Origin of the sequence: Streptomyces huasconensis (assembly GCF_021028635.1) — a bacterium.
Classification (GTDB): domain Bacteria; phylum Actinomycetota; class Actinomycetes; order Streptomycetales; family Streptomycetaceae; genus Streptomyces; species Streptomyces huasconensis.
Genome location: NZ_CP086119.1, coordinates 4,819,992 through 5,274,250 on the forward strand (window position 1 = coordinate 4,819,992; position 454,259 = coordinate 5,274,250).

Genomic DNA, 454,259 nt, shown 5'->3' on the forward strand with positions numbered 1-454,259 from the left:
CAGAACGCTGCCGGCGTCGGCGACCGCGTCCTCCTGATGGAGACGCGTCCGCTGTCGGCGACCAAGCGCTGGCGCATCGTCGAGATCCTCGAGAAGGCCAAGTAATTCTCTGAGGCATCCCTCAGAGTTCGTTCCGCCAGGCTCGGCAGGGGCCCACTCGTAGGAGCGAGGCCCCTGCCGGGAACCGGCAGACAATCAGGAGATAGACGTGATCCAGCAGGAGTCGCGACTGCGCGTCGCCGACAACACGGGTGCGAAGGAAATTCTCACCATCCGTGTTCTCGGTGGCTCGGGTCGCCGCTACGCGGGCATCGGTGACGTCATTGTCGCCACCGTGAAGGACGCGATCCCCGGTGGCAACGTGAAGAAGGGTGACGTCGTCAAGGCGGTCATCGTTCGCACCGTCAAGGAGCGCCGCCGTCCGGACGGCTCGTACATCCGCTTCGACGAGAACGCCGCCGTCATTCTGAAGAACGACGGCGACCCTCGCGGCACCCGTATCTTCGGCCCCGTCGGCCGTGAGCTGCGCGAGAAGAAGTTCATGAAGATCATCTCGCTCGCGCCGGAGGTGCTGTAAGCATGAAGATCAAGAAGGGCGACCTGGTCCAGGTCATCACCGGTAAGGACAAGGGCAAGCAGGGCAAGGTCATTGCCGCTTACCCGCGCGAGGAGCGCGTCCTGGTCGAGGGTGTCAACCGGGTCAAGAAGCACACGAAGGCCGGCCCGACCGCCAGCGGCTCGCAGGCCGGCGGCATCGTGACCACCGAGGCCCCCGTCCACGTCTCCAACGTCCAGCTGGTCGTGGAGAAGGACGGCAACAAGGTCGTCACGCGCGTCGGTTACCGCTTCGACGACGAGGGCAACAAGATCCGCGTTGCCAAGCGGACGGGTGAGGACATCTGATGACGACCACCACCACTCCGCGTCTCAAGACGAAGTACCGCGAGGAGATCGCGGGCAAGCTGCGTGAGGAGTTCTCGTACGAGAACGTCATGCAGATCCCCGGCCTCGTCAAGATCGTGGTCAACATGGGTGTCGGCGACGCCGCCCGTGACTCGAAGCTGATCGACGGTGCCATCCGCGACCTCACCACGATCACCGGCCAGAAGCCGGCCGTGACGAAGGCCCGGAAGTCCATCGCGCAGTTCAAGCTGCGCGAGGGTCAGCCGATCGGCTGCCACGTCACGCTCCGTGGCGACCGCATGTGGGAGTTCCTGGACCGCACCCTGTCGCTCGCGCTGCCGCGCATCCGCGACTTCCGTGGCCTGTCCCCCAAGCAGTTCGACGGCCGTGGCAACTACACCTTCGGTCTCACGGAGCAGGTCATGTTCCACGAGATCGACCAGGACAAGATCGACCGCGTCCGGGGTATGGACATCACCGTGGTCACCACGGCGACCAACGACGCTGAGGGCCGCGCGCTCCTTCGTCACCTCGGCTTCCCGTTCAAGGAGGCGTAAGCGAGATGGCGAAGAAGGCTCTCATTGCCAAGGCTGCTCGTAAGCCCAAGTTCGGTGTGCGTGCGTACACCCGCTGCCAGCGCTGCGGCCGTCCGCACTCCGTCTACCGCAAGTTCGGCCTCTGCCGCGTGTGCCTTCGTGAGATGGCTCACCGCGGCGAGCTCCCGGGCGTGACCAAGAGCTCCTGGTAGTCCTGCCCTTCAAGGGTTTTAGGACTCCTGGATCTCTCGGTAAGTAAAGGGTCGGCAGAGGCCCCGCTCTCCATGGCTTAGGCTAGGAGGGTTGGGCGTCTGCCGCCCTGACCGACTTACTACGCCGTAGGTCCCCGCGCCGCACCCGTCCCGCCTCTGAGTGGGGAGAGGGATGGCGCAGATAGGAAACCCCGGCGAGAGAGGCCGAAGGCCAATTCATGACCATGACTGATCCGATCGCGGACATGCTGACTCGTCTGCGTAACGCGAACTCGGCGTACCACGACACCGTGGCGATGCCGCACAGCAAGATCAAGTCTCACATCGCGGAGATCCTCCAGCAGGAGGGCTTCATCACGGGCTGGAAGGTCGAGGACGCCGAGGTTGGCAAGAACCTCGTTCTCGAGCTGAAGTTCGGCCCGAACCGTGAGCGCTCCATCGCGGGCATCAAGCGGATCTCCAAGCCCGGTCTCCGGGTTTACGCGAAGTCCACCAACCTGCCGAAGGTCCTCGGCGGCCTGGGCGTGGCGATCATCTCCACGTCGCACGGTCTCCTGACCGGCCAGCAGGCAGGCAAGAAGGGCGTAGGTGGGGAAGTCCTCGCCTACGTCTGGTAGTCGGGAACGGAGGAATAGCTAATGTCGCGTATTGGCAAGCTCCCCATCACGGTTCCCGCCGGCGTGGACGTCACCATCGACGGCCAGACGGTCGCGGTCAAGGGTCCCAAGGGCACCCTGAGCCACACCATCGTCGCGCCGATCGAGATCGCTAAGGGTGAGGACGGCGTTCTGAACGTCACCCGCCCGAACGACGAGCGTCAGAACAAGGCCCTCCACGGCCTGTCCCGCACGCTGGTGGCGAACATGATCACCGGCGTGACCCAGGGTTACGTGAAGAAGCTCGAAATCAGCGGTGTCGGTTACCGCGTCCTGGCGAAGGGCTCCAACCTGGAGTTCTCGCTCGGCTACAGCCACCCGATCCTGATCGAGGCGCCCGAGGGCATCTCCTTCAAGGTCGAATCGGCGACCAAGTTCTCGGTCGAGGGCATCGACAAGCAGAAGGTCGGCGAGGTTGCGGCCAACATCCGCAAGCTGCGCAAGCCCGACCCGTACAAGGCCAAGGGCGTCAAGTACGAAGGCGAAGTCATCCGCCGCAAGGTCGGAAAGGCGGGTAAGTAAGCCATGGCATACGGTGTCAAGATTGCTAAGGGCGACGCTTACAAGCGTGCTGCCATCAAGCGTCGTCACATCCGCATCCGTAAGCACATCTCGGGTACGGCTGAGCGTCCGCGCCTGGTCGTGACGCGCTCCAACCGCCACATCGTGGCCCAGGTCATCGACGACATCAAGGGTCACACCCTGGCGTCGGCGTCGACCCTGGACTCCACGATCCGCGGTGCCGAGGGCGACAAGTCCGCGGCCGCCAAGTCGGTCGGCGCCCTGGTCGCCGAGCGCGCCAAGGCCGCCGGTGTCGAGACTGTCGTGTTCGACCGTGGTGGTAACCAGTACGCCGGGCGCATCGCCGCCCTGGCGGACGCCGCCCGCGAAGCCGGACTCAAGTTCTGAGTCGGTTCCGTAGCTAGCGGAAACAGAGAGAGGTAATTCCAATGGCTGGACCCCAGCGCCGCGGTGGCGGTGCCGGTGGCGGCGAGCGGCGGGACCGGAAGGGTCGCGACGGTGGCAACGCCGCCGCCGAGAAGACCGCGTACGTTGAGCGCGTTGTCGCGATCAACCGCGTCGCCAAGGTTGTGAAGGGTGGTCGTCGCTTCAGCTTCACCGCGCTGGTCGTGGTGGGCGACGGTGACGGCACCGTGGGTGTCGGTTACGGCAAGGCCAAGGAGGTGCCGGCCGCCATCGCCAAGGGTGTTGAGGAGGCCAAGAAGCACTTCTTCAAGGTCCCCCGTATCCAGGGCACCATCCCGCACCCGATCACGGGCGAGAAGGCCGCGGGCGTCGTCCTGCTCAAGCCTGCTTCCCCCGGTACCGGTGTTATCGCCGGTGGCCCGGTGCGTGCCGTGCTCGAGTGCGCCGGCGTTCACGACATCCTGTCGAAGTCGCTCGGTTCGTCGAACGCGATCAACATCGTGCACGCGACCGTGGCGGCCCTCAAGGGTCTGCAGCGTCCCGAGGAGATCGCGGCTCGCCGTGGTCTGCCCCTCGAGGACGTCGCCCCCGCGGCTCTGCTGCGGGCGCGTGCCGGGGCTGGTGCTGCGTAATGGCACAGCTCAAGATCACGCAGACGAAGTCGTACATCGGCAGCAAGCAGAACCACCGCGACACCCTGCGTTCCCTTGGTCTCAAGGGCATCAACACGCAGGTCGTCAAGGAGGACCGTCCCGAGTTCCGCGGCATGGTGCACACCGTCCGCCACCTCGTGACGGTTGAGGAGGTCGACTGACATGGCGGAGCAGAACCCGCTGAAGGTCCACAACCTCCGGCCCGCCCCGGGCGCCAAGACCGCCAAGACCCGTGTGGGTCGTGGTGAGGCGTCCAAGGGTAAGACCGCTGGTCGTGGTACCAAGGGCACCAAGGCCCGTTACCAGGTTCCGGAGCGCTTCGAGGGTGGCCAGATGCCCCTCCACATGCGTCTCCCGAAGCTCAAGGGCTTCAAGAACCCGTTCAAGACCGAGTTCCAGGTCGTGAACCTCGACAAGCTGAGCGCGCTGTACCCGGAGGGTGGCGAGGTCACCGTCGAGGGTCTCGTCGCCAAGGGTGCCGTTCGCAAGAACAGCCTCGTCAAGGTCCTCGGCCAGGGTGAGCTCACCGTGGCGCTGCAGGTGACGGTCGACGCCGTCTCCGGCTCCGCCAAGGAGAAGATCACCGCCGCGGGCGGTACTGTCACCGAGCTCGTCTGACTTCCTCAGACGTGTCGATGACATGAGCGATTCCCAGCCGGGGATGCCCCACAAAAGGGGCATCCCCGGTTGGTCGTTCCAAGGGGGGCACGGTCGCCGGTAAGGTGGCGTGCACTGTCTAAGCTCCGTGCGGTCTGCCCGCACGGTTTTGTTGACTGATACGTATTCGTCGAACCTCAAGACCACCACCTCTGACGCACGCGCGCGGGGGTCGCAGGAGGCACCGTGCTCACCGCGTTCGCCCGGGCGTTCAAGACGCCCGACCTGCGCAAGAAGCTGCTCTTCACGCTCGGCATCATCGTGATCTACCGGGTGGGCACGCATGTGCCGATCCCCGGTGTCAGCTACAAGAACGTCCAGGCCTGCATCGACAACCAGAGTCAGACCCAGGGCCTGTTCGGTCTCGTCAACATGTTCAGCGGTGGCGCGCTGCTGCAGATCACGATCTTCGCGCTCGGCATCATGCCGTACATCACGGCGAGCATCATTCTGCAGCTGCTGACCGTGGTGATCCCGCGACTCGAAGCCCTCAAGAAGGAGGGCCAGGCCGGCACGGCGAAGATCACGCAGTACACGCGCTATCTGACCATCGCGCTCGCGATCCTGCAGGGCACGGGCCTGGTGGCCACGGCCCGCACCGGCACCCTGTTCAGCGGTTGCCCCGTCGCCAGCGAGATCGTTCCTGACCAGTCGATCTTCGTCACCATCACGATGGTCATCACGATGACCGCCGGCACGGCCTGCGTGATGTGGCTCGGTGAGCTGATCACCGACCGCGGCATCGGCAACGGCATGTCGATCCTGATGTTCATCTCGATCGCCGCGACCTTCCCGAGCGCCCTGTGGGCCATCAAGGAGCAGGGCTCGCTGGCGGACGGCTGGATCGAGTTCGGCACCGTGATCGCGGTGGGTCTCGTCATGGTCGGCCTGGTGGTCTTCGTCGAGCAGGCGCAGCGGCGCATCCCGGTCCAGTACGCGAAGCGCATGATCGGCCGCCGGTCCTACGGCGGGACGTCGACGTACATCCCGCTGAAGGTGAACCAGGCGGGCATCATCCCTGTGATCTTCGCCTCTTCACTGCTCTACATTCCGGCGCTGGTCGCCCAGTTCGCGGGCGGCAACGCGGGATGGAAGCTGTGGATCGAGGCGAACCTGACCAAGGGTGACCACCCGATCTACATCGCCACGTACTTCATCCTGATCGTCTTCTTCGCCTTCTTCTACGTCGCGATCTCCTTCAACCCCGAGGAAGTCGCCGACAACATGAAGAAGTATGGTGGCTTCATCCCGGGCATCCGGGCTGGCCGTCCGACCGCTGAGTACCTGAGCTACGTACTCAACCGGATCACCTGGCCGGGTTCGCTGTATCTGGGTCTGATCGCTCTTGTGCCGACGATGGCGTTGGTGGGCTTCGGGGCCAACCAGAACTTCCCCTTCGGCGGGACGAGCATCCTCATCATCGTGGGTGTGGGTCTGGAAACCGTGAAGCAGATCGAGAGCCAGCTCCAGCAGCGCAATTACGAAGGGTTCCTCCGCTGATGCGAATCGTCCTCGTCGGGCCGCCCGGTGCGGGCAAGGGAACGCAGGCCGCGTACCTCGCCAAGAACCTGTCGATCCCGCACATCTCCACGGGCGACCTCTTCCGTGCCCACATGAGCCAGGGCACGGAGCTGGGCAAGCGGGCGAAGGAGTACATCCACGCCGGCAACCTCGTGCCCGACGAAGTGACGATCGGCATGGCCAAGGAGCGCATGGCGCAGCCGGACGCCGTGAACGGCTTCCTGCTCGACGGGTTCCCGCGCAACGTGTCGCAGGCGGAGGCGCTGGACGTGGCGCTGAAGGCCGATGACGTGAAGCTCGACGCCGTCCTGGACCTGGAGGTCCCCGAGGACGAGGTCGTCAAGCGGATCGCCGGCCGTCGCGTCTGCCGCAAGGAGTCCAGTCACGTCTTCCACGTGACGTACTCGCCGCCGAAGCAGGAGGGCGTCTGCGACGTCTGCGGCGGTGAGCTGTACCAGCGCCCGGACGACAGCGAGGACACCGTCCGCAAGCGGCTTGAGGTCTACCACACGCAGACCGAGCCGATCATCGACTACTACCGGACCCAGGGCCTGGTCGTGACGATCTCGGCGCTCGGCAAGGTGGACGAGGTCACCGCGCGCGCGATGGACGCCCTCACGGGCGACAAGTAGTCAGTACGCTGTTTCGGCCGCGGTGCCCTGTCGGGGGACCGCGGCCGTACTGTTGTCTACGTACCCGGTTCGTGGGTGCGTAGCCGGTTTGTCGACGGATGACGGAGAGCGGAAGCCCCATGGTGCAGATCAAGACCCCCGAGCAGATCGCGAAGATGCGTGAGGCGGGCCTTGTCGTCGCCGCGATTCACGCCGCCACCCGTGAGGCCGCGGTGCCCGGCGCCACCACCAAGGACCTGGACGAGGTCGCCCGCAAGGTGATCGCCGAGCACGGCGCGAAGTCGAACTTCCTCGGGTACGGCGGCTTCCCCGCGACGATCTGCACCTCCGTCAACGAGGTCGTCGTCCACGGCATCCCCGACGAGAAGACCGTCCTGAAGGACGGCGACATCATCTCCATCGACGCCGGCGCGATCATCGACGGCTGGCACGGCGACGCGGCGTACACCGCGTTCGTCGGCACCGGTCACGCCCCGGAGCTGATCGAGCTCTCCCGGGTGACCGAGGAGTCGATGTGGGCCGGGCTCGCGGCCATGAAGCAGGGCAACCGGCTCGTCGACATCTCCCGCGCCATCGAGACGTACATCCGCCGCCAGCCGAAGCCGGGCGGCGGCAAATACGGGATCATCGAGGACTACGGCGGGCACGGCATCGGCACCGAGATGCACATGGACCCGCACCTCCTGAACTACGTCGAGCGCCGCCGCGGCAAGGGCCCCAAGCTGGTCCCCGGCTTCTGCCTCGCGATCGAGCCGATGGTCTCCCTCGGCACCCCGCGCACGGAGGTCCTGGAGGACGACTGGACCGTCATCACGACGGACGGCACCTGGTCCTCGCACTGGGAGCACTCGGTGGCGCTGACGGAGGAGGGCCCGCTGGTACTCACGGCCCCGGACTGCGGCCGGGCGAAGCTGGCGGAGTACGGGGTGACGGCGGCGCCGGACCCGCTGGACCGAGGCTGACCCCCTCTGCTTAAGGATCTTGGTGGTGGGGCAGACTTTCTCGATTCGTCTTTCGGAGTGCGCTGACGTAGACTGACGCGTCGGCTCTCGTGCATCCGTGTGTCTCCATCCGGAGGCGCGCCAGTGCGGGGCCGATCAAGGTAGTCGATTCGAAGGGCGAAGCGTGGCCAAGAAGCAAGGTGCCATCGAGATCGAAGGCACTGTCGTCGAGTCTCTTCCGAACGCCATGTTCAAGGTGGAGCTCCAGAACGGCCACCAGGTCCTGGCACACATCAGCGGCAAGATGCGCATGCACTACATCCGCATCCTCCCTGACGACCGGGTCGTGGTGGAGCTGTCTCCGTACGACCTGACGCGTGGCCGGATCGTCTACCGGTACAAGTAGATCTTGCCCGCACTCCGCCGCGGCGGGGTGGTGGCACTGACCCGGAGAACCTCACCCAATGAAGGTCAAGCCGAGCGTCAAGAAGATCTGCGACAAGTGCAGGGTGATCCGCCGTCACGGCCGGGTCATGATCATCTGCGACAACCCGCGCCACAAGCAGCGCCAGGGCTGACGCACGACTGCAGTTCGCAGATTTTCGCGCGACGCACGTAAAGCACATATGCAGGACCCGTCCCTCTTCAGTTCCATCCGGTAATGGAGGGCGACACCCCCGGTCGGAGGCCGGGGACCCAGTCCGTACCAACTCTTCTCGAGTCAGAAGAGGACGGCGGCTGGGAGTGGTTCTGCTGAAGACCTCCGAAGAATCAACAGGAGCCATGAATGGCACGCGTTGAAGGCGTTGACCTCCCGCGCGACAAGCGCATCGAGGTTGCCCTCACCTACGTGTTCGGCATCGGCCGCACGCTGGCCCAGCAGACGCTGGACGCCACCGAGGTGGACCGCAACACCCGCGTCCGCGACCTGACCGAGGAAGACCTCGTCAAGATCCGCGAGTACGTGGACGCCAACATCAAGACCGAGGGTGACCTCCGTCGCGAGATCCAGGCCGACATCCGCCGCAAGGTCGAGATCGGCTGCTACCAGGGTCTGCGTCACCGTCGTGGCCTGCCCGTCCGCGGTCAGCGCACCAGCACCAACGCCCGCACCCGCAAGGGCCCGCGTCGCGCCATCGCCGGTAAGAAGAAGCCGGGCAAGAAGTAGTCCTCGCTCAGCGGTCTATCGACAGCTGACGCTGCAGGACCGACCACCTCCCGTAGGAGTTATAGATGCCCCCCAAGGGTCGTCAGGGCGCTGCCAAGAAGGTGCGCCGCAAGGAAAAGAAGAACGTTGCCCACGGGCACGCTCACATCAAGAGCACGTTCAACAACACGATCGTGTCCATCACGGACCCGACCGGCAACGTGATCTCGTGGGCCTCCGCCGGCCACGTCGGTTTCAAGGGCTCGCGCAAGTCCACGCCGTTCGCCGCGCAGATGGCCGCCGAGTCGGCTGCCCGTCGCGCGCAGGAGCACGGCATGCGCAAGGTCGACGTCTTCGTCAAGGGCCCGGGTTCCGGTCGCGAGACCGCCATCCGTTCGCTCCAGGCCACCGGCCTCGAGGTCGGCTCGATCCAGGACGTGACGCCCACGCCGCACAATGGCTGCCGTCCGCCCAAGCGCCGCCGCGTCTGACGCACGGCAGTTCTTGAGGTTCCGGGCGGTACGGCTCTTCGGAGGCGTGCCGCCCGTACCCTTGTAGTGAATTCAGGGCATCAAATAGTGGGTGCCCCTGACTGAAGGATCGCAACATGCTGATTGCTCAGCGTCCCTCGTTGACCGAAGAGGTCGTCGACGAATTCCGCTCCCGGTTCGTGATCGAGCCGCTGGAGCCGGGCTTCGGCTACACCCTCGGCAACTCCCTGCGTCGTACGCTCCTCTCCTCGATCCCGGGTGCGGCCGTCACGTCCATCCGCATCGACGGTGTCCTGCACGAGTTCACCACCGTGCCGGGCGTCAAGGAAGACGTCACCGACCTCATCCTCAACATCAAGCAGCTGGTCGTCAGCAGCGAGCACGACGAGCCCGTCGTGATGTACCTGCGCAAGCAGGGTCCGGGCCTGGTGACCGCCGCCGACATCGCCCCGCCGGCCGGTGTCGAGGTGCACAACCCCGACCTCGTCCTCGCCACGCTCAACGGCAAGGGCAAGCTGGAGATGGAGCTGACCGTCGAGCGCGGCCGCGGCTACGTCTCCGCCGTCCAGAACAAGCAGGTCGGTCAGGAGATCGGGCGCATCCCGGTCGACTCGATCTACTCGCCGGTCCTGAAGGTCACGTACAAGGTCGAGGCCACGCGTGTCGAGCAGCGCACCGACTTCGACAAGCTGATCGTCGACGTCGAGACCAAGCAGGCCATGCGTCCGCGTGACGCCATGGCGTCGGCCGGCAAGACCCTGGTCGAGCTGTTCGGTCTCGCCCGCGAGCTGAACATCGACGCCGAGGGCATCGACATGGGCCCGTCGCCGACGGACGCCGCCCTGGCCGCCGACCTGGCGCTGCCGATCGAGGAGCTGGAGCTCACCGTTCGGTCGTACAACTGCCTCAAGCGCGAGGGCATCCACTCGGTGGGCGAGCTTGTCGCCCGCTCCGAGGCCGACCTGCTCGACATCCGCAACTTCGGTGCGAAGTCGATCGACGAGGTCAAGATGAAGCTCAACGGGATGGGCCTGGCCCTCAAGGACTCGCCTCCCGGCTTCGACCCGACCGCCGCCGCGGACGCCTTTGGTGCGGACGATGACGCGGACGCCGGGTTCGTCGAGACCGAGCAGTACTAAGAGCTCGGGACTGACGGTTTGATTTTGGCTGCGCGTGCGTCGTGGTTGCTCGCGCAGTTCCCCGCGCCCCTATCGGGGCGCGGCCGCTGACCCCGGTACCTGATACGGCCGGGGCAGATCATGAGGAGAAACACCATGCCGAAGCCCGCCAAGGGTGCCCGTCTGGGCGGCAGCGCCGCGCACGAGAAGCTTCTGCTGGCGAACCTCGCCAAGCAGCTCTTCGAGTACGGCCGCATCACCACCACCGAGGCGAAGGCCCGTCGCCTGCGTCCGTACGCGGAGCGTCTGGTCACCAAGGCGAAGAAGGGTGACCTTCACAACCGCCGCCAGGTGCTGTCCGTCATCACCGACAAGAGCATCGTGCACACGCTCTTCACGGAGATCGGCCCGCGCTACGAGAACCGCCCGGGTGGCTACACCCGTATCACCAAGATCGGTAACCGTCGTGGCGACAACGCGCCCATGGCGGTCATCGAGCTGGTGGAGGCCCTGACCGTGGCCCAGGAGGCCACCGGTGAGGCCGAGGCCGCCACGAAGCGCGCGGTCAAGGAAGACAGCCTGAAGAAGGACGAGGCCGTCGAGGCCAAGTCCGACGAGGCTGCCGAGGCCCCGGCCGAGGAGTCGAAGGACGCGTAAGCGTTCTGCCGGGGGCTGCGCGTCTTCGGCGGCGGGCTCGTCGTGGCTGGTCGCGCAGTTCCCCGCGCCCCTTCGGGGGCGATGCGGGTCCGTCCCTTGCCAGGGGCGGGCCCGCTTTTTGTTGCCTGAGAGGATTTGATCCACGAGTGAGTGACGAAGTAGAGCCCGGGTTCGTGCGGGTGCGGCTTGACCTGTCGTACGACGGCAAGGGCTTCTCCGGGTGGGCCAAGCAGCGGGACGGGCAGCGGACCGTCCAGGGGGAGATCGAGGCCGCGCTGCGGACCGTGACGCGCTCCCAGGAGACGTACGAGCTGACCGTCGCGGGGCGGACCGACAGCGGGGTGCACGCGCGGGGGCAGGTCGCCCACGTCGACCTGCCCGAGGGCGTGTGGGAGGAGCACCGCGAAAAGCTGCTGCGGCGGCTCGCGGGGCGGCTGCCGCACGACGTGCGGGTGTGGAAGGTGGCCGAGGCGCCCGCCGGGTTCAACGCGCGGTTCTCCGCGGTGTGGCGGCGGTACGCCTACCGCGTCACCGACCACCCCGGCGGTGTCGACCCGCTGCTGCGCGGTCATGTGCTGTGGCACGACTGGGAGTTGGACCTCGACGCCATGAACGCCGCCGCCGAGCACCTGATCGGCGAGCACGACTTCGCCGCCTACTGCAAGCGGCGTGAGGGGGCCACCACCATCCGTACGCTCCAGGAGCTGCGGTGGGAGCGGCGCCCCGACGGCATCCTTGAGGCGACCGTCCGCGCCGACGCCTTCTGCCACAACATGGTGCGCTCGCTCGTCGGCGCCATGCTGTTCGTGGGGGACGGGCACCGGCCCGTGGAGTGGCCCGGGAAGGTGCTTCAGGCGCGCGTGCGGGACTCGGCGGTGCACGTCGTGCGGCCGCACGGCCTCACGCTGGAGGAGGTCGGCTACCCCGCCGACGAGCTGCTCGCCGCGCGCAGCAAGGAAGCGCGCAACAAGCGGACGCTGCCCGGCGCCGGCTGCTGCTGAACAGGCCGTCGCCCTACTGCGGGGCGGCGGCCGCGGCCGACGCCTGGGCCTCGCCCCGCTGGTTGATCCGCTGGAAGGCGAAGCGGGCGAGGGTGTCACCGGCGGCGTAGGCCTTGCTGTCGCCCGTCGTGACGTCCTTGCCGTTGGTGTAGCCGGTGGTGGTGAAGTACGCGTAGCGGCCGTACGCGTTGTACGTGCCGCGGCACACCCCGGTCCGGCAGAAGCCGGGCACGCCCTTGCCGGGCAACGCGGTGACCAGGCCCTTCTCCACCTCGTCCTTGACCTTCTTGGCCTCGGCCGAGGTGTCGAAGACGGCGACGCCGATGGTGACCGCGATGCCGCCCTTGAGGTAGCTGGCGCGGATCAGGCGTGTGCAGTCGTGCCGGGCGAGGATCGCGCCGAGGGCGGGCTGGGTGACGGACGCGCAGCTCTTGGTGCTGTCCGTCGCGCCCTTCTTGTAGACCGTCTCGCCCGAGGTGAACGTCCTGCCGGGGAAGAGGCCCTCCGGGGTGAGGGGCGCCTTGTCCTTCTTGGCGCTGGAGATGAAGTCCTTGGGGTCCGGCGGGGGCGGCGGCGTGGTCTCCTTGAAGGTCGGGCCCGGCTCGTCGCTCTCCCCGGGGATGTCCGCCGTCGCCGGCAGCTCACTGGCCGGCTTGTTCGAGGCGGTGGCGTCGCCGCTGTTCGCGGAGACGACGGTGATCGCCACGGCCGCCGCGATGCCGATCGTGGCGAACGCTCCGCCGCCGATCATCAGCCACTTGCGGCGCCGTGCGCGCGCCTCGGAGGCTTCGGCGAGCGCCGCCCAGTCGGGCGTGGGCCCGCCGCCGGGGCCGCCCGTTCCCCCCGGACCCCACTGAGGTCCCCCTTGCCCAAAGCTCATGGGGCGCATCTTAGACGGGGAGTTGGGGATGTTGAGCGGGGGTCGCGCGGGGTTCCCGGCCTAGCCTGAACCGTATGAACACGGGCAAATCGGCGGTAAGTGGATGGTTGTTGCAGCCTTCCGGGTGGCATGTCCGGGCCGTGCTCGGTCTCGTGCTGCTCGCCGGGGCCGTCCGGGTGGGGCTGCGGGCACCCGACGGCGGCATGGACAACGCCATCGTGGTGCGGGCCGCCGAGGCCTGGCTGCACGGGCGCTCGCCCTACGCCGACCGGCACTTCCTCTACCTGCCCGCGGCCGTCCTCGCGGCGGTGCCGCAGGCCCTGCTCCCCGCCGGGGTGGTGCGCTTCCTGGTGCCCGCGGGTGTCACCGCGGGGCTCGTCGCGGGCTGGCTGTGCGCGCTGCGGCTGTACGGGGTCCCGTGGCGCAGCCGGTTCGCCGCGTACGGCCTGCTGGGGCTCGCGCTCGGCTTCACGCCCTTCGGGCACCTCGTCCGGCTCGGCAACTGGACGGTGGCCTCCGCCGCGGCGCTGCCCTTCGCCCTGCTGCTGGTGTGCCGCGGGCGGTGGACCGCGGCCGGGCTCGTCATCGGCGCCGCCGTGGCCGTGAAGCCGCTGCTCGTGCCCGTCGCGCTCCTCTTCGTCTTCGCGGGGCGGTGGCGGGCGCTCGGGATGGTGGTCGCGGTCCCCGCGGTCGCCTCGCTGGGGGCGGCGCTGGTGATGCCGGACCCCGCCGGGTTCTTCACGCGGACGCTGCCCTTCCTGCTGCGCGGCGACGACGCCTTCGTACGGCTCTACGAGGCGTCGCCTTCGGCGGTGCTCGCGCGGGTCGGGGTGCCGCAGTCGGCGGCGACGCTGCTCGCGGGGTGTGCTGCCGCGGCCGGGGTGTGGTGTGCCTGGCGGCGGTGGGGGAGGGGGGACGAGGGGCCGTCCAGGGTGGTGGAGTGCGCCACGATGCTGATGCTCTCGGCCTTCCTCGTCTCGCGGCCCTCGTACGACCACTACCTCCTGGTCGTGCTGCCGCTGCTGCTCGCGGGGGCGCTGACGGCGGGGGCTCCGGCGCGCGGCCCGTGGTTCTGGGTGGCGCTGGTGCCGCAGGTGCCCGGCTTCGCCTGGCCCTGGCTGGAGCCGATGACGCGGCGGGCCTTCAAGGACGCGGCGACGCTGTGTCTGCTGGCGGGCACGGTCGGGTGGGCGTGTGCGGCGGGGGCGCTGCGCGGGCGGTGCGGGGTGGAGCGGGTGGGCCCTTACCCTGACGAGTGCAGTCCTGTCCGTGGTGCATGAGTCGCCGGTTCCGGTCTCCGGGGCCGCGTTTTGACCGGTACGGGGCGGCGCGGGTACTCTCGGGGATTGATACGTATTGGTGTCCTCGATCTCACGCGAAAGGGCCTTTACGTAGGTTCCCTGGAGCAGTTACCAGTGGCTCGCATACGGGCAGCGTCCCCGGCATTGTGGGCCTCAGCTGCATGATCGCTTCCTGGGTGCCGTGTGTCTGGACCCCATCCACTGAAGAAGCGAAGGCTACTAAGTGCGTACGTACAGCCCCAAGCCCGGCGATGTGACCCGCCAGTGGCACGTCATCGACGCCCGGGACATCGTCCTGGGCCGTCTGGCGACCACCGCCGCCACCCTCCTGCGTGGCAAGCACAAGCCGATCTACGCCCCCCACGTCGACACCGGTGACTTCGTCATCATCATCAACGCGGACAAGGTGCACCTCTCCGGCAACAAGAAGACCCAGAAGATGGCGTACCGCCACTCCGGTTACCCGGGTGGTCTGCGGTCCGTCCGTTACGACGAGCTGCTCGACAAGAACCCCGAGAAGGCCGTCGAGAAGGCCGTCAAGGGCATGCTCCCCAAGAACACCCTGGGCCGTCAGATGCTCTCGAAGCTGAAGGTCTACGCGGGCGACCAGCACCCGCACGGCGCTCAGCAGCCGGTCCCGTTCGAGATCACCCAGGTCGCGCAGTAGTTCCGGCCACCCCCAAAGACGTAAAGAAATCTGAGGAGAATCGTGGCCGAGACCACCGTTGAGCAGCCGGTCGAAGAGACCGAGATCGCTGACGTCGAGCAGTACACCACCGAGTCCGAGGCCCCCCTTGAGGGCGAGTACACCTCGGAGTCGAACCCCGCGCGCTTCGGCGACCCGCAGCCGGCCGCCGGCCTGGGCCGTCGCAAGAACGCCATCGCCCGCGTCCGGATCGTCCCGGGCACCGGCAAGTGGAAGATCAACGGGCGTACGCTCGAGGACTACTTCCCGAACAAGGTCCACCAGCAGGAAGTCAACGAGCCCTTCAAGGTGCTCGAGCTCGACGACCGCTACGACGTCATCGCCCGCATCGCGGGTGGCGGCGTCTCCGGCCAGGCCGGTGCGCTCCGTCTCGGTGTCGCCCGCGCCCTGAACGAGGCCGACGTCGAGAACAACCGCGGCGCCCTCAAGAAGGCCGGCTTCCTCAAGCGCGACGACCGTGCGGTCGAGCGCAAGAAGGCCGGTCTCAAGAAGGCCCGCAAGGCCCCGCAGTACAGCAAGCGCTAATCGCTGCCTGCTTGGCCTGCTTGTACTTTTCGTTCGCCCCGGCGGCACATCCTGTGCTCGCCGGGGCGTTCGTCTATCAAGAACGAACGTTCGGAGGACAGCAGTGGGACGACTCTTCGGCACGGACGGCGTGCGTGGTGTCGCCAACGCGGATCTGACGGCCGAGCTGGCGCTCGGACTCTCCGTGGCGGCGGCGCACGTACTGGCCGAGGTGGGCACCTTTGAAGGCCATCGCCCGGTGGCGGTGGTCGGGCGGGACCCGCGCGCGTCCGGGGAGTTCCTGGAAGCCGCGGTGGTCGCCGGTCTGGCGAGCGCGGGCGTGGACGTCCTGCGCGTCGGTGTGCTGCCCACCCCCGCGGTGGCCCATCTCACCGGTGCGCTGGGCGCCGACCTCGGCGTGATGCTCTCCGCCAGTCACAACGCCATGCCCGACAACGGCATCAAGTTCTTCGCGCGCGGCGGCCACAAACTCGCCGACGAGCTGGAGGACCGCATCGAGGCCGAGTACGACGAGCAGTTCGTGCACCGCACCGCCGCCCCGTGGCAGCGGCCCACGGGCGCGGGCGTCGGCCGCGTGAAGTCGTACGACCAGGGGCTCGACCAGTACATCGCGCATCTGCTCGGTGTCCTCCCCAACCGCCTCGACGGACTGAAGATCGTCCTCGACGAGGCGCACGGCGCCGCCGCCCGTGTCTCGCCCGAGGCGTTCACGCGCGCCGGTGCCGAGATCATCACCATCGGCGCCCAGCCCGACGGCCTGAACATCAACGACGGCTGCGGCTCCACCCACCTGGACCTGCTCAAGGCCGCCGTCGTCGAGCACGGCGCCGACCTCGGCATCGCGCACGACGGGGACGCGGACCGCTGCCTGGCCGTGGACCACACCGGCGCGGAGGTCGACGGCGACCAGATCCTCGCCGTCCTTGCCCTCGCCATGCGCGAGCACGGCACGCTGCGTCACGACACCGTTGTCGCCACCGTCATGTCGAACCTCGGCTTCAAACTCGCCATGGAGGCCCAGGGCCTCTCCCTGGTGCAGACCGCCGTCGGCGACCGGTACGTCCTGGAGTCGATGAAGGAGCACGGCTTCGCCCTCGGCGGCGAGCAGTCCGGGCACGTCATCGTCCTCGACCACGCGACCACCGGTGACGGCACGCTGACCGGGCTGCTGCTCGCGGCGCGGGTCGCCGAGACCGGGCGTACGCTGGCCGACCTCGCGGGCGTCATGGAGCGGCTGCCGCAGGTCCTCATCAACGTCCCCGACGTCGACAAGTCGCGCGTCAAGACCTCCGCCGACCTGGCCACCGCCGTCGCCGACGCCGAGCGCGAGCTGGGCTCCACGGGGCGGGTGCTGCTGCGGCCCTCCGGGACCGAGCCGCTGGTGCGGGTCATGGTCGAGGCCGCCGACATCGAGCAGGCGCGGTCCGTGGCCGAGCGGCTGGCGGACTCGGTGAAGTCCGCGCTGGGCTAGGCGCGCCGCGGCTTGGCGGTACGGTCGCGCTGCGTGGCCCAGAGAGCCTTCTGGGCCAGCAGCGTGAGCGTGCCGGCGAGGACGATGCCGAGCAGGTTCAGCAGGAGCTGTTCGGTGGAGCCCCACGCCTGCTTGTACTCGCTGTAGCTGAAGGCGACCGCGGCGTTCGCCGCCGCCGGGACCGTCGTCACGGAGATCGCCACGCCCACCAGGGCGCCGGACTTCGCCGAGGTCAGGGAGAGCGTGCCCGCCGCGCCCGCGAGGACCGCGACGACGAACGAGAACCAGTCGGGGTTGTAGATGAAGTTCGTGTTCGGCCGCTCCGCCCGCAGGGCCTCGTCGCTGAACAGCTCCGTGGCGTCCATGAAGTAGCTGAACCCGACCGTCACCGCCATCGCCACCAGGAAGCCCACCAGCAGCGCGATCAGTGAGCGCAGGGCCAGCCGGGGCGCGCGCCGCACCAGGGCCGTGCAGAAGCCGGCGAGCGGGCCGAACTCCGGGCCGACCGCCATCGCGCCCACGATCAGGATCGCGTTGTCGAGCACGACACCGCAGGCCGCGATCATCGTGGCGAGCGTGATGAACGCGACGTACGTGACCGAGAGCGTCGACTCCTCGTGCGTCGCGTCGGAGAGCTGCTCCCACAGGACCGCGTCCGCCGCCTCGCCCGGAGCGTCGTGTTCCGCCTGGTCGGCGCGGTCGGAGAGGGAGAGATCGATGTTCTCCACCGCGATCGAGCCGCACTTGTCGAGGTCCAGCGCGCGCAGGCCGCCGATCAGCTCGTCGCCCGCCTCGCGCGCGACGTCGCACATGATGACGTCGCCCGTGGGGTTGCGGGCGGCGCCGGGCACCACGGCCAGGTGCGTGGTACCCGTCGTCCCCTCGATCAGGCGCAGCACGTCGTCGGTCTTGTCCGCGGGGGAGATCAGGCGTAGGTGGAGCATGTGCGCAGGGTAGTCGGGTGGGGGAGGGGGCGGCGCCTCAGAGTTTGCGCAGGCTCAGGCGCTGCACCTTGTGGTCCGGGCCCTTGCGGACCACCAGGGCGGCGCGGCCCCGGGTGGGCGCCACGTTCTCCAGCAGGTTCGGCTTGTTGATCGTGCGCCAGGTCGTGCGGGCGTAGTCCAGGGCCTTCTCCTCCGACACCTGCGTGTACTTGCGGAAGTACGAGGACGGGTCCTGGAACGCCGTGTCGCGCAGCTTCTTGAAGCGGTTCAGGTACCAGCGCTCGATGTCCTCGGTGCGGGCGTCGACGTACACGCTGAAGTCGAAGTAGTCCGCGAGGCCCACGCGGGTGCGGCCGTCCTTGCCGGGCAGGGCGGGCTGCAGGACGTTCAGGCCCTCGACGATGAGGATGTCGGGGCGGCGGACGGTCAGGCGCCGGCCCGGCACGATGTCGTAGATCAGGTGGGAGTAGACCGGCGCCGTCACCTCCTTCTTCCCCGCCTTGATGTCCGCCACGAAACGGGTCAGGGCGCGGCGGTCGTACGACTCGGGGAAGCCCTTGCGGGACATCAGGCCGCGGGCTTCCAGCTCCTTGGTGGGCAGCAGGAAGCCGTCGGTCGTGACCAGCTCCACGCGGGGGTGTTCCGGCCAGCGGGAGAGGAGGGCCTGGAGGAGGCGGGCGACGGTCGACTTGCCGACGGCCACGGAGCCGGCGACCCCTATGACGAAGGGGGTGCCGGACTGGGATCTCTTCTCGCCCAGGAAGGTGTTGAGGGCGCCGCGCAGGCCGTCCGTCGCTCCTACGTAGAGGTTCAGCAGGCGGGAGAGCGGCAGGTAGATGTCGCGGACCTCGTCCAGGTCGATGACGTCCCCGAGGCCGCGCAGCTTCTCCACCTCCTCCGCCGTCAGGGGCAGGGGCGTCTTCTCCCGCAGAGCGCTCCACTCGGCGCGGGTGAGGTCGAGGTAGGGAGTCGCCTCCGGCTTGTGCCGGTGGGCGCTCCGCGGCGCCTTGTCTGGCGCGGAGACCGAAGAGATCACAGTCCATTGTTACGGCTGTTTGAACGGCCATGGGGTGGCGTGTGTGGTGGGGTGTGTCACGCTGACCCGGTATTTTCGGGCGATTTCTGGGGTGAGTGAGCCGGTGATTATCGGGGTCGGCATCGACGTGGCCGAGATCGAGCGGTTCGGGGCGGCGTTGGCGCGGACGCCGGGGATGGCCGAACGGCTGTTCTTGGAGAGCGAGTTGCTGCTGCGGAGCGGGGAGCGGCGGGGGGTGGCCTCACTGGCGGCGCGGTTCGCGGCGAAGGAGGCCCTGGCGAAGGCGTTGGGGGCGCCGGGGGGGCTTCGGTGGACCGATGCGGAGGTGTATGTGGAGGGGAGTGGGCAGCCTCGGGTCCGGGTGCGGGGGACTGTGGCGGCTCGGGCTGCGGAGTTGGGGGTTCGGGCGTGGCATGTGTCGCTCAGCCATGATGCGGGGGTTGCTTCTGCGGTGGTGATCGCTGAGGGGTAGGGCGGGTGCGGGTGTGGGTGCCGGGTGCGCTCGCGGGTCCGGGGTGTGGGTGCGGGCTGTGGGGGTGCGGGCGCCTGAGGTTGGTTTTTGGGGCGGGGCCCCGGGGTTAGTCCGTGCTCGCCATCTTGGTGTGGGCGTCTCGATGCTTCGGGGCCCTCATGACCACCACTGTGCTCCGCGCGCACATACCCCCGTGTCCCCTCCGGCGCGCTCGCGGGTGCGGCATTTCGTCGGGTTCGCGTCCCGCTGGTGGGGGACACTCACGGGCATGCGTGATGCGTACGGTGTGGAGACTGTCAGGGCGGCGGAGCTTGAGCTCATGGCGCGGGGGCCCGCCGGGGCCTTGATGCAGCGGGCCGCGGCGGGGCTTGCCGCCGAGTGCGCGCAGCTGCTCGGCAAGGTGTACGGCTCCCGGGTCGCGCTGCTGGTGGGCAGCGGGGACAACGGCGGCGACACCCTGTACGCCGGGGCCCGGCTCGCCCGGCGGGGCGCGGGCGTCAGCGCGGTGCTGCTGGCTCCGGAGCGGACCCATGCCGGAGGGCTCGCCGCGCTGCGGGCCGCCGGGGGTGTGGTCGTGGACGGTGCTGCCGACCGGGCGGAGGACGTGGTCGGCCGGGCCCGGCTGGTCGTGGACGGCATCGTGGGCATCGGGGGGCGGGGCGGGCTCCGGGAGCGGGCGGCCGGGCTCGTCGCCGCCGCGCGGGACGCGTTGGTCGTCGCCGTGGACCTGCCGAGCGGCGTCGACGCGGACACCGGCGAGGTGCGCGGCGAGGCGGTGCGGGCCGATGTGACGGTGACGTTCGGGGCGTACAAGCCGGGGCTGCTGATCGATCCCGGGCGGGAGTACGCGGGCGCCGTGCGGCTCGTCGGCCTCGGTCTGGAACTGGCGGAGCGGGAGCGGGCGTTGGAGGCCCTTCAGTACGTCGATGTCGCGGGGATGCTGCCGCTGCCGGGCGGGGAGAGCGACAAGTACCGGCGCGGGGTCGTCGGTGTCGTCGCCGGGTCCGCGCGGTATCCCGGGGCCGCCGTGCTCTGCGTGGCCGGGGCGCTGCGCGGGGGCGCGGGCGCCGTGCGGTACGTGGGGCCCGCCGCGGACGCCGTCATCGCGCGGTTCCCCGAGGCGCTGGTCTCCGCCGGGCCGCCGTCGAAGGCGGGGCGGGTGCAGGCCTGGGTCGTGGGGCCCGGCCTCGGGGACGACGAGGAGCGGCTGCGGGACGTGGTCGGCGCGGAGGTGCCGGTGCTGATCGACGCCGACGGGCTGCGGCTGGTGGCGGAGCGGGCGGTACGGGAGCGCCGCGCGCCCACGCTGCTCACCCCGCACGCGGGGGAGGCCGCCGCCCTTCTCGGTGTCGCCCGGGAGGAGGTGGAGGCGGCCCGGCTCTCGGCGGTGCGGGAGCTGGCGGGGCGGTTCGGCGCGACCGTGCTGCTGAAGGGCTCCACCACCCTGGTCGGCACGGCCGAGGGCGCCGTGCGCGTCAACGCCACCGGCACGCCCTGGCTCGCCACGGCCGGCAGCGGCGACGTGCTGTCCGGTCTCGCGGGCTCCCTGCTCGCGGCGGGCCTCGGCGCGCGGGACGCGGGGTCCGTCGGCGCGTACCTGCACGGCCTCGCCGCCCGGCATGCCGCGGACGGGGCACCCGTGGCCGCGCAGGATGTGGCCGATGCGGTCCCTGCCGCTTGGCGGGATGTGCGGCGGGGCGGTTGAGCCGAGCGGCAGTCGGGCACGCGGGTGGGGCTGTCCGTGCGCTCTGAGACACTGGTCCGCGATGAACGAGACAGCCCCTTTCCGTGTCCGCGCCGAGATCGACCTCGCCGCCCTGCGTGCCAACGTGCGCGCGCTGCGTGCCCACGCGTCGGGCGCCGCGCTCATGGCCGTGGTGAAGGCCGACGGGTACGGCCATGGAGCGGTGCCCTGCGCCAGGGCCGCTGTCGAGGCGGGGGCCACCTGGCTCGGTGCCGCCACCCCGGAGGAGGCCCTCGCCCTGCGTGCCGCGGGTCTGCCGGGGCGGATCATGTGCTGGCTGTGGACGCCGGGCGGCCCTTGGCGCGAGGGTGTCGAGGCCGGTCTCGACATGGCGGTGAGCGCGCTGTGGGCGCTGCGCGAGGTGACGGCGGCGGCCCGCGCGGCGGGGCGCACCGCGCGTATCCAGCTCAAGGCCGACACCGGCCTCGGGCGCAACGGCTGCATGCCCGCCGACTGGCCCGAGCTGATCGCCGAGTCCCTGCGCGCCGAGGCCGAGGGGCTGGTCAAGGTCACCGGGCTCTGGTCGCACTTCGCGTGCGCCGACGAGCCGGGGCACCCCTCGATCGCCGCCCAGCTCACCGTCTTCCGCGAGATGGTCACGTACGCCGAGGACCAGGGGATACGCCCCGAGGTGCGGCACATCGCCAACTCCCCGGCGACGCTGACGCTTCCGGAGGCCCACTTCGACCTCGTACGGCCGGGCATCGCGGTGTACGGCGTCTCGCCGAGCCCCGAGGTGGGCGCCCCCGAGGACTTCGGGCTGCGGCCCGTCATGACGCTCACCGCCTCGCTCGCCCACGTGAAGCACGCCCCCGCGGGTCACGGCGTCAGCTACGGACATCACTACGTCACCCCGGGGGAGACGACCCTCGGCCTCATCCCCGCCGGGTACGGCGACGGCATCCCGCGCCACGCCTCCGGCACGGCCCCGGTGCTCGTCGGCGGCAAGCTGCGGACGGCCGCGGGCCGCGTGGCGATGGACCAGTTCGTGGTGGACCTCGGCGGGGACGAGCCCGAAGTGGGCGCCGAGGCCGTGCTGTTCGGGCCGGGCGACCGCGGGGAGCCGACCGCCGAGGACTGGGCGCAGGCGGCGGGCACCATCGCGTACGAGATCGTCACCCGCATCGGATCGCGTGTCCCGCGCGTGTACGTGAATGAGCGGCCCGGCACCGGAGAGATGTGAACGAACAGTCCGACCACTGACGAGGAGCGGCACGTGAGCGAGAGCAGCACGGGGGCTGCCGCGGCGGAAGCGGTGACGGAAGTCGTGACGGAGGCCGCCGCCGCGGCGGGGAGCTGGCGCCGGGCCGGGGTGGCCGGCGCGGCGCTGGGGGTCATCGCCGCGGGCGCGGCCGCGGGCGTCGCCATCGAGCGGCTCACCGTCGGCCGGGGCATGCGCAAGAAGGCCCGCCTCGCCCTGGACGCGGCGGGGCCCTACGGCTCGCTGCGCGGCATGCCCGGCACGGCGTACGCGGACGACGGCACGGAGCTCGCCTACGAGATCGAAGAGGTCGAGGGCGCCCCGGACGGCGCGGTCACCGTCGTCTTCAGCCACGGCTACTGCCTGAACCAGGACTCCTGGCACTTCCAGCGGGCCGCCCTGCGCGGCGCGGTCCGCGCGGTCTACTGGGACCAGCGCAGCCACGCCCGCTCCGGCCGGGGCGTCGAGCAGGCGCAGCGCGACGTGCCGGTCTCCATCGACCAGCTGGGGCGCGACCTGAAGGCCGTCATCGACGCGGCCGCGCCCAAGGGGCCGCTCGTCCTCGTCGGGCACTCCATGGGCGGCATGACGACGATGGCCCTGGCCGAGCAGTTCCCGGAGCTGATCCGCGAGCGCGTGGTGGGCGTCGCCCTCGTGGGTACGTCGTCGGGGCAGCTCGGTCAGGTGAATTTCGGGCTGCCGGTGGCGGGGATGAACGCGGTGCGGCGGGTGCTGCCCGGCGTGCTGCGGGCGCTGGGCTCGCAGGCCGAGCTGGTGGAGCGCGGGCGGCAGGCCACCGCCGACCTCTTCGCCGGGGTCATCAAGCGGTACTCGTTCTCGCGCAAGGACGTCGACCCGGCCATCGCGCGGTTCGCGGAGCGGATGATCGAGTCGACGCCGATCGACGTCGTCGCGGAGTTCTACCCGGCCTTCGCCGAGCACGACAAGGCGGCGGCCCTCGCGCACTTCGCGGGGCTGCCGGTGCTGGTCCTCGCCGGCGAGAAGGACCTGGTCACGCCGAGCGAGCACAGCGAGGCGATCGCCGCGCTGCTGCCGGACGCCGAGCTGGTCCTGGTCCCGGACGCCGGGCACCTGGTCATGCTGGAGCACCCCGACGTGGTCACGGACCGCCTCGCCGACCTGCTCTCCAGGGCGGGCGCCGGTGGCCGGGCGGCAGCCGACGCGGAGTCCTCCAGCGGCTAACGTGGGCGGTATGGAAGCACCGCACCACCAGGCCCCCGCCAACGTACTCAAGATCACCGTCAACTCCCCCGAACAAATGGGCGAGTTGGGCCGCCGCCTGGCCAAACTCCTGCGCCCCGGCGACCTCGTCATGCTCAACGGCGAGCTGGGCGCCGGCAAGACGACGCTGACCCGCGGCCTCGGCGAGGGGCTCGGCGTGCGCGGCGCCGTCACCTCGCCGACCTTCGTCATCGCCCGCGTCCACCCGCCGCTCGGCGCGGGTCCCGCGCTGGTGCACGTCGACGCGTACCGCCTGGGTGGCGGGCTCGACGAGATGGAGGACCTGGACCTCGACGTCTCGCTCCCCGAGTCGGTCGTCGTCGTGGAGTGGGGCGAGGGCAAGGTCGAGGAGCTGACGGACGACCGGCTGCACGTCGTCATCCACCGGGCCGTCGGGGACACGACGGACGAGGTGCGTGAGGTCACGCTGACCGGGCTCGGCGAGCGGTGGGCCGACGCGGACCTGGCGTCGCTCGCGGCCTAGGCCCGGCCCGGGCTTGGTACGTTCACCCGAAGGTTCCGACAACTCGTCGGCAAGATGTTGCGCTGCGTGCGTCGCGCGTGGTCACATGGAGACCGGTCTTGGTTAGGTTTACCTAACCACGTCTGCCCCCGGGAGCCCAGGAGGCATCCATGTCGGCTTCAGAACGTGACGCACAGCCGCAGCCGTACGGGCTGCCGGGACCTCTGGCCGTGTCCGGCCCCGCGCGCCCGCACCTGTCGATGAGTGACCTGCTGGCGTCGTGCGCCGCCGCGACCGCCGTCTCCACGCCGCCGAGGGGCCCGGCACCCGCCGGGCACCGGCCTGAGGCACCTAGGGAACGACGACGACCTTCTTGCTGATCGTCGCGAACTCCCACATGGCGTTGCCGTGCGCGCGCGACTCGCGGATGCCGCCGGTCTTCTTCGACGGGTCCGGCTTCGGCGTGGAGTTGTCGACCGCGGCGCTGAACCCGATCGCGATGCCGTCGACGCTCGTGAACCGCACGACGTGCTCGATCGGCACGCCGTCCGTACCGGTGACGGAGCCGGAGCGGGAGGTCACCACGTACGCACCGGGGGCCGGGTCGACCGAGCCCGGCGTCACCTTGAAGGTGATCCGCGGCTTGCCCGAGGCCTCCACCAGCCACACGCGGTCCTCGGCCAGGGAGTACACGACCCGCTCACCGACGCCGGACCGCGCCGGCACCGCCGTGGGGTCCGCCTTCTCCTCGGGACTGCGCGGGGCGGAGGCGCCGGGCGACTTCTCGGGGCGCTTGCCCAGGTCCTCCGGCACGCTGGCCGAGGCCTGATAGGCGAGGAAGCCGATCGCGGCGACCGCGGCGGCGGTCAGCCCGGCCACAAATCCCGAGCTGCTCCTTGACACCTTGCGCCACCCACCTTTTCGTACTGCGACGGCTATGAACTGAAGGTAGCAGGAGACACCGCCCATCCCGGGGCGGCCGTGCGGCGGGCCCCGGAGCCGTAGGCTGTTCGCGTGCTCTTGCTCGCTCTTGATACCGCAACGCCCGCCGTCACCGTCGCCCTCCACGACGGCTCCTCCGTCGTGGCCCAGTCGAGCCAGGTGGACGCCCGTCGGCACGGAGAGCTGCTGCTCCCGGCCGTCGACCGTGTCCTCGCCGACGCGGGGCTGAGACTCGACGCCGTCACCGCCGTCGTCGCCGGGGTGGGCCCCGGCCCCTACACCGGACTGCGTGTCGGCCTGATGACCGCCGAGACGTTCGGCCTCGCGCTCGGCGTCCCCGTGCACGGCGTGTGCACGCTGGACGGCCTCGCGTACGCCTCCGGCATCGAGACCGGCCCGTTCGTGGTCGCCACCGACGCCCGGCGCAAGGAGGTCTACTGGGCGCGTTACGACGACCCGCGCACGCGCGTGACCGACGCCGCCGTCGACCGGCCCGCGGAGATCGCCGCCGAGGTCGCGGGCTTGCCCGCAGTCGGCGCGGGCGCGCTGCTCTACCCCGAGGTCTTCCCGGACGCCCGCGCCCCCGAGCACGTCTCGGCGGCCGCCCTCGCCTCCCTCGCCGCCGAGCGGCTCGCCGCGGGCGAGGAACTCCTGGAGCCGAGGCCGCTGTACCTGCGCCGCCCCGACGCCCAGGTGCCGAAGAACTACAAGGTGGTCACCCCCAAGTGACCGGAGCGAACGCGGCCGTCGAGCTGCGCGAGATGCGCTGGTGGGACATCGACGCGGTGTTCACCCTGGAGAAGGAACTCTTCCCCGACGACGCCTGGTCGCGCGGCATGTTCTGGTCCGAACTCGCTCACGCGCGCGGGCCGCTGGCCAGCCGCCGCTACGTGGTGGCCATGGCCGGCGACCGCCTCGTCGGGTACGCGGGCCTCGCCGCCTCGGGCGACCTCGCGGACGTCCAGACCATCGCCGTCGCCCGCGACCACTGGGGCACCGGGCTCGGCGCCCGGCTCCTCACCGACCTGCTCCAGGCCGCCACCGCCTTCGAGTGCGCCGAGGTCATGCTGGAGGTGCGGGTCGACAACACCCGCGCGCAGAAGCTGTACGAGCGCTTCGGCTTCGAGCCCATCGGCTTCCGGCGCGGCTACTACCAACCCGGCAACGTGGACGCCCTGGTCATGCGTCGCACCGATCCCTCCACCCCCGTATCTGGCGTACAAGGAACCGAGATTCATGGCTGACTCGCGCGACGAACCCCTCGTCCTCGGCATCGAGACCTCCTGCGACGAAACCGGCGTCGGCATCGTCCGCGGCACCACCCTGCTCGCCGACGCCGTCGCCTCCAGCGTCGACGAGCACGCCCGCTTCGGCGGTGTCGTCCCCGAGGTCGCCTCCCGCGCACACCTGGAGGCGATGGTGCCGACCATCGACCGCGCCCTGAAGGAAGCCGGGGTGAGCGCGAAGGACCTCGACGGCATCGCGGTGACCGCCGGGCCCGGCCTCGCGGGCGCGCTGCTCGTCGGCGTCTCGGCGGCCAAGGCGTACGCGTACGCGCTCGACAAGCCGCTGTACGGCGTGAACCACCTCGCCTCGCACATCTGTGTGGACCAGCTGGAGCACGGGCCGCTGCCCGAGCCGACCATGGCGCTCCTGGTCTCCGGCGGCCACTCCTCGCTGCTGCTCTCCACCGACATCACCTCGGACGTGCGGCCGCTCGGCTCGACCATCGACGACGCGGCGGGCGAGGCCTTCGACAAGATCGCGCGGGTGCTGAACCTCGGCTTCCCGGGCGGCCCCGTCATCGACCGGTACGCGCGCGAGGGCGACCCGGAGGCGATCGCCTTCCCGCGCGGGCTCACCGGGCCGCGCGACCCCGCGTACGACTTCTCCTTCTCCGGCCTCAAGACGTCCGTCGCCCGCTGGATCGAGGCGAAGCGGGCCGCGGGCGAGGACGTGCCGGTGCGGGACGTGTCGGCGTCCTTCCAGGAGGCCGTCGTCGACGTGCTGACCCGCAAGGCCGTGCGGGCCTGCAAGGACGAGGGCGTCGACCACCTGATGATCGGCGGTGGCGTGGCCGCCAACTCGCGGCTGCGCGCGCTCGCCGAGGAGCGGTGCGAGAAGGCCGGAATCCGGCTGCGCGTGCCGCGCCCGAAGCTGTGCACGGACAACGGCGCGATGGTCGCCGCCCTCGGCGCGGAGATGGTGGCGCGCAACCGCTCGGCGTCGTCCTGGGACCTGTCGGCGGACTCGTCGCTGCCGGTGACGGAGCCGCACGTGCCGGGCCACGGTCACGGGCACGGCCACACGCACGACCACGACCACGTGCACGAGGTCAGCAAGGAGAACCTCTACTCGTGACCGTCGCGCTGATGTGGGAGGCCCGGGCCGCCGAGGGGCGGGGCGGGGAGCTGCTCGCGTGGGCGCGCGAACAGCGGTTCGCTGCCGCGCCACTGCGCCGGGAGTATTTCCGCGCGCCGGGGGACCGGGTCCTCGTCATCACCTGGTGGGACGCCGCGTACGACGCCGAGTTGCCGGAACTGCCCGACCCGGCGCCGGAGTTGGTGACGCGCGCGGTGCACCGCTGGCGGTTCGAGTCGGTCGACGCGGGCTGAGACTCAGGCGTTGCGGTACGTCAGCAGGTAGCGCCAGAACAGCAGCTGCCGCACGCTGCTGCCGGGCAGGAGGCGGGCCGCCTCGGCGCGGATCTCGGGGAGCGCCATGTCCGGCTGCCGTACCGGGGCCTTGAGCGGTGGCGTGGACCTGCCGCGCAGGCGTTCGCCCGTGTGCACCGCCAGCCGCGCCACGGCGTTGGCGGGCACCGCCGCGAGGTCCCACCACGTCGTCCCCGAGTGGCAGCCGAGGACGAGCAGCGTGCCGCCGGGGGCGAGCGCCGCGCGCAGCCGTGTGACGGTGGCGAACGGCATGTGGTGCAGGCTCGCCAGGCAGGTGATCACGTCGTAGCGGCTCTCGGGGAGGTCCTGCGCGGTCACGTCCGCCCGTCGGTAGCGGGGGCCGCCGCCGGCCGCCTCGGCCTCGGCGATGACCTCCGGGGAGGGGTCGAGCGCGTCGACCTCGTAGCCGCGCGCCGCGAGAGCGCGGGCGAAGCGGCCGGTGCCGCAGCCGACGTCGAGGGCGGTGCGGCCGTGCGGCGGCAGGTGCCGCAGGAGCAGCGGGTGGTAGTGGTCGTTGTGGTCGAAGGGCATGGCGGCGAGCCTGGCAGACGGCTCAGTCGGCCCGCTCCCGCCCGGTTCCGTCCGCCCGCCCCGCCCGGCCCAGCAGCCCGTCGATCACCGCGCTCAGCTGGCCGCTCACGTCGTAGTCCTCGGTCAGCTCGCTCCACTGGTCCGCGAGCGCCACGAGGTGGGGGAGTTCGGCCGCGTCCGCGTCCGTGAGCATGCCGGGGAAGTAGCGCTTGCGGTCCGGGTCCTCGGCGCGGCGCTCCATCGCGCGGCGGAACACCAGGTCGCCGTAGACGCAGTGCCACAGGGTCCGGTACGCGCGGACCGCCTCGGCCGGGGTGAGGCCGCACGCGACGCCGGCGCCGACGATCTCCTCGACCATCCACAGGGCGCCCTTGTCGGTGAGGTCGCCGAGGCTGAGCACCTCCACCACCCAGGGCATCCGCGCCAGCGTGCCGTGCATGTGCAGGGTGACGGCGAGGAGGCGCTCGCGGGGGTCGGACGGCAGCTCGGGGCGGGGGACCGTGGCGGCGGTACCGGAGAGCGTGAGCATCAGGAGGTCGTCCTTGTCGCGCACGTGGTGGTACAGGGCCATCGGTGTCGTGCCGACCTCCTTGGCGACCCGGCGCATGCTCAGGGCCGCCACGCCCTCCTCCTGAAGGATGCGGCGGGCGGTCGCGACGATCGTCTCCGGTTCGAGCCGGCGGGGGCGCCCCGCGCGGCGCTTCTTCGGCTCCCCGACCGGCTCTCCGGCTGTCTCGCCGATTGCCTCTCCGGCTGTCCCTGGGTCTTTCTCTGCTGCCACCCGCCCATTGTCGTGCCTTGCCCGCGTGCTCAGCCCTTGCGGAATTTCTATACGCGTATAGTAATGTGCCGCGCATGGTGAACAAGGTGAACTCGCGTGCCCCGCAAGGACGGTTGCTGCCGGTGCTGCTCACCGTGCAGTTCCTCGTCTCCCTCGACATGTCCGTCGTCAACATCGCCCTGCCCGACATGGGCGACGACCTCGGCTTCACCCCCGACTCGCTCCTCTGGGTCGTCAACGCCTACGCCCTCGCCTTCGGCGGCCTGCTCATGCTCGGCGGGCGCCTCGCCGACCTCGCCGGACGGCGGCGCACCCTCCTGTGGGGCTTCGCCGTCTTCGGCGCGGCCGGCCTGGCGGGCGGGCTCGCCCTGACGCCGGGGCAGCTCGTGGCGGCGCGCGCGGTGCAGGGCGCGGGCGCGGCCGCGCTCGCCCCCGTCGCGCTCACGCTGATCACCGTCAACTACGCGGCGGGGCCCGCGCGTTCACGGGCGCTCGGTCTGTGGGGGGTCTCGGGTGCGCTCGGCGGCGCGGTCGGGATCATGGCGGGCGGGCTGCTCACCGACTGGGTGGGCTGGCGCTCGGTGATGCTCGTCAACGTCCCCGTGGTGGCCGCCGCCCTCCTCGCCTCGCGCCGCGCGGTGCCCGTCGACCGCCGCACCGGGCCCGCGCCCCGCCTCGACGTCTCCGGCGCGCTGCTCGTCACGGCCGGGACGGCGGTGCTCGTCCTCGGTCTCGTGCGCACGGAGACGTACGCCTGGGGCTCCGGCACCACGCTGGGCACGCTCGGCGTCGCGGCCGTGCTGCTCGGGGCCTTCGTCGCCGTCGAGGCCCGCAAGCGGGAACCACTGCTACGGCTCGGCCTGCTGGGGACCGCCCACCGGCCCGTGCTCTCGGCGAACGTCTTCTCGCTGCTGATGTCTTCGGGACAGTTCGCCGCCTTCTACTTCACCTCGCTCTACCTCCAGGACGTGATGGGGTACGGGGCGACGGCGGCCGGTGCGGCCTTCCTGCCGTTCTGCGCGGGCGTCGTGGCCGGGTCGACGGTCGCGACCCGGCTGATCGGCAGGGCCGGTGAGCGGGCGTTGCTGGTGGCGGGCGGGCTGCTGGGGGCGGCCGGATTCGGGTGGTTCGCGCTGGCGGTCGAGGCGGGCGGCACGTTCCTGGGCTCCATCCTCGGGCCCTCCCTGGTCGCGAGCGTCGGCATCGGCCTGTGCTTCGTCCCGCTGGGCACGGCGGCGACCAGCGGTGTGGCGCCCGAGGAGACCGGCATGGCCTCCGGGCTGCTCAACAGCTCACGCCAGCTCGGCGGCTCACTCGGCCTGGCCGTCCTGGTCACGGTCGCGGCGAACGCCACGGGCACGGGCACGGACCGGGCCTCTCTCGCCGCAGGGCACGCGGCGGCCTTCGCGGTCTCCGCAGGGCTCCTCGTGGCGGCCGCGCTGGCGACGGCGCTGGTGCACGGCCGCCGCCCGTCATCGCCCGTACCGCCGCCCAGGGGCCCCGCCCCGAACCCGGCTGCCCGCGCCGGCGGCTCCCGCGTCGAAGCCCCGCCCCGGACCCCGCTCCTCAAGCGCAGGCGGGGCTGACCCTGCCCATCTCAAGCCACCGGGTGCCCGATCAGCATCGCCGGGGCCCCCGCCACGCGCGTGAGGAACACCGTCGCCGCGTTCTTGCCCTGCGGCTTCACCTTCCGGCGCAGCTCCTCCGGCTCCACCGCCGAGCCGCGCTTCTTCACCGTCAGGACCCCGACCTCCCGCTCCCGCAGCAGCGCCTTCAGCTTCTTCACGCCGAAGGGCAGCTGATCGGTGATCTCGTACGCGGTGGCGTACGGCGTCGCGTGCAGGTCGTCGGAGGTCACGTACGCGATGGTCTCGTCGATCAGTCCACCGCCGACCCGGGCCGCGACCTCGGCGACCAGGTGCGCGCGGATGACGGCGCCGTCCGGCTCGTACAGGTACCGCCCCACGGGGCGCACCCCGGGGTCGGGCAGCATCGTGGCGAGCGGGCTGTGCAGGGAGGCGCCGCCGGGCAGGAGCGTGGCGCGGTGCGAGGCGGGGGAGCCCGTGCCGAACCACAGCACGGCCTCCTTCACGTCGCCGCCGTCCGAGATCCACTCGGCCTCGGCCTCGGCGGGGACCGCCTCGTGCGGGATGCCGGGGGCGATCTTCAGCGCGGCGCGCGGGGCCGCGCGGGCCGCCTCGACCGCCCAGGACAGCGGCGGGGAGTAGGACTCCGGGTCGAAGATGCGGCCCCGCTTGGCGGAGCGGCGCGCCGGGTCCACGAACACCGCGTCGTACGCCGAGGTGTCCACGTCGGTGACATCGGCCTCACGCACCTCGATCAGGTCGGCGAGGCCGAGCGCCTCCGCGTTGGCGCGGGCGGCCGCGCAGGTCAACGGGTCACGGTCGACGGCGAGTACGGAGATCCCGGCCCGCGCCAGGGCGATCGCGTCGCCGCCGATGCCGCAGCACAGGTCCGCGAGGGAACGCACCCCGAGGTCCTTGAAGCGCGCGGCCCGGTGCGCGGCCACGGAGGCCCGGGTGGACTGCTCGACGCCGTTCGGCGTGAAGAACATCCGGGCCGCGTCCTTCGCGCCGAACTTGGCGGCGGCCCGCGTGCGCAGCCGCGCCTGGGCGAGGGCGGCGGAGACCAGCGGCGCCGGATAGGAGCGGCGCAGCCGGGTGGCGGCGGCGAGTTCCCCCGCGGGTTCGACGTCCCGCACCTCGTCGAGCAGGGCCTGGCCCGTGCCGGTGCGCAGGGCGGCGAAGGCGGCGAGGGGGTCACCGGGGCCGGGATCAGCGGGACCGGGATCAGCGGGGCCGGCGTCGCCGGTGACGTGGTCGGCGGCGGGGCGGCTCGGCGTGTTCGGGGCGTTCACCTGCCCCATTGTGGGCCAGTCGGTGGATGGTGTGCGGCGGGCGGCGGTGTCGGCCCCGGGGCCCGGCGGTGGGCTGCGAAGATTCGGCGCCATGCAACTCGTACGACAAAACGAAGAATCCGCTGTAAGACGGAAGAATCAGACGCGGGCCGTGGTGGCCGTCCTGACCGTCGCGGCGATCGCCTCGGGCTGCGTCTCCGAGGGCGGTTCCGACGGCGTGGAGCCCGCCCATGGCCAGCAGCCGCTCCAGGCCCCGCCCGCCCGGGCCCTCGACTCCTACGCCCGCCAGCTCGGCGCCGCCCAGGCCGCGCGGGCCGCCGCCGCCAAGCGCTGGGGCCTCGCCAGGACGCCGCTGCCCGCGCCCGCGCCGCCCGCGAAGAAGCCGCGGCTGACCACCCGCAAGGGCTTCGAGGTCAGGGGCCAGGCGAAGCTGCCGCCGGTCTTCACGACGATCCCGACGAAGAAGAAGGTCGTCTTCCTGACCATCGACGACGGCGCCGAGAAGGACCGGGCGCTGCTGCGGATGATGAGCGACCTGAAGATCCCCTACACCGCCTTCCTCAGCGACTACCTGGTCAAGGAGGACTACGGCTACTTCCGGAAGATGCAGGACCGCGGCGTCGTCCTGAACAACCACACCCTCAACCACCCCTACATGCCCAAACTGTCGTACGAGCGCCAGCGCCGCGAGATCTGCGGCATGCAGAAGGTCATCGAGAAGCGCTACGGCAAGCGGCCCGAACTCTTCCGGCCGCCCTACGGCAACTACAACCGGGACACGCTGCGCGCCGCCAAGTCCTGCGGCATCAAGGCGGTGCCGCTGTGGAACGCGGAGGCCTTCGCGCATCGCATGGACTACCGCGAGTGGGACCGGGACCTGCACCCCGGCGACATCATCCTCACCCACTTCCGGGGCCGCGAGGACTGGAAGGGCACCATGCCCGACATGGTCCGCCGGGTCATGAAGACGGTCACCGACAAGGGCTACGCGGTGGCCAGGCTGGAGGACTACCTGTGACCCGGCGGGTGCGGGCACGCCGCCGCCTCCTCGCGGGGGCCCTGCTGTGCGGAGTACTCGCGCCCGCGCCGCTGACGTCCTGCGCGGACTCGGTGGAGCCGATCGAGCGGCTGGGCCGCAAGGCCGCGGAGAAGCTGCCCTCGCGCAAGCCGGGCTCGGACACGCCCGTCCCGCCCGCCTGCGGACACGCCACGCCGGCGCCCACGAAGGAACCCCGCCCCCGCCTCGGTCGTTGTCCGGACAAGGCCACGCCTGCGCCCGCCCGGCCGCGGGGCGCCCCGCCCCCGTGAGGCCCGACGCCGCCCCGTTGGCACTCCGCTTGACCGAGTGCTAATCGCCGTCCTAGTCTCGCTTCTGGCACTCCCCGTTGGAGAGTGCCAACAGCGACGGGCAGGTCCGGCACCCGCGACGACGGATCGACCTGGTCGCCACACCTCAGACTTGACCCCGTGAGATCTCCGAAGGGGGAGACCGGATCGTGACGACCACCAGCTCCAAGGTTGCCATCAAGCCGCTTGAGGACCGCATCGTGGTCCAGCCGCTCGATGCCGAGCAGACCACGGCCTCCGGCCTGGTCATTCCGGACACCGCCAAGGAGAAGCCCCAGGAGGGCGTCGTCCTGGCCGTGGGCCCGGGCCGCTTCGAGAACGGCGAGCGCCTGCCGCTCGACGTGAAGACCGGCGACATCGTGCTGTACAGCAAGTACGGCGGCACCGAGGTGAAGTACAACGGCGAGGAGTACCTCGTCCTCTCGGCTCGCGACGTGCTCGCGATCGTCGAGAAGTAGTTCACCCGAAGCAGAAGCATTGCTTTTGAGCTGCGCCCCTGGTCACCCCGCTGATTGCCGGGCGGCGAGGGGCGCGGTTCGTTCACCCGAGTTTTCGAGAGGGCTGAATCGCTCCCATGGCGAAGATCCTGAAGTTCGACGAGGACGCCCGTCGCGCCCTTGAGCGCGGCGTCAACAAGCTTGCCGACACGGTCAAGGTGACGATCGGCCCCCGCGGCCGCAACGTCGTCATCGACAAGAAGTTCGGCGCCCCCACCATCACCAACGACGGCGTCACCATCGCCCGTGAGGTCGAGGTCGAGGACCCGTACGAGAACCTCGGCGCCCAGCTGGTGAAGGAGGTGGCGACCAAGACCAACGACATCGCGGGTGACGGCACCACCACCGCCACCGTGCTCGCCCAGGCCCTCGTCAAGGAAGGCCTGCGCAACGTCGCCGCCGGCGCCTCCCCGGCCGCCCTGAAGAAGGGCATCGACGCCGCCGTCAAGGCCGTCTCCGAGGAGCTGCTCGCCACCGCCCGCCCGATCGACGACAAGGCCGACATCGCGGCCGTCGCCGGTCTGTCCGCCCAGGACCCGCAGGTCGGCGAGCTCATCGCCGAGGCGATGGACAAGGTCGGCAAGGACGGTGTCATCACCGTCGAGGAGTCCAACACCTTCGGGCTCGAGCTGGACTTCACCGAGGGCATGGCCTTCGACAAGGGCTACCTCTCGCCGTACATGGTCTCCGACCAGGAGCGTATGGAGGCCGTCCTCGACGACCCGTACATCCTGATCCACCAGGGCAAGATCTCCTCCATCCAGGACCTCCTGCCGCTGCTCGAGAAGGTCATCCAGGCCAACTCCTCGAAGCCGCTGCTGATCATCGCCGAGGACGTCGAGGGCGAGGCCCTGTCGACCCTGGTCGTGAACAAGATCCGCGGCACCTTCAACGCCGTCGCGGTGAAGGCCCCCGGCTTCGGCGACCGCCGCAAGGCGATGCTCGGCGACATGGCCACCCTCACCGGTGCCACCGTCATCGCCGAAGAGGTCGGCCTCAAGCTCGACCAGGTCGGCCTGGACGTGCTCGGCACCGCCCGCCGCGTCACCATCACCAAGGACGACACCACGATCGTCGACGGCGGCGGCAACAAGGCCGACGTCGAGGGCCGCGTCGCCCAGATCAAGGCCGAGATCGAGTCCACGGACTCCGACTGGGACCGCGAGAAGCTCCAGGAGCGCCTCGCGAAGCTGGCCGGCGGCGTGTGCGTCATCAAGGTCGGCGCCGCCACCGAGGTGGAGCTGAAGGAGAAGAAGCACCGTCTGGAGGACGCCATCTCCGCGACCCGCGCCGCGGTCGAGGAGGGCATCGTCTCCGGTGGTGGCTCTTCCCTGGTCCACGCCGTCAAGGTGCTCGAGGGCAACCTCGGCAAGGAGGGCGACGAGGCCACCGGTGTCGCCGTCGTCCGCCGCGCCGCCGTCGAGCCGCTGCGCTGGATCGCCGAGAACGCCGGCCTGGAGGGTTACGTCATCACCTCCAAGGTCGCCGAGCTGGACAAGGGCTTCGGCTTCAACGCCGCGACCGGCGAGTACGGCGACCTGGTCAAGGCCGGCGTCATCGACCCGGTCAAGGTCACGCGCTCCGCGCTGGAGAACGCCGCGTCGATCGCCTCGCTGCTGCTGACGACCGAGACGCTGGTCGTCGAGAAGCCGGCGGAGGACGAGGGCGACGCGGGCCACGGGCACGGGCACGGTCACTCCCACTGATCGCTGCCGCTCCGGCTGAACGGTGTACCGAGGCCCGGCTTCCCCTTGCGGGGGGCCGGGCCTCGGCCTTTTCCGGGGCTGCGTCTGCCGGGTTGTCGTGGCGTTGCCGGGTGCGGGTTGTTCTCGGCTGGTCGCGCAGTGCCCCGCGTCCCTTCAGGGGCGCGACCGCATCTCCGGGGCCAGGGCTACTGAGGGCCGTATTTCCGCCCCGTACGCGACGTGACCCCGCCCAGCAGGTTCCTCGGGGTCAGCTTCGCCACGCCCATCAGCGCCTTGTAGCGGGGGTCCGGGATCGAGACGGTGCGGCCTCGCGCCAAGTCGGCCAGCGCCGCCGCCACCAGCTTGTCCGCGTCCAGCCACATCCAGTTGGGGATGTTGGACGTGCCCATCCCGGCCCGCTCGTGGAACTCCGTCCGTACGAAGCCGGGGCACAGCGCCATCAGCCGCACCCCGGAACCGGCCAGGTCCTTCGCCGCGCCCTGCGTGAACTGCACGACCCAGGCCTTGGAGGCCCCGTACGTCCCGCGCGGCAGGAACGCCGCGACCGACGCGACGTTCACCACGCCGCCCCGGCCCCGCTCCCGCATCGACTCCACGGCCGCCGACGTCAGCCTCAGCACCGCCTCGCAGTGCACCTTGAGCATGGTCAGCTCGTCGGCCATCGGGACTTCCAGATACCGCCCCTTGTTGCCGAACCCCGCGTTGTTGATCAGCAGGTCGACCGCGTCCCTGCGGTTGGAGAGCCGCTTCTCGACGGCTTCGATGCCCGCGTCCGTCGAGAGGTCGGCGGTGAGCACCTCCGCCTCGATGCCGTGCCGGTCGTGCAGTTCGGTCGCCTGCTCCCGCAGCCGCGTGGTGTCGCGCGCCACCAGGACGAGGTTGTGGCCGTCACCGGCGAGGCGTCGCGCGAAGGCGGCGCCGATGCCGGCGGTTGATCCCGTAATCAGAGCCGTAGTCATGGCCCAAGGCTAGTGAGGTCCGGCGGCGGCCATGTCGCGCGGACGCCGAGCCTCCGGGTCACGAGACCTCGACGCCGGAGCGCGCCACGTACTTGCGCGCCCGCTGGGCCTCCTCGGGGTGCAGCGCATCGCCCGCGGCGAGCAGCAGCGGCAGCAGCGTCTCCTCCGTCGTGACGGCGCGGAACTGGAGGGCGACGGTGACCTCGTGCGCCGGCCGGTGCAGGATCTCGACGGGGTCGCCGGCCTTGATCTCACCCGGCTCGATCACCCGGAAATAGGCGCCGGGAACGCCTTCCTGGGTGAACCGCTTCACCCACCTCCGCTCACCGAGGTGGCTCTGGAACGTACGGCAGGGGATGCGGCCGCTGGTCACTTCGAGCACCAGATCGGCACCGATCCGCCAGCGCTCTCCTATCTTCGCGCCGCTCACGTCGAGCCCGGACGTCGTCAGATTCTCTCCGAAGGAGCCGTCGGGCAGGGGCCGCCCGAGCTTTCGCTCCCAGGCGTCGAGGTCCTCCCGGGCGTAGGCATACACCGCCTGGTCGTTGCCCCCGTGGTGGCGCAGGTCGCTGATCGCGTCGCCGGCCAGGCCGCTGCCGCCGACGCCCTTGGGACCCGGCGCGCTCACCAGGACCGGCTCGGACGTGGGGCGCTTGGCGATGCCGGTGCGGCCATAGGGGGCGTCGGTGTACGGGACGGCTTCGGAACGGCCCAGGTTCACGGAGAGAAGCTTCATGTCCCGCAGAGTAGGCGCCCCGGCCCCAAAGGCGCGACCTAATATTTCGCATCATGTACAAGCATCGCTTATGCTCGAAAGCATGATCGAGGCCCGTCATCTCCGTGTCCTGCGCGCCGTGGCCGCCACCGGCTCCTTCTCGGCGGCGGCCCGCGAACTCGGCTGCACCCAGCCCGCCGTGAGCCAGCAGATGAAGGCCCTCGAAGCCTCGACCGGCACGCCGCTGCTGATCCGCACCGGCCGCGAGATGCGCCTGACGCAGGCGGGCGAGGCCCTGGTCCGGCACGCCACGGGCATCCTCGCCGGGCTCACCGCCGCGGAGGAGGAGATCGCCGCCATCGCGGGTCTGCGCGCGGGCCGGGTCCGCCTCGTCTCCTTCCCGAGCGGCAGCTCGACCCTGGTCCCCGGCGCCCTCGCGGCGCTCCGCGCGGCCCACCCCGGCACACGCGTGTCCCTCGTGGAGGCGGAGCCGCCGCGCTCGGTGGAGATGCTCCGCGAGGGCGACTGCGACGTGGCGCTGGCCTTCCGGTACGAGGGGCGGCGCGAAGCACCTCAGGGCAGGGGCGGCGGCGCGTCCGCCGCCGAGGAGTGGGACGACCTCGTCGTGCGGCCGCTGCTCGCGGACCGGCTCGTCGGGCTCGTGCCCGAGGGGCACCGGCTCGCGGGGGCCGACGCGGTCACCATCGGGGAGTTCGCCGACGAGCCGTGGATCGCGGGCTGCCCGCGCTGCCGACGGCAGCTGGTGGAGGTCTGCGAGGGGGCGGGTTTCGTGCCCCGGATCGACTTCGCGACCGACGACTATCCGGCGGTGATCGGGCTGGTCGGCGCGGGTCTGGGAGTGGCGGTGCTGCCAGAACTGGCGATCGAGTCGGTGCGCCCCAGGGGTGCCCGGACGGTGACGGTGGAGCCTGCCGTGCGGCGGGAGATCGTCGCGCTCACGCTGCCGGACCTGGCGCAGGTGCCGGCCGTCGCCGCCACACTGGACCACCTCGCGCGGGCCGCGGCCCGCTGAGCGGGCGCCGGGCCCCGTCCGGAGAGGCCCGTGGAGAAACGTTCCTTCAGGGGTGTGACGCGGTTCTGTCCGCCGCCGCGGACGCCGTGACCAGGCGGTTGCGGGCCCGCCCCATGAGTTCCTCGCGCTCGTCCTCGGTCAGCCCGCCCCACACGCCGTACGGCTCGCGCACCGCGAGCGCGTGAGCGGCGCACTCCGCACGTACCGGGCACCGCATGCAGACCTCCTTGGCGGAGTTCTCTCGTGCGCTGCGCGCCGCGCCCCGCTCGCCCTCGGGGTGGAAGAAGAGCGAGCTGTCGACCCCGCGGCAGGCCGCGAGGAGCTGCCAGTCCCAGAGATCTGCGTTCGGTCCGGGAAGGCGGGAGAAATCTGCCATTGCTGGTCCCCTTGAAGCCGTTCTGACGCGGATACGGTGCCCATGACCGTGCCATGACCGTACATCTACTGTCTAAGGAGATGAAAATATGACTCATTGCGAATCTAGCCACAGACACCGGTAAATGGGAAGAAAAGGCGCTAAATGGGGCATAGCTTGTGATGAAACGTTGAGGGTCTCCCGCGCGCTCTGCTCTGTGTCCGGGCCCTCACGTAGAGTGCCGAAGATGACTGGCAGCCCCGTAACTCTTTCGGGTGACCGTCGTTGAGAGGGCGGAGGCGGTTGAGAGAAGAAGCGCTCGGGCAGGTGTCCGAGAGCGTCAACCGCACAGGTGACGAATAAGTACCAGCCTGGAGGCTCAAGGTGACGCGCAGCAGCTGTGAGAGCCGCGGAGGACAGTCATGACATCCGTCCTCGTCTGCGACGACTCCCCGCTTGCCCGAGAGGCGCTCCGCCGGGCGGTCGCGACCGTGCCCGGCGTCGAGCGTGTGACGACGGCGGCCAACGGCGAGGAAGTCCTCCGCCGCTGGGGCGCCGACCGCTCGGACCTGATTCTGATGGACGTACGCATGCCCGGTCTGGGCGGCGTGGAGACCGTCCGGCGGCTGCTGTCCGCCGACCCCGGTGCGCGCATCATCATGCTCACCGTCGCCGAGGACCTCGACGGGGTCGCGCTCGCTGTCGCCGCCGGCGCCCGCGGCTATCTGCACAAGGACGCCTCACGCGCCGAACTGCGGGCGACGGTCACGCAGGCCCTCGCCGACCCCACGTGGCGGCTCGCGCCGCGCAGACTGCGCTCGGCCGAGATGGGCGCCGCGCCCACGCTCACCGCGCGGGAGATCCAGGTGCTCGAAGGCATGAGCCACGGCCGGTCGAACGCGGAGATCGGACGCGAGCTGTTCCTCTCCGAGGACACGGTGAAGACGCACGCCAGGCGGCTCTTCAAGAAGCTCGGCGCCTCGGACCGGGCACACGCGGTGGCGCTCGGTTTCCGCTGGGGTCTGGTCCGCTGAGTGCGCCGCAGCGGGGGCGCGGTGCTCCCCGCCCGCCGCTCGGCGGGCGGGGCGACGGACGCCCGCTTTCCACCTTTTCGGGAGCGGTTGCCGTCGCTTCGCCGCCGATGCCGCATCCTTGAGGTGTGGAGTTCCTCGGGGACGAGTCGATCGAGCGGGAGGGGAGGGCGCAGGAGATGAGTTCCGGCGCACCTGCTCATAACGCTTCAGTGCACAACTACGGACGCGGTGCCACGGATCAGTCGCCACCAAGGCACCATGGACCGATGCGCGATGACAAGACGACGGTGATCGGTGCCCTCGTCCTTCGCGCCGTCGAAGGCGACGAACAGGCCACGCACGACCTGCTGGCGCACGTGCACCCGCTGGCCCTGCGGTACTGCCGCACCCGGCTGTCCCGGCTGCCGGGTGACGCGCGGCACTTCGTGGAGGACCTGGCGCAGGAGGTCTGCGTCGCGGTGCTCCTCGCCCTGCCGCGCTACAAGGACACGGGGCGGCCCTTCGAGGCGTTCGTCTTCGCGATCGCCGCGCACAAGGTGGCCGACCTCCAGCGCGCGGCGATGCGCCATCCCGGTTCCACCGCCGTGCCCTCCGACGAGATGCCCGAGCGGCCCGACGACTCGCTCGGCCCGGAGGAGCGCGCCCTGCTCAGCAGTGACGCGGAGTGGGCCAAGAAGCTCCTCGCCAACCTTCCGGAGAACCAGCGCGAACTGCTCCTGCTGCGGATCGCCGTCGGGCTCACCGCCGAGGAGACCGGACAGATGCTGGGCATGTCGCCCGGCGCGGTGCGGGTGGCCCAGCACCGGGCGCTGAGCCGCCTCAGGGCGCTCGCTGAGCAGTGAGCACCTGCCCACGGGTCGACGTACGAACGTACAAAGAGTGCTGATGATCTTGATCGTGGAATGAGACACCCTCCGTTCCCGTTAGCATGGACATCCGCACCGATCAAGGCCATTTGGGGAAGGTGTCATGACTGCAAACGGCGGTTCTTCGACTGGGGTGCCCGAGAAATTCGCGACACTCGGGCTGACCTACGACGACGTGCTGCTGCTGCCGGGCGCGTCGGACATGGCGCCCGACCAGATCGACACCTCCTCGTACATCTCGAAGAACGTACGGGTGAACGTCCCGCTGCTGTCGGCCGCGATGGACAAGGTCACCGAGTCCCGCATGGCGATCGCCATGGCGCGCCAGGGCGGCGTCGGCGTGCTGCACCGCAACCTCTCCATCGCCGACCAGGCCAACCAGGTCGACCTGGTGAAGCGCTCCGAGTCCGGCATGGTCACCGACCCGATCACGGTGCACCCGGACGCGACGCTCGGCGAGGCCGACGCGATCTGCGCGAAGTTCCGCATCAGCGGTGTCCCGGTGACCGACGCTGCGGGCAAGCTGCTCGGCATCGTCACCAACCGCGACATGGCCTTCGAGAACGACCGCGGCCGTCAGGTCCGCGAGGTCATGACGCCGATGCCGCTGGTCACCGGCAAGGTCGGCATCTCCGGCGTGGACGCCATGGAGCTGCTGCGCCGCCACAAGATCGAGAAGCTGCCGCTGGTCGACGACGCGGGCATCCTCAAGGGCCTCATCACGGTCAAGGACTTCGTGAAGGCCGAGAAGTACCCGCACGCCGCCAAGGACGGCGAGGGCCGCCTCCTGGTCGGCGCCGCCGTCGGTGTCGCGGGTGACGCCTTCGAGCGCGCCCAGGCGCTGGTCGCCGCGGGCGTCGACTTCATCGTCGTCGACACCGCGCACGGCCACTCCCGCCTGGTCGGCGACATGGTCGCCAAGATCAAGTCCGACGCCCCGGGCGTCGACGTCATCGGCGGCAACATCGCCACGCGCGAGGGCGCCCAGGCGCTCATCGACGCCGGTGTCGACGGCATCAAGGTCGGCGTCGGCCCCGGCTCCATCTGCACCACCCGTGTCGTCGCCGGCATCGGCGTCCCGCAGGTGACGGCCATCTACGAAGCCTCGCTCGCCGCCAAGGAGGCCGGTGTCCCGGTCATCGGCGACGGCGGCCTGCAGTACTCCGGAGACATCGCCAAGGCGCTCGTCGCCGGCGCGGACACGGTCATGCTGGGCTCGCTGCTCGCCGGGTGCGAGGAGTCCCCCGGTGAGCTGATGTTCATCAACGGCAAGCAGTTCAAGTCCTACCGCGGCATGGGCTCGCTCGGCGCCATGCAGTCCCGCGGCGACCAGCGCTCCTTCTCCAAGGACCGCTACTTCCAGGAGGGCGTCGCCTCCGACGAGAAGCTGGTGCCCGAGGGCATCGAGGGCCAGGTGCCCTACCGCGGCCCGCTCTCCGCGGTCGTCCACCAGCTGGTCGGCGGTCTGCGCCAGTCGATGTTCTACGTGGGCGGGCGCACCGTCCCCGAGCTCCAGGCCAACGGCCGCTTCGTCCGCATCACGTCCGCGGGACTCAAGGAGAGCCACCCGCACGACATCCAGATGACGGTCGAAGCGCCGAACTACAGCCGTACGAAGTAGTCTCCTGCGCTCCACGCGCGCGTGGAGGGGCGGCCCCGGCTCACCGGGGCCGCCCCTTCCGTGTGTGTCGGGGATACTGGACAGGCAGACCAAGAGGGAAAGGCCCCACAACGTGACTGAGATCGAGATCGGGCGCGGCAAGCGCGGCCGCCGCGCGTACGCCTTCGACGACATCGCCGTCGTACCGAGCCGGCGCACCCGCGACCCGAAGGAGGTCTCGATCGCGTGGCAGATCGACGCCTACCGCTTTGAGCTGCCTTTCCTGGCCGCTCCCATGGACTCGGTGGTCTCCCCGCAGACCGCCATCCGCATCGGCGAGCTGGGCGGCCTCGGCGTCCTGAACCTCGAAGGGCTCTGGACGCGGTACGAGGACCCGCAGCCGCTGCTCGACGAGATCGCCGAGCTGGACTCGGAGACCGCCACCCGGCGCCTCCAGGAGATCTACTCCGCGCCGATCAAGGCCGACCTCATCGGGCAGCGCATCAAGGAGGTGCGCGACTCCGGTGTGGTCACCGCCGCCGCGCTCTCCCCGCAGCGCACCGCCGAGTTCTCCAAGGCCGTCGTGGACGCCGGGGTCGACATCTTCGTGATCCGCGGCACCACCGTCTCCGCCGAGCACGTCTCCGGCGCCGCCGAGCCGCTGAACCTCAAGCAGTTCATCTACGAGCTGGACGTGCCGGTCATCGTGGGCGGCTGCGCCACCTACACCGCCGCCCTGCACCTGATGCGCACCGGCGCCGCGGGTGTCCTCGTCGGCTTCGGCGGCGGCGCCGCGCACACCACGCGCAACGTCCTGGGCATCCAGGTGCCGATGGCCACCGCCGTCGCCGACGTCGCGGCCGCCCGCCGTGACTACATGGACGAGTCCGGCGGCCGGTACGTCCACGTGATCGCCGACGGCGGCGTGGGCTGGTCCGGCGACCTGCCCAAGGCCATCGCGTGCGGCGCCGACGCCGTGATGGTGGGCTCCCCGCTGGCCCGCGCCACGGACGCGCCCGGCAAGGGCCACCACTGGGGCATGGAGGCCGTCCACGAGGACGTGCCGCGCGGCAAGAAGGTCGACCTCGGCACGGTCGGCACGACCGAGGAGATCCTCTCCGGTCCCTCGCACATCCCGGACGGTTCGATGAACTTCTTCGGGGCGCTGCGCCGCGCGATGGCCACCACGGGCTACAGCGAGCTGAAGGAGTTCCAGCGCGTCGAGGTGACGGTCGCGGACTCGCAGCACAAGCGCTGACGGACCGTTCGTGGAAGGGCCCCGGTACTTCGTACCGGGGCCCTTTCCGTCGTCACAGGCGGTGCGCCGCGCCCGCCGGGGTCGCGCCGCGCGTGTCGAGCAGCAGCTGTGCCTTCACGGCCAGCCCCTGGAGGTCGTACGTGCGGTGGTGCTGGAGCAGGATCGTGAGGTCGGCGTCGGCCGCCGCCTCGTAGAGGGAGTCCGCGCGCGGGACGGGGCGGCCGAGGATGCTCCAGTTGGGGACGTAGGGGTCGTGGTAGCTGACGGCCGCGCCCAGCTCCATCAGACGGGTCGCCACCTCCTGTGCCGGGGCGCCCTGCTGGTCGGCGAGGTCGGGCTTGTAGGTGACGCCGAGGAGCAGGACGCGGGCGCCGCGGACGGACTTGCCGTGTTCGTTGAGCAGCGTGGCCGAGCGCTGGATGACGTACTGGGGCATGCGGTCGTTGACCTGCTGGGCCAGTTCGACCATGCGCAGGGGGCGGGCGCCGCGGGACGGGTTGGGGATGTCCAGGGGGACGCCGTGGCCGCCGACGCCGGGGCCGGGGCGGAAGGCCTGGAAGCCGAAGGGCTTGGTCTCGGCGCAGCGGATGACGTCCCACAGGTCGATGCCGAGGTCGTGGCAGAGCACCGCCATCTCGTTGACCAGGGCCATGTTGACGTGCCGGTAGTTGGTCTCCAGGAGGTGCACGGTCTCGGCCTCGCGGGGCCCCCGCGCGCGTACGACCTTGTCGGTGAGGCGGCCGTAGAAGGCGGCCGCCGACTCGGTGCAGGCCGGGGTGAGGCCGCCGATGACCTTGGGGGTGCACGCGTAGCCGTGCGAGCGGTTGCCGGGGTCGAGGCGGCCGGTGGAGTAGGCGAGGTGGAAGTCGCGGCCGGCGCGCAGGCCCGAACCGGATTCGAGGATCGGGCGGACGAAATCCTCGGTGGTCCCCGGGTACGCGGGAGATTCGAGGATCACGGTGGTGTGCGGGCGCAGCCGTGCGGCCAGGGCCCGGGCGGCGTCGGCGACCTGGCTCAGGTCGAGCGAGCGGTCGGCGGCGGGCGGGGTGGGCGCGCAGATGACGGCGGTGCGCACTCTGCCGAGCGGGGCCGGGTCGGTGGTCGGCCGGAAGCCCCCCGAGAGCATCCGGCGGACGTCGGCGGCGGTGAGGGTGCCCTCGGCGCCGTCGCAGGGCAGGCGGCCGCCTGCCAGGTCGGTGGCGCGGGCCGGGTCGTAGCCGATGGTGGCGATGCCGCGTGCGACGGCGGCCTGGGCGAGGGGCAGGCCGAGGTGGCCGAGACCGATGACGGCGAGATCTGCGGGCATGGCGGGTGGGCCGTCCTCCCAATAGCCGGAGCGTGACGAGCGCGCAAGCCCTGTGGACAAGGGGGGACCAGCGCAATGTCAGACTAGGAGTAAATATGACCGTTTTGTGGCATTGCGCTCCCCTGTCGGTCCGGAGTGTTGTCCACAGGCTGCGGTCGAGATCGGCGGGCGCGGGGGAAATCTGGGCATGATGTGAGTCCGACCACACCCGATCACAGCGGGAGGCAGCGGTGAGGACAGCGACACTGGGGCCGGCGGAGCGTGCCGAGTCACTTGCGGGAATGGCCGACAGGGAGCTGGACATCCTGGTGGTGGGCGCGGGGGTGGTCGGCGCCGGAACCGCCCTCGACGCGGTGACCCGCGGCCTGTCCACCGGCCTCGTCGAAGCGCGCGACTGGGCCTCGGGCACGTCGAGCCGGTCGAGCAAACTGATCCACGGCGGGCTGCGCTATCTGGAGATGCTGGACTTCGCGCTCGTCCGCGAAGCGCTGAAGGAGCGCGGCCTGCTCCTGGAGCGGCTCGCCCCGCACCTCGTGAAGCCGGTGCCGTTCCTCTACCCCTTGCGGCACAAGGGGTGGGAGAGGTTGTACGCCGGATCGGGCGTCGCGCTGTACGACGCCATGTCGATGTCACGCGGACACGGCCGCGGTCTGCCCCTGCACCGCCACCTGACGCGCCGCCACGCCCTGCGCGTCGCCCCGTGCCTGAAGAAGGACGCCCTGGTCGGCGCCATGCAGTACTACGACGCCCAGATGGACGACGCCCGCTATGTCGCCACCCTCGTGCGCACCGCGGCGGCGTACGGCGCCAAGGTCGCCAACCGCGCGCGTGTCACCGGCTTCCTGCGCGAGGGCGAGCGCGTGGTCGGCGCCCGCGTGCAGGACGTGGAGGGCGGCGGGGAGTACGAGGTCCGCGCCAAGCAGATCGTGAACGCCACCGGTGTGTGGACGGACGACACCCAGGCCATGGTCGGGGAGCGCGGGCAGTTCCACGTCAGGGCCTCCAAGGGCATCCACCTGGTCGTCCCCAAGGACCGGATCAGCTCCACGACCGGCCTGATCCTGCGGACCGAGAAGAGCGTCCTGTTCGTCATCCCCTGGGGACGGCACTGGATCGTGGGCACCACCGACACGGACTGGGACCTCGACAAGGCCCACCCGGCCGCGTCCAGCGCCGACATCGACTATCTGCTCGAACACGTGAACTCCGTGCTCGCGGTGCCGCTCTCCCGCGACGACGTCCAGGGGGTCTACGCCGGCCTGCGGCCGCTGCTCGCCGGAGAGTCGGACGCCACGAGCAAGCTGTCGCGCGAGCACACCGTCGCGCACCCGGCGCCCGGCCTGGTGGTCATCGCGGGCGGCAAGTACACGACGTACCGCGTCATGGCCAAGGACGCCGTCGACGAGGCCGTGCACGGCCTGGACCAGCGGGTCGCCGACTGCGTGACCGAGGACATCCCGCTGGTGGGGGCGGAAGGGTACAAAGCGCTGTGGAACGCCCGCGCGAGGATCGCCGCGCGGACGGGTCTTCATGTCGTGCGCGTGGAACACCTGTTGAACCGGTACGGCTCGCTGGCCGAAGAGGTGCTCGAACTCATCACCAGCGACCCGAAGCTGGGCGAACCCCTCCCGGGGGCCGATGACTACCTGCGGGCCGAAGTCGTCTACGCCGCGTCGCACGAGGGCGCCCGGCACCTCGACGACGTTCTGACGCGGCGCACCCGCATCTCCATCGAGACGTTCGACCGGGGCACCCGCAGCGCCCGGGAGTGCGCCGAGTTGATGGCGCCGGTCCTCGGCTGGGACAAGGACCAGATCGAGCGGGAGGTGCAGCACTACGAGAAGCGGGTGGAGGCCGAGCGGGAGTCGCAGCGCCAGCCGGACGACCTGACGGCGGACGCGGCGCGGCTGGGAGCGCCGGACATCGTGCCGCTCGGCTGACCGGGCGGACGCCGTGTGCCGACCTCGGCAACCGGTGTGTGCCCGCCCTCGGGTGCCGGCGTGCCGGGACGTACCGGCCTTGTCCCATGGGGTTGTTGAGTCTCCGTGAGGCAGAGCAGGCCGCAGAGACAGAGGGGAAGTGGAGGTGGTGCGGACCGCTCCCGGGCCACGAGGGTCGTGGTCAGGGCCTTGCCTGGACCGCTGAGCAGCGGAAGAGTGTCGCCCGTGGTCGGCGTGGCGCTTCCTCCCCGCGCGCGGGCCATGATGAGGGTCGATGGACCCTGGGCGCCGGCCGGTCCCCGAGTAAGGGACAATGAAGGCTCTGTCAGGGCGGGTTGCTCGGGTAGCAGCGGTAGCAGCAGAGGGGACGCATGTCGGACGCGGAGCAGACGGGTGAGGCCCGTCGGGACAGGAGCGAACGTCTCCTCGCCGGCCGGTACCGGCTGGGAGAGGTGCTCGGCCGCGGCGGCATGGGCACTGTGTGGCGCGCCAAGGACGAGACGCTGGGCCGTACGGTCGCGGTGAAGGAGCTGCGGTTCCCGTCGAGCATCGACGAGGACGAGAAGCGGCGGCTCATCACGCGGACGCTGCGCGAGGCCAAGGCGATCGCGCGGATTCGCAACACCAGCGCCGTGACGGTCTACGACGTCGTCGACGAGGACGACCGGCCGTGGATCGTGATGGAGCTGGTCGAGGGCAAGTCCCTCGCGGAGGCGATCCGTGAGGACGGCGTGCTCACGCCGAGGCGGGCCGCCGAGGTCGGCCTCGCCATCCTCGACGTGCTGCGCTCCGCGCACCGCGAGGGCATCCTGCACCGCGACGTGAAGCCGTCGAACGTGCTGATCGCCGAGGACGGCCGGGTCGTGCTCACCGACTTCGGCATCGCCCAGGTCGAGGGCGACCCGTCGATCACGTCGACCGGCATGCTCGTCGGCGCGCCCTCGTACATCTCCCCGGAGCGGGCGCGCGGGCACAAGCCGGGCCCCGCGGCCGACCTGTGGTCGCTCGGCGGCCTGCTGTACGCGGCGGTGGAGGGCGTGCCTCCGTATGACAAGGGGTCGGCCATCGCGACCCTCACCGCGGTGATGACCGAGGACGTCGACAAGCCCGTGAACGCGGGGCCGTTGGAGCCGGTCATCTACGGCCTGCTCGCCAAGGACCCCCAGCAGCGGCTGGACGACGCCGGGGCGCGCGCGCTGCTGATGGACGTCCTTCGCGCGCCGGAGGCGAAGGCGCAAGCGGAGCCGGAACCGGTCGAGGCGACCAAGGTCGTGCCGCTGCCGCCGGTTCCGCCGCAGACCAGGCTGACGAAGAAGGCGGGTGCGGGTGCCGCTGCCGCCGGTGCCTCCGGGTCCGTCGCGGGGCGCAAGGGCGAGGAGGCCGCGGATCGGCTGAAGGGGGCGCTGCGGTCGGTCCGCAAGGCCGCCGGGTCGGTGACGGGTGCGGGTGCCAGTACGGGTGCCGGTGCCGGTGCGGGTGTTGCGGCCGGTTCGGGGACGGGCCCAGGGGCTGGTTCCGGTTCGGCCGGTTCCGGTGCGGCCGGGGCCAGGAGTGGGGCCGCTGTGCCGTCGGCGCCGAGCGCGCCGCCGCGGGTGGCGCCCCGGGTGCCGCCCAAGGCGTCGCTCACCGACGTGGTGCCGCGCCGGACGCTGGTCATCGTGTCCGTGGTGGCTGTGCTCGCCGTGCTCGGCACGGTGCTCGCCTTCGCGCTGTCGAACGGTGAGGACGGCGGTTCCGGCCGGGACAGCAAGGGCGGCGACAAGGCCGCGTCCAGCGGGGCGACCGCGGGCGGCGAGGGCGGCAAGGACGCGGGCAAGGAGACGGACGGCGGCTCCGGTCCCGCCGACGACAAGGAACAGGGCCAGGGTCAGGGCAAGGAGCAGGGCAAGGACGACGAGCCGGGGTCGGACGAGGGCAAGGGGCACGACCCGAGCCAGGACGACGGCAAGAAGCCGGGTGACGGCGCCGCGTCCACGTACGAGCACGACCAGGGGTTCAAGATCGGGCTGCCCAAGGGGTGGAAGTACCAGTCCACGGGCAGGGCGGGCGCGCGGTTCACCGGGCCCGATGGCCAGAAGCTGCTGCTCGGTTGGACGACCACGCCCAAGGACAACCCGGTGAGCGACTGGAAGAACCAGGAGAACTACATGGTCCGGTCGCAGTACGACCGGATCAGGATCGAGAAGGTGGACTTCCGCGGGTGGAACACCGCCGACTGGGAGTTCACCTACGTGGAGGGCGGCACGAAGTACCGTTCCGTCGACCGCGGCTTCGTCGTCAACGGCGGGCTCGGCTACGGAATGATGTACACGGCCAAGGCCGACGACTGGAAGAGCGAGGAGCGGCGGGCCACGTGGCGGACCTTCACGAGGACGTTCGAGCCGAAGTCCTGAGCTGAGATCTCGTATCCCCTCATTGCGGTTCGCCCACGGCACGTATCGTGAAGGCTTGCGGGCACAGAATGCCGCAGCGAGCCACAACAAGCCGTAAGTCGATCGGAATTGACCACCGGGCGGACGGGGGAGGCATCGTGGACGACTATGCGGGACGGGTGCTCGCCGACCGCTACCGCCTGCCGCTGCCTCCCTCGGACGAGTACGAGCTGGCCGAATCCCGGGCCTTCGACACCTACAGCGGGCAGGAAGTCCTGGTCAGGCAGGTGCCGTTGCCCGAGGTCGTCGAGGCGGAGGTGCTCGACGAGGACGACCTGCCCGAGGGGTTCGTGCCCCGGGAGGGGGCGCGTCCGGGCGGCGCCGGGGTGCGGCGCGCCTCCGCGCGTACGACGCGCAGGCCCACGGACCCGGCCGTGCGGCGCGCGATGGAGGCGGCGCAGACGGCCGCGCAGATACCGGACCACCCCCGGCTCGACCAGGTCTTCGACGTGTTCGCCGAGGGCGGTTCGCTGTGGATCGTCAGCGAACTGGTGGCGGCGAGGCCGCTGGCGGCACTCCTCGCGGACCAGCCGCTGAGCCCCTACCGCGCCGCCGAGGTCGCGGCGGACGTCCTGGCGGCGCTGCGGGTGCTGCACGCGCACGGCTGGGTGCACCGGAACATCACCGCGCGCACGGTGCTGATCTGCGACGACGGCCGCGTGATGCTGACGGGTCTCGCGGCCGGCGCGGCCGAGGAGGCCCTGTGCGGGTACGACCCCCGGCCCGTCGAGGCGGGGGAGGCCGCTGGCTCGGCGGGGTCGGTCGGGAACGTGGCCGCGTATGAGGAGGGCGCCTTCGAGGGCGCCCACGAGGGTGCTGGGGGTGGCTCTGCGGGCCTTTATGGGGGTGCCTCGCAGGCTGGGTACGAAAGTGCTTCCCAGGCCGGTTACGAGGACCGGGGGATGCCGCTCGAGCCCGCACCCGAGGCGTACGACGAGGTCGAGTGGGGCGGGGAGCCGGGTCAGCCCGGGGGCTCCGCTCGGGGCGGGACGCGGGGCGCGCGCGGCGGGTCCGTCGCGGCGTATCGCCCGGGCGCCGCACGGGCCTCGGCACGGGCGGCCTCGGCGCGCGTCGAGGAGGAGCCGCAGCCCGGGAGGGCCACGGGTGTTCCCGGCCCACGAGGCGGCGACGCGGAGTCCGGGACGGCCGGGCGGATCTCGGACCCCTACGGAGTCGGCGGTACGAAGCCCTGGCACGGGGCGGTTCCGCGCGGCGGCGGCCAGAAGGACTTTGCGGCGCGGGACACAGACCGCGGCGGCCAAGGCGGCGGCCGGGGCGGCGACGGAGCCCGAGGCCCCGGGCAGGCGGGCCGGGGGGAGAACGGGGCCCGAGTAGTGGCCCCGCGCGAGTACGGCGGCGGCCTGGCGGACCGGGGACAGGGCGGCGCCGCCCACCCGCCTCACACCCCCGGCACCCCACGCGACACCCGAGGAGCATGGGACGGACCCGGCGGTGAGACCGGAGCCCCCCGCGGGCCCGCCACCGCTCTGGCCGCCGAGCGGGCCCGGCACGCGCGCATGGTGGTCGTCGGGGCCGTCACCGAGCGGTGGGCCCCCGAGCAGGCCGGTCCCGTACACGAGAACTGGCAGCTCGCCGCGCCGATCGGCCCCGCCACCGATCTGTGGGCCCTGGGCGCGCTGCTCTTCCGCGCCGTGCAGGGACACGCGCCCTACCCCGAGGACAGCACCGCCGAACTGGTGCAGGTGGTGTGCGCCGAGCCGCCCGCCTTCGCCGAGGAGTGCGGGCCGCTGCGGCCCGTGGTCGAGTCCCTGTTGCGTCAGGACCCCACCGACCGGCTGGACTTCGAGGAGCTGAGCGGATGGCTCCGCTCCCTGGTGCGCTCGGCTCCGGAGCCGGAGGCCGGGGCGCATGTCGTGCCGGTGCCGCCGTACGACGCCGGACGGCTGCCCGTCGTACGCCGTCGTGGTGAGGTCGTGCGCAGGCGCCGCGCCGCCGCGCCCGTGGCTGCCGGGGGGCACGGCCGCCACAAGCGGGGCAGGGGCAAGGAGACGCGGGCCGTCAAGGCCGCGCGCGTTCCCCGTGAGCCGCGGCGGCTCCGTGCGGCCCCGCCGCGTGAGGCCGAGCCGGTCCGTGAGGCCGCGCCGCAGCGGGTGCCGCAGGTTCGGGGCTCGGCGAGGCCCCGTTCGCTCGGGCGGCTGCTGCTCCTGGCCATCCTCATCGGGCTCGCCGCGGCGGTCGCGTACGCCATGTTGTTCCTGCCCAAGGCCGACGAGAAGGGGTCGGGCGACCGCGCCGGAGCCGTGGGCGAGGCGAGCGCGGACCCCGGCCACGAGGACGAGGGCGACGGCAAGAGCGACGGCAAGAGCGGCGACAAGGGTGAGGGCGAGGGCGAGGGCAAGGCCGGCAACAGCCCCAGTTCGCAGGAGGCGCGGACCAGCGGGCCCGAGGTGCCGCAAGGCTTCACCCTGCGCAAGGACACGGAAGGCTTCCGCGTCGCCGTGGCGCGCGGCTGGGACCGGCAGCCCAAGAACGGGCGCGGCCAGGTCCGTTACACCCACGGCGACTTCGAACTGCTCGTGGTGCCGGGGCGCGACACCACGGACAGCTACGGCAGCGACCCCATGAAGTACCAGCGGGAACACGAGCGCGAGCTTCAGCCGTTCCGCGACTCCTCCTGGGCCACCTCCAGCGGTATGCGCCGCATCGACGTGGGCGGGCGGGCCATGGCGGAGGGGCAGTTCACCTGGCAGGACGGACAGGGCCGTGAGGTCTTCGTACGCAACCTCGCGATGGTCGCGGGCGGGAAGTACCACGTGGTGCAGGTGCGGGGACCCGAGGCCGAACGGGACGAGGTGACGCGGCTGTTCGAGCAGGCGTCCAAGACGTACCAGGTCACCGATTAGCCCCTGGCACCGCGAGGACCGCCGACCCGCCCACCCCGGTACATCCACGGCATGCGTCACATAGAGGTCTCCGTGGGCCCCCTGCGGTTCCGTGCGCGCCGCTCTCTCCCTACCCTGACCCTGTCAAGACCATTGCGGGGGAACGTGAATCAGAGCCAGGGCCTGCTCCTCGCGGGCCGCTACCGACTCGGGGAGTCCATCGGCCGCGGTGGCATGGGCCGCGTCTGGCGCGCCCACGACGAGGTGCTGCACCGTGCCGTCGCCGTCAAGGAACTGACGGCCGCGCAGTACGTGCAGGAGGCCGACCGGACGGTCCTCCTGGCGCGGACGCACGCCGAGGCGCGGGCCGCCGCGCGGATCAACCATCCCGCCGTGGTCACCGTCCATGACGTCCTGGAGTACGACGACCGGCCCTGGATCGTGATGGAGCTGGTCGAAGGCCGCTCGCTGGCGGACGCGGTCAGGGAGGAGGGCCGCGTCGACGCCGTCGAGGCCGCCCGCATCGGCCTGTGGACGCTCAAGGCCCTGCGCGCCGCGCACGCCGCCGGGGTGCTGCACCGCGACGTCAAGCCCGGCAACGTCCTGCTGGCGCGGGACCGGCGGATTCTGCTCACCGACTTCGGCATCGCGGCGATCGAGGGGGACTCGACGATCACGCGCACCGGGGAAGTCGTCGGTTCCGTCGACTATCTGGCGCCCGAGCGGGTCAGCGGCGCCAACCCCGGCCCCGCCTCCGACCTGTGGGCGCTCGGCGCGACGCTGTACACGGCGGTCGAGGGCACCTCCCCGTTCCGGCGCGCCTCGCCGATCGGCACCATGCAGGCCGTGGTCACCGAGGAGCCCGCGCCGCCCGCGCACGCCGGCGTCCTCGCACCCGTCATCAGCGCCCTCCTGCGCAAGGACCCGGCGGCCAGGCCCACCGCCGCGGAGGCCGAACACATGCTCGCCGAGGCCGCGGAGGGCCGGCGGCCGAACACCGCGCAGGCGTACGTACCGACGCAGGCGCACGCCACGGGCCGGCGCCCGGCCACCACGGCACGGCGCGAGGCGGCCACCGCCGCCGAGGAGGCGCGGGGCGGGCCCCACACGGTGATCGAGGGCCACGCCTCCGCCCCGGCCCGCCCGGTGGGGAGGCGTCGGCGCGGGCTGGCCGTCGCCGCGCTGACCGTCGCGGCGGCGCTGCTCGGCGGCGCCGGTGTCTTCGGCTATCTGCAGGTCACGGGGGGCGGCGGCCAGGAGCGGTCCACGGCGGAGACCGCCGGTGAGACCGTGGGCGGCATCCCCGCCGACTGGCGGCGGGTGAAGGACCCGGAGGGCTTCAGCCTCATGCTGCCCCCGGGCTGGAAGCGCCAGACGGACGGGAACCAGATCGACTACACCCCCGACGGCGGCCGCCGCTTCCTGCGCATCGGTGTCGACAGGAAACCGCAGTACGAGACCGCGTACCTGCACCTGTTGGCACTGGAGAAGACCTTGCGGCTCCCCGAGTACCGGCGGCTGCACCTCAACTCCAACACGTTCCGCGACCAGCCGGGCGCCCTGTGGGAGTTCAGCTGGCAGGCCGGGGCGAACGACACCACCAGGGGCCCGCGCCGCGCCATCGAACAGACCTATCTCAGCCGTGACGGCGTGGAGTACGCCATCTACATGTCGGCCCCCGCCGACAACTGGGACGCCACCCGCGAGCAGTTCGACGCGATGCTGCGGGGTTGGCGCGAGGGCTGAGCGCCCCGCGCCCGCCCCTGGGGCGCGTGGTGCGCCCCCCGGCGCTCCCGGCGCGCCCGTCCCGTGCGGCCGGAACCCACCAGCCGCTCGGTGAGACGCATTCCGTTCGCACACGTGTGGGGCATGATGGCCGCATGGGGAGCCTGGGAGACCACGCAGGTGGGGGCAGCGCCCGTGTGATCGCGGGCCGTTACCGCCTGGAGGCGCGGCTCGGCAGGGGCGGCATGGGCGTCGTGTGGCGGGCCACCGATCTGCTGCTCGCGCGCCAGGTCGCCGTCAAGGAGCTGGAGCGGGACGAGTCGCTCTCCGACACCGAGGCCACGCAGGCGCGCGAGCGGACCCTGCGCGAGGCTCGGGCGGTGGCGCAGCTGCGGCACCCGCACATCGTCGTCGTCCACGACGTCGTCGTGCAGGACGAACAGCCCTACATAGTGATGGAGTTGATCGAGGGCGGCTCCCTCGCGGGCCAGATCGCGCGGCACGGTCCGCTGGACGCGCAGGCGGTCGCGCGCATGGGCATCAACCTCCTCGGCGCCCTGAGCACGGCCCACGAGGCGGGCATCCTGCACCGCGACCTCAAGCCCGCCAACGTCCTCGTGGAGCGGGCCACCGGCCGCGTCGTCCTCACCGACTTCGGGATCGCGCAGGTCAGCGGGGCGACGACGCTCACGGAGGTGGGGTCGTTCGTGGGCTCGCCCGAGTACACCGCGCCCGAGCGCATCGCGGGGGAGCGGACCGGACCGGAGTCGGACCTGTGGTCGCTCGGCGCGCTGCTCGTCACCGCGCTGTCCGGCGAGTCGCCCTTCCGCAGGGACTCCATCGGCGGGGTCCTGCACGCCGTCGTCTACGAGGAGATACGGCCGCCGGACAGCGCGGCACCGCTCCTCCCGGCCGTCCTCGGCCTCCTGGAGCGCGACCCGCGACGGCGCCTCGGCGCGGCGGAGGCGGAACAACTGCTGCGGGCGTACCTCGACACCGGTCACATGCCCGCGCGCTCGGGCCACGGCAGAACGGGCGCCGGCCTCCCGGAGCCCGGCGCGGCGCGCGTCCGCCAGGGGCGGGTCATGCTGATCGCCGGGGCGCTGGCGGCGGCCATGGCCGGGGCCGGGGTCTCGGCCGCCGCGCTGCTGCTCGGCAGGGACGGGGAGGGCGGCGCGCCGGCGAACACGGCCTCGCCGTCCACCTCCGTCAGCGGCCCGACGCCCACTGTGACGGTCACGCAGCACACCCGTACGCCCCAGCCGACCACGCCCCAGCCGTCCACGCCGCAACCGCCGGACGGGTACCGCCTGGCGAAGGACCCGGAGGGCTTCACGATCGCCGTGCCGAAGGGCTTCGCGCGCCGGACCGAGGGGCCCCGCGTCTTCTACGTCTCGCCGGGTGGCACCTACCGCGTCGGCATCAAGGAGTCCGACCGGAAGCCGGGCGGCCCGCTCGCCGCGCAGCGCCGCGCGGACACCGAGGGGCCGCGGACCCACCCCGGTTACCGCGACGGCGAGGTCACCGAGACCACGCGCAACGGCCGCCCGGCCGCCCTCCTGGAGTTCACGTGGGACGGCTTCCAGGAGCCGGCCGGTGCGCGGCGCACGTACGACCTGTGCTGGGAGGAGGGCGGCAGGATGTACGCCGTGTGGGTCTCGGGACCGGTGGCGGAGGCGGAGCAGGTGCGCAAGTACTTCGACACGGTGGTCGACACGTTCGTACGCCGGTGAGGCCCCGCGCATACGCCGGCGAGGCCCCGCGCCGTGGCGTGCATCGCCCAGGTCACAACTGGGGGGCCCGGCTGGAAACGGAGGCGCGCCGCAGGGTAGTCATGGGGGCATGAGTAATGACGGGGGAGCCTCCTACGGTCCGTACGAGCCCACGAGTTTCAATTTGCAACCGCCGCGCCGGCCCGGTGTTCCGGGGCAGCCCGCCGCCCCGGGCGCGCCTGCTCCGGGGCGCGCCGGGCAGAGCGGCGGCGCGCACCCGGGCAACCCGTACGCGCAGCAGGCCGCCGTGCCCGAGCCGGACCCCGGTGCCGGGCGGCTGATCGCGGGCCGCTACCGGCTGCTGGCCAAGCTCGGCCACGGCGGCATGGGCACGGTGTGGCGCGCCAAGGACGAGACGGTGGACCGCGAGGTCGCCGTGAAGGAGCCGCGGCTGCCCGACCACCTGCCCGAGCGCGAGCGTGCCAACGCCTTCGAACGGATGCGCCGTGAGGCCCGCGCCGCCGCCCGCCTCGACCACCCCGCGGTCGTCAACGTCCACGACGTGGCGGTCGAGGACGGGCAGCCGTGGATCGTCATGGAGCTGGTGCAGGGCCGCTCGCTCGGCGCCGCGCTCCAGGAAGGCACGTTGGGCGCGCGCGACGCCGCGCGCATCGGCCTGGAGGTCCTCAACGCCCTGGACGCCGCGCACCAGGCGGGCATCCTGCACCGTGACGTGAAGCCGGACAACGTCATGCTCGGCAGGCACGACCGGGTGGTCCTCACCGACTTCGGCATCGCCCAGATCGAGGGCGAGACCAACCTGACCGACACCGGCGGTTTCGTCGGCTCGCCCGAATTCATCGCGCCGGAGCGGGTGTTGGGCCAGCGTCCGGGACCGGCGTCCGACCTCTGGTCGCTGGGCGTCGTGCTGTACGCCGCGACCGAGGGAGTCTCGCCCTTCCGCCGCAACAACACCCCGGCGACACTCCAGTCGGTCCTCAACGCGACGCCCGCCGCGCCCGCCTCCGCCTCGGGACCGCTCGCCCGGGCCATCAACGGCCTGCTGGCCAAGGACCCCGCCCAGCGCCCGAACGCCGCGCAGGTCCGCGCCCTCCTGGAGGAGGCCGCGAAGCCGCCGCTGCCCGCGCCGACGCAGGTCGTCACGGTCGCGGGCGGCGGCACCGGACGCGACGGCAAGGGCGTCTTCCTGAGCCGCAAGGTGCTGGCCGTCATGGCCGGGGTGGTCGTCGCGGCGGTGGCGGCGGGCGTGCTGGTGGCGGTGAACCCGTTCGGCGGTGCAGACGCGGCGGAAGGCTGGAAGAAGCACAAGGCGACAGCGGTCGCCGCCACCGTCTTCGCGCCGGAGCAGTACGCGGAGAGCAAGCCGGAGGCGAGCGCCACGGACAAGACCTGGGTGCGGTACACCGACCCCAGCGGCGCCGTCTTCATCACGCTCGACCTCGCGGAGAAGGGCGACACCCTCCAGGACATCGCCGGGACGTCGGCAGCCCAGGCGTACGCCGACATGGAGAAGTTCAAGGAGAGCGGCGAGTCGTCGATCAGCAGGATGGGCAGTGACCCCGCGCCGGAGGGGAAGACCAAGGAGACCACCTACAAGGACCGGGCCTCCGCCGAGAACACGGTCACGTACACCGACTCGCAGACCGCGCTGCCGCACGAGGCCAAGATCTTCTACTACCGCACCAAGTCGGGGGACATGTACCGGCTGTGGATCGACTACCCGGGCAAGGGCGACTTCACGGCCCGCGGCCGCGAGGTGGCGAGGACCGCGATCGCGAAGCTGGAGCTCGACAAGCTCTGAGGCGGGTGTCGCGAGGGGCGCGGCGGGCGTCAACGCCCTGATCAGCGGCTTTGTCGCCAGCAATCACTGGCGCCGTGTGAGTGGCCCGTGAAGCCCGTTACCGATGGGTACCCAAAACCCTGACGTGGGCCTACGCTCACGGGCATGACGGACTCGCAGGCCACCGCAGCGCCCCTCGGAACCAACCCGACCGCCCCGGCCCCCGCAGGCGCGCGTACCGCCGCCGACGTGGTCACGCCCGAGCTGATCGCCCAGCTCACGCGTGACGTCATCGGGTCGGGGCGCACGGCCAACCACACGCCGTTCACCGGCGAGAAGCTGGCCGACCTGCCCGAGTCCACCCCCGAGGACGTGGTCACCGCGTTCCAGCGCGCCCGCACCGCCCAGATCGCCTGGGCCCGCACCCCGGTGCGGCAGCGAGCGGCCGTCCTGCTCCGCTTCCACGACCTGGTGCTCCAGCGCCAGGCCGAGGTGCTCGACCTGATCCAGCTGGAGACCGGCAAGGCCCGCCTCCACGCCCACGAGGAGATCCAGGCCGTCGCGGTCGCCGCCCGGCACTACGGCCGCAAGGCCCCCTCGTACCTGAGCCCCAAGCGGCACACCGGCGTCGTCCCGGCCCTCACCAAGGTCACCGAGAACCGCCAGCCGCGCGGCGTCGTCGGGCAGATCGCCCCCTGGAACTACCCGCTCGAACTCTCCATCGGCGACGCGCTGCCCGCCCTGGTCGCGGGCAACGCGCTGGTGATGAAGCCCGACACGGAGACCTGTCTCACCGCCCTGTGGGCCCGTGACCTGATCATCGAGGCGGGCCTGCCGTCCGAGGTCTTCCAGGTCGTCCTCGGCGAGGGTCCGGTCGTCGGCCCCGAGGTCGTCAAGCACGCCGACTACGTCTCCTTCACCGGCTCCACCCGCACCGGCCGCGAGGTCGCGCGGGGCGCCGCGGCCCGTCTGGTCGGCGTCTCGCTCGAACTCGGCGGCAAGAACGCCATGCTGGTCCTGCACGACGCCGACGTCGACAAGGCCGCGGCAGGCGCGGTGCGCGCCTGCTTCTCCTCCGCGGGCCAGCTGTGCATCTCCATCGAACGGCTGTACGTCCACGAGTCCATCGCCGACCGCTTCGTGGAGCGCTTCGCCGAGCGGACCAGGGCGATGCGGCTCGGCACGTCCCTCGCGTACGGCGCCGACATGGGCTCGCTCGTCGGCGAGCGGCAGCTGGAGACCGTGTCCCGGCACGTCGAGGAGGCCGTCGCCAAGGGTGCCACGGTGGTCGCGGGCGGCGTCGCGCGCCCCGACATCGGCCCCTACTTCTTCGAGCCGACCATCCTGGACGGCGTCGAGGCCCCCATGGCGGTCTGCGCCGAGGAGACCTTCGGCCCGGTCGTCTCGATCTACCGTTTCACGGACGAGAACGAAGCGGTCGAGCTGGCCAACTCCACGTCGTCCGGCCTCAACTCCTCGGTCTGGACGAAGGACGGCCGCCGCGGCCGCGAGATCGCCGCCCGCCTGCGCACCGGCACCGTCAACATCAACGAGGGCTACGCGCCCGCCTACGGCAGCGTGCAGTCCCCGATGGGCGGCATGAAGGACTCGGGCCTCGGCCGCCGGCACGGCTCCGAGGGCATCCTCAAGTTCACCGAGGCGCAGACCGTCGCCCAGCAGCGGCTCGTGCCGATGGCGCCCTCCTTCGGCCTCGACGACGAGAAGTACGCGGCGTTCATGAGCACGAGCCTGAAGGTCATGAAGGCGCTTCGCCTGCGCTAGCGCCCCGAAGAGGCGCGGGGAACCGCGCGCCCGTTCTCAACGAGGAGAGTCGATGTCACAGGACAGCTCTGTCCGGAACCAGGCGGGTGACGAGGCGTCGTACGACTACGACGTCATCGTCGTGGGCAGCGGCTTCGGCGGGGCGGTGTCCGCGCTGCGCCTGACCGAGAAGGGGTACCGCGTCGGGGTACTGGAAGCCGGACGGCGCTTCACGCGCGCGACGCTGCCCAAGAACTCCTGGGACCTCAAGAACTACCTCTGGGCCCCCGCCCTCGGCCTCTTCGGCATCCAGCGCATCCACCTGCTCGGCGACGTCATGGTCCTCGCGGGCGCCGGAGTCGGCGGCGGCTCACTGAACTACGCCAACACGCTCTACGTACCGCCCGCGCCGTTCTTCGAGGACCCGCAGTGGAAGGACATCACGGACTGGCAGGACGAGCTGCGCCCCTACTACGAGCAGGCCAAGCGCATGCTCGGCGTGCGGCTCAACCCGACGACGACGCCCTCCGACGTCCACCTGAAGGCGACCGCCGAGGCGATGGGTGTCGGGGACAGTTTCCACATGGCCCCCGTCGGCGTCTTCTTCGGCGACAAGGAGGACGCGGACGGTACGTCGACGACACGGCCCGGCGGCGAGGTACCGGACCCCTACTTCGGCGGCGCGGGTCCTTCGCGGCGGGCGTGCACCGAGTGCGGCGAGTGCATGACCGGCTGCCGGCACGGCGCGAAGAACACCCTCAACGAGAACTACCTCTACCTGGCCGAGAAGGCCGGGGCGGTCATCCACCCGATGACGTCGGTCGTCGCCGTCACCGAGGACTCGCGGGGCGGCTACGCGGTGGCCACCCTGCCCACCGACGACAAGCGCAAGGGCAAGGGGCGGGTCTTCAAGGCCCGCAAGGTCGTCCTGGCCGCCGGCACGTACGGCACGCAGACGCTCCTGCACCGCATGAAGGACACCGGTCTGCTCCCGCGCATCTCCCCGCGCCTCGGCACGCTGACGCGCACCAACTCCGAGGCCCTGGTGGGCGCCCAGACGACCGACCGCCGCTACCGCAAGCGGCACGGCCAGAAGCGGGTGGACTTCACCAAGGGCGTCGCCATCACCTCGTCGATCCACCCGAACGCGACCACGCACATCGAGCCCGTCCGCTACGGCAGGAAGTCCAACGCCATGGGCAGTCTGACGGTGCTTCAGGTCCCGTACAGCGTGAAGGGCGGCAAGGCGCGGGTCGCCGGTTGGCTCGGCAACGTCGCCCGCCACCCCTCGCTCCTGATCCGTTCGCTCTCCAACCGGCGCTGGTCGGAGCGGACCATCATCGGCCTGGTCATGCAGTCGCTCGACAACTCCCTGACCACGTACCGCAAGGAGAAGGGCCTCGGGAAGGGCCTGCTCACCGCCCGCCAGGGCCACGGAGCCCCGAACCCCGACCAGATTCCCGAGGCCACGCGCGCGGCGACGCTCCTGGCCCAGGAGATCAACGGCTTCGCGGGGTCGAACATCGGCGAGTTGATGGGCACGCCGCTGACCGCCCACTTCCTCGGCGGCTGCCCCATCGGCGACTCCGCGCGGACCGGCGTCATCGACCCCTACCACCGGCTCTACGGCCACCCGGGGATCTCGGTGGTCGACGGCGCCGCGGTCTCCGCGAACCTCGGCGTGAACCCGTCCCTGACGATCACCGCGCAGGCCGAGCGGGCCATGTCGTTCTGGCCCAACAAGGGCGGCGAGGACCCGCGTCCGGCGCAGGGCCGGCCGTACGAACGGCTCACGGCCGTGGAACCGAAGACCCCGGTGGTCCCGGCGGACGCCTTCGGCGCGCTGAGGCTGCCGTTCCTGGGGATGCCGGCGGTGCCGCCCAAGAAGTGAGCGGGGCCGGAGATACACGTAAGGACCTGCGCCCCCCTCCGAGCGCAGGTCCTTCCGCGTGATCAGGTGCCGCTGTGCCTTACGCGGCGGTGTCGCTCTTGCGGCGACGTACGACGAAGACCGCGCCCGCGCCGACGACCACCGCGGCGCCGCCGACGAGGCCGATGGCCGGCAGTGCCGAGCTGGAGCCGGTCTCGGCGAGGCTGCCGTCCACCGGCCCGTCGGCGGTGCCCTGCGGCGCGGGGGTCGAGGTCGCGGACGGCGTCGCCGAGGGCTGCGCGGTCGGCGTCAGGGTCGGCTTCGGCTTCGGCGTACCCGGGTGCTCGCTCTGGTCGGCGGCCTTGCTGATCGTCAGCGGCTCGTACGAGCCGGATTCGCGCGTGCAGTCCAGCTCGGAGTCCACATAGTCACCGAGGCCGAAGGCGTAGCCCTTGCCGGCCGGGGCCTTGACGTTGACGTTGAGCCGCAGCTCGATGTCGGCCATCTCCTCGGCGCCGAGGTCGATGACGCCGTGGGCGACGCCGCCCTTCTCACTCTTGACCGACTTCCAGGTGTCGGTCTCGGGGTCGAGGTACTGAAGGGTGGCGTACTTCCGCAGCCAGCTCTGCTTGTCGGCCGTCTTCGACTTGTTCTTCAGGAACACGGACCACTCGACCTCGCCGAGCGGCTCGTCGGTGGGGTTGGTGGCGGACAGCTCGAACGGGTGCCAGCCGCTGCCCGCGACGATCTTCTCGGGCAGGCCGGAGAACTCGATCTCCAGCACGGAGTCGGGGTCGACGCCGCCGCCCTTGACCTTGCACTTGCCCGGCTTCTTCTCGTCCTCGTCCTCCGCGGTCCCGCCGGGCTCGCCCGTCTTGGACGGCTTGGTGGGCTTGGTCGGCTTCTCGGTCGGAAGCTGCGGCTTCGGCAGGGGAGTCTTCTTGGTGGGCTTGTGCGTCGGGTCCTGCGTGGTGTCCTGCGCCGGGTCCGGGGTCTGCTTGGGCCCGTCGGTGGTCGTGCTCGTGGGGGCAGGGGTCTTGTCCTGCCCGGACGACGCGGCCGTCGAGGAGACAGATCCCTCGGCCGCGAACGCGGCCGGTGCGGACAGGAGCGCCAGCGGCGCTACGACAGCCGTGGCGGCCGCTGCTGCCATGGCACGGCGAAGCTTCATGAGACCTCATAAAGTCCGGCGCGCCACCTGGTCGGCAGCGCGGAAAGGGAAGTTCCCGCGGTGGGCCGCGGATGTGGCTGTTGTTACTGCATGCATGACCTGCGATCCCGGTAAATGGTTGTCCTCGCCTTCGCCGAAATCTTGTGTGGCCTGCATCACAGACCTTGTGTCGTCGAGACGGGGTGCCGTAGAACTGCCCCCGCCCGAGGGGGCGATGGGGGAACGAGAGAGCAGGGGAGGGAAGAGCGTTGGCCATACCCGACGAGGTGTGGGAGCAGTTCGAGAGGGACAGCGAGCGGGACATCCGCTCGACGGCGCCGAAGGAACCGTCCGCGCGTGCCCGCATGGTGGCCGAGAGGCTGCGGCGGCTCGACGAGGAGGCCGCGCGCCAAGAGGCCGAGCGCAAGGGGCGGTTGCGCCGCCGGCGCGCCAGGCGTGATGACGCCGAGCCCGTGCGCTGGCGGCCCGACGACTGGCGTGCGGCGCCCACGGGTCCGCGCCGCGACCCGCGTTCCGAGCGCGGCCGCCGGGTGTTGAGCGTGGTGATCGTGATCGGTGGCATGGCCTTGGCGATCGCGCTGCTCAGCCCGTTCCGGTTCTGGATCTGGGGCTGGTGAGTGGGTCTCAGGTGATCGGTGGTCCCGCGTGCTCGGTGGGTCTCACGTGATCGGCGGCTCCGGCGCCCGGAACGGAACCGGACGCGATCTTCCTCCGTCGTAGAAGGGGTGCGAGTGACCGCGGCCGGGCCAGGGACAAACGGCCGGGCCGGGAACAATCTGAGGGAATGATCGTGAAGTCAGCTGTGTCGCGTGTCGTGGTGGCCGTGTCGATCGTGGCTGCTCTCGGGGCGGCATCGGCCTGCGGAGGAAGCGGCGGCGACGACGGCGGGAAGTCGAGGAAGCCGGGCGCGGGTTCCGCGAAGGGCGGCGCCGCGGCCGCCCGGCTGGAGAAGGCGGCTCTCGCGACGGGTGACGTCAAGGGCTACGAGGTGGAGAAGCCGAAGGGCGCCGGGAATCCCGGGAAGGCGGGGAATCCCGGGCAGGTAGGGAACCCTGGGAAGGCGGGGAAGGCCGACCCTGCCGGGTGTGTCCCGCTTGCCGACATCCTCGGCACCGGCACCTCACCGAGGCCGGAGGCATACGTCAGCCGCACCCTGACCCGTACCGACGACAAGGACTCCACGACGACCCGCGTCGGACTGTCCGCCTATGCCGAGGCCGACGCGGAGCGCCTCATGGCGGACCTGCGGGCGGCGTCGAAGGCGAAGAAGTGCGCCACCTTCCACGTCGGCGGCCACCGCTACTTCGGGGTCAGGCCGACTGAGGCGACCGGGGCGGCTGGGGCGGCTGGGGCGAACAAGCCGAACGTCGGCGGTGACGAGGCGGTCTCGTACAAGCTGGCCCACCCCATGGGTGAGTACGTGGCGCGGCAGACGATCACAGTCGTACGCGACGGCGGCACGCTCGCGGTCTTCGACGCGTCGAACCTGTACGACCCCGAGGGCGTCCAGCACGACCGGGAGGCCGAGCGGAACGGCATGGAGAGTGTCGGCACGCCCAAGGCGGACGAGGACCCGAAGGTGGCGGCCGCGATCGTCGACGCGCAGCTCGGCAGACTCTGATTCCCCGCACGACCCGTACAACCTTTTCGGCGGTTTCTGATCGTTATGCAAATCGCTGGCAAAGTCGGCGAGTTTGCGGCTTTCATTTCGCCTCGGCGCGGGTGTGTCACCTGCGCCGCGTGAAGGAAAGTAGGAAACGTGAAGTCATCTGTGTCTCGGGCCCTCGTGGCCGCGTCCGTCACGGCCGCGCTGGGTCTGACCGCAGCGTGCGGCAGCGACGACGGCGGCAAGAAGCCGTCGGAACCGGCCAAGTCCGCGCAGGACCCGAAGCCGTCCGCCACGAAGCCGGCCGTGCTGTCCGCCGCCGACCTCGAGAAGGCGGTGCTCGCCAAGGGCGACCTCAAGGGCTACAAGACCGAGAAGCTGTCGGCGGCGGACATGCCCGCGCAGACCGTGGCCGCCGAACCGGCCACCTGCCAGCCGCTCGCGGACATGTTCATGTTCGCCACCGACCCGGCGTCGAAGGCCCGCGTCGGCCGCACCGTGACCGGCCCCGACGAACTGGACGCCACGATCACCACCCTCGCGCTGCTCGCCCACGAGCAGGACGACGCGGAGAAGGTCATGGCCGGTCTCCGTACGGCCACGCAGAAGTGCAAGGCGTACGAGCACGTCGGCTCCAAGTACCGCGACGTCGCCCCCCTGACCGCCCCGAAGGTGGGCGACGAGGCGGTCTCGTACAAGCTCGTGGGTTTCATCGAGGGTCAGAAGACGCCGATGAGCTTCACCGTGGTGCGCACCGGTTCGACGCTCGCGGCCTTTTACTCGATCAACCTCCTCAAGCCGAAGGAGTTCGGCGTCTCGGAGAAGATCGTGGACGCGCAGATCGCCAAGGTCGAGAAACTGTAGAGCAGCTTTCTCGGGGGTGGCCGGTTGCCGCTCGGCCGCCCGCCCGACTGATCGAAGGGCCCCGCGGGACAGACCCGCGGGGCCCTTCGCTTTCGGCACCGACGTCAGGGCGGCGTCGGTGCCTGGGGCGGCGCCCGGGGGGAGTGCGCCGCTGCCTGTGCGCCGGTGACCGACCCGGCGCACCGAGGGCGCGCGCGTGGTATCGACCAATGGCGATGAGCTGGTGGACGGAAGCCTGCTGGCCCTGTCTTGATAGGCATCGTGCTCGATGGGCTGTCGGGGACGCAACCATTTCGACCACATCTGTTTCGACCCGTCCATAGCCGCATCTATGCGGAAAACGTCCGGGGCGGCCAAGACGGTCGAGAGGCGGATTCCGGCCAGGGCGGGCGGGGACCTCGGCGGGGCGGGCGTGGCCTGTGGAACGCGAGCTGATCTGGGCCGATCTGGGCAGATTTGGGTTGATCTCGGGGGAGGCGAGCTGACCCGGCGGTGTGCGAGCTGATCGGGAGGTATGCGAGCGATCCGGAGAGAGATCAGTCGACTCGGGCGGGGGCGAAGGCCAGTCGATTGCGGGCGGAGGGCAGGCGATGCCGGCGGAGGCCGGTGGTTCCGACCGGTTCGGGACGGAGGCCGGTCGGCCCCGGGCGTCCCCGGAGCCGACCGTTCTCTTGGGTGACCGGGCTGCTGTCCCCTGCCGTCCGGTCACATCGCTGGAGCGAGGTCCCACGGCGTACGACATGATCCGTACGGACCCGTACGCCTCATCGCTCCAGCGGAGCCACGCGTGGTTCTTGCGGGCCCGCCCCTGGCTGGCACGGACATCCGGACCAACGAAGCCTGCCCGGAACCGGTCACGCGCCGTACGGGTGAGAAGCGACCCGAACTCAGGTCCGCAGCCGCCTGTCGCCTCGTACCCAGCCGCCCGACCGCCCAGCCGCCCGGCCGCGAGGCTCAGACGCGGCCCCGGCTCAGCTCCAGGAGCGTCATGGCGAGCGTCGTACCGGGCTTGCCGAGCGCGTCCCTGTAGTGGGCGAGGATCTCCATCTCGCGGGAGAGGTTCACTCGGCGTCCGCCCGAGGTGATCCGGGCCTCCTGGATCACGGCCGAGACGGCCATCCGTTCCTGGACGAGGCCGATGATGCGGTCGTCGAGCGCGTCGATCCGCTCCCGGGCGTTCTCGATCACCCCGACGGCTTCGGGGGTACGGGCGCCGGTCTTCTCGGCGGGGGTGACGGCGGGGGCCCCGGCGGAGGCGGCGGGCGCAGCCGGGGCGGGGACGGTAGCGGTGGTGGCGGTGGCGTTCATGCGGGGCTCCTCATGGTTCGGCGGAGGTGCCCCGGAGCGACAAGGCCCGGAAATGACAGAACGCCCCGGGCCTTGTCGGCCCGGGGCGCCTGGGAAGTCGCTTGTCAGTGGATCAAGCAGCTCGACCATGGCAGCCGGCGGGCCGGTTGCCATAGGTAAAGAGGAAGCCGAGGTGCTTGTTCACGGGGCCAGTATGCCCCCACGTGCGCGGGCCCGGTCAATCCGGTCCGGCGAGCGGCTCGGATGCTGAGACGGCTGTCCAGACCGCGTTCGCCTGGGGCAAGGTCTGTCGGATGCGACGAGGGCGGCCCCGCCGAGCCCGGTAGAATCGACAAAACAGACCCCCTGCACACGCACTGAGCCTCTCGCTCAACGCTCAACGCCGGAAGGCCGCCGCCGTGCCATCAGCGCCCCACGCTGCCGCCGCTCCCGACACCGTTCTGGTCGTCGACTTCGGAGCGCAGTACGCCCAGCTCATCGCCCGTCGCGTCCGTGAGGCACGGGTCTACAGCGAGATCGTGCCGAGCACGATGCCCGTCTCCGAGATGCTCGCCAAGCAGCCCGCGGCGATCATCCTCTCCGGTGGCCCCTCGTCGGTGTACGCGGAGCACGCGCCCACCCTCGACCGCTCCCTCTTCGAGGCGGGCGTCCCCGTCTTCGGCATGTGCTACGGCTTCCAGTTGATGGCGGCGACCCTCGGCGGTACCGTCGACAACACCGGCGCCCGCGAGTACGGCCGTACGCCGCTCGCCGTCTCCAAGGCCGGCTCCACCCTCTTCGAGGGCACCCCCACCGAGCAGTCCGTCTGGATGTCGCACGGCGACGCGTGCAGCGCGGCGCCCGAGGGCTTCACCGTCACCGCCTCCACGGACGTCGTGCCGGTCGCCGCCTTCGAGGACGACGAGAAGAAGCTGTACGGCGTGCAGTACCACCCCGAGGTGATGCACTCCACGCACGGCCAGCAGGTCCTGGAGCACTTCCTCTACCGCGGCGCCGGCCTCAAGCCGGACTGGACGACCGGCAACGTCATCGAGGAGCAGGTCGCCGCGATCCGCGAGCAGGTCAGCACCAAGCGCGCCATCTGCGGGCTCTCCGGAGGCGTGGACTCCGCCGTCGCCGCCGCCCTCGTACAGAAGGCCATCGGCTCGCAGCTCACCTGCGTGTACGTGGACCACGGTCTGATGCGCAAGGACGAGACCGAGCAGGTCGAGAAGGACTTCGTCGCCGCGACCGGTGTGCAGCTGAAGGTCGTCGACGCCCAGGAGCGGTTCCTGAACGCCCTCGCCGGGGTCTCCGACCCCGAAGAGAAGCGGAAGATCATCGGCCGCGAGTTCATCCGCGTCTTCGAGCAGGCCCAGGCGGAGATCGTCGCCGAGGCCCCCGGCGACCAGCCCGTCGAGTTCCTGGTCCAGGGCACGCTCTACCCCGACGTGGTCGAGTCCGGCGGCGGCACCGGCACGGCCAACATCAAGTCCCACCACAACGTGGGCGGCCTCCCCGAGGACCTCGAGTTCAAGCTCATCGAGCCGCTGCGCAAGCTGTTCAAGGACGAGGTCCGGATGGTCGGCGCCGAGCTGGGCCTGCCGGACGAGATCGTCCAGCGCCAGCCGTTCCCCGGCCCCGGCCTCGGCATCCGCATCGTCGGCGAGGTCACCAAGGAACGCCTCGACCTGCTCCGCGAAGCCGACGCCATCGCCCGCGAGGAGCTGACGAAGGCCGGCCTCGACCGCGACATCTGGCAGTGCCCGGTCGTGCTGCTCGCGGACGTCCGCAGCGTCGGCGTCCAGGGCGACGGCCGCACTTACGGCCACCCGATCGTGCTGCGCCCCGTCTCGTCCGAGGACGCCATGACGGCCGACTGGACGCGCATGCCGTACGACGTCCTCGCCAAGATCTCGACCCGCATCACGAACGAGGTCGCCGATGTGAACCGCGTGGTCCTCGACGTCACGTCGAAGCCGCCGGGGACCATCGAGTGGGAGTGACCTCCCGCACCCCCTGAACGGCGCCGTCCGCCCCCGTGGCAGACGGCGCCGTCCGCTGTGTGGGGGCGGCGGGACTCTGCTCGGCGCGCGGCCCCGCAGACGACCCGGCCCACGGTCGAGCGCGCGGCCGGGCGCCCGGCGTGACGTCGCGTGTGGTGCCATGCGGTGCGATGCCGGGTGCGGCGCCGGTCGACGCGTGAGCCGCCGGGTGGGCCACCGGTTGGGCCGTGGGCTGGGCCGTCGAGTCACGTCCGACGCGTCGTCCGCAGGGGTGCGCCGGGCTTCCACAGCTGTACCGCCAGGTACGTCCCGTCCTCGATGTACGTGCGGACCACCTCCGTCAGTTCGGTGCGGAAGAGATGGAAAGCCGCGGGGTCCGGCGGATTGACCGCGTCCGCATAACGCGCGACGACCTGAGGGTCCCGCACCTCCACGGCCCGTCCCGCGATACGGACGTCGCCGCCCGCCATGTCGGAACCGGACCCCGGATTCGCCTGGAGCGCGAACCGCGGGTCCCGGCGCAGGTCGAGCGCCTTGAGAGAGCCCGGCATCATGCCCAGCCACAACTCCCCGGACAGGAACCGGACCTCGAGCCCGGTGGTACGCGGCGCTCCGTCCTTGCGCAGCGTGGCGAGGACATGGTGGGTGAACGCGCCGAAGCGCTTCTCGACGATCTCGGCGAGGCCGGGCTCCGCCGCGACGAAGGCTTCCCAGTTGTACGACATGCCTTGAGTGTGTCGCCGATACCCGACATCTCCTGTCGCCTTTGCGCACCCCGTCCCCGGACCTCTCCGACCTTCCTCGCTTCCGCCTCTCCCGGGCGGCGGCGCCCCCCTGTTCTCCTGTACGTGCCACCGGTACCTTCCGCCTCGTACGGCCAGGGATGGAGGACACATGCAGGCGCCCACACCGATCCCCGTCGAACGTTTGCAGTTCACGCTGCCGCCCGTGCACGACTCGGCGGCGGACGAACGCCGGCATCGGAAGGAACGCCTCGCCGGGGCACTGCGGATCTTCGGACGGCTCGGGTACGAGGACGGGGTCTCCGGGCACATCACCGCGCGGGACCCGGAACACACGGACTGCTTCTGGGTGAACCCCTTCGGAATGCCCTTCAAGCACATCACCGTCAGCGATCTCGTCCTCGCCAACGCCGACGGCCAGGTGGTCGAAGGGCGTCACCACGTCAACCAGGCCGCCTTCACCGTGCACGCCCAGGCGCACCTGGCCAGGCCCGAAGTCGTCGCTGTCGCCCACTGCCATTCGCTGCACGGCCGCGCCCTCTCCACGCTCGGCGAACTCCTGGACCCGATCACCCAGGAGGCCTGCGCCTTCTACGAGAGCCACGCGCTGTACGACGGCTACACCGGCGTCGTCGTGGACACCGAGGAGGGGCGCAGGATCGCGACCGCGCTCGGCGGCCACAAGGCGGTGATCCTGCGCAACCACGGCCTGCTCACCGTGGGGGACTCCGTCGACGCCGCGGCCTGGTGGTTCCTCTCCATGGAGCGCTCCTGCCAGGTCCAGCTGAGCGCACGCGCCGCGGGTCGCCCGGTGCTGATCGGCCACAAGCAGGCGGTGCAGACCCGTGAGCAACTCGGCAGCGATCTCGTCGCGTGGATCAACTACCAGCCCCTGTGGCAGGACATCAGCCGCAGCGAACCGGACCTGCTGGCCTGAGGCAGCGGCCGGCCCCCGCGGCCGCTCCGTCAACGCGCGCGTGGCCCATTCACCCCCGCTGACCTGACCCGTGGGATTCGCTCGCCTTTCAGTGCGGCACAATTCCCTTTCTCTGCTAGGCAGTTCACAACAGGCCTCAAAGGCTCCGAGGGTGGGGAAGGCGGCGTACGCGGTGGCGGTGCAGGAGGCGAGACAGGGCGCGCACGGGGGCGGCTGCACGTGCGGCGGCTGCCCGCACGGCGCGCGCGAGGGGCACCGGCGCGCCGTGGCCGCGTTCCTCACCAAGCGCGATGAACTGGCGGCCGGGCAAGGGCTGCCCGCCGCCGTCGCGCACTCGGCGGGCGCGTCGCGCCAGTGGGTGTCGGACGAGCTGACGCAGTCCGCGCGAACCGTCGCGGAGCGCGGCAGGGCAGAGGGCGAGGCCTGGCTACGGCGCCTGTGGACGCGCACGCTCGGCGTCGTCTGGGGTTCCTTCGGCGTCCTCCTCCTCGTCCAGGCGCTCACCGCGATCGGCACCGGCTGGTCGGCGGCGCGCACGGCGGGCCTGCTCGCCGGGCTGGTGGTGGGCGGTCTGCTGACCGGCGCGGCATACGTCCACCGCGAGCGCGGCGGCGTCCTCGCACCGGTGATCGGCGAGGACAACCGGCTCTCCACCTCACGTGCGGTCGCCGCCTGCTGGGTGCTCCTCGTCGTCTTCGCGGTGCTGGTCCTCGCCGGGCAGTTGGCTGCGGCATCGGGGCGTGGGCAGCGCGACGAGCTGATCGCAGGGCTGGAGCTCGGCCGTGCCGCGGGGGTCGTGACCGTCCTCGCCGTGGTGTGCGGGGTCGCCGTCCTCGTCCGCAGGGTGGTGGGCCTGCGCGTCCTGGGCCAGCGGTTGCAGAAGGTGCGGGCGGACCGACCCCGGGCCGCCGACACGCTCACCGACGACGCGGGTCGCGGCAGCTTCACCGACGCGCAGTATGTCCTGGTCAGCGCCGTCGCCGTGGTCTTCGCCGCCGTGCGCCTCGCGCGGCGGCCCGAGCAGCTGCCCGATCTGCCGTGGGGGCTCGCCGTACTGGTCCTGGTGTCGGCCGCGACGTACCTCGCGGGGAAGTACTCCGAAGGCGGCCGCCCCGTGATCCTCTCCGTGGTCCGCGCCCGGGAGGCCGGTGATCTCGACGCCCCGATCCGCACGGGCGACGACATCGAGATCCGCGGTGCGGGCTTCGTGCCACCCGGTGCCGGCGACGCGGACCGGCTTGCCCGCATGGTCGTCAGGATTGGCGCCGTGCACGTCCACGTGCCGCTCGTGCCGGTGCCCGGCGGCTTCAGCAATCCGGCCGACGCGACGCTGACCGTGCCCGTGCCGGTCGACGTCGAGCCGGGCCGGGTCGACGTGCAGGTCGTCACCGCCGCGGGCGTGGAGACGAACCGCGTCACGATCGACGTCACGGACTGAGCCAACGGACCCAGCCACCGGCTGCACAGGCCAGGCCATCGGCCGACCCACCTCGGCTGACGCATCAGAGCCTCCCCCTGGGGCTTCGTTTCCGGTGTCGTGCATCCCTGTCGCACGGTGGTGAACAGCAGTTCCCTCCCGTACGTAAGGTCAGAAGACAGGGCCTACGGGAGAGGCGGCACAGCCATGGCTCACGGCATCCGGACCGACAGCCACACCAGACACCCCCGGCGGGACGACTGGCGGCAGTCCGCCACCCGCTACGCCCTGCTCCCTCTGCGGATCTTCCTCGGCGTCACCTTCATCTACGCCGGCCTGGACAAACTCACGGACAACTCCTTCATGCGCGCGGACGGAACCGGCTCGATCGACGAGATGATGGAGGGCGTCCGCGACATCTCCGCGATCCCGGCTCTGGTCGACCTCTCCCTCAAGAACCCCGTCGGCTTCGGCTATGCCATTGCCCTCGGTGAACTCGCCGTCGGCATCGGCACCCTGCTCGGCCTGTTCGCTCGGATCGCCGCGCTCGGTGGTGCGCTGATCTCGCTCAGCCTGTGGCTCACGGTCAGTTGGTCCACCGAGCCCTACTACTACGGCAACGACCTGGTGTATCTGATGGCCTGGTTGCCGCTGGTGCTCGCCGGGGCCTCCGTCCTCTCCCTGGATGCCCTGCTCGCCGCCCGCCGCAGGAACTCCTGGGGCTCCGCCAGGCACTCAGCCTCTGAGCACTGAGCCTCTGGCGGGGGGGCGTCCGGGAGCTACTCCCGCGGCTCTTCGAGGTCTCGGGCGTGACCGCGGCGACGGGCCGCGCCGCGCGGGCGTATCCCATGGAGCGCCGCCGCGACGCCCGCGAGCAACAGGCCGACCATCACCAGCGGGAGGGCCACGAACCACGGCGCTTCCCACGCGCCGCCGGCATCGCCCGCGTACACGACGGCGACCGCCAGCAGGAAGAGGCCTGCCACCAGCTTGCCGGGGTGGAGTTCATGACGTAGCACGGGTCACCTTCGCTTGTCCGACGCCCACTTCGAGCCGCAGATCGATCGTGCCGCCGTCCTCGCCGCCGGAGGGCGGCTTCAGCGTCACCTTCTTCTCCCGGCCCGGCGCGATGTCCAGGTCCTTGCCCTTGTCGTCCGGCAACACGATGTCGCCGACGCCCACTTCCGCGTGCAGCCGCACGGTGGCGTCCTTCGGCACGATCACTCTGAGGCCACCCGCGCCGGCCTCGGCGCCGGTCTTCAGCGTCCGGCCCTTGCCGACGTCGATCTTGCTGAGGTCGAGGGTGCCCGTGCCGAGACCCAGCTCGTACTGGGAACGGACGTCCGCTGCCGTCGCCGGTATCCAGTCCGTGTGCGTGTAGTGCGTCGTGATGTTCTTCGGCAGGGCGGCCGTGGCGGCGAGGAGTCCGGCGGTCAGCACCGCGAGCACGATCGAACCGGCCCCCGTGCGCCCAAGGAAGGCACTGACCGCGATGCCGAGACCGAAGACCGCGAGGGCGCAGGCGAGGCCGGTCTGCAGTGTCGTGCCGAGCGGCTGGCTCTCCCAGGTCAGGCCGGTGCCGAGGCCACCCGCGACCAACGCGAGCAGGAACACCCAGCCGCCGATCCGGCGCGGCTGGGGCGGCGGGGCGGCCGCGGCCTTGGCGCGGGGCACGCCTCGGTGGCCCGTCGGCTGATAGGCGATGTCGAGGCCCTCGGGCCCCCAGAAGTAACCGGAGAGCCCGTCGTGTGTGCCGTCCTTCACGAGGGGATCACGCCACCAGGAAGGGCTCCCGGCGACCGGTGGCGCCTTCGCCTCGGGCGGGGCGTCCGCCGCGGCCTGAGCGGCGACCGGGTCCGAGTCCGGGGCCCCGCGCTGCTGCGACCAGTACCCCGCACCCGCGAGGAGAAGGGTCAGGACGGCGGCGAAGGTGAGCGCCCCGCCGTTGTTCAACAAGGTGAGGAAGACGCCGCAGCCGACGAGCGCGAAGAGCACGGCCGTCAGCGCCTGACCGTCGACCCGGCCGGAGAGGAGCCTGCGCGCCTCGTTCTCCTCCTCGTCCTCGTACGGCACGCAGAGCCAGGCGAAGCCGTAGAAGACCAGGCCGAGGCCGCTCGTGATGGCGAGGACCGCGACACCGATTCGGAAGATCACCGGGTCCATGTCGCAGTGCCGCCCGAGCCCCGCGCACACACCACCGAGCCTTCGGTGCCGGCGGTCGCGGCGGAACTTCCGCTCCTCCGCGGGCAGGCCCGGGTCGTGCGCGCCCGCGGGACCTTCCGGCGCGCCATACGCGTCGCGCAGGGCGCCGCGGATGGCGGCCTCGGTCTCCGTCTCGGCGGGCTGCTGATCTGTCATGTGTCCATGGTGACCGCCGCGGGCCCGCCGCGGCAGTCGGGAAAACCCTGGCCCGACCCTGATATCGCCCCTGAGACTCCTCGGGCCTCGGCCCTGACAGGGACGAGCCAGGGGTCGAGATCAGGGAAGTCTCGGGGCTCGACCCTGATGTCCGTGCCCGCGCCCCCGTGTGAACATCGAGGCATGCCGGAAGCCGCTGCCCCTCCCCTCGACGACGTCCGACCGCTGCGCAAGCTCTACCGCAGCGGTGACGGACGTTGGCTCGGCGGTGTCGCACGCGGCCTCGCGGGACATCTCGGGTTGCCGGTGATCTGGGTCCGCCTCATCTTCGTCGGCCTGTTCACGGCGGACGGCCTCGGCGCCTTGCTGTACGCGGCGTTCTGGTTCTTCGTCCCGCTCGGCGTCGGCGGCGTCGACTCCGAGCGGCCGCCTTCGCCCATGACCGAGACTTCGGCGGACGGCCGCCGCAGACTCGTGGCCCGCAAGCCGGACAAGGGGCAGATCGTCGCGCTCCTCGCGATGGTCGTCGTCTCCATGGTCTTCGTCGGCAATGTGGACCTGGACGGCTCGACGAAGGCGTATGTCGTCCCGACCCTGCTCGTCGCCGCGGGTGTCGCCCTGGTCTGGCGGCAGGCCGACAACGCCCGCCGGGCCCGCTGGGTGGCCGTGGGGCGGCGCAGACGCACCCTGACGCTCGCCCGGTCGGCCGCCGGCGTCCTCCTGGTCGGCGCCGGCGTGTCCGGGATCTTCGTGCTCCAGGGTTCGGCCGCCCACCTGGGCGCGGTGCTCCAGGCCGCCCTCGCCGTGCTCGTCGGCGTCGCGCTCCTCGCGGGTCCCTACCTCGTCCGGATGGCGCAGGATCTCTCCGAGGAGCGGCTGATGCGCATCCGCGCCCAGGAGAGAGCCGAGGTCGCCGCCCATGTGCACGACTCGGTGCTGCACACCCTCACCCTGATCCAGCGCAACGCGGAGAGCCCGAGTGAGGTGCGCCGTCTCGCCCGGGCCCAGGAGCGCGACCTGCGGGCCTGGCTCTACAGACCCGAGGGCAACGGCAAGGACGAGGACGAGGAGCCCGAGACCCTCGCCGAAGCGGTCCGCCAGAGCGCGGCGGAGGTGGAGGACAAGCACGGTGTCCCGATCGAGGTCGTCGTGGTCGGTGACTGCCCGCTCGACGAGCGGCTCACCGCGCAGATGCAGGCCGCGAGGGAAGCCATGGTGAATGCCGCCAAGTACGGTGGCGAGGGCGGCGCGGTGCAGGTCTTCGCAGAAGTCGAGGGAGAGACGGTGTTCGTCTCCGTCCGGGACCGCGGCCCCGGATTCGACCTGGATTCGGTGCCCGACGACCGCATGGGCGTACGAGAATCGATCATCGGCCGCATGCAGCGCAATGGCGGCACGGCGCGGTTGCGCGCGGTGCCCGGCGGCGGCACGGAAGTCGAGCTGGAGATGGAGAGGACGGCGACGACATGAGCGACGCGACCGAGGCGGGCGAACCCGCGGAGCCGACCGGGTCGGACGAGGGCGGTGCGGGTGGGCGTCGTGTGCGGGTCGTCCTCGTCGACGACCACCGGATGTTCCGCACCGGGGTGCAGGCGGAGATCGGCCGGACGGACATCACGGGCGTGGAGGTGGTCGGCGAGGCCGCCGACGTCGACCAGGCGGTCACGGTCATCACGGCCGCGCGCCCCGAAGTCGTCCTGCTGGACGTGCACCTCCCCGGGGGCGGTGGCGTGGAAGTGCTGCGCCGCTGCGCTCCGTTGATGTCCGACGCGGAGAACCCGGTGCGCTTTCTGGCGCTCTCGGTGTCGGACGCCGCCGAGGACGTCATCGGGGTCATCCGGGGCGGTGCCCGCGGCTATGTCACCAAGACCATCACCGGTACGGACCTGGTGGACTCCATCTTCCGCGTGCAGGACGGCGACGCGGTGTTCTCGCCGCGGCTGGCGGGCTTCGTCCTGGACGCCTTCGCCTCCACCGACGCGCCTCCGATCGACGAGGACCTGGACCGGCTCACGCAGCGGGAGCGGGAAGTCCTGCGGCTCATCGCGCGCGGGTACGCGTACAAGGAGATCGCCAAGCAGCTCTACATCTCCGTGAAGACGGTCGAGTCGCATGTCTCGGCGGTCCTGAGGAAGCTCCAGTTGTCCAACCGCCACGAGCTGACACGGTGGGCGACGGCGCGACGGCTGGTCTGAGGGGCAGGGCCTGTGCCTGTGTTTGTCGGGGCTTGACGGATCGGTCGGAGCGGGAAGAACCCACGACATCCAGGGAGGCCCCGCGAGCTGGGACCTACGGCACGCGCTGAGGGCTGGCGGACCTACGGAATGCGCCGAGGCTAAGGGACCTGTGCGGCCGTTGCCGCAGTCGAGGGGCTCAGCATCCGCAGTGCCCAGCGGTAGTGGTTGAGGGCCTTGGCGGCGCCCAGGAGGCCCGTCAGCCACAGGATCAGACCGACGCCCATGCCGAGGGCGACGTCGGCGTAGGTCTGGTGGCCGGGTTCGGCGTACGCGGCCGACGCGAAGGACGCCCATAGGCCGAGGGCGGAGACGGCGAGGGAGGACAGGAGCCAGAGGAGGCTGAGGCCGGGGGCGCGCAGCCGGGCGTCGGAGGCGGGGTGGCGGTCCAATGCGAGCCAGGCGTCGGCGAGTTCCCGTATCCGTCGGTCGCGGCGGGTGCTGAAGACGACGCCGACCACGGCGGGGGCCAGCGCCGCGAGGCCGAGGATCGCGAGGACCGGGCCGAGGATGATGCCTGTGGGGTCCTTCTCCTCGATGAGCTTGACCGGCTGCATCAGCAGCGCCCAGCCGATGACGGCGGCGGCTCCGCACAGCCACAGGAAGAGAAGCCGGTGTACCCCCAGGTGCCGCCTGAGCAGTTCCTGCAGGGCCAGGCCGCGGTCGGTGAGCAGGGCTTGCCGGTCCGGCCAGGTCCGCAGATACGGGGGAGGGGGAGGCGGCGGCAACGTACGGCTGGGCATGGGCCCGACAGTACTGGGGGCGGGCGGGCCGGTTCACACCACCCGGGTGGCACCGGCGAACGGCATCTCGTCGATCGGAGCGATCCGCACCGGGGCGCCCGGGTTGGGGGCGTGGATCATCCGGCCGTTGCCCACATACATGCCGACGTGACTGATGCCGGAGTAGTAGAACACCAGGTCACCGGGGCGCAGCGCGGAGCGCGGGATGCGCTGGCCCGCTGCGATCTGGGCGTAGGTGGTGCGCGGCAGTGAGACGCCGGCCGAGCGGTACGCGGCCTGGATCAGCCCTGAGCAGTCGAAGGCGCTCGGACCCGTCGCGCCCCACACGTAGGGGCTGCCGATGGCTCGGTACGCGTAGGCAACGGCGGCGGCCGCGCGGGTGTTGGGGGCCTGGGTGGTACCGCTGCCGGTGCCGCTGAGCGGAGTGTGGCGGGTGTCCGAACGGGCGGCTCGGCCGCTGTCACGACCCTGATTCCCGTCCGCGAGCCGCGCGTACTCCACGCGCTGTTCCTCGGTGAGCCGGGCCAGCAGCCGCTTGGCCTCGGCAAGCTTGCCGGTGACGGTCTTCTTGTGTTTCCGCAGGTCCGTCTGGCGCGCGCGGAGGGTGGCGAGGCGGCCATCGGCCTCGGCGCGCAGCTGGGCGACCTGCTGGAGCCTCTTGCGTACACCGTTGAGGGCCGCGGCCTGGCGGCTGCCCGCCCGGTCGGCGAGGGAGGCGCGGTCCAGGAACTGATCGGGGTCGGAGGAGAGCGCGAGTTGCATGGAAGGGGTGATGCCGCCCGCGCGGTACTGCGCTGTGGCGTAGGAACCCAGGTCGTTGCGGGCGGCGTTGAGTTTCTCCGCCTTGCGGGCCGCCTCGTCGCGCAGTGCGTCGAGCGACTTCTCGGCTTTCTCGGCCTTCTCCTTCGCGCCGTTGTACTTCTCGGTGGCGATCTCCGCCTCGCGGTAGAGGGCGTCGACCTTGACCTTCACTTCGGCGGGGCTGAGCCGGGGGTCCGCGTGTCCCGAGCCGTCGAACGCGGCCACCGAGGCGGCTCCCGCGAGAGCGAGGGTGGCGGCGGTGCGGGCCGCGGGGCCGCTGAGCGAGCGCTGTTTGGGCTTGCGGTGCGCTGCCACGAAGGTGCTCCTTAGCTGGCCGGTGGCGGCCCGCACAGGGGGACGGGCCGCCACCGGGTTTCTCGGCGGGGGTGTCCGACTGCCGCCCTGAGCGGGGGCGGCGATGGGGAGCCGGTCACCTGGTGAAGGACGCTAAACCTGGGCGTCACGGCCCGGAGGAGGATTGTGCGCAACTGCCGGAGAAGGTCGGAATCGTGACCGCGCCTGTCCGCGGTACTGACGGGTCGAGGGCGGCTTCGTGGACAGCTGTGACCAATGGGGCGGTTTGTGCCCTGCCTGCCCGGCAGAGGGTGGTATGGGCCTGGGGGTGCGCCCACCCCTACGCCCACCCCTACGCCCGCCCCTGGGCCCCGCCCCGGAGCCCGCCTGTGAGGGGCGGTGCGGGGCCCGGCTAGGCTCCGGCCTCATGGACGTACTCATCCATCTCTTCGTCGGCCTGCACATCATCGGCATCGCCTCGCTCCTGGGCGGCTTCCTGACCCAGATGAAGCAGATGGGCCAGGGCACCGCCCGCTTCAGTCCCGCGATGCTGCACGGCGCGCTGACCATGCTCGTCACCGGCGTGGCCCTCGTGGGCCTCAACCAGGCGGACGACAACGCGGTCAACAACGTCAAGATCGGCATCAAGATGGCCGTCCTGATCTTGATCCTCGCGCTGGTCTACGTGAAGCGGGACGAGGAGAAGATCGACAAGGGCGTGTTCGGCGCGGTGGGGCTGCTGACCACGGCGAACATCTTCATCGCCGTGCTGTGGACCTGATCCTGCGAACGACCCTCTACGCGCGCGTGGCCCGCACTTCTCCGGAAGTGCGGGCCACGCGCGCGTAGAGGGTGTTTTTCCGCGGTGACGCCGGGGCGCGGTTACGCCGGGCGCACCATGCTGTGGATCGGCATGGAGAAGATCGACTCGACGCGGACCTTCGCACCCGGCTTCGGGGCGTGGATCATCTTGCCGCCACCGATGTAGATCCCTAGGTGGCTGATGTCGTCGTAGAAGAAGACCAGGTCACCGGGTTCGGCGTCGGCGGTCTTCACGGTGGTACCGGCCTTCACCTGGTCCCACGTCGTGCGCGGCAGCGTGATCCCCGCGGCCTTCCACGCGTCCTGGGTGAGCCCGGAGCAGTCGTAGGAGTCGGGCCCGGTCGCGCCCCAGACGTACGGCTTGCCGATCTGCGCCTCCGCGAAGGCGATGACCTTCGCGGCCTTGGTGGCGTAACCGCCGTCGGCGCTTCCGGAGCCGGAACCAGCGCCGGAGTCGGGGCCAGAACCGGAGCCGGAACCGGAACCGGTGTCCGAGCCGGGACCGGAGCCTGAACCTGTGCCCTGGCCCTTCCCTCCCCCCTCTCCCTGCTCCTTCCGCTCCTTCTGGGCCGCCTCCTGCGCCTTGCGCTTGCGCTCCGCCTCGGCCGCCTCCTTGCGGGCCAGTTCCTCGGCCTTGCGCTTGGCCTCCCGTTCCTTCTGCCGCTCGATCACGGCGAGCCGGGCCTTCTCCTCGGCGGTCAGCTCCGAGAGAAGCTCACGTGCCTCGCCCAGCTTCTTCTGGACGGTCCGCTTGCTCGTCCTGAGGCTGTCCCGTGAGTCGCTCAGCGTCTCCAGGCTCCGCGCGGCCTTCGTACGCTGCTTCGTCGCCGACGCCTGCTGCGTCTGGTAGTCGTCGACGGCCTTCTTCTGCCGCTTGGTGAGCCGGTCCGCCAGGTGGTTCTGGTCGAAGTAGCCCTGCGGGTCCTCGGCGAGCATCATCGTGGCGGTGTGGGAGACGGCCCCGGTGCGGTACTGGGCGGCGGCGAAGGAGCCGAGTTCCTGGCGCGCCTCGTTCAGCTTGTCCGCGCGCTCGGCGACATGGTCGAGCAGCCGGCCGACCTTCTTGCGCTGCTTCTCGGTCTTCTCCTTGGCCGCGTTGTACCTCTGGGTGGCCACGCCCGCCTGGTGGTACAGGTCGTCGACCTTCTTCCGCACCTCTTCGAGACTGGGCTTACCCGGCGTGGAGGGGGCCGCCTGCGCGCTCTGTGACAGGAGCGCCACGGAGGTGAGGGCGGCCGTCGTGATGCCGACGGCGGGAGCGGTGCGTATTCCGGGGATTCCGGCGAGTCCGGTCATTCCGACCGTCCGGGTCCGCGGCTTGCGGTGCGACGCCAAGGGAGGCGACTCCTTCCGTAGACCGCCTACCGGGTTAGCTGTCGGGTTCGGGCGGCTGATCCGGAAGGTTGCCCTACGGTCCCGTACTTCGTACGGGACCGATTCACCCCAAGTTTTCGGTGGGTCCCCGGCTCCGAACACGTCGGACTCGGCGGAGGCGGCCCGCTCCCGGCGTGTTCGCCGGTGGGGGACGGGCGGCCCGCGGAGCACGCTAGCCAACTCGTGTGGCGCGTGTGAAGGTTGATGTTCGATATGCCCGATACTTTTCCGTTACTTCGCGGGACCCCTGGGACGGTTCGGCTCGTGGGTGGCGGAGCGTGACCGGGCGCGGGCGGGGCGTAGGTGAGGCGGGTCGGGGAGGAAGGTGGCCGGAACCCGGGGCGGGTTGTCAGTGGGGCCGCCTAGACTCGGGAGGCGATGAGCAGCCTCTTTGATGACAGCTTCCTGGCGGACCTGCAGCCTTCCCGGGCCGCGGACGAAGAGCCCCCGCCGCCGCCCGAGGACAGCGCTCCGGAACCGGTTCCGGACGACTTGTTCAGCGGGAAATTCGACGTGCCCATGACCCGGGACACGCACTACCGCGACGGCGCCCCGCGCCCGGTCATCGACCCGGCGACGCTCCTGGAGGGGCTGAACGAGAACCAGCGCGCGGCGGTCGTGCACGCCGGCTCCCCGCTGCTCATCGTCGCCGGTGCCGGTTCCGGCAAGACCCGCGTGCTGACCCACCGCATCGCGTACCTCCTCGCGCAGCGCGGTGTGCACCCCGGGCAGATCCTCGCGATCACCTTCACGAACAAGGCCGCGGGCGAGATGAAGGAGCGCGTCGAGCAGCTCGTGGGCCCCCGGGCCAACGCGATGTGGGTCTCGACCTTCCACAGCGCCTGTGTCCGCATCCTGCGCCGCGAGTACAAGAAGCTCGGCTTCACGTCCTCCTTCTCGATCTACGACGCCGCGGACTCCAAGCGTCTGATGGCCCTGGTCTGCCGCGACCTGGACCTCGACCCGAAGAAGTTCCCGCCGAAGTCCTTCAGCGCCAAGATCTCCAACCTGAAGAACGAGCTGATCGACGAGGAGGACTTCGCCGCCCAGGCCGCCGACGGCTTCGAGAAGACCCTCGCCCAGGCCTACGCCATGTACCAGTCGCGCCTGCGCGAGGCGAACGCGCTGGACTTCGACGACCTGATCATGACGACGGTGCACCTCCTGCGCGCCTTCCCGGACGTCGCCGAGCACTACCGCCGCCGCTTCCGGCACGTCATGGTCGACGAGTACCAGGACACGAACCACGCGCAGTACGCCCTGGTGCGCGAGCTGGTCGGCCCCTCCGGAGGCGAGGGCGACGATCCGGCCGAGCTGTGCGTGGTGGGTGACGCCGACCAGTCGATCTACGCCTTCCGCGGCGCCACCATCCGCAACATCCTCCAGTTCGAGGAGGACTACACCGACGCCACCACGATCCTCCTGGAGCAGAACTACCGCTCCACGCAGACGATCCTGAGCGCCGCGAACGCGGTCATCGAGCGGAACGAGAGCCGCCGCCCGAAGAACCTCTGGACCAACCAGGGCGCGGGCGCCCGTATCACCGGCTATGTGGCCGACACCGAGCACGACGAGGCGCAGTTCGTCGCCGACGAGATCGACCGGCTCACGGACGCGGGCGAGGCGAAGGCCGGCGACGTCGCGATCTTCTACCGCACGAACGCCCAGTCCCGCGTCTTCGAAGAGATCTTCATCCGCGTCGGCCTGCCCTACAAGGTCGTCGGCGGCGTCCGCTTCTACGAGCGCAAGGAGGTCCGCGATGTGCTGGCCTACCTGCGCGTTCTCGCCAACCCCGAGGACGCGGTCCCGCTGCGCCGCATCCTGAACGTCCCCAAGAGGGGCATCGGCGACCGCGCCGAGGCGATGATCGACGCGCTGGCGCAGCGCGAGAAGATCTCCTTCCCGCAGGCGCTGCGCCGCGTCGACGAGGCGTACGGAATGGCGGCCCGTTCGACCAACGCCGTCAGGCGGTTCAACACGCTCATGGAGGAGCTGCGGACCATCGTCGAGTCCGGCGCGGGCCCGGCCGTCGTCCTGGAGGCCGTGCTCGAACGGACCGGCTACCTCGCGGAGTTGCAGGCCTCGACGGACCCGCAGGACGAGACCCGCATCGAGAACCTCCAGGAACTCGCCGCGGTCGCGCTGGAGTTCGAGCAGGAGAACGCCCAGGCGGCCGGTGCCCAGGAGGACGGCCAGGCGGAAGCCGACGAGGGGGCCGTCGCTCCGGCCGGCACGCTCTCCGACTTCCTGGAGCGCGTCGCGCTCGTCGCCGACTCCGACCAGATTCCGGATGAGGAGGACGACGGCTCCGGAGTCATCACCCTCATGACGCTGCACACCGCGAAGGGCCTTGAGTTCCCGGTGGTGTTCCTGACCGGCATGGAGGACGGCGTCTTCCCGCACATGCGCGCTCTCGGGCAGGTCAAGGAGCTGGAGGAGGAGCGCCGCCTGGCCTACGTGGGCATCACCCGCGCGCGCGAGCGGCTCTACCTCACGCGGTCCTCGATGCGCAGCGCCTGGGGCCAGCCCTCGTACAACCCGCCGTCGCGCTTCCTGGAAGAGATTCCGGATACGTATCTGGACTGGAAGCGGAAGGGCTCCGTCGGCGCCCTCGCGTCGTCGGGTCCCGCCGCGGGCATCGCCTCGTCGCTGTCCTCCTCGCGCTCGCGCACGGGCGGGGCGCAGGGCTTCGCCACCCGCCGCGCCTCGGAGAAGCCGGTGGTCTCACTGGCGATCGGGGACCGGGTCACGCACGACCAGTTCGGTCTCGGGACCGTGGTCGGGGTGAAGGGCACGGGTGCGAACGCCGAGGCGACGGTGGACTTCGGCGAGCCCAAGCCGAAGCGGCTCCTGCTGCGGTACGCGCCGGTCGAGAAGCTGTAACGGCAACGCCGGGAGCGGCGACGGGAGTTACAGCGGGTCGAGGCCGTGGCTGCGCAGCCACGGCAGCGGGTCGATCGCCGAGCCGCCGCTGGGCCGCACCTCGAAGTGCAGGTGCGGTCCCGTGGAGTTCCCGGAGTTCCCGGAGAAGGCGATCGTCTCGCCCGCCTTCACGGGGCCGCTGGAGATCTTGTGCGAGGAGAGGTGGCAGTACCACGTCTCCGTGCCGTCCTTGGCGGTCACGATCGCCATGTTGCCGTAGGCGCTGTTCCACTTCGTGGTCACGGTGCCGTCGGTCGCGGCGTAGACCTCCGTGCCGTACGACACGGGGAAGTCGATGCCGGAGTGCGCCGACATCCAGTTGACGCCGGCCTGGCCGTACTGCGCGCTCAGGCCGTGCTGCTTCACCGGCAGCGCGAACTTCGGGCGGAGCCGCTCCTTGCGTGCCGCTTCCGCGGCCGCCTTCTTCTGGGCGGCGACCTTCTCGGCCTTCAGGTCGATACGTTCCTGCGTACGGCTCGCGCGGTCCGCGAAGTCGCCCGCGTCCGCGGAGAGATTCGCCAGCTGGGTGTCCAGCTTGCTGTTGGCGGTGGAGGGCTTCACCGGGGCGGAGTCCGGGGCCGAGGCCGTCGTCTCCTTGCCCTCGTCGCCGCCGAAGCTGCCCACGGAGGCGGCGGCCACTCCGGCGACGCCCATCACGCAGGCCGAGGGCACGGCGACGGTGAATAGGGCGGAGCGCTTGGCGGGGGTGCGGCGTCGGGTCCGTGAGCGGCCCGCACCGGAGCCGCCGGTCTTGCCTCGGGCGGCGGCACGCGACCCGGGGGCCGGGCCATCGAGCGCCGGTTCGGGCTCCGCGGCCGTGTACGGGGCGTCGGCGGCGATCTCGTACTGCTCGGTGAGTTCGTACGGCTGCGCATCCTCGGATTCCGCGGGCTCGTACGAAAGGGGCGCGTCGTGCGGCTCGTGCGACGAGTTGTGCGCCCCCTGGTTCTCGTGCGCTTCGTTTGCCTCGCGGCCCTCGTGTTCCTCGCGCGCCCCGGGCGTCCGGTCGGGGGAGTTCCACGCGGCGGCGTCGAATGAACCCGTGTCGAACGAGCCTGTTTCCGTGCCGAAGGCGTCCGTCTCAAAGGTCTGCGTCTCGGCGGCCTGCGTCTCCCACTGGCCGGTCGAGGGGCCCTCGTTCCAGGCGGTGGCGTCCCACTGGCCCGAGTTGTCCGGGCCCGGCTGGGCGGGGATGTCGGCGAGATGCGGGTAACCGCCGGTCGGCCAGGCGGAGGTGGTGTCGTAGCTGCCGGTGTCGTACGCGGCGGCGTGGTGCTGACCTGCGTACGTGTCGTAGGCGGCCGGCTGCTCCTGGGTGGCCGTGGTGGTCGCCCACTGGCCCGTGTCGTACTCGGTGCCGGGCATGTCGCCGAAGAGCGGGTCGGCGGCGAAGGTGCCGGTGTCGAAACCGGCGGTGGAGTAGGCCTCGTAACCGTGGCCGCCGTGCTGGACGCTCGGCGGTTCGTACGTCGCGTAGGACGCGTGGTCGGCGCCGGGTGCCGAGGGCTGGGGAGTCGAGCTCCCCGACGGGTGACGGTCGTTCACCAACTTCTCTTTCGCCTCGGCAGCAGGGGCAGAGCGGTGCGGCGACTGTACCCGGCGGTACGCGGGCGCGACAATCTTCGGCAGGTTTCACCCTCCCAAGAAACGGGCATTCGGCCGTCTTTCGGGGGACTGTGGGCACAGGCTTGGCCCTGCGTTCGAGTTGCGTTCGACGCCTGAGGGTGTGGATCGGGTCCGTGGCCGATGCCCGTTCGTGGTCAGGCGACCGTGAGCCCACCCGGTTTTTCCCTTGCGTCGGCTCCCGGGTTCATCAGGTCGAGTGCCTGGCGTATGCCGTTCGCGACCGCCGGGTGCACCGGCAATGCGAGATGGCCGATTCCGGTTACCTGGATGTTCTGCGCGAGCAGGTCGGGATGGTCGACGCACGCCGTTTCCCGCGGGTCCATGATCCGGTCCAGATCGCTCCAGAAGCACACGAATTGGGTGCGGCAGTCCGGTGCCGGTTCCTTCAGCTCCTCGATCACGGCGGAGCCGGGGCGCATCTGCCGCACGATCGGGTGCGCGTCCGCGAGAGGTGCCACCCGGGTGCCCGCGTGCGGGGTGCCGAGCGTGACGAGTGTGCGTACGCGTACGTCCCCGCCGAGGCGCTGCGCGTAGTAGCGGGCGATCAGGCCACCGAGGCTGTGGCCGACGATGTCCACGCGGCGGTGGCCCGTGCGCTCGCAGAGTTCCTCGACGTGGCGGCCGAGCAGTTCGGCGGCGGTCCGGATGTCGCAGGTCAACGGGGAGTAGTTGAGCGACTCCACGCGGCGTCCGCCGTCCTGGGACAGGGCGCGGCGGAGCAGGACGAAGACGGAGCGGTTGTCTATGAACCCGTGCAGGAGAAGAACCGGAGGCCTGCCGTCCCGGGGGAGGCGCGGGGCGTCCGGGGGCGGCTGGAGGGGGGCCGTGCGGCGCTCCTGGATGACGCCCGAGGGGTAGAGGGCGAGGTGGCCCGCGAAAAGCGCCACCTCCAGGGCGGTCGACTTCAGGAGGGCCAGGGAGACGCGGCCCGCCGCTTTCGCGTGCAGGGCGGCCAGGGAAGGCAGCGCGGGCGCAGCGGGCAGGGCCGGCGACGGCAGAGGCAGCAGCGCGGTCAATTTTGGCAGCGGCAAGCTGCGGAAGCGAAAGGGGCGGGCCCCCGTGATCGGCATCGTCGACCTCCCGACGGCGCACGGGAAGGCGTCTTCCTCCCCCGTGTGCCCTAGGGGGAGTCATGGGCGACAAGTCGGTTCCGCGATGGCGTGGCGTGCGCCGCCCTGATGAGGCTGCTCCATGGCCCCGTGATGTCGCCGGTGCACCGGACCACCACGCCGTGCGGCTGACGGCATGGTGGCGCGGCGATCTCGTCGCGGCTCCCCTCGCGCTTGGTCCGGTGCGGAGCGTGAACCCCGGGTCGGTGGACGGCGCGCAGCGAACGTGTCCCATCGTGTGATTTCCCCCTCCCTCCCCACCGCGAAACTGCCGCTTGCGGGATGCTGTGGATAACGTTCGTTCACTTCCCCGGCCGGTGCGGTGCGGGGTATCTGTGCTCGAACAGATGGTTGTGGGTACGGATTCGGTACGGACATCGGTACATGGAGGCAGTGATGGGTGTGGCAGCCGGGCCGATCCGCGTGGTGGTCGCCAAGCCGGGGCTCGACGGGCACGACCGCGGGGCCAAGGTGATCGCGCGGGCGTTGCGTGACGCCGGTATGGAGGTCATCTACACCGGGCTGCACCAGACGCCCGAGCAGGTGGTGGACACCGCGATCCAGGAGGACGCCGACGCGATCGGCCTCTCCATCCTGTCCGGGGCGCACAACACGTTGTTCGCGCGGGTGCTGGAGCTGCTGAGGGAGCGGGACGCGCAGGACATCCTGGTGTTCGGCGGCGGCATCATCCCGGAGGCGGACATCGCGCCGCTGAAGGAGAAGGGCGTCGCGGAGATCTTCACCCCCGGGGCCACCACGACCTCGATCGTGGAGTGGGTGCGGGCCAACGTGCGGCAGCCGGCGGGGGCCTGACCGCGAGCTGTACGCCGGGCTTGGCCCCCAAGCCGGTACGCCGGGCCTGACCACGCAGGGACGTACGCGGGGGCGGGCCTGGCCGCAAGGCTGGTACGGCGTAGGCGTGGGCCCAGGGGCGACGAGGCGGTGCCGAGGTGGTCCCAGGTGGCGACGTGGTCCCGGTCGGCTACCCCGGGTCGGTGGTCCCGGTCGGCTACCCCGGGTCGGTGGCCCCGGGTCGGCCCTCCCGGGTCGGTGGCCCCACGGTGGCGGTCCCGCGGAGGGGGCCCGGGGGCCTCGGCCGCGGGGCCGCCGCCTCTCACGCCTGCCCGTCCTCCGTGCCGGGCCCCGGCAGTGGCGCCGACCCGGGTACGGGAACTGGCACTTGCCCTGGCACCGGCGGAAGCTCGTCACGTATCGCCGCGCGCAGGCGCAGTGTGGTGACCAGGCGTTGGAACGCCTCCGACCAGTAGCTCCCGGCGCCCGGTGACGCGTCCTCCGGTTCGTCCGGGATCGCGGTGAGCGCCTCCAGGCGGACCGCCTCGGCAGGGTCCAGGCAGCGTTCCGCGAGGCCCATGACGCCGCTGAAGCTCCAGGGGTAGCTGCCCGCGTCCCGCGCGATGTTCAACGCGTCCACGACCGCGCGGCCCAGCGGTCCGGCCCAGGGCACCGCGCACACGCCGAGCAGCTGGAACGCCTCCGACAGGCCGTGCGCGGCGATGAAACCGGCGACCCACTCCGCCCGCTCCGCCGCGGGCAGCGCGGCCAGGAGCTTGGCGCGCTCGGCGAGCGACACGGCTCCGGGGCCCGCGGCGTCCGGGGAGGCGGGTGTGCCGAGCAGCGCCCGGGACCAGGTCGCGTCCTGCTGCCGCACGGCCGCGCGGCACCACGCGGCGTGCAGCTCGCCGCGCCAGTCGTCGGCCACCGGGAGGGCCACGATCTCGGCCGGTGTGCGGTTGCCGAGCCGGGTCCGCCAGGTGGCGAGCGGGGCGGCCTCCACCAGCTGGCCCAGCCACCAGGAACGCTCGCCCCGGCCGGCCGGGGGCTTGGCGACGACGCCGTCCCGCTCCATGCCCGCGTCGCACTCGTGCGGGGCCTCGACCGTCAGCGTCGGTGTGCTCGACACGTGGTCGACGGCCACGCAGGACGCCGCCCGGGCCGCCATCCGCCCGGCCAGCGCCGAGTCGGGCAGCGCGGAGAGCAGCTCCGCCGCGGTCGATCGGACGTTGCGGCTGCGGTCGGTGAGGGCCTGTTCTAGGAACGGCTCGTCCGCGGCGGACAGGCCTGTGCGGAGCGAGTCGAGGAACATCAGGCGGTCTTCCGCGCGCTCCGTCGGCCAGGTCGTGGCGAGCAGCTCCCGCGCGGCGTGGGCGTCGTGCGCGCGGAGGGTGGTCAGGAGGGCGACCCGTTCGGCGAACAGGCCCTCCTCCCACAGCTGCCGGACCTTTGGTGCGTCGTCCGTGGCGGGAAGGGCCACGCCGCCTCCCGGAGTGGCGCGGAGCGCGAACTTCCAGTCCGGGTTCATGCGGGCCAGCCACAGGGCCCTGGGGCCGGCGAAGGTCAGCGCCTGGGGGCGCAGGTCCGTACGGCCGCGTGCCGCGTTCAGGAGGGCGGGCAGCAGTTCGGGTGGCGCGCCGTACCCCCGGGCGTTGGCCAGGGCCAGCCACTGGGGGAGCAGCTCCATCAGGTCCGGTGTCGCGCCCCGCCTGCCGCCGCTTCCGAGGCCCGGCTGGTCGGTGAGGAGCGTGGCGAGTCTGCGCCGGGCCGCGGGCGGCAGAGGTGGCCTGGGGTCGCGCGCCGCGGGCTCGGGCGGGGCGGCGGCCGGTGCCGGGCGCAGTCCGGCCCTGCGGCGGACCGTCTGCACCGCCGCTTCGTCGAGGAGGGCGAGCGGTGGCTCCTTGCCGGGCCTGTGGAGAGGGGCCGGCAGGGCGCGGCGGTCGGTGCCGAGCAGCGCGGCCGTGACCAGGTCCTCCCAGGCCACCTGCGGGGGCGTGGAGGCGGCCTCGGGCGCCGGGGCCGTTACGGACGCCGTGGCTTGGGCAGGCACCGTGGCTGGGGCGGGCGCCGTCGGTGTGGCGGGCATGGTGGGCATCTGCTCCTCCTGGCGGTCGTTCGTCAGCACAGCGGCACCGTCCCTCCCGCGTCCCCGGGCCAGGCGGCCAAGGGGGTGAAGCCCTGGTGGCCGCACTCGCCGAACACCGTCAGCGGTGCCCCTCCGGACAAGGCGACCAGCCGCCACAGGCCCCTGTCCGACGCGGCGGTGGGCGCCAGGGGCAGCGCCGACCCGCCGTCGGCGTCGGCCAGTTGCCACGCGCCGTCGGCCTGGGCCGGTATGACCTCGGAGAGTGTCACCGGCCAGGACTCCAGCCAGGGGTCGTGGCGGAGCGCCTCGCCGTAGCGCGCGGCGGCCTCGGCTGTCCGTACGCCTGGTGGCCGCTCCGCGGTGGGGGCCGGGGCCGCGAACTGTTCGCCCAGCTCGGCCCGGAGCTGCCGTGCGCCCCGGTATCCCGTCAGCTCCGCGTCGAGCGCGAGGCCCACCGGCAGGGCGAGCGCGGGGGTGCGGCCCGCCGCCCCGTACGAGAGGAGGAGGGCGGTGCGGCCGGAGTCCGTGCCGTACAGCCAGACGCGGCGCGTGGTGAGCTTGCTGTCGGCGGTGTCGTACTGCGCGAGGACCAGCCAGCGGTCGCGCAGCGGCGGGCCCTCCGGCTGGGCGGGCAGGCCGACGCGGGAGCGGACCGCGGCGGCCAGGCCGGGCGGCAGCGCGTCGCGGTGGAGCCAGCCCTGGTCGAGGAGGTGCAGCAGGGCGCACTCCTCCAGCAGGCGCACCGGCCAGCCGGGCCCGGAGGAAGGTATGGCTCCCAACACCCGGACGCGCGCCGCCAGTCCTGGTGCCTGCGCGTCCACCATGCGGGCCGCCGTCTCCTCCCACAGGCCGTACCCCGCCTGTTCGGCGGAGGCCGTGCCGGAGCGCATCAGGTCGGACAGGCGCTGCTCCAGCTCTGTCGCCCCCGCCGTGATGCGCGCTGCCCGCTTCTCCGCTCTTCCGCGCGCCGCCTCAGGGTCGGCTGGGGCGGCGGGCGATGTGGTCGAACTCCTCCTGCCCTCGACTCCTTTGCGGCGGGAAGCCAGCCACTCCTCCGCCCACGTCGGCGGCTCGCCGTCCGGCACGGTGCCGTCCGCGCCCGCCCAGACCAGCAGCAGCCCCAGCGCGTGCTTGCACGGGAACTTGCGGCTCGGACAACTGCATTTGTACGCCGGGCCCGCCGCGTCCGCGCCGCCCGTGATGTCGATGACCGTCTGATACGGCTTGCTGCCACTGCCCTTGCACAGCCCCCACACCGCCCCCTCGCCAGAACTGCCCGTCTCCGACCACGGTCCGGCCACGCCGAGTCTGCTTCCCGCCTTGCGTGACGGAGCGTCAGGCGCCAGTGCCAGCACCTGGTCCGCCGTCCAGCGCACCCCCTGCTGAGTCATGTCTCGAAGGTAGGTCCCCCCACTGACAATCGACCCGGGAGCGTGCGTCTTCCCAGGTCAGAGCCGTGCCCGGGTCGATTGTCAGTGGCGTGGTGCACCGTGGAGACACATCCGGGCCAGACGTGCCCGGGCGAGCTGGAGGGGGATCGCGCCATGACCGTTTCCGTCGACTCGACGACGTCCGCGACCACGCATCAGGACGCGGTCCTGAGGCCGCACGCGGAGCACGCCTTCGCCGCCGAACTGGCCGCGCTCGCCGCGCAGGACGACCGGCCGAGGCCGCAGCGGTGGCAGCTCTCCCCGTGGGCCGTGGCGACGTATTTGCTCGGCGGCACGCTGCCCGACGGCACCGTGATCACACCGAAGTACGTGGGGCCGCGCCGCATCGTCGAGGTCGCCGTCACCACGCTCGCCACCGACCGCGCCCTGCTGCTGCTCGGGGTGCCCGGCACCGCCAAGACATGGGTGTCCGAGCATCTCGCGGCGGCGGTCAGCGGGGACTCGACGCTGCTCGTGCAGGGCACGGCAGGCACCCCGGAAGAGGCCATCCGGTACGGGTGGAACTACGCCCAGCTGCTCGCGCACGGCCCGAGCCGTGACGCGCTCGTGCCCAGCCCCGTCATGCGGGCGATGGCCGACGGGATGACAGCACGCGTCGAGGAGCTGACCCGCATCCCCGCCGACGTACAGGACTCGCTCATCACGATCCTGTCGGAGAAGACCCTGCCCATCCCCGAGTTGGGCCAGGAGGTGCAGGCCGTGCGGGGCTTCAACCTCATCGCCACCGCCAATGACCGCGACCGCGGGGTCAACGACCTGTCGAGCGCTCTGCGCCGCCGCTTCAACACCGTCGTCCTGCCCCTGCCGGAGAGTGCCGACGCCGAGGTCGACATCGTCGCGCGCCGGGTCGACCAGATCGGCCGCTCGCTCGATCTGCCCGCGGGCCCCGAGGGCATCGACGAGATACGCCGCGTCGTCACCGTCTTCCGCGAACTGCGCGACGGCGTCACGGCCGACGGGCGGACGAAGGTGAAGTCGCCCAGCGGCACCCTCTCGACGGCCGAGGCGATCTCCGTCGTCACCAACGGCCTGGCCCTGGCGACCCACTTCGGAGACGGTGTCCTGCGGCCCGGTGACGTCGCGGCCGGCATCCTCGGGGCCGTGGTGCGCGACCCGGCGGCGGACCGCGTGATCTGGCAGGAGTACCTGGAGACGGTCGTGCGCGAGCGGGACGGCTGGAAGGACTTCTACCGCGCGTGCCGCGAGGTGAGCGCATGACCCGGGCGGGAGCCGAGACGCGCGCGGCGGCGGGCACCGGCGGGGCCCTGCTGCTCGGGGTGCGGCACCACGGGCCCGGGTCGGCCCGCGCGGTGCGGGCCGCGCTCGACGAGGCACGGCCCGACGCCGTCCTCGTCGAGGGGCCGCCGGAGGCCGACCCCCTGGTGCACCTGGCCGCCGACGAGGGCATGCGGCCGCCGGTGGCACTGCTCGCGCACGTGGTGGACGAACCGGGCCGCTCAGCGTTCTGGCCGCTCGCCGAGTTCTCTCCGGAGTGGGTCGCCATCCGGTGGGCCGTGGAGCGGGGCGTGCCGGTCCGTTTCATCGACCTCCCGGCGGCACACTCGCTGGCGCGGGCGGACGAGGCGGACGGGGCGGCCGAGAAGCCCGGGGAGCGCGAAGAGTCCGAAGGGCCCGGGGAACGTGAGGAGCGCGAGGAGGCCGTCGCAGGGTGCGCAGGGGAGGACGCCGTACGGATCGACCCCATCGCCGTGCTGGCCGAGACCGCCGGGTACGACGACCCCGAGCGCTGGTGGGAGGACGTCGTCGAGCACCGGGAGGCGGGCGGCGACGCGTTCGCGCCGTTCGAAGCGGTGAGCGACGCGATGGAGGCGCTGCGCGAGGCCTACGGAGACGGCGGGCACGGTCGCGACCTGGTCCGCGAGGCCCACATGCGGCTCCAATTGCGGGCTGCCCAGAAGGAGTTCGGCCCCGACCGCGTGGCGGTGGTCTGCGGCGCGTGGCACGTGCCCGCGCTGCGGCGCAAGGCCACTGTGGCCGCCGACCGGGCGCTGCTCAAGGGGCTCCCCAAGGTGAAGGCCGAGATGACGTGGGTCCCCTGGACCCACCGCCGGCTCTCCCGCGCCAGTGGGTACGGCGCGGGGATCGCCTCCCCCGGCTGGTACGGCCACCTGTTCGCCGCCGCCGACCGGCCCGTCGAGCGGTGGATGACGAAGGTCGCGGGGCTGCTGCGCGACGAGGACCGGCTCGTCTCGTCCGCGCACGTCATCGAGGCGGTCCGGCTCGCCGACACGCTGGCCGCGATGCGGGGGCGGCCGCTGGCCGGGCTCAGCGAGACGACCGACGCCGTGCGGGCGGTGATGTGCGAGGGCTCGGACGTGCCGCTCGCCCTCGTCCACGACAAGCTCGTCGTCGGGGACGTACTGGGGGAGGTCCCCGAGTCGGCGCCCGCCGTGCCGCTCCAGCGCGACCTCACGCGCGCGCAGCGCAGACTACGGCTCAAACCGGAGGCGTTGGAGCGGGAGGTCGAGCTCGACCTCCGCAGGGAGACGGACGCCGCCCGCAGCACCCTGCTGCACCGCCTGCGGCTCCTCGGTGTCGACTGGGGTCGGCCGGCGCGCTCCCGGGGGAGCACGGGGACGTTCCGGGAGACCTGGCGGCTGCGGTGGGAGCCGGAGCTGTCCGTGCGGGTCGCGGAGGCCGGGGTGTGGGGTACGACGGTCCTCGGCGCGGCCACGGGGAAGGCGTCGGCCGACGCGGTCGGGGCGTCGGGCCTCTCCGACGTCACCGCGCTCGCCGAGCGGTGTCTGCTGGCGGAGCTGCCGGAGGCGCTGCCCGTGGTGATGCGGGTCCTCGCCGACCGGGCGGCGCTGGACGCGGACGTCGGGCATCTCGCGCAGGCCCTGCCCGCGCTCGTGCGCTCGCTCCGTTACGGGGACGTGCGGGGGACGGACACCGGAGCCCTCGGGGAGGTCGCCCTCGGGCTCGCGGAGCGGGTCTTCGTGGGGCTGCCGGGTGCCTGTGTGGGGCTCGACACGGACGCCGCCCTGGAGATGCGGGGGCACGTGGACGCGGTGCACCAGGCGGTGGGGCTGCTCGGGGAGTTCCAGTTCCGCGCGGGACCGGCCGAGGAACCCCCGGCCGACCCCGGCGGGGACGGCACGCGCGGGATACGTGCGCGATGGTCCTCCGTCCTGCGGGTGCTCGCGCAGCGGGAGGCGGTCGCCGGGGTCGTGCGAGGGCGGTGTGCGCGGCTGCTGCTGGACGGAGGGGAGTTGGCGGACGGAGAGGCAGCCCGGCTCATGGGGCTCGCCCTGTCCCGGGGGAGCGAACCGGCCGATGGCGCCGCATGGATCGAGGGCTTCGTCGGAGGCGGGTCCGGGGGCGGCATGCTCCTCGTGCACGACGAGCGGCTGCTCGGGCTGGTCGACGACTGGCTGAGCGGGGTGTCGGACGACGCGTTCATCGACGTACTGCCGTTGCTGCGGCGCACGTTCTCGGCGTACGAGCCAGGGGTGCGGCGGACGTTGGGGGAGCTGGTGCGGCGCGGGACGCGGGGGGCCGGGCCCGTGGCGGGCGGGGGCGGCGTGCCCGGCTTCGCCGAGCAGATCGACGCCGCACGCGCGGACGCGGTTGTACCGACCGTGCGGCTGCTGCTCGGTATGGCGCAACCGCAACCGCAGCCACAGCCGCCACCACAACCGCAGCCACCGGCCCAGCCACGGGGGCACGGGCACCAACAGCCTGAGGCGGATACGGGCACGGATACGGAGAACGGCGACCTGGTGGGGGTGGCGGGATGAACGGGGCAACCGGCAGGGCGGGGGAGCAACTCGTGGTGGACGAGCGGTTGCGGCGGTGGCGTCTCGTGCTCGGTGGGGAGAGCGCCGAGGGGACGGGGTGCGCGTTGACGGGGCAGGACGCGGCGATGGACGGCGCGCTCGCCGCCCTGTACGGAGCGGGGGGCGAGAAGGTGGGCCGGGGGCGGGAGCGTTCGGCGGGGCTCGGCGGGTCCGCGCCGTCCGTCGCGCGCTGGCTCGGCGACATCCGGACGTACTTCCCCTCCTCCGTCGTGCAGGTCATGCAGCGCGACGCCATCGACCGGCTCGGGCTCTCCGCGCTGCTTCTGGAGCCCGAGATGCTGGAGGCGGTAGAGGCGGACGTGCACCTCGTCGGCACGCTGCTGTCCCTCAACAAAGCCATGCCGGAGACGACAAAGGAGACCGCGCGGGCCGTCGTGCGCAAGGTCGTCGAGGACTTGGAGAAGCGGCTCGCGACGCGGACCCGGTCCACCCTCACCGGAGCGCTCGACCGCAGCGCGCGGGTGAGCAGGCCCCGCCACCACGACATCGACTGGAACCGCACCATCGCGGTCAACCTCAAGAACTACCTGCCGGAGCACCGGACGATCGTCCCCGAACGGCTCATCGGGTACGGGCGGGCGTCGCAGTCCGTGAAGAAGGAGATCATCCTCTGCATCGACCAGTCGGGCTCGATGGCGGCGTCCGTGGTCTACGCCTCGGTGTTCGGCGCGGTCCTCGGCTCGATGCGTTCGCTCAAGACACGGCTCGTCGTCTTCGACACCAACGTCGTCGACCTCACCGAGCAGCTCGACGACCCGGTGGACGTCCTGTTCGGCACGCAGCTGGGCGGCGGCACGGACATCAACCGGGCTCTGGCGTACTGCCAGTCGCAGATCACCCGGCCCGCCGACACGGTCGTCGTCCTCATCAGCGACCTCTACGAAGGGGGCATACGCGACGAGATGCTGAAGCGGGTCGCGGCGATGAAGGCCTCCGGGGTCCAGTTCGTGACGCTGCTCGCGCTCTCCGACGAGGGGACGCCCGCGTACGACCGGGAGCACGCGGCGGCGCTCGCCGCGCTGGACGCGCCGGCCTTCGCCTGTACGCCGGACCTCTTCCCGGAGGTGATGGCCGCGGCGATCGAGCGGCGCCCGCTTCCCATACCGGACAGTGGGGCAGGCAACCGGGCATGACGGGCCATCGGCGGCAGGGGGCTTGCGCGACGGCGGGCGTCCCGTGCGAGGAGCGACGCGCCTCACCCGCGGAGCGATGCGTTCCGCCGTGCCGTGAGACGGACCTTCCCCTCAGCAGCAGCCTTCCCTTCAGCGTGCAGGGCGTCGGCGGCAGCGTGGACGCCCTCGCGCACGGTGTGACGGGTGACGTGCGGCCCTTCGCGGGTGGCGTCGTCGCGCGGGTCCAGCCGTTCGCGCAGGACCTGGCCGGGGACACGGTCGCCCCGCATGCGCAGGCCCTCGCGGGCAACGCCGTCACCGGCGCCCAGGACGTGGCCGACGACGTGACGCCGAGCTACGTACCCACGTACACCTCGGACGCGCCGTAGACCTCGTACACGTCGTACGCCTCACACCCCTCCCAGGCGTCGCACACCTCGCACACCTCGTACTCCTCGTACCCCTCCCACGCCGGCTGATCGCTGGAGCAACGGAAGCAAACGGGCGGCCCCTGACGCGGCGCGGGCCGCCCTCCGTGCCCGGCGGCGCCCCTTCGCGGCAGCGACCTGTGACCGTCATCACCGCCCAAATGTGATCTGCGATTTAGGGACCCACGGTCCACGGCGATAACCTGCGAGACGGACATGCCGCGTATTGGACTCCGTCCTACGCCTCCCTTGTGACAGCGCAGTCACGTTGCCCTCCGCGGCACGCCCACGCAGACAGCTGACACCAAAGCAGCGAGATCGCAGCGAGATCACGGATTAGGGACGGACGCGCGTGGACCTGTTCGAGTACCAGGCGAGGGACCTCTTCGCCAAGCACGGTGTACCGGTGCTGGCCGGTGAAGTCATCGACACGCCTGAGGCGGCGCGCGAGGCCACCGAGCGGCTTGGCGGCAAGTCGGTCGTCAAGGCGCAGGTGAAGGTCGGTGGCCGCGGCAAGGCCGGCGGCGTGAAGCTGGCGGCGAACCCGGACGAGGCCGTCGCTCGCGCGACGGACATCCTCGGCATGGACATCAAGGGCCACACGGTCCACAAGGTGATGATCGCCGAGCTGTCTCCGGAGATCGAGGCCGAGTACTACGTCTCGTACCTCCTCGACCGCACCAACCGCACCTTCCTGGCGATGGCCTCGGTGCAGGGCGGCATGGACATCGAGGAGGTCGCGGAGAAGACCCCCGAGGCCCTCGCGAAGGTCCCGGTCAACGCCGTCGAGGGCGTGGACATCGAGAAGGCCCGCGAAATCGTGGCGCAGGCGAAGTTCCCGGCCGACGTGGCCGAGAAGGTCGCCGAGGCCATGGTGACCCTGTGGGACACCTTCGTCGCCGAGGACGCGCTCCTCGTCGAGGTCAACCCGCTGGTGAAGACCAAGGACGGCCGCATCCTGGCCCTGGACGGCAAGGTGTCCCTGGACGCCAACGCCGACTTCCGCCAGCCGGAGCACGAGGCGCTCGAGGACAAGGACGCAGCCAACCCGCTCGAGGCTGCTGCCAAGGCCAAGGGCCTCAACTACGTGAAGCTCGACGGCGAGGTCGGCATCATCGGCAACGGCGCGGGTCTCGTGATGAGCACCCTCGACGTCGTCGCGTACGCCGGTGAGGCGCACGGCGGCGTGAAGCCCGCCAACTTCCTCGACATCGGTGGCGGCGCCTCCGCCGAGGTCATGGCGAACGGCCTGGAGATCATCCTCGGCGACGCGGACGTCAAGTCCGTCTTCGTCAACGTCTTCGGTGGCATCACCGCGTGCGACGAGGTCGCCAACGGCATCGTGCAGGCCCTGGAGCTGCTTGCCTCCAAGGGCGAGAAGGTCGAGAAGCCGCTGGTCGTGCGCCTCGACGGCAACAACGCGGAGCTGGGTCGCAAGATCCTGAGCGACGCCAACCACCCGCTCGTGCAGCGTGTGGACACCATGGACGGCGCGGCCGACAAGGCCGCCGAGCTCGCGGCCGCGAAGTAAGGGACGAGGGACAGAACAGCCATGGCTATCTTCCTCAACAAGGACAGCAAGGTCATCGTCCAGGGCATGACCGGTGCCACGGGCATGAAGCACACCAAGCTGATGCTCGGTGACGGCACCAACATCGTCGGCGGCGTGAACCCGCGCAAGGCCGGCACGTCCGTCGACTTCGACGTCCCCCAAGGCCCTAATGGCCAGGGAGGGGCCCCCATCGAGGTCCCGGTCTTCGGCACGGTCAAGGAGGCCATGGAGAAGACGGGCGCCAACGTCTCCGTCCTCTTCGTGCCGCCGGCCTTCTCCAAGGCCGCCGTCGTCGAGGCGATCGACGCCGAGATCCCCCTCGCCGTCGTCATCACCGAGGGCATCGCCGTCCACGACTCCGCCGCCTTCTGGGCGTACGCGAAGTCGAAGGGCAACAAGACCCGCATCATCGGCCCGAACTGCCCCGGTCTCATCACCCCGGGCCAGTCGAACGCCGGCATCATCCCGGGCGACATCACGAAGCCGGGCCGCATCGGCCTGGTCTCGAAGTCCGGCACGCTGACGTACCAGATGATGTACGAGCTGCGCGACATCGGCTTCTCGTCGGCCGTCGGCATCGGTGGCGACCCGGTCATCGGCACGACGCACATCGACGCCCTGGAGGCGTTCGAGGCCGACCCCGACACCGACCTGATCGTCATGATCGGTGAGATCGGCGGCGACGCCGAGGAGCGCGCGGCGGACTACATCAAGGCCAACGTGACCAAGCCGGTCGTCGGCTACGTCGCGGGCTTCACGGCGCCCGAGGGCAAGACGATGGGCCACGCCGGCGCCATCGTCTCCGGCTCCTCCGGCACCGCGCAGGCCAAGAAGGAGGCCCTTGAGGCCGCCGGCGTCAAGGTCGGCAAGACGCCGACCGAGACGGCGAAGCTGGCGCGGGCCATCCTGGCGGGCTGACTCCGGCCGTCGTGGAAGCGGGCCCGCATCTCTGCCGAGGTGCGGGCCCGCATCTGTGTTCGCGTGTGGGTGCGAGTCGGTGAGGGCTTGGCGCGCAGTTCCCCGCGCCCCTTTCAGGCGCTACTTCGGCTGCGGGGTCAGGCGGTGCGGGCCCGTCGTCAGTTCCGCGCGGAGCTTCTCGCGCAGCTCCGTGTCCTCGTGCGTGAGGGGGCCCGGGCCCATCCGGGCCGGTACGCCGCTGATGGCCTTGCCCGGGGCCTGCGGCGGCTCGTAGCGGGTGGGGGCCGTGCGCAGGGTCAGTGCCGTGGCCCCGACGATCAAGGTGGTGAGCGCGATGGCCGCGCGGGTCCAGAGGCGGGCGCGGCGCTCACCGGTGACCCGTACGCGCTCCGGGTTCGGCACCCCGAGCTTCTCCGCGGCGCCCAGTTCGCCGAGGCGGCGGTGGAGGGTCTCGGGGTCGGCCAGGTCGGGCAACCGCTCGGCGATCAGCTCGCGCGCGTACAGCAGGCGGTTGGCGGTGGCGGGCGTGCTCGCCTCGGTCTCGGCGGCCGTGTCGGGCAGGTCGAGGCCGATGCCGTCGTAGAGCAGCAGCGCACGGCGCTGGGCGGGCGACAGGCTCAGGAGTACGCCGAACAGGACGCGGTCGGCGGGTTCGGCGGGCGGGGCGTCCGGAAAGTGCAGCCCCGGCCGGAAGCGGTGCCACGGTGACACCGCGTACTCGTGCGCGGCGGCGCGCACCCACCCCGCGGGGTCGCGGTCCACGGCCACCTCGGGCCAGCGCTGCCAGGCCTGCTGGAAGGCGCGTTCGACGGCTTCCTGGGCGAGGGTGCGGCGCCCGGTGAGCAGGTAGGTCTGGCGGACCAGGGTGGGGGCGGTCTCCTGGCAGAGGGCGTCGAATGCTTGTGCGGGCGTGAGGTCCGTCCGGCGCGCGGGAGCCGGTCGGCGGTGCGGGTGGCCGGTCACCGCGGCCGGGGCGGCGGTCACGGCGGTCGGCGTCTGCGGCTTGGCCGCGCGCTTGGCCGGCTGCTCGGGCCGCGTCGTCGACCTGGCGCCCTCGGTCGGCTGCGTACGCGGGTTGCGGCGGGCGGGTGAAGCCGGTGGGGCGGGTGAGGCGGAAGCGGGTGTGGTCTTGGGGCCGGGTGCGGGGGCGGGTGAGGGTGCGGTCTTCCCGGTCTGCTCCTCGGCGGCCGTGGTCAGAAAACGCGCGTACGCCTCATGGGTGCGGCCCCGAGGATTCGTGCGGCCCCGTTCCCAGGAGCGGACCGTTTCGCGCGAGACGCCCAGCCGCGCGGCGAGGGCGGCCTGGCTCAGCGACTTCGCCTCGCGCAGCCTGCGGCGTTCCTTGGGGGACGGCAGAGACGTGGCAGGGCTCTGGGGCATGTCGGACTCTCCGCACCGTGGGCCGACGCGCGGCGGACGGCCGGGCGCAGCCGAGCCGCCGAACGAAAAAGTACATAAACGTATATTGGGCGACACATCCGGTATTCGCCTGTTACGAGGAGAAAGCGCGTGTCGTTGGGAGCATGGCCGGGTGACCCAGACGACCGATCACAGTGCCTCGCCGCCCCTCGTGCAGCTGTTGAGCGAACGGTCCCGTGACCGTTCCCCCGGACTGGCCACCTGCCTGGCGGGCGGCGCCGTCGCGGCGGGCCTCGGTCTCGGCTCGCTCGCCGTCCTGGTGATCGCCCTGTGGATCAGCTCGCCGTACCCGGACAGCGGCCCCGACGGGGCGCTGCACATCGCGGCGAGCCTGTGGCTGCTCGCGCACGGCACGGAGCTGATCAGGGCGGACACCCTCTCGGGGGCGCCCGCGCCGGTCGGCGTGACGCCCCTGCTCCTCGCCGCGCTGCCGGGCTGGCTCGTGTACCGGGCCGCGCGGGACGCGACCGACCCCGAGGACCACGGCCACTCGGTGGGCACGGCGTGGTGCGGGGTGGTGAGCGGCTATCTGCTGGTGGGCACCGCCGCGGCGCTGTACGCGTCCGGCGGCGAGCTGCGGCCCGACCTCCTCGACGCGGCGCTGCAGCTGCCGGTGTTCGCGGCGGGCGCGGCGGCCTGCGGGGTGTGGGCGGCGCACGGCTGCCCGCGCGGCCCGCTCCCGGCACCCCTGCGGCCCGCGCTCGCCGTACTGCCCCGGGTGCTGCGCGCCCATCTCCTGCAGGGGTTCTTCGTACGCGGCAGGACGCTGGCCGTGCTGCGGGCCGGGGCGGCGGGGGCGGTGGCGCTCGTCGGCGGCGGCGCGTTCCTCGTCACGGTGGCGCTGCTGTTCCGCGCGGGGGCGGTGACGGAGGCGTTCGCGCAGGTCACGGATGTGCGGTCGGGGCAGTTCGCGGTGCTGCTGCTGGCCCTCGCGCTGGTGCCGAACGCGGCGGTGTGGGGGGCGGCGTACGGCCTCGGCCCCGGCTTCGTGCTCGGCGCGGGGAGCGTCGTGACGCCCCTGGCCGTCGACGCGGGCCCGGCGCTGCCACGGTTCCCGCTGCTGGAGGCGGTGCCCGCGGCGGGGCTCGGGGTGCCGCTCGGGTGGGCGACGGGGGCGGTGCCGGTGGTGGCGGGCTTCGTGGTGGCGTGGTGCACGGTTCAGTCGGCGGCGCCCGCCTTCGGGGAGCGCGACGAGGCCTGGTCGCTGGGGCGCACGGCCCTGGGCGCGACGGGTGCGGCGGTGGTGTGCGGAGTGGCCACGGCGGTGCTCGCGGCCCTGGCGGGCGGACCGATGGGCGTGGCGGTGCTCGCGGAGTTCGGCCCGGTGTGGTGGCGGACGGGCGCGGCGGCCGTGGCCTGGACCTTGCCGATCGCGCTGCCGACGGCGCTGCTCCTGCGCGCGTGGCGGCTCCGGAAGGGCAGGGACACCACCGGGGGCGGGGCCGAGGCGGCGGGGTCGGAGGTGGCGTCCGGTGGCGACGAGCGGCGTCGGAAGGGGACGGGCGGGCCACCGAAGCCCGCTCCGGACGCCTCCCCGGCCCCTTGCGCCGCGGCGGCGGCCGATGACGGGGAGGCCTCCGGCGCCGGACGTCGGGCATGGACGCCGCGCTTCGCGCTGCCGTCCCCGCGCGGCTTGCGGCTTCCGCGGCCCCGGCTGCCGCGCTGGGGGCGGCCCGGCCTCGGTCTCGCCCACGCAGGGCTCTCCCGCGTCACGCTTCCGTGGCGGACGAGCGGGCCCCCGGCCGAAGCGACGACTCCCACTCCGACCCCTGCTCCGACTCCCGCTCCGGCCTCCGCCCCGCCCCAGGCCTCGGCGCCGGACTCGCCCCCGGGCCCCGCTGCCGGCCGTACGCCGGAAGTCCCGGGCGACACGTGAGACCAGAAGAGGGCGGGGGCGTCAGTCTTCCTGCTCGCCCAGGAGCGGACGCAGCCGCTCGGGCAGGAGGTCCTCGCAGGACTGCTTCGACGTGGTGGTGAGCGCGTCGTCCACGCACGTGTAGTAGTCGCGGTAGACCAGCTGCGCCGTGAACGTCCCCGCCACCATGACCAGCGCCAGCGCGCCCGTCACCAGACCGCTGATCGCCGCCGTCGTCTGCGGACGCGTGGACGGCGGCCCGCCCTGCGCCCCGCCGCCGGGGGCGCCGGCACCGGCCGCGGGCCGCGTCTGGTCCGGCGTACGCGGCTTCGCCCGCAGCGACTGGACGGCCCACATCACCGCGAAGGCGCCGAGCGCCAGCGCGACGTACCGCCAGCCGAACAGCGCGAAGAAGAAGGACCACATGCCCGAGAGCAGGGCGTAGCGCGCGCGGCGCTGGGCGGGGTCCGTCGGGTCCCATCGCAGGCCACCGCCACCGGGACCGGAGGGCCCCTCCTTGCCGGGGCCGCCCTGCGGGCCGGGCCGCTCGCCGAAGCCGCCCGGCGAGCGGCCGGGCTGGCGGTCGCTCCACTGGCTGCCCCAGGGGGAGCCGTGGCCGCCGTCACCGGAGCCGTCGGGCGAGGAGCCGTCGGCGCCGTCAGCGGGGCGGCGCGGCTGCCACGGCCGGTCCGGGGTCCCCTCCGGCGGCGGCGCGAAGGGGTTGTCGTCGTCCTTGCCCGTTCCCTGCGGGCCCGAGCCCCGGGACTCCGGTCCCTGGGAGTCGGAGTCCTGCGGTGGAGACGAAGGGCGGCTACGGTCCGGCATCAGGTGTGCGTCTTCCCCTTGGTAGAGCCGTGGTGGAGAGCCGTGGAGCCCGCATGCGGCACCGCGTGCGGCTCGGCCACCCGGCGATCGTCGGTATTGGCGCCTTTTCCCCAGACGCTACCTTCCGCGCGCGCCCCCGTCCCGTGAGGGGCGGTTCCGGGTGCCGGTATCGTTGCTGACGGTCGGCCGCTTCGTAGAGTTCCCCGTATCGCGGGGCTCGAAGCCTTCGTACGACCGCACAAAGACGCACCTTCCGAGAAAGGGCCCCGCTGTGGCCGAACGCGCCGTGGCCGAGAGCGCCGAGGGCGAGAGCGCTGTGGACCCGCGTCCCAAGCGACTCGTCGTGCTGGTCTCCGGATCGGGCACGAACCTCCAGGCCCTGATCGACGCCGTCCACGCCCGGGGCGCGCGGGCCTACGGCGCCGAGATCGTCGCCGTCGGCGCGGACCGCGACGGCATCGCGGGCCTGGAGCGCGCCGAGCGCGCCGGCATCCCGACCTTCGTCTGCCGCGTGAAGGACCACGCGTCCCGCGACGCGTGGGACCTGGCCCTGGCCGAGGCGACGGCCGCGCACGGACCGGACCTGGTGGTCTCCGCCGGGTTCATGAAGATCGTGGGGAAGGAGTTCCTCGCGCGCTTCGGCGGGCGGTTCGTGAACACCCACCCCGCCCTGCTGCCCAGTTTTCCGGGGGCCCACGGCGCGCGCGACGCACTCGCGTACGGCGTGAAGGTCACCGGCTGCACCGTCCACTTCGTCGACGACGGCGTCGACACCGGCCCGATCATCGCCCAGGGCGTGGTCGAGGTCCGGGACGAGGACGACGAGAGCGCTCTGCACGAGCGCATCAAGGAAGTCGAGCGCACGCTGCTCGTCGATGTCGTGGGGCGTCTGGCCCGGCACGGCTACCGCATTGAGGGACGAAAGGTTCTTATCCCGTGACCGCCGAAGCTACGAACGCGAACGCCGCGCAGCGCCCCATCAAGCGCGCGCTCGTCAGCGTCTACGACAAGACCGGCCTCGAAGACCTCGCGCGCGGGCTGCACGAGGCGGGTGTCGAGCTGGTCTCCACCGGCTCCACCGCCGCGCGGATCGCCGCCGCCGGGGTGCCCGTCACCAAGGTCGAGGAGCTGACCGGCTTCCCCGAGTGCCTGGACGGCCGGGTCAAGACCCTGCACCCCAAGGTCCACGCGGGCATCCTCGCCGACCTGCGCCTGGAGGACCACCGCAACCAGCTCGCCGAGCTGGGCGTCGAGCCCTTCCAGCTCGTCGTCGTGAACCTCTACCCCTTCAAGGAGACCGTCGCCTCGGGCGCCACTCCCGACGAGTGCGTGGAGCAGATCGACATCGGCGGCCCCTCGATGGTCCGCGCCGCCGCCAAGAACCACCCCTCCGTCGCGGTCGTCACCGACCCGAAGCGGTACGCGGACGTCCTCGCGGCGGTCAAGGCGGGCGGCTTCGACCTGGCCGCGCGCAAGCGGCTCGCGGGAGAAGCGTTCCAGCACACGGCGGCGTACGACGTCGCGGTCGCCGGCTGGTTCGCCGACGGGTACGCCGCCGCGGACGATTCGGGCCACCCCGGGTTCCTCGGCGCGACGTACGAGCGCAAGAACGTCCTGCGCTACGGCGAGAACCCGCATCAGGGCGCGGCCCTCTACGTCGACGGCACGGGCGGCCTCGCCGAGGCCGAGCAGCTGCACGGCAAGGAGATGTCGTACAACAACTACACGGACACGGACGCCGCGCGCCGTGCCGCGTACGACCACGACGAGCCCTGCGTCGCGATCATCAAGCACGCCAACCCGTGCGGCATCGCGATCGGCGCGGACGTCGCCGAGGCGCACCGCAAGGCGCACGCCTGCGACCCGCTCTCGGCGTTCGGCGGCGTCATCGCCGTCAACCGTCCGGTGAGCAAGGCGATGGCGGAGCAGGTCGCCGACATCTTCACCGAGGTCATCGTGGCGCCCGGGTACGAGGACGGTGCCCTCGACGTCCTCACCAAGAAGAAGAACATCCGCGTGCTGCGCGCCGAGCAGGCGCCGGCCAACCCCGTCGAGGTCAAGCAGATCGACGGCGGCGCGCTGCTCCAGGTCACCGACCGCCTCCAGGCCGACGGCGACGACCCCGCCAACTGGACGCTGGCCACGGGCGAGGCCCTGGACGCGGGCGAGCTGGCCGAGCTGGCGTTCGCCTGGAAGGCGTGCCGCGCGGTCAAGTCCAACGCGATCCTGCTCGCCAAGGACGGCGCCTCGGTCGGCGTCGGCATGGGCCAGGTCAACCGCGTCGACTCCGCGAAGCTCGCCGTCGAGCGGGCGGGCGAGGAGCGGGCGCGCGGCTCGTACGCGGCCTCCGACGCGTTCTTCCCCTTCCCCGACGGCCTGGAGATCCTGACCGCCGCGGGCGTCAAGGCCGTGGTCCAGCCGGGCGGTTCGGTCCGCGACGAGCTGGTCGTGGAGGCGGCGAAGAAGGCGGGCGTCACGATGTACTTCACGGGGACGCGGCACTTCTTCCACTGAGCCGCACCTGACGTCCGTACGTAGGTGTGGACGTGCGTGCGCGTGTGAGTACGACGGTGGCCGCGTCCTTCCTCCGGGGAGGGACGCGGCCACCGTCGGTGCCCCGTACGCCTACGGGGTCAAGTCGCTCAGTAGCGGGGGCGGTTGAACCAGGCCGTGCCGCTGGGGACGACCGGGGCCATCGTGATGATGACGGCGAAGACGACCCAGATGAGCGGGCCGATGATCGCGCTCGCGAAGCCGGTGTCCAGGCCGACGAAGAGCATGATCAGGCCGACGACTCCGCCGAGCGCGCCGTAGACGACCGTGGTGATCCGGACGCCCTGACCACCCCGGCTGAACTTCACGCCGAGCGTGATGGAGAGGGCCGCGAGCCCGGCCGCGACCAGGGCGGCGACGATCGCGATCCCGGCCACCGCGTCCCCGGCCTCGCCCATGCCGGAGAGGCCCAGGTCCTCGCCGCTGTCACCGGCGTCACTGGCGATCGCGCCCGCGTAGAGGTAGATGATGGCGAAGAGGATCTGCACCGCCGAGATCAGGAACAGGAAGACGCGCGCGGTGACCAGGAGGCCCGGCATCGACTGCTGCATCATGTTGCCGCCCGGGTAGCCGGGGTAGGCCGGCTGCTGCGGGTAGCCGTAGCCCTGCTGCGGCGGGACGCCGGGCGGGGGCTGCTGGGGGTAGCCGTATCCGGGAGCGGCCGGGGGCTGCTGGGGCGGCTGCCCGTAGGGGTTGTTCGGGTCGCCGTAACTCATGGCGGTCTTCCTCCGTCGGGTGGTGCGGGGACGACGCGGCACATCACGGAGGTAGGTATTACAGATGCGGTCCGTCCCCCCGACACTGCCCGCGGCACTGTGCCGCTTATCGTTCTTTAGGCGTGGCTTATTTGTCCAGCCGCATTCCGTATGTGTTGTGCAAGTGCAACCTCGCTGATCAGCTGTTGGGGCGCCGGGAGGCCGGGGGAGCGCCCTGATTGGTACCGGGCGGGCCTCATCCGGGAAGATGGGGTCATGACCGCCCAGATTCTCGATGGCAAGGCCACCGCAGCCGCGATCAAGTCCGAACTGACCGCCCGCGTGGCGGCCCTGAAGGAGAAGGGCATCACGCCCGGACTCGGTACCGTCCTGGTCGGCGACGACCCGGGCAGCCAGAAGTACGTCGCGGGCAAGCACCGCGACTGCGCGCAGGTCGGTATCGCCTCCATCCAGCGCGAACTGCCCGCCACCGCCTCGCAGGAGGAGATCGAGGCGGTCGTCCGCGAGCTGAACGACGACCCCGCCTGCACCGGCTACATCGTCCAGCTCCCGCTGCCCAAGGGCATCGACGAGAACCGCGTCCTGGAGCTGATGGACCCGGACAAGGACGCCGACGGCCTGCACCCGATGAACCTCGGCCGCCTCGTTCTGAACGAGCCGGCGCCGCTGCCCTGCACCCCGTACGGCATCATCCGGCTGCTGCGGCAGCATGACGTCGAGATCAAGGGCGCCGAGGTCGTGGTCGTGGGCCGCGGTGTGACCATCGGCCGGCCGATGCCGCTCCTGCTCACCCGCAAGTCCGAGAACGCGACGGTCACGCAGTGCCACACCGGTACGCGTGATCTGGCGGCGCACCTGAAGCGGGCCGACATCATCGTGGCCGCGGCGGGCGTCCCGCACCTCATCAAGCCCGAGGACGTGAAGCCGGGCGCGGCCGTCCTGGACGTCGGCGTCTCGCGCGACGAGAGCGGCAAGATCGTCGGCGACGTCCACCCGGGCGTCGCGGAGGTCGCCGGCTGGATCTCCCCGAACCCGGGCGGCGTCGGCCCGATGACCCGCGCCCAGCTCTTGGTGAACGTCGTCGAGGCCGCCGAACGAATCGCTGCCGCGAGCTGACCCGGGAGAGGGACGAGCTCATGAACGCAGAATCCGAGCGGGGGGGTCGGCGGATGTCGGGGGGGCGGGCGGCTTCGGGGGGCCGGAGGGCCTCGAAGGGGCGGTCGGCTTCGGAGGTGGCGTCGGTTTCGGAGGGGGCTTCGGCCTCGGAGGCGGGGTCGGCTCCGGAAGGTCGGTCTACCTCGGAGGTCGGTTCGGCTTCGGAGGTCGGGTCGAGTCCGGGCGTGAGGTCGGCTCCGGAGGCCCGATCGGCTTCGGATGGTGTGCCAGCCTCTGAGGGGGCATCGGCCTCAGAGGGTGCGCCAACCTCGGATGGTGCTTCGGCCTCCGAGGGCGCGCTGGCCCCCGAGGGTGCGTCGGCCCACAAGGGCGAGCAGACCCCGGAGACGCGGGAGGCGCTCGGCGCATCGGCGGCTTCCGCGTCAGCGGAGGCCCCAGCGACAACCGCGGGGCCCGCGGGGACGGCGGGGGCCCCCGAGCCCGCCGAGATCTCCGCGCCAGCCGAGGCCCCGGCAACCGCCGAGGCTTCGGAGACCCCCAAGGGTCCCGAGACCCCCGAGACCGTGGAGGCCAAGGGCGCGGTCAGTGCGCCCGGGCCGGATGGGCAGCCGCGGAAGGCCTCGCGGCGGTTTCCGCTGTTCACGCGGGACACCGCGCGGCCCGAGGGCGGCGGTCGCGCGGCCTCCGGTGACGCGCCCGCCCCCGCCCGCCAGTGGCCGCTGCTCGGCGTCTGTGCCGTGGTGGGGCTCGGGCTGCTGCTCACCGCGCTCGACGTGTTCCGCGTCGGCACCATGCTGGTCGGCCTCGCGCTCGTCGGCGGCGCCGTGCTGCGGTGGGCGGTGCCGGACGTCGGCATGCTGGCGGTGCGCTCGCGGTTCACCGACATGGTCACGTACGGGGCGCTCGGCACCGCCATCGTGCTGCTCGCGATGATGGCGCAGCCCGAGCCGTGGCTGGAGATCCCGTTCCTGGACGACACGCTGCACTTCACGATCGACAGCTGACGATCGACAGCAGGCGCGGCGCACAGGGCGGAACGGCGGCCCGTCCTCCCCCCAAGAGACGGGCCGCCGTGGCTCACCAGGCGCGCAGCTTCGCCCAGGTCTTCTTGCCGACGATGCCGTCCCACTCACTGGGCTTGTTCGGGAACTTCTTCTTCTGGAACGAGTAGACGGCCTTGTGGGTCTTGTTGCCGTAGAGGCCGTCGGCCTTGAGGCTGGAGTAGCCGTGGAAGAGCTTCAGCAGGCACTGAACCTCCGCCACCTGCTTCTTCGGGCTCCCGGCCTTTGTGATGGCGGTGCCCGAGTACAGCTCGTTGGCGCAGTTGTACTCAGCGGCGGCACGCGCGGGCGCTGCCTGCGGGGCGGTGGCGAAGGCGCCGGCCGCGGGGCCGAGGGCGAGGCCGCTGCCGAGGGCCACGGTGGCCGTGGCGAGGGCTAGACGCTTACGAGTGATCATGACTTCCTTTCCGTGGCCGCGGGCCGGGTCCCCCCGTTGGGTCCCCCGACGGCCCGCGGTGCGAACCGGTGGCGCCGGTGGTCGGCCGGTGCCGTTGGTGCCGGACAAGAAGTTACGGATTCGCCGGGCGGGGGTCGTCCCGCACTCGGTTGACATTCGGGTGCCCCCGGCGTCGTAGCCGCGCGGTTCCTGCAACTTGCGCGGTACCGCGCATAGTTGACGTCGCCCGCCCGCACCGGGGTTACGCTGCGGCGATGCGGACCCGCCCCCTCGCCGTCGACGCGCTCATCGCGGTCGCCCTGACCACGGTGGCCGTGCTGCTCGGCCAGGAGTCCGTACGACAGGGCTGGCCCCCGCTCGACACCACCGGCTACGCGTTGGTGGTCCTGGCCAACGCTCCGGCGGTCCTGCGCGGCAAGGCGCCGGTCGCCGTGCTCCTCTTCATCCACGCGGTGTGGATCGGCTACGTACTGGCCGGCTACTGGCCCGTCCTGAACACCTTCGCGCCCATGCTCGCCGTCTACACGGTCGCGTCGGTGCGGCCCACCCGCGTCTCCCTGCCCTGCGCGGCCCTGATGGGCGCCGTGTGGATCTTCGCCGGGGTGGTGGCCGGCGGCGCGGGGATGGCTTCCGTCGTCGCCCAGGCCGTCGGCTTCCCGCTGGTCATCTGGCGCTTCGGGCACGCCGCCCGCCACACCGCCGAACTGGCCCGGCAGCTGAAGCTGGAGCAGGACGAGCGGGCCCGGCGCGAGGTCGCCCAGGAGCGGGGCCGGATCGCCCGCGAACTGCACGACGTGGTCGCCCACCACATGTCGGTGATCTCCGTGCAGGCGGGCCTCGCCACGTTCGTCTTCGGCTCGGACCCGGCCACGGCGCGCGCCGCGCTCGGCACCATCTCCGGGACCAGCGGTGAGGCCCTCGAAGAGCTGCGCCGCATGCTGCGGGTGCTGCGCGCCGGGGACGGCGAGCCGGGCGGCGGCGACGCGGCGCCCGAGGCGCCGATGCCGGGGCTCGCCCGCCTGGACGACATGGTCGAGCGGGTCCGCGCCGGAGGCGTCCCCGTCGCTCTGCGCGTCACCGGGACGCCGCGGCCGGTGGCCCCCGGCGTCGAACTGTGTGCGTACCGCGTGGTGCAGGAGGCCCTGACCAACGTCATGAAACACGCCCGTGGGGCGGCCGCGACCGTCGAACTCGCCTATCGCGACCGGCACATAGAGGTTTCGGTCATCGACGACGGGAAGGGGGTGATTCAGGACAGAGTGCGAACCGGCAGCGGACACGGCTTGATTGGGATGCGGGAGCGGGCCAAGCTCTACGGCGGGACGATCAGCATCGGCCCGCTGAGCGAGGGGGGATTCGCCGTGCGGCTCACCCTGCCGACCTCGGCGCAGGCCGCGGCTCGGGGGGACGACGGGGCGGAATGACCGGATGACCGGCTCCATCAGGGTACTTGTCGTCGACGACCAGTTCCTCATCCGCGCGGGGCTGGTCGGTCTGCTGCGCGCCGCGCCCGGCATCGAGGTCGTCGGCGAGGCGGGCGACGGCGACGAAGCCGTCGAACTCGCCGCGCGGACCCGGCCCGACGTCGTCCTCATGGACATCCGGATGCCGGGCACGAACGGCATCGCGGCCACCGAGAAGATCCTCGCCCAGGCGGCCGACCCCGCGCCGCGCGTCCTGGTGCTGACCACCTTCGACCTGGACGAGTACGTGTACGGGGCGCTGCGCGCGGGCGCCTCCGGGTTCCTGCTGAAGGACTCCGGCCCCGAGCGGCTGCTGGCCGCGGTCGCCGCGGTCGGCTGCGGTGACGCGCTCTTCGCGCCGAGCGTGACACGGCGGCTCGTCGAGGCGTTCGCGCGGCAGGCCGCGGGACCAGGCGGCGACGAGGTCCGGCCGCCGCCGGACCTCGCGGCGCTGACCTCGCGCGAGGTCGAGGTCCTGAAGCTGATCGCGCGCGGCCTGACCAACGCGGACATCGCCGAGCGGCTCTACATCAGCGAGGCCACCGTCAAGACGCACCTCAACCGCACGATGAGCAAACTCGGCCTGGACAGCCGGGCGCAGGCGGTCGTGGTGGCGTACGAGACGGGGCTCGTCACGCCCGGGGCGGGCGGGACGGGCGGCTGATCAGCAGGTCACGACCTTGCCGTAGGAGCCGCGGCCCCAGGTCCACTCCCACTGCTGCTTGTGCTGGTAGGTGAGGCACCGCGAGTCGGGGCCCCAGTCGATGACGACCTTCAGGTGCATGGCTCGGCCGCAGAGGTTGGTCACCTTCACGTACTTGCGGTGCTTGACGACGTCCCGCTTGACGCAGGCCGGGGCCGTTCCGCGGAGGGCGGGTGCGGACGCCGTCGTCGCCGATGTGGTGGGAGCCGCCGTGGCCGTGGGGGAGGCGGCGAGGGCGGTGCCGAGGAGGGCGGCCGCGGTGATGAGGCCGCCACTGAGACGTTTGAGGTACTGCATGTGTGCGGGGTTCCCTTCGTGAGGAAGCGCGGTCCGCTGCTGCGGGTGCCGCCTCACAGACTCTGCCGACCCGTTCCGGCCCGGTGCCACGAACTCGGCCGAAGTACGTCCTTTCGGGTATATCGCCGCCGTAGGGGTGGCGTGGAAGAGCCGTAGGGGTGGCGCGGGAAAAGAGACGGCGCCCGTCCTCTCCCCCGTGGGAGGACGGGCGCCGCCGGTCAGGGAGGTGTGCTTCCTGCTGGAATCTCCCGATGTAAGCGGTGCGTTCCGCTCGAGATCCAGAGTCATGGACGCGCCAATCCCGTTCAAGGGGTGGCCGGTCCCTGTGGCACGGAGGTGACCATTCCGCAACGGTGTCCTCGGCCTGCAACGAGCTTGATCCGATGTCTGTGCGAACCAGTGGCCCATAACGAACCCATGCGGCCGCGCCACGGGAACTGTCATCCTGGCTCTGCGCATCCCTGAGGGCAGGTACGCACTCGGGGGAAGAGGGGGAGCCATGCCTCGCTGGAAGGCGCTGCCGGATGAACTCGACCCGGAAGTACGGGAGTTCGCCGACCGGCTGCGCGCGCTCGTCGACCACAGTGGTCTGAGCGTCGCGGCGGTCTCGGACCGGACCGGCTACAGCAAGACGTCGTGGGAGCGTTATCTGAACGGGCGGCTGCTCGCGCCGAAGGGCGCGGTCGTGGCGCTGGCCGAGGTCACGGGGACGCAGCCGGTGCATCTCATCACCCTGTGGGAGCTGGCGGAGCGGGCCTGGAGCCGTTCCGAGATGCGGCACGACATGACCATGCAGGCGATACGGATCTCGCAGGCTCGGGCCGCCTTGGGGGAGTTGGGGGGTGCCTCGGGTGCGGGGTCGTCTGCGGGTTCATCTGCGGGTGCGGGTGCGGGTGTGGCGGGGCGTGGTGAGAAAGGTGGGCCGCCTGCGGGGAGCGGCTCCGCGGGCTTCGGGGCGCTGACCGGGGTCGCGGGACCGGCGGGTGTCTCGCCCACCGTGCCGCCGCCGGTGTCGTCCTCTTCGTACGGTGATGCCTCCGCGTCGCCCTTCGGCGCGGCGGGCACGGCGGACGTGGGGAGTGGCGGGGGGCCTTCCGCCGACGGGCAGCGGTGGCGGCGGAAGGTGACGATGTTCCTCGCGGGCGTGGTCGGCGCGCTCGTCGTCATCGCGGTCGTCGTCTTCCTCCCCGGGCTCCGGGACGACGGCAAGGGCGGCGGCGATGAGGCCAGGCAGTCGGTGACGCCGAGCGGTACGGGGGAGGCGAAGCTGCCGGACGGGGTGGAGTGCCGCGGGGCGGACTGCGTGGGCAAGGACCCGGAGGGCATGGGCTGCGGCGGGGAGTTGGCGAAGACGGCCTCGCGGGCCACGGTGGGCAGGGCGCTGATCGAGGTGCGCTACAGCAAGGCGTGCGGGGCGGCGTGGGCGCGGATCACCCGGGCGTTGCCCGGGGACGAGGTCACGGTCACGGGGGCGGGCGGGGGTGCGGCCGCCGAGCAGAAGAGCACGGTGGACGAGGACTTCGACGCGTATACGCCGATGGTGGCGGTCAAGGCGGGGAGCGAGGCGAAGGCCTGTGCGGTGTTGGCGTCCGGAAGGACCGGCTGTACGGAGTAGGTGGGGTGGGGGCGGTGTCTGCCGGGGGTGCCGTCGTCGCCTTGGGGCGTCTGTGGGTGCGGGGCCGCGGGGGTATGTCCGTGCTCGCCATCTTGGCCTTGGGCCCTGGGTGCTTATCGGCTGGGGGGACACCGCCACTGTGCTGCGCGCGCACATACCCCCGCGTCCCCTTCGGTGCGTTCGCGGCTGCGGGTCGGCCCGCCTTTCGCCGTGGTGTCTGCCGGGGGTGCCGTCGTCGCCTTGGGGCGTCTGTGGGTGCGGGGCCGCGGGGGTATGTCCGTGCTCGCCATCTTGGCCTTGGGCCCTGGGTGCTTATCGGCTCGGGGCACACCACCACTGTGCTCCGCGCGCACATACCCCCACGTCCCCTCCCGCGCGTTCGCGGGTGCGGGTGGGGGTTTCTCGCCTTTTGTGCTCGGGTGGTTGGGGAGCGGAAAGAAAGTTGGGGCACTCGTGCATGAGATCGAGGGGCGGGGGCAGGCGGACCGTACCCCCACGGGAGTGGTCAACACCCCCACGGCGGCCGCCACGCTCCCTCCCCCGAGGTGGCGGCCGCCCCCCCTTGGGGGATCTGTGTGCGGGGCCACACGGGCCCGGGGGTCAGGGGTGGTCGGGGCGCGATAGCCTGACGGCGGATCTCTCTTGATGCCAAGAGATCGATCATCGAGAGGCGATCGAGGACTCGAAGCGGCGTCGGCGGGGAGATCCAGGAAATAGAGGACCCCGGTACGTCTGTACGAGGGATCAGGGACCCCACCGCCAGCTGTCTTACGGAGATCGCCATGACCCGCACTCCCGTGAATGTCACCGTCACCGGCGCGGCCGGCCAGATCGGCTACGCGCTGCTCTTCCGCATCGCCTCCGGCCACCTGCTCGGCGCTGACGTGCCGGTCAACCTGCGCCTTCTTGAGATCACGCCGGCGCTGAAGGCCGCCGAGGGCACCGCCATGGAGCTCGACGACTGTGCCTTCCCGCTGCTGAACTCCATCGAGATCAGCGATGACCCGAACGCCGCCTTCGACGGCGCCAACGTCGCGCTGCTCGTCGGCGCCCGCCCCCGCACCAAGGGCATGGAGCGCGGTGACCTCCTGGAGGCCAACGGCGGCATCTTCAAGCCGCAGGGCAAGGCCATCAACGACAACGCCGCCGACGACATCAAGGTGCTCGTCGTCGGCAACCCGGCCAACACCAACGCGCTCATCGCGCAGGCCGCCGCCCCGGACGTACCGGCCGAGCGCTTCACCGCGATGACGCGGCTCGACCACAACCGCGCGCTGTCGCAGCTCGCGAAGAAGACCGGCGCGTCGGTCGCCGACATCAAGCGGCTCACCATCTGGGGCAACCACTCCGCCACCCAGTACCCCGACATCTTCCACGCGGAGATCGCCGGCAAGAACGCCGCCGAGGTCGTGAACGACCAGGCGTGGCTCGCCGACGACTTCATCCCGACCGTCGCCAAGCGCGGCGCCGCGATCATCGAGGCCCGTGGTGCCTCGTCGGCCGCCTCCGCCGCCAACGCCGCCATCGACCACGTCCACACCTGGGTCAACGGCACCGCCGAGGGCGACTGGACCTCCATGGGCATCCCGTCCGACGGTTCGTACGGCGTTCCGGAGGGTCTCATCTCCTCCTTCCCCGTGACGGTGAAGGACGGCACGTACTCGATCGTCCAGGGCCTGGAGATCAACGAGTTCTCGCGTGCGCGCATCGACGCGTCCGTCAAGGAGCTGGCCGAGGAGCGCGAGGCCGTCCGCGGTCTCGGCCTCATCTGACGACACCCTGCGGGGTGCTCCGCCCCCGGCAGCCGTTCACCGGCCGCCGGGGGCGTTTTCATTCGAACACAATGACGGTCTACGACTTCTGCCCCGCACCTGGTCCGGACGGGCCGAAGCCCGCCGTGACCACCGCCGCCGCGGCGACCACCACCAGCGCCACCACGCGCAGCGCCGCCGCCATGCCGTCCGCGAAGCCGCCCGAGGTGTGCGCGGCCAGCGTCGTCCCGGTGACCGCGACGCCGAGCGCGGCGCCGGCCTCCCGGGCCGAGGTGCTCAGGCCGGAGCCGAGGCCCGCCTGGCGCGCCGGGAGCGAGCCGACGACGCTGAGCGTCAGCGCGGGCATGCACAGCCCGGTGCCCGCCGAGATGACCAGCAGCCAGCAGGCGTACACCGCGTAGGGGGTCGACGCCCCCGCGGTGGACGCGCCGAGCAGGCCGAGGCCGATCAGGAGCAGCCCGCCCCCCACCACGGGCCGCGGCCGGTGGGACCAGCGGGCCGCGAGCCGCGGGACCAGGGCCATGCCGATCGTGAGGGGGACGATGGCGAGGCCCGCGCGGGCGGCGCCGTACCCCTTCACGTACTGCAGGTACTGCGAGTTGACGTAGAAGAGCGAGAAGAGGCCGAAGAAACACGCGGCCGTGCCGAGCGACGCCGCGCGCAGCCGCCGGGAGCGGAAGACCCGCGGGTCGAAGAGCGGGGTGCGCGAGCGCAGGGCGTGGAGCGCGAACAGGGCGACGAGGGCGGCGCCCACCGCGAAGGCGGCCAGGATGCGGGCGGAGGTCCAGCCGTACAGCGGGCTCTCGATGATGCCGAAGAGGAGGGCGAACAGGCCGCCGGTCAGCAGGAGCGTGCCCACGGGGTCCGGCCGGGGCGCCGCGGTGTCCTTGTCCGTGCGCGGTGTGGTGCGGGCCGCCGTCAGGGCGAGCAGGGCGGCGAGCGGCACCACCGCCCAGAACAGCGCGCGCCAGGACAGGTACTGGCCGGCCAGGCCGCCGCCGACGTTCCCGGCGAGGCCGCCGAGCCCCGCGGCGAGCGTCCAGGCGGCGAGGGCGCGCGGCCGGTGCTCGGGCGGGGCGACGCGCAGCAGGATCGACAGCGTCGCGGGCATGATCAGCGCGGCCCCCGCGCCGGACACACCGCGTCCGGCGACGAGCACCGCCGGGGTGGTGGCGAGCGCGCTGAGCGCGGCCCCGGCCGCGAACAGCCCGAGCCCGCAGAGCAGCGCGCCCTTGCGGCCGTACCGGTCGCCGAGCGCGCCGGCCGGGATGAGGAGCCCCGCGAAGACGATGACGTACGCGTCGACGGTCCACAGCAGATCGCTGGACGACGGGTGCAGGGCGGACGAAGTCAGCTGCGGGACGAGGAGGTTGACGGCGGCGACCATGCCCTGGGCGACGAGGACGCAGGCGCAGAGGGTGAGCAGGGTCGAGCGCCGCAGCGGGGACGCGGGCGGGGAGGCGGCTGGGGGTGCGGGCGGCCGGGGCGTGGTGCGGGCAGGCGAAAGCAAGGCTCCTCCTGAGGAGCGTCGTGACGTGGGATGTGCCGCCACCGTAGGCTCGGCCCCGACTTGCTTTCCAGTGCAACCTTTGCAAGGGATGAATGCGCGTGACGCAATCCAGCGGTGGACCAGGGGCGAGCGGGGCGGGGCTCGACCTCAATCTGCTCCTCGCCCTCGACGTCCTCCTCGACGAGCAGAGCGTGTCGGGTGCCGCCCGCCGCCTGCACCTCTCGGAGCCCGCGATGAGCCGCACGCTCGGCCGCATCCGCAAGGCGCTCGGCGACCCCGTCCTCGTGCGGGCGGGACGGCGGATGGTGCCGACGCCGCACGCGCTCGCGGTGCAGGCCGAGGTCGCCGCCGTGGTGGAACGGGCCCGCGCGCTCTTCGCCGGGCCCGGCGCGGTCGACCTGCGCACGGTCTCCCGCACGCTGACGATCCTCAGCAACGACGCCCTCGCCGCCGCCTACGGCCCCGCGCTCCTGGCCCGCGCCGCGAAGGAGGCGCCGGGCGTGCGGCTGCGGTTCCTCGGCGAGAGCCACGAGGACGCGCCCCTGCTGCGCCAGGGCACCGCCGACCTGGAGCTGGGCGTGATCGGCGCGACCGCGCCCGAGGTGCGGGTGGAGCACTTCCGCGACGACCGGATGCTCGGTGTCGTACGTCCTGAACATCCCCTGCTCGACGGGACGCTGACGGCGCGTCGGTTCGCCGCCGCCGACCATCTGACCGTCTCGCGCCGGGGGCGCCTGTCCGGGCCACTGGACGCCGCCCTCGCCGAACTCGGGCTCAGCAGAAAGGTGGTGGGCAGCGTGGGGACGTTCGCCGCGTCCGCCTTCATGCTGCTGCGCACGGACCTGGTCGGCCTGGTCACGTCGTGGGCCCGCCCCCTGACGGACACCCTGGGCCTCGTCACCTTCGAGATCCCCCTCGACCTGCCGCCGCTGCCGCTCGGCATGGCCTGGCACCCCCGGCACGACGCGGACCCGGCGCACGCGTGGCTGCGGGGGTGCGCGCGGGAGCTGCTCACCTGAGGCGGCGCGGGGGCTGCTCACCCGAGGCGGGTGGTGAGGGCGGTGGTGAGCCAGTCGGCGGTGCGCGGCAGCCAGTCGGCGCGGGCGTTGCCCAGGAGGTGGTCGCCGTGCGGGACGAGGAGGTACTCACCGCGCGGCGCCTCGGCGGCGAGCGGCGCGCCGTTCACGACGCCCGGGATGACGTCCTCGCCGCCGTCGACCACGAGCAGCGGGCAGGCGATGCGGGCGGCGGTGCCGCGCAGGTCGACACGGCGTACGAACTCCCGTGCCGCGTCCGGCGATCCGGCCCGCTGGGCGAGCGTCGCGCGGACGAACGGCACCGTGTCGTCCCACCCCGTGAGGCGGTACGGCCCGCTGACCGTGGCCGCCGCGCGGACGCGGGGCTCGTGCGCGGCGCCCATGGCGGCGAAGTACCCGCCGAGGCTGAGCCCGAGCACGCCCACCGGTACGGGGCCGAGCCGCTCCTCCACGGCGTCGACGACGCGTGACAGGACCCGCTGGTACTCCGCCTCGAAGACGGTCGTGGCGGCGCGCACCCCCTGGCCGGGTCCGTCCATCGTGAAGACGGCACTGCCGCGCCGCAGCAGGGCCTCGGTCACGTCATGGAACTCCTCCTTGGACGAGTCGAGCCCCGGGACGACGATCACCAGGGCGGCCGGGGTGCCTCCGCCGCCGTCCGGTGTGCGCAGCCATCCGGCGTACGACTCTTCCTCGACCCGCAGATGCCCGGGGTCGAGCAGCGCCAGGGCGCGCCCCATCGCCGCGTCGGCCTCGGCGGCGGCCCGTGCGGTCAGGGCGCGGTCGGGGTGGGGCAGCAGCACCGCGTAGTGGAACCAGCGGGCGGCGGCCTTGAGGGCCTCGCCCGCCGAGACACCGGTGCCGCCCTCCGCGTACGCCTCGGCGGCGGCCACCAGCCGCTGCCCCTGCGCGCGGAAGGCGGCGGGCCACTCCAGCAGCTCGCGCAGCCCGCCGGTGACCCGCTCGTACGCGAAGGGGTCGAGCCCGGCTCCGAAGGCCCGGGAGCGGTTCTGCGCGATGAAGTCGGGAAGGAGGCCCGGGGTGGTGAGGAGGTGGTCGGCGGGAGCGCTGGCGTGCTGCGGGTCGGTCATCCGGACAGCACATCGCGGGCGGTCCGGAGAGGTCCAACAACCGTTCCCGCAGGTCGACAACCGCTGGTTGTCGGCGCAGGTGGAAGGCGGCACCCACTACGCTGCGGGCCATGGAAGCAGCGCCGGAGGGCCCCGACCTCGACCTCGCCCAGGTCCGCGCCTTCGTCGAGGCGGCGGCCGGGGCCGAGCCGCACTTCGGGCGGGCGGCGCGGCGGCTGGGCCTCACCCAGCAGGCACTCTCCAAGCGCGTGGCCCGCCTCGAAACCGCCCTGGGCGTACGCCTCTTCACCCGCACCGGCCGCGGCGTCACCCTCACCGCCGAGGGGCACCGCTTCCTGGCACCGGCCCGCCAGGCCCTGACCGCCGGACGCGCGGCGGCCGACGCGGCACGGGCGAGCGCGCACCGGCCCCTGCGGATCGACACGTGGGGGCACCTGTACGAGCCGATGCGGACCCTCGCGACGGTCGTCGAGGCCGCCGCCACGCGACCGGGCTGCCTCGCCCCGGAGCCGGGCGCGGCCCGGGACTTCGCCGCCGTGGCCGAGGCGTTGCGGCGCGGTGAGGCGGACGCGGGCTTCGGACGTCGCCCCGTGCCGGCGCCCGGCGAAGCCCAGGACCTGACGCACCGCCCGGTCCGCCTGGAGCCGGTCGACGTGGTTCTGGGCGACGCGCACCCCCTCGCCACCGCCTCCGCGCTGCGCCCGGCCGACCTGCGGGACAGTGTCCTGCGCTACCCGGCGGACGCGGGACGCCTGGACTTCCTCACGCGCTTCGCCGACCACTTCGGCGTGGCGCGGCGCGCGAGCGGCCCGAACCTCGGTCTCGTACCGCTCCTGGTCCACCTCGCCGCGACGTCCACCCACTTCACGCTCCTCCCGGCAGACCTGCCGCTGCCCGCCGTGCCGGGCGTCCGCGTGGTGCCGCTGGTGGACCCGACTCCCCTTTACGTCTGGTCACTTGTCTGGCCGAAGGAGCGGGTTCCGACGGGGCTGACAGAACTTCTGTCCGTATGCGCGGAGTTGGCCGAGAAGCATCGCTGGCTGGAGTACGAACCCTCCCGGGACTGGCTTCCCTCCTGAAGGCATCCGACGTCGATCACTCTTGCTGACCTGCTCAAGAATGTAGTACTTCTTATACATGAGCGAGCAAGTGCACAACAGATTGGCGATGGTGCGCGCCGAGCGGAAGGTGTCGCGCCAGCGCCTGGCCGAGGCAGTGGGAGCCCACTACCAGACCATCGGCTACATCGAGCGGGGGCAGTACAACCCGAGCCTCGACCTCGCGCTGAGGATCGCGAACTTCTTCGAGCTGCCGGTCGAGGCCCTGTTCTCCCTCGAACCGTTTCGCCCGCTCACGGATCAGGTTTACGGGAGGAACCAGTGATGACGACCAGCGACCACCGCCCTCTGACCGACTACGACCGGCGGATGTACCGGCTGATGAACCGGCGGGAGGCGGCGCGCTTCCACGCCACGGCGGCCCGCAGGCGCGCCTGGGTCGTCACGCACATCCTCCTGACCGTCGCGAGCGAGGCGGCCTGGCTCTGCGCCGTCGTCTGGGAACAGCGCTGGGCCACCTGGACCATGCTCGGACTCCTGCTGCCCTGGTGCTTCGCGACCGGCGTCATCAACAGCTCGACGCGCGGCCTGCTCGAACTGCGCGTGCGCGCGCTGGACGAGCGTCAGCGCGCCGAGCGGCTCCGGGTGGCGGCCCTCGCCCAGCGCGTGATGATGTGGGTGCTCCTTGCCGCGACCGTCGGGGCGGGCGTCGCCGCACTGGCCGGGGTAGAGGTCGAGGGTCTCGTCTTCCCCGTCCTGTTCAGCGTCTTCGTCGTGCACTGGATCATGCCGCTCTGGATGGCCGGCCTCACCGCACGCGACGAGCCGGACCTCGACGACGACGAGGACATCGCCGTCGAGGCAGCCGGAGCCGCGTGAGCCCCCGGGACAGGGCCACCGGGTGCGTCACGCCTTCCGCAGGCGCTCCTTCAGCTTCGCCACGTCCACCGACTCCTCCGGCGACGGCGTCTTGGACGGCACCGGTTCGCCGTAGTCGGTGAAGCCCGTCGTCGTCCGCTCGCCGCCGTCGTCCCGCTCCACCGACTTGACCAGGTACGGCTTGCCCTCCGTGGCGATGTACATGGTGTTCTTCTTGCCGTCATCCATGCCGGTCAGCGGGATGACGTCGACGCCGTCGACCGTCGTGGGCTCGCCCTTGTGCAACGACTTCGCGTCGTCGGTGTCGTCGGAGTCCTGGATCTCCCGCTGCAATTCCTTGAGGTCACAGACTTCGGCGACGTCCTTCAGCATCGGGTCGCCCGTCGTGCCGTGGAGGTAGCGGCCCTTGAAGAGTTCGGCGGCGGCCTTGCCGTCGCCGCCGGGGACCTGGGTCTTCCAGAAGGTCTCGTCCGGCTTCATCCACACCTTGTCGCCGCGTTTGACCAGCTCCAGCGAGGCGCCCCCGGCCTCCTTCATCGTGCCGGCGCAGTTGCCGTCGCGGTCGAGGGTCAGTTCGAGGGACGTCGGGTCGTCCGTGCCGGCGTCGGTGTCGGCGTCAGCGTCGGCGCCCGCGTCACGGTCGTCGCCGCCCTTCGCGGTGGTGTCCCCGCCCGTCCGCTTCATCGAGAGATGCACCGACCGCGCGTCCAGCAGCTCCTGCTTCGCCTTGTCGGAGATCTTCCGGGCGCTCATGCCCGCGAGACCGTTCCCGCCCCCGCCGCCTGCCTTGTCGCCGCCCCCGCCGCCCCCGCCGTCCGACGAACACGCGGGTACGGTCAGCAGCGCGACCGCACAGCACAGCGCACCACTCCAGACGCGCTTCCGGGACATTCGGCTCATTGCGTCACCTCCGGTGACAGAACGTGTATCGACCGTGCGTTTCGCCCCGAGTGCCCACCCGCGCAGTGACACAGCGCACTTTCGGCCACCGGATGCGCATGGTTTCTCCGCCCCTGGGCAGGGGCTCCCGGCTACCGCGTGTAACGGGCGGTGCAGATGACCAGGAACGGAAGGCATACGGGACGTGTCCGCACAACAGACCATTCATGTGGGCGGAGAGTGGCTTAGTGCCGCCTCCGGAGCCACCCGCGAGATCCTCGACCCGGCCGATGCCAAGCCGTTCGCGCTGATCGCCGAGGGCGGGACCGAGGACGCCGACGCCGCGATAGCCGCCGCGCGCAAGGCCTTCGACGAGGGGCCGTGGCCCGCCACGCCCGTCGCCGAGCGGGCCGCGCTGCTGCGCCGGGTCGCCGACCTCCTCGTACGCGACCGGGAGAAGATCGGGCTCCTGGAGAGCCGCGACGCGGGCAAGACGCTCGAAGAGGGCCGCGTCGACGTGGACTGCGTCGCCGACGCCTTCCGCTACTTCGCCGATCTGGTCATCGGTGAAGGCGCCGGGCGCGTGGTCGACGCGGGCAGCGACGACATCCACAGCGTCGTCGTGCACGAGCCCGTCGGCGTCTGCTCGATGATCACGCCCTGGAACTACCCGCTCCTCCAGGCCAGCTGGAAGATCGCCCCGGCGCTCGCCGCGGGCAACACCTTCGTCATCAAGCCCAGTGAGATCACCCCGCTGACGACGGTCGCCCTCATCGACCTCCTCGTCGAGGCCGGGCTGCCCGCCGGGGTCGCCAACATCGTGACCGGCCCGGGCCACACCGTCGGCGCCCGCCTCGCCGACCACCCCGACGTCGACCTGGTCTCCTTCACCGGCGGCCTCGTCTCCGGCACCAAGGTCGCCCAGGCCGCCGCGCTCGGCGTGAAGAAGGTCGCCCTGGAACTCGGCGGCAAGAACCCCAACGTCGTCTTCGCCGACGCCTGCGCCACCGAAGAGGGCTTCGACACCGCCGTCGACCAGGCGCTCAACGCCGCCTTCATCCACAGCGGTCAGGTCTGCTCCGCCGGTGGCCGCCTCATCATCGAGGAGTCCGTCCGCGAGCGCTTCGTCACCGAACTCACCCGCAGGGCCGAGAAGATCAAGCTCGGCCGCGGCACCGAGGACGGCGTCGAGTGCGGCCCCCTCGTCTCGCAGCAGCAGCGCGAGAAGACCGAGATGTACGTCGCCTCCGCCCTGGAGGAGGGCGCGGTGCTGCGCTGCGGCGGCAAGCGCCCCGAGCCGAGCGACGTCCGGCCAGCCACCGGCTACTTCTACGAGCCGACCGTGCTCGACCAGTGCCACCGCGAGATGAAGGTCGTACGCGAGGAGGTCTTCGGGCCCGTCCTGACCGTCGAGACCTTCCGCACCGAGGACGAGGCCGTCGCGCTCGCCAACGACACCGAGTACGGCCTCGCGGGCGCCGTGTGGACCGCCGACTCCGGCCGCGCCCGCCGCATGGCCCGCCGGATGCGCCACGGCACCATCTGGATCAACGACTTCCACCCCTACCTGCCGCAGGCGGAGTGGGGCGGCTTCGGCAAGAGCGGCGTCGGGCGCGAGCTCGGCCCCGCCGGACTCGCCGAGTACCGCGAGTCCAAGCACATCTACCAGAACCTGGCCCCGCGCCCCGTCCGCTGGTTCGCGGGCTGAGGCCACCCACCCCATTACGCGCAAGCACCTTGCACGACCTCGCAGGAAGAGGAGTAGCCACCCCATGGCTGAAACCCCCCAGTCCGCAACCGAGTTCGATTACGTCATCGTCGGCGGCGGCACCGCGGGATCGGTGATCGCCTCCCGCCTCACCGAGAACCCGGACGTCACCGTCGCCGTCATCGAGGGCGGCCCCAGCGACATCGACCGTGAGGACGTCCTCACGCTCCGCCGCTGGCTCGGCCTGCTCGGCGGCGACCTCGACTACGGCTACACCACCACGGAGCAGCCGCGGGGCAACTCCCACATCCTGCACAGCCGTGCCAAGGTGCTCGGCGGCTGCTCGTCGCACAACACCCTGATCTCCTTCAAGCCGCTGCCGTCCGACTGGGACGAGTGGGAGGAGGCCGGGGCCACCGGCTGGAACGCCAAGGCCATGGACCCCTACTTCGGCAAGCTGCGCAACAACATCGTGCGCGTCGCCAAGAAGGACCAGAACCAGATCGCCACCGACTGGGTCGAGGCCACCAAGACCGCCCTCGGCGTCCCCGAGGTCGTCGGCTTCAACGACGAGCCCTTCGACGAGGGCGTCGGCTTCTTCGACCTCGCGTACCACCCGGAGAACAACAAGCGCTCCTCCGCCTCGGTCGCCTACCTCCACCCCCACATGGAGGCCGGCGACCGCCCGAACCTCCACCTGTTCCTGGAGACCTGGGCGACCAGGCTGGAGCTGGAGGGCAAGACCGCGCGCGGCGTCCACGTGCGGATGAAGGACGGAGCGGAGGCTCTGCTCACCGCCCGCCGCGAGGTGCTCGTCTGCGCCGGCGCCGTCGACACCCCGCGTCTGCTCATGCACTCCGGCATCGGCCCGAAGAAGGACCTCGAAGCCCTCGGCATCCCGGTCGTGCACGACCTGCCGGGCGTCGGCGAGAACCTCATCGACCACCCGGAGTCGGTCATCGTCTGGGAGACCAACGGGCCGATCCCCGGCAACTCCGCGATGGACTCGGACGCCGGTCTGTTCGTGAAGCGGGACCCGGACCACAAGGGCCCGGACCTGATGTTCCACTTCTACCAGATCCCCTTCACGGACAACCCGGAGCGCCTCGGGTACGAACGCCCGGAGCACGGCGTCTCCATGACGCCGAACATCCCCAAGTCCCGCGCCCGCGGCCGCCTCTACCTGACGTCGGCGGACCCCGAGGTCAAGCCCGCCCTCGACTTCAAGTACTTCGAGGACGAAGGCGACTACGACGGGCAGACCCTCGTCGACGGCATCAAGCTGGCGCGCAAGGTCGCGCAGGCCGAGCCGTTCAAGAAGTGGCTCAAGCGCGAGGTCTTCCCCGGCCCCGACGTCACCGACGACGCCGAGATCAGCGAACTGGTGCGCAAGGCCGCGCACACCGTCTACCACCCGGCGGGCACCTGCCGAATGGGTGCTTCCGGTGATGAACTCGCCGTGGTGGACCCGGAGCTGAAGATCCGGGGCCTGGCAGGAATCCGTATCGCGGACGCATCCGTCTTCCCGACGATGCCCGCCGTGAACCCGATGATCGGAGTGCTCATGGTCGGGGAGAAATGTGCCGAGATGCTGGCTGGTGACGGCCGATGAGCGAGGCCACCGCGGTGATCGCGGAGACGGCGAAGGTGCCCGCCGAGCGGCCCGTCTTCGCCGTGCAGAACCTCTGGAAGGTCTTCGGCCCCAGGGCCGAGCGGATACCCGGCGACACGGAGCTGCACGGCCTGAGCCCCGCCGAGCTGCGGGAGCGGACCGGCTGCACCGCCGCCGTGCGCGATGTGTCCTTCGAGGTCAACAAGGGCGAGGTCTTCGTCGTCATGGGCCTGTCGGGCTCCGGCAAGTCCACCCTCGTACGCTGCCTGACCCGGCTCATCGAGCCCACCTCCGGCGAGCTGTCCATCGACGGCGAGGACGTCCTCGCCATGGACAAGGCCCGGCTGCGCGAACTGCGCCGCCACCGCGCCGCCATGGTCTTCCAGCACTTCGGCCTGCTGCCGCACCGCTCGGTCCTCGACAACGTCGCGTACGGCCTGGAGATCCAGGGCGTCGGCAAGGCCGAGCGGCGGGCCAAGGCCCTCGAAGTCGTCGAGAAGGTCGGCCTCCAGGGGCTCGAACAGCGCAGGCCCGGCCAGCTCTCCGGCGGCCAGCAGCAGCGCGTGGGCCTGGCCCGCGCCCTCGCCGTCGACCCCGAAGTCCTCCTGTTCGACGAGCCGTTCAGCGCCCTCGACCCGCTGATCCGCCGCGACATGCAGGAGGAGGTCGTCCGCCTGCACCGTGAAGAGGGCCGCACGATGGTCTTCATCACCCACGACCTCAGCGAGGCCCTCAAGCTCGGCGACCGCATCGCCCTGATGCGCGACGGCCGCGTCGTCCAGTGCGGCACCCCCGAGGAGATCGTCGGCTCCCCGGCCGACGACTACGTCCGCGACTTCGTGCGCGACGTGGTGCGCGCCGACGTGATGAGCGTCCGCAGCGCCATGCGTCCCGCCGAGGCCGCCGAAGAGACCACGGGCGCCGCCCTCGCGCCCGACGCCAAGGTCACCGAGGCCATCGAGGCCGTCGCCCGCACCGGCTCCCCGGTGCGCGTCATGGACGGCAAGCGCTGCCTCGGCGTGGTGGACCACGCCGGGCTGCTCGCCGTGGTCGCGGGTACCACCCCGGCCCCTGCGCCAAACGTCCCCGGCCAGGGCGGGGTGGTCGCCTGATGGCCACCGCCACCGCCTCCGGTCCCGTGCGCGACACGGGAATCGGCGCCCTGCTCCGCCACCGCGCCGTCGGCAAGGTCCTGCTCCTCGCCGTCGCCGCGGCCGTGATCGTGCCGATCCTCAACGCCAAGTGGGCCTCCGGCGCCTGGCCCGACGCCCTCACCGTCGACCTGACCGAGCCGCTGGGCAGGACCACCGACTGGATCATCGACAACCGCGACAGCCACCCGCTGTTCACCTACTTCTTCGGGCACGTCAGCAACGCCATCGTGCTCTCCGTGCGCGGCGTCTACCTGCTGCTGCTCGGCGCCGGCTGGGCCGGCGTGACCGTCGCCGCCGGGCTCATCGCCTGGCGCGTGGCGGGCGTCGGGCTCGCCGTCATGGCGTCCGTGTCGTTCGCCGTGTGCGGGCTGCTCGGCATGTGGGTGCCGACCATGCAGACCCTCGCCCTGATGATCGTGGCGGTCCTCGCCTCGGTCGTGGTCGGCCTGCTCCTCGGCCTCGCGGGCGGGCTCAGCGACCGCGTCTTCCGCATCCTGCGGCCGGTCCTCGACACCATGCAGGTGCTGCCCGCGTACGCCTACCTGCTGCCGTTCGCCCTCGTCTTCGGCATGGGCGTCCCGGCGGCCATCCTCGCGACGGTCGTCTACTCGGCCCCGCCCATGGCCCGGCTCACCGCGCTCGGCCTGCGGGGCGCCGACAGCGGTGTCATGGAGGCGGTCACCTCGCTCGGCGCGACCGGGCGCCAGCGCCTGTTCTCCGCGCGCCTGCCGCTGGCCCTCAAGGAACTTCTCCTCGGCGTCAACCAGACGATCATGATGGCGCTCTCCATGGCCGTCATCGCCTCGGTGATCGGCGCGGGCGGCCTCGGCGACCGCGTCTACCAGGCGCTCTCCACCGTCGACGTCGGCCAGGCGCTCGCCGCCGGCATCCCGATCGTGCTGCTCGCCGTGGTCCTGGACCGGGTGACCGGAGCCGCCGGTGAGCGGATGGGCACGCAGACCGCCGAGGCCGACGGTTCGCCGCTGCGCGGCTGGCGCGGCTGGTCCCTCGCGGCCGCCGTGACGCTGGCCGCCGCGCTCGCCGCCCGCTTCTTGGACCGCGTGGACTGGCCGACCGGCTGGGTCGTCAACATCGCCCCCTCGGTCAACACCGCCAAGGACTGGATGGTCGACCACCTCTACACCGACGTGCCCGTCGTCGGCGGCACCGCGGACTGGGCGGCCCACTTCACCACCTGGGTGCTCAACCCCGTCCGCGACGGCCTCCAGGGCCTGCCCTGGTGGTCGGTCCTGCTGATCGTCGCCGCGCTGGCCTGGCTGATCGGCACCTGGCAGACGGCGCTCACCGCCGTCGCCGCGATGGCCGCGATCGGCGTGCTCGGCGTCTGGAACAAGTCCCTCGACACGCTCTCGCAGGTCCTCGCCGGTGTCGCCGTGACGCTGGTCCTCGGCTTCGCGATCGGCGTCCTCGCCTCCCGCAGCCGGCGGTTCGAACGCCTGCTCCGCCCGGTGCTCGACGTCTTCCAGACGATGCCGCAGTTCGTCTACCTCATCCCGGTCGTCGCCCTCTTCGGCATCGGCCGCGCCCCCGCGGTCGCCGCCGCCGTGGTCTACGCGCTGCCCGCCGTCGCCCGCATCACCACCCAGGGCCTGAGCCAGGTCGACGCCGCCGCGATGGAGTCCTCGCGCTCGCTCGGCGCGACCAGCTGGCAGCAGCTGCGCAAGGTCCAGCTGCCGCTGGCCCGCCCTGCGCTCCTGCTCGCCCTCAACCAGGGCGTCGTCCTGGTCCTCGCCGTCGTCGTCATCGGCGGCCTGGTCGGCGGTGGCGCGCTCGGCTACGACGTGGTGTTCGGCATCGCCCAGGGCGACCTGGCGACCGGCCTGGTGGCCGGTGCCGCGATCGTCTGCCTCGGCCTGATGCTCGACCGGGTCACGCAGCCCACCGAGCGCCGCGTGAAGAAGGGAGCGTGACATGCGGGTCCGTACACATGTGAGGCGTACGCGTGTCCTGGGCGCCGTCACGGCAGGCGGCGCGCTGCTCGCGCTCTCCGGCTGCGGCGCCGCCGACATGACCAAGCAGGCGTCGCCGTACGCGAACGCCGCCGGAGCCAAGACGGTGACCCTCTCGGTCCAGTCCTGGGTCGGCGCGCAGGCGGACGTCGCCGTCGCCGAGTACCTGCTCAAGAACGAGCTGGGCTACCGCGTCGACAAGGTCCAGATCGACGAGGTCCCCGCCTGGGACGCCCTCAGCCAGGGCCGCGTCGACGCGATCATGGAGGACTGGGGCCACCCCGAGCAGGAACAGCGCTACGTCAAGGAGAAGAAGACGATCGTCTCCGGCGGCGACGTCGGCGTGACGGGCCACATCGGCTGGTACGTCCCCACGTACTTCGCCAAGAAGCACCCGGACGTCACGGACTGGAAGAACCTCAACAAGTACGCCGACCAGTTCCGCACGTCCGAGAGCGGCGACAAGGGCCAGCTCATGGACGGCTCCCCGTCGTACGTGACGAACGACAAGGCCCTCGTCAAGAACCTCGGCCTGGACTACGAGGTCGTCTTCGCGGGCTCCGAGGCGGCGCAGATCACCCAGATCGAGCAATTCGCCAAGCAGCGGAAGCCGTTCCTGACCTACTGGTACAAACCGCAGTGGCTGTTCGAGAAGGTGCCGATGACGGAGGTGAAGCTGCCCGAGTACAAGGAGGGCTGCGACGCCGACCCGGCCAAGATCAAGTGCGCGTATCCGCACACGCCGCTCCAGAAGTACTTCAACGCGGACTTCGCCAAGAAGGGCGGCGACGCCGCGAAGTTCCTGAAGAACTTCACGTGGTCGGAGGAGGACCAGAACGAGGTCTCCCTGATGATCGCGGACCAGAAGATGTCGCCGGACGCGGCGGCGAAGAAGTGGGTGGAGAAGAACGAGGCGAAGTGGCGGGCGTGGATTCCTGAGTAGGCGTCCGCGTAGAACGTCCCCGCTGTGCCGGGCGCTTGTCGGACAAGGCGCCCGGCACAGTTGTGCTCCGGGCCGGTCCGTCGGCTCAGGGGCGGGCCAGCTCGTCCGCGATGTCCCGCAGCGCCGTCAGGCTCCGGTGCAGCAGGCCGGGCCCGAACGTGACCCGCGTGGCACCCAGTTCGCCCAGCTTCCGCGGGGACGGGCCGACCGGCTCCGCCACCATGTTGAGGGGGCCCTCGATGCCCGCCCGCAGCGCGGGGATCGTCTCGGCGGGGGCCAGGATCGGGTACACGCAGTCCGCGCCGACGGCCACGTACAGGCGGGCCCGCTCGATCGCCGCCGCAGGGTCCGGGACGCCCCTGAGGAACGTGTCCACGCGCGCGTTGACGAAGAGCCGGTCGCCCGCGGCGGCCCGGACCTCCGCGAGGAAGTCGGCGTGCTCGGCGGGGTCCTTGAGCGTGCTCGTCCCGTCCTCCCCCTTGACGGAGTCCTCCAGGTTGCAGCCGACCGCCCCGGTCGCGAGGAGCCGCTCCACCAGTTCCTTCGGGGGCAGGCCGTAGCCGCCCTCGATGTCCGCGCTCACGGGTACGGAGACGGACCGTACGACCCGGGCGATGGCCGCGAACATCTCGCCGGGCGGCACCTGCCCGTCCTCGTACCCGAGGGAGAGCGCGATCCCCGCGCTGGGCGTGGCGAGCGCGGGGCTGCCGGCCTCCTCGAAGACCCGGGCGCTCGCGGCGTCCCACGGACCGGGCAGGATCAGCGGGTCGCCGGGCGCACGGTCGTGGTGCAGGGCGCGCAGCGTGTCGACAGCGCTCATGAGAAGGTCCCCCCGGGTTCGATGCGGCGGCTGACCATCAGCCGGTTCCAGCTGTTGATGACGGTGATCAGGCCGATGAGATGGGCGAGTCCGGCCTCGTCGAAGTGCGCGGCGGCCCGCTCGTACACCTCGTCCGGCACGAAGCCCTCGGTGAGGACGGTGACGGCCTCGGTCAGGGCGAGGGCGGCGCGCTCCCGCTCGCCGAACAGCTCACCGGCTTCCTCCCAGGCGTTGAGGAGGGCGATGCGCTTCGGGCTCTCGCCGTTCTTGAGGGCGATCTCCGCGTGCATGTCGAGGCAGAACGCGCAGGCGTTGATCTGCGACGCCCGCGTCATCACCAGCTCGGCGAGGGCCGGGTCACCGAGTCCCTGCTTGGCGGCGGCGCTCAGCGCGCTTATGGCGGAGACGACGCCCTTGTCCAAGTACGTGGTACGGGCCGTCACTTGATGTCGCCCGGCTTGTAGTGGCCCGGCACCTGGCGCGTCGAGACACCGAAGCGGTTCCACGCGTTGATGACGGTGATCGCGGCGATCAGCTGGGTCAGCTCCGCCTCGTCGAAGTGCGCGGCGGCCCGCTCGTACACCTCGTCCGGCACGAAGCCGTCGGTGAGGACGGTGACCGCCTCGGTCAGCTCGATCGCGGCGACCTCCTTGGCCGTGTAGAAGTGCCGCGACTCCTCCCACGCGCTGAGCTGGACGATCCGCTCGACGCTCTCGCCCGCCGCGAGGGCGTCCTTGGTGTGCATGTCCAGGCAGAGCGCGCAGCGGTTGATCTGTGACGCGCGGATCTTGACGAGTTCGTAGATCACCGGGTCGAGCCCCTTACGGGCCGCCGCGTCGAGCTTGATCATGGCCTTGAAGACCTCGGGGGCGTGCTGGGCCCAGGCCAGCCGGGGGGTGTGCTCGTGGACGTACTCCGTCGTGTCCTCGGTGGCGGGGGTGTGCTCGTTCGTCGTCGTCATGGCCACGACCCTACGGGCGCGGTAGCCCACCGGTATGGTCCATTTCCATGGGAGAATCGTGGGCCACTCTGGGCGTCGACCTGCACCTGGAAACGGGCGGCGACACCGCGCACGGCGGCGTGCGCAAGGGTCTGACCGACGCCCTGCGCGAGGCGGTGCGCGGCGGCCGCCTCGCCCCCGGCACCCGGCTGCCCTCGTCCCGCTCCCTCGCCGTCGACCTCGGCATCGCCCGCAACACCGTCGCCGACGCCTACGCCGACCTGGTCGCCGAGGGCTGGCTCACCGCCCGCCAGGGCTCGGGGACACGCGTCGCCGAGCGCCCGGTCGCGCCGCCGGTGCGGCCCGCGCCGGCCCGCAGGCCCGCCGGGGCGCCGACGTACGACCTGCACCCCGGCACCCCCGACCTCTCCTCCTTCCCGCGCGCGGAGTGGCTCAAGGCGGCCCGCCGCGCGCTGGCGGCGGCGCCCAACGCCGCCCTCGGCTACGGCGATCCACGCGGCCGCGTCGAACTGCGCGAGGCCCTCGCCGGCTACCTCGCGCGGGCCCGGGGCGTCTCGGCGGACCCCGACCGGATCGTGATCACCTCCGGGTTCGTGCACGGCCTGTCCATCCTCGGCCGGGTCCTGCGGGCGCGCGGGCTGCGGGAGGCGGCCGTGGAGTCGTACGGCCTGGACATCCACTGGAACCTGCTGCACCGCGCGGGCCTGCGCACGGCGCCGCTCGCCCTCGACGGCCTCGGCACGGACGTCGCGGGGCTGGCGGGCGGGACGGCGAAGGCGGTGCTGCTCACCCCCGCACACCAGTTCCCGATCGGCTCGCCGCTGCACCCCGACCGCCGCGCGGCGGTCGTGGACTGGGCGCGGCGCGAGGGCGGGGTGATCCTGGAGGACGACTACGACGGCGAGTTCCGTTACGACCGCCAGCCCGTCGGCGCGCTCCAGGGCCTCGACCCCGAGCACGTGGTCTACCTCGGCACGGCCAGCAAGTCCCTCGCCCCCGGTCTGCGCCTGGGCTGGATGGTGCTGCCCTCGGGGCTGCGCGACGAGGTCGTCGGCGAGAAGGACGCCGCCGGGTGGTCGGGCAGCGCACTCGACCAGCTGACCCTCGCGGAGTTCCTCACCTCGGGTGCGTACGACCGTCACGTCCGCGGCGCCCGGCTGCGCTACCGGCGCCGCCGCGACCAGCTCGTGGCCGCCCTCGCCGAACGGTCTCCCGAGACCCGCGCCACGGGCATCGCGGCGGGCCTGCACGCGGTCCTCGAACTGCCGCCGGGCACCGAACAGTCCGTCGTCCAGGCCGCCAACTGGGAGCGCCTCGCGGTCCAGGGGCTCTCCCGCTTCCGCCACCCGCTGGCGGCGGTGCGGCGGCAGGACGCGCTGGTCGTGGGGTATGGGACGCCCGCGGAGCACGCGTGGGCGGGGGCGTTGGAGGCGCTGTGCCGGGTGCTGCCGTGAGGCCGGGGGCGGGTGCGGCCTCGGCCCGCGGACCCGAGCCCAAAGCCCTAGTACCCCTCGGCCCTGCGGCCGATACCGCCCCTGAGGCGCCCAACTAGCGTTCCCGGCATGCGGAAACGGGCTCCCGGCCCGCCGCCGGAGAAGGGGGACAGCATGTCGGAGCAGGGGGACACCATGACGAAGGCGACGTCCATGTCAGCGGCGGAAGGTGCGGGGCAGGTCACCGTGCTCGGGCTCGGCGACATGGGGTCAGCGATCGCCAGGACCTTCCTGGAGCGCGGCTTCCGCACCACGGTCTGGAACCGGACCGCCGCCAAGGCCGCACCCCTGGCCGACGCCGGGGCCACGGCCGCGGCGACGGCGGCGGAAGCGGTGGCGGCGAGCCCGCTCGTCGTGGTCTGCCTGCTCGACGGCGCGGCGGTCGACGAGGTGCTGGCCTCCGTGGACACGGCGGTCGCGGGCAAGGTCCTGGTGAACGTCACGAGCGGCTCTCCCGCCCAGGCGCGGGCGCACGAGCGCTGGGCGGTCGAGCGCGGCGCCCAGTACATCGACGGCAAGGTCATGGGCGACCCGCCGGACGTGGGCAAGCCGCACGTCGTCTTCCCGTTCAGCGGCTCCCGCGCCGCCTACGAGGCCCACGAGCCGACGCTTCAGGTCCTGGGCGGCATCGCGTACCACGGCGAGGACGCCGGCGCGGCCGCCGTGGAGTTCATGGCCCAGGTCGGGATGGGCTTCGACCTGCTCCTCGGCTTCCTGCACACGCTCAAACTGGTCCAGCGGGAGGGCGTCGACGTGGCCGCGTTCACCGACCGCCTCGCGGCGTCGGTCGCCGCCTACCCGCCCCTGCTGACGTCCATGGCCCAGGCGGTCAAGAGCGGCGAGTACGGCCCCGACCTCGGCTCACTCGACGTCCAGGCCGCACTGATGGACGACCTGATCAGCCACCGCGAGTCCGTGGGCGTGGAGGCGGGCCGCATGCGGGAGGTCAAGACCCTGATGGACCACCGCATCGCCACCGGCCACGGCGCCCAGGGCTTCTCCAGCCTGTTCGAACTGCTGGGGAAGTGAGGGCGGAACATCCTCGGCCGTGCGGAGAGGAGCGCCCCTTCAGGGGCGCGGGGAACGGCGCGCTCAACCCCGACGCACCCGCAGCCGACGAACACCCCGCACCTCCACCCGCTCCCCGGCCCCCGCCACTGCAACCGGCGCCTCCCCAAACCGCGCCAACGCCAACGCCCCCGAGACCGCCACCACAAACCCCAACACCGCCAGCCACCCCAGCCCCTCCCGAGTCCGGTCACCCAGCCACACCACCCCCACCACCGCGGGCCCGATCGTCTCCCCGATCACCATCCCCGCGGTGGCGACCGTCACCGACCCCCGCTGCAGCGCCGAGGTCAGCAGCAGAAACGCCGCCCCTCCACCCACAAGCAGCGCGTACGCCGCCGGATTCGCCAGCAGCGCCTTCGGCGTGACCGAGTCGACGAGTCGTACGGTCACCTCGACCACCCCGAACCCGCACCCCGCGCCGAGGCCCAGCGCCAGCGCCCTCGCGCGGCCCGGCAGCCGGCCGGCCACCGCCCCGAGCCCCAGCACGGCCACCGCGACGCCCAGCATCACGAACCGCAGGGCCGTGGACCCGCCGCGGTGCCCTTCGTCGCCCGAGGCGAGCCCCAGCATCGCGAGCCCCGCGCAGACAACGGCCACGGCACCCCACTCGACGCCGCTGAGCCGCACCCGCAGCAGCCGGGCGGCGACCACGGCGGTGACGGCGAGGCTCGCGGCGAGCGCCGCCCCCACGGCGTAGATGGGGAGGGAGCGCAACGCCACGACCTGCAACAGGAAGCCCAGCCCGTCGAAGGCGAGCCCCGCGAGATAGCGCCACTGACGCAGGGCCCGGAGCAGCAGCGCCGGATCGACACCGGAGCCGGTGCCCGGCGCGGTGGCGCGCGCGGCGACCGCCTGGAGAACCGAGGCCGTGCCGAAGCAGACCGCTGAACCGAGCGCGCAAATCATCCCAAGAGACACGAAGTGACTGTAGAGGACAGTGAGTCAAGGGAGGCCAAAGAGTCCGCTGAGGCACCGGCCACTACGCTGACCATCGATCGCACGCACAAATGTTCACGGGGGAGTGGCAGAGCGGATGACCCAGCAGCGTACGGCGACCGAACAGGAACCGGCCGACCGGCAGCGGAAGCCGCGGCGCCTGCGCTCCAGCACGGTCGCGCTCGGCGGCATGGGCGTCCTCGCGGCGGCCCTGACCTCCTGCGGCTCGGAACCGGACCGGCGCTGCGTGGACCGCGACAGTTACGAAGGCTTCCTCGGTTACAAGATCGTCAGCGACAAGTACTGCAAGTCGACCACCGGCTCCTCCACGGGCAAGGGCCGCAAGGCGGGCGGCAAGGGCACCGGCTCCTACGGCACGGGCTCCTACGGCACCGGTTCGCGGGGCACCGGAAAAACCTCGGGCCGCACCGACCCCGCCTGGTACTACGACGCCGAGGTCGACGGCCGCTACGCCGACGACGGCACCTTCAGCCGCAGCGAGGCCGTGGACCGCGACGGCTTCGGCTGCTCGGGCGACGGCGGCGGAAGCGGCGGCAGCGGCCGCAGCGGCGGCTGACCGGCAGGGACCCCCACACCGCGAAACGCACACCATGGAACGCCGCACCATCGAACCCCGCCCCGGCTGGCAGCAGACCGTCGAGGACCAGGGCCTCATCTACCCCCTCACCCGCTACCCCGACGACACCCTGCGCCCCTACTGGGACGAGAGCGCCTACTACGTCTTCTCCCTCCCCGAGGTCGAGGCGCTGGAGGAGGTCGTCGAGGAACTCCACGCGATGTGCCTGGCCGCCGCCGCGCACATCGTCGACCACGACCGCCTCGCCGACCTCGGCATCACGGACCCGAGCGTGGCCGACGCCGTCACCGAGGCCTGGCACCGCCGCGCCGAACTCCCCTCCCTCTACGGCCGCTTCGACCTTCGCTACGACGGCACGGGCCCCGCCAAGATGCTGGAGTACAACGCCGACACCCCCACCTCCCTCCTCGAGGCCGCGAGCCCCCAGTGGTTCTGGATGGAGGAGCGCTTCCCCGGCGCCGACCAGTGGAACTCCCTCCACGAACGCCTCGTCGACGCCTGGCGGAACCAGGCCGCCCTGCTGCCGCCCGGCAGCCCCCTCTACTTCGCGCACTCCGCCGCCGACGAACTCGGCGAGGACCTGATGACCGTCGCCTACCTGCGCGAGACGGCGCAACAGGCCGGCCTCGCCACCGCCTCCATCTCCATGGAGGACATCGGCTGGGACCGCCTCTCGCGCCGCTTCGTCGACAAGAAGCTCCGCTTCATGCGCTCCTGCTTCAAGCTCTACCCGTGGGAGTGGCTGACCACGGACCGCTTCGCGCCGCACGTCCTGGAGACCCTCGACAACGGCGGCGGCACCGGCTCCACCCTGTGGATCGAACCCGCCTGGAAAATGCTCCTCTCCAACAAGGCGCTCCTCGCCATCCTCTGGGACCTGTACCCCGGCCACCCCAACCTGCTCCCCGCCTACCTGGACGGCCCCCGCGAACTGGCCACCACGCGTGGCTACGTCGCCAAACCCCTCCTCGGCCGCGAGGGCGCCGGCGTCACGGTCCACGAGCCGGGCACCACCGCCGCCCCGCGCGAAGAGCCGTGCTGTTACCAGGAGTTGGCTCCTCTCCCCGACTTCGACGGCAACCGTGTCGTCCTCGGCGCCTGGGTCGTGGAGAACGAGGCGGCGGGCCTCGGCATCCGGGAGTCCAGCGGCCTGATCACGGACGAGTACGCGCGTTTCCTCCCCCATGTGATTCTCTGAACCCACCGCGCCAACTCCCGCCGCTAAGCTGCCTCTTGCCCTACGCGCCTTCGCGTGCGCCGTGCCGCCCCCACCCCAGGAGCCCCACCGTGCCCGTGCCTGAGCCCACATCTGTGTCCACCTCGACCTCCACCTCCGCCCCGACGTCGGGGAACAGCAGGGTCGACACCTCCCGGCCCCACACGGCCCGTATCTGGAACTACTGGCTCGGCGGCAAGGACAACTACGAGGTGGACCAGGAGGCGGGCGACCGCATCCGCGAACTCCACCCCGGCATCGGCGAATACGCTCGCGCCGACCGCCTCTTCCTGGGCCGCGCCGTCCGTCACCTGGTGGCGGACGAAGGCATCCGGCAGTTCCTCGACATCGGCACCGGCCTGCCCACCGCCGACAACACCCACGAGGTGGCCCAGGCCCTCGCCCCCGAATCCCGCATCGTCTACGTCGACAACGACCCGCTGGTGCTCGCCCACGCCCGCGCCCTGCTCACCAGCGCTCCCGAGGGCCGCACCGACTACCTCGACGCGGACATGCGCGACGTCGACGCCATCCTCGAACACGCCGCCCGTACCCTCGACTTCCGCGAGCCGATCGCCCTGATGCTGCTCGGCGTCGTCATCTTCATCGACGACGACACCGAGGCGTATGACATAGTGCGGCGCCTCCTCGACGGCCTGCCGCCCGGCAGCCACCTGGTGCTCAGCCACACCGTCACCAGCCCGGCGATGCCCGACGTGGACGCGGCGGTGGCCTTCTGGAACGAACACGGAACCCCGAAGCTCACCCAGCGCACCCCGTCCCAGGTCGCCCGCTTCTTCGACGGCCTGGACCTCCTCGAACCAGGCGTGGTCTCCTGCAACCGCTGGCGCCCAAACCCATCCGAGACCCAGGCCCCGGACGAAGTAGCAATGTTCGCCGGGGTGGCCCGCAAGCGAGGCAACGCCTGAGGCCACACCACGCGGGCCCGTCACCGGGCCCCGGAGGCGATCCCCGGCACGGACCAACGGACCCGCCTCGGCGCACCACCGGTCCCGCCCGGGGTTGGCGCGGGACCCGAGCGCCGGCTGGCGGAAGGCCGGGCCCGCAGGCCGGCGTCACCCGTAGCCGGGCGGCAACCCGAGCTCGGGGGCCGCCCCAGCCCTCAGCCACAGCCGGGCGGCACCCCAGCCCAGCAGCGGCAACCCGAGCCCCGTAGCCGCCCCCTAGCTCAGCACCGCCCGCAGCTGATCCAGCCCCCAGTCCAGGTCCTCCTTGCTGATCACCAGTGGGGGAGCGATACGGATCGTCGCGCCGTGCGTGTCCTTGACCAGCACCCCGCGCTCCATCAGCTTCTCGGACACCTCCCGGCCCGTGCCGTGCGCCGGGGCGATGTCGACGCCCGCCCACAGCCCGCGCCCGCGCACCTCCGTCACCTTGCCGCTCCCGGTCAGCAGGCCCAGTTCGGCGTGCAGGTGATCGCCCAGCTCCGTGGCCCGCTCCTGGAACTCACCCGTCGAGAGCATGTCGACCACCTCGAGACCCACGGCACAGGCGAGGGGGTTGCCGCCGAACGTCGACCCGTGCTCTCCCGGCTTGAACACCCCGAGGACATCGGCGTCCGCGACCACCGCCGACACCGGCACGACCCCGCCCCCGAGCGCCTTGCCCAGCAGGTACACGTCCGGCACCACGCCCTCGTGCTCGCACGCGAACGTCCGCCCCGTCCGGCCGAGCCCCGACTGGATCTCGTCCGCGATGAAGAGCACCCGGCGCTCACGGGTCAGCTCCCTGACCCCCGCCAGGTAGCCGGGAGGCGGCACCAGCACCCCTGCCTCGCCCTGGATCGGCTCCAGCAGTACCGCCACCGTCTCGTCGGTGACCGCGGCCCGCAGCGCCGCCAGGTCGCCGTACGGCACGATCTCGAACCCCGGCGTGTACGGACCGAAGTCCGCCCGGGCCTCCTCGTCCGTGGAGAAGCTGACGATGGTCGTCGTCCGGCCGTGGAAGTTCCCGGCCGCGACGACGATCTTGGCCCGCCCGTCCGGCACGCCCTTGACCTGGTACCCCCACTTCCGCGCGGTCTTCACGGCCGTCTCCACGGCCTCCGCGCCCGTGTTCATCGGCAGCACCATCTCCTTGCCGCACAGCTCGGCCAGGCGCGTACAGAACTCGGCGAAACGGTCGTGGTGGAAGGCCCGCGACGTCAGCGTCACGCGCTCCAGCTGCGCCTTGGCCGCCTCGATCAGGCGGCGGTTGCAGTGCCCGAAGTTGAGTGCGGAGTACCCGGCGAGCATGTCGAGGTAGCGGCGCCCCTCGACATCGGTCATCCACGCGCCCTCGGCCGAGGCGACCACGATGGGCAGCGGATGGTAGTTGTGCGCGCTGTGCGCCTCGGCCGACGCGATGAACTTCTCGGTGGCCGGACCGCCGACCGCCCCCGACGACGGTGACGACGCAGGTGACGCAGCGGGCACAGATGACGCGAAGGGGGTTGGCATAGTCGACACGGGGTCTCCGTTCGTCCTGCGGCGTGGCGCGATGATGGCGGCCGGTTGGTCCAATGGTCTACCGAGTGGTGCGTGTTCTCCCGGGTGCTGCGCGTACTGCCGGGCGGTGCGGGTACTGCGGCCGGGCCGAGTACCGGCTCCTGTCGTTTCTACCGTCTCTATCGTCGCTCGCATCGCGGACGGGGAAACCTTCCGCAATGGCGTGCCCGTTATGGTGGTTCCAACAGCACGGCGACTGGCGCACGGGGAATGAACCCCGAGGAAGCCGTGCGCGGCAGAACCTTCGAGGTGCCGCCCGCCTGGGCACCCCGGGACCACGACCGGACACTCACCGCTCGCCCCGGAGGACGCCATGACTCCCCCTTCCTCTTCCGCCCAGCACCACCCCGCCCTGGCCGCCGAGGACCCGGAACTCGCCGCCCTCGTCGACGCCGAGGAGCAGCTCCAGGCCGACACGCTGCGGCTCATCCCCAGCGAGAACTACGTCTCGTCCGCCGTTCTCGAAGCCTCCGGCACCGTCCTGCAGAACAAGTACAGCGAGGGCTACCCGGGCCGCCGCTACTACGAGGGCCAGCAGAACATCGACCCCGTGGAGCTGTTGGCCGTCGCCCGCGCCAAGGCCGTCTTCGGCGTGGAGCACGCCAACGTCCAGCCCTACTCCGGCTCCCCGGCCAACCTCGCCGTCTACCTCGCCTTCGCCGAGCCCGGCGACACCGTGATGGGCATGGCCCTGCCCATGGGTGGCCACCTGACCCACGGCTGGGGCGTCTCCGCCACCGGCAAGTGGTTCCGCGGCGTGCAGTACGGCGTACGCCAGGACACCGGGCTCGTCGACCTCGACGAGGTCCGCGACCTCGCCCTGAAGGAACGTCCCAAGCTGATCTTCTGCGGCGGCACCGCCCTGCCCCGCACCATCGACTTCGCGGCCTTCGCCGAGATCGCCCGCGAGGCCGGGTCCGTCCTGGTCGCCGACATCGCGCACATCGCCGGCCTCATCGCGGGCGGCGCCCACCCGTCACCGGTGCCGCACGCCGACGTCATCTCGACGACCACCCACAAGACCCTGCGCGGCCCGCGCGGCGCCATGCTCATGTCCCGCGAGGAGCACGCCAAGGCCATCGACAAGGCGGTCTTCCCCGGCCTCCAGGGCGGCCCGCACAACCAGACCACCGCGGCCATCGCGGTCGCCCTCCACGAGGCGTCCCGGCCCTCCTTCCGCGACTACGCCCACGCGGTCGTCGACAACGCCAAGGCCCTCGCCGAGGCCCTGCTCGCCCGCGGCTTCGACCTCGTCTCCGGCGGCACCGACAACCACCTGATCCTGATGGACCTCACCCCCAAGGACGTCCCGGGCAAGGTCGCCGCCAAGGCCCTCGACCGGGCCGGGATCGTCGTGAACTACAACACCGTGCCGTTCGACCCGCGGAAGCCGTTCGACCCCTCGGGCGTCCGCATCGGCACCCCGTCCCTCACCTCCCGCGGCCTGGGCACCGAGCACATGGCGACCGTCGCCGACTGGATCGACCGGGGTGTCTCCGCCGCGGGCACCGGTGACGAGGCCGCCCTGGCGAAGATCAGGGCCGAGGTCGCCGACCTGATGTCCGCCCACCCGGCTCCCGGCCTGCCGACGGACTGACGCCCCCCCCCGCACTCACGGCGCCAGGAGACCTCCTGGACGCCCACGACCTCCTGCCAGGGGCCCGGACCCGCTGCCCAGCCAGCGCGGCGCGGCCGGGTCCTCGGCCCTGTGCCAGGTGACGGCCAAGCGGTGATCTGCCGGACGGCCGAACGCACTGTGTTCCTCGTCTCATCGGCCACGATCGCCAGCAGCCACGGCTTGACCACCGAGCCCCCCGAAGGCGCCTCCGCGGCCGGTCCCGCGCCGAGTGCCGTCACCGCCCTGAGCGCGCTGCCGGTGAAAGTGCTGGCCACACTCTTGGTACACCGGACGGGTGTGATCGGCTCCCACCCGTCCCCAGCCTGTTTCCGAGCTGGGAGCGTCACCTGAGAGAATGGGCCCCATGGCCTCTGAACGACCTCGTGTGCTCTCCGGTATCCAGCCCACCGCCGGATCGTTCCACCTCGGCAACTACCTCGGCGCCGTCCGCCAGTGGGTGGCGTTGCAGGAGACCCACGACGCCTTCTACATGGTGGTCGACCTGCACGCGATCACCGTCCCGCAGGACCCCGCCGAGCTGCGCGCCAACACCCGGCTCGCCGCCGCCCAGCTGCTCGCCGCGGGTCTCGACCCGGAGCGCTGCACGCTCTTCGTCCAGAGCCACGTGCCGGAGCACGCCCAGCTGGCCTGGGTCATGAACTGCCTCACCGGCTTCGGCGAGGCCTCGCGCATGACGCAGTTCAAGGACAAGTCCGCCAAGCAGGGTGCCGACCGCGCCTCGGTCGGCCTGTTCACGTACCCCGTCCTCCAGGTCGCGGACATCCTGCTGTACCAGGCCCACGAGGTCCCGGTCGGCGAGGACCAGCGCCAGCACATCGAGCTCACCCGTGACCTCGCCGAGCGTTTCAACGGCCGCTTCGGGGAGACGTTCACGGTGCCGTCGGCGTACATCCTCAAGGAGACGGCGAAGATCTACGACCTTCAGGACCCGTCGATCAAGATGAGCAAGTCGGCGTCCACACCGAAGGGGCTCATCAACCTCCTCGACGAGCCGAAGACGACCGCCAAGAAGGTCAGGAGCGCCGTCACCGACACGGACACGGTCATCCGCTACGACGTGGCCGAGAAGCCCGGCGTCAGCAACCTCCTCAGCATCTACTCCACGCTCACCGGCACCGGTATCGCGGAACTGGAGCAGAAATACACCGGCAAGGGCTACGGTGCGCTGAAGACCGACCTCGCCGAGGTCATGGTCGAGTTCGTGACCCCGTTCCGGGACCGCACCCAGCAGTACCTGGACGACCCGGAGACGCTCGACTCGATCCTGGCCAAGGGCGCGGAGAAGGCGCGTGCCGTCGCCGCCGAGACCCTCGCGCAGGCGTACGAGAAGGTGGGCTTCCTGCCCGCCAAGCACTGAGCTTCACCGAACCGAGCACGACGAGTACGACCAGCACGACCAGCACACCGCGCTGCCCGGCAGGCTGCGCACCCTGCCCATCGACACGACGACAGGAGTACGACGTGGGGACCGTAACGATCGGCGTCTCGATCGCGGTCCCGGAGCCACACGGCAGCCTGCTCCAGGAGCGCCGTGCGGGCTTCGGGGACCCCGCGGCGCACGGCATCCCCACCCACGTGACCCTGCTGCCCCCCACCGAGGTGGCGGCCTCCGCGCTGCCCGCGGTCGAGGCGCATCTGCTCTCGGTCGCGGCGGCCGGCCGTTCGTTCCCGATGCGCCTGTCGGGGACGGGCACCTTCCGCCCGCTGTCCCCGGTCGTCTTCGTACAGGTGGTGTCCGGCGCGGCGGCCTGCTCGTGGCTGCAGGAGCAGGTGCGGGACGCGTCGGGCCCGATGGCGCGCGAACTGCAGTTCCCCTACCACCCGCACGTCACGGTGGCGCACGGCATCTCCGAAGAGGCCATGGACCGGGCGTACGAGGAGCTCTCCGAGTACGAGGCCGAGTGGTCCTGCACCGGCTTCGCTCTGTACGAGCAGGGCTCCGACGGCGTCTGGCGCAAGCTGCGCGACTTCGCCTTCGGCGGCGGCCCGGTGGTGCCCCCGCAGGCCCCCTCCCCGGCCGCCCGGGGCACGCTGCCCGCCCACTGACGCGGGCACCGCGCCCTGAAGCGGCAGGGCCGTCAGAGCGGCAGCCGCCGGAACACCTGCCGCGGCGCGTGCCGCAGCGCCGACATGACCACCCGCAGCGCTCCGGGCACCCACACCGTCTCCGAGCGGCGCCGCAGGCCGGTCTCGATGGCCTCTGCCACCGCCTCCGGAGTGGTCGCCATGGGGGCCTCCTCCAGGCCCGCCGTCATCTTCGAGCGGACGAAGCCGGGGCGGACGACCATCACGTGCACCCCGGTGCCGTACAGCGCGTCGCCGAGGCCCTGGGAGAAGGCGTCCAGGCCGGCCTTGCTGGAGCCGTAGATGAAGTTCGAACGGCGTGCCCGCTCGCCCGCGACCGAGGAGAGCACCACCAGGGAGCCGTGCCCCTGGGACTGGAGCGCCCGCGCGCAGACCAGGCCCGCGGAGACCGCCCCGGTGTAGTTGGTCTGGGCGACGCGGACCGCGGCGAGGGGGTCGTCCTCGTCGCGCGCCTGGTCGCCGAGGATGCCGAAGGCGAGCAGCACCATGTCGATGTCGCCCTCGGCGAAGATCTTGCCGAGGCTCTCCTCGTGGGCCTCGGGGTCGAGCGCGTCGAAGGCGACGGTGCGTACGTCCGCGCCCATGTCGCGCAGCCCGGAGGCGGCCTCCTCCAGGGCGGGGGAGGGCCGTCCGGCCAGCCACACCGTGCGGGTGCGGCGGGCGACGAGGCGGCGGGCGGTGGCGAGTCCGATCTCGGAGGTGCCGCCGAGGACGAGCAGGGACTGGGGGGTGCCGAAGGCGTCTTTCATGAGGTCCGGTCTCCTAGAGGGCGAGGCGGCGCGAGAGGTCCGAGCGGAACACGCCGCGCGGATCGAGATCGGCCCGCAGCGCGCGGAAGTCGGCGAGCCGCGGGTACATGGCGGCGAGCATCTCCGGCCGCAGCCGGGAGTCCTTGGCGAGGTAGACGCGCCCGTCGGCGGCGGCCACCTCCTCGTCGAGTTCGTCGAGGAAGGCGCTGAGCCCCGGCAGGTTGGCCGGGATGTCCAGGGCCAGCGTCCAGCCGGGCATCGGGAACGACAGCCAGCCCGGATCGCCCTCTCCGAAGCGCTTCAGCACGGCGAGGAAGGACGGGCAGCCGCGCTCGGAGATGCGGCGTACGACGCGGCGCAGGGCCTCTTCCTTGCCGTACCCGACGACGAACTGGTACTGCACGAAGCCGCTGCGGCCGTAGACGCGGTTCCAGTGCGGGACGCCGTCCAGAGGGTGGAAGAAGGTGGAGATCTTCTGGAGTTCGCCGGTGCGTGAACGGGGCGCTCTGCGGTACCACAACTCGTTGAAGAGGCCCACCGAGGTCTTGCCGAGCAGTCCCTCCGGCACGAAGGAGGGCGGGGCGGGGAGCTGCCCGGGGCGGAACGCGAGGGGGGCTCTACGCGCGCGTGCCCGTGCCGGAAGCGCGTCCAGGGGGGCGTGGTCACCGCGGGTCAGGACCGAGCGGCCCATGGACGTCCCGCGCGCGAGGAGGTCGATCCAGGCCACGGAGTAGCGATAGCGGTGGTCGGTGGCGGTCAGGCGGGCCATCAAGTCGTCGAGGTCCGTGGCGCGTTCCGTGTCGACGCTCATCAAGGACGTCTCGACCGGTTGCAGTTGGACCGTCGCCGACAGGATGACGCCGGTCAGGCCCATGCCGCCCGCCGTGGCGTCGAACAGCGGGGTGCCGGGGGTGACGGTGCGGACCGTGCCGTCCGCGGTCAGCAGGTCCATCGCGAGCACATGGCGGGCGAAGGACCCCGAGACGTGGTGGTTCTTGCCGTGGATGTCGGCGCCGATGGCCCCGCCGACCGTCACATAGCGGGTCCCGGGGGTCACCGGCACGAACCAGCCGAGGGGGAGCAGGACTTCCATCAGGCGGTGCAGGGAGACGCCCGCGTCGCAGACGACCACGCCCGCCTCGGCGTCGATGGTGCGCACCCGGTCCATGCCCGTCATGTCGAAGACGGCGCCGCCCGCGTTCTGCGCCGCGTCGCCGTACGCCCGGCCGAGGCCTCTGGCGATGCCGCCGCGCTCGCCGCAGTCGCGCACGGCTGCCGCGGCCTCCTCCGGGGTGCGGGGCCGCACCAGAAGGGCGGTGGTCGGGGCGGTGCGGCCCCAGCCGGAGACGGACACGGCTTCGGCCGGGGGCGGGGCGGGGGTGTCGACAGGCATGGCAAAGACCGTAACGCCCCTGGAAGGGCGGTTAGGCATAAATCATCCGTACTCTCACCGAAATGGGTGATTGAGGGAGTGTCATTCAACATTGCCGGAATTATTGGCAGGTTGGCAGGTTGGCTAGACGGGTCGAGGTGCCCAGCTCTCGAACGTCGAACGTCTTCGAATGTCTTCGAAAAAGAGGCCACATGTACGACATGGACCACAGGTTGCTGTCGGCCCTGCGCGACTGCGGCACCGACCCGCGCGTGGCGACCGCCGCACGCGCCCTCTCCTGGAGCGGTGAACACGGCGCTCTGTGGATCGCCGCGGGGCTCGTGGGCGCCGCCGCCGACCGCGAGCGGCGCGGCGCCTGGCTGCGCGGCACCGCGCTGACCGCCGCCGCCCACCTGGCCAGCATGGGCGTCAAGCGGATCGTCCGCCGCCCGCGCCCCGGCAGCGCGGAACCGCTCGTACGGACCGTGGGGCGGCACTCCTTCCCCAGCTCGCACGCCACTTCGGCCGCCGCCGCCACCGTCGCGTACGGCGCGCTGCGCCCGGCCGGGGCCCGCCTCGTGCCGCCGCTGGCCGCCGCGATGTGCGTCTCCCGGATGGTCGTCGGCGTCCACTACCCCTCGGACGTCGCCGCGGGCGCGGCACTCGGCGCGCTCACCGCGCGCGCGGGAACCGCCTGGATGATGGGGGGCCGCGTCGATGCCTGAACGTATCTCCACCGTCCTGGAGCGGCCCCGTCCGCCCCGGTCGTCACGTCCGGGCGCCATCGGTCTGCCGCTCGGCCTCCTGAAGACGGCGCGCCCGCGCCAGTGGGTGAAGAACGTCCTGGTCGTCGCCGCCCCCGCGGCGGCGGGCGAACTGTTCTCGCGCCACGCCGCCGTGCAACTCGCGCTCGTCTTCGCGCTGTTCACGGCCGCCGCCTCCGCCGTCTACCTGATCAACGACGCGCGCGACGCGGACGCCGACCGCGCCCACCCCACCAAGTGCCGCAGACCGGTGGCGGCCGGGCAGGTGCCGGTGCCCGTCGCCTATGCCGTGGGAGGCCTCCTCGCGGTCCTCGCGCCCGCGGCCGCGGCGGTCCTGTGCACGCCGCTCACGGCCGCGCTCCTGGCCGCGTACGTCTGCATGCAACTCGCCTACTGCGTCAGCCTCAAGCACGTCCTCGTCGTCGACCTCACGATCGTCACGACCGGCTTCCTGATGCGCGCCATGATCGGCGGCATCGCGCTCGACATTCCGCTCTCCCGCTGGTTCCTGATCACCACCGGCTTCGGCGCGCTCTTCATGGTCTCCGCCAAGCGGTACTCCGAAGCCGTCCAGATGTCCGCCGGTTCCGGGAAGCTGGGCGCCACGCGCGCGTTGCTCACCGAATACACCACCGGCTACCTCCGCTTCGTATGGCAGCTGGCCGCCGGGGTCGCGGTCCTCGCGTACTGCCTGTGGGCCATGGAAGCGGGCGGCAGCACGACCAGCGGCAGCCTCCTGCCGTGGCGCCAGCTCTCCATGACGGCCTTCATCCTCGCGATCCTGCGCTACGCCGTCTTCGCCGACCGGGGCACCGCCGGCGAGCCCGAGGACGTCGTCCTGCGCGACAGGGCACTCGCCGTGATCGGTCTGGTGTGGCTGGCCATGTACGGACTCGCGGTCGCGAACTGGTGAGTTGGATTTCCCTACGCGCGCGTCTGCGGTCGCTCGGCCCCGAACTGCTCGGCTTCGCCGCCGCCGGGATCTGCGCGTACGCCGTCGACCTCGGCCTCTTCATCTGGCTGCGCGGGCCGGTGGGGCTCGACCCATTGACCGCCAAGTCGCTCTCCTTCGTGGCGGGCTGCTCCGTGGCGTACGCGGGCAACGCGCTCGGCACCTACCGGCGCAAGGCGGCAGGGGTCTCACGGCTGCGCCAGTACGCGGTGTTCTTCGCCGTCAACGTCGCCGGCGCCCTCGTCCAGCTGCTGTGCATCGCCGTGTCGCACTACGGGCTCGGTCTCACCTCGCAGCGCGCGGACACCGTGTCGGGCGCCGGGGTCGGCATGGCTCTCGCCACCGTTCTACGGTTCTGGGGAACCCGGACCCTCGTATTCCGCGTGTCGGGCCGGACTGCGGGCACGTCTTCGGACAGGACGGCAGGCAGGGAGGCGACGGAGGCGACATGGACTGGCTGAAGAAACTGCCCGGGATCGGACCGCTGGTCGAGAAGGGGATGCGCACGCACGCGTGGCGCGCGTACGAACGGCTCGACCATGTCCACTGGACGCGCCTCGCGGCCGCGATGACCTTCATCAGCTTCCTGGCGCTCTTCCCGCTGATCACCGTCGCCGCGGCGGTCGCGGCGGCGACGCTCTCCCAGAAGCAGCAGAACACGCTGGAGGACAAGCTCGCCGAGCAGGTCCCGGGCATCTCCGACCAGCTGGACCTGGACACCCTCGTCGCCAACGCGGGCACCGTCGGCCTCGTCGCGGGCGCCCTGCTGCTCTTCACCGGCATCGGCTGGGTCGGCTCCATGAGGGAGTGCCTGCGGTGCGTCTGGGAGCTGGACGACGAGGAGGGCAACCCCGTCCTGGGCAAGGTCAAGGACGCCGGGGTGCTCATCGGTCTCGGCGGCGCGGGCCTCGCCTCGTTCACCGCCTCCGCGCTCGCCTCGACCGCCGTCGGCTGGACCGCCGACCTCCTCGGCATCGCCGAGACGGGCTGGGGCGCGGCCCTGCTCCAGGCGGTCGCCTTCGCGATCGCCGTCCTCGCCGACTTCCTGCTGCTGCTCTACGTCCTCACCCTGCTGCCCGGCGTCCAGCCGCACCGCCGCGACCTGATCACCGCGGGACTGATCGGCGCGGCCGGCTTCGAGCTGCTGAAGCTGCTGCTCGGCGGCTACATGAAGGGCGTCGCCGCGAAGAGCATGTACGGCGCCTTCGGCGTGCCCGTCGCGCTGCTCCTGTGGATCAACTTCACCGCGAAGCTGCTGCTGTTCTGCGCCGCCTGGACGGCGACGCGGAAGGCGTCACGGGCGGCGGACCGCCCCGACGCCGGCCAGGACGCTCAGGACGTCAGTCCTGCCGCGGACGGCGGCCGGCCTGACCGGGCAGCGGCATCCGGCGCCTGACGAGGAAGACGCCCGCGGCGAGCACCACGACCACGCCGCCCGTGACCGCCAGCGCGGTGCCCATGCCGCCCGATCCGCCGTCGGAGGAGTGCGTCATGTTCGCGGCGGCGCCGTTCTTGCCGTCGCCGCCCGGGGCGCCCTTGCCGGCGCCCGTGGCACCCTTCGGCGCGACCAGCTCACCCACCGGGTCGACCTTCCCCGCCGCCTTGAAGCCCCAGTCGAACAGCCGCTCGGTCTCCTTGTAGACCGCGTGCGCCTCTCCGGAGGAGGGGTTCATGACGGTGACGAGGAGGACCTTGCCGTCGCGCTCGGCGACCCCGGTGAACGTGTTCCCCGCGTGCGAGGTGTAGCCGTTCTTGACACCGGCGATGCCCTTGTAGGGGCTGATGCCGAGGGCACCGGTGAGCAGCTTGTTGGTGTTCTGGATCTCGAAGGACCCGCGCTTCGTCTGGCCCTTGTCCTTGCCCTTCTTGATCTTCTTGGTCTCGCCGGGGAACTGGGCGACGGCCGTGGCGCAGTACTCCCGGAAGTCCTTCTTCTGCAGCCCGGAGCGGGCGATCAGCGACAGGTCGTACGCCGAGGACACCTGCCCCTTGGCGTCGTACCCGTCCGGCGAGACCACGTGCGTGTCCAGGGCCTGGAGCTCCTCGGCGTGCTCCTGCATGTCCTTGACGGTGTTCGCGACGCCGTCGTTCATCGCGGACAGGACGTGCACCGCGTCGTTGCCGGACTTCAGGAAGACGCCGAGCCACAGGTCGTGGACGGAGTACGTCTCGTTCTCCTTGATGCCGACCATGCTGCTGCCCGCGCCGATGCCCTGCAGTTCGGAGGGGGCGACCTTGTGCTGCTGCGACTTGGGGAACTTCGGCAGGACCGTGTCGGCGAAGAGCATCTTGAGGGTGCTCGCGGGAGGCAGCCGCCAGTGCGCGTTGTGCGCGGCGAGGACATCGCCGGTCTCCGCGTCCGAGACGATCCAGGAGCGTGCCGTGAGGTCCTTGGGCAGCACCGGGGCGCCCGGCTTGAGCTGCGCCTGGGTGCCCGGTTTGCCGAGCAGGGCGCCGCCGACGGTCGACATCGCAGCGGGCGGCTTCGGCTGGTCGTCGTCGCCCGGCTTGCCGTCCGCGAACGCGGGAGCGGTGGCCGACAGGGTCAGCATGGTCGCGGAGGCGAGCAGCAACGCGGCTGTTCTGGTGGCAGGCACGGACGAGAACGTACAGGGCGGCGTCGTGGCACCCGCCGCCGAGGTGCGCTGGGCGCCGGCGGCCCCACCCCGGCGGCGGCCCGCAAGAAGCCCTCGCGATACTGAACCCATGAAGCTCAGCCGCCCAGTCTCCTGGTTCCTGCTCGCCTTCGGGGTGTGGAGCTGGGTCATCTGGATCACTTTCGTCAAAAATCTGTGGAAGGACGGCAGCGGGCTCGCCTTCGACGACGCGGGCGACCCGACCGGGTACTTCTGGGTGCACCTGACGCTCGCCGTTGTCTCCTTTGTCTTGGGGACGGTGGTGGGCACCATCGGGTTCCGTGGAATCCGCGCTCTGCGCCGTACGTCATAGCCGTGGCCGTTCTCGGGGTCCTCGTGGGCCTGGCCGTGCTCGCGGCCTTCGCCGCCCTCCACTGGTACGCGTGGCGCCGCCTCGTGCGCGACACGACGGCCGGACCCGGGCCTGCCCGGCGTGCCGGCACGGTCCTCTTCGTGGCCGGACCACTGCTGGTGCTCGCCGCGCTCGTGGCCGGACGCGCCGGCGCGCCCTTCCCGCTCCAGCGGATCGTCGCCTGGCCCGGCTACTTGTGGCTGGCCCTCTCGCTCTACCTGCTGCTGGCGCTGCTGGTGGGGGAGTTGGTGCGGCCTCTGCTGGGGTGGTGGGTCGGACGGAGGGGGTCCGGCGGGGAAGCGGCGCACTCCGTAGAGGGTGACGTGGGTGAGCGCGCCCCTTCCATAGAGGCTGCTCCCGCAGAGCGCGGCTCCATAGAGAGCGTGGAGAGCACACCCGCCGCTACAACCCCCTCTCCCTCTCCCCCTCCCACGCGCGCCCCCTCCCGCCGTCTCTTCGTGTCCCGGATCGTCGGGGGTGGCGTCGCCGCCGCCGCCGTGGGGACCGTCGGGTACGGGGCCTACGGTGTGCTCAGGGGGCCCCGGGTGAAGCGGGTCACCGTGCCGCTCGCCAAACTGCCGCGTGGGGCGCACGGGTTCCGGATAGCCGTCGTCAGCGACGTCCACCTCGGGCCGATCCTCGGGCGCGGCTTCACACAGCGCGTGGTCGACACCGTCAACGCCACGCAGCCCGATCTGATCGCCGTGGTCGGCGACTTGGTGGACGGCAGCGTCGAGGACCTCGGCCCGGCCGCCGCCCCGCTCGCCGGGCTGCGGTCACGGCACGGCGCGTACTTCGTCACCGGCAACCACGAGTACTTCTCCGGGGCCGAGCAGTGGGTCGACCACGTACGCGAACTCGGTCTGCGCCCGCTGCGGAACGCCCGTACGGAACTGCCGGGCTTCGACCTCGCCGGTGTCGACGACGTGGCGGGCGAGGACGAGGGCGAGGGCCCCGACTTCGCCAAGGCCCTCGGTGACCGGGACCGCTCACGGGCCTCGGTCCTCCTCGCGCACCAGCCCGTCGTCATCCACGACGCCGTCGAGCACGGCGTCGACCTGCAACTCTCCGGCCACACCCACGGCGGCCAGCTGTGGCCCGGCAACCTCGTGGCGGACCTGGCCAACCCCACGCTCGCGGGCCTGGAGCGGTACGGCGACACGCAGTTGTACGTGAGCCGGGGCGCGGGGGCGTGGGGGCCGCCCGTGCGGGTCGGGGCGCCGTCGGACATCACGGTCGTGGAACTGGCGTCACGACAGGCCTGAGCGGCGACGGGACGGTGACGTTCGTCGAGGAGACGACTGCGGGGGAGCGCCGCCCCCGCGGGGGCTCAAGAACTGCGGGCCAGCTCCGGGCGCTTGAGGTAGTCCGTGAAGCCGATGACGTTGCCCCAGGGGTCGGCGATCTCCACGGTCCACCCCGTGGCGACGGAGAACGGCTCGGCGAGCAGCACGACCCCCGCGTCGGCGAGGGCCCGGCCCTTGGCGCGGGCGTCCGGGACCTCCAGCCACAGGCGGGGCGAGGGCCAGGGAGGCGTACGGGGCATGATGCCGTCCTCCACCCGCAGCAGGATGCCCGGGGTCTCCTTGCCCACCTTCAGGATGGCGAGCCCGATCTCGTCGAGCCGGAAGGCGACGGGGAACCCGGCCCGCTCGTAGAAGCCGACGGCCTCGCCCAGGTCGCCGACGGGGAACAGGGCGTTGTCGAAGCCGAGAAGCTCTGCGGACTGGTCAGCGGACAGGCCGACCGACTGGTTGTCTGACATTCCGTCAGGGTAGGTCAGGGGTGGCCGCCGCACCGGCGCAGGCGCGCATGAACCGCCCCACGGAGCGCGTGCCCCTTCGGCCGTGTGGTCGTACGGATGGTCCGGGCCGTCAGGGGCATCCGGTGAGGAATTCCCTCACCGCACTGATGTCCGTATGCCATTCGGAAATCTGATGGCCGTCCTCATCGACCGTACTGCGCGGCTCCCCACGGAGATCCTGCCGACGGCACCGACGCCGTACGCCGCGTCCTGCGCCGTATGTGCCGACTCTCTGCCCCCTTGCTGTGTTCGGGTTCAGGCGTTGTAGCCGCCGTGGGCGTCCAGCACCGCGCCCGTGATGTACGACGCGGAGGGGCTCGCCAGGAAGGCGATGGCCGCGGCGATTTCGTCGGGGTGCCCCATGCGTTGCAGGGACAGCGAGCTGAGCATCGCCTTGAGGGTGTCGGGGTTTGGCGGTTGCATGCCGCTGTCCATCAGCCCGGCTTCCACGACGTTGGCCGTGATGTCGCGGGGCCCGAGGTCCCGTGCGACCCCCATGGTGTACCGCTCGATGCCCGACTTGGTCGCCGAGTAGTCGGCAACGCCCGGGACGCCGACCCGGGAGCCCAGTCCGGAACTCACCGTGATGATGCGGCCGCCCGTGCGCAGCACTCGGGAGGCGGCCCGGATGACGGCGATCACGCCGAGGTAGTTGGTGGCGTGCATCCGGTCCAGTGCGGCGGTGTCGGCGTCCGGGTCGTCCACCGTGCGGCCCTGCTCCACCGAGATCGCCGCGTTGTTGACGAGGATGTCCAGGCCGCCGAAGTGCGCGACCACGTCGTCGATCAGCGCCGGCGCCCGGCTCGTGTCCGCCTGGTCGGACTGGAAGGCGACGGCCTTGGCTCCCTTGCCGAGCACCTCGTCGACGACGGCCTGCGCCTGCTTCTCGGAGCTGACATAGGTGAAGGCGACGTCGGCGCCCTGCTGGGCCAGCAGCCGTACGGTCGCGGCTCCCAGCCCGCGCGACCCCCCGGTGACCAGGGCGACCTTGCCCGTGAGCGGCTTGTCCATTCTTCCCACCTCGTTGGTTGATCCTTCGCGGCAGTCGCAACATTAATTGTTACGACAGTCGGTTGCAACCTTTCCTGTTACGACTGCCGTATCATGAAGCGTTGTGGCCGAGAGGAGGAGCCCATGAGCGCCAACAGCAGGCTGACCATCGCCGCCCACGCGCTGGCCTGGATCGGCCTCTATCAGCGCCAGGGCCACGAGGTCGCCACCTCCGAGCAGATCGCGACCAGCGCGAACACCAACCCCGTGGTGATCAGGCGGCTGCTCGGCGAGCTGCGCAGGGCCGGGCTCGTGGAGTCCCGGCGGGGCGTGGGCGCGGGCTGGTCGCTGGCACGCGAGCTGGAGTCGATGACCCTGCTCGACGTGTACGAGGCGGTGGAACCCGGCCCGCTGTTCGCAATGCACCGCACCACTCCGGACCAGGGGTGTGTGGTGGGTCACGGCATCCAGCCGGCAATGCGGAGCGTCTACGCGGGCATCGAGGAGACCGTGAGACGCGAGCTGGCCCGCGTCACGCTCGCGAACGTACTCCGGGACGTACTCGCATCTCGCTAGCCTCTCCGTTACGGCCTGACATCTCCAAGATCCCCACCCAGGTCCAGGCCGGTGCACGGCCGGAGAAGCCGCCGGACCCACACCTCCGCGCCCTACGCGACCGGGCCCCGCTCCAGGAAGGAGCGGGGCCCGGTCGGATCAGACAAACGACGCGAGATCAGAAGCGGCGCGTGATCAGCGCGCGCTTGACCTCCTGGATCGCCTTCGTGACCTCGATGCCGCGCGGGCACGCGTCCGTGCAGTTGAACGTCGTGCGGCAACGCCACACGCCGTCCTTGTCGTTGAGGATCTCCAGGCGCTGCTCGCCCGCCTCGTCACGCGAGTCGAAGATGAAGCGGTGCGCGTTGACGATCGCGGCCGGGCCGAAGTACTGGCCGTCGTTCCAGAACACCGGGCACGAGGACGTGCACGCGGCGCACAGGATGCACTTGGTCGTGTCGTCGAAGCGCTCGCGGTCCTCGGCGGACTGCAGACGCTCACGCGTCGGCTCGTTGCCCTTCGTCACCAGGAACGGCATGACGTCGCGGTACGCCTGGAAGAACGGGTCCATGTCGACGACCAGGTCCTTCAGGACCGTCAGACCCTTGATGGGCTCGACCGTGATCGGCTTGCCCGGGTTGATGTCCTTGATCAGGGTCTTGCAGGCGAGGCGGTTCTTGCCGTTGATCCGCATGGCGTCCGAGCCGCAGATGCCGTGTGCGCAGGAGCGACGGAACGTCAGCGTGCCGTCCATGTCCCACTTGACCTTGTGGAGGGCGTCGAGGACACGCTCCTTGGGGTCGATCTCCAGCTCGAAGTCCTCCCACGTGGCGTCCGCCGAGACCTCGGGGTTGAAGCGGCGCACACGCAGGGTGATCGTGATGTAGGGGGAGTCGGCGAAGCCCGCCTCGGGCTTGGCGTCTTCCTTCTCGAGGGTCGGGGTAGCCATCAGTACTTACGCTCCATCGGCTGGTAGCGGGTCTGGACGACCGGCTTGTAGTCGAGACGGATCGTCTCCGTGCCGTCGTCGCCGACCTCGCGGTACGCCATGGTGTGGCGCATGAAGTTGACGTCGTCGCGGTTCGGGTAGTCCTCGCGGTAGTGACCGCCGCGCGACTCCTTGCGGGCCAGCGCGGACTGCGCCATCACCTCGGCCAGGTCGAGCAGGTTGCCCAGCTCGATGGCCTCCAGGAGGTCGGTGTTGAACCGCTTGCCCTTGTCCTGGATCGAGACGTTGAGGTAGCGCTCGCGGAGTTCCGCGATCTTCTCCACCGCCGTCTTGATGGTCTGCTCCGTGCGGAACACCATGACGTTGGCGTCCATGGTCTCCTGGAGCTCCTTGCGCAGCTCGGCGACCCGCTCGCTGCCCGTGGCGTCGCGCAGGCGCTCGACCTGGGAGACGACCAGCTCCTCCGCGTTCTCCGGAAGCTCGACGAAGTCGTTCTTCGCGGCGTACTCGGCGGCGGCGATGCCCGCGCGCTTGCCGAAGACGTTGATGTCCAGGAGCGAATTGGTGCCGAGGCGGTTGGCGCCGTGCACGGACACGCAGGCCACCTCGCCGGCCGCGTACAGACCCGGGACGACCGTGGTGTTGTCGGCCAGGACCTCACCCTCGACGTTCGTCGGGATGCCGCCCATGGCGTAGTGCGCGGTCGGCTGGATCGGGATCGGGTCCGTGTAGGGCTCGATGCCGAGGTACGTACGCGCGAACTCGGTGATGTCCGGCAGCTTGGCGTCGAGCTGCTCCGGCGGCAGGTGCGTGAGGTCGAGGTAGACGTGGTCGCCCTCGGGACCGCAGCCGCGGCCCTCACGGATCTCCGTGTAGATGGAGCGGGACACGACGTCACGGGACGCGAGGTCCTTCATGACCGGCGCGTACTTCTCCATGAAGCGCTCGCCGTCCTTGTTGCGCAGGATGCCGCCCTCACCGCGGGCGCCCTCCGTCAGCAGGATGCCCATGCGCCAGATGCCGGTCGGGTGGAACTGGAAGAACTCCATGTCCTCCAGCGGGATACCGCGCCGGTAGCAGGCCGCCTGGCCGTCGCCGGTGAGCGTGTGCGCGTTCGAGGTCACCTTGAAGAACTTGCCGGTGCCGCCCGAGGCGTAGATCACCGACTTCGCCTGGAAGATGTGGATCTCGCCGGTGGCCAGCTCGTACGCGACGACGCCCGCGCTCTTCTTGACCCCGTCCACCTCGACGATGATCTGGTCGAGGACGTAGAACTCGTTGAAGAACTCCACACCCTCCTTGACGCAGTTCTGGTAGAGGGTCTGGAGGATCATGTGGCCGGTGCGGTCGGCGGCGTAGCAGGACCGGCGCACGGCGGCCTCGCCGTGGTTGCGGGTGTGACCGCCGAAGCGCCGCTGGTCGATGGTGCCGTCCGGGGTGCGGTTGAACGGCAGGCCCATCTTCTCCAGGTCGAGGACCGCGTCGATGGCCTCCTTCGCCAGGATCTCGGCGGCGTCCTGGTCGACCAGGTAGTCGCCGCCCTTGACCGTGTCGAAGGTGTGCCACTCCCAGTTGTCCTCCTCCACGTTGGCGAGCGCGGCGGCCATGCCGCCCTGCGCGGCGCCCGTGTGGGAGCGGGTGGGGTACAGCTTGGTGAGCACGGCGGTGCGGCTGCGCTTCGTCGCCTCGATGGCGGCGCGCATGCCGGCGCCGCCCGCGCCGACGATGACGGTGTCGTACTTGTGAATCTTCACTGGGGTCGCCTCGGCTTTAGCGGATGTTCGGGTCGAAGGTGAAGATCACCAGCGTGCCCAGAAGGATGGTGAACACCGTGGCGGTGTACAGCAGGCCCTTGAGCCACAGACGCGTGTTCGGGCGCTCGGCGTAGTCGTTGATGACCGTGCGCAGGCCGTTGGCGCCGTGCAGCATGGCGAGCCACAGCATCAGCAGGTCCCAGACCTGCCAGAACGGCGAGGCCCAGCGGCCCGCGACGAACGCGAAACCGATCTTCGACACGCCGCCGTCGAGCACCAGCTGGATCAGCAGGTGGCCGAGGACGAGGACGACGAGGACGACTCCGGAGAGGCGCATGAAGAGCCATGCGGCCATCTCGAAGTTGCCGCGGGTCGAGCGCGGGGTCTTGGAGGTGCGCTTGCGCGGCGCCTCGATGAGGGGGGCCGGGTGGTCCACGTCGTAGAGCGAGGCACCCTCGACGGGGCCCACTCCGGACGTACCGGACGTTCCGGACTTGTCGAGCGTGGTGTCAGCAGACATGTCTGGCGTCAGCTCCCGAAGACTTCGCGGACGGCGTGGCCGAGGACGGGGTAGAGCGCCCCGATCATCAGGACGACCCAGATGCCGACGACGGTCCAGAGCATCTGCTTCTGGTAGCGGGGTCCCTTCGACCAGAAGTCGACGGCGATGACGCGCAGGCCGTTGAGCGCGTGGAAGAGGATGGCGGCGACCAGGCCGTACTCGAGGAGTGCGACGAGGGGCGTCTTGTAGGTGCTGACGACGTCGTCGTACGCCTCCGGGGAGACGCGGACGAGAGCGGTGTCCAGCACATGCACGAACAGGAAGAAGAAGATGAGGACGCCGGTGACTCGATGAGCCACCCAGGACCACATTCCTTCCCGGCCGCGGTACAGCGTTCCAGCCGGCACGGAAGTTCCTCCGGGAGCGGGGGTTGGGGCCGGCCGGCTTCGGTGTCGGACGAGCCCGGCCGGGTACGGTCCACCGGCCGCCCGTCATCGTATCGACGAGTTGTCGGTGGGCCTGCCCCGGGTCCTCAGGTGTGATCAAACAGGCAGTCAAACAGGCACGTACGGGCTATCGGGGTACGAGGCCGGACGGCGGGGCCCGGTGGCGTCGTCAGCGGCGTTTTCGGCGGCGTGGCGCAGGGTGAGGCGGGTCAGACGGCCGCGGGCCAGGCGCCGAAGTTCGTCGGCGGCGACGGCGCGTTCCTCCTCCGGATCGTTGCCGAGGCGTGACCGAAGACCGGAGAGCAGATGGTCCAGGGCCTCCTCCGGGGCGACTTCGTCGAGGCAGATCACGAACGTGTGACCGAAGCGGCTCTCGTACGCGGCGTGCGCGGCGCGCAGGGCGGTGTGCGCCGCGCTGTACGTGACCCGGGGTGCCTCCGCGCGGCTGACCGGGGGGTCGAGGGGTTCGCGGGCCAGAGCCTCGGCGAGGTCGGCGGGCGAGAGGTCGTACGCCGCCTCGTCACAGGCGGCGAGCAGTGCGTCGAGGTCCGGGTACGGGCGGTGGGCGGCGACGCGGCGGGCCCAGCGCAGGCTTCCGCAGCAGGTCAACAGGGCGGCTTCGGCCGCGCCCGGCGTGGCGGAGTTCAGCCGTTCCGGCGTGGCGACGGGGGCGGCGGCGTGGGCGCCGGCGCCGGGGAGTCGGGTGGAACGGTGCGGGGACAGCGGGCGCTCCTGGGCAGGGGGCGGCTGGGACGGGCGGGAGCAGTGGGGGAGGGCGGTGCTGGTGGCGCCGGTGGGACGCGGCGCCGGTGGTACAGGTGGTGCCAGTGTGGGACGCAACGGTAGCGAGGCGGGGGAAGGGGCGTCCGATGGATGAGCGAATTTCATCCGGACGGGAGAGGTGCGCCCCGTGGTGTGGGCGGATGCAGGCCGGGGCCCCGTCGTAGCGTGGCGGCATGGCTCTGACTTCCGGTGCTGCTCGTGTTTCCGGTGTTTCTGGTGCTGCCGGTGTTCCTGTCACTTCCGGTGCTTCCGGTGCTTCTGATGTGGCGCGGGAGCGGCCCGCCGCGCGGCCGGGCGGTGATCCCGCGAGGACGCGGGGGGCGCCCGGCGTCCGGGGGCGGCGGTGAGGCGCGCGCCCGTCCTCGCGGCGGGCGGTGCCGTCGTCGCGGGAGCCGTCGCGCTGACCGTCGCGCTGTGGCCAGGCGGTGACGGGCGCGGCCCCGCGGACCCGCCCTCGCCCCCGTCGGACCGGAATTCGGCCGCCGCCTCGCGCGCGCCGAGCCCGAGCAGGAGCTACCCCCTGTCGAAGGCCCCGCGGACCATCCCGGCCGTGCGGGAGCACACCGCCGCCCGCGGGCCCGGCTGGCGCCCCGCCGAGGGCAAGGGCCGCGTGGTCGTCCGCGACGAGGGCCTGGCCGACGAGGCCCGCCTCCTCGCCGGTGAGCTGAAGCTGCGGTACGGCGGGGACGGGCGCGCCCGCGCGGGTGACGTCGAACTGGCGCTCGCGTCCGGGGCGGCAGGCGGCCCGGAGTCGTACACCCTGTCCGTGCAGGCGGGAACGGTGCGGATCACCGCGCCCGACGAGGCCGGGGTGTTCTACGGGACCCGCACGCTCAAGCAGGAGGTGGCGGCCGGCCGGACGGCCCCCGAGGGCGTCGTGCGGGACCGGCCCGCCAAGCCGCAGCGGGGCTTCATGCTGGACATCGCCCGCAAGCACTTCGACGCCGAGTGGATCGAGGACCGCGTCCGTGAGCTGGGCGACCTGAAGTTCAACCAGCTCGGCCTGCACTTCTCCGACGACCAGGCCTTCCGCATCGAGTCCGACTCGCACCCCGAGATCGTCTCCGCCGACCACCTCACCAAGGACCGGGTCCGCCGCATCCTGAAGCTCGCCGCGAGCCGGCACATCACCGTCGTGCCGGAGATCGACTCGCCGGGGCACCTCGGCGCCGTCATCCGCGCGCACCCCTCGCTCCAGCTCCGGAACGCCCGGGGCGCCGTCGCGCGCGGCGCGGTCGACATCTCCGAGCCGACGGCCGCGCGGATCGTCGACGACCTCCTGAAGGAGTACGCCGAGCTGTTCCCCGGCCGCCACTGGCACCTCGGCGCCGACGAGTACAGCGCCCTGACGGTCGAGAACCCCGAGGCGTCCTTCCCGCGGCTGGCCGCCGCCGCCCGCGAACGGTACGGACCGGACGGCCGGGTGCAGGACCTGGCGACGGGGTGGCTCAACGACCGGGCCGACACCGTGCGCCCGTACAAGAAGAAGCTCAGGGCGTGGAACGACGGCTTCTTCCGGGGCGGGCGGGCCGAGGCCGCCGAGGACCTGGAGGTCGCGTACTGGACGGGCAAGGAGATCGGCGCCCGGGACCCCGAGGAGTACCTGAAGGCCGGGCGCGAGCTGGTCAACTACAACGACGAGTACCTCTACTACGTCCTCGGCGAGCCCCAGACGTTCCGCTACCCCACCGGGCAGCGGATCTACGAGAGCTGGACCCCGCGTGTGATCCGCGGCACGCGGCCGGTGAGCGCGGAGTACGACGACCAGATCCTCGGCGGGTCCTTCGCCGTCTGGTGCGACCTGGCCCGCTCCCAGACGCAGGAGCAGGTCGCGCGGGGCATCCGCATGCCCCTGCGGGCCACCGTCCAGAAGCTGTGGGACCCGCGCACGCCCACGCTTTCCTGGAGCGAATTCGTGAAACTCGCTGATACGGTCCGTTAGCCGCCGCCCGGCGCCCTGGGGAGGGACACGGGCGGGCGGCTTCTGGTCACGTCCTACACGTCCGTGAATCCCGTGGGGGGTCGCTCAGCGATGCTGTGCAAGGCATGTCAGTTCAATACGGCGGTGACGGCGCAGGGGTACTGCGGCGTCTGCGTCCAGGCCGCCGCCGCGGCCGCGCCGCCGCCCGGCCCCGCCATGGTCGACGGGCGCGCCGCCTGGCTGCGCTCGCCCGTCGGGCTCGGCCGGGCCACCGCGGTCCTGCTCGGCCTCGTCATCGCCACCGACGTGTACTCGCTGTGGGCCGGCACCGTCATGCAGGACGTGCTGGGAAAGCTGGTCGGCGGGGCGTACGGGGCGGACATCGAGCGGGAGGCGGACCACGCCGACACGCTGTACGCGAACACCGGCATCGCGCAGACGGTCGCCCTGCTCGCCACCTGCGTCGTCTTCCTCGTCTGGTTCCACCGGGTGCGCGTGAACGCCGAGGTGTTCGACCCGCACATCCACCGCAAGAAGCGCGGCTGGACGGTGTGGGGCTGGTTCGTGCCGGTCGTGAACCTCTGGTTCCCGCGGCGGATCGCCGTCGACATCTGGGACGCGAGCGGCACCCGGAGCGCGACGCCCGACGGCATGCCGCCCCTGGACCCGGCGGCGGAGCGCGGCCCGCACGGGCTCGTCAACGTCTGGTGGACGCTGTGGGTGGCGAACCTCTTCGCCGGGCGGTGGGCGACCCAGTCGTACATGAAGGCCGAGGAGGCCGACGAGATCAAGGCGGCGGTCGCCAACATGATGTTCACGGACGCCCTCGACATCGCGGCCGCTGTCCTCGCCATCGTCTTCGTGCTGCGGCTCACGCGCATGCAGGACACCAAGGCCCGCCTGGGCCCGGCCCCCGCGCCGCAGCCGGTGGCCTTCCCCGCCACCCCGTGATCTCCCTGATCCGGTGACTCCGGTGGCGGACTCGCCCGCCTCCGTGGTGTATCCGGCCGAGGCCGGGCAGAACGGTCACATGAGCCGCCACGGCCGGCGGCTCGACCGTGCCACGGAGTACGACGGGGGACGCGCCATGGGCTACTGGGGGTATTACGTCGTGGGCAGGAGCGAGCGGCCGCTCGCCCGGTTCCCGGCGGTCGAGGGCGTACGGGACGACCTGTCCCTGCTCGAACGGCGGGCCGACGGCTGGCAGGTGTGGGAGGTGCCGGGCGGCGACGGCACGCGCGACATCGGGAACATGAACACGCTCGCCCTGCAGACGGGCGCGCCCGCGCTCTTCGGATACGTGATGGACAGCGCGTGCGTGGCCGTCGAGGCGGCGGCGCCCGAGAGCGGGGCGTGGACGACCTGCCTGGCCCGGCGCGCGATGGCCGACTGCCTCGGTGACGGCGGCCTGACCGTGGAGGACTACTTCCTGGAGCCGTCCGATGCCGCCGCGCGCGCGGTCGCCTGGGCCGCCGAGGCGGGCCGGACCGTGCGGGCGGCGGCGCTCCTCGACGTGCTGAACGCCGACGCCGAGCCCTCGGCGGAGCAGCTCTTCTTCCGCTTCCTCGACCGGCTCGGTGTCGTGCCGCAGTGACGGCAGTGACGTTCCCGGCGCGGCGCACGCAGTACAGGTGAAGCGCAGGGTCCGTGACGGGAGACGTACAGCATGAGCCTGGTGGAGCTGATCGCACAGGCCGACGACCGGGGTCTCGCGGCCAGTGGGCTTGCCTGCCTCGACCGCTGCGTGCCGGTGCTCGGCGGCGACGACGACCTGTTGCGGCCCCTGTGGGCGCGGCTGGCGGAGGGCGGTGACTGGGGCGCGGCGCTGGCCGGCGCCCGGTCGGCGCTCACGCCCCCGGCGGACGACGGCGGTTCGCCGGACGAGGCCACCGTGCTGGCCCGGCGCATGCTGGACGCCGTCCCCGCCGCGCACACGGGCCCCGCGGTGCGCGAGTGGGCGGACGGCTGCTCCGTCGCGGCCCTCCAGGTCCACCGGCTTCTGGAGACCGCGCCATGGGAGGGGGCCCGCCCGGTGTCGGCGCGCCGCGAGGGCCGTACGGACGGCATGACGCCGCTGGTCGAGGCCGAACTGCGGCGCCAGATCCGCATCCTGGAACTCCTGTCCAACAAGGGCGCGGGCCCGGCGGGCGGCCTGCGGCAGGCGCTGGACGTCTCCCTGGAGGGGCGGCGGGTGCTGCGGGCGGTGGTGTCGCGGCGGGCGCGGAGGTGTGGCTGACGGGGGCTGCCTGTACGGGCTGCCGGTGGGGCCGCCTGGAGGGTGTCTGTGTCGCTGCCCCTTCAGCTTCGTCTCGTCAGTGCCGCCGCGCGGACGGTTCGCCGTGGACGGCGTCCGCGTCGGTGACGGGGGCGGTGACGGCGGTGGGGGCCGAGCGGCTCTTCCCCTCGTCGCCGCCGAGGAAGCCGTACGCGATGAAGCCGGCGCAGATGCCGATCAGCACCGCGCCGGCGGCCAGCACGCGGCGGTCCGAGACCTCGCCGACGACGGTCGGATCGTCGGGGTCCTCGGGAACGACGACTTCCCCGAGGCCGGGTTCTCCTCGGCCGACTGCTTCGGGGGCGGCTGCTCCGAGGTCGGCTGCTCCGGGGCCGGCTTCTCCGATTCCGGCCGCTCCCCTCCCGGCCGCTCCCCTCCCGGTCGCTCCCCTCCCGGTCTCTCCGGTCCCGGCTTCTCCGATCCCCGCCTCTTCCAGGCGCCTGATGCCCGCTTCTTCCAGGTGCCTGATGCCCGCCGCGTTCCCCTTCTTCGTCATCCCCGCCCCCTGAGCGATCCCCCGCAACCGGCGATCCGCGAATCCGGCCGGTTATACAACACCTTCTCCTCCGTCCACCAGCGCCAGGACCAACACCGTCCGCCGCGCGTCCGCACAGGCGGCGTCATTCGGCCCAACTGCGCGGGCTTCGCCGTTCTCGCTCCAAAACCCTTGGCCCTTGGTTAACCTGACGAGCCATCACCGGCGACCCGGCCGCCTCAGCGGCCACGGAGGAGCCCGTGCGTGAGGAACTCGGATTCGACGAGCTGCTGGACGACGGCGGCTTGATCGCCCGGCTGCTCGGCAGGACCGCGGCGGGGCGCAAGAGAGAGCCGCTCTACGGGCCCGATCTGCCCGTGGTGCTGCTCGTCGGCGGGCCCGGCATGGGCAAAGGGCGCCTCCTGCGGTGCGTCCGGGACCGCTTCGGGCCGCGCGTGCCCGTCGCGTACCTCGACTGCGCCCTGAGCGACTGCCGGGAGCAGGCCGAACAGCGGCCCGGCAGCCGGTCGGACGTGACGGAGGCACTGCGCCTGATCGCCCTGCAGTACGGGGACTGGGCGGGGGACGGCGGCAAGATCGCCGTACCACGGCTGTACGCCGGTCTCGCGGCCGTGGCGGCGAGCGACCGGCTCGCCCACGTGGCGCCGCTGGTGGACGAGGTGGGCCGCCTGGAGAGTCTGCTGCCGCCCAAGTCCTTCTGGCGCGGCGTGCTGATGGGGGCGGCCAACAACTACCTCGGCTTCCTGGGCGGCCTGGTCACCACGCCACTGGCGGGGCCGTTCATCAACGCCCTCCTCGACGGACTGTTCGCCCGCCTCTCCCCGGAGGGCAGGTCCGCCCTCACGGAGGGGTACGGCGACTACCCCGGCGCGGGCGGCAATCCCCAGGCCGGGCTGCGGTCCCTGGGCGGCGACTTCCAGCAGGGCGGCGAGGCGCGCCGGATCGCCGAGGGCTTCCTGTTCCGGGCCCTGCGGCAGGACATCGACGCCGCCTACAGCTCCGTACGGGGACGGCTGTCGCGGGTGGGGCGGCCCGCCCTGCTCCTCGACCACGCGGACAACTCCCTGGGCAGGCGGCTGCTGAAGCCGGCCCTGGAGGACCGGGAGCGCGGCCACCACGACCGCCTGGTCGTCTTCGCGACCGCCCGGCGCGAGGACGGCGGACGCTTCCTCCACCGCGCGGGCGGCCCCGCGGCGGAGACGGCCAGGTGGGAGCCGTTCACCGGAGCGCTGCCCGACTGGAGTCGCCCGCCGGGCGGTGTGCCCGATCACGCGCCGCTGTGGCGCGGCGTCCTCCTCGTCCGCATGCCCGTGCTCACCCGTGATCAGCAGAAGGCCGAGCTGAGCCGGTTGCGGGGCGGCCAGGAACAGCCGGACACCGCCGTCCGGCTGCGTATCCACAGCGGTGTGCACCGGCTGAGCGGCGGCCGCCCGCTGTTCGTGACCCGGCTCGGGGAGGCCGCCGCTGCCTTGCGGTTCTCCGCACCGGAGGACTGCACCGACTGGACGCTCCTCGACGTCCGGGTGCCCGCGGGGGACGACGACGAGGGGCGCCGCGTGGCCGACCGCCCCGTGGCCGACGTACTCATCGACGAACTCGTCGCCCGTCAGCGGCCCGAGGAGCTGCCTCCGGAACACCGCGCCCACTGGCTCGACCTGCTCACCCATCTGTCGGTGGCGCACGACGTGGAGTGCGCCCAGACCCTGATGCGCGCGGTGCAGGAGGGGCGGGACGACCAGCTGTCCGCCTACCTCATCGCCGACCTCATGGAGGACAGCGGCTGGCCGCGCTGCCCCCGGCACTTCATCGGCGACCTCGGCCTGCGCCGTCTGCTGACGCGGCGGCTGCACCTCCTGCGGCCGGGCGGCGCCGCCTGGCACACGGATCACGCGCTGCTCCAGGGCCACTACCGCGACCTGGGGAACGACCACCCCGACCCGCTGTTCAGGACCGCGGGCGCGCACCGGATGCACCACCTGCTCGCCTCCGACGGCGCGGACCTCGTCACGCGGTATCTGGCCGGAACCTTCCTCACCCGCCCGCTCACCGACTGGTGCGAGGAGCTGCTCTCCATCGCCGACGCCGCGCTCATCGGGGTGGCCGACGACCGGTACGCCCACGCCCTCGGCGAGATCCACGTCCACGGCGACACCCGGCGGCGGCTGATCGACCGCCTGCTGCACGCGGTGTGGCTCACGGAGGACCGCACGCAGCCGCTCGACGAGACCGTGCCGGGCGCGCTGCGCGGTCCGCTCCGCGGCCTCAGCGAGGAACTGGCGCGGATCGCCGACGAGGCGGTGCGCGACCAGGGGCCGGAAGGGGCGGATGTGGCCAGGGCGGCGGAGGGGGCCGCGCTCCTCGTCCGCATGGCCCGGGAGTGGGGCGACCGGGCGGAGGACAAGCAGCCGCTCCAGCGGTGCGGGTGTACGGAGCACATCGGGTTCGGGTGACCAGGCGGTACGTGGCGGTACGTGGCTTCACCGGCAGAGGGAGAGCAGCGTTGAGACGGTTCGGGAACTGGCTGTACAACACGTTGTGGGCCAACTGGACGCGCAGGATCGCCACGCTGCTCGGCCTCGCGGTCGTGGGCACGCTGGTCTACGTGCTCCTGCCCCCGCCCGATGAGCCCGCCGGACCGGAGACCTGCGCCACCGGCGTCGTCCGGCGCGGCGGCGAATGCATCGGGGTCAACGGCACCGGCTACGACTTCGGCACCCCGGAGATCGGCAAGGTGGCCCGCGCCATCGCCGAGGAGAACAGGAAGGCCGGCGGCAAGCCACACGTCACCATCGCGATGATGCTGCCGCTCCAGCCCGACATCCCCGCCGAGCGACGGCAGCTCCGCAGCGAGATCCAGGGCGCCTATCTCGCCCAGTACCGGGCGAACCGCGGGGAGAACGTCCCGCTCATCCGGCTTGTCCTCGCCAACCCCGGTGACGGCTACGCCCAACAGGCCAAGGTGGTGCGCCAGTTGGGGTCCATGGCGAAGGACAAGCGGCACAACCTCCGCGCCGTCACCGGCTTCAACCTGAGCCTGCGGACCACCGAGAAGGCCATCGGGCAGCTGACCAGGAAGCATGGCATTCCCGTCCTCGCCAGCCGCATCAGCGCCGACGGCCTCGCCAACCCGGAGGACGAAAACAAGGGCGTCCCTTTCCCCGGCCTCGCCCGGATCATCCCGACCAACAGCCAGCAGGCCAGGGCTCTGGCGAGCTTCCACGGCGGTCTCGACGACGCGGAGACCGTCCTGATCAAGGACACCCGGCCGAACGACATCTACGTCGAGTCGCTCGCCGAGGCGTTCGGCCGCGACGAGCCGGGCCCGCCGGGGCCGAAGGACCAGCCGTACAGATCCCCGGGGATCACCGAGGTCGGCACCACGGGCAACGACTTCGAGCAGATCAGTCTGAACATCTGCGAGTCCAAGGCGCGGTACGTCTACTTCGCCGGCCGCCCCGTCCATCTCAGGCTCTTCGCGCTCAAGCTGGCGGAGACGTCGTGCCACGGCAAGAAGTACACGATCGTCAGCGGCTCGGGAGCCGCCGCCCTGAACCGCTACATGAAGGGCGGCGACTGGGAGACACTGCGCGGCGGCAGGGACGCCGAGGAGCCCACCGTCACCGTTCAGTACGCGGCTCCGGCACACCCCAAGGCGTGGGAGGGCGCGCTGCGCGCATGGGACAAGGAGCACGACGACCCGAAGTCCCGCCCCGGCTACCTCACCGATCCCCAGCGGGAACTGCGCGAGCTGGAAGACCTGGCGTGGAAGGGCACCGCGGGCGACATCGGTGACGTCCGCCTGGAGGACTCCCGCACCATGCTGGTCCACGACGGCGTCCGCACCATCGCCCGGGCCGTGGTCCTCGCCACCTCCCAGGCGCGGGGCGGGGTGCCGCCCCTGGAACGGGTCGCATCGGAGTGGCCGCGCCTGGAGTCCAAGTACCGCGTGAACGGCACCAGCGGCTGGATCTGCCTGACCAACGCGGGCAACGCCTACAACAAACCGGTCGCCGTCGTCGAACTCGACCCGCGCACGAAGAAGGTGGACTTCGTGGGCATCGGCTGGCCCGAGAACGGCCGGGCGCAGCCGGACAACTGCATCGTGCCCAGCAAGACGGAGTGACGGGCCGCGCCGCCGGTCGCGGAGCGGCGCGGCCCGTGGTTCAGGGCGTCAGCGCCTGGCCCAGCCGGGCCCCCGCCGGGGTGCCCAGCAGCGTCCGCGTGTAGTACACGCCGCTCGCGCCGGGTACGCCCGAACTGCCGCTGTCCAGCTGGAGGATCGTACCGTCGCCCGCGTCCTCTCCCTCGGCGCCGATGGCCAGGTCCGCCCGGCCCGAGCCGGACAGGTCGGCCAGCGTGACCGAGGAGCCGAGGCGGTCGCCGCTCTCCGTGGCGCCGGGGACGTCGGGCTCGTCCTGCGAGAAGGGCAGCGCGCCCGTGCCGGTGAGGCCGGCCGCGGACCCCTTCAGGAGCAGGGAGGTGCCGGCGTCCTTGCGGTTGGCGCCGGCGCGGGTGATGTCCTCGCCCGGGGCGCCGGTGAGGACGTCCGCGTAACCGTCGAGGTCGTAGTCGCCCGACGCGACCGACCAGCCCATCGCGTCACCCGACTCGGCGGCGCCGACCACGCCGCCGGTCGCCTGGTGGACCGTCGTCAGGCCCGTCGTGGCGAACCCCGTCGAGGCGCCCGGGACGACCGTGACCTGGCCGCCCGTGTGCGCGCCGGACTCGGAGGTGTACGGCTGGCCGATGACCAGGTCGTCGTAGCCGTTGCCGTTGACGTCACCCACGGCGACCGAACGGCCGCCCGGCACGGACAGCACGCCCACCCGGTTCAGCCCCGAGCGGCCGCCCCGGAACCACGCGACCTTGCCCTTGCCCGCCTGGTCGCGGTAGGTGAGGGCCACATCCGCGTAGCCGTCGCGGTTGAAGTCGCCGGACGCGGCGTCGGCGTACGCGATGGCGGTGTCGCCCGGGGTGAGGCTGCCGCCCGACTCCCGGTCGGCGTCCAGCCGCGCGGCCCACGAGCCGCCCGTGCCGGTCGCCGCCGCGAAGACGTCGGCCTTGCCGTCGGCGTTGAAGTCGCCGACGGCGACCGCCGAACCGAAGCGGGCCTTCGCGTAGTTGAAGTCGTCCGAGAGCTGCATGTCCGTGCCGGACGTGAAGGACGGGCCGTACAGCATGGTGACCGCGCCGCGGTCGGTGTGGCCCGAGGAGTCGTCCTCGCCGGGGGCGCCGACGACGAGGTCCGCGTACCCGTCGCCGTTCAGGTCGCCCCACGCCGTGGCGGCTCCCCACTCGTCGCCCGCCTCGGAGACGCCGGGGACGCCGGTGCTGGTCTGCGTCAGGGAGATCTTCCGCCCGCCCGCCGGACCGCCGGGGCCGCCGGGCACGACCGTCACCCGGCCGCGGTCGCCCGACGCCTTCGGGGTGCCCGCGACCAGGTCGGCGGCGCCGTCACGGTCGAAGTCGGCCGTCGGAACCGCCGAGCTGCGGCCCGCGCTCGCCGCGAAGCGGCGGATCTCGCCCAGCTCGGCGTGGAGGTTCTTGCCCGGGCAGGGGGTCGTGGCGGCGTCGCGGTGGCCGGAGACCGTGTGCAGCGAGGCCTGCTCGCCCTTCTGCCACACGCCCGTGTCGGCGGAGGCGGTCAGCGTGACCTTGCCGGCCGGGTCGCCGTCGTACTGGCCGAGCTTCCAGGCCGCCACGCGCGCCACCGATTCCAGGGCGGCGCGCGTCGGCCTGCCCGCGCTCCTGCCGGTCGCCGGGTCGCCCTCGAAGTCGCCGAGGACGGCGATGCCCGTCGACTCGCCGTCGAAGCCGTCGGTGTGCGCGCCGAGCACGGGTACGTCGACGCCGCCCGCACGGCCCTCGAAGACGCGGCCGCACTTGTCCACGAGGAAGTTGAAGCCGAGGTCGTTCCTGCCCTCGGTCCGCACCTGGTACGTCATGAGGGCGCGGATCAGCGCGGGGGACTCGGCGCAGCGGTAGTCGTTGGTGCCCGCCGTGTGGTGGACGAAGACCGCCTTGACCTTCTCCCCGTACTCCGCCGGGTCCTTCACGAGCGACTCGTCGGCGCCCCAGGCGGCGCGGCCGATGATCGGCGGCCGCTTGACCGTCGACGGCGGCGGCGTCGGCTTGGTGGGGGTCGGCTTCGGGGTCGGCGAGGGGGAGTCCGAAGCGGGGCCGGTGGGGGCGCCGGTGGCGGGACCGGTGGGAGCGCCGGTGGCGGGGCCGGTGGGGGACGGGGAGTCGCCCGGGGCCGTCGGTTCGCCCGAGGCCGAGGGGGGCGCGGTCGGTGAGGGGGGCGCGTCCGTCGGCTCGCCGGGGTCCGTCGGGGCCGGGCTGGTCTCCTCGGGCGGTGTGGGCGGCACGGTCTCGTCGGATGGTGTGGGCGGCACGGTGTCGTCGGGCGCCGGGCTCTTCGCCTCCGCGGACGTCACCCCCGGGTCCACGAGGCTGACCTCAAGGCCCTTGGGCAGCTCGCGCCGTGCCGACCCGTCGGCCGCGGCGACACGGACCTCCACACCGTCCGAGGGGCCGACCCAGAGCGGCTCGGAGGCGCCCCGCGCACCCGCCTCCGTCTGTTCCGTCTGCTCCGTCTTCAGGGCGCGCCAGCCGCTCCACTTCCCGGAGCCGAGGGCGCGCGTGCGGACCTGCGCGGTGCCCGCGAGCTCCTGCGTGGCGTCGCTCCACGAGACCCCGAGGAGCGAGAACGGCCCGGTCGACGTGCGCGGCAACTCCCGCGCGGCGCCGTCGGCCCGCAGCGCGAGATCGCGTACGCCGGCCGGCCGCTCGGCACGGGGGTCCGCGCCCGGCACCCCGGAGTTCGGACCGGCCACGGCGTACGTCACCGCCCCCGCGCCGCCCAGCACGACGGCACCGATCGTCAGCCACGCCCGGCGCCTTGGACTCAGCGGCCGGTACGCATGCGTGGTACGCGGCTTTTCACGCGGTTTGCCCGGGCTCAAGTGCCCCACCCCTTAGCGAATTTCAGGCGAATCAAGCGAGTTCGTACGACATTCTGATGGATCAAAGGGTTGTACGCGGGCGGTTGTTCGGCGGCGTGATGTTCCCCGCACGCCCGGGGCGTGACGGCACGGCGCCCGAATGCGCTGGGCCATGTGACAGTTGTGTCGGTCGTGTCAGTTGTGACGTGGTGGAACGGGCGGGGACTCCGGTGGATGAACAGGCGGCACATCGCGTGAACGGCCGGTCGACGCAGCGCAGTCGGTGGCTGCGGGCGGCCGCGCTCTGCCTCGCCACGGGCACGGCCGTGGGCGCGCTCACCTCCTGCGGCTCCGACGGAGAAGTGACGTACGCCGGCGGCACCATCGAAGAGGCGGACCGCGCCGGAACCGCGGCCGACGGCGGCGACAAGCCCGCTTCCGGCGACGAGGGGCGCGGCAGGAAGCTCGCCCTGAAGGGCATGGAACTGCTCAGGACGGCCGACACGGTACGCATCGGCATCGCCCTGCGGACCCAGAAGGGCCACCAGAAGGTCTCGCTGCACATGGACCGCAAGAGCAACTGCACGGGCACGTTCGACTCGGGCCCGACACAGCGCGGCGACTTCATCATGATCGCGGACGGTTCGAGGTACGTGCGGTTCACCGACGGCGCGCTGGACGAGATCGACGAACTGGCGGCCCGGCGCGGCCCCGAGATCGCCGACCGCGTCCGGGAGCGGACGGCGCTGGCGCGCGGCAAGTACCTGAAGGTGCCGAAGGGCACCTCCCCCAGCGGGCCCGCGGCGCCGACGAACAACTGCGACCTCGACAAGCTCACCGGCGAGATCGGCAGCCCGGAGCTGGACGAGGTCATCACCGCCCGCCCCACCACCCGCCGGTACGGCACCGACGTCACCCCGCTCGCCGAGAAGAAGGACGGCGAGGAGACCACGGTGTACGTGGCGGCGACCGGGGACCCGTACATCCTCGGTGTCGAGGTGAAGAAGAGCGGCGGCATGTTCGCGGACGACCAGACCATGTCCATGCGGATGTCCGACTACGACGAGCCGGTCGCCGCGGTGGCCCCGGCCCCGGGCCTCACCGTCGACATCTCCCGGCTACGGCCCGGGAGTCCGGACGGGTCGTTGTTCGAGGTCTGAGGCTTCGCGGGTCGAGGCGGTGAGCCGCCCGATGGCCGGGATCGCCGGGCGCGCGGGGCCAGGTACCCGTACGCTCTCGCACTGTGACATTTCCGCACCCCGCGACGCTGGGGGGTGGTGGGGGGCATCGGCACGTCGGACCGTGCCGCGTTCGGCCGGATGGGAGAGCGTTGGGCCAGGGTGGGGAGGCTCGTCGCGCGACGGCGCACGACGAGGAGCTGGGCAGGGCCGTCGCGGCCGCCCAGGACGGCGACGAGGCGGCCTTCGCGGTCGTGTACCGGATCATCCAGCCGGGGCTCGTCGGCTACGTGCGCGGCCTCGTCGGCACGGACGGCGAGACCGCCGAGGACGTCACCGCCGAGGCATGGCTGGAGATAGCCAGGGACCTCGGGCGGTTCCGGGGGGACGGGGCGGGCTTCCGCGGCTGGACCGCGACGATCGCCCGGCACCGGGCCTTCGACCATCTGCGCCGCCAGAAGGCGCGGCCGCGGCCCGCCGTGCTGGAACAGGACCTGCTCGAACTGCCCGGCCCGCACAACACGTCGGCGGCGGCCATGGAAGCGGTCACGACCGAGCGGGTGCTCGCCCTCGTCGCGACCCTGCCGCGCGATCAGGCGGAGGCGGTGCTGCTGCGCGTGGTCGTCGGTCTCGACGGCCCCGCTGCGGCGCGGGTCCTCGGCAAGCGGCCGGGTGCCGTGCGCACGGCCGCGTACCGGGGATTGAAGAAGCTGGGCGAGCGGCTGGGCCTCGACGGTGTGATGGATGACGGTCCCGGCACGCTGGGAGAGTCGACATGAACGCAGACAAGCCCAAGGGCCCCGAGGGCACGCCGGACCGCCCTTCACTGCTCGACCTCCTCGCCGAGGCCGTACGGGCCGACGCGGCGGGCGCGGCCGAAGCGGTGGACCCGGACGCGCAGCGCGAGGCGGTCGCGGCGTTCCGCGCGGCGCGTGATGCGGGCGCGCACCGGGCGCGGACCCGCCGCCGCGACGACTGGCGGCCCCGGGAGCGCCGTTCCGCCCGGATCTCGCTGAAGGCGGCCGGCGGCGTGGTCCTGGCCGGCGGCCTGCTCGGCGGTGCGGCGCTGGCGGCGGTGGGCACGGTGACCGACGACCCGCCCCCGCCGGAACGCCCCCGCCCGGCCCCGACGTCCCCCCGGACCTCGGGAAGCCCGAGCACGGCCCCGGGCCACACCATGTCCGCGCCCCCCGCCCCGGAGAGAGGCAAGGACGGCGTGCCTCCGAGCCGCTCCCAGGACAAACCGAAGCCCCCGAAGCCCCCCGAGAAGCCGAAGCCGACGGAGAAGCCGAACCGTCCGGGACAGGGTCAGGGGCAGGGCCAGGGGCAGGGCAAGCCGAAGCACCCCGGCAAGCCGGACAAGCCCAGTAAGGCGAATAAGCCCGGTAGGCATGCCAAGCCCGGTAAACCGGATAAGCCTGGTAAACCGGCCAAGCCCGGTAAGCCTGATAGGCCTGGCAAGGCGGATAAGCCGGAGAAGGTGCAGGGCAAGCCTTCGAACAAGCCGCAGAAACCCCAGCCTCACAAGCCTCCGAAGCCGAAGAACCAGGGCGGCCACAAGAACCAGACGGCTGCCAGAGGCAAGGGCGCCCACGAGGGCGGCAACAGCGGAGCGCCGCAGGGAAAGCCCACGAAGGAACACCCCCACCACGGGGAACGCGCCCGTGACCATCGGCAGCACTGACGGCGCTGCCGATGTGGGCGGCGCCGACGCGACCTGCGGGACCGGTCCGGGAAAGACCCGCGACCGGGACCGCCATCGCCGCCCCGGCATGCCGTCAAAGGCTGCCAGGCAGCGCCTGGGAGAGCGGTGCGGTGAACTTAAAGAGGCACCGCGTGTACGTCCCCGCGGGAGTCCGTGGCGTACACAACACCATCGTCGACCGCGGGCGATCCTTGACGGTCCTGACTCACCAGAAGGTCATGGGAGCGGACCTTTCGACCTGCCGGGAGATTCCATCTGATTAGTTTCGCGGCACGGTCGGCCGTGAAGAGCGTGTCACCCACCACGCACGGCCGGGTGAGGAGTCGGCCCTCAGTCTTTTTCTCCGGGGTCCAGCGAGGGGCACCGGTCTTGGTGTCGAGAGCCACAAGCCGGTGGTCCGCATCCCCGAAAAGCAGTGCCTCGCCCGCCACGACCGGAGCCGAGGCGAGGTGCGCCTTCGTATCGAACGACCAAAGAACATGCCCGTTCTCAGGGTTCAGCGCCACAATGCGTTGGCAGGAGGGGCCCTGCGGCTGCAATGCGATGTATACCCCATGGTCCGTGACCACCCAATCCGGCGACAGCGGGGCCTCGGCTTTGTAAGACCAGACCTCACGTCCCTCGGAGACGGCCACCACGCGATCCGCGCCATAGCCTGCCGCGTCATCCGGTGCAGAGGATTCCCCGGCGGTGAACAGTACGTATCCGGCGGCTTCCTGGGGAGCGGAGGCGACAGTCAGTCCATTTCCGGGCAGTGTCCAGAGGGGTTTGAGTGCCGGGGCGGCGAAGGCGTACAAGCCGCCGTCCTGAGTGGGCGCGTACAGCACGTCGTTCGACATGCCCAGCAAACCATTGCGGACCCGTACCGGATGTGACGCCCGGGGCTTACCAGTTCGCAGGTCGATCACCTGCAGGTGGCCGCCTTTGCCGGGGAGATAAGCAGCGTCCTCATAAAGGGCGGGGCTACCGGGATACCACATCTGGATCAGCGGCAACCGCCGCCGCGACGCGAGGTCGATGGCGTGCAGCCTGTACGTCTCGTGCACCACCAGTACGCCCCCGGACAGGACGGGCTGTCTGGCAGGACCGGAGGCGGCACGTGTCTGCCATGGCTGGGGCTTGAGCTGCTTTCGGGGCCCCGCGGAGCTACGGCCCCGGGTGCCCGCACTGGCTGTCCGCGAGGAACGCTGCTTCCGCTTCTTCCGCACCTTGGCCAGCGCGATGTCGTATTGCATTTCGCCACCCATGCGGGGGGTTTGTGCGGCCCCCTCTTGGTGCAGACGCTCGCAGGCATACCGGTAGAGCTCTTGGAGGGTGACAACACCGTCGCCGTTGAGATCGGCGGCACCGCTGGACATGCCTTCGATGAGCATCCCGGTGAAGAGGGACGGCGCGGACGTCTCGACGTCGAGGTGTTGCCCTTCCCAGGCTCTCTGTGACCTGGTACCAGCAGTGATGACCACGCGGCCGTGGCCGGACAGCGCCTCCTCGAAGCGCGCCGATTCGTCGCCCTTGGCCCCCGGGAGGAAAAGACCGCTGTAGCAGCAGTCGAGGATGACGACGATGCTCCGAGCCCGGCATTCATCCATGACATCGTGAAGGAAACCCGCCGATATCGCTGTATAGGAAGGCCGGTCGGGATCGGTCTGGCGAATGGCGAAATGCAGCTTGTCGCTGCGACTCACGATCCCGTGACAAGAGAGGTACAGGAGACGCACGTCGTCGCCCCAGGCATCGAGGAAGAACTCACCGATTGCCCGCTCCAAAGTGGCACGGTCGGCATCGATGAGTGTCTGTACCTCGAAGCCGCCGATCTGTGGGTCTCGCAGGATGGTGTCCAGGCGAGTGCAGTCCACTTCGGGTGAGCGCAGCGCCGGCAGTTCCGGGTTGTCGTATGTCCCTGTACCGATGAGCAGTGCCCCACGGTTTCCGTTGCCGAACGGCTGGGAGGTCATCGTGTCAGGGACGCTCGACGGAACGCTCTTCGCGCTGGGGCTCGGCCGAGGGCTCAGCCGGGGGCTCCCGGTGAGCGAGGAACTCATCGATCAAGAGTGTCCGCTCAACAGCCGTGGCATCGCTCAACTCGATCACGCGGCCTTCCAACTCGACCTTGATCCCGCGAACGGGCCGGTTCTGCAACCAGGTCTGGGTGAGGAGGAGAACCTGACGCAGGGCAAGAGACGCGGCCGTGACGACGACCGACCCGGCGGCGATCAACTCGCCGCTTTTGGCGCCCTTCGAGATTCCGCCGGTGGAGCGCCCGGACCGTACGTCCACCACGTTCAGCTCCTCGAGAGCACGGCGCAGCTGGCCGCCCAGACGCAGCAACTCGTCATCGTCCGTATCGGCAAGCCCGAGAATTTCCAGCCGTACGATCCGGTGCATGATCCCACCCCCGCTGTCCGTGCTCTATGCGCACGACACAGTCTAGGGAGGGAGCTGGTCCCACTGAGACGCATACGGGGGCCCGGGCAGACCGTCCCTACATAGCCGCGGTGCTAGACCGAGCGGTATACCAAGGCGACGGCCGGAGCCGCCACCCCCCACAGGAGAGGCTCCGGCCGACGCACGGTACGAACCGCGTGCGGCCCGTACTTCCTTCAGCGCCGTGCGTGCGTTTTCTGTCACACCGCGCTGTGTCACCCGTTAGTTGCACGTTGTACAAACATGGACGTAGGCCCGGACAAGGCCGTAGCGTGCTGGTTCGCGCCGGGGCCGGGCGCAGATCTCCGAGTGGCAGGATTGAGAGAGTGCTGGGGGACGACGCGGAGCTGACCGCCGCGGTGCTTGCGGCGCAGGACGGGGACGAGACCGCGTTCCGGACTGTGTACCGCGCTGTGCACCCGCGCCTGTTGGGATACATACGCACGCTGGTCGCCGACCCGGACGCGGAGGACGTCGCCTCCGAGGCCTGGCTCCAGATAGCGCGCGACCTGGACCGGTTCAGTGGTGACGCGGACCGGTTCCGGGGCTGGGCGGCGCGCATCGCGCGCAACCGCGCCCTCGACCACATACGCATGCGGGGGCGCCGCCCCGCGATAGGCGGCGACGAGTCGGAGCTGACCGGGAAGCCGGCCGAGGCCGACACCGCGGGCGAGGCGATGGAGTCCCTCGCCACCGGTGAGGCGATGGCGCTGATAGCCAAGCTCCCGCAGGACCAGGCCGAGGCCGTGGTGCTCAGAGTCGTGGTGGGTCTCGACGCCAAGAGTGCCGCCGAGACCCTCGGCAAGCGTCCCGGAGCCGTCCGCACGGCGGCCCACCGCGGCCTGAAGCGGCTCGCCGAACTGCTCGGCGCGGACGCCGCCGACCCCGCGGAGGCGCTCGGCGCCGTACCCCCTCAGAGAGAGCCGCGCGGCCGCGCGGTGACGTCCGCCGGTGTGACGCAAACGCGTACGCGGACGCAGAAGGACATGTGATGGCGGACGAGCAGGACAAGTGGCTGGACCGCGACGCGGCGGAGCGTCTGCTGCGCGGGGAGCCTCTCGAAGACGTCGACCCTCACGCACGCGCGGCGGCCGACCGGCTCGCCCGGGCGCTCGGCGCGCTGGCCGCCGGGGACGGCTCGGCGACGCGCGCGCAGACGGAGGCGGCTCCCGGCGTGACCTCCGGTGCCGCCCCCGGTGAACTCCCCGGCGAGGCCGCCGCGTTGGCCGCTTTCCGGGCCGCCAAGGCCGCCAAGGCCACGAGGGCCGCCTCCCCGCAGCCCGGCCCCCGCTCGGCCGCCTACGCGTCGCCCGCGCACGAGGCCGCCGCCGTCGAGAGCGTACGCATGAGCCGGGCCGGCGCGCGGCCGCAGCCGAGCCGCTGGGGTCGCCCGGTGCGCTTCGGGCTCGCCGCGGCGCTCGCGGGCTGCATGGTCGGCGGCGTCGCCGTGGCCGCGGGGTCGGGCGTACTGCCCTCGCCGTTCGGCCGGCACGACGAGCCGAGGCCGGCCGCGTCCGCGTCGCCCGTCGACGCCACGGAGGCGCCGTCGGTGTCCCCGTCGGACGGGACGGGCGAGCCGGGTGAGTCTTCGGAAGGGGCGGAGAACTCGGAGGGCTCTGTCGGCTCGCCGCCGCAGGAGGGCACGGAGCCCGGCGACGAGCACCCGCACGATCCCGAGGACGGTACGCCCCCCGAGGAGGCATCCGGCGGCGACCACACCGACGACGCGACGCGGCGGCCCGCCGACGACGGCGGCCCGCGCCGCGACGGCGGCAAAGGTTTGCGCCGCAAGGTGATCGCCGCCTGCCGCGACTACCGCAGCGGTGAACTGAGGGGCGACCGCCGCCGCCACCTCGAAGAGGCCGCCAAGGGTTCCGCCCGCCTGGAGGAGTTCTGCGGCCGGGTCCTCGGCGGCAGGGACGGCGGCCGGGGCGGCGGCAACGGTCAGGGCAACGGCGACGGCCAGGGCGGCGGCAAGAGCGGCGACGGCGGCGGGGGCGGGAACCACGGCGACGGAGGCGAGGAGAGCGGCGGCTCGGGCGGCGGCGACACGGGCGGTGGCACGGGCGGCGGCGATACCGGCGGCGCCCCTGCCCCCGCCCCGCCCCCGGCCCTGCCCGAACCGGTCCCCGCCGGCTCCTACAGCGCTCTGCCCCATCTGCCGTGACGCGGCCCGGCCGCCAGGTGTGACGTTTTTCGAGGGCGCGACGCAGTAAGAAGTGAGCCGACTGGTCATCGGCCCGCGCACGAGCCGGGGTTCCCCCCGTACCTACGGCTCCGTGCCACCGGCGTGGGCGGGATACGTTCCCCGATCCCGCCCACGCCGCTTTTCGTCTCCCGAGGGAAGACGTCACATGTCCCGGGGACACGTCACTTGTAGATGACGACCCGGTCGCCCATCCGCACCTGCGCGAAGAGGTTCGCGATCTTCTGCACGTCCCGGACGTTCACACAGCCGTGCGAGCCACCGGCGTAACCCCGGACGGCGAAGTCCGCGGAGTAGTGCACCGCCTGGCCGCCGCTGAAGAACATCGCGTACGGCATCGCGGTGTCGTACAGCGTCGAGACGTGATGGCGGGACTTCCAGTAGACCGTGAACGTGCCCTCGCGCGTCGGCGTGTACTGCGAGCCGAACCGCACGTCCATCGTCGACACGACCCTGCCGTCGATCATCCACGTGAGCGTCCGGCTGCTCTTGGCGAGGCACAGCACCCGACCCGTCATGCACCGCTTGTCCGGCGCGGCTGGCGGCATCCCGCCGCCCGCGTACAGCTCTTCCCGCGTCGGGACGCGCGTCATGCCCAGCAGCCGCTGCCAGGTGACGGCGTCCGCCGCGCCGGTGGGCGGCAGGCCGCGCCTGACCTGGAAGCCCTTGACCGCGTTGACGGTCAGTGGGCCGTACAGCCCTGAGGGGTTCGCCGCCAGCCAGCCGATCTGCCGGAGCCTCGCCTGGAGCGCCCGCACCTGGTCGTTGCGGTCACCCTGCCGCATCAAGACCTTCGGGGCGGGCGTGCCGCGGGGCGCCGGGGCGGGCGGGGGAGGAGTCCGCGCCGTCGGAGAGGCCTGCCCCGCGGGGGCCTGCCCGGCCGCGGGAGTCCGCGCCGGCGGCGCGCCCGGCGCAAGGCCCGCGCTCCTCGGTTCCCGCTCGCCCGGCCGCGCCCCGTCGCTGCCGACCTCCACCGTCTTGCACCCCGCGACCAGTGCCAGCACCGTCACGGCCCCCACCGACATCACGCCCTTGCCCATCACACCTCTCCGAGCCTGTGGACAACACTTCTGGAAGTGTTTCCCGGTTCGGCGCGCGTGACGCCTCGGTGAGCCGGGCGCAAGCTGAAGGTATGACACACGAGTCGGAATCCGGACTGCCCATCGAGCCCGTGTACGGCCCCGAGTCCCTGGCGGAGTGGGACCCGGACGAGAAGCTCGGCGCCCCCGGCGCGTACCCCTTCACGCGCGGCGTCTACCCGTCGATGTACACGGGCCGCCCCTGGACGATGCGCCAGTACGCGGGCTTCGGCACGGCCGTCGAGTCCAACGCCCGCTACCGGCAGCTGATCGCGCACGGCACGACCGGCCTGTCGGTCGCCTTCGATCTGCCGACGCAGATGGGCCATGACTCCGACGCGCCCCTCGCGCACGGGGAGGTCGGCAAGGTGGGGGTGGCGATCGACTCGATCGAGGACATGCGGGTGCTGTTCGATGGCATCCCGCTGGACGAGGTCTCCACGTCGATGACGATCAACGCGCCCGCCGCGGTATTGCTCCTTCTGTACCAACTGGTGGCCGAGGAGCAGGGCGTCGCCGCGGACCGGCTGACCGGCACGATCCAGAACGACGTCCTGAAGGAGTACATCGCGCGCGGCACGTACATCTTCCCGCCCCAGCCCTCCCTGCGGCTGACGGCGGACATCTTCCAGTACTGCAAGGCGCACATCCCGCGGTGGAACACCATTTCGATCTCCGGCTACCACATGGCGGAGGCGGGCGCCTCGCCCGCGCAGGAGATCGCCTTCACCCTCGCGGACGGCATCGAGTACGTCCGTACGGCGGTCGCGGCGGGCATGGACGTGGACGACTTCGCCCCGCGCCTGTCCTTCTTCTTCGTGGCGCGTACGACGATCCTGGAGGAGGTCGCGAAGTTCCGTGCCGCGCGGCGCGTCTGGGCCCGCGTCATGCGGGAGGAGTTCGGCGCGCGGAACCCGAAGTCCCTGATGCTCCGCTTCCACACGCAGACGGCCGGGGTGCAGCTCACCGCGCAGCAGCCGGAGGTGAACCTCGTGAGGGTCGCCGTCCAGGGCCTGGGCGCGGTGTTCGGCGGCACGCAGTCGCTGCACACCAACTCCTTCGACGAGGCGATCGCGCTCCCCACCGCCACCTCGGCCCGCTTGGCCCTGCGCACGCAGCAGGTCCTCGCGTACGAGACCGACGTGACCGCCACCGTCGACCCCTTCGCGGGTTCGTACGTCATCGAGAGCATGACGGACGACGTGGAGGCGGCGGCCCTGCGGCTCATGGAGCGCGTCGAGGACCTGGGCGGCGCGGTGCACGCAATCGAACGGGGGTTCCAGAAGGGGGAGATCGAGCGCAACGCCTACCGCATCGCCCGCGAGACGGACAGCGGCGAGCGCGTGGTCGTCGGCGTCAACCGCTTCCAGCTCGACGAGGAGGAGGCCTACGAGCCGCTGCGCGTCGACCCCGCCATCGAGGCCCAGCAGACCGCCCGCCTCGCCCGCCTGCGCGCGACCCGCGACCAGCAGGCGGTGGACACGGCCCTCGGCGCGCTGAAGGAGGCGGCCAAGGGGGAGACCAATGTCCTCCCCCCGATGAAGGACGCCCTGCGGGCCCGGGCCACCGTGGGGGAGGTGTGCGGCGCGCTGCGGGAGGTGTGGGGGACGTACGTCCCGGTGGACGCCTTCTAGGAACGGCCCGCGAGGCGGCTGGTCGGAAACGGCCCGCGAGGGGGCTTCCAGGGACGGCCCGCGAGACGGCGCGTACGCCGTGCGGCGTAAGGCCGTCCGTTACCCGGACATACTCCCCCGGGGCCGCACGCCTGTGCGACACTCCGCCCATGCTGGGTGTCACCGATCTGCCGACCTATCTCGCGGGCCTCGTCCTGATCATTCTGCTGCCGGGCCCGAACTCGCTGTACGTGCTCTCCGTGGCCGCGCGCCGGGGCGTGCGCACCGGATACACCGCCGCCGCGGGCGTCTGGTGCGGCGACGCCGTGCTGATGACGCTGTCGGCGGCCGGCGTGGCGTCGCTGCTCCAGGCCAACGCGCTGCTCTTCGGGATCGTGAAGTACGCCGGCGCCGGGTATCTGAGCTGGCTCGCGTTCGGGATGCTGCGGGCCGCCGTCGCGATGTGGCGGACGCGGCACGAGCGGGCGGCGCAGGGCGGCCAGGAGGGCGGCGAGGGCGAGGGCGCCGGGGAGCGGCCGTTCCGCAGGGCGCTCGTGATCAGCCTGCTCAATCCGAAGGCGATCCTCTTCTTCATCGCCTTCTTCGTGCAGTTCGTCGACCCCGGCTACGCCTACCCGGCCCTCTCCTTCGTCGTGCTCGGCGCCCTCGCGCAGGCCGCGAGCTTCCTCTACCTCACCGCCCTGATCTTCGGCGGCACCAGGCTCGCGGCCGCCTTCCGGCGCCGCAAGCGGCTCTCGGCGGGGGCCACTTCGGCGGCGGGCGCGCTCTTCCTCGGCTTCGCGGTGAAGCTGTCGCTCAGCAGCGTCTGAGCCCGGCGGGACGCGAGGGCGGGGTCCCGCTCAGTGGTGCCAGGCCGTGCCGCCCACGTTGTGGATCATCCGCTGGAGGACCTTCAGCGTGAGGACGTACTCCTCGTCCGTGATGCCCTCACGGATCTCCGCGAGGACGTCCCGCTGCCGCCCGGCCACACGCTCGCGCAGGTCACGGCCGGTTTTGGTGAGGGCGATGCGGCCCGCCGCGTCCTCGGTGACCAGGCCGCGGTCGTGCAGCGCGCCGATGTTGTGCCGCAGGGCGCTCTCGCCGGTGTCGAGGTAGCCCCGCAGGACGGCCACGACCTCGTCGCGGTCACGGCCCTCCGGCGGCGCGTCCACAAGCTGGTTGAGGACCCACCACTGGGGCTGGGTGAGGCCGAGTTCGGCGAGGGCGGTGCGGATGTGGTGGACCACGGCCGCCCCCGCGGCCGAACCCCAGTAGCCGATGGGCTGGTTGAGCAGGTCTTCGTCGCTGTGTGAGTACGTGAAGGTCGTCATGGAGGCGAAGGTAGAACCTCAACTCCGCTTGAGGTCAAGTGATCCCGACGTGAAGGCGCCCGCCCTGTACTGGCACTTCAAGGACAAACAGGCGCTGCTCGACGAGATGGCGACGGAGATGATGCGGCGCATGGCGGAGGACTTCCCCGCCACGCCGGCCGCCGGCTGGCGCGAGGTCGTCACCGGCGCGATGCGGGCGCTCCGCGGTCATCTGCTGTGCTTACCGCGACGGCGCCAAGGTGTTCAGCGGCACCCACTACACGGACCTGTCGTACGCGGCCCCCTGGAGGCCTTCCTGCGCACGCTCGTCGAGGCGGCTTCACGCCGGGCGCCGAGCGCCTCGCCGCGTACCCGCTGGCCGCGGCGGCGGGCGAGGAGATGTTCGCCGGCCCACGACCGCGGCTTCGAGGCGGGGCTCGCCGCGGTCGTGGCGGGCGTCGGGGCGACGCTCGTCACCGCCGGGGAGTGAGGCTCCGGCCGAGTCCGGTGCGGATCACCGGGGTCAGCCACGCCTCCACGTACCGGTTCAGGAGCCACGCCAGCGCCAGCATCGCGGCGATGGTCAGGCCGAACGTCGCGTACGACGGCAGGCCGAGGCCCTGGTGCAGCGCCCGGACGGTCACCCAGCCCAGATGCTCGTGCACCAGGTAGAAGGGGTATGTCAGGGCGCCGGCGACGGTCAGCCAGCGCCAGTTCACCCGGTGGAGGCGGCCGAGCGCGATCAGCAGCACCGCCGCGAAGCCCGCCGTGACGACCGCGATGACCACGAGCGAGGAGCGGTACGAGAAGGAGTCGGGGGTCGGCGCGTGCCACAGCCCGGAGACCGCGTAGTGCTGGCCGATCAGCCAGCTGACGCCGGTGATGCCCCATGCCGTGAGGTCGCGCCGGTCGCGGTGGATGAGGTAGACGCCGATGCCGCCGATGAAGAAGGGGGCGTACTCCGGCATGAGGACCACGTCGAGCAGCGGCTCGTCCGCCGCCCGCGCCATCGCCGCGGCCAGCGTCCACACCGCGCAGAACAGCACCACGCGCGCGCGGGTCGCGCCGGGCAGCACCACGCAGAGGGCGAACAGCGCGTAGAAGCGCAGCTCGGCCCAGAGGGTCCAGCACACGCCGAGCACCCGGTCCGCGCCCAGCGGCTGCTGGAGCATGGTGAGGTTCACCAGCGCGTCGCTGGGGGAGACCGCCTCGTACGCCACGACCGGCAGCGCGAAGACCGCCGTCACCAGGATGACCGCCGCCCAGTAGGAGGGCAGCAGGCGCGAGGCCCGGGAGGCGAAGAAGGAGCGCAGGGGCCTGCCCCAGCCGCTCATGCAGATGACGAAGCCGCTGATCACGAAGAAGGTCTGGACGCCGAGGCAGCCGTAGGCGAACCATTCGTGCGCGGTGGGGAACTGGGCCTTGGGCGAGCTGCCCCAGGCCTCGCTTATCTCGCCGTCACGGCCGCCGTAGTGGTAGGCGGCGACCATGAGCGCGGCGATCAGCCGCAGTCCGTCCAGGGCGCGCAGCCGGGGCTTCGCGCGCGCGGGGACGATGGTGGCAGGGGGCGTGCCGGTGCCCGCCCCCGGAATTATGTCCGGGAGCGTCGGTGCGGGGGCCGTCATCCGAGAGCGGTCCGCTTGATCGAGCGCTGCACCGAGCGGGCCCGCCGCGCCACGCGCCGCACCGCCGCGTTGCGCGGGATGAAGGCGAGCTGCGCGGGCAGCGCGCCGGGCAGGGCGAGCGCGGTCAGGCGGCGCCGCTTGAAGTACCGCCAGGTGCCGGGGCCGAGGTTGCGGGCGAGGTAGCGCTCGGCGTCGGCGCGCAGGCCCGGGTAGATCTGCGGCTGCATCGCGAAGCCGACGGCCTTGAGGAGGTGCGTCAGCTCACCGGTGGCCAGGGCCGGGCGCCGCTCGGTGACCGCCGTGCGGTCGCTCAGGTCGGGCAGCAGCGCGTCGACGATCGTGACGGGGACGCGGTTGCTGTTCTGGTAGGGCGCGAGGCGCTCCAGGAGGAGTTCCGTGCCGGTGCGGGCGACGGGCAGGTCGTAGAGCGCGGACGCGGTGAGCAGGGCGGTGGAGAAGCAGCCGATGACCAGCGCGGGCCGCATCCGCTGGTACAGCACCTCGGCGAGCACCGGCGTGTCGAGCACGGTCAGCTCGACGCCGATCGCCCCGGCCTCCTTCTCCAGGGCGCGCGACCAGCGGGCGGGTGCCGTGGGGTGCGGCTTGAACACCACGTGGGTGTGGCCGAGAGCGGCGGCGCCGCGCACCATGCGGATGTGCAGCTCCTCCTCTTCCTCGGCGGTGAGGATGTTCAGGGCGGAGAGGTACTGGCCGAGGACGAGGGCGGGGGAGTGCCCGGCGGGCAGCTCCGCGTCCGTCAGACCGGCGTCTCCTTGGGCCAGACCGGCGTCTCCTTCGGCCAGTTCCGCCAGCACCTTCACGAACGCGTCCGTCGGCACGATCTCCGGCGCGACACCGAACTCGGTGAGCAGCAGCGGCGTGAGCCCCGGCACCAGGTCCAGGTGGAGCAGGCGGCGCACGCGCGTGCCGACCAGGGGGTCGATCTTGTTGCGGGTGGGGCCGTAGCTCATCAGGCCGTCGGCGTAGACGTCCACGGGGGCGCCGGTGAAGATCTGCGCGAGCGCCAGCGCCGGGTTGACCTGGATCGACTCGACGGCCAGCTCGATGTCGTCGTCGCCGAGGTCCCAGAGCAGCCGCACGTACCGCTCCCACAGCACGACGTCGTCGCCGCGCGGGGCCCAGCCGCCGGGGTGGAAGGGGTGGACGGCCTCGTTCCAGGAGCGTACGTCGTCGAAGCGGCCGCGCAGCCGGTCGAAGCCCGGCATCGCGTCGAGCGCGGTCGTGGTCTCCGGTGTCGCCGCGTTGTTGCTGACGAGCAGGATGCGGCGGTCGGCGGGGCCGAAGCGGTCGGCGTCCAGGGCGGCGGCGAGGGTCGCGGCGCCGTAGAGCGTGGACGCCAGGAAGATCTGCGTGCGGCCGGCTCCGGGGGAAGTCGTCGCCATCACGCGGCCACCTCCGCCGAGACGGGCCGGCGGCGCAGCCTGCGCAGGCGGGTCGCCCGCTGGAGGTCCATGGAGTCGAGCGCTTCATCGAGCACGCCCTGCGGCATGCGCTTCAGCGCGGCCGCACTCATCGACTTCAATTTGCGCGCCACGGCTGGCTCGAACCTTTCGATGCTTCCCAGATGATGGGAGATGATCGCGCAGTAAGTGCGCACGGCTTTCGGCAGGAGTTCGTCCGCGTCCCGGTCGGCCGCCGTTTCCCGTATCACCTGGTCGAATGCCTTGATGAAATCGAGCTGGCGTACGTCGCCGATCTGGGTGAGCGACGATGCGACCCCGCGGCGGTAGAACACCCCGAGAAGACTGACCGCGGCGAAGGATTCCGCCTCGCGGTGCAGCCGCCAGATCCACGGCCGGTCCTCCGCGGTGCGCAGGCCGTCCGTGAAGTGCAGTAGGCCCGCGTCGGCGAGCCGCCGGTGGTACATGCCCGCCCAGGCGAACGCGTAGTCGACGGAGGTCGACCGGTCGGCGGGGAGGATCACCTCGCGCGGGTTCATCACGACACCGCGCCTGCCGTGCGGGACACGGTGGACCGAGCGGGCCCGCGCGGTGCACTGCACATGGTCGGTGCGGACGAAGTCACATCCCAACTTCTCGATCTGCGAGAGGAGTTGTTCGTAGTAGCCGGGCGCGAGCCAGTCGTCACCGTCCAGGAAGGTGAGGTACTCGCCACGCGCCGCGTCGAGGCCCGTGTTGCGGGCGGTCGCGAGCCCGCCGTTCTTCTCATGTCTGAGGTGGACGGCGCCGGGAAGCTCGCGCGCCGCACGCTCCAGAATGTCCGGGGTCTCGTCGCGCGAACAGTCGTCGACGAGAATGAATTCGAAGTCGTCGCGCGCGTTCGCACGCAGACTCTTCAAGGTGTCGGGCGCGTATTGCTGCACGTTGTAGAACGGCACGATGACGGAGAGCTTAACCACGTGGGTGACGTTAGGTGTCGGCCCGTCATTCGTGTCGACCCGCAGAGGTATGCCAGGTGAACGACGCGTGGCGGAACGGTTAACCGGGCTGCCGAGAAGGCATTTCGCGGGGCGATTCGCCGTTCGTCGGCGTGCTGTTAACCGTTTGTTGCACCCGAGTTGGGCCGCGAATCGAAATGGCTTCCTAGCGTCTGGGATGTGCCAGCAAGTAACCGAGACCCGCTGCGGGTGGCCGTACTCGCCGATTCCGACACGCGATGGAAATGGGGCGCTCTCACCGCGAACCGCATCGTATCGGACAGTCGGCCCGAGTCCGACGGCCACCGCCTCGGCGGGTACCTGCTCCGCGGCCGGGCCACACCCACGCCCCGGCAGCTCGAAGAGGTGGGGGTGCGCGCGGAGAGCCTGCGCGAGGTCACCGCCGTCGAGTTCCTGCGCGAGATGGAGCGGGACGCGCCCGACGTGATCGTGCTCGCCCTGGTGGGCGGCGCGGTCCAGGCGGTGCTGCACGGACTCGCCCGCGTCACCGAGGACGCCCGCCTCACGGGCACCGCGAAGAAGCGCCCCGTCGTCGTCACCGGCTACGTCGGCGTCGTCTACGAGAAGCTCGCCGACGGCCTCCTCCTGCGGCACGGCGCGGACGTCGTCCTCGCCAACTCCCGCCAGGACGCGGAACGTTTCCGCGCGGTGTACGAAGGAGTGGGCGCCGACGCCTCATCGGTCACCGAGGCCGCGCTGCCCTTCCTCGGCGGCGCGCCCTACCGGAAGCACGACCCGTACACGGTCGTCTTCGCCGCCCAGCCCTCCGTCCCGGAGAGCGCCGCACACCGCACCTACCTGCTGCGCCGCCTCACCGAGCACGCCCGGCTGCACCCCGACCGCGAGGTCCTGCTCAAGCTGCGCAGCAAGCCCGGCGAGCACACCACGCACATCGAGGAGCTGCCCTACCAGAAGCTGTCGCAGCGGCTCGACGGCGGCCTGCCGCCCAACTTCCGCCTCGTCTACGGCCACATGGGCGAGGTCCTTGACCGCACCGACCTGCTGGTCACCGTCAGCTCCACGGCCGCCCTGGAGTCCCTGCACCGCCGCATTCCGACCGCGGTCCTCACCGACCTCGGGGTGCGCGAGGCGCTCGGCAACCACCACTTCACCGGCTCCGGCTGCCTCGCCTCCTTCGACCAGCTCGACGCGGGCCACCTGCCTGTGCCCGACGAGCGGTGGCTGGCCCGGCAGGGCGTCGCCGCCGACGGGGCGTACGAACGGGCCTTCGACGAGGCGCAGCGGAAGGTCACCGGCCTCCTCGCCGACGCCGAGGCCGGCCGCATCGCGCCCCTGAAGCCCTACTACAGCCTCACCACCGCCCGCGGCTACCTCCCCGGCATCCTCGCCCGCCACCACCTGGCCCCCGACGGCTCCCCGCTGCCGGGCGCCCCCGCGGCCGACAAGGACCCCGGCCCCGTACGCCAGATCGTGCGCCGCGCCGCCCGCGGGGCCTACCGCCACGGGGTGCAGCGCGTGGCCCCCGTCATCCGCCGGATGGGCGAGCTGTGACCCGCCCCGACCGCCACCGGGCGGAGGAACCCGCGGCGGCCTCCCCCGACCCTCTCCCTCTCCCAGGAGTCCCCATGTCCCACCCCGGCCCAGCGAGTACGCAGGCCCGCCGCGTCCTCGCCGTCATCCCCGCCCGCGGCGGCTCCAAGGGGGTGCCCGCCAAGAACCTCGCCCCGGTCGGCGGCGTGCCGCTGGTGGTCAGGGCCGTCCGCGCGTGCCTGGCCGCGCGGCTCGTCACGGACGTCGTGGTCTCCACCGACGACCACGTGATCGGCGAGACCGCCCGCGCCGCCGGCGCCGAGGTGGTCCTGCGCCCCGCCGCGATCGCCGGGGACACCGCGACCAGCGAGGCCGCCGTCCTGCACGCGATGGACGCCCACGAGGCCCTGCACGGCACCCGTGTCGGCATCGACGTCGTACTGCTCGTGCAGTGCACCAGCCCCTTTCTCACCCCCGAGGACGTCGACGGGGTGGCCGCGGCCGTCGTCGAGAAGGGCGCGGACACGGCCGTCACGGTCGCCCCCTTCCACGGCTTCATCTGGCGCGACGCCGCCGACGACGCCACGGACGGCACCCCGGACGTGCCCGCGCAGCGCACCGACTCCCTGGGCGGCACCGCGACGCTGGCCAACTCCACCCGCACCCGAGGCGGTTACGGCGTCAACCACGACAAGTCCTTCCGCCCGCGCCGCCAGGACCGCCCCCAGGACCTCCTGGAGACCGGCGCCGCCTACGCGATGGACGCGGCAGGCTTCCGTGCCCAGAAGCACCGCTTCTTCGGCCACACCGAACCGGTCCGCACCGACCCCGCCCGCGTCCTGGAGGTCGACGATCCGCACGACCTCGCGCGGGCCCGCGCGCTGGCCCCCCTCTTCGACACGGGCCGCGCGCAAGCCCTGCCCACCGCCGCCGACATCGACGCGGTGGTCCTCGACTTCGACGGCACCCAGACCGACGACAGGGTGCTGATCGACTCCGACGGAAGGGAGTTCGTCTCCGTGCACCGCGGAGACGGCCTCGGCATCGCGGCCCTCCGCAAGAGCGGCCTGCGCATGCTGATCCTCTCCACGGAGCAGAACCCGGTCGTCGCCGCGCGCGCCAGGAAGCTCAAGCTCCCCGTGCTGCACGGCATCGACCGGAAAGACCTCGCACTGAAGCAGTGGTGCGAGGAACAGGGCATCGCGCCCGAGCGCGTGCTCTACGTCGGCAACGACGTCAACGACCTCCCGTGCTTCGCCCTCGTGGGCTGGCCCGTGGCGGTCGCCAGTGCCCACGACGTCGTACGCGGCGCGGCCCGCGCGGTCACCACCGTGCCCGGCGGTGAAGGCGCGATCCGAGAGATCGCCAGCTGGGTCCTCGGCCCCTCTCTCGACTCCCTCCACAATTAAGGAAAGTTCCTGCCATGAGCACCCTCTCCCCCGTCACCTCCATCGGCGCCACCTCCCGTCTGCGCCGGTTCGGCTCGAAGACGGCCGGCCCCGGTCAGCCCGTGTACATCACCGGCGAGATCGGCATCAACCACAACGGTGACCTGGAGAACGCGTTCAAGCTGATCGACGCGGCCGCCGAGGCGGGCTGTGACGCGGTCAAGTTCCAGAAGCGCACCCCCGAGATCTGCACCCCGCGCGACCAGTGGGACATCGAGCGCGACACCCCCTGGGGCCGCATGACGTACATCGACTACCGCCACCGCGTGGAGTTCGGCGAGGACGAGTACCGCCAGATCGACGAGTACTGCAAGACCAAGAACATCGACTGGTTCGCCTCCCCGTGGGACACCGAGGCCGTCGCCTTCCTGGAGAAGTTCGACGTGCCCGCCCACAAGGTGGCCTCCGCCTCCCTCACCGACGACGAGCTGCTGCGCGCCCTGCGCGCCACCGGCCGCACGGTCATCCTCTCCACCGGCATGTCGACGCCGAAGCAGATCCGCCACGCCGTCGAGGTACTCGGCAGCGACAACATCCTGATGTGCCACGCCACGTCGACGTACCCGGCGCAGGCCGAGGAGCTGAACCTCCGCGTCATCAACACCCTCCAGCAGGAGTACCCGAACGTCCCGATCGGCTACTCCGGCCACGAGACCGGCCTCCAGACCACCCTGGCCGCGGTCGCCCTCGGCGCCACCTTCGTCGAGCGCCACATCACCCTCGACCGCGCCATGTGGGGCTCCGACCAGGCCGCCTCCGTCGAGCCGCAGGGCCTGACCCGCCTGGTCCGCGACATCCGCACCATCGAGGCGTCCCTCGGCGACGGCGTCAAGAAGGTCTACGAGTCGGAGCTCGGCCCCATGAAGAAGCTCCGCCGTGTCGCGGGCGTCGTCGCCGAGGCCGAGTCGTCGACGGACGGGTCCGCGGACGCCGGCGCCGAGCAGGTCGCGGTCTGAGCGCCCACCGGTTACGGGATACGGACGCAACGACGATGAGCCCCCGAGCCGGCCGAGCCGCCGCCGACGCCACCGCCCCCTCCACGCTCGCCTTCGTGGAGAGCCCTGTTCAGCTGCTGAACGTCCTGGAGTGGGCGCACGCCGCGGCCGCGACCGGCCCGGCCGGGGGCCTCACCGTCGTCGTCCTGTCGCCCAACGACCCGATGACCCGCGGCCAGTTGCGCCGCATGGCGCAGCTCGTGCGGGACGAAAGCGTCGAGGTCCGTTGGGAGGAGGCGCGCGGCGGCGCGACGGCTCCGTTCCAGACGATAGGGGGCCTCGCGGGAGCGCTGCGCAAGGCCGACCGGATCGTCATAGGCGACCCGTTCTCCCGTTACGTACAGCTGCTGCTGACGATCACCCGGGCCCGCTCCCTGGTGGTGGTGGACGACGGCACGGCGACCATGGAGTTCATCGCCCAGCTGGCCCGCGGCGAGCGCCTGGTGCGCTGGCACCGCAAGGGCGGCCGCCCCGGCCCCCGCGACCTGCTCTTCGCCCCGGTCTCCGCCTCGGCGCGGCGGCGCCTGACGCCCGGCGGGGCGCGCACGGTGGAGGTCTTCTCCTCGATGCCGATCGACCAGGCGCCGCCCGGCATCGACGTCACGGTCAACGCCTTCGCCTGGACCAGGGAGCGCTTCGGCCCGCCCCGCATCACCCGCGGCGCGGACCTGGTCGGCACCTCCCTCGTGGAGACCGGCGTCGTGGACCCCGACCGCTATGTGGAGGCGGTCCGCGCCCTCGCCATGACCCACGGGGCGACGCGGTATTTCGCGCACCGCCGCGAGAGTTCCGAGAAGCTGCACCGCCTGGCGGTGGAGACGGGCCTCCAGGTGGTCCGCCCCGACCTGCCGCTGGAGCTGATCGCCCGCCGCGGCCCGGTCGGCCGCACGATCCTCAGCTTCCCCTCCACGGTCGTCCACACGCTGCCCCTGGCCCTGGCGGGCACGGAAGTACAGGTGGCGGTCTGCGACATCGAACCGGCCTGGCTGACGGAGAACGCCTCGCCGCGCGCCCAGGGCTTCCTGTCCGGCGTGACGGGGACGGCCAGGGACGTGACCCGGCTGACGTCGGTGCAGCACACGGCACCGGCGTAACGGCACCGGGGCGACGGCATAGGGCGCCGACTACGGGGCGAAGCGCCGGACGTACCGGCGCTGCCAGGGCGTCTCCACCGCGTGCCGGTCGTAGTGCGCCCGTACGAAGGCGACGGCCTCCTCGGCAGGCACCCCGTCCAGGACGGCGATACAGGCGAGGGCGGTCCCGGTCCGCCCGCGCCCGCCCCCGCAGGCCACCTCCACACGCTCCTCGGCGGCCCGCTCCCACGCCTCGCGCAGCACCCCCCGCGCCAGCGCGCGATCACTCGGCAGCCGGAAGTCGGGCCAGGCCAACCACCGCGCTTCCCAGGGGACTTCGGGCGGCCGCTTGCCGAGGAGGTAGACGCCGAGATCGGGCACGTCACCGTCGGGAAGGGGGCGCCGAAGCCCCCGGCCCCGCACGAGCCGTCCGGAGGGCAACCGCAGGACTCCGGCGCCGCCGGCCTGCCACGTACCCGTCTTCGCGTCACCGGTCATGCCCGCAAGGCTAGGCGCAACCACCGGCCCGGGCAGCGCACTTCGCCGTTGCTCGTTCAGGGGGCGCCGTGAGCGGGCGACATCGTCGCAGCCGACGTCATCGCGTCCAGGAGGGCCTTCGCGCGGGCCGGACTGACCTCGGTGCGGGCGATGACGGTCGGGACGGCGATGCCCGGCATCATCAGGCGCCACATGCGGATGACGCGGTCGACCAGGTCCGCGCGGTCCTCGCTGACGACGGCCGAGTACGTCTGCATGCCCGTACACGCCTCGACGACGAACTCGGCCAGTTCCACGGGGTCGATGCCCGCCTGGAGTTCGCCCTTCTCGACGGCGACCCGCAGGCAGTCGGCCATGATGCGGCTCCAGTCCTGGTACGGGGCGAAGTCGCGGACGCCGAAGGCACCCTGCTCACGGACGTCACGGCCGCGGCCCGGGAGACCGCGGGGCAGGGGGCGACGCAGAACTAGAAGACGCAGAACTACAAGGGGTATGGGGCAGGCCACGGGAGTCCCCCGGGCCCATCGGCCGCCTGCCCCGACCGGAGGAGTGCTCCCTCCCCCGCCCGGCGGAGCCCCGCCCCACCACTCGCGCCTCCGTGACGACGTGCCCGCCGCCGCCCCCGCGACAGCATCACCCCATGCTGAGAATCACCGCCCTGCCCGACGTCCCCCGCTGGGCCGTCCTCGCTGCCCACGCCGTGCCCTGGATCACCCTGCCCTCCGGACTCTGGCGGGTGGCCCTGGTGGCCGGGCTGCCCGTGGCCGCGCAGGAGCAGCGCGGCACCGGCGAGGCCGTGTACATCCTGCTGCTCAGCCTGGTGTCCGAGGGGCTGGCGTTGCTCACGCTCGGTCTGGTGCGCGGGTGGGGTGAGGTCGTGCCCGGGTGGGTACCCGTGATCGGCGGGCGGCCGGTGCCGACGATGGCGGCGGTCGCACCCGCCCTGCTCGGGGCCGCCGGTCTGTTCGGCCTGCTGGGCTGGGCCTGCTACGCACAGATCGCCGGATTGGGGGCCGAATCGGGTGTGACGGACAGTACAGCGCAAAGCGCATTGCTCGTGCTTTGCTATATACCGCTGATCGCCTGGCCGCCCCTGCTGACGGCGGTCGCCCTCGCCTACTACAGGCGCCGGACGGCCTGCGCAGCCCCCGAGGCGGCGTGAAAGTTTACCCACCCCGATCAGCGGCCATGCGCCACGAGGCCACTATTTCTTCCCCTATCGGGCTGAACTTTTGTTGATCGTGGGTTAGTTGGCCGTTGCATCGCCCTACCCTTCAGAGGGTGAACCAACTGATGTCCTGTGCGACCGAAGAGGTGTCCGCCGACGTGTTCGGAACGGAGTCCGCGCCCGCGGAAAGCCTTCCCGGCGCGCTGCCCCCAGCGCTCCGTGCCGAGCTCGTCGCTTTCCGTCGCGACCTGCACATGCACCCGGAGCTCGGCAACCAGGAGTTCCGCACCACCGCCGCCATCAAGGCGCGCCTGGAGGAGGCGGGCCTCGCGCCCCGTGTGCTCGCCGGCGGCACCGGCCTCGTCTGCGACATCGGTGTGCCGGACGCGACGCGCCCCATGCTCGCCCTGCGCGCCGACATCGACGCACTGCCCATCCCGGACACCAAGCTCGGCGTGGCCTACCGCTCCACGGTGCCCGACCGGGCCCACGCCTGCGGGCACGACGTGCACACCACCGTCGTCCTCGGTGCCGGCCTGGTCTTCGCCGACCTGGCGCGCAAGGGGCAGCTGCCCGCCCCGGTGCGGCTGATCTTCCAGCCCGCCGAGGAGGTCCTGCCGGGCGGTGCCGCCGACGCCATCAAGGACGGCGTGCTCGACGGCGTCGGGAAGATCATTGCCGTGCACTGCGACCCCCGCGTCGACGCGGGCCGCATCGGGCTGCGGCACGGCCCCATCACCTCCGCCTGCGACCGCCTGGAGGTCTCGCTCGACGGGCCCGGCGGCCACACCGCGCGCCCGCACCTCACCACCGACCTCGTCACGGCCGTCGCCAAGGTCGCCACCGAGGTGCCGGCCCTGGTCTCCCGCCGCGCCGACGCCCGCTCGGGCCTCTCGCTGACCTGGGGCCGCATCGAGTGCGGCCACGCCCCGAACGTCATCCCGCAGCACGCCGAGCTGTCCGGGACCGTGCGCTGCCTCGACCTCAGGGCCTGGCGGCAGGCTCCCGACCTGGTGCACGGCGCCATCCAGGAGATCGCCGACCTGTACCGCGCCAAGTCCGAGATCACCTACGTCCGCGGCGTCCCGCCCGTCGTCAACGACGGGACCGTCGCCGACCTGTTGCGCGACGCCATGGTCGAGCGGCGCGGCCTGCACTCGGTCGAGGACACCGAGCAGAGCCTCGGCGGCGAGGACTTCTCCTGGTACCTGGAGCACGTGCCCGGCGCCATGGCCCGGCTCGGCGTCCGCAGGCCGGGGGAGCGCACCGTGCGCGACCTCCACCAGGGCGACTTCGACGCGGACGAGTCGGCCATCACGGTCGGCGTCGAACTCTTCACCGCCGCGGCCCTGTTGGACGCGGCGCGCGACTGAGCCGAGTGACCCAAGAGGGCCGGTCGGGTGAGAGGGAGCCGAGAGGGCGCCCTTTCACCCGACCGGCCCCTCGCGCATGACCGGCGCCCGGCACGAATGGGTAACGGCCGCGCGGAAACCCGTTCCCTTCCTTTCTACGCGCGTTAATGTGCGCCGAAATCAGCGCCGTCAACGGTGCGTTGGGGAACGTGAGGAGTACGTCCTGTGCGTCGTGTATCAAGACTTTCCCAAGTGGCCGTGGCCGTGGCATCGCTCGCCCTCGCCGCCTCGGCGTGCGGCAAGACCAGCAGCGAGGCCTCCAAAGAAGAGGGCGGCAAGGAGAAGGACTCCGGCACCTCCTCGTCGTACGAGGGCAAAGGCATCGGTCTGGCCTACGACATCGGCGGGCAGGGCGACCAGTCCTTCAACGACGCCGCCTACGCGGGCTACAGCAAGGCCCGCGAGGAGTTCAAGATCGGCGGCGTCGACATGGAGCCGGGTGACGGCGAGTCCAGCGCCGACAAGGTCCAGCGCCTCGAACAGCTCGCCAAGCAGGGGTACGACCCGGTGATCGGCGTCGGTTTCGTCTACGCGCCCGCGGTGGCGGCCGCCGCGAAGAAGTTCCCGGACACCACCTTCGGGATCATCGACGACAACACCGTGAAGGCGGACAACGTCGCCGGCCTGGTCTTCCACGAGGAACAGGGCTCCTATCTGGCGGGGGTCGCCGCGGCGAAAGCGAGCAAGGCCGAGCACATCGGATTCGTGGGCGGCGTGGACATTCCGCTGATCCACAAATTCGAGGCCGGATACGTGCAGGGCGCGAAGTCGGTCAATCCGAAGATCAAAATCGAGAAGCGCTATCTGACGGAAAAGCCCGAGGAGGGCGGCTTCAGCAGCCCCGACAAGGGGCAGAACGCCGCGAGCGGGCAGATCGAGGCCGGCGCGGACGTGATCTACCACGCGGCCGGGCTCTCCGGTCAGGGCGTCATCCAGGAGGTCGGCTCGCAGAAGAAGTGGGCGATCGGCGTCGACTCCGACCAGTACAAGCAGAAGGCCCTCGCCAAGTACAAGCAGTACATCCTGGGCTCGGCACTCAAGGACGTCGGCGGCGCGGTGTACGACCTGGCGAAGTCGGTCGTCGAGGGCAAGCCGATGAAGGGCGAGCAGCGCTACGACCTCGGGTCGGGCCGTGTCGGCTTCTCCGACTCCAACCCGAGGTACACGGCGATGAAGGACGTCGTCGCCGCCGTGGAGAAGGCCAAGAAGGACATCGTCAGCGGCAAGGTGAAGGTCAAGACCGTGCCGTAGGACGGCCCGGGGACGTTGTACGTAGCACCCCGCCCGCACCTCTCCCGCCGTTGTACGTAGTACGTCCTGCGGCGACTGGGCGCCCCCCATCAAGGGGGCGCCCACCGCGTGTTCGCCCGCCGGACGCCCCGTGGCCACAGGTCGATAACGGACCGGACAGAAGGGTTCTTATGTCAGGTCTACGCGCGTTACGCTGCGGCGAAATCAGCGCCGGGGTAAGGCGCGTACGTGCTTGTGCTTGCTTGACTCAAGGAGTTCGTCTCTATGCGCCGGGTGTCTCGAATAGCTGTCGCGGGCGCCGCGACCGCAGCCCTCGCCGTCTCCGTCTCCGCCTGTGGTGGTACGTCCAGTGACGCCGCCGCGAGCAAGGACGACAAGAACAAGGGCGTCGCCATCGCCTACGACGTCGGCGGTGCCGGCGACCAGTCCTTCAACGACGCCGCGACCGTGGGCATGAAGAAGGCCGCCAAGGAGTTCAAGGTCGGCGAGAAGGCCGTCGAGCCCGTCGACGGCGAGTCGGACGCCGACAAGGCGCAGCGCCTGACGCAGCTCGCCAAGCAGGGCTACAACCCGGTCATCGGCGTCGGCTACGCCTACGCCCCGGCCATCAAGGAGGTCTCGGCGAAGTTCCCGAAGGTCACCTTCGGCATCGTCGACGACGAGACCGTCAAGGCCGACAACGTCGCCGACCTCGTCTTCAGCGAGCAGGAGGCGTCCTACCTCGCGGGCGTCGCCGCCGCCAAGACCACCAAGTCCAAGACCGTCGGCTTCGTCGGCGGCGTGGACGTCCCCCTCATCCACAAGTTCGAGGCGGGCTTCGCGCAGGGCGTCAAGGACACGAACCCCAAGGTCAAGGTCGTCAAGCAGTACCTGACGGAGAAGGCCGAGGACGGCGGCTTCACCAGCCCCGACAAGGGCAAGACCGCCGCGCAGGGCCAGATCGAGAAGGGCGCCGACGTGGTCTACCACGCCGCGGGCCTCTCCGGTCAGGGCGTCATCGAGGCCGCCGCCGCCAAGAAGATCTGGGCGATCGGCGTCGACTCCGACCAGTACAAGCAGGACGCGCTCGCCAAGTACAAGAAGTACATCCTGACCTCGGCGACCAAGGACGTCGCGGCCTCCGTCTACAACCTGGCGAAGGCCGTCGAGGACGGCACGGCCAAGGGCGGCGTCGTCCGCGCCGACCTCAAGTCGGGCGGTGTCGCGCTCGCCGACTCCAACCCCGAGTTCCAGAAGATGAAGGATGTCCAGGCGGCCCTGAAGAAGGCCGAAGAGGGCATCAAGAGCGGCAAGATCAAGGTCAAGACCACGCCGTGACGGCGTGACCGCCTGACCGGTCGCCGTGACGGCGGCGTGATGCTCGTACGACGGGGTGTGGGGGACGATGTTTCCCCCGCGCCCCGTTCGCGCGGACCACACACCCACCACTGAGCAGTTTTTCAGCAGCAGGGGCGCTGCGCGCGTAGGCGGCCCCTTTCCTTCAGGCCCCTTCAGGCCCTCTGGCCCCCGAGGAGAGTGCGCCATCGACGCGTCCACCAGCCCTCCGCCCGTCGCCGTCGAACTCGCCGGCATCACCAAGCGCTTCCCCGGAGTCGTGGCCAACCACGACATCCACCTCACCGTCCGCAAGGGCACCGTCCACGCCCTCGTCGGCGAGAACGGCGCCGGCAAGTCGACGCTGATGAAGATCCTCTACGGCATGCAGAAGCCGGACGAGGGCACCATCACCGTCGACGGTGAGCAGGTCTCCTTCGCCGGTCCCGCCGACGCCATCGCGCGCGGCATCGGCATGGTGCACCAGCACTTCATGCTGGCCGACCAGCTGACGGTCCTGGAGAACATCGTCCTCGGCAGCGAGAAGCTGCACGGCATCGGCGGCGCGGCCCGCCGCAAGATCGTCGAGCTGTCCGACCGGTACGGCCTCGGGGTGCGCCCCGACGCGTACGTGGAGGACCTCGGCGTCGCCGACCGCCAGCGCGTGGAGATCCTCAAGGTCCTCTACCGCGGCGCCACCACGCTGATCCTCGACGAGCCCACCGCCGTCCTCGTGCCGCAGGAGGTCGACGCGCTCTTCGAGAACCTCCGCGGGCTCAAGTCCGAGGGCCTGTCGGTCATCTTCATCTCCCACAAGCTGGGCGAGGTGCTGTCCGTCGCCGACGACATCACCGTCATCCGGCGCGGTACGACGGTCGGCACGGCGGTCCCCGCCGAGACGACACCGCGTCAGCTCGCCGAGCTGATGGTGGGCAGCGAACTGCCCACCCCCGAGACGGCGGAGTCGACGGTCACCGACCGCCCGATGATCCAGGTCGAGAGCCTGAAGCTGCTCGCCGCCGGCGACTCGGGCCGCGCCCTGCTCGACGACATCTCCTTCACGATCCACGAGGGAGAGGTCCTCGGCATCGCGGGCGTCGAGGGCAACGGCCAGACCGAGCTGATCGACGCGCTCATCGGCCTCAAGCACGCCGACTCCGGTGTGATCCGCATGGCGGGCGAGGACATCACCGCCGTACCGACGCGCAAGCGCCGCGAGGACGGCATCGGGTACATCCCCGAGGACCGCCACCGCCACGGCCTCCTCCTGGAGTCCCCGCTGTGGGAGAACCGCATCCTCGGCCACGTCACCGAGAAGCCGAACGCGCGCGGATTCTGGCTGGACATCAAGGGCGCCCAGGCCGACACCCGCCGCATCGTCGAGGAGTACGACGTCCGTACCCCCGGCATCGACGTGACGGCCGCCTCGCTCTCCGGCGGCAACCAGCAGAAGCTGATCGTCGGCCGCGAGATGAGCCACAAGCCGCGCTTCCTGATCGCCGCCCACCCCACCCGCGGCGTGGACGTCGGCGCGCAGGCGCAGATCTGGGACCAGATCCGCGAGGCCCGCCGCGAGGGCCTCGCCGTGCTGCTGATCTCCGCCGACCTGGACGAGCTGATCGGCCTCTCCGACACCCTGCGCGTCATCTACCGCGGGCGGCTCGTCGCGGACGCCGACCCGGCCACCATCACACCCGAGGAGCTGGGGTCGGCGATGACAGGTGCCGCCGCCGGTCACCTGGAACACGTCGAGTCCGGTGACGGCTCCGAGGAGGACGAGACCCGATGAAGAAGTTCGACAAGGAGCGCCTGCTCCTCGGCGTGGCCGGACCGGTCATCGCCCTGATCGTGGCCGTGGTGCTGACCTCGGGCGTGCTGCTCGCCTCGGGCAAGAGCCCGATCGAGCCGTACAGCCTGATGTTCGAGCAGGCCACCTACTCCGACGTCCAGGTACTGATCATCAACCAGGCCGGGATGTACTACCTGGCCGCCCTCGCGGTGGCCATCGGCTTCCGGATGAACCTGTTCAACATCGGGGTCGACGGCCAGTACCGCCTCGCCGCGATGATCACCGCGGTCGTCGGCGCGCACGTCGCGCTGCCCGCCGCGCTCCAGATCCCGCTGCTGATCGCGGTCGCCATGCTCACCGGCGCGTTCTGGGCCGGCATCGCGGGTCTGCTGAAGACCACCCGCGGCGTCAGCGAGGTCGTCGCGACGATCATGCTCAACTCCATCGCGACGAGCGTCATCGGCTACCTCACGCTCACCAAGAACTTCGGCGTGCCGGTCGGCAACAACCAGACCACCGGCGTGATGAAGGAGTCGGGCTGGTTCCCCGGCATCAAGCTGGCGGGCGGCGAGGTCTACGGCTTCGTCTTCGTCGCCGTCCTCGCGGGCGTCCTGTACTGGCTGGTCCTCAACCGCACCCGCTTCGGCTTCGACCTGCGCGCCACCGGCGCCTCCGAGTCGGCCGCCGCGGCCAGCGGGGTCAACGCCAAGCGCATGGCGCTCACCGCCATGCTGATCTCCGGCGCGGTCGCGGGCCTGTCCGGCATGCCGATCCTGCTCGGCGACACCCACACCTACAGCCTCAGCTTCCCCTCGGGGCTCGGCTTCATCGGCATCGGCATCGCGCTGCTCGGCCGCAACAACCCGGTCGGCATCGCGCTCGCCGCCCTGCTCTGGGCCTTCCTCGACAAGGCGTCGCCCGCTCTCGACTACGCCCAGCCGGAGCCGTACGACAAGGAGATCGCGGTGATCATGCAGGGCATCATCGTGATCGCGGTCGTCGTCTCCTACGAGGCCGTACGCCGCTGGGGCCTCAACCGCCAGCAGCAGCGCGTGGGCGAGGAACTGGCCGCCGCCGCACGGGCCAACGCCGACAACGGCAGCAACGGCACCAACGACACCGTGAAGGAGGCGACTGCCCGATGAGCACGGCATCCGTGGTCAAGCCCCCGGCCAAGCAGCCCGCGCCGGGCCGCCGCCGCATCTCGCTCCCCGTCCTCCTGCTGATCATCGCGGGCGTCCTGGTGCTGACCTCCGTGGTCCGCATGATCACCGGCGCCGACGGCATCACGTCCACCGGCCAGATGTCGACGGCCCTGCAACTCGCCGTCCCGATCGGTCTCGCGGGCCTCGGCGGCCTGTGGGCCGAGCGCGCGGGCGTGGTCAACATCGGCCTCGAAGGCATGCTGATCCTCGGCACCTGGTTCGGCGCCTGGGCCGGCTTCCAGTGGGGCCCGTGGGTCGGTGTCCTGTTCGGCATCGCGGGCGGCGCCCTCGGCGGCCTGCTGCACGCCATCGTGACGGTCACCTTCAACGTCAACCACATCGTCTCCGGTGTGGCCCTGAACATCCTGGCCCTCGGCGCCACGCGCTACCTCGCCACCTTCGCCTTCGAGGGCGAGGAGGGCGGTACGTCCAAGCAGTCGCCGCCCGTCGAATCGCTCGGCAGCTTCTCCGTGCCGGGGCTCTCCGACTGGCTGGCCGACCTCAACGGCAAGCACTGGTTCCTGGTCTCCGACCTCGCGGGCCTGTTCGGCGGCCTGTTCACCAATCTGTCGCCGCTCACCGTCGTCGCCGTGGCGATGGTGCCGCTGAGCTGGTGGGTGCTGTGGCGCACCTCGTTCGGCCTGCGGCTGCGCTCCTGCGGCGAGAACCCGATCGCCGCCGAGTCGCTCGGCGTGAACGTCTACAAGTACAAGTACCTGGCCGTCGTCATCTCCGGTGGTTTCGCGGGCCTCGGCGGCGCGTTCCTCTCACTGGTCGCCTCCAACATCTACCTGGAGGGCCAGACCGGCGGCCGCGGCTACATCGGCCTCGCCGCGATGATCTTCGGCAACTGGATGCCGGGCGGACTGGCGCTCGGCGCGGGCCTGTTCGGTTACACCGACAGCCTCAAGCTCCGGGGCGGCGGCACCAACGTCCACGCGCTGCTGCTGCTCCTCGCGATCCTCCTGATCATCGGCGCGGCCTACCTCGTATGGCGCAAGCGGTACGTCCCCGCGGTGCTCACCGCGGCCGTCTCCGCGCTCATGTTCCTGTGGTACGGCTTGACCGACGAGGTGCCCAACCAGGTCGTCACCGCCACTCCGTACGTGGTGACCCTGCTGGTCCTCTCGCTCTCCGCCCAGCGGCTGCGCATGCCGAAGGCGGACGGAATGCCGTACCGGAAGGGGCAAGGAAAGTGACGTCAGCCGCCGCGGACACCGACCGGACCGACTGGGACGCCCTGCGGGAGGCCGCGCGCGAGGCCATGTCCCGTGCGTACGCGCCCTATTCCGGGTTCCCGGTCGGGGCGGCGGCCCTGGTCGACGACGGCAGGACGGTCTCCGGCTGCAACGTGGAGAACGCCTCCTACGGCCTCGGCCTGTGCGCCGAATGCGGCCTGGTCTCCCAGCTCCAGCTGACCGGCGGCGGCCGCCTCACGCACTTCACGTGCGTGGACGGCAAGGGCGAGATCCTGATGCCGTGCGGCCGCTGCCGCCAGCTGCTGTACGAGTTCGGCGGTCCGGAGCTGCTCCTGGAGACGGCCTCGGGGGTGCGGACGCTGGCGGACATGCTGCCGGACGCGTTCGGGCCCCAGCGGCTCAACTGAACGCGGGCCCCCGCCTGTTGGCGGGGGCTTCTTCACGCCCTGACTCTATGCGCGTAGAGTCACGGAGGTATGGGACACGTACTCCCGTACGTACGCCGTTGTACTGCTGGAAGGACATGCCATGGACGTCATCTCCGTCATCCGCACCAAGCGTGACCGGGGCGAGCTGAGCGACGAGCAGATCGACTGGGTCATCGACGCGTACACGCGCGGCGCGGTCGCCGACGAGCAGATGTCGGCCCTGGCGATGGCGATCCTCCTGAACGGCATGAACCGCAAGGAGATCGCCCGCTGGACCGCCGCGATGATCGCGTCCGGCGAGCGCATGGACTTCTCCTCGCTCTCCCGCCCGACGTCCGACAAGCACTCCACGGGCGGCGTCGGCGACAAGATCACGCTGCCGCTCGCCCCGCTGGTCGCCGCGTGCGGCGCGGCCGTCCCGCAGCTGTCGGGCCGCGGCCTCGGCCACACCGGCGGCACCCTCGACAAGCTGGAGGCCATCCCCGGCTGGCGGGCGCTGCTCTCCAACGAGGAGATGCTGAACGTCCTGGACGGCGTCGGCTCGGTGATCTGCGCGGCGGGCGACGGCCTGGCGCCGGCCGACAAGAAGCTGTACGCGCTGCGCGACGTGACCGGCACGGTGGAGGCGATCCCGCTGATCGCCTCGTCCATCATGTCGAAGAAGATCGCCGAGGGGACGGGTTCGCTGGTCCTGGACGTGAAGGTCGGCACCGGCGCCTTCATGAAGAACCTCGACGACGCGCGCGAACTCGCCTCCACGATGGTGGAGTTGGGCACGGACAGCGGCGTCCGCACGGTGGCCCTCCTTACGGACATGTCGACGCCGTTGGGCCTGACCGCGGGCAACGCCCTGGAGGTCCGCGAGTCGGTCGAGGTCCTGGCGGGCGGCGGCCCGGCGGACGTGGTCGAACTGACCCTGGCGCTGGCCCGCGAGATGCTCGACGCGGCGGGCCTGAAGGACGCCGACCCGGCGAAGGCGCTGGCCGACGGCTCGGCGATGGACGTATGGCGCCGCATGATCGCGGCGCAGGGCGGCGACCCGGACGCGAAGCTGCCGGTGGCCCGCGAGCAGCACGTGGTGACGGCACCGTCGTCCGGCGTCCTGACCCGGCTCGACGCGTACGACATCGGCGTCGCCGCCTGGCGCCTGGGCGCGGGCCGCGCCCGCAAGGAGGACGTGGTCCAGGCGGGCGCGGGTGTCGAACTCCACGCGAAGCCGGGCGACACGGTCGAGGCGGGCGCCCCGCTGCTGACCCTGCACACGGACACGCCGGAGCGGTTCGCGTACGCGCTGGAGTCGGTGGCGGGCTCGTACGACATCGCTCCCGCGGGGACGGCGTTCTCGGCGACGCCGATCGTGCTGGACCGGATCGGCTAGGGGGTCGGGCCCTTGGCCAGGGGGCTGCGGGAGCGCCTCTGGCCAGGACTTACTCGTACGGGTGAACGGGATCGGTGGACCGCCGCCGGTCCCGTTCGGCATGCTGGGATCGGTGACGCACCGAAAGAGGAGACCGCCATGAGCGCACTCACCGTAGGCCACGAACCCGGCCAGGACTGGGACGACCTCGTCCGGCTCTGGGAGGAGATGGAGTGGCCCGAGGGCAGCAAGGTGGAGATCATCGAAGGGGTCATCACCGTGTCGCCGAGCCCGGCCAATCGCCACAACCTCGTCGCGGAGAAAGTGCACCGCCTGTTGTACTCCGTGCTTCCGGATGACTGGGGCGTCTTTCAGACCCTGTCCGTCGCCGTGCCCTCGAAGCTCGGCATGTTCATCCCCGACCTCGTCGTTATCCCCCTCGCGGAAGTGGAAGCTCCGGGGACGTATGTTCCGGCCGCCGCCGCCGAACTCGTCGTCGAGGTGACCTCCCCCTCCAACGCCCGTCACGACCGCGTCAGCAAGCCCGCTGCCTACGCCGCCGCAGGCATCCCCCTCTACCTCCTCATCGACCGCTGGGCCCCCGGTGGCCCCACCATCACTCTGTACGGCGAGCCCGCAGGTGATGTCTACCGGGTCCTCCAGGCCTGCAAGTTCGGTGACACCGTGCGCCTCCCCGAGCCCTTCGGCCTGGACCTCGACACGAGCGCCTTCCCCCAGGACTGACAGGCACGGCGCCCCGAGCCTCCCGTGATCCGACTTGACCCGTCCCCCGAGGGACGGGTTTAGCGTTCTGGGCGAACGAGGAGGTGCCCATGCGTGCGGGTGAGGCGGCCGCGGCTGCCGGTGTGACGATCAAAGCGTTGCGATACTACGAGGAATGCGGGCTGCTCAGTCCGGGCCGTGCCGCCAACGGATACCGCGACTACAGCGCGGAGGACGTCCGGCTGGCGGAGGAGATCCGCGGCCTCGGGGCGCTCGGCCTCACGCCCTCGGAGACGCGGCCGTTCCTGGCCTGCCTGCGCGCCGGTCACGAGACGGGCGATCACTGCGCGGAGTCCCTGGCCGCCTACCAGCAGAAGATCGAGGCCCTCGACCTCCTCATCGACCGGCTGACCGCCGGCCGGGACCGGCTGATCCGCCGCCGGGACGCGGCGGCCCGGCGTGGTTTCCCCCCTGTCACCCAGAACCTGATGAAGGAGCCCGACGAGATGCTGCCCCGCACCGATTCCCTCCCGCAGGCCGACCCGCTGCCCTCCGGCCTGCCCGCCCCCGTGGACGACGGCGGCGCCGCCCACCTGCCCGGCCGTACGCTCCCCCCGCTGCCGTTCACCGGCACGGACGGCGGCGACATCCGCCTGGACACCGTCTCCGAAGGCCGCTGGGTGCTGTTCTGCTATCCGCTGACCGGAGACCCGGCGGCCGACATCCCCGAGGGCTGGAACGAGATACCCGGCGCCCGCGGCTGCAGTCAGGAGGCGTGCAGCTTCCGCGACAACCTGGCCGCGCTGCGGGCCGAGGGCGTCGACCGGGTCCTCGCCCTGTCCTCGGACCGGGCCGACTACCAGCAGGCGCTCGTGGACCGGCTGCACCTGCCCTACCCGATGCTCTCCGACCCCGGGCTCACACTCGCGGACGCGCTGCGGCTCCCGACGTTCGAAGCCGACGGGCAGCGGCTCTACCGGCGCCTGACCCTCGTCCTGCGCGGCGCCACCATCGAGCACGTCTTCTACCCCGTCTTCCCGCCGGACACCCACGCCGACGAGGTGGCGCAGTGGTTCCGCGACCACCGGGACCACCGCGACGCCTGACCGGCGAAGGAGGGGGAGCGCGGGGGAGCGCCGGGCCGGTTCTGCCCGCGCGGTCGGGGCTTTCTGCCCTTCCGTACCTGGACCCGCCGCCCCGTGGCCCGTATGCAGGAGGGGAGTCGCATTCTGCGCGGGGAGAGGTCACCTTGCACCAGCACGACCACACCGGAACGACCGGAGCCGAGAAGGGCCGCGGCCCGGCCCGCAGGCCCGCGGCCGGGGGCACGACGCCGCCCGCGGGCCTGCTCGCCCTCCAGCGCGGCGCGGGGAACGCGGCCGTCGTCCAGATGCTGCGCCAGGCCGGCCACCCGTGGACCCAGGAGGCGCACCGGCACGGCACCGGATGCGGCCACGGCACCCAGCAGCCACAGGTGCAGCGCTCCGCCGTCCACGACGTCCTGCGCGGCACGGGGAAACCGCTGGACGACGTGACCCGTACCGACATGGAGTCCCGGCTCGGCGCCGACTTCTCCGACGTACGGGTGCACGACGACGCCGCGGCCAGGGCCTCCGCGGCCGAGGTGGGCGCCCGTGCCTACACCTCCGGCAGCCATGTCGTCATCGGAGCCGGCGGCGGCGACAAGCACACTCTGGCCCACGAGTTGACGCACGTCATCCAGCAGCGGCAGGGACCGGTCGCGGGCACCGACAACGGCGCGGGCCTGAAGGTCTCCGACCCCTCCGACCGCTTCGAACGCGAGGCGGAGGCCAACGCCCGCCGCGCCATGGCGGGCGGCGCCGCGGGCTCCCGGGCGGAGCAGGCCCCGGCCCCGGCGCCGGACGCCCCGAGCACCGGCATCCAGCGGTACGTGTCGGGGCACGTCAAGAGCCTGGCCAGCGAAGAGAGCGACGAGCCCTACTTCCAGTCGCAGTCACCGCAGGGCGTCCTCGTCCCGGACCCCGAACGGCTCTCCAAGCACTCGGTTGACCACGTCGGAGCCCAGACGCACGACCCGTTCCGGCAGGACCTGCCCAAGGAACAGCAGCAGGAGCTGGACCAGCGCGACGGGCCCAAGGGACTGCCGCTGAGAGTCGCGGGCGACGGCACCCTGGCGGTGCACGACACCGAGCGCGAACCCAAGGAGTTCTACGCGACCGAGGCGGTCCTCGCCGCGAGCAACACCGCACTGGAAGACGTCAACAGCACCTACCGCCTGGTGGGGCGCGGACAGAAGATCACCGTGCAGAACCCGGCGGACCCGGGTGCCTCGGTCAAGCTCGAACGCATCCAGCCGGTCCCGGTCGAGACCCCCCAGGCCGCCGCCTCGGGCTTCGCGAACCTGCTGAAGCACGAGTGCATCGACGTGGCCAGGGAACTGATGGGCGGAGGGAAGCAGACGGAGGTCGTCCTCGAAGGCCGGGAGCCCCTGCCCTGGCAGGACAGCACGGTCGACTCCGTGGCCCACGGCCTCGCCGACCAGGTCGGCGCGCCTCAGGGGCCGACCCCGCAGAGGTACGGCGGCGCCCTGCGCGAACACCCCGCGGAGATGGACGCGGCAGCCGGGGCACTCGGCGTGAACAAGGCGGCCGCCCCCGTGGTCGGCGAGGGCTATACGACCGTCTCGCTGGGGCAGAGCGACAAGCTCGACTACGCCGACTCCGCCACCCCCGAGGCGAGGCCCCAGGACATCTGGGGCTTCCACTTCGCGGGCGTGGCCGCGCTGAGTGCCGACGGCCAGGACCGCGTCACCCTGGAGAACTACACGCGGACCGCGAATTCGGGCGACGCGCTCAGGGAACTGCTCCCCAAGCTCGTGGAAGAGTTCAAGAAGAAGACCGCCATCCCCCTGCTCCGGCCCGGCGGCAGGACCCCGCCCGCTTCTCCCTTCGAGATGGACCGGCTGAACAAACTGCTGCGTGAGCTGTCCGGAAGCGCCGCGAAGGCCACAGAGGAGTTCAAGCGGCTCTCGGAGGCGAAGAACGAGTGGAACAGCAAGTGGTTCTTCCGCATGTACGGCTCCGGGGCGGGCCAGACCTTCCACGAGCAGCAGTACAACAACGGGCGGGGCGACTTCGTGAACCCCCTGACCCTGCGGGTGCGCAAGCCGCGGCCGCAGGAGGCCGCCTCCTGAACCGATGAGTTCCGCCCGCTCCGCGAGTCAACCTTGCGTGGCTGACTCCGAAGCGAACCTCATCCTCATCGAGGGCCCCCTGCGCGCGGGCGACGTCCCGCAGCTGTGCGCGCGGGTCGCGGCCGCCCGCCACGGGCCGGGCCAGGACGTGATCTGTGACGTCGGCGCCGTCACCACCGCCGACCTCACGACCGTCGACACCGTCGCCCGGCTGCATCTCGCCGCCCGCAGGGCCGGGGGGCGCATCCGGCTGAGGAATCCCACCCCCGCCCTGCTGGCGCTGCTCGGCCTCGTCGGCCTGACCGAACTCCTCGGTCTAGTCGTCGAGATGGAGGGGCACCCCGAACAGCGGGAACCACCGCTGGGTGTCGAGGAAGCAGTGGAAGCCGGCGATGCGCCCCTGTGAGATCTCGATGACCTGGATCGACCAGGGCATGAAGCCGCCGTTGTCGGGATCGGGCTTGTACTGGGCGAAGCCCGGCGTGCCGTTCACATCCACCGGCAGGAGGCGGCCGTTGGCGCAGGCCGCGCCCATCGTGGACATGAAGCCCGTGATGTCCGCCGTGCCGCGCAGCCACAGGTCGAACGGCGGCATCGTCATGACGGCGTCCTCGGCGAGCAGCGCCGTGAGCGCGGCCATGTCATACCCCTCGAAGGCGGCGACATAGCGCTCCAGCAGCTTCTGCTGCTCCTCGTCGAGCGGATCGGAGACGGCCGTGTCGTCCTCCGGGCGCTCGGCGAGGGTGGCGCGGGCCCGCTGGAGCGCGCTGTTCACCGAGGCCACCGAGGTGTCGATCAGCTCGGCGACCTCACTGGCCTTCCAGGCGAGCACCTCGCGCAGGATCAGCACCGCACGCTGCTTGGGCGGCAGGCTCTGCAGGGCGGCGACGAACGCCAGGCGCACCGACTCCTTGGCGACGGCGGCCTCCGCGGGGTCGCTCGGGGAGGGCAGCACGCGGGCGTCCGGCATCGGCTCCAGCCAGGTGTTGTCCGGGCGGGGGGTCAGCGCCGCCTGCGCCAGCGGGGCGGCGGCGGTCAGGTCCATGGGGCGGGCGCGGCGGTTGCCGGCGTTCAGCATGTCCAGGCAGACGTTCGTCGCGATGCGGTAGAGCCAGGAGCGGACGCTGGAGCGGCCCTCGAACTTGTCGAAGCTGCGCCAGGCCCGCACCATCGTGTCCTGCACGGCGTCCTCGGCCTCGAAGGCCGAACCCAGCATCCGATAGCAGTACCCGGTCAGCTCGACCCGGTGCTTCTCCAGCGTGACGTCCAGATCGGTCGTCGTCCCTGCGATATCGCTCATCCCCACCCACCCCTGCGGCTTCCGAGAAGGGCCCGACAGTGAGGCCCGACACATCGGAAGCTACCGCAGCCCACTGACAACGGCCCCCGGAGTGGGGGAACCCGCAGGTGAAATCGGTCGGGGCCCGCTGCGGGTCAGCAGGAGCGGGCCACGAGCCCGCGCCGCCGCTCCGCCCGCGCCGCGTGCGAACCCCACACCGTGACCGACACGACGCCGAGCACCGCGAGGAGCCCGAGTCCCACCGTCCCGGCCCAGCCGCCCGCGTGGAAGGCGACCGCGCCGAGCGTGCCGCCCGCGCTGGAGCCCAGGTAGTACGCCGACTGGTAGAGGGCCGAGGCCTGCGCCCGCCCGGTCGTGGCCGTCCGGCTCACCGACGACGACGCCACCGCGTGCCCCGCGAAGAACCCGGCGGTGATCAGCACCAGCCCCAGCAGGACCAGGGCCAGCGAGGCCGCCAGGGACAGGAGCAGCCCGCCCGCCGTCGTGCCCACCGCCAGGTACAGCGCCCCGCGCCGCCCGAGCCGGGCCACCAGCTTCCCGGCCGCCGCCGAGGAGACCGTACCGACGAGGTAGACGAGGAAGATCGAGCCGATGACGCCCTGGGGCAGCGAGAACGGGGCCTCGGTGAGCCGGTAGCCGATCACTGTGTAGACCGCGCCGAAGACGGTCATGAACAGCGCGCCGATCGCGTACAGCCGGCACAGCAGCGGGTCCGACAGGTGCGTACGGACCGTCCGCGCAAGCGCCCTGGGGTTCAGCGAACCCGGCGTGAAGTGCCGGGGCGCGGGCAGCAGCGCGCGGAAGGCGACCGCGCACAGCACCGCGACCACACCCACGACGGCCAGCGCCGCGCGCCAGCCCCAGGCCTGCGCGACCCAGCCCGTGATGATGCGGCCGCTCATGCCGCCGATGGAGTTGCCCGCCACGAACATGCCGATCGCGGCGACCAGGGCCTTGGGCCGCACCTCCTCGGCGAGGAACGCCATCGCGGACGCCGGGAGCCCCGCGAGGGCCGCGCCCTGCACGGCGCGCAGCGCGATGAGGACCTCCACCGAGGGCGCGAACGGCACGAGGAGCCCGACCGCCACCGCGACACCCAGGGACGCCGTCATCATCGCGCGCCGCCCGAAGCGCTCGCTGAGCGCGCTCAGCGGAAGGACGAAGAGAGCCAGTGCGCCCGTGGCCGCCGAGACCGTCCAGCTCGCCGTGCTCGCGCTCGCGCCGAAGTCGGCGGAGACCAGCGGCAGCAGGGCCTGCGTGGAGTAGAGGAGGGCGAAGGTGGCGACGCCCGCGAGGAAGAGCGCGAAGCTCGTCCTGCGGTAGCCGGGACCGCCCGGGGTCAGCCGGGAATCGGCGGCAGGGGACGACGAGGAGAGGGCGGCCGCGTGGGTGGCGGACGCCCCGCTACTGGCAGGAGGCATGCCACGAACGTACGGCCGGTTTTTTGATGCGTCCAATGCATGGAAACGCCATAATCGTTCCCATGCAGCATCAGCAGAGGTCACAGCCGCGCCTGTCACACCACAGTGACGTGGAGGACATCGTGACGCTGCTCGCGCCTCGCCTCGCGTACTTCGCGGGAGTCGCCCGCACCGAGCACGTCACGCGCGCCGCCCAGGAGATGCAGGTCCCGCAGTCGACGCTCTCCCGCGCACTCGTACGGCTCGAACGGGACCTCGGCGTCGACCTCTTCGCCCGCCGCGGCCGCACCGTCTCGCTCACCCCGGCCGGCCGCACCTTCCTCGCCTCGGTCGAGCGGGCGCTCGGCGAGGTGGAGCGCGCCGCCGAGTCCGTGCGCGCCGACGCCGACCCGGCATCCGGCAAGGTCGCCTTCGGCTTCCTGCACACCATGGGCTCCGAGACCGTGCCCGGCCTGATCCGCGCCTTCCGCGCCGACCACCCCCGGGTGCGCTTCAGCCTCGTACAGAACTACGGCGAGGCGATGCTGGAGCGCCTGCGCGCGGGGGAGCTGGACCTCTGCCTCACCTCACCCGTGCCGGACGCCCCCGACCTGGTCGCCCGCCGCCTCGACGAACAGCGTCTGCGCCTGGTCGTCCCCGACGACCACCGCCTCGCCACCCGCAAACGCGTCCGCCTCGCCGAGGCCGCCGACGAGGCCTTCGTGACCCTGGAGCCCGGCTACGGCCTGCGCCGCATCACCGACGACCTCTGCCAGGAGGCGGGCTTCAAGCCCCGCGTGGCCTTCGAGGGCGAGGAGGCGGAGACCCTGCGCGGCCTCGTCGCGGCGGGCCTGGGCGTGGCCCTCCTGCCGCCGCCCGCCGTGCCCCGCCCGGGCGTCGTGGAGCTGACGGTCACGGGCCAGCGGGCGGTCCGGGAGATCGGCGTGGCCTGGCTGGCGGAGCGGCCTGACACCCCGCCGGTGGCCGCGTTCAAGGAGTTCCTGCTGAGCAGGAAGGGAAAGCTGCTGCAGCAGTCGACGTGAGACGGACCGGCCACCCTCACCGGCCACCCTCACCGGCGGACCCACCGGCACGACCTCACCGGCGCAGCGACCGCCCGAAACCGGAGGCGAGCGGCATGCGCAGCCCCAGCGGCGGCGGCGCCGCCAGCGCGTCCTCCAGGGGCCGGGCGAAGTCCGTCCCGAAGAGCGTGCCCCGCACGAAGTCCGAGGCCAGCGCCTGCACTTCGGCCTGGTGCTGGTGGAGCCGGTGGCCGTCGGAGTGCACCTCGAACCGGCACACGTCACGGTTGGCCTTCTTCGCGCGCTCCGCGAAGCGGAACGACAGCTCCGGGTCGGTCCGCTCGTCGTTCGTGCCGTGCACGATCAGGACCCGGCGCCCCACGAGCTGCTTCACCGGCTCGGGCGGCGCCGCCACGTCCTCCTCGGGCAGCCAGGGGGCGATCGCGAGGACGGAGTCGACGGCCGGGTGCCCGCCCGCGCGCAGCGCCGCCCGGCCGCCCATGTCCACGCCGGCCAGGCAGACCGGGACGTCACCGTAGAGACGTACGACCTCGTCCACCGCCCAGACCGTGTCCTCGGCCAGCTGCGCCTGCGCGCCGTTCCAGCCCCGGCAGCGGTAGCGCACGACGTGTGTGGCGAGGCCCGCCGCGTGTCCGTCCCGGGCCAGCCGGCGCCCGAGCGCCCGCACGGCACCTGCCGCCAGCGGCGACGGCCTGCGGGTGGATGTCTCGCAGCCGCCGGGCAGCAGCAGGACCACGCCGCCCACCGCCGACGGTGCCGTGCCGATCACGCGCCCGAGCCCAGGGCCTGTCGTCCCTTGCTGTGCCATGACAGAACAGTGTCAGAAGCGTCGGTGTACGCCACCCGTCCGCAGGGTCACTGTTACGTATCGACCAGTGAGTTCTACGCGCGTAGGCGTTAGAGTGCCGCAATGACGAGCCAGATCAGCACGGGCGGCCACACGGACCGCGACACGCCCAGCGCCGAACAGATCCGCCGCGCCCCCAAGGTGCTCCTCCACGACCACCTCGACGGCGGCCTGCGCCCCGGCACGGTCGTCGACCTCGCCCGCGAGTGCGGCTACGAAGGCCTGCCCGAGACCGACGCCGACAAGCTCGGCATCTGGTTCCGCGAGGCGGCCGACTCCGGCTCCCTGGAGCGCTACCTGGAGACCTTCGCCCACACCTGCGCGGTGATGCAGACGAAGGATGCCCTCAAGCGCGTCGCCGCCGAGTGCGCCGAGGACCTCGCCGAGGACGGCGTCGTCTACGCCGAGATCCGCTACGCCCCCGAGCAGCACCTGGAGGCCGGACTCACCCTCGAAGAGGTCGTCGAGGCGGTCAACGACGGCTTCCGCGAGGGCGAGCGCCGCGCGAAGGCGAACGGCCACCGCATCCGCGTCGGCGCCCTGCTCACCGCCATGCGGCACGCCGCCCGCGCCCTGGAGATCGCCGAACTCGCCAACCGCTACCGCGATCACGGCGTCGTCGGCTTCGACATCGCGGGCGCAGAGGCGGGCTTCCCTCCCACCCGCCACCTCGACGCCTTCGAGTTCCTCAAGCGCGAGAACAACCACTTCACGATCCACGCGGGCGAGGCCTTCGGCCTGCCGTCGATCTGGCAGGCCCTCCAGTGGTGCGGCGCCGACCGCCTCGGCCACGGCGTGCGGATCATCGACGACATCGAGATCGCCGAGGACGGCAGCGTCACCCTGGGCCGCCTCGCGTCGTACGTACGCGACAAGCGCATCCCGCTGGAGATGTGCCCCAGCTCCAACCTCCAGACGGGCGCGGCCACCTCCTACGCCGAGCACCCGATCGGGCTGCTGCGCAAGCTGCACTTCCGCGCCACCGTGAACACCGACAACCGTCTGATGTCGGGCACCAGCATGAGCCGGGAGTTCGAGCACCTGGTCGGCACGTTCGGCTACACGCTCGACGACATGCAGTGGTTCACAGTCAATGCGATGAAATCAGCGTTCATTCCTTTCGATGAACGCCTCGCCATGATCAACGACGTCATCAAGCCCGGCTACGCCGAGCTGAAGTCCGAGTGGCTGTTCCGCCAGACCGTCTCCACCAGCGCTTCCGCCGGCAACTGACGGGCGACACCGCGTCTTCGTACGACGCCTCGGCGGCCGGGATCTCGTCACCCCGGCCGCTTTTCGCCGTCCGGTGCCCGTGATTTGTGGTCCGCGCGGTCGTTGGACCGCGCAGATCCCCGTCATCGAACTCGCAAGGACGCCTTGAAGATGAAGCAGTCTGCCGCCAAGACCCTCGGAGTCGCCGCCCTCGGTGCCGCCTTCGCCGCCGCCGGTGCCGGTTCCGCGAACGCCGCCCCCGGGGTCCCGGACGCGGCCGCGGTCCTCGGTCAGGTCACCTCGGCCCTTCCCCTGGAGCAGGCCGCCAAGACGCTGCCCGCGGGCAGCCCCGAGGCCGTGGCCGCCGGAAAGAGCGTCCTCGCCGGCGGCCTGAAGGCCGCGGGGAACGCCGACAGGGCGGCCGCCGCGGCCCAGGCGGACGACGGCAGGGACGACCGCAAGGGCGGCAGGGACGACGGCAGGAGCGCCGGCAAGCCCAAGCCCGCCTCGCCGCTCCCCAACCTGCTCGGTGGCGTGCCCCTCGGGGGCACCGGCCTCAACGGCCTGCCGCTCGGCTGACCCTTCTCGCGTACGTGCCGATGGGGCGCCCCTCCGCCCGGAGGGGCGCCCCATCGTGCGTGCTCACCAGGCCCGGCGGACCTTGTCCTCGGAGGGCAGCAGCACCCACAGGGCTATGTAGAGCAGGAACTGAGGGCCGGGGAGCAGGCAGGACGCCACGAAGATCACGCGCATCTTGGTCGCGGAGGTGCCGAAGCGCTGGGCCAGGGAGGCACATACTCCGCCGATCATCCGGCCGTGGGTGGGGCGGGCAAGAGCGGTCATGTCGGGCTCCTTCGAACCGTAGGGAGAGGCCACTCCGTGTGCCTCGATGTCTCCACGTTACGGTCATCAAGTACCCCAAAGCGTCGCTCTATGGTGCGATCCCGACCCTGGGAATCGTCGGGGTCGACCCCTGAGGGGCCTCCTCCCGCAGACGGGCCGTGACACGCCGCGGCTCATCACGGCGGCGGAGCCTCGCCCTGGCCGCGGGCACCACGGCGACATGGGCGAGCGCCACCCCGAGGGTGTTCAGGAGCAGCGAGTCGATGTCGACGACCTGCCCGGGCACCCCGGTCTGCAGCAGCTCGATGCCGAGCGAGAGCAGCGCCCCGGCGGCGACCGTACGCACCAGGGAGCCCCACGGCGAGACGACGAGCCGGCCGCCCGCCAGGGGGAGCAGCACGCCGAGCGGGGCGAGCAGCAGCAGGGCCTCGCCGATGCGGCGGGTCGCCTGGAGGCCGCCGAGTGCCAGATCCGCCTTGATCCCGGCGAGCGGCTGCAGATTCGCGGCGCTCACCCAGGGGACGTCCAGCGGACGCAGCGTGATCCATCCGACGAGCAGAAGGTGCGCGGCGAGGAGGAGTCCTCCCACCGCACGGAAGCGGATGGCGGCAACGCGGCCGCCCGAGCCTTGACGCACGCCCCACAAGACGTCAGAGGCGGCAGGATCGGTTCCGCGTACCGCCGGTGGTTACGTCCCGGACTTGACGGCCTCGGCGGGCGGCGCCACCGTGCCGGGCCGGGAGCGGACCTCCGTGGTGCAGGCGTAGCGCCGCAGGGAATCGTCCGCGGGGCCGCCCAGGACGACGGTGTGGTCCTTCGAGGCCGCCGCGCTGTCGGCGAGCGTGCACACGATCTGGGCGAGCGCGAACGCGGACAGCTCCTGCGGCGGCGTACTGAAGCGCAGCGCGTCCTTGGGGTCGCCCTGGGCGGGACCGGAGACCGTGGTGCCGCCGCGTACGTCCGTGGCGAAGCCCGCGTCCTTCTCGGGCTCCGACGGCGGCGCGGCCAGCTCGTCGAGGAGGGCCTGAGCGATCCGCGCGCGGTCGCTCGCCCCCTTCTCGGGAACCCGCACCGTCCGGTCGACGGTCACCAGCTGGGCCGCGCAGACCAGGAAGACCTGCGCCGACACCTCACTGTCCGACTGCGCGGCGATGCCGGGGCCCGACATCACGCACGGCACCCGCGACGGCGCGGGCCCGAAATCCGTGGGCACCTCCGTCGACCTGATCCCGCAGCCGGTGAGCGCGGCCGCAAACAGCGTCGTGGCCACCGCGGCACGCGTCCGTCGCCCGTTCACGCCTGGCCTCCCTCGGTGCAGCCGACGGTGTCCTCGCTGTCGCGGCCCCCGTCGCCGTCACCGTCGCCCTCGCACGGCAGCCACAGGGTGAAGACGGCGCCGCCCTCGGGGCAGTTGGCCGCGGAGATGTCGCCGCCGTGGATGTGCGCGTTCTCCAGGGCGATGGACAGACCGAGCCCGCTGCCCTCGGACCGCGGCCGGGACGCGCTCGCCTTGTAGAAGCGGTCGAAGACGTGCGGCAGGACGTCTTCGGGGATGCCGGGCCCGTGATCGCGTACGGAGATGAGGAGTTTGGCGTCCGCCAGGCGTACGGAGACCTTGACCGGGGAGCCGCCGTGCTTGAGGGCGTTGCCGATGAGGTTGGCCAGGATGACGTCGAGGCGGCGCGGGTCGAGGCGGGCGGTGATGCCGCGCTCGGCGTCCAGCTCGACCGCGTCCAGCCAGGCCCGCGCGTCGATGCACGCGGTGATCTGGTCGGCGATGTCCACGTCGTCCAGGACGAGGCGCGCGGTGCCCGCGTCGAAGCGGGTGACCTCCATGAGGTTCTCCACGAGGTCGTTCAGGCGCCGCGTCTCGCTCACCACGAGCCGCACGGCCGGCTCGATCATCGGGTCGACGGAGCCGGTCTCCGCGTCCAGCTCCTCCTCCAGGACCTCGGTCACCGCGGTGATCGCGGTCAGCGGCGTCCGCAGCTCGTGCGACATGTCGGCGACGAAGCGGCGGGACGCCTCGTCGCGGGCGCTCATGTCGGCGACCTTCTTCTCCAGGTTCTCGGCGGTCCTGTTGAACGTCCGGGACAGATCGGCCAGTTCGTCGGTGCCGGAGACGCGCAGCCGGGTGTCGAGCTTGCCCTCGCCGAGCCTGCGCGCGGCGACGCCGAGGCGGTGCACGGGTTTGAGCACGGTCGTGGCCGCGGCCTGCGCGAGCAGCGCGGAGCCGATCAGCGCCAGCGCCGTGGCGATCGCCAGCGACCAGCCGAGCGAGCTGAGGTCCTTGGCCTCGGGCTCCAGCGACTTGAGCATGTAGCCGGTCGGGCCGCCGCCGATCACCGTGGCACCGCCGACCAGATAGGGCGTGCCGTCCGCCACGGTCCGCTGCCAGTACAGGTGGTGGCTGGCGTCGTTGCCGGAGGTGAGCGGCTGCTTCTTGGCCACGGCCTCCTGGAGCGAGTCCGGCACCTCGGCGAGCGTGAACGCGTCCAGGTCGGAGTAGCCGACGATCCGGCCGCCGTCCTTCTTCGCGGCGACCAGGAGCACGCTGTAGCGCTGACTGCTGTTGGCCATCTGCCCGGCGGCCGCCTGCAGTTCCTCCTGCGAGGGGTGGGGCGGCAGCGCGCCCACACGGGTCTGCATCTGCTGGCGGAAGTCCTTGAGCGCCGCCTCCTGGGCGCGCGTCAGCACGGCCTCGCGGTTGAGCCAGTACGCGATGCCGGACGCGGAGACGGCGGCGGTGAGCGCCACCAGGCCGAACACCACGACGAGCCGCAGCCGCAGGCTCGTGAAGCGCAGCCCGGCCAGGACCGCCCTGCGTGCCGCGGGCAGGCCGCGGAGCTTGTCGTGCGCTGTGGTCACTGAGGGGTGTCCAGCCGGTATCCGACCCCGCGCACCGTGCGGATCAGCGTCGGCGACGACGGGACGTCCTCGACCTTCGCGCGCAGCCGCTGCACGCAGGCGTCGACGAGCCGCGAGTCACCGAGGTAGTCGTGCTCCCACACCAGCCGCAGCAACTGCTGCCGGGACAGGGCCTGGCCGGGCCTGCGGCTCAGCTCCAGGAGCAGCCGCAGCTCGGTCGGGGTGAGCTGGAGGTCCTCGCCGTTCTTCGTCACGGTCATCGCGGCGCGGTCGATGACGAGCGAACCGAACGTCGCCGCGTCATTGGCCTCCCGCTCCCCGCGCCGCAGCACGGCCCGGATACGGGCGTCGAGGACCCGCCCCTGCACGGGCTTGACCACATAGTCGTCGGCGCCGGACTCCAGGCCCACCACCACGTCGATGTCGTCGCTCCGCGCGGTGAGCAGGATGATCGGCAGCTGGTCGGTGCGCCGGATGCGACGGCACACCTCGAACCCGTCGATGCCCGGCAGCATCACGTCCAGCACGATCAGGTCCGGCCGCTGCTCACCGAGCAGTTTCAGGCCGTCCTCGCCGGTGGCAGCAGTGGCCACCCGGTGCCCTTGGCGCGTCAGCGAAAGCTCCAGGGCCGTCCGGATGGCGTCGTCGTCCTCGATCAGCAACAGGGAAGGCACGGACGTCATTGTGTCCCATGCAACGGCCCCAGTTCGACTGTCGGCCCGCTCCCACACCCGACCCTCACGCGCGGAAGGGACGCCGCGCCCCTGTGACAGGCCTGTGACAGTCGGGGGACACCGTCATGAAATGGGTCCGGCAGAGTTCTGGTCACACGCAAGAAGCACGGAAGCACGACGGAACAAGCCGGACTCCACCGACGGGGGGCGCAAGATGAACACGCTGCACAGCACCAGCTCAAGCGCAGTTGTCACGCGTCTCCACGACGTCGGGCGGGGTTGCGAGAAGTCCGGTGCCGTGAGCGGGCGGGGGTGCGCTCGCGGCGCCGGGCGTCAGCACACCGCGTACATGACGGTGGTTGACGCGCCGTACGGGGGAAGCGCGTACAGGGAGGGCTCGGGGGAGCGGAAGACCTTGTCGGAGGCGGAATTCACCGCCTACGTCCAGGAACGCCGCGCCTCCCTGTACGCAACGGCCTACCACCTGACCGGGGACCGCTTCGAGGCGGAGGACCTGCTGCAGAGCGCACTCTTCTCGACGTACCGCGCCTGGGACAGGATCAGCGACAAGGCCGCGGTCGGGGGCTACCTCCGCCGCACCATGACCAACCTGCACATCAGCGCGTGGCGCCGCCGCAAGCTGAACGAGTACCCGACCGAGGAACTGCCGGAGACGGTGGGCGACACGGACGCGATGCGCGGCACGGAGCTGCGCGCTGTCCTGTGGCAGGCCCTGGCCCGGCTGCCCGAACTCCAGCGCACGATGCTGGTCCTCCGTTACTACGAGGGCCGCACCGACCCGGAGATCGCGGACATCCTCGACATCAGCGTGGGCACGGTGAAGTCCAGCATCTGGCGGTCGCTCCGCCGGCTGCGCGAGGACGAGGTCCTCAGCTTCGGCCGTGACCAGGAGGAGTCCTTCGGCGAGTTGGTCGCCTGAGGATCGGGGGGAACGGGGGCCGTCGCTTCGGGGGAGGCGGCGGGAGTACGGGGGGGAAGCACGGGGGAACACGGGGGAAACAAGTAGCGGGACCGGGAGGCCGGGGGGGCCTTTCCGGTCCCTCTGCTTTACCGGTCCTGCTGCTGTTACTGGTCCTGCTGTTGTTACTGGGGGGCGAGCGGGCGGGTGGGCGGCAGAGGGTCCGCCGCGAGGCCGCGCTCCGGGACGCGCCGTCCGGCCGCGGCGGAGACGACCCGCCCCATCGCCTCCTCGGCCCCGCAGGGATACGCCCCCAGTCCCACCTGCCGCGCGACGATCGCCCGCTCGGCCCGCATGAGCCGCCACCCTCTGCGCAGCAGGAACGGCACGGACTTGCGTCCCTCGCGCAGATCCCGGAGCAGCCGCCGCCGGAACGTCGTGGCAGGCCGCCCCCGCAGGCAGATCGCGTCGGCGAGCACGCCGATCTCCCGGCACCGCTCCACGATGTCCGCGGCGAAGATCCCCTCCGCGATGAACAGGGGCGTGCGCCGGATGTCGAGTGCCTCGTGCCCGACGCGGGCGCTGGTCGCGATGTCGTAGACCGGGACGCGCGTACGCCCCGTGCGGCACAGCTCCTCGATGGCGGCGACCGCGACGTCGGCGTCCCACGACGCGGGGGAGTCCCAGTCGATGTCCGAACTGCCCGGAACCTGCGGCAGCGTGGGGTCGTCGCCTTCCTTGTAGAAGTCGTCCAGACAGAGCACGGGCAGCCCGGAGCGGGTGGCGAAGGACGACTTGCCCGAGCCTGAGGGGCCGCAGAGCAGCACGACGCGGGTCGGTATCGAGGGATGAGAGCTCACGAGAGAACAGTGTGCGGCATCCCCGCGCGCGGGCGCTCCGCCCGGGGCATCCTTGCAAGCCACGTCACACGTCTCTAGTCCGCCGGGTCCGCCTTCGGGGCCGGTCCGGCGTGGGAGCGCAGGGGTGTTTCGCGGATCAGCCAGGCCGCCGCCGAGGCGAGCGCGCACAGGGCGGCCGTGCCGGTCATGACGCCGTGCAGGCCGCCGGTGACCGCGGCGCGGTAGGCGTCCCGGGCCGGGGCGGACAGGCCGTCGAGGACGGTGGGGGTCAGTTCGTGGCCGCCGTCCGCGAGGCGTTCGCCGTCCTCGCCGAGCCGGTCCGTGAGGGTGCCGGTCAGCCGGCTCGTGTAGACGGAGCCGAGCACGGCGACGCCGAGGGTGCCGCCGATGGTGCGCAGCAGCGTGTTGGTGCCGCTGGCGGCGCCCATGTCGCGCGGTTCCGCGCTGTTCATGGTGATGAGCAGCGCGGGTTGCAGCAGGCAGCCGAGGCCCGTGCCGAGCACGAACGTCAGGGCGGAGGCCAGATACGTGGCGGTGTCCACGCCGAGCGTGCACAGGGCCAGGGCGCCCGCCGAGGCGACCGCGCCGCCGACGAGCGGGTAGGCGCGGTATCCGCCGCCGTTGCCCACCGCGCGGCCGATGTACAGCTGCGCGCTCATCATGCCGAGCATCAGCGGGAGCAGCAGCAGTCCGCTCTGCGTCGAGGACATGTCGCGTACGAACTGCATGTACTGCGGCAGGTAGCTCGCCGCCGCCAGCATCGCGGCGCCCGCGAGGAAGGTGAGGACCTGGGCGAGCGTGAAGTTGCGGTCGCGGAACAGCCGCGGCGGGATGACCGGTTCCGGCGCGTGCCGCTCCACGCGGACGAAGGCGGCGAGCGCGGCCGCCGCTAGCAGCGCGAGCCCCGCGATCCGCGGCGAGAGCCAGTCGTACGTCGCTCCGGCCCACGTCCCGAGCAGGGTGAGCGCCAAGATGCCCGCCGTGAGGAGGCCCGCGCCCGCGTAGTCGACGCGGGCCGTGCCGCGCTCCCCGCGCTGCGGGACGAGGAAGCCGACGATCAGCAGTGCCGCCGCGCCGACGGGGACGTTGACGTAGAAGACCCAGCGCCAGTTCAGCTGGTCGGTGAGGAGGCCGCCGAGCAGCGGGCCGCCGATCATGGCGGCGGGCAGCATCACGCCGATCAGCGACTGCGAGCGCCCGGCCTGCGCGGGCGGGAGCAGCGTGCCGATCAGGGAGAGCGCGCCCACGAAGAGGCCGCCCGCGCCGATGCCCTGGAGCGCGCGGAAGGCGATCAACTGCCTCATGTCCTGGGCGAGTCCGCAGAGCACGGACCCGATGAGGAAGACCACGATGGAGGCCAGGTAGCCGCCCTTGCGGCCGTACAGGTCGCCGAGCTTGCCCCAGATCGGCGTGGCGACGGCGGTGGTGAGCAGGTAGGCCGTCACCACCCAGGAGAAGTGGCCGAGGCCGCCGAGGTCGCCGACGATCGTGGGCAGGGCGGTGCCGACGATCGTGCCGTCGAGGGTCGCCAGGATGATGCCGAGCAGTAACCCGAGGACGGCGAGGGGCGAGGGCGGGGGTGGTTCGGTGGCCGTTCCGGCGTCCGGCGCGGGGGGCGGGGTGGTTTCTTCCGTTCGCTGCTTCATGGGTTCCCAGACTTGGTGAGGTGAGCGCCGGGCGCGCACGAGGGCTGCGTACGGCGTACACACGGGCGATGTGTACAACGTACGCGGCAATGTGTACGGCGTCCACTAGGGATACGCTGTACGCATGGCCACACAGAAGAAGGGCGAGCCCGAGGTCACCCTCTGGGAGCGCATGGAGCGACCCGCCGCACCCCGTGCCGCCCTGACGCCGCAGCGCATCGCCGCCGTCGCGGTCCAGGTCGCCGACGCCGAGGGGCTCGCCGCCGTCACCATGCGCCGCCTCGCCGCCGAACTCGGCGTCGCCCCCATGGCCGCGTACCGCCATGTCTCGGGGAAGGAGGACCTGCTGGCGCTGATGGTCGACCTGGCCTCGGCCGAGCTGGCCCCGCCCGCCGAGGTGACCGGCTGGCGCGAGGTGCTGCGGGAGGCGGGGTGCGCGACCCGCGAAATGACGCTGCGCCATCCATGGATGGCCGAACTGCCCACCCCGCTGCACGCGTTGACCCCCAATCGGCTCGCCGTCGCGGAGCGTCAGCTCGCCGCGCTCGACGGGCACGGCCTCGACGTGGACACGATGATGGCCGCCTTCCGCACCGTCACCGCCTACGTGGGCGGCATGGTCCGCTCCGAGGTGGCGCTGGGCGCGTACCTGCGCGAGCGGGAGTGGGACAGCGTGGAGGAGGCGCGCAAGGGCCTGGCGCCCCAGATGGCCTACCTGATGCAGACGGGCCGCTACCCGGCCTACCGGCGCTACATCCGCGAGGCGACACGCAGGGACGACCCGGCCTGGGAGTTCGAGACGGGGCTCGACTGTGTGCTCGACGGGATCGCGGCGCGTCTCGGGCTGTGAGCGGGCGGGCGCAGGACGAAGCCCCGGCCTCCTGGACGGAGGAGGCCGGGGCTTCGCGTCGCGTGGAACCGGAAGCGGTCAGTAGGCCGAGCCGGAGGCGCCCAGGGAGCCCGTGGGGTGCCAGACCGTCTTGGTCTCCAGGAACGCCGTCAGGCGGCGCGTGCCGGGGTCGGCGGTCCAGTCCGCGGCCGGGCCCGCCTCCGTGTCCACAGGCTGTGGACGCAGGACGCGCTTGAGGTTGTCCGCGGCCGCGATCTCCAGGTCGCGCGCGAGGTCCGCGTCCGCGCCCGTCAGGTCGATGGCGTTGACGTCCTGGTGCGCGGCGAGCGGGGCCGCGATCTCGGCCGTCTTGCCGGTGAGGATGTTGACCACGCCGCCGGGCACGTCGGAGGTCGCAAGCACCTCGCCCAGCGACAGCGCCGGGAGCGGGGCCTTGTCGGAGGCGATCACGACGGCCGTGTTGCCCGTCGCGATGACCGGGGCGAGCACCGAGACCAGGCCGAGGAACGACGACTCCTGCGGCGCGAGCACCGCGACGACGCCCGTCGGCTCAGGGGCCGAGAGGTTGAAGTACGGGCCCGTGACCGGGTTCGCCCCGCCCACGACCTGGCCGATCTTGTCGGTCCAGCCCGCGTACCAGACCCAGCGGTCGATCGCCGCGTCCACGACCGCGGCGGCCTTGGACTTCGACAGGCCCTCGGCGTCCGCGACCTCGCGCGCGAACTGGTCGCGGCGGCCCTCCAGCATCTCGGCGATGCGGTAGAGGATCTGCCCGCGGTTGTACGCGGTCGCGCCCGACCAGCCGCCGAACGCCTTGCGCGCCGCCACGACGGCGTCACGGGCGTCCTTGCGGGACGACAGCGGCGCGTTCGCCAGCCACTTGCCCTTTGCGTCGGTCACTTCGTACACCCGGCCGCTCTCGGAACGCGGGAACTTCCCGCCGACGTACAGCTTGTAGGTCTTCAGGACCGTGAGTCGGTCAGACATCGAGGTACGCCTCCAGTCCGTGCCGGCCGCCCTCGCGGCCGTAACCCGACTCCTTGTAGCCGCCGAACGGCGAGGTCGGGTCGAACTTGTTGAATGTGTTGGCCCAGACGACGCCCGCCCGGAGCTTGTTCGCGACCGCGAGGATGCGCGAGCCCTTCTCCGTCCAGATGCCGGCGGAGAGCCCGTACTGCGTGTTGTTGGCCTTGGCCACGGCCTCGTCCGGCGTGCGGAAGGACAGGACCGAGAGCACCGGGCCGAAGATCTCGTCGCGGGCGATGGTGTGCGCCTGCGTGACGTTCGTGAAGAGCGTCGGCGCGAACCAGTAGCCCGTGGACGGCAGTTCGCACGACGGCGACCAGCGCTCGGCGCCCTCCGCCTCGCCGGTGTCGGCGAGCGCGGTGATGCGGGCGAGCTGCTCGGCGGAGTTGATGGCGCCGATGTCGGTGTTCTTGTCCAGCGGGTCGCCGAGGCGCAGGGTCGACAGGCGCCGCTTCAGCGAGTCGAGCAGCTCCTCCTGGATCGACTCCTGTACGAGGAGGCGCGACCCGGCGCAGCAGACCTGGCCCTGGTTGAAGAAGATGCCGGTGACGACGCCCTCGACGGCCTGGTCGATGGGGGCGTCGTCGAAGACGATGTTCGCGCCCTTGCCGCCCAGTTCGAGGGTGACCTTCTTGTCCGTGCCCGCGACCTGGCGTGCGATCGCCTTGCCGACGGCCGTGGAGCCCGTGAAGGCGACCTTGTTCACGTCGGGGTGGGCGGTCAGGGCCGCGCCCGCGTCGCCGTACCCGGGAAGGATGTTGACGACGCCCCTGGGCAGGCCCGCCTGGCGGCAGATGTCCGCGAAGAAGAGCGCGGACAGCGGGGTCGTCTCGGCGGGCTTCAGGACGACCGTGTTGCCGGTCGCGAGCGCCGGGGCGATCTTCCAGGCCAGCATCAGGAGCGGGAGGTTCCAGGGGATGACCTGGCCCGCGACACCGAGCGGCGCCGGGTTCGGGCCGTAGCCCGCGTGGTCGAGCTTGTCGGCCCAGCCCGCGTAGTAGAAGAAGTGCGCGGCGACCAGGGGGAGGTCGGCGTCGCGGGTCTCCTTGATGGGCTTGCCGTTGTCCAGCGTCTCCAGGACGGCCAGCTCGCGGCTGCGCTCCTGGATGATGCGGGCCATGCGGAAGAGGTACTTGGCGCGCTCGGCGCCCGGCAGCGCCGACCACTTCTCGAAGGCCTTGCGGGCGGCCTTCACGGCGCGGTCGACGTCCTCGGCACCGGCCTGCGCGACCTCGGAGAGGACCTCCTCGGTGGACGGGGAGACCGTCTTGAAGACCTTGCCGTCGGCGGCGTCCACGAACTCGCCGTCGATGAACAGGCCGTACGACGGGGCGATGTCGACGACGGAGCGGGACTCCGGCGCGGGGGCGTACTCGAAGGGAGTGGAGGTCATGGGTCAGTCCACCGTCACGTAGTCGGGGCCGGAGTAGCGGCCGGTGGCCAGCTTCTGGCGCTGCATCAGCAGGTCGTTCAGGAGCGACGAGGCGCCGAAGCGGAACCAGTGGTTGTCGAGCCAGTCCGGGCCCGCGGTCTCGTTCACCAGGACGAGGAACTTGACCGCGTCCTTGGTCGAGCGGATGCCGCCCGCGGGCTTCACGCCGATCTGGACGCCGGTCTGCGCGCGGAAGTCGCGGACGGCCTCCAGCATCAGGAGGGTGTTGGCCGGAGTGGCGTTGACGCCGACCTTGCCGGTCGAGGTCTTGATGAAGTCGGCGCCCGCGATCATGCCGATCCAGCTGGCGCGCTTGATGTTGTCGTACGTCGACAGCTCACCGGTCTCGAAGATGACCTTCAGGCGGGCGGTGCCGCAGGCCTCCTTCACGGCGCGGATCTGCTCGAAGACGGTCATGTAGTCGCCGGAGAGGAAGGCTCCGCGGTCGATGACCATGTCGATCTCGTCGGCGCCGGCGGCCACGGCCTCGCGCACGTCACCGAGCTTCACCTCGATCGCGGCGCGGCCCGCGGGGAAGGCGGTCGCGACGGACGCGACCTTGACGCCGCTGCCCGCGACGGCCTCCTTGGCGGTGGCGACCATGTCCGGATAGACGCAGACGGCCGCGGTGCGCGGCGTCCCGCGGTCCGTCGGGTCGGGGTTGACGGCCTTCGCACCGAGCGCCCGGACCTTGCCCGGGGTGTCGGCGCCCTCCAGCGTGGTCAGGTCGATCATCGAGATGGCCAGGTCGATGGCGTACGCCTTCGCCGTGGTCTTGATCGAACGGGTTCCGAGCGAGGCGGCACGCGCCTCCAGGCCGACCGCGTCGACGCCGGGCAGCCCGTGGAGGAAGCGGCGGAGCGTGCTGTCGGACGCGGTCACGTCAGCGAATGCAGTGGGCATGGTCACGAGGGGAGCATATCTACGCGCGTAGCTGCTGTACAGGGGTGGCTTGTCGGTGGGGCTGGGCGTAAGGCGGGGGGGGCGTAACGGGGGTGGGGGCGTGGCGGGTGGCGCGCTGGGCGGGAGGTGTGGTTCGTGGGCCGTGGCCCGTGGGCGGCCCCTTGGCTCGGCGGAGGCCCTCGGCGGGTGCGTGTGGCGGCGGGCAGTTGGCGAGGGCGAGGCGTGGCGGGTGGCGAGTTGGGCGGAGGCGTGGTTCGTGGGCCGGGGGAGGCCCTTGGCGGGTGCGTGTGGGGGCTGGTGCCTGGCAGGCGCGGCGCGTGGCGTGCGGTGCGATGGGCGGGTGGTGACCTCTGGCACGGGGTAGGCCCTCGGCGAGTGCCCGGGGACGGCGGCACGTGGCGTGCGGTGCGATGGGCGGGTGGTGACCTCTGGCATGCGGGCAGGCCCTCGGCGAGTGCCCGGCGAGGGCGGCACATGGCGTGCGGCCTGCTGGGCGGGTGGCGACCCCTGGCCGGGCGCAGGCCCTCGGCGAGCGCCCGGTGACGGCGGTGCGTGGCGTGCGGCGAGCTGGACGGGAGGTGACCCCCGGCCGGGCGCAGTCCCTCGGTAAGCGCCCGGCGACGGCGGCGCGTGGCGTCCGATGCGATGGACGGGTGGCGACCCCTGGCACGGCGCAGGTGCCCGGCGACGGCGGCGCGTGGCCTGCGGCGTGCTGGGCGGAATGTGGGCCCGGGGGCCGAGCGCGGTCCTCGGCGCCAGCCCTCGGCCCGCGCGCGTGAGGGCCACGTCCTCGGCCGCACGGCCCGGGAAGTCCGCCGTCCGCGCCCGCTTCCGCCCTTCCGAGCCACCCCGTGCGGGCCGCGCGACGGAGCCTCCGGGCCCCGCGCGCCGGTCCCGTCGGCCCCCTTTCCGTGGCGCCGCCGCCCCCTTCCCGCGCAGCCCGCCGCCGAAGCCCCGGGGCCCCGGTGGACCGCCGCGGTGGCCCCCCGCGCGCGTCAGGCAGAATCAACGTATGAGCGACCCTCAGAACCCCGTGGCGGAGTCCGCATACAAGGACCGTGTCTTCCGGTCCCCCGCCGGTATCGCCGGCGGTGTCCTGCTGCTCGCCCTGGGCGCCTGGCTCGGTGTCGACGCCGTCGTCCGCGGCGAGGGCCGCACCCCGTGGCTGGCGCTGGCCGGGCTGCTGCTCGCGGTGCCGCTGGTCGTCGCGTACACCGTGCGGCCCGCCGTGTACGCCAACGAGGACCGGCTGCGCGTGCGCAACCCCTTCCGGACCATCACCCTGCCCTGGGCGTCCGTCGCGACGCTCCGCTCCGGGTACTCCAACGAGGTCCTCACCCGCGGCGGCGCCAAGTACCAGCTCTGGGCCATCCCCGTCTCGCTGCGCGGCCGCAAGAAGGCGGCGCGCAGGCAGTCGCAGGCCGCCGCCTCCGGGGACCCGATGGGCGGCCGCCCCTACCTCGACCCCCACACCCCGCCCTCCCGCTCCGCCGGCGACCAGGTCATGGAAGAGCTGCGCGGCCTCGCGGAGCGGCAGGAGGCCGCCGAGAGCGCGCAGGGCGAGCCCCTGGTGCGCTGGGCCTACGAGATCCTCGCGCCGGCCGCCGCGGGAGCGGTGCTCCTCGCCGTGCTCCTCGCGGTGACCTGACCAGGGCGACCTGACCCGGGGAACCACAGGGCTTACGGCGGGCCGTGCCACCCCAGGAGCATGTGGCCGCCGAACACGGCCGACCCGAACGCCGCCGCCGTCAGCACCGTCACCGCCACCGTCGGCCTCGCGCGCGCCAGGGCCGCCGCCAGCGGCAGCAGCAGCGGGAAGCCGGGCATCAGGAAGCGGGCCCGGGGAAAGTAGACGCCGCTGCTGCCGACCACGATCAGCAGGAGCAGGCCGGTGAAGAGCAGCAGGGGCAGCGGCTGGCGGTCGGCCGCCGAGAGCACGTAGAGCACGACCGAGCCCAGCAGCACCGCCGTCACCATCGCGTAGAACAGCGCTGGCCGCTCGGTGACGAACAGCGCCTGCATCCTGCGCACCGTCTCGACGCCGCCGTCCCACTGGTTGCGCCACAGCTTCTGTACGGCGAAATAGCCGTCCCAGCGGCCGAGCCGCAGGCCCACCCAGGCGACGTACGAGAGCCAGCCGAGGGGGGCAAGCAGGGCGCCCAGAAGCGGGCGTACGGAGAAGCCGTCGCGGCGCAGCGCGAGCAGGGCCGTCACGGAGACCGCCGCCGCCAGGGCCGCCCCCGTGGGGCGGGTGAGCCCGGCCAGCGCCGCCAGGGAGCCCGCCCACAGCCAGCGGCCGCTCAGCACCGCGTACAGCGACCACGCGGTGAGCGCCGTGAAGAGGGACTCGGTGTAGCCCATCCACTGCACGAGCGCCACCGGCAGGCTGCCCCAGAGCACAGCCAGGAAGACCCCCGCCCGGCGGCCGTACAGCCGGTCGCCCACCGTGAAGATCCCCCACGCGGCCAGGAACGAACAGAGCAGCGAGATGCCCAGACCCGCCGCGCCGCGCGGCAGGCCGGGCGCGAGGGCGTCACCGGCCCGGACGAGCAGCGGGTACAGCGGGAAGAACGCCAGGTTGTTGGCGTCGTACGCGGTGCCCAGGGTGTCCGCGTAGCCGTGCCGGGCGATCTTCAGGTACCAGTCGCAGTCCCATGACGCCATCAGCAGATGCCGGACGCTGCGGCGCTCGCCGTGCGCCCAGGGGATGAAGACCAGCAGGCCGAGCACGCGCACGGCCCCGTACGCGAGCAGCGCGGGGGCGGCGTGGCGCAGCGCGCGGGCGGCGCGGCGGCGGAGGCCGGGGCGCGGCGGGGCGGCGGTGAGGGGGCGCCGGGACGCCGGGACCCTGGAAGGCGCGGCGGTGGAGGGAATCGGTCCGTACGGCACTGAGGCAGCTCCCCGAACGTGAACGTGCGCTACCGGTCGTCCCTTCCTGGGGGACCGGCAGCGCACCGTTCCGCTGCGGCAACTGCGGGAGTCAAATCACCCGGACGGGTGGGTTACCGCTGGGGATGTCCGGGCGGTGGGGCGTCAGATGCCCGCCGCCGCCGACAGGTCCCGCTTGATCGCGGCGAGCAGGTCCGTCGCCCGCGCGCGGGCCGCAGGGAGGTCGGCCCGCGCCGCCACCGGGACCACCACTTCGAGGTAGCACTTGAGCTTGGGCTCGGTGCCGCTCGGGCGCACGATGACGCGGGCGCCGTCGAGCGTGTAACGCAGGCCGTCGGTGGGCGGCAGCGTGTCCGTGCCCCGGGTCAGGTCCTCGGCCTTCGTCACGGGCAGGCCCGCCAGCTCCGTCGGCGGCTGCTCGCGCAGGCGGCGCATCGCGTCCGCGATCAGGGACAGGTCCTCCACGCGGACCGACAGCTGGTCGGTGGCGTGCAGGCCGTGTTCCAGGGCGAGGTCGTCGAGGAGGTCGAGGAAGGTGCGGCCCTGCTCCTTCAGCTCGGACGCCAGCTCGGTGAGGAGCAGCGCGGCGGTGATGCCGTCCTTGTCGCGTACGCCCTCGGGGTCCACGCAGTAGCCGAGCGCCTCTTCGTAGCCGTAGCGCAGGCCGTCGACGCGGGCGATCCACTTGAAGCCGGTCAGCGTCTCCTCGTAGGGCAGGCCCGCCTTCTCGGCGATCCGGCCGAGGAGGGAGGAGGAGACGATCGACTCGGCGAACGTGCCGCGCGCGCCGCGCTGCACGAGGTGCGCGGCGAGCAGGGCGCCCACCTCGTCGCCCCGGAGCATCCGCCAGTCGTCGTCGCCGGGGCCGACCTTGACGGCGGCCGCGCAGCGGTCCGCGTCCGGGTCGTTGGCGATGATCAGGTCGGGGGCCGGGGTGGTACGGGCCGCCGTCGCGAAGGCCAGGTCCATCGCGCCCGGCTCCTCCGGGTTCGGGAACGCGACCGTCGGGAAGTCCGGGTCCGGATCCGCCTGCTCGGCGACGAGGACCGGCGCCGGGAAGCCGGCGCGGTCGAAGGCGGCGAGGAGGGTCTCCTTGCCGACGCCGTGCATCGCCGTGTAGACGACGCGGGCGGTGCGGGGGGACTCCGGGGCCAGGACGGCGTCCGTGCGGGCCAGGTAGGCCTCCAGGACGTCCTCGCCGAGGATCTCCCAGCCGGACTCGGGGCGCGGCACGTCGTGCAGGCTCGCGACCGCGGCGATCTCGGCGGCGATCTCCGCGTCGGCGGGCGGCACGATCTGGGAGCCGTCGCCGAGGTAGACCTTGTAGCCGTTGTCGCGCGGCGGGTTGTGGCTGGCGGTGACCTCCACGCCCGCGACCGCGCCGAGGTGCCTTATGGCGAAGGCGAGGACGGGGGTCGGCAGCGGCCGGGGCAGGACGGCCGCCCGCAGGCCCGCGCCGGTCATCACGGCCGCGGTGTCACGGGCGAAGTCGGCGGACTTGTGGCGGGCGTCGTAGCCGACGACGACGAGGCCGTCGGTCTGCCCCTTGGCCTTGAGGTACGCGGCGAGGCCCGCGGCGGCGCGGATGACCACGGAGCGGTTCATGCGCATGGGGCCCGCGCCCAGCTCGCCGCGGAGGCCGGCGGTGCCGAACTGGAGGGTGCCGGCGAAACGTGCGGTCAGCTCGGCGGTGTCCTCGGCGTCGATGAGCTTGGCCAGCTCCTCGCGGGTCTCGGGGTCCGGGTCCTCGGCCAGCCAGGCCTGGGCCCGCGCGATGAGTTCGGAGTTGTCCTGCACGTGTCGTCAGCCTCTCGTTGCGGCGTCGCTGTAGCGGTGCGGAGGGGGAGTGGGGCTCGGGTATGCCTACCCGGTTGTTCCTGGGGCGGCAGGCCACGTGCTCCGGGCGGACAGACCGGCACGTCCCCTCGCGTCTCGGTCCGGGGTGCGGGTGAGGCGGGGCCGAGCCGGGAGCGGGTGCGGGGCGCCGGGGAGGGCGCCCCGCGGAAGCCTCAGATCCGGTTGAGGACCTTACCCAGGAGCTCGCCCATGCGGGTGGCGCTGTCGCGGCCCGCCTGGAGGACCTCCTCGTGGTTCAGCGGCTCGCCCGTCATGCCCGCGGCGAGGTTGGTGACCAGGGAGATGCCGAGGACCTCCGCGCCGGCCTCGCGCGCGGCGATGGCCTCCAGCACGGTGGACATGCCGACCAGGTCCGCGCCGATCGTGCGGGCCATGCGGATCTCGGCGGGCGTCTCGTAGTGCGGGCCGGGGAACTGCGCGTAGACGCCCTCCTCCAGGGAGGGGTCGATCTCCTTGCACAGGGCGCGCAGGCGCGGCGAGTACAGGTCCGTGAGGTCCACGAAGTTCGCGCCGACGATCGGCGACGTGGCCGTGAGGTTGAGGTGGTCGCTGATCAGCACCGGCTGACCGGGGCGCATGCCCTCGCGCAGACCGCCGCAGCCGTTGGTCAGCACGATGGTCTTGCAGCCGGCGGCCACGGCGGTGCGCACACCGTGCGAGACGGCGGCCACGCCACGGCCCTCGTAGTAGTGGGTGCGGCCCAGGAAGACCAGGGCGCGCTTGTCGCCGATCTGGAAGGAGCGGATGCGTCCGCCGTGCCCCTCGACCGCGGGCGGCGGGAAGCCCGGCAGCTCGGTGACGGCGAAGTCCGCCTCGGGCTCGCCCAGCGCGTCGACGGCCGGCGCCCAGCCGGAGCCCATCACGAGGGCGACGTCGTGGGTCTCGGCGCCCGTCAGCTCACGCAGGCGCGCGGCGGCGGCGTCGGCGGCGGCGTACGGGTCGCCCTGGATGTCGTCCGGAATAACTGAAGCGTTCACGCCGACGAGGGTAGCGGGTCACGGCCTACGCGCGTAGATGACGATGCTCACGGGATTCCGATCGTTGTCTTGTCGTTTCCGACGAAGGCCGGCAGACCGACCGGGCGACGGCGCGCCGGCCGGGCCCGCGGGGAGGGTCAGCAGGGCCTTTTACGCAGCTCCATCACGTAGTCGTGCGGGGCTCCCGCCGACTCCGCGGCGTCCGCCAGCTCGCCCAGATAGCGCGCCGAGGGGAGGCCGCCCTCGTAGCCGTTGAGGACGTACACCCAGGCCGGCTCCTTGCCCTCCAGGGTGTCCACGCGGACCCGCATGCGCCGGTAGATGTCCAGGCCCACGCCTTCCCACCGGTCCAGGGACTCCTCGTCCATGGGCGCGATGTCGTAGAGGGTCACGAACACCTGCGAGCGGGGGGCCTCGACGATCGTCGCCAGGGCGCCCTCCCATCCCATGTGCTCCCCGCCGAAGGTGAGCCGCCAGCCGGTCAGCCAGCCGGTCGCGCGCAGCGGTGAGTGAGGGGCGCGGCGTGACATGAGCCGCGGGTCCAGATTGCCGGCGTACGCGGCGTAGAGCGACATGACGTCGAGGGTACGGCAGCAATCAAGGACGCAGGTCCCGTGGCGGAAGGATGGTCCGGACGACGGCGTTCGCACGGACGGAGGGCCCCGGCGCGTCCGCACCTTGAAGCGTGCGGGACAATGGAGTACGTGACTCGGATCGTGATCATTGGTGGCGGACCCGGCGGATATGAGGCGGCTCTCGTGGCCGCCCAGCTCGGCGCGGAGGTGACCGTCGTCGACTGCGACGGTCTGGGCGGGGCGTCGGTGCTCACCGACTGCGTGCCGTCGAAGACTCTGATCGCGACGGCCGAGGTGATGACCACCTTCGACTCGTCGTACGAAGAACTCGGGATCATCGTCGCCGACGACACCCCGCACGTCGACACCCCCGCGCGCGTGGTCGGCGTGGACCTGGGGAAGGTCAACCGCCGCGTGAAGCGGCTCGCGCTCGCGCAGTCCCACGACATCACCGCGTCCGTCACGCGTGCGGGCGCGCGCGTGCTGCGCGGCCGGGGCCGTCTGGAGGGCCAGCAGGACAGCGACGGCTCGCGCAAGGTCGTCGTCCGGGCCGTCGACGGCACCGAGGAGACCCTGACCGCCGACGCCGTGCTCATCGCCACCGGTGGTCACCCGCGCGAGGTCCCGGACGCCCAGCCCGACGGCGAGCGCATCCTGAACTGGACCCAGGTGTACGACCTCGACGAGCTGCCCGAGGAGCTCATCGTCGTCGGTTCCGGTGTGACCGGTGCCGAGTTCGCCGGCGCCTACCAGGCGCTCGGGTCGAACGTCACCCTCGTGTCGAGCCGCGACCGCGTCCTGCCGGGCGAGGACCCGGACGCCGCCGCCGTCCTGGAGGACGTCTTCCGGCGCCGCGGCATGAACGTCATGTCCCGCTCCCGCGCCGCCTCCGCCAAGCGCGTGGGCGACCGCGTCGAGGTCACGCTGGCCGACGGCCGCGTCATCTCCGGCAGCCACTGCCTGATGGCCGTCGGCGCCATCCCCAACAGCAGCGGCATGGGCCTGGAGGAGGCCGGGGTCAAGCTGAAGGACTCCGGGCACATCTGGACCGACAAGGTCTCCCGGACCTCCGCCCCGGGGGTGTACGCCGCCGGTGACGTCACCGGTGTCTTCGCGCTCGCCTCCGTCGCCGCCATGCAGGGGCGCATCGCGATGTACCACTTCCTGGGGGACGCGGTGACGCCGCTGAACCTGAAGACCGTCTCCTCGAACGTCTTCACGGATCCCGAGATCGCGACCGTCGGCTACACCCAGGCGGACGTCGACGCGGGCAAGATCGACGCCCGCGTCGTCAAGCTGCCGCTGCTGCGCAACCCGCGCGCGAAGATGCAGGGCATCCGCGACGGCTTCGTCAAGATCTTCTGCCGTCCGGGCACGGGCATCGTGGTCGGCGGTGTGGTCGTCGCGCCGCGCGCCTCGGAACTGATCCACCCCATCTCGATCGCGGTCGACAACAATCTGACGGTCGAGCAGATCGCGAATGCGTTCACCGTGTACCCGTCGCTTTCGGGGTCGATCGCCGAAGTGGCGCGTCAGCTGCACACCCGGAAGACGGCCGGAGAGGGCTGACCAGGCCGGAGACGGCCGGAAGGACGGCTATACCACTTTCCGTCCCGCCGTGCGAACAACTTCTGTAATTCGGCGCATACTGCTGAAAGCAGACGGTCGTTGGGGTTACTGTCAGTTTCGTGTTCGCTGCAGAACGTCGCCAATTGATCCTCGAAATGGTGCGGGCCAACGGAGCGGTATCGCTCCGTGAGCTCGCCCGCGTCGTCCAGACCTCCGAAGTGACCGTACGGCGGGACGTGCGCGCGCTGGAGGCAGAAGGACTCCTCGACCGCAGACATGGCGGTGCGGTATTGCCGGGCGGATTCACGCGGGAGTCCGGCTTTCCGCAGAAATCACATCTCGCGACCGCCGAGAAGACGGCCATCGCCGATCTCGCGGCGAGCCTCGTCGAAGAGGGCGAGGCCATCGTCGTCGGGGCCGGTACGACCACGCAGGAGCTGGCCCGACGGCTCGCCCGGGTCCCCGGCCTGACCGTCGTCACCAACTCCCTGCTGGTGGCACAGGCCTTGGCCCACGCCAACCGCGTCGAAGTCGTCATGACCGGCGGCACCCTGCGCGGTTCCAACTACGCCCTCGTGGGCAGCGGCGCCGAGCAGTCCCTCCAAGGGCTGCGCGTGTCCCGCGCGTTCCTGTCCGGCAGCGGTCTGACCGCCGAGCGCGGCCTGTCCACGTCCAACATGCTCTCCGCGAGCGTGGACCGCGCCCTGGTCCAGGCCGCGGCCGAGGTCGTGGTCCTCGCCGACCACACCAAGCTCGGCACCGACACCATGTTCCAGACGGTGCCCACGGACCTCATCACCCGCCTCGTCACGGACGAGCCCCCGGCGCACGACGACCGGGCCGGCACGGAACTCCAGGCCCTGGCCGACCAGGGCGTGCAGATCGCGGTGACGGGCGGCTCCGGCGCCTCGGACGCCGGACCCGGCGTCGACTCCGTCCCCCAGGGGCGCCAGCAGCGCCGGGACGTGCCCCTGCCGGGCCAGCGGCGCAACCACGGGGCGGGGCCGGGGCAGCAACTGCGCAACGCGCTCCTCGGGGAGCAGCCGGGGGACCGGGCCGCGCGCGTCGCGGACATGCGCCGCCGCTGAGAGCCGGGCGGGGCCCGGGGCGGTGGGGGCGGCGGAATTCCTTCAGGGGTTCTTACGCCGCCGCGCACCCGTCGGCCTTCAGGCCCCGCAGGGTCAGCGTGAGCAGGCGGTCGGCCAACTCCGGATCGTCCGGGGTCTCTTCGGCCGCCAGCGAGATCGCGTTGGTCAGTTGCAGCAGGTCGGCGATGGAGACGTCGGGCCGCACGGCCCCCGCCTCCTGGGCGCGCGCGAGCAGGGCCGCGCCGGCCTCGCGCATGGGCTTGCTGCAGCGCGCCAGGGCCGAAGTGTCGTCGTGCGACGCCGACATGAGGGCGCTGGAGAGACCGCGGTACTCACCCGCATGAGTGACGATGGCGCGCAGCCACGTCACCAGCGCCGAACAGGGCTGCGGGGCGTCGAGCAGGGCGCGGGAGCGCGCGAGCAGATCGCGTACGGCGTCCTCCCAGACCGCGCTCATCAGCGCGTGCCGGTTGGGGAAGTGCCGGTAGAGGGTGCCGATGCCGACGCCCGCGCGGCGCGCCACGTCCTCCAGGGAGGTGCCGGTGCCGTGCTCGGCGAAGGCGGCGCGGGCCTCCGCGAGCAGCCGGTCGTAGTTCCGGCGCGCGTCGGCACGCATGGCCCGCGCGGACTGCTGCGCCGCTGTCGCCTGCTGGTCCATGCCGGTCGTCATCCCCGCACCCTTCGTGAACGTACGCGTCCTTCAAGGATGCCACTGCCGACGGGCCGTGATCAGTGGCGGTCAGGCCTTCTCGCGGCCGAAGAAGGCCTCCAGCTCCGCCCGCGCCCTGCGTTCGCGCCGGTGCGGCGGCAGCCTGCCCCCGCACACCTCGCGGACCAGCCACAACACCAGCGGGTACGTGACGCAGACGCCGACGAACAGCCCGCTCAGCACACCGGCGACCAGCTCTTCCATGATCATCGACTCACCTTCGCGCCGAGCTTCCCGGCACCGTCGGCGCGGGGACCGCGGCTCCTGGGCGGGGCGCGGAAGCCGTCCTGGGCCGCGGCGATCATCGCGGCGCCACTGTCTGCGACCACCGCGCCGTAGCCGAGCAGCCGCCAGCGCGGGTCGACGGCGTCGCTCTCGTGGTACGGCACGGGGCCTGCCGCCGAGGGCACCAGGAGCGGCGCGGGCTCCCGGGCGCAGCCATGGCAGACGGCGACCTCCTCGGCGGCGCCCGCGAGCGCGGTGCCCGCGTGCACGGTGCCCGCGAGGACGGCGCGCGCCTGCCCGCGCTCGTGCAGCGGGTTGAAGTAGCAGGGTGGATCGGCCACCGGCGGCTGCCCCGTCACCAGGGCCTCCAGCGCCCGCAGCCCGATGCGGCTGAACTCGACCGCCGCGACCAGCTCCCCGAGGGCGTACGCGGTGTCGTACGCGGGATCGGGGCCGAGCGGCCCGTCGCCCGCGGGGTGGAGCACGCAGTTGCCGGCCTGGATCGACGCCGTGGTCGCGAACGCGGTCAGCTCCTCGCGGAGTCCGGGCTCCAGCGCACAGCTGTGGCGCAGGGCACCGCCGAGCGCGGCCGCGTCGCTCAGCAGCCGCGCCCGCAGTTCGGCGTGGGGGCGCAGGGCGTCGGGGTCGCCGTGCGGGTCGGGCGGCGGGGCGCGCCAGTCGGGGGCGGGCAGCGGCAGGGTGAAGGTGTAGGGGCGGCGGCGCCCCAGCGGCAGCCGGGTGAAACGGCGCAACAGCGCCACGGAGAGGCCCGCCACCAGCCCCAGGACGAGCCCCGCCTCGTACCGCTGCCCGGCATCGGCGGCTGCCGCGAGCCAGGCGGCGCCGGCGATGACGCCCGCGGCGGCCCCCAGCGCCAGTAAGTCCCCTGTGCGTGTCACTGAAGCCCCCCGTGGTCTTCGGCTCTACGCGGGGAAGGACGCGGGCCGGGGGCCAGGTGGTTGCGGTGTGCCCCGCATCATGGCCCGCCCTGTCACCGGCTCCGCCGAGTTCGTCCTCACACGCCGGACGGGCTTGGTATACCCGGGGGGTTGGGGGCGGTATGCCTGCCGGGAGGGGCAGCGGCGCGCAGACGGCCACGGCCCTTAGCAGGTCGACCGGGTGCAGGTGGACCGTGGCTGGTCGCGCGGTGCCCCGCGCCCCTGACGGGGCGCGGGGCACATGCGGCACCTTCGTGCGTCAGTCCTTGATCTCGCAGATCACCGCGCCGGAGGTCAGGCTCGCGCCGACCTCCGCCGTGAGGCCCTTGATCGTGCCCGACCTGTGGGCGTTCAGGGGCTGTTCCATCTTCATGGCCTCCAGGACGACGACGAGGTCGCCCTCCTTGACCTCCTGGCCCTCCTCGACCGCGATCTTGACGATCGTGCCCTGCATGGGCGAGGCGAGGGTGTCGCCGGAAGCGGTCGGGCCGGACTTCTTGGCGGCGCGGCGCTTGGGGCGAGCGCCGCCCGCCGCCGCGGTGCGCGCGATCGTCATGCCGAGGGAGGAGGGGAGCGAGACCTCCAGGCGCTTGCCGCCGACCTCGACGACCACCGTCTCGCGGCCCGGCTCCTCGTCGGACTCGGCGTCCGTGGCGGGGGCGTTGAAGGGCGGGATCTCGTTGACGAACTCGGTCTCGATCCACCGGGTGTGGACCGTGAACGGGTCGCTGGAGCCGGTCAGTTCGGGCGCGAACGCCGGGTCCTGGACGACGGCGCGGTGGAACGGGATGGCGGTGGCCATGCCCTCCACGTTGAACTCCGCGAGCGCGCGGGCGGCACGCTGGAGCGCCTGCTCGCGCGTCGCGCCGGACACGATCAGCTTGGCCAGGAGCGAGTCCCAGGCCGGGCCGATGACCGAGCCGGACTCGACGCCCGCGTCCAGGCGGACACCGGGGCCGGAGGGGGCCTCGAACTTCGTCACCGTGCCGGGCGCGGGCAGGAAGTTGCGGCCCGGGTCCTCGCCGTTGATGCGGAACTCGAAGGAGTGGCCGCGCAGTTCGGGGTCGCCGTAACCCAGCTCCTCGCCGTCGGCAATGCGGAACATCTCGCGGACCAGGTCGATGCCGGCGACCTCCTCGGTGACCGGGTGCTCCACCTGGAGACGGGTGTTGACCTCCAGGAAGGAGATCGTGCCGTCCATGCCGACGAGGAACTCGACGGTGCCCGCGCCGACGTAGCCGGCTTCCTTGAGGATCGCCTTGGACGAGGCGTACAACTCCGCGACCTGCGCCTCGGAGAGGAACGGCGCCGGGGCCTCCTCGACCAGCTTCTGGTGGCGGCGCTGGAGCGAGCAGTCACGGGTGGAGACGACGACGACGTTGCCGTGCTTGTCGGCCAGGCACTGGGTCTCCACGTGCCGCGGCTTGTCGAGGTAGCGCTCCACGAAGCACTCGCCGCGGCCGAAGGCCGCCACGGCCTCGCGCACCGCCGAGTCGTACAGCTCCGGGACCTCTTCGAGGGTGCGGGCGACCTTCAGGCCGCGCCCGCCACCGCCGAACGCGGCCTTGATCGCGATGGGCAGCCCGTGCTCCTCCGCGAAGGCGACGACCTCGTCGGCGCCGGAGACCGGGTCGGGGGTGCCCGCGACGAGCGGGGCACCGGCGCGCTGCGCGATGTGCCGCGCGGCGACCTTGTCGCCCAGGTCGCGGATGGCCTGCGGCGGCGGGCCGATCCAGTTCAGGCCCGCGTCGATGACGGCCTGCGCGAAGTCGGCGTTCTCCGAAAGGAAGCCGTAACCGGGGTGGATCGCGTCCGCCCCCGAGTCCTTGGCCGCCGCCAGCACCTTGGAGATGTCCAGGTAGCTGGTGGCCGGAGTGTCACCGCCCAGCGCGAACGCCTCATCGGCCGCCCGGACGTGCAGAGCGTCCCGGTCGGGGTCTGCGTAGACGGCTACGCTCGCGATCCCTGCATCCCGGCATGCCCGAGCAACGCGGACAGCGATTTCGCCACGGTTGGCGATGAGCACCTTGCGCACGATGGCTCCCTCCTTGAAACAAGCCGAGTTTAGGGACTGCCGACACGGCCTTACGACCCGTCCCCACGGGTGAGCTTGCCCACACGGAGTGTGATGCGAGGTCCCCTCGTCCCGCGAAAACCCTTGTCGTACCACGGTACGCAGGGTTCCTTCGAGGCAGCCTAGTCCTCCGGTGTGGTCAAGGTCTCTGTGAAGCCGCGCTGCGGCACGCCCGCTTTCTTTGTGGAGTCCCTACGAATGGCCCAATGATTCTTTGCCTGCGACCGGACCCTTGTCCCCCGCTTTACCGGTGAGTAGCGTGCCCGTCGGCTCGACGTACCAGCGGTAACGCACGAAGCGGGAAGAGGGTGGGGCGCCGTGGCGCGCAGACCGGTGGCCTGGGTGGGCGCGATCGTTCTCCTCGCGGAGGCGGTCGGCATCGCGCTGCTCAACTGGTTCCTCGGCCTGGTCGTCGACAAGCAGCGCATGTCCCTGGCCGGCCTCGATCCGCACGCGATGACCGTCTCCACGTGGATCGGCGGGGCCCTCTTCGGCGGCTACTTCCTGCTGTGCGGCCTCGTCCTGGCCTCCACCGGCGCCCGGGACCGCGCCCCCGGCCGCTTCGGGCGCCTGCTGCTGATCAGCTGCGCCGTCGTGCACGGCGTCCTCGGCGCCTTCTGCGTCGGCCCGGTGGGCTGGCCCGCCTTCGCCTTCATGATGGCCGTCCTCGGCCTGATCGTCCTCACGCTCGTGGCGTACGAGAAGCGGGGGCGCGAGGGCGGCGTTCCGGCAGCCGCCGCCGGGCCTACGCCCACAACTCCGTGATGCCGACGCCCAGTTGCCCCAGCAGGCGGCGCAGCAGCGGCAGGGAGAGGCCGATGACGTTGCCGTGGTCGCCCTCGATGCCGTCGATGAACGGCGCCGAGCGGCCGTCCAGCGTGAAGGCGCCCGCCACGTGCAGCGGTTCACCGCTCGCGACGTACGCGGCGATCTCCTCGTCGGAGGGCTCACCGAACCGGACGACCGTCGAGGCCGTCCCCGACGCGTACCTCCCGGAGGCGGTGTCGTAGACGCAGTGCCCCGTCTGGAGGACGCCCGCGCGGCCCCGCATGTCCTGCCAGCGGGCGGTCGCCTCCTCGGCGTCGGCGGGCTTGCCGAGCGCCCGGCCGTCCAGCTCCAGGACCGAGTCGCAGCCGATGACCAGGGCGCCCTTGACCTCGGGCCGCGCGGCGACGACGGAGGCCTTCGCCTCGGCCAGGGCGAGGGCGAGTTCGGCGGGGGTCGGCGCGGAGACCTTGTCCTCGTCGACGCCGCTGACGATCACCTCGGGGGCGAGGCCCGCCTGCCGGAGCAGGCCGAGGCGTGCGGGGGACTGCGAGGCGAGCACGAGACGGCGGCGTTGCTGATCACTCATGCCGGTCAGCGTAGCGAGCGCCCGCGCGCCGCGGGCGCGGCGCTCGGCGGAGGCTCAGTGGAGGCCCAGCACGAACATCGCGATCACCATGGCGAGGGCGAGGACGAAGCCCGCACGGCGCATCTTCGCCTGCATGTCCCGCATGTCCTTGGGCGGGTTGTTCTCCGGGTCCGACCACAGCATGGCTTCGATACTGCGGCCGGGCGGGCCGGGGGCGCCTGAGTACGCGTACTCAACTTCCCCGGCCCGAACCGCCTAGCCGGGCCAGTACGTGCGGCCCCACGCCGTGGGGCCGGGCGCGGGCAGCCGGTGGCGGGCCACCCGGGCGGGGTCGGCCCACGCGGCGGGGGGCGCGGGCGCGCCGGACGGTGTGCCCGCCACCGCCGCGGCGCGCGCTTGGACCACCGCCAGTGCGGCGGCCAGCTCCTCCGGGGTCGGGTTGCCCCGTACGACCTTGATCACGAGGGCTCCTCCTTAGGGGAGTGCGGGGAACTACAGGGGGATGTTGCCGTGCTTCTTCGGGGGCAGGGACTCCCGCTTCGTACGCAGCTGCCGCAGGCCCCGCACGAGGTGCGAGCGGGTCTCCGACGGCATGATCACCGCGTCGATGTAGCCGCGCTCCGCCGCGGTGTACGGGTTGAGCAGCGCGTCCTCGTACTCCTGGATGAGCTGCGCCCGCCGCTCCTCCTGGGCCGCCTCGTCGCCGGCCGCGGCGATGGTGCGGCGGTGCAGGACGTTCACCGCGCCCTGCGCGCCCATCACCGCGATCTGCGCGGTCGGCCAGGCGAGGTTCAGGTCGGCGCCCAGGTGCTTGGAGCCCATGACGTCGTACGCGCCGCCGAACGCCTTGCGCGTGATGATCGTGATGAGCGGGACGGTGGCCTCGGCGTAGGCGTAGATGAGCTTCGCGCCGCGGCGGATGATGCCCGTGTGCTCCTGCTCGACCCCCGGCAGGAAGCCCGGTACGTCCACGAAGGTCAGCACCGGCACGTTGAAGGCGTCACAGGTGCGCACGAACCGCGCCGCCTTCTCTGAGGCGTCGATGTCCAGGCAGCCCGCGAACTGCATCGGCTGGTTGGCGACGATGCCCACCGGGTGGCCCTCGACGCGGCCGAAGCCGGTGAGGATGTTCGGCGCGAACAGCGGCTGGGTCTCGAAGAACTCGTTGTCGTCCAGGACGTGTTCGATCACGGCGTGCATGTCGTACGGCTGGTTCGCGCTGTCCGGGATCAGCGTGTCGAGGGCGCGGTCCTCGTCCGTGGGCGCGAGGTCCGCCTCCTCGGGGAAGGCGGGCGGCTCGCTGAGGTTGTTCGAGGGCAGGTAGGACAGCAGCGACTTGACGTACTCGATGGCGTCCTTCTCGTCGCCCGCCATGTGGTGCGCCACGCCCGACGTGGCGTTGTGCGTGCGGGCGCCGCCCAGCTCCTCGAAACCGACGTCCTCGCCGGTGACCGTCTTGATGACGTCGGGGCCGGTGATGAACATGTGCGAGGTCTGGTCGACCATCACCGTGAAGTCGGTGATCGCGGGGGAGTAGACCGCGCCGCCCGCGCAGGGCCCGACGACCAGGCTGATCTGCGGGATGACACCGGAGGCGTGCGTGTTCCGGCGGAAGATCTCCCCGTACATGCCGAGGGCCATGACGCCCTCCTGGATGCGGGCGCCACCGGAGTCGTTGATGCCGATGACCGGGCAGCCCGTCTTCAGCGCGAAGTCCATGACCTTCACGATCTTCTGCCCGAAGACCTCGCCGAGCGCGCCGCCGAAGACCGTGAAGTCCTGCGAGAAGACGGCGACGGGGCGGCCGTCGACGGTGCCGTAACCGGTCACCACGCCGTCGCCGTAGGGGCGGTTGTTCTCCAGGCCGAAGCTGGTCGAGCGGTGCTGCGCGAATTCGTCGAACTCCACGAAGGAGCCCTCGTCGAGAAGCAGTTCGATCCGCTCACGCGCCGTCAGCTTGCCCTTGGCGTGCTGCTTCTCGACCGCGCGGGCCGACCCCGCGTGCTTCGCCTCCTCGATGCGGCGCTGGAGGTCCGCGAGCTTGCCGGCGGTCGTGTGGATGTCGGTCTCGGACATAGGGATGCGGCTCCCTGCCTGCTCAAAGGTGCGTATGCGGCTTACGGCTGGCTACTGACCCGTAGCGTATCGGCGCGGATACGGTTCGGCAGTGCGGCGTTTACCACACCTAGGGTGGCTTGCATGACGCCGTCACATGCTGAAGACAACCGCTGGTCCGACCTCGACCGCCCGCCCCTGAACGCCGCCTCTCTGCGGCGGACGCTGCTGCGGGAGGGCGGGCTGTGGTCCTCCCTGGACGTGGTGCCCCGCACCGGGTCCACCAACACCGACCTCGTGGCGCGGGCGGACGGCCTCGCCGAGGGCGCCGTGCTCGTCGCCGAGGAGCAGAGCGCGGCGCGCGGACGCCTGGACCGGCGGTGGTCGGCGCCCGCCCGCTCGGGGCTCTTCTTCTCGGTCCTGCTCAAGCCCGCCGAGGTGCCCGTCGAGCGGTGGGGGTGGCTGCCGCTGCTCACCGGCGTCGCCGTCGCGACGGGGCTCTCGCGGGTGGCCGGCGTGGACACGGCACTCAAGTGGCCCAACGACCTCCTGGTGACCGTGGGTGACCAGGAGCGCAAGGCGGGCGGCATCCTCGCGGAGTGTGCGGGGGCGGCCGGGGGCTCAGGCGGTGGCGTGGTCATCGGCATCGGCCTCAACGTCACGCTCCGCGAGGACGAGCTGCCGGTGCCGACGGCGGGTTCGCTGGCGCTCGCCGGGGCGACCACGACGGACCGCGATCCGCTGCTGCGGGCGGTGCTGCGCTCGCTGGAGCAGTGGTACGGCGTGTGGCGCGGGGCAGGCGGCGACCCGGCCGCCTCCCGCCTCCAGGAGGCGTACGCGGCGGGCTGCGCGACGCTGGGCCGCCGCGTACGGGCAGAACTCCCGGGCGACCGGGCGATCGTAGGAGAGGCGGTAGCGGTGGACGGCGACGGCCGCCTGGTCCTCGCGACGGAGACGGGCGTACAGGAGCCGGTAGGGGCAGGCGACATCGTGCACCTGAGGCCGGCGAACTGACCGCCCGCAGCCATGCACGACCCCGTAAGGGGCGCGGGGAACGGCGCGAGCAACCACGAACGACCCGCAGCCGCCAACGGGCCCCGTAAGGGGCGCGGGGAACTGCGCGAGCAACCCCCACGCACCCGCAGCCGACAACCGGCCCCATAAGGGGCGCGGGGAATTGCGCGAGCAACCCCCACGCACCCGCAGCCGACGGACAACCGCCCCACCCCCCCGCAGCCCACCAGAAGGACGGGCCCGGGGCCCCGCCCCGGGGTCACGGGGAGTCGGGAGTGAGCTGCGGCACACCTGCCGTAAAGTTGGCGCCGGTCGATACCTGACCGCGGCAGATCGGAAGGGCAGCAGGCGTGACCGTCGACGACACGGGCTCCGGCGCGGGTGCACAGCGCGGCCCCGACGGCGGACCCGCCCACCCCGCAGGCCCGGCCGGACCCGACGCCTCAGCGATCCCCGACGTGGACGACGAGAAGGGGGACGGCGAGTCCGCGAAGAACCCCCTCGCCCTCCAGCTCGAACAGCTCATCCTCGGCGCCGACCGCCGCTACACCCCCTTCCAGGCGGCGCGCAGCGCAGGCGTCTCGATGGAGCTGGCCTCCCGCTTCTGGCGTGCCATGGGCTTCCCCGACATCGGCCAGGCCAAGGCCCTGACCGAGGCCGACGTCCTCGCGCTGCGGCGCCTGGCCGGCCTGGTCGAGGCCGGACTGCTCAGCGAGGCCATGGCGGTCCAGGTGGCCCGCTCCACCGGGCAGACCACCGCACGGCTCGCCGAGTGGCAGATCGACTCGTTCCTGGAGGGGCTGACCGAACCGCCCGAGCCGGGCATGACCCGTACCGAGGTCACGTACCCGCTCATCGAGCTGCTCCTGCCCGAGCTGGAGGAGTTCCTCGTCTACGTCTGGCGCCGCCAGCTCGCCGCCGCCACGGGCCGCGTCGTACAGGCCGCCGACGACGAGGAGATGGTCGACCGCAGGCTGGCCGTCGGCTTCGCCGACCTCGTCGGCTTCACGCGGCTGACCCGCCGCATGGAGGAGGAGGAGCTCGGCGAGCTGGTCGAGGCCTTCGAGACCACCGCCGCGGACCTGGTGGCCGCGCACGGCGGGCGGCTCATCAAGACCCTCGGCGACGAGGTCCTGTACGCCGCCGACGACGCGGGCGTCGCCGCCGAGATCGCGTTGCGGCTCATCGAGACCATGGCCAACGACGAGACCATGCCGGAGCTGCGCGTCGGCATCGCGTTCGGGACGGTGACGACCCGCATGGGTGACGTCTTCGGCACCACCGTGAACCTCGCGAGCCGCCTCACCTCGATAGCGCCCCGGGACGCGGTGCTCGTGGACGGCGCCTTCGCGGAGGAGCTGACGCGGACCGGGGACGCCCCCGCCTCCGAGGCACAGGCGGCGGAGGCGGCGGCCGCCGCGGAGAAGGAGGGCGAGGAGCCGCCCTCGTACCGCTTCGCGCTCCAGCCGATGTGGCAGCGGCCCGTGCGCGGCCTCGGCATCGTCGAGCCGTGGCTGCTGGCCCGCCGTACGTGAGCCCGCCGTCTCCCGAAGACCCGGGCCCTTTTCCGAAGACCCGGGCCCCTTCCCGGTGCCGGGCCCGGCTGACATGATCGCCGGGTAACGGTCGTTAACCGGCAGGAGGTATCGGTCATGGGTGACGAGCAGCGGTACGGGGAGTACGTGGTGGTCAGGCGGCACGGCCATGTCGCCGAACTCGTCCTGGACCGCCCGAAGGCGATGAACGCGGTCTCCTCGGAGATGGCCCGCTCCGTCGCCGCCGCCTGCGCCGCCCTGTCCGAGGACCGTGCCGCCCGCGTCGTCGTGGTGACCTCCACCCACGACCGCGCCTTCTGCGTCGGCGCCGACCTGAAGGAGCGCAACTCCCTCAGCGACGCCGAGCTGCTGCGCCAGCGCCCCACCTCACGGGCCTGCTACACGGGCGTACTGGAGCTGCCCATGCCGACGATCGCGGCCGTGCGCGGGTTCGCCCTGGGCGGCGGCTTCGAACTGGCGCTCTCCTGTGACGTCATCGTCGCCGACCCGACCGCGGTCGTCGGGCTCCCCGAGGTCTCCGTCGGCGTCATCCCCGGCGGCGGCGGCACGCAGCTCCTGCCGCGCCGCGTCGGCGCCGCCCGCGCCGCCGAGCTGATCTTTTCGGCGCGGCGCGTGGAGGCGGCCGAGGCGCGGGAGTTGGGCCTGGTCGACCTGCTGGTGGGGGAGGGGGAAGCCCGTACGGAGGCGCTCGCGCTCGGCGCCCGCATGGCCGCCAACTCGCCCGTCGGCCTGCGCGCCGCCAAGCGCGCCCTGCGCCTCGGGCACGGCCTCGACCTGCGGGCGGGCCTGGAGGTGGAGGACGCGGCGTGGCGCGCGGTGGCTTTCTCGGGCGACCGCGCGGAGGGTGTCGCGGCGTTCAACGAGAAGCGGCAGCCGGAGTGGCCCGGCGAGTAGCCGATCCTGCCTGGACCTGCCTGGCCCCCGCCTGATTCCGCCGGGCCCCGCCAGGCCTTGTCCCTGCCAGGCGCCCTGCCCCTTATGCCCCCGAAGTTCCAAATTGCCGTAAACCTCTTAGCCTGGAGGGATGGGTGAGGACGTCCGGCTGCGGGCCGTGGTGGAGTTGGCGCAGGCCATGGCCGCCGCGCAGACCCCGCGTGAGTCCTGGCAGGCGGCGGCCCTCGGCGCCTGCCGCGCGCTGAGCGGCAGCTTCGCGGCGCTGTCGGTGTGGGAGCGCGACCTGGGCCGGCTACGGGTCCTCGTGAACGCGGGCGAACGCGCCGAGGACGAGGAGGAGTTCCCGGAACGGGAGGCGTACCCCGTCCACCAGTTCCCGGAGATCACCGAGTTCCTGCACGAACGCTGGGCCGGCGGCGGCGAGCCGAACGCCTGGGTCGAGACGGCCGAGGGGCCCAGCGGCGGCCACTTCGCCGGCTACTGCCACCAGCGCGTCTCGGCGTTGCGCCGGCGCGGCCGCGGCTGCTGCGTGGTCGCGCCGATCGTGCTGCACGGCCGCGCGTGGGGTGAGCTGTACGTGGCCCGGCCGGTGGGCGCGCCCGTCTTCGGCCGCTCCGACGCCGACTTCGCGACCGTCCTCGCCGCGGTGGCCGCCGCCGGGATCGCGCAGACCGAGCGGCTCGAGGAGGTGCGCCGCCTGGCCTTCACGGACGCGCTGACCGGGCTCGCCAACCGCCGCGCGGTGGATCTGCGGCTCGACGAGGCGGTGGAGCGCCACCGCGTGGACGGCGCCGTGGTGAGCCTGGCCGTCTGTGACGTCAACGGACTCAAGCGGGTCAACGACACCCGGGGCCATGCGACCGGCGACCGGCTCCTGGAGCGCTTCGGCTCCATCCTCTCGCTCTGCGGCGCGATGCTGCCGGGGACGCTGGCCGCGCGGCTCGGCGGCGACGAGTTCTGCCTCCTGTCGGTCGGGCCGAGCGCCGACGAGGTGGTGCGCGTCGCCGACGAACTCTGCGTACGGGCCTCCGAGTTGGAGCTGGGGGACGGGGTCGCCTGCGGAGTCGCGTCCACCGGGGACCCGATCGGTCCGGTGCGCTCGGCCCGGCGTCTGTTCCGCCTCGCCGACGCGGCGCAGTACCGCGCGAAGGCGGCGCGCGCGGCGAAGCCGGTGGTGGCCGGGCGTGAGGGCGGTGCGGGCGGCGAAGGCGGCGACGACCCGGTGGTGCGGCTCGCCGACTCGCCTCCGCGGGTGGCCGAGCCGGGGGAGCGCCGCAGGTTCCGGGGCCGGGGCGGCCCGCCCGCCGGGTGACGGACCCCGGAGGGTCCGGGCAGCGTGGGGTAAGTGGCGCGGGCGAACTCCACCCGTGACATACCCACCCGTGACACCCGGCGATTCAATCCGTACGCTGCTGAATATGGATATGCACAGCGTGGGCACCGTGGCCCTTGGGACGTCCGGGACGACCGCGGCGGACGTCATCGCCGTCGCGCGCGGAAACGCGCGGATCGAACTGACCGACGAGGCGCGGGCCGCCCTGGCCGCCGCCCGCGAGATCGTCGACGCCCTCGCGGCCAAGCCCGACCCCGTCTACGGCGTCTCGACCGGCTTCGGCGCCCTGGCCAGCCGCCACATCGGCCCCGACCTCCGCGCCCAGCTCCAGCGCAACATCGTCCGCTCGCACGCGGCGGGCATGGGCCCGCGGGTGGAGCGCGAGGTCGTCCGCGCGCTGATGTTCCTGCGCCTGAAGACGGTCTGCTCGGGCCACACCGGCGTACGCCCCGAGGTCGCGCAGACCATGGCGGACGTCCTGAACGCGGGGATCACGCCGGTCGTCCACGAGTACGGCTCGCTGGGCTGCTCCGGCGACCTCGCCCCGCTCAGCCACTGCGCGCTGACGCTGATGGGCGAGGGCGACGCCGAAGGCCCCGACGGTGAACTGAAGCCCGCGGGCGAACTGCTCGCCGCGCACGGCATCACCCCCGTCGAGCTGCGCGAGAAGGAGGGCCTGGCGCTCCTCAACGGCACCGACGGCATGCTCGGCATGCTGGTCATGGCCCTCGCCGACCTGGAGACCCTCTACAAGTCGGCCGACGTCACCGCCGCCCTCACCCTCGAAGCGCTGCTCGGCACGGACAAGGTCCTCGCCCCCGAGCTGCACGCCATCCGTCCGCACCCGGGTCAGGCGGCCTCCGCCGCCAACATGCTGGCGGTGCTCGCCGGTTCGGGCCTCACCGGCCACCACCAGGACGACGCGCCGCGCGTGCAGGACGCCTACTCGGTGCGCTGTGCCCCGCAGGTCGCGGGCGCCGGCCGCGACACCATGGCGCACGCCCGCACGGTCGCCGAGCGCGAGCTGGCGGCCGCCGTCGACAATCCGGTCGTGCTCCCCGACGGGCGCGTCGAGTCCAACGGCAACTTCCACGGCGCCCCGGTCGCCTACGTCCTGGACTTCCTCGCCATCGCCGCCGCCGACCTCGCCTCGATCACCGAGCGCCGCACCGACCGGCTCCTGGACAAGAACCGCTCGCACGGCCTGCCGCCGTTCCTCGCGGACGACGCGGGCGTCGACTCCGGCCTGATGATCGCCCAGTACACCCAGGCCGCCCTGGTCAGCGAGATGAAGCGGCTCGCGGTCCCCGCCTCGGCCGACTCCATCCCGTCCTCCGCCATGCAGGAGGACCACGTCTCCATGGGCTGGTCGGCGGCGCGCAAACTGCGTACCGCAGTCGACAACCTGACCCGCGTCGTGGCCATCGAGCTGTACGCCGCCACCCGCGCCGTCGAGCTGCGCGAGGGCCTCACCCCGGCCCCCGCCACCCGGGCGGTCATCGAGGCGATCCGCGAGGCGGGCGTCGAGGGCCCGGGCCCGGACCGCTTCCTCGCCCCCGACCTGGCGGCGGCGGACACGTTCGTCCGCTCGGGCGCGCTGCTGGCGGCGGTGGAGCCGGTGACGGGGGCGCTGGCCTAGGCCGCGTCGCCGCCGAAGGCCGAACGCCTGGCCGACGGGCCGGGCGCGGCGATCGCCGGTGGGCTCGCGCTGCTTCCGCACCGGACAGCGCGCGCCCGGTCATCATCAGTTCCTTGGCGCGGGCCGGGCCGATGAGCCGCGAAGCCGCTGTGTTCCTCCGGCGCCGGGCATGATGCCGAGCAGCTCCTCGGGGAGCCCCATCCGTGCGCCTCTGCCGCAGATGCGGTAGTCCGCGCAGAGCGCCGGGCCGTTGACAGCGGCGATCACCGGTTTGGGGATGTCGGCCACCGCGTTGAAGGCCGCTTGGAGCAGCGGGGCGTGGTGCTCCATCTCGGCATGGGACATGGCAGCCATCTCGCGGATGTCCGCCCCGGCGGAGAAGGCGTGGCTGCCACCGTGGAGAACGACGGTGCGTACCGCCGGTTCCAGGGCAGCCGCCGTGGCGGCCTCGTGCCGCTGGCGCTGGGTGCCGCGGTCCAGGATGTTGAGCGGAGGGCGGCTGTCCGGCAGCGGTCACCACATCCCGCGCTGCTGTGGAATCCGGTGCCGCCGGCCACTCCGGACCTGGAGGAGCCCTCAGGTCCCGCGAGAGCCGCCAAGGGGTCGACGCGGTCGTCCATGCGTGTCCCGCGTCGGTGCCGCTCCGGACCGGTGCGGGGCCGTTGCACCTCAGGGGTACGGCGGCTGTGGCCGCGGCGGCGAGGGACCAAGTCCGCCGTGAGCACCTCCACGGGGTCCCGGCCCGCACCCCGGCATCCACGAGAACGAGCCTGTGCCCTGCCCGGCGTCCCCCGCGAGCGCGACACGGTCGGCCGGGGAGGAGGCCGTGCTCGCTCGCGGGGGACTGTTGTTGCGGCCGCACTTCGTACACGGCACCGGCGACCGCTGGTTCGGCCCGGCACTCGCTCCCGCTGCTCCCGCGTGCGGGCACGGAGAGTGGAGGGCAGAGGGGCGCGTCTGTCCGCCGGTGACGTCGAGGCGCTCGCCCGACCGTTCCCTGGGCTCGCCCTGTTCGCCCGGCCGTGTGCGCGACCTGATCGGTGCCGTCGCAGAGGGATGGGGCAGGCGCAGCCGAGCGGAGAGGTGTCTCGGCGGTGAGCCACCGACGTGTTCCTCCCGCCTCGGCCGTCTGAGCGGCGGGCGTCGGTCCTCGCCGATGATCACTCGCACAGGAGTGCTCGTGTGGCAGGGGGCATCTGTGCCGCCGAGGGCCTGCGATCGGGGAGGCGTTCACGCGGCTGCCGCCTGTTACCGCTGCACTCGCCCCGCGCCGCGAGCCCGAAGAGTTCGGTAGTCCTGCGGCTGGCGCGAGCCCGGAGAGTTCGGTGGCCTGCGGCCCGCGCGAGCCCGGTGGCCGCGCGTGACCGCCGCCAGGTGTGGCCGGTCAGGTGGCTTGCGCGGTCTCGGTCTTACGGGGCCGGGTGCGCAGGGCCAGCACGGTTCCGGCAAGGGCCACCAGGACGACCCCGGCCCCGATCCAGGCGAGTACGGTGACATCCGTGCCGGCGTCCAGGAACCGGGAGCCGGACCAGGAGCCGAGGGCGTTGCCGAGGTTGAACGCCGAGGTGTTGGCGGCCAGGGCCAGCGCGGAACCGCCCCCTGCCGCTCCGAGCACCCAGGCTTGCAGGGGCGGGACGAGCGCGCCCGAGGCGAGACCGATCAGGAAGACGGCCGCCGGCACGATCATTTTCGATTCTGCGGTGAATCCGAGAAGTGTGAGCGCGCCGGCGAGTACCAGCAGCATGGTGGACAGTGTGCCGCGCAGGGAGCGGTCCGCGAGTTTCCCGGCGAGCGCGTTGCCGATGAAGCCGCCGGCTCCGAAGACGAACAGGAGCACGGTCGCCGCCGTCGGCCCGAAACCGGTCACGTGCTGGAGCAGCGGTGAGATGTAGCTGTACAGCAGGAACCAGCCGCCTTGGGCGACGGCGGTGACGGCGAGGGCGCACAGCACCTGTGGCCGCCGCAGAACGCCCAGCTCGTCGCGCATGGACTCGCTCTCGCCACGCCCCAGGTTCCTGGGGATCAGGCGGGCGAGCGCGACGAAGCCCAGCACGGCCGCGCCGGCCACGGACCAGAACGTGGCACGCCAGCCCCACTGTTCACCGATCGCGGTGCCGATCGGGCCGCCCAGCACGGTCGCCAGTCCGAGTCCGCCCGCCACCCAGGCGATGGCTGAGGCCTGGCGCCCGGGAGGGGAGAGACGTACGGCGATCAGGATGCACACGGCCGCGAAGGTGCTGTGCGTCAGGGCGCCCAGAGTGCGCGCGGCCATGAGGGTGCCGAAGGTGGGGGCCAGTGCCCCCAGCACGTTCGCGACGACGAAGACGAGCAGCAGGGCCAGGGCCAGGTGCTTGGGCGCGACACGGGCCGTCAGCACCGTCACCACCGGGCCTCCTACGGCCACCGCCAGGGCGTAGGCGCTGAGCAGCTGCCCGGTGGACGCCACCGAGACATGTAGGTCGCTGGAGACATTGAGCAAGAGACCGATCAGAGCGAACTCGGCCGAGCACAGGGCGAACACCGACAGCGACAGCGCCGCCAGGGCTGCCACGGGAAATGTTGCCGGGGCATCGGGTAACCCGCCGGACGGGGGCATCTCGGTATCGGTCGACAGAGATGAGGCAGGCACAGCTGTTCCTCCTTGCCCGTGTCGCGGACGGTCCGCACGCGGGATGTCGGGCTCCGTGAATCAGTAAGTCGAAACGCCATGTGTCGTATCGACCTATGCCGGAATCTAGCACTATGCTGTCTGTCCATGTCAAGCATGTTGGACCTCGCTGTCCTGGGATTCCTCTACGAAGAGCCACTGCACGGTTACGAACTGCGCGTGCGCATCGCCCGGTTGACCGGGCATGTCAAAACCATCAGCCACGGCACGCTCTACCCGGCGATCAAGCGCATGGAGGTCGCCGGGGTGCTGACCCGGGAGTCGCAGCCCGGGGCCGCCGCCGCCCCACGGCACATGCTCAGCCTCACCGACGAGGGCAGGGCCGCCTTCCTGGACCACCTGCGCAAGCCCGCGGAGCCGTTCATCACCGACGAGAACCGCTGGTTCACGCTGCTGACCTTCCTCCGGCACCTGCCCGACCCGGCCGCCCAGGCGGACGTGCTGCGACGCCGTCTCGACTTCCTGCGCGAACCCAGCAGCTTCTTCTACGAAGGAGACCGCCCCCTGAGCGCGAACGACGTCGACGACCCCTTCCGCCGCGGGGTCCTGCGCATCGCCCGCGCCACCTCCCAGGAGGAACTGGCCTGGCTGGAGGAAACGCTCGGCCAACTCCCTCCCCGTACCTGAGCCGACCCCGACAGGAGGACAGAGAGCATGCGGCCCATGAGCGAGACCGAATGGCGCACCTTCACCCTGACCGGCACCCGCACCGGCAAACTGGCCACCACGCGCGCGAACGGGCGGCCACACGTGACACCGGTGTGGTTCCTCCTCGACGAAACCGGTGAGCCCCACCCCAGGATCGTGTTCACCACCTGGCACCAGTCACTCAAGTACAAGGCGCTGCGGCGGAACCCCCAGTTCTCCGTGTGCGTAGACGACCAGGAACCGCCCTACAGCTACGTCATGCTGGAATGCACCGCCGAGTTCACCGACGACCCGCATGAACTGCGCAGGTGGGCGAGGCGGATCGGCAGGCGTTACATGGGAGTCGAGCAGGCCGATGCCTATGGCGCGCGCAACTCCGTGGACGGCGAGTACCTGGTGCGCGCCGTCGTGGACCGGGTCATCGCTTCCCGAGCCATCGCCGAGTGACAGCACCCCGCGGCGAGCCGGCGGGAAGTACGCGGCGGTGGAGCCGGTGACAGGGCCGCCGGCCTAGGCCGCGTCCGTACGGCCCTGGCCCAGAGCCTGCCGGACGCGGGCCGTCAGCGTGGACCAAGGGCGTGCCTCGACCACCGGCAGCCCGTGCGAGGCCGCCTGCCCGGCGAGCCGGCGGGAGTACGCGGCGCTGATCCCCGCGCGCTCCGTCTGATCCCCCTCGTCCGGCTCCCGGCAGGCGTAGTTGGCGGCGATCTGCCCGGGATCGCCCTCGTGCAGGAAGACGGCCCGCACCACGCGGCCCGCCGCGGCGCCCTCGTGTACGGCGATCGCCGCGGCGGCCGGGGTGAGGTAGTCGCCTTCGACGACGGCGGGCACGTCGACGGTCAGGCGGTTGCGCACGACGCCGAGGAGCGCGGGGTCCAGGGCCCGCGCCGTGGCGATCTGGAGCTCCAGGACCCGCGCGGGGGCGAGCCGCGAGACATCGCCGTCGAAGTGGTGGAGCCCCGGATGACCCCGCGCCGTGGTGACCGCCCGGACCGCCGCGACGACGTCGTCGAACCCGACGACGAACGCCTTCGCCTCCTCGGCCAGTTGAGCGGCGGCCCGGCTCTTGCCGACCCCGGACGCGCCGCCGACCAGCAGGACGTCCCAGGGCGCCGTACGCGCGCGGGCCCCGCTCAGAAGGCCGCGCCGCGCGCCTGGCCCGTGCGCTCTCTGCGTACGGAGTAGGCGACGAAGCCCGCTCCGAGACCGAGGAACGCCGTGCCGCCGACGACATAGGGGGTCGTGTCGAAGCTGCCGGTGTCGGCGAGGCGGCCGGAGGACGCGGTCGTCTCATGGTGGGGGGCCGAGGCCGAGGTCGTGGGCCGGTCGTCCCGGAGGGTGTCGTGCGAACCGGTGGAGGTCGCGTTCGCGGAGGGGACGAACCACAGGGCCCCGAGGAGGGCTCCGGCGGCGGTGGCGGTCAGCATGGAACGACGTGCGGACACGGAATCGGATACCCCTTGTGGCGCTGGCGAATTGGCCGTGTGGGGCGATGGTAGTGAAAGGCGCGGGTCGCGGGAAAGTCGCGGGGGGAGCGGGCCTTACGCTCCCTCGTATGACTGGAGACGAGACATCACGGTTTGTGCGACTGCGGGTTGAAATGGTGGTGGAGGTCGAGGACGCCGAACAGCTGACCGGCGCCGCGCTGGCCCGCGTCGCGGAGGACGAGCGGATGCCCGCCGGGGAGCGCGCGCACGCCGAGGCCGCCGTCAAGGAGGACGGCGCGGAGGCACTCGCCTATTTGGTGGACCCGTTTGACCTGGTCAGCGAGGTGCCCGGGATCGACCTCACCCAGGCCTCGTGGAGCAGCGAGGTGATCGACTACGACCCCGACGCGCCGGACTGGGACCCGGACGAGGATGATGACGACGACGGCGAGAGCGACGGGGACGACGAGCACGACGCGGAGTACGGCCACGAGGCGATGTACGGCCGCGACGACAGGCTCGCGTAGCCGGCGGCGCGACCGGGGTTCGTGACTCGGGCCCACGGCTCGGGTCCGCGAGTTGGGTTCGTGACTCGGGTCCGCGGCTCGGGCTCGTGACGAGAGTTCGCGACTCGGATTCATGATCCGGATTAGGGAATCCGGAATCGGGGACCCCGGACAGCAACCGCTGTCCGGGGTCCCGTCGTCTCCTCTCCGCGCGGTGATCGGTTTTCCCCGCGGCGGTCCCATGCCGCACAGTGGTGGCGGCGACCGGCGCCAGCACCGCGGACGTGGTGTTCCCCACACTCCGCGTGGCACTGGAACGGGACGAACCGGGCAGGACGTTATGCGGGATGACGAGGGACGATCGGCGCCGGTCAGGCTGGTTCGGGGATTCGGCAACTATGGAGATGCGTGTGATGACGGACAGTAGGCGTCGCAAGCCGGGACGTGGACGCAAGGGCCTGGCGGCCGTGTCCGCGCTCGTCGGCGGCGTGCTCGTGCTCTCGGCGTGCAATGGCGACGACGGCGACAAGGCCTCCGGTGGCAAGGAGTCGCAGCACCAGGTCGACGAGGCGGCGGCGAAGAAGACCTCCGTCGCGCAGATCGCGATCGCCCCGGAGAACGGCTCCGACAACGCCAGCATCAACAGCGCGGCGAAGGTCACGGTCAAGGACGGCACGCTCACCGCCGTGACGATGAAGACGGCGGACGGGCAGGCCGTGGCCGGGCAGATATCGCCCGACAAGAAGAGCTGGAAGCCCGGCACCCAGCTCGAACGCGCCACGAAGTACAAGATCTCGGCCACCGCCGAGGACTCCGAGGGCCGCAAGGCCCACGAGAACTCGACGTTCACGACCGTCTCGAAGGCCAACAGCTTCATCGGGAACTTCACGCCCGAGAACGGCTCCACGGTCGGCGTCGGCATGCCCGTGTCGATCAACTTCGACAAGGGCATCACGAACAAGAAGGACGTCCAGTCCGCGATCAAGGTGTCGTCCACCAGCGGCCAGGAAGTCGTTGGCCACTGGTTCGGCAACAACCGTCTGGACTTCCGCCCCGAGGAGTACTGGAAGGGCAACTCCACGGTCACGCTGAAGATGAACCTCGACGGCGTCGAGGGTGCCGACGGGGTCTACGGCGTCCAGCAGAAGACCGTCCAGTTCAAGATCGGCCGTAACCAGGTCTCCATCGTCGACGCCAAGACCAAGACGATGAAGGTCACGCGCGACGGCAAGGTCATCAAGACCATCCCGATCTCCGCGGGCTCGCCCGAGAACAAGACGTACAACGGCAAGATGGTGATCTCCGAGATGTTCAAGGAGACCCGCATGGACGGCGCGACCGTCGGCTTCAAGGACAACGACGGCAAGGGCGAGTACGACATCAAGGACGTGCCGCACGCCATGCGGCTGTCCTCCTCGGGCACCTTCATCCACGGCAACTACTGGGGCTCGCCGTCGATCTTCGGCAACGCCAACACCAGCCACGGCTGCATCGGCCTGGAGGACGCCAAGGGCGCGGGCGACAAGAGCAAGCCCGGTGCCTGGTTCTTCGACAACACCATCACCGGTGACGTCGTCGACGTCCGCAACACCGGCGACAAGGTCATCGCCCCGGACAACGGCCTCAACGGCTGGAACATGGACTGGGCGCAGTGGAAGGCCGGCTCCGCCGTCTGATCCACCCCGCACAGCCGTACGACACAGCGGTGGCCCGCACCCGGCGAGGGTGCGGGCCACCGCCATGTCCGGGCGAAAACCCACCAGCACCAACTACCCGTTTTCTCCCCACTATTGAGCAGATGTTCGACTCTCGGCATACTTCGGGGTCCGAGGGGCGGCAGCCCCTTCAACTCCAGGGGGAGACTTGCACAGACAAGTGAAGAGAGCGGGCGGGGCCACCGTCGCCGTGGCCGTCGCCGTGGCGCTCGCGGCGGGCATGACCGGCCCGGCAGCCGCGGACCCGGCGGCGCGGCCGGCCGGCGCGCACGAGGTGACGGGCAGGACCGCCGGCGCCGGCCACGTCACGCTGATCACCGGCGACCGGGCCGTCCTCGACGCCAAGGGCCGCGTGATCAGGCTCGACCGGGCCAAGGGGCGGGAGCACATCCCGGTGCAGGTGCGGCGCAAGGGCGGCCACACGCTGCTGATACCCGCCGACGCGGTGCGCCTGATAGCCGACGGCAAGGTGGACCAGCGGCTGTTCGACGTCACCGAGCTGAACAACAAGCGCAACCGCGCGGCCCAGAAGAAGGGCCTGAAGGTCATCGTCGGCTACAAGGGAGCCGCGACCGCCGCCAAGGCGGAGGTCCGCTCGGCCGGTGACACCACCGTCCGCAGGACCCTGAAGTCGCTGAACGCCGACGCGGTCACCACACCCAAGCGCGACGCCGCCGACCTGTGGGCCGCGCTCACCAGCGGCAAGGGCGACGCCCGCACCGCGGCGTCCGGCATCGGCCACGTGTGGCTGGACGGCGTCCGCAAGGCGAGCCTCGACAAGAGCGTCAAGCAGATCGGCGCCGACAAGGCGTGGGCCGCCGGGTACGACGGCAAGGGCGTGAAGATCGCCGTCCTGGACACCGGTGTCGCCGCCGGCCACGCGGACCTCAAGGGCCAGGTCGTCGCCGAGAAGAACTTCACGCCCGGCACACCCGCCGAGGACGCCGCGGACCGCTACGGCCACGGCACGCACGTCGCCTCCACGGTGGCCGGTACGGGAGCCACGTCGGGCGGCAAGTTCAAGGGCGTCGCACCCGGCGCCAAGCTCCTGAACGGCAAGGTCCTCGACGACACCGGCTACGGCGAGGACTCCGGCATCATCGCCGCCATGGACTGGGCGGCCGGCCAGGGCGCCGACATCGTCAACCTCAGCCTCGGCGGCGGCGACACCCCCGGTGTCGACCCCCTTGAGGCGCAGGTGGACAAGCTCTCCGCGGAGAAGGGCATCCTCTTCGCCATCTCGGCGGGCAACGACGGCGAGCCCGGCTCCGTCGGCTCCCCGGGCAGCGCGGACTCCGCGCTCACCGTCGGCGCGGTCGACGACAACGACAAGCTGGCGGACTTCTCCAGCCAGGGGCCGAGGATCGGCGACGGCGCGATCAAGCCCGACGTGACGGCGCCCGGCGTCGACATCACGGCGGCCTCCGCGCCGAACAGTGTCCTCGCCCAGCAGGTCGGCGAGAGCCCCGCGGGCTACCTGACGATCTCCGGTACGTCGATGGCCGCCCCGCACGTCGCGGGCGCCGCCGCGCTGCTGAAGCAGCAGCACCCCGACTGGAAGTACTCCGAGCTGAAGGGCGCCCTGACGGCGTCCACGAAGGGCGGCGCCTACACGCCGTTCCAGCAGGGCTCGGGCCGTATCGCCGTCGACAGGGCCATCAAGCAGACGGTCTTCGCCGAGCCGGTCTCGGTGAACTTCGGCACGCAGCAGTGGCCGCACACCGACGACAAGCCGGTCACCAAGAAGGTGACGTACCGCAACACCGGCAAGACCGATGTCACCCTCGACGTGACGGTCAGCGGCACCGACCCGAAGGGCCGCCCGGCCCCGGCCGGGTTCTTCGCCCTCGGCGCGCAGAAGGTGACCGTCCCCGCGGGCGGCACCGCCTCCGTCGACCTGACCGCCGACTCCCAGCGGGGCGCGGCCGTGGACGGCGCGTACTCCGCGTACGTGGTGGCGACCGGCGGCGGGCAGACCGTGCGGACGGCGGCCGCCGTGGTGAACGAGGTCGAGTCGTACGACGTGACGCTGAAGTTCATCGGACGGGACGGCGCCCCGGCGACGTACTACGACGGTGACCTGGAAGGCATCAGCGGCCTCGCCGCCCAGCAGTCCTTCAACCCGTACGACGAGTCCGGCACCGTCACGGTCCGGGTGCCCAAGGGCGGCTACCTCCTGAACGCCGGGATCTACGTCGACCCGAAGGACTTCACCAAGGGCGCCGACTGGATCGCGCAGCCGAAGCTGAACGTCACCAAGGACACCACGGTGACGCTGGACGCGCGGACGACGAAGCCGGTGGACATCACGGTGCCGGAAACCGGCCTCAAGGCGGGCTACGCGGCTCCGGACTACACGGTCGACACCCCGCAGATGAGCTTCACCTTCGGCTGGCAGCTCGATTCGTACGCCAACTTCCGTACGAAGCACCAGGGCGCGCAGGTCACCGACGGCTCGCTGTTCCAGCAGTGGGGCGGGCACTGGACCAAGGGTGACGACACCGAGTACGACATCGTCACCGGTGGCAAGGTCAAGGAGGTCGCGACCGGGTACACCAAGCACTTCAAGGCGGCCGAGCTGGCCAAGGTGAAGGTGAACGTCGGCGCGTCGTCCTCGGGCAAGAAGGGCGTCCTGAGCGCCATGGGTATCCTCCCGGGCAGCTCCAGCGGCTCCTCGGCCGGCATTCCGCGCCCGCTGCCCACCACCCGGACGCTGTACCTGTCCGCCGTGGACAAGGCGGAGTGGAGCCTCGATCTGGAGCAGCACGGGACCGACACCCAGGGGCGGCCGACCGTCGACGCCGGTTACACGCTCGGCGCCGCGCAGATCTTCAAGGGCGGCCAGAGCTACGAGAAGACCTTCAACACGGCCGTGTTCGGACCGCGTCTCGGAAGCGACTTCGGTGTCCACCGCGAGGGCAACAACATCGTGGGCGACCTGCCGCTGTTCGCCGACGGCAAGGGCCACCTGGGCTCCTCGCTCTACACCTCGGTGAAGACCACGCTGTACCGCAACGGCACCAAGGTCGGCGAGAACGAGGACCCGCTGGCCGGCGGGGCGTCGTTCAAGGTGCCGTCGGGTGATGCCGCGTACGAGCTGAAGACGTCCGTGAAGCGCAGCGTGAAGGTGGCCGCCGCCAGCACCCGCATCGACGCGGGCTTCAAGTTCCGCTCCAAGAGGGCGGAGAGCGCGAAGCTCCCCGTCTCCACGGCGCGGTTCGCCCCGGCGGTCGACCTGCGCAGCAGGGCGGAGGCCGGCAGGACCCAGTCGGTGCCGGTGACGGTCCAGGGGTCGGCGGCCGGCGCGAACCTCAAGTCGCTGTACGTCTACGTCTCGTACGACTACGGCCAGACCTGGAAGCAGGTCAAGGTGGTCAACGGGAAGATCTCGGTGAAGAACCCCGAGAAGGACAAGGGGATCTCCTTCCACGCCAAGATCACGGACAAGAAGGGGAACAAGTCGACGCTGTCGATCCACAACGCGTACTACGGCAAGTGACCTTGCCTCACTAGCGCGTTGACCCCGGCGCGGCGCCGAAGGGACGGCCGATCACGTATCGCCCGTACCCGTCGGCGCCGCGTCGTGCCGTGTCCGGGGCCATTACTGTGCTCCCATGACCACGTCACCCCACGACACCCCGGGCGCCCACGCCTCGCTCCCCAAGGCGGAGTTCGCCTTCCCCGGGCCGCTGCGCGACCAGCTCGTGGCGGCGATCCTGGACGGCTCCAAGACCTCGACGACGGGCCTCCTCGCGGAGTACGAGCAGGACGGCGCCCCCCTTCCGGCGCCCGGCGAACGCTCGGTCGTCGTCGACTCCGGCGACCGGCCCGTGGCCGTCATCGAGACGACAGAGGTGCGGGTCGTGCCGCTGGCCGACGTGGACCTCGCCCACGCCGTGGACGAGGGCGAGGGATACACGAGCGTCGCCGCGTGGCGCGCGGGGCACGAGAGCTTCTGGCACAGTGCGGAGCTGCGCGCCGCGCTCGGTGACGAGACGTTCACCGTCGACGACGGCACCGAACTCGTCCTGGAGCGCTTCCGCCTCGTCGCCGACCTGCGGGCGGAGTGACCGGCGGTGCCCTTCGCCGAGGCGGCCGACGGCGCCGCGATCCACTACCGGGTGCACGGTACGGGTGAACCGCTGCTGCTGCTCGCCGGGCAGTCCAATGACCACCACTGGTGGGACTGCGTACGGGACGACTTCGCCGCGCGCTTCACCACCGTCGTACTCGACCACCGCGGCACCGGCGAGAGCGACCGCCCGACACCGACACGTACAGCACCCCCGGCTTCGCCCGTGACGCCGTCGCGGTCCTCGACCACGCGGGCATCGACCGCGCCCACGTGTACGGCACCTCCATGGGCGGCCGCATCGCACAGTGGCTCGCCGCCGACCATCCCGACCGCGTCGGCCGTCTCGTCCTCGGCTGTACGTCGCCGGGGGCCCCGCACGGCGTCGAGCGCGGCCCCGAGGTCCGGGCCGCCCTGAGCCAGGCCGATCCGGACGCCGCGCGCCGCGCCCTGCTGGAGCTGATGTACACCCCGGCCTGGCTCGCCGAGCAGGAACGGGCCCACCCGGGACGGGAGTTCCACACCCTCGGCGATCCGACCATGCCCGCCCACGCCCGCCGCCGCCATCTGCGGGCCAGCGCCCGCCACGACGCGTGGGAGGCGCTGCCCCGCATCACGGCGCCGACCCTGGTCGTGCACGGCACGGACGACGTGTTCAACCCGGCCGCCAACGCCCCGCTGCTCGCCGCCCGCATCCCGGACGCCGGGACCTTCCTCGTCCCGGGCGCCCGGCACGCGTACTTCGAGGAGTTCGCGGACGTGGCGACTCCCGCGGTGCTCGCGTTCCTGGCCGGGAGCGCCGTGCCTCAGGCGCCGCTGCCGTAGGGGCGGGTGAGGATCTCCAGCTTGTGCCCGTCGGGGTCGTCCCAGTAGACGCCCCGGCCGCCGTCGTGCGTGTTGATCTCGCCCGCGCGGTGGTGGTACGGGTCGGCCCAGTAGGTCAGTCCCCGCTCCTTGATGCGGCCGAAGATCGCGTCGAACTCGTCCTCGGAGACCAGGAAGGCGTAGTGCTGCGAGGTGATCGGGCCGTCACCGCCGTCGTAGAAGTCGAGGGTGACGCCGTTGGGGATCTCCACGGGGGCGAAGGGGCCGTACTGCGGGCCCACTTCGAGCCCCAGGATGTCGGCGAGGAACTGCGCCGACGCCTTCTTGTCCGTGGCCGCGACGATCGTGTGGTTCAACTCGATGGCCATCGTGTGACCTCCCTGTCTGCCGGAGTCTCGCCGGAATCTTTCCCGAACCCCCGTGGTCCTGCGCTGACAGGAGCCACGCTAGGCCGGGGCACACGGCGCCCGGATCGGTCACGGGTCCCGGTCCCGCCGCGTCCTGCGGACCAGGCCCCGCGACCGAGGCGTTTTCCGGCCACGCGGGGCCGGTCCAGGCCCGAACAGGGCCGCGCGGGGCGCGTTTTCGCGGCGGATCTCGTGGGGGATTTCGCGGCGGATTTCGCGGGCGGCGGAACGTTCCGCGCTGCCCCGCGGCCCGGTTCACTCCTAGGCTGAGGGGGTGAGCAGCCAAGAGCGGCAGATGCCGAACCACGCCCGCGTCATCCCTCTGCGCCCGGCCAAGGAGCCGCTGTGGCGTGACGTCGTCGGGGAGGTCCTGCGCGGTGAGCGCCTCGCGCAGGAGCGCACGCTCAAGGACGTGGCCGACGCCGCCCGCATCTCCATGCCCTACCTCTCCGAGCTGGAGCGCGGCCGCAAGGAGGCCTCGTCCGAGGTCCTCGCGGCCGCGGCCCACGCGCTCGGCCTGAGCCTGACGGACGTGCTGTCGCTGGCGCAGGGACGCCTGGCCGGCCTCCACCCCCGTGTGAGGCCGGCCAGGGCGTCGTACCAGGGGGACGTACGCCTGGCGGCATGAGGCCCGGGCCGGTCAGGGCTCAGGCGGCCGCGGGCACGACCCGCCTGCTGAGCACCTGATCGGCGAGCCCGTACGCGACCGCCTCCTGCGCGGTGAACACCTTGTCGCGGTCCATGTCCGCGCGCAGGGTGGCGATGTCGTGGCGGGTGTGCCGGGACAGCACCTCCTCCACCTGGGAGCGGATGCGCAGCATCTCCTGCGCCTCCAGGGCGAGATCGGACACCGTCCCCTGCCGGCCGCGGCTCGCGGGCTGCCCGAGCAGCACGCGCGCGTGGTCGAGGATGAACCGCCGCCCGGGGTCGCCCCCCGCGAGCAGCACGGCGGCGGTGGAGGCGGCCTGTCCCACGCAGAAGGTGGAGATGGGCGCGGTGATGAAGCTCATGGTGTCGTAGATGGCCATGAGCGAGGTGAAGGAGCCGCCGGGCGAGTTGATGTAGAGGGACACCTCGCGCTCCGGGGCGGACGACTCCAGGTGGAGCAGTTGGGCGATGACGACGTTGGCCACCCCGTCGTCGATCTCCGTGCCGAGGAAGATGATGCGCTCGGAGAGCAGCCGGCTGTAGATGTCGTAGGCGCGCTCGCCCTGCGGGGTGCGCTCGACGACGGTGGGAATCGTGTACTGGCTCATGACGTCCGCCCCTCTCTCAGATCCCGAGCCCGATACGCCGCTTCGACCCGGCGGGCCGCACGTCCTCCAGGGACTCGACGACGTGGTCGACCATTCCGTACTCCTTGGCCTGCTCGGCGGTGAACCACCGGTCGCGGTCGCCGTCGCGCGAGATCGTCTCCTCGCTCTGTCCGGTGTGCTCGGCGGTGATCCGCTCGACGGCCTTCTTGGTGAACGCCAGGTTCTCGGCCTGGATGGCGATGTCGGCGGTGGTGCCGCCGATGCCCGCCGACGGCTGGTGCATCATGATGCGCGCGTTGGGCAGCGCGAACCGCTTGCCGTGCGTGCCCACGCTCAGCAGGAACTGCCCCATGCTGGCGGCGAACCCCATGGCGAGGGTGGAGACGTCGTTCGGGATGAGCCGCATGGTGTCGTAGATGGCCAGCCCCGCGGTGACGGACCCGCCGGGGCTGTTGATGTACAGGCTGATGTCGGTCTTCGGGTCCTCGGCCGACAGCAGCAGCATCTGCGCGCAGACGCGGTTGGCGGACACCTCGTCGACCTGTGTCCCGAGCAACACGATGCGCTGGTTGAGCAATTGGGCGGCGAGATGGTCGTCGAACCGCGACGGGACACTCTCCCCGTCCGCCGCCCGCACTTCCGTCTCCCAGCCACTGCCGAGTACTGACATCGGACCTCCCTCAAGTACCGCGGCTCCAACACCGCGCCGTGCCAGCACTGTTGCCCGCCACGAGCACGGCTGCCCGGTTTATCGGCTGGGGGCAGATTCGCTGAGGGCAGAGGGGGTGGGGGCGGGCCGTTAGGGTCGGGTGCTCGTGGAGTGGATATCGCCGGTGAGTACGTTGCTGGGAGCGGGAATCGGTGTCGGGGCGACGCTGCTGGCCGACCGGATTCGGTGGCGGCGCGAGCGCGAGGACCGCGAGACGGCGGCGCGGAGGCAGCTGTACGCGGAGTACACGGCGGCGCTCTCACGCGTCCGCACGGCGCTCCACGAGTCCGCGCAGGGGACGGACCGCGCCGCCCCCGGCACCGAGGAACACGCCCGCGAGGTGCGCGAGCGGTTCCTGGCGCCCGGGGCCTACGAGATCCGCCACCAGCTGGCGATCACCGCCCCGGCGGACGTCGTGGAGGCGGCCCGGTCCGCGTTCCTCGCGCTGCGGACGACACGGGACCGCGTCCTCGAGGGAGTGACGGCCGACAGCGCGGCCTACGCGGAGCTGGAGGCCGACACCGACGCGGCCATCGCCGAACTGCGCCGCGTGATGCGCCGGGACCTCGGCGTCGAGTGACACGACCGCAAGCCGGCCACGTCGGCGCTCACTTCGCCGCTACCAGCCGTAGACGTACCGATTGGCCGACCGGTCGAACCGCACTTCTACTGGGCGTGGCGGAAGACCGAACTCCGCCTCGGTCCAGGCGAGGACCGCGGCCGCGAGCCCTTCCGGCTGGTAGTCGGTCTCGGGGAACCGGACGCGGTGGACGGTGATCGTGGTGTGCCGTGGGGCGGTGAGAGCCTCGACGGCAGGCGCCGCCAGCGCCACGCCGTGCCGCAGCCACACCACCTCCTCCGGAGTGATCCGGCAGCCGGTGCGGTCGGCGGGCGGGTGACTGAGGACGGGGGAGGCGTCCAGCCACACGCGGTCACTGACCCGCTCGGCGCACCCGGGCGGTGCGGCGCCGAGCGTCGCCTCGGCGGTCAGGTCGACGGCGATGCCCCAGACCCCCTTGATCACGCGGTAGGCCGTCGTCCGCATCCCTTGGCCCGGCTCAGCCACGGGTGCCCCGTGCTCGTGCGTGCAGCTCGCGCACCACGTCCAGGAAGGCGGCGCGCACCTGGTGCCGGCTCCTGCCACGGGTCTTGACGGCGTGGCAGTTCGGGCAGAGGGCGATCATCTGGCTCGGGTGGTCGCGGCCGTCGCCGGTGATCTCCACGACGTGATCCACCTCGAGGATCGGGTCGCCGGAGTCCGTCACGTCGTCCGGCTGTCCGCCGCAGGCCGCGTTCTCGCACCGCCCCGCGCTGCGGAGCAGTACCGCCCGCCGGGCCGTCGACGAACGGATGGGGTCCCGGGAGACGCTCTCGCGCCGCCGGCCGCGCCGCGACGCCTCCCGGCGCTCCACCAGGCCGCACAGCCGTTCGTACTGAGCGGCCAGGGAGACAGGATCGGCAGGCTCCGCCCGGACGGCGGGTACGGGGCTGCTTTCCGGGGCGCGGGGCAGGTCATCGGCCACCGACTCGTCGTAGAGGCCGACCGCACGCAGCAGCGGGATCTCGTCGAGGTCCGCGAAGAAGCGGTCCGTGAGCGTCTGGATGACCTCGACGCGGGCTTGGCCGGAGGTGCGCATGAGGTCGTGGAAGGGCCGCACCGGGCCGCCGGTCGGCTGCTGGGCGGCGAACCAGCGATGGGGTACGGAGGCAGCCCCGTGGGCGGGCGGAACGGGCCCCTCGTGGCCCTGGAGCGTCCACAGCCCGGCGTGGTGGAGCGCGAGCACCGGATAGCCGGGTCGGACGCGCTCGCCCCGGAGGCCGAACTCCTCCAGCAGCCCGCTCAGGGCCGCGCTCGTCTCCTCCCAGGGCAGCATGCGCGGTTCACCCCGCACGGCGCGCCCGATCGCCCACAGGAGGGTGATCGGCTGGTAGAGGAGGGGGCCGGTCCGCGTGTGGGCGACGCGCAGGCGCGCGATGCGGCCGACGAGGTCGTCGGGTGCGGCTTCGGGAGCGACGGCTTCCTGGCACACCACCTGGAAGCCCAACTCGTCCAGCCGCTTCACCGCATGACCGCGGCCACCGGAGAACTCCGAAGCGGCCAGCGGCCGCTGCCCCCGCACATATCCATGGGCGGCGCCGACCACCGCCTTCGAGTCGTAGTACCGCCCGTCGAGCGACAGCAGATAGGTGCGGGACGCCTGGAAGCCGTATCGGTGGAGAAACGCGCTCCGGCCGAGGCGGTCGAACTCCTCGACGGCTCGCAGGACTTCCGGTCTGCCTATGTCACTCAGCGCCATGGCGCCAAGATACGGCGGCCCGGGCGGTCGGTCAGGCGGTCGGTCGGTTCGCGCCGGGGGCGGGCGCGATGCCCGTCGGGCAGGCGCGGCCCCAGTTCGTCTCCGAGGGGGTGTCCAGGAGGGCGCCCGTGCCACCGATGCCGCAGTAGCCGTCGGGGTTCTTGTCCAGGTACTGCTGGTGGTACGGCTCCGCCGGCCAGAAGGGCCTGCCCTCGGCCGGGAGGACCGTCGTCGTGATCGTGCCGTGCCCGGCGGCCGTCAGGACCTGCTGGTAGGCCTCCAGGGACGCCTTCGCGCCGGCCTCCTGCTCGGGAGAGTGCGTGTAGATCGCCGAGCGGTACTGCGTGCCGACGTCGTTGCCCTGGCGGAAGCCCTGCGTGGGGTTGTGGGACTCCCAGAAGAGCTTCAGGAGCGAGGCGTACGAGACGCGCGAGGGGTCGAAGACGAAACGGACCGCCTCCGTGTGGCCGGTCAGGCCCGAGCAGACCTCTTCGTAGGAGGGGTTCTCGGTGTAACCGCCCTGGTAGCCGACGTACGTCGTCCAGACGCCCTCGGTCTGCCAGAACTTGCGCTCCGCGCCCCAGAAGCAGCCCAGTGCGAAGTCCGCGACCTCCAGGCCCTCGGGGTAGGGGCCGAGCAGCGGGTTGCCGAGGACCGTGTGGCGCGCGGGGACCTCGAATTCCGGGGTCGCCCGGCCCTTCAGGGCCTGCTCGGGGGTGGGGAGCTCGGGCGTGCGGCCGAAAATCATGGGGTCTCTCCTCGTGCGGGGCCTGACAAGGGCGTCATCAAGGGAACGTGCGGGCAGGGTCCGGCATTCCGGTCGGCGGCGGCTCAGTGCGGCAGCGTCGCCGGGCTGCCGCCGTTCGCCTCGTACCCCGCGACGGCCAGCGCGCGGTACAGCGCGTAGCTCTCGGCCGGGTCGGGGGTCAGGGTCCAGGGCAGGGCCCCGACGTGGCCGTCCACGTGCACCAGCTGGTTCATGGCCTCCGCCCAGCGCTCGCAGCGCACCAGGAAGAAGACCAGCAGGTGGCGGACGTGCGCCAGCATTGGGTCGTCCGGGCGGGCGGCGTGCACCGCGAAGAGGGCGCCCTCGACGGCCTTGGTGACGACCTCGCTCTCGTAGAACCCGCGGACGAGGTTCACCTCGGGCATGTGTTCGTACACGGCGAAGAGCGGGAGCGCCGCGAGGAGGGAGGCGCGGGGCGCGCGCGCCGCCGCCGCCTCCGCGAAGCCGTACGCCAGGTCGCGCGAGCCGTGCCATTTCTCGCACCAGTAGTGCAGCGCCGCCAGGTGGGCGCCCATGTGCGCGGGCGCGCGGTCCAGGATCTTCAGCCACAGCTGCTCGAACTCCTCGCGGGGGTACGCGAGGCCGCGGGCGATCGACAGCTCGATGATGTACGGAATCGGGTCGCCCGGGGCCAGCAGCGCCGCCTGCGCGCACGCCTCCTTGGCCTCCTCCAGGATGATCCGGAACTCGTCCGTCCCCTGGGCGGCGGTCCGCCACGCCTGCTGCACCAGGAACTCCGCGTGCACCGCCGCGCCGCCCGCGTCCTTGGGCGCCTCGGCCCGCCACACCCGCAGCCACTGCCCGCCGGGGCTGCCGCTCACGCCACCGGGCCGCTGCTGCAGCTCCAGCGAGGCCGCGCCCGCGAAGGCCTGCACGCGCTGCCAGCGCAGCTCGCCATGGGTCTCGGTGCCCGCGAGGAGCTGCGAGGCGGCCCGCCACTCCTGCGTGCGCTGCACGAGGTCGAGCACTTCGAGGAGATCGGCGTCCGCCCCCGGCATGCGGATGTCCAGCTCCTCCTGGCGCAGGAAGCCGTAGTCCGCCGGGTCCGCGGCGTCCGGCGAACCGGGGGCCACCTGCCGGATTCCGCCGCGCCTGCGCAGCAGCACGGGCCCGAGGACCGCACCGATCATGACCACCGCGAACAGGAACCAGAGAATCTCCATGACACAAGCGAACCAGACGGGTCCGACAATTGGCCAACCTGCGGGGACGTACCCGGACCGACCCGGCGCAACGGCCGCCGCGCGCACTACGCTCGCCGCATGAGTGACTCGCACACCACGCCCAGCACGCAGAGCTTCGAGACCGTGGCGATCCACGCCGGGAACACGGCCGACCCGCTCACCGGCGCCGTCGTCCCGCCCATCTACCAGGTCTCGACCTACAAGCAGGACGGCGTCGGCGGCCTGCGCGGCGGCTACGAGTACAGCCGCAGCGCCAACCCGACCCGTACCGCCCTGGAGGAGAACCTCGCCGCCCTGGAAGGCGGCCGCCGCGGCCTCGCCTTCGCGTCCGGCCTCGCCGCCGAGGACTGCCTCCTGCGCGCCCTGCTCGCCCCCGGCGACCACGTGGTCATCCCGAACGACGCGTACGGCGGCACGTTCCGCCTCTTCGCCAAGGTCGTCTCGCGGTGGGGCGTGGAGTGGTCGGTGGCCGACACCTCCGACCCGGACGCGGTCCGCGCCGCCGTGACCGACCGGACGAAGGCGATCTGGGTGGAGACGCCCTCCAACCCGCTGCTCGGCATCACCGACATCGCGTCGGTCGCGCAGATCGCCCGCGAGAGCGGGGCCCGCCTCGTCGTCGACAACACCTTCGCCAGCCCCTACCTCCAGCAGCCGCTCGCCCTCGGCGCCGACATCGTCGTGCACTCCATGACGAAGTACATGGGCGGCCACTCGGACGTCGTCGGCGGCGCGCTCGTCGTCAGCGACGAGGCGCTCGGCGAGGAGCTGGCCTACCACCAGAACGCCATGGGCGCCGTCGCCGGGCCCTTCGACGCCTGGCTGGTGCTGCGCGGCATCAAGACCCTCGCGGTGCGCATGGACCGGCACAGCGAGAACGCCGCCAAGGTCACCGACATGCTGACCCGCCACGCGCGTGTGACGCAGGTCCTCTACCCGGGCCTTCCGGAGCACCCCGGCCACGAGATCGCCGCCAAGCAGATGAAGTCCTTCGGCGGCATGGTCTCCTTCCGCGTCCAGGGCGGCGAGGAGGCGGCCGTCGAGGTCTGCAACCGCGCCAGGCTCTTCACCCTCGGCGAGTCCCTGGGCGGCGTGGAGTCCCTCATCGAGCACCCCGGCCGCATGACGCACGCCTCGGTGGCCGGCTCGGCCCTGGAGGTCCCCGCGGACCTCGTACGCCTCTCCGTGGGCATCGAGGCGGCCGACGACCTGCTCGCCGACCTCCAGCAGGCGCTGGGCTAGACCGCTCGTAAGCAGCCCGTCACCAGCGCGTCAGGGGTGGAGTCGTGTCCGACGGCGGCTCCACCCAGGGCCGGGCGGCGCACGCCCACACCGTGAACGCCACCGCGGCGGCCAGCAGCACCAGCCACAGGAGCCGCCGCAGCGCCCTGCGCCGCCGCAACGACCGCCCGCCCCGCCGCACCGCCTCCTCGTAGAGGTCCGGCGGGACGGCGGCGGGCTGCGCCTCCTCCAGGAGCCGCCGCACGGCGCTCTCCTTGCGCTCGTACTGACTCACGACGGCACCGCCCCGCTCACCGGCCCGACCAGCGCCGGGCCGCGCGGCGGGTGCAGGACCAGCGCCGTCGCGCGGGCGCAGATCGCCCCGACCCGCTCGACGGGCAGCCCGAGGAGCGCCGCCGTCTGCTCCTCGGCGACCCCCTCGTACATCCGGAGCACCACGATCAGCCGCTGCTGCGGACTGAGCCGTGCCAGGACCCCGCCGTGGCCGCGGTGACGGCGCCACGCGCCGTGCGCGAAACGCAGGACGACCTGCCGGCGGGCGCGGTCGTAGGGGTCCTCGCCGCGCAGCCGGTCCCACATCGCGTACGTGTGCGCGAGGGCGGCGGTCAGCAGGGCACGCGCGCGGGGGTTGTCCCGGGGGTGCTCCGCGGTGAGCAGCGTCGCGGCATGCAGGAGCCTGCCTGCCGCGCCCGCGACGAACGCCTCGAACTCCCGGGCACGGCGGGCGTCCTGGAACCCCTGCCGTTCTCGCACCGCGCCTCCCGGTCTCATCTGAGGCCAGGGGCGGGCCCGGGGTCAAGACTCCGGAGTGGCCGGAACCTCACCGCCGGGCGCCGTGTGGGACGTCTGGCGCGCCGAGAGGGCGGAGTTGAAGCGCGTGAGGAGCGTGCAGAAGCTCTCGCGCTCCTCCGGCGCCCAGTCCTGCGTCAGCTCGGCCATCAGCTCGCGGCGCGATGACCGCACCTCGTCGAGCCTGGCCTGGCCGCGCGGCGACAGCTGGAGCACCACGGCACGGCCGTCCTCCGGGTGCGAGGTGCGCTTGACGAGACCGGTGTCGACCAGCGGGGCGACCTGCCGGGTGACCGTCGACGAGTCGATGCCCATGCTCGCGGCGAGCGCCTTGACGCCCATCGGGCCTTCCTTGTCGAGGCGGTTGAGCAGCAGGTACGCGGCGCGGTCCATGGAGTTGCGGACCTGGCCTACGCCGCCGAGACGGGTCTGCTCCGCGCGGCGGGCGAAGACCGCCACCTGGTGCTGCAGGCTGTCGAGGAGGCCGGGATCACTGGCGGTCGTCATGTCCGGAGTTGTGGGCATGGCCGGGGGCTCACTTCATGCGAGGGCGGTGGGTTGGGGGACAGGGTACGCGGCCACGGCGCGGACCGTACCTGCGCTGCGCAAACCTACGCGCATAACAGTCTCGTCCCTTGGTCACCTCGGGAGCGCCCGGGCCCGGGCTGCAAGACTTGGGACATGAACCACCGCACGTCCCGCTCCCTGCCGACGGTCACCCTCGACGACGTCCGCGGCGCGCGGAAGATGCTCTCCGGAGTGGCGCGGATGACGGCGATCGAGGGCAGCAGGCACCTGTCACGGCTGGTCGGCGCCCCCGTGCACCTCAAGTGCGAGAACCTCCAGCGCACCGGCTCGTTCAAGCTGCGCGGGGCGTACGTACGGATCGCGGGCCTGCTGCCGGAGGAGCGCGCCGCCGGCGTCGTCGCCGCCAGCGCGGGCAACCACGCGCAGGGCGTGGCCCTCGCGTCCTCGCTGCTCGGCGTGCGGTCCACGGTGTTCATGCCGGCCGGCGCGCCGCTGCCCAAGGTCGCGGCGACCAGGGAGTACGGCGCCGAGGTGCGGCTCCACGGCCAGGTCGTCGACGAGACGCTGGCCGCCGCGCAGGAGTACGCGCGCGAGACGGGCGCGGTGTTCATCCACCCGTTCGACCACCCCGACATCGTCGCGGGGCAGGGCACGGTCGGCCTGGAGGTCCTGGAGCAGTGCCCCGAGGTGCGCACCCTCGTCGTCGGCGTCGGGGGCGGCGGCCTCCTGGCGGGCATCGCGGTGGCGGTCAAGGCGCTGCGCCCGGACGTGCGCCTGGTCGGCGTGCAGGCGGCGGGGTCGGCGGCCTACCCGCCCTCGCTGGCCGCCGGGCACCCGGTGTCGATCGACAACCCCGCGACCATGGCCGACGGCATCAAGGTCGGACGCCCCGGCGACGTACCGTTTCAGCTGATCGACGATCTGGTCGACGACATCGTAACGGTCTCCGAGGACGAGCTGTCCAGCGCCCTGCTGCTCTGCCTGGAGCGCGCCAAGATGGTCGTCGAACCGGCGGGCGCCAGCCCCGTCGCGGCCCTGCTGAGCAAGCCCGAGGCGTTCGAGGGCCCGGTGGTCGCCCTGCTCTCGGGCGGCAACGTCGACCCGCTCCTGATGCAGCGCATCCTGCGCCACGGCATGGCGGCGGCGGGCCGCTACCTCTCGCTGCGGCTGCGCCTGACGGACCGCCCCGGCGCCCTCGCCACGCTCCTCGGCGAGCTGACCGTGGTCGACGCCAACGTCCTCGACATCAGCCACGTACGCACCGACCCGCGCCTCGGGCTCACGGAGGCGGAGGTGGAGCTGCACCTGGAGACGAAGGGGCCCGAGCACTGCGCCGAGGTGGCCGGGGCGCTGCACGACGCCGGGTACACCGTCATCGGCTGACCCCGGACCCCGCACGCGACGGGCCCCCGGCACCGCAGGGGTGCCGGGGGCCCGTCGTGGCCGCGATGGCGAGAGCCGAAGCGGCGGAAGGGGCTAGCCCTGGTACGGCTTGGCTTCCAGGATCTTGACGGAGGCGAACTTGCCGTTCGGCAGCTCGTACTGCGCGTCCTCGCCGATCCGCTTGCCGTTCACGCCCGTGCCGAGGGGGGACTGGGGGGAGTACGTCTCGATCTCCTCGCTCGCGTACTCGCGGGAGGCGAGCAGGAACGTCAGGGTGTCGTCCTCGTCGCCGTCGAAGGCGATGGTCACGACCATCCCCGGCGCCACCACGCCGTCGGCGGCCGGCGCCTCACCGACCTTGGCGGTCTCCAGGAGCTGGGTCAGCTGGCGGATACGGAGCTCCTGCTTGCCCTGCTCCTCCTTCGCCGCGTGGTACCCGCCGTTCTCGCGCAGGTCCCCCTCCTCGCGTGCTGCCGCGATCTTGGCCGCGATCTCGGTGCGCGCGGGACCAGACAGGTGCTCCAGCTCGGCCCTGAGCTGGTTGTACGCCTCCTGGGTCAGCCAGGTGACGTTCTCGCTGGTCTGGGTCACAGGTGCTCCTCGTAGGTACTGGGAATACAAAGCATCGCCCTACCCAGAAGGATGTTCCCTCACGGGTGGGCGAAACCACGAGCCTAACAATTCAGGTGCGCCAGGGGGAGGACATAAGCCGTCAGATTTACGTCGGCGCAGGTGAGGGCGGTGAAGAGGTGCCGCGGCGCCCGACGTGTCAGTCGGAGTGGCAGCCGAGCAGCTCGACGCTGGTCGCCTGCGACGTCGTACGGAGCGTGACGACCTGGTCGATGCGGTCCTCGCGCTGGTCGAAGCGGAAGTCCGCGCGGCCGACCTCGGCGCCGGACTCGGCCTGCGAGCGCAGGGTGCAGTAGCCCTTGGCGGCGGCGTCCTTGCGCACCTCGAGATGGGCCTTGACGGTGTCGGCCGAGACGACGTCGAACTTGATGACCTCGGCGCTGAGCTTCGTACCGTTGATGTAGTCGTAGCCGAACCAGCCGACGACGCCGAGCAGGGCGACACCGAGCACCGAGCCGACGATCTTCAGCTTGCGGTCGGCGGCCTCGTCGGCCGTGCGGGAGCGGCCGTACCGCCCCTCGGGAAGCCCTTCGGAAACCCCTTCCGAAGGCTTCGAACCCACCGCCGCCATGATCGTCCTCCAGGAACAGGGGATGCCGGAATTTTCCGCCCCCCGGTTCCGTCACTATAGAAGCCGCGTGTTGCGCCGCATCACCGAGGGCGCCCGATTACTTGAGGATCGAGTCTTGACTGAGCAGCTTCGACTGATGGCCGTGCACGCCCACCCCGACGACGAGTCGAGCAAGGGCGCGGCCACCATGGCCAAGTACGTGTCCGAGGGGGTGGACGTACTCGTCGTGACCTGCACGGGCGGGGAGCGCGGCGACATCCTCAACCCGAAGCTCCAGGGTGACACCTACATCCAGGAGCACATCCACGAGGTGCGCAAGAAGGAGATGGACGAGGCCCGCGAGATCCTCGGCGTCAAGCAGGAGTGGCTGGGCTTCGTCGACTCGGGGCTGCCCGAGGGCGACCCGCTGCCGCCGCTGCCCGAGGGCTGCTTCGCCCTGGAGGACGTCGACAAGGCCGCCGGTGAGCTGGTGCGCCAGATCCGTTCCTTCCGTCCGCAGGTCATCACGACGTACGACGAGAACGGCGGCTATCCGCACCCCGACCACATCATGACCCACAAGATCACGATGGTGGCCTTCGAGGGCGCGGCGGACGCCGAGAAGTACCCGGAGAGCGAGTTCGGCCCGGTCTTCCAGCCGCAGAAGCTCTACTACAACCAGGGCTTCAACCGTCCGCGCACCGAGGCGCTGCACCAGGCGATGCTCGACCGCGGCCTGGAGTCGCCGTACGGGGACTGGCTCAAGCGGTGGGACGAGTTCGAGCGGGTCGAGCGCACCCTGACCACGCACGTGCCGTGCGCCGACTTCTTCGAGATCCGCGACAAGGCCCTGATCGCCCACGCCACGCAGATCGATCCCGACGGCGGCTGGTTCCGCGTCCCGATGGAGCTCCAGCGGGAGGTATGGCCCACGGAGGAGTACGAGCTGGCGAAGTCGCTCGTGGATACGTCCCTCCCCGAGGACGACCTCTTTGCGGGCATCCGCGACAATGCCTAGCGTGAACGCACATCTGGCAATGACGCATCTCGTCCCTCTTGCCAAGGAGGTCGACGACGACAAGGTGACCCCCGGCGTCCTCGGGTTCATCGTCTTCGCGGTGATGGCCCTGGCCGTGTGGGGCCTCATGAAGTCGATGAGCCGGCACATGGGCAAGGTCGACTTCAAGGAGCCGGAGACCGACGGCGAGCGGGAGGCCGGGGACGGGCCGGTCGGCGCGGCGACCGGTGAGAACGCGGCTTCGGGAGCGAAGCGCACCGGCACCGGGAAGTAGCCGCCGACCCGCCCCGGCTCGTCCCGTGTGAAACAGGGGCCGGCCGGGGAGAAGAAGCCGCATGAGCGATGTCGTGGACTCCGACGAGTTGTTGCGCAGGATTCGCAGGGCCCGCGACTGGGCCCATCAGGAGGAGACGCGCTACAGGGCGCGGTCGGCCGGCGGGGAGACCGAGGCCCCGGACGGCCCGCCCGGCGCGGACGTCCTCGCCTCCGTGTACGAGGCGGTGCGCAAGGTCCTGGACGAGGTGGTCGACCCGGGGACGAACACCTTCGACTGACTTGGGCCCCGCCCCTGGGTGGAGGCGGTGCGGGCTCGGTGCAGGTCGGCTCCGTCTGCCGTGACGCACGGCGTTCGATGGGTGGCGTCGGCGGTGGAGTTCGGCCGTCGGCGGCTGCGGGCCCGGCCGGAGGGGCGGCGGCGAGATCCGGCTGCGGGGCCTATGGGCCCCCGCTCCCGGGTGAAGGCAGCGCGGAGAGCAGGCGGTAGCGGGCCCGGCGTCGACCGGCTCCGTCTGCCGTGACGCGCCCGCGTCCGGCGGGTGGCGTCGGCGGTGGAGTTCGGGCGTCGGCGGCTGCGGGCCCGGCCGGAGTGACGGCGCCGAAATCCCGGCCGGGGCCCATGGGCCCCGCCCCTGGGTGGAGGCGGTGCAGGCTCGGCGCAGGTCGGCTCCGCCTGCCGTGACGCACCAAGTGTGGCCGTTGGCGGCTGCAGCACGGCCGGAGGAGCGGCGGCGGCGAGATCCTGGCCGACGGCCCACGTGCCCCGCGCCTCACCGCTCCCGCGGCACGTCCACGCCCATCACCTCCCGCGCGTGCCGGTTCGGCACCATGCCGAGGCGCCACGCCTGCCAGCCCGCCTCCAGGTCGGCGCCGCGTTCCAGGAGCAGGCCGTACGCCTCCACGTACTCGGCCAGCTTGCCGTCGCGGGTCGGGTGGGCGGCGCGGGCCAGTTGGCTCAGCTCCTCCTGGGCGACCGCCGTGCCGATCTCCCAGCCGCCCGGCGAGGCGTACGGCAGCAGGGTGCAGCGCAGGAAGCGGGCCCAGTCGCCGCCGCGCCGGTCGCCGTACGAGGCGAAGAGGTCCACGGCCTCGTCGCACAGGGCCAGCGCCTGCTGGGTGCGGTTGTTGCCCGCGTCCACGACCGCCAGCTCCAGACACGTCCAGGCCTCGCCGTGCGCGACGCCGATCCGCTGGAAGTCGGCGCGGGCGTCCACCAGGAGCTGGCGGGCGAAACCGGAGTTGCGCAGCGAGCCGGTCTGGGCGGCGCGCTGGTCGCGGGTGACGCGCGCGGAGTGGTGGCGGGCGCACGCCAGGCCGTACACGTCCCGCATCCGGGAGAACATCGTGCGCGCCCGCTCCAGGTCCCGCACCGCCATGTCGAGGCTGCCGGTCTCCTCCAGGGCCTGGCCGAGGTAGTACAGCGACCAGGCCTCGCCCCGCGCGTCCTCGTTGTCGCGGTGCCGGGAGACCGCCTGGCGCAGGCCGTCGACCGCGGGCGAGGGGTCGCCGTCCACCAGCCGGGCCCGCGCCAGCTGCGTCATCGCCCACGCCTCGCCGCGCTGGTCGCGCGTACGTCCGTACAGGTCGAGGGCGTCGCGCAACGCGGTCTCGGCGCCCGGTACGTCGCCCATGCGCAGCCGGAGCTGGCCCAGCTGGAAGTGCGTCCACGCCTCGCCGTGCACGGAACCGCTGCGGCGGTGCAGGGTCAGCGCCTGGCCGAGCATGCCGAGGGCGTGCGCGAGGTGGGCGCGGTCCCGCTCGACCGCCGCGAGCGCGTGCAGCGTCCAGGCGCGGTCGCCCGCCAGCTCGTCGGCGGCCTGGAGCTCCAGCGCCTCCGTGAGCCGGGCCGCGGCCTCCGTCAGATTGCCCTGGTGGTGCAGCGTGATGCCGAGCGAACCGAGCGCGCGGGCGGCGGCGGCGTCCTGGTGGGCCTCGAAGTAGAGGTCGACCACGGAGTTCAACGTCGTACGCGACTGATCCAGCTCGCCGAGCTGGCGGGCCGCGATGCCGGTGCGCCACTGCACGCTGCGGCCGAGCAGCCCCTGGTCGATGGCCTGCGTCAGTTCGTTGATCTCACCGAGGCGGTAGAGGTCGCCGCGCAGCAGGCAGTAGTCGCACAGGGCGCCCAGCAGATTGAGCACGGCCCGCTGGTCGACGCCCTCCGCGTGCCGCAGGGCCGCCGTGATGAACGTCGACTCGTCGTCCAGCCAGCGCAGCGCCGCGTCGAGGGAGGCGAAGCCGTGCTGCCCGAACTGGTCGGCCCTGGTGGACGTCTTGCCGTCGACCAGGCGGATCACCGTGTCGGCCAGCTCGCCGTAGCTGGCGATGAGCCGCTCCTGCGCGGCGGTGCGCTCGGCGGGCTCCTCCTCGTCCAGGAGGCGGGAGCGCGCGAAGGAGCGTACGAGGTCGTGCAGGCGGTAGCGGCCGCCCCGGAGCCGCTCGACCAGCCCCGCGCGGGAGAGCGCGGTGAGCTGCCTGCCCGCCTCCTGCTCGTCCGTGGCGAGCAGCGCCGCCGCGGCGGCCGGGCCCAGCGAGGCGCGCCCGGCGAGCGCGAGGCGCCGCAGCAGCCGCCGGGCGGTCCCGGGCTGGTCGGTGTAGCGCAGCCACAGGACGCGCTCGACGGGCCCGGCCTTCTCCAGGGGGCCGTACGCGGCGAGATCATGGGCCAGTTGGCGCGGTGAGCGCGGGCCCAGCGAGGAACCGGCGGCGCGCAGCGCGAGCGGCAGGCCGCCGCACCACTCCCGCACCGCGTCGGCCGATGCGGCGTCGTAGGGCCCGGAGAGGTCCTCGGCGGACTCCCGGAGCAGCTCCTCGGCGCCCGCCGCGTCCAGTGCCTCGACGGGGAGGCGGTGCACCCAGGCCGACAGGTCCGCGGGGAGCGCGAGGGGCTCGCGGGCGGTGACGAGGACGAGGCTGTCGGAGCGCTCGGGGATCAGGGCGCGGACCTGCTCGGCGTCGCTGGCGTCGTCGAGGACGATCGTCACCGCGATGCCCGTCAGATACTGGTGGTACAGCTCGCTGAGCCGCTTGACCTGCTGCTCCTTCGAGGACCGCTCCCGGAAGAGCAGCTGCTCGCGCGGTGCGCCCAAGCGGTTCAGGAGGTGCAGCAGGGCGTCCCGCGTGGACAGCGGCGCCTCCTGCGGGGCGTCGCCGCGCAGGTCCACCACGCACGCACCACGGAACTGGTCCCGCAGGTCGAGCGCGGCCCGCACCGCCAGCGACGACCTGCCCGAGCCGGGCGCGCCGTGCAGCATGACCACCGTGGGCCGGGTCTCGGTGCTCGCGCGCGCCGCGTGCACCCACTGGGCGATCCGCGCCAGCTCGACCCTGCGCCCCGCGAACGGCCCGTCGAGTTCGGGCAGTTGGGCGAAGGACTGCTCCAGTACGGAACGCCTGCGCGCCGCCGCGCTCTTGTCCGTGCCGCGCAGCCGCGGCGCCGCCTTCTTCGCGGCCGTGCCGGTCGACGCGGCGAGGACCCGCTGCTGGTCGAGGAAGGGCCGGATGCCCCGCACCTCCAGCGCCGTCAGCCACTGGAGCCGCAGTTGCTCGGGCCCGCCCGGCTGGCTGAGCGCCCCCGCGCGGCGGCTGGCCGCCGGCACGTGGGAGGCCGTCACCTTCGCCACGGTCGCCGCCGCGCCCGCCACGGCCACGACCACGCCGGTGGCCAGGGCCGTGCCGGTGCTCGTGCCGAACGACAGGTCGGACACCCCGGCGGCGACGGCGGCAACCGCGGCTACCAGCAGAGGAGTTCCGGCGCCCTCGCGCGCGTACCGCTGCCCGAAGGTGAGCTGCCCCGCGCCCGCCTCGTCGAGGGCCCGGGTGTACGCCTCGTACTCCTCGGCGGCCGTCCGCGCCATGGCGTCGAGGGACCCGCGCGCCCGCGCGAGCAGCACGCCTCCGTCGACGCGGCCGCCCGACCGCCGCACCTCCTCCTCCACGGCCCGTGCCAACAGCCGCTCGGCCTCGGCCCGATGGCTGTCCCGCATATGGGTTCCCCCTCCGAGAGCGACAGGTGTCTCTGCGGCCACAAGTGTGCGGGGTGGGGGGCGTCGGCGCGAGGGAGCGGGCGGATCAGGTGCGGCCGGGGAGCGGCGTGCGGCGGGTTCGGAGCGTCTTCCCGGCCCGGAGCGCGTCGGCACCCACAGGGTCCACGCGCAGACCCCTGGGCTACGCTCGCGGAGATCCGGCCGAGGGTATGGATCGCGGGGGCTGGAGGTGGCGGACGTCAACGGATCGTATGCGGGGGAAGGGTGCTTGGCGTGTTTCCGGGAGACGCCGGTCGTCCTGGAGCGGCCGTGAGCGACGTGCCCGCGATCGAGGCGCGGGATGCCACGGTCGTCCTGGACGGGACCACACTGCTGGCGCCGACGACGTTCGCGGTGCTGCCGGGCGAGTTCCGGTGTCTCACCGGCGGCAACGGCTCAGGGAAGACGACCCTGCTGCGGGCCTTCCTGGGGAGCCGGAGGCTGACGGGCGGCGCCGTGCGCGTGCGGGGCGAGGCCATCGACCTGGCCCGGCCCCGGCACCGGCGCCTCATCGCCTCGCTCGTCGAACCGGTGCCCGTCGCACGCGATATGACGCTGCGTGAGCAGGTGGCCCTGGTCGCCGCCTCCTGGCACGGCAACACCACGGCGACCGCGGAGCGCGCCGCCGAGGTCATCGGGCGACTGGGCCTGACCGCGCTCGGCGAACGGTTCCCCGCGCAGCTCTCCTCCGGCCAGTTGCAGCTCTTCAGCCTCGCGCTGACCCTGGTCCGCCCGGCCGACGTCGTCCTGCTCGACGAGCCCGAGAGGCATCTCGACGCCGACCGCGTCGGCCTCGTCGCCACCCTGCTCGCCGAACGCGCGCGGCAGGGCACGTCGTTGCTGGTCGCCACCCATGAGACCGCCCTGGTGGACGCCTGCGACGGCGTCACGGAGCTGGGATGACGACGGACAGCGTCACGGCGGCGCAGGAGGCGGACCCCAGAGCCCGCGTCCACGCCGTGCGGCACCGGTACGCCCGCCGCGGCGGCCGCGCCACCGTGCACGACTGGGCGTACACCGGCTACCTCACCGCCATCCTCGTCCTCGTCTACGTGGCGCCGGTCGTCCACCTGGTGCGCACCTCGCGGGCGCTCGTCCCGCTGGACTCCTCCCGGGCCGCCGCACCCGTGGCGGGCCTCGCCGCGGCCGTGGTGGTGTGGGGCGCCCAGCTCGCCGGCCGGTTCTGGGGACCGCTGGTGCTCAAGCCGTTCCTGCTGCACGTGTTCAGCTCCACCGACCTCTCCCCGACGCACTACCTCGGCCCCATCGCCCGCCGCCGCCTGGCGTACGCGGGACTGGGCTCGCTGTCGGCGGTGTGCACGGCGGCGTTCCTCGTGACCGACCTGTTCGACCGCCCGGGGGCCACACTTCTGCCGCAGGGCGTGGCCGTCGCGGTGGGCATCGCCGCCGTCGCCCCCGTGGCGTGGCTGTGGGGGGCAGATCCGGACGGTGCGCGACAACGTCCTGCTCGCCGCCGCCGTGGCCGCCGCGGCCGCGGCCCTCGCGCTGCTCGGCCGCTCCGCCCTCCTGGGCGGGGGCGGCCTGTGGCCCGTCGCCGGTGTCGCGGCGGCCACGGCGGCCGTGCTCGGCCGGGCCGCGTTCCGGTCCCTCCGCACGGTCGACCTCGCCCGGCTCGCCCGCGAATCGGCGCGGGCCGCCGAGGCCCAGACCTTCGCGTGGACCGGCACGCTCCACCACGCGCTCGACCTGTACCGCCCGCAGCCGCGCGGCCTCACCTCAGCCCTGGTGCGCCCGGACGGGCGGCTGCGCGGCCACCTCGCGCAGGGGGCGGTCCGCGCGCTCCGTACCCCGGGCCGGGCGCTCGCGGCCGCGGGATTCCTGCTGACCGGCGGCGCCCTGCTGGCGCTCGGCGTCGCGGAGCCGGGCACGGGGGCGGCCACGCCGTCCTGGGTGGCCGGCTCGCTCGCCGTGTACTGGGGGTCCGGGTGGGTCGGCGAGACCTGGCGCGCACTGCGCGACGAGCTGACGCGGGCTCCGCTCCATGGGGAGCGGTGGGGCGGGACCCTTGCCCGCACCCTGGCCTGGCCGGTCGTCGCGGTGACGGCCACGGCGGGCCTCGCGGGCGGTGTCGCGGCCGTGACCCGGTGGCCGCCGCGGGCCGACGCGCTGCTGCTCGCCGCCGGGTCGGTGGTGCTCGTGCTCGGCGCCAGGTTCCTGCGCGAGATGAAGACGGACCTGCCGATCGCACTGCTGCTGCCCGTCATCACCCCCCTGGGCGACCTCTCCGGGCTCCGCGTCTTCCTCTGGCAGTTCGACGGACTCGTCGTCGTACTGATCGGCGTCCTCGGCATGGCGCACATGCCGTCCGCGCCCGGCGCGGCCCTGCTCGCGCTGGGCGTCACCGCCTGGTGCCTGTGGGCGGGCCTGCGCCGCACCGGGTGGACTCCCCGCGCCCTGCTGACCCGCCTCGGCCGCGTGTAGCACCGCCTGGCACCCGGTGGCCCTCGGTGGCAACCCGGCGCGGCCGGGTTCCCGCGCGAGGCCGCCGCGCAGGGCAGGATGGAGGTATGCCGAACCGACTGGCCCATGAGACGTCCCCCTACCTCCTCCAGCACGCCGACAACCCCGTCGACTGGTGGCCCTGGTCGGCCGAAGCCTTCGCCGAGGCACGCGAACGCGGGGTGCCGGTGCTGCTCAGCGTCGGGTACAGCAGCTGTCACTGGTGCCAGTGAACTCGCGAACACAGTAGTCGGCGGCGTTCACACCTCTCTGATGATCACGCGGCTCCCACAGAGCTTCGACCAGTCGTCGCGGTCGGAAGTCAGGACAATCACGGGCGCCGGGAGGCGGAGCGCGAGCGCGGCGACGAGGGCGTCGATCGCGTACTTGTGCCCGTGCAGCCCGCCTGCGTCCTGAAGCAGCTCCACTGCGGTCAGGGAGTCCTCTTGGCTGACCGGCTCCACTCGCAGTCGGGAGAGCACCCACTTCAAGCGCGCCAGATCGGTCTTCCCGTGTACGGCTTCGACGATGGTCAGCGCGGACACGAGGACGGGAACCCCAGCCTGCCGGGATGCCTCGATGCGAGCCGCCATAGCGCGGTCGTTGCGCAGCAGCAGGGAGAGGGCCTCGGAGTCGAGCACCAGCGAGCGGGCCGGCTGCTCCTTCACGCGGCGCCCCGCTCGACATCCTCGGCGTTCACGTCTCCGAAGAGCTCGCGACGAGCGGCTTCGACCTCCTGCTCAGTGAGCGCGCCGTGTTCCTCCTCGTGGGCCGCGACGATCTCGGCGAGCCCATCCATGGCGAGCTGATGTCTGACAGCCTCGGTGATGTAGCTGGACAGTCCCCGGCGGCCAGTTCGAGAGCGGAGCTCGCCGACCAGCTCGGTGGGCATGGATACGGAGATGTTCTCGGTGGTCCCGGCTCGGGTCGGCTTCATGCTCAGAGTGTAGGACAAGCTCTATTACATGGAGAGGGCTTTGCTGCTTCCCCATGAACTGGTCGACGGCCAGGTCCGCGCGCCACCTGGATGGTTTCCCCGGTTTGAGGTGAACGCCCACCGAGGGGCGAGTCGACTCCCCCATCCACCGCCGCTTGGCAGGGCCCATCGGCCGAGGCGTTCGAGGAGGCCCGGCGGCGTGACGTCCCGGTGCTGGTCAGCGTCGGCTACAGCTCGTGCCACTGGTGTCAGTCAGCTCCTACGCGCGGCGCCCGCTCGATGTCTTCGTCTCCGGGGGCGGCGATGAACGACTCGGCTGGGCCGCAGTCTCGTTCGTCGACGGCACGTGCTCCGGCCCGGTCGGTCAGGGGTGCCTCGCGGGCCTGGCCGAGGAGCCATGGCCTGCCCGCGCGCCGGAGAGCCGCGGCCCTCGTAGAGTGACCTGCATCACACCCACCCCTCTCTCGATGCCCTGAAGCTGCGATTCGGTCCGGCGGGCTAGCGGCCGGAGCTGCGGCTTACTCGAGAGACTCGTGCGCAGTCAGGCTGCGCAGTGAGGTGGGTCGGTCTTTCCTCGACGCGTGCCGCTTCGTGGTGCAGGGGTGATGTGCCACTAATCTAAGGGTCACGCGGAGTCCTTGAGTGTCGAGGTCGACGAGTGCGAAACGGAAATGCACTGCGCAGCGGTGCTGCGCATGAAGTTCTGGCGAGCCTGAAGTCGCGAGGACGTCGAACTGCCCGGTAAGGGCGACGGAGCACGGGGCGACATGGCGGTGGTGCCAACTGATCGCGGCCACCGCTGGGGCCTACTTCATCAACCGGGTGAAGTGGAACGAAGGACTTGGAGGAGGGGTGCTCGATGATCGAAGAAGCGGAAGACCCGGCAGCAGAGGTCGCCGACCGGCTGTGGCGGGCGTACGCGCCCTACCGGCGCGGCCGGGGTACGGCCGGCGACCTCGACACGATGCTGGCGATCCTGATGCTCGCCGCCTTTGCGGAGGAGAAAGGCCAAGCCGAGGGCGATTTCGTGAAGCGGTGGAAGCGTGCCTCGGCGGAGGCCGCCGCTGGTTTTCCCCCGGTGGCCGAGCTGCGGGGGGCTCTGCAGGAGGCGGCCCGGCATCCGGGTTTTCCGCTGCCGTGGCCGACTGACCTCGACGTGGGGAGCGGGCCGGACGACGCACCCTGGACGACGGCTTTCGTCGCGGCGCTGGATCGGAGCCCCGGCCTCGGAGAGGTCGCGGTGGCTGACGTCTGCGAGCTGTTGCTCCAGCGGCATGCGGAAGAAGGGGCATTGCCGGGAGGGGAGTTCTATACACCGAGCGGGGTCGCTGATCTGCTCGCGGGCCTGGCCGGTCCCCGTGCGGGAGACCGAATCATGGACCCGGCCTGTGGAACCGGAAGCGTGCTCGCGGCTGCCGCTCGGTACCTGGCCGAGAGGGGGTCGGTCGGTGACAACTCGTTCGAGGCGTACGCGGTGGATCGGGCCAACGTGCGCCCGGCCATGCTGAACCTGGCCCTGCACAGGGTGAGCGCGCCGCAGGTGGGGCTGGCGGACCCGGCGATGCTGATGCGGGGCCGGAATCTGGGCCGTGTGGACCGGGTGTTGAGTAATCCGCCGTTCAACCAGCGGATCGACGGGTGGGAACGGCGGCAATTCGTCGCGCCGCCGGAGTCGAGCGCCAACTTCGCCTGGTTGCAGCTCGCTTGCTCCCAACTGAAGGAAGGCGGGATCGCGGCGGTCGTGATGCCTGCGCGGGCGGCCTGGGCGGGAGGGTCGGAGGCGGTGATCCGTCGGGAGATGGTGGCCCGGGGAGCGGTTCTCGCGGTCATCGCCTTGCCGGCGTACCTTTTTGCGGGAACCAACATCGCCGTGCACATCTGGGTACTCGGCCGAGGCCGCCGGGCCTGTCCGGAGCACCGATCTGATTCCGTCATCCTCGTCGATGCGCGCGGCGCGGGAGGGCGGTCGTCGGAGCGGCCCCGCGTGCTGGCGAGCGAGGACGTCGGCCGGATCGCCGAACGCTTTCGACTCTGGTTCGAAACCTCGGAGGAGGTGGACGAGCCGGGCTTCTCCCGATCGGTTACGTACGCCGAACTCATCGAGAACGCCGGCAACCTCGACCCGCGGACCTACCTCAGGACGGACAGCGAGCCGGGCGGGGGCACGGATCTGAGCGCCGTGCTGGCCGATTTTGAGAGGCGTAACCGCGAGACGTCGGAGCTCGGGGCGGAACTGGCACAGATCGCCGGCGCACAGGATCAGCTGGCGCAGAACGGCATCCGATGTCAGACCCTCTCACTGAAGGACGTGGTGGGCGGGGGGAAGACGGCCGATGGCCATCCCGTGCGGCTGCTCGCGGGGCCTTCGGGGAGCCTGATCCGAGCCCAGGACTATGTGGAGGCTCCTGGGGTCCCTGTGGTGATGCCGAAGGACATCTCGGACATCGGTTTCCTCGTGGGCGACGTCAAGCGCATTTCCGAGCAGCATGCCGAACGGCTTAACCGCTTTCGGTTGAACCCGGGCGATGTCGTGATCGCCCGCCGGGGTGATCTCGGACGGTGTGCCGTAGTCGGGGAAGAGCAGCAAGGCTGGGTCTGCGGCACCGGCTGTTTCGTGATCAGCCCTCCCGGCACCGTCGACTCCCACTACTTGGCGGCATTCCTGCGCAGCTCCGAAGCCCGGGAGTGGCTCGATGCGCATTCGACCGGAAGCCTGGCACTGCGGACCATCTCACTCGATGTGCTCGGGAGGCTGCCCATCGCCCTTCCCGATCTCGACACCCAGCGGTCCATCGGTGCGGCCATGGCGTGCTTCGATGCGCACGAGCGGCGATTGGTGGACCAGTTGGCGGCGATGCGGGACATGCGTAGCAAGGCGCTGAGCAGCTTCCTGGCGAGATGAGGCGGCCGGGCCCCCATCCGCAGGTGAAGCGGTCGGCATCCGGAGCCCTTGCCCGCGAGTTCTCCTTAATTACTGAAACAAGGAGTTAATCCGAGCTGCTCGTGCTGCTTGCAATCGAAGAAAAGTCAAGGAATCCCGTCAGGGGAGGCCGTCTACGTCAGGAGCCCGCATGGCCACGCTGAGCATCCAATTCGACCCCGCTGTCATCGCCCGACTCGTGAGCGCGAGCGGTGACGACACCATCCACGTCACCCTGTCCCTCGGGGAAGGGGCCGCCTCGGCGCAGGCCGCTCCGGTGATCCCCCAGGGGCCTCTGGCCGGGCTGATGCGCGCCGGCCTGCTGGAACCGGGGGCGGAGCTCACGTTCCGTCAGCGCCGCGCCAACAGGTCGGGCCGTGCCGTCGTCACTGCCGACGGCCAGCTCGTCGTTGACGGACACCCCTCCCCCTTCCCCTCGCCGTCGAAGGCCGCGGAGGCGGTGACCGGCAACGTCATCAACGGCTGGACCCTGTGGCGGACACCCGAGGGTTACACGCTGGATCAGCTGCGGCAGAAGCTGGATGCCGAGTAGCCGGCCCAGGCGCCCCCCTCCGGGCGGGGGCGTCGAACCCGTCCTTGAACCGGACCGTTTACCTGCATCCGCCGCCGAGGCATCTCGTTCCGGCAGCGGGCTTCGAACACGGGGGACTCCTTGTACGTAACCTTTGATCTGATCACCGTCCTTGTCGTTTCCGGGGCCGTCGCAGCCGGGGTGCTTGTCTACCGCCGGACCGTGCCACCGGCGGGTGCGACCGGTCAGTCGAGAGGAGAGCGGCTGGCGGTCGCACTCGGTGCGGCGGCGACCGTCATCGTGATCGGCAGCTACCTCGGGGGCGGGTTCCGAGGTATCGAGCACGCCGCGGACGCACGGCCGGTGGAACCCGCGAAGTCCGAGGGCAGTCGGTAGGCGGTGCCCTGGCCGGAGGGGTCCCGGGCAGAAGGGCGCCTTGGGCGCCTCCGACGTTCGGGATGCCACCATCTCGGCGAACATGGTGTACCTCCTTCGAGGAGCCTCGCAGTTCCAGCGCTGCTGCGCCCAGCCTGGTGTTCCGAGGTGTCGGGCTGCCCTCCTGGCGGGGACGAGGACGTCCGGCACGTCATGGCGCACCCATACTGTTTCGGCCAAGCGGGGCGGGCTCGCCAGCGCTTCACCGGTCGCGCCAGGCGCTGTGAGAGGCTGGGTCGTATGAACCGGTTGGCTGGTACGACCTCGCCTTATCTGCTTCAGCACGCCGACAACCCGGTCGACTGGTGGCCGTGGGGACAGGAGGCGTTCGACGAAGCCAAACGGCGCAATGTACCCGTTTTGCTGTCGGTCGGGTACTCAGCGTGCCACTGGTGCCACGTCATGGCCCACGAGTCCTTCGAGGACGAGGCGACCGCCGCGCTCATGAACGAGAAGTTCGTGAACATCAAGGTCGACCGCGAGGAGCGGCCCGACGTCGACGCCGTGTACATGGAGGCCGTGCAGGCCGCGACCGGTCAGGGCGGCTGGCCCATGACCGTCTTCCTCACGCCGGACGCCGAGCCCTTCTACTTCGGTACGTACTTCCCGCCCGAGCCGCGGCACGGCATGCCCTCCTTCGCGCAGGTGCTCGACGGTGTGCACCGGGCGTGGACGGACCGGCGCGGCGAGGTCGACGAGGTCGCGGGCAAGATCGTGCGCGAGCTGGGGGAGCGGCAGCTCACCCACGGCACCGGCGAGAAACCCGGCGAGGACGAGCTGGCCCAGGCGCTGCTCGGCCTGACCCGCGACTACGACGCGGCGCACGGCGGCTTCGGCGGCGCGCCCAAGTTCCCGCCGTCCATGGTCATCGAGTTCCTGCTGCGGCACTACGCCCGCACCGGCTCCGAGGGCGCCCTCCAGATGGCCGCCGAGACCTGCGAGCGGATGGCGCGCGGCGGCATCTACGACCAGCTCGGCGGCGGCTTCGCGCGCTACTCCGTGGACCGCGAGTGGGTCGTGCCGCATTTCGAGAAGATGCTGTACGACAACGCCCTGCTCTGCCGCGCGTACGCCCATCTGTGGCGCGCCACCGGCTCCGATCTCGCCCGGCGTGTCGCCCTGGAGACCGCGGAGTTCATGGTCCGCGAACTGCGCACGAACGAGGGCGGGTTCGCCTCCGCGCTCGACGCCGACAGCGAGGACCCGGCCACGGGCAAGCACGTCGAGGGCGCGTACTACGTATGGACGCCGGGGCAGTTGCGTGAGGTGCTGGGCGAGGCCGACGCGGAGCTGGCCATGGCCTGCTACGGCGTGACGGAGGAGGGCACCTTCGAGGAGGGCGCCTCCGTACTCCAACTGCCCGCCCTGGACGGCCCGGTGGCGGACGCCTCCCGGCTCGCGTCGATCCGTGAGCGGCTCTTCGCCGCCCGCGCCGAGCGGCCCGCGCCCGGCCGTGACGACAAGGTCGTCGCCGCCTGGAACGGCCTCGCGATCGCCGCGCTGGCCGAGACCGGGGCGTACTTCGACCGGCCGGACCTCGTCGCGGCGGCCGTGGGCGCGGGAGACCTTCTCGTACGCCTCCACATGGACGCCCGCGCGCGGCTCGCCCGCACCTCGAAGGACGGGCAGGCCGGTGCCAACGCGGGGGTGCTGGAGGACTACGCCGACGTGGCCGAGGGCTTCCTCGCGCTGGCCTCGGTGACCGGCGAGGGGGTGTGGCTGGAGTTCGCGGGCTTCCTGCTCGACCACGTCCTCGCGCAGTTCGTGGACGAGGAGAGCGGGGCGCTGTACGACACGGCCGCCGACGCCGAGCGGCTCATCCGCCGGCCGCAGGACCCCACGGACAACGCGGCGCCTTCCGGGTGGACGGCGGCCGCGGGCGCACTCCTCACGTACGCCGCGCACACGGGCGCCTCACCGCACCGCACCGCGGCCGAGCGGTCCCTCGGCGTCGTCAAGGCCCTCGGGCCCCGCGTGCCGCGCTTCATCGGGCACGGCCTCGCGGTCGCCGAGGCGGCGCTGGACGGGCCGCGCGAGGTGGCGGTCGTCGGGGAGATCCTCGGCGACCTGCACCGCACGGCGCTGCTCGGCGCGGCGCCGGGCGCGGCGGTCGCGGCGGGCCGGCCCGGCTCCGGCGAACTGCCGCTGCTGGCCGACCGCCCCTTGGTCGACGGCCGCTCCGCCGCCTACGTCTGCCGCGGCTTCGTCTGCGACGCCCCCACTACGGACCCGGCCGAACTGGCACGGCTGTTGTCCTGAGTCTCCCGCCCGAGGCCTCAGCACTCGGGCGGGCACCCTTGCCCACCTGCTCTCCTAGCTCCCCGACCCGAGGCCTCAGCGTTCGGGCGGGTCACCCCCGCCCGCCTGCTCTCCTGAGTCTCCCGCCCGAGGCCTCAGCTCTCGGGCGGGCACCCCTGCCCACCTGCTCTCCTAGCTCCCCGACCCGAGGCCTCAGCACTCGGGCGGGTCACCCCCGCCCGCCTGCTGCCCGAACCCTCGGCGCACGGGCCACGTCACCCCCGCCGCCCCTCTGCCCCGGGTCCCCCGCCCGAGGCCTCGGCGCTAGGCCGCGCCACCCCCGCCCCACGCCGCAACCCCACCGCCGCGAGGACGGCGCCCGCCGCGCACAGCACGCCCGTGACGAGGGCCGCCGTGTGGACGCCGTTGATGAACGCCTGGCCGCTGCCCTCGGTCACCGCTGCCCTCAGGGACACCGGCATGTCACCGGAGGCGGGGGAGATCCCCATCGCGACGGCGTCCTTGGCCTCGCCGAGACCCCGGGCCATGGGCCCCGGTACACCCGCCGAGGTCAGCTCACCGGTCAGCGTGGCGCCGACCCGGCTGCTGATCAGGGAGACGAGGACGGAGGTGCCGAGCGCGCCGCCGACCTGGAGCGCGGTGGCCTGGAGACCGCCCGCGACCCCCGCGTCCTCGACGGGCGCGTTGCCGACGATCGCGTCGGAAGAGGCGGCCATCACCATGCCGACGCCGAGGCCGAGCGCGATGAACGGCGGCCACATCGCGCCGTACGAGGAGTGCACGCCCCAGCCGAGCACCCCGAAGGAGGCCGCGGCCTGGAGCGCCATGCCGAGCGGCATCGACAGCCGGGCGCCGAACCGCTCGGTGAGCGCGGCACCCAGCGGCGAGGCGACGACGGAGGCGAGGCTCAGCGGCAAAGTGCGCACCCCGGCCTCGACGGGCGTGTAGCCGCGTACGTTCTGCAGGTACAGCATCACGAAGAAGATCACGCCGAGCAGCACGAAGAAGTTGACGGCGGTGATGATCGTGCCGATGGTCAGCGCCGGGTTGCGGAACAACCGCATCGGCAGGAGGGGGTGGCCCCTGTCCGCGCCGGACCGGGCGTTCGGAGAGGGGCGGCCGAGGCGCGCCTCGTACCACCCGAAGGCCAGCAGGACGACGATCCCGGCCGCGAGCGTGCCCAGCGTCGCGCCCGAACCCCAGCCCCACGTCTCGCCCTTGACGACTCCGAAGACGACCACGAGCAGGCCGAGGGCGAGCAGGACGACGCCGGGGACGTCGAAGCGCTGCGGGCCGGACGCGTTCTTGCTCTGCGGCAGCACCAGCGCGCTGAAGACGAGCGCGAGGACGCCGATGGGGGCGTTGATGTAGAAGACGGACTCCCAGTTGACGTGCTCGACGAGCAGCCCGCCGACGATGGGGCCGAGCGCCGTGGACACGGACGACACCATCGCCCAGATGCCCACCGCCATGCCGAACTTCTTCGGCGGGAACACCGCCCGCAGCAGGCCGAGCGTGTTCGGCATCAGCAGCGCGCCGAAGAAGCCCTGGACGGCACGGAAGGCGATGACGCCCTCGATCGAGCCCGCCAGGCCGATGGCGACCGAGGCGAGCGTGAAGCCGGCGACGCCGACCAGATAGAACGTGCGCCGTCCGAAGCGGTCGCCGAGCTTGCCGCCGAGGATCAGCGCGGCGGCGAGCGCCAGCAGATAGGCGTTGGTGACCCATTGCAGGTCGGAGGTGGAGGCGTGCAGGTCCCGGCCGATCTCCGGGTTGGCGATCGAGACGACCGAGCCGTCCAGACCGACCATGAACAGGCCGAAGGCGACGGCGACGAGCGTCAGCCATGGCCGCCCGCGGCGCCCCGCGGGAACGTCCGGCGGGCCGGCTGCGGGCAGGGGTGAGTGATCCACGAAAGTGGCGGGCATGGAGGTGCCTTGCTTCCTAGAAAGAGGGGGATGCGCGAGGGCGTACGGCCACATGGCCGCACGTGCGGCGGTGGTTACCGGTGCGGGTACGCCGCAGCCGTCAGGAGGCGGCCGGGTGGATGTGCCGGGCGAGGCCCCTGAGGGCGCCGAGGGCCGAGCCGATGGCGTCGAGGTCCCCGTCGGTGAGGGCGTGCAGCGCCTCGATGAGGTAGCCGTCCATGAGGTGCGCGGCCTGGTCGAGCCTGCGCCGCGCCTCGGCGGTCAGACGCAGCCGCGCGATCCGCTTGTCGGCGGGGTCCTGCCCGCGCTCCAGGAGCCCTTGCCCGGCCAGCTGGGTGACCAGGGCGCTCACGTTGTTCGGCTTCATCAGCAGCGCGTCGGCCGCCGCCCGTACGGTGATGCCGTCCCGCTCCCCGACGAGCCGCAGCAGCGCCAGCTGGCCCTCGGGCAGCCGGGGGTAGGGGAAGTCCAGGGCGAAGCGCCGCTCCAGGGCCCGGTGCAGCGCGGGCAAGACGGAGGACATCGCTGACGCGATGTCCTTGATGTCCCGCTCGGGCGCGCTGGAGGTGGGCATGCCGGCAGGGTAAGTATGGCGAGATACCTATGTCAACATACCTGTGAGGGGTCCTGCTGCTGGTCAGACCATGAGCGGCACCGGGTGGACCTCGTCCGCCGCGTGGCCCGCCCGCTCGTGGACGCGCTGGACGGCGTCCGCGGACGGCGCCTCGGACAGGCAGAAGACGTCCCCGGACACCGGGTCGGCCCACGCGTGCTCGAAGGTGACACCTTCCTGGTCCTGATGGGCCAGGTCAGCGGCGTGCGCCTCCTTGAGCTGGTCGGCGGTGATGTCCTTCATGCCGTGATGGACGTCCATGAACTTGGCCATCGCACTCACTCCTCGGCGGGCGGACGTGCCCCTCTTCCATGGTGCTCCCGGGGGCGCGCCGCCTCCACTCGGCTCACACCTGCGCCCCGACCGGCCCGCCGAACTCCGCCACCGCCCCTGCCACGATCGCCTCCAGCCGGTCGTGGTGGGCGCCGCGCCAGTACACACGGGCGCAGTCGGCGCACTGGGCGAAGACGTCGTACGAACCGCGGGTGCCGCCCTCCAGGAGGTCCGCGACCTCTTCCTTGGTGGCCGTGCGGAGGGTGCCGTTGCAGGCGGTGCAGCGCGTCCACGGGGCGAGGCGCGGGGCGAAGCGGCCGAGGACGTCACGGAGCTGCTCATCGGGGCGGTCGCTGTAGACGTAGGCCCCCGCCCACAGTTCGCGGCGGCGCAGCAGCCCCCGGTCGCGGCTCAGCAGGACGCGCCGTTCGGCCGCCGAACGGGCGGCGAGGGCGGGGTCGCCGATGTCCGTGCTCTCGTACGCCGCGTCGACGCCGAGGAGGCGCAGCCGCCGGGCCAGCGTGCCGAGGTGGACGTCCAGGAGGAAGCGCAGGGGAGCGCCCGGCACGGGCTGCGGGCGGCTGACCGCGCGTACGGAGATGGTCTCGCCCTGGGCCGGGACGTGCCCGGCGGCGACCTCGCGGCCGTCCACCACCAGCGCGCCGACCTCCGTCAGGGGCACCCCGAGGGACTCGACCACGTGCCCTAGCGTGGACGCGCCGTCCGTAACGGCCTTGGTGGGTCCGTCCCTTCGCTCCTGCGGGACGAAGGTGCCGAGCGCGGGGTCGAAACTGACGAGGATCTCCGGACCGTTCATGCGGTCAGGATGGCATGCCGGTGGCGTCCCGGTCCCGGCCCGTCGGGTCGCGCCCGGTGCGCTCGGCGGACCAGCCGGTAGGGGGCACCTTCTCGGATCGCGACGGGGGTCCCGGCGCGCGGCCCACGGCCGAAAGCAAAGGTGGCCGCGGCTCAAGAGCTGCGGCCACCCGCACACCGGAAGGGGGAGATGGCGGATCACCCGTGCCGGTAGGCCACCAGGGAGATGCCGATGTAGTGCACGGCGAAGGCCGCCAGGGTCAGGGAGTGGAAGACCTCGTGGAAGCCGAAGAAGCGGGGGGAGGGGTTCGGGCGCTTGATGCCGTAGATGACGCCGCCCGCGCTGTAGAGCAGCCCGCCGACGATGACCAGGACGAGGACGGCGACGCCGCCCGTGCGCATGAAGTCCGGCAGGAAGAAGACGGCGGCCCAGCCCATCGCGATGTAACACGGCGTGTAGAGCCAGCGCGGCGCGCCGACCCAGAAGACGCGGAAAACGATGCCCGCGACGGCCGCGCCCCAGATGCCCCAGAGCAGCCACTGTCCCTTCGCGCCGGGGAGCAGCAGCATCGTCAGCGGTGTGTACGTGCCCGCGATGATCAGGAAGATGTTCGAGTGGTCGAGTCTGCGCAGCACGCGGTCGGCCCGCGGGCTCCAGTCGCCCCGGTGGTAGAGCGCGCTCACCCCGAAGAGGAGGCAGGCGGTCAGGGCGAAGATGCCGCAGGCGATCCGGCCGCGGGTGGTGTCGGCGAGCGCGGTCAGCACCAGGCCGGCCACGACCACCGCGGGGAACATTCCGGCGTGCAGCCAGCCGCGCATCTTGGGCTTGACGGGGAGCGGCATGTCCTGCGGGGACGGGACGAGGGAGGGGGCGCCCTCGGGTTCCTCGATCGCTTCGGAGACGGAGGCGGTCATGTTCGGCATCGTACCTACGGGTCCGTAAGTCGGTCATCAGTCGGCTGTGGGGTGCGGGCCACCTGGTACCCGGACCGCCGTCGCCAAAACGGGCGGAAACCCGCCCTCGTCACCCGAAGGCGTACAAGTGGCGATCCTCACGCCGCTCAGGTGTGAGGTCCTCTGGACAGATGCGCGGCGGCGTCGGATGATCAAATGAGTGCGGTCGGCACCGGATGAGCGCCAAGGGAAAATCACACGTGAAGCGTCCGGGTCGCAGCCCCCACGGGGCATACATCCCAAAAACCCCTCGATTAGGAGCAATCGTGGCGCGCGATATCGCGGCTCCCAGCACCGTCCCGACCAACGCCGTCCCCACCCGTCACAAGGAGCTGGTCTCCTGGGTCGACGAGATCGCCGAACTGACGCAGCCGGACAGGGTGGTCTGGTGCGACGGCTCCGAGGCGGAGTACGAGCGCCTGTGCGAGGAGCTCGTCGCCAAGGGCACCTTCAAGAAGCTCGACCCGGTCAAGCGCCCGAACTCGTACTACGCGGCCTCCGACCCGACCGACGTCGCGCGCGTGGAGGACCGCACCTTCATCTGCTCCGAGAAGGAGGAGGACGCGGGCCCGACCAACCACTGGAAGGCCCCCGCCGAGATGCGGGAGATCTTCCGGGGCACCGACGGCAAGGGCGGCGTCTTCCGCGGCTCGATGAAGGGCCGCACGATGTACGTCGTGCCCTTCTGCATGGGCCCCGTCGGCTCGCCGCTCTCCGCGATCGGCGTCGAGATCACCGACTCGGCGTACGTCGCCGTCTCCATGCGCACCATGACCCGCATGGGCCAGGCGGTCCTGGACGAGCTGGGCGAGGACGGCTTCTTCGTCAAGGCCGTCCACACGCTCGGCGCCCCCCTCGCCGACGGCGAGCAGGACGTCCCGTGGCCGTGCAACTCCACGAAGTACATCTCGCACTTCCCCGAGGACCGCGAGATCTGGTCCTACGGCTCGGGCTACGGCGGCAACGCCCTGCTCGGCAAGAAGTGCTACGCCCTGCGGATCGCCTCCGTCATGGCCCGCGACGAGGGCTGGCTCGCCGAGCACATGCTGATCCTCAAGCTGACGCCGCCGCACGGCGAGTCGAAGTACGTCGCCGCGGCCTTCCCGTCCGCCTGCGGCAAGACCAACCTCGCCATGCTGGAGCCCACGATCTCCGGCTGGACCGTGGAGACCATCGGCGACGACATCGCCTGGATGCGCTTCGGCGAGGACGGCCGCCTCTACGCGATCAACCCCGAGGCCGGCTTCTTCGGCGTCGCGCCCGGCACCGGCGAGCACACCAACGCCAACGCCATGAAGACGCTGTGGGGCAACTCCGTCTTCACCAACGTCGCGCTCACCGACGACGGCGATGTCTGGTGGGAGGGCATGACGGAGGAAACCCCGGCCCACCTGACGGACTGGAAGGGCAACGACTGGACGCCCCGGTCCGGCACCCCCGCCGCGCACCCCAACGCCCGCTTCACCACCCCGGCCGCCCAGTGCCCGATCATCGCTCCTGAGTGGGAGGACCCCAAGGGCGTGCCGATCTCGGCGATCCTCTTCGGCGGCCGCCGCGCGAGCGCCGTCCCGCTGGTGACCGAGTCCTTCGACTGGCAGCACGGCGTCTTCCTCGGCGCGAACGTCGCCTCCGAGAAGACCGCCGCCGCCGAGGGCAAGGTCGGCGAACTGCGCCGCGACCCGTTCGCCATGCTGCCCTTCTGCGGCTACAACATGGGCGACTACATGGCGCACTGGATCGACGTGGCCAAGGACAAGGACCAGTCCAAGCTGCCGAAGATCTACTACGTGAACTGGTTCCGCAAGGACGAGAAGGGCCGCTTTGTATGGCCCGGCTTCGGCGAGAACTCCCGCGTCCTGAAGTGGATCGTGGAGCGCCTCGACGGCAAGGCCGAGGGCGTCGAGACCCCCATCGGCATCCTGCCGACGGTCGACGCGCTCGACACCGAGGGCCTCGAACTGTCCGACGCCGACCTGAAGTTCCTGCTCACGGTCGACAAGGAGGTCTGGCGCGACGAGGCCTCCCTGGTCCCCGACCACCTCAACACCTTCGGCGACCACACGCCCAAGGAGCTGTGGGACGAGTACCGCGCGCTGGTGGAGCGCCTGGGCTAGCACCGCGCCCGTCATCCCGGAGGGGCCCCGCACAACGGCGTGCGGGGCCCCTCCGCGTGTACGAAACGGGGGGCCGCTCCTCGTACGTACGCACATACCGCACAGCCTTGTCACAGGGTTCTCACATGTTTCAATGGCCCCACACGGCGGCCGTTGATCGAAGCGAGCCGCCAAGAGAGCCTGTGGGGGGCCACGTTGAAGCACTCTCAGCGGTTACGGCGCATGACGGGCATCGCCCTCGCGGCGGCGCTCGGCTCGGCGGGCCTGGTGGCCGCCGGGACGCCCGCCGCGTACGCCGCCACGCCGTCGGACGAGGCGGTCAAGCTGCCGTTCTCGTCGTTCGGGGCCATGGTGGTCGACTCGGCGCACGAGCGCGTCTACGTCACCGACGGCCGCAAGAGCGGCAGCGGACCGAGCACGGTCCTGATCTACGACTTTCAGGGCCACAAGGTGGGTTCGCTCGCCACCGACCAGCCGGCGTCCGGCATGGCGCTCAGCGCGGACGGCGCGACGCTGCACGTGTCGCAGGCCGACGGCATTCTGAAGTTCGACACGTCGACGCAGGCCAGGAACGGCATCTCGTACACGCCGTACAACGTCATGTGCGGCCGCGACGTGGCCGTGGCGGGCGGCAGGACGTGGTTCACGGAGACGCCGTACAACGACCCGTCCTGCGACCGGCCGGACAACTGGGCGCTCCTGTACGGGGTCGATGACACCACCGCCGCCCCCACCGGCTGGGAGAGCCGGGGGCGGCTGAAGCTGGAGGCGGGCCCCGAGGCGCCGGACCGGCTCGTCATGGGCCAGGCGGGCGCGGGCGCGGAGGCCGACGCGTTCCTCACCACGTTCGACGCGAGCGGCGAGAACCTGGTGCGCGGCCCCTCGCGGCGGTTCGCGGACGCCGAGGGCAAGGGCGCGCTCGACCTGAAGGACATCGCCCAGAGCGCCGACGGCAAGCGGATCGCCGTCGCCGACGCGGCGTACGGCACGCGCCTGCTCGCGGCCGACGACCTGACCGACGCCCCGGCCGGCTACCAGCCGCTGCCGGAGGGCGCGAAGGCCTCGGCGGTGGCCTTCAGCGGCGACGGCACCTACGTGGCGCGGGGCGCCGCGGCCGCCGGCAGCACGCCGGACCTGCTGATCCAGCCCGCCGACCCGGCGAACGGCACCACGGCCATGGAGTTCGCCTTCGAGGGGGAGCTCGACGGCGCGCGGGTCGTGCCGCAGGGCCTCGCCTGGGCCAAGGACGGCTCACGGCTCTTCGCGGTGACCGCGGACAGCAGGGGCGGCCACTGGCTGCACGTCATCCAGCCGCCCGCCAAGCAGTACGACTCCCGCTTCACGGGCGGGCTCACCACCACGCCCACCAAGGCCGTCGTCGGTGAACCGCTCGGCATCCGCGGCAGGCTGGAGCTGGACGGGCCCGCGCCCGCCGAGCCCGTGAAGGTCACCGCGGTCCGCAAGGACGCCGACGGCACGCAGGAGACGGCGGCCGCCAAGGTCGCGGCCGACGGCAGCTTCACCGTCCTCGACGTACCGGACCGGACGGGCGAGGCCACGTACACCCTGCGTTTCCTCGGTGATGTCACGCACCGCCCGGCCGAGGACGTCACCGTCACCGTCGACGTGGCGAAGGCGCCGACGTCGATCGCGCTGACGGCGCCCGCGGAGGCCACCCGCGCGGGCGGCGTGGAGATCACCGGCAAGCTGACCGGGCAGGGGCGTGCGCTGCCCTCCGGAATCAGCCTGAAGGTGACGCGGACCGACCGGTTCGGCACGACGGGCGAGCTGACGTCGGCGACGGTCGCGGCCGACGGCACGTTCCGGATCAAGGACCTGCCGAGCAAGCGGGGCAGGACGCTCTACGCGGTGAGCTACGAGGGCGACGCCCTGCACGAGGGCTCCTCCGCCCAGGCCACGGTGAGGATCACCGGTTAGGCACGGAGCGGGCGCCCCGGTCCGCGGCCTCGCTGGCCGCGGATCGAGCCCGCTCAGGCGGGCGGCGTCCGCGCGTCCTGCCGGGCAGGGTTCTTCCGGCGCGACCTGTGCGGGCGAGCCCGGCACGGCGGTTCGTCCGCCCGGGCCCGCGGTGAGGATCACTGGCCGATCAGCAGACGCCGACCGGGCGCGTGACGTCCGCGTCCTGCCGGGCAGCCGGGCAGGGCTTTTCACGGCGTGAGTTGTGAGTACGAGGCCCGGCACGGCGGTTCGTCCGCCCGGGTCACGGTGCGGATCATCGGTCAGGCGCCGTACGGGTGGCACCCGGGCCGCGGCCTCACCGGCCGCGGACCGGGGCCGATCAGGAGGCGCCGACCAGGCGCGTGGCGTCCGCGTGGGCGTCCATGCGCTCGGCGGCCAGGATGGCCGCCGCGGTGTCGGCGCGGGAGGCCGCCACGACCAGGGCGCGGCCCGCGAGGGCGTGCGCGCGCTGGTGCAGGGCGGTCAGGTGCGGTAGGGGGTACCTCCCACGCGTCGAGCTGTGGGGGCGGATCGCGGTGGCGACCGACGAGCGCGCCGGCTGGGCGCCGCCGCGCAGCCGCGCCACCTCGGACGCCAGCCGCTCGGCGGCGGTGTCCAGCTCGGCGGCGGGGGCGAGGGCGCGCAGCTCGTCGGTGACGGCGAGGAGCGCCGCGAGGTGCCCGGCGAGCTGGATGTCCAGCTCCTCCTCGCGGGAGCGGTGCGGGAAGTCCGCGGCGTCGGCCATCGAGTGGACCGACTTGGTGCGGATCGGTTCGTACATGGGTGGCCTCCAAGCGGTATGGGGACCATCCTATCTTAGATTCCGTCTAAAGTTGAGCGGTGTCCGGGAGGTCGCCGGGCGTCGGTGTCAGGGCTGGCTGTAGCCGTCCAGGAAGGTCCCGATCCGCCTGACCGCCTCCGCGAGATCGGTCGCCGTGGGCAGCGTCACGACCCGGAAGTGGTCCGGCTCCGGCCAGTTGAAGCCCGTACCGTGCACCACCATGATCTTCTCGGCGCGCAGCAGATCGAGGACCATCTGCCGGTCGTCCTTGATCTTGAAGACCTTGGGATCGAGCCGCGGGAAGAGGTACAGCGACCCCTTCGGCTTCACACAGCTCACCCCGGGGATCTGCGTCAGCAGGTCGTACGCGGTGTCGCGCTGCTCCAGGAGCCGTCCGCCCGGCAGCACCAGGTCGTTGATCGTCTGCCGTCCGCTCAGCGCGGCGACGACGCCGTGCTGGCCCGGCATGTTGGCGCACAGCCGCATGTTCGCGAGGATCGTCAGCCCCTCGATGTACGAGGACGCGTGCGCCTTCGGGCCCGAGACCGCCATCCAGCCGACGCGGTAGCCCGCCACGCGGTATGCCTTCGACATGCCGTTGAAGGTGAGGGTGAGCAGGTCGGGCGCGATGGCGGCGGTCGGGGTGTGCGTCACGCCGTCGTAGAGGATCTTGTCGTAGATCTCGTCCGAGCAGACAAGGAGATTGTGGCGGCGCGCGATGTCGGTCAGGCCGCGCAGCATCTCGTCGCTGTAGACCGCGCCGGTCGGGTTGTTCGGGTTGATGATGACGATCGCCTTGGTGCGGTCGGTCACCTTGCGCTCGATGTCGGCGAGGTCCGGCATCCAGTCGGCCTGCTCGTCGCAGCGGTAGTGCACGGCGGTGCCGCCGGACAGGGAGACGGCCGCGGTCCACAGCGGGTAGTCGGGCGCCGGTACGAGGACCTCGTCGCCGTCGTCGAGCAGGGCCTGCATGGCCATGACGATCAGCTCGGAGACGCCGTTGCCGATGAAGACGTGCTCGACGTCGGTCTCGATGCCGAGGGTCTGGTTGTGCATGACCACGGCGCGGCGGGCGGCGAGCAGGCCCTTCGCGTCGCCGTAGCCGTGCGCGGAGCCGACGTTGCGGAGGATGTCCTCCAGGATCTCCGGGGGGCACTCGAAGCCGAAGGCGGCCGGGTTGCCGGTGTTGAGTTTGAGGATGCGGTGGCCGGCCGCTTCCAGCCGCATCGCCTCCTCAAGGACGGGGCCCCGGATCTCGTAACAGACGTTGGCGAGCTTCGTCGACTGGATGACCTGCATGGCGGCGAGCTTACGGGGTGTCGCGGCGGTGGCCGGGCGAATATCCCCGAGCGCCTGGCGCGGGGCGCGCTCTTGTCCCCGGCGCCGGGGGACCCAACAATGCGCATGACAAAACCGAAGGACTTTCGGTCATCCAGTCATCCAGAGGGGACCCCCACATGAACAAGCCTCTCGTCGGCGCGGGCCTCGCCGTCCTGCTCTGCGCGGCGACGGCCGCGCCCGCGACGGCCGCCGGTGCCGAACGGGCCGCGCGGTCCTCGGTCAAGGCGGTCGCCCTCGCCGGGACCGTGGCGCTCGACAACTGTTCCGGCTCCGTCGTACGGGTCCCCGGCTCGCAGCCCGGCGACCCGGCCCTCGTCCTGTCCAACGGCCACTGCCTGGAGAGCGGCTTCCCCGCCCCCGGCGAGGTCGTCGTCGACAAGCCCTCGACGCGCCGCTTCACGCTCCTCAACGCCTCCGGCGGCAGCCTCGCCACGCTCCGGGCGAGCAAGATCGCGTACGCGACCATGACCGACACGGACATGTCGGTCTACGAACTCACCACCACCTACCGCGACATCGAGACCAAGTACGGGATCAAGGCGCTGGAACTGAACACGGCCCGGCCCGCGCAGGGCCGGGCGGTCACGGTCGCCTCCGGGTTCTGGAAGAAGCTGTACAAGTGCGGCATCGACGGCTTCGCGTACCGCCTCAAGGAGGGGAGCTGGACCTGGAAGGACTCGGTCCGCTACACCTCGGCCTGCAAGACGATCGGCGGCACCTCGGGCGCCCCGGTGATCGACGACGCGACCGGCAAGGTCGTCGCCGTCAACAACACCGGCAACGAGCGCGGCGGCCGCTGCACGGACAACAACCCCTGCGAGATCGACGAGAGCGGCAGGGTCACCGTGCGCGAAGGCATCAACTACGGCCAGCAGACCTACACCCTCGTGCCGTGCGTGGGCACCGGCAACAAGATCGACCTCGGCCGGGCGGGCTGCACCCTGCCGAAGCCGGCCCGCGCCCGGTAAGCGGCCGACGCCGCCGCGGGTGCCGTCCCCGCACCTCGGCCCGAGATCCGGGGACGGCACCCGCGCGGCCCGCCTCAGGCCGCCTGCGCCAGTTCGGCCCTGCCGAACAACAGGGCGTACCCCGGCGGCAACAGGCCCAGCAGGCGGTCCACGAGCTGTCCGTCGACCGCCTGTGCCAGGGCGGTGAGGACGGAGCTGACGTCCCATCGAGCGGTGGCCGGCGTGGCACCGTCCAGGCACAGCGCCACGCTCTCGACGAACTCGGCGGCCGTGAGCTGCCGCGCCACGGGCACCTGGTCCGCGATCAGCCTCGCCGCCTCGACCGGCAGCTTGGCCGCCAGTTCGACGCGTTCGTCCCCGACGACATGGCCGCCGAGGGCGGACAGGACGGTGCGCGTCACGCGCTCCGCCTCCGCGGTGGTGGCGTACTGGCCGAATTCCTTGACCGCCTCGATGAGTTCGCTCCATCTCATCGTGCGTTTTCCTCCGTCTTCTCTTGTCGATCTTCTCTTGTCGACCGGCGGCGCTCCCCGCGCCGCGGCCCGCGCGCCGGCCGGGTCAGCCGCTGATCTGCCGGCGCCCGCTGTCGCCGCCGCTGATCTGGATCTTGCGCGGCTTGGCCTGCTCGGCCACCGGAATCCGCAGCGTCAGGACACCCGCTTCGTACGAGGCCTCGATCCGCTCGGTGTCCAGGGTGTCGCCCAGGAACAGCTGGCGGGAGAAGGTGCCGGTGGGGCGCTCGCCCGCGATCAGTTCCACGCCCTCGGGGGCGGGGGAGCGGCGCTCGGCACGGACGTTCAGCACGTGGCGTTCCACGTCCAGGTCGATCGACTCGGGGTCGACGCCCGGCAGATCGAAGTGGACGACGAACTCGTCGCCCTGGCGGTAGGCGTCCATCTGCATGCCGGCCGGACGGGCGCTGTTGAAGACCTGCTGGGCGAGGCGGTCGACCTCACGGAACGGGTCGGTACGCATGAGCATCACGGGTCACTCCCTTCGTCAGGTACTGGGTGCGATGCCCTACGGTTTTCTATATAGCTCGGAGGAGGAAAATTGACAAGGCCGGACTCAGGTCTGGTTCCGGGCCGGGGCGCGGAACCGGTCCTGAGCCCGGCGCGGGTCAGTTGTCGGAGTAGCTGAGGTCGCCCACGCTCCAGGCGCTCACGTCCTGGAGGGCGATGCGGTACATCCCGCCCGTCTCCGGCAGGCCCAGGGAGCCCTGGAGGATGCGGGCCAGGTGGAAGTGGAGGTGGGTGGGCGCGGTCTCCCGCGGCGGGTCGTCGGGCGCCTCGTCGGTCTCGAAGACGGCGGCGAACGGACTCAGCTGGGCGGAGTCCTTGAGGACTTCGGCGACACGCCGTCGCCACAGGGCTTCGGGGGCCAGTCGTCCGGTGATGACGGCACCGGCCACGACCACGGTGAGGGACATCTGATTGCTGTGCTCGGACTCCACCAGGGCGGCGATGTCGACGAGCAGTTCGTCAGGCTTCGACATGACTGGTCAGCCTACCGATGGGAGGGGGTTGCGTGGGTCCTCGGATACCTCCTCCTCCGCTCCCGAAAATCTATCGCGACGGGAGTAGACATGCGTAACCGCCGTTGTTAGAGTTCTTGATGTAGTCGCAGACATTGCAAGAAAGTGCAGGAAGGGAGTGGACGCCATCAGGATCGCCCGGACGAGGCATGACATCGCCCGGGTACCGCAGACCCCGGATTGGAAGGTGGTCCCCGGTCACGCAGTCACGATCCCCGCACCCCCGCCCCGCGAGGCGGCCGTGCGGACACAGAGAGCCGGCGCACAGGGCCGGTAGATGGTGTTGAAACCCCTCGGGGCCTGGTGCCGAACGGCACCAGGCCCCTCGACGCGTTCCAGAAAAGGTGCAAATGCCTCCAGAGACCCTCACGCAGGGCCCCGACCGGTTCGATGACGACGACTATCCCGCGTACACCATGGGCCGCGCCGCCGAGATGATCGGCGCCACGCCCGGCTTCCTGCGGGCCGTCGGCGAGGCCCGGCTGATCACCCCGCTGCGCTCCGAGGGCGGCCACCGCCGCTACTCGCGCTACCAGCTGCGCATCGCCGCGCGCGCCCGCGAACTCGTCGACCAGGGCACGCCGATCGAGGCCGCCTGCCGCATCGTCATCCTGGAGGACCAGCTCGAGGAGGCCCAGCGCATCAACGAGCAGCTGCGCGCCGCCAAGGCCGAGGGGGCGCCGTCGTCCTGAGGGCGCCGTCACCGGATATCTGTGACGGCAAATGCAGAATTTCGAACGATGCGCCATGAGGGTTTATCCGCCGACCGGTGGAACGCCAAGGAAAGCCCTGCGCCGTCGGCGAGGGCGTGCTACTGTCGATATCAGTTGCAGTTGTGGTTCCCAGAGACTTCAAGTGCTCAGTCGGCGTTATGTGTCGGCGGGGCACTTTGTATTGCCGGGTCATTCCGGACGGGGTAATCATCGCGGCGACGCGGAGTTCGCACAGTGTGGATTCCACGGGCACTGCCCCGAAGGAGATATGACATGGCTACTGGCACCGTGAAGTGGTTCAACGCGGAAAAGGGCTTCGGCTTCATCGAGCAGGAGGGCGGCGGCGCCGACGTCTTCGCTCACTACTCGAACATCGCCACCCAGGGCTTCCGTGAGCTCCAGGAAGGCCAGAAGGTGACCTTCGACGTCACGCAGGGCCAGAAGGGCCCGCAGGCCGAGAACATCGTTCCCGCCTGACGCTGACGCGCACTTCGTAGCTGGGGCCCGCACCTTGGGTGCGGGCCCCAGCTCGTTCTGTTTCCGGGGGGCGAACGCAATTCCCCCGAATGTCCGACACGTGACGACACGTGGCGACACATGACGACGACGGAAGTCCGGTGAATCCACCCGGAGCCCGTCCGCCTCTCTCTTGACCGGCCGGTCACGGAATATTCCGGCGGCCGGAATTTTGTTTCATTTTTCCCCGGCCGTTCCTGCAATTCTGGGCACTGAGTTCAGTGCTGCCAAGAATTCCTCGATACGCGCCGCATCGAGGAAGGTTCTCCATGAACCGCGCAACACGTACGAACGGCCGACACGCGGGTGGCCCCCGCTCCTCCGGCGGCTTCCGCGCCGCGGAGGGCTCCCGCTCCGGCGGCGGCCCGCGCTCCGGTGGCGCCCGCTCCTACTCCAAGGGGCCCTCGCGCCGCCCCGCCGCGCTCCAGGGCGAGTTCGCCCTCCCGGTCACCGTCACCCCGGCCCTGCCGCCCGTCGAGGACTTCGCCGCGCTCGGCCTGCCGGACGGCGTGGTGCAGACCCTGACCCGCCTCGGCGTCACCGCGCCCTTCCCGATCCAGGCGGCCACGCTGCCCAACTCCCTCGCGGGCCGGGATGTCCTCGGCCGCGGGCGCACCGGCTCCGGCAAGACCCTCGCCTTCGGCCTCGCCGTGCTCGCCCGCACCGCCGGGCAGCGCGCCGAGCCCCGCAGCCCCCTCGCCCTGATCCTCGTCCCCACCCGCGAGCTGGCCCAGCAGGTGACCGACGCCCTCACCCCGTACGCCAAGGCGGTCCGGCTGCGGATGGCCACGGTCGTCGGCGGCATGTCGATCGGCCGGCAGGCCGGTGCGCTGCGTTCCGGCGCCGAGGTCGTCGTCGCGACACCCGGACGGCTCAAGGACCTCATCGAGCGGCGCGACTGCCGGCTCGACCAGGTCGCCGTCACCGTCCTCGACGAGGCCGACCAGATGGCCGACATGGGCTTCCTGCCGCAGGTCACCGAACTTCTCGACCAGGTGCGGGCCGGCGGCCAGCGGATGCTGTTCTCCGCCACCCTGGACCGCAACGTCGACCTCCTCGTCCGGCGCTACCTCAGCGACCCGGTCGTCCACTCGGTCGACCCCTCGGCCGGCGCGGTCACCACGATGGAGCACCACGTGCTCCACATCCATGGCGGCGACAAGTACGCCACCACGACGGAGATCGCCGCTCGCGACGGACGCGTGATCCTCTTCCTGGACACCAAGCACGCGGTCGACAAGCTCACCACGCACCTGCTCCAGAGCGGGGTGCGGGCCGCCGCCCTGCACGGGGGCAAGTCGCAGCCCCAACGCACGCGTACGCTCGCCCAGTTCAAGTCCGGGCAGGTCACGGCGCTCGTCGCCACGAACGTCGCGGCGCGCGGCATCCACGTCGACGACCTCGACCTCGTCGTCAACGTCGACCCGCCCGCCGACCACAAGGACTACCTCCACCGCGGCGGCCGCACCGCCCGCGCCGGTGGCTCCGGCAGCGTCGTCACCCTCGTCACCTCCGCGCAGCGCCGCGACATGAGCCGCCTGATGGCCGCCGCCGGGATCACACCGCAGACCGCGCAGGTGCGGTCCGGCGAGGCGGAGCTGACACGCATCACCGGGGCCAAGGCCCCCTCCGGCGTGCCGGTGACCATCGCCGCCCCGCCGAAGGAAAGCTCCCGCCGCGGCGCGCCCGCCCGCGCGCGACGCCCCCGTGACGGCCGCGCCCGCCGTGCGTACGCGGCGCGTGCGCAGGGTGGCGAGGGGCAGGGGACGGCAGCGTGAGGGGGGCGGGCCTGGCCTGGCCCGCTTCCTTGCGCTGTGCCGGGCCTGGACCCGGTGTCGGTTCCGGCCGCTGTGCAGGGCCCGGGCCCGGGCTCGCTTTCGGCCGTCGTGCAGGACCCCGACTTGGACTAGCTTCCAGTCACCGTGCCGGGCCCCGACTTGGACTCGTTTCCGGCTGTCGTGCAGGGCCCGGGCCCGGACTTGCGTCCGGCCGTCGTGCAGGGCCCGGACTTGCGTCCGGCCGCCGTGCGGGGCCCGGGCCCGGACTTGGGCTCGGACACGCTTACGGTCGGCGGTCTCTTGTCTTTCCCTCTCGTTCTTTCCCGCTCCCGCTCCCTCCCCGCTCCCTGTGAGGCACCATGCGCTGCGTCATCGCCCGCTTCCCCTTCGACCTGTTCAAGAACGAGGTCGAGCAGGCCATGAAGGGCATCAAGCCCGAACCCGTCACCGGTGGGTCCGTGATCATCGGCCGCCGCCACTACCCCGTCAAGCAGGTCGGGGAAGTCATCACGCGCCAGGACCGCCGCGACTTCTCGGCGCAGGAGGTGACCCGGGCGCTCTCCGGCCTCGGCTTCACCTGCCGCGCCGCGCCCGCGCCCGAACCCGCGCCCGCCGCCGAGCAGGCCGTACCGCAGGCCTGGCCGACGACCCTCGTCTGACCCGGGGCAGGACCGTCACGGCGTCCGGCGTATGGCGCGTCCCGCGAGGACGTCCGTGCGCCGGCCGTCCCGCATCACGAACCGCCCGTCGATCAGGACGTGCGGAATACCGACGGGAAGCGTGCGCGGCGCCTCGAACGTGGCACCCGCCGCGACGGTCTCCGGGTCGAACAGGACCAGATCGGCGCGGTAGCCCTCGCGTACGAGTCCCCGGTCGGGGAGTCGGAGGCGGGCGACGGGGCGCGACGTGAGGTGGGCGACGGTCTCCTCCAGGGACAGCACGCCCAACTCCCGCGCATAGCGCCCGAGATACTGCGGGAACGTGCCGTACGCGCGCGGATGCGGCTTGAAGCCCTGCAGGATGCCGTCGCTGCCGCCCGTGTGCACGCGGTGGCGCATGATCGCCCGGACGTTCTCCTCGTGGCCCACGTGCTGGAGGATCGTCGAGCCGAGCCTGTCGTCGACGAGCAGGCGTCGGGCGGTGACCCACGGCTCCTCGCCGCGCTGGGCCGCGGAACGGGCGATCGTCTTGCCCACGTACGAGACCAGCCCCGGGTCGCTCACCCCGGAGATCTCGATGGTGTCCCACTCGATGGGTACGCCGTGACAGCCGTCGGCGCCGATGACCTCCATGTGGTGGCGGATCTTCTCCGCGGTCGCGTCGTCCCTCAGGCGCGCGAGGATCGCGTCCGGCCCCCCTTCACTCGCCCAACTCGGCAGCATCGCCACGAGCGTGGTGCAGCCCGGGGTGTACGGATACGTGTCCAGGGTGATGTCCGCGCCTCCCGCGAGAGCGTCGTCGAGGAGAGCCAGCAGGTCCGGGGCCTTGCCCTTGTTGACGCCGAAGTTCATCGTGGCGTGGGCGAGGTGGAGGGGGCAGTCCGCGGAACGCGTGAGGCGCACCATCTCCTCGTACGCCTGGAGCGCGCCGGCGCCGTAACTGCGGTGGTGCGGGCAGTAGTAGCCGCCGTGCGCGGCGACGACCCTGCACAGCTCGGTCAGTTCGGAGTCGTCGGCGTACATGCCGGGGGTGTAGGTGAGGCCCGACGACATGCCGACGGCGCCCTCCCGCATCCCGTCCGCCACGAGCTGCCGCATGCGGTCCAGCTCTGCGGGGGTCGCGGGGCGGTCGTCCCAGCCCATCGCGTACATGCGGACGGTGCCCTGGGGGATGAGGTACGCGGCGTTCACGGCGATGCCGTGGCCGCCGTGCGAACGGTCCAGGCGGTCCAGGTACTCGCCGACCGTGCGCCAGTCGAAGTCGATGTCGCCGCCGTCGCCGTTCCAGCCGGTGATGGCCTGGCGGACCTGGGCGAGGGTGCGGTCGTCCACCGGGGCGTAGCTCAGGCCGTCCTGGCCGATGACCTCCAGGGTGACGCCCTGGGCCGCCTTCGCGGTGTGCTCGGGGTCGCGGAGCAGGGCGAGGTCGCTGTGCGCGTGCATGTCGATGAAGCCGGGGGCGAGGGCGAGGCCCTCGGCGTCCAGGGTTGTCTTGGCGGTGGGGCGGGGGGTGTGGGCGTGCCCGGGCCCGTGCCGGCGGTGGATCTCGGTGATCCGGCCGTTGTGTACGGCGATGTCGGCGCGGTAGGAGGCACCTCCGGTGCCGTCGATGACGCGGGCGTCTCGGATCACCAGGTCCATGGGGGCCTCTCTTGGGGGGCGGGGTGTGGGCCGGGGGTTCTTCCTGGCCTTCGGCCGGATGGGGTCCCCACCCGCCCGCCCGTGCGGCTTCGTGGTCGGGTGCGGGTGGCCCCCGAGGGGGCGGAGGGCTGTTGGCGGGTGCGGGTCGCGGGTTCTTCCCGGCCTTCGGCCGGTGGTCCCCACCCGCCCGCCCGTGCGGCTTCGTGGTCGGGTGCAGGTGGCACCCGTGGGGGTGGGGGTTGTTCGGCGGGTGCGGGTCGTGGGTTTTTCCGGCCTTCGGCCGGTTGGTCCCCACCCGCCCGCCCGTGCGGGTTTCGTAGTCGGGTGCAGGTGGCCCCCGAGGGGGCTGAGGGTTGTTGGCGGGTGCGGGTCGCGGGTTCTTCCCGGCCTTCGGCCGGTGGTCCCCACCCGCCCGCCCGTGCGGGTTTCGTGGTCAGGTGCGGGTGGCCCCCCGAGGCCGGCCGGGCGCCGTCGGCGGCTGTCGGCGTCCGGTCGCCCGGCGCGGAGCGGTGGTGAAGGGGATGGCTGCCGAGTTTCGGGCGGGTGGGTGGGAGATGTCCGGCGCGGAGCGGCGGGTTAGGGGGTGGCCGCCGAGTTTCGGGCGGGTGGGTGAGAGATGTCCGGCGCGGAGCGGCGGGGTGGGAGATGGCCGCCGGGAGCCGTCGTCCGCCGGGGTCAGAAAAACGTACGGACGTACTCCGTCACCGTTCCGTCCGCCTCCACCAGCGGAATCAGCTGCCACTTGTCGAACACCGTGCACGGATGCGAAAGCCCCATCCCCAGCCAGTCCCCCACCGCCAGCTCCGCCTCCGGCTCCGTCCGCAGCCACCCGTGCTGATCGGACAGCCCCGTCACCGTGATCCCGGTCGCGGGCCGCTCCACCCCGTCGCGCCGCACGACCTGCGCCTCGGGCAGGTGCAGGTCGTACGCCGCGTCCCGCTTCCCCGCGTTGGTGAACGCCTGCGTGGCGGACGGCCGCGACACCACCTGCGCCCAGAGCCGGAACGCCGGTTCGAGCGCGCCCTCCTGCGGGACGCGGTTGAAGGGCGTGAGGTTCCGGTAGTGGCCGTCGTCATGGGAGACGTACGCACCCGAGCGCAGCAACTTCAGTACGGGCACGGAGAGTTCGGGCAGCTCGGCGAAGACCGACGCCACCGCGTCGAACCACGCGCTGCCGCCCGCGCTGACCACGACCTCCGGCAGGTCCGCGAACCGCCCCGCCTTGTCGAGTTCGACGGCGAACGCGGTCAGCCGCCGCAGCCACGCCGTGACCTTCTCCGTGGTGGCCTGCGGGACCTCGCCCTCGTACCCGGCGACGCCCACGAGCCGCAGCGTGTCCGCGCCCGCGACGGCGTCGGCGATCTCGAAGCACTCGGCCTCGGTCCGCACCCCGGTCCGCGCCTCGTCCCCGGCGGCCAGCTCCAGCACGACGTCGACGGGACGGTTCGCACCCGCCTCGCTGAGCGCCGCGTGCATCAGCTCGACGCCGCGTACGGAGTCGACGTAACAGATGAAGCGGAAGGACGGGTCGGCGTCCAGCTCGGCGGCGACCATGCGCAGCGCCGCCGCGTCGACCAGTTCGTTCGCCAGGAAGATCCGCGAGGTGCCGAAGGCCCGTGCCACGCGCACCTGGTGGGGCACCGCCAGCGTGATGCCCCACGCCCCGCGCTCCACCTGCCGGGCGAAGAGCTGCGGCGCCATCGACGTCTTGCCGTGCGGCGCGAAGGCCAGGCCGTGCCGCTCGGCGTACGTCTCCATCAGCGCGAGGTTGTGCTCCAGGCGCTCGGCGGAGAGCGCGAGGACGGGGGTGGTGAAGCCGCCGGTGAAGAGGTTCCTGCGCTGGGCCGCGAGCTGGCCGACCGTCAGGCCGTCGGCGTCCGGAGGGAGGCCCTTGAAGCGGTGGTCGATCCGCTCGTCCGCGAGCGCGGCCAGCGCGTCCGGCACAGCCTGCGCGTCCGGCACGCCCAGCGCCCCCTCGGGCTGCTCTGCGGCGTTGGCGGCGGGGTTGGCGGCGGGGTTGTCGGCGGCCATGGGCGCCTCCTCCAGAGGTGCGTTGCAGCATCTGCAACAGTCATTGCGTATGTCGCTGACAGCTGTCTAACATCCGAGCCAACCCCGGGTCAACGGATCCGGAGAGACGGTTGAGGGGCTGGAGATCGTGACCGGACAGACAGCCACGGAGGCGGCCACAGGGGCCGTCCCGGAGGCCGCCGGGCAGGCGGCAGTGGACGTCGTGGCCCTCGGCGAGTCCATGGTCACGTTCCGCCCCGCGCACCCCGGCCGCCTCGCCGACGTGTCCTCGTTCGACCGCGGCATCGGCGGCGCCGAGTCGAACGTCCTGTGCGCCCTCGCCGCCGCCGGGCACACCACCCGCTGGGTCAGCCGCGTCGGCGCCGACGGCTTCGGCGACCACCTCGTCGAGACGATCGCCCGCTACGGCGTCGACACCTCCGCCGTCGGCCGCGACCCGCACCGCCCCACCGGCATCTACTTCCGCACCGCCGACGACCGCGACACCGACGCCCACGAGGTCGTCTACTACCGCGCGGGCTCCGCCGCCTCCGCCATGGCGCGCGGCTCCGTCGACGAGGACGCGCTCGGCTCGGGCCGCGTCCTGCACCTGTCGGGCATCACCCCCGCCCTCTCCGCCGACTGCCTCGACCTCGTACGCCACCTCTGCGCCCGGCGCCCGGACCGCGCCTCCCGCGGCCCCCTGATCTCCTTCGACGTCAACCACCGCCCCGCCCTCTGGCAGGACGCCGCCGGCCCCGACGTCCTGCTGCACCTCGCGCGCGGCGCCGACCTCGTCTTCGTCGGCGAGGACGAGGCCGCGGCCGCCTGGGGCGTGACGGGCGGCCCCGACGCCCTGCGCGCCGCGCTGCCCGAACCCGCCACCCTCGTCGTCAAGCAGGGCGGCCGCGGCGCCACCGTCTTCCACCACGGCGAGGACCCCGTCTTCCAGCCCGCCCTGCACGTCGACGTCGTCGCGCCAGTCGGCGCCGGGGACGCCTTCGCCGCCGGGTTCCTCTCCGCCACCCTGCGCGGCCTGAGCGCCGCCCACCGGCTGCGCCACGGCCACCTCATGGCCGCCGCCGCCCTCACCGTCCCGGGCGACCTCGCCCGTCCCCCCGCCCGCGCCCACGCCGACCGCCTCGCCGACCTGGACGACACCGCCTGGGAGACACTTCGTCTCGGCCCCGGCTGGACGGCGAACGCCCCGGAGACAACCGGGGCCGAGGAGGAGGTCCGTACCCCATGAGCCAGACCGTCGACCGCGCGCTCTCGATCCTGCCGCTGCTCGCCGAGGGCCCCGCCGACCTCGGCCAGGTCGCCGACCGGCTCGGCGTCCACAAGTCCACCGCGCTGCGGCTCCTGCGCACCCTGCACGAACACGGCCTGGTCTTCCGTCAGTCCGACCAGCGCTACCGCCTCGGCGCACGCCTGTTCGCGCTCGCCCAGGAGGCCGTGGAGAACCTCGACGTGCGCGAGATCGCCCACCCCCACCTCCTCGCCCTCAACGAGAAGTGCGGCCACACGGTCCACCTCGCCGTCCACGAGGACGGGGAAGTCCTCTACATCGACAAGGTCGAGAGCCGCTATCCGGTGCGCATGTACTCCCGCATCGGCAAGCCGGTGGCGATCACCGTCGCCGCCGTCGCCAAGCTCCTCCTCGCCGACTTCCCGGAAGCCGAGCGCCGCGCCCTCGCGGAGAAGCTCGACTATCCGGCCTACACGTCCCGTTCGACGCCCAACGCCGCAGCGTTCCTGCGGGAGCTGGACAAGGTGCGCGAACAGGGCTGGGCCACCGACCTCGGTGGCCACGAGGAGTCCATCAACTGCGTCGGGGCCCCCATCCGCGGCGCGGACGGACGCGTCGTCGCCGCCATGTCGGTCTCCGCGCCGAACGTCGTCGTCACCGCCGAGGAACTCCTCGCACTGCTCCCGCTCGTACGCCGTACGGCGGAGGCCATCAGCCGGGAGTACTCCGGCCACGCCCCCGTGAAAGATCCGAAAGAAGCCTGAAGGGCACCCCCATGACCCAGAACGCCGAGCACGCCGAGAACGCCGAGAACGCCGAGCACGCCGAGAACACCGTGAAGACCGCTCTCACCCCGGCCACCCACACCACCCCGCCCGCGAAGTTCTCCCACGGCGTCAGGAAGGGCAACATCCTTCAGGTCGCCGGGCAGGTCGGCTTCCTCCCGGCCGAGGAGGGCAAGGCCCCCACCCCGGCCGGCCCCACCCTGCGCGAGCAGACCCTCCAGACCTTCGCCAACGTCAAGGCGATCCTCGAAGAGGGCGGCGCCACCTGGGACGACGTGATGATGATGCGCGTCTACCTCACGGACGTGGACCATTTCGCCGAGATGAACCAGATCTACAACGAGTACTTCGAGGAGCAGGGCCTCAAGGCCCCGGCCGCCGCCCGCACCACCGTCTACGTGGGCCTGCCCAAGGGCCTGCTCATCGAGATCGACGCGCTCGCCGTCCTCGGCTGAGACCGATCAACTTCCCGCAAGCCGTACGTCGTCACGGCACGGCACCCCGCATGTCCGGGGCGCCGTGCCGCGATCCCCCCTGCCCCGGCCGCGTCTTCTGGGGGAGGCCCCAAGACCCCCCCATGCACTTACGAGGTCAACGATGTCCCCGTCCTCCATGGCCACCGCCGTGCTCGCGGCCGCCCCCGCCGCCGAGCCGCCACCGCATACCGGTGGCCTCCTCGCCCTGATCGACGGCACGGCGGGCCTGCTGACCGTCGCCGCGCTCGGCATCGTCCTGCTGCTCTTCCTGATCATCAAGGTCCGGCTCCAGCCCTTCGTGGCGCTGCTCGCGGTCTCCATAGCCGTCGGCCTCGCGGCCGGCCTCTCCGTCACCGAACTCTTCGGCACGGTCCAGAGGTCCGACGCCGTCTCCGTCATCGAGTCGGGCATGGGCGGCATCCTCGGCCACGTGGCGATCATCATCGGCCTCGGCACGATGCTCGGCGCGATCCTGGAGGTCTCGGGAGGGGCGGAGGTACTGGCATCGCGCCTGCTGGGCCTCTTCGGCGAGCGGCGCGCCCCGCTCGCGATGGGCCTCACCGGCCTGATCTTCGGCGTCCCGGTCTTCTTCGACGTCGGCATCTTCGTCCTCGCGCCGATCGTGTACGCCGCCGCCAAGCGCAGCGGCAAATCGATCCTGCTGTACTGCCTGCCGCTCCTCGCGGGGCTGTCGATGACCCACGCGTTCCTGCCCCCGCACCCGGGCCCGGTGGCGGCGGCCGGACTGCTCGAGGTCGACCTCGGCTGGGTCATCCTGATGGGCGTCGTCTGCGGCATCCCGGCGGTGCTCGCCGCCTGGGGGTACTCCGCGTGGATCGGCAAACGCATCTTCGTACCCGTACCGCAGGACATGGTCGAGGCCGCCGAGGAGGCGAAGGCGGCGGTCGTCGCCGAGCAGCGGGAGGCGGGGGTCACGCCGCAGGAGAAGCCGGTGCCGCTGAGCGTCGTCTTCACGATCATCGGCACGCCCCTGTTCCTGATCCTCCTCGCCACCTTCTCCTCGATCGCCTTCGACCCCTCGACCCTGCGCTCGGTCATCGAGTTCTTCGGCAGCCCCTTCGTCGCCCTGACGATCGCGCTCCTGATGGCGTACTACCTGCTGGGCCTCCGGCGCGGCTGGTCCCGCAAGTCCCTCGAACGCGTGTCGACCTCGTCCCTCAAGCCGGTCGGCAACATCCTGCTGGTCGTCGGCGCGGGCGGCGTCTTCGGCGCGGTCCTGAAGGCGAGCGGCGTGGCCGCGGCCCTCTCGGACACCTTCCAGGACGTGGGCCTGCCGATCATCGTCCTCGCCTACCTGCTCTCCCTGGTGCTGCGCGTCGCCCAGGGCTCGGCGACGGTCGCGATCGTCACCACGGCGGGCATCGTCGCCCCGCTCCTCGCCGAGGGCGACTACTCCCAGGCCTTCGTGGCCCTGGTCATCATGGCCATCTCGGCGGGCTCCATCTTCGCCTCGCACGTCAACGACGGCGGGTTCTGGATGGTGGCGAAGTACTTCGGCATCAGCGAACGGGACACGCTCAAGACGTGGACGGTCCTGGAATCGGTCCTGTCGGTGGCGGGCTTCGCGGTGGCGGCGGCGGTGAGCTTGTTCGTGTGACGCGGAGCGGCGCCCGGCGGCACGGCCGGGCGCCCCGTTGCCGCGCGCCGGGCGCTAGAGGAGGTGGTCGGCTTTGCCGGCCTTGATGTCGTGGATGAGGGTGCGGAGGGCTTCGCGGCTGTCCGTGAGGTAGTGGCCCTCCTGGCCCGCGACAGCGATGTAGGCATTGCCGTCGGAGTCCGTGCCTATGCGGAAGCAGTTGGCTCCTTCAGAGCAGAAGGGGTCTTCCCAGGTGATGTCAGGCATGTGGCGGTCCTTAGAAGTGGTGTGCGATGTCGCGAATGAAGTCGCGCGACTCGTCGGCGGCGAGTGAGGCGCCCTCCATCCAGTCCAAGTGAGCCCGATACTTGTCCAACTGGGCCTGGGCATGTGTGAACTCCGGGCCATGCGCGGAGTCGAGTTCCACGGTGTCGAGTTGCGGCACGACGCCCTCCGCGTAAATTACCGATTGCCCGGCACCCGGGAATGCGCCCGCCTTGAACGGGATGACACGTACATCAATGTTGTCGTGCTCGGACAGGTCACAGAGGTGGTCGAGCTGGGCTCGCATAATTTTCGTACCACCGAATTCGATACGCAGCGCTGCCTCATGGACGTATCCGGCGTACGGGAGGGGAGTCTCCCGGTGAAGAACCTGCTGGCGCTGCATGCGTAGGGCCACACGCAGCTCGACTTCCATCGGGGCGAGCGGCGGAAGCGCGGCAGCGAAGAGAGTGCGCGCGTAACCGTCGGTCTGCAACAGCCCCGGCACGTGGACTGCCAGGCCCGCTTGCAACGCCTTGGCGTGCCACTCCAGTTCCGCGATGTCCAACAATCCGGCGGGGAGCTGGCCCCGGTAGGCCTCCCACCATCCGGGCGTGCGATCACCCGCCAGGGAGCAGAGGGCCTCCACGTACTGTTCGTCGTGGCAGTTGTAGTTGCAGGCGAGGGTGCGTAGCCGCTCCGGCGTGATGGTTCGGACCCCGGCTTCGATGTTGGACACCTTTGTGCGGTCGACGCCAAGAAGTCCGGCTGCGTACTCCGTGCTCTTCTCTGCAGCGAGGCGCATTTTGCGCAGCTCGGCGCCCAGTCGCTTCTGGCGTTCCGTGGGTGTGGCCCTCGGCGGCATGTGTCCTTCCTCCCTTCAACGTGGGCGCCAGTCTGCCCGCAGGCGTCCTGATGGTCCACCACGAGAGTGGCAATTACCGCGAAGAGGTGGCACGTTGCCACCCCATTCCCATACGTTGAGTAACGCACAAGCTACTCAAGGCAGTCGGCAGTGCATCGCGCGAGCCTGCCCGCATCCTCCTGCCCTGGGAGGGGCGCGCTCCGCGTCAGGGAGACGAGCCACCGACGGCCGGGTCAACGCCCACTCGAGCACCGGGAGTTCCCATGCCCATGCCAGATCTCACCGCCTGCCCCGCGCGGACCGATGTCACCGCCCCCACCCCCGACACCCTCACCTACAGCTTGACCCTGCCCTCCGCCCTCACGTCCCCGGCGATCGCCCGTGCCCTCACCCGCGCCGCGCTCACCGCGCACGGCCTGGCCGCGCTGGTGGACCCGGCGACCCAGGTCGTGGGCGAACTGACCGGCGCCGCCTGCACGTTCAGCGCCACCCCCGAGATGTACCTCTCCCTCCGCTTCCGCGAGGGGGTCCTCCGCGTCATCGCCTACGACAGCCACCCCCGCCACACGCACCCCCGCCTCGCCGCGGCCTGCGACGCCCGTCGCCGCACGGCGCTACGGCTGCTGGCGTGCGTGGCGCGAGCGTGCGAGGGCGACTGGGGCTTCGGGGAGGCGCGGGAGCCGGGCGGGGGCACCCGCATGTGGGCGACGGTGCCGTACGGCGGGGGAGCGGCATACGGGCACCGCTGACCGCACCGCGTACTCCGTACTACGCACCCCGCACCGCGGCCCCGGGCCCCCTCCAAGGGAACCCGGGGCCGCGGTTCGGCCGGAAAGGGACGTCAACTCGTGCAGTACTGCTGCTCCTTGCCGATGGAGCGGTACATGCAGTCCGCGTTCTCCATCAGCTGCAGCACCGCGTCACGGTTGCGCGACGTCTCGCGCTCGATCACCTCGTCGGGCGGGTAGAAGCCGCCGCCGCCCGCGGACGACGGGTACATCTCGAAGGTGTAGCTGAAGATCTTCTGGGCGCCCCACAGCCAGTCGCCGATCGAGCCGTCCGTGATGTAGAGGTCACTGGACTGCTCGGGCGTGTAGCCGTTGCTCGCGGCCATCTTCCGCCCGACGGCGGCGTGGGCGTCGCGGTCGTCCTGGGTGAGGCCGGGGCCCGTGTCCGCGTACGTGTAGCCGTACGGCCACAGGACCAGCTCGCTGTACGTGTGGAAGTCCACGGAGGCCTTGATCTGCTGCTTGCCGCCGACGACGCGGCTGCGCACGAAGTCCGCGACGACCTTGACCTCGGGCGCCGACTCGGCGGCGGTGCCGCGGTAGGTGTCCGAACCCGTGGAGCCGGAAGAGCCGCCGCAGCAGCCCCACTTGTAGGCCCAGTTGCGGTTCAGGTCCGTGCCGACGCTCGTCGAGCCGCTGTTGGGCTGGCGGTTCTTGCGCCAGCTGCGGTAGGAACCGGTCGCGATGTCGTACTCGCCGCCGTCCGGGTTCATGTCCGGCACGATCCAGATCTCGCGCGAGTCGACCATCTTCTTGATCCGGGCGTCCGTGGCGTAGTCCTCGCCCAGCTCGCGCAGCAGGTACAGCGCCATCTCCACCGTCAGGTGCTCGCGGGCGTGCTGGTGGTGGGTGAAGAGGATCTCCGGCTCGGCCTCGTCGGCGGCGACGTTGTCGCTGATCTTGACGGCGACGATGTCCCGGCCCGCGTAGGACCTGCCGATCACCCGCTTGCTCATCAGGTTCGGGTGGGCCGCGATGCGCTGGTCGATCTCGGCCGTCATCTCGGCGTAGTTGTGGTACTTCGCGTCGGCGGGCGGGAAGTCCCTCGGCTCCACCGCCTGCCCGTTCGTACGCTTCGGGGGGCCGGCCAGGGCCTTCAGCTCATAGCCCGCCGCTCTGAGCCGGGCGGCCTCCCGGCCGTCGGCGGAGACGACCACCGCCCGGGCGTGGGCCTCGTCGATGGTGACGCCGGTGCGCGCGAGCGCGGTGCGCGCGGCGCGGTCGTCGGTCAGGGGGATCTCGTACTGCCGTGTCGTGTCGCTGTCGTCCGTCACGGCGGCGCCGCGGGAGTCCGGGGCGGCCGAGGAGGGTGAGGCGTTGGCCGTGAGCGGTGCCGCCACGGCGAGGGCGAGCAGGGCCGCGAGGGCGGCGGATCTCCTGCCGCGTATGCGGAGTCGCATGAAGTCTCCTCAGGGGTGGGGGGGTGGTTCAGTGCGACGCGTGGGGGGTGCGGGATGCGGGGTGCGGGGGTGTGCCCCCCGGGGCGCGGGACGCGGGGTTCTTGGTGCCCGGTACGCCGCCTCATCGTCGGTGCGTGGCATGCTCCCGTCAACGGCCGTCTTCGGCCAACCCCCTTGTGCCGAAGGCCGCGATGCGCTTTCTTGATCGGCATGGCTGAAACCACAGGCAGTGGCACCACCGCCGACGCGCCGGCTTCCCAGCCGCGCAAGTCGAGCTGGAAGTACATCGGCCCCGGCATCGTCGTCGCCGCGACCGGCGTCGGCGCGGGCGACCTCGTCGCGACGCTCATCGCGGGCAGCAACTTCGGCTACACGCTGCTGTGGGCGGCCGTCATCGGCTGCGTCGTGAAGATCTCGCTCGCCGAGGCCGCCGGGCGCTGGCACCTGGCCACCGGACGCACCCTCTTCGACGGCTGGGCGAGCCTCGGCCGCTGGACGACGTGGTTCTTCGTCGTCTACGTCGTGATCTGGGGGTACGTCTACGGCGCCGCCGCCATGTCGTCGTCCGGCCTGCCCCTCCAGGCGCTCTTCCCCGACGTCATGGAACTCAAGTGGTGGGCGATCCTGACCGGCCTCGTCGGCCTCGTCTTCGTCTGGTTCAACAAGTACGCCGTCTTCGAGAAGGTCATGACGGTGCTCGTCGGCATCATGTTCGTCGTCACCGTCTACCTCGCGATCCGCGTCACCCCGCACCTCGGCGACGCCTTCGCGGGACTGCTGCCCGTCCTGTCCGACGAGAAGGACTCCATCCTCAACACGCTCGGCCTGATCGGCGGCGTCGGCGGCACCATCACCCTCGCCGCGTACGGGTACTGGGTCAACGCCAAGGGGTGGACCAACACCGGCTGGATGAAGGTGATGCGGCTCGACAACCGCGTCGCGTACATCACCACGGGCGTCTTCGTCGTCGCCATGCTCTTCGTCGGCGCGGAACTGCTGCACTCCGCGAACGTCGCCATCGCCAGCGGCGACAAGGGCCTCGTCCAGCTCTCCGGCATCCTGGAGAAGGAGTACGGCGACGCCACCGCCAAGCTCTTCCTCGTCGGCTTCTTCGCCACGTCGTTCACCTCGCTGATCGGCGTGTGGCACGGCGTGAGCCTGATGTTCGCGGACTTCGTCGAGCGCTACCGCAAGGAGCGGGCGGGCGCCGACACCACCGCGCTGAGCGGCGAGGAGGTGGCCTCCGGCGCCCGCGAGAAGTCGGTGCCGTTCCGCGCGTACCTGCTGTGGCTGACGTTCCCGCCGATGATCCTGCTCTTCCAGGGGCAGCCGTTCCGCCTCATCATCATCTACGGCGTCCTCGGCGCGGCCTTCATGCCCTTCCTCGCGCTCACCCTGGTCTGGCTGCTCAACTCCTCGCGCACACCCCGGGAGTGGCGCAACGGCTGGCTCAGCAACGGCATGCTGACGGTCGCGGGCCTGCTGTTCCTGGTGCTGTGCGTCAAGCAGATCTCGGACCAGGACTGGGGCAGCTTCTTCTGACCGGGAAGGCAGCGCCGCCGGGGGAGCGGCGGCGCTGCGGATATCTGCCATGGCCTGCGCGGCGCCTACGGCAGGCCGTGGACGTGTGCGCCCACCGACCTGGACCAGGCGCTGCCCGCCGTGGCGTCCCAGTTCGTGGACCACGTCATCGCGCCCCGGATGTCCGGGTACGTCCTGGACGGCTTGAAGGTGCCGCAGCCCGTGCCCTTCGCCAGGCAGTCCAGGGCCCGGTTCACGACGTCCGGGGCGACGTGGCCGCCGCCGGCCGCGCGGGGCGAGGCGGGGACGCCGATGCCGACCTGGGAGGGCGCGAGGCCGTTCTCCAGCTGGACGCAGGCCAGGGCGGTGAGGAAGTCGACGGTGCCCTGGCTGTAGACCTTGCCGTCGCAGCCCAGCATCGAACCGCTGTTGTAGTACTGCATGTTGACCACCGTGAGGATGTCCTTCACGGCCAGCGCGGTCTTGAAGTACGCGTTCGACGGTGACTGCATGTCGATGGTCTGCGGCGCCATCGTCAGCACCAGGCCCGGCCCGGCCTTGGCGGCGAGGGACTTGAGCGCCCGCGTCATGTACGTCGCGTTGAGGCCGTTCTCCAGGTCGATGTCGACGCCGTCGAAGCCGTACTCCCGCATGAGCGCGTACACCGAGTCCGCGAAGGCGACCGCCGACGCCGCGTCGTTGACCGTCACGGCGCCCTTCTCGCCGCCGACCGAGATGATCACGGACTTCCCGGCCGCCTGCTTGGCCTTGATGTCGGCCTTGAACTGCTCGACGGTGTAGCCGCCGAGCCCCGCCGAGTCGAGGGTGAAGGTGATCTTGCCCGGCGTCGCGGTGGCGTCGGCGAAGGCCACGGCGATGATGTCGTACTCGTTCTGCACGGCGCCCAGCTTCTGCACCCGGGCACCGTTGTTGAAGTTCTGCCAGTAGCCGGTCACCGCGTGCCTGGGCACGGCGCGCGTCCCGGCTTCGACGGCCCCGGCTTCGGCGGCCCCGGCCTCGGCGGTCGTGGCGCCGCAGGTGAGCAGGCCCGTGACGGCGAGGGCGAGTGCGGTGAGCGCGCCGGTGACGGCGCCCCTCCTTGTCCTGCGGGATGTGCGGTCCACTGCTGCCTCCGGTGGGGGGAGAGGTGCTTCGGAACGGTGGCCACCGCCGCGTGCTGGTCCTACAAGCTGGTCCAGACCAATCGAGTTGTCAAGGCCTCAAACACCGCGCGACGCGTGAGCCGCTGCCGGGGGGCGGTCGCCCACCGGATTACCCACCTCCGCATGAACACAAGGAAGTTGGGTGTTGAGGCACCCATGACGTGGATATGGTGCTGAGGCAGGAGTGCACGAGGACCGGGGGTGTACGCGTTGCCGACCGCCATAGCCGTCACCGGACCCGATCTCGTGCTGCCCTCGCCCGACCGGCACACCCCCTCGGCCGCCGTCCTCCAGTCCGCCGTGCGGTCCCCGCGGACGTACTCACTGGACCAGGCGCTCACCGAGATGGACACCCTCATCGAGCACCACGGTTACGTGATCGTCCTGTGCCCCGCCTCGGCCCCCGCGGCCGTCGCCCACCGGCTGCACGCCGTCCGCTCGGTCCTGGAGAGCGACCGCGTCGCCGTGGTCCGCTCCGACCTGCCGCCGCTCGGGCTCGCCGTACTCGCCCTCCAGTTACGGCAGTTGTCGGTCTGCGACTTCAGCCCCGGCGTCCTCGCCTCCGCCGCCCGGCTCCTCTCCCACTACATCTACGCGGGCGCCCTGCTCGGCTCCGTCGCCCGCCTCGACCGCGTCCCCGTCACCCTCCAGTCGCACGCCAAGTCCTGGCTGCCGGGCGCCCAGTTCGCGGTCCTTGCCACGCCCCGGCCCGAGCTGGCGAAGGTCACGGGCGGCGGCGAGGCGCACCTGCCCGGCCCGGGATTCGGTACGAAGATGCTGTACGCGCCCGGCCGGCTGGCACCCGGCTGGGTCACCGGGACCCTTGCCCCCGCCTGGCACGTCCAGGGCGTCGCCGAGGCACGGCTGCCCGCCGAGTCGGCGCGCTGGTGGGCGACCGGCAGGATCGTCGAGTTCGCCGCCGCCATCCCCGACATCTCCGTCCTCTACCAGCTGGTGTCCTCCGTCCGCCGCGACGACTGCCGCTGGTGCGGACTCGAACTCATCGGCGACCGCTGCGCGTTCTGCGCGGCGCCGCTGCCGCCGCCCGAGGACCGCCCCGAACCGCCCGCCCACGCCCTCGACCGGCGCGGCGCGACCGCCCTGCCCCGAGGCATGACCTAGCCCGCACCCCCGCCGCCCGCGACCGACGACCGATCATGCGCCACTTCGCTCACTGTCCGTAGCCAACCGCACTCGATCGAGGTAGTCCGGCCCATGAACTCACGCCAGCGCCGCGGTGTCATCCTGCTGGTCCTGTCGGTCCTGTGCGCCTTCGGCGCCTTCGCGGGCGTCCTCTCGGTGATCCGTGACGTGAACTCGAAGGTGGGCCCCGAGGTCGCCGCGTACAAGCTCAAGGGGGACATCGCGCCCTACAAGGAGCTGACCGCGGAACAGTTCCAGAAGGTCGAGATGCCCGAGCGGTGGCTGTCCGAGAACGCCGTCACCGACCTCGGCGAGATCCGCGGCAAGATCGCCGTCACCCAGCTGCGCAAGGGCTCGCTGCTCCAGTCCGACATGATCGTCAAGCGACCCGAACTGGGTCCGGGCCAGCAGGAGATCGCCATCATGATCGACGCGGCGACGGGGGTGGCGGGCAAGATCACGCCGGGCGCGACGGTCAACATCTACGCCACCTTCAAGGGCGAGGCCGACAAGGCCGAGGACCAGTCGAAGGTCATCGTGGAGGGCGCCAAGGTGCTCGACGTCGGCAAGCTGACCCCGCTCGAACCCGACCAGGACGACCGCGCGCGCCGCAGGGCGAGCGAGGCCGTGCCGATCACGTTCGCCCTCGGCACGGCGGACGCCCAGCGCGTCGCCTACGCCGAGTCGTTCGCCACGCACGTCCGGCTCGCCCTCATCGGCGCGGGCGGCGAACCGACGGTGCCGCCGCGGGACCGTACGTACACCCTCGACGAGGACAAGTAGGAGGTCGCGCATGGCCACGTGGAGCTTGTTCGCCGTCGGGCGTGTCGGGACGGGCCCGGTGCCGGGCGTGCCGCCCCCACCGGAGAAGGCCGTGCCATGGCGGGAACACGCGTACTCCCTCGACGAGGTCAAGGACAAGTAGGAGGTCCCGCATGGCCACTCGCATCCTGCCCGCCGTCGGGGACATCGAGGCCGCCCGCGCGCTGTCCACCCTCACCGGACAGCTGCCCGACGCCGAACCGGCCCCGCCCGTCGGCGACTCCACCGCGCTGCTCGACACCCTCGCGCGGCTCGCCGCCGAGTCGGTCGACGAGCTTCCGGAGGTCGTCCTCGTCCACGAGCGGATCGGCCCCGTCCCGGCACTCGACCTCATCCGCGACCTCGTCCTGCGCTTCCCCGCCGTCGGCGTCGTCCTGATCACCGCCGACACCGGCCCCGCCCTCCTCACCGCCGCCATGGACTCCGGCGCGCGCGGCATCGTCGGCTTCCCCCTCGCCTACGACGCCCTCGCCGAGCGCGTCCAGGCCGCCGCCGCCTGGTCCTCCGGGATGCGGCGCCACCTCGGCAGCGGCGGAGGGCTCGAGCTGTACGGCGGCACGGGCGGGCCCGGGGCGCCCGGCAGCATGGGCACGATCGTCACCGTCAGCGGGGCGAAAGGCGGCGTCGGGGCCACCCTGGCCGCCGCCCAACTCGCCCTCGCCGCCCAGGCGTCGGGGCGTACCGTCGCACTCCTGGACCTCGACCTCCAGTCCGGGGACCTCGCCTCGTACCTGGATGTGCAGTTCCGCCGCTCGGTCGCCGACCTCGCCGCCATCTCCGACATCACCCCGCGCGTCCTGCAGGACGCCGTCTACACCCACGAGACCGGCGTCGCCATGCTCCTCGCCCCCGCCGAGGGCGAGCGCGGCGAGGAGGTCACCGACCGGGTCGCCCGCCAGATCCTCGGCGCCCTGCGCACCCGCTACGACGTCGTGGTCGTCGACTGCGGCGCTTACGTCACCGCCGCGAGCGCCGCCGCCGTGGAACTGGCCGACCACGCCCTGCTGCTCCTCACCCCCGACGTGGTGGCGGTACGGGCCGCCAAGCGGATGGTGCGCCTGTGGGACCGCCTCCAGATCCGCAAGGCCGAGGAGACCCTCACCGTCGTCAACCGCCACGGCAAGGGCGCCGAGATCCAGCCCTCCCTGGTCGAACGCGTCACCGGCACCCGGGTGGCCCGCACCACCGTGCCCGCCGCCTTCAAGGAACTCCAGGCCGCCGTCGACGCGGGCCGCGTGCAGGACCTCGACAGCCGCTCCTCGGTGAAGCAGGCCCTGTGGGCGCTCGCGGGCGAACTCGGCCTCGTCGACGCCGCGGCCGCGGGCGCGGCGAAGCGGGGCGGTCTGAGTCTGCGCAGGAGGGCGGTGTCGGGCGACCGGGGCGCCGTCACGCTCGAATTCGCCGGGATGTTCCCGCTGCTGCTCGCGGTCGTGGCGATCCTGTGGCAGTGCGCGCTGTACGGCTACACGTACTCCCTCGCGGGCAACGCGGCGGACGAGGCGGCACGGGCGGCCACGGCCGCGTACGCGGTGGGGGAGGACGGCGCCGGGGCCTGCTCCGAGGCGGCCCAGGAGCACCTGCCGGCCGCCTGGCAGGACGCGGAGGTGTCCTGCACGGACGGGGGCCTGGTGTGGAAGGCCCGCGTATCGGTGGACGTGCCGGTGTTCTTCCCGGGCTTCGACGCGGGGTGGCGTGTCGACGGTGCGGCGGGGGCGGCGAAGGAGGGGGAGGAGGGATGAGGCGACCGAGCGGGCATGGTGACCGCGGGGGGCTTCGCTGGTGGGGCGGCCGTGGTGGTGATCGCCGACGAGCGCGCCGCGGCGACGGCTGTGGTGATGACCGCCGGGAGCTTCGCCGCTGCGACGGACGCGGTGCTGACCGCTGGGGGCTTCGCCGCCGGGACCGCCGTGGTGCCGGCCGCGGCCGGCTTCGCCGCTGGGACGACCGTGGTGTCTCGATCCTCGAATTCGCCGGGTTCCTGCCGGTCCTGCTGCTCGTCGGGCTCGCCGCCATCCAGCTGGGCCTGGTCGGATACGCCGCCAACCAGGCCGGCTCCGGCGCCCGCGCGGCGGCCCGCGCGGCCTCGCAGGGCGACTCGGGGCAGGCGGCGGGCGCGGCGGCCATGGACGGCGGGCTCAGTTCCTCCATCGGGATCGGCGGCGGCGGGGACACCACGACCGCCACCGTGACGGTCGACGTACCGCTCCTGCTCCCCTTCGTGGGCAGCGGCTGGAGCGTCACCAAGGAGGCGACGATGCCCAACGACGAGGACCCCGCCGCGTACTGAAACCCCGTACCCGAGAAGGAGGTTGACGGACGTCATGAGCCTGCGCGACCGCGTGGCCCCCACCCACCAGACCGAGCCGAGCCGCGACGACGGCCTCGTCGCCGTCTACCGCTCCAAGCTCCTGGAGGAGATCGACCTCGCCGAGATGTCGTCGCTGACCGCCGCGGACCGCCGCGTCCGCCTGGAGCGCGTCCTCGGCCACATCATCAGCCGCGAGGGCCCCGTCCTCTCCACCTCCGAGCGCGCCCAGCTGATCCGCCGCGTCGTGGACGAGGCCCTCGGCCTCGGCGTCCTGGAACCGCTGCTCGCCGATGCCTCCATCACGGAGATCATGGTCAACGGCCCCGACTCGGTCTTCGTCGAGCGCGGCGGACGCGTGGAACAGCTCCCGCTCCGCTTCGCCTCCAACGACCAGCTGATGCAGACCATCGAACGCATCGTCTCCACGGTCAACCGCCGCGTCGACGAGTCCAACCCCATGGTCGACGCCCGGCTGCCCACCGGCGAGCGCGTCAACGTCATCATCCCGCCGCTCGCCCTGACCGGCGCCACCCTCACCATCCGCCGCTTCCCGCGCGCGTACACGCTGCCCGAACTGATCGGCCTCGGCTCGCTCGACGAGCACATGCTGATGCTGCTCGCGGCGTTCGTGCGGGCCCGCTTCAACCTCATCGTCAGCGGCGGCACCGGCAGCGGCAAGACGACGCTCCTCAACGCGCTCTCCGGCCTGATCCCCGCCCACGAACGCATCATCACCATCGAGGACTCGGCGGAACTGCAACTCCAGCAGGACCACGTGATCCGCCTCGAATCACGGCCCGCCAACGTGGAGGGCAAGGGCCAGATCACCATCCGCGACCTCGTCCGCAACAGCCTGCGCATGCGCCCCGACCGCATCATCGTCGGCGAGGTCCGCGGCGGCGAGACCCTCGACATGCTCCAGGCGATGTCGACGGGCCACGACGGCTCGCTGGCGACCGTCCACGCGAACACCGCGGAGGACGCGCTGATGCGCCTGCAGACCCTCGGCTCCATGTCGGAGGTGAACATCCCCTTCGAGGCGCTGAAGGACCAGATCAACTCGGCCGTCGACGTCGTCGTCCAGCTCGCCCGGCACAGCGACGGCTCCCGCAAGGTCTCCGAGATCGTGCTGCTCGTCTCACACGGGCGCCAGCAGTTCCGCATCGCCCCGGTCACCCGCTTCGTACCGCATCCGATCGGCGCCGACCGCGTCGTACGCGGCTCCTTCGAACACCTGCCGCTGCCGCGCGAGATCGCCGACAAGCTGTACGGCGCGGGAGAGCCGGTGCCGCCGGCGTACGGAGTGTCGGAGGCCGTCGACGTACTGAACACGAGGGAAGCGATCGGATGACCACACGGACGACGACGAGGGGAGCGGGCCGATGAACGACCCCGCGCTGCTCGCCCTGGGCGCCACGATCCTGACCGGCACGCTGGCCGTCGCGGGCGTCCACACGTACGCCTCCGGGCGCGCCCAGCGCCAGGCCCTCGTCGACCGGCTGGCGCTCGGGCCGGGCACGGGTGACGGCGGCCCGCCCGGCCGCTCGCGCCGCTTCGCCGCGGTGGACCGCCGCCTGCGCCGCACCCGCCTGGGCCGGGCCATCCACCTGCGGCTGTCCTCGACGGGCCTGGACCTCACCGCGGGTGAGTTCTTCACGTACGTCGTCGCCGTCGTCGCCGCGCTCTGGCTGCTGGCGGCGGCGGCACTCGCGCCCTTCTTCGGGCCGATCGCGGGGGTGGTGGCGGTGTGGGGCGCGGTCGCCTTCCTCAACTGGCAGCGCCAGAAGCGCATCGAGGCGTTCATCAACCAGCTCCCCGACGTGGCCCGCATCCTGGCCAACGCGACGGCGGCGGGCCTGGCCCTGCGCACGTCCCTGGCGATGGCGGCGGAGGAACTGGAAGCGCCGGCCGGTGAGGAACTGTCGCTGGTGGCCGACCAGCTGACGCTCGGCCGCTCCATCGACGACACCCTCGGCGAACTGGCCGAACGCCTCCCGTCCCGGGAGCTGATCGTCCTCGTCACGACCCTCGTCCTGTCCAACAAGGCGGGCGGCACGGTGGTCAACTCCCTGCGGAACCTCACCCAGACCCTGGAGGACCGCAAGGAGACGCGGCGCGAGGTCCGCACGATGCTCTCGGAGGTCCACGCGACGGCGTTCACGGTTCCGCTGCTGGGCCTCGGCTCGCTGCTCCTCATCAACTCCTCCAACGACGGCGCGCTGGAGCGGGTGACCGGCTCCCCGGTGGGCCAGACGCTGATCCTGATCTCCCTGGGGCTGTACGGGGTCGGCTTCTTCGTGATCAGGCGCCTCGGCAGGATCGAGGTCTAGGAATGGCGGATATCGCTGTGCGGGGAGGCGAGTTACGTTGCCGGGCTTGCTGCTAGCGGTGGTGATGGGCCTCGCCGTGGCCGGGGCCTGCCAGGGCGTGCGCATGTACCGCGCGGAGGCGAAGCTGCCCTCCGACCTGGCCATCGCCCTGGAGGTCGGCGCCACCCGCGTCTCGGCGGCGGGCTCGGCGGTGGACCGGCTCGGCATGCGCTTCGCGCCCCTCGTGCTGCGCCTGATGGGCCGGCGGCGCGTCGACGCCAAGCGCCGCCGCATCGACATGGCGGGCAACCCCGGGGGCCTGACCATCGACCGTTACGCGGCCCGGCGTGCGGTCTACGGCATCTTCGGAGTCGTCCTCGGCCTGGTGTTCCTCGTCAACGGCTCCCCGCTCTTCGGCCTGCTCACCCTCGCCTTCGGGGCGACGGCGGCGGACGCGCTGATCTGGCAGGCGGTCCGCGAACGCCGCGAGGTCATCGACCGCACGCTCCCCGACTTCCTGGACGTCCTCGCCGTCGTCGTCTCGGCGGGCCTCGGCTTCCGCCAGGCGCTGGACCGGGTGGCGGAGCGGTACGAGGGGCCGTGGGCGGACGAACTGCGCATCACGCTGCGCCAGATGGACATGGGCGTCAGCCGCCGCCAGGCCTTCGACGAACTGCGCCGCCGCAACGCGTCGGAGCAGGTCGGCCAGTTCGTCTCGGCGCTCCAGCAGGGCGAGGAGCTGGGCTCGCCGATCGCGGAGACACTCATTCAGCTGGCCACGGACATGCGGCGCACGGACGCGCAGAATTCGCGGCGCAGGGCCGCGAAGACCATTCCCAAGGCGACGATGGTGACGCTGGTCTTCATGCTCCCGGCCACGATGATTTTGATCGCGGCGGGCATGTTCCTCGGCTCGGGGTCGGACTTCGGTTCGATTTTGGGGCGCTGAGATGCGGCGTTCAGCAACTGTGCGAAATGGCTTCGCGGGTGCAATGCGGTGTGGGACAGTCGGAGTCGAGCGCACGGTTCGCGGGAGGGGACTTCGTGCATGGTGATCTCATCGAGAGGGAAGAGAATCCGCCAACTTCCGGACAGCGGGGTTCCGTCGCGCCGCCGCGCGCGCAGAGTTGCTGTCGGCAGTCGTCGAATCGGGTGGGAGAGAAGGGGCCGTCGTGCTGAAGGAACGCGTGCTCGGAGTCTGGGTCGACTGGACGGTGACTGTCGCTTCGCGGGTGCGGGGGAGGGGGCGGGATGCGGGGGCGGGGTTCGTGGAGTATGCGGGGCTCATGATTCTTATTGCGGGGATCTTCGTCCTGATCGACGGCTTGGGGCTGGACGGCCAGATCTCCGGAGCGATCCAGGATGCCGTGTCCGACGTGATCGGCGGCTGAGGCGCCTTTTAGACAGCGACAGCGGGCAGACTCTCCCTCTTTACATTTGGCTGACAGGCATTCTGCTCTTTATCGCGTTCGCCTTCTTCGCGTTCGCGCAAGCCGCGTCGGCTCGGAACGGTGCCCAGTCAGCCGCAGACGCGGCCGCCTTGGCGGCGGCGCAGGACGCCAGAGATGAACTCATGGATGGACTCGAACTGGCCATCGGTGAAGGTGGCGACTGGATCGACTGGTTGGCCGGGGACGAGTACACCGGTGGAGGGGCCCGTGGCGCGGCGGACGCACTCGCCGCGGAGAACGATTCCACGGTCATCGGTTTCGGGCCGACCGAAGTCAATGGTTATCCGGGTTTCCGCGCGGAGATCGAGACGACGTATACCGTCGGTGATTCGATCATCCCGGGCACGGAGAACCAGCACGCCAAGGCCGAGGCCACGGCCATCGTCAAACCGCGCTGTGACGTCGCTCCGTCGGTCGACCCGAAGAAGGCCGTGCAATTCGACTGTGACGGCGGAGAGTCCTTCGAGATCGACCCGGACGACTACCAACCAGGTGATCTACCGGATGCGTCCGTCCTCTTCTCTGTCCACTTGGCCGACTGATCGGCGATCGAGGAAAGAAGGAAGCCGTAGCGATGAGCATTCGACGATCCATGACGACGCGCAGGGCAATGACCGCTGTGGCGATCACGACTGGGTTGGTCCTCACGGTCGTCGGCTGCGGTGGTGGAGACGGAGGTGACGACAAGCCTGACGAGAAGTCGTCGCCCACATCATCCGGAAAGCGTGGCGAAAGCCCTGCCGAACAGGATCAGGACGGCCAAGGAGCAACGGACAAGGTGCTTGCCGAGGTGAAGGGAGAGGAGAACATCACCCTGACGGTCACCTCTGCGGTCCGCGACGCGGGCGGCTTTGTGACCGTCTCGGGCAAGGTGACCAACAACGGCGGAAAGTTCTGGGCCGCCGCCAACTGGCGTGGTGAGGAACGGGAGCTGAACAAGAACGGTTCCTCCGTGGCGGGCGCCAACCTGATCGACAACGAGGGCAAGAAGAAGTACCTCGTCCTCCGGGATACCGAGGGCCGGTGTCTGTGCACCAAATTCACCGGAGGCGTCAAGCCGAGCCAGACCGCCGACTGGTACGCGCAGTTCCCCGCACCCCCGGAAGACACCACCAAGGTCGACTTCCAAGTGGGTGCCATGCCCCCCGCCCCCATAGAACTCTCCGAGGGTGAGTAACCCATGACCCGCCCCCGCTCCCGCCCCTCCACGGCAACCGCCACCCTCACCGCCCTGCTCCTCCTCCTCGGCCCCGCCCCCGCCCTGGCCGACGACGAAGACCCCACCGCGCCCCCCGGCAGCACCACCACCTCCCCGCCCCCCGAAGTCGACTCCAACAGCCCGGGGCTGAAGCTGGCCGACGGGGCCACGCTCGCGCCCGCCAAGGTGCTGGACATCAAGTCCGTCGTCGAGGACCTCGGCGGTGAGGAGCGCCGCGAGGACACCAACACGGACGTCAAGTTCGCGCTGCAGGCGGAGGTCCTCTTCCCCAAGGACAGCGCGAAGCTGAACCCGGAGGCGAACGCCCGTATCAAGGCCATCGCCGAGGAGGCCAAGGCGCAGAAGGCGACGGACGTAAGGGTGTTCGGCTTCACGGACAACCTCGGCTCCTACGGCCACGGCAAGAAACTCTCCCGGCAGCGCGCCGAAGCGGTGCACGACGAACTAGCGGGGCACCTCGGCCCCGAGGTCACCTTCTCCGTACGCGGCTACAGCGAGGACTACCCGATCGCGGACAACGGCTCCGAAGAGGGCCGGAAGAAGAACCGCCGCGTGGAGGTCTCCTTCCCGCGCGGGACAACCGGCAACAGCAACGACACCAGCACCGGCACCAGTAACGGCAACAGCGTCAGCGACAGCGCGGCCACCAGCCCCGCCCTCTGACACTCCTCCCCGCCGCCGCCCCACCAAACCCGCCGTGCCGACCCGCAACCCGCGTGAACAAGAACCGCACCAATGCCACGATTGCCCCATGAACAACAGCCCCAGCCACCCCACAGAGCCCTCCGGCGGCGACCGCACCCCCTCACCCCGCACCTTCGACGACCTCGTCGCCGAAGCCGAGGCCGCGCCCACCGCCGGCTGGGACTTCTCCTGGTTCGAGGGCCGGGCCACCGAAGCGCGGCCCTCATGGCGCTACTCCGAGGCGATGGCGGAGCGCCTCGCGGCGGCGAAGGCCTCGCTCGACATCCAGACCGGCGGCGGCGAAGTGCTGGCCTCCGCGGCCACCCTGCCCCCGCTGGCCGTCGCCACGGAGGGCTGGCCCGCGAACGTCGCCAAGGCCACCGCCCTGCTGCACCCGCGAGGCGTGGCCGTGGTCGCCTCGCCCGAGGACGCCCCGCTGCCGTTCGCCGACGGCGCCTTCGACCTCGTCACCAGCCGCCACCCGGTCCAGGCCCGCTTCGCCGAGATCGCCCGCGTGCTACGCCCCGGCGGCACGTACTTCGCGCAGCACGTCGGGCCCGCCAGCGTCTTCGAACTCGTCGAGTACTTCCTCGGGCCGCAGTCGGCGGAGGTGCGGAACAGCCGCCACCCCGACTTGGAGCGCGCCGAGGCCGAGGCGGCGGGCCTGGAGGTCGCCGATCTGCGGGCCGAGCGGCTGCGGATGGAGTTCTTCGACATCGGAGCCGTCGTCCACTTCCTGCGCAAGGTGGTGTGGATGGTGCCCGACTTCAGCGTGAAGAAATACCGCCCGAGGCTGCGCGAGCTGCACGAGCGCATTCAGGCCGAAGGCCCCTTCGTGGCGCACAGCTCGCGCCACCTCTTCGACCTCCGCAAGCCCGCCCGGCCCATCTGACGCCCGCCGCCCCAAGGCCTCCATCCACTCCATCCATCCGTACGTCGAGAAGTAACGTGGTCCGCCACAGGAGTTGGTCGGTCGCAAGGAGACGGGCCGCGTACGCCTGCGGGCGCGACCCGCGATGGACGTCACCGGCCCCGGCACCGGCCCGGCACCGACAAGACCGCCCCGGCGAACAAGGCGAACAACGCGAACGAGGCGAACAGGACGGAGAACACCGCCTGATGGGGTGATCCGGGCAAAGTCCGCCTCCGTGCCGCACCGCCTCGCAAGCCCCAGACCGCCCCTCAAGCCCCAGAATCGAAGCCTTGATTCCGCATCGTTATCAATACTGGCTCGATCTGCCCCTAAGCGTCACGTAAGTTCAGACCAAGGCTAATTCACGTGAGCAAAGCCACGCGTGCGGTGCCGCGCGGTGGAGGGGGCCGCGCGGCGCCGCGAGCCGTCATTCCGGGCCGTGTACGGCGAGCCGTGTGCCCCGGCGCACGCCCCACCCGGCCAGCGACCCGGCCGCCGCCTCGATCACGTGCCGGGCCCGGGGGCGCGGCAGCCCGATCCGCCCCGGGCGCATCGTCCGAACGGACAGCACGCGCCACTCGCGGTCCAGATAGGCCACATCAACCGCGAACCGCATCCCCACGGTGTGCACGCACCACGCCGGCGTCAGCAGCAGCACCCCCGTGATGCCCCTGCGGCCTAGCAGTCCCCGCCGCCGGGCCCGCGCCGAGTCCGCGATCTCCACCGGAAGCTCCAGAGGGGCCGCCGCGGAGATCCCCGAGCCCTCCGCGGAGATCTCCCCGTCGGGCCCCGGAGGCGGGCCGAAGACCCTCAACGTCGCCATCCGGCGAAGTTACCGGCGCGCACACCCGGCGCGTCAAGCACGCGCCCCGCCGCCGGGTCCCCCATGTGGAGTACCGCCGCGCGCGGCCGAAACCCGCCGCAGAACCCCGGATTCCGCCCGGAGAACGGGCTCTCGGAGTCGTCGCGCGGTCTCGGAGAGTAGTTGTGGCACGCCGATGCACGCCAAATCCCTCACGAAGGGTTATGGTGGAAACCCCCCCTCGGGCCGGTCCGTCTCCCCCCCACGGACCGGCCCGTTTTTTTGTGCCCGCGTTCAAGCCGGGGCCGGGGGGCGGCAGGGCAAGATCCACTCCCCCGTTATGGTCAGGTGCATGTCTGACCACTTCCCCCCACCGCCCGGCGCCCCGAACACCCCGCAGCCGGGCCTGCCCGCGTACCCGGGCCCCGCGCAGGACCCCGGCCACGCCTACGGGCAGTACGGCTTCGCCCCCGGCCCGCAGGTGCCGCAGCGGATGCCCGGCGTCGTCCGCGCCGCGCAGATCGTCACCTGGGTCCTCGCCGGGCTCACCGTCCTCGGCTCGGCCATGCTGATCGCCGTGGTCAACCCCGAGACGGCGGGCGCCGCGCTCGGGGTGAACCTCTGCCTCCTGGTGACGGCCGGCATGGCCTTCCGCTTCGGAAGCGTCGGCAACGGCATCCGCGTCACCTGCATCGTCCTGATGAGCGTGCAGATAGCGATGGGCCTCGGCGGAGCGGCCAACGGCAACCCGGTGGGACTCCTGCCCCTGCTCGGCGCCGTCGCCGTCGTCGTCCTGCTCTCCCAGGGCGCCGCGGGCGCGTGGTTCAAGCGCCCACGCGCCCACAGCTGACCCGCGCGCCCACAACCGCTCCGACGCGCCTCAGCCCGCCCCCGAGCGCCCAAGCCCGACCCCGCGGCGCACACGTACACCGCATACGCCACGTACGCCGCCTCAGCCGCGCCCCGCCCAAATGTTCGTGCCCGGCGTCGACACCGCGAAGGTGTCGATAGCCGCCAGCTCCTCGTCCGTGAGCTTCGGCCCGGCCAGCGCCGCCACGTTCTCCTCCAGCTGCGTGACGCTCGACGCGCCGATCAGCGCCGACGTCATCCGCTCGTCGCGCAGCACCCAGTTGAGGGCGAGCTGGGCGAGCGACTGACCGCGGCCCGCCGCGATGTCGTTGAGGCCGTTCAGCCGGCGCACGACCTCATCGCTCAGCAGGTCCGGGTCGAGGGACTTGCCCTGCGTGGCGCGCGAACCCTCCGGGATGCCCTTCAGGTACTTGTTCGTCAGCAGGCCCTGGGCGAGCGGCACGAAGGAGATGCAGCCCATGCCCGCCTCCTCCAGCGTGTCGAGCAGCCCGTCCTCCTCCGTCCAGCGGTTGATCATCGAGTACGACGGCTGGTGGATGAGGGCAGGGACGCCCATCTCCCGCAGCAGGCGCGCCGCTTCGGCGGTCTGCTCGCTGTTGTACGAGGAGACGCCCACGTACAGCGCCTTGCCCTGCTGGACCGCGGACGCGAGCGCGCCCATCGTCTCCTCCAGCGGGGTCTCCGGGTCGAAGCGGTGGGAGTAGAAGATGTCGACGTGGTCGAGACCCATCCGCTTCAGCGAGGCGTCCAGCGACGACAGCAGGTACTTGCGGCTGCCCCACTCGCCGTACGGGCCGGGGTGCATGAGGTAGCCGGCCTTGGTGGAGATGACCAGTTCGTCGCGGTACGCGGTGAAGTCCTGCGCGAAGATCTTGCCGAAGTTCAGCTCCGCGGAACCGGGCGGCGGACCGTAGTTGTTCGCCAGGTCGAAGTGGGTGACGCCCAGGTCGAAGGCGCGGCGCAGGATCGCGCGCTGCGTGTCCAGGGCCTTGTCGTCACCGAAGTTGTGCCACAGGCCGAGGGAGACCGCGGGCAGCTTCAGGCCGCTGCGGCCCGTGCGCCGGTACTCCATCGAGTCGTAACGGCCCGGGGCCGCGCGGTACGAAGACGTGTCGTTCATGAGGAGAAGCTACTTCAGCGACCTGCGCGGAGACCGTCGGCGGCCGGGAACCGACCGCGTCACCCGGGCCCGACTTCGGCGGGCGGGCCCCGCAGCGGTAGGGTGTCGCCCTCGGGGACTGCCCTACGCACACCCCTTGAGACCACCATCTGCTGGAGGGGCTGACAGACGTGAACCTGCGCGACCTGGTGTACGGACTTTACGCACGCCGGGTGGAAGGCCGTCTCGACCACGCCCAGGTGCCCAAGCACATCGGGGTCATCCTCGACGGCAACCGCCGCTGGGCCAAGGCGTCCGGGGGGACCACCGCACAGGGCCACCAGGCCGGCGCGTACAAGATCGAGGAGTTCCTCGGCTGGTGCGCCGAGACCGACGTCGAGGTCGTCACGCTGTGGATGCTCTCCACCGACAACTTCGACCGGCCCGAGGAGGAGCTGACCCCGCTCCTCGGCATCATCGAGGCCACGGTCCGCTCGCTCGTCGCCGACGGCCGCTGGCGCGTGCACCACGTCGGCGCCCTCGACCTGCTGCCCGCCCGCACCCAGGCGGTCATGAAGGAAGCCGAGCAGGCCACCCACGACAACACCGGGATACTGGTCAACGTCGCCGTGGGGTACGGCGGCCGCCAGGAGATCGCCGACGCGGTCCGCTCGCTGCTCCTGGAGCACGCGGACAAGGGCACCAGCCTGGAAGAGGTCGCGGAGAGCGTCGACATCGACCTCATCTCCAAGCACCTCTACACCAGCGGCCAGCCCGACCCCGACCTGGTGATCCGCACCAGCGGCGAGCAGCGCCTGTCGGGCTTCATGCTCTGGCAGTCCGCCCACTCCGAGTACTACTTCTGCGAAGTCTTCTGGCCGGCGTTCCGCAAGGTCGACTTCCTGCGCGCGCTGCGCGACTACGCGGCCCGCCACCGCCGCTACGGCGGCTGACCCGCGTACCGCCCCTGAGGTCCGGGTCACCGGGAGTTAACCAACGCGTCGTCATATGCCCTGGCATGGCCGCGCTGGTTGAAGGGAATAAAGCCTCCAGGTCGACGTCCGAGCAGTGTCCGAAAGGGACGTCGTATCTCAGCGGGCGGCATGGGCCGTCCGCCCGGGAGGCCCTTTGCACCAGGACGACCGTGTGCTCCACGCGGGCGACGTGGAGGGCCGGCGCTCGGCCCGCGCATCGCGGCCGCGTCCGGTCCGGTTCACACCCGCCGGCCCGCCCGGCATCCCTCCCGTCGCTCAGCGACCTCATCCGAGGGGGTACGTCCTTCCGTGGTGACCAGCACAAAGCGCCGCATGCCCGACAGGCGCACCTATGTTCTCGACACCAGCGTCCTGCTGGCCGACCCGAAAGCCCCGACCCGCTTCGACGAGCACGAAGTCGTGCTGCCCGTCGTCGTGGTGACGGAGCTGGAGGCCAAGCGGCACCATCCGGAGCTCGGTTACTTCGCCCGGCAGGCCCTGCGCCTGCTGGACGACTTCCGCGTCCGGCACGGCCGCCTGGACGCCCCCATCCCGATCGGGGACCTGGGCGGCTCGCTGCGCGTCGAGCTGAACCACTCCGATCCCGGCGTGCTCCCGGCCGGTTACCAGCTGGGGGACAACGACTCCCGCATCCTCGCCGTGGCCCGCAACCTCCAGGCGGAGGGGTACGACGTCACGGTCGTCTCCAAGGACCTGCCGCTGAGGATCAAGGCGTCCTCGGTCGGGCTGCTCGCCGAGGAGTACCGCGCCGAACTCGCCGTCACGGACTCCGGCTGGACCGGCATGTCCGAGCTGGCCCTCTCCGGCGAACAGGTGGACCTCCTCTTCGAAGAGGACCAGTTGTACGTCCCCGAGGCGGCCGACCTGCCCGTGCACACCGGACTCACCATCCAGTCCGCGAAGGGCAAGGCGCTCGGCCGCGTCACCGCGGAGGGCAACGTCCGCCTCGTACGCGGCGACCGGGAGGCCTTCGGCATCAAGGGGAGGAGCGCGGAGCAGCGGATCGCGCTGGACCTCCTCCTCGACCCGGACATCGGCATCGTCTCGATGGGCGGGCGCGCCGGCACCGGCAAGTCGGCGCTCGCGCTCTGCGCGGGCCTGGAGGCCGTCCTGGAGCGCCGCCAGCACCAGAAGGTGATGGTCTTCCGCCCGCTGTACGCGGTCGGCGGGCAGGAACTGGGCTATCTGCCCGGCACCGAGGCGGAGAAGATGGGCCCGTGGGCGCAGGCGGTCTTCGACACGCTCGGCTCGGTGGCGGGCAAAGAGGTCATCGAGGAGATCAGCGCGCGCGGGATGCTGGAGGTGCTGCCCCTCACCCACATCCGCGGCCGCTCGCTGCACGACGCGTTCGTCATCGTGGACGAGGCCCAGTCCCTGGAGCGGAACGTCCTGCTGACCGTGCTCTCCAGGATCGGGGCGAACTCCCGTGTCGTACTGACCCATGACGTCGCCCAGCGCGACAACCTCCGCGTGGGGCGGTACGACGGAGTGGTCGCCGTCGTCGAGAAACTGAAGGGTCATCCGCTCTTCGCGCACGTCACCCTCACGCGCTCCGAGCGTTCGCAGATCGCGGCCCTGGTGACCGAAATGCTGGAGGACGGCCACATCTGAGGCAGTTCACGGCAAACGTACGGAAGTTGACGCCGTCCGGCGAAGCGAAGGAGCCTAGCCGGGCGGCGTCGGCGTGCGCGGCACTTTCCGCAAAACAGCTGGGGCAAACGGGGTGTGAGCTTTCCCACGCAACGGAGAATTGCCTTGCGGTGTCCGGCTGCGGCAGAGTCTCAGTCCTGTCAGGCCCCGCATGCGACACACCTGTACCCCCAGCGGTACCGAACCCCAGAACTTCATAGTGGCCGTCGCATGCCGCCCGAAGCACCACGCGGCGCTCCCCTCACGGGAGTTGCCCACCGGGTCCGTGCCTCCCGTGACCGATCGCAAGCGGAGGCCAGCGCCAGGGGCACGATTGCGTCCGCGAGGTCACCTATGCGGGCGATGCTGGAAGGAAACCGTGTGAGCCGGATTTCGGTCCGGGGATTCGCCGTGGCGTCAGCCACCGCGGTCACCACCGTCGGAGCTGTCGTGGGTGTCGCCTCGGGCAACACCCAGCCCTCGAACACGAACGACTTCGAGGCAGCGGCCAGCGACGCGACGCTCCTCGCAGAGATCCCCGCGGGTCAGCAGGCCCAGGTCCAGACCGCGTCCCTGACGCAGCAGGCCGACGCGCAGGCCATGGCCGCCGACACCGCCGCGAAGAAGACCGCCGCGGAGGAGGCCCGCAAGCAGGCCGCCGCATCGGCGATCGAGAAGCAGCGGGCCGCGGAGAAGGCGGAGGCCGCCGAGAAGGCGCAGAAGGCCGCCGACAAGAAGGAGCGCGAGGACAAGGCCGAGACCAAGGCCAGCCGTTCCTCGGCCCGCGACGCCTCCAGCTTCACCCCCCAGAGCTCCTACACGGTCGCTCAGGTTCAGGCGATGGCACGGCAGATGGTCCCCGGCGACCAGTTCCAGTGCTTCAGCAACATCGTCAACCACGAGTCCACGTGGAACTACAAGGCCGTCAACGCCTCCTCGGGCGCCTACGGCCTCGTCCAGGCGCTGCCCGGTTCCAAGATGGCCTCGGCGGGCGCCGACTGGCAGACCAACCCGGCCACGCAGATCAAGTGGGGCCTGAACTACATGAACGACCGCTACGGCAGCCCCTGCGGCGCCTGGGACTTCTGGCAGAACAACAACTGGTACTAGTCCGCACCCCGGTTCTGTCGCGCTCAACCCCGGGAGACCCCCCACCGTCCTACGGTGGGGGGTTTCTCCCGTGTACGGTCGGTGCGGACGGCTCCAGGGAGGAGTGGTGGGGAAAGACGGGGGTAGAGGACGGATCATGTCGCGAGTGCCAGGGTGGCTCGGCCGGATCGGTGCCGGACTGAGTGAGATGGGCGAGCGGTTGAACGAGAAGCGGGCCAAGGACGACGAGCCGGACGCCCACGAGCCGGACGACCTCGCGGGCGAGGAACTCGACCACGTGCCCCCGCCGCCGACGTACGCGCCGGCCGTCGCCGCCAGACCCGACCCCGCCGCCGCCGTGCCGTGGGGCATGCGGGTCGCCGCCGAGGCCGGGTGGCGGCTGCTCGTCCTCGCGGGCACGCTCTGGGTCCTGATGAAGGTCATCAGCGCGGTGCAGCTGGTGGTGCTCGCCTTCGTGGCCGCGCTGCTGATCACCGCGCTGCTCCAGCCCACCGTGGCCCGGCTCAGAAGGGTCGGCCTGCCGCGGGGCCTGGCGACCGCCGTCACCGCGATCCTCGGCTTCGTCATCATGGGGCTGGTCGGCTGGTTCGTGGTCTGGCAGGTCATGGAGAACGCCGACGAGCTGTCCGGTCAGGTCCAGGACGGCATCGAGGATCTGCGCAAGTGGCTGCTCAACAGCCCCTTCCACGTGACCGAGGACCAGATCAACGACATCGCGACGAGTCTGCGCGACGCGGTCGGCGCCAACACCGAGGAGCTGACCTCCGCGGGCCTCGAAGGCGTCACCGTCATCGTCGAGGCGCTGACCGGCATCCTGCTCGCGATGTTCTCCACGCTCTTCCTGCTGTACGACGGCAGGCGCATCTGGCAGTGGTTCCTGAAGCTGGTGCCCGCCCAGGCGCGGCCCGGCATCGCGGGGGCGGGGCCGCGCGCCTGGCGCACGCTCACCGCCTATGTGCGCGGCACGGTGATAGTGGCCATGATCGACGCCATCTTCATCGGCCTCGGCATCTACTTCCTCGGGGTGCCGATGGCGGTGCCGCTGGCCGTCATCATCTTCCTGGCCTCGTTCGTGCCGCTGGTGGGTGCCGTGGTCTCCGGGGCGCTCGCGGTGGTCGTCGCGCTGGTCACCCAGGGCGTGTTCACGGCGGTGATGGCGCTGGCGGTGGTCCTCGCGGTCCAGCAGATCGAGGGGCACATCCTGCAGCCGTTCATCCTCGGCCGCGCGGTGCGCGTGCATCCGCTGGCGGTGATCCTGTCGGTCGCCGCGGGCGGCATGGTCGCCGGGATCGGCGGGGCGGTCGTGGCAGTGCCGCTGGTCGCCGTGACGAACACGGTGGTCGGCTACCTGCGGGCGTACTCCCGCGAGGCCGCGCTGAAGGCGGCGCCCAAGCCGCAGCCGCAGGGGGCGACGGACGCGGACGTCGCGCCGCCGGCGGAGCCGCAGCAGCAGCAGTAGTAAGCGGTCGTACGGCACGCTCGGCGCACGCGGCGTGCCAGGCATATGAGAAGGGGCCCGGAACCATTGGTTCCGGGCCCCTTCTCATATGACCTAGGCGAGGTGCGCCTCGGAGTCCAGCGTGACGCCCACGGCCTGGATGACCGCGGCGATCTTGAACGCCTCCTGGATGACCTCACGGTCGACGCCGGCCTTGCGCAGGACCTGCTCGTGCGAGTCCAGGCACTGGCCGCAGCCGTTGATCGCGGAGACCGCGAGGGACCACAGCTCGAAGTCGACCTTCTCGACGCCGGGATTGCCGATGACGTTCATCCGCAGACCGGCGCGCATCGTCCCGTACTCCGGGTCGGAGAGCAGGTGACGCGTGCGGTAGAAGACGTTGTTCATCGCCATGATGGCGGCGGCCGACTTGGCGGCGGTGTACGCCTCGGGGGAGAGGTTCGCCTTCGCCTCGGGCTCCAGCTCGCGCAGCACCTTCGGGGAGCGGGACGCGATGGCGCAGGCCAGCACGGTGCCCCACAGCTGCTGCTGCGGCAGGTCGCTGTTGCCGATGACCGAGCCGAGGTTCAGCTTCAGGTCCTTGGCGTAGTCCGGTACGGCGGACTTCAGTTCGTCGAGTGCCATGTCAGTAGCTTCCGTTCACTCGCCCGAGAGCAGCGCGACCGGGTCGAGGGTCTCGTCGCCCTTGGTCCAGTTGCAGGGGCACAGCTCGTCCGTCTGCAGGGCGTCGAGGACCCGGAGGACCTCCTTGGGGTTACGGCCCACGGAACCGGCGGTCACCATCGTGAACTGGATCTCGTTGTTCTGGTCGACGATGAAGACGGCGCGCTGCGCGAAGCCGTCCTCGCCCTCGATGCCGAGCGCGCGCATCAGCTCGTGCTTGGAGTCGGCCAGCATCGGGAAGGGCAGGTCGGTCAGGTCCGGGTGGTCCTTGCGCCAGGCGTGGTGCACGAACTCGGAGTCACCGGAGAAGCCGAGGATCTGGGCGTCACGGTCGGCGAACTCGTCGTTCAGCTTGCCGAAGGCCGCGATCTCGGTCGGGCACACGAAGGTGAAGTCCTTGGGCCACGCGAAGACGATCTTCCACTTGCCCTCGTAGGTCTTGTGGTTGATCTGCTCGAACTCCGCGCCCTTCTCCAGGGAGACACAGGCGGTCAGGTCGAACTCGGGGAACTTGTCACCGACAGTGAGCACACGTACTCCTTGCGACGAGGTAAATCCCTTTTGGGGACTTTCCTGCGGGTTGGACGGATCTCGATGGTGGCACAGGGTGCATTGATTAGGGAAATAGCTAGACTGGGTCATGTTGATCGGAGGTTGCTATCAGTGCGAGCCATAAATAGGGGCAAGCAGAGCAACGGCAAACAGCCCAGCCTGGCGCAGCTGCGTGCCTTCGCCGCGGTGGCGGAACATCTGCACTTCAGGGACGCGGCCGCGGCGATCGGGATGAGCCAGCCCGCCCTGTCCGGCGCCGTCGCGGCCCTGGAGGAGGCACTGGGTGTCCAGCTCCTGGAGCGCACCACCCGCAAGGTGCTGCTCTCCCCGGCCGGGGAACGCCTCGCCGTGCGCGTCCGGGCCGTCCTCGGCGAGGTCGAGGCGCTCATGGAGGAGGCCGACGCCGTGAAGGCGCCGTTCACCGGGGCGCTGCGGCTCGGTGTGATCCCCACCGTGGCGCCGTACCTGCTGCCGACGGTGATCACGCTGGTCCACGAGAAGTACCCGGACCTGGACCTCCAGGTGCACGAGGAGCAGACCTCCTCGCTCCTCGAAGGGCTCGCGGCCGGGCGGCTCGACCTGCTGCTGCTCGCGGTGCCGCTCGGCATGCCGGGCATCACCGAACTGCCGCTCTTCGACGAGGACTTCGTGCTCGTCACCCCGCTGGACCACTGGCTCGGCGGCCGCGAGGGCATCCCGCGCGAGGCGCTGAAGGAGCTGCACCTGCTCCTGCTCGACGAGGGGCACTGCCTGCGCGACCAGGCCCTGGACATCTGCCGCGAGGCGGGCCGCGCCGACGCCCCGGTGACCACGACCGCCGCCGGGCTCTCCACCCTCGTCCAGCTGGTGGCCGGCGGGCTCGGCGTGACGCTGCTGCCACGCACCGCCCTGCGGGTGGAGACCAGCCGCAGCAACCAGCTGCTCACCGGGTACTTCGCCGACCCGGCGCCGACCCGGCGGATCGCGCTCGCGATGCGGACGGGGGCGGCGCGCGCGGCGGAGTACGAGCAGCTGGCCGAGGCGCTCAGGGGTGCGGTACGGCCGCTGCCGGTGCGGGTGGTGTGACACCCCGCACCGGCGACGGACGTACCGCTTCAGGAGCTACTCCGAGCGCAGGCCCTCCGGCCGCATCATGCGCCACAGCGGTGGCAGGCTGAGCAGCGTCACGGCCGCGACGAGGACGGCGCCCGCGCCGGTCAGGGGCACGAACTTCCACCAGTCGGTGACCGACTTGTCGATCATGCGGACCATGACCCAGCCGAGGCCGAGGCCGCCCGCGACGGCGAGCGCCAGGCCGACCGCGACCGGGATCGCCGTCTGCCACAGGACCGACCACGCCATCGAGCCGCGGCGGGTGCCGAAGGCCGTGAGCACCGCGAGGAGCCGCTTGCGCTCGCGCAGTTGTTCCAGCATCGACACCAGCATGGAGGCCGCGATCAGCGTCATCGTCGCCAGGGCGCCGACCTGGAGGCCGGTCTGGACGGTCGCGTACTGCTGGTCGCGTTCGACCGCGCGCAGGGTCCGCACGTCCAGGAACGGGTCGAGGCGGGCCGCGGTGTTGCGGACGTACTCCTCGGCGTCCGGGGTGTCCGGATCGACCTGGATCATGGCGCTCGTCGAGGCGTCGACCAGCTTGGACTTGTCGACGGCGCCGGGGGTGGCGTAGACGCCGTCGTGCAGGTCGCCGCCCGGGTCGGGGCGGGCGGTGACCTTGCGGGCGTCGGCGGGCAGGGTCCACAGGACGTGCTTGTGGCCGGGCTCGTCCCAGCTGATGGGGTTCAGGTCGAGCGGCTTGCCGGGGCGGGCCGACTCGTCGACCCAGCTGTTCATCTCCTTGTCCTTGGTGTGGACGACGAAGGTGTCGCCGTCCTCGCACCTGCCGATGCGGGCCAGTTCGCGCAGGTTGGCGCAGGTGCCGACCGTCAGCTGCGTGGTGGGACGGAGGTCCTCGGACTTCTTCAGCCGGCCTGGTCTGACGGCGTACGTGGAGACCGTGGCGATGACCCGCTTGACGCCCTTGGTGGCGCGGAAACCGTCGATCATCTTGTCGGCGAGCGCGGCGTCACCGACGTCGGCGCGCACCGAGATCTTGGCGCGGGCGGTGTCCGCCCCCGTCATCCGGTTGAAGTCGTCGTGCATCGCGCCGAACAGCATCTGCAGGGCGACCGCGCCGGCCACCGCCACCGTGATGCCGCTCACCGCGCGGGCCGCCGTACCGCTGCTCAACTGGAGTCTGCGGGTGGCCAGTTGCCAGGGCGCGGGGCCGCCGCGCAGCCGGGACACGCTCGCCTCGACGAGCCAGGGCAGCAGCGCGGCCAGACCCACCAGGGTGAGCGTGGCGCCCGCGCCGATGGCGTACACCGGCGGCCCGTAGTCACCGCCGACGCGGCCCGCGGCCAGCAGGATGCCGAAGCCCGCGAGCGGCATCAGGACACGCCACCACAGCCGCCGCTTGCGGACCTTGGCGCTGCGCATGACGCCCAGCGGTTCGATGGACACGGCCCGCAGCGAGATCAGCGTCACGACGACGGCCGTGACCGGGACGGCCACCAGGACCAGCGCGGCGAGGGAGGCCACCGGCGTCAGGTCGGCGGGGAAGGCGCTGATCTGCCACATGTCGATGGTGCCGATCAGCTGACGCAGCCCCAGGAAGAGGGCGCCGCCGACCGCGAGGCCGAGCAGCGCGCCGCACAGCGCCTCGCCCGCCGCGATCCGGCGCACCGCGCGGGCGTCCGCGCCGACCAGGCGCAGCGCGGCGAGACGGCGGTCGCGCCGGTCGCCGCCGAAGCGGACGGCCGTGCCGATGAAGATGACGACCGGTGTCAGCAGGACCACGCACATCAGGACGACGAGCACGACCAGCAGCGGATCGAAGGGTTCCGCGGGCGTCTCGTAGCCGAACTCCGACACGCGGTGGCCGCCCTTGGCCGGGGTAAGGGCGTCGGAGCCCGCGTAGAAGTAGCGCTCCTGGGGGTGGACCAGGCCCGCGTCGCCGATGGTGCCGACGATCCGGTAGCCGCTGAACCGGTCCTTCAGCAGGGCGCCGTCGGAGCTGTTCAGGAGGTCGCGCAGGGCGGGCGAGACGACCATCTCGCCGTCCGCCGGGATCTTCTCCAGGCCGGGCGGCAGCACCGGGCGGTCGCCCTCGGCGCGCAGGACGCGGCCGCCGATCGTGGAGTCGCGGAAGTCGGTCGGGGCGTCGCGCTGCAGGACGGTCGACTCGCTCCGCTTGACGCGCTTGCCGGAGAAGTCGTCGCCCGAGCGGGCCGCCGTGTGGTTCTCGCGGCTCTGGAGCAGGTGGGGCACGGAGGAGGCGCCGAGCAGCAGCGCCACGCCGAGCCCCACGCCGACGGCGGTCAGCAGCGTGCGGGTCCAGCCCTCACGGCCGCCGCCGACGGCGAAGCGCAGGCCCATGCCGAGGTCGCGGACCCAGGCGCGGACGCCGGTGGGCGCGGTGTGCCCGGCCTCCGGCGGCCCGGGCCGGGTGGCGGCCCTGGCGCGGGTGTCGAGGCTCATACGACGCGCTCCATGTCGCGGGACCTGCCGTCGCGCACGACGATCTCGCGGTCGGAGTAGGCGGCCACCCGCGTCTCGTGGGTGACGAGGACGACGGCGGCGTTGGTGGAGCGGGCGGCGTCGGTCAGCAGCTCCATCACGCGCTCGCCGTTGAGCGAGTCCAGGGCGCCGGTCGGCTCGTCGGCGAAGACCACGCGCGGGCCGGTGGCGAGCGCGCGGGCGACGGCGACGCGCTGGCCCTGGCCGCCGGAGACCTCGCCGGGCCGCTTGGCGGCGACGTCGTCGACCTCCAGGCGCTCCATCCAGGTACGGGCGGTGACCTCGGCGTCCTTGCGCCTGGCGCCGTTCAGCCGCAGCGGAAGGGCGACGTTCTCGACGCAGGTCAGTTCCGGCACGAGCTGCCCGAACTGGAAGACGAACCCGAACTCGCTGCGCCGCAGGGCGCTCAGCGCGGAGTCCGGCAGACCGGTCAGCTCACGGCCGTTGTACGTGATGGAGCCCTCGTCGGGCCGGACGATCCCGGCGAGGCAGTGCAGCAGGGTCGACTTGCCCGAGCCCGAGGGGCCCATGACGGCGACGACCTCGCCGGGGTGGATGGAGAACTCCGCGCCGTCGAGCGCGGTGGTCGGACCGTAGGCCTTGCGCAGTCCTCGGGCCGTGAGGAGGGAACCGGCGGGGGTCATGCGGGGCGCACCTCCTGGGCGAGTTTGCCGAGGCGCGCGGCGGCCAGCTCCAGCCAGCGCAGATCGGCTTCGAGATGGAAGAGCGCGTGGTCGCAGATGAGCTGGTCGGCGAGGTCGCCCTTGCGCTTGCGGTCGGTGAGGATGCGCATCAGGCGCAGGTGCTCGGCGCGCTGCACGTCGAGGAGTTCGGCGGCGTCGCGGCCGGTGAGGAGGGCGAGGACGACCTTGGTGTACAGGGTCGACTGGAGGTACGGCTCGGGCTTCTCCGGGGTGGCGAGCCACCGCTGGACATCCGTGACGCCGGCCTCGGTGATCGCGTACCGCTTGCGTTCCGGACCGCCGCCCGCCTCGATGCCGTCGACCTCGACGAGGCCGTTCTTCAGCAGCCGGGACATGGTCGAGTAGACCTGTCCGTAGTGCAGGGGCTTGTCGTGCCCGAACTTCTCGTCGAAGGCGCGCTTGAGGTCGTAACCGTGCCGCGGGCCGGACTCCAGGAGACCCAGAAGGGTGTGGCCAATGGACATGCCGAGCACTCTACACGGTGTGTATACCCGCGATGTATACGCAGGGTGCAGAGATCATGAGTTCGAGAAAGCGGGCAACCTTCCGGGCGTCGAGACAGTCGGTTCCTAAGGGGCAGGTGCTCATTCTCACGTCCGGAAAAGACCGGATCGGATGACCTTTGTCCCCAGGTGCGGTGTTAGCTTCATGAGCTGACTTAGCGACCAGCTGACTTGCCAGTGAGAAGACGAGGCGTACGAGAAGTACGAGTCGTACGAGACGGAAGCGGAGCACTCTCAGTCATGGGCCGAGCCGAAGCACGACAAGCGCGGCAGCGCGGTGCCCGCCGGGCTGCGCGGGAGCGCCCGTCCGGCGGCAAGCGCACCGGCATACGCCGCTTCTTCACCTGGAAGAAGCTCCTCGGGACGTTCTTCGGGCTCTGCCTGCTCGGCATGCTCGGTTTCGTGATCCTGTACATGGTCGTGGACATCCCCGAGGGGAACGCCGCGGCCAAGAAGCAGAGCAACGTCTACAAGTACAGCAACGGCGAGATCATCGCCCGGACCGGCGACGTGAACCGCGAGATCGTCGACCTGGACAAGGTCCCCGAGAAGGTGCAGAAGACCTTCGTCGCCGCCGAGAACAAGTCCTTCTACAAGGACGAGGGCATCGACTTCAAGGGCACCGCCCGAGGCGTGCTCAACACGGTGACCGGCAAGGGCAAGCAGGGCGGCTCGACGATCACCCAGCAGTACGTGAAGAACTACTACCTCAGCCAGGAACAGACCGTCAGCCGCAAGCTGAAGGAACTGGTGATCTCGCTGAAGGTGGACCGCGAGAAGAGCAAGGACGACATCCTCGCGGGCTACATCAACACCAGCTACTACGGCCGCGACGCCTACGGCATCCAGGCCGCCGCCCGCGCCTACTACGACGTCGACGCCAAGAAGCTCAACGTCGCCCAGGGCGCCTACCTCGCCGCCCTGCTCCAGGCCCCGAGCCAGTACGACTGGGCGGTGGCGACGCCGACCAGCAAGAAGCTCGTCAAGCAGCGCTGGAACTACGTCCTCGACAACATGGTCGAGGAGGGCTGGCTGGACTCCGCCAAGCGCGACGCGATGACGTTCCCCGAGCCGAAGGACCCCAAGGCGCCGCCCGGCCTCGAGGGCCAGACCGGCTACCTCGTGGATGAGGCCAAGCGGGAGGTCCTGCGCAACAGCGGCCTCAGCGACGCCGAGTTCGCGGCCGGCGGTTACACGATCACCTTGAACATCGACCCCAAGAAGCAGAAGCAGCTCGAGAAGGCCGTCGACAGGAAGCTGAACGACCGGCTCGACCGCAAGAAGAACAAGGCGGACGCCCGGGTCCAGGCGGGCGCGGCCTCCGTCGACCCGAAGACCGGCAAGGTCCTCGCCATGTACGGCGGCGAGAACTTCGTGAAGCACTACACGAACAACGCCACGCGCCGCGACTACCAGTCCGCCTCCACCTTCAAGCCGCTGATCCTCGCCGCGGCCCTGGAGCACGGCGCGACGACCCAGGACGGCAAGCCGATCACGGCGGGCACGATCTACGACGGCACCAGCGGACGCCCGGTCAAGGGAGGCGATGTCGCCTTCGCGCCGCCGAACGAGGACCACGTCGACTACGGCCCCGTCACCGTCCAGAAGGCGATGAACAAGTCCGTCAACTCCGTCTTCGCGCAGATGGGCGTGGACGTCGGGATGCCCCGCGTCATGGAGATGGCGAGCACGCTCGGCATGGACGTCAAGGGCCTGCCCGCGGTGCCCGCACAGACCCTCGGCTCCATGGGCGCGAGCCCGCTGGAGATGGCGGGGGTGTACGCGACGCTCGACAACCACGGCAAGAAGGTCACCCCGGCCCTCGTCCGGTCCGTGGAGCACAAGGACCGCACCGTCGACCTGCCCGACCCGATCGGCGAGCAGGTCGTCAAGCGCAGCACCGCCGACTCGCTGACCTCCGTCCTGACCGGCGTGGTCGACGACGGCACGGGCCACGCGGTACGCCACCCCGTGCAGGACGTGGCCGGCAAGACCGGTACCTCCGACGACAACAAGTCGGCCTGGTTCACCGGCTACACGCCGAAGCTGGTCACCTCCGTGGGCCTCTTCGGCGAGGGAGCGCCCGGCACCAAGGAACAGGGCCAGCAGGTGTCGATGAAGGGCGCCGGCGGCCGGCCGCGCGTCGACGGCGGCAGCTTCCCCGCCGAGATCTGGGCGGCGTACACCTTCGACGCGATGGGCGCGCCGAGCAGATTCGACCTGGAGACGGACATGGGCGCGGCCGTCGCGCCGCCCCCGGAGCCGACGCTGTCGAAGGAGCCCAAGGCGCCGTCGAGCACGCCGTCGAAGCCGGAGAAGGACCCGACGTCGAAGCCGCCGTCGCAGTCCCCGTCGCAGTCGCCGTCGTCGTCCCCGCCGACCTCGTCGCCGTCGCAGTCCCCGACGTCGAAGCCGCCGACCCAGGAGCCGGAACCCACGCACACGATCGAGATCCCCGAGGACCCCGACGACCGCGTGCCCGGCCGGGACTGAGGTCTCGTCCAAACGGCGGAGGGCGCCCGGAACCCCTGGGTTCCGGGCGCCCTCCGCCGTTGTCGGGCGCTCAGCTCCGGTTCAGCTCGAACCAGACCACCTTGCCGGTGCTCAGCCGCGTGGCGCCCCACCGCCGGGCCATCTTGTTGACGAGGTACAGCCCGCGGCCGCCCTCGTCCGTGGCGCGTGCCTGGCGCAGGCGCGGCAGCTGCGGGACGTCGTCGCCGACCTCGCAGCGCAGGACGTCGGTGCGCAGCAGCCGCAGCGTGATCGGCCGCGACGCGTACCGCACGGCGTTGGTGACGACCTCGCTGACCAGTAGCTCCACCGAGTCGGTCAGCTCCTCCAGGCCCCAGCGGGCCAGCGCGCTGCGGGCCAGGCGGCGGGCGCGGGACGGTGTCGCGCTCTCCGGCTCCAGGAACCAGTAGGCGACGTCGCTCGGCGCGATGCCGTCGAAGCGGGCGGCGAGCAGCGCGATGTCGTCGTCCCGGTCGCCCGGGCCGAGCATGTCCAGCACCTCGTCGCAGAGGGCCTCCAGCGGCGGCGGATGGTCCGGCCCCGTCAACTGGGCGGTGGCGGCGAGACGTTCCCGCAGCTGCTCTATGCCGGTCCACACGTCCCGCAGCCGGGACTCGACGAGCCCGTCCGTGTACAGCAGCAGCGTGGCGCCCGCCGGGGCGTCCAGCTCCACGGCCTCGAAGTCCACGCCGCCGACGCCGATGGGGGCGCCCGGCGGCACGCGCAGCACCTCGGCACGGCCGCCCAGGTGCAGCAGGACGGGCGGCGGATGCCCGGCGTTGGCGATGGTGATGCGGTGCGATACCGGGTCGTAGACCGCGTACAGGCAGGTCGCCATGCGGTCGGAGCCGAGCCGCTGGGCCTGCTCGTCCAGGTGGTGCAGGACCTCCTGGGGCGGCAGGTCGAGCCCGGCGAGGGTCTGCGCGGTCGTCCGCAGCTGGCCCATGATGGCGGCCGAGGTCATGGAGTGCCCCATGACGTCGCCGACGACCAGCGCGACGCGGCTGCCCGGCAGCGGGATCGCGTCGTACCAGTCGCCGCCGACCCGCGCCGTCTCGGCGGCCGGCAGATAGCGCGAGGCGAGCCGCACCCCGGTCGGGCGCGGCAGCGTCTCGGGGAGCATCGTGCGCTGGAGTTCGTCGGCGATGTACGCCTCGCGGCCGTACAGGACGGCCTTGTCGATGCCGAGCGCGCTGTGCGTGGCCAGCTGGGCGGCGACCAGCAGGTCGTCCGCCTCGAACGCGGCGCGGTCGGGGCGGCGCAGGAAGACGGCCGCGCCGATCACGCGGCGCCGGCCCCGCAGCGGGGCGAGGATCGCCCGTCGGCCGGTCGGCACGGTCCGCCCCGCGCCCAGCAGTTCGGGCAGGGCGGCCCGGGCCGCCGCCGAGTCCGCGAAGACCGGGCGCACCCCGCGCAGCACCTCGGCGAGCGCGCCGCCGTGCCGCACCTCGCACAGCTCGGCGGTGCCCATCACGTCGGTGATGTCCGGCTGCACCACCTGGAGCGAGGGCAGGGTGCCGCCTGCGGTGTCCGGTTCCTCGGCGCCCTCCTCGATGGAGCGCAGCCGGTCGGTGCGGCGCAGGCGCAGCACCAGCGGGCCGGCCGGCCGCTCGTCGCCGACGGGCAGCGGGTCGCGCAGATAGACAAGGATCGCGTCGGAGAACGTCGGGACCGTCGCCCGGCACAGCCCCATCACGATCTCGTCGAGGTCGATGCCGCGCGCGATCCGCCGGGTCGCGGCGCCCACGAACCGCAGCCGGTCCCCGTCGCGCCGCATCGCCACGGGACCCGCCCCCGGCGGCCGCGGCCTCCCGGTGCGCCGCTCCTCGCCGTCGGGCGGACCCGAGGGGCCGGGCTGCGCCGGTACGCCGTCGGGCGCGGGACGCGGCCTGCCGGGGTCCGGCTCGGAGGCGGACGGCTGGGAATGTTCACTGGTCGGCGGCACCGAAGCTCCCGGGGAAGTGTCACGCGCGCCCTGTGGCGTCTGAGGGGAACGCAGCAGCGCCCCGCGGGGCTCCGCGGGGGCGGTCGGCCGGGCAGCTGGTGCCTTGCGACCCTCGTGGGGGGTGAGGTGCTCCGTCACGCGTTTCGAATCCGTCCGTCCGGGGCCGCGCGCCGTGCGCGCCGTCCAGCGTTGCACGTCGCTCAGCCGCGTCGGCAGTGCAGAAAGACCTGATGCTCGGGTGGTACATCGCTGCTGGCGGGGGCGTACGCGTACGTGTCCTCGCCGGTGATCTCGAAGCCCGCGTCCCGCACGACCTGGCGCAGCTCGTCCCGCAGGTAACCCGATACCCGGATTGTGTGCCCCAGGAACGGGATCGTCGCGTCGTCGAGGTCGGCCTCGACCATGGACAGCTCCATCAGGCCGCCCGGCCGCAGCAGTCCGTGCAGTCGCCGCAGCGCCTGCGGGATCTCGGGGCGCGGCAGCATCAGCAGGGCGAAGAAGCAGGCGATGCCGTCGAACCGGCCGATCCCGTCCGGGCCGTCGGCCGTCAGGTCCGCGATGTCGATGAGCCGGAACTCCGCGGCCGGGACGTTCTTTTCGGCCAGTTCGAGCATGCCCGACGAGATGTCCGTGCCGAGGACGGTGTGGCCCTTCTCGGCCAGTTGCAGAGCGGTGGGCAGTCCGGTGCCGCAGCCCACGTCCAGGATGCGGGAGCCGGGCGCCAGCGCGTCGGCCAGGTGGCGCCCGGCGGCGAGCTGGCCCTCCTTGTGCGGGAAGGCGTCGTCGTAGTGCCGCCCGATGGCGTCAAAGGCCTCGGCCTGGCCCCTGCGGTCCTCGCTCACGTTCTGCCGCCCCTCGATGACTTCCTGTCAGACAGCGCGCAGACCCACGGAGTTGCTGCTGTGCGCCCTTGCGGAGGACGATCCTACGTTTGAACCACGGGGGCGCATCAAGGGTCTCATGAGGACACGCGCGCGGGCGTACGGTCCCAGTCATCCGGAAGGGCGGGTACGACCCAGGACGGATCGGGACGCCAGTGCTGCCAGCCGTCCGAAAACGGTGCACCCCAGGCCTCGATCACGTCAAGGGCGGCCCGGCCGGCGGCGCGTACGTCAGCGGCCTTCCCGGCGTCCATCAGACCCACCCGCAGGGCCTGGGCGAACTCGTCCTCGTCGTGCCACCGCCAGCTGCCGTCGGGGCGCACGGAGATGTCCAGAAAGTGATCCTCGGAATCCATCCCGCCCGCCCAGCGGGTCCGGGGCTCCTCCAGGTTCACGTACCAGTTCTTGAACCGCCAGCCCGGCTCCCAGAACAGCCACACGGACCACGGGTCGCCGGGGCGGGCGAGCTTCAGGACGCCCGTGCCGAACCAGTGGTCCCTGCGGACCGTGCGCGGTTTGGTGTAGCGGGTGGCGAGCGGCTCCTGGTGCAGCGGGGTCCCGTCGGCCAGCACCGGCCTCACGCACTCGGTGCCGGGCGCCATCCACACGGCGAGCAGCTCGTCGCTGTCCTGGACGACGGTGACGGGACGGCAGATGTGGACGTGCTTCCCGGCGTTCTCCCGGTAGCGCCACAGGATGTGGTCGCCGGGGGCCCACCGGCCCGCTGAGCCGCCTGCCGTCGCCGTCTTCCCGTCGAGGTCTGTCATGCACAGATATTAGACGCCCGTCCCGTGGCGCATGGGGCGGTCGCTAGGGATGCGTCATGCGCAACACGTCGAGCGCCTCGTCCAGTTGTTCCAGGGAGAGGTCGCCCCGGTCGACGTAGCCGGCCTCCAGGACGACCTCGCGGATTGTCTTGCGTTCGGCCAGCGACCTCTTGGCGACCTTCGCCGCCTCCTCGTAGCCGATGTACTTGTTCAGCGGCGTCACGACGGAGGGCGAGGACTCGGCGTACTCGCGGGCCCGATCCCGGTTGGCGGTGATGCCGTCGACCGTCCGGTCGGCGAGCAGGCGCGCGACGTTGGCGAGCAGCCGGATCGACTCCAGGACGTTCTTGGCGATGACCGGCAGCATCACGTTTAGCTCGAAGTTGCCCGCGGCACCCGCCGCGGCGACCGTGGCGTCGTTGCCGGTGACCTGCGCGGCGACCATCAGCGCCGCCTCGGGGATGACCGGGTTCACCTTGCCCGGCATGATCGAGGAACCGGGCTGGAGGTCGGGGAGGTTGATCTCGGCGAGGCCGGTGCGCGGGCCCGAGGCCATCCACCGCAGGTCGTTGGCGATCTTCGTCAGGCCCACGCCGATGGTCCGCAGCTGCCCGCTGGTCTCGACGATGCCGTCCCGCGCGCCCTGCGCCTCGAAGTGGTCGCGGGCCTCGGTCAGCGGCAGCCCCGTGGCCCGCGCGACCTCGGCGATGACGGCGGCGGAGAAGCCGGGCGGGGTGTTGATGCCGGTGCCCACGGCCGTGCCGCCGAGCGGCAGTTCGGCCAGGCGCGGCAGCGAGGCCTCCAGGCGCTCGATGCCGTACCGCACCTGGGCCGCGTACCCGCCGAACTCCTGGCCGAGGGTGACCGGTGTGGCGTCCATGAGGTGCGTGCGCCCGGACTTCACGACGTCCGCGAACTCCTCCGCCTTGCGCTCCAGGGCGGCGGCGAGGTGGTCCAGGGCGGGGATGAGGTCCTTGGTGACCGCGCCCGTGGCCGCGATGTGGATCGAGGACGGGAAGACGTCGTTCGAGGACTGCGAGGCGTTCACGTGGTCGTTGGGGTGGACGGGGCGTCCGAGGCGCTCGGTGGCGAGCGTGGCGAGGACCTCGTTGGTGTTCATGTTGGACGAGGTGCCGGAGCCGGTCTGGAAGACGTCGACGGGGAAGTGCGCGTCCCAGCGCCCTTCGGCGACCTCGGCCGCCGCGTCGGCGATGGCGTCGGCGATGTCCTTGTCGAGTACCCCGAGCCCCGCGTTGACCTTGGCGGCGGCCGCCTTGATCCGCGCGAGGGCGGCGATGTGGGCGCGCTCCAGGCGCTGGCCCGAGATGGGGAAGTTCTCCACCGCGCGCTGGGTCTGCGCACGCCACTTGGCGTCGGCGGGGACCCGTACCTCGCCCATGGAGTCGTGCTCGATGCGGTACTCGCCGGTGTGCCCGGTCCGGTCGTCGCCGGTGTGGTTGCCGGTCGCGTCGCTGGCGTCGCTGGTCATGCTCTCGAACCTACCTCTCCGTCCACAGCCCTGGAAAAGTTGAGCACTTGTCTTGTCCGGGGTATTCCCAAGCGTGCTACCCACCAGTAAAAACCCTGGGTAACACCACACCGGGGAGGCGCAATGAAGCGCATCAGACGCAGTGGCCGGGCCGCGCTGCGCAGTTCGTTCGCGGCGGCCGTCGCCATGGCGGCCGTACTCGGCACGGCGGCGATGCCCGCCCAGGCGGCGGAGGGGGGCGGGTCCCGGGTCTCCGAAGCGGTCCCCCTCCCGCCCGAGCTGGAGAAGATCCGGGCGGCCGAGGCGACCAGGCTCTACGGCAGCCCGGCCGAACGCCCCATGGCCGAGCGCAAGACCGGCCTGATCTCGCTCGGCGACAGCGAGATCTCCGGCGAGGGCGTCGGCACGTACGAACCGGGCACCGACGGCCCCGACAACTGGTGCCACCGCTCACCGGACGCCGCGATCCACCGCACCGGCATCCCCGCCGACGTGACGTACAACGTCGCCTGCTCCGGCGCCCAGACGGTCAACATCAGGATCGGCGGCCAGAAGCAGTACGCCGACGAGCTGGTGCAGAGCGACAACCTCGCCGTCAAGGCGCGCAACACGCGGATCAAGACGATCCTGCTCGTCATCGGCGCCAACGACGACCTCCAGTTCGCCCCGGTGATGACGGACTGCGTGACGCGCTATCTGCTCAGCCAGGGCGCCTGCGCGGGCAAGTACCACGACGGCTGGCAGGCACGCGTCGACGCGCTCGTGCCCAAGGTCGAACAGTCCATCCGCGACCTGAAGACCGTCATGAAGGACGCGGGCTACCTGGAGGGCGACTACCGGCTCGTCGCCATGGGCTACCCGAGCCCGATCGGCCCCGACTTCCGCGACAACCCGAAGTTCCCCGGCAAACTCGCCTGCGGCGGGCTCGGCTACGACTCCGACACCGAGTGGGGCCGCAACTACGCGGTGCCGACGTTCGAGAAGGGCATGCGCAAGGCCGCCAGGAACGCGGGCGCGACCTACCTCGACAACTCCCGCCTCTTCCACGGCCACGAGGTCTGCATGGAGGACACCTGGGCGCGCGGCCTCTACGTGAACGTGTCCAACCCCTTCCCGCCGGACTCCAACTCCGTACGCCAGTCCTTCCACCCCAACGCCCGCGGCCACGCCGCCTTCGCGTCCTGCCTGACGCAGCTGCACGCGTCGGGCTACCGCGAGGCCAGTTGCGCCGACCCGGCGAGCACGGGCAGCCCGAAGCTGTACGAGGGCGCCTGGGACGACGCGTTCAAACCCCTGAAGAACGAGGGCACCGGTACGTGCGTCGACGTCGACGCCTCGAAGAGCCGCAACGGCACCAAGGTCCAGGGCTGGGAGTGCACGGGCAATCGCAACCAGACCTGGTGGTACGACGAGGCGCGAGGGTCCCTGCACACCGGGCTGACCCAGGACCGGTGCCTGGACGTGCCCGACGGCGCCTACGAGGAAGGCGCGGCCGTCGTGCTGTGGAACTGCCACGGGGGCGCGAACCAGAAGTTCGTCCGGGAGGGCGGGACGGTGCGGGCCGCTGCCGCGAGTGGGCTGTGTCTGACCCTTGCGGGGGGCACGGAGCCGGTGCGGCTTCAGAAGTGTGCCGGGACCACGAATCAGCGGTTCGCCTGAGGTTGACCTTCTGCGGGTGCGTCCTGGCTGGTCGCGCAGTTCCCCGCGCCCCTGGCGGGGCGCACCCGCACCGGTGTTTACGCCAGGCCCGGGCCCCGCACCGGGATGTGCGTGAACGTCGGCTCGGGGGCCGGGTTCTGGAAGAAGTCGTTGCCCTTGTCGTCGACGACGATGAAGGCCGGGAAGTCCTCGACCTCGATCCTCCAGACCGCCTCCATGCCCAGCTCCTCGTACTCGACGACCTCGACCTTCTTGATGCAGTCCTGGGCGAGGCGCGCGGCGGGGCCGCCGATGGAGCCGAGGTAGAAGCCGCCGTGCGTGCCGCACGCGTCGGTGACCTGCTTGCTGCGGTTGCCCTTGGCGAGCATCACCTTGGAGCCGCCGGCGGCCTGGAACTGCTCCACGTAGGAGTCCATGCGGCCGGCCGTGGTCGGGCCGAAGGAGCCGGAGGCGTAGCCCTCGGGGGTCTTGGCGGGACCGGCGTAGTAGACCGGGTGGTCCTTCAGGTACTGCGGCATCTCCTCGCCCGCGTCGAGCCGCTCCTTGATCTTGGCGTGCGCGATGTCGCGGGCGACGACCAGCGGGCCGGTGAGCGACAGGCGGGTCTTGACCGGGTACTTGGTCAGCTCGGCGAGGATCGCGTCCATCGGCTGGTTGAGGTCGATCTTCACGACGTCGCCCTCTTCGGAGAGGTGCTCGTCCGTCGTGTCGGGAAGGAAGCGCGCCGGGTCCGTCTCCAGCTGTTCCAGGAAGACGCCCTCGGCGGTGATCTTCGCGGTCGCCTGGCGGTCGGCCGAGCAGGAGACGGCGATGGCGACGGGCAGCGAGGCGCCGTGCCGGGGCAGCCGGACGACGCGCACGTCGTGGCAGAAGTACTTGCCGCCGAACTGCGCGCCGATCCCGATCTTCTGGGTCAGCTCGAACACCTTCTCCTCCAGCTCCTTGTCCCGGAAGCCGTGCCCGGTCGGCGAACCCTCAGCCGGCAGCTCGTCCAGGTAGTGCGCGGAGGCGTACTTCGCGGTCTTCAGGGCGAACTCGGCGCTGGTTCCGCCGACGACGATCGCCAGGTGGTACGGCGGGCAGGCGGCCGTGCCCAGGGAGCGGATCTTCTCCTCCAGGAACTTCATCATGGAGGCCTCGTTCAGGACGGCCTTCGTCTCCTGGTAGAGGAACGACTTGTTGGCGGAGCCGCCGCCCTTGGCCATGAAGAGGAACTTGTAGGCGCCGCCGTCGGTCGCGTACAGCTCGATCTGGGCCGGGAGGTTGGAGCCGGTGTTCTTCTCCTCCCACATGGTCAGCGGGGCCATCTGCGAGTAGCGGAGGTTCAGCTTCGTGTACGCGTCGAAGATGCCCCGGGAGAGCGCCTTCTCGTCCTCGCCTTCGGTGAGGACGTTCTGGCCGCGCTTGCCCATGACGATCGCGGTGCCGGTGTCCTGGCACATGGGGAGCACGCCGGCGGCCGCGATGTTCGCGTTCTTCAGCAGGTCCAGCGCCACGAACTTGTCGTTGGACGACGCCTCGGGGTCGTCGATGATGCGCCGCAGCTGCGCCAGGTGCGCGGGGCGCAGGTAGTGCTGGATGTCGTGGATCGCCTCGGCGGCGAGCTTGCGCAGCACCTCCGGCTCGACCTTGAGGAACGTCCGCCCGTCGGCCTCGAAGGTGGAGACGCCCTCGGAGGTCACCAGCCGGTACGGGGTGGTGTCCTCTCCCAGGGGGAGCAGATCGGAGTACTCGAACTCTGGCATTGCGGCCATTCCTCACTCGGCAGACGGCGGCGCGGCCTCCATTGGCGACGCGCCAACCAGCGTAGAACGCGCGACGCGGGCCCGGTCTGTGAGGTAAGGCTCAGTAGGCCGCTGCCGCCGCGACACCAAGGGTCGTCCGGGTTGGTCGGTTGTTCACAGGAGCTAGTCGCGATCTATCGCGATTGGGTACGCTGCTGCCGTGGACCTCGAAAAGCGCCTCCCGCAGCCCGCTCCCGCCACAGCCGAGAAGTCGGGGTCGCTCCGCGCCTCCGACGCCGACCGGGACCGCATCGCGGACATCCTCCGCGAGGCCGTGGCCGAGGGCCGCCTCACCGCCGAGGAGCACGCCGAGCGCGTCGAGGGGGTGTACCGCGCCAAGACCGTGGGCGAGCTGGAGCCGCTGATCGCGGACCTCCCCGCCGCCCACGACCGAACCGGTGGCCCCTCGTCGGGGTACGTGTCGGCGCCCGCGCCCGGCAGGCCCTCACCCGGCGCGGTGCCCGCCGTCGCCGACGAGAACCTGGTCGCGGTCCTCAGCGGCTCCGTCCGCAAGGGCCGCTGGCGTGTGGCCCGCCGCACCCATGCGTACGCGGTCTTCGGCAGCGTCGAGATCGACCTGAGCGAGGCGATCTTCGAGCAGCGCCAGGTGGTCATCAAGGCCGTCGCGATCTTCGGCTCGGTTGAGATCCGCGTCCCGGAGAACGTCTCGCTGCGCGGCAGCGGCGCCGGCGTACTCGGCAATTTCGAGGTCGACACACTCGACTCCGCCGAGCAGGACGCCCCGGTCGTCTTCGTGGACGGCACGGCGATCTTCGGCAATGTCGAGGCGCGCCCGAAGCGCGGCAAGCTCATCCGTGACCTGCACCGCAAGATGCGCGGGCACCTCGGGCACTGACGGCCTGGGCCCACCGGGGGGCGCGCGAACCGCCACGCGTCGGAACTCAGTGCATAGGCGCGCACACAGCGGGTAGAGCTGCTCCATCGTCTCTCGCTCGCGAAGCCGTCGTCAGGAGTAGACCGTGCAGCAACCGTCGCGTCAGTCCCTGCAGGTCGCCGCTGTTCCGGCTCAGCGGGGGGCAGTGCGGGATCGGACCGATGACGCCCCCTGGCACACGGAGGCCGTGTGCCGCCGCGACGAGGCCGGGCTGTTCTTCGCCCCCTCCAAGGAGCCGACCGCGGCCCGGCTCTCGCGCGAGGAGGCGGCCAAGCGCGTCTGTGCCCGCTGTCCCGTGATGGTCGAGTGCCGCGAGCACGCCCTGCTCCAGCCCGAGCCGTACGGCGTGTGGGGCGGCCTCACCGCCGCCGAGCGCCGCGTGGTCCTGGCCCGCCGCCGCCGGCGCGACGTGGAGCTGCAGAAGGCGGCTCACGCGACGGGCATCGCCGCCGCGGGGTAGGTGTCGGATGTACGACGAAGGGGGCGTCCCCCGCACGGGACGCCCCCTTCGTCGTACGAACCCGTATGGGACCGTATGAACCGTCTGCTCCTACTTGGCGCGGTCGAAGTCGATCGCGCTGTAGGCACGCAGCTTCGAGAGCCGGTGGTCGGAGTCGATCTTGCGGATCGTGCCCGACTTGGAGCGCATGACCAGCGAGGACGTCGAGGCGGTGGCCGCGCGGTAGCGCACGCCCTGGAGCAGCTCGCCGTCGGTGATGCCGGTCGCGACGAAGAAGACGTTGTCGCCCTTGACCAGGTCGTCCGTGGAGAGCGTGCGGTCCAGGTCGTGGCCGGCGTCGAGGGCGCGCTGGCGCTCGGCGTCGTCCTTGGGCCACAGCTTGCCCTGGATGACACCGCCCAGGCACTTGATCGCACAGGCCGAGATGATGCCCTCGGGGGTGCCGCCGATGCCCATGAGCAGGTCGACGCCGGTGCCTTCGCGCACGGCCATGACCGAGCCGGCCACATCGCCGTCGGAGATGAACTTGATGCGGGCGCCGGTCTCGCGGATCTCCTTGACGATGCCCTCGTGGCGGGGGCGGTCCAGGATCATGACCGTGACGTCCTCGGGCGAGGAGTTCTTGGCCTTGGCGACGCGGCGGATGTTGACCGACGCGGGCGCGTTGATGTCCACGTAGTCCGCGGCCTCGGGGCCGGTGACCAGCTTGTCCATGTAGAAGACGGCGGACGGGTCGAACATGGCACCGCGGTCGGCGGCGGCGAGCACGGCGATCGCGTTGGGCATGCCCTTCGCGGTCAGCGTCGTGCCGTCGATCGGGTCGACGGCGATGTCGACCTCGGCACCGGTGCCGTCACCGATGCGCTCTCCGTTGAAGAGCATCGGGGCTTCGTCCTTCTCGCCCTCGCCGATGACGACGACGCCGTTCATCGAGACGGTGTGGACGAGGGTCCGCATGGCCCTGACCGCGGCGCCGTCCGCGCCGTTCTTGTCGCCGCGGCCGACCCAGCGGCCGGCGGCCATGGCGGCCGCCTCGGTGACCCGGACGAGCTCCAGGGCGAGGTTGCGGTCGGGGGCCTCGGGAGAGACCTCCAGCTCGGACGGAAGGTGATGCTCGGTCATCGGGACGCACCTCTCTGCTGATACGACGACGGCCGGATGAGGGATTGCGCATGACTCTATCCGTAGGCCGACAAAATGAGCAGCGGGCCCCACGCATGAGCGGCTCGGGTGGCGGGATGCGGCCGGAGGAGACACCGGGGAACGGCGCGTGTCCGCCGCCTGAGACGATGGGGACGTGGCAGGCAGACAAGGCAACCAGACCGTCAAGAACATGCTGTGGTCGTTGGTGGTGATCGCCCTGGTCGCGGGCGTCATCTACCTCTTCATCCCGCATGACGAGTCCAAGACCCCCGTCAAGCGGGTGGACTACCGCGTGGAGCTCCTGACGGCCCGGCGGGCCGCCGCGTACCCCGTGGCGGCGCCCGAGGGCCTGTCCAAGGAGTGGAAGCCCACGTCCGTGCGGTACAACGGCGCCGATCACGACAAGTGGCACCTGGGCTTCCTCGACCCGGACGGCGAGTACGTGGTGATCAAGCAGTCCACCGAGAAGCCGGCCCGCTTCATCGACGACGCCACCCGGGAAGCGGTGCGGACCGACACCGTGGAGAAGGTCGGCGGCCGCGACTGGCGCCGCTACAAGGGGACGACGTACGACGCCCTGGTGAGCACGGAGAAGGGCGCCACGACGGTCGTCGCGGGCACGGCCTCGTTCGGGCAGCTCACGAAGATGGTCGAGGCGCTGAAGACGTCCTGAGCGCGGCGTGCTCGCGTCACCGCGAGTGCGCTCTGGCGCGTACGAGAAGGGCCCCCGGCGGGTGTGCCGGGGGCCCTTCGCGCAGGTGCGGTCGGCGCTGTGCGTCATGCGCTGTGCGTCATGCGCTGTGCGGCATGCGCCGTGCGGCGCGCGCTGTGCGTCGTCGCTCAGATGGTGGTGACGACGTCCTCGTAGGCGAGGCGCGGGGAGCGCGGGAACCAGGCGTCGTCGCCCGGCTTGCCGATGTTGACGATCATCAGCGGGGTGTGGTCGTCGTCCAGGAACTCCTTCTGGACGCCCGCGAAGTCGAAGCCGGTCATCGGGCCCGCGGCGAGGCCGGCGGCGCGCACGCCCACGATGAAGTAGCCGGCCTGGAGCGTGGCGTTCACCAGCGCGGCCTGCTCACGGGCCGGGCGCTCGGCGAAGAAGACGTCCTTGGCCTGCGGGAAGTGCGGGAAGAGCGCCGGCAGCTCCTCGTGGAACTCGTTGTCGGCGGAGAGGATCGCGACCAGCGGGGCGGACGCGGTCTTCAGGCGGTTGCCCTCGGCCATGTGCGGGATCAGGCGCTCGCGGGCCTCGGGGGAGCGGACCAGGGTGACGCGCAGCGGCGACTGGTTGAAGGCGGTCGGGCCGTACTTGACCAGGTCGTAGATCGCCTGGACCTGCTCCTCGGTGACCGGCTCGTCGGTGAAGGTGTTCGCGGTGCGGGCCTCGCGGAAGAGCAGGTCCTGGGCGGCGGGGTCAAGGGCGAGAGACATGGATCAACCTTCTCGATACGTGCTGTGGATCAGCTGGCACGTCCGACCCTACGACAGGCGACGTTTAAGATTCAACAAAAGTCGCCCCGTCGTGATCCGCTTCACAGGTTTCATGGAGCTTTACGGGGCTTTACGGGGCTTCGCCCGTTTGATTCGCTCAGTCCGCCCAGTCTGTCTAGTCCGTTGTGTCTGCTCTCTCCGTCGCCGCGCGGTCCGAGGCGACGGAGACATCGTCACCGGCGCTCTCACCCGCGAGGGCCGCGTCCAGGCGGGCGCGCGCGCCGTCCAGCCAGCGGCGGCACACCTTCGCCAGCTCCTCGCCCCGCTCCCACAGGGCGAGCGACTCCTCCAGCGTCGTGCCGCCGGTTTCGAGGCGGCGTACGACCTCGATCAGCTCGTCCCGCGCCTGCTCGTACCCGAGGGCGTCCGCCGGGCCCGTGGCCTCGTCCGTCTTGCTGGTCATGCGCCCACCCTAAATGTCGACTCGTACGGTGAATTCGCCCTCGGCGACCCGCGCCCGCAGCTCCTCGCCGGCGCTCGCGTCCCCGGGGGCCCGGACGACCGCGCCGTCCGGCTTCTGCAGCACCGCGTACCCCCGCTGGAGGGTCGCCGCGGGGGAGAGGGCCACCACGCGCGCGTGCGTGTGGGTCAGCTCCGAGGCCGCCCGGTCCAGCAGGTGCCCCACCGTGCGGCGGGCGCGGTCGGTGAGCGCCGCGACCTGCTCCTCGCGCTCCTCCACCATGCGGTGCGGATGCTCCATGGAGGGGCGGCCCAGGGCGTGCGCGAGGCCGCGCTCCTCACGGTCCAGGTAGGCGTCCACACACCGCCGGGCACGGTCGCGCAGCCAGCGCACGCGCTCGTACTCCTCGCCGACGTCCGGTACGACCTTCTTGGCGGCGTCCGTGGGCGTGGAGGCCCGCAGATCCGCCACGAGGTCGAGCAGCGGGCTGTCCGGCTCGTGCCCGATCGCGGAGACCACCGGCGTACGGCACGACGCGACCGCCCTGATCAGCTGCTCGTCCGAGAACGGCAGCAGGTCCTCCACGCTGCCGCCGCCCCGCGCCACGATGATCACGTCGACGTCGTCGAGCGCGTCCAGCTCCTTGACGGCCTGGACGACCTGCGGCACCGCGTGCACGCCCTGGACGGGGACGTTGCGCACCTCGAAGCGGACGGCGGGCCAGCGGTGCCGGGCGTTCTCCAGGACGTCGCGCTCGGCGGCCGACGCGCGGCCGGTGACCAGGCCGATGAGCTGCGGCAGGAACGGCAGCGCCTTCTTGCGCTCCGGGGCGAAGAGGCCCTCCCCGGCGAGGCTCTTCTTCAGCTGCTCGATCCGCGCCAGCAGCTCACCGACGCCGACCGGCCTTATCTCGGCGGCCCGCAGGGACAGCTGCCCCCGCGGCGCGTACCACTCCGGCTTGGCGTGGACGACGACGCGGGCGCCCTCCGAGACGACGTCCGCCACGGCGTCGAACACCTGGCGGTAGCACGTGACGCTCACCGAGATGTCGTGCGACGGGTCGCGCAGCGTCAGGAAGACGACGCCGGCGCCGGGTCTGCGGGACAGCTGGGTGATCTGCCCCTCCACCCACACGGCACCGAGGCGGTCGATCCAGCCACCGATGAGCCGCGACACCTGCCCCACGGGGAGCGGGGCGTCCGCGGACGTGTTGAGAGCCATGCGGCGAGCGTAGCGGGAGGGTGTGACAGCGCCTCGCGCCGTATGCGTAAGGAGGTGTGCCGTCTATGTCCGGGGGTCTGCCGTGTACGTACGGAAGTCCGCGTGTACGTACGGAGATCTACAGATCCGTCCGCCGCGCCCGCTGCGCGAAGAGCACCACGAGCCCGACCGCCAGCCACACCGCCCCCACCACCTGCGCCGACCCCGACGCCTCCCAGATGACGGCCACCACGATCGCCGCCCCGAGCACGGGCACCAGCAGATGCCGCCACCAGCTGAACCCGTCCTCCCGGTGCCGCACCGCGAACCACCCCACCACGCTCGCGTGCAGCAGCAGGAACGCGGTGAGCGCCCCGATGTCCACCACCGAGACCAGGTGGTCCATGCCGTCGTCGCGCCGTGCCGCCCAGACCGCGGCGACCAGCGTCACCACGGCCGCGCACAGCAGCGCGATCCGCGGCGTACCGGAGTCCGTCCGGGACAACGCCTTCGGCAGCCGCCGCTCCCGCGCCATCGCGAACAGCAGCCGCCCCGCCGCGGCCTGCCCCGCCAGCGCCGCGAACGCCGCGCCGATCGCCTTGCTGACGGCCACCAGGTCGTGCAGCCACGCGCCCGCCGCCGAGTTCACGGCATCGTAGAAAGCGGTCCCTTGCTTGCCGGGCTCGGCGGCCAGTTCGGCCGACGACACCGGCTCCAGGAGCGCCACCAGGTACGTCTGGGCGATGAACAGCACGCCCGCCAGCGCCAGACAGAACAGCACCGCCCGCGCGACCTTCGCCGAGCCGCCCGTCACCTCCTCCGCGAAGGAGGCGATCGCGTCGAAGCCCAGGTAGGACAGGACGGCGATCGACACCGCGCCCACCACCGCCGAGAGCGCGAACGCGCCCTGCGAACCGTCGCCCGTGAGCGGCGAGAGCCAGTCCCGCTGCGCCCCGTCCCGGACCAGGACGACCACGGCCGCGACGACGAAGACCAGCAGGACCACGATCTCCATGGCGAGCACCGCGAAGCCGACCCGCGCCGCCGTGCGCACGCCCCACAGGTTGAGGGCGGTCGTGATGAGCACCGCGAGCGCCGTCCACACCCACCGCGACACCGAGGGGACCAGCGAGTTCATGGCGATGCCGGAGAACAGGTAGGCGACGGCCGGGATCAGCAGATAGTCCAACATCGCCATCCACCCGGCGATGAACCCCGGGCCCTTGCCGAGCCCCACGCGCGCGTACGCGAAGACGGACCCCGCCTGGGGGACCACCCGCACCATCTGGGCGTAACTGAACGCGGTGAAGGCCATCGCGACGGTGGCGATCAGATAGACGAGGGCGACGGCCCCGTGCGACTTCGCGTCGAGCGTCCCGAAGACACCGACCGGGGCCATCGGGGCGATGAAGAGAAGGCCGTAGACGACGAGGTCCCGGAAGCCGAGACTGCGCCGCAGCTCTGTGCCCCCGGCAGGCTCATGGCCCCCGGAGTGGACTCCCTTGCCGGAGGGCTGGGCTCCCTGGCCGGCGGACTGATCGGACATCGTGCCTCCGTAGATCAACGCATGAGATCAACGCGGGAGATCAACGCAGCCTCCAGTCTCCCCAACCGGGCGATCCTTGACGCGCTGGACGCGGCCTTACGATGCCCGGACGCGGCCTTACGATGGTGGGCATGACTGCAACGCCTGGCTCCCGCCGTGTCCTGCTCGCCGCTCCCCGTGGCTACTGCGCGGGCGTGGACCGTGCCGTGATCGCCGTCGAGAAGGCCCTGGAGCAGTACGGGGCCCCGATCTACGTACGCCACGAGATCGTCCACAACAAGTACGTGGTGCAGACGCTGGAGAAGAAGGGCGCCATCTTCGTCGACGAGACGGCGGAGGTCCCCGAGGGCTCCATCGTCATGTTCTCCGCGCACGGCGTGGCCCCGACCGTCCACGCGGAGGCCGCCGAGCGCAAGCTGGCGACGATCGACGCGACGTGCCCTCTGGTCACCAAGGTCCACAAGGAAGCCGTGCGGTTCGCCAAGGAGGACTTCGACATCCTCCTGATCGGCCACGAGGGTCACGAGGAAGTCATCGGCACGTCCGGTGAGGCGCCCGACCACATCACGCTCGTGGACGGCCCCGAGGACGTGGCGAACGTCGAGGTGCGCGACCCCGACAAGGTCGTCTGGCTCTCCCAGACGACGCTCTCCGTCGACGAGACGATGGAGACGGTCGACGCCCTGAAGAACAAGTTCCCGAACCTCCTCTCGCCGCCCAGCGACGACATCTGCTACGCCACGCAGAACCGCCAGATCGCGGTCAAGAAGCTCGCGGAGGACGCCGACCTCGTCATCGTCGTCGGCTCCAAGAACTCCTCCAACTCGATCCGCATGGTCGAGGTCGCCCTCGACGCCGGCGCCCCCGCCTCCCATCTGGTGGACAACGCCGGCGAGATCGACGAGGCCTGGCTGGAGGGCGTGACCACGGTCGGCCTGACCTCGGGCGCCTCCGTGCCGGACGTCCTGGTCGACGGCGTCATCGAGTGGCTCGCCGAGCGGGGTTATGGCGACGTGGAGACGGTGAAGACCGCCGAGGAGTCGATCACCTTCTCGCTGCCGAAGGAGCTGCGCAGGGACCTGCGCGCGGAGGCGGCGGAGCTGTCACAGCGCTGACCCTGCCCGTAACGTGGGGGCCATGCAGATCTTCGGTGTGGACATCGGCGGTTCCGGGATCAAGGGTGCGCCCGTAGACCTGGACCGCGGAGACCTGGCGCAAGAGCGGCACAAGGTGCTGACCCCGCATCCGGCGACGCCGGACGCGGTGGTCGAGGGTGTGTGCGAGGTGGTGGAGCACTTCGGCTGGACGGGGCCCGTAGGGGCCACGTTCCCCGGCGTGATCACCGACGGCACGGCCCGCACGGCCGCCAACGTCGACAAGAGCTGGATCGGTACGGACATCCGCAAGCTGGTCTCGGACCGGCTCGGCGGCGCCCCCGTGACCGTCCTGAACGACGCGGACGCGGCGGGCGTCGCGGAGATGCACTTCGGCGCGGGCCAGGGGCGCACGGGCACGGTCCTGATGCTCACCCTGGGCACGGGCATCGGCAGCGCCCTGTTCACCGGCGGCCGCCTGGTGCCCAACACCGAGCTGGGCCACCTCGAACTGCACGGCCACGACGCGGAGAAGAAGGCCTCCTCCAAGGCGCGTGAGGACGAGGACCTGAGCTGGGAGCACTGGGCGCGGCGCGTCCAGAAGTACCTCGCGCACGTGGAGATGCTGTTCTCGCCCGAGCTGTTCATCATCGGCGGCGGCGTGAGCCGCAAGGCGCACAAGTTCCTGCCGCTGATCGAGGGCATCCGGGCGGAGATCGTCCCCGCCCAGCTCCAGAACAACGCGGGGATCGTGGGGGCGGCGATGGCGGCGGCGGGAGAGGCGTAAGGGCTTGCGCCTCCCCGTTTCGAGGCGGGCGGGTGCTCCGATGGTCACGCGGCGGGAACGCGTTTCTCGTCCGGCCGTCGGGGCGCCGGCCGCGGGGTCCTGCGGCGTTCGGTCATCAGCCGGATCTTGCGTACGGTCACGATGAGCCCGGCGACGAGCGTGCCTCCGTAGAGCCATCCCGCGTGCAGCGCCAGCGCGGTCACGAGCCCCATGACGTGCCCGCCGATGCCGCCGGAGCCCCCCGAGATCGGCATGATCCCGGCGGCGAAGGCGATCGGCACGGCCACCGGCGCGGCGACCAGGTCCGCCGGCCGCACCCACAGCGCGGTGACCGCGGCCACCGGCACGAACAGCACGCCGTACGCGACGAGGGAACCGTCGAACAGCAGCCACAGCAGGCAGGCGAGCAGGAACATCACGGCCGCGCAGAACAGCCCGCTGCCGAGCCCCGTCAGGCGTGGGTTCGGCATCCCCCGCAGCCGGCGGTAGAGCGGGGAGCGGCGCAGCGCCCGTACGAACGGCGGGACGGGACGGCGAGGACGGGCCGCGGCCCGGTACACCGGGCCGGGCTCGGCGGCTCTGCCCTGCGGGGGCAGCGGTGCGGTCCGGCGGGGCCGGGCCGCCGCGGCGGCCTTCGGGTCGGGCTGAGGGGGACGCGTCCTGTGTTGCTCCACTGGACCAACCTAGGTCGGCCGCCGCGCGGAATCAGGCACGGGACACGCCCTTTGAGTGACCTTGGCCATGCGTTCGACAGGGCGGAGCCCGGCGGACGGCCGACCGGAGGAGCCGGTTGCGGCACGCCGTAGACTGGTGGATCGGCCCACGTACGAAGCGCACGCACCAAGCGCGGGTACGAAGGGACCGCCCCACCCAGCCCTGACGTACGGGAAGTCGCAACGTGTCGCTCACGATCGGAATCGTCGGTCTGCCCAATGTCGGCAAGTCGACCCTGTTCAACGCCCTGACCAAGAACGACGTGCTGGCGGCCAACTACCCGTTCGCCACGATCGAGCCGAACGTCGGCGTGGTCGGCGTCCCCGACCCCCGCCTGACGAAGCTCGCGGAACTCTTCTCCTCGCAGAAGGTCCTCCCGGCGACGGTCGACTTCGTCGACATCGCGGGCATCGTGCGCGGCGCGAGCGAGGGTGAGGGCCTCGGCAACAAGTTCCTCGCGAACATCCGCGAGTCGGACGCGATCTGCCAGGTCATCCGGGCCTTCAAGGACGAGAACGTCGTGCACGTCGACGGCAAGGTCTCGCCCAAGGACGACATCGAGACGATCAACACCGAGCTGATCCTCGCCGACCTCCAGACCATCGAGAAGGTCCTGCCGCGCCTCCAGAAGGAGTCGCGCATCAAGAAGGACATCGCGCCGAAGGTCAAGGCGGTCGAGGAGGCCAAGGAGATCCTGGAGCGCGGCGACACGCTGTTCTCCCAGGGCATCGTCCAGGGCTCGGGCAACGAAGAGCTCCTCCACGACCTGCACCTCCTCACCACGAAGCCGTTCCTGTACGTCTTCAACGTCGACGAGGACGAGCTGACGGACGACGACTTCAAGGCCGAGCAGCGCGCGCTGGTCGCCCCTGCGGAGGCGATCTTCCTCAACGCCAAGCTGGAGGCGGACCTCGCCGAGCTGGACGACGAGGAGGCGCTGGAACTCCTCCAGTCGGTGGGCCAGGAGGAGCCGGGCCTCGCCACCCTCGCCCACGTCGGCTTCCGCACGCTGGGCCTGCAGACGTACCTGACGGCGGGCCCCAAGGAGTCCCGCGCCTGGACGATCAAGAAGGGCGCGACGGCCCCCGAGGCGGCGGGCGTCATCCACACGGACTTCCAGAAGGGCTTCATCAAGGCCGAGGTCATCTCTTTCGCGGACCTGGTCGAGACGGGGTCGGTGGCGGAGGCTCGGGCGGCGGGGAAGGCGCGTATGGAGGGCAAGGAGTACGTCATGCAGGACGGCGACGTGGTGGAGTTCCGGTTCAACGTGTGAGCGGATGAGATAACACCACGTTGACGGCCGGGCAACGCGCAGGTCAAAAGGGGTCGGCTCTTTCGAGGGTCGGCCCCTTGCTGTTTCCCGTGCTGGGATGGCGGCTAGGAGTGGTACGTTATTTGGTACCACTTGATGTAGGGAGTCAGCCCATGTCGATAACTGCGAGCGAAGCCCGCAAGGCTCTCTTTCCGCTGATCAAGAAGGTCAACGACGATCACGAGGCCATCGAGATCGTCTCCAAGCATGGCAACGCTGTGCTTGTCTCGGCCGAGGACTACGCGGCGTTGCGCGAGGGGTCGTATCTGCTGCGCTCGCCTGCAAACGCACGGCGGCTGCTCAGGGCATACGAGAACGCTCTGGGCGACAGCAACGTCTCGGAGCGCGAGCTGATCGATCCCGACTCGGCGGATGTCGCGGGCGAGGGTGCTGCGTGAGGCTTGTGTTCGAGGACCAGGGCTGGGAGGACTACACATCCTGGCTCAAGGACGACCGCAAGATGCTCGCTCGGATCAACAAGCTGATCGAGGACGTCAAGCGTGACCCCTTCACGGGGATCGGCAAGCCCGAGCCGCTCAAGTACCACTTGCCCGGGGCGTGGTCGCGGCGGATCGACGACGAACACCGCCTCGTCTACCTGGTCACGGACAAGGAGATCGTGATCCTCGCTGCCCGCTATCACTACTGACCGCCGGGCTGTCCGTGCTGGGTCGCCGCTCTCGTGCCGGAATGATACTGGGAGCGATCGAAGCGGATGTTTCCGCGGGGAAAGGCCAGGACCCGACAGGCGGCGCTCCAGGTACTCCGACATGGGCCGTACCTGCAACATGGCGCATGCGCTACTGGGTTTCCTCGCCTCAGGCGCTGACCCACCGCGCCATGCCTTCAAAGGCGTCGAGCGTGCGGCTGTGTCCCGGACCGAACCAGGCGCTGCAGTCCCGACCGAGCCGGTCGTACAGTGCGGCGGCTCCGCGCACGTCACCGCTGTGCCCAGTGAGGTCGGCAAGTTCCATGCGCGCTGTGATGACCAGAGCATGGTCTTGGCCGTGCTTCCGGATGAGCCGCCGTACGGTGAGTTCAGCAGCGCTCAGTTGATCCGCGAAGCCGCTGTCGGACACGGATGCGCCCGGGCCCGGTGCGGGGCCGTCAGCACGCCGCTCTGCTCCGGACGCATCGAGGTCTCGTTCGACCTCCTTGATCGCGTGGACGACCGCGCGCGCGTTGCGGGGCCGATGCTGGGGATCCTTGGCCAGGAGGGTCATGATCAGTTTTTCGAGGGTCGGCGGCACTCCTTCCACCTGCGCCCGCGGCGGTGTGGGTGCCTTGTTCTGGTGGGCTTGGGCGAGAGCGACGGGATCGGCGCGGGTGTCACCGAAGGGTGGCCATCCGGTGACCATTTCGTACATCACGCAGCCGAGTGAGTACAGGTCGCTGCGTTCGTCGCCCGGCTCGGCGCGGCACCGCTCCGGTGACATGTACAGCGGTGTGCCGGCCGCGCTGCGCGTCTCGGTGGCGTCGACGAAACGGGACAGACCGAAGTCGACGATGCGTACGTCGCTGTCGGCCTCCCTAACGAGCACATTGCCGGGTTTGATGTCACGATGGACGACGCTCTGGTCGTGAGCGGCGGCGAGACCCTGGGCAATCTGACTGCTCCAACGACAGGTCCGTGCCAGTGGCAGAGGGGTGATGCCCACATGGGCGTTCAGCGGCTCACCGTCCACGTACTCCATGACGAGGAATGGCGTTTCGTCGCCCATGTCGCAGTCGTAAATCCTGGCGACATACGGGCTGTCGACCTTGGCGGCGATCAGGCTCTCGCGCGCGAACCGGTCGCGTATTTGCGGGACGCGCTCTGGGGTCGGACGCGGCCCGGCCAGCCGGTCCAAGGCAAGGAACTTCAGGGCCACCTCGCGGCCGAGCATCCCGTCGCGGGCACGCCACACGTCTCCGAATCCGCCGCTACCGATGTGGTCGACCAGTTCGAAGCGGCCGCCCGGGCCGACGAAGCGGCGGTGGTCGCGCAGACCTGTCATCACTCGTTCTCCCTCTTGTCTCCGCTTGCGCCCCGAGGGTCTCCTTCGAGTGCGCCCGCCTCGCTGCGCCACGCCTGGTTCGCCCAAGTTGCCAGCTGGGGAGAGACATCGAGGTTCTCGTGCCATGCCGTGAAGAACGTGACGCGCTGGGTCAACGCCCGGTTCAGGACGGCGGTGGCGGTCTGGGCGCTGTCCTGGCCTTCGCGGCTGAGTTCCTGCTTGCGTGCCGGGACTCGCCGCCATTCGGTGATCACCAGAACGACGGCAGCGGTCGCGAGGGTGGCGGCGATGACCCGCGGTGCCCCTTGTGGTAGGAGGAACGCCATGATTGTGCTCACCACGGTCACCACGGCGGCGCCGAGAAACCGGAACCGGTTGAGCTGGACGGATTCGACCTCTTGATGGGTGCGCTCCGCTATCAGCTCCCGCACTTCGTCAACCAGCTGCTGTGTTGGCACGGCCACGGTTGGGTCTGCGGGAAGAGGGCGACTCCACTCACCCCAGCTGACGTCGATCTGCCGGGGGAGCAGTGACCGGGAGCGTTGCGCATAGGCCTCGGACGAGTTCAGCACGTGAGGCCACACCGCACGGAGTGCCAACAAGCGTGCCTCTTCTCCCAGACGCACGGCTTCCGGCATGAAGACGGCGTTCACCAGCAGTGTCCGGAGGTTCACCGGCCTTGCGGCGTTCCGCTGTGCCGTGTGCTCCTGTCGTGCTGTCTCCTCGTCACCGCCGTGCTCGACGACGAGTTCGAGATAGCGGATGCGCGACGCGAGCTGTGCCTCGTCGGCGTCATGACGGTCGATGAGCGCGTCGAGAGCGCTGTCGGCGTGTCCTGCCGGAGCGTCGTCGAGGTCACCGGGGAAGGCGCGGCGCAGATGGGCGAGCGTGGCCTTCGGGACGGTTGCCCACTCCCAGCCGCTGCGCAGGACGCCCCAGTTATCGGCGCACAAGTTGCTTAGTTCCTGGTATCGCTGCTTTGGTAGAACCTTTCCCAAGTCACCCATGTGACGGGCCACTTGAGTCTCAAGCGTGGTCGCCTGGGTCAGATCGAGACGGCTGAGCCACTGCCGCATCGCCTGCCGGGTGTATGCATGCGCTTGTGCTCCCAGCTCGTTGCAAGCGACGGCGTCGAGTACGACGTGGAAGTCCTCGTCCAAGGCGTAGGGGTCAAGTGACTGCAGATAGCGGTCCATCCAGCGGGCGGCTTCGCCCAGTTCGCCCAGGCGGGTGCAGGTCAAGGTGAAGAAGAGGTTGGCACGCGCCTGGTCGATGGAGTACGCCTGAGCCCGGGCCCGGTGCATCTGCGGTTCTTTGTCGAGATGGCGGGCCGCGAGAGCCACCACGGCCGGACCGAGCCAGAAGCCGCGGTCCATGAGCATGCGTTCCTGGGCACATGCGGCCACCAGATCTTTGTCCACCATCCCTTTCTCCAGAGCGTCTTTCGTCAGCGCGTGGACGAGTCCGTGAGCCAGGGCGCGGGTCTGTCGGCGCTGTTCGAACCGTGCATGCCACTCGGTCGTCAGCCGGGTCAACTCCGCCTCGGCGCGTGCCCGAGCCTGATCTTTGGCGTATCGATCCCTGAACTCGTCCAACGTCCGGCCGAGTTGGCCAACAGAGCTCTCGACCCGGCCGATGGTGTGTGAGACGTCACCGAGTTCAGCGGCCATGGCCCGAAACTCGCCTCGCAGAGCTGTGACGTCGCCCTGCACTGCTGCGACCTGCGTTCCCAAGACGTCGACATCGCCGTCCAACCGCTGCAACGCTCCCACGACTTCACTGAATGGCGCCTCTTCGTCTCCGTACTCTCCCACTTCGTCCCCCGAAATTGGCTGACGCCTCCATCGACGAGGCTTCTCACTCGGCACACAAATGACTCGGGCCTGTCTTGCTCATTATGTGTACGCCTCCGTCATCCGGCTTCTGAACGGGCTAATCTGACCAGGCTGTTGACGCGGATCCGTACCGCAGGGCCTGCCGAGGCGCCCATCAAGGAGTTACCGACTCAGGAGGAGTCGCGGACATCGTGGACCAGCCGCACCAGACGGTACGTGATCTCTTCTTCGGGCGTGATGACGCCGAGCACGACTTCGCCGACGGCCTGCTGAGGCAGGGCTTCCAGCGGACCCTCGCCTACGAAGCGGCACTCCATGGGCGCAAATCACTGGTTATCGGCCGAAAAGGCTCGGGCAAGAGCGCCATCTGTGCTCAACTCGCCCACGGAGGGCTGTATCCCGGTCCCACGGCTGAGATCATGCCGGACAGCGCTGCGGGCGATGAGATCCGCCGGTTCGACCTGCAGGGCATCACGTCGGACACCGCCAAGTCGCTGATTTGGCGCTATCTGTTCGCCGTGCAGGTCGCCCGTTACGTGGTTGGGCATGCGCGCGCCCGGCACAGCCGGTCGCTACGGCAACCCGCGCCTGTCCGTGCGCTGCGCGAATTTCTGCGGATCAACGGCGAGGAGCACGAGGCACGCCTCACGGACAGACTCAGGCGTGGCACGAGTCGCCTGCAGTCGGCGACGCTGTCCCTGAAGATGTTCGGGATCGAGGCCAGTGTGGAGACTGGCGACGGCACTGTCGGGCTCGGCTCCGAAGGTGCCCGCGCGATGCGTCAGCTCGACGCGCTCGAAGCCGGCGTTCGGGCGGCTCAAGGGGCGCTGGACTGCGCCACCGGCGGGCACCCGCCTCTGCTCGTCCTTGTCGACCAGCTGGAACTGGTGTGGGAGGCGGACCCTGACAGCCATGCCCTGGTCACGGGGCTGCTTCTGGCATCCAAGCACCTCGCAAGGACTTATGGCACATCGGTGCGCTGCGTGCTGTTCATCCGCTCCGACATCTACGACACCCTCAACTTCGCGGACGGTGACAAGTTCCGCAGTGAGGAGATGCAGATCACCTGGACCCCGGAGGCCCTGCGTGACTTGGCGCTCGCCCGAGCGTCCGTTTCCTTGAGGCGACAGCTCACCCACGAGCAGTTGTGGGGCGATGTCTTCCCCAGCACCGTCTGCGGCGAACCGACGGCCGACTATCTCGAACGCCACTGCCTGCCTCGCCCGCGCGACGCCATCCAGTTCCTCACCCTCTGCCGTGACGTCGCATGGGAACGGGGGCACGGCACGGTGCGCGAGTCCGATGTCCTCGCCGCGACCAAGCGCTTCTCCCAGTGGAAGCTGGAGGACCTTGCCAGGGAGTACAACGTCGGATTTCCGTTTCTGCGCCAAGTCTTCGCTCTGTTCGAGAACGGCGACCACCGGGTCTCCCGGGACGAGTTCGGCGAACGTTTCTCCGCCATCCATGCAGACCTGCACGAGGCGTACTCCGCATACACCGAACACCTCACCGCACAAGCCGTGGTGGCGGCCCTCTTCGCCGTCGGTTTCCTGGGTGTGAGGCGGGGAGACAGCGTCGCGTACGCGGGTTCGACGTCGCTGCCTGTCCAGGTGTACGAGGATGATCTGTACGTCCATCCCTGTTTCCGCCAAGCACTGAACTGCACGGAGGGCGCGATGACACGATCGACGGCGGCTGACCTGGCCCTGCAGGCCCCCCTACCGAGCGGCACACACACCAGTTTCCTGCGTAACATCACCGTGACGGACGCAGGGTTCACCGTTGACCGCGACGTGCGTCTCCTCGAGGAGGTCGATCGTGTGGTGCAGCGCCTGCTGCACCACCTCGGGCGATCGGGACTGCCGGTGAATGTACGCGAAGACACGAGACTCGCCCTGTCAGCAATGCGCAGGCAGGACCACACACTCGCAGGGGAGGGCGAAAGCGTCGAGGCGCGGGTGCGCTACGCCATCACCTCCCTGGGGACACTCGCCGACCATCTCGCCCGTGAGGGGTACGACAGTGAGGCCGTCACTCTGCGCTTGGCCGACGAGGCACGCAGGCTTGAGCGTGTGCTGGGTGGGTCGGTCGGCGGCCGAGACTCCGACTCCTCTGGATGACGCAGGCCCCGGGGAGTCGGTCTGAGGAGCCCGGTCCATCTCTACAAGGCTCGGACAGTCGAAGCCTCCTGGATGAGAGCCAGGGGCGCGGGCACCGCTTCGCAACCCAGCCCCGGAGGAGGCAGCCGGAGGCTGTGCGCAAGCGGTGTAGTGGCTCACATGGCACCACGTTGCTGATCTGGCAAATGTGCAGGTCACAGAGGGTCCGGCTCTTCGGGGTCGGGCCCTTGGTCTTTTCCCGTGCTGGGATGGTGCTGGGATGCGAGTGGGCTGCCCGTGCTGGCATTGAGCCTGGGGAACGTTCCGGAGTGGGATTTCGATGGCGAGGCGGCGGACCAAGCCCTGGTAAGGGTCGGGCAGATCGCGTCGATGCTGGAGGAGGGTTGGGAACAGCAGCTGCTCGGTGCTGGGAGGTTACCTGCCCTGCCCTGATCGCCCCCTCTGTCTGCGCTCTCTTCGCGCGACAGTTCAGGGAGGCCCCTCGGGACACTCAGCTTCCCGATGTCGTTTTTAAGGCTAAATTGATATCGTTGATGGTCGTCGGGCTGTGGAGGGATAACTGATGGCCAGGACTGTGATCGATCTGGACGAGGAGATCGTCGAGCAGGCGATGCGGGTGTACGGAGTGAAGACGAAGGCCGCCGCAGTGCGGGCGGCCATGGAGGAGGGGGTGAGGCTGCGGCTGCGCCGGGAGCTGTTCGATGCCATTGACGAGGGTGAGTTCGAGGACGTGTTCGCGGAGATCCGGTCGCAGACGGGGCCGCGGAATCCGGACGGTTCGCTGAAGCGCGAAGGCGGGGATTCGGCGGCGTGAAGGGGCGCTACCTCATCGACAAGTCCGCGCTGGCCCGCCGGAGCAAGCCGGCGGTGCGGGCGCGGCTGGACGCGCTGGACCGTGACGGGCTCCTAGCGGTGTGCGCCCCGACCGAGTACGAGGTTCTGTACTCGGCGCGCGGAAAGCCCGAGGCGCTGCGCCTGCGTACTCTGCTCCGTGGTTTCGACTACATGCCCTGCAATGACGAGGAGTTCGAGCGGGCACTCGCGATCCAGGCACTGGCGCTGAACGCTGGTTTTCACCGGGCGCTGTCGCTGGCCGACGTCCTCATAGCGGCAACCGCCGAACGGCACCGGGCCACGGTCCTGCACTACGACGGCGACTTCGACATGATCGCCTCGGTGAGCGGGCTGCGAGCCGAGTGGGTCGTGGAACCCGGCACCGCGGACTGAGCCGCGAACGCGGTCAGAGCTTCGGGCATCCGTACACCGGCGCCCGCATGTGCCAGGTAGCTTTCTGGGCGTCGTGTTGTCCCCGGCCTGCCGGGCCGCCCGGACGGTGACTCCACGAGCCGTTCAAGGCGATGCGGCAGGAGAGCGTCACCTTCGAGACGGTTGGTCTCAGCACAGCGGCACATCCGCCGGTGCCTCTTGTCAGCGGCAGAGTTCCTCGACCAGCTGTCCGAGCCGGTCGCCATCGAGGGGGGCGCGGTGGGCGAGGCGGTTGCGGGCCTCGCGCAGGATGCGCAGCCGGCGACGCTCGGCGGGGACGAGGGCGATCACGCCGTCGCAGTGCGCGCTCCACATCGCACCCAGTTCCATCATGGAGACGGCGGATGCGGCCGGTTCCGAGGCCGTGCCGGATTCGCGGCGTGGGCCGTAGTCCTGTGCGAGCCGGACCAGCGGGACCCGGGCACGTGCCCGGACGGTGGTGGTGAACTGGTCCCGGGCGTCGTCCAGCAGCGGCAGCAGCACGTGGTTCTGCGCCAGCCAAATCCGTGCGGCCACCGCCCGTTCGTGCGCGAGGTCACACCCGGGGTGGCGGCGCAGCCGGCCGTCCCAGCTGTCGACCGTGCCCGCGTTCCAGGCAGCGAGCAGTCTGTCGTCAGGGCGGCGGCCGGGATGCCTGGTGCCTTCGGTCCGCTGCGGAGGGACGACCGCTGGTCCGGGGAGGTCCGCGAGCACGTCGTGGAGGGCCGACGCCAGGGTCTCGGGGCGTCCGTCGTCCCAGCGACTGGCCAGAGCGGCGGCGATGTCGAGAAACGGGCCGCACACTTCGGTGATCGTGGCCTGGATGACCGCTTCGTGCAGGTGCCCGCGCTCCGTGGCGGAAACCAGCGGTGGACGTGCCAGCGCGACGACCGTGGCGGTGTCCAGGCGTCCGGTGGCGCCCCACCACCAGTGAACCGCGATGGCTTCCCGGGCCAGCTGAGCGGGCAGGTCCGCCGGCAGGTCGTCGGTGGTGGCGACGACGAGGGCTCTGGGGCGCCGATCCGGGGGGAGGCCTGCCTCCTTGGCCGTGGCCACCAGGCGGCGCAGGAGATCAGCGGCAGCGGACGGCACCGACTCACGCCAGGCCCGCACGACCACCGGACGGGTCTCGGCCGTGCCGCTGCCGTGACCGGTGAGTCGGGCCAGCACATCGCCGGTCGGGTCCGAGCCGGCGGTGTCCGCGCCGCTGCTGAAGCTCAGTTCCTTGCCGAGGCGTTCCAGCAGGCCCGCCAGTGCCTCGGCCGGGGTGGGAGGCGTCGGCGGCTCCGGTGCGAGAGGCGCCAGGCTCCTTGGCGTGGGCAGCTCCGGCAACCCGTCGTCGAAGTCGGGCACCGGGGCCAAGCCTGACCACCGGCCGCTCGCCGCAGGTCTGGCCGTGGCCGGAGAGCGGGCGGAAGCCGAGGCGGCGAATTCGTCCGAAGGCAGCAGAACGAATTCGCCGAGTTCGTATAGCACTTCGTCGATCAGCCGGTCGGCCCGGTCGCCTGCCTCCTTGAGCACACTCCGGGGCAGCAGCCACAGGCAGCTGCGCCCGCCGCGCAGATCGGCCAGCAGACGCCCGAGCCACACTCTCATTCCTGGCAGAGAAGCAGCGTCGACGGCGGCACCGCCGATCACGATTCCTTCCCCAGCGTGGTGAGCGCGCGGAAGGTGACCAGGTCCAGTGCGTACCCGTCCTCACCGTCGTCCAGTACGCCATGGTCGGCGAGCCGGTCGGTGAAGGAGCGGACCTCGGTCAGGTCGAGGCCGGTCACGGCGGCGATGTCGCCGTGGTTGCACCCCTCGCCGGGCTCGACGTACTGCACCCATTCGGCCAGCAGATCTCGCGTGTCCGAGGGGAGCTCGGTCCGGCTGAGGTGACTGCGGGCGGCCGCTTCCTGGGCGCACTGGTCCTGGATTCTCTCCAAGGCCGCCTCCAGGGTGTACCCGCCTCGGGTGGCGGCGTCCACGGTGCGCTCCACGAGGTTGGGCCAGCCTCCTGTGGCTTCGATCAGCCGCCGCCGCTTGTCCGGGGTGTCGAACGGGCTCTCGGGCCAGGCCCGCAGGCTGTCGGCGTTCCACCGCTCCGGCCGTAGCACCCGGGTGACTCGCTCGTCCTTGAGGACGTCCCGCGCCAGCGGATCGACCAGGACGATCCCCGCCCGTGGCGGTGCCGTCTTGCCGCGGACCGTGTGCTGATGCAGCCGGGTCAGCGTCTGGCCGAGAGTCTCCAGACCGCAGTAACGCAGATCAGCCAGGAGCACACTGGGGTCCTTGCTGCGTGTGTCCTGCGTGAGCACGTCCACCAGCGTGTCCGGGGCGGCGGTGTGTACGGTCAGGCCTCGCGCGTCGGCGTAGGAGCGGATCGCGTGCTCCATCAGCTCAGGTCCGTGGGCCGTCGTCAGGCAGACCAGGGTCAAGCCCGGACTGGTCGCCTCGAACAACTGTTGCTCGGTGAGCGGGCTGTACCGGTTCGCTTGGGTGCCCCCGACCGACCCGAGAAGCCGACGGGAGAACCGCGGGTTGTAGTCGTAGGGCAGGCTGAACTCCGTCTGGCGCAGCTCCAGTTCGAGGTCTTCGCGGGTGCCGAGCATATGCACCACGTTGGGGCTGCGCACCGCGTAGCGCCGGCGGTCGGGCTGCTGGACCAGCAGCCCGAGACCCACCATCTCCTCCAGGTAGAGCTTCACGTCACTGGCGGTCAGCCGGCTGAAGCCCTCCGGCCAGTTCCGCTTGGCCTCGTGGAGCAGTTCGTCGGCGTCGTAGCCGTGCCGGAAGCCGTCGGCCTGGCTGCGCAGAGCTATCACCAGGGTGAGCACCCGGTACCGGTCTTCCAGGTTGATGGTCAGCCGCAGCCTCTCGGCGATGTGCCGGTGCACCTCCGGCGAACCGGTCACGGCCCGCACGTCCTCCTCGGTGACGGTGATCGGCCACTGCGTCGAACCGAGCGGCTTCTCGCGAAGAGCGGTGACCAGGCGCTCGCAGAAGATCTGCACCAGACACGCCTGGTAGTTCGTCGCGGCCAGCACCCGCCAGACCAGTTCCGGGCGTTCGAACCGGTAACCGAAGGCCCCCATCGGCTCGATCACCAGGCGCTGTGCCTCCGCCGGCTTGAGCGGGCCGATCAGCTCCTCACCGCCGTGCGCCAGGGGCACGTTGGACAGTCGACTGAACCGCTGCACCTGGTGCAGACCGGCGAAGACCACCTTGAAACGCCGGTCGGTGCTGTCCATCAGCCCCTTGAGCCGAGCCACGTTGGCGAACGTGCCCTCGCCACCGCTGCCACGCACCGCCTTGGAATCGGCGGTCAGGAAGGCGTCCGCCTCGTCGGCGAGGACCAGGATGCGCCGCTCACGGTTCTCGTCGAGCCAGCGGTGCACCTGTTCCAGCAGATCGCCGGGCGGGATGGCCGTGGAGACCTTGGGCCCCAACACCCCCACGCGCTTGAGCTCCGTGGCCAGCACCGGCCATATCCGGTCGGCGGGCTCCGCCTCACCCACCCCGCGCGCCTTCAGATCCAGGTAGATGGCCTTGCGGTCGGGGGTCGAGGGGAAGTCGGCCTCCACCTTCCGCAGCAGCGCGGACTTGCCCAACTGGCGTCCTCCGTAAAGGAAGAGAGCGCCCAGCGGGTCCTTGACCGCGGCGATCTCCCGGGCACGGCCGTAGAAGACCTCCGGCGGCACGAGCCCGGCCACGAACGGCGTGTACGGGTTGAAGCCGGTCCAAGGCAGCGTCACGCGCTGCAGGGCCCGGAAAGACCGTGGCGAACGCGCCGCGACCCATCCGAAGACGGCCGGGTCGACCACCAGGGCTTCCTGTGCGGAGGTCCGCGCCCGCAGCGCCATGGCCCTGCGGCCGCTCAGGCCCAGCGGGTACAGGTACAGGATGATGCAGGGCCCGGAGTCGCTGCGGTCGAGCAGTTCCAGGGGACTCCGTCCGCGCTGCTCGTCCGACACCAGCAGGATCGTGTACATGGTGGCCGCGGAGCCGAGTTCGGCGACGTAACCCGGCGCGCTCCCGCTCGCCCGGACCTTCGCGGTCAACCGGAGCGTGCCGCGAAGCTGTCGGTGGTCGTCGCGGGCCGGGGGCCTGCCCTCGAGGCCGAGCAGACGCAGCACCGTCGGCACGTGCTTCTGCCACTCCGCGCTGCGGGTGGACGGCTTGCTGAGCGCGTCCCAGGAGGCGAGCCCGGCCAACGCGGCCTCGGTCAGGGGCTGTCCGTCCGCGTAGTACTCGGCCCATGGCACCGCCGAGAAACCCTGCTGGCCCGCCTTGACCGGCGTGACGGATTCCAGACCCGCCACGAACTGCTCCAGGTCCTCGCTGCGGTCCGTGCCGCTCCACTCCGGCAGGGCGTCACCCTTACGCAGCAGTGCCAGACACTCCTCCGCCGTGACCGTGTCGCCGGCTTCCAGCAGCGCGGACAGCCGCTTGCGGTCCGCCTCGGTGAGCGTCAGCGCCTCCAACTGCTCGCGCAACCACTGGACATATGCCTGAATCCGGTCCCGCAGCGCCTCCTCCAACCGGCCGATGGCCTCCACGGTGGGCCGGAAAGCGCCGTCCGGCGTCGGACGCTCCAACTGCTCCAGGCGCCCCACCAGTTCTCGCTCGGTCACCAGGTCGAGGTTGTGGGTGCGCAACTCGGCGAGCAGGCCGGCGGCGATCCGGTGGGTCTCCGCCCGCACGTTCGCCCAGCGGGCCCACTGTGCGTCCCGGCGGATACGCCAGTCGGAGGGCAGTGCCTCGGGGCCGGCGGTGGCAGCGGGCACGAGCCCCTGCTCCAATGCCTCGACCAAGGCGTCCGCAAGGTGGAGATCACCTCGCTCGGCGTAGGTTGCCGCCACGGCGGCCACATCCAGCGGCTCCAGGAGTGACAGCACCGCCCGGGCGAATCCCGGAGCCTGTGTGTCGGGCACGCCCGCCGATGTGCGGGGCAGTTCCGCGGCGGCCAGGAGGGCCTCCGTGGTGGGGACGAAGCCGCTGTCCGGGGCTGCTTGCGCCTGGTCGTCGGCGAGGACGGGCGCTCGCCGGGAGGCCGGAGAGCGGCCGTCCCCGCTCAGCCAGCGCTGCAAGCACAGCAGTGCTGCCCCCTCGACACCCGGCAGGGGCGGCAGGTTCCGCACCTGGGCGAGCGCGTGGCCCAGTGCGGTGGCGGCGTCGCTCCGTTCCTCGATGCCGGGCGCGGCGAGCGCACGGGTCCGGGAGAGCAGTGTGGCGACCTGCTCGATCCGGTTGAGCAGGGAGCGCTTGGCCTTGGCCTCGATGGGCTCCTTGGCCTGCTTGGGAGTACGGATCGCCGCGTCGGCCTCCTCGATGATGCGTTCCGCGGAGTCCCGCTTGCGGAAGACCTCCCAGGCATCGTCCAGCACGGACGTCTCCGCGCTGCCGGAGGCCCAGGCCTGGACTGCTTCCAGCGCACGCCCCAGCGGCTGGTCCGGGCGCATCAGCAGGTTCTGTACCTGAGTCGCTCGCGCGTAGCCGATCTTGCGCTTGGGCAGGTCGACCCGGAGCCGCTCGGCCTCGTCGGCGAGCCCGGAACGCGTCAGGGTCGGGCCCGTATCCATGCCGGAGTGCAGAGTGGCCGGGTCCACCCGCTGGTAGTGCCGCAGTACGTCGATGGTGCAGCCCAGCAGCCGGCCCCACGGGCCGGAGAGAGAGGAGCAGGGGTCCGTCTGCAACAGCAGGTCGTTGGGCCAGCCCACGACCAGTCCGGCACGGACGGAGGCGACCGCCGCCATGACGAGCGCCGGCCGGTCGCCCTGCACGCTCTCCAGGTCCGGGGCGAACCGGGTCATCACCGGTGTCGCCTCCTCCGGCGTGTGGCAGGAGAAGGCGGCGTCCGCGAAGGCCAGGCACTCGGCGCGGTGCGCTGCCTCGGCGGACGCAACGGTCAGCCAGTACGCCTCCTGGAAGCGGCCCGCGCTCACGAACCGCTCGACGGGGGAGGCGGTGGCTACGGCCGAGGTTCCGCCCTCGACGGCGGGTGTCTGCCAGGGCAGCGCGGGTTCCTCGGGCGCCTCGGATGCCGCGGGCGCCTCGACCTGTGCGGGTGGAGCGGCGGGGGCTTCGCATTGCGCGGCTCGCGGCTCTCCGTCCTGTGCGGCAGGCAGGGTGTGCGCGGCTTCTGCGGGCTCTTCCGCTTCCGTGGCCTTCGCTTCCGCGGTCTCCAAGGCCTGCGGGCCGCCCCCGTGCCATGCGAGATCCGCGGGATCAGCAGGGTCTGTGGCGTCCGCAGGGCCTGTGGCGTCCGCAGGCTCTGTGGTGGCCGCAGGCTCAGCGGGGCCTGCTGCGGGTGGGGGAGGCGCGGCCTCCGTGGGGCCGGCGGCTTCCGTGGCGTCGACGGTCGCAGCGGTGTCCGTCGGCTCCACGGTGTCAGCGGCGGCGTCGGACCGCGCCGTTTCACCGTGACCCGCGGCAGACAGGTCTCTCCCGGCCTCGGCCGCTATGGGTTCTCCCGTTCCGTCTGCGGGGTCGCTGCCGCTGTCCGCGCCCCGAGGCGCCGGTACCTCTGGGCTGTCGAGTCCGTGCCGGGCGGCTGTGGCCAGCTCGGCGATTTCCGCCTCGAGAGCCTGCAGCGTCGCTCGCAGGTGGGCCAGATAGGCGCCACCACCGCTCTTCTCGGCCTGGTCCAGCAGCGGCTGCAAGGCCTGGCGCTGCTCGTTCAGTGCGGCGAGTTGTCTGGTGCGAGCGGCTTCCCGCTCCTGTTCCTTCTGGAGCGCGTCCACGGCCGCCTGGAGTTCACCGAAACCATCGTCGGCGGCCCAGTCGTGTCCCGCCTCCCGGCACAGACGGGCCACCGCCTCACGCTGACACGCCCAGGCGGCGGCCTCCTCCTCCAGCGCCACGGACAGGGAATGCCCGCGGGACACCCGGTCCGCGGCGAGACGTAACGCATCCGCGAACTTCGCGGCTCGGTCCCTCAGCATGTCCACGGCCGCGGCGAGATCGACGGGGCCGCTCACATCGCCTGGCGCGCCCACCGCCGCCCGGGCCGCTGCACCGGGGGTGGTCTCCGTCCCCGTGGCCTGCTCGTTCGTCACAGCGCCTCCCGTGTCGCCCGCCGTCTGACGTGGTAAAGCGTTCAGGTCACCGTCGTCGGTGATGTCCTCGTCGGAGCCGTCGTCATGGGGCTCGGTCTCCGCACCCCAGTCGGTGGCGGCCCGGTCCGAGGCGTCGAGCAGTCGGTCCCAGCACTGCTCGGCCAGTTTCTGCCGTGGGGTGCCGTCCTCCAACAGCAGGGAGTACAGGGCCAGCCGGGCAAGCACCGGAGGCAGGGCCTCCGCCATCGCCTCAAGGGCGTCGATGTCAGACTGGACACGGTCGACCGGGCGTCCCTCGGCGTGCCGGGACCAGAGGTGGTCCGCAAAGTCGGCGGCTGCGTCGGCGATTCGCTTCAAGTCGCGCGCGGGCGCCCGAGTGAGCCATGCACGGGCCGCCAGCAGTTCGCGACGGCCTACGCGCGGGCGTGGACCACGGAAAGGGATCTTCGCCCAATAGGGCAAGGGCCCCGGCGTCAGTATCAGTTCACGAAGCTGTACATCGTCGAGCCCGGTCAGCCAGGCCCTCAGGTCCCCACCCGCTCTTGCCATGACGAGATCCTGCCAGACCGGCCCGCGAAGGGCCAACTAGCGTTCCCGCAGGGGGTCGTGAGGAAACCGATGCACCGAGCCGGCCCTCCGGCCCCACATCCCCGCAGAGGAAGTACGCGCCGGCGGCGCCGCAGCCAGCTCTGGAGTCCGATGGCATGCCTCTCCACCGCCACGGTTGACCCGACCCCGCTGCATGTTAATGTAATGGTCTGCATGTTTATCGATCCAGTGAGCGTCGGTGCTGGTCAGACTTCGGAGGTAGTGCCGTGACGATTTCGAGCCTCAAGGGGCGCAGCCTGCTGTCCCTGCGCGAGCTCAGCGGCGACGAGATCCGGGAGCTTCTCGGCAAGGCGGCCGACCTCAAGGAGCGGACGGCTCTGGGGCAGGACGTGCCCGCTCTGGCCGGCAAGAACATCGCTCTGATCTTCCTGAAGCCCTCCACCCGTACGCGCGTCTCCTTCGTCGTCGCCTCGACGCAGTCCGGCGCGCACCCGGAGGTCTTCAGCCGCGAGGACATCCGGTTCGGCGTCAAGGAGTCCGTGCGGGACATCGCGCGGGTCTTCGGCCGCGTCTACGACGGCATCATGTTCCGCGGCTACGAGCACGCCACTGTCGCCGAGTTCGCCCAGTACGCGGGCGTCCCCGTGTGGAACGGTCTGTGCGACAGCTACCACCCCACCCAGGTCCTCGCCGACCTGCTCACCCTCCGGGAGAACTTCGGCGACGACCTGGAGGGGCTGCCGCTGACGTACGTCGGTGACGGGCGCAACAACATGGCCGTCACCCTCGCCGTCGCCGCCGCCAAGCTCGGGCTCGATCTGCGCATCCTCGCCCCGAAGGCCCTTCAGCCGGCCCCCGAGCTGATCACGGAGCTGCTCGACGAGCGGGAGTCGGAGCAGGCCCGCGTGCTCGTCACGGACTCGGCCGAGGAGGCGTTGCGCGGCTCGGCCTGCGTCTACGGCGACGTATGGGTCTCCATGGGCGAGGAGGACCAGACGCAGGAGCGGATCGAACTGCTGCGCCACCTGAAGGTGACGAGCGACCTCATGGCCCTGACCGGCCGGGAGGACAGCATCTACCTGCACTGCCTGCCAGCCTTCCACAACCTCGCCACGGAGACGGCCCGCGCCAACCCCGACATCTGTGAAGTGGACGACGACGTCTTCGAAGGGGAGCGCAGCCGGGTCTTCGACCAGTCGGAGAACCGTATGCACACCGCCAAGGCCCTGATGCAGCTCACCATCGCGGGCTGATCCGGCATGACAGTGGCGCGCCCCCTGAGGGGGCGCGCCACTCTGCGGTGCCGGTCGCCTCGGTTCAGCCCTGCCAGCTGTGCGGGGCCAGGAAGTTGTCGCGGCGCCAGGCCGTCGTGGACGCCGGGGTGCCGGTGGCCGCCCCGGGCGGGGGCGCGGTACGCGAGAGCAGCAGTACTGTGACGGCCGCCAGCTCGTCGTCGGTGACCTCGCCCTTCTCGATGCGGATGTCGGCGGGGCCGTCGGCTGTCGTGTCTGTCGCGGTGTCGGCTGCGGGCATGGGGCCTCCCATCGTGTGGGGCCTTACTGCGGAGGGTTGCCGTGCTTGCGGGCGGGGCGGTCGGCGTGCTTGTTGGCGAGCATCGCCAGGGAGTCGATGAGGACCTCGCGCGTGTGTACGGGGTCGATGACGTCGTCCACCAGACCGCGTTCGGCGGCGTAGTACGGGTGCATCAGTTCGGCCTTGTACTCCTTGACCATGCGGGTGCGCATGGCCTCCGGATCCTCGGCCGCGGCGATCTGCCGGCGGAAGATCACGTTGGCGGCGCCCTCGGCACCCATCACCGCGATCTCGTTCGTCGGCCAGGCGTACGTCAGGTCCGCGCCGATCGACTGCGAGTCCATGACGATGTACGCCCCGCCGTACGCCTTGCGCAGGATCAGGGAGATGCGGGGGACGGTGGCGTTGCAGTACGCGTAGAGCAGTTTCGCGCCGTGGCGGATGATGCCGCCGTGTTCCTGGTCGACTCCCGGGAGGAAGCCCGGGACGTCCAGGAGGGTGACGATCGGGATGTTGAAGGCGTCGCACATCTGGACGAAGCGGGCGGCTTTCTCCGATGCCTCGATGTCCAGGACGCCTGCCAGGGCCTGCGGCTGGTTGGCGACGATGCCCACCACCTTGCCGTCCAGCCGGGCCAGGGCGCAGATGATGTTCCGCGCCCAGCGCTCGTGGACTTCCAGGTAGTCGCCGTCGTCGACCAGTTCCTCCATCACCCGGTGCATGTCGTACGGGCGGTTGCCGTCCACCGGGACCAGGTCCAGGAGCGGTTCGCACGTACGCGTCGGCGGGTCGTCGGTGGCCGCCGCCGGGGGGTTCTCCCGGTTGTTGGACGGCAGCATCGACAGCAGATAGCGCACTTCTTCGAGGCAGGTCTCCTCGTCGTCGTACGCGAAGTGCGCGACGCCCGACGTACCGGCGTGCACGTCCGCGCCGCCCAGGCCGTTCTGCGTGATCTCCTCGCCGGTCACCGCGCGGACCACGTCGGGCCCGGTGATGAACATCTGGGACGTCTCGCGGACCATGAAGACGAAGTCCGTGAGCGCCGGCGAGTAGGCGGCGCCTCCCGCGCACGGGCCGAGCATCACGCTGATCTGCGGGATCACGCCCGATGCCCTGGTGTTGCGCTGGAAGATGCCGCCGTACCCGGCGAGCGCCGTGACGCCCTCCTGGATACGGGCGCCCGCGCCGTCGTTCAGCGAGACCAGCGGGGCACCGGCCGCGATGGCCATGTCCATGATCTTGTGGATCTTCGTGGCGTGCGCCTCGCCCAGCGCGCCGCCGAAGATGCGGAAGTCGTGCGCGTAGACGAAGACCGTCCGGCCCTCGACCGTGCCCCAGCCGGTGACCACACCGTCGGTGTACGGCCGCTTGGCCTCCAGACCGAAGCCGGTCGCCCGGTGCCGGCGCAGGGGTTCGACTTCGCGGAACGAGCCCTCGTCCAGGAGCAGTTCGATCCGCTCCCGCACGGTGAGCTTGCCCTTGGCCTTCTGAGCGGCGGTGGCCTGTTCGCCGGGTCCTGCGTGCACCCGCTCCTTGATGGCCGCCAGCTCCGCGACGTGCAGTCTCATCTCTCCCCTTACCGGTCGCCGTCACCGGGGACGTGGACGTGGACCTGGATCTGAACCTGGGTCTGGACCTGGACGCTGCGTGTGGTCAGCTGGTGAGCTTGCGCAGGCCGTTGATCTGGAGGACGGCGAACGCGCCCACGACGAGGGCCTGCATCGGAATCCACACCGTGCCGATCGTGTTCGGGTCGAACCAGCCGAACAGCGCGGTGGCGATGCTGGCGACGGCCCACAGCAGGTTGGCCTCGATGACGATCTTCGTGGCGGCCGCGGACGGCACCTGCTGGGCGGCGAGGACGCCGACGAGCACGCCGTAGACGGTGAGGAAGACGCCGATGCCGCGCAGCAGGCCGGCGTCCATGTCGAGCAGGTCGCCGACGGGGCCCGCGGCGATCAGGTAGATCAGGCCGTTGCCGGCCGTCACGGCGGCGTCGAGGCCGAGGAAGAGACGCAGCGGGCGCGCGGCGGCGGACGAGCTGGTGGCCGCGGTTCCAAGCGTTGCGGAGGTCTGGCTCGTGGTCATGGAATCTCCTGGTGGATACGGTGGTCGGGGTTCATGCGCGCCGCGCGGGGCGCGTACGAGGGGGCCGCGTGGAGGGCGGGCGCCCGCTTGTTTCTGTACCGATGGTGGCAACCGGCGCTGACCGGGCGCTGACGCGTGCCCTCCGGGGAGGTCGAGCGGGTGGGTGGTGCGCCGGCGGCGGCTCGGTGCGGGCCGCGGGCGCGGCGTCACCGGGCCGCCGCCGGCGCGACGCCGTGCCCGAAGCCGAAGCCGAGCCCGAAGCCGACCCGAAGCCGTGCGTGCGGGGCGCACCGGGCTGACGTGCGGGGCTCAACGGGCTCAGGCGGGCTGGAGCAGCGCGGCGCGGGCGACCGTGCCGGTACCCGTGCCGGCCAGGGCCGGGTCGTGCGCGAGGATCGCGTGCTCCACGTGGCGCAGCGCGGGGGACGGGTCGATGCCCAGCTCGTCCGAGAGGTGCCGGCGCATGGTGCGGTAGACGTTGAGGGCGTCCGCCTGGCGTCCGGAGCGGTAGAGGGCGACCATCAGCTGTTCGCAGAAGCGTTCCCTCAGCGGGTGGTTGCTGTGCGCCTCGTGGAGTTCGGCGAGCATCGCCGCGTGGTGGCCGAGGCGCAGCTCCGCCTCGAAGCGGAGTTCCATGGCCCGCATGCGGTACTCCTCGTAACGGGCGCAGGCCAGTTGGCAGATCGTGCCGCCGGGAAAGTCGCCGAATACGGGGCCGCGCCACATGGCGAGCGCCTGGCCGAGCAGTTGTGCCGTGGCGGCGGCGTCCGCGGGGCCCGCGGCCTCGGCCTGCCGGACCGCCTTGGTGAACTCCGCGGCGTCGAATTCGCCCTCGTGGATGGTGAGCCGGTATCCGGAAGGGTGGATCGTCACGCGGGAAACCGTGAGTTCGGGCTCCAGGCTCTTCAATTTGCGACGGAGCCGGCTGATGTGTGCCTGCAGAGCGTTGGCCTGCTTGTCGGGGACGGACTCGCCCCACATCTCCTCCACGAGGCTCTCGCCCGATATCGGGCGGCCCTCGCTGACGAGCAGGGTCTGGATGAGGTTGCGCTGGAGATCTCCGGAGATCTCCGCGAATCCTAATGCGGTGCGGATCTGCAGTGCTCCGAGAATCGAAAAGCTCAGCATGCCGTTTCCCCCTTGGCTTTCGTTGCTGCAACGTCGGGGCGGTTCACCTTCCGGGTCGCCAGGGCCATCGGTGCTGCGGCGTGGGGGACCGCGGGTGGAGGTCGGCGTGGCGATCTCTGGCTGTCCCCGACCGGAGGGAGCCCGAGGGTGCGCCCTCTGGCTCCCTTCCAGCGAAGACCCTCTCACGGTATCATTCCTTTGGGAAGGTATTTTTTTGAACGGGTCTCGTCAGATCGAGGGGAAGGGTGCTGATCTGCCGGTTGACCTGCTGGTTCTCCCGGGGGAAGTGAGACACGCCCGGGGCACGCAGGCCCGCCCCGGCAGGCCGAGCCGCTCTCGCGGGGCGCCGGGGCGGTCGCTTCGCCGAGGCGGGGGAGGCCCGGCGAAGTGGATGTGGAAGTCGTGGTTCCGTTGGCGGAGAGGGCAGGATTCGAACCTGCGTGGGCCGCGTACGACCCGACCTTGGGCTTGCGCCCGAGGTCCCCGTTGAGCCGCTCCGGGCACCTCTCCTGGTGGTGCGGGCACAAGGGTTCTGTGCCGGCGGAGAGGGCAGGATTCGAACCTGCGTGGGCCGCGTACGACCCGACCATGGGCTTGCGCCCGAGGTCCCCGTTGAGCCGCTCCGGGCACCTCTCCTGGTGGTGCGGGCACAAGTGTTCTGTGCCGGCGGAGAGGGCAGGATTCGAACCTGCGTGGGCCGTGAACGACCCGACCATGGGCTTGCGCCCGAGGTCCCCGTTAAGCCGCTCCGGGCACCTCTCCTGGTGGTGCGGGCACAAGTGTTCTGTGCCGGCGGAGAGGGCAGGATTCGAACCTGCGTGGGCCGCGTACGACCCGACCTTGGACTGACGCCCGAGATCCCCGATAAACCACTCCGGGCACCTCTCCTTGTTCCCGGCCCGGTTTCCCGTGCCGTTCACGAGAACAACATTGCCAGCGCCTTCTGACGGATCGCTGACGTTTCTCTGACATGCCCTTCCGTGCCTGCCGCGTGAGCTTTCCGCCCTTCCCATCAAAGGGGCGGCGGTGCTCTACTCTCAACGACCGCAACGGCTTCCGAAAGGGATACGGATCATGACCGTGACCGTAGTGGAAAATCCGATTCTCAAGGCTGTGCGCAGTTATACGCGGGCCGAGAACCCCAGCGCGTTCCTCGCGCTCAACAGCGGCAACAGCTCCTTCACGCTGCCGGGAACGGACGGCGTCGTCGTCTACCGCAGGACCGGCCGGTTCGCCGTCCAGTTCGGCGGGCCGTTCGCCGCCCCCGAGGAGTACGACACCCTCCTCGACGGCTTCCGGCGCCACGTGAAGGAGCAGGGGCTCACGCACGTCGGCGTCCAGCTTCAGCGCGACGACGCCGAGCGGTACGCGCGCCAGGGGTTCACCGTCAACCAGATCGGCGCCTCCTGGGCCGTGAGCCTCGCGGAGTTCACCCTCCGCGGCACCCGCTTCATGCAGCTGCGCAACAAGATCTCCCGCGCCCACCGCAACGGCCTCCAGATCCAGGAGGTCGAGGCCGACGCCTGCCAGGGCGCGCTGGAGGCCATCGACGGCGCCTGGCTCTCCAGCAAGGGCGCCGCCCGCCCCCTGGAGTTCCTGGTCGGCGAGATCGGCGGCGAGGCCCAGCAGCACCGGCGGCTGTTCGTCGGCACGATCAACGACGCCCCGGTGGCGTACATCTCGTACTCCCCGGTCTTCGGCTCCCGCGCCGGCTGGATGCACGACCTGAGCCGGCGCGTCCCGGACGGGTCGCCGGGCCTGATGGAGGCGATCAACGCGCACGCCATCGAGGTGTTCCGCGGCGAAGGCGTCCCGTGGCTGCACTTCGGGTTCACGCCCTTCACCGGCCTGGACGCGGAACACGAACTGGACGGCCACAGCCCGGCGTTCCAGTGGCTGATGCACGCCCTGTGGGCCGAGGGCGCCGCGCTCTACCCGGCCCAGACGCAGCTGTCGTACAAGCACAAGTGGGCGCCCGACGCGACCATCCCGGAGTACGTCGCCTTCGACGGACCCGCGTCGCTGGCCTCCTTCGCCCACATCTTCCGGGCCTGCAACGCCTTCTGATGTGCCATCAGCAACAGCCGTCAGACCCCCGTACACCGCATCCGACCCACAGGAGTGAACGACGATGAGTGGCAACGCGGAGACCATCGACACGCTCAAACACGCCATGGTGGAACAGCTCATGGCCGTCATCGCCGCCCCGGACGACGAGGACGTGGCCCGCGCCGCGGACACCGTGGTCCACGATCTGGACGCCCTGCTGCGGGCCGAGCCCGGCCCCGCGGCCTGAGCGGGCGCGCGGCGGCACCGAGCGGCGCCGGTCAGTCCAGCATCAGTGCCACATCAGCGCCGCACGGAACGCTGCACACACGTTCGCCCGGCGTCCGTCCGGTGGGATGACCCGTGCGCCGGGCGGGCGCCGCCGCCCGGTTCGGGCACTTCTTCCGAGGAGAGCTTCGTATGCAGCGTCCGCACGTCCAAGAGACCGGTGTCGCCGTGGCCCCGCAGCGCACCGACGTCCCGCAGCGCACCGGGGCATCCGCAACCTTCTCCGAGCTGCTCAAACGCGTGAAGGCGGAGGGGCTGCTCGACCTCGACCCGCGGTACTACATAGGGCGCCTCGTCCGGAACACCACGCTGCTGGTGGCCGGGCTCACCGCGTTCTTCCTGCTGGGCGACACGTGGTGGCAGCTCGTCGTGGCGGTGTGGATGGGCCTGTGCGGTGGCCAGTCGTCCTTCATGTGGCACGACGCGGGCCACAAGGCGATGTTCCGCGACAAGCGGGCCGCGTCCGCCGTCGGCTACTTCCACGCCAACTTCGTCAACGGCGTCAGCTTCGGCTGGTGGGTCAACCACCACAACCGCCACCACAGCAACCCCAACCACCTCGACATGGACCCGGACATCGGGCGGCGCACCGCGATCTTCGACATCAAGCAGTACGCGACCCGCACCCCCCGGCAGCGCTTCATCGTGCGCTACCAGAGCGTGCTCTTCTTCGTGCTGCTCGTCCTCGAGTCGTTCAAGATGCACAAGACGGCCGTGAAGTCGATCGCGCAGGGCCTCACCAAGCGTCCCGTCCTGGAGTCCACTCTCCTCCTGGCGCGCGCCGCGATCTATCTGACCTGCGTCTTCACCGTCCTGTCGCCGCTCCTCGCGGTCACCTTCATCCTCGTCCAGCAGGCCACCCTCGGCGTCTACTTCGGCATGATCTTCGCCCCGAACCACAAGGGCATGGACGTCCGTGACGGCGACGAGGAGACCCTGGACTGGCTGGAGCGGCAGGTCCTCACCTCCCGCAACATCCGCCCGTCCTGGTTCATCGACTTCCTGTACGGCGGCCTCAACTACCAGGTCGAGCACCACCTGTTCCCGGCCATGCCGCAGAAGAACCTGGGCCGGGCCCGCGAACTGACCCGTGAGTACTGCGCCGAGCGCGGGGTTCCCTACCACGAGGTCGGCTTCTGGGCGTCCTACCGCGAGGTGGCCTCCTACCTGCACGAGGTCAGCGCACCGGTCCGCCGGGGCGAGGTCGACGCGCACATCGAACGGGCCGCCTGATGGTCCACACGGTCACCAGACCGGCGGCCGGTGGCGCGGCCGCCGCTCCCGTCGCGCCCGGCGCGCCCTCCTCCATAGGCGCCCGGCTCGACCGCATGCCGATCACGCCGACCCACCGCAGCGTCACCGCGGTCATCGGCGTCGGGCTGCTGTTCGACACCTTCGAGAACAACCTCTCCGGCACCATCGCCAAGGTGCTCCAGGACGACTTCGCGTTCGGTGCCACCGAGCTGAAGCTCGTTCTTGCCTCGGCCTTCATCGGCCAGTTCATCGGCTCGCTCGTGCTCGGCAAGGTCGCCGACCGGTACGGGCGGCGCCGGGCGTTCCTCATCAACCTCGCGATCTACTCCGGGTTCTCGCTGCTCGGGGCCTTCTCGCCGAACGCGGTCTGGCTGATCGCCACCCGGTTCCTCGCCGGCGTCGGCATCGGCGCCGAACAGTCGCTCTCCGACTGCTACTTGTCGGACGTCCTGCCCGCCAAGAAGCGCGGCAGGTTCATCGCCTGGGCCTACACCCTGGCCTTCTGCGGGGTGCCCGCCGTGGGGTTCGCCGCCCTGTGGCTCGTTCCGCTGACCCCGCTCGGCATCGACGGCTGGCGCTGGCTCTTCGTGATCGGCGCGCTCGGTTCGGCCGTGGTGTGGGTGCTGCGCAGGCGGCTGATCGAGTCGCCGCGCTGGCTGGCCGCGGTCGGCCGCGAGGAGGAGGCGGACGCGCTGGTCTCGCGCATGGAGGCCGAGGTGCCGGGCGGAGCCGCTCCGGCGCCCGCCCTCGATGCGGCGGCCGGGACGGAGTCCGCCGCGGCGGGCCCCGCGACCCGCCTGCGCGACATCTTCCAGCCCCACCTGCGCCGCCGCACCGTCATGCTCTGGATCTTCTGCTCCCTCTCGACGGTCGGCTACTACGGATTCGGCACGCTGGCGCCGCAGATCCTGTCCGCCAAGGGGTACGGGATCGTCGCCGGGATCGGCTTCACCGCGGTGTGCTTCCTCGGCTACCCCGTCGGCTCCGCGCTCACGGTGCCGATCATCGACCGCTTCGAACGCAAGAAACTCGTGGCCGCCTCGGCCGCCTCGATGGTCGTCGCCGGGCTCGGCTTCTCCTTCGCGGGCTCACCGGCGCTCATCATGGTCTTCGGCTTCGTCTACACCGTGTGCAGCAACATCTTCTCCAACGTCTCGCACGTCTACCTCGCCGAGCAGTACCCGACCGCCATCCGCGCGGCCGCGTCCGGCGCCGCGTACTCGCTCTCCAAACTCAGCGCCGCGGCCCTGCCGTTCGTGCTGCTCCCGGTCCTCCAGTCGTACGGGCCCGGCGCGCTGTTCGCCGTCATCGCCGCCGTGATGGCCGCGCTCGCCGCGACGGTCCTCTCCCTGGGGGAGCGCACCACCGGCGCCTCGGTCGACCGCGCGCCCGCCGGCTGACCCGACCGTCCCCGTACCGCCGACCCCGATGAGGAACCCCTCATGGCCTATGTCATCGCTCAGCCCTGCGCCGACGTGAAGGACAAGTCCTGCGTCGACGAATGCCCCGTGGACTGCATCTACGAAGGCGGCCGCGCCCTCTACATCCACCCCGAGGAGTGCGTGGACTGCGGCGCCTGCGAGCCCGTCTGCCCCGTGGAGGCCATCTACTTCGAGGACGACGTGCCCGCCGGGTGGGGCGACCACCGCGGCTCCAACGCCGCCTTCTTCGACACGATCGGCTCGCCCGGCGGCGCCGCCGCGCTCGGCCCGCAGCCGCACGACTCCGCCCTGGTCGCCTCCCTGCCGCAGGCGGTGGCGTCATGAGCGGGCTGCTCGCGGGCAAGCGCGTCCTGGTGACCGGCGTCCTCACCGAGGCGTCCATCGCCTTCCACGCGGCGCGCATCGCCCAACTGGAGGGCGCCGAGGTCGTGCTGACCGGCTTCGGGCGGCTCTCGCTCATCGAGCGCACCGCCGCGCTGCTGCCGAAGCCCGCCCCCGTCGTCGAGCTGGACGTCACCGACCCGGCACACCTGGACGGGCTCGCGGACCGCGTGCGGGAGGCCTTCGGGGGCCCCGGCGGCCTCGACGGCGTCGTGCACTCCATCGCCTACGGCCCGCCCGGCGCCTTCCACTTCCTCGACGGCGCCTGGGAGGACGTGTCGACCGCCGTGCACGTCTCCGCGTACTCCCTGAAATCCCTCACCACCGCCTGCCTTCCGCTCATGGAACCGCGCGGCGGCTCCGTGGTGGGCGTCACCTTCGACGCCACCGTGGCCTGGCCGAAGTACGACTGGATGGGGGTCGCGAAGGCGGCCCTGGAGTCCACCAGCCGCTACCTCGCCCGTGACCTCGGGCCCCGCGGCGTCCGCTGCAACCTCGTCGCCGCGGGCCCGCTGCGCTCCATGGCCGCCAAGTCCATCCCGGGCTTCTCCGAGCTGGCCGACGACTGGCACACCCGCGCCCCGGCCGGCTGGGACCTCACCGACCCGGAGCCCGCGGCCCGCGGCATCGTCGCGCTGCTCTCGGACTTCTTCCCCCGCACGACGGGCGAGATCGTCCACGTCGACGGCGGCGCCCACATGATGGGCGCGTGACCCGGCGCCTGCCCGTGGGGACACGGCGATGGGGGGAGTTCAGGTGATCACCTGAACTCCCCCCAAGCCGTTGGTCACGCGGTCGTGCCGTCCGGCAGGATGCGGCCGAATCCCGTGTACGGGACGAGCGCCTCCGGCAGCTCCACCGAACCGTCCGGCCGGGCCCCCTGCTCCAGGAGCGCGGCCACCGTCCGGCCGACCGGCAGCGCCGAGCCGTTCAGCGTCGCCGCGGGCTCCTTGCGGCCGTCCGCGGCGCGGTGGCGAATGCCGGCGCGGCGGGCCTGGAAGGTCCCGCAGTCGGAGACCGAGGAGATCTCGCGGTACGAGCCGCTGCCCGGCAGCCACACCTCGATGTCGTACGTCATCCGGGCCGAGAACCCGAGGTCGCCCGCGGGCAGCAGCACGACCCGGTAGGAGAGTTCCAGGCGCCGCAGGCACTCCTCGGCGTGGCCCAGCATCAGCTCCAGCTGCGCCTGGGCGTCCTCGGGGGCGCAGACGCGCACCAGCTCCACCTTCTCGAACTGGTGCAGCCGCAGGATGCCGCGGGTGTCCCTGCCGTACGCCCCCGCCTCCGCGCGGAAGCACGGGGTGCGGGCCGTGAACGCGTACGGCAGCTCGCGCGCCTCCAGCGTCTGCTGGGCGAGCAGGTTGGTCAGCGGGACCTCGGCGGTGGGGATCAGGAACAACTCCCGGTCGCCGACCCGCGTGGCGAACAGGTCCTCCTCGAACTTGGGGAGCTGGCCGGTGCCCGTCATGGTGTCGCGGTTGACGAGGAACGGCACCGAGTGCTCGGTGTAGCCGTGCTCGGCGGTGTGTAGATCGAGGAAGAAGTCGGCGAGCGCCCGCTCCAGGCGCGCCCCGGGGCCCCGGCTCACGGTGAAGCGGGCACCGGAGAGCCGGGCCGCCGCCTTGCCGTCGAAGAGGCCGAGCCGCTCCCCGATGTCGGCGTGGTGCCGGTCGTCGGCCGCCGCGCACGGGGGCGGGCCGCCGCGGCGCACCTCCACCGCCTCCTTCTCGGAGTCGCCGTCCGGGACGGTGTCGAGCGGGATGTTGGGGATGGCGAGGACGAGGTCGGCGAGCCGCTTGCCGGCCTCCTTGGCGGTCGCCTCGGCCCGCTGGACCTCGGCGCGCAGCGCGCGGGCCGCCTCCTTCTCCTCCTCGGAGGGCGGCCCCGCCCCGCGCTCGCGGGCGGCGCGGTTCATCTCGGTGCGCAGCCGGGTCACCTCGGCCTGGGCGTCGGCCCGGCCGCGGTGGGCCGCGTCGAGCGCGGCGACGTCGAGGTCGTGGCGGCGGCGGGCCAGGCGCCGCACCGCCTCGGGCCCGGACGCGATCAGTTCGCGCGGATCGTGCATGGCTTCTCCTGGGTCTGCGGTGCGGGACGGGGGAGATGCGCCGAGCCGCCCCCCTGGCGGAGGGGCGGCTGCGGCTCCTGCCGGGGCAGGGCGGGGGATGGGGGCGGGGATGGGAGCGGGTCCGCTCCGGTGCTCACGCGGGGGCGAGGGCCAGGACGGTGTTCTGGCCGCCGAACCCGCAGGAATTGCTGAGCGCCAGGTCGATGGGCATGGAGGTCGCCGAGTACGCCAGCTTGATGTCGACCTCCGCGTCCGGCATGACGAGGTTGGCGACGGGCGGCACCAGTTCGTGCTCGATGCTCAGCAGCGTGAACGCCGCCTCCACCGCGCCCGCCGCGCCCAGCAGATGCCCGGTCACGCCCTTGGTGGAGGTGACCAGCGGGTCCCCCTGGAGGGTCCTTCTGATCATCCGCGCCTCGGCGACGTCGTTGAGCGGCGTCGAGGTGCCGTGGGCGTTCACATGCTGTACGTCGTCCGGATCGGCGCCGGCGTCGGCGAGGGCCGCGCGGACCGCCGCCTCCACCCCCGCGCCGTCCGGATGCGGCGACGTCATGTGATGGGCGTCCGCTGTGGCGCCGTAGCCGATGATCCGGCCGTGCTGGTGCGCCCCGCGGGCCCGGGCGTCCTCGACGCGTTCCATGACGAGGATGCCGGCGCCCTCACCCGCGACGAAACCGTCCCGCTCCGCGTCGAAGGGACGCGAGGCGAGGGTCGGATCGTCCTCACGCCGGGACAAGGCGCCCATCTGCGCGAACCCGGCCATCACCAGCGGCGTGATCATGGCCTCGCTGCCGCCCGCGAGGACGACGTCGCAGCGGCCGAGGGCGAGCAGGTCCCGGGCCGTGCCGATGGCCGTCGCCCCGGAGGCGCAGGCGGTGGCCACCACCAGGTTGGGTCCCGTCGCCCCGAACTCGATGGCCGTCTGACCGGCCAGCATGTTCGGCAGCTGCATGGGCAGCAGCAGCGGCGACACCCGGTCGGCGCCCTTCTCGCGCAGGACGCTGTGCTGTTCCTCGACGGTGCCGGGGCCGCCGTCCGCGCAGCCGAGCACCACCCCGACCCGGGCACCGTCCCAGGTCAGCGGGTCGAGCCCGGCATCCGCGATGGCCTCGCGTGCCGCGACCAGCGCGAACTGCACGAACCGGTCCAGGCGGTGGGCCCGGCGGGCGGACAACAGCGCTTCGGGGTCGAAGCCGGGCACACGGCAGGAGATCCGTACCGGATTGTCCGCCAGTACGGGATCGAACGCCGCGCCCGACCGGCCCTCACAGACCGCCGCCCAGCTCGGCCCGACCCCGATACCGCCGGGGGTGACGAGACCGAGCCCGGTGACGGCGATGTCGATGCCGGCCATCAGACCTTCGCGCTCCTCGTCTCCATGAGTTCCACCATGTCGGCCACGGTCTCGGCCTCCAGGAGGTCGTCGTCGCTGACGTCGATGTCCAGTTCGGACTTGAGCAGCAGCGACAGCTCCACCACGGCCAGCGAGTCCAGCTCGATGTCGTCCCTGGTGGCCTCCGGAGTGATGGCCTCGGGGGACACCTTGAGCTTGTTGGACAGGATTTCCTTGAGCTGCTCCAGCATCATGACGATCCCTTTCGGAAGGCGTACGCGCGGTGCGGCGTACGGGTCTTGAGGAGGTACCGCCCGGCGCCGGTGGGCGTCAGACGGACTGTGTTTCGGGCCAGACGAGCGTCGTGGCCCCCCAGGAGAGCCCGCCGCCGAACGCGGTGAGCAGCACCCGGTGCCCGGGCGTGAGCCGGCCGTCGGCCGCGGACTGGGAGAGGAGCAGCGGGAGCGAGGCGGCCCCGGTGTTGCCGACCTGCTCGATGTTGCTGAGCTGCCGCTCGGCGGGGACGCCGAGGCGTTCCGCGACCGAGTCGAGGATGCGGGCGTTCGCCTGGTGGGCGGCGAACCGGTCCACGTCGTCGAGGCGCCAGCCGGCCCGCTGAGCCGCCTCCTTGGAGGTGGCGGTCATCCGCTCCACCGCGTGCCGGTAGGTGTCGCGGCCCAGCATCCGGAAGTACTGGTCGCCCGGTTCGGGCGCGGTGCCCGCCGAGCGCTGCCGTGAGCCGCCGGCCGGCACCTCGATGAGATGGCTCAGCTCGCCGTCGCTGCCGAGCACCAGCGGCCCCACCGCGCCCGGCTCACCGGCGTCCCCGGCCCGCAGGACCACGGCCCCCGCGCCGTCCGCGAAGATCACCGCGGTGGTGCGGTCCTCGGGGTCGACGATGGTGGTGAACGCGTCGGCCGCCACCAGGAGCACCCGCTCGGCCATGCCCGAGGCGATGAGCCCCGAGGCGGTGGCGAGCCCGTAGAGGAACCCGGAGCAGACGGCGGCGACGTCGAACGCCGCGACGTGGCCGAGGCCGAGCCGGGCGGCGACCGCCGGGGCGGTCGCCGGGCACGGCTGGTCGGGGGTGGTGGTGGCGAGGACGACGGCGTCGACCTGCTCGGTGCTCGCCGACTTCAGCGCGCGCTGGCCGGCCTCGACCGCCAGGTCGGAGGTGGCCGTGCCCGGCGAGACCACGTAGCGCTCGGCGATCCCGGTGCGGGAGCGTATCCACGCGTCGGAGGTGTCCAGGCGCCGCGAGAGGTCGTCGTTGGTCACCTTGTTCGGCGGCACGTACGAGCCGATGCCGCAGACCACCGCCGAGCGGCCCGGCGGCGGGGCCGCCCCGCTCATGCGCCCGGCTCCGCGCTGCTGAGGACCTCCACGGGCAGCCCCATGTAGGCCATGCGGGACTCGGCCATCTCGTCGGTCCACTGCTCGGCCATGTCGTAGCGCTGCTCGGGGGTGGTGTCGAGCATCCGGACGCCCGGCCAGATCTCGTAGTCGCCGATCTTGTCCGCGTGGTCGGCCATGCCCTTCTGGAACAGCTCCTCGCGGTGGATGACGAACTCCCGGTCGGGGATCTCGTCCCACAGCTTCACCCCGGCCCGCAGGATCTCCATCAGGCGCGGCCGGTACTCGGGGTGGGCCACGACGTGGTCGCGCAGGATGGTGCTGGCCACGGTGAGGTGGCGGATCTCGTCGATGGCGGTGCCGCGCGAGATCTCCCCGGTGGCCGGGGAGAGCGGCGTCCACTTGCGCTCGCTCAGCTCGGCGGCCGGGGCGAGCACGCCCTCGATGACGATGGCGAAGACGGCGACGCCGCCGGCGAAGTCGGCCTGGTCGCGGACGATGTCGAGGGTGAAGTCGACGACCGGGTCCAGGACCCGCTTGCGGTAGTCCGCGGCCATCTCGTCGATGTCCTTGAGGAGCGTGTCCGCGGGGTGGCCCAGCTCCACCAGGTGGTTGCGGAAGACGCGGGCGTGCCGGGCCTCGTCGATGAGCTGGGTGGCGTAGAACTCCATCTCGGGCACGCCGGGCGCCAGCGAGACGTAGTGGCCGAGGAGGCGCGTGGCGATCTCCTCGGACAGGCCGCGGAAGCCGAACTCCAGGACCAGCGCGTCGCGCAGCGGCCCGGGAGCCTTCAGGAAGTCGGGGACGGTCGCGTTCTCGTGGTGTCCGGTCTCGCCGCGGTCGCGCAGGGTGCCCTGGGCGACGGAGGTGAACCAGTAGGCGAGGTCGCAGTCGTCGGGCCCGAGGGTGAGTTCCTTCGCGCCGTCGAGTAAGCCGGGGGCCTTGTCCCAGTCGGCCTCGGGGGCCACAGAACCGGTCATGATGCCGAAGTCTCCTTCGTGGTGCGGGCGGGATGCAGGGCGCCGGCGACCAGGCCGCCCGCGTAGCTGAACAGCGGCGGGCCGCTGACGGCGGTGGCGCGCACGACGTAGCCGAGCAGCACCTCGCCGTCGCCCGCGCGGTGCGAGGAGTGCAGGCGGCACGTGTAGTGGGCGAGGGCTCCGGCGAGGCGTGGGGCGCCCGCGTAGGAGTCGGCCGTCCAGGGGATGCCGTCGAACTGCGCGCTGCCGTCGGGCCGCGAGCTGTCCGCGAACCAGCGCGCCAGGTCGCCCTGCTGGCCGTCCAGTACGTTGACGACGAAGCGGCCCTCGGCCGCGGCGAGCCGCGCGAACGACGAGCCGGGCCGCAGCGCGACGCCGATCAGCAGCGGCTCGCGCGAGACCAGGGTGACCGTGCTCGCGGTGGTGCCGTGCGCCTGCCCGGCGTGGTCGACGGTGAGCACCGACACCGGGGAGGCCAGGTGGTACAGCGCCCGGCGGCGCTCCGCCGGGTCCTGGCGCACCGGGCGGCGCAGTGGGGTGAGCGTGCTCATCGCAGTGCCTCCTCGCGGGGCCGGGCCGCGGGCTGCGGCAGCTTGACGATGTGGCCGACCGGCACCGGGTCCTGGGCGTGGCCGGCCGGCTTCGGGTGGGCGATGCCGAGGTCGTCCAGGAGCCGCAGGTAGCCGCTCTGGCGCACCGGCTCGAAGGGCAGCGCGAAGGACTTCATGAAGTTGCCGAACAGGCCCCGGTCGCCGAAGAGGTGGAAGGGCAGCACCAGCAGCGCCCACTCGGGACCGATCAGCCAGCACCACAGCGCGGCCACCGCGGCCTGGGTGATGAGGCTGTGCATCACGTTGTAGAGGACGTAGTACACCTTGGAGATCGGCTTGCCGCCGCTGCGCTTGAAGGCGATCGCGCCGGGGATGTAGCCGATCAGGTCGATGTAGAGGAAGAGCGCGACCGCCGGGAGCCAGCGGATCTCGCCGAGGTGCGCGATGAGCAGCCCGGTGGTGACCGCGAAGGCCACCAGGTACTCGGCGCGGTGCAGGGAGAACGTCTTCGGTGTCTCGAAGGGATTGGCCTGGTCCATGGTCAGCTCCTGGCAGAGGTCTCAGGCGCCGACGGCGGCGGGCTCGGAGAGCTCGATGCCGCCCGCTATGCGCGTGCCGGGGAACAGGCCGGTGAGCGACCAGGCGACGGTCTCCTTGATGACCCGCTCGGCGATCGGGTCGAGGATGCCCTCCAGGCTCGGGATGCCGAAGTCGAAGTCGGCGTCGAAGCGCACCGCGACGTCGTCCCCGGCCTGCGTGAGCGCCCAGGTGCCGGTGAAGGAGTCGAAGTCGCCGTCGGACTGCTCGAAGCGGATCTCGCCCTCCTCCGGCAGGAAGACGTCGTCCTCGGTCCAGCGCAGCAGGCCGCTGCGGAAGTGCAGCTCCCAGCTGGAACTGCACTTGGCCTCGGGGAGGGTGGCGTGCACCGTGGTGGAGTTCACGTGGGGCGCGAGGTCGGGGTACTTCTCCCAGCGCATCACCGCGTCGAAGACCGTGGAGACCTGCTCCGCGGGGACCACTGCTTCCAGTTCTACGTGCCGCACGATCAGTTACCGCCTTCCGGCATGGTGGCCGCACCGCTGACGAGGTCGCGGGTGGCCAGGTCGAAGGAGTTGAGGAGGAACTCCACATCGGTGTCGCTGAGCACGGCGGGCGGTGTGAACCGCACCACCGAGCTGCCGTTCATGGAGTGGTTGGCGACCACGCCGTGGTTGAAGAGCTCGATCAGCAGCTCGCCGGCGAGGCCCGCCTCGACCAGCTCCACACCGATGAGCAGCCCCTGGCCGCGTACGTCGACGACGAGTTCGGGGATGTTGCGGTACGCGATCTCGGCGATCCGCGGCAGCAGCGCGGCGCCCAGGTCGGTGGCCCGGGTGACCAGGCGGTCCTCCTTCATGGCCCGCACCGCGCCCTGCACCGCGGCCATCAGGACGGGCTGTCCCGAGAAGGTGGCGGTGTGGATGTAGGGGTCCTTGTCGAAGGGGCGGAACGCCTTGCGGGTGGCGACGGCCGCGGAGACCGGGAGCACGCCGCCGCCGAGCGCCTTGCCGGCGAGCAGGACGTCGGGGCGTACGTCCTCGAAGTCGGCGCCCCACCACTCGCCGAGGCGGCCGAAGCCGGACTGGATCTCGTCCAGGATCAGGAAGCCGTCGTGCTCGCGGACCAGTTCCTCGACGCGCTTGAGGTAGCCCTTGGGCGGGATGATGACGCCGCCCTCGCCCTGGACGGGCTCCAGGATGACGCAGACCTCGCCGGGGTGGGCGGCCAGCTCCGCCTCCAGCGCGTCGGCGTCACCGAACGGCAGGTGGTGGAAGTCGGGGAGCAGCGGCCGGAACGGCTTCTGGTAGACCTCCTTCGCGGTGGCGGAGAGGGCGCCCAGGGTCTTGCCGTGGTAGCCGCCGCTCATGGAGACGGTCCGCTTGAAGCCGCCGGCGCGGGCCAGCTTCAGGCCGGTCTCCACGGCCTCGGCGCCCGAGAGGCCGAAGTGCACGCGGTCCAGGCCCTGCGGCATGACGGAGACCAGGGCCTCGGCGGCGCGGGCCACCGTCGGTTCGAGGAGGATGCGGGTGGCGGTGGGGTGCGTGCGGAGCTGGCGCTCCACCTCCTCCATCACGATGGGGTGGCGGGCGCCCATGATGAAGACGCCGTAGCCGCCCGCGTTGAGGAAGCGCTCCCCGTCGCTGGTGGTGAGCCAGGCGCCTTCGGAGGCCACCTCCATGTGGCTGCCGAAGAGTTCGGCGAGGGTGGCCCGGCCCTTGCTGAGGTGGGCGCGGTACAGGCCGAGGACCTCCGCCTCGGTGTCGGCCGCGGCGGCCGTGCCTGCCGCGGCGGCCGGGTTTTCCTGGATTACGGTCACGGATTACTCACTCCAAAGAAGCGGTGCGGGCGGGGCGGCGGTCAGGCGAGGACGAGCGGGCCCCCGTCGAAGTAGCGCAGCAGCGGTTCGGCGGCGGCGCCCCGGCCCGGCGGGTGGAAGGCGAGCGCGGTGGACGCGGCCGCCGCCTGGGCGTGGCCGGAGGAGCGGATGAAGTCCAGGCCGCCGAGGAGCTCCAGGGAGCGGGCGGTGATACGGGGCAGCGCGTTCTGCACGGCGTAGCGGGCGACGAGCACCCGGGCCACCGACGCCTCGTCGCCCGGCTCGGAGCCGACCGCGCGGGCCACGCCTTCGAGCAGCGCGAGGGCGGCCTCCAGTTCGACCGCGAGGGCGGCCCGCTCCTGGACGCTGCCGCGCTCGCGCTCCTGGACCTGCTCGACCAGGGCCGCGGCACCGCCCAGGTATCCGGCGGTGATGAGCATCTCGAACCAGACGAACCCGGCGGTCTGCAGGTCGTCCAGGCGGCGCGGATCGTCGGCGCCGGCGCGGACGACCATGTCCTTGGGGACGAAGACGTCCTCCAGGCGCACCTCGTCGCTCTCGGCGCCCGCCAGCAGTTCGTTGCCCCAGAAGGGGTGGACGCTCAGGCCCGGCGCGTCGGCGGGCACCAGGGCGAGCGCCAGTTCGGGGTCGCCCTCCAGGCCGTGGATGGCGATGCTCGCGGTGAGCATGCTCATCGACGCGGAGAGGCTGCACGGCTTCTTCGAACCGGAGAGGAGGTAGCCGCCCTCGACCGGGCGGGCGGTCACCGAGGGGGTGAGGATGTTCTGTTCGGTGCGGCCCTCGGCCCAGCCGGAGGCCATCACCAGCTGGTCCGGGACGGTCCGGCGCAGCAGGTCGTTCTGGGCGTCGGTGAGCCGGCCCTCGGCGACGGCCAGCGAGTACAGCATGGCGACGGTGAAGTGGTGCATGGACACGGCCGCGACGAGGGACGGTGAGAGGGAGCCGAGGGCCAGCTGGGTGTGGAGCGCGTCCAGCGGGCCGGCGCCGTGGCCGCCGTACTCCTCGGGTATCAGCAGGCCGACGCCGCCGTGGATGCGGAAGAGGTCGATGATCGGGCCGCCGGGTTTCTCCCGCTCGGCGTAGGGGATCTGCTCCAGTTCCTTGAGCAGGCCGGGGTGGTAGCGCTCGCAGACGGCCCGAGCGGCATCGAGGGAACGCACGTCACAACCTCCGTGGGTCGGATGGGATGGGTGCCGTCAGTCGTCGAACGCGCCGAAGACCGCCTGGTAGGGGCTGACGTCACGCGCGATGCTGACGCCCTGCACGTGCGAGGTCTTGAGCATCGGGTAGTTGGCCTCGCCGAAGGCGCCGCCGGTGCGGCCGGTACCGCCGTGGCTCGGCAGGTACGGCAGGAACCCGATGTGGGAGTCGTTGACCTTCAGCAGGCCGCCGTTGACGACGCGGCGCACGAAGGTGTCGATGACGTGGTCGGAGCGCGACCAGAGGGAGTTGCGCAAGCCGTACTCGTTGGAGTTGACGAACCGCAGGAAGTCCTCCAGGAGGGCGTCGTCGTTGTCCGCCTCCGGCACGATGACCGGGATCAGCGGGAAGAACGTCTCCTCGCGTACGACGTCGTAGGTGCGGGCCCGGTCCAGGCCGTCGACGCGGACGACGGTGGGCTGGAGGAAGACACCCGTCTCCGACGGTGTGCCGTCCAGCTCGGTGCGGTTGCCGCCGGTCACCAGTTCGGCGCCGTTGTCCAGGGCCTGGCGCAGCAGCCGGAAGAAGCGCTCGCTGCGGCGCACCGGGGAGAGCAGGACGTCCTCCTCCTCGGGGAAGCCCGGCTTGATGGCCTTGACCTGCTCCTTGACCTCCGCGATGAGCTGGTCGGCGACGGCCGGGTGCACCAGGACGTAGTTGGGCACCATGCAGATCTGGCCGGAGCCGAAGAACGACTCGGTGATGGCCTCGGCCGCCCACTTCACGTCGGCGTCCTTCCACACCACGATGCCGTCGTTACCGGCCAGTTCGAGGATGGGCTTCTTGCCGTTGGCGACGCAGGCCTGCTCGAAGCGCAGGCCCTCCTGGCTGCCGCCGATGTAGAAGATGTCGTTGATCAGCGGGTCGGCGACCCAGCGGTCCAGGGTCTGCTTGGGGTTGGAGCACACCGCGTTCAGGACGCCGGGCGGGGCGTCGAACTCCTCCAGGAGCGGGGCCACGATGTCCCGCAGCAGCCACATGGTGGACAGCGCGATGCTGCGCGGTGCCCGCACCACGACGGCGTTGCCGGCCATCAGGGCGAGGACGGAGAGCGCGGCGCTCGGCAGCGGCGCGTTCTGCGGCGGGTTGAAGGCCACCACGCCGTCCGGCTGGCGCTGGAGGATCAGCTTGCGGCCGCCGTACTCCTTCTCGACGCGCATCTGCTTCGTGTACCAGCGCAGGGAGCCGGGGGCGTAGATCTGGAGCAGGCAGCTCAGCTCCCAGCGGGCCAGCTTCACCGGGTGCGACTCGGCGACCAGCATGTCCAGGAACTCGTCCTGGTGCTTGATCAGCTCCTCGCGGAACCGGGTGCCCAGACGCATCCGCCGCTCCTGCGGGACGGCCGCCCAGTCCGGGGCCGCCGCCGCCGCGGCCTGCGTGGCCAGGTCGATGGCGGAGTCGTCGGCGATCGCGCAACGCCCCACCACATACGGGTGGTTCGCCGCGTCGGATTCGGGGTCCTGTTCCAGCGTGCGCTTGAGGCTCACGCTGGTGAAGACGTCTTCCAGCAGGGAGCGCCCGCTGACGGTGTAGACCCACCCGTCACCCGCGACGTCCTTGCCCGCGATGTAGAGGTCATAGCTCTTGAGTCCGGAACGTGCCGGAGCACTTTCCTCCTGTATGGCGCCGCGCAGCATTATCAGCCTTTCGGGGTGGGGTTCTCCGAGTGGATTCCGATCTGGTGAGCTCTTGTTTCGAAGCATCTCGATCGTGGCAGCAGGATCTGACCTGCCGCTGACGCCGTACTGATTGCCGCTTCCGCGTTGTTTGAGCCAACCCTGTGGCGAGTGCGCCGAAGAAAGACTGAGTGGCGTGCGCATGGGGTACGCGCGCGACGTCAGTGAGGCGTCAGCAGTCATTGATTTCATTGCTCCATGTCTCCCCAACACATGACACTTCAGCAATTCCGGGAACTGCCCCGGACGGAACTCGCGGAGGAAATGGAGCAGCTCCTCGTCAGCCAGTTCAGGGCGAGTCTGCTCATGGACGAGACCGAGGAACTCCCGCTGGACATCAGCTACTTCGACCTCGGCCTCACCTCGCTGAAGCTCACGCAGATGAGGCAGACCCTCGAAGGAATCCTGGAACTCTCCATCAACGCCAACGTGCTCTTCAACGAGCCCACGGTCGGCCGACTCCTCGACTATCTCGTCGACGCCGTGTCCGATCCGTCCCGCGCCGCCACCGGCGCGATACCAGGCAGCAACTGACCCGACAGGGACCGGACGAGAAGGAGACGCTCCATGCCGCACGAGGAATCAGAGAACAACAAGGTGTCCGGCCGGGCGCCCGAACCGATCGCCATCGTCGGCGTCGGCCTGCGTTTCCCCGGCGGCAGCAATTCGCTCGACGAATTCGACGCCTTCCTGCGCGAGGGGCGCTCCGGTATCGGGCCCATTCCGGGCGACCGGTGGGACGTCGACGCCTTCACGCCGCAGAGCCCGGACGACAAGGGAAAGATCCACACCACGTCCGGCGGATTCCTCGACCGCATCGACCGTTTCGACGCGGCCTTCTTCAACATCTCCCCGAAGGAAGCGCAGTACATGGACCCCCAGCAGCGCATGCTGCTGGAGACCGCCTGGCAGGCCCTGGAGCACGCCAACATCGACCCCGCGCCGCTGCGCCGCGGCAACGGCGGCGTCTACATCGGCGCCAGCTCCATCGACTACGCCCTGGAGCTGGACTCCCTGCCCTACGAGGAACTGGACGGCCTGCTCGCCTCCGGCATCACCATGTTCCCGCTGTCGGGCCGCCTCTCGTACTTCCTCGGCTGGCGCGGCCCGAGCATGAGCATCGACACCGCCTGCTCGTCGTCGCTGGCCGCCCTGCACGTCGCCGTCCAGGGGCTGCGCGCCGGCGAGACCGACATCGCGCTCTGCGGCGGCGTCAACGCCCTGCACCACCCCCGCATCCCCGTCATGTTCTCCAACGCGCAGATGCTCTCCCCCGACGGCCAGTGCAAGACCTTCGACGAGTCCGCCGACGGCTACGCCCGCGCCGAGGGCTGCGGCGTCCTCGTACTGAAGCGCCTGGCGGACGCCACCCGCGACGGCGACACCGTCCTCGCCCTGGTCAAGGGCACCGCCGTCGGCCAGGACGGCGACAGCGCGGGCCTGACCGTGCCGAACGGCCCCGCCCAGGAGAAGGTCATCCGCAGCGCGCTCGCCGCCGCCGCGCTCGCCCCCGAGGACATCCAGTACGTGGAGGCCCACGGCACCGGCACCCCGCTCGGCGACCCCATCGAGTTCGGCGCCATCGGCGACACCTTCGCCGACTCGCACACCACGGACGATCCGCTGCTCGTCGGCTCCGTGAAGACCAACCTCGGCCACATGGAGCCCGCCTCCGGCATCGTCGGCGTCATCAAGGCGGTCCTCCAGATCAGATCCGCCACGATCTACCCGCACCTCAACCTCGACACCCCCTCCGGCCGCATCCCCTGGGACCTGTACCCGGTGCGCGTGCCCACCGCGTGCGAGCCGTGGAAGGCACCGGTGCGGCGCGCGGTCGTCAACAGCTTCGGCTTCGCGGGCACGATCGGCGCGGTCGTCCTGGAGCAGCCCCCGGCGCCGGTGACCGACACCGCCGCGTCCGGCGAGGCGCCCGCGACCCCGCTGTTCACGCTCTCCGCCAAGACGGCGGCCGCCCTGAGCGAACACGTCGCGAACTACCGCCGGTTGCTCGACACCGACCCCGCCCTGCCGGTCGACGCGCTCTGCTACACCGGCAACGTCGCCCGCACCCACCACCCGTACCGCCTCGCCGGTCCGGTCGCCGACCGCGCCGCCCTCACCAAGCTCCTGGACAAGGCCGCGGACCGCGACCACCAGGGCCCCGCGGGCATCCGCAAGGTCGCCTTCATGTTCAGCGGGCAGGGCTCGCAGTACGCGGGCATGGGCGCCCACCTGTACGAGGGCTTCCCGGTCTTCCGCCGGCACGTCGACGCGTGCGACCGCCTCTTCGCCGCCGCACTCGGCCGCTCCATACGCGACCTGGTCATCGGCACGGCCGATGACCCCGAGGCGATCGACCGCACCGAGTACACCCAGCCCGCCCTGTTCACCCTGGAGTACGCGCTCGCCCAGCTGTGGATGTCCTGGGGCGTGCGCCCGAACGTGCTCATCGGGCACAGCATCGGCGAGGCCGCGGCCGCCGCCGTCGCCGGGCTCTTCAGCCTCCCCGACGCCGTCACGCTGGTGGCCGCCCGTGCCCGCCTCATGCAGGCCGTGCGCGCGAAGGGCGGCATGGCCGCGGTCACCGCCCCCGCCGAAGACGTCCTGCCGCTCCTCGAAGCCCACCCGGACCTGGCGCTCGCCGCGGCCAACGCCCCCGACCAGTGCGTGATCTCGGGCGGTACCGAGGCGCTCGCCCAGGTCACCGCCGAGCTGACGGGCCAAGGCCTGCGCGTCGAACAGCTGGCCGTCTCGCACGCCTTCCACTCGCCGCTCATGGCCGAGGTGTACGACGACTTCCGCACCGCCCTGGACGCCGTCACCTTCCACGAGCCGGCCATCAGCCTGATCTCCAACGTCACCGGCAAGCTCGCGCGGTTCGCCGAGATCGGCACCCCCGAGTACTGGGTGCGGCACATCGGTGAACCGGTGCAGTTCCTCGCGGGCATCCGCGCGGTCGCCAAGCGCGGCCGCCACGCTCTCGTCGAGATCGGCCCCTCCACCGCGCTCACCGCCCTCGCCCGGCGCTCACTGCCCGTCGAGGACCACCTGTGGCTGGCCAGCCTGCGCCGCCGCGACCGGGGCGGCGACACCACGCTGCGGGCGCTCGCCGAGTACTACACCGCCGGTCTGCCGGTCTCCTGGTCCGGCTACCACGAGGGGCGCGCCGTCCCCGCCAAGGTGGCGCTGCCCACCTACGCCTTCCAGCGCAAGCGCTACTGGCTGCCCTCCGTCACCCCGCGCAGGGGCGCCACCCGGGGCGGGGCGGCGCACCACCCGCTGCTCGGCACGGAGGTCGCGTGCGAGGGCGCCGCGCGCGAGTTCACCGCGGAGTTCACCGTCGAGGAGCTGGGCGCCCTCGCCGACTTCGCCGACGGCGAGCGTACGACGCTGCCCGTCGGCGCCTACGCCGACCTGCTGCTCGCGCTCCAGGACGCCGTGCACGGCCACACCCGCGCCGCCGTCCGCGAGCTGCGCATCGGCGAACCCCTCACCCTGCAGGCCGAGACGCCCCGCACGCTGACCACCCGGCTGCGGCCGCGCCCGGACGGCGGCGCCGACGTGACCGTCCTGACCGTCGCGGAGCAGACCGGCGAGGACGAGCCGCGGGAGCTGGTGCACGCGAGCGCCGTGCTCACCGCGGGGCAGGACCAGCGGGAGCCGGAACTCACCGGGCTCGTGGCGGGCCCCGCCACCCTGGAGAGCGACGCCGAGGACCTCTACACCGACCTCGCCTCGGTGGGCCGCCCGTACGGCCCGCGCGCCCGCGCCCTGGCCACGGCGGCACGCCACCAAGACGGCGTCTTCACCGCCGAGTTGGAGTGCCGCGGCACCACCGCCGTCGAGCAGGTGCCCGCCGAGCTGATCGAGGCCGCGCTGGCGGCCGCCGTCGTCCTCGACCCCGAGGGCCCGGTCTTCCTGCCCCGGGAGATCACGTCCGTACGCCACTTCAAGAAGCCCCGCGGCGCCCGGCTGAACGTCGTCGCCCGCGTCACCACGGAACAGGACCGGCGCCTCGCCGACATCCTCGTCCTGGAGAACGGCAGCCCCGTCCTCGAACTCGGCGGAGTCACCCTGGCCCGCCCCGAAGGCCCCGCCGGGCAGCGGCAGTTCCTGCACCGCTCCGAATGGGTGCGCCGCGCCCTGCCCGCCCTCGCCGCGGACACCGCCCCCCGGCACGTCCTGCTCCTGGGCCGCGCCGAGGCCCCCGGCACCCCCGGCGCCCCCGGCGGAAACGGGTTGCGTGTCACGCCCGTCGCGGACGCCGCCGCGCTCAAGACCGCCCTGGAGGACACCTCCGTCACCGACATCTGCTGGAGCTGGCAGCCGCTGCCCGGCGCCATGTCCGCCGCGCTGTACCGCGCCGAGTGCGAGCACAACTACCGCGACCTGCTCGGCCTGCTCACGGTCCTGGACGCCGCGGCCCAGCAGCGCCCGCCCCGGCTGTGGCTGGTCACCGAGGGCGCCCAGAAGCTGCCCGGCGACCGGCCCGGCGACGGCGCCCACCTCGGCGCCGCCACCCTGTGGGGCTTCGGCCGGGTCCTGCTCACCGAGTCCCCGCAGTACCGCGCGACCCTGGTCGACATCGAGCCGGGCGGCGACCTGACGGCGCTGTTCGACGAGGTCCGCGCCGAGGCCCCCGGCGAGTTCCAGGTCGCGCACCGCACCGGCGCCCGCCACGTCCGCAGGCTGCTGCCCGGCGACGCCGCCCGCACCTGGCCCGGTGGCTTCGCACTGCGCACACCCGGCTCCGGGGACCTCTCCGACCTCTCCCTCGCGCCCGTCGACGACCGCGCGCCCGCCGCCGGTGAGGTCCAGGTGCGCGTCGCCTCGGTCGCCCTCACCGCCGAGGACGCCCGCGCCGCCCTGGACGGCGAACAGTCCGGCGAGGCCGGCCCCGTGCTCGGCTCACTGGCCGCGGGCACGGTCGTCGCGGCCGGCGCCGAGGCCGCGTTCACCGCGGGCGACGAGGTCTACGTACGCCATGACGGCGCACTGCGCGCCACCCTCACCGTCCCCGCGACCGCCGTGGCACTCGCCCCCGGCGCGACGCGCGGCACGGTACGGGGCGGCTCCCCGGCCTTCCGCCTGGAGGAAATCGGCGAGGCCCTGCGCACCGCCGCCTGCGGCTCCCGCGCCGAGGTGTGGGTGGACGTGCCCGGCGGCCCGGAGACGGCGCCCGCACCGGCCCGCGTCCGCCCGGACCGCACCTACCTCGTCACCGGTGGCCTCGGCGGCCTCGGCCTGGTCACCGCCCGCAAGCTCGTGGAACTGGGCGCACGGCACCTGACCCTGGTCAGCCGGAGCGGCCGGGCCACCGAAGAGGCGGCGCCGGTCCTCGCGGAGCTGTCCGAGCGGGCGGAGGTCTCCCTCGTACGCGCCGATGTGAGCGACGCCGGGGACGTGCGGCGCCTGGCCGCAGGCCTCGCGGCGGGGCCCCATCCGGTGGGCGGCCTCGTGCACGCGGCCGGTTCCTTCGACAAGAAGCTGATCGCGGAGCTGACCTGGGAGTCCATCGACGCCCAGCTGGCCCCGAAGGCGTACGGCGCCTGGCTGCTGCACGAGGCCGCCGAGGAACACTTCCCCGAGCTGGAGTTCTTCGTGACGTACTCCTCGATCGCCGCCGTCCTCGGCGGCGCGACGCAGGGGCACTACGCCGCCGCCAGCGCGGGACTCGACGGCCTCGCCGAGTGGCGCGGCCTGCACGGCCTGCCCGGAGTCTCCGCCAACTGGGGCGCCTGGGCCAGGGTCGGCATGTCCGCCCGGCTCGACGAGCAGCTGGCCCAGGAGATCGACCGCAGCGGCGTCCGCTTCTTCTCGCCCACCAGGGCGCTGGACACCCTGGCCGGGCTCTGGCACCGGGCCGGCAGCCGCCGGGTGGTCGGCGAGTTCGACTGGGCGCGCTATGTGGCGGGCTCAGTCGTGGACGACGCCTTCTACGACCGGCTCGCCCGGCAGGACCAGGGCGACGACGGCGGCACCGGCCTCGACCTCGCCGCGCTGAGCGCCCTGCCGAAGCCGGAACGCACGGCCCTGATCGCCTCGGCCGTGCGCGAACAGGTCGCCGCCGCCCTGCACATGGAGGCCGAGGACGACCTCGACCCGAACGCCGAGTTCGTCTCGCTCGGCCTGGACTCGCTGATGGCGCAGACCGTCAAGGGCGGCCTGGAGTCGCTGTTCCGGCTGCCGCTGCCCGCCTCGCTGACCTTCGACCACCCGACGGTCCGCCGGCTCACGGAGTTCCTCGACGGACGCCTGGCCCCGGCCACCCAGCAGCACCCCTGACCGTCCCCGTACGACAGCAGCCACCCCCCACGGCATCCACTCACCTCACGACACCCACCGAGATGTCCCACGCAGCGGGGAGACCACAGTGAGAGACCACACCACCAGCGGCTGGACGCTGACCCGGAGCTCCAGAGTCCACGCGGGCGCCCGGCCGGAACACGCGGCGATCATCTGCGAGGACCGCACCACGACGTACGGGAAGCTGCACCGGGACAGCAACCGCGCCGCCCACGCCCTGCGCGACGCGGGGCTCGGCCGCGGTGACCGCGTCGCCTACCTGGGCCGCGAGTCGGAGAACTACTACCTCACCATCCTCGCCTGCGCGAAGGCGGGCGCCGTCCTGGTCCCGGTCAACTGGCGCCTGACGAGGGACGAGGTGGACCACATCCTTCGGGACTCGGGCGCCGTACTCCTCTTCGTCGACGACGAGTTCTGGGAGACGGCGGACCGCGTCAAGCCGCAGCTCCCGCGGCTGCGCACCGTCGTACGGGTCGACGGCACCGACGGCGAGGGCGAACCGGCGCGCGGCACCGGGCTGCCCGCCTGGTACGCCAACCACCCCGACACCGACCTGGAGCCGGGCACCGGACCCGACGACGCCGTCGTGCAGATCTACACCAGCGGCACCACCGGCCTGCCCAAGGGCGCGGTCCTCGCCCACCGCAGCTTCTTCACGCTGCCCGCCGCGATGCGCGCGCACGGCGCGGAGTGGCTCGACTGGCGGCCGGACGACGTCAGCCTGATCTCGCTGCCGGGCTTCGGCATCGCGGGCATCGGCTGGTTCATGCACACCTTCAACGCGGGCGGCACCAGCGTGGTGATGCCGCAGTTCATCCCGCAGGAGGCGGTGCGGCTGATCCGGGAGCACGGGGTCACGATCACCTTCGCGGCGCCCGCCATGCTCCAGATGATGACGGCCGAACGCGGCGCGGGCCCCGCCGCGTTCACCTCGATGCGCAAGATCGCCTACGGGGCGGCGCCGATGTCCCCGACGCTGCTCGAACGCTGCCTGGAGGTGTTCGGCTGCGAGTTCGCCCAGATCTACGCCAGCACGGAGACCGGCAGCGTCGCGGTGTGCCTGCCGCCCGAGGCGCACCGCCCCGGCACGCGCCTCCTCACCTCGGTCGGCAGGCCCTGCCCCGGCAACGAGGTGAAGGTCATCGGCCCGGACGGCGAGACACTGCCGCCCGGCGAGACCGGCCAGATATGCGTGCGCACCCCGTCACGCATGCTCGGCTACTGGAACCTCCCCGAGGCCACCGCGCGGACCCTGGTGGGGGAGTGGCTGCACATGGGCGACGCCGGCTACCTCGACGAGGACGGCTACGTCCACCTGCGGGACCGCATGAACGACACGATCATCGTGGCCGGGCAGAACATCTACCCCGCCGAGGTCGAGAAGGCGCTCGCCGCGCACCCGGCCGTCGCCGACGCCGCCGTGGTCGGACTGCCCGACCCGCACTGGGGCGAGGCGGTGCACGCCGTCGTCGTCCGGCGGCCCGGCGCCACCGTCAAGCCCCGCGAACTGCTCGTCGCGCTCCGCGGCCACCTCGCCGACTACAAGATCCCGAGCGACTTCCACTTCGCCGACGACCTGCCGCGCAACCCCACGGGCAAGATCCTGCGCCGCGCCGTGCGGGAACGGCTGGCCGCCGAGGCACCCGCGCCGGCCGAGCGGCTCACGCTTCCCCTCCAGCGCCGCACCTCGGCGCGGGCGGCGTCCCTGCCGCCGCAGAGGCAGCCCATCTGACGTGCCGGCACCGCCGGCGCACCGCAACCTCCGCCACACGAAACGGAGTACCCCATGCAGTCCTCAGCCGGGCCCCTTCGCATCGGCATCCTGCTGCCCACCCGGGAGCAGGCCATCAACGGCACCTACGCGGCCGCCCCGCTGCTCGACTTCGCCCGGCAGGCCGAGGCGCTCGGCTTCGACTCGCTGTGGGCGGGCGACTCGCTGACCGCCCGGCCGCGCCTCGACCCCCTCGTCGTGCTCTCGGCGGCCGCCGCGGCCACCGAGCGGATCACCGTCGGCACGGCCGCGTTCACCCCCGCCCTGCGCCACCCGCTGATCGGCTCCCACATGATCGCGAGCCTCGACCACGTGGCCGCCGGCCGGCTGGTCCTCGGGCTCGGCTCCGGCTTCCCGATGCCCGAGACCGAGGAGGAATTCGCCTCCGTCGGGGCCTCCTTCGCCGGACGGGTGGGGCGGCTCGACGAGATCGCCGCGCTGTGGCGCACCGCCTGGCACTCCGGCGAGGAGGGCAGCTCCTGCGACTTCGACGGCAGGTTCTGGCAGGCCGAACGTCTTGAGCGGCTGCCGAAGCCGGCCACGCCCGGCGGCCCGCCGCTCTGGCTGGCCGGCAGTGACACCCCCAAGGTGCTCGCCCGCGTCGCCGAGAAGTACGACGGCTGGCTGCCGTTCCTGCCCGACGCCGAGGCGTACGGCAGGGCCCGCGCCCGCATCGCCGAACTCGCCGAGGCGGCGGGCCGCACGCCGGACGCGGTCACCCCCGCGCTGTACGCGACGGTCACCGTCGACCGCGACGAGGCGGCGGCCAAGGCCGAGCTGGAGCACTACATCGAGCACTACTACGGGCGCTCCCTGGAGCAGATGTCGGCCATCCAGGCCTACGGCTGGGGCAGCGCCGAGAGCTGCGCCGAGTGGCTGGGCGCCTATGTGCGGGCCGGCGCCCGCCACCTGGTCATCCGGATCGGATCGCTCGACCCGGAGCCGCAGCTGAAGGAGATCGCCGAGGTGCTGCTGCCCGCGCTGCGCGCCATCGGGGAGCAGACAACCGTTGGGAGAACACAGTCGTGACCACCGCCACCACCGCCACCGCCCTGGGCCAGGACATGTCCGCCGCGGGGGAGTGGTTCCACCCCGCCGAGCCGTCCGAGGACGCCTCCGTACGCCTGTTCATGCTGCCGCACGCGGGCAGCGGCGCCATCATCTACCGCGACTGGGAGCGGCTGCTGCCCGCCGACATCGCCCCGCAGGCGGTGACCCTGCCCGGCCGCCACAACCGGCGCGAGGAGACCTCGTACGCCGACTGGGACCCGCTGCTCGACGCGCTGCACGAGGCCCTGCTCGACGACCTGGACGAGCGGCCCTTCGCGTTCTTCGGGCACTGCCTCGGTGCCCAGCTGGCGTTCCGGCTCACCATTCGCATGGAGGCGGAGAGCGGCCCCGCGCCGGTCCTCGTCGGCATGTCCGGCTGGTCGCCCGAGGGCTTCTTCCAGCCGACGGAGGAGCAGAGCCGGATGCCCGACCCCGAACTGGTCGAGTGGATCAAGAAGTTGGGCTCCTTCCCCGCCGAGATCTACGACAACCCGGAGATGCTCGCCCTCGTCGTCCCCGCGCTCCGCGCCGACCTGCGGGTCGCCGCCCAGTACGTCGACGACGGCGCGGGCACCGCCTGCCCGCTGGTCTCCTACGGCGGCGCCTCCGACCCGCTGATGGAGAGCCCGGACGCCATGACGCACTGGGCCGGGCGCAGCCCCCACTACCTGGGCCACAGCGAGTACCCCGGCGGCCACTTCTACATCGACAGCCACGCCGAGGCCGTCACCACGCATTTCGCCCAGCGGCTGCGGCGGCTCGTCGCCGCCGCCCGCTGAGCCAACGACTCAGGAAGGTCGGTCATGACCACCGAAGCGGAAATCAAGAGCGCGGCACCACCGCTCGCGCCGGCGGCCGCGCCACCGGACGAGGCCGCGGCGGCCAAGCCGTCCTACGGGGCGCTCCTGGTCGTCCTGGCCGGCCTCTTCGTCACCAACCTCGACTTCTTCATCGTCAACGTGGCGATCCCCTCGCTCCAGACGAACATGCACGCCACGGCGGCGGACATCCAGCTCATCGCCGTCACCTTCACCATCGGCCTGTCCGCGCTGCTGATCACCGGCGGCCGGCTCGGCGACATCTACGGGCGGCGCAAGGTCTACTCGATCGGCGTGGCGGTCTTCACGCTCGCCTCGCTGGCCTGCGGCATCGCGCAGAACATGGCCGAGCTGATCGTCGCCCGCGGCATCCAGGGCGCGGCCGCCGCCCTGGTCATCCCGCAGGTGCTCGGCATCCTGACCACCACGTACTCGGGCAAGCACCGGGCCGTCGCGTTCAACGCGTACGGTGTGGCGCTCGGCGCGGCGGCGGTCTTCGGGCAGCTGATCGGCGGCCTGCTCATCAAGGCCGACGTCTTCGGCTGGGACTGGCGGACCATCTTCCTGATCAACGTGCCGATCGGCGTCCTCGTCCTCGTGCTCACCCCGAAGCTGGTGCCGGAGTCGAGGTCGGAGGGCCGCACCGGGCTCGACCTGACCGGCGTCCTGCTGGTCACCGCCGGGCTCACCGCCGTCGTGCTGCCGCTGGTCATCGGCCGTGAGGAGGGGTGGCCCGCCTGGACGTGGCTGTGCATGGCGGCCGCGGTGCCGCTGCTCGCCGCCTTCTGGGCCACTCAGCGGCGGCTCGCGGCGCGCGGCAGGTCGCCGCTGGTGAGCCCGTCCCTCTTCCGGGACCGCGCGTTCGGCGTCGGGTCCGTCACCATCCTCGTCTACTTCTCGGTGATGGCCTCCTTCTTCCTGGTCCTCGCGCTCTACCTCCAGCAGGGCCACGGCACGTCGGCCCTGAAGTCGGGGCTGCTCTTCGTGCCGCTGGGGCTCGGCTTCTTCGTGGCCTCGGCGATGGCGCCCAAGTTCGCCGCGCGGCTGGGACGCCAGGCGCTCGCGCTCGGCGCCCTGGTGGTGGCCGCGGGCGACATCGCCTTCGCGCAGACCGCCGAGCGGCTCGGCACCACGGGCTCGGTCGGCTGGTGCATCCCCGCGATGGTGGTCTGCGGCTTCGGGATGGGCCTGGTGGTCGCCCCGCTCACCTCCCTGGTCCTGGAGGGTGTGGCGCCCACCCACGCCGCGGCGGCCTCCGGAGTCTTCTCCACCGGCCAGGAGATGGGCAACGCGCTGGGCATCGCGGTCATCGGCGTGGTCTTCTTCGACCAGGTCGGGGAGCATCCGTCCGCGCAGGGCTACACCGACGGGTTCGGCTACAGCCTGTACGTCCAGGCCGGCATCTGCGTCCTGGTGGCGGTCCTGGTGCAGTTCCTGCCGCGCAAGGCCGAGAAGGCCGTGTAGCCGGCCGGAGAAGGCCTGAGGGGACGCCCGGCGACGGGGGTCCGACAAGGCGGGTGTCCCGGAGTCTCCGCTCCGGGACACCCGCCTTTCGCATGTCCGGCGGCAAGGACGCTCCGTGTGTTACAGCCATGTTTCGTGCGCTGGTCAGAAGCAGTGCGACAGGCTCCGCGAGGGTCAGCCGGGCGTCAGGGGAGCATCAGAGGTTTCGGCCAGCATGACGGAAAGGAATCAGCCACAACTGAGGGGGGAATCTCATGACGGCAACTCCTGTCATGCCGGTCACCGAGGCGCGTCTCGCCGCCTGGCCCATGCCGCGCACCTGCCCGTACGCGCCACCGGAGGCCTACGCCGAGCTGCGCAAGGGCACGCCCGTGAAGGTAAGGATCAGGACAGGTGAGGCGTGGCTTGTCACCCGCTATGCCGATGTCCGCGCGATCCTCGTCGATCCGCGCTTCAGCTCGGACGACACGCTGCCCGGCTTCCCGGTCCGCATCCAACTGCCGCCCACGCCACGGGTGATGTCCTTCACGCGCATGGACGGACCCGAGCACGGGCGGCTGCGCCGCATGGCCATGACCGAGTTCACCGCCCGCCGCACCCGCGCGCTGCGCCCCTCGGTGGAGCTGCTGGTGGACCGGCTCGCCGACGAGCTGGAGCACGGGCCCCGGCCCGCCGACCTCGTGGCCCGCTTCACCGTGCGGCTGCCGTCCCTGGTGATCGCCCGCATGCTCGGCGTACCGGAGGAGGACGAGTGCGACTTCACCGAGCTGAGCCAGGCCGTCCTCTCGCAGGACGCCACGCCCGCGGAGATCTACGGCTCCTTCATCGAGATGACGGCGTACCTGGACGGGCTGATCAGGCGCAAGGCCGAGGAGCCGCGGGACGACCTGCTCAGCCGCCTGGTCACGCGGTACGTCGCGAAGGGCGAGCTGGCCCATGACGACCTGGTGGCGATGGCCCGGCTCTTCCTGGTGGCCGGCCACGAGACCACCGCGCACCAGCTCGGCCTCAGTGTGCTCAGCCTGCTGCGCGAACCGGGGCTGTGGGACCGGCTGCGCCGCGAACCGGACCTGTTCGCCCCGGCCGTCGAGGAACTGCTGCGCTACTGGTCCATCACCCAGGACAACCAGGTCCGCGTCGCCGTCGACGACGCGGAGATCGGCGGCGCCCGCATCGAGAAGGGCGACGGCGTGATCCTCGCCTACCCCAGCGCCAACCACGACGAGAGCGTCTTCCCCGGCGGCGACCGCGTCGACCTGGACCGGGACGCGAGCCGGCACATCGCCTTCGGGTACGGCCCGCACCTGTGCCCGGGCACCTCGCTGGCCCGCATGGAGCTGGAGGTCGCCCTGCGGGCCCTGGTGGGCCGCTTCCCCGGGCTGCGTCTGGCGGACGTGCCCGAGGCGGTCTCGTTCCGGGAGAACACCATCAACTACGGGCTGAACTCCCTCTTCGTGACCTGGTAGCAGCCGGCCGTGACCTGGTGACCGACGCGTCCCGCCGCCCCGCACGCCGTCAGCAGGGCGTCAGATGCGTGTCAGCGCCCGGTGGAAGAGTCGTTCGCAGGTGCTTCCAGACCAAGGAGTTTGCCCGACATGGCCGACAGCAGCGACGCCGCGGGCCCCACCAGGGCCCTGGTCATAGCCAATCCCGCATCCGGCAGCCACAGCCCCGAACTGGTGCGCGAAGTCAAGGAGTTGTGCTCCGCCCACCTGCGCCACACCGAGCTCCACCTCACCACCGCCCAAGGGGACGCGACCGGCTTCGTGCGCCGCGCCCTGGAGCGCTCCGAGGGTGCACCGGACCTCGTGGTGGCCATCGGGGGCGACGGCACCGTGCGCGAGGTGGTGCAGGGCCTCGTCGGGGCCACCGGACGGGCCGCACTCATGGTGGTCCCCGGCGGCACCGGGAACTCCGGGTACAAGATGCTCTGGGGGGAACGGCCCTGGACCGAGTCGCTCAAGGCGGTGCTCGCCGACTCCGGTGCGGGCGGCAGCGCCCGGCTGCGCCACCTCGACCTGGCCCGGCTCGCCGAGACCCGCAACCACGTCTACCTCGGTGCCTGCAGCGGGGTGATCGCCGACGCGCTCATCACCGCGAAGGACATCCCGCTGCGCGGCCGCGAGCGCTACGCCCGCGCGTTCGCCGAGACCGCCGAGCGCTACGTCCCGTACCCGGGCCGGGTCGTCGTCGACGGGCGGGTGGTGCACGAGGGCCCGACCGTCCTCGCCAACGTCGGGGGCGGCCGGCACCGGGGCGGCCGGTTCCTGGTGCTGCCCGACTCGCTGCTGGACGACGGACTGCTCGACGTCTGTGTCATCGGTGACGGCGTGGCCGCCGCCGAGGTGCCCGGACTGACCCTGGAAGCCGCGCACATGGCCCACCCGGCGACCGTGTACGCACGCGGCCGCACGATCACCGTCGAACGCACCGACGGCGAGCGGCTGCCCCTGGAGCACGACGGCGAGTACCAGCACACCATCGGCGCCTCGGCCACCTTCGAGGTGCTCCCCGGAGCGCTCGCCGCCTGGGCGCCGACGGACCCCGCCTGACCTCGACCGACTCCGGCTCCGCCCGACCCCGCACGGCCTTCTCGACACACGTTTTTCGATACACGTTCTTCGATACACGTTTTCGATACAAGGAGACATCATGAGCGACCTCACCACCACCGTCACCCGTTACCTCGCCATCTGGAACGAGGCGGACGCCGACAAGCGCGCCGCGGCCATCGCCGAGCTGTTCACCGCCGACGCCCCCTACATCGACCCGCTCGCCGCGGTCGAGGGCCACGAGGGTGTCGCCGCGGTCATCGCGGGCGCCCGCGACCAGTTCAAGGGCCTCAGCTTCGAGCTGCTCGGCACGGTGGACACCCACCACAACCTCGCCCGCTTCCAGTGGGGCCTGGTGACCGAGCCCGGCGCCGAGCCGATCGCCATCGGCTTCGACGTCGCGGTCACCGCCGAGGACGGCCGCATCAAGGGTGTCTACGGCTTCCTCGACAAGGTCCCCGCGGCCTGATCCGCCCCGGGGCGGCCGTGCGCCACCGGCGTACCGCCGCCCCGGACCACACCGGCCCGGCAGCCGACACCGCCGGGACCCGCACACGAGAGGCAGGGTGCGTCACATGTCGGGTGTTCTCGCCGAGCGGGTGGCCCGGACGCTGTGCGAGCAGTGGGAGCCGCCGCGGGCCGCGTCGTCCCGCGCCACCACGGACACCCCGCTGCGCGAACTGTCCCGGTGGGCGGCTCGGCTGCGCCCCCAGGACGTGCCCTGCCGGGTGCTGAAGCTCGCCGCCAGCCAGGTGCTCTCGCAGATCGCCTCCATCAGGGCGGGCCTCGCCCACCCGCTGGGCCGCAAGCTCGTCGCCGCCTTCGGCCACCCCATGCAGCGCGACCCGCGGGCCGCCGCCGGGGTCTTCGCCGCCCTCGGCTCCTGGCTCAACCTCGACGACACCGCGTACGCCGGTCATCTGTCGAACTCCACCGTCGCGGTGCCCCTCGCCTTCGCGTACGCCCGCAAGCTCGACGGGCTCTCGCTGCTCACCGCCGTAGTCGCGGCCAACGAGTGCGCGGCCCGCATCACCGCCTCCGCCACGCTCGGCCCCCTGCGCGGCCAGAGCGCGGTGCACACCCACCTCGCGGGCGCGGTCGCCGGCCGGCTGCACTGCGACCGGGCCCCGGCCTCGCAGTGGGAGAACTCCTTCGGCCTGGCCTTCGCCATGCCCAACTGGCCGCTGATGCGCGCCTTCCTGGCCAGCGACGCCCGGCTGTTCAACACCTTCACGCCCGTACGCACCGCCATGGACGCCTGCGACGCGGCGGCCGCCGGGCTGCGCGGCGCCCCCGACATCATCGAGCACCAGGACGGCTTCCTGGCCCGCTTCGCGACCGTCCCGCTCCCGCAGGCGGTGGCCAAGGGCCTCGGCCGCCGCTGGCACACCGACACCCTCTCCTTCAAGATGCACCCGGGCGGCCCGGGCATCGACGCGGCGGTGGACTGCGCCGCGGAGATCCACCGGGAGCTGGGCCCGGTCAGCCCGCGGGACGTGGCGGAGATCGTCGTGGAGGCGTCGCTCTACACGCTCTTCGCGGGGGAGCGCGCCGCCCAGTACGTCAACGGCCCGGGCTCTCCGCTCGGCGCCCTCGTCCTCGACGTGCCCTACCCGGTCGCCACCACGCTGCTGACCGGGGAGTTCTCGGTGGACGACTTCTCCTCGCCGCGGCTGGACGACCCGGACCGCTGGGAGCTGGCCGACCGGGTGCGCCTGGAGCACGACACGGCCATGACCCGCGAACTCTTCCTGTCCGACGCGCCGTTCGGCGAGGCGGTGCGCGAGGCGGGCCCGCTGGCCGCGCCCTGGCTGCGCGGCTTCGGCGGCGACGAACTGGTGGACCTCATCGGCGACCTCGGCACGGCTGGCCAGGACTTCTCCCGGTCGACGAAGGCGACCGGCGCCCGGGTCACCGTACGGCTGAAGGACGGTCGTACGGTCACGCGCGGCCGTCTCATCCCGGTCGGCGCGGCCGGCCCCGACACGCGTGCGCGGCACTCGGAGATGGTCCGCGAGAAGTTCCTCGCGGTCGGGGGGGCGCACCAGGTGGCCGACACCGTGGGGGCCCTGCACCGCATGCGGCCGCGCGGGGTGCGCCGCTGGATCGAGGCGGCCTTCCTCGACTGAGCGCCGCGCGCTCGTCGTCCGTCCGTCAGTGCACCGTCTCGTACGTCGTCAGGAAGACGTCGATGATCTCCTGTACGCGCTCGACGACGTCCTGGCGGTTGGCCTGCACCCAGGAGATGTGCTGCGCGCCGAAGAGCGCGGCCCGCAGGACGCGCGCCAGCGACGCGGGGTCGGTGGCCCGCAGCGTCCCCGCCTTGTGGCAGTTCTCCAGGAGTTCGGTGAGCAGGTCGGTGAAGCCCACGTAGGGCACCGGCATGTCGCCCTTGATGTACGGGCGTTCGATCTGGAGGCGGGAGCCCGCCTTGATGTAGTCGTCGTCGCGGAAGCCGCGGGCCACCGCCTTCAGGACGTCGACCACCGTCTGCGGGGATGCCGGGTCGCCGTCCTGCAGGACGGGGGCGATGATCTCGTTCAGCCGCCGGTAGAACTCGTCCGCCACGGCGACGGCGATCGCCTCCTTGTTGGCGAAGTGGAAGTACACGGCCCCCTTGGTCAGCTCCGCCTTGTCGGCGACGTCCTTGATCGTGACGGCGGGGAAGCCGGTCTCGGCGAAGACCGAGGCCGCCGCGTCGAGGATCGTCCTGCGGGTGTGGATGGCCCGCTCCTGCTTGAGGTGCGAGGTGTCGTTGGCGGAGGTGGCGATCGGCAGAGGGGGCAGCGGTGCCCTGCGTTCGTTGCTCATGGCTTCCATATCGTGCTCTACGCCAACTCTTGGCTGGGCAGGGCGAGTTGGTGGCAATGGAACGTGGTTTCGACCCTTGAAATATACCTTCCCGCAGGTATATTAATTCCCGCGCAGCAAGGCTTCACACGTCTGTTCTCTGGCAAGAGTTCGTCCTGTTTTGGGGGAAGCGTTGTCTCAGCAGTCGGTCGTACTCATCGATGATTCCAGAAACGTGGATGCCGCATCAATGGCTCTCGCGGCACCCGTTCTCACCTTCCTCAGACCCGTCCCGCGCGAGCTGGTGCACCGCAGCTCGATCGCGGAGGTCTTCGTCACGGACGGCTGTCGCACAAGCGGCAGCCGTTTCTCCGTCGCGGCCCAGTGGCCGCGCGACCACGCGCTCTACCACCCCGACGAGCAGGGTCTGAGCGATCCGATGCTCTTCGCGGAGACCATCCGCCAGGCCATGCTCTACATCGCCCACGAGTACTGCGAGGTGCCGCTCGGGCACCGGTTCGTCGGGCGCGACCTCTCCTTCGACATCACCGACCCCGCCGCGCTACGGGTCACCGGCGTCCCCGTCCCGGTGGTCATGGAGGCCGAGTGGACCTGGGAGGAGGGCCGGCCGCGGGGGGCCAGGCTCGACGTACGGCTCCTCGTGGCCGGCACGCCCTGCGGCACCGGCACGATCCGGGTGTTCGTGATGGACGACCGGCGGTACGGCCTGCTGCGCCGGATGGCGTGGGGCGGCGACGCCCCGCCGGTCCTGGCCGTGGACGTGGCGGCCGCCGCGCCGCTCGTGCCGCCGCGCAGGGTGGGGAGGCTGCGCTGGAAGGACTGCGTCCTGGAGCGCTGCTGGCCGGACGGCGACTGGCGGCTGCGGCTCGACCGCGACCACGCGGTGCTCTTCGACCACCCCACGGACCATGTGCCGCTGATGGTCCTGATGGAGGGCTTCCGCCAGCTCGGCCACCTGTGCGTGCACGAACAGGTCGGGGAGACGCCCGACGACCAGGCGTACGCGCTGGTCGCCACCCAGGTGGAGTGCGCGGCCTTCGCCGAACTGGACGCGCCGATCCGGCTGCTGGTCGAGCAGAGCGTGCCGGGCGCCACCGCGGCGGACGTCTTCCGGCTGCGCGTCGCGGCCCTTCAGGGCGACACCCTGCTGGCCAGGGCTGACATGACCTGGGCGGGCGTGGGCCCGCGCGAGAGCGGGGAGGGGACGGGCCGGCGGCCCGAGTTCGCCTCACTGACCGGCGGCCTTGCCCCGTAGGGCGTGGGCCAGGACGTTCCACATCGCGGCCACCCGGCCGCCCGACTCCGTGCGCTCGGCGGCGGAGCCCATCCAGAAGACACCGAAGAACGCGGCCACGAGCAGGTCGGTCACGGCCTTGGCGGACGCCGAGGCATCCCAGCGCCCCTCCTGCTGCACCTCGCCCACCAGTCGGAGCACCACCGCGTGGGTCTCCTCCAGCAAGGCCGCCGTGACCCCTGACGCCTGAGCGGTCTCCAGCGTCAGCCGGAGCGCGGCACGGGCCCGCACATCGCCCTGGAACAGCTCCCCGAGGGTGAGCATGAGGGTCCGCAGCCGGTCGAACGCCGGATCGGTGGAGGCCTTCGCCTCGCCCAGGGGGAGTTCGACCGCGGCGGCCAGATGGGCGGAGAGGACGGCGGCCAGCTCCTCCTTGTTGGAGAAGTGGCCGTAGAGAGCGCCCTTCGTCAGGCCGATCTGGTCGGCGATCTTCTGCAAGTTGGTGTTCGCGTACCCATAGCGCGCGAACTCGTAGGCGGCGGCGTCCAGGACGGCGTCGTAAGTGCGCAAGGCCCGTGCTTGCTTCGGCAAGGTGCACACCTCCTTCACTGGGAATCGAGCGGCGAGGGATTGACGGCGCTAAAGATACGTTCGGGAACGAATTCTAATCTGCTTCAGGGGTGTATGCCACAGATGATTCGGTCACAGAGTTCACCAGCAGGACACCGGCGAGTCGGCGGACCTGCGCTCCTGCCGCCCGCCGCGGTCGCCAGCGCCGCCCGCTCGGCGGCCGTCCACACCACCGCCGCCGAGCGCGAACGCCGCCTGGACGACCGGACCGTGGGGCTGCTGACCCGCGCCGGCTTCGCCCGGCACTTCGTGCCCCGCGCCTGGGGCGGCGCCGAAGGCACCTTCGGCGCCCTCGTCGACGCGGCCTCGGCGGTCGGCGCCGGCTGCGCGTCCGCCGCGTGGTGCGGCGTGCTGTGGGCCGCGCACGGCAGATTCGCCGCCTACCTGCCCCCCGACGGGCAACGCGACCTCTGGGCGGCCTCGCCCGACACGCGCATCACCGCCGTGATGGGCCCCTCGGGCGAGGCCACACCCACCTCGGACGGATGGCTGCTCAGCGGCACCTGGGCGTACGCGAGCGGGGTGGCGTTCGCGGACTGGCTGCTGCTCACCTCCACCGAGCCGGCCGAACAGGGCGGCCGCTGCCGGGTGTTCGCCCTCCCGCGCGCCCAGGTGGACGTCCTCGACACCTGGCGCGCCGACGGGATGCGCGCCACCGGAAGCCACACCGTCGTCGTCGACTCCGTCGCCGTGCCCCGGCACCGCACCTTCCTCATGGCCGACCTGACCGCCGGCACCCCCGGCCCCGGGCGGGCCAGGTGCCACACCGTCCCGGCCCAGCTGGGCGGCGGGCTCCTCTTCTGCGCCCCGGCCCTCGGCGCCGCGCGCCACGCGCTGGAGGCCTGGTCGCGGTGGGCGGCACGCCACGCGCCCGACCTCCCCGACGCCGAGGTGCTGCGGCTGCACCGGGTCCTCGCCCTCGCGGCGGACGAGATCGAGGCGGCCCAGCTTCTGCTGCGGGACGCCGCGCAGCGCGCCGACGCCGAGACCTGGACCGAGCGGGACGTGGCGCGCAACCGGCGCGTCGCGGCCTCCGTCATCGGGCTCCTCGCCCGCGGGGTCGAGCGGCTGCACCGCGCAGGCGCCCGCTCCGGCGCGGCGGGACCGGACGTCGTCGAGCGGTGCCGCCGCGACGTACGCACCGTGGCGAGCCACCGCATGCTGCGCAGGGAGCAGGCGGCGGTCGACTACGCGCGCAGCGTCTTCTCCGAAGTGTCCGAACCCGACGAAACCCCTGCCGCGGCAGACCAGTTGGCCCTGGAGGTCCCCCATGCCGATGTCTGACCGCCCCCGCCTGGTCTTCACCGACGTCGACCAGACGCTGATCACCTGCAAGAGCCTCTTCGAGTTCCTCGACTACTACGCGGCGGGCCGGTACGGCGCCGAGGGGGCGCGCCGCGCGGCCGCCGTCCGCGAGGACCTCTGCGCGAGGACGGCCGCGGGCCTGCCGAGGGAGGAGGCCAACCGCGTCTACTACCGGGCGTGGCGGCGCGAGCCGGTGGCGGCGGTCGAGGAGTGGGCCCGCCGCTGGTTCGCCGAACGCAGCGCCGACAAGGGCTTCTACGTACGCCGCGTCGCCGAGGAGCTGCGCGCCCACCGGTCACAGGGCGCGAGCATCGCCCTGGTCTCCGGGTCGTTCCGCCCGCTCCTGGAGCCCCTCGCCGAGGCGGTGGGCGCCGCACACGTGCTGTGCGCGCGCCTGGAGCGGTGCGGCCGGGTCTACACCGGCGCGCTCCTCGGCGCCCCGGTCATCGGCGACGAGAAGCGGCGCCTGGTGCGGGAGTTGCTCGCCCGCTACGCCCACATCGACCCGGCGGACTGCTACGGCTACGGGGACGACGCGTCCGACCTGCCGATGCTCGGCGAAGTGGGGCATGCCGTCCGGGTGGGGGCGCTCGCCGGAGGCTAGCGGCGGCGCGGTCGCCGGTGGCGGCCCCTCACACCCCCGAACCGCCCGCCACCCCCGTCTTCGCCCCCGCCCCGCACAGCGGCACCACCGCCGTCCGGCCGTCGAGAGCACCGTCCCGCACCGCCGCCCAGCAGGCCACCCCGGTGGACTCGACGTACAGGCCGCGCGCCGCCAGGTCGAGTTGGGCCGCCGCGATCTGCTCGTCCGTCACCGTGAGGAAGCCGCCGCCGAACTCCCGTACGGCGGACAGGATCTGCCGGGCGCGCGGCGGACGGGGGATCGCGATGCCCTCCGCCGAGGTCACCGCCGCCTGGGGCGCCGCCTCCGTCGTCTCGCCGAGCAGGTCGTCGGCGCCGGCCCGCCACGCCGCGGCCAGCGGGGCGACCGCCGCGGCCTGCACCGCGTACAGCGCGGGCGCCTTCGCGATCAGGCCCGCCGCGTGCAGCTCACGCACGGCGAGGGCCGCGCCGAGCAGCAGCGTGCCGTTGCCGACGGGGACCACCAAGGCGTCGGGCAGCCGACCGCCCAGGTCCTCCCACACCTCGTGGACGTAGGTCTTGGTGCCCTGGAGGAAGTAGGGGTTGTGGACGTGGGAGGCGTAGAACGTGCCGGGCGCGTCGGCGGCGGCGCGGGCCGCGCGGGCCGCCGACTCCCGTCCCCCGGCCACCACTTCGAGCCGCGCTCCGTGCGCGCCGATCTGCTCCAGCTTCTTCGGCGAGGTCCCCGCGGGGACGTACACCGTGCAGGGCAGCCCGGCCCGCGCGCAGTACGCGGCGACCGCCGTGCCCGCGTTGCCGCTGCTGTCGGCGATGACGCGGTCCGGGCCGAGGTGCCCCGCCAGGGCGGCGAGCACGACCGCGCCCCGGTCCTTGAAGGAGAGCGTCGGCATCAGGAAGTCCAGCTTCGCGCGGACCGTCCCCGTCAGCTCCACCAGCGGCGTACGGCCCTCGCCGAGGGAGATCGCGGGGGCGGGCAGCGGCAGGCACTCCGCGTACCGCCACAGGGAGTGGACCCGCCCGGTGAGGGACGTGAGCGGTGCCGGGGTGGGGGAGAAGTCGAGGTCGAGGGGGCCGCGGCAGAGCGGGCAGGCCCACTCCCGGGACGTCGCGGGGACACGGGTCCCGTCGGCGGGGCAGAAACAGTCCGGCAGCGCGGCCAGGGCGGTCCGGCGGGTCTCGGCGGTCATGCGCGCAGGCTAGCGCCGCGGCCGGTGACACCGAGTCCCTGGCCGGTGCCCATGGCATCGCCGTCCGGGCCAAGCGACCGCGCGGTCCCGACTGCAGCCGGTGGCTGACGATGCGTCATGTTGCCCGAGGGGCCGCTGAGGCCCCTGGGGCGCGCGGCGCCCGCGGCGGCCGCGTTCCGTCCGGTCCGGACCCTTGTGGGATTCCTATGGATCAGCCAATCTTTCGTCCCGACGGAGGCCGATCCCGAGCCGCGCCGGACGTGACGGATCAGATTGTCATGCTCCTGCCGCACAGGGCGCGCCTCCGCGTGTGTGGGCACCACAGGCACCAATCCCCCACCAACGCACCACCTATTGAGGAGGACCCCTCAGATGGCAGTGATGCGTCATAACCGCCGAAGAGTGGCCGGGATCAGCGCGACCGCGGTCGCGGCCCTCGCCCTCGGCGTCGTCTCCGCCTTCCCGGCCACCGCCGAGCCGCGGCAGGCGGAAGGCAGGATCGAGAACGCCGGCGCCCCCGGCACGATCAAGAACAGCTACATCGTGAGCCTCGACAAGAACGGTCCGAAGGCCCGCTCCGCCGAGGGCAGGGCCCTCGCCAAGGAGTACGGCGCCAAGATCGAGCGGACCTACGACAAGGCCCTCAACGGCTACGCGGTCGAGCTCACCGAGGCCGAGGCGGAGAAGTTCGCCGCCGACCCGGCCGTAGACGCGATCGTCCAGAACCGGACGTTCACTGCCAGCGCCACCCAGACCAACCCGCCCTCGTGGGGCCTGGACCGGATCGACCAGAAGACCCTTCCGCTGGACCAGAAGTACACCTATCCGGACTCCGCCGGCGAGGGCGTCACCGCGTACGTCATCGACACCGGCGTCCGCATCAGCCACAGCGACTTCGGCGGCCGGGCCTCCTACGGCTACGACGCCATCGACAACGACAACACCGCGCAGGACGGCCACGGCCACGGCACGCACGTCGCGGGCACGGTCGGCGGAACCCTGCACGGCGTCGCGAAGAAGGCCAAGATCGTCGGCGTCCGCGTCCTGAACAACCAGGGCTCGGGCACCACCGCCCAGGTCGTCGCGGGCATCGACTGGGTGACGAAGAACGCCGTCAAGCCCGCCGTCGCCAACATGTCCCTCGGCGGCGGCGCCGACACCGCGCTCGACACGGCCGTGCGCAACTCCATCGCCTCCGGCATCACGTACGCCGTCGCGGCGGGCAACGAGTCGACCGACGCGTCGACCAAGTCGCCCGCGCGCGTGGCGGAGGCCATCACCGTCGGCGCCACGACCAGCACCGACGCCCGGGCCAGCTACTCCAACTACGGCAGCATCCTGGACATCTTCGCGCCGGGCTCCTCGATCACCTCGGCGTGGAACACCAGCGACTCGGCGACCAACTCCATCTCCGGTACGTCGATGGCGTCCCCGCACGTCGCGGGCGCCGCCGCCATCTACGTGGGCCAGAACCCGTCGGCGACCCCGGCGCAGGTCTCCTCGGCCCTGGTGAGCGCCTCCTCGACCGGCGTCGTCACCAACCCCGGCACCGGCTCGCCCAACCGCCTGCTGAACGTGACGGGCGGCTCCACGAACCCGCCGGGCAAGAAGTTCACCAACGACACGGACTACGCGATCCAGGACAACGCCACGGCCGAGTCCCCGGTGACCGTGACCGAGGTGCCGGGCAACGCGCCCGCCGCCCTGAGCGTGCCGGTGACCATCCAGCACACGTACATCGGCGACCTCCAGGTCCAGCTGATCGCCCCCGACGGCACGGCCTACACCCTCAAGGCCTACGGCACCGGCGGCAGCACGGACAACATCAACACCACGTACACGGTGAACGCCTCCTCGGAGACGGCCAACGGCACGTGGAAGCTGCGGGTCAGCGACAACGCGGCGCAGGACACCGGGAAGATCGACTCCTGGAGCCTGCAGTTCTGAGGCTCTGATCGAGTGAACCTCGCCCTCGCGGGACGGAACCGGACGGCGGTCCGGTCCGCCGCGAGGGCGAGCGCTTGTCCGAGACGTGTGGGTATCCGCAAGCTTCTATCCGAGAGCTTGTATCCGAAAGCTTGTATCCGAAAGAGCGGCCCCACGGGAAGACCCGGCCGGGCAGAAATCATCACTTCGAGTGATTCCTTGGCCTTGGGTTGCAGGCAACAACCGACGGTTGCCAGGCTGTAGCTGTCTGTCAACCTGATGGGAGTGGCCAGTGACTTTCGGTGAGCAGCCGGCGTATCTGCGCGTCGCGGGCGATCTGCGCAAGAAGATCGTCGACGGATCGCTGCCGCCGCACACCCGGCTCCCCTCGCAGGCCAGGATTCGCGAGGAGTACGGGGTCTCGGACACCGTCGCCCTGGAGGCGCGCAAGGTCCTGATGGCCGAAGGCCTGGTCGAGGGCCGCTCCGGTTCCGGCACGTACGTGCGCGAGCGCCCCGTCCCCCGCAAGATCGCCCGCACCGGCTACCGCGCGGTGAACGGCGGCTCGACCCCCTTCCGCCAGGAGCAGGCCGCCGAGGGCGCGCGCGGCACCTGGGAGTCGCGCAGCGAGCAGGTCGAGGCGGGGGCCAAGATCGCCGAGCGGCTCGGCATCCACCCGGGTGACCGCGTGATGTGCACCAAGTACGTCTTCCGGGACGCGGGGGAGGCCATGATGCTCTCCACCTCCTGGGAGCCCCTCGCCCTCACGGGCCGCACCCCGGTGATGCTCCCCGAGGAAGGCCCCCTGGGCGGCTGCGGAGTGGTGGAGCGCATGGCGGCCATCGACGTCGTCGTGGACAACGTCGCGGAGGAGGTGGGCGCGCGGCCCGGCCTCGCCGAGGAGCTGACGGCGCTCGGCGGTGTCCCCGGTCATGTGGTCCTCGTCGTCCAGCGGACGTACTACGCCTCGGGCCGCCCGGTGGAGACGGCCGACGTCGTCGTGCCCGCCGACCGCTACCGCATCGCCTACCACCTCCCCGTGAAGTGACCCCGCATCAGGGCATGCCTCCGTCCGTGGACCCGGTGGGGCGGCGGCCCGCCTCGTCCACGGCCGCGTGCCGCAGCTCGGCCGAGCTGGACAGCAGCGTCCCCGCCGCGCCGTACGGCATGTCCTTGGTCAGCCGGCTGCGCGAGCCGAGGAAGGAGTAGTCCTCCTTGTCGAAGACCCACTCCGTGTGGACGCCGTGGCGGGTGTCCTCCCGGGCGATGCCGAGCCCCCGGCGGCCGATCGCGTCGCGGGCCCCCGGGGCCTCGGTGACGCCGGGGATCTTGGCCGCGGCCCGGTAGAGGGCGGCGGCCGTGCGGGGCGGCGTCATCCCGCCGAGCAGGGAGCCGATCTGCTCGAACACCGCCTGGTCGCGTTCGCGGCCCCGCGCCGCCGGGGTCTGGGCGTACAGCTGGTCCAGGAGTTCGTCCGGGTCGGTGGGCAAGGACGCGAGCCACCGGTAGGTGGGGCGGGACATGCCCGCCGGTGTGCCCTCGGTGTCGCCCAGCTCGGCGTTGATGGGGAGGGTCTCGCCGTCACCGCTGCGCATCAGGCCGAGTTTGCGTAGCGGGCCCGGCTCCTGCGAGACCCACGTCTCGTACTCCTTCAGCGGGCTGACGACGGCCTTGCCGCTGGTCAGATCCGCCTCGCGGACCTTCTTCCGGGTGTAGACGAACTGGTCGTCCCGCACGGCCGGGGAGTGCTGTTTCCCGGCGGCGTCGGAGATCCGGCCCAGCAGGGCCGCGGCGGGCCGCATGTCGGTGGCCGCGCGGTGCGAGGCGGTGCCCGCGGCCTTGTCGTCGCCGCTCAGGGCGATCCCCGCCGTCAGCGCGCCGGCCAGGGCGAGCGCGCTCACCGGCGCCAGCAGCGCGGGCCGCAGCAGCCGGCGGCCCACGGGCCGGGTCCGGGTGGTCCGGTCATGGTCGATCTGGTGCATCAGCAGGTCCTTTCCCCGCGCGTGCCGATCGGGCGGAAGGTCCCATGAGGGCGGGGCGGGCAGCAGGCGGGCGATCGCCTTGCGGTCGTCACCGTCGCCGCCGGCGCCCTGGCGCTCCGGGACAGCGGAGGCGTTCCTGTCGTTCATGTGGGCTCCTCCCGCACGGTCAGGGCCGCGATCGCGGCCGCACTGGTCATCTCTCCGCGGGCATCCGGCAGTTCCCGTTCTTCTTCCGCGAGTCGGGCGAGCTTCTTGCGGGCCCGCGAGAGGCGGGAGCGCACGGTGCCGACCGCGATGCCGAGGGCCTCGGCGGTCTGCCGGTAGTCGAGCCCCGCCCACACGCACAGGGTCAGGACCTCGCGCTCCTGACGGCGCAGCCGGCCGAGCGCGGCCTGCACGGCGCGCAGGCGCCGCGCGTCGTCGATGCGGCCCACCGTGCGGGGCGCGAAGTCCTCCTCGACGCGCGGCCGCGGCTGCCGGGCCAGGAAGAGGTTCCGTCTGCGCAGGCCGCGGCGGGCGTTGTCCGCCTTGTGGGTGGCGATGCCGAGCAGCCACGGCAGGAGGGAACCGCCGTCCTCCAGCACCCGGGCGCGCGTTCGCCACGCGACCAGGAACGTCTCGGACATGATCTCCTCGGCCGTCGACCAGTCGCCGGTCAGCCGCAGAGCGTGCCGGTACACGGCGGGGGCGAACTCCTCGTAGAGCCGGGCGAACACCTCGGGGTCGCCCTCGCGCACCTGGCGGCGCACTTCGTTGTCTGAGTCCTTCACACCCACTCCTCTCCGTGAGAGGGGGTCGGTTCCCCGTACATTGCTGTGGTCCGCGTCACGCGGCCGACCGGCTCTCCGCCCGGGGGCGCACTGTGCGCGTGCGCCCCCCGCGCATCACCGTACGGATGGCCGATTGCCTACGCCCGGCGCCGCCTGCCGCGTATCTCTTTGTGCAAACGCGTATCCGCACAGTAAAGGTCGGGCGTAGGCTCGGGCATATGCGGAGTGCGGTTTCCTTAGCGATCGAGGCGTGGCGCGCGTCCGGGGCGGCGAGCGGAGAAGCGCGATGAACGACGAGACGGTCCTGCTGCCCTGGCTCGTCATCAGAGAGGACGACAACGGCAACCGCTATCGCGTGGGCAGGTTCGCCACGAAGGCCGAGGCCCAGAAGATCGCGGACAGCCTCGACGACCGCGGGCACAAGCAGCTGTACTGGATCGAGGAGCTGAACCAGAACGGCGGCGGGCGCTGACCGAGCCGCCCCCTGCCCCGGCGCCCGGCAGCGGGCCCCAGGGCCCTAGGCTCCGGCGCATGAACGAACGCATCGTGGTGGGCGCCGCCCTGTACGACGACGGACGCCTGCTCGCCGCGCGCCGCAGTGCGCCCCCCGAACTCGCGGGCGGCTGGGAACTGCCCGGCGGCAAGGTCGAGCCCGGTGAGCGGTGCGAGGACGCGCTGGTGCGCGAGCTGCGCGAGGAACTGGGCGTCGAGGCGGAGGTCGCGGAGCGGGTGCCCGGACAGTGGCCGCTCGCCAAGGGGTACGTCCTGCGGGTCTGGACGGCCCGGCTCCGCTCGGGCGACCCCGAGCCCCTCCAGGACCATGACGAACTGCGCTGGCTCACCCCTGACCAGGTGTGGTCGGTGGAGTGGCTGGCCGCGGACGTCCCGGCCGTGACGGCGGCACTCGCGGTGGCGCGCGCCGCGCGTTGATCTCTCCCGCGCCGTTCCTACGCCGTTCGTGCCACAGTGCGCCCCCTGGCGCGGTAAAGCCACGTCAATATCGGGTATGTGGGCATTAACCGCCCGAAACCGGACAGGTTCCGCTTCTGGTCTGGAAGTGATCGGCGTGATCGACATCGAAGGCGACTGCGCCGAGTGGGACTTCCCCGCGGACCCCGGTGCCGTCCGTACCGCCCGCCATGTCGTCCGCGAGCAGCTCGGCGACTGGGACCTCGGCTCGCTCGGTGACATCACCGCGCTGCTCGTGAGCGAGCTGGTCACCAACTCGCTGCGGCACGCCTCGGGGCCCATCGGCGTACGCCTCGTACGCCCCGCCGACCCGCTCGGCACCCTGCTCGTGGAGGTGTCCGACCCGCTGCCCGACCCGCCGCTGGCACGCGCCGCCGCCCCCGACGACGAGGGCGGACGCGGCCTCCAGCTCGTCGCCCGCTCCGCGCGGCGCTGGGGCACACGGCAGGGCCGCACGGGCAGGACGGGGAAGACGGTGTGGTTCGAGCTGGCGCTGCCGGGTTAGAAGACTTGCAGTGTGCGAAGGGCGTCGGACACAAGACCGGCACGGGCCAAAAAGCGTCGAGACCGTGCTGTGATCGTGAACGCCGTGTGGCGCTGCACCGTAGTGCTGGATACTGCGGTCAGCCGTACGCGGTGACCGGTGCCGGACGCGGTGAGCTGGAGGGGACGGTTCGCGTGAGCGAGATACCAGCGAAGGCGACGGAGCAGGACGGGCCGTCGGGCGACGCGCAGACCGAGCGGCCGCCGGGCGATCCGGCGACCGGCGGACCGACCGGCGACATGCCGGGCGAGGCCCCTGGCGGCGTGCCGGGCGACGTGCCGGCGGACGAGATGTGGCACAGCAGCCCGCCCGGTTCCCTCTACGACTACATCAAGGCCGCCTCGTTCTCGATCGGGCCCGACGGCCTCGTCGACCAGTGGAGCACACGCGCCGAACAGCTGTTCGGCGTGGCCGCGCGGGACGCCGTCGGCAAGGACCCCATCGAGGCCTTCGTCCCCTCCGAGCTGCGCGCCGACGGCTACCGCAAGATGGCGGAGATCCTCGACGGACGGGAGTGGACGGGCGTCGTCCCCTTCCGTGTCCCCGACGGGGACGGCGCCGCCGACCCCGGCCTGGAAGGCGTCGCCGAGGTCTACGTCATGCCGACCCGCACGGAGGACGGCGAGCGGGCCGCGGTCTGCATCGTCGTCGACGTCCGCGCGCTCCGGCAGATCGAGACGGACCTCGCCTCCTCGCAGGCCATTTTCGGCCAATCTCCCTTCGGCTTCCTGCTCTTCGGCACGGACCTCAAGGTCCGGCGCGCCAACCGCCGCTTCGCCGACGTCTTCGGCGGCGGCGCCGAGGACCACCGCGGCCGCACCGTCCATGACTACCTGCCGCGCCACGAGGCCGACCGCATGGCCGCGGCCATGAAGCGGGTCCTGCAGACCGGCGACCCCGTCACGGACATGCAGATCGTGGGCCCCGCCCCCGGCAGCAACGACCGCAGGCACTGGTCGATCAACCTCTACCGCGTGCACAGCGGCTCCGGCCGCCCCATCGGCGTCGCCGGCCTCGGCACCGACGTCACCCGGCGGCACGCCGCCGCCCGCGAGGCCGCCCACGCCCGGCGCAACCTCGCCCTCCTGAACGAGGCGGGCGCCCGCATAGGGAACTCCCTCGACCTGGAGACCACCGCCAGGGAACTCCTGGACGTCGCGGTCCCCGGCTTCTGCGACCTCGCCTCCGTCGACCTGTACCAAGGCCTGCTCGCCGGTGACGAGACCCCGCCCGGCCTCGCCGACGGCAGCGCGGAGCTGCGCCGCGTGGCCTTCGCGAGCGCCGTCGCCGACGCCCCGTTCCCGGAAGGGGGCGCCCCCGTCGAGGTCGGCGCCGTGCACCGCTTCCCCTTCACCTCGCCCTGCGCCGACGCCCTGCGCGCGGCCCGGCCCCGGCTGACCACAGCGGAGGACGACGGCTCCGCGAGCCGCCTCACCGGCGGCCTCATCCAGTCGACGCTCGCCGTGCCGATGGTCGCCCACGACACCGTGGTCGGCCTCGCCCAGTTCTCCCGCACCAAGGGCAGCGAACCCTTCGGCGAGCGCGACCGGGCGCTCGCCGTGGAACTGGCCGCCCGCGCCGCCGTCTGCATCGACAACGCCCGCCTCTACCGCCGCGAGCACGAACGCGCGCTGATACTGCAACGCTCCCTGCTGCCGCCCGGCGACCCCGAGGCGTCCGGCCTGGACATCGCCTGCCGCTACCTGCCGGGCAACGCCGCCAACGAGGTGGGCGGCGACTGGTTCGACGTCATCGAGCTGCCGGGCCACCGCACCGCCCTGGTCGTCGGCGATGTCATGGGCCGCGGCCTGCGCGCCGCCGTCGCCATGGGCGAGCTGCGCACCGCCGTGCGCACGCTGGCCCTGCTCGACCTGGAGCCCGCCGAGGTCCTCTCCGCCCTCGACGAGATCGCCCGCGGCCTCGGCAACCCGGCCGGGCCCCAGCAGAATACCCGCGCGGCCCGCAAGGCCGCGGACGCCGACCTCAGCGAGGTGTACCTCGCCACCTGCGTGTACGCGGTCTACGACGCCGTCACCCGCCGCTGCACCTTCGCCAACGCGGGACACCTGCCGCCCGTCCTCGTCGAGCCCGGGGACTCCGGCCAGCTCGCGCTCATGCTCGACGTGCCGCCGGGGCTGCCGCTCGGCGTCGGCGGCGAACCCTTCGAGGACGTGGAGATCGAACTCCCCGAGGGCGCCCTCCTCGCCCTCTACACCGACGGCCTCGTCGAGTCACGCGACCACCCGCTGGAGGAGGGGCTGAACGCGTTCGTACGCGCCCTCGGCGACGCCCCGCCCGCCCTGGAGGACGTCTGCGACCACGTCCTGAACACCCTCGACACCCACCACGGCGAGGACGACATCGCCCTCCTGATGGCCCGCGTCGAAGGACTGCCGGCCGAACACGTCGGCGACTGGAAGCTGCCGCGCGACCCCAAGTCGGTGGGCCGGGCCCGTGAACTGGCCTGCGACAAGCTGCGCGCCTGGGACCTGGACCCGCTCTGCGACACGGCGGAACTGCTGGTCAGCGAACTCGTCACCAACGCCCTGCGGTACGGCGAGGGCGAGATCCGGCTGCGGCTCCTGCTCGACCGAACCCTGGTCTGCGAGGTCTGGGACGGCAGCTTCGTCCAGCCGCGCCGCCGCCGGGCCCGCGACACCGACGAGGGCGGGCGCGGCCTCCAGCTGGTCGGCCTGCTCAGCGCCGCGTGGGGCTCGCGCCGGACCCCGCGGGGCAAGACGGTCTGGTTCGAACTCGCGCTGCCCGACGGGGAGACGGAGCCGATGGACGCGGCGGAGGCCCTGCTCAGCCTCTTCTGACCCTGCGGCGGCCCCTGCTCACCGGAGGCCTCTGGGGGTCGCCTTGAGGGCGGCGAGGCGGGCCTCCACCTCCGCCGCGTCGCCCACCCCGTCCAACTCCTCGAACTGCGCGTCGAGCGAGGACGCGGCGAGCTCCTGCTTGCCGAGCGCCCGCGCCTCCTCGCGCCGCACCTTCTCCTCGAAGCGGCTCAGCTCGCTGCTCGGGTCCAGCACGTCGATGGTCCGGGCGGTGTCCATCATCCGGTTCTGGTCCTGCGCCGTCCTGGCCCGCCCGCGCCGCGGCCCCGGCCACCGCCGGGCGTCGTACGCGTGGCGGCCCGCTTCTTGCGCCGCCGGTACGCGAGGAACGCGGCGACCCCGGCCGCGCCCGCCGCCGCCACCGGCAGCACGAGGTCACCGGCCACGGAGTCGTCCCGCCCACCGGAGTCGTCCCGCCCACCGGGGTCGGCCGGGCCAGGGGTGATCGACGGGGTGGGCACGGGACGGCCCGTGAGGACGGCGCGGTAGCCGTCCGCCGCGCCGATGGCGGCTCCGGCCCAGTCGTTCTGTCGCAGGGCGGGCCGGATGGCGGTGGTGGCCACCTCCTGGAGCTGGGCGTCACCGAGCCGGGAGTCCTCGTCCACGGAGTAGGCGAACTGCCGGTCGTGGGTGGCCACGGCGAGCAGCACGTCGTCCAGGCCCAGGCCGTTGCGCTCGGCGGTGGCGTCCGCCCAGCTCTGCGCGGTACGGCCGGAGAAGTCGCGTACGTAGACGACGAAGAGCTGCACGCCCCGGTCGTCGTAGAGCCGGTCGAGGGCCTCCTCCGCGGTGTCCGCGCGCTCCCCGAGGGCGGCTGTCTTGTCGGTGATCTGGCCGGTGCGGGAGAGCGTGACGGGGTCCTCGGCGAAGGCCGGCGCGGGACACAGCAGCGGGACCCAGGCGAGCAGCGCGGCCACGGCGACCGGGACTGCCCGCGCGGGCAGCCGCGGGGACGGCGTCACAGGCGTCACATGGTCGAGCGTAGGGCGGCCCCCGGGGCGCCGCGACCGGACGGGGCCCCGGCGCAGACCGCCGCCGGACGGGGCCCCGGCGCAGACCGCCGCCGCCCCGCGGCCCCCGCACGCCGGACGCGTACGGTGATCCGGTGCGGCACGCGTCGGGAGGCGGCCGGGAGCGGGAGGGGCGCCGGTGGGAGGGGCTCAGGTGGGGGGCGTCTGGACCGGGGTGCGGGAGCGAGTGCTCGCCCTGCGCTCCGCGCCGAACCGCAAGGCGGTGTTCGGCGCCGAGTTCCATGGCCACGGGCATGGCTTCGCGCTGCTCCCCGTGCTGACGGACGAGCAGGTGACCGCCGTCGAACGGCACCGCGGCGTGACGTTCCCGACGGAGTACCGCGGCTTCCTGCTGGAGGTCGGCGCGGGCGGCGCCGGACCCGACTACGGCCTGTTCCCCGTGCGCCCGGTCGGGCCGGACACGCCGCCCGCGCCACCCCACCTCGCCCGTCCCTTCCGCCCCGAGCGCACCCGGCAGCTCGCCGCCCACCAGGACACGGAGCCGCTGCGCGACGCGTACGGCGACACGCCCGAGGAAGAGGCGCGGTTCCGCCGCGAACATCACGTCTGGGACCGGCGCGAGGACGAGTTGCTTGAGACCCTGGCCGAGGGCACGCTCTGCGTGAGCGAGCAGGGCTGCGGTTACTACACGCTGCTGGCCCTCACCGGCCCGAGCGCGGCACCATGTGGCACGACGCGCGAGCGGCGGCCGAGGGCGCGCTCCCCGTCGAGTTCGTGGGCAGGCCCGGCCGGGTCACCTTCGCCGCCTGGTACCTCCACTGGCTGAACCGCGCGGAACGCCAGGCGATGCGCCCCCCGGAGACCACACACGCCACGCCTTGGCCGTCCGTGTAAACCTCCCACCCACGCCGTCATCGATCTCTCCCCCCCCGCGACTCTCCACCCGAGACTCACGTCCCGTCAGCCCGCGAACTCGGCCTCCGGATAGCGTCCCGAAGGCCGCTCCAGGAGGCCGTCGTCCTCCCCCTTCAGCCACCGGTCGAAGAACGACGCCACGTAGGCACGCTGAACCGCCACCGTCCGTGCCGGGTCGACCGTGCCGATGTGCTCCTCGATGGTCGCGCGGTCCACCCCGGCCGCGGGCAGCAGCGTCGCCAGGTCGGTGTACGTCTGGTGCCGGGAGTCCCGCAGCGTCACGTTCCGCTTCCAGCCGGTGCTGTGGGCCCAGAAGGACCGCCACGACGGCTCGGTCGTACGGTCGCTGCCCTCGCGGCCCATCAGCAGGAACGGGCGGTCCAGGCCGTGCCGCGCGACCGGCAGCAAGTTCGTGCCGTTCGGCTCGGGGTTGAACTCCAGCGTGCCGTCCAGGTCGACGCCCGCCGTGACCCTGCGGTCCTCGTACATCGTCTGGGCGGCGCAGACCCCGCCCGCGGACTGCCCGACCATGCCGACGCGGCCCCGGTCGACGATCGCGGACAGCCCGTGCGGAAGCGAGCCGAGGCGGTCGAGGACGAACCTGGCGTCGGCGACCCGGACCCCGAGGACCTTCTTGAGCAGGGCGGACATGGTGCCCTCGCGCTCCGCCTCGGCGAGCGCCGCGAGCAGCGGTCCGTTGTCCTTGACCGAGCCGTCGGGGAACTGCACGCCGGGGCTCTCGTAAGTGTGGTCGACGGTCACCACGACATGACCGCGGCTCGCCAGCTCCTCGACCAGCGTGGTGCCCCACGTGCGGGGGTCTCCCGCGCCCGCCGCGTACACCAGGACGGGACGCCGTCCGCCGCGGGTCTCGGGAGGCGCGGCCTGCCGGGCGTGCGTGCGCAGGGCGGCGAAGTCGAGGGCGCCCCGCGGGATGCCGTGCGGTGAGCCGGCGTCCCAGCGGGCGGCGGCGCCCGGTGCCATGTAGGGAGCGAGGCGGTGCCCTCCGCCCGGGCGGCCGGGCGCGGCCGGATACCAGACGTCGACCATCAGCTCGCGGTACGGCAGCGCGGGCACCCACGGGTCGGGCCGCGACCGGTCGACGAGCCGGGCGGACACCACCCCGATCGCGCACGGCCCGGTGGGCGCGGGCAGCCGGACCCGCGCACCGCTGCGGGACGCGGCGGCTGCCGCGGGCGTCGGCAGCAGGCCCGCGGCGAGCCCCGCGGCCGCGAGCCCGGCGAACGAACGACGGGTCAGAGAAGCACGAGAAGTCATGCCTCCATGCTGATCGTCACCGGCCGTCGCGACCATGGGGGAAAGCACGGAATTCCCGCCTGGGGGATCACCCCCACGACCCTGAGAACAGAACCCTGAGAACCCAACCCCGCCAACAGAAAGCAGGACCTGAGAACAGAACCCGGAGAACGGGCCCCGGCGTTACTCCCCCCGCCGCCGGATCTTGTTGCCGAGCCACACCAGCGGATCGTACTTACGATCGACCGCCCGTTCCTTCAAGGGAATCAGCGCGTTGTCCGTGATCTTGATGCCCTCCGGGCACACCTCCGTACAGCACTTGGTGATGTTGCAGTAGCCGAGCCCGTGCTCCTCCTGTGCCGTCCGCTTGCGGTCGAGGCCGGACTCCGCCGCCGCGTCCAGCGGGTGCATGTCCAGCTCGGCGACCCGCATCAAGAAGCGAGGCCCGGCGAAGGCGGCCTTGTTCTCCTCGTGGTCGCGCACCACATGGCACGTGTCCTGGCACAGGAAGCACTCGATGCACTTGCGGAACTCCTGCGAGCGGTCGACATCGGCCTGCTGCATGCGGTACTCGCCCGGCCCGAGCCCCTCGGGCGGCACGAACGCCGGCACCTCCCGAGCCTTGGTGTAGTTGAACCCGACGTCCGTCACCAGGTCCCGCACCACCGGGAAGGCCCGCAGCGGCGTGACCGTGATGACCTCGTCCCGCTCGAAGACCGACATGCGCGTCATGCACATCAGCCGCGGCCGGCCGTTGATCTCCGCCGAGCACGAACCGCACTTGCCCGCCTTGCAGTTCCACCGCACCGCGAGGTCGGGCGCCTGCGTGGCCTGGAGGCGGTGGATGATGTCGAGGACGACCTCGCCCTCGTTGACCTCGACCTTGAAGTCCTCCAGGCCCCCGCCGTCCACATCCCCGCGCCAGACCTTGAACCGCGCGTCGTACGAACTCGTCGAGCTCATTCGTACAGCTCCTCTTCAGCCAGGTACTTGACCAGCTCTTCCTTCTCGAAGAGGGCGAGCAGGTCGGGGCGGATGGGCTCGGTGGTGACGCGGACGAGGTCGATCTGGCCGCGCACCGGGTCGGTCGCCGCCAGTCCACCGCTGGGATCGGTCAGTTGACAGAGCAGGTTGGCGCGGCGCCACTCGCGGCTCATCGACGGATGGTCCTCGCGGGTGTGGCCGCCGCGGCTCTCCGTGCGCTCCAGGGCCGCGCGGGCGACGCACTCGCTGACCAGCAGCATGTTGCGCAGGTCGAGCGCGAGGTGCCAGCCGGGGTTGAACTGGCGGTGCCCCTCGACCCCCGCACGCCGCGCCCGTGCCCGCAGTTCGGCGAGCTTCTCCAGGGCCTGTTCCATCTCGGCCTCGCGGCGGATGATGCCGACCAGGTCGTTCATGGTCTGCTGAAGTTCCTGATGCAGGGTGTACGGGTTCTCCGGCGTCGCCCCGTCCTCCAGGCCCTCCGCGCTGAACGGCCGCAGCGCCTCGGCCGCCGCGGCGTCCACCTGCGCCTCGTCGACCACGGGCCGCGCGGCGAGACCGGCCGCGTACCGCGCCGCGTGCAGCCCCGCGCGCCGGCCGAAGACGAGCAGGTCGGACAGGGAGTTGCCGCCGAGCCGGTTGGAGCCGTGCATGCCGCCCGCGACCTCACCCGCCGCGTACAGCCCCGGCACGCGGCGCGCCGCCGCGGAGTCGGAGTCCACCGCGACGCCGCCCATCACGTAGTGGCAGGTCGGCCCGACCTCCATCGCCTCCGCCGTGATGTCGACGTCCGCCAGCTCCTTGAACTGGTGGTACATCGACGGCAGCCGCCGCTTGATGACCTCGGCGGGCATGCGTGTCGACACGTCCAGGAAGACGCCGCCGTGCGGTGAGCCGCGGCCCGCCTTGACCTCGGCGTTGATGGCGCGCGCGACCTCGTCGCGGGGGAGCAGCTCGGGCGGGCGGCGGTTGTGGTCCGGGTCGTCGTACCAGCGGTCGCCCTCCTCCTCCGACTGCGCGTACTTCTCCTTGAAGACGTCGGGGATGTAGTCGAACATGAACCGCTTGCCCTCGGAGTTCCTGAGGACCCCGCCGTCGCCGCGGACCGACTCGGTGACGAGGATGCCCTTGACCGACGGCGGCCAGACCATGCCCGTCGGATGGAACTGCACGAACTCCATGTTGAGCAGTGGCGCCCCGGCGAGCAGCGCCAGGGCGTGCCCGTCGCCCGTGTACTCCCACGAGTTCGACGTCACCTTGAAGGACTTGCCGATGCCGCCGGTCGCGAGGACGACGCTCGGTGCCTCCAGGACGAAGAAGCGGCCCGACTCGCGGTCGTAGCAGAAGGCCCCGCCGACCCGGTCGTCCTCCTTGAGCACGCGGGTGACCGTGCACTCCTGGAAGACCTTCAGCCGCGCCTCGTGGTCGCCCAGCTCCCGGAAGTCCTCCTGCTGGAGCGCGACGATCTTCTGCTGGAGGGTGCGGATCAGTTCGAGTCCGGTGCGGTCGCCGACATGGGCGAGGCGCGGGTACTCGTGCCCGCCGAAGTTGCGCTGGGAGATCCGCCCGTCCGGCGTACGGTCGAACAGGGCGCCCCACGTCTCCAGCTCCCACACCCGGTCCGGTGCTTCACGCGCGTGCAGCTCGGCCATCCGCCACTGGTTCAGGAACTTGCCGCCCCGCAGGGTGTCGCGGAAGTGCACCTGCCAGTTGTCGCCGGAGTTCACGTTGCCCATGGAGGCCGCGATGCCGCCCTCGGCCATCACCGTATGGGCCTTGCCGAACAGCGACTTGCAGATCACGGCCGTACGGGCGCCCTGCTCGCGCGCCTCGATCGCGGCCCGCAGACCGGCGCCCCCGGCACCCACCACGACAACGTCCCACTGCTGCCGCTCCACTTGAGACATCAGAACAACCTCGGATCGTCGAAGGCGCCGGACGCGATCAGGTACACGTAGAAGTCGGCGAGCGCGACGCTCAGCAACGACGCCCACGCGAGCTGCATGTGGCGTGCGTTCAGTTTTCCGACCCACTGCCACAGGCGGTACCGGACCGGGTGCTTGGAGAAGTGCTTGAGCTTGCCCCCGACGATGTGCCGGCACGAGTGGCAGGAGAGGGTGTACGCCCAGATCAGCGTGATGTTGAGCAGGAAGACGAGCGTGCCGAGGCCCATGTGGCCCCACGCGTAGTGCTCGTCGCGGAACGTCAGCACGGTGTCGTACGTGAGGATGCCCGCGACCGGCACCGCCGCGTAGAAGAAGTACCGGTGGATGTTCTGGAGCACCAGGGGGAAGCGGGTCTCACCCGTGTACTTCTTGTGCGGCTCGGCGACCGCGCAGGCGGGCGGTGACGCCCAGAAGCCGCGGTAGTAGGCCTTGCGGTAGTAGTAGCAGGTCAGCCGGAAACCGAGCGGAAAGATCAGGATCAGCAGCGCGGGCGACAGGCCCCACCAGCTGCCGAAGATCTCCCAGTTGGGGCCGGAGCGCATCGGCTCGCAGTTGTCGGCCAGGCACGGGGAGTAGAACGGCGAGACGTAGGGCGCCTGGTAGTAGTCCGCGTTCGCGAACGCCCGCCAGGTCGAGTAGACGACGAAGGCGAGCAGCCCGGCGGCGGTCGCCGCGGGCGCCAGCCACCAGCGGTCGGTCCGCAGGTGGGCAGCGGCGATCGCGGCGCGCGTGCCGTCGCGCACACCGCCGCCGGGGGCCGTTCCGCTCTTCGGTTGAGGTTCCGTGCCGGTGGCCAACGAGGCTCCACTCCTTCGTCCTCGGGTACCGCGATGTCAGGCGTACGGGTGTACTCGCGTACGGGCATGCGGACGTACTGGCATACGGACGTACGGGAATGCGGGTGTACGGATGTACGGGGGAGGGCTCGGCGGGGCGGATGTCAGGGGGCGCGGCGGTCGCGGGCTCCCAGGCCCTCGTCGTCGCAGTCCCCGGCGTTCGTCCACAGCGAGCGGTCGTACGGCGTGTCGGAGATGGTCACGAGGTCGGTGCGCAGCGGCCGCCCGCGCGGCGCGGGGGGCGCGGTGGCGGAGCGCAGCAGGGCGACACTCTCGCTCAGCCGGTCGGTGTCCGTGCGCACCCGGCGTATGTCGACCCCCGCCAGCTGGTCGCCGGCCTGGCGCTCCAGCCTGCCGACGGTGCGGACCAACTCGTCGACGCAGCGCTGTACGGCCGTCAGTTCATCGTGCAGAGCCATGACTTGCCCTCACTTCTGGGGGGTGCGGTGGCAATGCTCATGCGCCTGCGAGTGTCGCGCGTCACATCCCGGCTTGTGAAGAGATCTGCGCCGATTGCCGGATCGAGCGGGGTGAACGCGCCGGATCACGCCCCCTCGCCGCGCCGATCCCGCCGCACCGGCACTCCGGCGCGTTGGGCCGCACGAGTGGCATCCGGGCGCCGCCGCGCCGTGTCTGCGCCGTACGGCCCGCACGGTCACCTTCAGTGGGGCCATAGATGTGATCAGCTCCATATACCGCCAAACGTGATCAATCCCGGCCCGGTCCTGGTAGCGGGGGGCCGGGCGAGCCCCGGACCCCGGAGGTACCAGCCATGTCCCACGACCGCGTCGGAGTCAGATCTGTCGTGTTCCTCGCGACGGGGGTGCTGGTTCTGCCCGCCCTCGCCGGATGCAGCTCGCACGACGAGGCCGGCAAGCCGGCCGCCGGCCAGGACATCGCTCCCGCCGCCCGGGGCATGGTCGCCGACGGAGGGACCATGAACTGGGCACTCGACGCGCTGCCCGAGACCCTCAACACCTTCCAGTCCGACGCCGACGCGGGCACCTCGCGGATCGCGGGCGCGGTCCTGCCCTCCCTGTTCCGCCTCGACGCGCAGGGCAGGCCGCAGCGCAACGCCGACTTCCTGGAGTCGGCGGAGGTCGTGGAGCGCGAACCCCGGCAGGTCGTCCTGTACAAGCTCAACCAGCAGGCGGTCTGGAGCGACGGCCGGGAGATCGGCGCCGACGACTTCGCGGCCCAGTGGCGGGCCCTGTCCGGCAAGGACACCGCGTACTGGACCGCGCGGAACGCCGGATACGACCGCATCGAGAAGATCGAACGCGGCGCGAACAACCTGGAGGTGCGCGTCACCTTCAACAAGCCGTACGCGGACTGGCGCTCCCTGTTCTCCCCGCTCTACCCCAAGCAGGTCATGGGCAGCCCCGACTCCTTCAACGACGGCGCCCGCCGCAGACTGAAGGCGACCGCGGGCCCCTTCGCGCTCACCGGGATCGACCGGAAGGCCGGCGAGGTGACCCTGGGGCGCAACCCGCGCTGGTGGGGGCGGCCGGCCAAGCTCGACAAGCTGGTGCTGCGCGAGGTGTCCCGCAACGAGCGCGCCGAGGCGCTTGCCAAGGGCAAGGTCGACCTCGCCGAGATCGACTCCGCGGAGGCCGGGCGGATCTCGCTCGCCGCCGGCGGCAAGGCGGGCGAAGGCGCGCCCGCCCACGGCCCCGGCGCGCAGCTGACGCCCGCCAAGGCCCTGCGCTCCTGGGCCATCGTCAACGGCTCCGACGAGGAGGCCGCGCAGGCCGAGTACGAGGCCCGCGAGAAGACCCGCAGGGCGGTCAAGAGGTACGCGACCGAGCAGGCGGGCCTGAGCGGCTACGTGGTCCGCAAGTCCCTCGAACCGGCCTACACCCAGCTCGCCCTCAACGGCTCCGCGGGCCCGCTCGCGGACGACCGGGTGCGCCGCGCGGTGGCCCGGGCCCTGGACCGCGAGGAACTCGCCGAGGCGGTGCTCAAGCCGCTCGGCCTGCCCGCCGAGCCGGTCGGCAGCCACCTCGCCCTCGCCGGACAGGAGGCGTACGCGGACAACAGCGGGGCCCTCGGCGAGCAGGACACCGCCGAGGCGCGGGCGCTGCTGGCGGACGCGGGCTGGGTGCCGGGCGGACCGGTCAAGAACGAACTGAAGGACAAGAAGAAGACGAAGACGGCGGGCGGCGAGTCCTCCGCCGAGCCGACCGACACGGAGTCCGGCTCCGGCTCCGGCTCCGAGGCCGGGTCCGACGACGGCACGTACATCGTCGGCGAGGAGGACGGGAAGCCCGGTGACAGCGGCGCCTCCGTGTTCGCGCCCGCCGCGGCCCATCAGAAGGCCGCGCTGACCCGCCAGGCGGACATCCTGCGGCCGCCGGCCGAGGCCGAGACGGAGCAGCGGAGGAAGGCCGAACGGAAGGCGGCGAAGAAGGCGGAGAAGGCGAAGAAGGCGGACAAGAAGAGGTCCGCCAAGAGAGCCGCCAAGAAGGCCGCCGAAAGGGCCGAAATGCGGGCTGAGAAGCGGGCCGAGAAGCGGCGCGAACACAGTTCCGAGAGCAGGTCGGGACACCGGTCCGAGAACAGGCTGGAGAACAGGTTCGAGAACAGCCGGTCCGAGAAGAAGGACGCCGCCGACCGCACCGGGCAGCAGGCCGACCGGCAGTCCGCGGCCAGGACCCACTCCCGGGACCAGGCCAAGGGCGGTGCCCCCGGCGCGTACGCCCCCAAGGGCACCCCCGCACCCGCCGCCGGCGCACCGCTCGCCAAGGACGGCAAGCCCCTCACCCTCCGCTTCGTGCTGCCCTCCGGCGACGGGTCGGAGCCGCTGCGGGCGGTGGCCGACCGCATCTCGCGCATGCTGGAGAAGATCGGCGTGCGCACGGAGACGGCGAAGGTCTCCGACAGCAGCTACTTCAAGGACCACATCGCCTCGGGCCAGTACGACCTGGCCCTGTACTCGTGGCCCGCGTCGGCCTTCCCCGCCACCGACGCCCGCCCGATCTACGCCAAGCCGGTCCCGGCCGCGGACGGCTCGCTGAACGTCGAGCAGAACTACACGCGCGTCGGCACCGACCACATCGACCAGCTCTTCGACCAGGCGATCAGCGAACTCGACGAAGAAACGTCACGCTCCTTGGTGAAGAAGGCCGATGCCCGCATCTGGGCCGAGGCGGGCTCCATCCCGCTCTACCAGCGGCCCCAGCTGACGGCGGCCCGCCCGAACCTCGCCAACGCCGGTGCCTTCGGCTTCCAGGCCCCGAACTACGAGGACATCGGCTTCCTGAAGCCGGGTGCGAAGCCGTCCGGCGCGCCCTCGGCGAAGTGACGCACAGAAGTCACGCACAGAAGTGAGGCACGAGTGGTGACGCACGTCGCGTCCAAGTGACGTACACCATCTCTTCACGGGACCGACGCTCAGATTCCGCTCAACTCCCTTGCCCGCCGACCACCTCGGCGGGCAAGGTCGTATCAACCCATTGACCTGCGGTTTCACCCCTGACGCCCCTGTTCCGGGCAGCCGCTCGCGGCTGCCCGGAAACCCCCCGCGGAGGCCGCCTCCGCGCGAGCCACGTAGACTGGGGTAAGGCCGTGGCGTGTTGTCTGCCCGGCAGGGCCGCGTACCGGACCGTACGCGCCGCCGACCACTCTTCCCGGGAGAAGCGCAGCTGTATGCCCACGCGCCACGACATTCGTAACGTCGCCATCGTCGCCCACGTCGACCACGGCAAGACGACCATCGTCGATGCCATGCTCAAGCAGGCCGGAGCCTTCGCCGCCCACGCCGCGGAGTCGCTCGACGACCGCATGATGGACTCGAACGACCTGGAGCGTGAGAAGGGCATCACGATCCTGGCCAAGAACACGGCCGTGAAGTACCACCCCAAGGATGGTGGCGAGCCGATCACCATCAACATCATCGACACCCCCGGCCACGCCGACTTCGGTGGCGAGGTCGAGCGCGGCCTGTCGATGGTGGACGCGGTCGTCCTGCTCGTGGACGCCTCCGAGGGCCCGCTGCCGCAGACCCGCTTCGTGCTCCGCAAGGCCCTCCAGGCCCGGATGCCGGTCATCCTGTGCATCAACAAGACCGACCGCCCGGACTCCCGGATCGACGAGGTCGTCAACGAGACGTACGACCTCTTCCTCGACCTGGACGCCGACGAGGACCAGATCGAGTTCCCGATCGTCTACGCCTGCGGCCGTGACGGCATCGCCTCGCTGACCAAGCCGGAGGACGGCACCGTCCCGGCCGACAGCGACAGCCTGGAGCCGTTCTTCACGACGATCCTGGAGCACGTCCCCGCTCCGGAGTACGACGAGTCGGCCCCCCTCCAGGCCCACGTCACCAACCTGGACGCGGACAACTTCCTCGGCCGTATCGCGCTCTGCCGCGTCGAGCAGGGCGAGCTGCGCAAGGGCCAGACGGTCACGTGGATCAAGCGCGACGGCACCCAGCAGAACGTCCGCATCACCGAGCTGATGATGACCGAGGCGCTCACCCGCAAGCCCGCCGAGAAGGCCGGCCCCGGTGACATCTGCGCCATCGCCGGCATCTCGGACATCATGATCGGCGAGACCCTGGCCGACCCCGAGAACCCGATCGCGCTGCCGCTGATCACGGTCGACGAGCCGGCGATCTCCATGACCATCGGTACGAACACCTCGCCGCTGGTCGGCAAGGGCGGCAAGGGCCACAAGGTCACCGCCCGTCAGGTGAAGGACCGCCTGGACAAGGAGCTGATCGGCAACGTCTCGCTCCGCGTCCTGGACACCGAGCGCCCCGACGCCTGGGAGGTGCAGGGCCGCGGTGAGCTGGCGCTGGCCATCCTCGTCGAGACCATGCGCCGGGAAGGCTTCGAGCTGACCGTCGGCAAGCCCGAGGTGGTCACCAAGGAGATCAACGGCAAGGTCCACGAGCCGATCGAGCGCATGACGATCGACTCGCCCGAGGAGCACCTCGGCGCCATCACGCAGCTGATGGCCGCCCGCAAGGGCCGCATGGAGACCATGACGAACCACGGTTCGGGCTGGATTCGCATGGAGTGGATCGTCCCGTCCCGCGGCCTCATCGGCTTCCGTACGGAGTTCCTCACCCAGACCCGCGGCACCGGCATCGCGCACTCCATCTTCGAGGGCCACGAGCCGTGGTTCGGCGAGCTGAAGACCCGTAACAACGGCTCCCTGGTCGCCGACCGCGCGGGCAAGGTCACGCCGTTCGCGATGATCAACCTCCAGGAGCGCGGTGTCATCTTCACCGAGCCCGGCACCGAGGTGTACGAGGGCATGATCATCGGCGAGAACTCGCGCGCCGATGACATGGACGTGAACATCACCAAGGAGAAGAAGCTCACCAACATGCGCGCCGCGTCGGCCGACTCCACGGAGAACGTGGTCCCGCCGCGCAAGCTGTCGCTCGAGCAGTCCCTGGAGTTCTGCCGTGACGACGAGTGCATCGAGGTGACCCCGGAGACCGTGCGCATCCGCAAGGTCGTCCTGGACCAGAAGGAGCGCGGCCGCGCCGCGTCGCGCGCCAAGCACAGCTGACGCCTGACACGCGGCAGCCCCCGTCAGGGCTGACCCACGTCAAAGGGCCGGTCTCCCCGCAGAGTTCTGCGGGGAGACCGGCCCTTCGGCTTTGCCCGCGCCACACCCTGTGATGTGACCGACGCCGGGCCCGGCGTCGTCCGAGGCCATGGCCGCCCGGCGCGGCGATCACGGCCTGTGACGATTTCGCCGTGTTTGGCGGGCCGGGGCCGGCCCGCCAAGCAGCGGAAACGCCCTCCGCGCAACCGGATTCTCTCCGCCAGACGTCCGCTGAGCGGACACACGTGGTCGATACATGGGCAACGAGTCCGTTTCGCAACCATCTATCTCAGATCGATATGTCCGGATTTTGGAAGTTGTACGGGCCAGGTGTGATTGAACCGAGACCAAAAGGGTGTGGTCGACCGGTACCTCATGGCTAATAGTTGACCGCGTATAGCTCGGGTCAATGGGTCACGCGCTGTGGGGAGCGCCGACTCACGAGCACACTGGGGTACTCGATCTTCGTCGTCAGGGGTGTCGACGAGGTCACTTGTACCCCCTCTCGCAGTGAACAAGTGGACTCATGAGGAGGAACCCCATGCGTGGTGCCAAGAGCGCCAAGTGGGTCGCCATAGCCGGTGTCGTGGCGCTGACCGCGACCGCCTGCGGCGGCAGTGACAGCGATGGCGACAAGTCGGCGGGCAAGCCCAAGGGCTATGTGTCGATCGACGTCGGCGAGCCGCAGAAGCCGCTGATCCCGTCGGACACCAACGAGACCCTGGGCTCGTACGTCATCCAAGCGCTCTTCACCGGCCTCGCCGAGTTCGACGCCGACAGCAAGCTCGTCATGACGGGTGCCGAGTCGGTCAAGCCGTCGAGCGACAACAAGACGTGGACCATCAAGCTCAAGCCGGGCTGGACGTTCCACAACGGCGAGAAGGTCACCGCGCAGTCCTACGTCGACGCGTGGAACTGGTACGCGAACGTCGACAACAAGCAGCAGAACGCCTTCTGGTTCCAGGACATCGCGGGTTACGAGGACGTCCACCCGGCCAAGGAGGGCGCCAAGCCCACCAAGGACAAGATGTCCGGCCTTAAGGTCGTCGACGAGAACACCTTCACGGTCTCGCTGACCAACGGCGTCCCGTACTGGGACTACAAGCTGGGCTACTACACCTTCGCGCCGCTCCCGAAGGCCTTCTACAAGGACCCCAAGGCGTTCGGCCAGAAGCCGATCGGCAACGGCCCGTACAAGTTCCAGAAGTGGCAGCACAAGAAGCTGATCCAGGTCGCCGCCTACGACGGCTACAAGGGTCCGAACAAGGCCAAGAACAAGGGCATTCAGTTCAAGAACTACACGACCGTCGAGGCGGCCTACCAGGACCTGCTCTCGGGCAACCTGGACATGATCCGCCAGGTCGGTCCGAAGGACCTGCCCAAGCTGAAGTCGGACCTCGGCGACCGCGCGATCGAGCAGCCCTACGCCGCTGTCCAGTCGATCGTCCCGGCGTTCTACAGCAAGACGTTCAAGGACATCGACCCCAAGGTCCTCCAGGGCCTGTCCATGGCGATCGACCGCAAGACCATCACGGCCAAGACGCTGCACAACTCGCGCGTGCCGGCCGAGGGCTTCGCGCCGCAGAACGTCCAGGGCGGCCAGAAGCTCGACACGGACGTCTTCACGTACAACCCGAAGAAGGCCAAGTCCCTCATCAAGCAGGGCGGCGGCGTCCCGGGCAACAAGCTCTGGATTCAGTTCAACGCCGACGGCGGCCACAAGGAGTGGGTGACCGCGGTCTGCGAGTCCATCCGCAACGCCACCGGAGTCGAGTGCGTCCCGGACGCCAAGCCGGACTTCCAGACGGACCTCGACGCCCGTGACAACCGACAGGTCAAGAGCTTCTACCGCGGTGGCTGGGTGGCGGACTACCCGCTGAACATCAACTTCATGCACGACCTCTACGGGTCCACGGCCGAGGCCAACAACGGCCAGTTCAAGGACAAGGAAGTCGACGAGCTCTTCAAGAAGGGCGACCACTCCAAGACCCTGGAAGGCTCCATCAAGGCCTACCAGGAGGCGGAGAAGGTCCTCGTCGAGAAGATGCCCGCCATCCCGCTGTGGTACTACGCGATCAACGGCGGTCACGGCAAGAACGTCGACAACGTCAAGATCGACTACCGCGGTGACTTCATCCTGACGGACGTCACCGTCAAGTAACGGGTGCCTTCGGGTCCCATCCCCTCTCGGCCGTAGCCCGGTGGTGGCGCGGACAACGCACCACCACACGGGCACCCCGGACGGGCCGCCCTCCCCGAACCGGAGGAGGGCGGCCCTTCCGGGTGCAACCCCCTCACGGAGGCGCTCATGGGGCGATATGTCGTTCGGCGACTGCTCCAGATGATCCCGGTCTTCATCGGGTCAACCTTCCTCGTCTTCTCCATGATGTTCGCGCTGCCCGGTGATCCCGTGCGCGCGCTCTTCGGGGAGCAGACCATCGACCCAACCCAGATCGCGCGCATCAAGCACGACCTGGGTCTCGACAAGCCATTCCTCGCCCAGTACTGGGACTACCTGACCGGTATCTTCCAGGGCGACTTCGGCACGCAGATCGCGAGCCAGCGGCCCGTCGCGGACGTGATCTCGGAAGCGTTCCCGACCACGGTCAGGCTCGCGCTCTTCGCGTTCGTGTTCCTGGTGGTCGTCGGCATCACGCTCGGCGTCATCGGCGGCCTGCGGCCCAACACGCTCACGGACCGCACCCTGCTCGTGCTCGCCCTGCTGCTGATCTCCGCGCCGTCGTTCGTGCTCGGCTACCTCTTCCAGTACTTCTTCGCCTTCGTCCTCAACTGGACCGAGCCGAATGTCCAGGACGCGACCGACTACGGACAGTTGCTGCTGCCGGCCATCGTCCTGTCCGCGCTCTCCCTCGCGTACGTCACCCGACTGACCCGCACGTCGGTCGCGGAGAACCTGCGCGCCGACTATGTGCGCACGGCCATCGCCAAGGGCCTGCCGCGCCGTCGTGTCATCGGCGTCCACCTGGTGCGCAACTCGATGATCCCCGTCGTCACCTTCCTCGGCATCGAGATCGGCACCCTGATGGGTGGGGCCATCGTCACCGAGGGCATCTTCAACGTCCGCGGTGTGGGCTTCGAGATCTTCGAGGCGCTCTCCCGCCGCGAGGGATCGACGGTCGTCGGCATCGTCACGCTGATCGTGGTGGTGTACCTCGCCGCCAGCCTTCTCGTCGACCTGCTCTACGCGGTCCTGGACCCGAGGATCCGTTATGCCTGAGACGCTCACCGTCAAGGACACCACCGTGCCGGGTGCCCCCGAGGTCGCCCCCGAGAAGGCCGACAAGGCGCGCAGCCTGTGGACGGACGCCTGGTACGACCTCAGGCGCAACCCGCTCTTCGTCATCTCCGCGGTGCTCATCGTGCTGCTTCTCGCCATGGCGGTCGCTCCGGGCCTGTTCACCGGCACCGACCCGCGCAAGGCGGACCTCGCCAACCGGTACCTGCAAAAGCCCCACTTCGGCAACGTCTTCCAGGCCGACTGGCTCGGCTATGACGTGCAGGGCCGCTCGGTGTGGGCCCGCATGGTCTACGGCACCCGCAACTCGCTCTCCGTGGGCATCTGCGTGACCCTGCTCGTCACGTTCTTCGGCAGTCTCGTCGGCACCCTCGCCGGTTACTTCGGCGGCTGGGTGGACGCGATCCTCTCCCGGCTCACGGACATCTTCTTCGGCGTCCCCTTCCTGCTGGGCGCCATGGTCATCCTGACCTCGTTCGCCGAGCGCAAGCTGTACGTCGTCATCCTGTCCCTGGCCTTCCTCGGCTGGACCCAGATCGCCCGTGTCTCGCGTGGTGCCGTGATCTCCGTCAAGGAGGCCGACTACGTGACGGCGGCCCGCGCCCTGGGCGCCTCCACCAGCCGGATCCTGCTGCGGCACATCCTGCCCAACGCCGCGGCCCCCGTGATCGTCGTCGCCACGATCGCCCTCGGCGGCTACATCGCGGCCGAGGCCACCCTGTCGTACCTGGGACTCGGCATCGCCGAGCCGACGGTCTCCTGGGGCATGGACGTGTCCGCCGCCAAGGACCAGCTGCGCACGGCTCCGCACACCCTGCTGATGCCGTCCATCCTGGTGTCGATCACTGTCCTGGCGTTCCTGATGTTCGGCGATGCTGTACGCAACGCCCTCGACCCGAAGATGCGCTAGGAGGGCGTACGTTGACCATCATCGACAAGACCGCGTTCGTCCCAGAGCCGCGCAGCGGGGGCGACGACAGCACCACTCTGCTCGAAGTCCGCGACCTGCACGTCGAATTCCACACCCGTGACGGTGTGGTCAAGGCCGTGAACGGCGTCAACTACAGCGTGGCGGCGGGCGAGACGCTCGCCGTCCTCGGTGAGTCGGGGTCCGGCAAGTCCGTGACCGCGCAGGCCGTCATGGGCATCCTCGACATGCCGCCCGGCAAGATCCCGCAGGGCGAGATCCTCTTCCGCGGCCAGGACATGCTGAAGATGTCCGGCGAGGAGCGCAGGAAGATCCGCGGCCGGAAGGTCGCCATGATCTTCCAGGACGCGCTGTCCTCCCTCAACCCCGTCCTCTCGGTGGGCTACCAGCTCGCCGAGATGTTCCGGGTGCACGAGGGGATGGGCCGCAAGCAGGCCAAGGCCAAGGCCATCGAGCTGATGGACAAGGTCAAGATCCCGGCCGCCAAGGAGCGGGTGAACGACTACCCGCACCAGTTCTCCGGCGGTATGCGCCAGCGCATCATGATCGCGATGGCGCTCGCCCTGGAGCCGGACCTGATCATCGCGGACGAGCCCACCACGGCGCTCGACGTGACCGTCCAGGCCCAGGTCATGGACCTGCTCGCGGAGCTCCAGCGCGAGTACAACATGGGCCTGATCCTGATCACCCACGACCTCGGCGTCGTCGCCGACGTCGCGGACAAGATCGCGGTGATGTACGCGGGCCGGATCGTCGAGACGGCACCCGTCCACGAGCTGTACAAGCGCCCCGCGCACCCGTACACCCGTGGCCTGCTCGACTCGATCCCGCGCCTGGACCAGAAGGGCCAGGAGCTGTACGCGATCAAGGGTTTGCCGCCCAACCTGCTCAAGATCCCCGGCGGTTGCGCGTTCAACCCGCGCTGCCCCAAGGCGCAGGACATCTGCCGCACGGAGATCCCGGCCCTGGTGCCGGTCACCGAGCAGGACGGCGCGGAGCTGCCGGGCCGCGGCAGCGCGTGCCACTTCTGGAAGGAGACGATCCATGGCTGAGCCCACGAAGGACTCGAAGGCCTCGAAGGCCGCGGAGTTCTCGAAGGCCGAGGAGCCGCTGGTCGCCACCCCGAACGTCTCCGAGGTGGAGACGGTCGACGCCGCCACCGAGACCGAGGCCGTGGCCGCCATCGAGGCCCCGGTCGAGCGCGGCGAGCCGATCCTCCAGGTCCGCAACCTGGTCAAGCACTTCCCGCTCACCCAGGGCATCCTGATCAAGAAGCAGGTCGGCGCGGTCAAGGCGGTCGACGGCATCTCCTTCGACCTGTACCAGGGCGAGACCCTGGGCATCGTGGGCGAGTCCGGCTGCGGCAAGTCCACGGTCGCCAAGCTCCTGATGACCCTGGAGCGGGCCACCGCGGGCGAGGTCTTCTACAAGGGCCAGGACATCACCAAGCTGTCCGGGCGCGCGCTGAAGGCGGTCCGCCGCAACATCCAGATGGTGTTCCAGGACCCGTACACCTCGCTGAACCCCCGTATGACGGTGGGCGACATCATCGGGGAGCCCTTCGAGATCCACCCCGAGGTGGCCCCCAAGGGTTCGCGCCGGCAGAAGGTCCAGGAACTCCTGGACGTGGTGGGCCTCAACCCCGAGTACATCAACCGCTACCCGCACCAGTTCTCCGGCGGTCAGCGCCAGCGCATCGGCATCGCCCGCGGCCTGGCCCTCAACCCCGAGATCATCATCTGCGACGAGCCGGTCTCGGCCCTGGACGTCTCCGTCCAGGCCCAGGTCATCAACCTGATGGGGAAGCTCCAGGACGAGTTCAACCTCTCCTACCTCTTCATCGCGCACGACCTGTCGATCGTCCGGCACATCTCGGACCGCGTGGGCGTGATGTACCTCGGCAAGATGGCGGAGATCGGCTCGGACGAGCAGATCTACGACCACCCGACGCACCCGTACACGCAGGCGCTGCTGTCGGCGGTGCCGGTGCCGGACCCGGAGGCGCGTGAGGGCCGCGAGCGGATCATCCTGACCGGCGATGTGCCCTCGCCCGCGAACCCGCCCTCGGGCTGCCGCTTCCGCACGCGGTGCTGGAAGGCGGAGGACAAGTGCGCGCAGGAGGTGCCGCTGCTGGCGGTCCCGGAGCGCTTCGTCGGCCAGGACACCCCGGCGGCGCATGAGTCGGCGTGCCACTTCGCCGAGGAGAAGGACGTCGTGCACGCGGCGTGACCAAGGACTGGCCTCTGGCCGGTACGAGACCGAAGGCGCCCCCGGCCGAGAAGGCCGGGGGCGCCTTCGTGCGTGACGGCCGTCGCCTTGGTGTGAGTCGACCCGTGGCCTTCGTGTGCAACACCTCTGAGTCACCGGACCGGGGACCTGGCGGAGCTGGAGGTGGCGGCGGATGAAACACCGGTGGGAGGCTGGGACCGTGACCGACGTGACCCTGCGTCCCTGGCGGGACGAGGACGCCGCCGCCGTCCTGGCGGCCTTCGCCACCCCGGAGATGGCCCGCCAGGCCGACCGGCCCGTCGAGTCCCTCGACGCGGCGGCCAGTTGGATCAGCCGCCGCACCGCCGAGCGGGCCGCCGGGTCGGCGTATGCCTTCGCGGTGGTGGACGGTGCCGGGACGGTGCTGGGCCACGCCGCGGTGGGAGCGGTGAACCACGTCCACGGCATCGGCTGGGTGTCCTACTGGACGACACCACACGAGCAGGGCAAGGGCGTCGCCACCTACGCATGCCAGGCGGTGTCGCGGTGGGCCTTCGACGACCTGGGCCTGTTCCGCCTGGAGTTGGGCCACCGCACCAACAACCTCGCCTCGTGCCGCGTGGCCGAGGCGGCCGGCTTCACGGTGGAGGGCCTGCAACGCCAGAAGCTGGCGTACGACGGCGTCCGCTACGACGTGGAGCTGCACGCGCGGTTGGTCACGGACCCGGGGTGAGGGAGGTGCCTGCCACGGCGTGCGCCGCCACGGAGCGGCCGCCGGAAGCGGATGCCCCGGGGACGCCGGTGTGGCCGCCGGTGCCGCCACCGGGGCGCGACCACCGAAGAGGTGCCGTCTGCGCCGGAACCGGCCGCGCCCCGCTCGGGTCAAGGGGGAGGGGCGGGCCGGTTCCGGCAGTGGGGCCCGGCCCGGAGGGGTGGGCGGGGCCCCGGTCCGACCGCTGGGCGCGGGTCAGAGGGACGTGCGTGCGGCGGGGACGGTCAGCGCCGTGGTGTCCTCGGGGTAGTGGCACGCCGTCAGGTGCCCCTCCCGGTTGCCGTCGATCCGGACCAGCGGCGGGTCGTCCGACGCGCACTTGTCCGTCGCCTTCCAGCAGCGCGTACGGAAGCGGCAGCCCGAGGGCGGGTTGACCGGTGACGGCACGTCGCCGGTCAGCAGGATGCGTTCGCGGCGGGGGACGTCGTCCGCGGTCGCCTCGGGGACGGCCGACAGGAGCGCCTTGGTGTAGGGGTGGCGCGGATTGCCGTACAGGTCCTCGCGGTCGGCGATCTCCACGATCCGGCCCAGGTACATCACCGCGACCCGCTGCGAGAAGTGCCGGACCACGGCGAGGTCGTGCGCGATGAACAGGAAGGCGATGTCCAGCTCCTTCTGGAGCTTCTGGAGGAGGTTCACCACCTGCGCCTGGATCGACACGTCCAGCGCCGACACCGGCTCGTCCGCCACGATCAGCTTCGGCTCCAGGGCCAGGGCGCGGGCGACGCCGATGCGCTGCCGCTGGCCGCCCGAGAACTCGTGCGGGAAGCGGTTGTAGTGCTCCGGGTTGAGGCCGACGGTCTCCAGGAGTTCCCGGACGCGCGCCTCGCGGCCCCCCGCCGGGTTGATGCCGTTGACCTCCATCGGGCCCGAGATGATCTTGCCGACCGTCTGGCGCGGGTTCAGCGACGCGTACGGGTCCTGGAAGATCATCTGGATCTCCGAGCGGACCGGCGCCAGCTGCTTGCGCGAGGCGTGCGTGATGTCCTTGCCCCGGTAGGAGATCGTGCCGCCGGTCGGTTCGAGCAGGCGCGTGATCAGGCGGCCCGTCGTCGACTTGCCGCAGCCGGACTCGCCGACCAGGCCGAGGCTCTCGCCCTCGGCGACGGTGAAGTCCAGGCCGTCCACCGCCTGCACGGCACCGACCTTCCGCTTGAACGGGAAGCCGCCCATGATCGGAAAGTGTTTGGTCAGCCCGCTGACATCCAGGAGAGGAGTGGGAGTGGTGCTGCTCATCGTCGTGAAGTCCCGTCTCTTGTACGTCAGTCGCGTCGGTCGGCGGTGTGCGCGCCGCGCCCGGCATCGCCCGTGGAACCTGCGGAGCCCACCGAGCCCGGGGAACCCGCCGAGCCGGCGATGTCCGCGAAGAACGCCGACCGCTGCTCGGAGGTGAGGTGGCAGGCGGCGCCCCGGCCCCCGGTCAGTTCGAGGAGCGGCTGCTCGCTCGAACAGCGCCCGCCCCCGACCTGCTCGGTGAACGTGCACCGCGGGTGGAAGCGGCAGCCGGACGGCGGGTTCAGGAGGCTCGGAGGGGAGCCGGGGATGGGCGACAGCGGCACGTCCACCGGGCCGTCCAGCGACGGCATGGAGCCCAGCAGGCCCCACGTGTAGGGGTGCTGCGGCGAGCGCAGCACCTCCTTCTTCGTGCCGCGCTCCACGCACCGGCCGCCGTACATCACGAGGACGTCGTCGGCGATGTCCGCGATCACGCCGAGGTCATGGGTGATGAAGATGATCGACGTGCCGAACTCCTGCTGGAGGTCCTTGAGGAGGTCCATGATCTGTGCCTGGACCGTCACGTCGAGGGCGGTGGTCGGCTCGTCGGCGATCAGCAGCGTCGGGTCGCAGACCAGCGCCATCGCGATCATCGCGCGCTGGCGCATGCCGCCGGAGAACTGGTGCGGGTAGTCGTCCACGCGCAGGTCCGGCTGCGGGATGCCGACCTTCGTCAGCATCTCGATCGACCGTGCCCGCGCCTCCTTCTTGGAGGCCCCGGTGTGCTTGCGGTACGTCTCGCCGATCTGCCGGCCGATGGTGTGGTACGGCGACAGGGAGGCGAGGGCGTCCTGGAAGATCATCGCCATCTTGTTGCCGCGCAGCCGCTCCAGCTCCCGCTCGGTGGCGGTGAGAAGCTCCTGGCCGTCGAGCAGGATCTCGCCGCCGATCGCCGTGCTGTCCTTGTGGTGCAGGCCGAGGATGGCGAGGTTGGTGACGGACTTTCCGGAGCCGGACTCGCCGACGATGCCGAGGGTCTTGCCCTGCTCCAGGTCGAAGTCGAGGCCGTCCACGGCCTTGACCACGCCGTCCTCGGTGGAGAAGTGGACGCGCAGGTCGCGTACGGAGAGGAAGGGGGTGCTCATGGGTTCCGGCTCCTAGGCGAGGCGCACGCGCGGGTCGATCAACGCGTACAGGGCGTCGACGATGATGTTGAAGATGACGATCGCGGCGGCCGCCACGAGGACCACCCCGAGGAGCAGTGGAAGGTCGCTGGTGTCCACCGCCTTGACCGACAGTTCGCCGATGCCGTGCAGAGCGAACGTCTTCTCGGTGATGATCGCGCCGCCGAGGAGTACGCCGACATCAAGGCCGAAGATCGTGACGATCGGGCCCATCGCGCCGCGCCAGGCGAAGCGGAAGAAGACCGTGCGCTGTGAGAGTCCCTTGGCCCGGGCGGTACGGACGTAGTCCTCGTTCATGGTCTCGACCAACTGTGAACGGGACATGCGCGTGTAGTTCGCGGTGAAGATGAGCGCGAGGACGAGCCAGGGGATCAGCAACCCGGAGAACCACTTGGCAGGGTTCTCGGAGAGAGGTGTGTACGAGGGCCGCTCCAGCAGATGCATCTGGTCGGTGAGCAGGTACACGGCGAAGACGCCGACGACGTAGATCTGCATCGAGGACGCGATGAGGGACGCGGACGACGCGATCTTGTCGAGGGCTTTGCCCTGCTTGAGGGCGGCCAGCATGCCGGCACCCACGCCGAAGACGACGAACACGACCGCGGCACCCAGCGAGAGGGAAACGGTCGTCGGGAAGCGGTCGAGGATGGTGGCGAGGACGGGCTCACGGTTGCGGAACGAGTAGCCGAGGCAGGGCGCGTCACAGAAGCCGTATGTGTCGTAGTCACGGCCGACGAACAGACCTTCGAACCAGTGCCAGTACTGCATGGGCAGCGGATCGGCGATCCCCAGGTTCTGCTTCACCAGTGCCAGCGTGTCGGGCGGGCAGACCTTGCCGCAGGCCAGACGGGCGGGATCGCGCGGAGCGGCGTAGAAGAGGAGGAAGACGATCGCACTGATGATCAGCAGGATCACCGCGCCGCCGATGATGCGGCGAATGAGGAAGCGGAGCATGGGAGTTGGGGTTCCTGACGGATGCCGTGAGAGGAGGTGGGGCCGGGGCGGGCACCCGTGTGGGAACCCGCCCCGAAGGCCGGTCGTCAGGCCTTGACGTACGTCTTGTGGAGCAGCGTCGCGGCGAACTGCGGGTCGTGGATGGCGCCGCCGACCTTGGAGCCGTGCAGGTACCAGCGGCGCTGGTACGTCTCCGGAATGATCGGCACGACTTCCTTCATGATTCGCCTGTCGAGCGCGGCCCAGGCCTTGCCGGCTTCCTTCGGGTCCGAGATGACGGCGTTCTTCTTGATCGCCTCGTTGATCCAGGGGACGTCGCACTGTGAGACGTTGTTCTGGCCGTCACCGATGGCCGAGCCGTCGAGCATCGGCTGGATCATGGTGTACGCGGTGGGCCAGTCCGGGGACCAGCCGAACCACATCACGTCGAACTTGTTGTCCAGCCGCTGCGCCTGGTCGTAGAAGTCCGTCGAGTTGAGCGGCTTGATGACCGGCTCGAAGCCGGCGGCCTTCAGGTTCTTCTCGATGACAATCTTGGTCTTGTCATAGGTGGGGCGCCGGGGGAAGGCGTACACGATCTTCGTGCCGAGCTTTCCGGCCGCCTTCAGGATCTCGCGAGCCTTCTTGACGTCTCCCTCCGGCTTGTCCAGCTTGCCGTAGAGGTCGAACTTCTCGCGGCCGACGATGTCGGGGCTGAGGATCGTCGTCGCGTAGTCGCCCGCGGTCGTACCGCCGTAGATCTTGCGGCTCTGCTCCAGCGGCCAGGCGACGAGGAGGGCCTTGCGGACCTCGACGTCGGTGACGCGCTTCATGTTGATGGCGAAGTAGTAGGTGCCCGACGACAGGCCGTTGAAGCTGCGCTCCTTGATCTCGGGCGTGGTGAGCACCTTCTGCATGCGCTCGGCCGGGATCGGCTCGTAGATGGCGACCATCTGCTGGTCCTTGCCCTGGTCCGCGATGAAGCGGTCGCAGGACTCGGGGCCGGTCGGTCCGAACTCGAACTCGAAGCTGTCCGGGTAGGCGTTGCGGATCGGGTCGGTCTTCGCGTCCCAGTGCTTGTTGCGCGTCAGCGTCATCGACTTGTCGATGGTGCGGTGCTTGACGATGTACGGGCCGCAGGAGAAGGGGGCCTTGTCGTACTTCTCCTTGGTGTCGTGCTTCACGGGCGTGGCGGCGTACGAGTGCATCGCCAGCGTGAAGTTGAACTCCGGGCGGGCTTCCTTGAGGTGGAACGTGATGGTCTTCTTCGCCTTGTCGGTGACGATCGAGTCCAGGTGCTTGCCCTTGTAGGGACCCTCGTAGGCGTCACGCCACTTGGCACCCTTGCCCGTCAGCGCCTGCTGGACGTAGATGGCGCCTTCGGTGACGAACGGGGCCCAGGCGCGCTCGAAGCCGTGCCGGACGTCGTCGACGGTCAGTTCGCTGCCGTCCTGCCACTTCAGACCGTCCTTCAGCGTGAAGGTCCAGGTCTTGTTGCCGTTGGAGGCCGTGCCCGTGTCGGTCGCGAGGTCGCCGACGAGTATCTGGCGGCCCTTCATGTCGGTCTGGTAACCGGTGAGGCAGCGCGCGAAGAGGTTGGCGATGGAGGAGTTGTACGCGAAGTAGATGCGCTGCGGGTCCATGTGGGACACGTCGTCCTCGGCGACGCCGTAGATCGTGCCGCCCTTCCTGGCACCGGGAACCTTGGGTGCGGGGCCGGTCGAGTCCTCCTTGGTGCCCACCTTCACGTCCGCGTTCGTGTACTCCGTGGCACCGCCGTGCGAACCGCCGCTCCCGCCCGAGTCACCGCTGCTGCACGCGGACAGGACGAGCGAACCGCCCGCCGCCACGGATGTCGAGATGAGGAGGTTCCTGCGTGAGATTGCCATGTGGGCACCAACCCTGTGTGAAGGAGAAGAGCGGAGAGCGGACCGGCGACGCCCCGTCGCGTGCGCCGGTCCCGGGGAGTGTCAGCGTTTGGTCTTCGGGTCGAGCGCGTCGCGCGCCGAGTCGCCGAGGAGGTTGAAGGCGACCACGAAGATCACCATGGCGAGGCCCGGGAACACCATGAACGTGATGTCGTCCTGGTAGTACTTCGAGCCGTTCTGGATCATCACGCCCCAGTCCGGGGTGGGCTCCTCAAGTCCCACGCCGAGGAAGGCGAGTCCGGCCTCGGCGGTGACGAACATCGGGAGCAGGAGCGTCGCCTGAATCAGGATGGGTGTCCACAGATTCGGGAGCAGTTCCTTGAAGATGATGCGCGCCGGAGAGGCACCGGTGACCTTGGCGGCCTCGACGAACTCCCGCTCGCGCAGGGCGAGTACCTCGCCGCGCAGCAGGCGGGCCATGGGGGCCCAGCCGAAGGCGGTCATGACGGTGATGAGGCTGGTGACGGTCAGCCACTGCGGGATCTTGTCCTCGGGGCTGACCAGGATCGAGATCATCACCGGGAAGAAGGCGATGTAGAAGAGCGTGGAGGGGAAGGCCAGCAGGATGTCGATGACCCGGCCGATGAGGTAGTCCGTCTTGCCGCCCACGTATCCGGCGGTGATGCCGACGGCGATCCCCAGCAGGGTCACCAGGACCGTCGTCGCGGTCGCGATCAGCAGGGAGTTGCGGATGCCGTAGAGGAGGAACGTGAAGACGTCCCGACCGAGTACGGGCTCGATGCCGAACCAGAACTCCCCGTCGATGCCGCCGTTCGGCTTGACCGGGTAGTTGAAGTCGTTGAGCAGACCAGGCTGGTCGAGTCCGTAAGTGTCGTACGGGTTCTTCCCGTAGACCTTGGCGATCAGTGGCGCGCAGAGGGCGACGACGAAGAAGAACACCACGACACACGCCGCGATCACGCCTGACCTGTCCCTCTTGAACCGAGTCCAGGCAAGCCGCCCCGGCGAACGGCCCTCGCTGCCCTGCTTCGTGGGCGCGGAGGGGGTGCCGTCGGTTTTGCCCGTCACGTCAAGCGTGGCGGCAGCGGCGGGAGTTGGCGAGGTCATGGCGCTCCAGGCCCGGAGGGGTCATCAGGATTCCGCAGGACAATCAGGCACCTACGGGCTAGGCGCGACTTTCGCAAGGCGTTTCCCGCGCGGTCAATGAATGTTGGTCCGCCTTGAGGTGCTCTTGGTTTCCTTGACCGTGTCTTTGCTCAATCCATACCGGGGCATTGCTTGCGTGTAATCATGCGTGATGGACAAAAGGAGGTCATTCATGACATACACGGCAATGAGTCCGATATACGGGCGCCAGCGTCTCGGAATGCGTACATCCGGATGGGCCCGGCCGGGGCGGGTCGGCCTCGTACGGGTGGAGTAAATGTGCGGTTCGTTCTCCTCGCGGTGATATTGGGCGATACGTGACCGGTTCGATCAGGTGACAGCCCGGAACCCGGAACAGGAGATCTCCATGCGTGGAGCCACGCACGCCAGGTGGGCCGCATGCGCGGTGACCGTCGCCCTCGTGGCGACGGCCTGCGGCGGCGGGGGGAGCGGCGGCGTCGGCGGCGCGGACGGGATCGTGACCTCCTCCTGGGGCGACCCGCAGAACCCGCTCGAACCCGCGAACACCAACGAGGTCCAGGGCGGCAAGATCCTCGCCATGATCTTCCGGGGTCTCAAGCGGTACGACCCGAAGACCGGCGAGGCCAAGAACATGGTCGCCGAGTCGATCGAGACGAAGGACGCGCAGAACTTCACCGTCAAGATCAAGAAGGGGTGGACGTTCAGCAACGGCGAGAAGATCACCGCCAGGTCCTTCGTGGACGCCTGGAACTACGGCGCGCACCTGGAGAACAACCAGAAGAACGCGTACTTCTTCGGCTACATCGACGGATACGACAAGGTCCACCCGGAGAAGGGCGAGCCGAGCGCCAAGACCCTCTCCGGGCTGAAGGTCGTCGACGACACCACCTTCACCGTCAAGCTCACCCAGAAGTTCTCCACCTGGCCCGACACCCTCGGCTACCCCACCTTCGCCCCGCTGCCCAAGGCGTTCTTCGACGACCACGACGCCTGGTTGTCCAAGCCCGTGGGCAACGGCCCGTACGCCGTCGACTCGTACACCAAGGGCTCGCAGATGTCCCTGCGCCGGTGGGACGCGTACCCCGGTGAGGACAAGGCGCGCAACGGCGGGGTGGACATGCAGGTCTACACCGACAACAACACCGCCTACACCAACCTGATGGCCGGCAACCTCGACCTCGTCGACGACGTGCCCGCCGCGCAGCTCAGGAACGCCGGGAGCGACCTCGGCGACCGGTACATCAACACTCCCGCGGGCATCATCCAGACCCTCGCCTTCCCCTTCTACGACAGCGAGTGGAGCAAGCCGGGCCGCGAGAAGGTCCGCCGGGGGCTGTCCATGGCGATCAACCGGGAACAGATCACCGAGACGATCTTCCAGAAGACGCGCACCCCCGCCACCGACTGGACCTCCCCGGTGCTCGGCAAGGACGGCGGCTACAAGGCGGGGCTCTGCGGCGACGCCTGCGCGTACGACGCCGCGCGGGCCAAGCGGCTGGTCGAGGAGGGCGGCGGCATCCCCGGCGGCCGGCTGAGGATCACGTACAACGCGGACACCGGCTCGCACAAGGAGTGGGTCGACGCCGTCTGCAACTCCATCAACAAGGCGCTGGGGAAGGACAAGGCCTGCGTCGGCAACCCCGTCGGCACCTTCGCCGACTTCCGCAGCCAGGCGTCCCAGCAGCAGCTCGACGGGCCCTGGCGCGCGGGCTGGCAGATGGACTACCCGCTGATCCAGAACTTCCTGGAGCCGAACTACTTCACGGACGCCTCGTCCAACGACGGAAAGTTCTCCGACGAGAAGTTCGACAGGCTCGTCAACGAGGCCAACGCGGAGACGGACGACGCCAAGGCCGTCACCAGATTCCAGGAGGCCGAGAAGATCCTCGCCGAGAAGATGCCGGCCATCCCGCTCTGGTACCAGAACGGCAGCGCGGGCCACTCGGAGCGGATCTCCGACGTCGCGCTGAACCAGTTCAGCGTGCCGGTGTACGAGCAGATCAAGGTCGACTGACCGCTGAGACGCCGGGAGCGGCCCCCTCGC

Annotated in this window: 417 protein-coding genes, 4 tRNA genes, 6 pseudogenes and 2 riboswitches (1 of these 429 only partly in view); of the genes and pseudogenes, 250 read left to right on the forward strand and 177 right to left on the reverse strand. The window is 71.5% G+C overall.

Annotated features, from left to right (window positions below):
- The 21 genes from rpsQ to truA form a co-directional block, all read left to right on the forward strand.
- Positions 1–105: the 3' end of a 30S ribosomal protein S17 gene (rpsQ, locus tag J2N69_RS22060; RefSeq protein ID WP_125514477.1), read on the forward strand. It extends 180 nt beyond the left edge of the window; the window shows 105 of its 285 coding nt (coding positions 181–285); its start codon lies beyond the left edge, outside the window; the stop codon is at positions 103–105.
- Between the two features lie 103 nt (positions 106–208).
- On the forward strand, positions 209–577 hold the full coding sequence (gene rplN, locus J2N69_RS22065) for a 50S ribosomal protein L14 (protein ID WP_003974257.1): 369 nt from the start codon (positions 209–211) through the stop codon (positions 575–577).
- 2 nt (positions 578–579) lie between these two features.
- The gene (rplX, locus tag J2N69_RS22070; RefSeq protein ID WP_030685463.1) at positions 580–903 is read left to right on the forward strand and encodes a 50S ribosomal protein L24; all 324 of its coding nucleotides are present in this window, start codon (positions 580–582) and stop codon (positions 901–903) included.
- Positions 903–1,460, forward strand: coding sequence for a 50S ribosomal protein L5 (gene rplE, locus J2N69_RS22075; RefSeq protein WP_062775145.1), 558 nt, complete (start codon positions 903–905; stop codon positions 1,458–1,460). Before rplX ends, rplE begins: the two co-directional genes overlap by 1 nt.
- A gap of 5 nt (positions 1,461–1,465) precedes the next feature.
- Positions 1,466–1,651: a type Z 30S ribosomal protein S14 gene (locus J2N69_RS22080; RefSeq protein WP_003956452.1), complete on the forward strand. Its 186-nt coding sequence runs from the start codon at positions 1,466–1,468 to the stop codon at positions 1,649–1,651.
- A gap of 218 nt (positions 1,652–1,869) precedes the next feature.
- On the forward strand, positions 1,870–2,268 hold the full coding sequence (rpsH, locus tag J2N69_RS22085; RefSeq protein WP_018528360.1) for a 30S ribosomal protein S8: 399 nt from the start codon (positions 1,870–1,872) through the stop codon (positions 2,266–2,268).
- Positions 2,269–2,289: 21 nt separating this feature from the next.
- A complete protein-coding gene (rplF, locus tag J2N69_RS22090; protein WP_055527119.1) occupies positions 2,290–2,829 on the forward strand; it encodes a 50S ribosomal protein L6 in 540 nt (179 codons plus the stop codon).
- Positions 2,830–2,832: 3 nt separating this feature from the next.
- The gene (gene rplR, locus J2N69_RS22095) at positions 2,833–3,216 is read left to right on the forward strand and encodes a 50S ribosomal protein L18 (protein WP_127912613.1); all 384 of its coding nucleotides are present in this window, start codon (positions 2,833–2,835) and stop codon (positions 3,214–3,216) included.
- 41 nt (positions 3,217–3,257) lie between these two features.
- On the forward strand, positions 3,258–3,866 hold the full coding sequence (rpsE, locus tag J2N69_RS22100) for a 30S ribosomal protein S5 (protein WP_127912612.1): 609 nt from the start codon (positions 3,258–3,260) through the stop codon (positions 3,864–3,866).
- Positions 3,866–4,048, forward strand: coding sequence for a 50S ribosomal protein L30 (rpmD, locus tag J2N69_RS22105; protein WP_005481207.1), 183 nt, complete (start codon positions 3,866–3,868; stop codon positions 4,046–4,048). Before rpsE ends, rpmD begins: the two co-directional genes overlap by 1 nt.
- 1 nt (position 4,049) lies before the next feature.
- Positions 4,050–4,505: a 50S ribosomal protein L15 gene (gene rplO / locus J2N69_RS22110; RefSeq protein WP_062775150.1), complete on the forward strand. Its 456-nt coding sequence runs from the start codon at positions 4,050–4,052 to the stop codon at positions 4,503–4,505.
- 225 nt (positions 4,506–4,730) lie between these two features.
- Entirely contained in the window at positions 4,731–6,044 is a 1,314-nt protein-coding gene (secY, locus tag J2N69_RS22115; RefSeq protein WP_127912611.1) for a preprotein translocase subunit SecY, read from the forward strand.
- A complete protein-coding gene (locus tag J2N69_RS22120; RefSeq protein ID WP_230902292.1) occupies positions 6,044–6,697 on the forward strand; it encodes an adenylate kinase in 654 nt (217 codons plus the stop codon). Before secY ends, J2N69_RS22120 begins: the two co-directional genes overlap by 1 nt.
- A 119-nt stretch (positions 6,698–6,816) precedes the next feature.
- Positions 6,817–7,659 (forward strand): type I methionyl aminopeptidase, encoded by an 843-nt coding sequence (gene map, locus J2N69_RS22125; protein WP_230902293.1) that lies wholly within the window; start codon positions 6,817–6,819, stop codon positions 7,657–7,659.
- Positions 7,660–7,822: 163 nt separating this feature from the next.
- Positions 7,823–8,044, forward strand: a complete 222-nt coding sequence (gene infA / locus J2N69_RS22130) for a translation initiation factor IF-1 (RefSeq protein WP_003948620.1) — start codon at positions 7,823–7,825, stop codon at positions 8,042–8,044.
- Between the two features lie 58 nt (positions 8,045–8,102).
- Positions 8,103–8,216 carry a 50S ribosomal protein L36 gene (gene rpmJ / locus J2N69_RS22135; RefSeq protein WP_003948619.1) on the forward strand — a complete coding sequence of 38 codons (114 nt, stop codon included), beginning with the start codon at positions 8,103–8,105 and terminating at the stop codon, positions 8,214–8,216.
- A 209-nt stretch (positions 8,217–8,425) separates the two neighbouring features.
- Positions 8,426–8,806 carry a 30S ribosomal protein S13 gene (gene rpsM / locus J2N69_RS22140; RefSeq protein WP_127912744.1) on the forward strand — a complete coding sequence of 127 codons (381 nt, stop codon included), beginning with the start codon at positions 8,426–8,428 and terminating at the stop codon, positions 8,804–8,806.
- Between the two features lie 65 nt (positions 8,807–8,871).
- Complete coding sequence (gene rpsK / locus J2N69_RS22145; protein ID WP_003948617.1) at positions 8,872–9,276, forward strand: 30S ribosomal protein S11; 405 nt, start codon at positions 8,872–8,874, stop codon at positions 9,274–9,276.
- Positions 9,277–9,392: 116 nt separating this feature from the next.
- Complete coding sequence (locus J2N69_RS22150) at positions 9,393–10,415, forward strand: DNA-directed RNA polymerase subunit alpha (protein ID WP_016645160.1); 1,023 nt, start codon at positions 9,393–9,395, stop codon at positions 10,413–10,415.
- Positions 10,416–10,550: 135 nt separating this feature from the next.
- Positions 10,551–11,051 carry a 50S ribosomal protein L17 gene (rplQ, locus tag J2N69_RS22155; protein WP_127912745.1) on the forward strand — a complete coding sequence of 167 codons (501 nt, stop codon included), beginning with the start codon at positions 10,551–10,553 and terminating at the stop codon, positions 11,049–11,051.
- Between the two features lie 146 nt (positions 11,052–11,197).
- Complete coding sequence (gene truA / locus J2N69_RS22160; RefSeq protein WP_205034731.1) at positions 11,198–12,052, forward strand: tRNA pseudouridine(38-40) synthase TruA; 855 nt, start codon at positions 11,198–11,200, stop codon at positions 12,050–12,052.
- 13 nt (positions 12,053–12,065) lie between these two features.
- Here truA and J2N69_RS22165 read toward each other — a convergent pair whose 3' ends face one another.
- Complete coding sequence (locus tag J2N69_RS22165) at positions 12,066–12,932, reverse strand: hypothetical protein (protein ID WP_230902294.1); 867 nt, start codon at positions 12,930–12,932, stop codon at positions 12,066–12,068.
- Between the two features lie 74 nt (positions 12,933–13,006).
- On the opposite strand from J2N69_RS22165, the gene J2N69_RS22170 reads away from it, so the two are divergent.
- From J2N69_RS22170 to glmM, 4 genes are all read left to right on the forward strand, one after another.
- Positions 13,007–14,212 carry a glycosyltransferase family 87 protein gene (locus J2N69_RS22170; RefSeq protein WP_230902295.1) on the forward strand — a complete coding sequence of 402 codons (1,206 nt, stop codon included), beginning with the start codon at positions 13,007–13,009 and terminating at the stop codon, positions 14,210–14,212.
- Positions 14,213–14,456: 244 nt separating this feature from the next.
- A complete protein-coding gene (rplM, locus tag J2N69_RS22175; protein WP_230902296.1) occupies positions 14,457–14,900 on the forward strand; it encodes a 50S ribosomal protein L13 in 444 nt (147 codons plus the stop codon).
- A gap of 42 nt (positions 14,901–14,942) precedes the next feature.
- On the forward strand, positions 14,943–15,464 hold the full coding sequence (rpsI, locus tag J2N69_RS22180) for a 30S ribosomal protein S9 (protein WP_127912749.1): 522 nt from the start codon (positions 14,943–14,945) through the stop codon (positions 15,462–15,464).
- 103 nt (positions 15,465–15,567) lie between these two features.
- Positions 15,568–16,935 carry a phosphoglucosamine mutase gene (gene glmM, locus J2N69_RS22185; protein ID WP_127912750.1) on the forward strand — a complete coding sequence of 456 codons (1,368 nt, stop codon included), beginning with the start codon at positions 15,568–15,570 and terminating at the stop codon, positions 16,933–16,935.
- On the opposite strand, the gene J2N69_RS22190 is transcribed toward glmM, so the two are convergent.
- On the reverse strand, positions 16,932–17,879 hold the full coding sequence (locus tag J2N69_RS22190) for a DUF389 domain-containing protein (protein WP_230902297.1): 948 nt from the start codon (positions 17,877–17,879) through the stop codon (positions 16,932–16,934). The two genes, glmM and J2N69_RS22190, sit on opposite strands and share 4 nt — an antisense overlap.
- Positions 17,880–17,916: 37 nt before the next feature.
- Positions 17,917–18,915, reverse strand: coding sequence for a type I pantothenate kinase (coaA, locus tag J2N69_RS22195; protein WP_230902298.1), 999 nt, complete (start codon positions 18,913–18,915; stop codon positions 17,917–17,919).
- A gap of 103 nt (positions 18,916–19,018) precedes the next feature.
- On the opposite strand from coaA, the gene J2N69_RS22200 reads away from it, so the two are divergent.
- The 5 genes from J2N69_RS22200 to tsaE all read left to right on the forward strand — a co-directional run bounded on the left by J2N69_RS22200 (position 19,019) and on the right by tsaE (position 24,058).
- The gene (locus J2N69_RS22200; RefSeq protein WP_175613705.1) at positions 19,019–19,387 is read left to right on the forward strand and encodes a holo-ACP synthase; all 369 of its coding nucleotides are present in this window, start codon (positions 19,019–19,021) and stop codon (positions 19,385–19,387) included.
- 268 nt (positions 19,388–19,655) lie between these two features.
- Complete coding sequence (locus J2N69_RS22205) at positions 19,656–21,092, forward strand: NAD(P)H-hydrate dehydratase (protein WP_230902299.1); 1,437 nt, start codon at positions 19,656–19,658, stop codon at positions 21,090–21,092.
- A gap of 61 nt (positions 21,093–21,153) precedes the next feature.
- A complete protein-coding gene (alr, locus tag J2N69_RS22210; RefSeq protein ID WP_230902300.1) occupies positions 21,154–22,314 on the forward strand; it encodes an alanine racemase in 1,161 nt (386 codons plus the stop codon).
- Positions 22,315–22,347: 33 nt separating this feature from the next.
- The gene (locus J2N69_RS22215) at positions 22,348–23,535 is read left to right on the forward strand and encodes an alpha/beta fold hydrolase (protein ID WP_230902301.1); all 1,188 of its coding nucleotides are present in this window, start codon (positions 22,348–22,350) and stop codon (positions 23,533–23,535) included.
- A 10-nt stretch (positions 23,536–23,545) separates the two neighbouring features.
- Entirely contained in the window at positions 23,546–24,058 is a 513-nt protein-coding gene (tsaE, locus tag J2N69_RS22220) for a tRNA (adenosine(37)-N6)-threonylcarbamoyltransferase complex ATPase subunit type 1 TsaE (RefSeq protein WP_127912345.1), read from the forward strand.
- Positions 24,059–24,388: 330 nt separating this feature from the next.
- On the opposite strand, the gene J2N69_RS22230 is transcribed toward tsaE, so the two are convergent.
- Entirely contained in the window at positions 24,389–24,940 is a 552-nt protein-coding gene (locus J2N69_RS22230) for a hypothetical protein (protein ID WP_230902303.1), read from the reverse strand.
- A gap of 111 nt (positions 24,941–25,051) precedes the next feature.
- Between J2N69_RS22230 and tsaB the strand changes: the two genes are divergently transcribed.
- From tsaB to J2N69_RS22250, 4 genes are read left to right on the forward strand one after another with little or no spacing between them, the layout of a single operon-like run.
- Positions 25,052–25,708 (forward strand): tRNA (adenosine(37)-N6)-threonylcarbamoyltransferase complex dimerization subunit type 1 TsaB, encoded by a 657-nt coding sequence (tsaB, locus tag J2N69_RS22235; RefSeq protein WP_230902304.1) that lies wholly within the window; start codon positions 25,052–25,054, stop codon positions 25,706–25,708.
- Positions 25,709–25,740: 32 nt separating this feature from the next.
- A complete protein-coding gene (rimI, locus tag J2N69_RS22240) occupies positions 25,741–26,223 on the forward strand; it encodes a ribosomal protein S18-alanine N-acetyltransferase (RefSeq protein ID WP_230904816.1) in 483 nt (160 codons plus the stop codon).
- Positions 26,216–27,340, forward strand: a complete 1,125-nt coding sequence (tsaD, locus tag J2N69_RS22245) for a tRNA (adenosine(37)-N6)-threonylcarbamoyltransferase complex transferase subunit TsaD (protein ID WP_230902305.1) — start codon at positions 26,216–26,218, stop codon at positions 27,338–27,340. The genes rimI and tsaD overlap by 8 nt, the downstream gene beginning before the upstream one ends.
- Positions 27,337–27,594 carry a hypothetical protein gene (locus J2N69_RS22250; protein ID WP_230902306.1) on the forward strand — a complete coding sequence of 86 codons (258 nt, stop codon included), beginning with the start codon at positions 27,337–27,339 and terminating at the stop codon, positions 27,592–27,594. The genes tsaD and J2N69_RS22250 overlap by 4 nt, the downstream gene beginning before the upstream one ends.
- A gap of 3 nt (positions 27,595–27,597) precedes the next feature.
- On the opposite strand, the gene J2N69_RS22255 is transcribed toward J2N69_RS22250, so the two are convergent.
- Both J2N69_RS22255 and J2N69_RS22260 read right to left on the reverse strand, forming a co-directional pair.
- Positions 27,598–28,185, reverse strand: a complete 588-nt coding sequence (locus J2N69_RS22255; protein WP_230902307.1) for a class I SAM-dependent methyltransferase — start codon at positions 28,183–28,185, stop codon at positions 27,598–27,600.
- 22 nt (positions 28,186–28,207) lie between these two features.
- A complete protein-coding gene (locus J2N69_RS22260; protein ID WP_408056771.1) occupies positions 28,208–28,966 on the reverse strand; it encodes a TetR/AcrR family transcriptional regulator in 759 nt (252 codons plus the stop codon).
- Between the two features lie 74 nt (positions 28,967–29,040).
- Between J2N69_RS22260 and J2N69_RS22265 the strand changes: the two genes are divergently transcribed.
- A complete protein-coding gene (locus J2N69_RS22265) occupies positions 29,041–30,552 on the forward strand; it encodes an MFS transporter (RefSeq protein WP_230902308.1) in 1,512 nt (503 codons plus the stop codon).
- Between the two features lie 11 nt (positions 30,553–30,563).
- Here the strand turns inward: J2N69_RS22265 and J2N69_RS22270 are convergent, their stop codons facing one another.
- Positions 30,564–31,853, reverse strand: coding sequence for a class I SAM-dependent methyltransferase (locus tag J2N69_RS22270; RefSeq protein ID WP_230902309.1), 1,290 nt, complete (start codon positions 31,851–31,853; stop codon positions 30,564–30,566).
- A gap of 82 nt (positions 31,854–31,935) precedes the next feature.
- On the opposite strand from J2N69_RS22270, the gene J2N69_RS22275 reads away from it, so the two are divergent.
- The 4 genes from J2N69_RS22275 to groL all read left to right on the forward strand — a co-directional run bounded on the left by J2N69_RS22275 (position 31,936) and on the right by groL (position 35,394).
- On the forward strand, positions 31,936–32,862 hold the full coding sequence (locus J2N69_RS22275; RefSeq protein WP_230902310.1) for a polysaccharide deacetylase family protein: 927 nt from the start codon (positions 31,936–31,938) through the stop codon (positions 32,860–32,862).
- Positions 32,859–33,152, forward strand: a complete 294-nt coding sequence (locus J2N69_RS22280) for a hypothetical protein (protein ID WP_230902311.1) — start codon at positions 32,859–32,861, stop codon at positions 33,150–33,152. The genes J2N69_RS22275 and J2N69_RS22280 overlap by 4 nt, the downstream gene beginning before the upstream one ends.
- Positions 33,153–33,340: 188 nt before the next feature.
- Positions 33,341–33,649, forward strand: coding sequence for a co-chaperone GroES (gene groES / locus J2N69_RS22285; protein ID WP_017239619.1), 309 nt, complete (start codon positions 33,341–33,343; stop codon positions 33,647–33,649).
- Between the two features lie 116 nt (positions 33,650–33,765).
- Positions 33,766–35,394, forward strand: coding sequence for a chaperonin GroEL (groL, locus tag J2N69_RS22290; RefSeq protein WP_230902312.1), 1,629 nt, complete (start codon positions 33,766–33,768; stop codon positions 35,392–35,394).
- Between the two features lie 185 nt (positions 35,395–35,579).
- Here the strand turns inward: groL and J2N69_RS22295 are convergent, their stop codons facing one another.
- On the reverse strand, positions 35,580–36,353 hold the full coding sequence (locus tag J2N69_RS22295) for an SDR family NAD(P)-dependent oxidoreductase (RefSeq protein WP_230902313.1): 774 nt from the start codon (positions 36,351–36,353) through the stop codon (positions 35,580–35,582).
- Between the two features lie 58 nt (positions 36,354–36,411).
- Positions 36,412–37,089, reverse strand: a complete 678-nt coding sequence (locus tag J2N69_RS22300) for an MOSC domain-containing protein (RefSeq protein ID WP_230902314.1) — start codon at positions 37,087–37,089, stop codon at positions 36,412–36,414.
- An 82-nt stretch (positions 37,090–37,171) separates the two neighbouring features.
- Here J2N69_RS22300 and J2N69_RS22305 point away from each other — a divergent pair, with 82 nt between their 5' ends.
- Entirely contained in the window at positions 37,172–38,101 is a 930-nt protein-coding gene (locus J2N69_RS22305) for a LysR family transcriptional regulator (protein ID WP_230902315.1), read from the forward strand.
- A 46-nt stretch (positions 38,102–38,147) separates the two neighbouring features.
- On the opposite strand, the gene J2N69_RS22310 is transcribed toward J2N69_RS22305, so the two are convergent.
- Positions 38,148–38,477 (reverse strand): WhiB family transcriptional regulator, encoded by a 330-nt coding sequence (locus J2N69_RS22310; RefSeq protein ID WP_230902316.1) that lies wholly within the window; start codon positions 38,475–38,477, stop codon positions 38,148–38,150.
- A gap of 401 nt (positions 38,478–38,878) precedes the next feature.
- Here J2N69_RS22310 and J2N69_RS22315 point away from each other — a divergent pair, with 401 nt between their 5' ends.
- The 4 genes from J2N69_RS22315 (at position 38,879) to J2N69_RS22330 (ending at position 43,214) form a co-directional block, all read left to right on the forward strand.
- Positions 38,879–39,490, forward strand: coding sequence for a response regulator transcription factor (locus J2N69_RS22315; protein WP_003948568.1), 612 nt, complete (start codon positions 38,879–38,881; stop codon positions 39,488–39,490).
- Between the two features lie 266 nt (positions 39,491–39,756).
- On the forward strand, positions 39,757–40,332 hold the full coding sequence (locus tag J2N69_RS22320; protein WP_127909693.1) for a sigma-70 family RNA polymerase sigma factor: 576 nt from the start codon (positions 39,757–39,759) through the stop codon (positions 40,330–40,332).
- Between the two features lie 127 nt (positions 40,333–40,459).
- On the forward strand, positions 40,460–41,977 hold the full coding sequence (gene guaB / locus J2N69_RS22325) for an IMP dehydrogenase (protein ID WP_230902317.1): 1,518 nt from the start codon (positions 40,460–40,462) through the stop codon (positions 41,975–41,977).
- A 112-nt stretch (positions 41,978–42,089) separates the two neighbouring features.
- The gene (locus tag J2N69_RS22330; RefSeq protein ID WP_230902318.1) at positions 42,090–43,214 is read left to right on the forward strand and encodes a GuaB3 family IMP dehydrogenase-related protein; all 1,125 of its coding nucleotides are present in this window, start codon (positions 42,090–42,092) and stop codon (positions 43,212–43,214) included.
- A 52-nt stretch (positions 43,215–43,266) separates the two neighbouring features.
- On the opposite strand, the gene J2N69_RS22335 is transcribed toward J2N69_RS22330, so the two are convergent.
- Positions 43,267–44,520, reverse strand: a complete 1,254-nt coding sequence (locus J2N69_RS22335) for a nucleotide sugar dehydrogenase (protein ID WP_230902319.1) — start codon at positions 44,518–44,520, stop codon at positions 43,267–43,269.
- Positions 44,521–44,750: 230 nt separating this feature from the next.
- Between J2N69_RS22335 and J2N69_RS22340 the strand changes: the two genes are divergently transcribed.
- The 8 genes from J2N69_RS22340 to J2N69_RS22375 all read left to right on the forward strand — a co-directional run bounded on the left by J2N69_RS22340 (position 44,751) and on the right by J2N69_RS22375 (position 60,625).
- Complete coding sequence (locus J2N69_RS22340; RefSeq protein WP_230902320.1) at positions 44,751–46,460, forward strand: glycerol-3-phosphate dehydrogenase/oxidase; 1,710 nt, start codon at positions 44,751–44,753, stop codon at positions 46,458–46,460.
- 371 nt (positions 46,461–46,831) lie between these two features.
- Complete coding sequence (locus J2N69_RS22345; RefSeq protein WP_230902321.1) at positions 46,832–48,853, forward strand: serine/threonine-protein kinase; 2,022 nt, start codon at positions 46,832–46,834, stop codon at positions 48,851–48,853.
- A 137-nt stretch (positions 48,854–48,990) separates the two neighbouring features.
- Positions 48,991–51,756 carry a protein kinase gene (locus tag J2N69_RS22350; protein WP_230902322.1) on the forward strand — a complete coding sequence of 922 codons (2,766 nt, stop codon included), beginning with the start codon at positions 48,991–48,993 and terminating at the stop codon, positions 51,754–51,756.
- Between the two features lie 144 nt (positions 51,757–51,900).
- Positions 51,901–53,481, forward strand: coding sequence for a serine/threonine-protein kinase (locus J2N69_RS22355; RefSeq protein ID WP_269075623.1), 1,581 nt, complete (start codon positions 51,901–51,903; stop codon positions 53,479–53,481).
- 134 nt (positions 53,482–53,615) lie between these two features.
- Positions 53,616–55,193 (forward strand): serine/threonine-protein kinase, encoded by a 1,578-nt coding sequence (locus J2N69_RS22360; protein ID WP_230902323.1) that lies wholly within the window; start codon positions 53,616–53,618, stop codon positions 55,191–55,193.
- Positions 55,194–55,302: 109 nt separating this feature from the next.
- Positions 55,303–56,994: a serine/threonine-protein kinase gene (locus J2N69_RS22365; protein WP_230902324.1), complete on the forward strand. Its 1,692-nt coding sequence runs from the start codon at positions 55,303–55,305 to the stop codon at positions 56,992–56,994.
- A 144-nt stretch (positions 56,995–57,138) separates the two neighbouring features.
- Positions 57,139–58,755, forward strand: coding sequence for a succinic semialdehyde dehydrogenase (locus tag J2N69_RS22370; protein ID WP_230902325.1), 1,617 nt, complete (start codon positions 57,139–57,141; stop codon positions 58,753–58,755).
- 52 nt (positions 58,756–58,807) lie between these two features.
- The gene (locus tag J2N69_RS22375; protein ID WP_230902326.1) at positions 58,808–60,625 is read left to right on the forward strand and encodes a GMC family oxidoreductase; all 1,818 of its coding nucleotides are present in this window, start codon (positions 58,808–58,810) and stop codon (positions 60,623–60,625) included.
- 79 nt (positions 60,626–60,704) lie between these two features.
- Here the strand turns inward: J2N69_RS22375 and J2N69_RS22380 are convergent, their stop codons facing one another.
- Positions 60,705–61,775 (reverse strand): LAETG motif-containing sortase-dependent surface protein, encoded by a 1,071-nt coding sequence (locus J2N69_RS22380; RefSeq protein ID WP_230902327.1) that lies wholly within the window; start codon positions 61,773–61,775, stop codon positions 60,705–60,707.
- A 248-nt stretch (positions 61,776–62,023) separates the two neighbouring features.
- Here J2N69_RS22380 and J2N69_RS22385 point away from each other — a divergent pair, with 248 nt between their 5' ends.
- From J2N69_RS22385 to J2N69_RS22395, 3 genes are all read left to right on the forward strand, one after another.
- The gene (locus tag J2N69_RS22385; RefSeq protein ID WP_230902328.1) at positions 62,024–62,392 is read left to right on the forward strand and encodes a hypothetical protein; all 369 of its coding nucleotides are present in this window, start codon (positions 62,024–62,026) and stop codon (positions 62,390–62,392) included.
- 173 nt (positions 62,393–62,565) lie between these two features.
- Complete coding sequence (locus J2N69_RS22390; RefSeq protein WP_230902329.1) at positions 62,566–63,396, forward strand: hypothetical protein; 831 nt, start codon at positions 62,566–62,568, stop codon at positions 63,394–63,396.
- A 138-nt stretch (positions 63,397–63,534) separates the two neighbouring features.
- Positions 63,535–64,245, forward strand: a complete 711-nt coding sequence (locus J2N69_RS22395) for a hypothetical protein (RefSeq protein WP_230902330.1) — start codon at positions 63,535–63,537, stop codon at positions 64,243–64,245.
- Positions 64,246–65,199: 954 nt separating this feature from the next.
- On the opposite strand, the gene J2N69_RS22400 is transcribed toward J2N69_RS22395, so the two are convergent.
- Complete coding sequence (locus J2N69_RS22400; protein WP_230902331.1) at positions 65,200–65,553, reverse strand: chorismate mutase; 354 nt, start codon at positions 65,551–65,553, stop codon at positions 65,200–65,202.
- Positions 65,554–65,951: 398 nt separating this feature from the next.
- On the opposite strand from J2N69_RS22400, the gene guaA reads away from it, so the two are divergent.
- Positions 65,952–67,538 carry a glutamine-hydrolyzing GMP synthase gene (gene guaA, locus J2N69_RS22405; RefSeq protein ID WP_230902332.1) on the forward strand — a complete coding sequence of 529 codons (1,587 nt, stop codon included), beginning with the start codon at positions 65,952–65,954 and terminating at the stop codon, positions 67,536–67,538.
- Positions 67,539–67,783: 245 nt separating this feature from the next.
- Here guaA and J2N69_RS22410 read toward each other — a convergent pair whose 3' ends face one another.
- Positions 67,784–68,263: a pyridoxamine 5'-phosphate oxidase family protein gene (locus J2N69_RS22410; protein WP_230902333.1), complete on the reverse strand. Its 480-nt coding sequence runs from the start codon at positions 68,261–68,263 to the stop codon at positions 67,784–67,786.
- Positions 68,264–68,432: 169 nt separating this feature from the next.
- Between J2N69_RS22410 and J2N69_RS22415 the strand changes: the two genes are divergently transcribed.
- The 3 genes from J2N69_RS22415 (at position 68,433) to J2N69_RS22425 (ending at position 71,388) form a co-directional block, all read left to right on the forward strand.
- Positions 68,433–69,218, forward strand: a complete 786-nt coding sequence (locus J2N69_RS22415) for a class II aldolase/adducin family protein (protein WP_230902334.1) — start codon at positions 68,433–68,435, stop codon at positions 69,216–69,218.
- 172 nt (positions 69,219–69,390) lie between these two features.
- A complete protein-coding gene (locus tag J2N69_RS22420; RefSeq protein ID WP_230904819.1) occupies positions 69,391–70,656 on the forward strand; it encodes a hypothetical protein in 1,266 nt (421 codons plus the stop codon).
- Between the two features lie 186 nt (positions 70,657–70,842).
- Positions 70,843–71,388: a DoxX family protein gene (locus J2N69_RS22425; RefSeq protein ID WP_230902335.1), complete on the forward strand. Its 546-nt coding sequence runs from the start codon at positions 70,843–70,845 to the stop codon at positions 71,386–71,388.
- 26 nt (positions 71,389–71,414) lie between these two features.
- Here the strand turns inward: J2N69_RS22425 and J2N69_RS22430 are convergent, their stop codons facing one another.
- Positions 71,415–71,654, reverse strand: a complete 240-nt coding sequence (locus tag J2N69_RS22430) for a hypothetical protein (RefSeq protein ID WP_230902336.1) — start codon at positions 71,652–71,654, stop codon at positions 71,415–71,417.
- The gene (locus tag J2N69_RS22435) at positions 71,641–72,993 is read right to left on the reverse strand and encodes a PspC domain-containing protein (RefSeq protein WP_230902337.1); all 1,353 of its coding nucleotides are present in this window, start codon (positions 72,991–72,993) and stop codon (positions 71,641–71,643) included. The genes J2N69_RS22430 and J2N69_RS22435 overlap by 14 nt, the downstream gene beginning before the upstream one ends.
- 183 nt (positions 72,994–73,176) lie before the next feature.
- On the opposite strand from J2N69_RS22435, the gene J2N69_RS22440 reads away from it, so the two are divergent.
- Both J2N69_RS22440 and J2N69_RS22445 read left to right on the forward strand, forming a co-directional pair.
- Complete coding sequence (locus tag J2N69_RS22440; protein WP_127909709.1) at positions 73,177–74,463, forward strand: ATP-binding protein; 1,287 nt, start codon at positions 73,177–73,179, stop codon at positions 74,461–74,463.
- On the forward strand, positions 74,460–75,188 hold the full coding sequence (locus J2N69_RS22445) for a LuxR C-terminal-related transcriptional regulator (RefSeq protein ID WP_230902338.1): 729 nt from the start codon (positions 74,460–74,462) through the stop codon (positions 75,186–75,188). Before J2N69_RS22440 ends, J2N69_RS22445 begins: the two co-directional genes overlap by 4 nt.
- Positions 75,189–75,328: 140 nt before the next feature.
- Here the strand turns inward: J2N69_RS22445 and J2N69_RS22450 are convergent, their stop codons facing one another.
- Both J2N69_RS22450 and J2N69_RS22455 read right to left on the reverse strand, forming a co-directional pair.
- Entirely contained in the window at positions 75,329–75,970 is a 642-nt protein-coding gene (locus J2N69_RS22450; RefSeq protein WP_230902339.1) for a hypothetical protein, read from the reverse strand.
- 33 nt (positions 75,971–76,003) lie between these two features.
- Positions 76,004–77,086 carry a C40 family peptidase gene (locus tag J2N69_RS22455; protein ID WP_230902340.1) on the reverse strand — a complete coding sequence of 361 codons (1,083 nt, stop codon included), beginning with the start codon at positions 77,084–77,086 and terminating at the stop codon, positions 76,004–76,006.
- A 406-nt stretch (positions 77,087–77,492) separates the two neighbouring features.
- On the opposite strand from J2N69_RS22455, the gene J2N69_RS22460 reads away from it, so the two are divergent.
- A complete protein-coding gene (locus J2N69_RS22460; protein WP_230902341.1) occupies positions 77,493–77,846 on the forward strand; it encodes a hypothetical protein in 354 nt (117 codons plus the stop codon).
- A gap of 101 nt (positions 77,847–77,947) precedes the next feature.
- Here the strand turns inward: J2N69_RS22460 and J2N69_RS22465 are convergent, their stop codons facing one another.
- Positions 77,948–79,222, reverse strand: coding sequence for a C40 family peptidase (locus J2N69_RS22465; RefSeq protein ID WP_408056772.1), 1,275 nt, complete (start codon positions 79,220–79,222; stop codon positions 77,948–77,950).
- 8 nt (positions 79,223–79,230) lie between these two features.
- Positions 79,231–79,386: riboswitch (cyclic di-AMP (ydaO/yuaA leader) on the reverse strand.
- 253 nt (positions 79,387–79,639) lie between these two features.
- On the opposite strand from J2N69_RS22465, the gene pcrA reads away from it, so the two are divergent.
- Positions 79,640–82,144, forward strand: a complete 2,505-nt coding sequence (gene pcrA, locus J2N69_RS22470; protein WP_230902342.1) for a DNA helicase PcrA — start codon at positions 79,640–79,642, stop codon at positions 82,142–82,144.
- A 27-nt stretch (positions 82,145–82,171) separates the two neighbouring features.
- Here pcrA and J2N69_RS22475 read toward each other — a convergent pair whose 3' ends face one another.
- On the reverse strand, positions 82,172–83,728 hold the full coding sequence (locus tag J2N69_RS22475; protein WP_230902343.1) for a M23 family metallopeptidase: 1,557 nt from the start codon (positions 83,726–83,728) through the stop codon (positions 82,172–82,174).
- Positions 83,729–83,943: 215 nt separating this feature from the next.
- Positions 83,944–84,879 carry an esterase/lipase family protein gene (locus J2N69_RS22480; protein WP_230902344.1) on the reverse strand — a complete coding sequence of 312 codons (936 nt, stop codon included), beginning with the start codon at positions 84,877–84,879 and terminating at the stop codon, positions 83,944–83,946.
- Positions 84,880–85,314: 435 nt separating this feature from the next.
- On the opposite strand from J2N69_RS22480, the gene J2N69_RS22485 reads away from it, so the two are divergent.
- Positions 85,315–85,731 (forward strand): cobalamin B12-binding domain-containing protein, encoded by a 417-nt coding sequence (locus tag J2N69_RS22485; RefSeq protein WP_230902345.1) that lies wholly within the window; start codon positions 85,315–85,317, stop codon positions 85,729–85,731.
- Positions 85,732–86,032: 301 nt separating this feature from the next.
- On the opposite strand, the gene J2N69_RS22490 is transcribed toward J2N69_RS22485, so the two are convergent.
- Together J2N69_RS22490 and J2N69_RS22495 are read right to left on the reverse strand one after the other, a co-directional pair.
- Complete coding sequence (locus J2N69_RS22490; RefSeq protein ID WP_408056905.1) at positions 86,033–87,796, reverse strand: DUF5691 domain-containing protein; 1,764 nt, start codon at positions 87,794–87,796, stop codon at positions 86,033–86,035.
- Between the two features lie 32 nt (positions 87,797–87,828).
- Entirely contained in the window at positions 87,829–89,187 is a 1,359-nt protein-coding gene (locus J2N69_RS22495; RefSeq protein ID WP_230902346.1) for an SWIM zinc finger family protein, read from the reverse strand.
- 153 nt (positions 89,188–89,340) lie between these two features.
- Here J2N69_RS22495 and J2N69_RS22500 point away from each other — a divergent pair, with 153 nt between their 5' ends.
- The 6 genes from J2N69_RS22500 to sucD all read left to right on the forward strand — a co-directional run bounded on the left by J2N69_RS22500 (position 89,341) and on the right by sucD (position 97,078).
- Positions 89,341–90,465 (forward strand): ATP-binding protein, encoded by a 1,125-nt coding sequence (locus J2N69_RS22500; protein ID WP_230902347.1) that lies wholly within the window; start codon positions 89,341–89,343, stop codon positions 90,463–90,465.
- A complete protein-coding gene (locus J2N69_RS22505; protein ID WP_230902348.1) occupies positions 90,462–93,008 on the forward strand; it encodes a DUF5682 family protein in 2,547 nt (848 codons plus the stop codon). Before J2N69_RS22500 ends, J2N69_RS22505 begins: the two co-directional genes overlap by 4 nt.
- Positions 93,005–94,201 (forward strand): VWA domain-containing protein, encoded by a 1,197-nt coding sequence (locus J2N69_RS22510; RefSeq protein ID WP_230902349.1) that lies wholly within the window; start codon positions 93,005–93,007, stop codon positions 94,199–94,201. The genes J2N69_RS22505 and J2N69_RS22510 overlap by 4 nt, the downstream gene beginning before the upstream one ends.
- Positions 94,202–94,335: 134 nt before the next feature.
- Complete coding sequence (locus J2N69_RS22515) at positions 94,336–94,569, forward strand: hypothetical protein (RefSeq protein WP_230902350.1); 234 nt, start codon at positions 94,336–94,338, stop codon at positions 94,567–94,569.
- A gap of 391 nt (positions 94,570–94,960) precedes the next feature.
- Positions 94,961–96,139: an ADP-forming succinate--CoA ligase subunit beta gene (gene sucC / locus J2N69_RS22520; protein ID WP_127912797.1), complete on the forward strand. Its 1,179-nt coding sequence runs from the start codon at positions 94,961–94,963 to the stop codon at positions 96,137–96,139.
- 21 nt (positions 96,140–96,160) lie between these two features.
- Positions 96,161–97,078, forward strand: coding sequence for a succinate--CoA ligase subunit alpha (gene sucD / locus J2N69_RS22525; RefSeq protein WP_230902351.1), 918 nt, complete (start codon positions 96,161–96,163; stop codon positions 97,076–97,078).
- Between the two features lie 120 nt (positions 97,079–97,198).
- On the opposite strand, the gene J2N69_RS22530 is transcribed toward sucD, so the two are convergent.
- Positions 97,199–98,458 carry a transcriptional regulator gene (locus J2N69_RS22530; RefSeq protein WP_230902352.1) on the reverse strand — a complete coding sequence of 420 codons (1,260 nt, stop codon included), beginning with the start codon at positions 98,456–98,458 and terminating at the stop codon, positions 97,199–97,201.
- 151 nt (positions 98,459–98,609) lie between these two features.
- Between J2N69_RS22530 and J2N69_RS22535 the strand changes: the two genes are divergently transcribed.
- Positions 98,610–100,373 carry a cell division protein PerM gene (locus J2N69_RS22535; RefSeq protein WP_230902353.1) on the forward strand — a complete coding sequence of 588 codons (1,764 nt, stop codon included), beginning with the start codon at positions 98,610–98,612 and terminating at the stop codon, positions 100,371–100,373.
- A 21-nt stretch (positions 100,374–100,394) separates the two neighbouring features.
- Here J2N69_RS22535 and J2N69_RS22540 read toward each other — a convergent pair whose 3' ends face one another.
- Positions 100,395–101,177: an MFS transporter gene (locus tag J2N69_RS22540; RefSeq protein ID WP_230902354.1), complete on the reverse strand. Its 783-nt coding sequence runs from the start codon at positions 101,175–101,177 to the stop codon at positions 100,395–100,397.
- 271 nt (positions 101,178–101,448) lie between these two features.
- On the opposite strand from J2N69_RS22540, the gene purN reads away from it, so the two are divergent.
- Together purN and purH are read left to right on the forward strand one after the other, a co-directional pair.
- Complete coding sequence (purN, locus tag J2N69_RS22545) at positions 101,449–102,117, forward strand: phosphoribosylglycinamide formyltransferase (protein WP_230902355.1); 669 nt, start codon at positions 101,449–101,451, stop codon at positions 102,115–102,117.
- On the forward strand, positions 102,114–103,691 hold the full coding sequence (gene purH / locus J2N69_RS22550; protein ID WP_230902356.1) for a bifunctional phosphoribosylaminoimidazolecarboxamide formyltransferase/IMP cyclohydrolase: 1,578 nt from the start codon (positions 102,114–102,116) through the stop codon (positions 103,689–103,691). Before purN ends, purH begins: the two co-directional genes overlap by 4 nt.
- A 128-nt stretch (positions 103,692–103,819) precedes the next feature.
- On the opposite strand, the gene J2N69_RS22555 is transcribed toward purH, so the two are convergent.
- Complete coding sequence (locus J2N69_RS22555; protein WP_230902357.1) at positions 103,820–104,446, reverse strand: hypothetical protein; 627 nt, start codon at positions 104,444–104,446, stop codon at positions 103,820–103,822.
- A 255-nt stretch (positions 104,447–104,701) separates the two neighbouring features.
- Between J2N69_RS22555 and J2N69_RS22560 the strand changes: the two genes are divergently transcribed.
- Positions 104,702–105,562: a bifunctional methylenetetrahydrofolate dehydrogenase/methenyltetrahydrofolate cyclohydrolase gene (locus J2N69_RS22560; protein WP_230902358.1), complete on the forward strand. Its 861-nt coding sequence runs from the start codon at positions 104,702–104,704 to the stop codon at positions 105,560–105,562.
- Positions 105,563–105,900: 338 nt separating this feature from the next.
- Complete coding sequence (locus J2N69_RS22565) at positions 105,901–106,566, forward strand: DUF3017 domain-containing protein (protein ID WP_408056906.1); 666 nt, start codon at positions 105,901–105,903, stop codon at positions 106,564–106,566.
- A gap of 73 nt (positions 106,567–106,639) precedes the next feature.
- Here J2N69_RS22565 and J2N69_RS22570 read toward each other — a convergent pair whose 3' ends face one another.
- Positions 106,640–107,020 carry a peptidoglycan-binding domain-containing protein gene (locus tag J2N69_RS22570; RefSeq protein ID WP_230902359.1) on the reverse strand — a complete coding sequence of 127 codons (381 nt, stop codon included), beginning with the start codon at positions 107,018–107,020 and terminating at the stop codon, positions 106,640–106,642.
- Between the two features lie 254 nt (positions 107,021–107,274).
- Here J2N69_RS22570 and J2N69_RS22575 point away from each other — a divergent pair, with 254 nt between their 5' ends.
- The gene (locus tag J2N69_RS22575) at positions 107,275–108,444 is read left to right on the forward strand and encodes a sensor histidine kinase (protein WP_230902360.1); all 1,170 of its coding nucleotides are present in this window, start codon (positions 107,275–107,277) and stop codon (positions 108,442–108,444) included.
- A 4-nt stretch (positions 108,445–108,448) separates the two neighbouring features.
- A complete protein-coding gene (locus tag J2N69_RS22580; RefSeq protein ID WP_230902361.1) occupies positions 108,449–109,147 on the forward strand; it encodes a response regulator in 699 nt (232 codons plus the stop codon).
- Here J2N69_RS22580 and J2N69_RS22585 read toward each other — a convergent pair whose 3' ends face one another.
- Positions 109,148–109,483: a hypothetical protein gene (locus tag J2N69_RS22585; protein WP_230902362.1), complete on the reverse strand. Its 336-nt coding sequence runs from the start codon at positions 109,481–109,483 to the stop codon at positions 109,148–109,150.
- Between the two features lie 499 nt (positions 109,484–109,982).
- Between J2N69_RS22585 and J2N69_RS22590 the strand changes: the two genes are divergently transcribed.
- Positions 109,983–111,098 carry a helix-turn-helix domain-containing protein gene (locus tag J2N69_RS22590; RefSeq protein ID WP_230902363.1) on the forward strand — a complete coding sequence of 372 codons (1,116 nt, stop codon included), beginning with the start codon at positions 109,983–109,985 and terminating at the stop codon, positions 111,096–111,098.
- 782 nt (positions 111,099–111,880) lie between these two features.
- Positions 111,881–112,870: a malate dehydrogenase gene (locus J2N69_RS22595; protein ID WP_127913056.1), complete on the forward strand. Its 990-nt coding sequence runs from the start codon at positions 111,881–111,883 to the stop codon at positions 112,868–112,870.
- 79 nt (positions 112,871–112,949) lie between these two features.
- Here J2N69_RS22595 and J2N69_RS22600 read toward each other — a convergent pair whose 3' ends face one another.
- Complete coding sequence (locus J2N69_RS22600) at positions 112,950–114,380, reverse strand: MFS transporter (RefSeq protein ID WP_230902364.1); 1,431 nt, start codon at positions 114,378–114,380, stop codon at positions 112,950–112,952.
- A 92-nt stretch (positions 114,381–114,472) separates the two neighbouring features.
- On the opposite strand from J2N69_RS22600, the gene J2N69_RS22605 reads away from it, so the two are divergent.
- Positions 114,473–115,399 carry a LysR family transcriptional regulator gene (locus J2N69_RS22605; RefSeq protein WP_230902365.1) on the forward strand — a complete coding sequence of 309 codons (927 nt, stop codon included), beginning with the start codon at positions 114,473–114,475 and terminating at the stop codon, positions 115,397–115,399.
- 17 nt (positions 115,400–115,416) lie between these two features.
- On the opposite strand, the gene J2N69_RS22610 is transcribed toward J2N69_RS22605, so the two are convergent.
- Entirely contained in the window at positions 115,417–116,508 is a 1,092-nt protein-coding gene (locus tag J2N69_RS22610; protein WP_230902366.1) for an alpha/beta hydrolase family protein, read from the reverse strand.
- 110 nt (positions 116,509–116,618) lie between these two features.
- On the opposite strand from J2N69_RS22610, the gene J2N69_RS22615 reads away from it, so the two are divergent.
- Genes J2N69_RS22615 through J2N69_RS22625 form a run of 3 tightly spaced genes read left to right on the forward strand, consistent with a single transcriptional unit; the run spans position 116,619 to position 118,445 of the window.
- Complete coding sequence (locus tag J2N69_RS22615) at positions 116,619–117,587, forward strand: LysR family transcriptional regulator (protein WP_230902367.1); 969 nt, start codon at positions 116,619–116,621, stop codon at positions 117,585–117,587.
- Positions 117,588–117,645: 58 nt separating this feature from the next.
- A complete protein-coding gene (locus tag J2N69_RS22620) occupies positions 117,646–117,891 on the forward strand; it encodes a helix-turn-helix transcriptional regulator (protein WP_230902368.1) in 246 nt (81 codons plus the stop codon).
- Positions 117,891–118,445, forward strand: coding sequence for a hypothetical protein (locus J2N69_RS22625; protein ID WP_230902369.1), 555 nt, complete (start codon positions 117,891–117,893; stop codon positions 118,443–118,445). The genes J2N69_RS22620 and J2N69_RS22625 overlap by 1 nt, the downstream gene beginning before the upstream one ends.
- 27 nt (positions 118,446–118,472) lie before the next feature.
- Here J2N69_RS22625 and J2N69_RS22630 read toward each other — a convergent pair whose 3' ends face one another.
- Positions 118,473–119,345, reverse strand: coding sequence for a hypothetical protein (locus J2N69_RS22630; RefSeq protein WP_230902370.1), 873 nt, complete (start codon positions 119,343–119,345; stop codon positions 118,473–118,475).
- 184 nt (positions 119,346–119,529) lie between these two features.
- Between J2N69_RS22630 and J2N69_RS22635 the strand changes: the two genes are divergently transcribed.
- From J2N69_RS22635 to J2N69_RS22655, 5 genes are all read left to right on the forward strand, one after another.
- The gene (locus J2N69_RS22635) at positions 119,530–121,032 is read left to right on the forward strand and encodes an aldehyde dehydrogenase family protein (RefSeq protein ID WP_230902371.1); all 1,503 of its coding nucleotides are present in this window, start codon (positions 119,530–119,532) and stop codon (positions 121,030–121,032) included.
- Positions 121,033–121,096: 64 nt separating this feature from the next.
- Positions 121,097–122,644, forward strand: a complete 1,548-nt coding sequence (locus J2N69_RS22640; protein ID WP_230902372.1) for a GMC family oxidoreductase — start codon at positions 121,097–121,099, stop codon at positions 122,642–122,644.
- Positions 122,641–123,756, forward strand: coding sequence for a quaternary amine ABC transporter ATP-binding protein (locus J2N69_RS22645; protein ID WP_230902373.1), 1,116 nt, complete (start codon positions 122,641–122,643; stop codon positions 123,754–123,756). Before J2N69_RS22640 ends, J2N69_RS22645 begins: the two co-directional genes overlap by 4 nt.
- Positions 123,756–125,729: an ABC transporter permease gene (locus J2N69_RS22650; protein ID WP_230902374.1), complete on the forward strand. Its 1,974-nt coding sequence runs from the start codon at positions 123,756–123,758 to the stop codon at positions 125,727–125,729. The genes J2N69_RS22645 and J2N69_RS22650 overlap by 1 nt, the downstream gene beginning before the upstream one ends.
- Before the next feature lies 1 nt (position 125,730).
- Positions 125,731–126,711, forward strand: a complete 981-nt coding sequence (locus J2N69_RS22655) for an ABC transporter substrate-binding protein (protein WP_230902375.1) — start codon at positions 125,731–125,733, stop codon at positions 126,709–126,711.
- An 85-nt stretch (positions 126,712–126,796) separates the two neighbouring features.
- Here J2N69_RS22655 and J2N69_RS22660 read toward each other — a convergent pair whose 3' ends face one another.
- Genes J2N69_RS22660 through J2N69_RS22670 form a run of 3 tightly spaced genes read right to left on the reverse strand, consistent with a single transcriptional unit; the run spans position 126,797 to position 128,492 of the window.
- Complete coding sequence (locus tag J2N69_RS22660; RefSeq protein WP_230902376.1) at positions 126,797–127,531, reverse strand: isocitrate lyase/PEP mutase family protein; 735 nt, start codon at positions 127,529–127,531, stop codon at positions 126,797–126,799.
- Positions 127,528–127,974, reverse strand: a complete 447-nt coding sequence (locus tag J2N69_RS22665; RefSeq protein WP_230902377.1) for a carboxymuconolactone decarboxylase family protein — start codon at positions 127,972–127,974, stop codon at positions 127,528–127,530. Before J2N69_RS22665 ends, J2N69_RS22660 begins: the two co-directional genes overlap by 4 nt.
- Complete coding sequence (locus J2N69_RS22670) at positions 127,971–128,492, reverse strand: carboxymuconolactone decarboxylase family protein (protein ID WP_230902378.1); 522 nt, start codon at positions 128,490–128,492, stop codon at positions 127,971–127,973. The genes J2N69_RS22665 and J2N69_RS22670 overlap by 4 nt, the downstream gene beginning before the upstream one ends.
- A gap of 47 nt (positions 128,493–128,539) precedes the next feature.
- Between J2N69_RS22670 and pdxR the strand changes: the two genes are divergently transcribed.
- Complete coding sequence (gene pdxR, locus J2N69_RS22675; protein ID WP_230902379.1) at positions 128,540–129,946, forward strand: MocR-like pyridoxine biosynthesis transcription factor PdxR; 1,407 nt, start codon at positions 128,540–128,542, stop codon at positions 129,944–129,946.
- A gap of 153 nt (positions 129,947–130,099) precedes the next feature.
- Complete coding sequence (locus J2N69_RS22680) at positions 130,100–131,014, forward strand: NAD(P)-dependent oxidoreductase (RefSeq protein WP_230902380.1); 915 nt, start codon at positions 130,100–130,102, stop codon at positions 131,012–131,014.
- A 63-nt stretch (positions 131,015–131,077) separates the two neighbouring features.
- Here J2N69_RS22680 and J2N69_RS22685 read toward each other — a convergent pair whose 3' ends face one another.
- Entirely contained in the window at positions 131,078–131,962 is an 885-nt protein-coding gene (locus tag J2N69_RS22685) for a DMT family protein (protein ID WP_230904823.1), read from the reverse strand.
- Between the two features lie 127 nt (positions 131,963–132,089).
- Between J2N69_RS22685 and J2N69_RS22690 the strand changes: the two genes are divergently transcribed.
- From J2N69_RS22690 to J2N69_RS22700, 3 genes are all read left to right on the forward strand, one after another.
- Positions 132,090–132,569 carry a hypothetical protein gene (locus J2N69_RS22690; protein ID WP_230902381.1) on the forward strand — a complete coding sequence of 160 codons (480 nt, stop codon included), beginning with the start codon at positions 132,090–132,092 and terminating at the stop codon, positions 132,567–132,569.
- Between the two features lie 34 nt (positions 132,570–132,603).
- Entirely contained in the window at positions 132,604–133,788 is a 1,185-nt protein-coding gene (locus J2N69_RS22695) for a glutathionylspermidine synthase family protein (RefSeq protein WP_230902382.1), read from the forward strand.
- Between the two features lie 113 nt (positions 133,789–133,901).
- Positions 133,902–134,735 (forward strand): SAM-dependent methyltransferase, encoded by an 834-nt coding sequence (locus J2N69_RS22700; protein ID WP_230902383.1) that lies wholly within the window; start codon positions 133,902–133,904, stop codon positions 134,733–134,735.
- Between the two features lie 255 nt (positions 134,736–134,990).
- Here the strand turns inward: J2N69_RS22700 and rocD are convergent, their stop codons facing one another.
- Entirely contained in the window at positions 134,991–136,265 is a 1,275-nt protein-coding gene (rocD, locus tag J2N69_RS22705) for an ornithine--oxo-acid transaminase (protein ID WP_408056907.1), read from the reverse strand.
- A 230-nt stretch (positions 136,266–136,495) separates the two neighbouring features.
- Positions 136,496–136,586: riboswitch (ZMP/ZTP riboswitch) on the forward strand.
- Between the two features lie 40 nt (positions 136,587–136,626).
- On the opposite strand from rocD, the gene J2N69_RS22710 reads away from it, so the two are divergent.
- Positions 136,627–137,910, forward strand: a complete 1,284-nt coding sequence (locus tag J2N69_RS22710; protein WP_230902385.1) for a serine hydroxymethyltransferase — start codon at positions 136,627–136,629, stop codon at positions 137,908–137,910.
- Positions 137,911–138,041: 131 nt separating this feature from the next.
- On the opposite strand, the pseudogene J2N69_RS22715 reads toward J2N69_RS22710, so the two are convergent.
- Positions 138,042–138,233, reverse strand: a pseudogene (locus J2N69_RS22715) (hypothetical protein); the annotation flags it as partial.
- Between the two features lie 62 nt (positions 138,234–138,295).
- On the opposite strand from J2N69_RS22715, the gene trpS reads away from it, so the two are divergent.
- Both trpS and J2N69_RS22725 read left to right on the forward strand, forming a co-directional pair.
- Positions 138,296–139,309: a tryptophan--tRNA ligase gene (trpS, locus tag J2N69_RS22720; RefSeq protein WP_230902386.1), complete on the forward strand. Its 1,014-nt coding sequence runs from the start codon at positions 138,296–138,298 to the stop codon at positions 139,307–139,309.
- Between the two features lie 104 nt (positions 139,310–139,413).
- Positions 139,414–139,998, forward strand: a complete 585-nt coding sequence (locus J2N69_RS22725) for a 2'-5' RNA ligase family protein (protein ID WP_230902387.1) — start codon at positions 139,414–139,416, stop codon at positions 139,996–139,998.
- Between the two features lie 32 nt (positions 139,999–140,030).
- Here the strand turns inward: J2N69_RS22725 and J2N69_RS22730 are convergent, their stop codons facing one another.
- Positions 140,031–140,786 (reverse strand): decaprenylphospho-beta-D-erythro-pentofuranosid-2-ulose 2-reductase, encoded by a 756-nt coding sequence (locus tag J2N69_RS22730; protein ID WP_230902388.1) that lies wholly within the window; start codon positions 140,784–140,786, stop codon positions 140,031–140,033.
- Positions 140,787–140,799: 13 nt separating this feature from the next.
- A complete protein-coding gene (locus tag J2N69_RS22735; RefSeq protein WP_230902389.1) occupies positions 140,800–142,179 on the reverse strand; it encodes an FAD-binding oxidoreductase in 1,380 nt (459 codons plus the stop codon).
- Positions 142,180–142,370: 191 nt separating this feature from the next.
- On the opposite strand from J2N69_RS22735, the gene J2N69_RS22740 reads away from it, so the two are divergent.
- Genes J2N69_RS22740 through J2N69_RS22755 form a run of 4 tightly spaced genes read left to right on the forward strand, consistent with a single transcriptional unit; the run spans position 142,371 to position 145,270 of the window.
- Positions 142,371–142,883: a phosphatase PAP2 family protein gene (locus J2N69_RS22740; RefSeq protein WP_230902390.1), complete on the forward strand. Its 513-nt coding sequence runs from the start codon at positions 142,371–142,373 to the stop codon at positions 142,881–142,883.
- A complete protein-coding gene (locus tag J2N69_RS22745; protein ID WP_230902391.1) occupies positions 142,876–143,835 on the forward strand; it encodes a decaprenyl-phosphate phosphoribosyltransferase in 960 nt (319 codons plus the stop codon). The genes J2N69_RS22740 and J2N69_RS22745 overlap by 8 nt, the downstream gene beginning before the upstream one ends.
- Positions 143,832–144,335 (forward strand): GtrA family protein, encoded by a 504-nt coding sequence (locus tag J2N69_RS22750; protein ID WP_230902392.1) that lies wholly within the window; start codon positions 143,832–143,834, stop codon positions 144,333–144,335. Before J2N69_RS22745 ends, J2N69_RS22750 begins: the two co-directional genes overlap by 4 nt.
- Positions 144,323–145,270: a YihY/virulence factor BrkB family protein gene (locus J2N69_RS22755; protein WP_230902393.1), complete on the forward strand. Its 948-nt coding sequence runs from the start codon at positions 144,323–144,325 to the stop codon at positions 145,268–145,270. The genes J2N69_RS22750 and J2N69_RS22755 overlap by 13 nt, the downstream gene beginning before the upstream one ends.
- Here J2N69_RS22755 and J2N69_RS22760 read toward each other — a convergent pair.
- Positions 145,215–146,471 carry a D-alanyl-D-alanine carboxypeptidase family protein gene (locus J2N69_RS22760; protein ID WP_408056773.1) on the reverse strand — a complete coding sequence of 419 codons (1,257 nt, stop codon included), beginning with the start codon at positions 146,469–146,471 and terminating at the stop codon, positions 145,215–145,217. The two genes, J2N69_RS22755 and J2N69_RS22760, sit on opposite strands and share 56 nt — an antisense overlap.
- 109 nt (positions 146,472–146,580) lie before the next feature.
- Here J2N69_RS22760 and J2N69_RS22765 point away from each other — a divergent pair, with 109 nt between their 5' ends.
- Together J2N69_RS22765 and J2N69_RS22770 are read left to right on the forward strand one after the other, a co-directional pair.
- Positions 146,581–146,823: an SCO4848 family membrane protein gene (locus J2N69_RS22765; RefSeq protein ID WP_230902395.1), complete on the forward strand. Its 243-nt coding sequence runs from the start codon at positions 146,581–146,583 to the stop codon at positions 146,821–146,823.
- Positions 146,824–146,825: 2 nt separating this feature from the next.
- The gene (locus tag J2N69_RS22770) at positions 146,826–148,127 is read left to right on the forward strand and encodes a metallophosphoesterase (RefSeq protein ID WP_230902396.1); all 1,302 of its coding nucleotides are present in this window, start codon (positions 146,826–146,828) and stop codon (positions 148,125–148,127) included.
- 65 nt (positions 148,128–148,192) lie between these two features.
- Here the strand turns inward: J2N69_RS22770 and J2N69_RS22775 are convergent, their stop codons facing one another.
- A complete protein-coding gene (locus tag J2N69_RS22775; RefSeq protein ID WP_127911274.1) occupies positions 148,193–148,603 on the reverse strand; it encodes a VOC family protein in 411 nt (136 codons plus the stop codon).
- Positions 148,604–148,921: 318 nt separating this feature from the next.
- A complete protein-coding gene (locus J2N69_RS22780) occupies positions 148,922–149,677 on the reverse strand; it encodes an SDR family NAD(P)-dependent oxidoreductase (RefSeq protein WP_230902397.1) in 756 nt (251 codons plus the stop codon).
- A 123-nt stretch (positions 149,678–149,800) separates the two neighbouring features.
- Here J2N69_RS22780 and J2N69_RS22785 point away from each other — a divergent pair, with 123 nt between their 5' ends.
- Complete coding sequence (locus J2N69_RS22785) at positions 149,801–150,232, forward strand: Rrf2 family transcriptional regulator (protein WP_230902398.1); 432 nt, start codon at positions 149,801–149,803, stop codon at positions 150,230–150,232.
- A gap of 157 nt (positions 150,233–150,389) precedes the next feature.
- On the opposite strand, the gene J2N69_RS22790 is transcribed toward J2N69_RS22785, so the two are convergent.
- The 5 genes from J2N69_RS22790 to J2N69_RS22810 all read right to left on the reverse strand — a co-directional run bounded on the left by J2N69_RS22790 (position 150,390) and on the right by J2N69_RS22810 (position 154,585).
- Complete coding sequence (locus J2N69_RS22790; RefSeq protein ID WP_127911263.1) at positions 150,390–151,160, reverse strand: succinate dehydrogenase iron-sulfur subunit; 771 nt, start codon at positions 151,158–151,160, stop codon at positions 150,390–150,392.
- A complete protein-coding gene (gene sdhA / locus J2N69_RS22795; RefSeq protein ID WP_127911262.1) occupies positions 151,160–152,914 on the reverse strand; it encodes a succinate dehydrogenase flavoprotein subunit in 1,755 nt (584 codons plus the stop codon). The genes J2N69_RS22790 and sdhA overlap by 1 nt, the downstream gene beginning before the upstream one ends.
- Positions 152,915–152,930: 16 nt before the next feature.
- A complete protein-coding gene (locus J2N69_RS22800; RefSeq protein WP_230902399.1) occupies positions 152,931–153,434 on the reverse strand; it encodes a succinate dehydrogenase hydrophobic membrane anchor subunit in 504 nt (167 codons plus the stop codon).
- Between the two features lie 8 nt (positions 153,435–153,442).
- Positions 153,443–153,823, reverse strand: coding sequence for a succinate dehydrogenase, cytochrome b556 subunit (gene sdhC, locus J2N69_RS22805; protein ID WP_127911260.1), 381 nt, complete (start codon positions 153,821–153,823; stop codon positions 153,443–153,445).
- Positions 153,824–153,970: 147 nt separating this feature from the next.
- Complete coding sequence (locus tag J2N69_RS22810; protein WP_408056908.1) at positions 153,971–154,585, reverse strand: 2-oxo-4-hydroxy-4-carboxy-5-ureidoimidazoline decarboxylase; 615 nt, start codon at positions 154,583–154,585, stop codon at positions 153,971–153,973.
- 403 nt (positions 154,586–154,988) lie between these two features.
- Here J2N69_RS22810 and J2N69_RS22815 point away from each other — a divergent pair, with 403 nt between their 5' ends.
- The 4 genes from J2N69_RS22815 (at position 154,989) to J2N69_RS22830 (ending at position 158,802) form a co-directional block, all read left to right on the forward strand.
- Positions 154,989–156,587 carry a beta-N-acetylhexosaminidase gene (locus J2N69_RS22815; protein ID WP_230902400.1) on the forward strand — a complete coding sequence of 533 codons (1,599 nt, stop codon included), beginning with the start codon at positions 154,989–154,991 and terminating at the stop codon, positions 156,585–156,587.
- 123 nt (positions 156,588–156,710) lie between these two features.
- Complete coding sequence (locus J2N69_RS22820) at positions 156,711–157,517, forward strand: DUF4328 domain-containing protein (protein ID WP_230902401.1); 807 nt, start codon at positions 156,711–156,713, stop codon at positions 157,515–157,517.
- Between the two features lie 136 nt (positions 157,518–157,653).
- Positions 157,654–158,160 (forward strand): hypothetical protein, encoded by a 507-nt coding sequence (locus J2N69_RS22825; protein WP_230904826.1) that lies wholly within the window; start codon positions 157,654–157,656, stop codon positions 158,158–158,160.
- 72 nt (positions 158,161–158,232) lie between these two features.
- The gene (locus J2N69_RS22830; RefSeq protein ID WP_230902402.1) at positions 158,233–158,802 is read left to right on the forward strand and encodes a hypothetical protein; all 570 of its coding nucleotides are present in this window, start codon (positions 158,233–158,235) and stop codon (positions 158,800–158,802) included.
- A gap of 76 nt (positions 158,803–158,878) precedes the next feature.
- On the opposite strand, the gene J2N69_RS22835 is transcribed toward J2N69_RS22830, so the two are convergent.
- Positions 158,879–159,337, reverse strand: coding sequence for a hypothetical protein (locus J2N69_RS22835; RefSeq protein WP_230902403.1), 459 nt, complete (start codon positions 159,335–159,337; stop codon positions 158,879–158,881).
- A 239-nt stretch (positions 159,338–159,576) separates the two neighbouring features.
- Between J2N69_RS22835 and J2N69_RS22840 the strand changes: the two genes are divergently transcribed.
- Together J2N69_RS22840 and J2N69_RS22845 are read left to right on the forward strand one after the other, a co-directional pair.
- On the forward strand, positions 159,577–161,787 hold the full coding sequence (locus tag J2N69_RS22840; RefSeq protein ID WP_230902404.1) for a hypothetical protein: 2,211 nt from the start codon (positions 159,577–159,579) through the stop codon (positions 161,785–161,787).
- A gap of 50 nt (positions 161,788–161,837) precedes the next feature.
- Positions 161,838–163,460, forward strand: a complete 1,623-nt coding sequence (locus J2N69_RS22845; protein ID WP_230902405.1) for a type 1 periplasmic-binding domain-containing protein — start codon at positions 161,838–161,840, stop codon at positions 163,458–163,460.
- Positions 163,461–163,500: 40 nt separating this feature from the next.
- Here the strand turns inward: J2N69_RS22845 and J2N69_RS22850 are convergent, their stop codons facing one another.
- Positions 163,501–166,206, reverse strand: a complete 2,706-nt coding sequence (locus tag J2N69_RS22850; protein ID WP_230902406.1) for an FG-GAP-like repeat-containing protein — start codon at positions 166,204–166,206, stop codon at positions 163,501–163,503.
- Between the two features lie 329 nt (positions 166,207–166,535).
- Here J2N69_RS22850 and J2N69_RS22855 point away from each other — a divergent pair, with 329 nt between their 5' ends.
- The 3 genes from J2N69_RS22855 (at position 166,536) to J2N69_RS22865 (ending at position 169,143) form a co-directional block, all read left to right on the forward strand.
- Positions 166,536–167,441, forward strand: a complete 906-nt coding sequence (locus J2N69_RS22855; RefSeq protein ID WP_230902407.1) for a hypothetical protein — start codon at positions 166,536–166,538, stop codon at positions 167,439–167,441.
- Between the two features lie 170 nt (positions 167,442–167,611).
- Positions 167,612–168,238, forward strand: a complete 627-nt coding sequence (locus tag J2N69_RS22860; protein ID WP_230902408.1) for an RNA polymerase sigma factor — start codon at positions 167,612–167,614, stop codon at positions 168,236–168,238.
- Positions 168,235–169,143 (forward strand): hypothetical protein, encoded by a 909-nt coding sequence (locus J2N69_RS22865; RefSeq protein WP_230905032.1) that lies wholly within the window; start codon positions 168,235–168,237, stop codon positions 169,141–169,143. The genes J2N69_RS22860 and J2N69_RS22865 overlap by 4 nt, the downstream gene beginning before the upstream one ends.
- 137 nt (positions 169,144–169,280) lie before the next feature.
- Here J2N69_RS22865 and J2N69_RS22870 read toward each other — a convergent pair whose 3' ends face one another.
- Both J2N69_RS22870 and J2N69_RS22875 read right to left on the reverse strand, forming a co-directional pair.
- Positions 169,281–171,119 (reverse strand): caspase, EACC1-associated type, encoded by a 1,839-nt coding sequence (locus J2N69_RS22870; RefSeq protein WP_230902409.1) that lies wholly within the window; start codon positions 171,117–171,119, stop codon positions 169,281–169,283.
- Between the two features lie 4 nt (positions 171,120–171,123).
- Entirely contained in the window at positions 171,124–171,549 is a 426-nt protein-coding gene (locus tag J2N69_RS22875; RefSeq protein WP_230902410.1) for a hypothetical protein, read from the reverse strand.
- A 365-nt stretch (positions 171,550–171,914) separates the two neighbouring features.
- Here J2N69_RS22875 and J2N69_RS22880 point away from each other — a divergent pair, with 365 nt between their 5' ends.
- On the forward strand, positions 171,915–172,580 hold the full coding sequence (locus J2N69_RS22880) for an RNA polymerase sigma factor (protein WP_230902411.1): 666 nt from the start codon (positions 171,915–171,917) through the stop codon (positions 172,578–172,580).
- Positions 172,580–173,755, forward strand: coding sequence for a hypothetical protein (locus J2N69_RS22885; protein WP_230902412.1), 1,176 nt, complete (start codon positions 172,580–172,582; stop codon positions 173,753–173,755). Before J2N69_RS22880 ends, J2N69_RS22885 begins: the two co-directional genes overlap by 1 nt.
- Positions 173,756–173,958: 203 nt before the next feature.
- Here J2N69_RS22885 and J2N69_RS22890 read toward each other — a convergent pair whose 3' ends face one another.
- Positions 173,959–174,834 carry a L,D-transpeptidase family protein gene (locus J2N69_RS22890; protein WP_230902413.1) on the reverse strand — a complete coding sequence of 292 codons (876 nt, stop codon included), beginning with the start codon at positions 174,832–174,834 and terminating at the stop codon, positions 173,959–173,961.
- Positions 174,835–174,926: 92 nt separating this feature from the next.
- Here J2N69_RS22890 and J2N69_RS22895 point away from each other — a divergent pair, with 92 nt between their 5' ends.
- Together J2N69_RS22895 and leuE are read left to right on the forward strand one after the other, a co-directional pair.
- Positions 174,927–176,507, forward strand: a complete 1,581-nt coding sequence (locus J2N69_RS22895) for an acyl-CoA mutase large subunit family protein (RefSeq protein ID WP_230902414.1) — start codon at positions 174,927–174,929, stop codon at positions 176,505–176,507.
- A 149-nt stretch (positions 176,508–176,656) separates the two neighbouring features.
- Positions 176,657–177,316: a leucine efflux protein LeuE gene (gene leuE, locus J2N69_RS22900; RefSeq protein ID WP_230902415.1), complete on the forward strand. Its 660-nt coding sequence runs from the start codon at positions 176,657–176,659 to the stop codon at positions 177,314–177,316.
- 30 nt (positions 177,317–177,346) lie between these two features.
- Here the strand turns inward: leuE and J2N69_RS22905 are convergent, their stop codons facing one another.
- Positions 177,347–177,817 carry a MarR family winged helix-turn-helix transcriptional regulator gene (locus J2N69_RS22905; RefSeq protein ID WP_230902416.1) on the reverse strand — a complete coding sequence of 157 codons (471 nt, stop codon included), beginning with the start codon at positions 177,815–177,817 and terminating at the stop codon, positions 177,347–177,349.
- Between the two features lie 49 nt (positions 177,818–177,866).
- Between J2N69_RS22905 and J2N69_RS22910 the strand changes: the two genes are divergently transcribed.
- Entirely contained in the window at positions 177,867–178,286 is a 420-nt protein-coding gene (locus J2N69_RS22910) for a TetR family transcriptional regulator (RefSeq protein WP_230902417.1), read from the forward strand.
- Here the strand turns inward: J2N69_RS22910 and J2N69_RS22915 are convergent.
- From J2N69_RS22915 to J2N69_RS22925, 3 genes are read right to left on the reverse strand one after another with little or no spacing between them, the layout of a single operon-like run.
- On the reverse strand, positions 178,270–179,421 hold the full coding sequence (locus tag J2N69_RS22915; RefSeq protein ID WP_230902418.1) for an acyltransferase family protein: 1,152 nt from the start codon (positions 179,419–179,421) through the stop codon (positions 178,270–178,272). The two genes, J2N69_RS22910 and J2N69_RS22915, sit on opposite strands and share 17 nt — an antisense overlap.
- Entirely contained in the window at positions 179,418–180,824 is a 1,407-nt protein-coding gene (locus J2N69_RS22920; RefSeq protein WP_230902419.1) for an alpha-2,8-polysialyltransferase family protein, read from the reverse strand. The genes J2N69_RS22915 and J2N69_RS22920 overlap by 4 nt, the downstream gene beginning before the upstream one ends.
- Positions 180,824–181,801 (reverse strand): glycosyltransferase family 2 protein, encoded by a 978-nt coding sequence (locus tag J2N69_RS22925; protein ID WP_230902420.1) that lies wholly within the window; start codon positions 181,799–181,801, stop codon positions 180,824–180,826. The genes J2N69_RS22920 and J2N69_RS22925 overlap by 1 nt, the downstream gene beginning before the upstream one ends.
- A 198-nt stretch (positions 181,802–181,999) precedes the next feature.
- Between J2N69_RS22925 and J2N69_RS22930 the strand changes: the two genes are divergently transcribed.
- The 4 genes from J2N69_RS22930 (at position 182,000) to J2N69_RS22945 (ending at position 186,868) form a co-directional block, all read left to right on the forward strand.
- A complete protein-coding gene (locus J2N69_RS22930) occupies positions 182,000–183,352 on the forward strand; it encodes a DUF6716 putative glycosyltransferase (RefSeq protein ID WP_230902421.1) in 1,353 nt (450 codons plus the stop codon).
- Positions 183,353–183,426: 74 nt separating this feature from the next.
- Positions 183,427–184,740 carry an N-acylneuraminate cytidylyltransferase gene (locus tag J2N69_RS22935; protein WP_230902422.1) on the forward strand — a complete coding sequence of 438 codons (1,314 nt, stop codon included), beginning with the start codon at positions 183,427–183,429 and terminating at the stop codon, positions 184,738–184,740.
- A 14-nt stretch (positions 184,741–184,754) separates the two neighbouring features.
- The gene (locus J2N69_RS22940) at positions 184,755–185,735 is read left to right on the forward strand and encodes an N-acetylneuraminate synthase family protein (RefSeq protein WP_391939573.1); all 981 of its coding nucleotides are present in this window, start codon (positions 184,755–184,757) and stop codon (positions 185,733–185,735) included.
- Between the two features lie 35 nt (positions 185,736–185,770).
- The gene (locus J2N69_RS22945) at positions 185,771–186,868 is read left to right on the forward strand and encodes a hypothetical protein (RefSeq protein WP_230902423.1); all 1,098 of its coding nucleotides are present in this window, start codon (positions 185,771–185,773) and stop codon (positions 186,866–186,868) included.
- A 30-nt stretch (positions 186,869–186,898) separates the two neighbouring features.
- On the opposite strand, the gene J2N69_RS22950 is transcribed toward J2N69_RS22945, so the two are convergent.
- Complete coding sequence (locus J2N69_RS22950; protein ID WP_230902424.1) at positions 186,899–187,345, reverse strand: protein-tyrosine phosphatase family protein; 447 nt, start codon at positions 187,343–187,345, stop codon at positions 186,899–186,901.
- A 56-nt stretch (positions 187,346–187,401) separates the two neighbouring features.
- A complete protein-coding gene (locus J2N69_RS22955) occupies positions 187,402–187,701 on the reverse strand; it encodes a hypothetical protein (RefSeq protein ID WP_230902425.1) in 300 nt (99 codons plus the stop codon).
- 284 nt (positions 187,702–187,985) lie between these two features.
- Between J2N69_RS22955 and J2N69_RS22960 the strand changes: the two genes are divergently transcribed.
- From J2N69_RS22960 to J2N69_RS23020, 13 genes are all read left to right on the forward strand, one after another.
- Positions 187,986–188,507 (forward strand): hypothetical protein, encoded by a 522-nt coding sequence (locus J2N69_RS22960; protein ID WP_230902426.1) that lies wholly within the window; start codon positions 187,986–187,988, stop codon positions 188,505–188,507.
- A gap of 119 nt (positions 188,508–188,626) precedes the next feature.
- Positions 188,627–189,886, forward strand: a complete 1,260-nt coding sequence (locus J2N69_RS22965) for a M20 family metallopeptidase (RefSeq protein ID WP_408056774.1) — start codon at positions 188,627–188,629, stop codon at positions 189,884–189,886.
- A gap of 204 nt (positions 189,887–190,090) precedes the next feature.
- Positions 190,091–191,176 (forward strand): BMP family lipoprotein, encoded by a 1,086-nt coding sequence (locus J2N69_RS22970; protein ID WP_230902427.1) that lies wholly within the window; start codon positions 190,091–190,093, stop codon positions 191,174–191,176.
- A gap of 264 nt (positions 191,177–191,440) precedes the next feature.
- On the forward strand, positions 191,441–192,493 hold the full coding sequence (locus J2N69_RS22975; protein ID WP_127909639.1) for a BMP family lipoprotein: 1,053 nt from the start codon (positions 191,441–191,443) through the stop codon (positions 192,491–192,493).
- 67 nt (positions 192,494–192,560) lie between these two features.
- A complete protein-coding gene (locus J2N69_RS22980) occupies positions 192,561–194,279 on the forward strand; it encodes an ABC transporter ATP-binding protein (protein ID WP_408056775.1) in 1,719 nt (572 codons plus the stop codon).
- Entirely contained in the window at positions 194,276–195,424 is a 1,149-nt protein-coding gene (locus tag J2N69_RS22985) for an ABC transporter permease (RefSeq protein ID WP_230902428.1), read from the forward strand. Before J2N69_RS22980 ends, J2N69_RS22985 begins: the two co-directional genes overlap by 4 nt.
- Positions 195,421–196,683, forward strand: a complete 1,263-nt coding sequence (locus tag J2N69_RS22990; RefSeq protein ID WP_230902429.1) for an ABC transporter permease — start codon at positions 195,421–195,423, stop codon at positions 196,681–196,683. Before J2N69_RS22985 ends, J2N69_RS22990 begins: the two co-directional genes overlap by 4 nt.
- Entirely contained in the window at positions 196,680–197,090 is a 411-nt protein-coding gene (locus tag J2N69_RS22995) for a cytidine deaminase (RefSeq protein ID WP_269075624.1), read from the forward strand. Before J2N69_RS22990 ends, J2N69_RS22995 begins: the two co-directional genes overlap by 4 nt.
- Positions 197,091–197,211: 121 nt before the next feature.
- A complete protein-coding gene (locus J2N69_RS23000) occupies positions 197,212–198,489 on the forward strand; it encodes a thymidine phosphorylase (protein ID WP_230902430.1) in 1,278 nt (425 codons plus the stop codon).
- Between the two features lie 138 nt (positions 198,490–198,627).
- Positions 198,628–199,212 carry a Uma2 family endonuclease gene (locus J2N69_RS23005; RefSeq protein WP_230902431.1) on the forward strand — a complete coding sequence of 195 codons (585 nt, stop codon included), beginning with the start codon at positions 198,628–198,630 and terminating at the stop codon, positions 199,210–199,212.
- A gap of 89 nt (positions 199,213–199,301) precedes the next feature.
- Positions 199,302–200,297, forward strand: a complete 996-nt coding sequence (locus J2N69_RS23010) for a MerR family transcriptional regulator (RefSeq protein ID WP_230902432.1) — start codon at positions 199,302–199,304, stop codon at positions 200,295–200,297.
- Between the two features lie 143 nt (positions 200,298–200,440).
- Entirely contained in the window at positions 200,441–202,366 is a 1,926-nt protein-coding gene (locus tag J2N69_RS23015; protein ID WP_230902433.1) for an eCIS core domain-containing protein, read from the forward strand.
- 37 nt (positions 202,367–202,403) lie between these two features.
- Positions 202,404–202,772 carry an STAS domain-containing protein gene (locus J2N69_RS23020; RefSeq protein ID WP_230902434.1) on the forward strand — a complete coding sequence of 123 codons (369 nt, stop codon included), beginning with the start codon at positions 202,404–202,406 and terminating at the stop codon, positions 202,770–202,772.
- Here J2N69_RS23020 and J2N69_RS23025 read toward each other — a convergent pair.
- Positions 202,683–203,666, reverse strand: coding sequence for a sigma-70 family RNA polymerase sigma factor (locus J2N69_RS23025; protein WP_230902435.1), 984 nt, complete (start codon positions 203,664–203,666; stop codon positions 202,683–202,685). The genes J2N69_RS23020 and J2N69_RS23025 overlap by 90 nt on opposite strands.
- 134 nt (positions 203,667–203,800) lie before the next feature.
- On the reverse strand, positions 203,801–205,087 hold the full coding sequence (locus J2N69_RS23030; protein WP_230902436.1) for an MFS transporter: 1,287 nt from the start codon (positions 205,085–205,087) through the stop codon (positions 203,801–203,803).
- 62 nt (positions 205,088–205,149) lie between these two features.
- Here J2N69_RS23030 and J2N69_RS23035 point away from each other — a divergent pair, with 62 nt between their 5' ends.
- On the forward strand, positions 205,150–206,109 hold the full coding sequence (locus tag J2N69_RS23035; protein ID WP_230902437.1) for a LysR family transcriptional regulator: 960 nt from the start codon (positions 205,150–205,152) through the stop codon (positions 206,107–206,109).
- Positions 206,110–206,164: 55 nt separating this feature from the next.
- Here J2N69_RS23035 and J2N69_RS23040 read toward each other — a convergent pair whose 3' ends face one another.
- Positions 206,165–206,917: a dienelactone hydrolase family protein gene (locus J2N69_RS23040; RefSeq protein ID WP_230902438.1), complete on the reverse strand. Its 753-nt coding sequence runs from the start codon at positions 206,915–206,917 to the stop codon at positions 206,165–206,167.
- Between the two features lie 102 nt (positions 206,918–207,019).
- Between J2N69_RS23040 and J2N69_RS23045 the strand changes: the two genes are divergently transcribed.
- Together J2N69_RS23045 and J2N69_RS23050 are read left to right on the forward strand one after the other, a co-directional pair.
- Positions 207,020–208,189: an adenosine deaminase gene (locus tag J2N69_RS23045; protein ID WP_230902439.1), complete on the forward strand. Its 1,170-nt coding sequence runs from the start codon at positions 207,020–207,022 to the stop codon at positions 208,187–208,189.
- 150 nt (positions 208,190–208,339) lie between these two features.
- The gene (locus tag J2N69_RS23050; RefSeq protein WP_230902440.1) at positions 208,340–208,747 is read left to right on the forward strand and encodes an ATP-binding protein; all 408 of its coding nucleotides are present in this window, start codon (positions 208,340–208,342) and stop codon (positions 208,745–208,747) included.
- A gap of 63 nt (positions 208,748–208,810) precedes the next feature.
- On the opposite strand, the gene J2N69_RS23055 is transcribed toward J2N69_RS23050, so the two are convergent.
- The 5 genes from J2N69_RS23055 to afsQ1 all read right to left on the reverse strand — a co-directional run bounded on the left by J2N69_RS23055 (position 208,811) and on the right by afsQ1 (position 212,553).
- The gene (locus J2N69_RS23055) at positions 208,811–209,011 is read right to left on the reverse strand and encodes a PspC domain-containing protein (protein WP_230902441.1); all 201 of its coding nucleotides are present in this window, start codon (positions 209,009–209,011) and stop codon (positions 208,811–208,813) included.
- An 88-nt stretch (positions 209,012–209,099) separates the two neighbouring features.
- Entirely contained in the window at positions 209,100–209,648 is a 549-nt protein-coding gene (locus J2N69_RS23060) for a VanZ family protein (protein WP_127909650.1), read from the reverse strand.
- A 51-nt stretch (positions 209,649–209,699) separates the two neighbouring features.
- On the reverse strand, positions 209,700–210,308 hold the full coding sequence (locus J2N69_RS23065; protein WP_230902442.1) for a hypothetical protein: 609 nt from the start codon (positions 210,306–210,308) through the stop codon (positions 209,700–209,702).
- Entirely contained in the window at positions 210,305–211,879 is a 1,575-nt protein-coding gene (locus tag J2N69_RS23070) for a sensor histidine kinase (protein WP_230902443.1), read from the reverse strand. The genes J2N69_RS23065 and J2N69_RS23070 overlap by 4 nt, the downstream gene beginning before the upstream one ends.
- Positions 211,876–212,553: a two-component system response regulator AfsQ1 gene (gene afsQ1 / locus J2N69_RS23075; RefSeq protein WP_030779097.1), complete on the reverse strand. Its 678-nt coding sequence runs from the start codon at positions 212,551–212,553 to the stop codon at positions 211,876–211,878. Before afsQ1 ends, J2N69_RS23070 begins: the two co-directional genes overlap by 4 nt.
- A 214-nt stretch (positions 212,554–212,767) precedes the next feature.
- On the opposite strand from afsQ1, the gene J2N69_RS23080 reads away from it, so the two are divergent.
- The gene (locus J2N69_RS23080; protein WP_127909652.1) at positions 212,768–213,493 is read left to right on the forward strand and encodes a SigE family RNA polymerase sigma factor; all 726 of its coding nucleotides are present in this window, start codon (positions 212,768–212,770) and stop codon (positions 213,491–213,493) included.
- Positions 213,494–213,657: 164 nt separating this feature from the next.
- Here J2N69_RS23080 and J2N69_RS23085 read toward each other — a convergent pair whose 3' ends face one another.
- Together J2N69_RS23085 and J2N69_RS23090 are read right to left on the reverse strand one after the other, a co-directional pair.
- The gene (locus J2N69_RS23085; RefSeq protein WP_230902444.1) at positions 213,658–214,332 is read right to left on the reverse strand and encodes a uridine kinase family protein; all 675 of its coding nucleotides are present in this window, start codon (positions 214,330–214,332) and stop codon (positions 213,658–213,660) included.
- 74 nt (positions 214,333–214,406) lie between these two features.
- On the reverse strand, positions 214,407–215,978 hold the full coding sequence (locus tag J2N69_RS23090; RefSeq protein WP_230902445.1) for an MDR family MFS transporter: 1,572 nt from the start codon (positions 215,976–215,978) through the stop codon (positions 214,407–214,409).
- 124 nt (positions 215,979–216,102) lie between these two features.
- On the opposite strand from J2N69_RS23090, the gene J2N69_RS23095 reads away from it, so the two are divergent.
- Positions 216,103–216,828, forward strand: coding sequence for a TetR/AcrR family transcriptional regulator (locus J2N69_RS23095; protein WP_230902446.1), 726 nt, complete (start codon positions 216,103–216,105; stop codon positions 216,826–216,828).
- Between the two features lie 78 nt (positions 216,829–216,906).
- On the opposite strand, the gene J2N69_RS23100 is transcribed toward J2N69_RS23095, so the two are convergent.
- From J2N69_RS23100 to deoC, 3 genes are read right to left on the reverse strand one after another with little or no spacing between them, the layout of a single operon-like run.
- The gene (locus J2N69_RS23100) at positions 216,907–217,815 is read right to left on the reverse strand and encodes an aldehyde dehydrogenase family protein (protein ID WP_230902447.1); all 909 of its coding nucleotides are present in this window, start codon (positions 217,813–217,815) and stop codon (positions 216,907–216,909) included.
- Entirely contained in the window at positions 217,808–219,247 is a 1,440-nt protein-coding gene (locus tag J2N69_RS23105; protein ID WP_230902448.1) for an aldehyde dehydrogenase family protein, read from the reverse strand. The genes J2N69_RS23100 and J2N69_RS23105 overlap by 8 nt, the downstream gene beginning before the upstream one ends.
- A gap of 3 nt (positions 219,248–219,250) precedes the next feature.
- Positions 219,251–220,189 carry a deoxyribose-phosphate aldolase gene (gene deoC / locus J2N69_RS23110; RefSeq protein ID WP_127909656.1) on the reverse strand — a complete coding sequence of 313 codons (939 nt, stop codon included), beginning with the start codon at positions 220,187–220,189 and terminating at the stop codon, positions 219,251–219,253.
- Between the two features lie 1,012 nt (positions 220,190–221,201).
- Between deoC and J2N69_RS23115 the strand changes: the two genes are divergently transcribed.
- A complete protein-coding gene (locus tag J2N69_RS23115) occupies positions 221,202–221,837 on the forward strand; it encodes a PH domain-containing protein (RefSeq protein WP_230902449.1) in 636 nt (211 codons plus the stop codon).
- 32 nt (positions 221,838–221,869) lie between these two features.
- Here the strand turns inward: J2N69_RS23115 and J2N69_RS23120 are convergent, their stop codons facing one another.
- The 4 genes from J2N69_RS23120 to J2N69_RS23135 form a co-directional block, all read right to left on the reverse strand.
- Positions 221,870–223,078 (reverse strand): glycosyltransferase family 39 protein, encoded by a 1,209-nt coding sequence (locus J2N69_RS23120; protein ID WP_230902450.1) that lies wholly within the window; start codon positions 223,076–223,078, stop codon positions 221,870–221,872.
- A 144-nt stretch (positions 223,079–223,222) separates the two neighbouring features.
- The gene (locus tag J2N69_RS23125; protein WP_230902451.1) at positions 223,223–224,875 is read right to left on the reverse strand and encodes a phospho-sugar mutase; all 1,653 of its coding nucleotides are present in this window, start codon (positions 224,873–224,875) and stop codon (positions 223,223–223,225) included.
- Between the two features lie 212 nt (positions 224,876–225,087).
- Positions 225,088–225,912 (reverse strand): purine-nucleoside phosphorylase, encoded by an 825-nt coding sequence (locus J2N69_RS23130; RefSeq protein ID WP_127912932.1) that lies wholly within the window; start codon positions 225,910–225,912, stop codon positions 225,088–225,090.
- Between the two features lie 137 nt (positions 225,913–226,049).
- Positions 226,050–226,487, reverse strand: a complete 438-nt coding sequence (locus tag J2N69_RS23135; RefSeq protein WP_127912933.1) for a gamma-glutamylcyclotransferase family protein — start codon at positions 226,485–226,487, stop codon at positions 226,050–226,052.
- Positions 226,488–226,607: 120 nt separating this feature from the next.
- On the opposite strand from J2N69_RS23135, the gene J2N69_RS23140 reads away from it, so the two are divergent.
- Positions 226,608–228,056: an NAD(P)H-quinone dehydrogenase gene (locus J2N69_RS23140; protein ID WP_230902452.1), complete on the forward strand. Its 1,449-nt coding sequence runs from the start codon at positions 226,608–226,610 to the stop codon at positions 228,054–228,056.
- A 119-nt stretch (positions 228,057–228,175) separates the two neighbouring features.
- Positions 228,176–229,144 carry a DeoR/GlpR family DNA-binding transcription regulator gene (locus J2N69_RS23145; RefSeq protein ID WP_269075625.1) on the forward strand — a complete coding sequence of 323 codons (969 nt, stop codon included), beginning with the start codon at positions 228,176–228,178 and terminating at the stop codon, positions 229,142–229,144.
- A 52-nt stretch (positions 229,145–229,196) separates the two neighbouring features.
- Here the strand turns inward: J2N69_RS23145 and J2N69_RS23150 are convergent, their stop codons facing one another.
- The 4 genes from J2N69_RS23150 to J2N69_RS23165 form a co-directional block, all read right to left on the reverse strand.
- Positions 229,197–229,760, reverse strand: coding sequence for a TetR/AcrR family transcriptional regulator (locus J2N69_RS23150; RefSeq protein WP_230904832.1), 564 nt, complete (start codon positions 229,758–229,760; stop codon positions 229,197–229,199).
- A gap of 123 nt (positions 229,761–229,883) precedes the next feature.
- Positions 229,884–230,063: a hypothetical protein gene (locus J2N69_RS23155; protein ID WP_230902453.1), complete on the reverse strand. Its 180-nt coding sequence runs from the start codon at positions 230,061–230,063 to the stop codon at positions 229,884–229,886.
- Positions 230,060–230,977 carry a hypothetical protein gene (locus tag J2N69_RS23160; RefSeq protein WP_230902454.1) on the reverse strand — a complete coding sequence of 306 codons (918 nt, stop codon included), beginning with the start codon at positions 230,975–230,977 and terminating at the stop codon, positions 230,060–230,062. Before J2N69_RS23160 ends, J2N69_RS23155 begins: the two co-directional genes overlap by 4 nt.
- A 298-nt stretch (positions 230,978–231,275) precedes the next feature.
- The gene (locus J2N69_RS23165) at positions 231,276–233,051 is read right to left on the reverse strand and encodes an acetyl/propionyl/methylcrotonyl-CoA carboxylase subunit alpha (RefSeq protein ID WP_230902455.1); all 1,776 of its coding nucleotides are present in this window, start codon (positions 233,049–233,051) and stop codon (positions 231,276–231,278) included.
- A 357-nt stretch (positions 233,052–233,408) separates the two neighbouring features.
- Here J2N69_RS23165 and J2N69_RS23170 point away from each other — a divergent pair, with 357 nt between their 5' ends.
- The gene (locus tag J2N69_RS23170) at positions 233,409–233,855 is read left to right on the forward strand and encodes a hypothetical protein (protein WP_230902456.1); all 447 of its coding nucleotides are present in this window, start codon (positions 233,409–233,411) and stop codon (positions 233,853–233,855) included.
- Here the strand turns inward: J2N69_RS23170 and J2N69_RS23175 are convergent.
- The 4 genes from J2N69_RS23175 to J2N69_RS23185 all read right to left on the reverse strand — a co-directional run bounded on the left by J2N69_RS23175 (position 233,836) and on the right by J2N69_RS23185 (position 236,520).
- The gene (locus J2N69_RS23175) at positions 233,836–234,444 is read right to left on the reverse strand and encodes a nucleoside triphosphate pyrophosphatase (RefSeq protein WP_230902457.1); all 609 of its coding nucleotides are present in this window, start codon (positions 234,442–234,444) and stop codon (positions 233,836–233,838) included. The two genes, J2N69_RS23170 and J2N69_RS23175, sit on opposite strands and share 20 nt — an antisense overlap.
- A 54-nt stretch (positions 234,445–234,498) precedes the next feature.
- A complete protein-coding gene (mmpB, locus tag J2N69_RS36415) occupies positions 234,499–234,627 on the reverse strand; it encodes a morphogenic membrane protein MmpB (RefSeq protein WP_269075626.1) in 129 nt (42 codons plus the stop codon).
- 72 nt (positions 234,628–234,699) lie between these two features.
- Positions 234,700–234,906, reverse strand: a complete 207-nt coding sequence (locus tag J2N69_RS23180) for an acyl-CoA carboxylase epsilon subunit (protein ID WP_127912908.1) — start codon at positions 234,904–234,906, stop codon at positions 234,700–234,702.
- Between the two features lie 30 nt (positions 234,907–234,936).
- Positions 234,937–236,520: an acyl-CoA carboxylase subunit beta gene (locus J2N69_RS23185; RefSeq protein ID WP_127912909.1), complete on the reverse strand. Its 1,584-nt coding sequence runs from the start codon at positions 236,518–236,520 to the stop codon at positions 234,937–234,939.
- A 123-nt stretch (positions 236,521–236,643) separates the two neighbouring features.
- Between J2N69_RS23185 and J2N69_RS23190 the strand changes: the two genes are divergently transcribed.
- From J2N69_RS23190 to hutH, 5 genes are all read left to right on the forward strand, one after another.
- Positions 236,644–237,513: a biotin--[acetyl-CoA-carboxylase] ligase gene (locus J2N69_RS23190; RefSeq protein ID WP_230902458.1), complete on the forward strand. Its 870-nt coding sequence runs from the start codon at positions 236,644–236,646 to the stop codon at positions 237,511–237,513.
- A 350-nt stretch (positions 237,514–237,863) separates the two neighbouring features.
- Entirely contained in the window at positions 237,864–239,048 is a 1,185-nt protein-coding gene (locus tag J2N69_RS23195; protein WP_408056776.1) for an adenylate/guanylate cyclase domain-containing protein, read from the forward strand.
- 117 nt (positions 239,049–239,165) lie between these two features.
- Complete coding sequence (locus tag J2N69_RS23200) at positions 239,166–239,963, forward strand: enoyl-CoA hydratase/isomerase family protein (RefSeq protein WP_230902459.1); 798 nt, start codon at positions 239,166–239,168, stop codon at positions 239,961–239,963.
- A gap of 130 nt (positions 239,964–240,093) precedes the next feature.
- Positions 240,094–241,275, forward strand: a complete 1,182-nt coding sequence (locus tag J2N69_RS23205; RefSeq protein ID WP_230902460.1) for a GGDEF domain-containing protein — start codon at positions 240,094–240,096, stop codon at positions 241,273–241,275.
- A gap of 121 nt (positions 241,276–241,396) precedes the next feature.
- Positions 241,397–242,935 (forward strand): histidine ammonia-lyase, encoded by a 1,539-nt coding sequence (gene hutH, locus J2N69_RS23210; protein WP_408056909.1) that lies wholly within the window; start codon positions 241,397–241,399, stop codon positions 242,933–242,935.
- 105 nt (positions 242,936–243,040) lie between these two features.
- Here the strand turns inward: hutH and J2N69_RS23215 are convergent, their stop codons facing one another.
- Positions 243,041–243,445, reverse strand: a complete 405-nt coding sequence (locus tag J2N69_RS23215) for an enoyl-CoA hydratase/isomerase family protein (protein ID WP_330166858.1) — start codon at positions 243,443–243,445, stop codon at positions 243,041–243,043.
- 874 nt (positions 243,446–244,319) lie between these two features.
- Positions 244,320–245,486: an MFS transporter gene (locus J2N69_RS23225; protein ID WP_230902461.1), complete on the reverse strand. Its 1,167-nt coding sequence runs from the start codon at positions 245,484–245,486 to the stop codon at positions 244,320–244,322.
- Between the two features lie 213 nt (positions 245,487–245,699).
- Here J2N69_RS23225 and J2N69_RS23230 point away from each other — a divergent pair, with 213 nt between their 5' ends.
- Together J2N69_RS23230 and J2N69_RS23235 are read left to right on the forward strand one after the other, a co-directional pair.
- Entirely contained in the window at positions 245,700–246,230 is a 531-nt protein-coding gene (locus J2N69_RS23230; protein WP_230904836.1) for a PadR family transcriptional regulator, read from the forward strand.
- Between the two features lie 36 nt (positions 246,231–246,266).
- Complete coding sequence (locus J2N69_RS23235) at positions 246,267–246,698, forward strand: PPOX class F420-dependent oxidoreductase (RefSeq protein ID WP_230902462.1); 432 nt, start codon at positions 246,267–246,269, stop codon at positions 246,696–246,698.
- A 63-nt stretch (positions 246,699–246,761) separates the two neighbouring features.
- On the opposite strand, the gene J2N69_RS36535 is transcribed toward J2N69_RS23235, so the two are convergent.
- Both J2N69_RS36535 and J2N69_RS23245 read right to left on the reverse strand, forming a co-directional pair.
- On the reverse strand, positions 246,762–247,388 hold the full coding sequence (locus J2N69_RS36535) for an AAA family ATPase (protein ID WP_330166859.1): 627 nt from the start codon (positions 247,386–247,388) through the stop codon (positions 246,762–246,764).
- On the reverse strand, positions 247,385–247,678 hold the full coding sequence (locus J2N69_RS23245; protein ID WP_230904837.1) for an LPXTG cell wall anchor domain-containing protein: 294 nt from the start codon (positions 247,676–247,678) through the stop codon (positions 247,385–247,387). Before J2N69_RS23245 ends, J2N69_RS36535 begins: the two co-directional genes overlap by 4 nt.
- 128 nt (positions 247,679–247,806) lie before the next feature.
- Between J2N69_RS23245 and J2N69_RS23250 the strand changes: the two genes are divergently transcribed.
- The 5 genes and pseudogenes from J2N69_RS23250 (at position 247,807) to J2N69_RS23270 (ending at position 254,796) form a co-directional block, all read left to right on the forward strand.
- The gene (locus tag J2N69_RS23250) at positions 247,807–248,205 is read left to right on the forward strand and encodes a hypothetical protein (RefSeq protein WP_230902464.1); all 399 of its coding nucleotides are present in this window, start codon (positions 247,807–247,809) and stop codon (positions 248,203–248,205) included.
- A gap of 392 nt (positions 248,206–248,597) precedes the next feature.
- Positions 248,598–249,860 (forward strand): L,D-transpeptidase, encoded by a 1,263-nt coding sequence (locus tag J2N69_RS23255; RefSeq protein WP_230902465.1) that lies wholly within the window; start codon positions 248,598–248,600, stop codon positions 249,858–249,860.
- 199 nt (positions 249,861–250,059) lie between these two features.
- The gene (locus J2N69_RS23260; protein ID WP_230902466.1) at positions 250,060–253,398 is read left to right on the forward strand and encodes a S8 family peptidase; all 3,339 of its coding nucleotides are present in this window, start codon (positions 250,060–250,062) and stop codon (positions 253,396–253,398) included.
- 115 nt (positions 253,399–253,513) lie between these two features.
- Positions 253,514–253,969 (forward strand): ASCH domain-containing protein, encoded by a 456-nt coding sequence (locus J2N69_RS23265; protein ID WP_230902467.1) that lies wholly within the window; start codon positions 253,514–253,516, stop codon positions 253,967–253,969.
- Positions 253,970–253,975: 6 nt separating this feature from the next.
- A pseudogene (locus J2N69_RS23270) lies at positions 253,976–254,796 on the forward strand (alpha/beta fold hydrolase).
- On the opposite strand, the gene J2N69_RS23275 reads toward J2N69_RS23270, so the two are convergent.
- The gene (locus J2N69_RS23275) at positions 254,778–255,164 is read right to left on the reverse strand and encodes a VOC family protein (protein ID WP_230902468.1); all 387 of its coding nucleotides are present in this window, start codon (positions 255,162–255,164) and stop codon (positions 254,778–254,780) included. The pseudogene J2N69_RS23270 and the gene J2N69_RS23275 sit on opposite strands and share 19 nt — an antisense overlap.
- A 334-nt stretch (positions 255,165–255,498) precedes the next feature.
- On the opposite strand from J2N69_RS23275, the gene J2N69_RS23280 reads away from it, so the two are divergent.
- Positions 255,499–255,831, forward strand: coding sequence for a helix-turn-helix domain-containing protein (locus J2N69_RS23280; protein ID WP_230904838.1), 333 nt, complete (start codon positions 255,499–255,501; stop codon positions 255,829–255,831).
- A 19-nt stretch (positions 255,832–255,850) separates the two neighbouring features.
- Here J2N69_RS23280 and J2N69_RS23285 read toward each other — a convergent pair whose 3' ends face one another.
- Positions 255,851–256,459 (reverse strand): ClpP family protease, encoded by a 609-nt coding sequence (locus J2N69_RS23285; RefSeq protein ID WP_127912881.1) that lies wholly within the window; start codon positions 256,457–256,459, stop codon positions 255,851–255,853.
- A gap of 16 nt (positions 256,460–256,475) precedes the next feature.
- Positions 256,476–257,129 (reverse strand): ATP-dependent Clp protease proteolytic subunit, encoded by a 654-nt coding sequence (locus tag J2N69_RS23290; RefSeq protein ID WP_230902469.1) that lies wholly within the window; start codon positions 257,127–257,129, stop codon positions 256,476–256,478.
- A 163-nt stretch (positions 257,130–257,292) separates the two neighbouring features.
- On the opposite strand from J2N69_RS23290, the gene J2N69_RS23295 reads away from it, so the two are divergent.
- Positions 257,293–257,748 (forward strand): hypothetical protein, encoded by a 456-nt coding sequence (locus J2N69_RS23295; RefSeq protein WP_230902470.1) that lies wholly within the window; start codon positions 257,293–257,295, stop codon positions 257,746–257,748.
- Between the two features lie 39 nt (positions 257,749–257,787).
- Here J2N69_RS23295 and J2N69_RS23300 read toward each other — a convergent pair whose 3' ends face one another.
- The 4 genes from J2N69_RS23300 to J2N69_RS23315 form a co-directional block, all read right to left on the reverse strand.
- Entirely contained in the window at positions 257,788–258,234 is a 447-nt protein-coding gene (locus tag J2N69_RS23300) for a hypothetical protein (RefSeq protein ID WP_230902471.1), read from the reverse strand.
- The gene (locus tag J2N69_RS23305) at positions 258,227–259,465 is read right to left on the reverse strand and encodes an HNH endonuclease signature motif containing protein (RefSeq protein WP_230902472.1); all 1,239 of its coding nucleotides are present in this window, start codon (positions 259,463–259,465) and stop codon (positions 258,227–258,229) included. Before J2N69_RS23305 ends, J2N69_RS23300 begins: the two co-directional genes overlap by 8 nt.
- Positions 259,466–259,496: 31 nt before the next feature.
- Positions 259,497–260,213, reverse strand: a complete 717-nt coding sequence (gene msrA / locus J2N69_RS23310) for a peptide-methionine (S)-S-oxide reductase MsrA (RefSeq protein WP_230902473.1) — start codon at positions 260,211–260,213, stop codon at positions 259,497–259,499.
- Between the two features lie 83 nt (positions 260,214–260,296).
- Complete coding sequence (locus J2N69_RS23315) at positions 260,297–261,415, reverse strand: hypothetical protein (RefSeq protein ID WP_127912876.1); 1,119 nt, start codon at positions 261,413–261,415, stop codon at positions 260,297–260,299.
- A gap of 99 nt (positions 261,416–261,514) precedes the next feature.
- Here J2N69_RS23315 and J2N69_RS23320 point away from each other — a divergent pair, with 99 nt between their 5' ends.
- Positions 261,515–262,678 (forward strand): cystathionine gamma-synthase, encoded by a 1,164-nt coding sequence (locus tag J2N69_RS23320; RefSeq protein ID WP_230902474.1) that lies wholly within the window; start codon positions 261,515–261,517, stop codon positions 262,676–262,678.
- A 19-nt stretch (positions 262,679–262,697) separates the two neighbouring features.
- Here the strand turns inward: J2N69_RS23320 and J2N69_RS23325 are convergent, their stop codons facing one another.
- Genes J2N69_RS23325 through J2N69_RS23335 form a run of 3 tightly spaced genes read right to left on the reverse strand, consistent with a single transcriptional unit; the run spans position 262,698 to position 263,992 of the window.
- Entirely contained in the window at positions 262,698–262,952 is a 255-nt protein-coding gene (locus J2N69_RS23325) for a hypothetical protein (RefSeq protein ID WP_230902475.1), read from the reverse strand.
- Entirely contained in the window at positions 262,949–263,431 is a 483-nt protein-coding gene (locus J2N69_RS23330) for a sigma factor-like helix-turn-helix DNA-binding protein (protein WP_230902476.1), read from the reverse strand. Before J2N69_RS23330 ends, J2N69_RS23325 begins: the two co-directional genes overlap by 4 nt.
- 42 nt (positions 263,432–263,473) lie before the next feature.
- Complete coding sequence (locus J2N69_RS23335) at positions 263,474–263,992, reverse strand: MarR family winged helix-turn-helix transcriptional regulator (protein WP_230902477.1); 519 nt, start codon at positions 263,990–263,992, stop codon at positions 263,474–263,476.
- 156 nt (positions 263,993–264,148) lie between these two features.
- Between J2N69_RS23335 and ilvA the strand changes: the two genes are divergently transcribed.
- Positions 264,149–265,378: a threonine ammonia-lyase gene (gene ilvA / locus J2N69_RS23340; protein ID WP_230902478.1), complete on the forward strand. Its 1,230-nt coding sequence runs from the start codon at positions 264,149–264,151 to the stop codon at positions 265,376–265,378.
- A gap of 93 nt (positions 265,379–265,471) precedes the next feature.
- Here ilvA and greA read toward each other — a convergent pair whose 3' ends face one another.
- Together greA and J2N69_RS23350 are read right to left on the reverse strand one after the other, a co-directional pair.
- Positions 265,472–265,969, reverse strand: a complete 498-nt coding sequence (gene greA, locus J2N69_RS23345; protein ID WP_230902479.1) for a transcription elongation factor GreA — start codon at positions 265,967–265,969, stop codon at positions 265,472–265,474.
- A 178-nt stretch (positions 265,970–266,147) separates the two neighbouring features.
- A complete protein-coding gene (locus tag J2N69_RS23350) occupies positions 266,148–266,579 on the reverse strand; it encodes a DUF4307 domain-containing protein (protein ID WP_230902480.1) in 432 nt (143 codons plus the stop codon).
- A 115-nt stretch (positions 266,580–266,694) separates the two neighbouring features.
- On the opposite strand from J2N69_RS23350, the gene mca reads away from it, so the two are divergent.
- From mca to J2N69_RS23365, 3 genes are all read left to right on the forward strand, one after another.
- Positions 266,695–267,576, forward strand: a complete 882-nt coding sequence (mca, locus tag J2N69_RS23355; protein WP_127910893.1) for a mycothiol conjugate amidase Mca — start codon at positions 266,695–266,697, stop codon at positions 267,574–267,576.
- Positions 267,569–267,850 (forward strand): hypothetical protein, encoded by a 282-nt coding sequence (locus tag J2N69_RS23360; RefSeq protein ID WP_230902481.1) that lies wholly within the window; start codon positions 267,569–267,571, stop codon positions 267,848–267,850. The genes mca and J2N69_RS23360 overlap by 8 nt, the downstream gene beginning before the upstream one ends.
- A gap of 61 nt (positions 267,851–267,911) precedes the next feature.
- Positions 267,912–268,130 (forward strand): hypothetical protein, encoded by a 219-nt coding sequence (locus tag J2N69_RS23365; RefSeq protein WP_230902482.1) that lies wholly within the window; start codon positions 267,912–267,914, stop codon positions 268,128–268,130.
- Positions 268,131–268,622: 492 nt separating this feature from the next.
- Here the strand turns inward: J2N69_RS23365 and J2N69_RS23370 are convergent, their stop codons facing one another.
- The gene (locus J2N69_RS23370; protein WP_230902483.1) at positions 268,623–271,838 is read right to left on the reverse strand and encodes a tetratricopeptide repeat protein; all 3,216 of its coding nucleotides are present in this window, start codon (positions 271,836–271,838) and stop codon (positions 268,623–268,625) included.
- Positions 271,839–272,147: 309 nt separating this feature from the next.
- Here J2N69_RS23370 and J2N69_RS23375 point away from each other — a divergent pair, with 309 nt between their 5' ends.
- Positions 272,148–272,780 carry an ABC transporter ATP-binding protein gene (locus J2N69_RS23375; protein ID WP_230902484.1) on the forward strand — a complete coding sequence of 211 codons (633 nt, stop codon included), beginning with the start codon at positions 272,148–272,150 and terminating at the stop codon, positions 272,778–272,780.
- Positions 272,781–272,925: 145 nt separating this feature from the next.
- Here the strand turns inward: J2N69_RS23375 and J2N69_RS23380 are convergent, their stop codons facing one another.
- Positions 272,926–273,081, reverse strand: a complete 156-nt coding sequence (locus J2N69_RS23380) for a hypothetical protein (protein WP_230902485.1) — start codon at positions 273,079–273,081, stop codon at positions 272,926–272,928.
- A gap of 245 nt (positions 273,082–273,326) precedes the next feature.
- Here J2N69_RS23380 and J2N69_RS23385 point away from each other — a divergent pair, with 245 nt between their 5' ends.
- Together J2N69_RS23385 and J2N69_RS23390 are read left to right on the forward strand one after the other, a co-directional pair.
- Positions 273,327–274,319 (forward strand): hypothetical protein, encoded by a 993-nt coding sequence (locus J2N69_RS23385; protein WP_230902486.1) that lies wholly within the window; start codon positions 273,327–273,329, stop codon positions 274,317–274,319.
- An 86-nt stretch (positions 274,320–274,405) separates the two neighbouring features.
- Positions 274,406–274,564 (forward strand): annotated as a pseudogene (locus J2N69_RS23390) (DUF255 domain-containing protein); the annotation flags it as partial.
- 33 nt (positions 274,565–274,597) lie between these two features.
- Here J2N69_RS23390 and J2N69_RS23395 read toward each other — a convergent pair.
- Positions 274,598–275,005 carry a PIN domain-containing protein gene (locus J2N69_RS23395; RefSeq protein WP_230902487.1) on the reverse strand — a complete coding sequence of 136 codons (408 nt, stop codon included), beginning with the start codon at positions 275,003–275,005 and terminating at the stop codon, positions 274,598–274,600.
- Positions 275,002–275,274, reverse strand: coding sequence for a hypothetical protein (locus tag J2N69_RS23400; RefSeq protein ID WP_230902488.1), 273 nt, complete (start codon positions 275,272–275,274; stop codon positions 275,002–275,004). The genes J2N69_RS23395 and J2N69_RS23400 overlap by 4 nt, the downstream gene beginning before the upstream one ends.
- Before the next feature lie 156 nt (positions 275,275–275,430).
- Here J2N69_RS23400 and J2N69_RS36690 point away from each other — a divergent pair.
- The 4 genes and pseudogenes from J2N69_RS36690 to J2N69_RS23415 all read left to right on the forward strand — a co-directional run.
- Positions 275,431–275,523 (forward strand): annotated as a pseudogene (locus tag J2N69_RS36690) (DUF255 domain-containing protein); the annotation flags it as partial.
- 610 nt (positions 275,524–276,133) lie between these two features.
- Positions 276,134–278,176 carry an N-6 DNA methylase gene (locus J2N69_RS23405; RefSeq protein ID WP_230902489.1) on the forward strand — a complete coding sequence of 681 codons (2,043 nt, stop codon included), beginning with the start codon at positions 276,134–276,136 and terminating at the stop codon, positions 278,174–278,176.
- Positions 278,177–278,345: 169 nt separating this feature from the next.
- A complete protein-coding gene (locus J2N69_RS23410; protein ID WP_230902490.1) occupies positions 278,346–278,747 on the forward strand; it encodes a restriction system modified-DNA reader domain-containing protein in 402 nt (133 codons plus the stop codon).
- Between the two features lie 654 nt (positions 278,748–279,401).
- Positions 279,402–281,420 (forward strand): thioredoxin domain-containing protein, encoded by a 2,019-nt coding sequence (locus tag J2N69_RS23415; protein ID WP_230902491.1) that lies wholly within the window; start codon positions 279,402–279,404, stop codon positions 281,418–281,420.
- Positions 281,421–281,674: 254 nt separating this feature from the next.
- On the opposite strand, the gene J2N69_RS23420 is transcribed toward J2N69_RS23415, so the two are convergent.
- From J2N69_RS23420 to trhA, 5 genes are all read right to left on the reverse strand, one after another.
- A complete protein-coding gene (locus J2N69_RS23420) occupies positions 281,675–283,348 on the reverse strand; it encodes an MFS transporter (protein WP_230902492.1) in 1,674 nt (557 codons plus the stop codon).
- A 100-nt stretch (positions 283,349–283,448) separates the two neighbouring features.
- The gene (locus tag J2N69_RS23425) at positions 283,449–283,922 is read right to left on the reverse strand and encodes a MarR family winged helix-turn-helix transcriptional regulator (RefSeq protein ID WP_230902493.1); all 474 of its coding nucleotides are present in this window, start codon (positions 283,920–283,922) and stop codon (positions 283,449–283,451) included.
- A 63-nt stretch (positions 283,923–283,985) separates the two neighbouring features.
- Positions 283,986–284,234: an SCO4226 family nickel-binding protein gene (locus J2N69_RS23430; protein ID WP_205037798.1), complete on the reverse strand. Its 249-nt coding sequence runs from the start codon at positions 284,232–284,234 to the stop codon at positions 283,986–283,988.
- Positions 284,235–284,307: 73 nt separating this feature from the next.
- Positions 284,308–285,051, reverse strand: coding sequence for a Mut7-C ubiquitin/RNAse domain-containing protein (locus J2N69_RS23435; RefSeq protein ID WP_230902494.1), 744 nt, complete (start codon positions 285,049–285,051; stop codon positions 284,308–284,310).
- Between the two features lie 197 nt (positions 285,052–285,248).
- A complete protein-coding gene (gene trhA / locus J2N69_RS23440; RefSeq protein ID WP_230902495.1) occupies positions 285,249–285,965 on the reverse strand; it encodes a PAQR family membrane homeostasis protein TrhA in 717 nt (238 codons plus the stop codon).
- Positions 285,966–286,270: 305 nt separating this feature from the next.
- Between trhA and J2N69_RS23445 the strand changes: the two genes are divergently transcribed.
- Positions 286,271–288,118, forward strand: coding sequence for a phosphoenolpyruvate carboxykinase (GTP) (locus J2N69_RS23445; protein WP_230902496.1), 1,848 nt, complete (start codon positions 286,271–286,273; stop codon positions 288,116–288,118).
- Positions 288,119–288,340: 222 nt separating this feature from the next.
- Positions 288,341–290,056, forward strand: a complete 1,716-nt coding sequence (locus tag J2N69_RS23450; RefSeq protein WP_230902497.1) for an Ig-like domain repeat protein — start codon at positions 288,341–288,343, stop codon at positions 290,054–290,056.
- A gap of 361 nt (positions 290,057–290,417) precedes the next feature.
- Here J2N69_RS23450 and J2N69_RS23455 read toward each other — a convergent pair whose 3' ends face one another.
- Both J2N69_RS23455 and J2N69_RS23460 read right to left on the reverse strand, forming a co-directional pair.
- Entirely contained in the window at positions 290,418–290,858 is a 441-nt protein-coding gene (locus J2N69_RS23455; protein ID WP_230902498.1) for an SCO4983 family protein, read from the reverse strand.
- Between the two features lie 87 nt (positions 290,859–290,945).
- On the reverse strand, positions 290,946–292,157 hold the full coding sequence (locus J2N69_RS23460) for a pyridoxal phosphate-dependent aminotransferase (RefSeq protein ID WP_127910901.1): 1,212 nt from the start codon (positions 292,155–292,157) through the stop codon (positions 290,946–290,948).
- A 158-nt stretch (positions 292,158–292,315) separates the two neighbouring features.
- Here J2N69_RS23460 and J2N69_RS23465 point away from each other — a divergent pair, with 158 nt between their 5' ends.
- A complete protein-coding gene (locus tag J2N69_RS23465) occupies positions 292,316–293,167 on the forward strand; it encodes a trypsin-like peptidase domain-containing protein (RefSeq protein WP_230902499.1) in 852 nt (283 codons plus the stop codon).
- 74 nt (positions 293,168–293,241) lie between these two features.
- Here J2N69_RS23465 and J2N69_RS23470 read toward each other — a convergent pair whose 3' ends face one another.
- The 3 genes from J2N69_RS23470 to J2N69_RS23480 all read right to left on the reverse strand — a co-directional run bounded on the left by J2N69_RS23470 (position 293,242) and on the right by J2N69_RS23480 (position 294,662).
- On the reverse strand, positions 293,242–293,640 hold the full coding sequence (locus J2N69_RS23470; protein ID WP_230902500.1) for a DUF2267 domain-containing protein: 399 nt from the start codon (positions 293,638–293,640) through the stop codon (positions 293,242–293,244).
- A gap of 85 nt (positions 293,641–293,725) precedes the next feature.
- Positions 293,726–294,148 (reverse strand): Hsp20/alpha crystallin family protein, encoded by a 423-nt coding sequence (locus tag J2N69_RS23475; RefSeq protein ID WP_127910904.1) that lies wholly within the window; start codon positions 294,146–294,148, stop codon positions 293,726–293,728.
- A 139-nt stretch (positions 294,149–294,287) separates the two neighbouring features.
- Positions 294,288–294,662 (reverse strand): hypothetical protein, encoded by a 375-nt coding sequence (locus J2N69_RS23480; RefSeq protein ID WP_230902501.1) that lies wholly within the window; start codon positions 294,660–294,662, stop codon positions 294,288–294,290.
- Positions 294,663–295,051: 389 nt separating this feature from the next.
- Between J2N69_RS23480 and J2N69_RS23485 the strand changes: the two genes are divergently transcribed.
- The 4 genes from J2N69_RS23485 (at position 295,052) to J2N69_RS23500 (ending at position 298,367) form a co-directional block, all read left to right on the forward strand.
- The gene (locus J2N69_RS23485) at positions 295,052–295,393 is read left to right on the forward strand and encodes a MerR family transcriptional regulator (protein WP_127910906.1); all 342 of its coding nucleotides are present in this window, start codon (positions 295,052–295,054) and stop codon (positions 295,391–295,393) included.
- A 294-nt stretch (positions 295,394–295,687) separates the two neighbouring features.
- Entirely contained in the window at positions 295,688–295,891 is a 204-nt protein-coding gene (locus tag J2N69_RS23490; protein WP_030788646.1) for a cold-shock protein, read from the forward strand.
- Positions 295,892–296,199: 308 nt separating this feature from the next.
- Positions 296,200–297,708, forward strand: a complete 1,509-nt coding sequence (locus tag J2N69_RS23495; RefSeq protein WP_230902502.1) for a DEAD/DEAH box helicase — start codon at positions 296,200–296,202, stop codon at positions 297,706–297,708.
- A gap of 359 nt (positions 297,709–298,067) precedes the next feature.
- Positions 298,068–298,367 carry an SCO5918 family protein gene (locus tag J2N69_RS23500; RefSeq protein ID WP_230902503.1) on the forward strand — a complete coding sequence of 100 codons (300 nt, stop codon included), beginning with the start codon at positions 298,068–298,070 and terminating at the stop codon, positions 298,365–298,367.
- A 15-nt stretch (positions 298,368–298,382) separates the two neighbouring features.
- Here the strand turns inward: J2N69_RS23500 and J2N69_RS23505 are convergent, their stop codons facing one another.
- Together J2N69_RS23505 and J2N69_RS23510 are read right to left on the reverse strand one after the other, a co-directional pair.
- A complete protein-coding gene (locus tag J2N69_RS23505) occupies positions 298,383–300,008 on the reverse strand; it encodes an N-acyl-D-amino-acid deacylase family protein (protein WP_230902504.1) in 1,626 nt (541 codons plus the stop codon).
- 675 nt (positions 300,009–300,683) lie between these two features.
- Complete coding sequence (locus tag J2N69_RS23510) at positions 300,684–302,039, reverse strand: amino acid deaminase (protein ID WP_230902505.1); 1,356 nt, start codon at positions 302,037–302,039, stop codon at positions 300,684–300,686.
- Positions 302,040–302,259: 220 nt separating this feature from the next.
- Here J2N69_RS23510 and J2N69_RS23515 point away from each other — a divergent pair, with 220 nt between their 5' ends.
- The 4 genes from J2N69_RS23515 to J2N69_RS23530 all read left to right on the forward strand — a co-directional run bounded on the left by J2N69_RS23515 (position 302,260) and on the right by J2N69_RS23530 (position 306,146).
- The gene (locus J2N69_RS23515) at positions 302,260–303,267 is read left to right on the forward strand and encodes a sugar kinase (protein ID WP_230904839.1); all 1,008 of its coding nucleotides are present in this window, start codon (positions 302,260–302,262) and stop codon (positions 303,265–303,267) included.
- Complete coding sequence (locus tag J2N69_RS23520; RefSeq protein WP_127913093.1) at positions 303,264–304,031, forward strand: IclR family transcriptional regulator; 768 nt, start codon at positions 303,264–303,266, stop codon at positions 304,029–304,031. The genes J2N69_RS23515 and J2N69_RS23520 overlap by 4 nt, the downstream gene beginning before the upstream one ends.
- An 11-nt stretch (positions 304,032–304,042) precedes the next feature.
- Positions 304,043–304,507, forward strand: coding sequence for a RidA family protein (locus J2N69_RS23525; RefSeq protein WP_230902506.1), 465 nt, complete (start codon positions 304,043–304,045; stop codon positions 304,505–304,507).
- Positions 304,508–304,649: 142 nt separating this feature from the next.
- Positions 304,650–306,146 carry a GntP family permease gene (locus J2N69_RS23530; protein WP_230902507.1) on the forward strand — a complete coding sequence of 499 codons (1,497 nt, stop codon included), beginning with the start codon at positions 304,650–304,652 and terminating at the stop codon, positions 306,144–306,146.
- Positions 306,147–306,200: 54 nt separating this feature from the next.
- On the opposite strand, the gene J2N69_RS23535 is transcribed toward J2N69_RS23530, so the two are convergent.
- Entirely contained in the window at positions 306,201–306,392 is a 192-nt protein-coding gene (locus tag J2N69_RS23535) for a hypothetical protein (RefSeq protein WP_230902508.1), read from the reverse strand.
- Between the two features lie 10 nt (positions 306,393–306,402).
- Positions 306,403–307,254, reverse strand: a complete 852-nt coding sequence (locus J2N69_RS23540; protein WP_230902509.1) for a helix-turn-helix domain-containing protein — start codon at positions 307,252–307,254, stop codon at positions 306,403–306,405.
- A 263-nt stretch (positions 307,255–307,517) separates the two neighbouring features.
- Here J2N69_RS23540 and J2N69_RS23545 point away from each other — a divergent pair, with 263 nt between their 5' ends.
- Entirely contained in the window at positions 307,518–308,003 is a 486-nt protein-coding gene (locus J2N69_RS23545; RefSeq protein WP_408056779.1) for an ATP-binding protein, read from the forward strand.
- 92 nt (positions 308,004–308,095) lie between these two features.
- Here the strand turns inward: J2N69_RS23545 and J2N69_RS23550 are convergent, their stop codons facing one another.
- Complete coding sequence (locus tag J2N69_RS23550) at positions 308,096–309,442, reverse strand: M14 family metallopeptidase (RefSeq protein ID WP_230902511.1); 1,347 nt, start codon at positions 309,440–309,442, stop codon at positions 308,096–308,098.
- Between the two features lie 210 nt (positions 309,443–309,652).
- Here J2N69_RS23550 and J2N69_RS23555 point away from each other — a divergent pair, with 210 nt between their 5' ends.
- The gene (locus tag J2N69_RS23555; protein ID WP_230902512.1) at positions 309,653–310,984 is read left to right on the forward strand and encodes an Nramp family divalent metal transporter; all 1,332 of its coding nucleotides are present in this window, start codon (positions 309,653–309,655) and stop codon (positions 310,982–310,984) included.
- A 65-nt stretch (positions 310,985–311,049) separates the two neighbouring features.
- On the opposite strand, the gene J2N69_RS23560 is transcribed toward J2N69_RS23555, so the two are convergent.
- Positions 311,050–312,087: a chitinase gene (locus tag J2N69_RS23560; RefSeq protein WP_330166826.1), complete on the reverse strand. Its 1,038-nt coding sequence runs from the start codon at positions 312,085–312,087 to the stop codon at positions 311,050–311,052.
- Between the two features lie 240 nt (positions 312,088–312,327).
- On the opposite strand from J2N69_RS23560, the gene J2N69_RS23570 reads away from it, so the two are divergent.
- From J2N69_RS23570 to J2N69_RS23625, 13 genes are all read left to right on the forward strand, one after another.
- Entirely contained in the window at positions 312,328–313,248 is a 921-nt protein-coding gene (locus J2N69_RS23570; RefSeq protein ID WP_330166827.1) for a hypothetical protein, read from the forward strand.
- 93 nt (positions 313,249–313,341) lie between these two features.
- On the forward strand, positions 313,342–314,052 hold the full coding sequence (gene cpaB / locus J2N69_RS23575) for a Flp pilus assembly protein CpaB (RefSeq protein ID WP_230902514.1): 711 nt from the start codon (positions 313,342–313,344) through the stop codon (positions 314,050–314,052).
- Between the two features lie 10 nt (positions 314,053–314,062).
- Positions 314,063–314,194: a hypothetical protein gene (locus J2N69_RS36420; protein WP_269075627.1), complete on the forward strand. Its 132-nt coding sequence runs from the start codon at positions 314,063–314,065 to the stop codon at positions 314,192–314,194.
- A 10-nt stretch (positions 314,195–314,204) separates the two neighbouring features.
- The gene (locus J2N69_RS23580) at positions 314,205–315,830 is read left to right on the forward strand and encodes a CpaE/TadZ family protein (protein WP_230902515.1); all 1,626 of its coding nucleotides are present in this window, start codon (positions 314,205–314,207) and stop codon (positions 315,828–315,830) included.
- Positions 315,831–316,048: 218 nt separating this feature from the next.
- A complete protein-coding gene (locus tag J2N69_RS23585) occupies positions 316,049–316,378 on the forward strand; it encodes a TadE/TadG family type IV pilus assembly protein (protein ID WP_230904840.1) in 330 nt (109 codons plus the stop codon).
- A gap of 34 nt (positions 316,379–316,412) precedes the next feature.
- On the forward strand, positions 316,413–317,750 hold the full coding sequence (locus tag J2N69_RS23590) for a CpaF family protein (protein ID WP_230902516.1): 1,338 nt from the start codon (positions 316,413–316,415) through the stop codon (positions 317,748–317,750).
- Positions 317,751–317,781: 31 nt separating this feature from the next.
- Positions 317,782–318,729, forward strand: coding sequence for a type II secretion system F family protein (locus J2N69_RS23595; protein ID WP_230902517.1), 948 nt, complete (start codon positions 317,782–317,784; stop codon positions 318,727–318,729).
- 37 nt (positions 318,730–318,766) lie between these two features.
- Positions 318,767–319,657 carry a DUF5936 domain-containing protein gene (locus tag J2N69_RS23600; protein ID WP_269075628.1) on the forward strand — a complete coding sequence of 297 codons (891 nt, stop codon included), beginning with the start codon at positions 318,767–318,769 and terminating at the stop codon, positions 319,655–319,657.
- A 223-nt stretch (positions 319,658–319,880) separates the two neighbouring features.
- A complete protein-coding gene (locus tag J2N69_RS23605; RefSeq protein WP_230902518.1) occupies positions 319,881–320,099 on the forward strand; it encodes a hypothetical protein in 219 nt (72 codons plus the stop codon).
- Complete coding sequence (locus J2N69_RS23610) at positions 320,096–320,701, forward strand: pilus assembly protein TadG-related protein (protein ID WP_269075674.1); 606 nt, start codon at positions 320,096–320,098, stop codon at positions 320,699–320,701. The genes J2N69_RS23605 and J2N69_RS23610 overlap by 4 nt, the downstream gene beginning before the upstream one ends.
- A 32-nt stretch (positions 320,702–320,733) precedes the next feature.
- On the forward strand, positions 320,734–321,336 hold the full coding sequence (locus J2N69_RS23615) for a hypothetical protein (protein ID WP_230902519.1): 603 nt from the start codon (positions 320,734–320,736) through the stop codon (positions 321,334–321,336).
- Between the two features lie 3 nt (positions 321,337–321,339).
- Complete coding sequence (locus J2N69_RS23620; protein WP_230902520.1) at positions 321,340–322,041, forward strand: OmpA family protein; 702 nt, start codon at positions 321,340–321,342, stop codon at positions 322,039–322,041.
- An 88-nt stretch (positions 322,042–322,129) separates the two neighbouring features.
- Positions 322,130–322,954, forward strand: coding sequence for a class I SAM-dependent methyltransferase (locus tag J2N69_RS23625; protein ID WP_230902521.1), 825 nt, complete (start codon positions 322,130–322,132; stop codon positions 322,952–322,954).
- Between the two features lie 448 nt (positions 322,955–323,402).
- Here the strand turns inward: J2N69_RS23625 and J2N69_RS23630 are convergent, their stop codons facing one another.
- Positions 323,403–323,798: a DUF192 domain-containing protein gene (locus J2N69_RS23630; RefSeq protein ID WP_230902522.1), complete on the reverse strand. Its 396-nt coding sequence runs from the start codon at positions 323,796–323,798 to the stop codon at positions 323,403–323,405.
- 331 nt (positions 323,799–324,129) lie between these two features.
- On the opposite strand from J2N69_RS23630, the gene J2N69_RS23635 reads away from it, so the two are divergent.
- Complete coding sequence (locus J2N69_RS23635) at positions 324,130–324,627, forward strand: hypothetical protein (RefSeq protein WP_230902523.1); 498 nt, start codon at positions 324,130–324,132, stop codon at positions 324,625–324,627.
- A gap of 102 nt (positions 324,628–324,729) precedes the next feature.
- Here J2N69_RS23635 and mgrA read toward each other — a convergent pair whose 3' ends face one another.
- Positions 324,730–325,767 (reverse strand): L-glyceraldehyde 3-phosphate reductase, encoded by a 1,038-nt coding sequence (gene mgrA / locus J2N69_RS23640; RefSeq protein WP_230902524.1) that lies wholly within the window; start codon positions 325,765–325,767, stop codon positions 324,730–324,732.
- A 170-nt stretch (positions 325,768–325,937) separates the two neighbouring features.
- On the opposite strand from mgrA, the gene J2N69_RS23645 reads away from it, so the two are divergent.
- The 4 genes from J2N69_RS23645 (at position 325,938) to J2N69_RS23660 (ending at position 330,939) form a co-directional block, all read left to right on the forward strand.
- Positions 325,938–326,699: an isoprenyl transferase gene (locus J2N69_RS23645; protein ID WP_127909972.1), complete on the forward strand. Its 762-nt coding sequence runs from the start codon at positions 325,938–325,940 to the stop codon at positions 326,697–326,699.
- Positions 326,700–327,029: 330 nt separating this feature from the next.
- The gene (locus tag J2N69_RS23650) at positions 327,030–328,352 is read left to right on the forward strand and encodes a PhoH family protein (RefSeq protein ID WP_127909973.1); all 1,323 of its coding nucleotides are present in this window, start codon (positions 327,030–327,032) and stop codon (positions 328,350–328,352) included.
- Positions 328,353–328,751: 399 nt separating this feature from the next.
- On the forward strand, positions 328,752–329,480 hold the full coding sequence (locus tag J2N69_RS23655) for an aggregation-promoting factor C-terminal-like domain-containing protein (protein WP_455680992.1): 729 nt from the start codon (positions 328,752–328,754) through the stop codon (positions 329,478–329,480).
- Positions 329,481–329,616: 136 nt separating this feature from the next.
- Complete coding sequence (locus J2N69_RS23660) at positions 329,617–330,939, forward strand: AI-2E family transporter (protein ID WP_230902526.1); 1,323 nt, start codon at positions 329,617–329,619, stop codon at positions 330,937–330,939.
- Positions 330,940–331,032: 93 nt separating this feature from the next.
- Here J2N69_RS23660 and J2N69_RS23665 read toward each other — a convergent pair whose 3' ends face one another.
- Together J2N69_RS23665 and J2N69_RS23670 are read right to left on the reverse strand one after the other, a co-directional pair.
- On the reverse strand, positions 331,033–331,563 hold the full coding sequence (locus J2N69_RS23665) for an alkyl hydroperoxide reductase (protein ID WP_127909976.1): 531 nt from the start codon (positions 331,561–331,563) through the stop codon (positions 331,033–331,035).
- Between the two features lie 15 nt (positions 331,564–331,578).
- On the reverse strand, positions 331,579–332,133 hold the full coding sequence (locus J2N69_RS23670) for a peroxiredoxin (RefSeq protein WP_230902527.1): 555 nt from the start codon (positions 332,131–332,133) through the stop codon (positions 331,579–331,581).
- Between the two features lie 132 nt (positions 332,134–332,265).
- Between J2N69_RS23670 and J2N69_RS23675 the strand changes: the two genes are divergently transcribed.
- Positions 332,266–333,219, forward strand: a complete 954-nt coding sequence (locus J2N69_RS23675; RefSeq protein ID WP_392720191.1) for a LysR substrate-binding domain-containing protein — start codon at positions 332,266–332,268, stop codon at positions 333,217–333,219.
- A 36-nt stretch (positions 333,220–333,255) separates the two neighbouring features.
- Here J2N69_RS23675 and J2N69_RS23680 read toward each other — a convergent pair whose 3' ends face one another.
- Genes J2N69_RS23680 through J2N69_RS23690 form a run of 3 tightly spaced genes read right to left on the reverse strand, consistent with a single transcriptional unit; the run spans position 333,256 to position 336,877 of the window.
- A complete protein-coding gene (locus J2N69_RS23680) occupies positions 333,256–335,670 on the reverse strand; it encodes an FtsX-like permease family protein (RefSeq protein ID WP_408056780.1) in 2,415 nt (804 codons plus the stop codon).
- On the reverse strand, positions 335,667–336,353 hold the full coding sequence (locus tag J2N69_RS23685; RefSeq protein ID WP_230902528.1) for an ABC transporter ATP-binding protein: 687 nt from the start codon (positions 336,351–336,353) through the stop codon (positions 335,667–335,669). Before J2N69_RS23685 ends, J2N69_RS23680 begins: the two co-directional genes overlap by 4 nt.
- Complete coding sequence (locus J2N69_RS23690) at positions 336,350–336,877, reverse strand: PadR family transcriptional regulator (RefSeq protein WP_223776482.1); 528 nt, start codon at positions 336,875–336,877, stop codon at positions 336,350–336,352. Before J2N69_RS23690 ends, J2N69_RS23685 begins: the two co-directional genes overlap by 4 nt.
- 279 nt (positions 336,878–337,156) lie before the next feature.
- On the opposite strand from J2N69_RS23690, the gene J2N69_RS23695 reads away from it, so the two are divergent.
- Positions 337,157–339,409: a transglycosylase domain-containing protein gene (locus J2N69_RS23695; RefSeq protein ID WP_230902529.1), complete on the forward strand. Its 2,253-nt coding sequence runs from the start codon at positions 337,157–337,159 to the stop codon at positions 339,407–339,409.
- Positions 339,410–339,479: 70 nt separating this feature from the next.
- On the opposite strand, the gene J2N69_RS23700 is transcribed toward J2N69_RS23695, so the two are convergent.
- The 4 genes from J2N69_RS23700 to J2N69_RS23715 form a co-directional block, all read right to left on the reverse strand.
- Positions 339,480–341,510 carry an ATP-binding SpoIIE family protein phosphatase gene (locus J2N69_RS23700; protein WP_408056781.1) on the reverse strand — a complete coding sequence of 677 codons (2,031 nt, stop codon included), beginning with the start codon at positions 341,508–341,510 and terminating at the stop codon, positions 339,480–339,482.
- 62 nt (positions 341,511–341,572) lie between these two features.
- Positions 341,573–342,214, reverse strand: coding sequence for a class I SAM-dependent methyltransferase (locus J2N69_RS23705; protein WP_230902531.1), 642 nt, complete (start codon positions 342,212–342,214; stop codon positions 341,573–341,575).
- A 116-nt stretch (positions 342,215–342,330) separates the two neighbouring features.
- Positions 342,331–343,020: a cytidylyl-2-hydroxypropylphosphonate hydrolase gene (gene fomD, locus J2N69_RS23710; RefSeq protein ID WP_230902532.1), complete on the reverse strand. Its 690-nt coding sequence runs from the start codon at positions 343,018–343,020 to the stop codon at positions 342,331–342,333.
- Positions 343,021–343,063: 43 nt separating this feature from the next.
- Complete coding sequence (locus J2N69_RS23715) at positions 343,064–344,509, reverse strand: class II fumarate hydratase (protein WP_269075629.1); 1,446 nt, start codon at positions 344,507–344,509, stop codon at positions 343,064–343,066.
- Positions 344,510–344,632: 123 nt separating this feature from the next.
- On the opposite strand from J2N69_RS23715, the gene J2N69_RS23720 reads away from it, so the two are divergent.
- Complete coding sequence (locus J2N69_RS23720) at positions 344,633–346,168, forward strand: ricin-type beta-trefoil lectin domain protein (RefSeq protein ID WP_230902533.1); 1,536 nt, start codon at positions 344,633–344,635, stop codon at positions 346,166–346,168.
- A 77-nt stretch (positions 346,169–346,245) separates the two neighbouring features.
- Here J2N69_RS23720 and J2N69_RS23725 read toward each other — a convergent pair whose 3' ends face one another.
- A complete protein-coding gene (locus tag J2N69_RS23725; protein WP_230902534.1) occupies positions 346,246–347,913 on the reverse strand; it encodes a fumarate hydratase in 1,668 nt (555 codons plus the stop codon).
- 199 nt (positions 347,914–348,112) lie between these two features.
- Here J2N69_RS23725 and J2N69_RS23730 point away from each other — a divergent pair, with 199 nt between their 5' ends.
- Both J2N69_RS23730 and J2N69_RS23735 read left to right on the forward strand, forming a co-directional pair.
- Positions 348,113–348,808, forward strand: coding sequence for a DUF1707 SHOCT-like domain-containing protein (locus tag J2N69_RS23730; RefSeq protein ID WP_230902535.1), 696 nt, complete (start codon positions 348,113–348,115; stop codon positions 348,806–348,808).
- 124 nt (positions 348,809–348,932) lie between these two features.
- Positions 348,933–349,307 (forward strand): WhiB family transcriptional regulator, encoded by a 375-nt coding sequence (locus J2N69_RS23735; protein ID WP_230902536.1) that lies wholly within the window; start codon positions 348,933–348,935, stop codon positions 349,305–349,307.
- A 90-nt stretch (positions 349,308–349,397) separates the two neighbouring features.
- Here J2N69_RS23735 and glpX read toward each other — a convergent pair whose 3' ends face one another.
- Positions 349,398–350,429: a class II fructose-bisphosphatase gene (gene glpX, locus J2N69_RS23740; protein ID WP_127909988.1), complete on the reverse strand. Its 1,032-nt coding sequence runs from the start codon at positions 350,427–350,429 to the stop codon at positions 349,398–349,400.
- A gap of 175 nt (positions 350,430–350,604) precedes the next feature.
- Here glpX and J2N69_RS23745 point away from each other — a divergent pair, with 175 nt between their 5' ends.
- Positions 350,605–351,123, forward strand: coding sequence for a DUF4245 domain-containing protein (locus J2N69_RS23745; RefSeq protein WP_230902537.1), 519 nt, complete (start codon positions 350,605–350,607; stop codon positions 351,121–351,123).
- A gap of 167 nt (positions 351,124–351,290) precedes the next feature.
- Here J2N69_RS23745 and J2N69_RS23750 read toward each other — a convergent pair whose 3' ends face one another.
- From J2N69_RS23750 to J2N69_RS23765, 4 genes are all read right to left on the reverse strand, one after another.
- Positions 351,291–351,881 (reverse strand): malonic semialdehyde reductase, encoded by a 591-nt coding sequence (locus J2N69_RS23750; RefSeq protein WP_127909990.1) that lies wholly within the window; start codon positions 351,879–351,881, stop codon positions 351,291–351,293.
- A gap of 175 nt (positions 351,882–352,056) precedes the next feature.
- On the reverse strand, positions 352,057–352,344 hold the full coding sequence (locus tag J2N69_RS23755; protein ID WP_230902538.1) for an exodeoxyribonuclease VII small subunit: 288 nt from the start codon (positions 352,342–352,344) through the stop codon (positions 352,057–352,059).
- A gap of 9 nt (positions 352,345–352,353) precedes the next feature.
- Positions 352,354–353,562, reverse strand: coding sequence for an exodeoxyribonuclease VII large subunit (gene xseA, locus J2N69_RS23760; RefSeq protein ID WP_230902539.1), 1,209 nt, complete (start codon positions 353,560–353,562; stop codon positions 352,354–352,356).
- A 118-nt stretch (positions 353,563–353,680) separates the two neighbouring features.
- A complete protein-coding gene (locus tag J2N69_RS23765; protein ID WP_230902540.1) occupies positions 353,681–355,087 on the reverse strand; it encodes an APC family permease in 1,407 nt (468 codons plus the stop codon).
- A gap of 131 nt (positions 355,088–355,218) precedes the next feature.
- On the opposite strand from J2N69_RS23765, the gene J2N69_RS23770 reads away from it, so the two are divergent.
- Both J2N69_RS23770 and ppgK read left to right on the forward strand, forming a co-directional pair.
- The gene (locus J2N69_RS23770) at positions 355,219–356,202 is read left to right on the forward strand and encodes a 4-hydroxy-3-methylbut-2-enyl diphosphate reductase (protein ID WP_392720179.1); all 984 of its coding nucleotides are present in this window, start codon (positions 355,219–355,221) and stop codon (positions 356,200–356,202) included.
- Positions 356,203–356,224: 22 nt separating this feature from the next.
- A complete protein-coding gene (gene ppgK / locus J2N69_RS23775) occupies positions 356,225–356,968 on the forward strand; it encodes a polyphosphate--glucose phosphotransferase (RefSeq protein ID WP_230902542.1) in 744 nt (247 codons plus the stop codon).
- 44 nt (positions 356,969–357,012) lie between these two features.
- Here the strand turns inward: ppgK and J2N69_RS23780 are convergent, their stop codons facing one another.
- A complete protein-coding gene (locus J2N69_RS23780) occupies positions 357,013–357,642 on the reverse strand; it encodes a DUF6542 domain-containing protein (protein WP_230902543.1) in 630 nt (209 codons plus the stop codon).
- A gap of 224 nt (positions 357,643–357,866) precedes the next feature.
- Here J2N69_RS23780 and ychF point away from each other — a divergent pair, with 224 nt between their 5' ends.
- The 3 genes from ychF (at position 357,867) to J2N69_RS23795 (ending at position 359,643) form a co-directional block, all read left to right on the forward strand.
- Positions 357,867–358,955, forward strand: a complete 1,089-nt coding sequence (gene ychF, locus J2N69_RS23785; protein WP_230902544.1) for a redox-regulated ATPase YchF — start codon at positions 357,867–357,869, stop codon at positions 358,953–358,955.
- Between the two features lie 152 nt (positions 358,956–359,107).
- Entirely contained in the window at positions 359,108–359,392 is a 285-nt protein-coding gene (locus J2N69_RS23790) for a type II toxin-antitoxin system Phd/YefM family antitoxin (RefSeq protein ID WP_230902545.1), read from the forward strand.
- Positions 359,389–359,643 (forward strand): Txe/YoeB family addiction module toxin, encoded by a 255-nt coding sequence (locus J2N69_RS23795; RefSeq protein WP_230902546.1) that lies wholly within the window; start codon positions 359,389–359,391, stop codon positions 359,641–359,643. Before J2N69_RS23790 ends, J2N69_RS23795 begins: the two co-directional genes overlap by 4 nt.
- A 169-nt stretch (positions 359,644–359,812) precedes the next feature.
- On the opposite strand, the gene J2N69_RS23800 is transcribed toward J2N69_RS23795, so the two are convergent.
- Together J2N69_RS23800 and J2N69_RS23805 are read right to left on the reverse strand one after the other, a co-directional pair.
- Entirely contained in the window at positions 359,813–360,991 is a 1,179-nt protein-coding gene (locus tag J2N69_RS23800; protein ID WP_230902547.1) for a serine/threonine-protein kinase, read from the reverse strand.
- On the reverse strand, positions 360,991–362,763 hold the full coding sequence (locus J2N69_RS23805) for a hypothetical protein (RefSeq protein WP_230902548.1): 1,773 nt from the start codon (positions 362,761–362,763) through the stop codon (positions 360,991–360,993). The genes J2N69_RS23800 and J2N69_RS23805 overlap by 1 nt, the downstream gene beginning before the upstream one ends.
- A 254-nt stretch (positions 362,764–363,017) precedes the next feature.
- On the opposite strand from J2N69_RS23805, the gene J2N69_RS23810 reads away from it, so the two are divergent.
- The 3 genes from J2N69_RS23810 to J2N69_RS23820 all read left to right on the forward strand — a co-directional run bounded on the left by J2N69_RS23810 (position 363,018) and on the right by J2N69_RS23820 (position 366,173).
- A complete protein-coding gene (locus tag J2N69_RS23810; RefSeq protein ID WP_230902549.1) occupies positions 363,018–364,946 on the forward strand; it encodes a P-loop ATPase, Sll1717 family in 1,929 nt (642 codons plus the stop codon).
- Positions 364,947–365,508: 562 nt separating this feature from the next.
- Positions 365,509–365,760, forward strand: coding sequence for a type II toxin-antitoxin system VapB family antitoxin (locus tag J2N69_RS23815; RefSeq protein WP_230902550.1), 252 nt, complete (start codon positions 365,509–365,511; stop codon positions 365,758–365,760).
- Complete coding sequence (locus J2N69_RS23820; RefSeq protein WP_230902551.1) at positions 365,757–366,173, forward strand: PIN domain nuclease; 417 nt, start codon at positions 365,757–365,759, stop codon at positions 366,171–366,173. The genes J2N69_RS23815 and J2N69_RS23820 overlap by 4 nt, the downstream gene beginning before the upstream one ends.
- Before the next feature lie 201 nt (positions 366,174–366,374).
- On the opposite strand, the gene J2N69_RS23825 is transcribed toward J2N69_RS23820, so the two are convergent.
- Together J2N69_RS23825 and J2N69_RS23830 are read right to left on the reverse strand one after the other, a co-directional pair.
- Positions 366,375–367,787 carry a hypothetical protein gene (locus tag J2N69_RS23825; RefSeq protein ID WP_230902552.1) on the reverse strand — a complete coding sequence of 471 codons (1,413 nt, stop codon included), beginning with the start codon at positions 367,785–367,787 and terminating at the stop codon, positions 366,375–366,377.
- A gap of 38 nt (positions 367,788–367,825) precedes the next feature.
- Positions 367,826–373,588 carry a hypothetical protein gene (locus tag J2N69_RS23830; protein WP_230902553.1) on the reverse strand — a complete coding sequence of 1,921 codons (5,763 nt, stop codon included), beginning with the start codon at positions 373,586–373,588 and terminating at the stop codon, positions 367,826–367,828.
- Positions 373,589–374,046: 458 nt separating this feature from the next.
- Here J2N69_RS23830 and argF point away from each other — a divergent pair, with 458 nt between their 5' ends.
- Positions 374,047–375,033 carry an ornithine carbamoyltransferase gene (gene argF, locus J2N69_RS23835; RefSeq protein WP_230902554.1) on the forward strand — a complete coding sequence of 329 codons (987 nt, stop codon included), beginning with the start codon at positions 374,047–374,049 and terminating at the stop codon, positions 375,031–375,033.
- 64 nt (positions 375,034–375,097) lie between these two features.
- Here argF and J2N69_RS23840 read toward each other — a convergent pair whose 3' ends face one another.
- The 8 genes from J2N69_RS23840 to J2N69_RS23875 all read right to left on the reverse strand — a co-directional run bounded on the left by J2N69_RS23840 (position 375,098) and on the right by J2N69_RS23875 (position 379,417).
- Entirely contained in the window at positions 375,098–375,313 is a 216-nt protein-coding gene (locus J2N69_RS23840) for an acyl-CoA carboxylase epsilon subunit (RefSeq protein ID WP_230902555.1), read from the reverse strand.
- Positions 375,314–375,336: 23 nt separating this feature from the next.
- On the reverse strand, positions 375,337–376,881 hold the full coding sequence (locus J2N69_RS23845; RefSeq protein WP_230902556.1) for an acyl-CoA carboxylase subunit beta: 1,545 nt from the start codon (positions 376,879–376,881) through the stop codon (positions 375,337–375,339).
- An 85-nt stretch (positions 376,882–376,966) separates the two neighbouring features.
- The gene (locus J2N69_RS23850; RefSeq protein ID WP_230902557.1) at positions 376,967–377,401 is read right to left on the reverse strand and encodes a hypothetical protein; all 435 of its coding nucleotides are present in this window, start codon (positions 377,399–377,401) and stop codon (positions 376,967–376,969) included.
- 318 nt (positions 377,402–377,719) lie between these two features.
- Positions 377,720–378,529, reverse strand: a complete 810-nt coding sequence (locus J2N69_RS23855) for an AfsR/SARP family transcriptional regulator (protein WP_230902558.1) — start codon at positions 378,527–378,529, stop codon at positions 377,720–377,722.
- A gap of 412 nt (positions 378,530–378,941) precedes the next feature.
- Positions 378,942–379,039, reverse strand: a tRNA-Leu gene (locus tag J2N69_RS23860).
- 31 nt (positions 379,040–379,070) lie between these two features.
- Positions 379,071–379,165, reverse strand: a tRNA-Leu gene (locus J2N69_RS23865).
- A 31-nt stretch (positions 379,166–379,196) separates the two neighbouring features.
- A tRNA-Leu gene (locus J2N69_RS23870) sits at positions 379,197–379,291 on the reverse strand.
- A 31-nt stretch (positions 379,292–379,322) separates the two neighbouring features.
- Positions 379,323–379,417 (reverse strand) — tRNA-OTHER (locus J2N69_RS23875).
- A 186-nt stretch (positions 379,418–379,603) separates the two neighbouring features.
- Here J2N69_RS23875 and J2N69_RS23880 point away from each other — a divergent pair.
- The 6 genes from J2N69_RS23880 (at position 379,604) to fabI (ending at position 384,653) form a co-directional block, all read left to right on the forward strand.
- Positions 379,604–380,596 carry a DUF2156 domain-containing protein gene (locus J2N69_RS23880; RefSeq protein ID WP_230902559.1) on the forward strand — a complete coding sequence of 331 codons (993 nt, stop codon included), beginning with the start codon at positions 379,604–379,606 and terminating at the stop codon, positions 380,594–380,596.
- Positions 380,597–380,660: 64 nt separating this feature from the next.
- A complete protein-coding gene (locus tag J2N69_RS23885) occupies positions 380,661–380,825 on the forward strand; it encodes a hypothetical protein (protein WP_167516014.1) in 165 nt (54 codons plus the stop codon).
- Positions 380,826–380,995: 170 nt separating this feature from the next.
- Complete coding sequence (locus tag J2N69_RS23890) at positions 380,996–382,096, forward strand: fatty acid desaturase family protein (protein ID WP_230902560.1); 1,101 nt, start codon at positions 380,996–380,998, stop codon at positions 382,094–382,096.
- Complete coding sequence (locus J2N69_RS23895; RefSeq protein ID WP_408056782.1) at positions 382,096–383,517, forward strand: MFS transporter; 1,422 nt, start codon at positions 382,096–382,098, stop codon at positions 383,515–383,517. Before J2N69_RS23890 ends, J2N69_RS23895 begins: the two co-directional genes overlap by 1 nt.
- Before the next feature lie 42 nt (positions 383,518–383,559).
- Complete coding sequence (fdxA, locus tag J2N69_RS23900) at positions 383,560–383,883, forward strand: ferredoxin (protein ID WP_230902561.1); 324 nt, start codon at positions 383,560–383,562, stop codon at positions 383,881–383,883.
- A complete protein-coding gene (fabI, locus tag J2N69_RS23905) occupies positions 383,880–384,653 on the forward strand; it encodes an enoyl-ACP reductase FabI (RefSeq protein WP_230902562.1) in 774 nt (257 codons plus the stop codon). Before fdxA ends, fabI begins: the two co-directional genes overlap by 4 nt.
- A 74-nt stretch (positions 384,654–384,727) precedes the next feature.
- Here the strand turns inward: fabI and serS are convergent, their stop codons facing one another.
- The 11 genes from serS to J2N69_RS23960 form a co-directional block, all read right to left on the reverse strand.
- On the reverse strand, positions 384,728–386,005 hold the full coding sequence (serS, locus tag J2N69_RS23910) for a serine--tRNA ligase (protein WP_230902563.1): 1,278 nt from the start codon (positions 386,003–386,005) through the stop codon (positions 384,728–384,730).
- Between the two features lie 133 nt (positions 386,006–386,138).
- A complete protein-coding gene (locus J2N69_RS23915; RefSeq protein ID WP_230902564.1) occupies positions 386,139–387,359 on the reverse strand; it encodes a beta-ketoacyl-[acyl-carrier-protein] synthase family protein in 1,221 nt (406 codons plus the stop codon).
- Complete coding sequence (locus J2N69_RS23920; RefSeq protein WP_127911495.1) at positions 387,359–387,592, reverse strand: acyl carrier protein; 234 nt, start codon at positions 387,590–387,592, stop codon at positions 387,359–387,361. Before J2N69_RS23920 ends, J2N69_RS23915 begins: the two co-directional genes overlap by 1 nt.
- A gap of 76 nt (positions 387,593–387,668) precedes the next feature.
- Entirely contained in the window at positions 387,669–388,691 is a 1,023-nt protein-coding gene (locus J2N69_RS23925) for a beta-ketoacyl-ACP synthase III (RefSeq protein WP_230902565.1), read from the reverse strand.
- Positions 388,688–389,671: a ferritin family protein gene (locus tag J2N69_RS23930; RefSeq protein ID WP_127911496.1), complete on the reverse strand. Its 984-nt coding sequence runs from the start codon at positions 389,669–389,671 to the stop codon at positions 388,688–388,690. The genes J2N69_RS23925 and J2N69_RS23930 overlap by 4 nt, the downstream gene beginning before the upstream one ends.
- Positions 389,668–390,222: a flavin reductase family protein gene (locus tag J2N69_RS23935; protein ID WP_127911497.1), complete on the reverse strand. Its 555-nt coding sequence runs from the start codon at positions 390,220–390,222 to the stop codon at positions 389,668–389,670. The genes J2N69_RS23930 and J2N69_RS23935 overlap by 4 nt, the downstream gene beginning before the upstream one ends.
- Positions 390,219–390,761, reverse strand: coding sequence for a hypothetical protein (locus tag J2N69_RS23940; protein WP_127911498.1), 543 nt, complete (start codon positions 390,759–390,761; stop codon positions 390,219–390,221). The genes J2N69_RS23935 and J2N69_RS23940 overlap by 4 nt, the downstream gene beginning before the upstream one ends.
- Positions 390,762–390,782: 21 nt before the next feature.
- Positions 390,783–391,265, reverse strand: a complete 483-nt coding sequence (locus J2N69_RS23945; protein ID WP_223776541.1) for a type II toxin-antitoxin system RatA family toxin — start codon at positions 391,263–391,265, stop codon at positions 390,783–390,785.
- A gap of 2 nt (positions 391,266–391,267) precedes the next feature.
- A complete protein-coding gene (locus J2N69_RS23950; protein WP_230902566.1) occupies positions 391,268–392,578 on the reverse strand; it encodes an aspartate aminotransferase family protein in 1,311 nt (436 codons plus the stop codon).
- Positions 392,579–392,619: 41 nt separating this feature from the next.
- Entirely contained in the window at positions 392,620–393,759 is a 1,140-nt protein-coding gene (locus J2N69_RS23955) for an acyl-CoA dehydrogenase family protein (protein WP_230902567.1), read from the reverse strand.
- Between the two features lie 36 nt (positions 393,760–393,795).
- Positions 393,796–395,436, reverse strand: coding sequence for an aldehyde dehydrogenase family protein (locus J2N69_RS23960; RefSeq protein ID WP_230902568.1), 1,641 nt, complete (start codon positions 395,434–395,436; stop codon positions 393,796–393,798).
- A gap of 252 nt (positions 395,437–395,688) precedes the next feature.
- Between J2N69_RS23960 and J2N69_RS23965 the strand changes: the two genes are divergently transcribed.
- The 10 genes from J2N69_RS23965 to J2N69_RS24010 all read left to right on the forward strand — a co-directional run bounded on the left by J2N69_RS23965 (position 395,689) and on the right by J2N69_RS24010 (position 411,565).
- Positions 395,689–396,009: an acyl carrier protein gene (locus tag J2N69_RS23965; protein ID WP_230902569.1), complete on the forward strand. Its 321-nt coding sequence runs from the start codon at positions 395,689–395,691 to the stop codon at positions 396,007–396,009.
- A gap of 33 nt (positions 396,010–396,042) precedes the next feature.
- Entirely contained in the window at positions 396,043–401,760 is a 5,718-nt protein-coding gene (locus J2N69_RS23970; protein WP_230902570.1) for a type I polyketide synthase, read from the forward strand.
- A gap of 88 nt (positions 401,761–401,848) precedes the next feature.
- Positions 401,849–403,513 (forward strand): fatty acid--CoA ligase, encoded by a 1,665-nt coding sequence (locus J2N69_RS23975; protein WP_230902571.1) that lies wholly within the window; start codon positions 401,849–401,851, stop codon positions 403,511–403,513.
- Between the two features lie 54 nt (positions 403,514–403,567).
- On the forward strand, positions 403,568–404,581 hold the full coding sequence (locus J2N69_RS23980; protein ID WP_230902572.1) for an LLM class flavin-dependent oxidoreductase: 1,014 nt from the start codon (positions 403,568–403,570) through the stop codon (positions 404,579–404,581).
- Positions 404,582–404,616: 35 nt separating this feature from the next.
- On the forward strand, positions 404,617–405,381 hold the full coding sequence (locus J2N69_RS23985; protein WP_230904846.1) for a thioesterase II family protein: 765 nt from the start codon (positions 404,617–404,619) through the stop codon (positions 405,379–405,381).
- A gap of 24 nt (positions 405,382–405,405) precedes the next feature.
- A complete protein-coding gene (locus J2N69_RS23990) occupies positions 405,406–406,884 on the forward strand; it encodes an MFS transporter (RefSeq protein ID WP_230902573.1) in 1,479 nt (492 codons plus the stop codon).
- A gap of 254 nt (positions 406,885–407,138) precedes the next feature.
- Positions 407,139–408,350, forward strand: coding sequence for a cytochrome P450 (locus J2N69_RS23995; RefSeq protein ID WP_230902574.1), 1,212 nt, complete (start codon positions 407,139–407,141; stop codon positions 408,348–408,350).
- 129 nt (positions 408,351–408,479) lie between these two features.
- Entirely contained in the window at positions 408,480–409,436 is a 957-nt protein-coding gene (locus J2N69_RS24000) for a diacylglycerol/lipid kinase family protein (RefSeq protein WP_230902575.1), read from the forward strand.
- Between the two features lie 100 nt (positions 409,437–409,536).
- Entirely contained in the window at positions 409,537–409,905 is a 369-nt protein-coding gene (locus J2N69_RS24005; RefSeq protein ID WP_230902576.1) for a nuclear transport factor 2 family protein, read from the forward strand.
- Positions 409,906–410,011: 106 nt separating this feature from the next.
- Positions 410,012–411,565 (forward strand): MmgE/PrpD family protein, encoded by a 1,554-nt coding sequence (locus J2N69_RS24010; RefSeq protein WP_230902577.1) that lies wholly within the window; start codon positions 410,012–410,014, stop codon positions 411,563–411,565.
- Between the two features lie 25 nt (positions 411,566–411,590).
- Here J2N69_RS24010 and J2N69_RS24015 read toward each other — a convergent pair whose 3' ends face one another.
- The gene (locus J2N69_RS24015) at positions 411,591–412,247 is read right to left on the reverse strand and encodes a ScbR family autoregulator-binding transcription factor (protein ID WP_230902578.1); all 657 of its coding nucleotides are present in this window, start codon (positions 412,245–412,247) and stop codon (positions 411,591–411,593) included.
- 229 nt (positions 412,248–412,476) lie between these two features.
- Between J2N69_RS24015 and J2N69_RS24020 the strand changes: the two genes are divergently transcribed.
- Positions 412,477–413,502: a ScbA/BarX family gamma-butyrolactone biosynthesis protein gene (locus J2N69_RS24020; RefSeq protein WP_230902579.1), complete on the forward strand. Its 1,026-nt coding sequence runs from the start codon at positions 412,477–412,479 to the stop codon at positions 413,500–413,502.
- Here the strand turns inward: J2N69_RS24020 and J2N69_RS24025 are convergent.
- The gene (locus tag J2N69_RS24025) at positions 413,476–414,081 is read right to left on the reverse strand and encodes a TetR family transcriptional regulator (protein WP_392720161.1); all 606 of its coding nucleotides are present in this window, start codon (positions 414,079–414,081) and stop codon (positions 413,476–413,478) included. The two genes, J2N69_RS24020 and J2N69_RS24025, sit on opposite strands and share 27 nt — an antisense overlap.
- Positions 414,082–414,174: 93 nt before the next feature.
- On the opposite strand from J2N69_RS24025, the gene J2N69_RS24030 reads away from it, so the two are divergent.
- Both J2N69_RS24030 and J2N69_RS24035 read left to right on the forward strand, forming a co-directional pair.
- Positions 414,175–415,395 (forward strand): acyl-CoA dehydrogenase family protein, encoded by a 1,221-nt coding sequence (locus tag J2N69_RS24030; RefSeq protein WP_230902581.1) that lies wholly within the window; start codon positions 414,175–414,177, stop codon positions 415,393–415,395.
- A complete protein-coding gene (locus J2N69_RS24035) occupies positions 415,382–416,020 on the forward strand; it encodes an HAD family hydrolase (protein WP_230902582.1) in 639 nt (212 codons plus the stop codon). The genes J2N69_RS24030 and J2N69_RS24035 overlap by 14 nt, the downstream gene beginning before the upstream one ends.
- 28 nt (positions 416,021–416,048) lie before the next feature.
- Here J2N69_RS24035 and J2N69_RS24040 read toward each other — a convergent pair whose 3' ends face one another.
- Positions 416,049–417,206 carry a pyridoxal-phosphate dependent enzyme gene (locus tag J2N69_RS24040; protein ID WP_230902583.1) on the reverse strand — a complete coding sequence of 386 codons (1,158 nt, stop codon included), beginning with the start codon at positions 417,204–417,206 and terminating at the stop codon, positions 416,049–416,051.
- Between the two features lie 372 nt (positions 417,207–417,578).
- Here J2N69_RS24040 and J2N69_RS24045 point away from each other — a divergent pair, with 372 nt between their 5' ends.
- Together J2N69_RS24045 and J2N69_RS24050 are read left to right on the forward strand one after the other, a co-directional pair.
- Positions 417,579–419,153 carry a S8 family peptidase gene (locus J2N69_RS24045; protein ID WP_230902584.1) on the forward strand — a complete coding sequence of 525 codons (1,575 nt, stop codon included), beginning with the start codon at positions 417,579–417,581 and terminating at the stop codon, positions 419,151–419,153.
- Between the two features lie 271 nt (positions 419,154–419,424).
- Positions 419,425–420,180, forward strand: a complete 756-nt coding sequence (locus J2N69_RS24050; protein WP_230902585.1) for a GntR family transcriptional regulator — start codon at positions 419,425–419,427, stop codon at positions 420,178–420,180.
- Positions 420,181–420,187: 7 nt separating this feature from the next.
- On the opposite strand, the gene J2N69_RS24055 is transcribed toward J2N69_RS24050, so the two are convergent.
- Together J2N69_RS24055 and J2N69_RS24060 are read right to left on the reverse strand one after the other, a co-directional pair.
- Positions 420,188–421,261, reverse strand: coding sequence for a CU044_5270 family protein (locus tag J2N69_RS24055; RefSeq protein WP_230902586.1), 1,074 nt, complete (start codon positions 421,259–421,261; stop codon positions 420,188–420,190).
- Complete coding sequence (locus tag J2N69_RS24060; RefSeq protein WP_408056783.1) at positions 421,258–421,884, reverse strand: RNA polymerase sigma factor; 627 nt, start codon at positions 421,882–421,884, stop codon at positions 421,258–421,260. The genes J2N69_RS24055 and J2N69_RS24060 overlap by 4 nt, the downstream gene beginning before the upstream one ends.
- A gap of 286 nt (positions 421,885–422,170) precedes the next feature.
- Between J2N69_RS24060 and J2N69_RS24065 the strand changes: the two genes are divergently transcribed.
- The 4 genes from J2N69_RS24065 to J2N69_RS24080 all read left to right on the forward strand — a co-directional run bounded on the left by J2N69_RS24065 (position 422,171) and on the right by J2N69_RS24080 (position 426,216).
- Positions 422,171–422,356: an SPOR domain-containing protein gene (locus J2N69_RS24065; RefSeq protein WP_230902587.1), complete on the forward strand. Its 186-nt coding sequence runs from the start codon at positions 422,171–422,173 to the stop codon at positions 422,354–422,356.
- Positions 422,357–422,415: 59 nt separating this feature from the next.
- Positions 422,416–422,814, forward strand: coding sequence for a (deoxy)nucleoside triphosphate pyrophosphohydrolase (locus tag J2N69_RS24070; RefSeq protein WP_230902588.1), 399 nt, complete (start codon positions 422,416–422,418; stop codon positions 422,812–422,814).
- Between the two features lie 127 nt (positions 422,815–422,941).
- Entirely contained in the window at positions 422,942–423,358 is a 417-nt protein-coding gene (locus J2N69_RS24075; RefSeq protein ID WP_230902589.1) for an ATP-binding protein, read from the forward strand.
- Between the two features lie 173 nt (positions 423,359–423,531).
- On the forward strand, positions 423,532–426,216 hold the full coding sequence (locus J2N69_RS24080) for a SpoIIE family protein phosphatase (RefSeq protein ID WP_408056784.1): 2,685 nt from the start codon (positions 423,532–423,534) through the stop codon (positions 426,214–426,216).
- 18 nt (positions 426,217–426,234) lie between these two features.
- Here J2N69_RS24080 and J2N69_RS24085 read toward each other — a convergent pair.
- Positions 426,235–426,486, reverse strand: a pseudogene (locus J2N69_RS24085) (PspA/IM30 family protein); the annotation flags it as partial.
- Positions 426,483–427,178, reverse strand: a pseudogene (locus J2N69_RS24090) (TPM domain-containing protein); the annotation flags it as partial. The pseudogenes J2N69_RS24090 and J2N69_RS24085, both read right to left, overlap by 4 nt.
- A 205-nt stretch (positions 427,179–427,383) precedes the next feature.
- Here J2N69_RS24090 and J2N69_RS24095 point away from each other — a divergent pair.
- Entirely contained in the window at positions 427,384–428,031 is a 648-nt protein-coding gene (locus tag J2N69_RS24095; RefSeq protein WP_230902591.1) for an SMI1/KNR4 family protein, read from the forward strand.
- A 134-nt stretch (positions 428,032–428,165) separates the two neighbouring features.
- Here J2N69_RS24095 and J2N69_RS24100 read toward each other — a convergent pair whose 3' ends face one another.
- The 5 genes from J2N69_RS24100 to J2N69_RS24120 form a co-directional block, all read right to left on the reverse strand.
- Positions 428,166–429,398, reverse strand: a complete 1,233-nt coding sequence (locus tag J2N69_RS24100) for an alpha/beta hydrolase family protein (protein WP_230902592.1) — start codon at positions 429,396–429,398, stop codon at positions 428,166–428,168.
- A 162-nt stretch (positions 429,399–429,560) separates the two neighbouring features.
- Positions 429,561–430,340 carry a succinate dehydrogenase/fumarate reductase iron-sulfur subunit gene (locus J2N69_RS24105; protein ID WP_230902593.1) on the reverse strand — a complete coding sequence of 260 codons (780 nt, stop codon included), beginning with the start codon at positions 430,338–430,340 and terminating at the stop codon, positions 429,561–429,563.
- Entirely contained in the window at positions 430,337–432,265 is a 1,929-nt protein-coding gene (locus J2N69_RS24110; RefSeq protein ID WP_230902594.1) for a fumarate reductase/succinate dehydrogenase flavoprotein subunit, read from the reverse strand. Before J2N69_RS24110 ends, J2N69_RS24105 begins: the two co-directional genes overlap by 4 nt.
- Entirely contained in the window at positions 432,265–433,101 is an 837-nt protein-coding gene (locus J2N69_RS24115) for a hypothetical protein (RefSeq protein WP_127909491.1), read from the reverse strand. Before J2N69_RS24115 ends, J2N69_RS24110 begins: the two co-directional genes overlap by 1 nt.
- A 143-nt stretch (positions 433,102–433,244) precedes the next feature.
- A complete protein-coding gene (locus J2N69_RS24120) occupies positions 433,245–433,559 on the reverse strand; it encodes a hypothetical protein (RefSeq protein ID WP_230902595.1) in 315 nt (104 codons plus the stop codon).
- Between the two features lie 353 nt (positions 433,560–433,912).
- Between J2N69_RS24120 and J2N69_RS24125 the strand changes: the two genes are divergently transcribed.
- The 8 genes from J2N69_RS24125 to J2N69_RS24160 all read left to right on the forward strand — a co-directional run bounded on the left by J2N69_RS24125 (position 433,913) and on the right by J2N69_RS24160 (position 445,827).
- On the forward strand, positions 433,913–436,444 hold the full coding sequence (locus tag J2N69_RS24125; RefSeq protein WP_230902596.1) for an ABC transporter substrate-binding protein: 2,532 nt from the start codon (positions 433,913–433,915) through the stop codon (positions 436,442–436,444).
- Between the two features lie 344 nt (positions 436,445–436,788).
- On the forward strand, positions 436,789–438,663 hold the full coding sequence (gene typA / locus J2N69_RS24130) for a translational GTPase TypA (RefSeq protein WP_127909489.1): 1,875 nt from the start codon (positions 436,789–436,791) through the stop codon (positions 438,661–438,663).
- 580 nt (positions 438,664–439,243) lie between these two features.
- Complete coding sequence (locus tag J2N69_RS24135; RefSeq protein ID WP_230902597.1) at positions 439,244–440,863, forward strand: peptide ABC transporter substrate-binding protein; 1,620 nt, start codon at positions 439,244–439,246, stop codon at positions 440,861–440,863.
- Positions 440,864–441,010: 147 nt separating this feature from the next.
- On the forward strand, positions 441,011–441,940 hold the full coding sequence (locus J2N69_RS24140) for an ABC transporter permease (RefSeq protein WP_230902598.1): 930 nt from the start codon (positions 441,011–441,013) through the stop codon (positions 441,938–441,940).
- Positions 441,933–442,868 (forward strand): ABC transporter permease, encoded by a 936-nt coding sequence (locus tag J2N69_RS24145; RefSeq protein WP_127909486.1) that lies wholly within the window; start codon positions 441,933–441,935, stop codon positions 442,866–442,868. The genes J2N69_RS24140 and J2N69_RS24145 overlap by 8 nt, the downstream gene beginning before the upstream one ends.
- Positions 442,869–442,879: 11 nt before the next feature.
- On the forward strand, positions 442,880–443,938 hold the full coding sequence (locus tag J2N69_RS24150; RefSeq protein ID WP_230902599.1) for an ABC transporter ATP-binding protein: 1,059 nt from the start codon (positions 442,880–442,882) through the stop codon (positions 443,936–443,938).
- On the forward strand, positions 443,931–445,115 hold the full coding sequence (locus J2N69_RS24155) for an ABC transporter ATP-binding protein (RefSeq protein WP_230902600.1): 1,185 nt from the start codon (positions 443,931–443,933) through the stop codon (positions 445,113–445,115). The genes J2N69_RS24150 and J2N69_RS24155 overlap by 8 nt, the downstream gene beginning before the upstream one ends.
- A 199-nt stretch (positions 445,116–445,314) precedes the next feature.
- The gene (locus tag J2N69_RS24160) at positions 445,315–445,827 is read left to right on the forward strand and encodes a GNAT family N-acetyltransferase (RefSeq protein ID WP_230902601.1); all 513 of its coding nucleotides are present in this window, start codon (positions 445,315–445,317) and stop codon (positions 445,825–445,827) included.
- Between the two features lie 234 nt (positions 445,828–446,061).
- On the opposite strand, the gene J2N69_RS24165 is transcribed toward J2N69_RS24160, so the two are convergent.
- The 5 genes from J2N69_RS24165 to J2N69_RS24185 form a co-directional block, all read right to left on the reverse strand.
- Positions 446,062–447,102 carry an ABC transporter ATP-binding protein gene (locus J2N69_RS24165; RefSeq protein ID WP_269075630.1) on the reverse strand — a complete coding sequence of 347 codons (1,041 nt, stop codon included), beginning with the start codon at positions 447,100–447,102 and terminating at the stop codon, positions 446,062–446,064.
- Between the two features lie 26 nt (positions 447,103–447,128).
- Positions 447,129–448,226: an ABC transporter ATP-binding protein gene (locus J2N69_RS24170; RefSeq protein WP_230902602.1), complete on the reverse strand. Its 1,098-nt coding sequence runs from the start codon at positions 448,224–448,226 to the stop codon at positions 447,129–447,131.
- 12 nt (positions 448,227–448,238) lie between these two features.
- Positions 448,239–449,219, reverse strand: a complete 981-nt coding sequence (locus J2N69_RS24175; protein WP_230902603.1) for an ABC transporter permease — start codon at positions 449,217–449,219, stop codon at positions 448,239–448,241.
- An 86-nt stretch (positions 449,220–449,305) separates the two neighbouring features.
- On the reverse strand, positions 449,306–451,087 hold the full coding sequence (locus J2N69_RS24180; protein ID WP_230902604.1) for an ABC transporter substrate-binding protein: 1,782 nt from the start codon (positions 451,085–451,087) through the stop codon (positions 449,306–449,308).
- A gap of 81 nt (positions 451,088–451,168) precedes the next feature.
- Entirely contained in the window at positions 451,169–452,194 is a 1,026-nt protein-coding gene (locus tag J2N69_RS24185) for an ABC transporter permease (protein WP_230902605.1), read from the reverse strand.
- A 406-nt stretch (positions 452,195–452,600) separates the two neighbouring features.
- Between J2N69_RS24185 and J2N69_RS24190 the strand changes: the two genes are divergently transcribed.
- Positions 452,601–454,229: a peptide ABC transporter substrate-binding protein gene (locus tag J2N69_RS24190; RefSeq protein ID WP_230902606.1), complete on the forward strand. Its 1,629-nt coding sequence runs from the start codon at positions 452,601–452,603 to the stop codon at positions 454,227–454,229.
- Positions 454,230–454,259 lie beyond the last annotated feature (30 nt).

Bases quoted from the DNA above. Each gene is read 5' to 3' on its own strand.
- rplX (WP_030685463.1), top strand. From the start codon at position 580: ATGAAGATCAAGAAGGGCGACCTGGTCCAGGTCATCACCGGTAAGGAC.
- rplE (WP_062775145.1), top strand. From the start codon at position 903: ATGACGACCACCACCACTCCGCGTCTCAAGACGAAGTACCGCGAGGAG.
- J2N69_RS22080 (WP_003956452.1), top strand. From the start codon at position 1,466: ATGGCGAAGAAGGCTCTCATTGCCAAGGCTGCTCGTAAGCCCAAGTTC.
- rpsH (WP_018528360.1), top strand. From the start codon at position 1,870: ATGACCATGACTGATCCGATCGCGGACATGCTGACTCGTCTGCGTAAC.
- rplF (WP_055527119.1), top strand. From the start codon at position 2,290: ATGTCGCGTATTGGCAAGCTCCCCATCACGGTTCCCGCCGGCGTGGAC.
- rplR (WP_127912613.1), top strand. From the start codon at position 2,833: ATGGCATACGGTGTCAAGATTGCTAAGGGCGACGCTTACAAGCGTGCT.
- rpsE (WP_127912612.1), top strand. From the start codon at position 3,258: ATGGCTGGACCCCAGCGCCGCGGTGGCGGTGCCGGTGGCGGCGAGCGG.
- rpmD (WP_005481207.1), top strand. From the start codon at position 3,866: ATGGCACAGCTCAAGATCACGCAGACGAAGTCGTACATCGGCAGCAAG.
- rplO (WP_062775150.1), top strand. From the start codon at position 4,050: ATGGCGGAGCAGAACCCGCTGAAGGTCCACAACCTCCGGCCCGCCCCG.
- J2N69_RS22120 (WP_230902292.1), top strand. From the start codon at position 6,044: ATGCGAATCGTCCTCGTCGGGCCGCCCGGTGCGGGCAAGGGAACGCAG.
- map (WP_230902293.1), top strand. From the start codon at position 6,817: ATGGTGCAGATCAAGACCCCCGAGCAGATCGCGAAGATGCGTGAGGCG.
- rpmJ (WP_003948619.1), top strand. From the start codon at position 8,103: ATGAAGGTCAAGCCGAGCGTCAAGAAGATCTGCGACAAGTGCAGGGTG.
- rpsM (WP_127912744.1), top strand. From the start codon at position 8,426: ATGGCACGCGTTGAAGGCGTTGACCTCCCGCGCGACAAGCGCATCGAG.
- rpsK (WP_003948617.1), top strand. From the start codon at position 8,872: ATGCCCCCCAAGGGTCGTCAGGGCGCTGCCAAGAAGGTGCGCCGCAAG.
- J2N69_RS22150 (WP_016645160.1), top strand. From the start codon at position 9,393: ATGCTGATTGCTCAGCGTCCCTCGTTGACCGAAGAGGTCGTCGACGAA.
- rplQ (WP_127912745.1), top strand. From the start codon at position 10,551: ATGCCGAAGCCCGCCAAGGGTGCCCGTCTGGGCGGCAGCGCCGCGCAC.
- J2N69_RS22165 (WP_230902294.1), bottom strand. From the start codon at position 12,932: ATGAGCTTTGGGCAAGGGGGACCTCAGTGGGGTCCGGGGGGAACGGGC.
- J2N69_RS22170 (WP_230902295.1), top strand. From the start codon at position 13,007: ATGAACACGGGCAAATCGGCGGTAAGTGGATGGTTGTTGCAGCCTTCC.
- J2N69_RS22190 (WP_230902297.1), bottom strand. From the start codon at position 17,879: ATGCTCCACCTACGCCTGATCTCCCCCGCGGACAAGACCGACGACGTG.
- J2N69_RS22205 (WP_230902299.1), top strand. From the start codon at position 19,656: ATGCGTGATGCGTACGGTGTGGAGACTGTCAGGGCGGCGGAGCTTGAG.
- alr (WP_230902300.1), top strand. From the start codon at position 21,154: ATGAACGAGACAGCCCCTTTCCGTGTCCGCGCCGAGATCGACCTCGCC.
- tsaE (WP_127912345.1), top strand. From the start codon at position 23,546: ATGGAAGCACCGCACCACCAGGCCCCCGCCAACGTACTCAAGATCACC.
- rimI (WP_230904816.1), top strand. From the start codon at position 25,741: ATGCGCTGGTGGGACATCGACGCGGTGTTCACCCTGGAGAAGGAACTC.
- tsaD (WP_230902305.1), top strand. From the start codon at position 26,216: ATGGCTGACTCGCGCGACGAACCCCTCGTCCTCGGCATCGAGACCTCC.
- J2N69_RS22255 (WP_230902307.1), bottom strand. From the start codon at position 28,185: ATGCCCTTCGACCACAACGACCACTACCACCCGCTGCTCCTGCGGCAC.
- J2N69_RS22265 (WP_230902308.1), top strand. From the start codon at position 29,041: ATGGTGAACAAGGTGAACTCGCGTGCCCCGCAAGGACGGTTGCTGCCG.
- J2N69_RS22270 (WP_230902309.1), bottom strand. From the start codon at position 31,853: ATGGGGCAGGTGAACGCCCCGAACACGCCGAGCCGCCCCGCCGCCGAC.
- J2N69_RS22275 (WP_230902310.1), top strand. From the start codon at position 31,936: ATGCAACTCGTACGACAAAACGAAGAATCCGCTGTAAGACGGAAGAAT.
- groL (WP_230902312.1), top strand. From the start codon at position 33,766: ATGGCGAAGATCCTGAAGTTCGACGAGGACGCCCGTCGCGCCCTTGAG.
- J2N69_RS22295 (WP_230902313.1), bottom strand. From the start codon at position 36,353: ATGACTACGGCTCTGATTACGGGATCAACCGCCGGCATCGGCGCCGCC.
- J2N69_RS22300 (WP_230902314.1), bottom strand. From the start codon at position 37,089: ATGAAGCTTCTCTCCGTGAACCTGGGCCGTTCCGAAGCCGTCCCGTAC.
- J2N69_RS22305 (WP_230902315.1), top strand. From the start codon at position 37,172: ATGATCGAGGCCCGTCATCTCCGTGTCCTGCGCGCCGTGGCCGCCACC.
- J2N69_RS22310 (WP_230902316.1), bottom strand. From the start codon at position 38,477: ATGGCAGATTTCTCCCGCCTTCCCGGACCGAACGCAGATCTCTGGGAC.
- J2N69_RS22315 (WP_003948568.1), top strand. From the start codon at position 38,879: ATGACATCCGTCCTCGTCTGCGACGACTCCCCGCTTGCCCGAGAGGCG.
- J2N69_RS22320 (WP_127909693.1), top strand. From the start codon at position 39,757: ATGCGCGATGACAAGACGACGGTGATCGGTGCCCTCGTCCTTCGCGCC.
- guaB (WP_230902317.1), top strand. From the start codon at position 40,460: ATGACTGCAAACGGCGGTTCTTCGACTGGGGTGCCCGAGAAATTCGCG.
- J2N69_RS22335 (WP_230902319.1), bottom strand. From the start codon at position 44,520: ATGCCCGCAGATCTCGCCGTCATCGGTCTCGGCCACCTCGGCCTGCCC.
- J2N69_RS22345 (WP_230902321.1), top strand. From the start codon at position 46,832: ATGTCGGACGCGGAGCAGACGGGTGAGGCCCGTCGGGACAGGAGCGAA.
- J2N69_RS22360 (WP_230902323.1), top strand. From the start codon at position 53,616: ATGGGGAGCCTGGGAGACCACGCAGGTGGGGGCAGCGCCCGTGTGATC.
- J2N69_RS22365 (WP_230902324.1), top strand. From the start codon at position 55,303: ATGAGTAATGACGGGGGAGCCTCCTACGGTCCGTACGAGCCCACGAGT.
- J2N69_RS22370 (WP_230902325.1), top strand. From the start codon at position 57,139: ATGACGGACTCGCAGGCCACCGCAGCGCCCCTCGGAACCAACCCGACC.
- J2N69_RS22375 (WP_230902326.1), top strand. From the start codon at position 58,808: ATGTCACAGGACAGCTCTGTCCGGAACCAGGCGGGTGACGAGGCGTCG.
- J2N69_RS22380 (WP_230902327.1), bottom strand. From the start codon at position 61,775: ATGAAGCTTCGCCGTGCCATGGCAGCAGCGGCCGCCACGGCTGTCGTA.
- J2N69_RS22400 (WP_230902331.1), bottom strand. From the start codon at position 65,553: ATGAACGCCACCGCCACCACCGCTACCGTCCCCGCCCCGGCTGCGCCC.
- J2N69_RS22410 (WP_230902333.1), bottom strand. From the start codon at position 68,263: ATGTCGTACAACTGGGAAGCCTTCGTCGCGGCGGAGCCCGGCCTCGCC.
- J2N69_RS22415 (WP_230902334.1), top strand. From the start codon at position 68,433: ATGCAGGCGCCCACACCGATCCCCGTCGAACGTTTGCAGTTCACGCTG.
- J2N69_RS22425 (WP_230902335.1), top strand. From the start codon at position 70,843: ATGGCTCACGGCATCCGGACCGACAGCCACACCAGACACCCCCGGCGG.
- J2N69_RS22435 (WP_230902337.1), bottom strand. From the start codon at position 72,993: ATGACAGATCAGCAGCCCGCCGAGACGGAGACCGAGGCCGCCATCCGC.
- J2N69_RS22440 (WP_127909709.1), top strand. From the start codon at position 73,177: ATGCCGGAAGCCGCTGCCCCTCCCCTCGACGACGTCCGACCGCTGCGC.
- J2N69_RS22445 (WP_230902338.1), top strand. From the start codon at position 74,460: ATGAGCGACGCGACCGAGGCGGGCGAACCCGCGGAGCCGACCGGGTCG.
- J2N69_RS22450 (WP_230902339.1), bottom strand. From the start codon at position 75,970: ATGCCCAGCCGTACGTTGCCGCCGCCTCCCCCTCCCCCGTATCTGCGG.
- J2N69_RS22460 (WP_230902341.1), top strand. From the start codon at position 77,493: ATGGACGTACTCATCCATCTCTTCGTCGGCCTGCACATCATCGGCATC.
- pcrA (WP_230902342.1), top strand. From the start codon at position 79,640: ATGAGCAGCCTCTTTGATGACAGCTTCCTGGCGGACCTGCAGCCTTCC.
- J2N69_RS22480 (WP_230902344.1), bottom strand. From the start codon at position 84,879: ATGCCGATCACGGGGGCCCGCCCCTTTCGCTTCCGCAGCTTGCCGCTG.
- J2N69_RS22485 (WP_230902345.1), top strand. From the start codon at position 85,315: ATGGGTGTGGCAGCCGGGCCGATCCGCGTGGTGGTCGCCAAGCCGGGG.
- J2N69_RS22490 (WP_408056905.1), bottom strand. From the start codon at position 87,796: ATGCCCGCCACACCGACGGCGCCCGCCCCAGCCACGGTGCCTGCCCAA.
- J2N69_RS22495 (WP_230902346.1), bottom strand. From the start codon at position 89,187: ATGACTCAGCAGGGGGTGCGCTGGACGGCGGACCAGGTGCTGGCACTG.
- J2N69_RS22500 (WP_230902347.1), top strand. From the start codon at position 89,341: ATGACCGTTTCCGTCGACTCGACGACGTCCGCGACCACGCATCAGGAC.
- J2N69_RS22505 (WP_230902348.1), top strand. From the start codon at position 90,462: ATGACCCGGGCGGGAGCCGAGACGCGCGCGGCGGCGGGCACCGGCGGG.
- J2N69_RS22510 (WP_230902349.1), top strand. From the start codon at position 93,005: ATGAACGGGGCAACCGGCAGGGCGGGGGAGCAACTCGTGGTGGACGAG.
- sucD (WP_230902351.1), top strand. From the start codon at position 96,161: ATGGCTATCTTCCTCAACAAGGACAGCAAGGTCATCGTCCAGGGCATG.
- J2N69_RS22530 (WP_230902352.1), bottom strand. From the start codon at position 98,458: ATGCCCCAGAGCCCTGCCACGTCTCTGCCGTCCCCCAAGGAACGCCGC.
- J2N69_RS22540 (WP_230902354.1), bottom strand. From the start codon at position 101,177: ATGCCGGACCGTAGCCGCCCTTCGTCTCCACCGCAGGACTCCGACTCC.
- J2N69_RS22555 (WP_230902357.1), bottom strand. From the start codon at position 104,446: ATGAGTTACGGCGACCCGAACAACCCCTACGGGCAGCCGCCCCAGCAG.
- J2N69_RS22560 (WP_230902358.1), top strand. From the start codon at position 104,702: ATGACCGCCCAGATTCTCGATGGCAAGGCCACCGCAGCCGCGATCAAG.
- J2N69_RS22570 (WP_230902359.1), bottom strand. From the start codon at position 107,020: ATGATCACTCGTAAGCGTCTAGCCCTCGCCACGGCCACCGTGGCCCTC.
- J2N69_RS22575 (WP_230902360.1), top strand. From the start codon at position 107,275: ATGCGGACCCGCCCCCTCGCCGTCGACGCGCTCATCGCGGTCGCCCTG.
- J2N69_RS22580 (WP_230902361.1), top strand. From the start codon at position 108,449: ATGACCGGCTCCATCAGGGTACTTGTCGTCGACGACCAGTTCCTCATC.
- J2N69_RS22585 (WP_230902362.1), bottom strand. From the start codon at position 109,483: ATGCAGTACCTCAAACGTCTCAGTGGCGGCCTCATCACCGCGGCCGCC.
- J2N69_RS22590 (WP_230902363.1), top strand. From the start codon at position 109,983: ATGCCTCGCTGGAAGGCGCTGCCGGATGAACTCGACCCGGAAGTACGG.
- J2N69_RS22595 (WP_127913056.1), top strand. From the start codon at position 111,881: ATGACCCGCACTCCCGTGAATGTCACCGTCACCGGCGCGGCCGGCCAG.
- J2N69_RS22605 (WP_230902365.1), top strand. From the start codon at position 114,473: ATGCGCGTGACGCAATCCAGCGGTGGACCAGGGGCGAGCGGGGCGGGG.
- J2N69_RS22610 (WP_230902366.1), bottom strand. From the start codon at position 116,508: ATGACCGACCCGCAGCACGCCAGCGCTCCCGCCGACCACCTCCTCACC.
- J2N69_RS22615 (WP_230902367.1), top strand. From the start codon at position 116,619: ATGGAAGCAGCGCCGGAGGGCCCCGACCTCGACCTCGCCCAGGTCCGC.
- J2N69_RS22620 (WP_230902368.1), top strand. From the start codon at position 117,646: ATGAGCGAGCAAGTGCACAACAGATTGGCGATGGTGCGCGCCGAGCGG.
- J2N69_RS22625 (WP_230902369.1), top strand. From the start codon at position 117,891: ATGACGACCAGCGACCACCGCCCTCTGACCGACTACGACCGGCGGATG.
- J2N69_RS22630 (WP_230902370.1), bottom strand. From the start codon at position 119,345: ATGAGCCGAATGTCCCGGAAGCGCGTCTGGAGTGGTGCGCTGTGCTGT.
- J2N69_RS22640 (WP_230902372.1), top strand. From the start codon at position 121,097: ATGGCTGAAACCCCCCAGTCCGCAACCGAGTTCGATTACGTCATCGTC.
- J2N69_RS22645 (WP_230902373.1), top strand. From the start codon at position 122,641: ATGAGCGAGGCCACCGCGGTGATCGCGGAGACGGCGAAGGTGCCCGCC.
- J2N69_RS22650 (WP_230902374.1), top strand. From the start codon at position 123,756: ATGGCCACCGCCACCGCCTCCGGTCCCGTGCGCGACACGGGAATCGGC.
- J2N69_RS22655 (WP_230902375.1), top strand. From the start codon at position 125,731: ATGCGGGTCCGTACACATGTGAGGCGTACGCGTGTCCTGGGCGCCGTC.
- J2N69_RS22660 (WP_230902376.1), bottom strand. From the start codon at position 127,531: ATGAGCGCTGTCGACACGCTGCGCGCCCTGCACCACGACCGTGCGCCC.
- J2N69_RS22670 (WP_230902378.1), bottom strand. From the start codon at position 128,492: ATGACGACGACGAACGAGCACACCCCCGCCACCGAGGACACGACGGAG.
- pdxR (WP_230902379.1), top strand. From the start codon at position 128,540: ATGGGAGAATCGTGGGCCACTCTGGGCGTCGACCTGCACCTGGAAACG.
- J2N69_RS22680 (WP_230902380.1), top strand. From the start codon at position 130,100: ATGTCGGAGCAGGGGGACACCATGACGAAGGCGACGTCCATGTCAGCG.
- J2N69_RS22685 (WP_230904823.1), bottom strand. From the start codon at position 131,962: ATGATTTGCGCGCTCGGTTCAGCGGTCTGCTTCGGCACGGCCTCGGTT.
- J2N69_RS22690 (WP_230902381.1), top strand. From the start codon at position 132,090: ATGACCCAGCAGCGTACGGCGACCGAACAGGAACCGGCCGACCGGCAG.
- J2N69_RS22695 (WP_230902382.1), top strand. From the start codon at position 132,604: ATGGAACGCCGCACCATCGAACCCCGCCCCGGCTGGCAGCAGACCGTC.
- rocD (WP_408056907.1), bottom strand. From the start codon at position 136,265: ATGCCAACCCCCTTCGCGTCATCTGTGCCCGCTGCGTCACCTGCGTCG.
- J2N69_RS22710 (WP_230902385.1), top strand. From the start codon at position 136,627: ATGACTCCCCCTTCCTCTTCCGCCCAGCACCACCCCGCCCTGGCCGCC.
- trpS (WP_230902386.1), top strand. From the start codon at position 138,296: ATGGCCTCTGAACGACCTCGTGTGCTCTCCGGTATCCAGCCCACCGCC.
- J2N69_RS22730 (WP_230902388.1), bottom strand. From the start codon at position 140,786: ATGAAAGACGCCTTCGGCACCCCCCAGTCCCTGCTCGTCCTCGGCGGC.
- J2N69_RS22735 (WP_230902389.1), bottom strand. From the start codon at position 142,179: ATGCCTGTCGACACCCCCGCCCCGCCCCCGGCCGAAGCCGTGTCCGTC.
- J2N69_RS22740 (WP_230902390.1), top strand. From the start codon at position 142,371: ATGTACGACATGGACCACAGGTTGCTGTCGGCCCTGCGCGACTGCGGC.
- J2N69_RS22745 (WP_230902391.1), top strand. From the start codon at position 142,876: ATGCCTGAACGTATCTCCACCGTCCTGGAGCGGCCCCGTCCGCCCCGG.
- J2N69_RS22755 (WP_230902393.1), top strand. From the start codon at position 144,323: ATGGACTGGCTGAAGAAACTGCCCGGGATCGGACCGCTGGTCGAGAAG.
- J2N69_RS22765 (WP_230902395.1), top strand. From the start codon at position 146,581: ATGAAGCTCAGCCGCCCAGTCTCCTGGTTCCTGCTCGCCTTCGGGGTG.
- J2N69_RS22780 (WP_230902397.1), bottom strand. From the start codon at position 149,677: ATGGACAAGCCGCTCACGGGCAAGGTCGCCCTGGTCACCGGGGGGTCG.
- J2N69_RS22785 (WP_230902398.1), top strand. From the start codon at position 149,801: ATGAGCGCCAACAGCAGGCTGACCATCGCCGCCCACGCGCTGGCCTGG.
- J2N69_RS22790 (WP_127911263.1), bottom strand. From the start codon at position 151,160: ATGGCTACCCCGACCCTCGAGAAGGAAGACGCCAAGCCCGAGGCGGGC.
- J2N69_RS22800 (WP_230902399.1), bottom strand. From the start codon at position 153,434: ATGTCTGCTGACACCACGCTCGACAAGTCCGGAACGTCCGGTACGTCC.
- J2N69_RS22825 (WP_230904826.1), top strand. From the start codon at position 157,654: ATGGGCTACTGGGGGTATTACGTCGTGGGCAGGAGCGAGCGGCCGCTC.
- J2N69_RS22830 (WP_230902402.1), top strand. From the start codon at position 158,233: ATGAGCCTGGTGGAGCTGATCGCACAGGCCGACGACCGGGGTCTCGCG.
- J2N69_RS22835 (WP_230902403.1), bottom strand. From the start codon at position 159,337: ATGACGAAGAAGGGGAACGCGGCGGGCATCAGGCACCTGGAAGAAGCG.
- J2N69_RS22865 (WP_230905032.1), top strand. From the start codon at position 168,235: ATGAACGCAGACAAGCCCAAGGGCCCCGAGGGCACGCCGGACCGCCCT.
- J2N69_RS22870 (WP_230902409.1), bottom strand. From the start codon at position 171,119: ATGACCTCCCAGCCGTTCGGCAACGGAAACCGTGGGGCACTGCTCATC.
- J2N69_RS22875 (WP_230902410.1), bottom strand. From the start codon at position 171,549: ATGCACCGGATCGTACGGCTGGAAATTCTCGGGCTTGCCGATACGGAC.
- J2N69_RS22885 (WP_230902412.1), top strand. From the start codon at position 172,580: ATGGCGGACGAGCAGGACAAGTGGCTGGACCGCGACGCGGCGGAGCGT.
- J2N69_RS22890 (WP_230902413.1), bottom strand. From the start codon at position 174,834: ATGGGCAAGGGCGTGATGTCGGTGGGGGCCGTGACGGTGCTGGCACTG.
- J2N69_RS22895 (WP_230902414.1), top strand. From the start codon at position 174,927: ATGACACACGAGTCGGAATCCGGACTGCCCATCGAGCCCGTGTACGGC.
- leuE (WP_230902415.1), top strand. From the start codon at position 176,657: ATGCTGGGTGTCACCGATCTGCCGACCTATCTCGCGGGCCTCGTCCTG.
- J2N69_RS22905 (WP_230902416.1), bottom strand. From the start codon at position 177,817: ATGACGACCTTCACGTACTCACACAGCGACGAAGACCTGCTCAACCAG.
- J2N69_RS22915 (WP_230902418.1), bottom strand. From the start codon at position 179,421: ATGACGGCCCCCGCACCGACGCTCCCGGACATAATTCCGGGGGCGGGC.
- J2N69_RS22920 (WP_230902419.1), bottom strand. From the start codon at position 180,824: ATGGCGACGACTTCCCCCGGAGCCGGCCGCACGCAGATCTTCCTGGCG.
- J2N69_RS22935 (WP_230902422.1), top strand. From the start codon at position 183,427: ATGTCCCACCCCGGCCCAGCGAGTACGCAGGCCCGCCGCGTCCTCGCC.
- J2N69_RS22940 (WP_391939573.1), top strand. From the start codon at position 184,755: ATGAGCACCCTCTCCCCCGTCACCTCCATCGGCGCCACCTCCCGTCTG.
- J2N69_RS22945 (WP_230902423.1), top strand. From the start codon at position 185,771: ATGAGCCCCCGAGCCGGCCGAGCCGCCGCCGACGCCACCGCCCCCTCC.
- J2N69_RS22950 (WP_230902424.1), bottom strand. From the start codon at position 187,345: ATGACCGGTGACGCGAAGACGGGTACGTGGCAGGCCGGCGGCGCCGGA.
- J2N69_RS22955 (WP_230902425.1), bottom strand. From the start codon at position 187,701: ATGGCCGACTGCCTGCGGGTCGCCGTCGAGAAGGGCGAACTCCAGGCG.
- J2N69_RS22960 (WP_230902426.1), top strand. From the start codon at position 187,986: ATGCTGAGAATCACCGCCCTGCCCGACGTCCCCCGCTGGGCCGTCCTC.
- J2N69_RS22975 (WP_127909639.1), top strand. From the start codon at position 191,441: ATGCGCCGGGTGTCTCGAATAGCTGTCGCGGGCGCCGCGACCGCAGCC.
- J2N69_RS22980 (WP_408056775.1), top strand. From the start codon at position 192,561: ATGTTTCCCCCGCGCCCCGTTCGCGCGGACCACACACCCACCACTGAG.
- J2N69_RS22985 (WP_230902428.1), top strand. From the start codon at position 194,276: ATGAAGAAGTTCGACAAGGAGCGCCTGCTCCTCGGCGTGGCCGGACCG.
- J2N69_RS22990 (WP_230902429.1), top strand. From the start codon at position 195,421: ATGAGCACGGCATCCGTGGTCAAGCCCCCGGCCAAGCAGCCCGCGCCG.
- J2N69_RS23000 (WP_230902430.1), top strand. From the start codon at position 197,212: ATGGACGTCATCTCCGTCATCCGCACCAAGCGTGACCGGGGCGAGCTG.
- J2N69_RS23005 (WP_230902431.1), top strand. From the start codon at position 198,628: ATGAGCGCACTCACCGTAGGCCACGAACCCGGCCAGGACTGGGACGAC.
- J2N69_RS23010 (WP_230902432.1), top strand. From the start codon at position 199,302: ATGCGTGCGGGTGAGGCGGCCGCGGCTGCCGGTGTGACGATCAAAGCG.
- J2N69_RS23025 (WP_230902435.1), bottom strand. From the start codon at position 203,666: ATGAGCGATATCGCAGGGACGACGACCGATCTGGACGTCACGCTGGAG.
- J2N69_RS23030 (WP_230902436.1), bottom strand. From the start codon at position 205,087: ATGCCTCCTGCCAGTAGCGGGGCGTCCGCCACCCACGCGGCCGCCCTC.
- J2N69_RS23035 (WP_230902437.1), top strand. From the start codon at position 205,150: ATGCAGCATCAGCAGAGGTCACAGCCGCGCCTGTCACACCACAGTGAC.
- J2N69_RS23040 (WP_230902438.1), bottom strand. From the start codon at position 206,917: ATGGCACAGCAAGGGACGACAGGCCCTGGGCTCGGGCGCGTGATCGGC.
- J2N69_RS23045 (WP_230902439.1), top strand. From the start codon at position 207,020: ATGACGAGCCAGATCAGCACGGGCGGCCACACGGACCGCGACACGCCC.
- J2N69_RS23050 (WP_230902440.1), top strand. From the start codon at position 208,340: ATGAAGCAGTCTGCCGCCAAGACCCTCGGAGTCGCCGCCCTCGGTGCC.
- J2N69_RS23055 (WP_230902441.1), bottom strand. From the start codon at position 209,011: ATGACCGCTCTTGCCCGCCCCACCCACGGCCGGATGATCGGCGGAGTA.
- J2N69_RS23080 (WP_127909652.1), top strand. From the start codon at position 212,768: ATGAACACGCTGCACAGCACCAGCTCAAGCGCAGTTGTCACGCGTCTC.
- J2N69_RS23090 (WP_230902445.1), bottom strand. From the start codon at position 215,978: ATGAAGCAGCGAACGGAAGAAACCACCCCGCCCCCCGCGCCGGACGCC.
- J2N69_RS23095 (WP_230902446.1), top strand. From the start codon at position 216,103: ATGGCCACACAGAAGAAGGGCGAGCCCGAGGTCACCCTCTGGGAGCGC.
- J2N69_RS23100 (WP_230902447.1), bottom strand. From the start codon at position 217,815: ATGTCTGACCGACTCACGGTCCTGAAGACCTACAAGCTGTACGTCGGC.
- J2N69_RS23105 (WP_230902448.1), bottom strand. From the start codon at position 219,247: ATGACCTCCACTCCCTTCGAGTACGCCCCCGCGCCGGAGTCCCGCTCC.
- deoC (WP_127909656.1), bottom strand. From the start codon at position 220,189: ATGCCCACTGCATTCGCTGACGTGACCGCGTCCGACAGCACGCTCCGC.
- J2N69_RS23115 (WP_230902449.1), top strand. From the start codon at position 221,202: ATGAGCGACCCTCAGAACCCCGTGGCGGAGTCCGCATACAAGGACCGT.
- J2N69_RS23135 (WP_127912933.1), bottom strand. From the start codon at position 226,487: ATGTCGCTCTACGCCGCGTACGCCGGCAATCTGGACCCGCGGCTCATG.
- J2N69_RS23140 (WP_230902452.1), top strand. From the start codon at position 226,608: ATGGAGTACGTGACTCGGATCGTGATCATTGGTGGCGGACCCGGCGGA.
- J2N69_RS23150 (WP_230904832.1), bottom strand. From the start codon at position 229,760: ATGCGTGCCGACGCGCGCCGGAACTACGACCGGCTGCTCGCGGAGGCC.
- J2N69_RS23155 (WP_230902453.1), bottom strand. From the start codon at position 230,063: ATGATCATGGAAGAGCTGGTCGCCGGTGTGCTGAGCGGGCTGTTCGTC.
- J2N69_RS23175 (WP_230902457.1), bottom strand. From the start codon at position 234,444: ATGAGTGATCAGCAACGCCGCCGTCTCGTGCTCGCCTCGCAGTCCCCC.
- mmpB (WP_269075626.1), bottom strand. From the start codon at position 234,627: ATGCTGTGGTCGGACCCGGAGAACAACCCGCCCAAGGACATGCGGGAC.
- J2N69_RS23185 (WP_127912909.1), bottom strand. From the start codon at position 236,520: ATGTCCGAGACCGACATCCACACGACCGCCGGCAAGCTCGCGGACCTC.
- J2N69_RS23190 (WP_230902458.1), top strand. From the start codon at position 236,644: ATGACGCCGTCACATGCTGAAGACAACCGCTGGTCCGACCTCGACCGC.
- J2N69_RS23200 (WP_230902459.1), top strand. From the start codon at position 239,166: ATGGGTGACGAGCAGCGGTACGGGGAGTACGTGGTGGTCAGGCGGCAC.
- J2N69_RS23205 (WP_230902460.1), top strand. From the start codon at position 240,094: ATGGGTGAGGACGTCCGGCTGCGGGCCGTGGTGGAGTTGGCGCAGGCC.
- J2N69_RS23230 (WP_230904836.1), top strand. From the start codon at position 245,700: ATGTTGGACCTCGCTGTCCTGGGATTCCTCTACGAAGAGCCACTGCAC.
- J2N69_RS23235 (WP_230902462.1), top strand. From the start codon at position 246,267: ATGAGCGAGACCGAATGGCGCACCTTCACCCTGACCGGCACCCGCACC.
- J2N69_RS23245 (WP_230904837.1), bottom strand. From the start codon at position 247,678: ATGCTGACCGCCACCGCCGCCGGAGCCCTCCTCGGGGCCCTGTGGTTC.
- J2N69_RS23250 (WP_230902464.1), top strand. From the start codon at position 247,807: ATGACTGGAGACGAGACATCACGGTTTGTGCGACTGCGGGTTGAAATG.
- J2N69_RS23255 (WP_230902465.1), top strand. From the start codon at position 248,598: ATGACGGACAGTAGGCGTCGCAAGCCGGGACGTGGACGCAAGGGCCTG.
- J2N69_RS23265 (WP_230902467.1), top strand. From the start codon at position 253,514: ATGACCACGTCACCCCACGACACCCCGGGCGCCCACGCCTCGCTCCCC.
- J2N69_RS23275 (WP_230902468.1), bottom strand. From the start codon at position 255,164: ATGGCCATCGAGTTGAACCACACGATCGTCGCGGCCACGGACAAGAAG.
- J2N69_RS23280 (WP_230904838.1), top strand. From the start codon at position 255,499: ATGCCGAACCACGCCCGCGTCATCCCTCTGCGCCCGGCCAAGGAGCCG.
- J2N69_RS23285 (WP_127912881.1), bottom strand. From the start codon at position 256,459: ATGAGCCAGTACACGATTCCCACCGTCGTCGAGCGCACCCCGCAGGGC.
- J2N69_RS23290 (WP_230902469.1), bottom strand. From the start codon at position 257,129: ATGTCAGTACTCGGCAGTGGCTGGGAGACGGAAGTGCGGGCGGCGGAC.
- J2N69_RS23305 (WP_230902472.1), bottom strand. From the start codon at position 259,465: ATGGCGCTGAGTGACATAGGCAGACCGGAAGTCCTGCGAGCCGTCGAG.
- msrA (WP_230902473.1), bottom strand. From the start codon at position 260,213: ATGATTTTCGGCCGCACGCCCGAGCTCCCCACCCCCGAGCAGGCCCTG.
- J2N69_RS23315 (WP_127912876.1), bottom strand. From the start codon at position 261,415: ATGGAGATTCTCTGGTTCCTGTTCGCGGTGGTCATGATCGGTGCGGTC.
- J2N69_RS23320 (WP_230902474.1), top strand. From the start codon at position 261,515: ATGAGTGACTCGCACACCACGCCCAGCACGCAGAGCTTCGAGACCGTG.
- J2N69_RS23335 (WP_230902477.1), bottom strand. From the start codon at position 263,992: ATGCCCACAACTCCGGACATGACGACCGCCAGTGATCCCGGCCTCCTC.
- ilvA (WP_230902478.1), top strand. From the start codon at position 264,149: ATGAACCACCGCACGTCCCGCTCCCTGCCGACGGTCACCCTCGACGAC.
- J2N69_RS23350 (WP_230902480.1), bottom strand. From the start codon at position 266,579: ATGGCGGCGGTGGGTTCGAAGCCTTCGGAAGGGGTTTCCGAAGGGCTT.
- J2N69_RS23360 (WP_230902481.1), top strand. From the start codon at position 267,569: ATGCCTAGCGTGAACGCACATCTGGCAATGACGCATCTCGTCCCTCTT.
- J2N69_RS23365 (WP_230902482.1), top strand. From the start codon at position 267,912: ATGAGCGATGTCGTGGACTCCGACGAGTTGTTGCGCAGGATTCGCAGG.
- J2N69_RS23370 (WP_230902483.1), bottom strand. From the start codon at position 271,838: ATGCGGGACAGCCATCGGGCCGAGGCCGAGCGGCTGTTGGCACGGGCC.
- J2N69_RS23400 (WP_230902488.1), bottom strand. From the start codon at position 275,274: ATGAAGCCGACCCGAGCCGGGACCACCGAGAACATCTCCGTATCCATG.
- J2N69_RS23405 (WP_230902489.1), top strand. From the start codon at position 276,134: ATGATCGAAGAAGCGGAAGACCCGGCAGCAGAGGTCGCCGACCGGCTG.
- J2N69_RS23410 (WP_230902490.1), top strand. From the start codon at position 278,346: ATGGCCACGCTGAGCATCCAATTCGACCCCGCTGTCATCGCCCGACTC.
- J2N69_RS23415 (WP_230902491.1), top strand. From the start codon at position 279,402: ATGAACCGGTTGGCTGGTACGACCTCGCCTTATCTGCTTCAGCACGCC.
- J2N69_RS23420 (WP_230902492.1), bottom strand. From the start codon at position 283,348: ATGCCCGCCACTTTCGTGGATCACTCACCCCTGCCCGCAGCCGGCCCG.
- J2N69_RS23425 (WP_230902493.1), bottom strand. From the start codon at position 283,922: ATGCCCACCTCCAGCGCGCCCGAGCGGGACATCAAGGACATCGCGTCA.
- J2N69_RS23430 (WP_205037798.1), bottom strand. From the start codon at position 284,234: ATGGCCAAGTTCATGGACGTCCATCACGGCATGAAGGACATCACCGCC.
- J2N69_RS23435 (WP_230902494.1), bottom strand. From the start codon at position 285,051: ATGAACGGTCCGGAGATCCTCGTCAGTTTCGACCCCGCGCTCGGCACC.
- trhA (WP_230902495.1), bottom strand. From the start codon at position 285,965: ATGACCGCCTCCGTCTCCGAAGCGATCGAGGAACCCGAGGGCGCCCCC.
- J2N69_RS23450 (WP_230902497.1), top strand. From the start codon at position 288,341: ATGACGGGCATCGCCCTCGCGGCGGCGCTCGGCTCGGCGGGCCTGGTG.
- J2N69_RS23455 (WP_230902498.1), bottom strand. From the start codon at position 290,858: ATGTACGAACCGATCCGCACCAAGTCGGTCCACTCGATGGCCGACGCC.
- J2N69_RS23460 (WP_127910901.1), bottom strand. From the start codon at position 292,157: ATGCAGGTCATCCAGTCGACGAAGCTCGCCAACGTCTGTTACGAGATC.
- J2N69_RS23465 (WP_230902499.1), top strand. From the start codon at position 292,316: ATGAACAAGCCTCTCGTCGGCGCGGGCCTCGCCGTCCTGCTCTGCGCG.
- J2N69_RS23470 (WP_230902500.1), bottom strand. From the start codon at position 293,640: ATGAGATGGAGCGAACTCATCGAGGCGGTCAAGGAATTCGGCCAGTAC.
- J2N69_RS23475 (WP_127910904.1), bottom strand. From the start codon at position 294,148: ATGCTCATGCGTACCGACCCGTTCCGTGAGGTCGACCGCCTCGCCCAG.
- J2N69_RS23480 (WP_230902501.1), bottom strand. From the start codon at position 294,662: ATGTCGAAGCCTGACGAACTGCTCGTCGACATCGCCGCCCTGGTGGAG.
- J2N69_RS23485 (WP_127910906.1), top strand. From the start codon at position 295,052: ATGCCTCCAGAGACCCTCACGCAGGGCCCCGACCGGTTCGATGACGAC.
- J2N69_RS23490 (WP_030788646.1), top strand. From the start codon at position 295,688: ATGGCTACTGGCACCGTGAAGTGGTTCAACGCGGAAAAGGGCTTCGGC.
- J2N69_RS23495 (WP_230902502.1), top strand. From the start codon at position 296,200: ATGAACCGCGCAACACGTACGAACGGCCGACACGCGGGTGGCCCCCGC.
- J2N69_RS23500 (WP_230902503.1), top strand. From the start codon at position 298,068: ATGCGCTGCGTCATCGCCCGCTTCCCCTTCGACCTGTTCAAGAACGAG.
- J2N69_RS23505 (WP_230902504.1), bottom strand. From the start codon at position 300,008: ATGGACCTGGTGATCCGAGACGCCCGCGTCATCGACGGCACCGGAGGT.
- J2N69_RS23510 (WP_230902505.1), bottom strand. From the start codon at position 302,039: ATGGCCGCCGACAACCCCGCCGCCAACCCCGCCGCCAACGCCGCAGAG.
- J2N69_RS23515 (WP_230904839.1), top strand. From the start codon at position 302,260: ATGGTCACGTTCCGCCCCGCGCACCCCGGCCGCCTCGCCGACGTGTCC.
- J2N69_RS23520 (WP_127913093.1), top strand. From the start codon at position 303,264: ATGAGCCAGACCGTCGACCGCGCGCTCTCGATCCTGCCGCTGCTCGCC.
- J2N69_RS23525 (WP_230902506.1), top strand. From the start codon at position 304,043: ATGACCCAGAACGCCGAGCACGCCGAGAACGCCGAGAACGCCGAGCAC.
- J2N69_RS23530 (WP_230902507.1), top strand. From the start codon at position 304,650: ATGTCCCCGTCCTCCATGGCCACCGCCGTGCTCGCGGCCGCCCCCGCC.
- J2N69_RS23535 (WP_230902508.1), bottom strand. From the start codon at position 306,392: ATGCCTGACATCACCTGGGAAGACCCCTTCTGCTCTGAAGGAGCCAAC.
- J2N69_RS23540 (WP_230902509.1), bottom strand. From the start codon at position 307,254: ATGCCGCCGAGGGCCACACCCACGGAACGCCAGAAGCGACTGGGCGCC.
- J2N69_RS23545 (WP_408056779.1), top strand. From the start codon at position 307,518: ATGCCCATGCCAGATCTCACCGCCTGCCCCGCGCGGACCGATGTCACC.
- J2N69_RS23550 (WP_230902511.1), bottom strand. From the start codon at position 309,442: ATGCGACTCCGCATACGCGGCAGGAGATCCGCCGCCCTCGCGGCCCTG.
- J2N69_RS23555 (WP_230902512.1), top strand. From the start codon at position 309,653: ATGGCTGAAACCACAGGCAGTGGCACCACCGCCGACGCGCCGGCTTCC.
- cpaB (WP_230902514.1), top strand. From the start codon at position 313,342: ATGAACTCACGCCAGCGCCGCGGTGTCATCCTGCTGGTCCTGTCGGTC.
- J2N69_RS36420 (WP_269075627.1), top strand. From the start codon at position 314,063: ATGGCCACGTGGAGCTTGTTCGCCGTCGGGCGTGTCGGGACGGGCCCG.
- J2N69_RS23580 (WP_230902515.1), top strand. From the start codon at position 314,205: ATGGCCACTCGCATCCTGCCCGCCGTCGGGGACATCGAGGCCGCCCGC.
- J2N69_RS23590 (WP_230902516.1), top strand. From the start codon at position 316,413: ATGAGCCTGCGCGACCGCGTGGCCCCCACCCACCAGACCGAGCCGAGC.
- J2N69_RS23595 (WP_230902517.1), top strand. From the start codon at position 317,782: ATGAACGACCCCGCGCTGCTCGCCCTGGGCGCCACGATCCTGACCGGC.
- J2N69_RS23615 (WP_230902519.1), top strand. From the start codon at position 320,734: ATGAGCATTCGACGATCCATGACGACGCGCAGGGCAATGACCGCTGTG.
- J2N69_RS23620 (WP_230902520.1), top strand. From the start codon at position 321,340: ATGACCCGCCCCCGCTCCCGCCCCTCCACGGCAACCGCCACCCTCACC.
- J2N69_RS23625 (WP_230902521.1), top strand. From the start codon at position 322,130: ATGAACAACAGCCCCAGCCACCCCACAGAGCCCTCCGGCGGCGACCGC.
- J2N69_RS23630 (WP_230902522.1), bottom strand. From the start codon at position 323,798: ATGGCGACGTTGAGGGTCTTCGGCCCGCCTCCGGGGCCCGACGGGGAG.
- J2N69_RS23635 (WP_230902523.1), top strand. From the start codon at position 324,130: ATGTCTGACCACTTCCCCCCACCGCCCGGCGCCCCGAACACCCCGCAG.
- mgrA (WP_230902524.1), bottom strand. From the start codon at position 325,767: ATGAACGACACGTCTTCGTACCGCGCGGCCCCGGGCCGTTACGACTCG.
- J2N69_RS23660 (WP_230902526.1), top strand. From the start codon at position 329,617: ATGTCGCGAGTGCCAGGGTGGCTCGGCCGGATCGGTGCCGGACTGAGT.
- J2N69_RS23665 (WP_127909976.1), bottom strand. From the start codon at position 331,563: ATGGCACTCGACGAACTGAAGTCCGCCGTACCGGACTACGCCAAGGAC.
- J2N69_RS23680 (WP_408056780.1), bottom strand. From the start codon at position 335,670: ATGAGCCTCGACACCCGCGCCAGGGCCGCCACCCGGCCCGGGCCGCCG.
- J2N69_RS23685 (WP_230902528.1), bottom strand. From the start codon at position 336,353: ATGACCCCCGCCGGTTCCCTCCTCACGGCCCGAGGACTGCGCAAGGCC.
- J2N69_RS23690 (WP_223776482.1), bottom strand. From the start codon at position 336,877: ATGTCCATTGGCCACACCCTTCTGGGTCTCCTGGAGTCCGGCCCGCGG.
- J2N69_RS23695 (WP_230902529.1), top strand. From the start codon at position 337,157: ATGGGCCGAGCCGAAGCACGACAAGCGCGGCAGCGCGGTGCCCGCCGG.
- fomD (WP_230902532.1), bottom strand. From the start codon at position 343,020: ATGACAGACCTCGACGGGAAGACGGCGACGGCAGGCGGCTCAGCGGGC.
- J2N69_RS23715 (WP_269075629.1), bottom strand. From the start codon at position 344,509: ATGACCAGCGACGCCAGCGACGCGACCGGCAACCACACCGGCGACGAC.
- J2N69_RS23720 (WP_230902533.1), top strand. From the start codon at position 344,633: ATGAAGCGCATCAGACGCAGTGGCCGGGCCGCGCTGCGCAGTTCGTTC.
- J2N69_RS23725 (WP_230902534.1), bottom strand. From the start codon at position 347,913: ATGCCAGAGTTCGAGTACTCCGATCTGCTCCCCCTGGGAGAGGACACC.
- glpX (WP_127909988.1), bottom strand. From the start codon at position 350,429: ATGACCGAGCATCACCTTCCGTCCGAGCTGGAGGTCTCTCCCGAGGCC.
- J2N69_RS23750 (WP_127909990.1), bottom strand. From the start codon at position 351,881: ATGTCTCTCGCCCTTGACCCCGCCGCCCAGGACCTGCTCTTCCGCGAG.
- J2N69_RS23755 (WP_230902538.1), bottom strand. From the start codon at position 352,344: ATGACCAGCAAGACGGACGAGGCCACGGGCCCGGCGGACGCCCTCGGG.
- xseA (WP_230902539.1), bottom strand. From the start codon at position 353,562: ATGGCTCTCAACACGTCCGCGGACGCCCCGCTCCCCGTGGGGCAGGTG.
- J2N69_RS23765 (WP_230902540.1), bottom strand. From the start codon at position 355,087: ATGTCCGATCAGTCCGCCGGCCAGGGAGCCCAGCCCTCCGGCAAGGGA.
- J2N69_RS23770 (WP_392720179.1), top strand. From the start codon at position 355,219: ATGACTGCAACGCCTGGCTCCCGCCGTGTCCTGCTCGCCGCTCCCCGT.
- ppgK (WP_230902542.1), top strand. From the start codon at position 356,225: ATGCAGATCTTCGGTGTGGACATCGGCGGTTCCGGGATCAAGGGTGCG.
- J2N69_RS23790 (WP_230902545.1), top strand. From the start codon at position 359,108: ATGTCGATAACTGCGAGCGAAGCCCGCAAGGCTCTCTTTCCGCTGATC.
- J2N69_RS23800 (WP_230902547.1), bottom strand. From the start codon at position 360,991: ATGACAGGTCTGCGCGACCACCGCCGCTTCGTCGGCCCGGGCGGCCGC.
- J2N69_RS23815 (WP_230902550.1), top strand. From the start codon at position 365,509: ATGGCCAGGACTGTGATCGATCTGGACGAGGAGATCGTCGAGCAGGCG.
- J2N69_RS23825 (WP_230902552.1), bottom strand. From the start codon at position 367,787: ATGAGAGTGTGGCTCGGGCGTCTGCTGGCCGATCTGCGCGGCGGGCGC.
- J2N69_RS23840 (WP_230902555.1), bottom strand. From the start codon at position 375,313: ATGCCCGCAGCCGACACCGCGACAGACACGACAGCCGACGGCCCCGCC.
- J2N69_RS23845 (WP_230902556.1), bottom strand. From the start codon at position 376,881: ATGAGACTGCACGTCGCGGAGCTGGCGGCCATCAAGGAGCGGGTGCAC.
- J2N69_RS23850 (WP_230902557.1), bottom strand. From the start codon at position 377,401: ATGACCACGAGCCAGACCTCCGCAACGCTTGGAACCGCGGCCACCAGC.
- J2N69_RS23855 (WP_230902558.1), bottom strand. From the start codon at position 378,529: ATGCTGAGCTTTTCGATTCTCGGAGCACTGCAGATCCGCACCGCATTA.
- J2N69_RS23880 (WP_230902559.1), top strand. From the start codon at position 379,604: ATGACCGTGACCGTAGTGGAAAATCCGATTCTCAAGGCTGTGCGCAGT.
- J2N69_RS23885 (WP_167516014.1), top strand. From the start codon at position 380,661: ATGAGTGGCAACGCGGAGACCATCGACACGCTCAAACACGCCATGGTG.
- J2N69_RS23890 (WP_230902560.1), top strand. From the start codon at position 380,996: ATGCAGCGTCCGCACGTCCAAGAGACCGGTGTCGCCGTGGCCCCGCAG.
- J2N69_RS23895 (WP_408056782.1), top strand. From the start codon at position 382,096: ATGGTCCACACGGTCACCAGACCGGCGGCCGGTGGCGCGGCCGCCGCT.
- fdxA (WP_230902561.1), top strand. From the start codon at position 383,560: ATGGCCTATGTCATCGCTCAGCCCTGCGCCGACGTGAAGGACAAGTCC.
- fabI (WP_230902562.1), top strand. From the start codon at position 383,880: ATGAGCGGGCTGCTCGCGGGCAAGCGCGTCCTGGTGACCGGCGTCCTC.
- serS (WP_230902563.1), bottom strand. From the start codon at position 386,005: ATGCACGATCCGCGCGAACTGATCGCGTCCGGGCCCGAGGCGGTGCGG.
- J2N69_RS23915 (WP_230902564.1), bottom strand. From the start codon at position 387,359: ATGGCCGGCATCGACATCGCCGTCACCGGGCTCGGTCTCGTCACCCCC.
- J2N69_RS23920 (WP_127911495.1), bottom strand. From the start codon at position 387,592: ATGATGCTGGAGCAGCTCAAGGAAATCCTGTCCAACAAGCTCAAGGTG.
- J2N69_RS23925 (WP_230902565.1), bottom strand. From the start codon at position 388,691: ATGAGCGGGGCGGCCCCGCCGCCGGGCCGCTCGGCGGTGGTCTGCGGC.
- J2N69_RS23930 (WP_127911496.1), bottom strand. From the start codon at position 389,671: ATGACCGGTTCTGTGGCCCCCGAGGCCGACTGGGACAAGGCCCCCGGC.
- J2N69_RS23935 (WP_127911497.1), bottom strand. From the start codon at position 390,222: ATGAGCACGCTCACCCCACTGCGCCGCCCGGTGCGCCAGGACCCGGCG.
- J2N69_RS23940 (WP_127911498.1), bottom strand. From the start codon at position 390,761: ATGGACCAGGCCAATCCCTTCGAGACACCGAAGACGTTCTCCCTGCAC.
- J2N69_RS23960 (WP_230902568.1), bottom strand. From the start codon at position 395,436: ATGCTGCGCGGCGCCATACAGGAGGAAAGTGCTCCGGCACGTTCCGGA.
- J2N69_RS23965 (WP_230902569.1), top strand. From the start codon at position 395,689: ATGACACTTCAGCAATTCCGGGAACTGCCCCGGACGGAACTCGCGGAG.
- J2N69_RS23970 (WP_230902570.1), top strand. From the start codon at position 396,043: ATGCCGCACGAGGAATCAGAGAACAACAAGGTGTCCGGCCGGGCGCCC.
- J2N69_RS23980 (WP_230902572.1), top strand. From the start codon at position 403,568: ATGCAGTCCTCAGCCGGGCCCCTTCGCATCGGCATCCTGCTGCCCACC.
- J2N69_RS23985 (WP_230904846.1), top strand. From the start codon at position 404,617: ATGTCCGCCGCGGGGGAGTGGTTCCACCCCGCCGAGCCGTCCGAGGAC.
- J2N69_RS23990 (WP_230902573.1), top strand. From the start codon at position 405,406: ATGACCACCGAAGCGGAAATCAAGAGCGCGGCACCACCGCTCGCGCCG.
- J2N69_RS23995 (WP_230902574.1), top strand. From the start codon at position 407,139: ATGACGGCAACTCCTGTCATGCCGGTCACCGAGGCGCGTCTCGCCGCC.
- J2N69_RS24000 (WP_230902575.1), top strand. From the start codon at position 408,480: ATGGCCGACAGCAGCGACGCCGCGGGCCCCACCAGGGCCCTGGTCATA.
- J2N69_RS24005 (WP_230902576.1), top strand. From the start codon at position 409,537: ATGAGCGACCTCACCACCACCGTCACCCGTTACCTCGCCATCTGGAAC.
- J2N69_RS24010 (WP_230902577.1), top strand. From the start codon at position 410,012: ATGTCGGGTGTTCTCGCCGAGCGGGTGGCCCGGACGCTGTGCGAGCAG.
- J2N69_RS24015 (WP_230902578.1), bottom strand. From the start codon at position 412,247: ATGAGCAACGAACGCAGGGCACCGCTGCCCCCTCTGCCGATCGCCACC.
- J2N69_RS24020 (WP_230902579.1), top strand. From the start codon at position 412,477: ATGGCTCTCGCGGCACCCGTTCTCACCTTCCTCAGACCCGTCCCGCGC.
- J2N69_RS24030 (WP_230902581.1), top strand. From the start codon at position 414,175: ATGATTCGGTCACAGAGTTCACCAGCAGGACACCGGCGAGTCGGCGGA.
- J2N69_RS24035 (WP_230902582.1), top strand. From the start codon at position 415,382: ATGCCGATGTCTGACCGCCCCCGCCTGGTCTTCACCGACGTCGACCAG.
- J2N69_RS24040 (WP_230902583.1), bottom strand. From the start codon at position 417,206: ATGACCGCCGAGACCCGCCGGACCGCCCTGGCCGCGCTGCCGGACTGT.
- J2N69_RS24045 (WP_230902584.1), top strand. From the start codon at position 417,579: ATGGCAGTGATGCGTCATAACCGCCGAAGAGTGGCCGGGATCAGCGCG.
- J2N69_RS24055 (WP_230902586.1), bottom strand. From the start codon at position 421,261: ATGAACGACAGGAACGCCTCCGCTGTCCCGGAGCGCCAGGGCGCCGGC.
- J2N69_RS24065 (WP_230902587.1), top strand. From the start codon at position 422,171: ATGAACGACGAGACGGTCCTGCTGCCCTGGCTCGTCATCAGAGAGGAC.
- J2N69_RS24070 (WP_230902588.1), top strand. From the start codon at position 422,416: ATGAACGAACGCATCGTGGTGGGCGCCGCCCTGTACGACGACGGACGC.
- J2N69_RS24100 (WP_230902592.1), bottom strand. From the start codon at position 429,398: ATGACTTCTCGTGCTTCTCTGACCCGTCGTTCGTTCGCCGGGCTCGCG.
- J2N69_RS24105 (WP_230902593.1), bottom strand. From the start codon at position 430,340: ATGAGCTCGACGAGTTCGTACGACGCGCGGTTCAAGGTCTGGCGCGGG.
- J2N69_RS24110 (WP_230902594.1), bottom strand. From the start codon at position 432,265: ATGTCTCAAGTGGAGCGGCAGCAGTGGGACGTTGTCGTGGTGGGTGCC.
- J2N69_RS24120 (WP_230902595.1), bottom strand. From the start codon at position 433,559: ATGGCTCTGCACGATGAACTGACGGCCGTACAGCGCTGCGTCGACGAG.
- J2N69_RS24125 (WP_230902596.1), top strand. From the start codon at position 433,913: ATGTCCCACGACCGCGTCGGAGTCAGATCTGTCGTGTTCCTCGCGACG.
- typA (WP_127909489.1), top strand. From the start codon at position 436,789: ATGCCCACGCGCCACGACATTCGTAACGTCGCCATCGTCGCCCACGTC.
- J2N69_RS24135 (WP_230902597.1), top strand. From the start codon at position 439,244: ATGCGTGGTGCCAAGAGCGCCAAGTGGGTCGCCATAGCCGGTGTCGTG.
- J2N69_RS24140 (WP_230902598.1), top strand. From the start codon at position 441,011: ATGGGGCGATATGTCGTTCGGCGACTGCTCCAGATGATCCCGGTCTTC.
- J2N69_RS24145 (WP_127909486.1), top strand. From the start codon at position 441,933: ATGCCTGAGACGCTCACCGTCAAGGACACCACCGTGCCGGGTGCCCCC.
- J2N69_RS24155 (WP_230902600.1), top strand. From the start codon at position 443,931: ATGGCTGAGCCCACGAAGGACTCGAAGGCCTCGAAGGCCGCGGAGTTC.
- J2N69_RS24165 (WP_269075630.1), bottom strand. From the start codon at position 447,102: ATGAGCAGCACCACTCCCACTCCTCTCCTGGATGTCAGCGGGCTGACC.
- J2N69_RS24170 (WP_230902602.1), bottom strand. From the start codon at position 448,226: ATGAGCACCCCCTTCCTCTCCGTACGCGACCTGCGCGTCCACTTCTCC.
- J2N69_RS24175 (WP_230902603.1), bottom strand. From the start codon at position 449,219: ATGCTCCGCTTCCTCATTCGCCGCATCATCGGCGGCGCGGTGATCCTG.
- J2N69_RS24180 (WP_230902604.1), bottom strand. From the start codon at position 451,087: ATGGCAATCTCACGCAGGAACCTCCTCATCTCGACATCCGTGGCGGCG.
- J2N69_RS24185 (WP_230902605.1), bottom strand. From the start codon at position 452,194: ATGACCTCGCCAACTCCCGCCGCTGCCGCCACGCTTGACGTGACGGGC.
- J2N69_RS24190 (WP_230902606.1), top strand. From the start codon at position 452,601: ATGCGTGGAGCCACGCACGCCAGGTGGGCCGCATGCGCGGTGACCGTC.